Source organism: Salinibacterium sp. VpJ6 (assembly GCF_059767345.1).
The window spans coordinates 682,407-1,129,788 of record NZ_JBSOQL010000001.1 but is presented as its reverse complement, the minus strand read 5'-3'; the positions used below and the strand labels follow the sequence as shown (position 1 = coordinate 1,129,788).

General features: G+C 61.1%; 441 protein-coding genes, 7 tRNA genes and 3 pseudogenes (2 of these 451 only partly in view). 289 read left to right on the top strand and 162 right to left on the bottom strand.

All coding sequences use genetic code 11. From position 1 onward, the window contains the following. The 24 genes and pseudogenes from ACWTV1_RS05605 to ACWTV1_RS05490 form a co-directional block, all read left to right on the top strand. On the top strand, nucleotides 1–534 hold the 3' portion of the coding sequence (locus ACWTV1_RS05605; RefSeq protein ID WP_498504428.1) for an arginase family protein. Its footprint begins 324 nt before the window's first position; only the last 534 of its 858 coding nucleotides appear in the window; its start codon lies beyond the left edge, outside the window; the stop codon is at nucleotides 532–534. Then, on the top strand, nucleotides 531–1,772 hold the full coding sequence (gene hutI, locus ACWTV1_RS05600; RefSeq protein ID WP_498504427.1) for an imidazolonepropionase: 1,242 nt from the start codon (nucleotides 531–533) through the stop codon (nucleotides 1,770–1,772). The genes ACWTV1_RS05605 and hutI overlap by 4 nt, the downstream gene beginning before the upstream one ends. 503 nt (nucleotides 1,773–2,275) lie before the next feature. Further along, nucleotides 2,276–2,584, top strand: a complete 309-nt coding sequence (gene rpsJ / locus ACWTV1_RS05595) for a 30S ribosomal protein S10 (protein ID WP_100388190.1) — start codon at nucleotides 2,276–2,278, stop codon at nucleotides 2,582–2,584. A gap of 40 nt (nucleotides 2,585–2,624) precedes the next feature. Beyond that, on the top strand, nucleotides 2,625–3,275 hold the full coding sequence (gene rplC, locus ACWTV1_RS05590; RefSeq protein ID WP_100388191.1) for a 50S ribosomal protein L3: 651 nt from the start codon (nucleotides 2,625–2,627) through the stop codon (nucleotides 3,273–3,275). Between the two features lie 5 nt (nucleotides 3,276–3,280). Then, entirely contained in the window at nucleotides 3,281–3,940 is a 660-nt protein-coding gene (gene rplD / locus ACWTV1_RS05585) for a 50S ribosomal protein L4 (RefSeq protein WP_498504426.1), read from the top strand. Continuing rightward, entirely contained in the window at nucleotides 3,937–4,236 is a 300-nt protein-coding gene (gene rplW, locus ACWTV1_RS05580) for a 50S ribosomal protein L23 (RefSeq protein ID WP_010203832.1), read from the top strand. The genes rplD and rplW overlap by 4 nt, the downstream gene beginning before the upstream one ends. Before the next feature lie 17 nt (nucleotides 4,237–4,253). Next, nucleotides 4,254–5,093: a 50S ribosomal protein L2 gene (gene rplB / locus ACWTV1_RS05575; RefSeq protein WP_100388193.1), complete on the top strand. Its 840-nt coding sequence runs from the start codon at nucleotides 4,254–4,256 to the stop codon at nucleotides 5,091–5,093. A 15-nt stretch (nucleotides 5,094–5,108) separates the two neighbouring features. Then, entirely contained in the window at nucleotides 5,109–5,390 is a 282-nt protein-coding gene (gene rpsS / locus ACWTV1_RS05570; protein WP_009773127.1) for a 30S ribosomal protein S19, read from the top strand. Nucleotides 5,391–5,414: 24 nt separating this feature from the next. Further along, on the top strand, nucleotides 5,415–5,807 hold the full coding sequence (gene rplV, locus ACWTV1_RS05565; protein WP_100388194.1) for a 50S ribosomal protein L22: 393 nt from the start codon (nucleotides 5,415–5,417) through the stop codon (nucleotides 5,805–5,807). Continuing rightward, complete coding sequence (gene rpsC, locus ACWTV1_RS05560; RefSeq protein ID WP_100388195.1) at nucleotides 5,807–6,619, top strand: 30S ribosomal protein S3; 813 nt, start codon at nucleotides 5,807–5,809, stop codon at nucleotides 6,617–6,619. Before rplV ends, rpsC begins: the two co-directional genes overlap by 1 nt. Before the next feature lie 2 nt (nucleotides 6,620–6,621). Beyond that, on the top strand, nucleotides 6,622–7,041 hold the full coding sequence (gene rplP / locus ACWTV1_RS05555; protein ID WP_009773124.1) for a 50S ribosomal protein L16: 420 nt from the start codon (nucleotides 6,622–6,624) through the stop codon (nucleotides 7,039–7,041). Next, on the top strand, nucleotides 7,041–7,373 hold the full coding sequence (gene rpmC / locus ACWTV1_RS05550; RefSeq protein ID WP_100388196.1) for a 50S ribosomal protein L29: 333 nt from the start codon (nucleotides 7,041–7,043) through the stop codon (nucleotides 7,371–7,373). The genes rplP and rpmC overlap by 1 nt, the downstream gene beginning before the upstream one ends. Before the next feature lie 2 nt (nucleotides 7,374–7,375). Next, nucleotides 7,376–7,672 (top strand): 30S ribosomal protein S17, encoded by a 297-nt coding sequence (rpsQ, locus tag ACWTV1_RS05545; protein ID WP_100388197.1) that lies wholly within the window; start codon nucleotides 7,376–7,378, stop codon nucleotides 7,670–7,672. Beyond that, nucleotides 7,672–8,043, top strand: coding sequence for a 50S ribosomal protein L14 (gene rplN, locus ACWTV1_RS05540; protein ID WP_100388198.1), 372 nt, complete (start codon nucleotides 7,672–7,674; stop codon nucleotides 8,041–8,043). Before rpsQ ends, rplN begins: the two co-directional genes overlap by 1 nt. A gap of 2 nt (nucleotides 8,044–8,045) precedes the next feature. Then, nucleotides 8,046–8,381, top strand: a pseudogene (rplX, locus tag ACWTV1_RS05535) (50S ribosomal protein L24); the annotation flags it as partial. A gap of 95 nt (nucleotides 8,382–8,476) precedes the next feature. Further along, nucleotides 8,477–9,067 (top strand): 50S ribosomal protein L5, encoded by a 591-nt coding sequence (rplE, locus tag ACWTV1_RS05530; protein ID WP_100388200.1) that lies wholly within the window; start codon nucleotides 8,477–8,479, stop codon nucleotides 9,065–9,067. Between the two features lie 73 nt (nucleotides 9,068–9,140). Next, nucleotides 9,141–9,539: a 30S ribosomal protein S8 gene (rpsH, locus tag ACWTV1_RS05525; RefSeq protein ID WP_100388201.1), complete on the top strand. Its 399-nt coding sequence runs from the start codon at nucleotides 9,141–9,143 to the stop codon at nucleotides 9,537–9,539. Nucleotides 9,540–9,545: 6 nt separating this feature from the next. Next, on the top strand, nucleotides 9,546–10,082 hold the full coding sequence (gene rplF / locus ACWTV1_RS05520; protein WP_100388202.1) for a 50S ribosomal protein L6: 537 nt from the start codon (nucleotides 9,546–9,548) through the stop codon (nucleotides 10,080–10,082). Nucleotides 10,083–10,084: 2 nt separating this feature from the next. Continuing rightward, complete coding sequence (gene rplR / locus ACWTV1_RS05515) at nucleotides 10,085–10,456, top strand: 50S ribosomal protein L18 (protein WP_100388203.1); 372 nt, start codon at nucleotides 10,085–10,087, stop codon at nucleotides 10,454–10,456. After that, entirely contained in the window at nucleotides 10,453–11,178 is a 726-nt protein-coding gene (rpsE, locus tag ACWTV1_RS05510) for a 30S ribosomal protein S5 (protein ID WP_100388204.1), read from the top strand. Before rplR ends, rpsE begins: the two co-directional genes overlap by 4 nt. Continuing rightward, a complete protein-coding gene (rpmD, locus tag ACWTV1_RS05505; protein ID WP_009773114.1) occupies nucleotides 11,178–11,363 on the top strand; it encodes a 50S ribosomal protein L30 in 186 nt (61 codons plus the stop codon). Before rpsE ends, rpmD begins: the two co-directional genes overlap by 1 nt. Continuing rightward, nucleotides 11,363–12,010: a 50S ribosomal protein L15 gene (rplO, locus tag ACWTV1_RS05500; protein ID WP_100388205.1), complete on the top strand. Its 648-nt coding sequence runs from the start codon at nucleotides 11,363–11,365 to the stop codon at nucleotides 12,008–12,010. The genes rpmD and rplO overlap by 1 nt, the downstream gene beginning before the upstream one ends. A 124-nt stretch (nucleotides 12,011–12,134) precedes the next feature. Beyond that, the gene (gene secY, locus ACWTV1_RS05495; protein WP_100388206.1) at nucleotides 12,135–13,457 is read left to right on the top strand and encodes a preprotein translocase subunit SecY; all 1,323 of its coding nucleotides are present in this window, start codon (nucleotides 12,135–12,137) and stop codon (nucleotides 13,455–13,457) included. Next, nucleotides 13,454–14,053, top strand: coding sequence for an adenylate kinase (locus ACWTV1_RS05490; RefSeq protein WP_100388207.1), 600 nt, complete (start codon nucleotides 13,454–13,456; stop codon nucleotides 14,051–14,053). The genes secY and ACWTV1_RS05490 overlap by 4 nt, the downstream gene beginning before the upstream one ends. Nucleotides 14,054–14,197: 144 nt before the next feature. Here ACWTV1_RS05490 and ACWTV1_RS05485 read toward each other — a convergent pair whose 3' ends face one another. Then, nucleotides 14,198–16,117: a BglG family transcription antiterminator gene (locus tag ACWTV1_RS05485; protein WP_498504425.1), complete on the bottom strand. Its 1,920-nt coding sequence runs from the start codon at nucleotides 16,115–16,117 to the stop codon at nucleotides 14,198–14,200. A gap of 128 nt (nucleotides 16,118–16,245) precedes the next feature. Here ACWTV1_RS05485 and ACWTV1_RS05480 point away from each other — a divergent pair, with 128 nt between their 5' ends. From ACWTV1_RS05480 to glmM, 15 genes are all read left to right on the top strand, one after another. Next, the gene (locus ACWTV1_RS05480; RefSeq protein WP_498504424.1) at nucleotides 16,246–16,578 is read left to right on the top strand and encodes a PTS sugar transporter subunit IIB; all 333 of its coding nucleotides are present in this window, start codon (nucleotides 16,246–16,248) and stop codon (nucleotides 16,576–16,578) included. After that, complete coding sequence (locus ACWTV1_RS05475; protein WP_100388210.1) at nucleotides 16,571–16,837, top strand: HPr family phosphocarrier protein; 267 nt, start codon at nucleotides 16,571–16,573, stop codon at nucleotides 16,835–16,837. Before ACWTV1_RS05480 ends, ACWTV1_RS05475 begins: the two co-directional genes overlap by 8 nt. 57 nt (nucleotides 16,838–16,894) lie before the next feature. Further along, nucleotides 16,895–18,424 carry a PTS mannitol transporter subunit IIBC gene (locus ACWTV1_RS05470; protein WP_498504423.1) on the top strand — a complete coding sequence of 510 codons (1,530 nt, stop codon included), beginning with the start codon at nucleotides 16,895–16,897 and terminating at the stop codon, nucleotides 18,422–18,424. Between the two features lie 11 nt (nucleotides 18,425–18,435). After that, entirely contained in the window at nucleotides 18,436–18,873 is a 438-nt protein-coding gene (locus ACWTV1_RS05465; RefSeq protein ID WP_498504422.1) for a PTS mannitol transporter subunit IIA, read from the top strand. Beyond that, nucleotides 18,870–20,003 (top strand): mannitol-1-phosphate 5-dehydrogenase, encoded by a 1,134-nt coding sequence (locus ACWTV1_RS05460; protein WP_498504421.1) that lies wholly within the window; start codon nucleotides 18,870–18,872, stop codon nucleotides 20,001–20,003. The genes ACWTV1_RS05465 and ACWTV1_RS05460 overlap by 4 nt, the downstream gene beginning before the upstream one ends. 144 nt (nucleotides 20,004–20,147) lie before the next feature. Further along, nucleotides 20,148–20,369, top strand: coding sequence for a translation initiation factor IF-1 (infA, locus tag ACWTV1_RS05455; RefSeq protein ID WP_010203795.1), 222 nt, complete (start codon nucleotides 20,148–20,150; stop codon nucleotides 20,367–20,369). Between the two features lie 75 nt (nucleotides 20,370–20,444). Next, nucleotides 20,445–20,561: a 50S ribosomal protein L36 gene (gene rpmJ / locus ACWTV1_RS05450; RefSeq protein ID WP_129072182.1), complete on the top strand. Its 117-nt coding sequence runs from the start codon at nucleotides 20,445–20,447 to the stop codon at nucleotides 20,559–20,561. A gap of 193 nt (nucleotides 20,562–20,754) precedes the next feature. Beyond that, a complete protein-coding gene (rpsM, locus tag ACWTV1_RS05445; RefSeq protein WP_100388215.1) occupies nucleotides 20,755–21,129 on the top strand; it encodes a 30S ribosomal protein S13 in 375 nt (124 codons plus the stop codon). 51 nt (nucleotides 21,130–21,180) lie between these two features. Further along, entirely contained in the window at nucleotides 21,181–21,579 is a 399-nt protein-coding gene (rpsK, locus tag ACWTV1_RS05440; RefSeq protein WP_100388216.1) for a 30S ribosomal protein S11, read from the top strand. Nucleotides 21,580–21,745: 166 nt separating this feature from the next. Then, entirely contained in the window at nucleotides 21,746–22,741 is a 996-nt protein-coding gene (locus tag ACWTV1_RS05435) for a DNA-directed RNA polymerase subunit alpha (RefSeq protein ID WP_100388217.1), read from the top strand. 38 nt (nucleotides 22,742–22,779) lie between these two features. After that, complete coding sequence (rplQ, locus tag ACWTV1_RS05430) at nucleotides 22,780–23,280, top strand: 50S ribosomal protein L17 (RefSeq protein ID WP_100388218.1); 501 nt, start codon at nucleotides 22,780–22,782, stop codon at nucleotides 23,278–23,280. A 73-nt stretch (nucleotides 23,281–23,353) separates the two neighbouring features. Continuing rightward, nucleotides 23,354–24,277, top strand: coding sequence for a tRNA pseudouridine synthase A (locus tag ACWTV1_RS05425; protein WP_498504420.1), 924 nt, complete (start codon nucleotides 23,354–23,356; stop codon nucleotides 24,275–24,277). A 219-nt stretch (nucleotides 24,278–24,496) separates the two neighbouring features. Next, nucleotides 24,497–24,943, top strand: a complete 447-nt coding sequence (gene rplM, locus ACWTV1_RS05420; protein WP_498504419.1) for a 50S ribosomal protein L13 — start codon at nucleotides 24,497–24,499, stop codon at nucleotides 24,941–24,943. 42 nt (nucleotides 24,944–24,985) lie between these two features. Continuing rightward, nucleotides 24,986–25,474 carry a 30S ribosomal protein S9 gene (gene rpsI, locus ACWTV1_RS05415; protein WP_100388230.1) on the top strand — a complete coding sequence of 163 codons (489 nt, stop codon included), beginning with the start codon at nucleotides 24,986–24,988 and terminating at the stop codon, nucleotides 25,472–25,474. A 26-nt stretch (nucleotides 25,475–25,500) separates the two neighbouring features. Then, nucleotides 25,501–26,862: a phosphoglucosamine mutase gene (glmM, locus tag ACWTV1_RS05410; protein WP_498504418.1), complete on the top strand. Its 1,362-nt coding sequence runs from the start codon at nucleotides 25,501–25,503 to the stop codon at nucleotides 26,860–26,862. 84 nt (nucleotides 26,863–26,946) lie between these two features. Here glmM and coaA read toward each other — a convergent pair whose 3' ends face one another. Next, nucleotides 26,947–27,894: a type I pantothenate kinase gene (gene coaA, locus ACWTV1_RS05405; protein WP_100388232.1), complete on the bottom strand. Its 948-nt coding sequence runs from the start codon at nucleotides 27,892–27,894 to the stop codon at nucleotides 26,947–26,949. A 55-nt stretch (nucleotides 27,895–27,949) separates the two neighbouring features. On the opposite strand from coaA, the gene glmS reads away from it, so the two are divergent. The 9 genes from glmS (at nucleotide 27,950) to ACWTV1_RS05360 (ending at nucleotide 35,498) form a co-directional block, all read left to right on the top strand. Beyond that, complete coding sequence (glmS, locus tag ACWTV1_RS05400; RefSeq protein ID WP_498504417.1) at nucleotides 27,950–29,800, top strand: glutamine--fructose-6-phosphate transaminase (isomerizing); 1,851 nt, start codon at nucleotides 27,950–27,952, stop codon at nucleotides 29,798–29,800. A gap of 8 nt (nucleotides 29,801–29,808) precedes the next feature. Further along, a complete protein-coding gene (locus ACWTV1_RS05395; protein ID WP_341619227.1) occupies nucleotides 29,809–30,180 on the top strand; it encodes a holo-ACP synthase in 372 nt (123 codons plus the stop codon). After that, complete coding sequence (gene alr / locus ACWTV1_RS05390; RefSeq protein ID WP_498504416.1) at nucleotides 30,177–31,277, top strand: alanine racemase; 1,101 nt, start codon at nucleotides 30,177–30,179, stop codon at nucleotides 31,275–31,277. Before ACWTV1_RS05395 ends, alr begins: the two co-directional genes overlap by 4 nt. 29 nt (nucleotides 31,278–31,306) lie before the next feature. Further along, nucleotides 31,307–31,831: a tRNA (adenosine(37)-N6)-threonylcarbamoyltransferase complex ATPase subunit type 1 TsaE gene (gene tsaE / locus ACWTV1_RS05385; RefSeq protein WP_498505034.1), complete on the top strand. Its 525-nt coding sequence runs from the start codon at nucleotides 31,307–31,309 to the stop codon at nucleotides 31,829–31,831. Further along, entirely contained in the window at nucleotides 31,815–32,435 is a 621-nt protein-coding gene (gene tsaB, locus ACWTV1_RS05380; protein WP_498504415.1) for a tRNA (adenosine(37)-N6)-threonylcarbamoyltransferase complex dimerization subunit type 1 TsaB, read from the top strand. Before tsaE ends, tsaB begins: the two co-directional genes overlap by 17 nt. Continuing rightward, nucleotides 32,432–32,923 (top strand): ribosomal protein S18-alanine N-acetyltransferase, encoded by a 492-nt coding sequence (rimI, locus tag ACWTV1_RS05375; RefSeq protein ID WP_498504414.1) that lies wholly within the window; start codon nucleotides 32,432–32,434, stop codon nucleotides 32,921–32,923. The genes tsaB and rimI overlap by 4 nt, the downstream gene beginning before the upstream one ends. A gap of 53 nt (nucleotides 32,924–32,976) precedes the next feature. Beyond that, entirely contained in the window at nucleotides 32,977–34,050 is a 1,074-nt protein-coding gene (tsaD, locus tag ACWTV1_RS05370; protein WP_498505033.1) for a tRNA (adenosine(37)-N6)-threonylcarbamoyltransferase complex transferase subunit TsaD, read from the top strand. A 100-nt stretch (nucleotides 34,051–34,150) separates the two neighbouring features. Beyond that, on the top strand, nucleotides 34,151–34,432 hold the full coding sequence (locus ACWTV1_RS05365) for a DUF4190 domain-containing protein (RefSeq protein ID WP_100388238.1): 282 nt from the start codon (nucleotides 34,151–34,153) through the stop codon (nucleotides 34,430–34,432). 76 nt (nucleotides 34,433–34,508) lie between these two features. Further along, entirely contained in the window at nucleotides 34,509–35,498 is a 990-nt protein-coding gene (locus ACWTV1_RS05360; RefSeq protein WP_498504413.1) for a DUF4190 domain-containing protein, read from the top strand. On the opposite strand, the gene ACWTV1_RS05355 is transcribed toward ACWTV1_RS05360, so the two are convergent. Next, nucleotides 35,495–36,700, bottom strand: a complete 1,206-nt coding sequence (locus tag ACWTV1_RS05355) for a THUMP-like domain-containing protein (RefSeq protein ID WP_498504412.1) — start codon at nucleotides 36,698–36,700, stop codon at nucleotides 35,495–35,497. The genes ACWTV1_RS05360 and ACWTV1_RS05355 overlap by 4 nt on opposite strands. 123 nt (nucleotides 36,701–36,823) lie before the next feature. Between ACWTV1_RS05355 and groES the strand changes: the two genes are divergently transcribed. The 5 genes from groES (at nucleotide 36,824) to ACWTV1_RS05330 (ending at nucleotide 42,406) form a co-directional block, all read left to right on the top strand. Continuing rightward, a complete protein-coding gene (groES, locus tag ACWTV1_RS05350) occupies nucleotides 36,824–37,120 on the top strand; it encodes a co-chaperone GroES (protein ID WP_498504411.1) in 297 nt (98 codons plus the stop codon). A 157-nt stretch (nucleotides 37,121–37,277) separates the two neighbouring features. Then, nucleotides 37,278–38,222, top strand: coding sequence for an EamA family transporter RarD (rarD, locus tag ACWTV1_RS05345; protein ID WP_100388243.1), 945 nt, complete (start codon nucleotides 37,278–37,280; stop codon nucleotides 38,220–38,222). Nucleotides 38,223–38,278: 56 nt separating this feature from the next. Then, complete coding sequence (locus ACWTV1_RS05340) at nucleotides 38,279–39,577, top strand: ABC transporter substrate-binding protein (protein WP_498504410.1); 1,299 nt, start codon at nucleotides 38,279–38,281, stop codon at nucleotides 39,575–39,577. 130 nt (nucleotides 39,578–39,707) lie between these two features. Further along, a complete protein-coding gene (locus ACWTV1_RS05335) occupies nucleotides 39,708–40,964 on the top strand; it encodes an ABC transporter substrate-binding protein (RefSeq protein WP_498505032.1) in 1,257 nt (418 codons plus the stop codon). Between the two features lie 170 nt (nucleotides 40,965–41,134). After that, on the top strand, nucleotides 41,135–42,406 hold the full coding sequence (locus ACWTV1_RS05330; protein WP_498504409.1) for an ABC transporter substrate-binding protein: 1,272 nt from the start codon (nucleotides 41,135–41,137) through the stop codon (nucleotides 42,404–42,406). A 394-nt stretch (nucleotides 42,407–42,800) separates the two neighbouring features. On the opposite strand, the gene ACWTV1_RS05325 is transcribed toward ACWTV1_RS05330, so the two are convergent. The 4 genes from ACWTV1_RS05325 to ACWTV1_RS05310 are packed head-to-tail and all read right to left on the bottom strand — an operon-like array spanning nucleotide 42,801 to nucleotide 46,769. Next, a complete protein-coding gene (locus tag ACWTV1_RS05325; protein ID WP_100388247.1) occupies nucleotides 42,801–43,538 on the bottom strand; it encodes an ABC transporter ATP-binding protein in 738 nt (245 codons plus the stop codon). After that, nucleotides 43,535–44,509, bottom strand: a complete 975-nt coding sequence (locus ACWTV1_RS05320; RefSeq protein ID WP_100388248.1) for an ABC transporter ATP-binding protein — start codon at nucleotides 44,507–44,509, stop codon at nucleotides 43,535–43,537. The genes ACWTV1_RS05325 and ACWTV1_RS05320 overlap by 4 nt, the downstream gene beginning before the upstream one ends. Then, nucleotides 44,499–45,479, bottom strand: coding sequence for a branched-chain amino acid ABC transporter permease (locus ACWTV1_RS05315; protein ID WP_100388249.1), 981 nt, complete (start codon nucleotides 45,477–45,479; stop codon nucleotides 44,499–44,501). The genes ACWTV1_RS05320 and ACWTV1_RS05315 overlap by 11 nt, the downstream gene beginning before the upstream one ends. 9 nt (nucleotides 45,480–45,488) lie before the next feature. Beyond that, nucleotides 45,489–46,769, bottom strand: coding sequence for a branched-chain amino acid ABC transporter permease (locus tag ACWTV1_RS05310; protein ID WP_498504408.1), 1,281 nt, complete (start codon nucleotides 46,767–46,769; stop codon nucleotides 45,489–45,491). A 279-nt stretch (nucleotides 46,770–47,048) separates the two neighbouring features. Between ACWTV1_RS05310 and guaB the strand changes: the two genes are divergently transcribed. Then, nucleotides 47,049–48,551, top strand: a complete 1,503-nt coding sequence (gene guaB, locus ACWTV1_RS05305) for an IMP dehydrogenase (protein WP_498504407.1) — start codon at nucleotides 47,049–47,051, stop codon at nucleotides 48,549–48,551. A gap of 117 nt (nucleotides 48,552–48,668) precedes the next feature. Here guaB and ACWTV1_RS05300 read toward each other — a convergent pair whose 3' ends face one another. The 3 genes from ACWTV1_RS05300 to ACWTV1_RS05290 are packed head-to-tail and all read right to left on the bottom strand — an operon-like array spanning nucleotide 48,669 to nucleotide 51,153. Further along, the gene (locus tag ACWTV1_RS05300) at nucleotides 48,669–49,484 is read right to left on the bottom strand and encodes an ABC transporter permease subunit (RefSeq protein WP_498504406.1); all 816 of its coding nucleotides are present in this window, start codon (nucleotides 49,482–49,484) and stop codon (nucleotides 48,669–48,671) included. Continuing rightward, nucleotides 49,481–50,395, bottom strand: a complete 915-nt coding sequence (locus ACWTV1_RS05295) for an ABC transporter ATP-binding protein (protein WP_498504405.1) — start codon at nucleotides 50,393–50,395, stop codon at nucleotides 49,481–49,483. The genes ACWTV1_RS05300 and ACWTV1_RS05295 overlap by 4 nt, the downstream gene beginning before the upstream one ends. 50 nt (nucleotides 50,396–50,445) lie before the next feature. Continuing rightward, complete coding sequence (locus tag ACWTV1_RS05290) at nucleotides 50,446–51,153, bottom strand: TetR family transcriptional regulator (RefSeq protein WP_498504404.1); 708 nt, start codon at nucleotides 51,151–51,153, stop codon at nucleotides 50,446–50,448. Nucleotides 51,154–51,234: 81 nt separating this feature from the next. Here ACWTV1_RS05290 and ACWTV1_RS05285 point away from each other — a divergent pair, with 81 nt between their 5' ends. Genes ACWTV1_RS05285 through guaA form a run of 5 tightly spaced genes read left to right on the top strand, consistent with a single transcriptional unit; the run spans nucleotide 51,235 to nucleotide 57,000 of the window. After that, nucleotides 51,235–52,356 (top strand): GuaB3 family IMP dehydrogenase-related protein, encoded by a 1,122-nt coding sequence (locus ACWTV1_RS05285; RefSeq protein WP_498504403.1) that lies wholly within the window; start codon nucleotides 51,235–51,237, stop codon nucleotides 52,354–52,356. A gap of 52 nt (nucleotides 52,357–52,408) precedes the next feature. Continuing rightward, nucleotides 52,409–54,136, top strand: coding sequence for a glycerol-3-phosphate dehydrogenase/oxidase (locus tag ACWTV1_RS05280; RefSeq protein ID WP_498504402.1), 1,728 nt, complete (start codon nucleotides 52,409–52,411; stop codon nucleotides 54,134–54,136). Beyond that, nucleotides 54,133–54,945, top strand: a complete 813-nt coding sequence (locus ACWTV1_RS05275; RefSeq protein WP_498504401.1) for an SURF1 family cytochrome oxidase biogenesis protein — start codon at nucleotides 54,133–54,135, stop codon at nucleotides 54,943–54,945. The genes ACWTV1_RS05280 and ACWTV1_RS05275 overlap by 4 nt, the downstream gene beginning before the upstream one ends. Before the next feature lie 4 nt (nucleotides 54,946–54,949). Beyond that, the gene (locus tag ACWTV1_RS05270; RefSeq protein ID WP_498504400.1) at nucleotides 54,950–55,408 is read left to right on the top strand and encodes a DUF3817 domain-containing protein; all 459 of its coding nucleotides are present in this window, start codon (nucleotides 54,950–54,952) and stop codon (nucleotides 55,406–55,408) included. Further along, complete coding sequence (guaA, locus tag ACWTV1_RS05265) at nucleotides 55,405–57,000, top strand: glutamine-hydrolyzing GMP synthase (protein WP_498504399.1); 1,596 nt, start codon at nucleotides 55,405–55,407, stop codon at nucleotides 56,998–57,000. The genes ACWTV1_RS05270 and guaA overlap by 4 nt, the downstream gene beginning before the upstream one ends. A 75-nt stretch (nucleotides 57,001–57,075) precedes the next feature. Here the strand turns inward: guaA and ACWTV1_RS05260 are convergent, their stop codons facing one another. The 3 genes from ACWTV1_RS05260 to ACWTV1_RS05250 form a co-directional block, all read right to left on the bottom strand. Continuing rightward, the gene (locus tag ACWTV1_RS05260; RefSeq protein WP_498504398.1) at nucleotides 57,076–57,879 is read right to left on the bottom strand and encodes a Bax inhibitor-1/YccA family protein; all 804 of its coding nucleotides are present in this window, start codon (nucleotides 57,877–57,879) and stop codon (nucleotides 57,076–57,078) included. Between the two features lie 79 nt (nucleotides 57,880–57,958). Further along, on the bottom strand, nucleotides 57,959–58,468 hold the full coding sequence (locus ACWTV1_RS05255; RefSeq protein ID WP_498504397.1) for a hypothetical protein: 510 nt from the start codon (nucleotides 58,466–58,468) through the stop codon (nucleotides 57,959–57,961). Further along, the gene (locus ACWTV1_RS05250; RefSeq protein ID WP_341619252.1) at nucleotides 58,458–58,778 is read right to left on the bottom strand and encodes a DUF4190 domain-containing protein; all 321 of its coding nucleotides are present in this window, start codon (nucleotides 58,776–58,778) and stop codon (nucleotides 58,458–58,460) included. The genes ACWTV1_RS05255 and ACWTV1_RS05250 overlap by 11 nt, the downstream gene beginning before the upstream one ends. A 46-nt stretch (nucleotides 58,779–58,824) precedes the next feature. Here ACWTV1_RS05250 and ACWTV1_RS05245 point away from each other — a divergent pair, with 46 nt between their 5' ends. The 3 genes from ACWTV1_RS05245 to ACWTV1_RS05235 are packed head-to-tail and all read left to right on the top strand — an operon-like array spanning nucleotide 58,825 to nucleotide 63,709. Beyond that, a complete protein-coding gene (locus tag ACWTV1_RS05245; RefSeq protein ID WP_498504396.1) occupies nucleotides 58,825–59,826 on the top strand; it encodes a glycerophosphodiester phosphodiesterase family protein in 1,002 nt (333 codons plus the stop codon). Between the two features lie 12 nt (nucleotides 59,827–59,838). Next, the gene (locus ACWTV1_RS05240; RefSeq protein ID WP_498504395.1) at nucleotides 59,839–62,244 is read left to right on the top strand and encodes an ATP-dependent helicase; all 2,406 of its coding nucleotides are present in this window, start codon (nucleotides 59,839–59,841) and stop codon (nucleotides 62,242–62,244) included. A gap of 49 nt (nucleotides 62,245–62,293) precedes the next feature. Continuing rightward, nucleotides 62,294–63,709 carry an RNB domain-containing ribonuclease gene (locus tag ACWTV1_RS05235; protein ID WP_498505031.1) on the top strand — a complete coding sequence of 472 codons (1,416 nt, stop codon included), beginning with the start codon at nucleotides 62,294–62,296 and terminating at the stop codon, nucleotides 63,707–63,709. Between the two features lies 1 nt (nucleotide 63,710). Here the strand turns inward: ACWTV1_RS05235 and ACWTV1_RS05230 are convergent, their stop codons facing one another. Then, nucleotides 63,711–64,481 (bottom strand): oxygenase MpaB family protein, encoded by a 771-nt coding sequence (locus ACWTV1_RS05230; RefSeq protein WP_498504394.1) that lies wholly within the window; start codon nucleotides 64,479–64,481, stop codon nucleotides 63,711–63,713. Between the two features lie 189 nt (nucleotides 64,482–64,670). Here ACWTV1_RS05230 and sucC point away from each other — a divergent pair, with 189 nt between their 5' ends. Beyond that, on the top strand, nucleotides 64,671–65,840 hold the full coding sequence (gene sucC, locus ACWTV1_RS05225; RefSeq protein WP_498504393.1) for an ADP-forming succinate--CoA ligase subunit beta: 1,170 nt from the start codon (nucleotides 64,671–64,673) through the stop codon (nucleotides 65,838–65,840). Nucleotides 65,841–65,850: 10 nt separating this feature from the next. Then, nucleotides 65,851–66,738 carry a succinate--CoA ligase subunit alpha gene (sucD, locus tag ACWTV1_RS05220; protein WP_498504392.1) on the top strand — a complete coding sequence of 296 codons (888 nt, stop codon included), beginning with the start codon at nucleotides 65,851–65,853 and terminating at the stop codon, nucleotides 66,736–66,738. Between the two features lie 248 nt (nucleotides 66,739–66,986). Here the strand turns inward: sucD and ACWTV1_RS05215 are convergent, their stop codons facing one another. From ACWTV1_RS05215 to ACWTV1_RS05200, 4 genes are all read right to left on the bottom strand, one after another. After that, nucleotides 66,987–68,138, bottom strand: coding sequence for a hypothetical protein (locus ACWTV1_RS05215; protein ID WP_498504391.1), 1,152 nt, complete (start codon nucleotides 68,136–68,138; stop codon nucleotides 66,987–66,989). Beyond that, a complete protein-coding gene (locus ACWTV1_RS05210) occupies nucleotides 68,101–68,682 on the bottom strand; it encodes an RNA polymerase sigma factor (RefSeq protein WP_341619259.1) in 582 nt (193 codons plus the stop codon). Before ACWTV1_RS05210 ends, ACWTV1_RS05215 begins: the two co-directional genes overlap by 38 nt. 97 nt (nucleotides 68,683–68,779) lie before the next feature. After that, a complete protein-coding gene (locus ACWTV1_RS05205; protein WP_498505030.1) occupies nucleotides 68,780–69,445 on the bottom strand; it encodes a DUF4166 domain-containing protein in 666 nt (221 codons plus the stop codon). Between the two features lie 5 nt (nucleotides 69,446–69,450). Continuing rightward, nucleotides 69,451–70,044 (bottom strand): SRPBCC family protein, encoded by a 594-nt coding sequence (locus ACWTV1_RS05200; RefSeq protein ID WP_498504390.1) that lies wholly within the window; start codon nucleotides 70,042–70,044, stop codon nucleotides 69,451–69,453. Nucleotides 70,045–70,335: 291 nt separating this feature from the next. Here ACWTV1_RS05200 and ACWTV1_RS05195 point away from each other — a divergent pair, with 291 nt between their 5' ends. The 7 genes from ACWTV1_RS05195 to ACWTV1_RS05165 all read left to right on the top strand — a co-directional run bounded on the left by ACWTV1_RS05195 (nucleotide 70,336) and on the right by ACWTV1_RS05165 (nucleotide 82,620). Further along, nucleotides 70,336–73,935 carry a S8 family serine peptidase gene (locus ACWTV1_RS05195; protein WP_498504389.1) on the top strand — a complete coding sequence of 1,200 codons (3,600 nt, stop codon included), beginning with the start codon at nucleotides 70,336–70,338 and terminating at the stop codon, nucleotides 73,933–73,935. Between the two features lie 165 nt (nucleotides 73,936–74,100). Then, entirely contained in the window at nucleotides 74,101–75,315 is a 1,215-nt protein-coding gene (locus ACWTV1_RS05190; RefSeq protein WP_498504388.1) for a cell division protein PerM, read from the top strand. A gap of 9 nt (nucleotides 75,316–75,324) precedes the next feature. Beyond that, nucleotides 75,325–75,909 (top strand): phosphoribosylglycinamide formyltransferase, encoded by a 585-nt coding sequence (gene purN / locus ACWTV1_RS05185; RefSeq protein WP_498477163.1) that lies wholly within the window; start codon nucleotides 75,325–75,327, stop codon nucleotides 75,907–75,909. A 5-nt stretch (nucleotides 75,910–75,914) separates the two neighbouring features. Beyond that, entirely contained in the window at nucleotides 75,915–77,516 is a 1,602-nt protein-coding gene (purH, locus tag ACWTV1_RS05180; RefSeq protein ID WP_498504387.1) for a bifunctional phosphoribosylaminoimidazolecarboxamide formyltransferase/IMP cyclohydrolase, read from the top strand. A 123-nt stretch (nucleotides 77,517–77,639) separates the two neighbouring features. Further along, nucleotides 77,640–78,839, top strand: coding sequence for a dimethylargininase (gene ddaH / locus ACWTV1_RS05175; RefSeq protein ID WP_498504386.1), 1,200 nt, complete (start codon nucleotides 77,640–77,642; stop codon nucleotides 78,837–78,839). A 272-nt stretch (nucleotides 78,840–79,111) separates the two neighbouring features. After that, on the top strand, nucleotides 79,112–80,818 hold the full coding sequence (locus ACWTV1_RS05170) for an ABC transporter ATP-binding protein (RefSeq protein WP_498505029.1): 1,707 nt from the start codon (nucleotides 79,112–79,114) through the stop codon (nucleotides 80,816–80,818). Then, nucleotides 80,815–82,620, top strand: a complete 1,806-nt coding sequence (locus ACWTV1_RS05165; RefSeq protein ID WP_498504385.1) for an ABC transporter ATP-binding protein — start codon at nucleotides 80,815–80,817, stop codon at nucleotides 82,618–82,620. The genes ACWTV1_RS05170 and ACWTV1_RS05165 overlap by 4 nt, the downstream gene beginning before the upstream one ends. On the opposite strand, the gene ACWTV1_RS05160 is transcribed toward ACWTV1_RS05165, so the two are convergent. Both ACWTV1_RS05160 and ACWTV1_RS05155 read right to left on the bottom strand, forming a co-directional pair. After that, nucleotides 82,617–82,928 (bottom strand): MGMT family protein, encoded by a 312-nt coding sequence (locus tag ACWTV1_RS05160; RefSeq protein WP_498504384.1) that lies wholly within the window; start codon nucleotides 82,926–82,928, stop codon nucleotides 82,617–82,619. The genes ACWTV1_RS05165 and ACWTV1_RS05160 overlap by 4 nt on opposite strands. 73 nt (nucleotides 82,929–83,001) lie before the next feature. Next, complete coding sequence (locus tag ACWTV1_RS05155; protein ID WP_487028361.1) at nucleotides 83,002–83,454, bottom strand: GNAT family N-acetyltransferase; 453 nt, start codon at nucleotides 83,452–83,454, stop codon at nucleotides 83,002–83,004. 105 nt (nucleotides 83,455–83,559) lie between these two features. Between ACWTV1_RS05155 and ACWTV1_RS05150 the strand changes: the two genes are divergently transcribed. The 4 genes from ACWTV1_RS05150 to ACWTV1_RS05135 all read left to right on the top strand — a co-directional run bounded on the left by ACWTV1_RS05150 (nucleotide 83,560) and on the right by ACWTV1_RS05135 (nucleotide 87,367). Continuing rightward, nucleotides 83,560–84,774 carry an NADP-dependent isocitrate dehydrogenase gene (locus tag ACWTV1_RS05150; protein WP_100388287.1) on the top strand — a complete coding sequence of 405 codons (1,215 nt, stop codon included), beginning with the start codon at nucleotides 83,560–83,562 and terminating at the stop codon, nucleotides 84,772–84,774. A gap of 204 nt (nucleotides 84,775–84,978) precedes the next feature. After that, nucleotides 84,979–85,830: an NAD-dependent epimerase/dehydratase family protein gene (locus tag ACWTV1_RS05145; protein ID WP_498504383.1), complete on the top strand. Its 852-nt coding sequence runs from the start codon at nucleotides 84,979–84,981 to the stop codon at nucleotides 85,828–85,830. Nucleotides 85,831–85,958: 128 nt separating this feature from the next. Continuing rightward, nucleotides 85,959–86,453, top strand: coding sequence for a pyridoxamine 5'-phosphate oxidase family protein (locus tag ACWTV1_RS05140; protein ID WP_100388289.1), 495 nt, complete (start codon nucleotides 85,959–85,961; stop codon nucleotides 86,451–86,453). 35 nt (nucleotides 86,454–86,488) lie between these two features. Beyond that, nucleotides 86,489–87,367, top strand: coding sequence for a Rieske (2Fe-2S) protein (locus ACWTV1_RS05135; RefSeq protein ID WP_498504382.1), 879 nt, complete (start codon nucleotides 86,489–86,491; stop codon nucleotides 87,365–87,367). Here ACWTV1_RS05135 and ACWTV1_RS05130 read toward each other — a convergent pair. Further along, a complete protein-coding gene (locus tag ACWTV1_RS05130) occupies nucleotides 87,364–87,876 on the bottom strand; it encodes a DUF805 domain-containing protein (protein ID WP_498504381.1) in 513 nt (170 codons plus the stop codon). The genes ACWTV1_RS05135 and ACWTV1_RS05130 overlap by 4 nt on opposite strands. Before the next feature lie 180 nt (nucleotides 87,877–88,056). Between ACWTV1_RS05130 and ACWTV1_RS05125 the strand changes: the two genes are divergently transcribed. After that, entirely contained in the window at nucleotides 88,057–89,952 is a 1,896-nt protein-coding gene (locus ACWTV1_RS05125; protein ID WP_498504380.1) for a heavy metal translocating P-type ATPase, read from the top strand. On the opposite strand, the gene ACWTV1_RS05120 is transcribed toward ACWTV1_RS05125, so the two are convergent. The 9 genes from ACWTV1_RS05120 to ACWTV1_RS05080 all read right to left on the bottom strand — a co-directional run bounded on the left by ACWTV1_RS05120 (nucleotide 89,949) and on the right by ACWTV1_RS05080 (nucleotide 99,254). Beyond that, a complete protein-coding gene (locus tag ACWTV1_RS05120; RefSeq protein ID WP_498504379.1) occupies nucleotides 89,949–91,457 on the bottom strand; it encodes an FAD-dependent oxidoreductase in 1,509 nt (502 codons plus the stop codon). The genes ACWTV1_RS05125 and ACWTV1_RS05120 overlap by 4 nt on opposite strands. Next, entirely contained in the window at nucleotides 91,454–92,314 is an 861-nt protein-coding gene (locus ACWTV1_RS05115; RefSeq protein ID WP_498504378.1) for an FAD:protein FMN transferase, read from the bottom strand. The genes ACWTV1_RS05120 and ACWTV1_RS05115 overlap by 4 nt, the downstream gene beginning before the upstream one ends. Beyond that, nucleotides 92,298–92,738: an FMN-binding protein gene (locus tag ACWTV1_RS05110; protein WP_498504377.1), complete on the bottom strand. Its 441-nt coding sequence runs from the start codon at nucleotides 92,736–92,738 to the stop codon at nucleotides 92,298–92,300. Before ACWTV1_RS05110 ends, ACWTV1_RS05115 begins: the two co-directional genes overlap by 17 nt. A gap of 101 nt (nucleotides 92,739–92,839) precedes the next feature. Continuing rightward, nucleotides 92,840–93,376, bottom strand: coding sequence for a monovalent cation/H(+) antiporter subunit G (gene mnhG, locus ACWTV1_RS05105; RefSeq protein WP_498504376.1), 537 nt, complete (start codon nucleotides 93,374–93,376; stop codon nucleotides 92,840–92,842). After that, nucleotides 93,373–93,639, bottom strand: a complete 267-nt coding sequence (locus ACWTV1_RS05100; RefSeq protein WP_498504375.1) for an MrpF/PhaF family protein — start codon at nucleotides 93,637–93,639, stop codon at nucleotides 93,373–93,375. Before ACWTV1_RS05100 ends, mnhG begins: the two co-directional genes overlap by 4 nt. Continuing rightward, nucleotides 93,636–94,271, bottom strand: a complete 636-nt coding sequence (locus tag ACWTV1_RS05095) for a Na+/H+ antiporter subunit E (protein ID WP_498504374.1) — start codon at nucleotides 94,269–94,271, stop codon at nucleotides 93,636–93,638. The genes ACWTV1_RS05100 and ACWTV1_RS05095 overlap by 4 nt, the downstream gene beginning before the upstream one ends. After that, entirely contained in the window at nucleotides 94,268–95,824 is a 1,557-nt protein-coding gene (locus tag ACWTV1_RS05090) for a Na+/H+ antiporter subunit D (RefSeq protein WP_498504373.1), read from the bottom strand. Before ACWTV1_RS05090 ends, ACWTV1_RS05095 begins: the two co-directional genes overlap by 4 nt. Next, nucleotides 95,821–96,345, bottom strand: a complete 525-nt coding sequence (locus ACWTV1_RS05085; RefSeq protein ID WP_498504372.1) for a Na(+)/H(+) antiporter subunit C — start codon at nucleotides 96,343–96,345, stop codon at nucleotides 95,821–95,823. The genes ACWTV1_RS05090 and ACWTV1_RS05085 overlap by 4 nt, the downstream gene beginning before the upstream one ends. Continuing rightward, nucleotides 96,342–99,254, bottom strand: coding sequence for a Na+/H+ antiporter subunit A (locus ACWTV1_RS05080; RefSeq protein WP_498504371.1), 2,913 nt, complete (start codon nucleotides 99,252–99,254; stop codon nucleotides 96,342–96,344). Before ACWTV1_RS05080 ends, ACWTV1_RS05085 begins: the two co-directional genes overlap by 4 nt. A 260-nt stretch (nucleotides 99,255–99,514) precedes the next feature. Here ACWTV1_RS05080 and ACWTV1_RS05075 point away from each other — a divergent pair, with 260 nt between their 5' ends. The 7 genes from ACWTV1_RS05075 to ACWTV1_RS05045 all read left to right on the top strand — a co-directional run bounded on the left by ACWTV1_RS05075 (nucleotide 99,515) and on the right by ACWTV1_RS05045 (nucleotide 106,223). Next, nucleotides 99,515–100,648, top strand: a complete 1,134-nt coding sequence (locus ACWTV1_RS05075; RefSeq protein WP_498505028.1) for an ROK family transcriptional regulator — start codon at nucleotides 99,515–99,517, stop codon at nucleotides 100,646–100,648. A 66-nt stretch (nucleotides 100,649–100,714) separates the two neighbouring features. After that, on the top strand, nucleotides 100,715–101,980 hold the full coding sequence (locus ACWTV1_RS05070) for an extracellular solute-binding protein (protein ID WP_498504370.1): 1,266 nt from the start codon (nucleotides 100,715–100,717) through the stop codon (nucleotides 101,978–101,980). Nucleotides 101,981–102,119: 139 nt separating this feature from the next. After that, nucleotides 102,120–103,106, top strand: coding sequence for a carbohydrate ABC transporter permease (locus ACWTV1_RS05065; protein WP_498504369.1), 987 nt, complete (start codon nucleotides 102,120–102,122; stop codon nucleotides 103,104–103,106). Further along, nucleotides 103,103–103,930 (top strand): carbohydrate ABC transporter permease, encoded by an 828-nt coding sequence (locus tag ACWTV1_RS05060; RefSeq protein WP_498504368.1) that lies wholly within the window; start codon nucleotides 103,103–103,105, stop codon nucleotides 103,928–103,930. The genes ACWTV1_RS05065 and ACWTV1_RS05060 overlap by 4 nt, the downstream gene beginning before the upstream one ends. Continuing rightward, entirely contained in the window at nucleotides 103,927–104,844 is a 918-nt protein-coding gene (locus ACWTV1_RS05055; protein ID WP_498504367.1) for an ROK family protein, read from the top strand. Before ACWTV1_RS05060 ends, ACWTV1_RS05055 begins: the two co-directional genes overlap by 4 nt. A gap of 1 nt (nucleotide 104,845) precedes the next feature. Further along, a complete protein-coding gene (locus ACWTV1_RS05050) occupies nucleotides 104,846–105,619 on the top strand; it encodes a glucosamine-6-phosphate deaminase (RefSeq protein WP_498504366.1) in 774 nt (257 codons plus the stop codon). A gap of 61 nt (nucleotides 105,620–105,680) precedes the next feature. Further along, a complete protein-coding gene (locus tag ACWTV1_RS05045) occupies nucleotides 105,681–106,223 on the top strand; it encodes a DUF1697 domain-containing protein (protein WP_498504365.1) in 543 nt (180 codons plus the stop codon). Here the strand turns inward: ACWTV1_RS05045 and purU are convergent. Then, the gene (gene purU / locus ACWTV1_RS05040; protein ID WP_498505027.1) at nucleotides 106,220–107,062 is read right to left on the bottom strand and encodes a formyltetrahydrofolate deformylase; all 843 of its coding nucleotides are present in this window, start codon (nucleotides 107,060–107,062) and stop codon (nucleotides 106,220–106,222) included. The two genes, ACWTV1_RS05045 and purU, sit on opposite strands and share 4 nt — an antisense overlap. Before the next feature lie 52 nt (nucleotides 107,063–107,114). On the opposite strand from purU, the gene ACWTV1_RS05035 reads away from it, so the two are divergent. Continuing rightward, nucleotides 107,115–108,368 carry an MFS transporter gene (locus tag ACWTV1_RS05035; RefSeq protein ID WP_498504364.1) on the top strand — a complete coding sequence of 418 codons (1,254 nt, stop codon included), beginning with the start codon at nucleotides 107,115–107,117 and terminating at the stop codon, nucleotides 108,366–108,368. Here the strand turns inward: ACWTV1_RS05035 and nagA are convergent. Further along, nucleotides 108,304–109,476, bottom strand: coding sequence for an N-acetylglucosamine-6-phosphate deacetylase (nagA, locus tag ACWTV1_RS05030; RefSeq protein WP_498504363.1), 1,173 nt, complete (start codon nucleotides 109,474–109,476; stop codon nucleotides 108,304–108,306). The genes ACWTV1_RS05035 and nagA overlap by 65 nt on opposite strands. Continuing rightward, nucleotides 109,473–111,002, bottom strand: coding sequence for a beta-N-acetylhexosaminidase (locus tag ACWTV1_RS05025; RefSeq protein WP_498504362.1), 1,530 nt, complete (start codon nucleotides 111,000–111,002; stop codon nucleotides 109,473–109,475). The genes nagA and ACWTV1_RS05025 overlap by 4 nt, the downstream gene beginning before the upstream one ends. 130 nt (nucleotides 111,003–111,132) lie before the next feature. On the opposite strand from ACWTV1_RS05025, the gene glyA reads away from it, so the two are divergent. The 3 genes from glyA (at nucleotide 111,133) to ACWTV1_RS05010 (ending at nucleotide 113,617) form a co-directional block, all read left to right on the top strand. Further along, the gene (gene glyA / locus ACWTV1_RS05020) at nucleotides 111,133–112,416 is read left to right on the top strand and encodes a serine hydroxymethyltransferase (RefSeq protein WP_100388308.1); all 1,284 of its coding nucleotides are present in this window, start codon (nucleotides 111,133–111,135) and stop codon (nucleotides 112,414–112,416) included. Between the two features lie 143 nt (nucleotides 112,417–112,559). After that, nucleotides 112,560–113,435: a bifunctional methylenetetrahydrofolate dehydrogenase/methenyltetrahydrofolate cyclohydrolase gene (locus ACWTV1_RS05015; protein ID WP_100388309.1), complete on the top strand. Its 876-nt coding sequence runs from the start codon at nucleotides 112,560–112,562 to the stop codon at nucleotides 113,433–113,435. Nucleotides 113,436–113,437: 2 nt separating this feature from the next. Further along, nucleotides 113,438–113,617 carry a hypothetical protein gene (locus ACWTV1_RS05010; RefSeq protein ID WP_498504361.1) on the top strand — a complete coding sequence of 60 codons (180 nt, stop codon included), beginning with the start codon at nucleotides 113,438–113,440 and terminating at the stop codon, nucleotides 113,615–113,617. A 20-nt stretch (nucleotides 113,618–113,637) separates the two neighbouring features. Here ACWTV1_RS05010 and ACWTV1_RS05005 read toward each other — a convergent pair whose 3' ends face one another. Next, nucleotides 113,638–114,654 (bottom strand): galactokinase, encoded by a 1,017-nt coding sequence (locus ACWTV1_RS05005; RefSeq protein ID WP_498504360.1) that lies wholly within the window; start codon nucleotides 114,652–114,654, stop codon nucleotides 113,638–113,640. 44 nt (nucleotides 114,655–114,698) lie between these two features. Here ACWTV1_RS05005 and ACWTV1_RS05000 point away from each other — a divergent pair, with 44 nt between their 5' ends. The 4 genes from ACWTV1_RS05000 (at nucleotide 114,699) to ACWTV1_RS04985 (ending at nucleotide 118,967) form a co-directional block, all read left to right on the top strand. Next, on the top strand, nucleotides 114,699–115,619 hold the full coding sequence (locus ACWTV1_RS05000; RefSeq protein WP_498504359.1) for an aldose 1-epimerase family protein: 921 nt from the start codon (nucleotides 114,699–114,701) through the stop codon (nucleotides 115,617–115,619). Continuing rightward, the gene (locus tag ACWTV1_RS04995) at nucleotides 115,616–116,689 is read left to right on the top strand and encodes a VIT1/CCC1 transporter family protein (protein WP_498504358.1); all 1,074 of its coding nucleotides are present in this window, start codon (nucleotides 115,616–115,618) and stop codon (nucleotides 116,687–116,689) included. Before ACWTV1_RS05000 ends, ACWTV1_RS04995 begins: the two co-directional genes overlap by 4 nt. A gap of 15 nt (nucleotides 116,690–116,704) precedes the next feature. After that, complete coding sequence (locus ACWTV1_RS04990; protein ID WP_100388313.1) at nucleotides 116,705–117,283, top strand: cysteine hydrolase family protein; 579 nt, start codon at nucleotides 116,705–116,707, stop codon at nucleotides 117,281–117,283. Nucleotides 117,284–117,404: 121 nt separating this feature from the next. After that, nucleotides 117,405–118,967, top strand: a complete 1,563-nt coding sequence (locus ACWTV1_RS04985; RefSeq protein WP_498504357.1) for a stealth family protein — start codon at nucleotides 117,405–117,407, stop codon at nucleotides 118,965–118,967. A gap of 59 nt (nucleotides 118,968–119,026) precedes the next feature. On the opposite strand, the gene ACWTV1_RS04980 is transcribed toward ACWTV1_RS04985, so the two are convergent. Further along, complete coding sequence (locus ACWTV1_RS04980) at nucleotides 119,027–119,944, bottom strand: phosphodiesterase (protein ID WP_498504356.1); 918 nt, start codon at nucleotides 119,942–119,944, stop codon at nucleotides 119,027–119,029. A 266-nt stretch (nucleotides 119,945–120,210) separates the two neighbouring features. Here ACWTV1_RS04980 and ACWTV1_RS04975 point away from each other — a divergent pair, with 266 nt between their 5' ends. Beyond that, nucleotides 120,211–121,041 carry a nuclease-related domain-containing protein gene (locus tag ACWTV1_RS04975; RefSeq protein WP_498504355.1) on the top strand — a complete coding sequence of 277 codons (831 nt, stop codon included), beginning with the start codon at nucleotides 120,211–120,213 and terminating at the stop codon, nucleotides 121,039–121,041. Nucleotides 121,042–121,077: 36 nt separating this feature from the next. Here ACWTV1_RS04975 and ACWTV1_RS04970 read toward each other — a convergent pair whose 3' ends face one another. From ACWTV1_RS04970 to ACWTV1_RS04960, 3 genes are all read right to left on the bottom strand, one after another. Further along, complete coding sequence (locus ACWTV1_RS04970; RefSeq protein WP_498504354.1) at nucleotides 121,078–121,932, bottom strand: NAD-dependent epimerase/dehydratase family protein; 855 nt, start codon at nucleotides 121,930–121,932, stop codon at nucleotides 121,078–121,080. A gap of 84 nt (nucleotides 121,933–122,016) precedes the next feature. Then, nucleotides 122,017–122,490 carry a WapI family immunity protein gene (locus ACWTV1_RS04965; protein ID WP_498504353.1) on the bottom strand — a complete coding sequence of 158 codons (474 nt, stop codon included), beginning with the start codon at nucleotides 122,488–122,490 and terminating at the stop codon, nucleotides 122,017–122,019. Nucleotides 122,491–122,566: 76 nt separating this feature from the next. After that, nucleotides 122,567–122,639, bottom strand: a tRNA-Lys gene (locus ACWTV1_RS04960). Between the two features lie 25 nt (nucleotides 122,640–122,664). Between ACWTV1_RS04960 and ACWTV1_RS04955 the strand changes: the two genes are divergently transcribed. From ACWTV1_RS04955 to ACWTV1_RS04925, 7 genes are all read left to right on the top strand, one after another. Continuing rightward, a complete protein-coding gene (locus tag ACWTV1_RS04955) occupies nucleotides 122,665–123,294 on the top strand; it encodes a DNA-directed RNA polymerase subunit beta (protein WP_498504352.1) in 630 nt (209 codons plus the stop codon). Between the two features lie 400 nt (nucleotides 123,295–123,694). Then, entirely contained in the window at nucleotides 123,695–124,291 is a 597-nt protein-coding gene (locus ACWTV1_RS04950) for a sigma-70 family RNA polymerase sigma factor (protein WP_100388322.1), read from the top strand. Beyond that, nucleotides 124,288–125,190: an anti-sigma factor gene (locus ACWTV1_RS04945; protein WP_498504351.1), complete on the top strand. Its 903-nt coding sequence runs from the start codon at nucleotides 124,288–124,290 to the stop codon at nucleotides 125,188–125,190. The genes ACWTV1_RS04950 and ACWTV1_RS04945 overlap by 4 nt, the downstream gene beginning before the upstream one ends. A 48-nt stretch (nucleotides 125,191–125,238) precedes the next feature. Further along, on the top strand, nucleotides 125,239–125,841 hold the full coding sequence (locus ACWTV1_RS04940; RefSeq protein ID WP_498504350.1) for a hypothetical protein: 603 nt from the start codon (nucleotides 125,239–125,241) through the stop codon (nucleotides 125,839–125,841). A 64-nt stretch (nucleotides 125,842–125,905) separates the two neighbouring features. Further along, nucleotides 125,906–126,526 (top strand): copper resistance CopC family protein, encoded by a 621-nt coding sequence (locus ACWTV1_RS04935; protein ID WP_341619313.1) that lies wholly within the window; start codon nucleotides 125,906–125,908, stop codon nucleotides 126,524–126,526. Between the two features lie 7 nt (nucleotides 126,527–126,533). Beyond that, the gene (locus tag ACWTV1_RS04930; RefSeq protein ID WP_498504349.1) at nucleotides 126,534–127,100 is read left to right on the top strand and encodes a copper chaperone PCu(A)C; all 567 of its coding nucleotides are present in this window, start codon (nucleotides 126,534–126,536) and stop codon (nucleotides 127,098–127,100) included. Continuing rightward, nucleotides 127,101–128,375, top strand: a complete 1,275-nt coding sequence (locus ACWTV1_RS04925) for a Dyp-type peroxidase (RefSeq protein WP_498504348.1) — start codon at nucleotides 127,101–127,103, stop codon at nucleotides 128,373–128,375. Between the two features lie 172 nt (nucleotides 128,376–128,547). Here ACWTV1_RS04925 and pstB read toward each other — a convergent pair whose 3' ends face one another. The 8 genes from pstB to ACWTV1_RS04885 form a co-directional block, all read right to left on the bottom strand. Continuing rightward, a complete protein-coding gene (pstB, locus tag ACWTV1_RS04920; RefSeq protein ID WP_486174419.1) occupies nucleotides 128,548–129,327 on the bottom strand; it encodes a phosphate ABC transporter ATP-binding protein PstB in 780 nt (259 codons plus the stop codon). Between the two features lie 17 nt (nucleotides 129,328–129,344). Continuing rightward, nucleotides 129,345–130,427 carry a phosphate ABC transporter permease PstA gene (gene pstA / locus ACWTV1_RS04915; protein WP_100388325.1) on the bottom strand — a complete coding sequence of 361 codons (1,083 nt, stop codon included), beginning with the start codon at nucleotides 130,425–130,427 and terminating at the stop codon, nucleotides 129,345–129,347. Beyond that, complete coding sequence (pstC, locus tag ACWTV1_RS04910; protein WP_100388326.1) at nucleotides 130,427–131,371, bottom strand: phosphate ABC transporter permease subunit PstC; 945 nt, start codon at nucleotides 131,369–131,371, stop codon at nucleotides 130,427–130,429. Before pstC ends, pstA begins: the two co-directional genes overlap by 1 nt. Nucleotides 131,372–131,517: 146 nt before the next feature. After that, nucleotides 131,518–132,612 (bottom strand): phosphate ABC transporter substrate-binding protein PstS, encoded by a 1,095-nt coding sequence (locus tag ACWTV1_RS04905; RefSeq protein WP_498504347.1) that lies wholly within the window; start codon nucleotides 132,610–132,612, stop codon nucleotides 131,518–131,520. 159 nt (nucleotides 132,613–132,771) lie between these two features. Continuing rightward, the gene (locus tag ACWTV1_RS04900) at nucleotides 132,772–133,851 is read right to left on the bottom strand and encodes a phosphate ABC transporter substrate-binding protein PstS (protein WP_498504346.1); all 1,080 of its coding nucleotides are present in this window, start codon (nucleotides 133,849–133,851) and stop codon (nucleotides 132,772–132,774) included. Between the two features lie 103 nt (nucleotides 133,852–133,954). Further along, on the bottom strand, nucleotides 133,955–134,893 hold the full coding sequence (locus tag ACWTV1_RS04895; RefSeq protein WP_498504345.1) for an NUDIX hydrolase: 939 nt from the start codon (nucleotides 134,891–134,893) through the stop codon (nucleotides 133,955–133,957). Next, complete coding sequence (locus ACWTV1_RS04890) at nucleotides 134,890–137,070, bottom strand: RNA degradosome polyphosphate kinase (protein WP_498504344.1); 2,181 nt, start codon at nucleotides 137,068–137,070, stop codon at nucleotides 134,890–134,892. The genes ACWTV1_RS04895 and ACWTV1_RS04890 overlap by 4 nt, the downstream gene beginning before the upstream one ends. Nucleotides 137,071–137,147: 77 nt before the next feature. Then, entirely contained in the window at nucleotides 137,148–137,897 is a 750-nt protein-coding gene (locus tag ACWTV1_RS04885; RefSeq protein WP_498504343.1) for a winged helix-turn-helix transcriptional regulator, read from the bottom strand. 93 nt (nucleotides 137,898–137,990) lie between these two features. On the opposite strand from ACWTV1_RS04885, the gene ACWTV1_RS04880 reads away from it, so the two are divergent. The 4 genes from ACWTV1_RS04880 (at nucleotide 137,991) to ACWTV1_RS04865 (ending at nucleotide 140,840) form a co-directional block, all read left to right on the top strand. Continuing rightward, nucleotides 137,991–138,245: a hypothetical protein gene (locus ACWTV1_RS04880; protein ID WP_498504342.1), complete on the top strand. Its 255-nt coding sequence runs from the start codon at nucleotides 137,991–137,993 to the stop codon at nucleotides 138,243–138,245. A 153-nt stretch (nucleotides 138,246–138,398) separates the two neighbouring features. Beyond that, nucleotides 138,399–138,998 (top strand): nitrobindin family protein, encoded by a 600-nt coding sequence (locus ACWTV1_RS04875; protein WP_498504341.1) that lies wholly within the window; start codon nucleotides 138,399–138,401, stop codon nucleotides 138,996–138,998. Continuing rightward, nucleotides 138,988–140,061, top strand: coding sequence for a CAF17-like 4Fe-4S cluster assembly/insertion protein YgfZ (gene ygfZ, locus ACWTV1_RS04870; protein ID WP_498504340.1), 1,074 nt, complete (start codon nucleotides 138,988–138,990; stop codon nucleotides 140,059–140,061). Before ACWTV1_RS04875 ends, ygfZ begins: the two co-directional genes overlap by 11 nt. 35 nt (nucleotides 140,062–140,096) lie before the next feature. Further along, the gene (locus ACWTV1_RS04865; RefSeq protein ID WP_100388334.1) at nucleotides 140,097–140,840 is read left to right on the top strand and encodes a phosphoglyceromutase; all 744 of its coding nucleotides are present in this window, start codon (nucleotides 140,097–140,099) and stop codon (nucleotides 140,838–140,840) included. An 80-nt stretch (nucleotides 140,841–140,920) separates the two neighbouring features. Here the strand turns inward: ACWTV1_RS04865 and phoU are convergent, their stop codons facing one another. Then, entirely contained in the window at nucleotides 140,921–141,574 is a 654-nt protein-coding gene (gene phoU / locus ACWTV1_RS04860; RefSeq protein WP_100388335.1) for a phosphate signaling complex protein PhoU, read from the bottom strand. A gap of 167 nt (nucleotides 141,575–141,741) precedes the next feature. Between phoU and ACWTV1_RS04855 the strand changes: the two genes are divergently transcribed. Together ACWTV1_RS04855 and ACWTV1_RS04850 are read left to right on the top strand one after the other, a co-directional pair. After that, a complete protein-coding gene (locus ACWTV1_RS04855; protein WP_498504339.1) occupies nucleotides 141,742–142,896 on the top strand; it encodes a sensor histidine kinase in 1,155 nt (384 codons plus the stop codon). Then, nucleotides 142,893–143,573: a response regulator gene (locus ACWTV1_RS04850; protein WP_100388337.1), complete on the top strand. Its 681-nt coding sequence runs from the start codon at nucleotides 142,893–142,895 to the stop codon at nucleotides 143,571–143,573. The genes ACWTV1_RS04855 and ACWTV1_RS04850 overlap by 4 nt, the downstream gene beginning before the upstream one ends. A gap of 66 nt (nucleotides 143,574–143,639) precedes the next feature. Here ACWTV1_RS04850 and ACWTV1_RS04845 read toward each other — a convergent pair whose 3' ends face one another. Continuing rightward, the gene (locus tag ACWTV1_RS04845; protein ID WP_498504338.1) at nucleotides 143,640–144,149 is read right to left on the bottom strand and encodes a hypothetical protein; all 510 of its coding nucleotides are present in this window, start codon (nucleotides 144,147–144,149) and stop codon (nucleotides 143,640–143,642) included. A gap of 102 nt (nucleotides 144,150–144,251) precedes the next feature. Here ACWTV1_RS04845 and ACWTV1_RS04840 point away from each other — a divergent pair, with 102 nt between their 5' ends. The 11 genes from ACWTV1_RS04840 to ACWTV1_RS04790 all read left to right on the top strand — a co-directional run bounded on the left by ACWTV1_RS04840 (nucleotide 144,252) and on the right by ACWTV1_RS04790 (nucleotide 154,069). Beyond that, nucleotides 144,252–144,734 carry a CarD family transcriptional regulator gene (locus ACWTV1_RS04840; RefSeq protein WP_100388339.1) on the top strand — a complete coding sequence of 161 codons (483 nt, stop codon included), beginning with the start codon at nucleotides 144,252–144,254 and terminating at the stop codon, nucleotides 144,732–144,734. A 111-nt stretch (nucleotides 144,735–144,845) separates the two neighbouring features. Further along, entirely contained in the window at nucleotides 144,846–146,051 is a 1,206-nt protein-coding gene (gene ispD, locus ACWTV1_RS04835; RefSeq protein ID WP_498504337.1) for a 2-C-methyl-D-erythritol 4-phosphate cytidylyltransferase, read from the top strand. 320 nt (nucleotides 146,052–146,371) lie between these two features. Further along, entirely contained in the window at nucleotides 146,372–147,079 is a 708-nt protein-coding gene (srlA, locus tag ACWTV1_RS04830; protein WP_100388341.1) for a PTS glucitol/sorbitol transporter subunit IIC, read from the top strand. Nucleotides 147,080–147,081: 2 nt separating this feature from the next. Beyond that, nucleotides 147,082–148,137 carry a PTS glucitol/sorbitol transporter subunit IIB gene (srlE, locus tag ACWTV1_RS04825; protein WP_498477105.1) on the top strand — a complete coding sequence of 352 codons (1,056 nt, stop codon included), beginning with the start codon at nucleotides 147,082–147,084 and terminating at the stop codon, nucleotides 148,135–148,137. A 54-nt stretch (nucleotides 148,138–148,191) separates the two neighbouring features. Then, a complete protein-coding gene (locus tag ACWTV1_RS04820) occupies nucleotides 148,192–148,566 on the top strand; it encodes a PTS glucitol/sorbitol transporter subunit IIA (protein WP_100388342.1) in 375 nt (124 codons plus the stop codon). Between the two features lies 1 nt (nucleotide 148,567). Beyond that, nucleotides 148,568–148,969 carry a transcriptional regulator GutM gene (locus ACWTV1_RS04815; protein ID WP_341619327.1) on the top strand — a complete coding sequence of 134 codons (402 nt, stop codon included), beginning with the start codon at nucleotides 148,568–148,570 and terminating at the stop codon, nucleotides 148,967–148,969. A gap of 127 nt (nucleotides 148,970–149,096) precedes the next feature. Further along, the gene (locus ACWTV1_RS04810; RefSeq protein WP_498504336.1) at nucleotides 149,097–150,422 is read left to right on the top strand and encodes an NAD(P)H-dependent oxidoreductase; all 1,326 of its coding nucleotides are present in this window, start codon (nucleotides 149,097–149,099) and stop codon (nucleotides 150,420–150,422) included. Nucleotides 150,423–150,436: 14 nt separating this feature from the next. After that, complete coding sequence (locus tag ACWTV1_RS04805; protein ID WP_498504335.1) at nucleotides 150,437–151,411, top strand: thiamine pyrophosphate-dependent dehydrogenase E1 component subunit alpha; 975 nt, start codon at nucleotides 150,437–150,439, stop codon at nucleotides 151,409–151,411. Nucleotides 151,412–151,416: 5 nt separating this feature from the next. Beyond that, the gene (locus ACWTV1_RS04800; RefSeq protein WP_100388346.1) at nucleotides 151,417–152,451 is read left to right on the top strand and encodes an alpha-ketoacid dehydrogenase subunit beta; all 1,035 of its coding nucleotides are present in this window, start codon (nucleotides 151,417–151,419) and stop codon (nucleotides 152,449–152,451) included. A 1-nt stretch (nucleotide 152,452) separates the two neighbouring features. Then, nucleotides 152,453–153,733: a dihydrolipoamide acetyltransferase family protein gene (locus ACWTV1_RS04795; protein WP_498504334.1), complete on the top strand. Its 1,281-nt coding sequence runs from the start codon at nucleotides 152,453–152,455 to the stop codon at nucleotides 153,731–153,733. A 78-nt stretch (nucleotides 153,734–153,811) separates the two neighbouring features. Beyond that, nucleotides 153,812–154,069 carry an HPr family phosphocarrier protein gene (locus tag ACWTV1_RS04790; protein WP_100388348.1) on the top strand — a complete coding sequence of 86 codons (258 nt, stop codon included), beginning with the start codon at nucleotides 153,812–153,814 and terminating at the stop codon, nucleotides 154,067–154,069. A gap of 222 nt (nucleotides 154,070–154,291) precedes the next feature. Here ACWTV1_RS04790 and ACWTV1_RS04785 read toward each other — a convergent pair whose 3' ends face one another. Together ACWTV1_RS04785 and ACWTV1_RS04780 are read right to left on the bottom strand one after the other, a co-directional pair. Next, nucleotides 154,292–155,707 carry a PTS galactitol transporter subunit IIC gene (locus ACWTV1_RS04785; protein ID WP_205030316.1) on the bottom strand — a complete coding sequence of 472 codons (1,416 nt, stop codon included), beginning with the start codon at nucleotides 155,705–155,707 and terminating at the stop codon, nucleotides 154,292–154,294. Nucleotides 155,708–155,857: 150 nt separating this feature from the next. Next, nucleotides 155,858–156,139: a PTS sugar transporter subunit IIB gene (locus ACWTV1_RS04780; protein ID WP_498504333.1), complete on the bottom strand. Its 282-nt coding sequence runs from the start codon at nucleotides 156,137–156,139 to the stop codon at nucleotides 155,858–155,860. 122 nt (nucleotides 156,140–156,261) lie between these two features. Between ACWTV1_RS04780 and ACWTV1_RS04775 the strand changes: the two genes are divergently transcribed. Then, the gene (locus tag ACWTV1_RS04775; RefSeq protein WP_498504332.1) at nucleotides 156,262–156,750 is read left to right on the top strand and encodes a PTS sugar transporter subunit IIA; all 489 of its coding nucleotides are present in this window, start codon (nucleotides 156,262–156,264) and stop codon (nucleotides 156,748–156,750) included. 64 nt (nucleotides 156,751–156,814) lie between these two features. Here the strand turns inward: ACWTV1_RS04775 and ACWTV1_RS04770 are convergent, their stop codons facing one another. Continuing rightward, nucleotides 156,815–157,735, bottom strand: a complete 921-nt coding sequence (locus tag ACWTV1_RS04770) for a sugar-binding transcriptional regulator (RefSeq protein WP_498504331.1) — start codon at nucleotides 157,733–157,735, stop codon at nucleotides 156,815–156,817. A gap of 224 nt (nucleotides 157,736–157,959) precedes the next feature. On the opposite strand from ACWTV1_RS04770, the gene ACWTV1_RS04765 reads away from it, so the two are divergent. From ACWTV1_RS04765 to rlmB, 3 genes are all read left to right on the top strand, one after another. Continuing rightward, nucleotides 157,960–158,820, top strand: a complete 861-nt coding sequence (locus ACWTV1_RS04765) for a 3-hydroxyacyl-CoA dehydrogenase (protein WP_498504330.1) — start codon at nucleotides 157,960–157,962, stop codon at nucleotides 158,818–158,820. 80 nt (nucleotides 158,821–158,900) lie between these two features. Next, on the top strand, nucleotides 158,901–160,331 hold the full coding sequence (cysS, locus tag ACWTV1_RS04760) for a cysteine--tRNA ligase (protein ID WP_498504329.1): 1,431 nt from the start codon (nucleotides 158,901–158,903) through the stop codon (nucleotides 160,329–160,331). A 31-nt stretch (nucleotides 160,332–160,362) separates the two neighbouring features. Continuing rightward, nucleotides 160,363–161,400: a 23S rRNA (guanosine(2251)-2'-O)-methyltransferase RlmB gene (gene rlmB / locus ACWTV1_RS04755; RefSeq protein WP_100388355.1), complete on the top strand. Its 1,038-nt coding sequence runs from the start codon at nucleotides 160,363–160,365 to the stop codon at nucleotides 161,398–161,400. A gap of 162 nt (nucleotides 161,401–161,562) precedes the next feature. Here the strand turns inward: rlmB and ACWTV1_RS04750 are convergent, their stop codons facing one another. Next, nucleotides 161,563–162,747 (bottom strand): trans-sulfuration enzyme family protein, encoded by a 1,185-nt coding sequence (locus ACWTV1_RS04750; protein ID WP_498504328.1) that lies wholly within the window; start codon nucleotides 162,745–162,747, stop codon nucleotides 161,563–161,565. A gap of 100 nt (nucleotides 162,748–162,847) precedes the next feature. Between ACWTV1_RS04750 and ACWTV1_RS04745 the strand changes: the two genes are divergently transcribed. Further along, nucleotides 162,848–163,333, top strand: coding sequence for an Lrp/AsnC family transcriptional regulator (locus ACWTV1_RS04745; protein WP_498504327.1), 486 nt, complete (start codon nucleotides 162,848–162,850; stop codon nucleotides 163,331–163,333). A 33-nt stretch (nucleotides 163,334–163,366) separates the two neighbouring features. On the opposite strand, the gene ACWTV1_RS04740 is transcribed toward ACWTV1_RS04745, so the two are convergent. Beyond that, nucleotides 163,367–164,677, bottom strand: coding sequence for a DUF4032 domain-containing protein (locus ACWTV1_RS04740; RefSeq protein ID WP_498504326.1), 1,311 nt, complete (start codon nucleotides 164,675–164,677; stop codon nucleotides 163,367–163,369). Nucleotides 164,678–164,758: 81 nt separating this feature from the next. Beyond that, complete coding sequence (locus ACWTV1_RS04735; RefSeq protein WP_498504325.1) at nucleotides 164,759–165,859, bottom strand: ABC transporter ATP-binding protein; 1,101 nt, start codon at nucleotides 165,857–165,859, stop codon at nucleotides 164,759–164,761. 246 nt (nucleotides 165,860–166,105) lie between these two features. Here ACWTV1_RS04735 and ACWTV1_RS04730 point away from each other — a divergent pair, with 246 nt between their 5' ends. Next, nucleotides 166,106–167,026: a DsbA family protein gene (locus ACWTV1_RS04730; protein ID WP_498504324.1), complete on the top strand. Its 921-nt coding sequence runs from the start codon at nucleotides 166,106–166,108 to the stop codon at nucleotides 167,024–167,026. Nucleotides 167,027–167,138: 112 nt separating this feature from the next. On the opposite strand, the gene ACWTV1_RS04725 is transcribed toward ACWTV1_RS04730, so the two are convergent. Both ACWTV1_RS04725 and ACWTV1_RS04720 read right to left on the bottom strand, forming a co-directional pair. Next, nucleotides 167,139–168,956, bottom strand: a complete 1,818-nt coding sequence (locus ACWTV1_RS04725; protein WP_498504323.1) for a cytochrome c biogenesis protein DipZ — start codon at nucleotides 168,954–168,956, stop codon at nucleotides 167,139–167,141. A gap of 100 nt (nucleotides 168,957–169,056) precedes the next feature. Then, entirely contained in the window at nucleotides 169,057–169,314 is a 258-nt protein-coding gene (locus tag ACWTV1_RS04720) for a hypothetical protein (RefSeq protein ID WP_498504322.1), read from the bottom strand. 289 nt (nucleotides 169,315–169,603) lie between these two features. On the opposite strand from ACWTV1_RS04720, the gene ACWTV1_RS04715 reads away from it, so the two are divergent. From ACWTV1_RS04715 to ACWTV1_RS04700, 4 genes and pseudogenes are all read left to right on the top strand, one after another. Then, nucleotides 169,604–170,251 carry a fasciclin domain-containing protein gene (locus tag ACWTV1_RS04715; protein WP_100388363.1) on the top strand — a complete coding sequence of 216 codons (648 nt, stop codon included), beginning with the start codon at nucleotides 169,604–169,606 and terminating at the stop codon, nucleotides 170,249–170,251. A 292-nt stretch (nucleotides 170,252–170,543) separates the two neighbouring features. Further along, entirely contained in the window at nucleotides 170,544–170,891 is a 348-nt protein-coding gene (locus ACWTV1_RS04710) for a YciI family protein (RefSeq protein WP_100388370.1), read from the top strand. Continuing rightward, nucleotides 170,815–171,609 (top strand): sigma-70 family RNA polymerase sigma factor, encoded by a 795-nt coding sequence (locus ACWTV1_RS04705; RefSeq protein ID WP_498504321.1) that lies wholly within the window; start codon nucleotides 170,815–170,817, stop codon nucleotides 171,607–171,609. The genes ACWTV1_RS04710 and ACWTV1_RS04705 overlap by 77 nt, the downstream gene beginning before the upstream one ends. After that, a pseudogene (locus ACWTV1_RS04700) lies at nucleotides 171,515–171,706 on the top strand (DUF6596 domain-containing protein); the annotation flags it as partial. The gene ACWTV1_RS04705 and the pseudogene ACWTV1_RS04700, both read left to right, overlap by 95 nt. A 299-nt stretch (nucleotides 171,707–172,005) precedes the next feature. On the opposite strand, the gene ACWTV1_RS04695 reads toward ACWTV1_RS04700, so the two are convergent. Next, nucleotides 172,006–172,752 carry a YdeI/OmpD-associated family protein gene (locus tag ACWTV1_RS04695; protein WP_498504320.1) on the bottom strand — a complete coding sequence of 249 codons (747 nt, stop codon included), beginning with the start codon at nucleotides 172,750–172,752 and terminating at the stop codon, nucleotides 172,006–172,008. Between the two features lie 119 nt (nucleotides 172,753–172,871). On the opposite strand from ACWTV1_RS04695, the gene ACWTV1_RS04690 reads away from it, so the two are divergent. Continuing rightward, a complete protein-coding gene (locus tag ACWTV1_RS04690; protein WP_498504319.1) occupies nucleotides 172,872–173,912 on the top strand; it encodes an alcohol dehydrogenase catalytic domain-containing protein in 1,041 nt (346 codons plus the stop codon). A 98-nt stretch (nucleotides 173,913–174,010) separates the two neighbouring features. Here ACWTV1_RS04690 and ACWTV1_RS04685 read toward each other — a convergent pair. Further along, nucleotides 174,011–174,084, bottom strand: a tRNA-Thr gene (locus ACWTV1_RS04685). Between the two features lie 36 nt (nucleotides 174,085–174,120). Here ACWTV1_RS04685 and ACWTV1_RS04680 point away from each other — a divergent pair. Beyond that, nucleotides 174,121–175,092, top strand: coding sequence for a DMT family transporter (locus tag ACWTV1_RS04680; protein ID WP_498504318.1), 972 nt, complete (start codon nucleotides 174,121–174,123; stop codon nucleotides 175,090–175,092). A 13-nt stretch (nucleotides 175,093–175,105) separates the two neighbouring features. On the opposite strand, the gene msrB is transcribed toward ACWTV1_RS04680, so the two are convergent. Next, the gene (gene msrB, locus ACWTV1_RS04675; protein WP_100388375.1) at nucleotides 175,106–175,504 is read right to left on the bottom strand and encodes a peptide-methionine (R)-S-oxide reductase MsrB; all 399 of its coding nucleotides are present in this window, start codon (nucleotides 175,502–175,504) and stop codon (nucleotides 175,106–175,108) included. 54 nt (nucleotides 175,505–175,558) lie between these two features. Between msrB and ACWTV1_RS04670 the strand changes: the two genes are divergently transcribed. Together ACWTV1_RS04670 and ACWTV1_RS04665 are read left to right on the top strand one after the other, a co-directional pair. Further along, nucleotides 175,559–176,017, top strand: a complete 459-nt coding sequence (locus ACWTV1_RS04670) for a GNAT family N-acetyltransferase (RefSeq protein WP_498504317.1) — start codon at nucleotides 175,559–175,561, stop codon at nucleotides 176,015–176,017. Further along, a complete protein-coding gene (locus ACWTV1_RS04665) occupies nucleotides 176,017–176,892 on the top strand; it encodes an HtaA domain-containing protein (protein ID WP_498504316.1) in 876 nt (291 codons plus the stop codon). The genes ACWTV1_RS04670 and ACWTV1_RS04665 overlap by 1 nt, the downstream gene beginning before the upstream one ends. A 7-nt stretch (nucleotides 176,893–176,899) precedes the next feature. Here the strand turns inward: ACWTV1_RS04665 and ACWTV1_RS04660 are convergent, their stop codons facing one another. Next, nucleotides 176,900–178,006, bottom strand: coding sequence for a heme/hemin ABC transporter substrate-binding protein (locus tag ACWTV1_RS04660; RefSeq protein WP_498504315.1), 1,107 nt, complete (start codon nucleotides 178,004–178,006; stop codon nucleotides 176,900–176,902). Between the two features lie 134 nt (nucleotides 178,007–178,140). Here ACWTV1_RS04660 and ACWTV1_RS04655 point away from each other — a divergent pair, with 134 nt between their 5' ends. From ACWTV1_RS04655 to groL, 3 genes are all read left to right on the top strand, one after another. After that, nucleotides 178,141–178,437 carry a DUF3263 domain-containing protein gene (locus tag ACWTV1_RS04655; RefSeq protein ID WP_498504314.1) on the top strand — a complete coding sequence of 99 codons (297 nt, stop codon included), beginning with the start codon at nucleotides 178,141–178,143 and terminating at the stop codon, nucleotides 178,435–178,437. 3 nt (nucleotides 178,438–178,440) lie between these two features. Next, entirely contained in the window at nucleotides 178,441–179,037 is a 597-nt protein-coding gene (locus ACWTV1_RS04650; RefSeq protein ID WP_498504313.1) for a LytR C-terminal domain-containing protein, read from the top strand. Nucleotides 179,038–179,413: 376 nt separating this feature from the next. After that, the gene (gene groL, locus ACWTV1_RS04645; RefSeq protein WP_100388381.1) at nucleotides 179,414–181,042 is read left to right on the top strand and encodes a chaperonin GroEL; all 1,629 of its coding nucleotides are present in this window, start codon (nucleotides 179,414–179,416) and stop codon (nucleotides 181,040–181,042) included. A gap of 146 nt (nucleotides 181,043–181,188) precedes the next feature. Here the strand turns inward: groL and ACWTV1_RS04640 are convergent, their stop codons facing one another. From ACWTV1_RS04640 to ACWTV1_RS04600, 9 genes are all read right to left on the bottom strand, one after another. Continuing rightward, a complete protein-coding gene (locus ACWTV1_RS04640; protein ID WP_100388382.1) occupies nucleotides 181,189–181,479 on the bottom strand; it encodes a WXG100 family type VII secretion target in 291 nt (96 codons plus the stop codon). A gap of 39 nt (nucleotides 181,480–181,518) precedes the next feature. Beyond that, nucleotides 181,519–183,240, bottom strand: coding sequence for a sensor histidine kinase (locus ACWTV1_RS04635; protein WP_498504312.1), 1,722 nt, complete (start codon nucleotides 183,238–183,240; stop codon nucleotides 181,519–181,521). A gap of 91 nt (nucleotides 183,241–183,331) precedes the next feature. Next, nucleotides 183,332–184,024, bottom strand: coding sequence for a response regulator transcription factor (locus tag ACWTV1_RS04630; RefSeq protein WP_100388384.1), 693 nt, complete (start codon nucleotides 184,022–184,024; stop codon nucleotides 183,332–183,334). A 130-nt stretch (nucleotides 184,025–184,154) separates the two neighbouring features. Continuing rightward, nucleotides 184,155–184,865: a hypothetical protein gene (locus tag ACWTV1_RS04625; RefSeq protein ID WP_498504311.1), complete on the bottom strand. Its 711-nt coding sequence runs from the start codon at nucleotides 184,863–184,865 to the stop codon at nucleotides 184,155–184,157. After that, nucleotides 184,862–185,800, bottom strand: coding sequence for an ABC transporter ATP-binding protein (locus ACWTV1_RS04620; RefSeq protein WP_498504310.1), 939 nt, complete (start codon nucleotides 185,798–185,800; stop codon nucleotides 184,862–184,864). Before ACWTV1_RS04620 ends, ACWTV1_RS04625 begins: the two co-directional genes overlap by 4 nt. Then, nucleotides 185,797–186,156, bottom strand: coding sequence for a GntR family transcriptional regulator (locus tag ACWTV1_RS04615; protein ID WP_498504309.1), 360 nt, complete (start codon nucleotides 186,154–186,156; stop codon nucleotides 185,797–185,799). The genes ACWTV1_RS04620 and ACWTV1_RS04615 overlap by 4 nt, the downstream gene beginning before the upstream one ends. A gap of 126 nt (nucleotides 186,157–186,282) precedes the next feature. Then, nucleotides 186,283–187,929 carry a DNA repair helicase XPB gene (locus ACWTV1_RS04610; protein ID WP_498504308.1) on the bottom strand — a complete coding sequence of 549 codons (1,647 nt, stop codon included), beginning with the start codon at nucleotides 187,927–187,929 and terminating at the stop codon, nucleotides 186,283–186,285. A gap of 24 nt (nucleotides 187,930–187,953) precedes the next feature. Continuing rightward, nucleotides 187,954–189,810 (bottom strand): helicase-associated domain-containing protein, encoded by a 1,857-nt coding sequence (locus ACWTV1_RS04605; RefSeq protein ID WP_498504307.1) that lies wholly within the window; start codon nucleotides 189,808–189,810, stop codon nucleotides 187,954–187,956. Then, on the bottom strand, nucleotides 189,797–190,063 hold the full coding sequence (locus ACWTV1_RS04600; RefSeq protein WP_229820318.1) for a hypothetical protein: 267 nt from the start codon (nucleotides 190,061–190,063) through the stop codon (nucleotides 189,797–189,799). The genes ACWTV1_RS04605 and ACWTV1_RS04600 overlap by 14 nt, the downstream gene beginning before the upstream one ends. A 64-nt stretch (nucleotides 190,064–190,127) precedes the next feature. On the opposite strand from ACWTV1_RS04600, the gene ACWTV1_RS04595 reads away from it, so the two are divergent. Together ACWTV1_RS04595 and ACWTV1_RS04590 are read left to right on the top strand one after the other, a co-directional pair. Next, complete coding sequence (locus tag ACWTV1_RS04595) at nucleotides 190,128–190,511, top strand: cold-shock protein (RefSeq protein WP_100388389.1); 384 nt, start codon at nucleotides 190,128–190,130, stop codon at nucleotides 190,509–190,511. After that, nucleotides 190,504–191,181, top strand: coding sequence for a DUF3027 domain-containing protein (locus tag ACWTV1_RS04590; protein ID WP_498504306.1), 678 nt, complete (start codon nucleotides 190,504–190,506; stop codon nucleotides 191,179–191,181). Before ACWTV1_RS04595 ends, ACWTV1_RS04590 begins: the two co-directional genes overlap by 8 nt. On the opposite strand, the gene ACWTV1_RS04585 is transcribed toward ACWTV1_RS04590, so the two are convergent. Continuing rightward, nucleotides 191,178–191,423 (bottom strand): DUF2530 domain-containing protein, encoded by a 246-nt coding sequence (locus tag ACWTV1_RS04585; RefSeq protein ID WP_100388391.1) that lies wholly within the window; start codon nucleotides 191,421–191,423, stop codon nucleotides 191,178–191,180. The genes ACWTV1_RS04590 and ACWTV1_RS04585 overlap by 4 nt on opposite strands. A gap of 9 nt (nucleotides 191,424–191,432) precedes the next feature. After that, entirely contained in the window at nucleotides 191,433–192,545 is a 1,113-nt protein-coding gene (serC, locus tag ACWTV1_RS04580; protein ID WP_498504305.1) for a phosphoserine transaminase, read from the bottom strand. Between the two features lie 40 nt (nucleotides 192,546–192,585). Between serC and ACWTV1_RS04575 the strand changes: the two genes are divergently transcribed. The 5 genes from ACWTV1_RS04575 to ACWTV1_RS04555 all read left to right on the top strand — a co-directional run bounded on the left by ACWTV1_RS04575 (nucleotide 192,586) and on the right by ACWTV1_RS04555 (nucleotide 195,824). Next, nucleotides 192,586–193,287, top strand: a complete 702-nt coding sequence (locus ACWTV1_RS04575; RefSeq protein WP_100388393.1) for an iron-dependent transcriptional repressor DtxR — start codon at nucleotides 192,586–192,588, stop codon at nucleotides 193,285–193,287. 335 nt (nucleotides 193,288–193,622) lie between these two features. Next, nucleotides 193,623–194,120: an HNH endonuclease gene (locus tag ACWTV1_RS04570; RefSeq protein WP_100389264.1), complete on the top strand. Its 498-nt coding sequence runs from the start codon at nucleotides 193,623–193,625 to the stop codon at nucleotides 194,118–194,120. A 91-nt stretch (nucleotides 194,121–194,211) separates the two neighbouring features. Further along, nucleotides 194,212–195,228 carry a CHAP domain-containing protein gene (locus ACWTV1_RS04565; RefSeq protein ID WP_498505026.1) on the top strand — a complete coding sequence of 339 codons (1,017 nt, stop codon included), beginning with the start codon at nucleotides 194,212–194,214 and terminating at the stop codon, nucleotides 195,226–195,228. A gap of 67 nt (nucleotides 195,229–195,295) precedes the next feature. Further along, the gene (locus tag ACWTV1_RS04560) at nucleotides 195,296–195,694 is read left to right on the top strand and encodes a hypothetical protein (RefSeq protein WP_498504304.1); all 399 of its coding nucleotides are present in this window, start codon (nucleotides 195,296–195,298) and stop codon (nucleotides 195,692–195,694) included. A 58-nt stretch (nucleotides 195,695–195,752) separates the two neighbouring features. After that, nucleotides 195,753–195,824 (top strand) — tRNA-Arg (locus ACWTV1_RS04555). Nucleotides 195,825–196,090: 266 nt separating this feature from the next. Here ACWTV1_RS04555 and ACWTV1_RS04550 read toward each other — a convergent pair. Continuing rightward, a complete protein-coding gene (locus tag ACWTV1_RS04550; protein ID WP_498504303.1) occupies nucleotides 196,091–196,399 on the bottom strand; it encodes a hypothetical protein in 309 nt (102 codons plus the stop codon). Between the two features lie 319 nt (nucleotides 196,400–196,718). Beyond that, entirely contained in the window at nucleotides 196,719–198,686 is a 1,968-nt protein-coding gene (locus tag ACWTV1_RS04545) for an ABC1 kinase family protein (protein ID WP_498504302.1), read from the bottom strand. 178 nt (nucleotides 198,687–198,864) lie between these two features. Here ACWTV1_RS04545 and ACWTV1_RS04540 point away from each other — a divergent pair, with 178 nt between their 5' ends. Genes ACWTV1_RS04540 through ACWTV1_RS04530 form a run of 3 tightly spaced genes read left to right on the top strand, consistent with a single transcriptional unit; the run spans nucleotide 198,865 to nucleotide 202,857 of the window. Next, complete coding sequence (locus ACWTV1_RS04540) at nucleotides 198,865–201,006, top strand: MMPL family transporter (RefSeq protein ID WP_498504301.1); 2,142 nt, start codon at nucleotides 198,865–198,867, stop codon at nucleotides 201,004–201,006. A 13-nt stretch (nucleotides 201,007–201,019) separates the two neighbouring features. After that, nucleotides 201,020–202,237 (top strand): sensor histidine kinase, encoded by a 1,218-nt coding sequence (locus ACWTV1_RS04535; RefSeq protein ID WP_498504300.1) that lies wholly within the window; start codon nucleotides 201,020–201,022, stop codon nucleotides 202,235–202,237. After that, nucleotides 202,234–202,857, top strand: a complete 624-nt coding sequence (locus ACWTV1_RS04530; protein WP_498504299.1) for a response regulator — start codon at nucleotides 202,234–202,236, stop codon at nucleotides 202,855–202,857. The genes ACWTV1_RS04535 and ACWTV1_RS04530 overlap by 4 nt, the downstream gene beginning before the upstream one ends. A 28-nt stretch (nucleotides 202,858–202,885) precedes the next feature. Here the strand turns inward: ACWTV1_RS04530 and ACWTV1_RS04525 are convergent, their stop codons facing one another. Continuing rightward, entirely contained in the window at nucleotides 202,886–204,556 is a 1,671-nt protein-coding gene (locus ACWTV1_RS04525) for a DHA2 family efflux MFS transporter permease subunit (RefSeq protein ID WP_498504298.1), read from the bottom strand. Between the two features lie 313 nt (nucleotides 204,557–204,869). On the opposite strand from ACWTV1_RS04525, the gene ACWTV1_RS04520 reads away from it, so the two are divergent. From ACWTV1_RS04520 to ACWTV1_RS04500, 5 genes are all read left to right on the top strand, one after another. Beyond that, complete coding sequence (locus tag ACWTV1_RS04520; protein ID WP_498504297.1) at nucleotides 204,870–205,340, top strand: DUF2871 domain-containing protein; 471 nt, start codon at nucleotides 204,870–204,872, stop codon at nucleotides 205,338–205,340. A gap of 179 nt (nucleotides 205,341–205,519) precedes the next feature. Beyond that, nucleotides 205,520–206,221, top strand: coding sequence for a DedA family protein (locus ACWTV1_RS04515; RefSeq protein ID WP_498504296.1), 702 nt, complete (start codon nucleotides 205,520–205,522; stop codon nucleotides 206,219–206,221). A 166-nt stretch (nucleotides 206,222–206,387) separates the two neighbouring features. Next, entirely contained in the window at nucleotides 206,388–207,599 is a 1,212-nt protein-coding gene (locus ACWTV1_RS04510; protein WP_498504295.1) for an integrase core domain-containing protein, read from the top strand. A 363-nt stretch (nucleotides 207,600–207,962) separates the two neighbouring features. Further along, the gene (locus ACWTV1_RS04505) at nucleotides 207,963–208,469 is read left to right on the top strand and encodes a DUF421 domain-containing protein (protein WP_498504294.1); all 507 of its coding nucleotides are present in this window, start codon (nucleotides 207,963–207,965) and stop codon (nucleotides 208,467–208,469) included. A 97-nt stretch (nucleotides 208,470–208,566) separates the two neighbouring features. Further along, complete coding sequence (locus tag ACWTV1_RS04500; protein WP_498504293.1) at nucleotides 208,567–209,007, top strand: hypothetical protein; 441 nt, start codon at nucleotides 208,567–208,569, stop codon at nucleotides 209,005–209,007. 149 nt (nucleotides 209,008–209,156) lie between these two features. Here the strand turns inward: ACWTV1_RS04500 and ACWTV1_RS04495 are convergent, their stop codons facing one another. The 3 genes from ACWTV1_RS04495 to ACWTV1_RS04485 all read right to left on the bottom strand — a co-directional run bounded on the left by ACWTV1_RS04495 (nucleotide 209,157) and on the right by ACWTV1_RS04485 (nucleotide 211,541). Next, on the bottom strand, nucleotides 209,157–210,464 hold the full coding sequence (locus ACWTV1_RS04495) for an ABC transporter permease (RefSeq protein WP_498504292.1): 1,308 nt from the start codon (nucleotides 210,462–210,464) through the stop codon (nucleotides 209,157–209,159). After that, on the bottom strand, nucleotides 210,461–211,159 hold the full coding sequence (locus tag ACWTV1_RS04490; RefSeq protein ID WP_498504291.1) for an ABC transporter ATP-binding protein: 699 nt from the start codon (nucleotides 211,157–211,159) through the stop codon (nucleotides 210,461–210,463). Before ACWTV1_RS04490 ends, ACWTV1_RS04495 begins: the two co-directional genes overlap by 4 nt. An 85-nt stretch (nucleotides 211,160–211,244) precedes the next feature. Next, nucleotides 211,245–211,541 carry a hypothetical protein gene (locus ACWTV1_RS04485; RefSeq protein WP_341619386.1) on the bottom strand — a complete coding sequence of 99 codons (297 nt, stop codon included), beginning with the start codon at nucleotides 211,539–211,541 and terminating at the stop codon, nucleotides 211,245–211,247. A gap of 152 nt (nucleotides 211,542–211,693) precedes the next feature. Here ACWTV1_RS04485 and ACWTV1_RS04480 point away from each other — a divergent pair, with 152 nt between their 5' ends. Further along, complete coding sequence (locus ACWTV1_RS04480; RefSeq protein WP_498504290.1) at nucleotides 211,694–212,590, top strand: SDR family oxidoreductase; 897 nt, start codon at nucleotides 211,694–211,696, stop codon at nucleotides 212,588–212,590. Between the two features lie 224 nt (nucleotides 212,591–212,814). Then, nucleotides 212,815–214,032, top strand: coding sequence for an ammonium transporter (locus ACWTV1_RS04475; RefSeq protein ID WP_100388410.1), 1,218 nt, complete (start codon nucleotides 212,815–212,817; stop codon nucleotides 214,030–214,032). A 136-nt stretch (nucleotides 214,033–214,168) separates the two neighbouring features. Here ACWTV1_RS04475 and pdxH read toward each other — a convergent pair whose 3' ends face one another. Then, nucleotides 214,169–214,810 carry a pyridoxamine 5'-phosphate oxidase gene (gene pdxH / locus ACWTV1_RS04470; RefSeq protein ID WP_498504289.1) on the bottom strand — a complete coding sequence of 214 codons (642 nt, stop codon included), beginning with the start codon at nucleotides 214,808–214,810 and terminating at the stop codon, nucleotides 214,169–214,171. Nucleotides 214,811–214,845: 35 nt separating this feature from the next. Beyond that, nucleotides 214,846–216,051 (bottom strand): Na+/H+ antiporter NhaA, encoded by a 1,206-nt coding sequence (gene nhaA / locus ACWTV1_RS04465; RefSeq protein WP_498504288.1) that lies wholly within the window; start codon nucleotides 216,049–216,051, stop codon nucleotides 214,846–214,848. A gap of 313 nt (nucleotides 216,052–216,364) precedes the next feature. On the opposite strand from nhaA, the gene ACWTV1_RS04460 reads away from it, so the two are divergent. Next, on the top strand, nucleotides 216,365–216,646 hold the full coding sequence (locus tag ACWTV1_RS04460) for an iron-sulfur cluster assembly accessory protein (protein ID WP_100388412.1): 282 nt from the start codon (nucleotides 216,365–216,367) through the stop codon (nucleotides 216,644–216,646). Between the two features lie 51 nt (nucleotides 216,647–216,697). On the opposite strand, the gene ACWTV1_RS04455 is transcribed toward ACWTV1_RS04460, so the two are convergent. Continuing rightward, nucleotides 216,698–217,996 (bottom strand): hypothetical protein, encoded by a 1,299-nt coding sequence (locus ACWTV1_RS04455; RefSeq protein ID WP_498504287.1) that lies wholly within the window; start codon nucleotides 217,994–217,996, stop codon nucleotides 216,698–216,700. A gap of 115 nt (nucleotides 217,997–218,111) precedes the next feature. Here ACWTV1_RS04455 and ACWTV1_RS04450 point away from each other — a divergent pair, with 115 nt between their 5' ends. Then, nucleotides 218,112–221,909, top strand: coding sequence for a DEAD/DEAH box helicase (locus tag ACWTV1_RS04450; RefSeq protein ID WP_498504286.1), 3,798 nt, complete (start codon nucleotides 218,112–218,114; stop codon nucleotides 221,907–221,909). Here the strand turns inward: ACWTV1_RS04450 and ACWTV1_RS04445 are convergent. Next, complete coding sequence (locus tag ACWTV1_RS04445) at nucleotides 221,881–222,114, bottom strand: hypothetical protein (protein WP_498504285.1); 234 nt, start codon at nucleotides 222,112–222,114, stop codon at nucleotides 221,881–221,883. The two genes, ACWTV1_RS04450 and ACWTV1_RS04445, sit on opposite strands and share 29 nt — an antisense overlap. Nucleotides 222,115–222,255: 141 nt before the next feature. Further along, complete coding sequence (gene mscL / locus ACWTV1_RS04440) at nucleotides 222,256–222,666, bottom strand: large conductance mechanosensitive channel protein MscL (RefSeq protein WP_498504284.1); 411 nt, start codon at nucleotides 222,664–222,666, stop codon at nucleotides 222,256–222,258. On the opposite strand from mscL, the gene ACWTV1_RS04435 reads away from it, so the two are divergent. Beyond that, a complete protein-coding gene (locus ACWTV1_RS04435) occupies nucleotides 222,650–222,913 on the top strand; it encodes a hypothetical protein (RefSeq protein WP_498505054.1) in 264 nt (87 codons plus the stop codon). The genes mscL and ACWTV1_RS04435 overlap by 17 nt on opposite strands. A 14-nt stretch (nucleotides 222,914–222,927) precedes the next feature. Here the strand turns inward: ACWTV1_RS04435 and ACWTV1_RS04430 are convergent. Together ACWTV1_RS04430 and ACWTV1_RS04425 are read right to left on the bottom strand one after the other, a co-directional pair. Further along, nucleotides 222,928–223,125: pseudogene (locus ACWTV1_RS04430) on the bottom strand (FmdB family zinc ribbon protein); the annotation flags it as partial. Further along, nucleotides 223,076–223,666 carry a 5-formyltetrahydrofolate cyclo-ligase gene (locus ACWTV1_RS04425; protein WP_498504283.1) on the bottom strand — a complete coding sequence of 197 codons (591 nt, stop codon included), beginning with the start codon at nucleotides 223,664–223,666 and terminating at the stop codon, nucleotides 223,076–223,078. The pseudogene ACWTV1_RS04430 and the gene ACWTV1_RS04425, both read right to left, overlap by 50 nt. A 38-nt stretch (nucleotides 223,667–223,704) precedes the next feature. Here ACWTV1_RS04425 and galU point away from each other — a divergent pair, with 38 nt between their 5' ends. From galU to ACWTV1_RS04405, 4 genes are all read left to right on the top strand, one after another. After that, a complete protein-coding gene (gene galU, locus ACWTV1_RS04420; RefSeq protein WP_498504282.1) occupies nucleotides 223,705–224,595 on the top strand; it encodes a UTP--glucose-1-phosphate uridylyltransferase GalU in 891 nt (296 codons plus the stop codon). Nucleotides 224,596–224,598: 3 nt separating this feature from the next. Continuing rightward, nucleotides 224,599–225,258, top strand: a complete 660-nt coding sequence (locus ACWTV1_RS04415; protein ID WP_341619398.1) for a GNAT family N-acetyltransferase — start codon at nucleotides 224,599–224,601, stop codon at nucleotides 225,256–225,258. An 80-nt stretch (nucleotides 225,259–225,338) separates the two neighbouring features. Then, nucleotides 225,339–226,277: a hypothetical protein gene (locus ACWTV1_RS04410; RefSeq protein WP_498504281.1), complete on the top strand. Its 939-nt coding sequence runs from the start codon at nucleotides 225,339–225,341 to the stop codon at nucleotides 226,275–226,277. A gap of 118 nt (nucleotides 226,278–226,395) precedes the next feature. Then, nucleotides 226,396–226,471: transfer RNA gene (locus tag ACWTV1_RS04405), tRNA-Ala, on the top strand. A gap of 78 nt (nucleotides 226,472–226,549) precedes the next feature. On the opposite strand, the gene ACWTV1_RS04400 is transcribed toward ACWTV1_RS04405, so the two are convergent. Together ACWTV1_RS04400 and ACWTV1_RS04395 are read right to left on the bottom strand one after the other, a co-directional pair. Continuing rightward, complete coding sequence (locus ACWTV1_RS04400) at nucleotides 226,550–228,304, bottom strand: acetyl/propionyl/methylcrotonyl-CoA carboxylase subunit alpha (RefSeq protein ID WP_498504280.1); 1,755 nt, start codon at nucleotides 228,302–228,304, stop codon at nucleotides 226,550–226,552. 78 nt (nucleotides 228,305–228,382) lie between these two features. Continuing rightward, nucleotides 228,383–229,027, bottom strand: a complete 645-nt coding sequence (locus tag ACWTV1_RS04395) for a Maf family protein (RefSeq protein WP_498504279.1) — start codon at nucleotides 229,025–229,027, stop codon at nucleotides 228,383–228,385. Nucleotides 229,028–229,048: 21 nt separating this feature from the next. Here ACWTV1_RS04395 and ACWTV1_RS04390 point away from each other — a divergent pair, with 21 nt between their 5' ends. The 4 genes from ACWTV1_RS04390 to ACWTV1_RS04375 all read left to right on the top strand — a co-directional run bounded on the left by ACWTV1_RS04390 (nucleotide 229,049) and on the right by ACWTV1_RS04375 (nucleotide 233,444). Beyond that, nucleotides 229,049–230,281, top strand: a complete 1,233-nt coding sequence (locus ACWTV1_RS04390) for a class I SAM-dependent RNA methyltransferase (RefSeq protein WP_498504278.1) — start codon at nucleotides 229,049–229,051, stop codon at nucleotides 230,279–230,281. Nucleotides 230,282–230,363: 82 nt separating this feature from the next. Continuing rightward, nucleotides 230,364–231,074 carry a response regulator transcription factor gene (locus ACWTV1_RS04385; protein ID WP_498504277.1) on the top strand — a complete coding sequence of 237 codons (711 nt, stop codon included), beginning with the start codon at nucleotides 230,364–230,366 and terminating at the stop codon, nucleotides 231,072–231,074. Further along, nucleotides 231,064–232,398, top strand: coding sequence for a sensor histidine kinase (locus tag ACWTV1_RS04380; RefSeq protein WP_498504276.1), 1,335 nt, complete (start codon nucleotides 231,064–231,066; stop codon nucleotides 232,396–232,398). Before ACWTV1_RS04385 ends, ACWTV1_RS04380 begins: the two co-directional genes overlap by 11 nt. After that, nucleotides 232,395–233,444, top strand: a complete 1,050-nt coding sequence (locus tag ACWTV1_RS04375; RefSeq protein WP_498504275.1) for a DUF8320 family protein — start codon at nucleotides 232,395–232,397, stop codon at nucleotides 233,442–233,444. The genes ACWTV1_RS04380 and ACWTV1_RS04375 overlap by 4 nt, the downstream gene beginning before the upstream one ends. A gap of 444 nt (nucleotides 233,445–233,888) precedes the next feature. Here the strand turns inward: ACWTV1_RS04375 and ACWTV1_RS04370 are convergent, their stop codons facing one another. From ACWTV1_RS04370 to ACWTV1_RS04335, 8 genes are all read right to left on the bottom strand, one after another. Next, on the bottom strand, nucleotides 233,889–234,125 hold the full coding sequence (locus ACWTV1_RS04370; protein ID WP_100388430.1) for an acyl-CoA carboxylase epsilon subunit: 237 nt from the start codon (nucleotides 234,123–234,125) through the stop codon (nucleotides 233,889–233,891). Further along, a complete protein-coding gene (locus ACWTV1_RS04365) occupies nucleotides 234,122–235,693 on the bottom strand; it encodes an acyl-CoA carboxylase subunit beta (protein WP_100389268.1) in 1,572 nt (523 codons plus the stop codon). The genes ACWTV1_RS04370 and ACWTV1_RS04365 overlap by 4 nt, the downstream gene beginning before the upstream one ends. Nucleotides 235,694–235,800: 107 nt before the next feature. Continuing rightward, a complete protein-coding gene (locus ACWTV1_RS04360; RefSeq protein WP_498504274.1) occupies nucleotides 235,801–236,649 on the bottom strand; it encodes an EamA family transporter in 849 nt (282 codons plus the stop codon). Beyond that, on the bottom strand, nucleotides 236,646–237,461 hold the full coding sequence (locus tag ACWTV1_RS04355; RefSeq protein WP_498504273.1) for an energy-coupling factor ABC transporter ATP-binding protein: 816 nt from the start codon (nucleotides 237,459–237,461) through the stop codon (nucleotides 236,646–236,648). Before ACWTV1_RS04355 ends, ACWTV1_RS04360 begins: the two co-directional genes overlap by 4 nt. Before the next feature lies 1 nt (nucleotide 237,462). Next, a complete protein-coding gene (locus ACWTV1_RS04350) occupies nucleotides 237,463–238,314 on the bottom strand; it encodes an energy-coupling factor ABC transporter ATP-binding protein (RefSeq protein ID WP_498504272.1) in 852 nt (283 codons plus the stop codon). Next, nucleotides 238,311–239,090, bottom strand: coding sequence for an energy-coupling factor transporter transmembrane component T family protein (locus ACWTV1_RS04345; RefSeq protein WP_498504271.1), 780 nt, complete (start codon nucleotides 239,088–239,090; stop codon nucleotides 238,311–238,313). The genes ACWTV1_RS04350 and ACWTV1_RS04345 overlap by 4 nt, the downstream gene beginning before the upstream one ends. Before the next feature lie 4 nt (nucleotides 239,091–239,094). Beyond that, on the bottom strand, nucleotides 239,095–239,994 hold the full coding sequence (locus ACWTV1_RS04340; protein ID WP_498504270.1) for an ECF transporter S component: 900 nt from the start codon (nucleotides 239,992–239,994) through the stop codon (nucleotides 239,095–239,097). A 76-nt stretch (nucleotides 239,995–240,070) separates the two neighbouring features. Further along, a complete protein-coding gene (locus tag ACWTV1_RS04335) occupies nucleotides 240,071–241,102 on the bottom strand; it encodes a nucleoside hydrolase (protein ID WP_498504269.1) in 1,032 nt (343 codons plus the stop codon). 333 nt (nucleotides 241,103–241,435) lie between these two features. On the opposite strand from ACWTV1_RS04335, the gene ACWTV1_RS04330 reads away from it, so the two are divergent. From ACWTV1_RS04330 to ACWTV1_RS04320, 3 genes are all read left to right on the top strand, one after another. Then, the gene (locus ACWTV1_RS04330; RefSeq protein WP_498504268.1) at nucleotides 241,436–242,212 is read left to right on the top strand and encodes a biotin--[acetyl-CoA-carboxylase] ligase; all 777 of its coding nucleotides are present in this window, start codon (nucleotides 241,436–241,438) and stop codon (nucleotides 242,210–242,212) included. 3 nt (nucleotides 242,213–242,215) lie between these two features. Further along, nucleotides 242,216–242,755: a PH domain-containing protein gene (locus ACWTV1_RS04325; protein WP_498504267.1), complete on the top strand. Its 540-nt coding sequence runs from the start codon at nucleotides 242,216–242,218 to the stop codon at nucleotides 242,753–242,755. Between the two features lie 86 nt (nucleotides 242,756–242,841). After that, a complete protein-coding gene (locus ACWTV1_RS04320) occupies nucleotides 242,842–244,143 on the top strand; it encodes a UDP-glucose dehydrogenase family protein (RefSeq protein ID WP_498504266.1) in 1,302 nt (433 codons plus the stop codon). Here ACWTV1_RS04320 and ACWTV1_RS04315 read toward each other — a convergent pair. Further along, nucleotides 244,042–244,659, bottom strand: a complete 618-nt coding sequence (locus tag ACWTV1_RS04315) for a GtrA family protein (protein WP_498504265.1) — start codon at nucleotides 244,657–244,659, stop codon at nucleotides 244,042–244,044. The genes ACWTV1_RS04320 and ACWTV1_RS04315 overlap by 102 nt on opposite strands. A 103-nt stretch (nucleotides 244,660–244,762) precedes the next feature. On the opposite strand from ACWTV1_RS04315, the gene ACWTV1_RS04310 reads away from it, so the two are divergent. The 3 genes from ACWTV1_RS04310 to ACWTV1_RS04300 are packed head-to-tail and all read left to right on the top strand — an operon-like array spanning nucleotide 244,763 to nucleotide 247,748. Then, on the top strand, nucleotides 244,763–245,881 hold the full coding sequence (locus ACWTV1_RS04310; protein WP_498504264.1) for a 5-(carboxyamino)imidazole ribonucleotide synthase: 1,119 nt from the start codon (nucleotides 244,763–244,765) through the stop codon (nucleotides 245,879–245,881). 8 nt (nucleotides 245,882–245,889) lie between these two features. Further along, nucleotides 245,890–246,393 carry a 5-(carboxyamino)imidazole ribonucleotide mutase gene (gene purE / locus ACWTV1_RS04305; protein ID WP_498504263.1) on the top strand — a complete coding sequence of 168 codons (504 nt, stop codon included), beginning with the start codon at nucleotides 245,890–245,892 and terminating at the stop codon, nucleotides 246,391–246,393. Further along, nucleotides 246,390–247,748 (top strand): LCP family protein, encoded by a 1,359-nt coding sequence (locus tag ACWTV1_RS04300; RefSeq protein WP_498504262.1) that lies wholly within the window; start codon nucleotides 246,390–246,392, stop codon nucleotides 247,746–247,748. Before purE ends, ACWTV1_RS04300 begins: the two co-directional genes overlap by 4 nt. Nucleotides 247,749–247,796: 48 nt before the next feature. Here the strand turns inward: ACWTV1_RS04300 and ACWTV1_RS04295 are convergent, their stop codons facing one another. The 5 genes from ACWTV1_RS04295 to ACWTV1_RS04275 are packed head-to-tail and all read right to left on the bottom strand — an operon-like array spanning nucleotide 247,797 to nucleotide 252,742. Next, a complete protein-coding gene (locus ACWTV1_RS04295; protein ID WP_498504261.1) occupies nucleotides 247,797–248,927 on the bottom strand; it encodes a glycosyltransferase family 4 protein in 1,131 nt (376 codons plus the stop codon). Next, complete coding sequence (gene rfbD, locus ACWTV1_RS04290) at nucleotides 248,924–249,778, bottom strand: dTDP-4-dehydrorhamnose reductase (protein ID WP_498504260.1); 855 nt, start codon at nucleotides 249,776–249,778, stop codon at nucleotides 248,924–248,926. Before rfbD ends, ACWTV1_RS04295 begins: the two co-directional genes overlap by 4 nt. After that, nucleotides 249,775–250,758, bottom strand: coding sequence for a dTDP-glucose 4,6-dehydratase (gene rfbB, locus ACWTV1_RS04285; RefSeq protein ID WP_498504259.1), 984 nt, complete (start codon nucleotides 250,756–250,758; stop codon nucleotides 249,775–249,777). The genes rfbD and rfbB overlap by 4 nt, the downstream gene beginning before the upstream one ends. Then, nucleotides 250,755–251,768: an NAD-dependent epimerase/dehydratase family protein gene (locus ACWTV1_RS04280; protein ID WP_498504258.1), complete on the bottom strand. Its 1,014-nt coding sequence runs from the start codon at nucleotides 251,766–251,768 to the stop codon at nucleotides 250,755–250,757. Before ACWTV1_RS04280 ends, rfbB begins: the two co-directional genes overlap by 4 nt. A gap of 35 nt (nucleotides 251,769–251,803) precedes the next feature. Beyond that, nucleotides 251,804–252,742: a glycosyltransferase family 2 protein gene (locus ACWTV1_RS04275; RefSeq protein ID WP_498504257.1), complete on the bottom strand. Its 939-nt coding sequence runs from the start codon at nucleotides 252,740–252,742 to the stop codon at nucleotides 251,804–251,806. 66 nt (nucleotides 252,743–252,808) lie between these two features. Here ACWTV1_RS04275 and ACWTV1_RS04270 point away from each other — a divergent pair, with 66 nt between their 5' ends. The 6 genes from ACWTV1_RS04270 to ACWTV1_RS04245 all read left to right on the top strand — a co-directional run bounded on the left by ACWTV1_RS04270 (nucleotide 252,809) and on the right by ACWTV1_RS04245 (nucleotide 259,864). Next, nucleotides 252,809–253,801: a glycosyltransferase family 2 protein gene (locus ACWTV1_RS04270; RefSeq protein WP_498504256.1), complete on the top strand. Its 993-nt coding sequence runs from the start codon at nucleotides 252,809–252,811 to the stop codon at nucleotides 253,799–253,801. A 53-nt stretch (nucleotides 253,802–253,854) separates the two neighbouring features. Next, the gene (locus ACWTV1_RS04265) at nucleotides 253,855–254,466 is read left to right on the top strand and encodes a dTDP-4-dehydrorhamnose 3,5-epimerase family protein (protein ID WP_498504255.1); all 612 of its coding nucleotides are present in this window, start codon (nucleotides 253,855–253,857) and stop codon (nucleotides 254,464–254,466) included. Then, nucleotides 254,466–255,335: a glucose-1-phosphate thymidylyltransferase RfbA gene (gene rfbA / locus ACWTV1_RS04260; protein WP_498504254.1), complete on the top strand. Its 870-nt coding sequence runs from the start codon at nucleotides 254,466–254,468 to the stop codon at nucleotides 255,333–255,335. Before ACWTV1_RS04265 ends, rfbA begins: the two co-directional genes overlap by 1 nt. Then, nucleotides 255,332–256,687: a glycosyltransferase gene (locus ACWTV1_RS04255; RefSeq protein ID WP_498504253.1), complete on the top strand. Its 1,356-nt coding sequence runs from the start codon at nucleotides 255,332–255,334 to the stop codon at nucleotides 256,685–256,687. The genes rfbA and ACWTV1_RS04255 overlap by 4 nt, the downstream gene beginning before the upstream one ends. 104 nt (nucleotides 256,688–256,791) lie before the next feature. Beyond that, a complete protein-coding gene (locus ACWTV1_RS04250; RefSeq protein ID WP_498504252.1) occupies nucleotides 256,792–258,243 on the top strand; it encodes a DUF2142 domain-containing protein in 1,452 nt (483 codons plus the stop codon). Further along, nucleotides 258,188–259,864 carry a DUF2142 domain-containing protein gene (locus tag ACWTV1_RS04245; protein ID WP_498504251.1) on the top strand — a complete coding sequence of 559 codons (1,677 nt, stop codon included), beginning with the start codon at nucleotides 258,188–258,190 and terminating at the stop codon, nucleotides 259,862–259,864. The genes ACWTV1_RS04250 and ACWTV1_RS04245 overlap by 56 nt, the downstream gene beginning before the upstream one ends. On the opposite strand, the gene ACWTV1_RS04240 is transcribed toward ACWTV1_RS04245, so the two are convergent. Then, nucleotides 259,842–261,137, bottom strand: coding sequence for a nucleotide sugar dehydrogenase (locus tag ACWTV1_RS04240; RefSeq protein ID WP_498504250.1), 1,296 nt, complete (start codon nucleotides 261,135–261,137; stop codon nucleotides 259,842–259,844). The two genes, ACWTV1_RS04245 and ACWTV1_RS04240, sit on opposite strands and share 23 nt — an antisense overlap. Before the next feature lie 217 nt (nucleotides 261,138–261,354). Between ACWTV1_RS04240 and ACWTV1_RS04235 the strand changes: the two genes are divergently transcribed. The 9 genes from ACWTV1_RS04235 (at nucleotide 261,355) to ACWTV1_RS04195 (ending at nucleotide 270,447) form a co-directional block, all read left to right on the top strand. Further along, nucleotides 261,355–262,575: a glycosyltransferase family 4 protein gene (locus tag ACWTV1_RS04235; RefSeq protein WP_498504249.1), complete on the top strand. Its 1,221-nt coding sequence runs from the start codon at nucleotides 261,355–261,357 to the stop codon at nucleotides 262,573–262,575. Then, nucleotides 262,572–263,744 (top strand): glycosyltransferase family protein, encoded by a 1,173-nt coding sequence (locus ACWTV1_RS04230; RefSeq protein ID WP_498504248.1) that lies wholly within the window; start codon nucleotides 262,572–262,574, stop codon nucleotides 263,742–263,744. The genes ACWTV1_RS04235 and ACWTV1_RS04230 overlap by 4 nt, the downstream gene beginning before the upstream one ends. A 17-nt stretch (nucleotides 263,745–263,761) precedes the next feature. Further along, a complete protein-coding gene (locus tag ACWTV1_RS04225; RefSeq protein WP_498504247.1) occupies nucleotides 263,762–264,427 on the top strand; it encodes a glycosyltransferase family 2 protein in 666 nt (221 codons plus the stop codon). Between the two features lie 5 nt (nucleotides 264,428–264,432). Beyond that, nucleotides 264,433–264,798 (top strand): DUF2304 domain-containing protein, encoded by a 366-nt coding sequence (locus tag ACWTV1_RS04220; RefSeq protein ID WP_498504246.1) that lies wholly within the window; start codon nucleotides 264,433–264,435, stop codon nucleotides 264,796–264,798. Nucleotides 264,799–264,847: 49 nt separating this feature from the next. Next, nucleotides 264,848–266,626, top strand: a complete 1,779-nt coding sequence (locus tag ACWTV1_RS04215) for an ABC transporter ATP-binding protein (RefSeq protein ID WP_498504245.1) — start codon at nucleotides 264,848–264,850, stop codon at nucleotides 266,624–266,626. A 143-nt stretch (nucleotides 266,627–266,769) separates the two neighbouring features. Continuing rightward, nucleotides 266,770–267,918 carry an N-acetyl sugar amidotransferase gene (locus ACWTV1_RS04210; protein ID WP_498504244.1) on the top strand — a complete coding sequence of 383 codons (1,149 nt, stop codon included), beginning with the start codon at nucleotides 266,770–266,772 and terminating at the stop codon, nucleotides 267,916–267,918. Continuing rightward, on the top strand, nucleotides 267,915–268,520 hold the full coding sequence (hisH, locus tag ACWTV1_RS04205; protein ID WP_498504243.1) for an imidazole glycerol phosphate synthase subunit HisH: 606 nt from the start codon (nucleotides 267,915–267,917) through the stop codon (nucleotides 268,518–268,520). The genes ACWTV1_RS04210 and hisH overlap by 4 nt, the downstream gene beginning before the upstream one ends. Next, a complete protein-coding gene (locus tag ACWTV1_RS04200) occupies nucleotides 268,517–269,281 on the top strand; it encodes an AglZ/HisF2 family acetamidino modification protein (protein WP_498504242.1) in 765 nt (254 codons plus the stop codon). Before hisH ends, ACWTV1_RS04200 begins: the two co-directional genes overlap by 4 nt. After that, nucleotides 269,278–270,447: a glycosyltransferase family protein gene (locus tag ACWTV1_RS04195; RefSeq protein WP_498504241.1), complete on the top strand. Its 1,170-nt coding sequence runs from the start codon at nucleotides 269,278–269,280 to the stop codon at nucleotides 270,445–270,447. The genes ACWTV1_RS04200 and ACWTV1_RS04195 overlap by 4 nt, the downstream gene beginning before the upstream one ends. A gap of 8 nt (nucleotides 270,448–270,455) precedes the next feature. Here ACWTV1_RS04195 and ACWTV1_RS04190 read toward each other — a convergent pair whose 3' ends face one another. From ACWTV1_RS04190 to ACWTV1_RS04180, 3 genes are read right to left on the bottom strand one after another with little or no spacing between them, the layout of a single operon-like run. After that, nucleotides 270,456–271,433, bottom strand: coding sequence for a Gfo/Idh/MocA family protein (locus ACWTV1_RS04190; protein ID WP_498504240.1), 978 nt, complete (start codon nucleotides 271,431–271,433; stop codon nucleotides 270,456–270,458). Beyond that, entirely contained in the window at nucleotides 271,434–272,510 is a 1,077-nt protein-coding gene (locus tag ACWTV1_RS04185; RefSeq protein ID WP_498504239.1) for a DegT/DnrJ/EryC1/StrS family aminotransferase, read from the bottom strand. It lies immediately after the preceding gene. After that, the gene (locus ACWTV1_RS04180; RefSeq protein ID WP_498504238.1) at nucleotides 272,507–273,118 is read right to left on the bottom strand and encodes an acyltransferase; all 612 of its coding nucleotides are present in this window, start codon (nucleotides 273,116–273,118) and stop codon (nucleotides 272,507–272,509) included. Before ACWTV1_RS04180 ends, ACWTV1_RS04185 begins: the two co-directional genes overlap by 4 nt. A gap of 107 nt (nucleotides 273,119–273,225) precedes the next feature. On the opposite strand from ACWTV1_RS04180, the gene galE reads away from it, so the two are divergent. From galE to ACWTV1_RS04160, 4 genes are all read left to right on the top strand, one after another. Next, entirely contained in the window at nucleotides 273,226–274,200 is a 975-nt protein-coding gene (galE, locus tag ACWTV1_RS04175) for a UDP-glucose 4-epimerase GalE (RefSeq protein WP_498504237.1), read from the top strand. A gap of 76 nt (nucleotides 274,201–274,276) precedes the next feature. Further along, on the top strand, nucleotides 274,277–274,528 hold the full coding sequence (locus tag ACWTV1_RS04170) for an acyltransferase family protein (RefSeq protein ID WP_498504236.1): 252 nt from the start codon (nucleotides 274,277–274,279) through the stop codon (nucleotides 274,526–274,528). Between the two features lie 36 nt (nucleotides 274,529–274,564). Next, nucleotides 274,565–274,912, top strand: a complete 348-nt coding sequence (locus ACWTV1_RS04165) for a hypothetical protein (protein WP_498504235.1) — start codon at nucleotides 274,565–274,567, stop codon at nucleotides 274,910–274,912. A 51-nt stretch (nucleotides 274,913–274,963) separates the two neighbouring features. Beyond that, a complete protein-coding gene (locus ACWTV1_RS04160) occupies nucleotides 274,964–276,295 on the top strand; it encodes an acyltransferase family protein (RefSeq protein ID WP_498504234.1) in 1,332 nt (443 codons plus the stop codon). Between the two features lie 43 nt (nucleotides 276,296–276,338). Here ACWTV1_RS04160 and ACWTV1_RS04155 read toward each other — a convergent pair whose 3' ends face one another. Genes ACWTV1_RS04155 through ACWTV1_RS04145 form a run of 3 tightly spaced genes read right to left on the bottom strand, consistent with a single transcriptional unit; the run spans nucleotide 276,339 to nucleotide 280,180 of the window. Then, the gene (locus ACWTV1_RS04155; protein WP_498504233.1) at nucleotides 276,339–277,640 is read right to left on the bottom strand and encodes an O-antigen ligase family protein; all 1,302 of its coding nucleotides are present in this window, start codon (nucleotides 277,638–277,640) and stop codon (nucleotides 276,339–276,341) included. Then, nucleotides 277,637–278,965 (bottom strand): O-antigen ligase family protein, encoded by a 1,329-nt coding sequence (locus tag ACWTV1_RS04150; RefSeq protein WP_498504232.1) that lies wholly within the window; start codon nucleotides 278,963–278,965, stop codon nucleotides 277,637–277,639. Before ACWTV1_RS04150 ends, ACWTV1_RS04155 begins: the two co-directional genes overlap by 4 nt. 30 nt (nucleotides 278,966–278,995) lie before the next feature. After that, on the bottom strand, nucleotides 278,996–280,180 hold the full coding sequence (locus ACWTV1_RS04145; protein ID WP_100388464.1) for an acyl-CoA dehydrogenase family protein: 1,185 nt from the start codon (nucleotides 280,178–280,180) through the stop codon (nucleotides 278,996–278,998). 108 nt (nucleotides 280,181–280,288) lie between these two features. Between ACWTV1_RS04145 and manA the strand changes: the two genes are divergently transcribed. The 8 genes from manA to ACWTV1_RS04105 all read left to right on the top strand — a co-directional run bounded on the left by manA (nucleotide 280,289) and on the right by ACWTV1_RS04105 (nucleotide 292,312). After that, nucleotides 280,289–281,473 (top strand): mannose-6-phosphate isomerase, class I, encoded by a 1,185-nt coding sequence (manA, locus tag ACWTV1_RS04140; RefSeq protein ID WP_498504231.1) that lies wholly within the window; start codon nucleotides 280,289–280,291, stop codon nucleotides 281,471–281,473. A 126-nt stretch (nucleotides 281,474–281,599) separates the two neighbouring features. Next, nucleotides 281,600–283,951, top strand: a complete 2,352-nt coding sequence (locus ACWTV1_RS04135; protein WP_498504230.1) for an FG-GAP repeat domain-containing protein — start codon at nucleotides 281,600–281,602, stop codon at nucleotides 283,949–283,951. 21 nt (nucleotides 283,952–283,972) lie between these two features. Continuing rightward, nucleotides 283,973–285,226 (top strand): oligosaccharide flippase family protein, encoded by a 1,254-nt coding sequence (locus tag ACWTV1_RS04130; protein WP_498504229.1) that lies wholly within the window; start codon nucleotides 283,973–283,975, stop codon nucleotides 285,224–285,226. Nucleotides 285,227–285,344: 118 nt separating this feature from the next. Beyond that, nucleotides 285,345–286,331 (top strand): GDP-mannose 4,6-dehydratase, encoded by a 987-nt coding sequence (locus tag ACWTV1_RS04125; protein ID WP_341619448.1) that lies wholly within the window; start codon nucleotides 285,345–285,347, stop codon nucleotides 286,329–286,331. Further along, a complete protein-coding gene (locus ACWTV1_RS04120) occupies nucleotides 286,331–287,278 on the top strand; it encodes a GDP-mannose 4,6-dehydratase (protein ID WP_498504228.1) in 948 nt (315 codons plus the stop codon). The genes ACWTV1_RS04125 and ACWTV1_RS04120 overlap by 1 nt, the downstream gene beginning before the upstream one ends. A 140-nt stretch (nucleotides 287,279–287,418) precedes the next feature. After that, nucleotides 287,419–287,745, top strand: a complete 327-nt coding sequence (locus ACWTV1_RS04115; protein ID WP_100388469.1) for a WhiB family transcriptional regulator — start codon at nucleotides 287,419–287,421, stop codon at nucleotides 287,743–287,745. A 137-nt stretch (nucleotides 287,746–287,882) separates the two neighbouring features. Beyond that, nucleotides 287,883–290,693 carry a glycosyltransferase family 2 protein gene (locus ACWTV1_RS04110; protein ID WP_498504227.1) on the top strand — a complete coding sequence of 937 codons (2,811 nt, stop codon included), beginning with the start codon at nucleotides 287,883–287,885 and terminating at the stop codon, nucleotides 290,691–290,693. Then, nucleotides 290,690–292,312, top strand: a complete 1,623-nt coding sequence (locus ACWTV1_RS04105) for a DUF5719 family protein (protein WP_498504226.1) — start codon at nucleotides 290,690–290,692, stop codon at nucleotides 292,310–292,312. The genes ACWTV1_RS04110 and ACWTV1_RS04105 overlap by 4 nt, the downstream gene beginning before the upstream one ends. 19 nt (nucleotides 292,313–292,331) lie before the next feature. Here the strand turns inward: ACWTV1_RS04105 and ACWTV1_RS04100 are convergent, their stop codons facing one another. Further along, nucleotides 292,332–292,775, bottom strand: a complete 444-nt coding sequence (locus ACWTV1_RS04100) for a metallopeptidase family protein (RefSeq protein WP_498504225.1) — start codon at nucleotides 292,773–292,775, stop codon at nucleotides 292,332–292,334. Nucleotides 292,776–292,838: 63 nt separating this feature from the next. Between ACWTV1_RS04100 and ACWTV1_RS04095 the strand changes: the two genes are divergently transcribed. Together ACWTV1_RS04095 and ACWTV1_RS04090 are read left to right on the top strand one after the other, a co-directional pair. Then, complete coding sequence (locus ACWTV1_RS04095) at nucleotides 292,839–293,054, top strand: DUF3499 family protein (RefSeq protein WP_100388473.1); 216 nt, start codon at nucleotides 292,839–292,841, stop codon at nucleotides 293,052–293,054. Continuing rightward, a complete protein-coding gene (locus ACWTV1_RS04090; RefSeq protein WP_498504224.1) occupies nucleotides 293,041–294,465 on the top strand; it encodes a phosphomannomutase/phosphoglucomutase in 1,425 nt (474 codons plus the stop codon). The genes ACWTV1_RS04095 and ACWTV1_RS04090 overlap by 14 nt, the downstream gene beginning before the upstream one ends. Nucleotides 294,466–294,560: 95 nt before the next feature. On the opposite strand, the gene ACWTV1_RS04085 is transcribed toward ACWTV1_RS04090, so the two are convergent. Then, nucleotides 294,561–295,421: an RDD family protein gene (locus tag ACWTV1_RS04085; protein ID WP_498504223.1), complete on the bottom strand. Its 861-nt coding sequence runs from the start codon at nucleotides 295,419–295,421 to the stop codon at nucleotides 294,561–294,563. A 16-nt stretch (nucleotides 295,422–295,437) separates the two neighbouring features. Between ACWTV1_RS04085 and ACWTV1_RS04080 the strand changes: the two genes are divergently transcribed. Continuing rightward, nucleotides 295,438–296,433: a stage II sporulation protein M gene (locus tag ACWTV1_RS04080; RefSeq protein WP_100388476.1), complete on the top strand. Its 996-nt coding sequence runs from the start codon at nucleotides 295,438–295,440 to the stop codon at nucleotides 296,431–296,433. Between the two features lie 33 nt (nucleotides 296,434–296,466). Here the strand turns inward: ACWTV1_RS04080 and ACWTV1_RS04075 are convergent, their stop codons facing one another. From ACWTV1_RS04075 to ACWTV1_RS04055, 5 genes are read right to left on the bottom strand one after another with little or no spacing between them, the layout of a single operon-like run. Further along, complete coding sequence (locus tag ACWTV1_RS04075; protein ID WP_498504222.1) at nucleotides 296,467–297,759, bottom strand: DUF58 domain-containing protein; 1,293 nt, start codon at nucleotides 297,757–297,759, stop codon at nucleotides 296,467–296,469. Nucleotides 297,760–297,761: 2 nt separating this feature from the next. Further along, nucleotides 297,762–298,718, bottom strand: a complete 957-nt coding sequence (locus tag ACWTV1_RS04070; RefSeq protein WP_100388478.1) for an AAA family ATPase — start codon at nucleotides 298,716–298,718, stop codon at nucleotides 297,762–297,764. A 42-nt stretch (nucleotides 298,719–298,760) separates the two neighbouring features. Then, nucleotides 298,761–299,969, bottom strand: a complete 1,209-nt coding sequence (locus ACWTV1_RS04065; protein WP_498504221.1) for a DUF4350 domain-containing protein — start codon at nucleotides 299,967–299,969, stop codon at nucleotides 298,761–298,763. After that, on the bottom strand, nucleotides 299,966–300,664 hold the full coding sequence (locus tag ACWTV1_RS04060) for a DUF4129 domain-containing protein (RefSeq protein ID WP_498504220.1): 699 nt from the start codon (nucleotides 300,662–300,664) through the stop codon (nucleotides 299,966–299,968). The genes ACWTV1_RS04065 and ACWTV1_RS04060 overlap by 4 nt, the downstream gene beginning before the upstream one ends. After that, on the bottom strand, nucleotides 300,661–301,896 hold the full coding sequence (locus ACWTV1_RS04055; protein ID WP_498504219.1) for a DUF7847 domain-containing protein: 1,236 nt from the start codon (nucleotides 301,894–301,896) through the stop codon (nucleotides 300,661–300,663). Before ACWTV1_RS04055 ends, ACWTV1_RS04060 begins: the two co-directional genes overlap by 4 nt. A 120-nt stretch (nucleotides 301,897–302,016) precedes the next feature. On the opposite strand from ACWTV1_RS04055, the gene mtrA reads away from it, so the two are divergent. The 6 genes from mtrA (at nucleotide 302,017) to secA (ending at nucleotide 310,576) form a co-directional block, all read left to right on the top strand. Beyond that, entirely contained in the window at nucleotides 302,017–302,697 is a 681-nt protein-coding gene (gene mtrA, locus ACWTV1_RS04050; protein ID WP_498504218.1) for an MtrAB system response regulator MtrA, read from the top strand. A gap of 5 nt (nucleotides 302,698–302,702) precedes the next feature. After that, nucleotides 302,703–304,316: an MtrAB system histidine kinase MtrB gene (mtrB, locus tag ACWTV1_RS04045; protein WP_100388482.1), complete on the top strand. Its 1,614-nt coding sequence runs from the start codon at nucleotides 302,703–302,705 to the stop codon at nucleotides 304,314–304,316. Then, a complete protein-coding gene (locus ACWTV1_RS04040; protein ID WP_498504217.1) occupies nucleotides 304,309–305,988 on the top strand; it encodes an LpqB family beta-propeller domain-containing protein in 1,680 nt (559 codons plus the stop codon). Before mtrB ends, ACWTV1_RS04040 begins: the two co-directional genes overlap by 8 nt. Nucleotides 305,989–306,050: 62 nt before the next feature. Continuing rightward, complete coding sequence (locus ACWTV1_RS04035; protein ID WP_498504216.1) at nucleotides 306,051–306,863, top strand: ComF family protein; 813 nt, start codon at nucleotides 306,051–306,053, stop codon at nucleotides 306,861–306,863. Between the two features lie 45 nt (nucleotides 306,864–306,908). Then, nucleotides 306,909–307,607: a ribosome hibernation-promoting factor, HPF/YfiA family gene (gene hpf, locus ACWTV1_RS04030; protein ID WP_498504215.1), complete on the top strand. Its 699-nt coding sequence runs from the start codon at nucleotides 306,909–306,911 to the stop codon at nucleotides 307,605–307,607. Nucleotides 307,608–307,768: 161 nt separating this feature from the next. Beyond that, a complete protein-coding gene (gene secA, locus ACWTV1_RS04025; protein ID WP_498504214.1) occupies nucleotides 307,769–310,576 on the top strand; it encodes a preprotein translocase subunit SecA in 2,808 nt (935 codons plus the stop codon). Between the two features lie 102 nt (nucleotides 310,577–310,678). On the opposite strand, the gene ACWTV1_RS04020 is transcribed toward secA, so the two are convergent. Then, nucleotides 310,679–311,167 (bottom strand): Rv3235 family protein, encoded by a 489-nt coding sequence (locus tag ACWTV1_RS04020; RefSeq protein ID WP_100388487.1) that lies wholly within the window; start codon nucleotides 311,165–311,167, stop codon nucleotides 310,679–310,681. Nucleotides 311,168–311,317: 150 nt separating this feature from the next. On the opposite strand from ACWTV1_RS04020, the gene ACWTV1_RS04015 reads away from it, so the two are divergent. Further along, on the top strand, nucleotides 311,318–311,917 hold the full coding sequence (locus ACWTV1_RS04015; RefSeq protein ID WP_100388488.1) for a hypothetical protein: 600 nt from the start codon (nucleotides 311,318–311,320) through the stop codon (nucleotides 311,915–311,917). A gap of 14 nt (nucleotides 311,918–311,931) precedes the next feature. Here ACWTV1_RS04015 and ACWTV1_RS04010 read toward each other — a convergent pair whose 3' ends face one another. Further along, complete coding sequence (locus tag ACWTV1_RS04010; RefSeq protein ID WP_100388489.1) at nucleotides 311,932–312,213, bottom strand: helix-turn-helix domain-containing protein; 282 nt, start codon at nucleotides 312,211–312,213, stop codon at nucleotides 311,932–311,934. 119 nt (nucleotides 312,214–312,332) lie between these two features. Between ACWTV1_RS04010 and ACWTV1_RS04005 the strand changes: the two genes are divergently transcribed. Genes ACWTV1_RS04005 through ACWTV1_RS03995 form a run of 3 tightly spaced genes read left to right on the top strand, consistent with a single transcriptional unit; the run spans nucleotide 312,333 to nucleotide 315,723 of the window. Further along, nucleotides 312,333–312,980, top strand: coding sequence for a CpaB family protein (locus ACWTV1_RS04005; protein ID WP_498504213.1), 648 nt, complete (start codon nucleotides 312,333–312,335; stop codon nucleotides 312,978–312,980). 1 nt (nucleotide 312,981) lies between these two features. Continuing rightward, complete coding sequence (locus ACWTV1_RS04000; protein WP_498504212.1) at nucleotides 312,982–314,214, top strand: CpaE/TadZ family protein; 1,233 nt, start codon at nucleotides 312,982–312,984, stop codon at nucleotides 314,212–314,214. Nucleotides 314,215–314,223: 9 nt separating this feature from the next. After that, a complete protein-coding gene (locus tag ACWTV1_RS03995; RefSeq protein WP_100388492.1) occupies nucleotides 314,224–315,723 on the top strand; it encodes a sensor histidine kinase in 1,500 nt (499 codons plus the stop codon). A 172-nt stretch (nucleotides 315,724–315,895) separates the two neighbouring features. On the opposite strand, the gene ACWTV1_RS03990 is transcribed toward ACWTV1_RS03995, so the two are convergent. Beyond that, nucleotides 315,896–316,144 (bottom strand): WhiB family transcriptional regulator, encoded by a 249-nt coding sequence (locus ACWTV1_RS03990; protein ID WP_009772809.1) that lies wholly within the window; start codon nucleotides 316,142–316,144, stop codon nucleotides 315,896–315,898. A 184-nt stretch (nucleotides 316,145–316,328) separates the two neighbouring features. Between ACWTV1_RS03990 and ACWTV1_RS03985 the strand changes: the two genes are divergently transcribed. Then, a complete protein-coding gene (locus tag ACWTV1_RS03985) occupies nucleotides 316,329–316,748 on the top strand; it encodes a hypothetical protein (RefSeq protein WP_341619466.1) in 420 nt (139 codons plus the stop codon). On the opposite strand, the gene bcp is transcribed toward ACWTV1_RS03985, so the two are convergent. Then, nucleotides 316,745–317,224 (bottom strand): thioredoxin-dependent thiol peroxidase, encoded by a 480-nt coding sequence (gene bcp, locus ACWTV1_RS03980; RefSeq protein WP_100388494.1) that lies wholly within the window; start codon nucleotides 317,222–317,224, stop codon nucleotides 316,745–316,747. The genes ACWTV1_RS03985 and bcp overlap by 4 nt on opposite strands. Before the next feature lie 71 nt (nucleotides 317,225–317,295). Between bcp and ACWTV1_RS03975 the strand changes: the two genes are divergently transcribed. Then, nucleotides 317,296–317,368, top strand: a tRNA-Lys gene (locus tag ACWTV1_RS03975). Nucleotides 317,369–317,449: 81 nt separating this feature from the next. Here ACWTV1_RS03975 and ACWTV1_RS03970 read toward each other — a convergent pair. Next, the gene (locus tag ACWTV1_RS03970) at nucleotides 317,450–318,313 is read right to left on the bottom strand and encodes an SDR family NAD(P)-dependent oxidoreductase (RefSeq protein ID WP_498504211.1); all 864 of its coding nucleotides are present in this window, start codon (nucleotides 318,311–318,313) and stop codon (nucleotides 317,450–317,452) included. Between the two features lie 302 nt (nucleotides 318,314–318,615). On the opposite strand from ACWTV1_RS03970, the gene ACWTV1_RS03965 reads away from it, so the two are divergent. Next, a complete protein-coding gene (locus ACWTV1_RS03965) occupies nucleotides 318,616–320,436 on the top strand; it encodes a hypothetical protein (protein WP_498504210.1) in 1,821 nt (606 codons plus the stop codon). 116 nt (nucleotides 320,437–320,552) lie between these two features. On the opposite strand, the gene ACWTV1_RS03960 is transcribed toward ACWTV1_RS03965, so the two are convergent. Then, nucleotides 320,553–321,209, bottom strand: coding sequence for a M23 family metallopeptidase (locus ACWTV1_RS03960; RefSeq protein WP_498504209.1), 657 nt, complete (start codon nucleotides 321,207–321,209; stop codon nucleotides 320,553–320,555). A gap of 280 nt (nucleotides 321,210–321,489) precedes the next feature. Between ACWTV1_RS03960 and ACWTV1_RS03955 the strand changes: the two genes are divergently transcribed. After that, the gene (locus tag ACWTV1_RS03955; protein ID WP_498504208.1) at nucleotides 321,490–322,245 is read left to right on the top strand and encodes a gamma-glutamyl-gamma-aminobutyrate hydrolase family protein; all 756 of its coding nucleotides are present in this window, start codon (nucleotides 321,490–321,492) and stop codon (nucleotides 322,243–322,245) included. Between the two features lie 17 nt (nucleotides 322,246–322,262). On the opposite strand, the gene ACWTV1_RS03950 is transcribed toward ACWTV1_RS03955, so the two are convergent. Continuing rightward, a complete protein-coding gene (locus ACWTV1_RS03950; protein ID WP_341619471.1) occupies nucleotides 322,263–322,454 on the bottom strand; it encodes a hypothetical protein in 192 nt (63 codons plus the stop codon). Nucleotides 322,455–322,603: 149 nt separating this feature from the next. On the opposite strand from ACWTV1_RS03950, the gene ACWTV1_RS03945 reads away from it, so the two are divergent. From ACWTV1_RS03945 to ilvC, 9 genes are all read left to right on the top strand, one after another. Then, on the top strand, nucleotides 322,604–323,158 hold the full coding sequence (locus tag ACWTV1_RS03945) for a TetR/AcrR family transcriptional regulator (protein WP_498504207.1): 555 nt from the start codon (nucleotides 322,604–322,606) through the stop codon (nucleotides 323,156–323,158). 125 nt (nucleotides 323,159–323,283) lie between these two features. Next, entirely contained in the window at nucleotides 323,284–326,187 is a 2,904-nt protein-coding gene (locus ACWTV1_RS03940) for an MMPL family transporter (protein WP_498504206.1), read from the top strand. Then, nucleotides 326,184–327,923 (top strand): YhgE/Pip family protein, encoded by a 1,740-nt coding sequence (locus ACWTV1_RS03935; protein WP_498504205.1) that lies wholly within the window; start codon nucleotides 326,184–326,186, stop codon nucleotides 327,921–327,923. The genes ACWTV1_RS03940 and ACWTV1_RS03935 overlap by 4 nt, the downstream gene beginning before the upstream one ends. Nucleotides 327,924–328,087: 164 nt before the next feature. Beyond that, a complete protein-coding gene (gene otsA, locus ACWTV1_RS03930; protein ID WP_498504204.1) occupies nucleotides 328,088–329,602 on the top strand; it encodes an alpha,alpha-trehalose-phosphate synthase (UDP-forming) in 1,515 nt (504 codons plus the stop codon). Continuing rightward, nucleotides 329,599–330,396, top strand: coding sequence for a trehalose-phosphatase (gene otsB / locus ACWTV1_RS03925; protein WP_498504203.1), 798 nt, complete (start codon nucleotides 329,599–329,601; stop codon nucleotides 330,394–330,396). Before otsA ends, otsB begins: the two co-directional genes overlap by 4 nt. Before the next feature lie 27 nt (nucleotides 330,397–330,423). Next, nucleotides 330,424–332,127: a dihydroxy-acid dehydratase gene (ilvD, locus tag ACWTV1_RS03920; protein ID WP_498504202.1), complete on the top strand. Its 1,704-nt coding sequence runs from the start codon at nucleotides 330,424–330,426 to the stop codon at nucleotides 332,125–332,127. A gap of 34 nt (nucleotides 332,128–332,161) precedes the next feature. After that, nucleotides 332,162–333,946: an acetolactate synthase large subunit gene (locus ACWTV1_RS03915; RefSeq protein ID WP_498504201.1), complete on the top strand. Its 1,785-nt coding sequence runs from the start codon at nucleotides 332,162–332,164 to the stop codon at nucleotides 333,944–333,946. A 4-nt stretch (nucleotides 333,947–333,950) separates the two neighbouring features. Continuing rightward, complete coding sequence (gene ilvN / locus ACWTV1_RS03910) at nucleotides 333,951–334,457, top strand: acetolactate synthase small subunit (protein WP_009772779.1); 507 nt, start codon at nucleotides 333,951–333,953, stop codon at nucleotides 334,455–334,457. Nucleotides 334,458–334,486: 29 nt separating this feature from the next. Beyond that, nucleotides 334,487–335,512, top strand: coding sequence for a ketol-acid reductoisomerase (gene ilvC, locus ACWTV1_RS03905; RefSeq protein WP_100388508.1), 1,026 nt, complete (start codon nucleotides 334,487–334,489; stop codon nucleotides 335,510–335,512). A 117-nt stretch (nucleotides 335,513–335,629) separates the two neighbouring features. Here the strand turns inward: ilvC and ACWTV1_RS03900 are convergent, their stop codons facing one another. Continuing rightward, entirely contained in the window at nucleotides 335,630–336,394 is a 765-nt protein-coding gene (locus ACWTV1_RS03900) for a DUF1353 domain-containing protein (RefSeq protein ID WP_498504200.1), read from the bottom strand. A gap of 46 nt (nucleotides 336,395–336,440) precedes the next feature. On the opposite strand from ACWTV1_RS03900, the gene ACWTV1_RS03895 reads away from it, so the two are divergent. After that, a complete protein-coding gene (locus ACWTV1_RS03895; protein WP_498504199.1) occupies nucleotides 336,441–337,163 on the top strand; it encodes a Pr6Pr family membrane protein in 723 nt (240 codons plus the stop codon). 55 nt (nucleotides 337,164–337,218) lie between these two features. On the opposite strand, the gene ACWTV1_RS03890 is transcribed toward ACWTV1_RS03895, so the two are convergent. From ACWTV1_RS03890 to ACWTV1_RS03880, 3 genes are all read right to left on the bottom strand, one after another. Next, nucleotides 337,219–338,007: a HesA/MoeB/ThiF family protein gene (locus ACWTV1_RS03890; protein WP_498504198.1), complete on the bottom strand. Its 789-nt coding sequence runs from the start codon at nucleotides 338,005–338,007 to the stop codon at nucleotides 337,219–337,221. 160 nt (nucleotides 338,008–338,167) lie between these two features. Beyond that, the gene (locus tag ACWTV1_RS03885) at nucleotides 338,168–338,683 is read right to left on the bottom strand and encodes an META domain-containing protein (protein ID WP_498504197.1); all 516 of its coding nucleotides are present in this window, start codon (nucleotides 338,681–338,683) and stop codon (nucleotides 338,168–338,170) included. 128 nt (nucleotides 338,684–338,811) lie between these two features. Further along, on the bottom strand, nucleotides 338,812–339,204 hold the full coding sequence (locus ACWTV1_RS03880; protein ID WP_498504196.1) for a DoxX family protein: 393 nt from the start codon (nucleotides 339,202–339,204) through the stop codon (nucleotides 338,812–338,814). 132 nt (nucleotides 339,205–339,336) lie between these two features. Here ACWTV1_RS03880 and serA point away from each other — a divergent pair, with 132 nt between their 5' ends. Beyond that, complete coding sequence (gene serA / locus ACWTV1_RS03875) at nucleotides 339,337–340,929, top strand: phosphoglycerate dehydrogenase (protein ID WP_498504195.1); 1,593 nt, start codon at nucleotides 339,337–339,339, stop codon at nucleotides 340,927–340,929. A gap of 108 nt (nucleotides 340,930–341,037) precedes the next feature. On the opposite strand, the gene ACWTV1_RS03870 is transcribed toward serA, so the two are convergent. Beyond that, on the bottom strand, nucleotides 341,038–341,295 hold the full coding sequence (locus ACWTV1_RS03870) for a DUF6458 family protein (protein WP_498504194.1): 258 nt from the start codon (nucleotides 341,293–341,295) through the stop codon (nucleotides 341,038–341,040). A 133-nt stretch (nucleotides 341,296–341,428) separates the two neighbouring features. Here ACWTV1_RS03870 and ACWTV1_RS03865 point away from each other — a divergent pair, with 133 nt between their 5' ends. Genes ACWTV1_RS03865 through ACWTV1_RS03845 form a run of 5 tightly spaced genes read left to right on the top strand, consistent with a single transcriptional unit; the run spans nucleotide 341,429 to nucleotide 346,871 of the window. Then, a complete protein-coding gene (locus ACWTV1_RS03865) occupies nucleotides 341,429–342,475 on the top strand; it encodes a 3-isopropylmalate dehydrogenase (RefSeq protein WP_498504193.1) in 1,047 nt (348 codons plus the stop codon). A 39-nt stretch (nucleotides 342,476–342,514) separates the two neighbouring features. Beyond that, the gene (locus ACWTV1_RS03860) at nucleotides 342,515–343,621 is read left to right on the top strand and encodes a branched-chain amino acid aminotransferase (protein WP_498504192.1); all 1,107 of its coding nucleotides are present in this window, start codon (nucleotides 342,515–342,517) and stop codon (nucleotides 343,619–343,621) included. Then, nucleotides 343,618–344,388 (top strand): fumarylacetoacetate hydrolase family protein, encoded by a 771-nt coding sequence (locus tag ACWTV1_RS03855; protein ID WP_100388517.1) that lies wholly within the window; start codon nucleotides 343,618–343,620, stop codon nucleotides 344,386–344,388. The genes ACWTV1_RS03860 and ACWTV1_RS03855 overlap by 4 nt, the downstream gene beginning before the upstream one ends. A gap of 54 nt (nucleotides 344,389–344,442) precedes the next feature. Continuing rightward, on the top strand, nucleotides 344,443–345,933 hold the full coding sequence (gene gltX / locus ACWTV1_RS03850) for a glutamate--tRNA ligase (RefSeq protein ID WP_498504191.1): 1,491 nt from the start codon (nucleotides 344,443–344,445) through the stop codon (nucleotides 345,931–345,933). Next, entirely contained in the window at nucleotides 345,930–346,871 is a 942-nt protein-coding gene (locus tag ACWTV1_RS03845; protein WP_498504190.1) for an NAD(P)/FAD-dependent oxidoreductase, read from the top strand. Before gltX ends, ACWTV1_RS03845 begins: the two co-directional genes overlap by 4 nt. Nucleotides 346,872–346,874: 3 nt before the next feature. Here ACWTV1_RS03845 and ACWTV1_RS03840 read toward each other — a convergent pair whose 3' ends face one another. Further along, nucleotides 346,875–347,312 carry a hypothetical protein gene (locus ACWTV1_RS03840; protein ID WP_498504189.1) on the bottom strand — a complete coding sequence of 146 codons (438 nt, stop codon included), beginning with the start codon at nucleotides 347,310–347,312 and terminating at the stop codon, nucleotides 346,875–346,877. Next, the gene (locus ACWTV1_RS03835; RefSeq protein ID WP_498504188.1) at nucleotides 347,309–347,860 is read right to left on the bottom strand and encodes a PadR family transcriptional regulator; all 552 of its coding nucleotides are present in this window, start codon (nucleotides 347,858–347,860) and stop codon (nucleotides 347,309–347,311) included. Before ACWTV1_RS03835 ends, ACWTV1_RS03840 begins: the two co-directional genes overlap by 4 nt. Nucleotides 347,861–347,962: 102 nt before the next feature. On the opposite strand from ACWTV1_RS03835, the gene ACWTV1_RS03830 reads away from it, so the two are divergent. Beyond that, a tRNA-Gln gene (locus tag ACWTV1_RS03830) sits at nucleotides 347,963–348,034 on the top strand. Between the two features lie 127 nt (nucleotides 348,035–348,161). On the opposite strand, the gene ACWTV1_RS03825 is transcribed toward ACWTV1_RS03830, so the two are convergent. The 7 genes from ACWTV1_RS03825 to ACWTV1_RS03795 all read right to left on the bottom strand — a co-directional run bounded on the left by ACWTV1_RS03825 (nucleotide 348,162) and on the right by ACWTV1_RS03795 (nucleotide 354,625). Beyond that, a complete protein-coding gene (locus tag ACWTV1_RS03825; RefSeq protein WP_498504187.1) occupies nucleotides 348,162–348,731 on the bottom strand; it encodes an SMI1/KNR4 family protein in 570 nt (189 codons plus the stop codon). A 10-nt stretch (nucleotides 348,732–348,741) separates the two neighbouring features. Further along, nucleotides 348,742–349,203 (bottom strand): SRPBCC family protein, encoded by a 462-nt coding sequence (locus tag ACWTV1_RS03820; protein WP_498504186.1) that lies wholly within the window; start codon nucleotides 349,201–349,203, stop codon nucleotides 348,742–348,744. A 141-nt stretch (nucleotides 349,204–349,344) separates the two neighbouring features. After that, nucleotides 349,345–350,982 carry a DUF5671 domain-containing protein gene (locus tag ACWTV1_RS03815; protein WP_498504185.1) on the bottom strand — a complete coding sequence of 546 codons (1,638 nt, stop codon included), beginning with the start codon at nucleotides 350,980–350,982 and terminating at the stop codon, nucleotides 349,345–349,347. Beyond that, on the bottom strand, nucleotides 350,979–351,437 hold the full coding sequence (locus tag ACWTV1_RS03810; RefSeq protein WP_498504184.1) for an LpqB family beta-propeller domain-containing protein: 459 nt from the start codon (nucleotides 351,435–351,437) through the stop codon (nucleotides 350,979–350,981). The genes ACWTV1_RS03815 and ACWTV1_RS03810 overlap by 4 nt, the downstream gene beginning before the upstream one ends. Before the next feature lie 164 nt (nucleotides 351,438–351,601). After that, nucleotides 351,602–353,302, bottom strand: coding sequence for an MDR family MFS transporter (locus tag ACWTV1_RS03805; protein WP_498504183.1), 1,701 nt, complete (start codon nucleotides 353,300–353,302; stop codon nucleotides 351,602–351,604). Beyond that, a complete protein-coding gene (locus ACWTV1_RS03800; protein ID WP_339619710.1) occupies nucleotides 353,299–353,925 on the bottom strand; it encodes a TetR/AcrR family transcriptional regulator in 627 nt (208 codons plus the stop codon). The genes ACWTV1_RS03805 and ACWTV1_RS03800 overlap by 4 nt, the downstream gene beginning before the upstream one ends. Before the next feature lie 64 nt (nucleotides 353,926–353,989). After that, nucleotides 353,990–354,625 carry an MBL fold metallo-hydrolase gene (locus ACWTV1_RS03795; RefSeq protein ID WP_339619711.1) on the bottom strand — a complete coding sequence of 212 codons (636 nt, stop codon included), beginning with the start codon at nucleotides 354,623–354,625 and terminating at the stop codon, nucleotides 353,990–353,992. Between the two features lie 56 nt (nucleotides 354,626–354,681). On the opposite strand from ACWTV1_RS03795, the gene ACWTV1_RS03790 reads away from it, so the two are divergent. Further along, complete coding sequence (locus ACWTV1_RS03790; protein WP_339619712.1) at nucleotides 354,682–355,614, top strand: diacylglycerol kinase family protein; 933 nt, start codon at nucleotides 354,682–354,684, stop codon at nucleotides 355,612–355,614. A gap of 50 nt (nucleotides 355,615–355,664) precedes the next feature. Here ACWTV1_RS03790 and ACWTV1_RS03785 read toward each other — a convergent pair whose 3' ends face one another. Beyond that, nucleotides 355,665–356,129, bottom strand: coding sequence for a hypothetical protein (locus ACWTV1_RS03785; RefSeq protein WP_498504182.1), 465 nt, complete (start codon nucleotides 356,127–356,129; stop codon nucleotides 355,665–355,667). A 79-nt stretch (nucleotides 356,130–356,208) separates the two neighbouring features. On the opposite strand from ACWTV1_RS03785, the gene ACWTV1_RS03780 reads away from it, so the two are divergent. Further along, nucleotides 356,209–356,281, top strand: a tRNA-Glu gene (locus ACWTV1_RS03780). A gap of 257 nt (nucleotides 356,282–356,538) precedes the next feature. Continuing rightward, a complete protein-coding gene (locus ACWTV1_RS03775) occupies nucleotides 356,539–357,783 on the top strand; it encodes an acyl-CoA dehydrogenase family protein (RefSeq protein WP_498504181.1) in 1,245 nt (414 codons plus the stop codon). Here the strand turns inward: ACWTV1_RS03775 and ACWTV1_RS03770 are convergent. The 3 genes from ACWTV1_RS03770 to cmtR are packed head-to-tail and all read right to left on the bottom strand — an operon-like array spanning nucleotide 357,780 to nucleotide 360,834. Next, a complete protein-coding gene (locus ACWTV1_RS03770) occupies nucleotides 357,780–358,451 on the bottom strand; it encodes a DsbA family protein (RefSeq protein ID WP_498504180.1) in 672 nt (223 codons plus the stop codon). The genes ACWTV1_RS03775 and ACWTV1_RS03770 overlap by 4 nt on opposite strands. Next, the gene (locus ACWTV1_RS03765; protein ID WP_498504179.1) at nucleotides 358,448–360,466 is read right to left on the bottom strand and encodes a heavy metal translocating P-type ATPase; all 2,019 of its coding nucleotides are present in this window, start codon (nucleotides 360,464–360,466) and stop codon (nucleotides 358,448–358,450) included. The genes ACWTV1_RS03770 and ACWTV1_RS03765 overlap by 4 nt, the downstream gene beginning before the upstream one ends. Continuing rightward, a complete protein-coding gene (cmtR, locus tag ACWTV1_RS03760; protein WP_498504178.1) occupies nucleotides 360,463–360,834 on the bottom strand; it encodes a Cd(II)/Pb(II)-sensing metalloregulatory transcriptional regulator CmtR in 372 nt (123 codons plus the stop codon). Before cmtR ends, ACWTV1_RS03765 begins: the two co-directional genes overlap by 4 nt. A gap of 238 nt (nucleotides 360,835–361,072) precedes the next feature. On the opposite strand from cmtR, the gene ACWTV1_RS03755 reads away from it, so the two are divergent. Next, nucleotides 361,073–362,074, top strand: coding sequence for a TerC family protein (locus tag ACWTV1_RS03755; protein ID WP_373296753.1), 1,002 nt, complete (start codon nucleotides 361,073–361,075; stop codon nucleotides 362,072–362,074). 135 nt (nucleotides 362,075–362,209) lie between these two features. Here ACWTV1_RS03755 and ACWTV1_RS03750 read toward each other — a convergent pair whose 3' ends face one another. Further along, nucleotides 362,210–363,298, bottom strand: a complete 1,089-nt coding sequence (locus ACWTV1_RS03750) for a Glu/Leu/Phe/Val dehydrogenase family protein (RefSeq protein ID WP_339619719.1) — start codon at nucleotides 363,296–363,298, stop codon at nucleotides 362,210–362,212. A 154-nt stretch (nucleotides 363,299–363,452) separates the two neighbouring features. On the opposite strand from ACWTV1_RS03750, the gene ACWTV1_RS03745 reads away from it, so the two are divergent. The 23 genes from ACWTV1_RS03745 to ACWTV1_RS03635 all read left to right on the top strand — a co-directional run bounded on the left by ACWTV1_RS03745 (nucleotide 363,453) and on the right by ACWTV1_RS03635 (nucleotide 395,753). Beyond that, a complete protein-coding gene (locus ACWTV1_RS03745) occupies nucleotides 363,453–364,310 on the top strand; it encodes a PP2C family protein-serine/threonine phosphatase (protein WP_498504177.1) in 858 nt (285 codons plus the stop codon). Nucleotides 364,311–364,319: 9 nt separating this feature from the next. Further along, nucleotides 364,320–365,522 carry an FHA domain-containing protein gene (locus ACWTV1_RS03740; protein WP_498504176.1) on the top strand — a complete coding sequence of 401 codons (1,203 nt, stop codon included), beginning with the start codon at nucleotides 364,320–364,322 and terminating at the stop codon, nucleotides 365,520–365,522. Further along, on the top strand, nucleotides 365,522–367,177 hold the full coding sequence (locus ACWTV1_RS03735) for a serine/threonine-protein kinase (RefSeq protein ID WP_498504175.1): 1,656 nt from the start codon (nucleotides 365,522–365,524) through the stop codon (nucleotides 367,175–367,177). The genes ACWTV1_RS03740 and ACWTV1_RS03735 overlap by 1 nt, the downstream gene beginning before the upstream one ends. Continuing rightward, nucleotides 367,174–367,896 (top strand): hypothetical protein, encoded by a 723-nt coding sequence (locus ACWTV1_RS03730; RefSeq protein WP_498504174.1) that lies wholly within the window; start codon nucleotides 367,174–367,176, stop codon nucleotides 367,894–367,896. The genes ACWTV1_RS03735 and ACWTV1_RS03730 overlap by 4 nt, the downstream gene beginning before the upstream one ends. A 137-nt stretch (nucleotides 367,897–368,033) precedes the next feature. Beyond that, the gene (locus ACWTV1_RS03725) at nucleotides 368,034–373,631 is read left to right on the top strand and encodes an Ig-like domain-containing protein (RefSeq protein ID WP_498504173.1); all 5,598 of its coding nucleotides are present in this window, start codon (nucleotides 368,034–368,036) and stop codon (nucleotides 373,629–373,631) included. Between the two features lie 49 nt (nucleotides 373,632–373,680). Next, nucleotides 373,681–374,649, top strand: a complete 969-nt coding sequence (locus ACWTV1_RS03720) for an AAA family ATPase (protein ID WP_498504172.1) — start codon at nucleotides 373,681–373,683, stop codon at nucleotides 374,647–374,649. A 2-nt stretch (nucleotides 374,650–374,651) separates the two neighbouring features. Continuing rightward, on the top strand, nucleotides 374,652–376,052 hold the full coding sequence (locus tag ACWTV1_RS03715) for a DUF58 domain-containing protein (RefSeq protein WP_498504171.1): 1,401 nt from the start codon (nucleotides 374,652–374,654) through the stop codon (nucleotides 376,050–376,052). Further along, complete coding sequence (locus ACWTV1_RS03710) at nucleotides 376,049–378,385, top strand: transglutaminase TgpA family protein (protein WP_498504170.1); 2,337 nt, start codon at nucleotides 376,049–376,051, stop codon at nucleotides 378,383–378,385. Before ACWTV1_RS03715 ends, ACWTV1_RS03710 begins: the two co-directional genes overlap by 4 nt. Nucleotides 378,386–378,479: 94 nt before the next feature. Next, entirely contained in the window at nucleotides 378,480–379,667 is a 1,188-nt protein-coding gene (locus ACWTV1_RS03705; protein WP_498504169.1) for an RDD family protein, read from the top strand. A gap of 35 nt (nucleotides 379,668–379,702) precedes the next feature. Beyond that, nucleotides 379,703–384,163 (top strand): type VII secretion EssC family protein, encoded by a 4,461-nt coding sequence (locus tag ACWTV1_RS03700; RefSeq protein ID WP_498504168.1) that lies wholly within the window; start codon nucleotides 379,703–379,705, stop codon nucleotides 384,161–384,163. Nucleotides 384,164–384,307: 144 nt separating this feature from the next. Continuing rightward, nucleotides 384,308–384,595 carry a WXG100 family type VII secretion target gene (locus ACWTV1_RS03695; RefSeq protein WP_498504167.1) on the top strand — a complete coding sequence of 96 codons (288 nt, stop codon included), beginning with the start codon at nucleotides 384,308–384,310 and terminating at the stop codon, nucleotides 384,593–384,595. A 93-nt stretch (nucleotides 384,596–384,688) separates the two neighbouring features. Next, entirely contained in the window at nucleotides 384,689–384,991 is a 303-nt protein-coding gene (locus ACWTV1_RS03690) for a hypothetical protein (RefSeq protein ID WP_498504166.1), read from the top strand. Between the two features lie 41 nt (nucleotides 384,992–385,032). Continuing rightward, nucleotides 385,033–386,295 carry a hypothetical protein gene (locus ACWTV1_RS03685; RefSeq protein WP_498504165.1) on the top strand — a complete coding sequence of 421 codons (1,263 nt, stop codon included), beginning with the start codon at nucleotides 385,033–385,035 and terminating at the stop codon, nucleotides 386,293–386,295. Nucleotides 386,296–386,349: 54 nt separating this feature from the next. Beyond that, complete coding sequence (locus tag ACWTV1_RS03680) at nucleotides 386,350–386,958, top strand: hypothetical protein (RefSeq protein ID WP_498504164.1); 609 nt, start codon at nucleotides 386,350–386,352, stop codon at nucleotides 386,956–386,958. Next, nucleotides 386,955–387,629, top strand: coding sequence for a hypothetical protein (locus ACWTV1_RS03675; RefSeq protein WP_498504163.1), 675 nt, complete (start codon nucleotides 386,955–386,957; stop codon nucleotides 387,627–387,629). The genes ACWTV1_RS03680 and ACWTV1_RS03675 overlap by 4 nt, the downstream gene beginning before the upstream one ends. Nucleotides 387,630–387,713: 84 nt before the next feature. Beyond that, nucleotides 387,714–388,430, top strand: coding sequence for an FHA domain-containing protein (locus ACWTV1_RS03670; RefSeq protein WP_498504162.1), 717 nt, complete (start codon nucleotides 387,714–387,716; stop codon nucleotides 388,428–388,430). A gap of 38 nt (nucleotides 388,431–388,468) precedes the next feature. Continuing rightward, a complete protein-coding gene (locus ACWTV1_RS03665) occupies nucleotides 388,469–389,281 on the top strand; it encodes a hypothetical protein (protein ID WP_498504161.1) in 813 nt (270 codons plus the stop codon). Nucleotides 389,282–389,388: 107 nt separating this feature from the next. Beyond that, nucleotides 389,389–390,849: a 3-isopropylmalate dehydratase large subunit gene (gene leuC / locus ACWTV1_RS03660; protein WP_341619530.1), complete on the top strand. Its 1,461-nt coding sequence runs from the start codon at nucleotides 389,389–389,391 to the stop codon at nucleotides 390,847–390,849. Further along, nucleotides 390,849–391,445: a 3-isopropylmalate dehydratase small subunit gene (leuD, locus tag ACWTV1_RS03655; protein WP_100388553.1), complete on the top strand. Its 597-nt coding sequence runs from the start codon at nucleotides 390,849–390,851 to the stop codon at nucleotides 391,443–391,445. Before leuC ends, leuD begins: the two co-directional genes overlap by 1 nt. 8 nt (nucleotides 391,446–391,453) lie before the next feature. Next, nucleotides 391,454–392,821 (top strand): UDP-N-acetylglucosamine 1-carboxyvinyltransferase, encoded by a 1,368-nt coding sequence (gene murA / locus ACWTV1_RS03650; RefSeq protein ID WP_498505025.1) that lies wholly within the window; start codon nucleotides 391,454–391,456, stop codon nucleotides 392,819–392,821. 93 nt (nucleotides 392,822–392,914) lie between these two features. Next, entirely contained in the window at nucleotides 392,915–393,598 is a 684-nt protein-coding gene (locus ACWTV1_RS03645) for a lysophospholipid acyltransferase family protein (RefSeq protein ID WP_498505024.1), read from the top strand. 1 nt (nucleotide 393,599) lies between these two features. After that, the gene (locus ACWTV1_RS03640; RefSeq protein ID WP_229820307.1) at nucleotides 393,600–394,631 is read left to right on the top strand and encodes an NAD(P)H-dependent glycerol-3-phosphate dehydrogenase; all 1,032 of its coding nucleotides are present in this window, start codon (nucleotides 393,600–393,602) and stop codon (nucleotides 394,629–394,631) included. 3 nt (nucleotides 394,632–394,634) lie between these two features. Then, complete coding sequence (locus ACWTV1_RS03635; protein ID WP_498504160.1) at nucleotides 394,635–395,753, top strand: D-alanine--D-alanine ligase family protein; 1,119 nt, start codon at nucleotides 394,635–394,637, stop codon at nucleotides 395,751–395,753. A 68-nt stretch (nucleotides 395,754–395,821) separates the two neighbouring features. Here ACWTV1_RS03635 and ACWTV1_RS03630 read toward each other — a convergent pair whose 3' ends face one another. Beyond that, the gene (locus ACWTV1_RS03630) at nucleotides 395,822–396,358 is read right to left on the bottom strand and encodes a DUF3515 family protein (RefSeq protein ID WP_498504159.1); all 537 of its coding nucleotides are present in this window, start codon (nucleotides 396,356–396,358) and stop codon (nucleotides 395,822–395,824) included. A 23-nt stretch (nucleotides 396,359–396,381) separates the two neighbouring features. On the opposite strand from ACWTV1_RS03630, the gene thiL reads away from it, so the two are divergent. After that, nucleotides 396,382–397,374: a thiamine-phosphate kinase gene (gene thiL, locus ACWTV1_RS03625; protein WP_498504158.1), complete on the top strand. Its 993-nt coding sequence runs from the start codon at nucleotides 396,382–396,384 to the stop codon at nucleotides 397,372–397,374. A 12-nt stretch (nucleotides 397,375–397,386) separates the two neighbouring features. Here the strand turns inward: thiL and rsmD are convergent, their stop codons facing one another. After that, nucleotides 397,387–397,959 (bottom strand): 16S rRNA (guanine(966)-N(2))-methyltransferase RsmD, encoded by a 573-nt coding sequence (rsmD, locus tag ACWTV1_RS03620; protein ID WP_498504157.1) that lies wholly within the window; start codon nucleotides 397,957–397,959, stop codon nucleotides 397,387–397,389. Nucleotides 397,960–398,075: 116 nt separating this feature from the next. On the opposite strand from rsmD, the gene ACWTV1_RS03615 reads away from it, so the two are divergent. The 3 genes from ACWTV1_RS03615 to fgd all read left to right on the top strand — a co-directional run bounded on the left by ACWTV1_RS03615 (nucleotide 398,076) and on the right by fgd (nucleotide 401,801). Continuing rightward, nucleotides 398,076–400,190 carry an ATP-dependent DNA helicase RecG gene (locus ACWTV1_RS03615; protein WP_498505023.1) on the top strand — a complete coding sequence of 705 codons (2,115 nt, stop codon included), beginning with the start codon at nucleotides 398,076–398,078 and terminating at the stop codon, nucleotides 400,188–400,190. Between the two features lie 87 nt (nucleotides 400,191–400,277). Continuing rightward, nucleotides 400,278–400,766 carry a pantetheine-phosphate adenylyltransferase gene (gene coaD / locus ACWTV1_RS03610; protein WP_100388560.1) on the top strand — a complete coding sequence of 163 codons (489 nt, stop codon included), beginning with the start codon at nucleotides 400,278–400,280 and terminating at the stop codon, nucleotides 400,764–400,766. Between the two features lie 18 nt (nucleotides 400,767–400,784). After that, complete coding sequence (gene fgd / locus ACWTV1_RS03605; RefSeq protein ID WP_498504156.1) at nucleotides 400,785–401,801, top strand: glucose-6-phosphate dehydrogenase (coenzyme-F420); 1,017 nt, start codon at nucleotides 400,785–400,787, stop codon at nucleotides 401,799–401,801. Nucleotides 401,802–401,908: 107 nt separating this feature from the next. Here fgd and ACWTV1_RS03600 read toward each other — a convergent pair whose 3' ends face one another. From ACWTV1_RS03600 to ACWTV1_RS03585, 4 genes are all read right to left on the bottom strand, one after another. Next, nucleotides 401,909–402,349: an Hsp20/alpha crystallin family protein gene (locus tag ACWTV1_RS03600; RefSeq protein ID WP_498504155.1), complete on the bottom strand. Its 441-nt coding sequence runs from the start codon at nucleotides 402,347–402,349 to the stop codon at nucleotides 401,909–401,911. 152 nt (nucleotides 402,350–402,501) lie between these two features. Beyond that, nucleotides 402,502–402,780 carry a hypothetical protein gene (locus ACWTV1_RS03595; RefSeq protein WP_498504154.1) on the bottom strand — a complete coding sequence of 93 codons (279 nt, stop codon included), beginning with the start codon at nucleotides 402,778–402,780 and terminating at the stop codon, nucleotides 402,502–402,504. Nucleotides 402,781–403,160: 380 nt separating this feature from the next. After that, the gene (locus ACWTV1_RS03590; RefSeq protein WP_498504153.1) at nucleotides 403,161–403,919 is read right to left on the bottom strand and encodes an alpha/beta fold hydrolase; all 759 of its coding nucleotides are present in this window, start codon (nucleotides 403,917–403,919) and stop codon (nucleotides 403,161–403,163) included. 7 nt (nucleotides 403,920–403,926) lie between these two features. Beyond that, on the bottom strand, nucleotides 403,927–404,049 hold the full coding sequence (locus ACWTV1_RS03585) for a hypothetical protein (protein WP_498504152.1): 123 nt from the start codon (nucleotides 404,047–404,049) through the stop codon (nucleotides 403,927–403,929). A 109-nt stretch (nucleotides 404,050–404,158) separates the two neighbouring features. On the opposite strand from ACWTV1_RS03585, the gene ACWTV1_RS03580 reads away from it, so the two are divergent. Genes ACWTV1_RS03580 through ACWTV1_RS03555 form a run of 6 tightly spaced genes read left to right on the top strand, consistent with a single transcriptional unit; the run spans nucleotide 404,159 to nucleotide 411,024 of the window. Then, complete coding sequence (locus tag ACWTV1_RS03580; RefSeq protein WP_498504151.1) at nucleotides 404,159–405,172, top strand: TIGR03557 family F420-dependent LLM class oxidoreductase; 1,014 nt, start codon at nucleotides 404,159–404,161, stop codon at nucleotides 405,170–405,172. Nucleotides 405,173–405,211: 39 nt separating this feature from the next. Then, the gene (gene cofE / locus ACWTV1_RS03575; RefSeq protein ID WP_498504150.1) at nucleotides 405,212–406,000 is read left to right on the top strand and encodes a coenzyme F420-0:L-glutamate ligase; all 789 of its coding nucleotides are present in this window, start codon (nucleotides 405,212–405,214) and stop codon (nucleotides 405,998–406,000) included. Between the two features lie 38 nt (nucleotides 406,001–406,038). After that, nucleotides 406,039–406,398 (top strand): PLDc N-terminal domain-containing protein, encoded by a 360-nt coding sequence (locus tag ACWTV1_RS03570; protein ID WP_341619545.1) that lies wholly within the window; start codon nucleotides 406,039–406,041, stop codon nucleotides 406,396–406,398. Between the two features lie 26 nt (nucleotides 406,399–406,424). Further along, nucleotides 406,425–407,420 carry an AAA family ATPase gene (locus tag ACWTV1_RS03565; protein ID WP_498504149.1) on the top strand — a complete coding sequence of 332 codons (996 nt, stop codon included), beginning with the start codon at nucleotides 406,425–406,427 and terminating at the stop codon, nucleotides 407,418–407,420. A gap of 9 nt (nucleotides 407,421–407,429) precedes the next feature. Further along, the gene (locus ACWTV1_RS03560; RefSeq protein ID WP_498504148.1) at nucleotides 407,430–408,800 is read left to right on the top strand and encodes a DUF58 domain-containing protein; all 1,371 of its coding nucleotides are present in this window, start codon (nucleotides 407,430–407,432) and stop codon (nucleotides 408,798–408,800) included. Beyond that, nucleotides 408,787–411,024 (top strand): transglutaminase TgpA family protein, encoded by a 2,238-nt coding sequence (locus ACWTV1_RS03555; protein ID WP_498504147.1) that lies wholly within the window; start codon nucleotides 408,787–408,789, stop codon nucleotides 411,022–411,024. Before ACWTV1_RS03560 ends, ACWTV1_RS03555 begins: the two co-directional genes overlap by 14 nt. 28 nt (nucleotides 411,025–411,052) lie before the next feature. Here the strand turns inward: ACWTV1_RS03555 and ACWTV1_RS03550 are convergent, their stop codons facing one another. The 3 genes from ACWTV1_RS03550 to ACWTV1_RS03540 are packed head-to-tail and all read right to left on the bottom strand — an operon-like array spanning nucleotide 411,053 to nucleotide 413,938. Continuing rightward, the gene (locus ACWTV1_RS03550) at nucleotides 411,053–411,907 is read right to left on the bottom strand and encodes an ABC transporter ATP-binding protein (RefSeq protein WP_498504146.1); all 855 of its coding nucleotides are present in this window, start codon (nucleotides 411,905–411,907) and stop codon (nucleotides 411,053–411,055) included. Beyond that, complete coding sequence (locus ACWTV1_RS03545; protein WP_498504145.1) at nucleotides 411,904–412,914, bottom strand: putative F420-0 ABC transporter permease subunit; 1,011 nt, start codon at nucleotides 412,912–412,914, stop codon at nucleotides 411,904–411,906. Before ACWTV1_RS03545 ends, ACWTV1_RS03550 begins: the two co-directional genes overlap by 4 nt. Then, nucleotides 412,907–413,938 (bottom strand): putative F420-0 ABC transporter substrate-binding protein, encoded by a 1,032-nt coding sequence (locus ACWTV1_RS03540; RefSeq protein ID WP_498504144.1) that lies wholly within the window; start codon nucleotides 413,936–413,938, stop codon nucleotides 412,907–412,909. Before ACWTV1_RS03540 ends, ACWTV1_RS03545 begins: the two co-directional genes overlap by 8 nt. Nucleotides 413,939–414,202: 264 nt before the next feature. Between ACWTV1_RS03540 and ACWTV1_RS03535 the strand changes: the two genes are divergently transcribed. The 4 genes from ACWTV1_RS03535 to mutM are packed head-to-tail and all read left to right on the top strand — an operon-like array spanning nucleotide 414,203 to nucleotide 416,641. Beyond that, nucleotides 414,203–414,790, top strand: a complete 588-nt coding sequence (locus ACWTV1_RS03535) for a YceD family protein (protein ID WP_498504143.1) — start codon at nucleotides 414,203–414,205, stop codon at nucleotides 414,788–414,790. 2 nt (nucleotides 414,791–414,792) lie between these two features. Continuing rightward, nucleotides 414,793–414,996, top strand: a complete 204-nt coding sequence (gene rpmF / locus ACWTV1_RS03530; protein WP_100388572.1) for a 50S ribosomal protein L32 — start codon at nucleotides 414,793–414,795, stop codon at nucleotides 414,994–414,996. 32 nt (nucleotides 414,997–415,028) lie between these two features. Then, nucleotides 415,029–415,724, top strand: a complete 696-nt coding sequence (gene rnc, locus ACWTV1_RS03525) for a ribonuclease III (RefSeq protein ID WP_498504142.1) — start codon at nucleotides 415,029–415,031, stop codon at nucleotides 415,722–415,724. A 5-nt stretch (nucleotides 415,725–415,729) separates the two neighbouring features. Continuing rightward, complete coding sequence (mutM, locus tag ACWTV1_RS03520; RefSeq protein WP_498504141.1) at nucleotides 415,730–416,641, top strand: bifunctional DNA-formamidopyrimidine glycosylase/DNA-(apurinic or apyrimidinic site) lyase; 912 nt, start codon at nucleotides 415,730–415,732, stop codon at nucleotides 416,639–416,641. Nucleotides 416,642–416,673: 32 nt separating this feature from the next. Here the strand turns inward: mutM and ACWTV1_RS03515 are convergent, their stop codons facing one another. The 7 genes from ACWTV1_RS03515 to ACWTV1_RS03485 all read right to left on the bottom strand — a co-directional run bounded on the left by ACWTV1_RS03515 (nucleotide 416,674) and on the right by ACWTV1_RS03485 (nucleotide 425,175). Then, nucleotides 416,674–418,248 (bottom strand): zinc-binding metallopeptidase family protein, encoded by a 1,575-nt coding sequence (locus ACWTV1_RS03515; protein ID WP_498504140.1) that lies wholly within the window; start codon nucleotides 418,246–418,248, stop codon nucleotides 416,674–416,676. Nucleotides 418,249–418,326: 78 nt separating this feature from the next. Then, on the bottom strand, nucleotides 418,327–420,009 hold the full coding sequence (locus tag ACWTV1_RS03510) for a thiamine pyrophosphate-binding protein (protein WP_498504139.1): 1,683 nt from the start codon (nucleotides 420,007–420,009) through the stop codon (nucleotides 418,327–418,329). Nucleotides 420,010–420,017: 8 nt separating this feature from the next. Beyond that, on the bottom strand, nucleotides 420,018–421,700 hold the full coding sequence (locus tag ACWTV1_RS03505) for an amidohydrolase (protein WP_498504138.1): 1,683 nt from the start codon (nucleotides 421,698–421,700) through the stop codon (nucleotides 420,018–420,020). A 19-nt stretch (nucleotides 421,701–421,719) separates the two neighbouring features. Continuing rightward, complete coding sequence (locus ACWTV1_RS03500) at nucleotides 421,720–422,736, bottom strand: C-terminal binding protein (RefSeq protein ID WP_498504137.1); 1,017 nt, start codon at nucleotides 422,734–422,736, stop codon at nucleotides 421,720–421,722. Further along, nucleotides 422,726–423,508, bottom strand: coding sequence for an amino acid ABC transporter ATP-binding protein (locus ACWTV1_RS03495; RefSeq protein WP_498504136.1), 783 nt, complete (start codon nucleotides 423,506–423,508; stop codon nucleotides 422,726–422,728). The genes ACWTV1_RS03500 and ACWTV1_RS03495 overlap by 11 nt, the downstream gene beginning before the upstream one ends. Continuing rightward, nucleotides 423,505–424,260, bottom strand: a complete 756-nt coding sequence (locus ACWTV1_RS03490) for an amino acid ABC transporter permease (RefSeq protein WP_498504135.1) — start codon at nucleotides 424,258–424,260, stop codon at nucleotides 423,505–423,507. Before ACWTV1_RS03490 ends, ACWTV1_RS03495 begins: the two co-directional genes overlap by 4 nt. Before the next feature lie 60 nt (nucleotides 424,261–424,320). Continuing rightward, the gene (locus ACWTV1_RS03485) at nucleotides 424,321–425,175 is read right to left on the bottom strand and encodes a transporter substrate-binding domain-containing protein (protein ID WP_498504134.1); all 855 of its coding nucleotides are present in this window, start codon (nucleotides 425,173–425,175) and stop codon (nucleotides 424,321–424,323) included. A gap of 234 nt (nucleotides 425,176–425,409) precedes the next feature. Between ACWTV1_RS03485 and ACWTV1_RS03480 the strand changes: the two genes are divergently transcribed. After that, nucleotides 425,410–426,333, top strand: a complete 924-nt coding sequence (locus ACWTV1_RS03480; protein WP_498504133.1) for an Lrp/AsnC family transcriptional regulator — start codon at nucleotides 425,410–425,412, stop codon at nucleotides 426,331–426,333. 157 nt (nucleotides 426,334–426,490) lie between these two features. Then, on the top strand, nucleotides 426,491–430,162 hold the full coding sequence (smc, locus tag ACWTV1_RS03475; RefSeq protein WP_498504132.1) for a chromosome segregation protein SMC: 3,672 nt from the start codon (nucleotides 426,491–426,493) through the stop codon (nucleotides 430,160–430,162). Here smc and ACWTV1_RS03470 read toward each other — a convergent pair. Next, on the bottom strand, nucleotides 430,159–430,722 hold the full coding sequence (locus tag ACWTV1_RS03470) for a histidine phosphatase family protein (protein WP_498504131.1): 564 nt from the start codon (nucleotides 430,720–430,722) through the stop codon (nucleotides 430,159–430,161). The genes smc and ACWTV1_RS03470 overlap by 4 nt on opposite strands. Nucleotides 430,723–430,777: 55 nt before the next feature. Between ACWTV1_RS03470 and ftsY the strand changes: the two genes are divergently transcribed. Further along, on the top strand, nucleotides 430,778–431,647 hold the full coding sequence (ftsY, locus tag ACWTV1_RS03465) for a signal recognition particle-docking protein FtsY (protein WP_498504130.1): 870 nt from the start codon (nucleotides 430,778–430,780) through the stop codon (nucleotides 431,645–431,647). Between the two features lie 78 nt (nucleotides 431,648–431,725). Here the strand turns inward: ftsY and ACWTV1_RS03460 are convergent, their stop codons facing one another. Then, a complete protein-coding gene (locus ACWTV1_RS03460; RefSeq protein ID WP_498504129.1) occupies nucleotides 431,726–432,247 on the bottom strand; it encodes a gamma carbonic anhydrase family protein in 522 nt (173 codons plus the stop codon). Nucleotides 432,248–432,297: 50 nt separating this feature from the next. Further along, nucleotides 432,298–433,179, bottom strand: a complete 882-nt coding sequence (locus ACWTV1_RS03455; RefSeq protein ID WP_498504128.1) for an LLM class flavin-dependent oxidoreductase — start codon at nucleotides 433,177–433,179, stop codon at nucleotides 432,298–432,300. 77 nt (nucleotides 433,180–433,256) lie between these two features. Here ACWTV1_RS03455 and ffh point away from each other — a divergent pair, with 77 nt between their 5' ends. The 6 genes from ffh (at nucleotide 433,257) to trmD (ending at nucleotide 437,943) form a co-directional block, all read left to right on the top strand. Beyond that, entirely contained in the window at nucleotides 433,257–434,819 is a 1,563-nt protein-coding gene (gene ffh / locus ACWTV1_RS03450) for a signal recognition particle protein (protein WP_498504127.1), read from the top strand. A 90-nt stretch (nucleotides 434,820–434,909) separates the two neighbouring features. Then, nucleotides 434,910–435,692 carry an LLM class F420-dependent oxidoreductase gene (locus tag ACWTV1_RS03445; RefSeq protein WP_498504126.1) on the top strand — a complete coding sequence of 261 codons (783 nt, stop codon included), beginning with the start codon at nucleotides 434,910–434,912 and terminating at the stop codon, nucleotides 435,690–435,692. A 195-nt stretch (nucleotides 435,693–435,887) separates the two neighbouring features. Beyond that, the gene (rpsP, locus tag ACWTV1_RS03440) at nucleotides 435,888–436,337 is read left to right on the top strand and encodes a 30S ribosomal protein S16 (protein WP_100388590.1); all 450 of its coding nucleotides are present in this window, start codon (nucleotides 435,888–435,890) and stop codon (nucleotides 436,335–436,337) included. Between the two features lie 3 nt (nucleotides 436,338–436,340). Then, complete coding sequence (locus ACWTV1_RS03435; protein ID WP_100388591.1) at nucleotides 436,341–436,577, top strand: RNA-binding protein; 237 nt, start codon at nucleotides 436,341–436,343, stop codon at nucleotides 436,575–436,577. 3 nt (nucleotides 436,578–436,580) lie between these two features. Then, nucleotides 436,581–437,240 (top strand): ribosome maturation factor RimM, encoded by a 660-nt coding sequence (gene rimM, locus ACWTV1_RS03430; protein ID WP_498504125.1) that lies wholly within the window; start codon nucleotides 436,581–436,583, stop codon nucleotides 437,238–437,240. A gap of 16 nt (nucleotides 437,241–437,256) precedes the next feature. Then, nucleotides 437,257–437,943, top strand: a complete 687-nt coding sequence (trmD, locus tag ACWTV1_RS03425; RefSeq protein ID WP_100388592.1) for a tRNA (guanosine(37)-N1)-methyltransferase TrmD — start codon at nucleotides 437,257–437,259, stop codon at nucleotides 437,941–437,943. A 29-nt stretch (nucleotides 437,944–437,972) separates the two neighbouring features. Here trmD and map read toward each other — a convergent pair whose 3' ends face one another. Both map and ACWTV1_RS03415 read right to left on the bottom strand, forming a co-directional pair. Beyond that, the gene (gene map, locus ACWTV1_RS03420; protein WP_498504124.1) at nucleotides 437,973–438,740 is read right to left on the bottom strand and encodes a type I methionyl aminopeptidase; all 768 of its coding nucleotides are present in this window, start codon (nucleotides 438,738–438,740) and stop codon (nucleotides 437,973–437,975) included. Continuing rightward, nucleotides 438,737–439,363, bottom strand: coding sequence for a TetR/AcrR family transcriptional regulator (locus ACWTV1_RS03415; RefSeq protein ID WP_100388595.1), 627 nt, complete (start codon nucleotides 439,361–439,363; stop codon nucleotides 438,737–438,739). The genes map and ACWTV1_RS03415 overlap by 4 nt, the downstream gene beginning before the upstream one ends. Nucleotides 439,364–439,433: 70 nt before the next feature. Between ACWTV1_RS03415 and ACWTV1_RS03410 the strand changes: the two genes are divergently transcribed. From ACWTV1_RS03410 to ACWTV1_RS03380, 7 genes are all read left to right on the top strand, one after another. After that, nucleotides 439,434–439,919 (top strand): MFS transporter, encoded by a 486-nt coding sequence (locus ACWTV1_RS03410; protein ID WP_205030336.1) that lies wholly within the window; start codon nucleotides 439,434–439,436, stop codon nucleotides 439,917–439,919. A 130-nt stretch (nucleotides 439,920–440,049) separates the two neighbouring features. Further along, entirely contained in the window at nucleotides 440,050–440,397 is a 348-nt protein-coding gene (gene rplS, locus ACWTV1_RS03405) for a 50S ribosomal protein L19 (RefSeq protein WP_100388596.1), read from the top strand. Between the two features lie 65 nt (nucleotides 440,398–440,462). Next, nucleotides 440,463–441,218 carry a signal peptidase I gene (lepB, locus tag ACWTV1_RS03400; RefSeq protein WP_341619574.1) on the top strand — a complete coding sequence of 252 codons (756 nt, stop codon included), beginning with the start codon at nucleotides 440,463–440,465 and terminating at the stop codon, nucleotides 441,216–441,218. A gap of 3 nt (nucleotides 441,219–441,221) precedes the next feature. Next, complete coding sequence (gene rnhB / locus ACWTV1_RS03395) at nucleotides 441,222–441,857, top strand: ribonuclease HII (protein ID WP_498504123.1); 636 nt, start codon at nucleotides 441,222–441,224, stop codon at nucleotides 441,855–441,857. A 22-nt stretch (nucleotides 441,858–441,879) separates the two neighbouring features. Further along, nucleotides 441,880–442,203, top strand: coding sequence for a DUF2469 domain-containing protein (locus ACWTV1_RS03390; RefSeq protein WP_009772690.1), 324 nt, complete (start codon nucleotides 441,880–441,882; stop codon nucleotides 442,201–442,203). A gap of 60 nt (nucleotides 442,204–442,263) precedes the next feature. Next, entirely contained in the window at nucleotides 442,264–443,610 is a 1,347-nt protein-coding gene (gene mgtE, locus ACWTV1_RS03385; RefSeq protein ID WP_498504122.1) for a magnesium transporter, read from the top strand. 27 nt (nucleotides 443,611–443,637) lie between these two features. Further along, on the top strand, nucleotides 443,638–444,261 hold the full coding sequence (locus ACWTV1_RS03380) for a LysE/ArgO family amino acid transporter (RefSeq protein ID WP_498504121.1): 624 nt from the start codon (nucleotides 443,638–443,640) through the stop codon (nucleotides 444,259–444,261). Here the strand turns inward: ACWTV1_RS03380 and ACWTV1_RS03375 are convergent. Then, a complete protein-coding gene (locus ACWTV1_RS03375) occupies nucleotides 444,221–444,769 on the bottom strand; it encodes a GNAT family N-acetyltransferase (protein WP_498504120.1) in 549 nt (182 codons plus the stop codon). The genes ACWTV1_RS03380 and ACWTV1_RS03375 overlap by 41 nt on opposite strands. A 195-nt stretch (nucleotides 444,770–444,964) precedes the next feature. Here ACWTV1_RS03375 and ACWTV1_RS03370 point away from each other — a divergent pair, with 195 nt between their 5' ends. The 4 genes from ACWTV1_RS03370 to dprA form a co-directional block, all read left to right on the top strand. Continuing rightward, complete coding sequence (locus ACWTV1_RS03370; protein WP_498504119.1) at nucleotides 444,965–445,336, top strand: hypothetical protein; 372 nt, start codon at nucleotides 444,965–444,967, stop codon at nucleotides 445,334–445,336. A gap of 108 nt (nucleotides 445,337–445,444) precedes the next feature. Continuing rightward, the gene (locus ACWTV1_RS03365) at nucleotides 445,445–445,801 is read left to right on the top strand and encodes a YraN family protein (RefSeq protein WP_498504118.1); all 357 of its coding nucleotides are present in this window, start codon (nucleotides 445,445–445,447) and stop codon (nucleotides 445,799–445,801) included. Continuing rightward, entirely contained in the window at nucleotides 445,798–447,330 is a 1,533-nt protein-coding gene (locus ACWTV1_RS03360; protein ID WP_498504117.1) for a YifB family Mg chelatase-like AAA ATPase, read from the top strand. Before ACWTV1_RS03365 ends, ACWTV1_RS03360 begins: the two co-directional genes overlap by 4 nt. Before the next feature lie 2 nt (nucleotides 447,331–447,332). Beyond that, a protein-coding gene (gene dprA / locus ACWTV1_RS03355) for a DNA-processing protein DprA (protein ID WP_498505022.1) crosses the window boundary here: on the top strand, nucleotides 447,333–447,382 show its 5' end (the start). 1,198 nt of this gene lie beyond the right edge of the window; only the first 50 of its 1,248 coding nucleotides appear in the window; the start codon lies at nucleotides 447,333–447,335; its stop codon lies beyond the right edge, outside the window.

Below are 447,382 nucleotides of genomic sequence, written 5' to 3'. Positions count from 1 at the left end.
CGCTGGGGATCACAGATCGCCACTGCTGGCCTCATCACGCTCGATGCCCACTACGACCTACGCGACGGAACGAGTAATGGTTCGCCCGTCCGTCGACTTCTCGAGGCAGGCCTCGACGGCAACCGCGTGGTGCAGATCGGTATCGAGCCGCTGGCGAACTCGCTGGCCTACGCCGAGCGCGCCCGTGAGGCCGGAATCACCGTCATCACTCGCGACGAACTGCGCTCGCGGTCGATGGACGATGTCATGGCGCAGGCTCTGAAGATTGCGGGTGCCGCTGGTGGCCCCATCCACGTCGATCTCGATGTCGATGTCTGCGACCGCGCGGTTACTCCCGCTTGCCCCGCGTCAGTACCGGGTGGCATTGCGGCGATTGACCTGCGCGCTGCCGCACGGATTGCTGCCGCGCATCCGGCCGTCTGTTCGATTGACCTTGTTGAAGTGGATGCCGCCGCCGACGCCGCCGACGAACGCACAGTGCGCCTCGTGGCCCTCTGCGTTCTCGAAGCGATCTCCGGAGCGGCCCTGCGATGACGAATGCCGCAAACACGAACGCCGCAAATACGAGCACCGTGAACACGAGCACCGCGAATGCCAGCACTGTGATCACGAACATCGGGCTCCTCCTGACTCACGACAACGAGCAGCCAGAGATCGAGAATGCTGCCATTGTTTTCGACGGCGGCCGCGTGGCGTGGTGGGGCCCGACGGAGCAAGCCCCTGCTGCCGACGATCACGTGGATGCCGCTGGCCGCTGCGTGCTGCCAGGTTTTGTCGATAGCCACAGCCACCTTCTCTTCGCGGGCGACCGCTCGGAGGAGTTCGAAGCGCGCATGGCGGGTCGTCGCTATGAGGCGGGCGGCATCCGGCGCACCGTTGCGCTTTCGCGGGAGGCAACCGACGACGAACTGCTCGCCAACGCCACGGCGCTCGTGGCAGAGATGCGCCGCCAAGGAACGACCACGATCGAGATCAAGAGCGGCTACGGCCTCAGCGTTCACGATGAGGCGCGGATGCTGCGTCTTGCCTCTACGCTCACCGACGAGACAACCTTCCTCGGCGCCCACGTCGTGCCCGCCGAATACGCCGAGGATCGCGCCGCCTACGTCTCGCTCGTCAGGGGAGAGATGCTCGAAGCCTGCGCCCTGTTCTCGCGTTGGATCGATGTGTTCTGCGACCACGGTGCCTTTACCGAAGACGAAACGCGCGCCATCATCACTGCCGGCCAGGCCCGCGGCTTGGGTGCTCGTCTGCACGGAGCGCAATTGGGGGAGTCCGGTGCCGTGCAGCTCGCGGTCGAGCTCGACGCTGCGAGTGTCGACCACTGCACCTATCTCTCCGACGACGATGTCGACGCGCTCGCCGCCAGCACTACGAGCGTCGGCCTCTTGCCCGGCGTCGAGTTCTCGACCAAACATCCGTTCGTGGATGCCCGGCGCCTGCTCGACGCGGGCGTCGCCGTTGCGCTCGCGAGCGACTGCAATCCCGGCTCCAGCTTCACGTCATCCCTCCCGTTCTGCATCGCGCTGGCGGTGCGCGAGATGGGAATGACGTCCGCCGAAGCGGTGACGGCAGCGACCCTCGGGGGAGCGCGCTCGCTGCGGCGAGGTGATGTGGGTCATTTGCGGGTCGGCGCGCGAGCACATGCCCAGATTCTGGATGCTCCGCACTACCGTCATCTCGCGTACCGGCCAGGGGTTCCGCTGGTCTCCAGCGTCTTTCTGGATGGCGTTCATGAGCGTGTGCGGCCGCTGGGGCTGAGAGCCGGCTAAACCCCGTCATATCGGCACCCAGGAGTACTGAAATAGACTGATCTGGATGCCGTACTTTCGGCATCGAGAAGTAGCCTGAAAATCCGACACGCCCGGGTTGCAGCAAATGCCCGGATGTGACAGACTCTTCTAGTTCAACATTTCGCCGCCATGTGCGCGCGGATCACTCCCAGTCAGTGCATAGTTCCACAACGTGTGGGTCACGCAGAGCGTGAATCACACAGTGTGTAGCAGCTAGGCCGCGGGGAGAAGAACCAAGCTTAACCAACTCCCCAAATAATCACTCGAAAGAGTTATTGCTGCGGGAGACGCGTGTGCTGGCTCGCCAGCATGTGCTCCTCGCGGCCTCGCGGGTTGGTATCACAAGCAGTGACAGCAAGAACTTGACAGATAAATAGTGGTGCGAAAGCAGAAGTGCTGAGCGTCTTCGGGTGGCAACATTCGGCGTCGAACAGCCCAGGTGCACGCAGTGCCTCAACAGTACTAAGGGAAGAGAGCCAGTCATGGCGGGACAGAAGATCCGCATCCGACTCAAGTCGTACGACCACGAGGTCATCGACTCATCGGCACGCAAGATCGTTGACACGGTTACCCGCGCGGGTGCCACGGTAGTAGGCCCAGTGCCGCTGCCCACTGAGAAGAACGTGGTTGCGGTTATCCGCTCACCTCACAAGTACAAGGACAGCCGCGAGCACTTCGAAAAGCGCACCCACAAGCGGCTCATCGACATCATCGACCCGACGCCCAAGGCTGTGGATTCGCTTATGCGTCTCGACCTGCCGGCCGACGTCAACATCGAGATCAAGCTTTAGCTCGCGCAGTTATTGAGCGACTGAGCCGATAAGGAAAATAATGTCTACAACTAAGACGACCAAGGGTCTGCTGGGCAAGAAGCTCGGCATGACGCAGGTTTGGGACGAGAACAACAAGCTCGTTCCCGTGACCGTTGTCGAAATCACCCCGAATGTTGTTACGCAGCTGCGTAGCCCCGAGGTTGATGGATACAGCGCTGTCCAGATCGCGTACGGCCAGATTGACCCTCGTAAGGTCAACAAGCCGCTTACCGGTCACTTCGACAAGGCAGGTGTAACGCCTCGCCGTCACCTCACCGAGATTCGCACCCCCGACGCCGCGGAGTACACCGTTGGCCAGGAGCTGGCAGTCGACATCTTCACCCCCGGCTCGAAGGTCGACGTCGTCGGCACGAGCAAGGGTAAGGGTTTCGCCGGTGTTATGAAGCGTCACAACTTCAAGGGTGTATCTGCAAGCCACGGTGCACACCGTAACCACCGCAAGCCTGGTTCCATTGGTGCCTCGTCGACCCCCAGCCGTGTCTTCAAGGGCATGCGCATGGCCGGTCGTATGGGTGGTGACCGTGTAACGGTCATGAACCTCGCCGTCCACTCGATCGACCTCGAGAAGGGACTCGTGCTCATCAAGGGCGCTGTTCCCGGTGCTCGCGGCCGTATCGTCTTCGTCCGCAACGCAGTGAAGGGGGCGTAGTACACATGGCTACCTCCATCGACGTCATCGACGCCAAGGGTAAGAAGGTTGACTCTGTCGAACTTCCCGCCGAGATCTTCGACGTGCAGACCAACGTTCCCCTCATCCACCAGGTTGTAGTTGCACAGCGTGCAGCTGCACGTCAGGGTACGCACAACACCCTGCGCCGCGGTGAAGTTTCGGGTGCTGGTCGCAAGCCGTTCAAGCAGAAGGGAACCGGTCGCGCTCGTCAGGGCTCGATCCGTGCTCCTCAGATGAAGGGTGGTGGCATCGTTCACGGTCCACACCCGCGTGACTACTCACAGCGCACCCCCAAGAAGATGATTGCTGCTGCACTGCGCGGCACGTTGTCCGACCGGGCTCGCGGCGAGCGTATTCACGTCATCGACGCTCTGGCCGTTGACAACAAGCCTTCGACGAAGACTGTCTCCGCGTTGCTCACGAGCATCGCACCAAGCAAGAACGTTCTCGTCGTGCTTCAGCGCGAAGATGCGAACAGCTTGAAGAGCATTCGCAACCTCGACGGCGTTCACGTTCTGTCATACGACCAGCTCAACGCCTACGACGTCGTCGTCAGCGACGACATCGTGTTCAGCAAGGGCGCCTTCGACGCGTTCGTTGCCTTCAACACCAAGTCTTCGAACAAGGAAGAGGTCAGCGCATGACCGTCACGTACAAGGACCCACGCGACATCATCATCGCTCCCGTGGTTTCCGAGAAGAGCTACAACCTGATCGACATGGGAAAGTACACCTTCGAGGTTGACCCCCGTGCGAACAAGACCGAGATCAAGCTCGCTATTGAGAAGATCTTCAGCGTCAAGGTCGACTCGGTCAACACGTTGAACCGCACGGGCAAGACCCGTCGCACTCGTTTCGGTATGGGTAAGCGCAAGGACACCAAGCGCGCCATCGTCACGCTCAAGTCCGGTTCTATCGACATCTTCACCGCTGTCGGTTAAGGACCAAGGAGAAACTAATGGCTATTCGCAAGTACAAGCCCACGACGCCTGGTCGCCGTGGTTCCTCGGTTGCAGACTTTGCTGAGATCACCCGCTCGACGCCAGAGAAGTCGCTTCTGCGCCCTCTGCCCAAGACTGGTGGCCGCAACAACGCAGGTCGCATCACGAGCCGTCACGTTGGTGGTGGCCACAAGCGCCAGTACCGCGTAATCGATTTCAAGCGCAGCGACAAAGACGGCGTAAACGCCCGCGTTGCCGAGATCGAGTACGACCCCAACCGCACCGCACGTATCGCTCTCCTTCACTTCGTTGATGGAACCAAGCGCTACATCGTTGCTCCCAACAAGCTCAAGCAGGGCGACATTGTTGAGTCGGGTGCCGGCGCTGACATCAAGCCCGGTAACAACCTCCCGATGAAGAACATCCCCGTCGGTACGGTTATCCACATGATTGAGCTTCGCCCCGGTGGCGGCGCCAAGATGGCCCGTTCCGCTGGAGCTTCGGTTCGACTCGTTGCCAAGGAAGGCCCTTACGCCCAGCTGCGTTTGCCCTCCGGAGAAATCCGCAACGTTGACGTTCGTTGCCGTGCAACGATCGGCGAGGTCGGCAACGCCGAGCAGTCGAACATCAACTGGGGTAAGGCCGGCCGTATGCGCTGGAAGGGCGTTCGCCCGACCGTCCGTGGTGTTGCCATGAACCCTGTCGACCACCCTCACGGTGGTGGAGAAGGTAAGACGTCCGGTGGACGTCACCCCGTTTCCCCTTGGGGCCAGGCAGAAGGCCGCACTCGTAAGCGCAAACTGCCCAGTGACCAGCTCATCGTTCGCCGCCGCAATGTCGGCAAGAAGCGCAAGTAGTAGGAGAGTCAGAAGATGCCACGCAGTCTGAAGAAGGGCCCCTTCGTCGACGACCACCTCCTACAAAAGGTTGTCAAGGCGAATGAGGCCAAGAGCAAGAACGTAATCAAGACCTGGTCGCGCCGCTCAATGATCGTTCCAGCAATGCTGGGTCACACGATCGCGGTGCACGATGGTCGCAAGCACATTCCGGTGTTCATCACCGAAACCATGGTTGGGCACAAGCTCGGCGAGTTCTCGCCCACCCGTACCTTCCGTGGACACGTGAAGGATGACAAGAAGGGTCGCCGCCGCTAACGCGGTGGTGTAGGAGGTAGAGAAATGGTGGAGTCGATCGCACGCGTGCGTCACATCCGCGTGACCCCCATGAAGGCTCGTCGCGTCATCAACATGATCCGCGGCAAGCAAGCACAGGAAGCACTGGCAATTTTGAAGTTCGCACCTCAGGGCGCGAGCGAGCCGGTCTACAAGTTGGTTGCATCTGCAATCGCCAATGCGCGAGTCAAGGCAGACGCTTCGAACACGTTCCTGGACGAACAGGATCTGATCATCTCGAAGGCTTATGTCGACGACGGTGCAACGCTCAAGCGTTTCCAGCCGCGTGCCCAGGGCCGCGCGTTCCAGATCCTGAAGCGCACAAGCCACATCACGGTCGTGCTGGCCACGCCAGACCACGTCGTTGAAGCCGAGGCCGACAAGGCAGGGAAGAAGTAATGGGACAGAAGGTAAACCCCTACGGTTTCCGTCTGGGAATCACCACCGACCACGTGTCGCGTTGGTTCTCTGACAGCACCAAGCCGGGTCAGCGTTACAGCGACTACGTTGCAGAGGATGTAAAAATCCGCAACCTGCTCAAGTCGAACCTCGACCGTGCAGGCGTTGCCCGCATTGAGATCGAGCGCACCCGTGACCGCGTTCGCGTAGACATTCACACTGCCCGTCCGGGTATCGTGATTGGTCGCCGCGGCGCCGAAGCAGAGCGCATTCGTGGAGAGCTCGAAAAGCTCTCCGGCAAGCAGATTCAGCTCAACATCCTCGAGGTCAAGAACCCCGAGGCTGAAGCTCAGCTCGTTGCTCAGGGAATCGCAGAGCAGCTCGCTGCTCGTGTCGCTTTCCGTCGTGCAATGCGTAAGGGCCTTCAGGGTGCTCAGCGCGCCGGCGCCAAGGGTGTTCGCATCCAGGTTTCGGGTCGTTTGGGTGGCGCAGAAATGAGCCGCTCGGAGTACTACCGTGAGGGTCGCGTTCCGCTGCACACGCTGCGCGCAAACATCGACTACGGCTTCTACGAGGCCAAGACCACGTTCGGTCGTATCGGTGTCAAGGTGTGGGTCTACAAGGGCGACATCACCAACAAGGAGCTCGCTCGCGAGCAGGCTAACCAGAAGTCGTCGCGCCCTGAGCGTCGCGATGGTGGAGACCGTGGCCGCCGCACCGGCGGTGGACCGTCGTCCGCACCGAAATCTGACGCACCCAAGGCTGAAGCCCCCAAGGCAGAAGCTAAGGCTGCAGCAGGAGTTGAGGCATAACAATGTTGATTCCCCGTAAGGTCAAGTACCGCAAGCAGCACCACCCCTCCCGTAGCGGCCACGCTACCGGTGGAACCACGGTGTCGTTTGGCGAGTACGGTATTCAGGCTCTGACGCCCGCATACGTTACGAACCGCCAGATTGAGGCAGCTCGTATCGCCATGACGCGTCACATCAAGCGTGGCGGAAAGGTGTGGATCAACATCTACCCCGACCGTCCGCTCACCAAAAAGCCCGCCGAAACCCGCATGGGTTCCGGTAAGGGTTCGCCCGAGTGGTGGGTCGCCAACGTCAAGCCAGGTCGCGTGCTCTTCGAGCTCAGCGGTGTGGACGAGACGACTGCGCGCGAAGCACTCACTCGTGCTATTCACAAGCTGCCCCTCAAGGCACGCATCATCAAGCGCGAGGAGGGCGACGCATAATGGCGATCGGATCCAAGGAGCTAGCCCCTGTCGAGCTAGACACTTTTGAAGACGAACGACTCGTTGACGAGCTGAAGAAGGCGAAGGAAGAACTCTTCAACCTTCGTTTCCAGGCCGCAACCGGTCAACTGGAAAGCCACGGACGTATTCGCGCTGTCAAGCGCGACATCGCTCGCATCTACACGGTTATCCGTGAGCGCGAGCTGGGCATCCGTGCAACCCCTGCTGCTGTCGAGGCTCCTGCAAAGGAAACCAAGAAGCGCAGCACCAAGAAGGCAGACGCAGCGGCAGAGCCCGCAGCTGACGCCACTGACGAGACGAAGGAGGCGTAGTCATGGCCAAGGTTGAAGACAAGAAGACCGCGGAGACCGCCGAGGTCGCTCGTGGGTACCGCAAGACCCGCCGTGGTTTGGTAACGAGCGACAAGATGGATAAGACCATCGTTGTCATCGTTGAAGACCGCGTGAAGCACCCGTTGTACGGCAAGGTTGTTCGCCGTAACTCCAAGGTGAAGGTTCACGACGAGGCCAACACGGCCGGCGTCGGTGACTCCGTTCTAATCAGCGAGACCCGTCCGCTCAGCGCCACGAAGCGCTGGCGTCTGGTCGAGATCCTCGAAAAGGCTAAGTAATGCTTCAGCAGGAATCCCGAGTAAAGGTTGCCGATAACACCGGCGCCAAGGAGCTCCTCACGATTCGCGTTCTCGGTGGCTCAGGCCGTCGTTACGCAGGTCTCGGCGATGTCATTGTGGCAACCGTCAAAGACGCGATTCCTGGCGGAAACGTCAAGAAGGGTGAGGTCGTCAAGGCCGTCATCGTTCGCGTAATCAAGCAGACTCGTCGTCCAGACGGCTCATACATCAAGTTCGATGAGAACGCGGCTGTAATCCTCAAGTCCGATGGCGGAGACCCCCGTGGTACCCGTATCTTCGGACCGGTCGGCCGCGAGCTTCGTGACAAGAAGTTCATGAAGATCATCTCGCTCGCACCGGAGGTGCTGTAGTTATGGCAAAGATTCGCAAGGGTGACCTCGTACAGGTCATCAGCGGCCCGACCCAGGAGCGTGGCGGAAGCCGCGGCAAGCAGGGTCGCGTCATCAGTGTTATCGCTGGAAAAGACCGCGTTGTCGTGGAGGGTGTCAACTTCGTCACCAAGCACGTCAAGGTTGGCCAGACTCAGCGTGGAACCAAGACCGGTGGCATCGAGACGATGGAGGCACCGATTCACGTGTCCAACCTCGCTCTCGTTGACCCCGAGACCAAGCTCCCGGCTCGTGTTGGCTTCACCGTCACCACCGATGACCGTGGCAAGACCACGCGCGAGCGCTTCTTCAAGAAGTCGCGCCGCGTAGAGACCAAGAAGTCGGCGGCCGCTAAGGCTGAGCCGAAGGCTTCGAAGAAGGATGCCGAGAAGGCAACCGAGAAGGACGCAGACTAATGACGACGACTGCACCTGCTGCTGGCAAAATCCAGCCGCGCCTCAAGCAGAAGTACCGCACTGAACTCGCGGAACAGCTCAAGAAGGACCTCGGTCTCTCCAACGTCAACCAGATTCCCGGCATCGTCAAGGTCGTCGTGAACACTGGTGTTGGAGAAGCTGCTCGCGACGGAAAGATCATCGATGGGGCCGTCAAGGACCTCACCGCGATCACCGGTCAGAAGCCCTACGTAACGAGCGCTCGCAAGTCGATCGCTCAGTTCAAGCTCCGTGAAGGACAGCCCATTGGCGCACACGTCACCCTCCGTGGTGACCGCGCTTGGGAGTTCCTTGACCGCTTGATCACGTTGGCGCTTCCTCGTATCCGCGACTTCCGCGGCCTCTCGGACAAGCAGTTCGACGGCAACGGTAACTACACCTTCGGCCTCACGGAACAGTCCATGTTCCACGAGATCGATCAGGACAAGATTGACCGCGTTCGTGGTTTTGACATCACGATTGTTACGACCGGTAAGAACAACGAAGAAGGTCGCGCACTGCTCAAGGCACTGGGCTTCCCCTTCCGTTCCGCTGAGAACGCATCTAACTAACCAAGTAACACCGATCGACCAGGTCGGCCTTCGTGTAACGGATGCCGAAACCAGTTGAGACAGGAAACACATAATGACAATGACAGATCCGGTCGCTGACATGCTGACCAGACTGCGCAACGCCAACTCGGCGCACCACGACAGCGTTTCAATGCCTTCGAGCAAGCTGAAGTCGCGCCTGGCAGAAATGCTCAAGGCTGAGGGATACATCCTCGGCTGGAGCAACGAAGACGCTCGTGTGGGTCAGACCCTCACGATCGAACTTAAGTACGGACCCGCCCGCGAGCGTTCCATCAAGGGAATCAAGCGTGTTTCGAAGCCTGGTCTTCGTGTATACGCTCGCTCGACCGAAATCCCAAAGGTTCTTGGCGGACTCGGTGTGGCGATTTTGTCCACCTCCTCTGGTCTGCTGACCGACAAAGAGGCGACTCAGAAGGGCGTAGGTGGGGAAGTCCTCGCCTACGTGTGGTAACCAAAAATGTCACGTATCGGAAGACTTCCTATTGATGTCCCCGCTGGTGTCACCATCACCATCAACGGCCAAGACGTCACCGTAAAGGGCCCGAAGGGTGAGCTCGCGCTCACCGTCAAGGCTCCCATCGCTGTAGCACTCGAAGAGGGTCAGGTTCTCGTAACCCGTCCCGACGACGAGCGCGAATCGCGTTCGCTTCACGGCTTGACTCGTACGCTCATCGCTAACCAAATTGTCGGTGTTACCGACGGTTACACCAAGGGCCTTGAGGTCGTTGGTACCGGTTACCGTGTCACTGCAAAGGGCAGCTCAGTTGAGTTTGCTCTCGGGTACTCGCACTCGATCACCGTTGACCCGCCCGCAGGCATTAGCTTCGCGGTCGAGGGAAACAACAAACTAGTTGTCAGCGGCATCGACAAGCAGGCGGTTGGCGAAGTAGCAGCCAACATTCGTAAATTGCGCAAGCCAGAGCCCTACAAGGGCAAGGGTGTGCGCTACGCCGGCGAAGTTGTTCGTCGCAAGGCCGGAAAGAGTGGTAAGTAGACATGGCTCTCGGAACCAGAGGTAAGAGCAAGTCGGCCGCTAAGGGCCGTCGTCACGCACGTCTCCGCAAGAAGGTTGTGGGCACCGAGGTGCGCCCCCGTCTCGTGGTTACGCGCTCAGCGCGTCACGTATTTGTCCAGGTTGTCGATGACTCGAAGGGCGTAACCGTCGCTTCAGCATCGACCATGGAGTCGGACATGCGTACGTTCGATGGAGACAAGACCGCAAAGGCACGCAAGATCGGCGAAATGGTTGCCGAACGCGCGAAGCAGGCCGGTGTTGAGGCCGTCGTATTTGATCGTGGTGGAAGCCGTTACGCAGGTCGCGTCGCAGCTATCGCCGACGGAGCGCGAGAGGGTGGATTGAACCTGTGAGCGACAACGTGGACAACAAGACAACAAACAAGGAGCAGGCCGTGGCCGCTGAGGCGACTAGCGCCATCTCCGTCCCTGAGGTCGTCGTAGACGCCCCAGCAACCGACGTTACGAGCGAGCCCCGCGAGGCTCGTCGTGGCGGCCGTGAGCGTGGACCAGACCGTGGTGGACGTGGCGGAAACAACAGCCGCGACAACGACAAGAACCAGTTCCTGGAGCGCGTCGTCACCATTAACCGTGTATCGAAGGTAGTCAAGGGTGGTCGTCGCTTTAGCTTCACCGCTCTCGTCGTCGTCGGTGACGGTAACGGCATGGTCGGTGTTGGATACGGCAAGGCTCGCGAAGTTCCTCTCGCGATCTCCAAGGGTGTCGAAGAGGCGAAGAAGAACTTCTTCCGCGTTCCTCGCGTCGGCGCTACGATCCCTCACTCGGTTCAGGGCGAGGCAGCTGCTGGTGTAGTCCTGCTGCGTCCCGCATCCGCTGGTACCGGTGTTATCGCTGGTGGCCCCGTTCGCGCCGTACTCGAGTGCGCCGGTATCCACGATGTACTGAGCAAGTCGCTCGGTTCCTCGAACACGATCAACATCGTTCACGCGACGGTTGAAGCACTCAAGCAGCTCGAAGAGCCGCGCGCGGTTGCTGCTCGTCGTGGTCTCGATGCAGAACACGTAATCCCGGCTCGCTTGCTGCGCGCTGAGGCTGAAGCTAAGGCAGGTGTCTGATGGCTGGTCGCCTGAAGGTAACCCAGATCAAGTCCAAAATTAGTGAGAAGCAAAACCAACGCGACACGCTGCGCAGCCTCGGGCTCAAGCGCATCGGCTCCGTGGTTGTGCGCGAGGACAACTCGCAGAACCGTGGGTACGTCAACACGGTCGCTCACCTTGTCAAGGTCGAGGAGATTGACTAATGGCTGACGAGAAAGAAACTCCAAAGAAGGCTGCAGCCCCCAAGGCTGCTGCCGCTAAGGCACCTGCTGCCAAGAAGGCTGCGCCTGCAAAGGCCGCTGCTGACAAGGCTCCCGCTGCGAAGGCATCCACCACGAAGGCTCCTGCGAAGTCGACTGCTGCTAAGGCGTCTGCTGCAAAGAAGTCCTCGAGCGACGATGTTGCAAGCCGCCCGCAGGTTCTGAAAATGCACCACCTCCGTCCCGCTGCCGGTGCCAAGAAGGACCGTATGCGTGTTGGTCGTGGTGAGGGATCCAAGGGTAAGACTGCGGGTCGTGGAACCAAGGGAACCAAGGCGCGTTACAACATGCGTCTCGGCTTCGAAGGTGGAAACATCAACTTCGTAATGCGTGCACCTAAGTTGCGCGGATTCAAGAACCCGTTCCGTGTTGAGTACCAGGTTGTAAACCTTGAGAAGCTCGCGGAACTTTACCCCAAGGGTGGCGACGTAACCGTCGCAGATCTCGTGTCGAAGGGCGCCGTTCGCAAGAACGAAAAGGTCAAGGTTCTTGGTCAGGGTGATATTACGGTTAAGCTGAACGTTGTAGTTGACAAGGTCTCCGGCTCTGCCGAGCAGAAGATCGTTGCAGCCGGCGGTTCGGTTCAGTAACTGTCACTACGACAAACGTTAGTGTCGCGTACGTCACACCGGTGACATACGCAGGCAGGTTGAGTGGGGAATCCCGCAAGGGGTTCCCCACTCGCCCGTAGTACATAGATAAATCGGAGGCCTTGTGTTTAAAGCTGTCGCGCGGATTGTCCGCACGCCTGACCTTCGCAGGAAGATCGGGTTCACGCTAGGCATCATTGCGCTGTTTAGACTTGGCTCCTTCATCCCCGCGCCGTTCGTTGACTTCGGCAACGTTCAGGCCTGTCTCGCAGCTAACGCTTCGAGTGGCGGGCTGTATGACCTCATCAACCTCTTCAGTGGTGGGGCGCTCCTTCAACTTTCCGTATTTGCGCTCGGAATCATGCCATACATCACGGCATCGATCATCGTGCAACTACTTCGCGTGGTCATTCCGCACTTCGAAACACTTCACAAAGAGGGCCAGTCCGGCCAGGCAACGCTGACTCAGTACACGCGTTACCTCACCATCGCTCTCGCGATCCTCCAGTCCACGACTCTGATTACGGTTGCCCGAAGCGGTGCACTGTTCCAGTCGGCTGGTGTTGCTGAATGTAGCCAACTCATCACCAACGATGCGTGGTACGCAATCCTGCTGATGGTCATCACAATGACCGCCGGTACCGGCCTCATCATGTGGATGGGTGAGCTTGTTACGGAGCGCGGCATCGGTAACGGAATGTCGTTGCTGATCTTCACCTCGATCGCCGCGACTTTCCCCAGCGCACTCTGGGGCATCTACCTCAGCAACGGTGTAGAGACGTTTGTTCTCGTGCTCATCATGGGTGTTCTCATCATGGGAGCCGTCGTGTTCGTGGAGCAATCCCAACGACGCATCCCCGTTCAGTACGCCAAGCGCATGGTGGGTCGCCGAACCTATGGCGGCAACAACACGTACATCCCCATCAAGGTCAACATGGCCGGTGTGATCCCCGTGATCTTCGCTTCGTCGCTGTTGTACCTCCCCGCTTTGATCGCGCAGTTCAACCAGCCACAAGCTGGCGAGACTTCCGCAGCATGGGTCGTCTGGGTCCAGAACAACCTGGTCTCTGGCGATAGCCCGATCTACATGATCGGTTACTTCCTGCTCATCGTCGGTTTCACTTACTTCTACGTGGCAATCACGTTCAACCCTGAAGAAGTAGCCGACAACATGAAGAAGTACGGTGGCTTCATTCCGGGTATCCGCGCTGGTCGACCGACCGCCGAGTACCTTGACTACGTATTGACTCGTGTTACCTTGCCCGGCTCGTTGTATCTCGGCCTTGTGGCAATGATCCCGCTGATCGCGTTTGTGGTCATCGGGGCCAACCAAAATTTCCCATTCGGTGGAGCTAGCATCCTGATTATCGTTGGCGTCGGTCTTGAGACCGTCAAGCAAATCGATTCGCAGCTGCAGCAACGCCACTACGAAGGTTTGTTGCGTTGACACGACTTCTCTTGATTGGTCCTCCTGGTGCTGGAAAAGGCACCCAGGCCGCTCGTCTCGCCGAGATTTATGGCGTTCCGGCTATCTCTACCGGTGACATTTTCCGCAGCAATGTGAAGAATGGCACCGAGCTGGGCACCAAGGCGAAAGCATTTATGGATGCTGGCGACAACGTTCCTGATTCCCTCACGAACGCGCTCATCCGCGACCGCCTCGAAGAAGACGACGCCAAGAACGGCTTTCTTCTCGACGGCTACCCCCGCACGACCGACCAGGTGCGCGAACTCGACGAGTTTCTCGCGAGCCACGGCTCAGCGCTCGATGTAGTCGTCGAGCTGGAAGCCGACACTGAAGTTGTCGTCGGTCGTTTGCGGAAGCGTGCACTCGAGCAGGGTCGCAGCGACGACACTGAAGAGGTTGTTCGTCATCGCCTCGAGGTTTACAGCGAGCAGACCGCTCCGCTGATCAAGACCTACGCGGGTCGCGATGTACTCGTAACGATCGACGCTCTTGGTGAAGTGGACGCTGTCACGGCTCGAATCACCGAAGCACTCTTCGATCGCGGAATCTCCGCGACGGACGCTGGTTCACGCTAGTTCTCGTTCTTGAGTAGTCCCCGTTGCCTCTAGGCAGCGGGGATTTCTTGTTGTGGGCTCTTGTTGCCGGAGCCGGAGCCGGAGCCGGAGCCGGAGCCGCAGCCGGTACTGGAGCTTGGGCCCGTGTCTGGCGAATTCAGCTAGTTAGTCTTCGATGCCGCGAACGAGTTCGTCGATGAAAGTCGGGAAGTCCACGGCCTTCTTGACGAGCTGTTGCACGTAGTCGCGATCTGAGAAGACGGTGACGAACTGGTCGAACACCGTTTGGAATGTGTTGCGGCCTGCAGCGCTGAACGCGATGAGTGCGATCACATTGACGCGGTTCTCGCCCCAGGGCATCGGCGTCTCGTTGATCACAATGCTGATTGCGGTGCGGTGGGCGTTCATCGTCATGGCATGGGGGACCGCGAGTGTGTCAGTGAAGGCGGTGGATGACATGCGCTCGCGCTCGATCGCGCCAGTAATGTACCCGTGGTCGATCACGCCGGCTTCGATCATCCGGTGTCCGAGTGCGGCGATCATCGCCTCTTCACTAGGGGCGCTGAAATTGCGCAAGAAGAGGGCCGGGTCGAAGAATCGAAGCAGCTCGTCGGTGAGTTGACGGCGCCGGCGCAGACGACGCACGCGACCGATGGCACGGCGGATGGCATCCACATCAGTTTCGGTAAGGAAAGGTTGGATGAGCACCACGTTGTCGGCAAAGGATCGCAGGTCGATTGTCGTGAGTACGAGGTCTGTAGAGAGCTCGGCCAGATCGACATCGGTTCGTGTGATGACAATGCGCAAGTGAAGTTCGTCGCCGAGCACCGCTTCGATGCGTTCGCGCAGGATGACGTGGAGGTCGTGATAGTTGGGGCACACGAGAGCAGCGGTGAGCCGTACTTCTTGCTTTGCCTGACGCTCGAGGTGCGAGCCAACGTGGAGCGCAATATAGGAGATCTCGTCATCGTGAATGATGATGCCCTCATCCCGCTGCACTTCGGCAGCGATGAAGACCGCGAGCTCATAGATCATGGGGTAGGTGGTCTTGATCGACCTCGTCATGGGGTTCCGAGAGTACGAGAGGTCTTGAGCGCGCAGAATGAGATTGCGCACGTGCAATGACAATCTCATGATGAAGTCGTCGTCGTCGAGGTCAATGAGGTACTCCTCGCCGACGTGCTGCACAGTGCGGCGCACGCGAGTAATGAGGTCCTCAAGATCTACGTCGGCCGGCGAACTGGACCCGGCAGAGCGAGTGATAACTCGCGTGGTGAGCAGCAACTCGATCTCGTTGAGGTCATCCTGCCGCAGGTTCGCACCGAAGTGAGTTGTGATGAGCGCAGCAAGATCTTTCGAGAACGCTGCAGACGCCGACGGGGTCTCATCGGAGCTGATCGACGGTTCGTCAGCACCCGCGGAATTCGATGGTCCGGTGCGGTCCGCTGCGATTGCGACGTGCAGGAGCACGTGATTGATTCCGTACTCGTTGACGAAGTACCCGTGTGAATCAAGTAGGTCGAGTAACGCGGTCTTGAACGAGCGAAGGTCGGAAGATTCGAACTCGCTTTGAATGCTCTCGAGTTCAAGGAATCCCTGAGACTCTTCGTGGCGAAACATTTTGCTGAGCAGGCGGCGCAGGTTTGGCTCGGTTCCGGAAAGGATCACGAGTGGTCCGCGTCGCGAAAGCGTAAGGCCTGACTCTTCAACCACGGACTTGACCTTGCGGAGGTCTGCCTCGATCGTGGACTCGCTGACAAAGAAACTCTCGGCGAGAGCGTGGATGTCGTTGCCCTCAGGCACATCTCCCAGTCGTCGAACGAGATGGTACTGCCGGTCACGCGGGCGCTCGGACTCGCGGTTGTTCGCTCCTTTGAGGAACTCGGCGTAGTTGTCGCGATTAAGGCGGTAACCCGAGGTGGAGGACTCGATCACTTCGAGGGGGAGGGCCGACGACTTCACTGCCGTGACGTAACTGCGCACGCTGCGGGTGGTGACACCGAGCTTGTCTGCGAGCTCGGCAGCGGTCACCCATGCCTCGGACTGGGCTAGGCGTTCTATGAGTCGCGCGTGGTTATCGAGCATGAGATAACCATTCTTGCGTATGAACCTTTCCGCAGGGGCGGAATCTTCTCTACTGGAACTCGAAGGCACTTCCCAGCGACCATAGACACTGAAGGAAGTTCGATTGATTTTCGCGAGGAGGCGATCAGGTGTCTAGTGTGCTGGTTCTATGCGGTGCAGGTGCCTCGAGCACCTTCTTGGCACACGCTCTGCGCCGCCAGGCAACTGTTCGTGGGCTCCCACACACCTTTACCCCGGCGAGTGTTGCCGCACTCAGCATGCCTCTCACTTCTGTGGATGTCGTGCTTGTGAGCTCTCACGTCTCAGACTTCTTTGACCAGGCCGAAACAGCGGCTGCAGTAATTGGCGCCCGCGCGGTACAGCTTCCGGTGATCAATTTCGACGCCGCTGGGGCAGACATTGCTCTCGACCTTCTCAATGCCCTCCCTCAGGCAACAACAGAAAGCAGCAACAATGGCTGAACAAACTATTCGAGTGGCGTCATCGCACGGCCTTCATGCTCGTCCCGCGTCACTCTTCACTCAGGCGGCAGCCGCTTCTGGTCTCGACGTCACGATTGCTAAGGGTGACAAGTCCGTCAATGCGTCGAGCATCCTCAGCGTTATTTCACTGGGCGTCAGCCACGGCGACGAGGTGACGATCTCCGCAGAAGGAGACGGCGCCGACGCTGTAATCGCCGAACTGACCGAAATTCTCAGTACCGATCACGACGAAAACTAGTCGAGATCGCTCGCTTCCCTCGCAGTATCCCAACATCACAGATATCGGAGTAAAACAATGACAACGTCGTCTACGACCGCCAAATCAGGCGGTGCGCGCGTAGGGGTCCAGAAATTTGGAACCTTCGTCAGTGGAATGGTGATGCCGAATATTGCGGCATTCATCGCCTGGGGCTTTATTACCGCCCTCTTCATCCAGACCGGTTGGTTGCCGCTGCTCGGCATCGACCCGGTGTGGGTACAGCAGCTCGGTGGCTGGAGCCTTGATCCTGAGGTAACGAACACGGGCCTCGTTGGTCCGATGATCGTATACCTGCTCCCGTTGCTCATCGCTAACACCGGTGGCCGCATGGTCTACGGAACTCGCGGTGGAGTTATTGGAACCATCGCGACGATGGGTGTCATCATCGGCGCCGGAATCCCGATGTTTCTCGGTGCCATGATCGTAGGTCCCGGTGCTGCATGGGTCGTGAAGAAGATTGACGCTCTCTGGGCGGGCAAGATTCGGGCCGGTTTCGAGATGCTCGTCGACAACTTCTCCGGCGGAATCGTCGGAATGTTGCTCGCCGTTGCCTCGTTCTTCCTCATCGCTCCGATCGTTACCGCGATCAGCAATGGCCTCGAATCGGTTATCGCGTTCCTCGTTGACAACGGCCTGCTTCCGCTCGCCAGCGTTTTCGTTGAGCCGGGCAAGATCCTCTTCCTCAACAACGCCATCAACCACGGTGTCTTCACGCCGCTGGGTACGGCCGAGTCGCTCGAAAAGGGCCAGTCGATCCTCTTCCTCATCGAAGCAAACCCTGGCCCCGGCCTCGGCATCCTGCTCGCCTTCTTGGTATTCGGTGTTGGCCTGCTGCGCGCAAGCGCTCCCGGCGCCATCCTGATTCACTTCGTCGGTGGTATTCACGAGATCTACTTCCCCTACGTATTGGCTAAGCCGCTTCTCGTTGTCGCTGCAATCGCTGGTGGAGCAACTGGTGTTCTCACGAACGTCATCTTCCAGTCAGGTCTGCGCGCTCCGGCATCGCCCGGATCGATCATCGCGGTCCTCGCCCAGACCCCTCCCGGAAGCATCGTCGGCGTATTGCTGTCGGTAGTGTTCTCGGCTGCTGTGTCGTTCGCTGTCGCTGCGGTCATCATCCGCGCCGGCCGTAAGCGTGACCTTGAGGCAATGGCTAACGGCGACGACGCTCTTGCTGCTGCTGTTGCTAAGAACGCCGCTAACAAGGGCAAGGACAGCTCGGTAGGCGACCTGCTCGGAACCGGTGCTGCTGCAACCGGAGCCGCTGCTGCAACCTCAACCGCGACCAAGATCCAGAACGTCGTGTTTGCTTGCGACGCTGGTATGGGGTCGAGCGCGATGGGCGCAACCGTTCTGCGCAATAAGTTCGCGAAAGCTGGCATCGAAGGTGTCAACGTCACGAATAAGGCGATCGCTAACCTGGATGGTTCAGAAGACCTGATCATCACCCAGGACAAGCTCACCGAACGCGCTGAGCAGAAAGTTCCCGGCGCAATTCATGTTTCGGTTGATAACTTCATGAACAGTCCGAAATACGATGAAGTCGTAAACATGGTTGGCAAGTAACAGGAGACATCATGAACAAGGTACTCGAGCTAGACCAAATCAAGGCCGCTGGCACCGCCCGCACCAAAGAGGATGCCATCGCTGAGGCAGCGGAAATCCTTGTGGCTGCTGGTGCAGTAACGCCCGAGTACCTTGGCTTCATGAAGGCCCGCGAAGAGTTGACGTCAACCTTCATGGGTAACTTTCTGGCCATTCCGCACGGCACGAACGAGGGCAAGAACACGATCCTGTCGTCTGCGCTCTCGTTCGTGCGGTACGCGGATCCCATCGATTGGGATGGCAACGAGGTTCGCTTCGTTGTCGGCATCGCAGGCAAAGACGGTGGCCACATGGACACTCTCGCTGCAGTCGCCACAATCTTTAGCGATAACGACGAAGTGCAGAAGCTGGTCGACGCCTCGAGCGATGACGAGCTGCTCGCCCTTCTGTCTGAATTGAACAACGCATGAAAGCCGTACACTTCGGCGCCGGCAACATCGGCCGCGGTTTCGTCGGCCTGATTCTGCACAAAGCTGGGTACGAGATCGTCTTCGCGGATGTCGCGGCAGAGCTCATCGATACCTTGGCCGCTGCCGATAACTACAAGGTTCACGAAGTCGGGGCCGAGCCCCGCACGTGGACGGTAGATAACTTCCGCGCTCTCAACAGCGCGACCAACGAAGCCGGCGTGATCGATGAGATCGCGACCGCCGACATGGTGACGACGGCCGTCGGCCCGAACATCCTCAAGTTTGTTGCACCGCTGATTGCTCAGGCGATCAAGAAGCGCTCAGACGAACTGCCCCCGCTTCAGGTGCTCGCGTGCGAAAACGCGCTCTACGCCACCAACAATCTTCGCGCCGAAGTTGCTGTCGCGGTCGATGCTGAAACGCTCGCCGCTAAGGCCATCTTCGCGAACACCGCTGTCGACCGCATTGTGCCGGCCCAAGACCCCGCTGCAGGACTCGACGTCACCGTCGAGGACTTCTTCGAGTGGGCCATTGAGAGCGGTCCGTTCGGAGACAGCGTTCCCGAGATCGCTGACGTCCACTTCGTCTCAGATCTTGAGCCTTACATCGAGCGCAAGCTCTTCACCGTTAACACTGGCCACGCAACGCTGGCCTATCACGGCCGCGCCCAGGGCGCAGAGACGCTCGCAGCCGCGATGGACATCGATGCTGTCGCGTCTGAGGTCGCCGCGGTGCTTGCTGAGACCAGCGCGATGTTGATTGCTAAGCACGGATTCGATGCCAGCGAGCACGCCGAGTACGTCGCTACCTGCACGCGTCGCTTCAGCAACCCCCACCTGCCAGATACTCCTGAGCGCGTAGGGCGCAGCCCGTTGCGCAAGCTCTCGCGCAATGAACGCTTTGTGAGCCCGGCTAGTGAGCTTGCGGCATCCGGAACCACCCCCAGCGCGCTTCTGCGTGCCATGGGCGCAGCGTTGCACTTTGCGGTGCCGGAAGACCCTGAGAGTGTGCGGATGCTCGAGCTGTTGTCATCACTGTCGGCAGCCGAATTCGTCACCGAGGTTATGGGACTTCGCGAGGGCGACGCGCTCTACGCTGACGCAGTCGACACTGTCAGCGCGCAATCTTAGACCCAACTTGGCGAAACGCCCGGGATTAGCGTAGGCTTGCTCTTTGGTGTTTCAGGCCGATTTTTTCGCGCCTTGGCTTTTCCCAAAGTCACTCACCACAATCCACGCAGACCAGCGAACAACACTTATAGCGACGAAGAGGCTATGGCCAAAAAAGACGGTGTCATTGAGATCGAAGGAGCAGTTGTCGAGGCTCTCCCCAACGCGATGTTTCGTGTTGAGTTGACGAACGGCCACGTTGTGCTCGCGCACATCTCCGGCAAAATGCGACAGAACTACATTCGAATCCTTCCGGAGGACCGTGTAGTTGTAGAGCTGAGCCCGTATGACCTGACTCGCGGCCGTATCACCTACCGCTACAAGTAAAGCGCGCTGGAAAGTAACGTCCACGCTGCCCTTGCGGGCTAGTGGAACGACGACAGCGATTCACAAGGAAAAATAATGAAGGTTAACCCCAGCGTTAAGCCCATCTGCGACCACTGCCGCGTAATTCGCCGCAACGGTCGCGTCATGGTTATCTGCAAGTCGAACCCGCGTCACAAGCAACGCCAGGGCTAAGGTTCCGCGAGCAGATCGCATGGTTGCGCGCGTGCGGCGAGTAATCGCCACACACCGCAGCACACAACTCAATACACAGAACTAGCAACACCAGATCTGACGCCTGCGAAAGTGGGTATAGGGGACACCATCGGTTGGAGGCCGGTGCACAGGTGCTGCTACAGACCTCCACTCATCAACAGGAGAAGCCACTATGGCACGTCTAGCCGGCGTCGACATCCCACGCGACAAGCGTGTAGAGGTCGCACTGACTTACATTTACGGTGTTGGCCGCACGAGAGCTCTCAAAGCTCTCGCCGACACCCAGATCAGCGGAGAGATCCGCGTTCAGGATCTCACCGATGACCAGCTCATCGCGCTGCGCGACTACATCGAAGGAAACTTCCAGGTAGAAGGTGACCTCCGTCGTGAGGTTGCAGCAGACATCCGCCGCAAGGTTGAAATCGGCAGCTACCAGGGTATCCGTCACCGCAAGGGACTGCCCGTTCATGGACAGCGCACGAAGACCAACGCTCGTACCCGCAAGGGCCCGAAGCGCACCGTAGCCGGCAAGAAGAAGGCCCGATAGACCCTGGGTTCAACCCCAGCGTCGTCGCCATCAACGTTTTAGGAGAAAACAATGGCAGCACCAAAATCGGCCGCTCGTAAGCCGCGTCGTAAAGAGAAGAAGAATGTTGCTGTGGGCCAGGCTCACATCAAGTCAACGTTCAACAACACCATCGTCACCATCACCGACCCGACCGGCGCAGTACTGAGCTGGTCCTCGTCAGGCGTTGTCGGCTTCAAGGGATCGCGTAAGTCGACCCCTTACGCCGCACAGATGTCTGCTGAGTCGGCTGCACGCCAGGCTCAAGAGCACGGCGTCAAGAAGGTAGACGTTTTCGTCAAGGGACCGGGTTCAGGTCGCGAAACCGCGATCCGTTCGCTGCAGGCCGCTGGCCTCGAAGTGGGTTCGATCAACGACGTAACACCGCAGACGCACAACGGTTGCCGTCCGCCCAAGCGTCGTCGCGTTTAGTTTCACGCCGTACTAACGAGGCAACTCGCTAGTGCTGGCGTCGTGTGGCGAGGGCCCAAGTGGCCCTCGCTCACAGTTCCAGCGCACAACTCAATACAACGTCGGGCCCAGCCACCCGTCGCCCACAAGTGTCATATAGCGGACACTTTGCCGAAAGGAATTACCAGTGCTCATTGCACAGCGTCCCACCCTTGCTGAGGAGAACATCTCCGAATTCCGTTCACGGTTCGTCATCGAGCCGCTTGAGCCCGGTTTCGGTTACACCCTCGGAAACTCACTTCGTCGCACCCTTCTTTCGTCGATCCCCGGAGCAGCTGTAACCAGCATCCGTATCGATGGAGTTCTTCACGAATTCAGCACCGTCGCCGGTGTCAAGGAAGACGTGACCGAGGTCATCCTGAACATCAAGAACCTCGTAGTCTCCAGCGAACACGACGAGCCCATCACCGCTTACCTGCGCAAGCAGGGTTCGGGTGAAGTTACCGCGGCTGACATTTCTGCACCTGCCGGTGTAGAGATCCACAACCCGGAACTCGTCATTGCAACGCTCAACGACAAGGCCAAGTTTGAACTTGAGCTGACGATCGAGCGTGGCCGTGGCTACGTCACCGCAACGCAGAACCGCAGCGAGTTCAGCGAAGCCGGCCAAATTCCGGTCGACTCGATCTACTCACCCGTACTCAAGGTCACCTACCGTGTCGAGGCAACTCGTGCCGGTGAGCGCACTGACTTTGACCGTCTCGTTGTTGACGTAGAAACCAAGTCCGCAATCACTCCTCGCGATGCAGTGGCCTCGGCCGGTCGTACGCTGACCGAACTGTTTGGACTCGCTCGCGAGCTCAACACGGCAGCAGAGGGTATCGAGATTGGTCCTGCACCGGTTGACGCCGTGCTCTCGACCGAGCTCAGCATGCCGATCGAAGATCTTGATCTTTCGGTGCGCAGCTACAACTGCCTCAAGCGCGAAGGCATCAACACCGTGAGTGAACTGGTTGCTCTTTCTGAGACCCAGCTCATGAACATCCGCAACTTCGGTCAGAAGTCGGTTGATGAAGTGCGCGACAAGCTTGTTGAGATGGGACTGTCGTTGAAGGACAGCGTTCCCGGATTCGACGGAGCACACTTCTACGGCGGATACGCCGACGACGAGACCAACGCTTGAGCCACTGGCTCGAACCTTTGACACTGGAGAACTAGAAAATGCCTACACCTACTAAGGGCCCGCGTCTCGGCGGTGGACCGGCGCACGAGCGCCACATGCTCGCCAACTTGGCCGCAGCCCTGTTCACTCACAAGAGCATCAAGACAACGGAAATGCGTGCCAAGCGCCTGCGTCCCGTTGCTGAGCGCCTGATCACGTTCGCGAAGAAGGGTGACCTGCACAACCGTCGCCGCGCGCTCGGAATCATCGGCGACAAGACCGTCATCCACGAACTCTTCACGGTCATTGCACCGCAGGTTGAGAACCGCGATGGTGGTTACACCCGCATCACGAAGCTTGGTTACCGTAAGGGTGACAACGCTTCGATGGTTCAGATGGAGCTCGTTCTCGAGCCCGTTACACCTAAGAAGAAGGCCCCGAAGGCTGCCGCTAAGGCTGAGCCCAAGGCTGCTGCAGAAGAGCCCGCCGTAGAGGAAGCTCCTGCTGAAGAAGTTGTCGCCGACGAGGTTGCAACCGAAGAGACTGCAGAAGAGAAGTAACTTTCTTCGCTTGAGAAGACCCCGGCTCCGCTTCGTGCGGGCCGGGGTTTTCTTGTTGAAATAGGGTTGAACTATGAATGAAGCGGCACCCGCCATCCCGGCGCCCGAGTCGGATGCCACCCCTTATACGCGGCTGCGCCTCGACATCGCCTACGACGGCACCAACTTCTTTGGGTGGGGAAAACAGCCGCCGCCCCTGCGCACGGTGCAGGGCACTATCGAAGACGCGTTAGCAATCGTGTTTCGACGCTTCGGCGTCATCCCGCAGCTTGTCGTCGCCGGGCGAACGGATGCGGGAGTGCACGCCACCGGCCAGGTTGCGCACCTCGACCTCACCGACACCCAACTGCGTAGTCTCGACCGCCCTCGCCGCGGAAACATGGGCGGTCGACTGTACGACGGCCCAGCATCCTTAGCGCGCAGGGTCAACGGAATCACGGGCCTCGAGTCCGACATCTTTGTGAAGCAGTCGGTAATCGCTGCCGACGGTTTTGACGCCCGCTTCTCGCCGCTGTGGAGGCGCTACGAATACCGCATCGCCGACAACCTGTCGCCGCGTGATCCCCGCCAACGCAATCACACGCTCTGGTACCCGGCCACCCTCGATGTCGACGCCATGAACGTGGCCGCAAACGAGCTGCTCGGCCTCCACGACTGGGCTGCGTACTGCAAGCCCCGCGAGGGGGCGACGACCGTGCGCACCCTCGAGCGTTTCAGCTTCCGCCGTACCGAAGAGGGTATCGTGTTGGCTGAGGTTCGTGCCGACGCCTTCTGCCACAGCATGGTGCGGTCGCTCGTCGGTGCTGGTGTTTACGTGGGCCAGGGCAAGATCGACTCTTCACGGCCGGCCGACATTCGCGACGAACGCTCCAAGGGGAGCGAGTTCAAGGTCATGCCGGCGAAAGGGCTGTCTCTCGTCGAAGTGGGCTATCCGCCGGATGACGAACTGGGGGCACGCGCGGAACTCACCCGCTCGCGCCGCGAACTGTTCGACTAAACATCTGCGTCCTCGGCCCGGCGGTTTGCGGCGGGCTGATATCACTGACATCAGTGGCGTTTGCTGCGGGCCCGGAGTTCCGCTATTGTTGACCCTTGGTGTCTGCACTATAGGGTGCGGCATCCGATCATGAGCCCTCCACCGGAATTGTTTCTGTAGAAACAACCATCGGAGCGGGATTCACGAACACCTCACTCGATCAATGAAAGCAGCACTATTGTGACGCGCACATATTCGCCCAAGCCCGACGACATCTCGCGGGAATGGGTCATCATCGACGCAGCCGACATCGTTCTCGGCCGTCTCGCCAGCCACGCAGCCATCTTGCTCCGCGGAAAGCACAAGGCCACCTTTGCTCCGCACATGGACATGGGTGACTTCGTCATCATCATCAACGCTGAGAAGGTTGCCCTCACCGGTTCCAAGCTCAAGCAGAAGAAGGCTTACCGCCACTCCGGTTACCCGGGTGGGCTCACGGCCACCACGTACTCCGAGCTGTTGGAGAAGCACCCCGCGCGCGCCGTTGAAAAGGCAATCCGCGGAATGCTCCCCAAGAACTCGCTCGGTCGCGCTCAGCTCTCCAAGCTGAAGGTATACGCAGGTGCTGAGCACCCGCACGCTGCCCAGCAGCCCACGCCGTACACCCTCGACCAGGTCGCTCAGTAGCGCCCGCGCTTCACGAAGCAAAGAATTAAAGGACTTATTACAGTGGCTAAGATCGAAGATTCAATCACCGAGGGTGCACCCGAGTCGTACACGACCGAGTCGGCAGCAGTTGAGGCGCCCAGCGCACCTCGCCCCGTTCTCACCGTTCCCGGCGCAGCCGTAGGACGTCGCAAGCAGGCAATCGCCCGCGTGCGTCTCGTTCCCGGTTCGGGCACCATCACGGTCAACGGCCGTGAGCTCGCCGAGTACTTCCCCAACAAGCTTCACCAGCAGCTCATCAACGATCCGTTCAAGATCCTTGACCTGCTCGGTGGCTACGACGTCATTGCACGCATCACCGGTGGTGGCCCTTCGGGGCAGGCCGGCGCACTGCGTCTCGGCATCGCTCGTTCGCTCAACCAGATTGACGAAGAGAACAACCGTGCTGCCCTCAAGAAAGCCGGCTTCCTCACTCGTGACGCTCGCGTCAAGGAGCGTAAGAAGGCTGGACTCAAGAAGGCGCGTAAGGCTCCGCAGTTCTCGAAGCGCTAACCCGCTTCGCCTGCTAGCGGCAACGTATGGCACGTCTTTTTGGTACAGATGGCGTTCGCGGACTCGCGAACAGTGATCTTACTGTCGAGCTTGCACTCGGCTTGGCTCAGTCGGCAGCAGTCGTACTGGGCCAAGGCCGAGTTGCTGATGGTCGGCGCGCTTCAGGCCGCCGACCGGTTGCAGTTGTGGCACGCGACCCCCGCGTATCCGGCGAATTTATTTCCGCCGCAGTATCCGCGGGGCTCGCGAGCTCGGGCGTCGATGTTTTCGACGCCGGAGTAATCCCCACCCCGGCAGCAGCGTTCCTCGTTGCCGACTTTAAAGCCGACCTCGGAGTCATGATCTCCGCGTCGCACAATCCCGCACCTGACAACGGAATTAAATTCTTCGGTCAGGGCGGCACCAAACTTCCCGATGAGGTCGAAGACCGCATCGAAGCCGCTCTCTCCGCTCCGAGCCTCGCTCCGACCGGTGTTGAGGTTGGTCGCATCCGCCGGTTCTCCGATGCTGAAGATCGCTATGTCGTGCATCTCTTGTCGACGTTGCCGAACCAGCTTGCCGGCATCCACGTCGTTCTCGACTGTGCTCATGGTGCAGCGGCGGGCGTCTCGCCCCAGGTGTTCACGGATGCCGGCGCCAAGGTCACCGTAATCGGTGCGGATCCCGACGGAATCAACATCAATGACGGTGTCGGATCAACTCATCTCGACAACCTCGCTTCTGCCGTTCTCGCCCACGGTGCCGATGTCGGAATCGCCCACGATGGCGACGCCGACCGCTGCCTTGCTGTCGACAAAGAGGGCAACGTCGTCGATGGTGACCAAATCATGGCGATCCTTGCGGTGTCCATGGCCGAACGCGGCGTGCTTCACGATCGCACGCTCGTAGCGACCGTGATGAGCAATTTGGGGCTGCGCCGCGCCATGGCAGAGCACAACATCAAGATGCTCGAGACCAAGGTGGGCGACCGTTACGTTCTCGAAGCGCTGGGTGCCCACGGGCTCTCCCTCGGTGGCGAGCAGTCGGGTCACGTGATCATGACCAAGTTCGCCACTACCGGAGACGGCATCCTCACCGGACTGCACCTGGTGGCAGAAATGGCTCGTACCGGAAAAACGCTCGCGCAGCTCGCCGAGGTCATGACGGTGTACCCACAGGTTCTCGTGAATGTGCGCGGAGTCGACCACCACTCGCTCGGCTCCGACACGGTAATCGCTGACGCGGTCGCCTCGGTGGAAGAAGAGCTGGGTGACACCGGGCGCGTGCTGTTGCGAGCATCCGGAACCGAACCGATGGTTCGCGTAATGGTCGAAGCCGAACACCAAGAAATTGCTCAGCAGATGGCAGACCGCCTCGCTGAGGTTGTTCGTACTCAGCTCAGCCGCTAGACAGTTCAATCAGTAAGGCGTTCAGCCTCTTACTGACCCAAACATTATCCGGCTCCGCCACACAGTCGCGATACCGCGCACCCCTTACGTCTTGCGCAGCAGAACCTTCGAGACGGCGTGATCGGCATCTTTGCGAAGGATGAGCGACGCCCGTGGCCTAGTGGGGCGCACATTCTGCGTGAGGTTGGGCTCGTTGGTGCGCTTCCACACCTCGCGAGCACGGGCGCGGGCAGCATCCTCGTCGAGGTCGGCGAAGCGGTGAAAATACGAGCGCGGATTACTGAACGCGCCGCGTTGCAAGCGGAGGAAGCGCTCCTCGTACCAATGGGCGATATCGCTTGTGCGAGCATCCACATAGATGGTGAAGTCGAAAAGGTCGCTAACCGCGAGGCTCTTGCCCGCCATCGGGGGCTGGAGCACGTTGAGGCCCTCGACGATAAGAACGTCGGGTTTGCGCACGGTTACCGCGGCATCCGGAATGATGTCGTACGCCAAATGCGAGTAGAACGGCGCGCGCACTTCGGGTTCGCCGGCCTTGATCTTGCTCACGAAGCGCAGCAGGGCCCGACGGTCGTAGCTCTCGGGAAAGCCTTTGCGCTCGAGAATTCCGCGACGCTCGAGTTCGGCGTTGGGGTGCAAAAAGCCATCGGTCGTAATGAGCTCGACCCGGGGCGTGCCCTCCCAGCGGGAGAGCAGTTCGCGCAACAGGCGCGCAATCGTCGACTTGCCGACGGCGACAGACCCGGCGACACCGATCACGAACGGCGTGCTCGAGGTAGTGGCGCCCAGAAACTGCGTCGTGGCGGCGTGCAACCGCTGGGCATTCTCGGCGTAGAGGTTGAGTAACCGGCTGAGGGGTAGATAGACCTCGGCGACCTCGGTGAGATCGAGCTCATCGCCCAATCCGCGCAGCTCAATAAGCTCCGCCTGGGTGAGGGGAACTTTCATTTTGGGAGCAAGTTCAGCCCAATCGCTCCGATCGATTTCAAAAAAGGGAGAGATGTGACCGTGTCCGGAGCCATGTTCGTGCATCACGTTCATCCTAACTGCGCACAGATACCCAGCTTGGGGAACTAAACTCGTCTCCATGTGTGGAATTGTCGGTTACGTCGGTAACAACAAAAGCCTTGAGGTTCTCCTCGGCGGTCTTAAGCGTCTCGAATACCGGGGTTACGACTCCGCGGGTATTGCGATCATTGACGAGGATGGTGAGCTCGGAACGCGTAAGCGTGCCGGCAAGCTCCAGATGCTCGTCGATGACCTCGAAGCCACCCCGCTCCACAACGGAGCGACCGGTATTGGACACACGCGGTGGGCAACTCACGGTGGCCCCACCGACGTCAACGCGCACCCTCACCTGGGTCGCGACTCCAAGCTCGCCCTGATTCACAACGGAATCATCGAGAACTTCTCCGAGCTCAAGAACGAGCTGCTTGCTGAAGGTGCGACCTTCGCTAGCGAGACCGACACCGAGGTTGCTGCACTCCTCGTTGGACGCGAGTACGAAAAGAGCGGCGACCTCACTGAGGCACTGCGCGCTGTTGTTGCTCGTCTCGAAGGTGCCTTCACACTTCTCGCCGTTCATCAGGACCAGCCCGGCGTCGTTGTCGGCGCTCGCCGCAACTCGCCCCTCGTCATTGGCTTGGGTGATGGCGAGAACTTCCTCGGCTCCGACGTTGCTGCATTCGTAGAGTTCACGCGCCGCGCCGTTGCCATCGGTCAGGACCAGATTGTTACGATCCGCCCCGACTCCGTCGACGTCATCGACTTCGATGGCAATGCCGTTGAGGTCGAAGAGTTCGACATCGCTTGGGATGCTTCGGCATCCGAAAAGGGTGGCTGGTCGAGCTTCATGGCCAAGGAAATCAGCGAAGAGCCGGATGCCGTAGCCAACACCATTCTTGGTCGCGTTCAGGACGGTCTGGTCAAGCTCACCGAATTCGAGCCGCTCGGTGACGAGATCATCGCCAACATCGACCGCATCGTCGTTATCGCGTGCGGAACTGCTGCGTACGCGGGCATGCTCGGCAAGTACGCCATTGAGGCGTGGGCTCGTGTTCCCGTTGATGTGGAACTCGCTCACGAGTTCCGCTACCGCAACCCGATTCTGACGGAGCGCACGCTCGTTATCTCGATCAGCCAGTCCGGCGAAACGATGGACACGCTCATGGCGGTCAAGTTCGCGATGGAGTCGGGCGCGAAGGTTGTGTCGGTGTGCAACACGCACGGCGCAACGATTCCGCGCGAATCGCACGCAGTTGTTTACACGCACGCGGGCCCCGAGGTTGCTGTGGCATCCACGAAAGCTTTCGTTGCTCAGGTCACTGCGCTCTACCTCATCGGCCTTCACATCGCGGGCGTGCGTGGCACGCTGAGCGATGACGCCATTCGCGAAAACGTCGCAGAGCTGCAGGCGGTGCCGGAGAAGATTTCTGAGGTTCTCGTTACCTCGCAGTCGATCAAGCAGCTTGCTCACTGGATGACGGACACTCAGTCGGTGCTCTTCCTCGGTCGCCACGTCGGCTACCCGGTCGCGCTCGAGGGTGCGCTCAAGCTCAAGGAGCTCGCGTACATTCACGCTGAGGGCTTTGCCGCTGGCGAGCTCAAGCACGGTCCGATCGCGCTCATCGAGCCTGGCCAGGTTGTTTTCGTCATCGTTCCGAGCCCGCGCGACCCGAACTCGCTTCACAAGAAGGTCGTCTCCAACATTCAGGAGATCCGTGCTCGGGGCGCTCGCGTTATTGCGATTGCCGAGAAGGGTGACGCCGCCGTGCTTCCCTTCGCCGATGAGGTCATCCCGATTCCGCTGGCTGGTTCGTTCTTCGAGCCGCTGCTTGCTGTCATCCCGCTGCACATCTTCGGTATGGAGCTTTCTGCTGCGAAGGGACTCGACGTCGACCAGCCTCGCAACCTCGCGAAGTCTGTCACCGTCGAATAGGTTTCACCGTGATTGTGGGGATCGGTGTGGATGTCGTCGACATCGCCCGCTTCGAGCGAGCGTTGCAGCGCACACCGACCCTCACATCGCGCCTGTTCTCTGAGAGCGAACAACTCAAGGAGGGCAAACCTCGCCCGCTTCGCTCGCTCGCCGGAAGGTTCGCCGCGAAAGAAGCACTCATCAAGGCCCTCGGAGATTCGAGTGGCGTCACTTGGCACGACATGCGGGTGGTGTCGGATGCGCTGGGAAATCCCTCGCTCGAACTCCACAACTCGACGAAAGATATTGCGGATCGTCGGGGCATCACTTCGGTTCATCTCTCGATGAGCCACGACGCGGGAATCGCTATTGCCTATGTCATTGCCGAGGCCACCCCATGAGTGACCTTCGAGTTGCCACGGTCAGCACCGCAGCCATTAGCCACAACGTTGAGACCTTGCGGGCGCTCGTCGCACCGGTGCAGGTTATGGCCGTCGTGAAAGCGGATGGCTATGGCCACGGCGCGGTGGAAAGTGCGCGTGCCGCTCTCGCCGGCGGTGCCAACTGGCTGGGCGTCGCCGACCTCAACGAAGCATTCGCATTGCGCGCGGCAGGAATCGACGCTCCGCTCTTGGCGTGGTTGCACCAGCCGGGGGCAGCATTCGGCGAAGCGGTGCGCGCGAAGATCGACCTCGGCGTGAGCAGCCTCGCTCAGCTGAATGAAGTTGCCGCGACATCCGATACCGCCTACGTTCACCTGAAGGTCGACACTGGCCTGCACCGCAACGGTGCTTTTCTGGATGAGTGGCACCAATTTTTCGAAGCCGCTGTTGCCCATGAGCTAGCGGGCCGCATTCGCGTTCGGGGGCTCTGGAGCCATCTGGCCAACGCCGGCGCCGAGCATGATCTCGAACAGATCGAGCAGTTTTCCGCCGCGATTGCGATGGCCGAATCGGTGGGCTTGCGCCCGGATCTCCGCCACATCGCGGCATCCGAAGGTGCGATCAAGCATCCAGCGGCTCGCTTTGACCTCGTGCGCGTCGGAATCTCGAGCTACGGTCTTGCTCCTTCCGCTGATGTGGATGTTGCGGCTCTCGGCCTTGTGCCAGCGATGACGCTGAGCGCTCCCGTGGTCTCGGTGAAGCGCGTCCCAGCAGGTTCTGGAGTCTCGTACGGCTACGCGTACCGTTGCGAGCGAGATACCACGTTGGCGCTCGTGCCGGTGGGCTACGCCGATGGAATTCCGCGTCACGCGTCGAATCGCGGCCCCGTGTCGATCAATGGCGTTCTCGGCCGGGTCGCTGGCCGCGTAGCAATGGACCAGATTGTGGTCGACATGGGCGACGCGACAGTGGCGATTGGTGATCAAGCGGTGCTGTTCGGCAATCCTGCGACCGCGGTGCCGAGCGCCGACGACTGGGCTGAAGCGGCCGACACTATCAATTACGAAATCGTGACCCGCATCGGGCCGCGAGTGACCCGCAGGTACGAATCGTGAGCGCTTTTACTATTGCTACGCCTGATCGCATGGCCGAGCTGGGCGCGGTTATTGCTGCGCAACTGGGCGCGGGGGATCTGGTTCTCCTCAACGGCGAGCTTGGCGCTGGCAAGACAACCCTCACGCGGGCGATTGGCGAGACTCTCGGCATCCGTGGCACGGTCACGAGCCCGACGTTCGTGCTGGCACGCACGCACCCTCGGTTGGATGACGTGGGAGTTGAATTGTCGACTGACGCTGCTGCGCCGCTCGTCCACGTCGACGCGTACCGCCTCAGTAGCGCTGTAGAACTCGACGACCTCGATATCGATTTCGAAGCATCCATCGTGATCGTGGAGTGGGGTGCCGGATTGCTTGACGGAGTAAGCGACAGCTGGCTGACCGTGGACATCGCGCGCCCCATCGGCGGGGGCTCCCGCGAGAACAGCGCTGACGGCCTCAGCGAATCACACGACGACTTCGCCGACGAGGCCATTGAGCCGCGCACGGTGACCGTGACGGGCACTGGCCCCCGGTGGGCAGACATGGAGTGGCTCAATGCTGTTAGCGATTGATACGTCGGCGGGAACGACCGTCGCGGTCGTGGCGGCCGATGGTTCGGTGCGCGCGGAACGCAATTCTCTCGACACCCGTAAGCATGCCGAGGTGGTTGGCGATTTCATCCACGGTGTCCTCGCCGATGCGGGAGTCGCTGTAACCGACCTGACCGGTGTCGTGGCCGGTATGGGCCCGGGCCCCTTTACTGGACTGCGGGTCGGCATCGTGGCGGCTCGAGTGTTCGCCTTTGGCGCCGGTCTTCCATTGCTGCCCGTCGTCACTCACGATGCTCTCGCGCTCGGCGAGACAGAACCCGTAGTGGTGGCTACCGACGCCCGTCGCAAAGAGCTGTACTGGTCAACGTACGAGGGGTCGGATGCCGCTGGCTTGCCGATTCTCGTCGCGGGCCCCGCATTGGCTCCGGCCGCTGAGCTCGCCACGAGCGTGCCCAACTTCGAGGACTTTGCGCTGCGCGACACCGAGCCGGTGCAAGCCACGCGCCTGGCACGTCTCGCGCACTTGCTCCGCGAAAACGACCGTCCGTTTGCGGGCGAAGAGGCGCTTTATTTGCGCTCGCCCGACGTCACCCCCTCCGCAGGACCGAAACGAGTCACCGCATGAGCTGGCAATTACGCCGCGCCACGATCGACGACCTCGACGCCATCATGGCGATCGAGGCGAGCGAGTTCGCCAACGACGCCTGGTCGAGCGACATGATGCGGGGCGAGCTCGGCGACAACCACGGCTACTACCTTGTGGCGACAACGCTTGAGGAGTCCGCCGTGGTGAAGGCCTATGCCGGCTTGCGTGCGCCGTACCGCTCGGGGCAGGCAGACATCCAAACTATTGCGGTTGCTCCGGATGCTCGCCGCCACGGAATCGGTCGTGCATTGATGCACGCGCTCATGGTCGAGGCTCGTGATCGCGGTGCCAGCGAACTGTTTCTCGAAGTGCGCGACGATAATCCTTCGGCGCAAAAACTCTACGACTCGCTCGGATTTGAGCGCATCGCTGTGCGCCCCAACTACTACCAACCGGATGGGGTTGACGCCATCGTGATGCAACTGACGATTCCCGAGCCCAAGCTTGCTCCGGCGGTCGGCCAGTGAGCGCGTCGACGGCGGCCGCGGCGGCAGCGACCGAAGCGACCACGGCATCCGCACTGTCGGGTGTTGCGCCCCTCAACACAACCGATCCCCTCGTTCTCGGAATCGAGACGAGCTGCGACGAAACCGGCATCGGCATCGTTCGTGGCAACCACTTGCTGGCGAATGTCATTTCGTCATCGATGGAGGAGCACGCGCGCTACGGGGGAGTGGTTCCCGAGGTTGCGGCCCGCGCGCACCTCGAAGCGCTCCAACCGGCGCTGGAGCAGGCGCTCGCCGAAGCCGGCGTCGACCTGGCGGATCTTGACGCGATCGCCGTCACGAGCGGGCCAGGACTTGCCGGCGCCCTGATGGTCGGTGTCGCTGCGGCGAAGGCACTGTCTGTGGCGACGGGAAAGCCGCTCTATGCCGTCAACCACCTTGTTGGTCACGTCGGTGCCGATGTTCTTCGGGGCGACGGAACCGAGATCGACCTCCCCACCATCGCCCTACTCGTGTCGGGCGGGCACACCTCGCTACTGCACGTGCGAGATTTGGTTTCGGATGTCGAGCTGCTGGGCGAGACGATTGACGACGCCGCAGGCGAAGCCTTCGATAAGGTCGCGCGCTTGCTCGGGCTGCCGTATCCGGGTGGCCCGCACATTGACCGCATTGCCGCAACGGGCGATCCCCAAGCGATCCGTTTTCCTCGCGGCTTGAGCCGGCCGAAGGATCTCGAGCGCCACCGCTACGATTTCTCGTTCTCAGGGCTGAAGACCGCGGTGGCCCGCTGGGTCGAACGCGAGCAGGATGCAGAAACGGACTACTCGAAGGCGGATGTTGCCGCCAGCTTCCGCGAAGCGGTGGTCGACATTCTTCTTGCCAAGGCTGTCGCAGCCTGCGTTGATCGCGACGTTCCTCGTTTGCTCCTCGGTGGCGGAGTCGTTGCGAATGCTCGGGTGCGCGAGCTCGCTGCCGAGCGTTGCGCCGCTGCGGGCATCGAGTTGCGCATTCCTCCGCTGTCGCTCTGCACCGACAACGGAGCGATGATTGCCGCACTGGGCGCCCAATTGGTCATGGCGGGTAAAAATCCCTCAACTTTGGGCTTTAGCGCTGATTCCACGCTGCCGGTGACCCAAATTCAGGCGTGACGCCGCCGTAAACTCTGAGCAACCTGCGTTGACAGGCTTCTTGCAGACTGAGAATATAGGTGCGCCGCAATCGGCCCCATTATCTAAGGAGCACTTCGCTATGTCCGAACCCACCCCTTACGCTGCAGCACCTGCAGGCGCACCGGCTGCTAAGTGGAATGTTCTCTCGATCATCTCGCTGGTTACCTCCATCATCGGCCTGAGCCTCGTCGGCATCATCACTGGTCACATCGGCCTCAGCCAGATCAAGAAGACCGGTGAGCAGGGCAACGTTCTCGCCATCATCGGCCTCATCCTTGGTTACCTGGGCTTCGTCATCGGCCTCATCGTTGCGATCACCATCATCGGTGCTGCAACGATCGGCGGCGTTAGCTCCTACTAACACGTGAAGTAACAAAAGAGGCTCGCACGGTTGTGCGGGCCTCTTTTGTTTGAGCCGCGCTTGCTAAAGTGTGCGCATGGCTACTAATAACTCAGACGGCTCCATCCCGCCGATCGCTTCGCCCGGCGGATCCTCCACGTCAGACGCTCCGCTCGCAAAGGCGACTCCTTCCGCCAAGAAGCCCGCCGCCAAGAAGTCGCCCGCCGCGAAGAAGCCGGCTGCGAAGGCTGCTCCTTCCGCGAGTGCCGCGAAGTCGACCGCGGCCAAGCCCGCAGCGAAGGCCGCTCCTTCCAAGGCCGCAGCAGCGAAGACACCCGCTGCCAAGTCGACAGCAGCTAAGCCTGCAACAGCGAAGCCGGCGACGACGAAGGCCTCGACCACAAAATCGACGACGACGAAGGCGGCTGCCACGAAAGCGGCTGCAGCTAAAACGTCGGCTGCGAAGACGGCTGCAGCTAAAGCTGCTGCTGCCAACGACACGAGCGCAGCGGCTCCCGCCGCCGTTCCTGCTGAGGCCGCGGATGCTGCGACTGCTCCGGCAGACGCTCAGGCCGCGCCGGGTGCGGGGACGACCGTTCCTCCCGTGGCGCCGGCACCGTCCGTCGCGCCCGCGACTGCACCTGCCGACAACGCCGCTGCCGCCAATGCGCCAGCAGCGCCGGTTGCTCCCGAAGCAGCGCCAGCCGCAGCACCTTCCAACCCCTATGCTTCGACCAACGGAACTCCCGTTCCCGGCTATGCGAGCAGCCCTACTCCCGGCCAGGCGGCGTACAGTCCCGTGCCGGCAGGCCCGCCCAAGGGTTTGTCGATCGCTTCGATGGCAACGGGTATTTCGAGCGTCGTTCTCACGTTCATGGCACTCGGCTTCTTGCCCGGTATCGCTGCAGTTGTCTTGGGTCACATGGCGCAGAAGAAGCAGCCCTACGCCCGTCCGCTCTGGCTCACCGGCCTCATCACCGGCTACATTGCCACCGCGCTTGGTTTGCTGACGGTAATCGCTGTGATTGCCTTCTTCGTTTTCATCGCTAACGCGAGCTACGGCGGACCGTACTACGGCGGCTACTAAGCAGTAGCTGCTGAGGTTTCAGCAAACGTCGTGCGCTGTGCGAGCAGCGCGCGACGTTTGCCGCCCACTCGCGTGAGAATAAGCGTGGCGCTGTTCTCGCCCTTGAGCGAGAGAGACGTTCTGAAAGTCGCGGGGTCGATATCGACTCCGCGCTTTTTGATTTCTAGGGTCCCGATTTTGCGGCTGGCCAGTTCCTTTTTGAGCGAGCGCTTGTCGAGAGCGAAGTCGGCCACAATCTCAAAGCACGTGGCGAACGGGGTCGCGACTGCGGCATCCGCACTGAAATAGGCGATGGATGTGTCGAGCATGCGAGCGTCCAACTGACGAGCCAGATCACCAATGAGTCGCGCCCGGATGACAGAGCCGTCGGGTTCATAAAGATACTGTCCGAGTTCTCCCGCGGCTTCGTCTTCGCTGTCGGCAGCTGCCGTGAGCTCGGCGGTGCCGTGATCGCCGATGACGAGCGCAGCGCGGCGGATGCCGGGGCGGGCTGCCGCTCCGAACCAGAGTCCGAGCTCAACGACTTCGCGCCCGACCGATACCCACTGGGCTTCAGCATTGTCGGGGATGAGGTCGCGGTCGATGCCCGGACCGAGTTTGATGCCGGTGGGGTAGCGCTCAGCGAGGCCGAAGGCGAAGTCGAGCGAGGGGGTCCAGTCGGCGGGGTTGGTGAGGCGCACGCGGGCGTCGCGGCGAGCGGGGTCGAGGTAGATGCCGTCGATGCCGGCCAGATCGGCAGATTCGGCGTCGCCGTGCACGACTTGGGCGTTGTGCCACGGAGCGAGGTTGAATGCTGCAATGGCGGCGGTCGTCTCGTCGCTTTCGACGGCGGTGACATTAAGTTCAAGGGCGGCGATGGCGAGCGCATCCGCTCCGATGCCGCAGCCGAGGTCGGCTACCCACTTCACTCCGGCTTTCGCGAAGCGGCCGGCGTGCTGGGCGGCGACGGAGAGTCGAGTTGCCTGTTCGAGCCCGGCCTCGGTGAAGAGCATCCGCTCGGCGAAGGGGCCGAACTTGCCCGCGGCTTTCGCGCGCAGTTTCGATTGACTGAGAACAGCGGCGACGAGGCCGGGACTGTGGCCGGCCTTGCGCAGCTCGGCGACGGTGCGCACGATTTCGTCGCTCGAATGCCAGGCTGGCAGCGAGTCCAAGAGGCGAAGCCCTTCGGTTGAAAGTAGCTCGCGCAATTCGCTCTGATTCATTCTCTAACCGTATCCGCATCCGAATTGGCACTCACGTTGATCGAGTGCCAACCAAGCCGTATAGTTGATCTGGCACTCCTACAGGGAGTGTGCCAGCCCAAGCACTTTAGAAAGAGGTCAAACGTGTCGGTGTCCATTAAGCCGCTCGAGGATCGCATTGTTGTCAAGCAGGTTGACGCAGAACAGACCACCGCGTCTGGGCTCGTTATTCCTGACACTGCGAAAGAGAAGCCCCAGGAGGGCGAAGTAGTCGCCGTAGGTCCCGGTCGCATCGATGACAACGGAAACCGCGTGCCGCTCGACATCGCAGTCGGTGACAAGGTCATCTACTCCAAGTACGGCGGAACCGAGGTGAAGTACGGCGGAGAAGACCTTCTCGTACTCTCGGCTCGCGACGTTCTCGCAGTAGTCGTTCGCTAACGCGATACTCATTTCTCGTCCGCCGTTTACGGCAGGACAGTTCGAAAGCCCAGGGCCTCGGCTCTGGGCTTTCGTCGTATCCGGAGGCGTCGGGCCGCACGGCTCGTCAGCATTGCGGATGGCGCTGAGCGTTCGTCGTCAGCCCTAGGATTTAGAAGTGACTTCTCCTTCGCCCGCCACCGACCGCGTCTCTCCGAGTGGTCTCGGCTTTGCTGTCTCCGCGTATGTGCTGTGGGGCGCGATGCCGATCGTGTTCTTCTCCCTCAAGGAGTCGGGCGCGATTGAAATTGTGGCCTGGCGAATCGTACTTTCGCTGGTGTTCTGCGCGATCTTGCTGGTGTTCACTCGCGGTTATCGTCGGGTTCTTGCCATCATCCGTGATCGTAAGACGTTCTGGACGCTCGGCTTGGGCGGCGCCTTCGTCGTCGTCAACTGGCTGATCTATGTGTACGCAAGCCTCAACGGTCACATTGTCGAGGCGTCACTGGGGTACTTCACGAATCCGATCGTCACGGTGCTGCTCGGTGTCGTCATCCTGCGCGAACGCTTGCGTCCGCTGCAGTGGGTGGCACTCGGCATCAGTGCGCTTGCAGTGCTGGTGCTATCGATTGGCTATGGCAGCTTCCCGTGGATTGCCCTCGGCCTCGCCTTCAGCTTCGGTTTCTACGGTCTCGTCAAGAAGAACGTCGGCCCTAAAGCGGATGCCATTGGTGGCTTGGCCGTCGAGACAGCATTCCTTGCGCCCATCGCGGTTGTTGTTCTGCTCGTGCTCTCGGCCGATGGGCAACTCGCTGCGGGTACCGCGGGAGCCGGTCACCTCACGTTGACGCTCTTTTTGGGTGCCATTACCGCAATCCCGCTGATTCTGTTCGCCGCGGCCGCTCGGCGACTGCCACTTACCTACATGGGGTTGGCCCAGTACTTGGCGCCAATTCTGCAGTTGATCGTCGCTGTCTTTATCTTTCATGAGGCCATGCCGCCCGAGCGTTGGTTGGGCTTTGCCATCGTGTGGCTGGCGCTGGCAATTCTCACGTTCGATCTCTTCCGTCACTCTTCGCGTACGCGGCTTGGTTCTGCCGCGGAGGCTCCGGGCGCCCCGTAGTATTCCTCTGACGGTGTGTGGTCGCCCGAGACCTGCACGCTAAGAAAGGCGAGGCAATGGCGAGGATTCAGCCGGCGAGACGTGTCATGGTCGCAGCGCTGGTGGTTGCCGCGCTCTCCGCCTGCAGCGCCCCAGCCCCTCCCGCTGCTCCGACCGCGACCGCCGATGCGGGGTCGACCCCGTCGGCAACGCCCACTCCCGCGGTGACGCCCACGGGTGATGGCATCCTGCGCATCGGCACTATCTTTCCGACATCGGGAACTTTCTCGTTCCTCGCGGCGGCCCAGAAAGCCGGGGTGGCCGCGGCAGTAAAAGAGATTAACGCTGCCGGTGGCGTCAACGATGAGCCTGTCGAAATTGTGGCGGTTGATTCCGGCGAAGCCAAAAAGACCACGCTGGAGTCGAACTTCAAGAAACTTGTCGCAGAAGACGTAGATGTAGTTATCGGCCCCTCATCATCGGCTCTCGCGCAGCGGGCAATTCCTCTCGCGATGGATGCCAAGATTCCCTTGATTTCTCCCGCCGCCACGCTCTCGAGCCTCGACGATGTTTTCGATGACGGCTACTTCTTCCGTACGATTCCCGCCTACGATCAGCAGGGTTATGCACTGGCGTATGCGCTCGCCGGCGGCGAGACGGCGCAGAAGATTGCCTTTGTCTCTATCGCGGATGAGCAGGGCACCGCACTGCACGACACTTTCGTTGCGGCGCTCGCCGAATATGACACGGAACTTGTCGCTGACGAAGTCTTCACGGCATCGACGACCAAGTTCGACCCGATCATTGCGAGCCTGAAAGAGGCTGCACCCGATGTCGTTGTCGTGGGTTCCACCTACGACTCAGAAAAGGCCACCAAGGCAGCCATCGAGAAGATTGTCGCTGCGGGGTTCACGAGTTCAGAGCTCTGGCTCACCTCGCTCAACACTGGTGATTATTCTCAAACGTTCAAGAACGGCACGCTTAAAGGAGTGCGCGGAGTGATCGAAGGCCACCAGCCTTCCAAGGCCTTCATCGCCACGCTCAAGTCCACCAACTCTAAGCTGACCAGTTACCGCTATGCGGCCGAAGCTTACGACGCCACGATGCTCGCGGTTCTTGCGGCGATTGTCGCTCAGGATGACGCGGGGGAGGCGATCGCAGGTTCGCTGTACGACGTCTCGAAGAGCGGCGTTAAGTGCCTGAGCTTTGCTGAGTGCCTTGAGGTTCTCAAGACCACCAACGACATTGACTACGACGGCGTCTCTGGCCCCGTAAACTTCACGCCTGGTGGCAACGTCGAGCCCGCTTTCTGGGGTTTTTACGCGTACGACGGCGAGAATAAGTTCGTCTACAAGAGTGGTGCAATCTTCGGCTAATTCGAGTGCCGCCCGGATTGGGGCCACTCTTTTGGCTCCGGATTAGCTCTCCGGAGTTCGCTTTTTCAGGATTGGCCATTACCGTAACTATGCCGCTCTCTGTGTTGAGCGGTAGATAGGAGCGACTGTGATGACTTCCATTCCCGTTGGAATTCCCGTGTCGCGCCGAGCCCGTCGTGGGTTCGCGACAGTTGCCGGCGTGCTCGCCGCCGTTCTCGTCATGAGCGGATGCTCGGTGGAGGAACCCGTTGAAGAGCGCGCTGCGCCCAAAGATTTGACCCTGACGATTGGTGCTCTCGTGCCCGAGTCGGGAGCCCTCGAGAAGTTCGGCCCTGCAGTGTCGGCAGCGATCGCTTTGGCCGCTCAAGACGTCAACGATGCCAACGCAAACCTCACTGTCAACGTGGAGACGCGTGACTCCGGAGACTCCAGTGACTCGACGGCGGAGGAAGCAGCAACGGAGCTGCTCGCCGCCCGCGCCACGGTGATCATTGGGGGTCTGTCGAACGGAATCTCTAAGAAAGTGATCGACACGATCACCGAGGCGGGAGTCGTCGAGATTTCCCCGGCGAACGATTCGCCCGACTTCTCGAACTATGACGACAACCAGCTGTACTGGCGCACGTCGCCGTCCTGTGCTCTGGAGGGTTCTGCCCTGGGTGCCGAGATGGCCGACCGCGTTGATGGGTCAATCGCCATCCTCTCTGAAGATGCACTCTGCGGCCCGCTTCTTCCCCGTGCGGTGAGCGAAACGTTCCTCCGTGGCGGTGGCGAGGTTATCTACCAGGAGAGCATCGACGAGAAAGCAACAGGTCTCGAAGACAAGATCACTGCCGCTCTTGAAGCCAAACCGGATGCCGTAGCCATTGTTGGCTCGAAGCAGGCGGAGAAGATTGCCAAGGCGTTCATCGCCGCCGGATACTCGGGCGACCAACTGTTCTTCACCGGGCTCTCGCTCGGCAAGCGCGGCTCAGGGTTTGCGGCCGGCAGCCTCACGGGCTCCATCGTGACGCATCCGGGTCTTGATGTGGAAACTATTTCGGACTTCACCGACCGGCTTCTCGAAATCAACCCGAGCCTCAAGGACTTTAGCTACGCCGCCGAGAGCTATGACGCGGTTATCCTGGCGAGCCTTGCCGCCCTGGCGTCGCAGAAGATCTCCGGCGAAGGCATCGCAAGCAAAATGCAAGAGGTGTCGGGTGGCAGCGGTGATGGTGAGGTTGCTCTCAACTTTGCGGATGCCGCGAAGATTGTGCTCGATGGCCGCACCGTAGATTACGACGGTGTTTCGGGGCCAATAACCCTCAGTGACAATGGTGACCCTCAGGGCGCCATCATTGGGATTTACCAGTACGGTAGCGACAACGTGTACACCCGTATTGGCTAAGTAAGACCTGCGTTTTCGAAAAGTCTACGAATGGTAACGATTCGAACAGTGTTACAAGGCTGTAGTACAGACGTATTGTGCAGACGTCACGGGTGGGCATAGCTTGACTGTGTGGTGACAACGCAGTGCCACATTTGATTCCTGAACACATTCGAAACGCAAGGAGCAACATGAGCGTATTCGCGAAGGCTACGGCCTCCCCATCACGGTCCAAGCGGACCCTGTTGAGCGGTCTCGCAATCGTCGGTGCAAGCGCACTGGTACTAGCTGGCTGTGCAACTGACGGCGGAGACACCTCCACCGGTTCCGAGGGCGGTGAGCTCTCCCTGAAGTTGGGAACGGCCCTTCCTGTCACCGGTAACCTCGCATTCCTCGGCCCGCCCGAGATCGCCGGTACCGAGTACGCAGCGTCACAGATCAACGAGGCAGACGCCGGAATCCAGATCGAACTCATCCAGGGTGACTCGGGTGACACTGACAACAAGGCATACGAGACTGAAATCCCTCGCCTGCTCGGTGAAGACGTTTCTGCAATTCTTGGTGCAGCATCCTCGGGTGTTTCGCTTCAGTTCATTGACCAGGTTGTTGGCGCTGGAGTAATCCAGTTCTCGCCGGCAAACACCTCGGCCGCATTCACTGACTACGACGACAAGGGACTGTACTTCCGTACCGCTCCTTCCGACGTTCTTCAGGGTGAGGTTCTCGGAAACCTGATCGCTGGCGATGGTCACGAGACCCTCGGAATGATCGTTCTCAATGACTCCTACGGAACCGGCCTTGCCAAGTTCACGCAGGAAGCATTCGAAGCAGCCGGCGGTGAAGTTGTTTCGCAGCCCACCTACAACACCGGTGACACCACGTTCGATGCTCAGATCTCCGAAGTTCTTGCTGCGGACCCTGACGCCATCGCGCTGATCACCTTCGAAGAAGTGTCGACCATGCTCCCGAGCATCGTCAGCAGCTTCCCCGCAGAGAACCTCTACTTCGTAGACGGTAACCTCGCGAACTTCGGTGACGAATTCGCAGCAGGCACCCTCACCGGTGCCAAGGGAACCCTCCCCGGCCTGAGCGTAGACACGATTGCTGACTTCACGTCGGCACTCAACGAGTTCTACGTTGGTTCGGGACAGCCTGAGCTCGAAGAGTTCAGCTACGCAGCAGAGTCCTACGACTCGGTCATCCTTCTTGCTCTCGCATCGCTCGCAGCCGGTTCCACCGACTCCGCAGCAATCGCTGAGACGCTTCAGGAGGTATCGGGTGGTTCGGGCAACGGCGAGAAGTGCACCACCTTCGCTGACTGTGCAGAAATCATCAACGGTGGAGGCACCGCTGACTACGACGGCATCTCTGGTCCGATCACCTTCAACGAACTCGGTGACCCCACCGAGGCCAAGGTCGGAATCTACCAGTACGGTGAAGACAACACCTACAGCGCTTTCTAAGTCTCACTGAGACGTAGCTTTCGCTAAGAGAAGGCCCCAACCCTCACGGGTTGGGGCCTTCTTCGTGCCCTCAGCGCTCGGCGCTACGCGGTGCGACCTTGGGGGTGCTAGTTCGCGTGCGTGCAGCCCCGGCCCGCAATCCCAAGCTCGCGGCATGGAAGCGTGCACGCTGATCTAGTTCGCAATCCGGTGCTGAAAGAGTTTCAGCCTCGTTGGCTGCTGTCTAAGGAACATGAAACGGCATCAGGTAGCCCTGTAAGCGACGCATGCCTGCTCGGCGGGTTCATGGACGATCCAGGCGAGAACCGCCGCTCAGAACGGCGCTGAGCGTCTCGAGCACGCAAAAGACCCCACCCGAACGAATCCGGATGGGGTCTTTAGCGAAGCGAGTTGGCTAGGTGCCAAGGGTTCCGAGGTAGAGCCCGATGACCTTGGGGTCATTCAGCAACTCACGCCCGGTGCCTTCGTAGGCATCGTGGCCCTGGTCGAGAACATAACCGCGGTCACAAATTTGCAGGCAACGACGTGCGTTCTGCTCCACCATAATCGTGGTCACTCCGGCCTTGTTGATCTCCGATACCCGAATGAACGCCTCATCCTGCTTCACGGGCGAGAGTCCGGCGGACGGCTCGTCGAGAAGGAGAACGTGGGGGTCCATCATGAGTGCTCGAGACATGGCGACCATTTGGCGCTCACCACCCGAGAGTGAACCCGCGCGCTGCTTGAGGCGCGACTTCAGCTCGGAGAAGATGCCGGTGACGAACTCAAGACGCTCGTCATAGATCTTCGGGTTCTGGTAAAGCCCCATCTGAAGGTTCTCTTCAATGGTCAGGCTCGGGAACACGTTGTTGTTCTGCGGAACAAAACCAACACCGCGCGACACGAGCTTGTTTGCCTTGAGCCCGGTGATGTCGTCACCGTTGAGGCTGATCGAACCGCCACGCACCTGAACCTGGCCGAAGATTGCCTTCAACAGGGTCGATTTGCCGGCACCGTTCGGTCCGATGATTCCGATGAGCTCACCGGGGTTGGCGACCAAGTTGCAGTCGTTCAGAATGTTCACGCCCGGGAGGTACCCCGCAGTGAGGTCCTTGACGTGGACTACCGCGTTCTCGGTGGGGATAGCGTTCACTTGCCGGTCTCCTTGCGCTTAGCGATGTTCGCGTCGAGTTCTTTTACCTCTTCAGCGAGATCAATCGCAGCCGTGTTGAGTTCGCCTTCGATGCGGCCAGTGACCACGCCGAGGTCGACATCCTGATGCGAACCGAGGTACGCATCGATGACGGCTTGATTCTTCATCACCTGATCCGGCGGACCTTCTGCCACGACCTGACCCTCGGCCATCACGATCACCCAGTCGGCGATATGACGCACCATGTGCATGTCGTGCTCAACGAAGAGCACTGTCATGCCCTCGTCTTTAAGGTCGAGGATGTGGTCGAGCAGCGACTGAGTCAACGCGGGGTTAACACCGGCCATGGGCTCATCCAGCATCACCAGAGTGGGCTGGCTCATGAGGGCGCGAGCCATTTCGAGCAGCTTTCGCTGACCACCGGAAAGGCTGGCCGCGAAGTCAGACGACTTGGCATCGAGCTTGAACTTCTTGAGCAGAACGATCGCGCGTTCTTCGATCTCGGCTTCTTGCTTACGCCAGAGGCTCGGGATCATGCCGCGGAAAATGTTCTCCCCGATTTGATCCTTCGCGCCGAGTTTCATGTTCTCGAGCACCGTCAAGAGCCCGAGAGCCTTCGTGAGCTGGAACGTGCGCACCTGGCCAAGTCGTGCAACCTTGTGGGCACCCATTCCGGCGAGAGAGTGTCCGTCAAACGTCCACTTTCCGGCGTCGGGCTTGTCGAAGCCGGTCAACAGGTTGAACAGCGTCGTCTTTCCTGCACCGTTTGGACCAATCAACGCGGTGATCGCATTGCGAGGGATTTCGACGTGATCAACATTCACGGCGGTCAGACCACCGAAGGTGCGACGGATGCCGTCAGCAATGATGATCGGATCGACCTTGGCAACTCCAGGGACGATGTCGCCCTTGTGGAGCCCCGTTGTTTTTTCGCGTTCCACCGGCGCAGCCGGTGAGTCTTTACTTGACAAAGGTCAGCTCCTTCTTGTTGCCGAGGATGCCCTGTGGTCGATAGATCACGAGCAACATCAGCGCCACACCCACAAGGATGAAACGCACCGTCTGCGACTGCGTCGTGGTCATGAACGGCAATACACCGATGTTGACCAGGGCGGGAAGCAGGTTGCTCAAGAGGGTTTGAACGCCCCAGAAGATTACGGAACCGATGATCGGTCCGAAGATCGTGGCGGCTCCACCGAGCAGAAGTGCGGTGTAAACGAAGAACGTCAGCGACGTCACATACACACCGGGGTTAACCGAGGCGGGGAGGGCGTAAATGATTCCACCCATCGCTCCGAAGACACCACCGAGCATCAGCGACTGCAGTTTGTAGGAGAACACGTTCTTGCCGAGGGCGCGCACGGCGTCTTCGTCTTCACGGATTCCCTTGATGACGCGACCCCACGGGCTGCGCATGACAGCCCAGAGGATGAACGCTGCCAGAGCCAGCACGGCGATTCCGAAGATTCGAACCCACCAGCCGTTGGCGTTGTACTCCCACGGACCGAAGCCGTAGGTGCCATCCGGAATGGGGTTGAACGAGCGGAAGCTCGCGTGGTAACCGCTAAGTCCATCGGCCGAGCCGGTGTACTTATCAAAGGTTGTGGTCAGGAACAACAGACGCACAACTTCTGCAGCTGCAATGGTCACGATCGCCAGGTAGTCGCCGCGCAAGCGCAGGGTAGGAATACCGAGGATGAGCGCGAAGACCAGCGAACCGCCGATTCCTACGAGCATGCCACCCCACCACGGGAAACCGAAGGTGAGGATCGAGATCGCGTAGCCATAGGCGCCGATTGCCATGAACGCGGCCATACCCATGTTGAGCAAACCGGTGAAGCCGAAGTGCATGGCAAGACCGAGTGCCGCGAGGGCGTATCCGATCGTTGCCGGTGCAATCAGCGATGACCCGGTGTTGGAGAGAATTTGCAGAATATCCATGTGCGGCCCCTAACCTATTCTCTCTTTGCGACCCAGGATGCCCTGAGGTCTAAACAGCAGGATGACGATGAGTACGACGAGCGCACCCACATACTTCAGGTCTGACGGAATGAAGAGACTCGAGGTCTCAACGAGCACGCCGACGATGATCGAGCCGACCAGTGCGCCGAATGCAGTTCCGAGTCCACCGAGGGTGACCGCGGCGAAGACGAGCAGCAGAATCTGCGCACCCATATCCCAGCGGATGCCCGGGCGGAAGTAGGCCCAGAGAACACCGGCGAGGCCGGCCATCGCTGCGGCGAGAATCCAAACAACGCGTACGACCTGGTCGACGTCGATGCCGGACGCTGCTGCGAGCGACGGGTTGTCGGAGACAGCTCGTGTGGCCTTACCGATCTTGGTCTTGACCAACCACCACGCGAAGATCACGATGACGACGATGCTGACGACCATGCTGATCATGTTGGTTTGGCTGAGCGACACCGATCCGAAGAGCGGAATGTCGGGGGAGTCAGAGCCGGGCAGTTGCTCGGTTCCGCCACCGCGGAAGTATTGGAACGTGTAGCGCAGCGCCAGCGAAAGACCGATCGAAACGATCATGAGCTGAACAATGCCGACGCCCTTCTTTCTCAGCGGTTTCCAGAGTCCGGCATCGAGTGTCCACCCGAAGCCGGCACTGAGGAGTACGGCAAGCGGTATCGCAATCCAGACTGGCCAACCGAGGTCGACCGACACTATGAGCGCCATCACCGCACCGAACGTCACCATTTCTGCGTGCGCAAAGTTGGAGAGCCCAGTGGTTCCGTAGACAAGGGAGATGCCGATGGCGGCAAGGCCGAGCATCAGTCCGAAGTTGACGCCGTTGACGATGCGCTCGACGAACTGGTCGAAGAAGCTCGTGACGTTGCGTTCACCGCGACCGATAAAGAAGTTCATGACGGTCGAGCCACTCGGGCCGATCATCGCCTCTTTGACGTTCGGGGTGTCGTCCTCGCCGGTCTCATCAATCACCGCGATGCCGTCGGGCAGTGTTGATTCGTCGAGGGTGACGCTGAACTCGTCGCCGTCGGGCACGCCGACTTTCCAGCGACCGTCAGCATCAGTAGCAACTTCAACCTCGTAGCCGCCACCAGAGACGGTGAGTAGTACACCCTCTAGCGGCTCGCTGTTGAGCTTGACGTTTCCGATGATGCTGTTGTCGTATTCGTCGACATTTACTTCGTCAGCCAGTGCAGGCATGGCCATCAGAGAGAAAGCAGCGGAAAGGGCAACTATGAGTGCTACAAGCACTCCTCGTCTATTTTTCCGTCGCGTGCGGCGATAATCCGCTGTGTTCACAGGACCTCCAGGAAGGGACCCAGCCGGACTCGAGAATCCCGCGGGTTCTGATGTGTCGACGGCATTGACGACACCGGCCGATTGCGGTCCGACACACAAATGCTTGTCGGGTGCAAAGCGGTGAAGCCATTATGCGGGGGAATGTTCTGGCATGAAACCCGTTAATATTGATTGGCCGGAGATTTAACACAAGATCGCCGGTTTCGCACTCCGCCGTAAGGAAGATTTAACATGGAACAGCCAGACCCCTTCGGCTTCGTCGGCCTCACCTATGACGACGTAATGCTTTTGCCCGGGCACACCGACGTAATTCCAAGCGATGCTGACACCAGTTCACGTCTTACCCGCAGGATTCGGGTGTCTTCGCCACTAATTTCGTCTGCAATGGACACGGTGACCGAGGCTCGAATGGCGATCGCGATGGCCCGTAATGGTGGCCTTGGGGTGCTTCACCGCAACCTCTCAATCGACGATCAAGCCGCTTACGTTGACAAGGTCAAGCGCAGCGAATCCGGCATGATTACCAATCCGGTAACAACTACGCAACAAGCGACCGTTGCAGAGGTGGATGCCCTCTGTGGCCAGTTCCGCGTCTCCGGTTTGCCGGTCGTAGAAGAAGACGGCACGCTCGTCGGAATCATCACGAACCGCGACATGCGCTTCATCGAGCCGGAGGACATGGACTCGGTACTCGTGCGCGACGTTATGACCACGACCCCGCTCGTCACCGCTCCGGTCGGCATTGACCGCGAGGGTGCGATTGCCATCCTCAACAAACACAAGATCGAGAAGCTCCCTCTCATTGACGACGCTGGCAAGCTCAGTGGTCTCATCACGGTCAAAGACTTCGAGAAGACTGACCAGTACCCCAACGCCACCAAGGACGAAGAGGGCCGCCTGCGTGTAGGCGCTGCAATCGGATTCTTCGGCGACGCGTGGGAGCGCGCTGAGCGCTTGCGCGATGCGGGCGTTGACCTCATCGTTGTCGACACCGCCAACGGCGAATCCGCCGGCGTTATTGACATCGTTCGCCGTCTCAAGGCTGACTCCTCGTTTGACGCCATCGACATCATCGGCGGAAACGTCGCCACCCGCGCGGGAGCCCAGGCTCTAATCGACGCCGGTGTGGATGCCGTGAAGGTGGGCGTCGGCCCCGGCTCGATCTGCACAACCCGCGTCGTTGCCGGTGTCGGAGTACCGCAGGTGACCGCCGTGTACGAAGCGTCGCTCGCCGCACGCGAGGCCGGCATCCCGGTCATCGCTGACGGTGGACTCCAGTACTCCGGTGACATTGCCAAGGCACTCGTTGCTGGCGCGGAGACCGTCATGCTCGGTTCGTTGCTTGCGGGAACCGATGAGAGCCCCGGCGACCTCATCTTCCTCAACGGCAAGCAGTTCAAGAGCTACCGCGGCATGGGTTCGCTTGGCGCAATGCAGACGCGCGGCAAGAAGACCTCGTACTCGCGCGACCGTTACTTTCAGGCCGACGTTCCCTCGGACGACCAGTTGATCCCCGAGGGCATCGAAGGTCAGGTTCCTTACCGCGGCCCCGTTTCTACCGTCATGTACCAACTGCTCGGTGGCCTGCGTCAGTCGATGTTCTACACCGGCGCTCGCACGATTCAGGAGCTGCAGCAGAAGGGCAAGTTTGTGCGCATCACCGCCGCAGGCTTGAAAGAATCGCACCCCCACGACATCCAAATGGTTGTTGAGGCACCGAACTACCGTCGCTAACAGCGGCACACTCGCTGGCGTTTATGCCCGCGAGTGAGCGGTTGAGACACGCAGAAGGCCTGCGGAGAGCACTAGCTTTCCGCAGGCCTTTGCTGTTTGTGCAGGGGTGTGTGCTGCCTACGCGGAGACGTCGCGGCGGGTGAACACGAACCCGCCGATTACGAGTGCGAGGGCCGAGATGCCGAACAGGAGCCCGAGAGCGCCCGCGTCGGCGCCGTTGCTGAGCGGTGAGTTTCCGAAGGCCCAGTGGTAGGGCGACAGGGTGTGCAGCCACTCGACGTCACCGCTCTGATTGCCGAGCGAATTGAGCACATAGCCGAGCAGCGAGATTCCGGCTGCTGCCGCGGAGGCGTAAGCGCGGCGACCCGTGATGGCACCGACGGCGAGGCCGAAGCTGGCCGCGAGTACTCCGAGTGCCAGGAGTGTGAGACATCCGCCAATCACGTTGATCGGTTCGAGCTCGATTCCCGAGGAGTCGTTGAGCGCGAGAATCAGTAACGCAGAAACCGTCGCGAGCCAGACGATACGAAGGATTACCCCGAGGCTGCGCTCGGCCATCACCTGCACTCGCGAGACTCCATGCGCGAGTGTGAGTTCGAGCGAGCCTGACTCTTCATCGCCCGCAATCGCTGCCGAGCTCCAGAGCGTCGCGGCGATCGTGAAGAGCACGAATCCGATCAAACCCAAGTAGGTAGCCTGCACATAACCGGCGCCGCTCGACAGGTCTTCGAACCCGAGCGTGCTCGCGAGTCCCTCGGGCAGTGAGGCGATGATGTCGTCGAAGCCCGCGTTTTCACCCGAGAACGATGAGTACAGCGGAACGTAGAGGAAGATTGCGCCGGTGACTCCGGCGGTCCACCCCAGAAGCCCACGCCACGAGTCAGCAAGGTTGCGGCGGGTCAGCGGAAGGATGGTGCGGGGCGACTGGCTCATTTGTTTGCCTCTTTCGAGTAGAGGCCGATGACCGAGGATTCAAGGTCCTGCTCTTCGACCCGCAGGTCGACCACGTGGAAGGGAGCAATCGCCTTGACGAGCGCATCGATGTGACCCTCGACGGTGCCGGTGACCTGCACGACAGCGCCATCGGTCACGGTGAGGTGGTCAAGGTTCGGCAGCGCAGCGAGTGTTGATTGGATGCTCGCGGCCGAGGCATCCGCAAAGTCGACGAAAACGCGGCGCACAGCGCTGGCCCGCAGGCTCGCCACATCGCCGACCTTCACGATCACGCCGTTGCGTAGAACGGCGACGTTGTCGGCCGCATTCTGGATTTCGCTCAGCACGTGGGAGCTAAGGAACACGGTTTGGCCATTGTGTTGGGCTTCGCGCACCATGCTCAAGAACTCTTGCTGCACGAGGGGATCGAGCCCGCTGGTGGGTTCGTCGAGCACGAGAAGCTTCGGTTCGTGCATGAACGCTTGAACGAGGCCGAGCTTTTGTTTGTTGCCCTTGGAGAGTTTGCGCACGTGGCGACTGAGGTCGAGCCCCAACCGTTCGGCGAGCTCATCGATGCGACCAGGCGCAACGGGGCCACTGATTTCGGCGTAGTGCTTGAGCAAAGAGCGACCGGTCACGCGGCCTTGGAGAAGGAGTTCTCCGGGGAGAAAGCCGATCTTGCGGCGCAGTGCAGCACCGCCGCTGATGGGGGAGCGACCGAGAACGGTAGCGTCGCCCGAGGTGGGGCGGATGATGTCGAGCAGTAGCCGCATCGCGGTCGTCTTGCCGGCGCCGTTGGGGCCGATCATGCCGAACACGCTGCCCGTCTCGACGGCGAGATCCATGCCGTCGAGCGCAGTGTGGCGGCCGTAGCGCTTCGTAAGCGCTCGGGTTTCTATAGCAAGAGTCATAAGGGAGGCCGGGGCCTCGTCCTTTCGTGGGGCAAATCAGAGGGAAGTGACTAGGGGGTGGGGATGTCGGCGGCCATCGCAGGCGGATCGGGATCTTGCACGTGCTGGCGCATGTCTGCGGCTTCGCGAGTGGCCTCGGCGACGGCCTCGCGAGTGGCGTCGAGAGTCGAGCTGTCGGTGTAGACACCATGCGTGTAAATCTCGACAGCAGCGTTGCCCATACGACTCAGGCTGTCGAGGCTGAGCCGTGCGCTGTTCAGGCTGCGAGCGATGTGGCTCTGCAGGGTGAGCATCGACAGACTGTGGGTGACGAGGAGCACCGCTCGCGCGTGTTCGTCGTCGCTGGGATGCACGGCTCCGCTTGCGACGCCCTGCTCGAGCATCTCGCGGGAGAGTTCGACGAAGCGATCGAAGAGGTGGGCTCCGGCATCCGAATCATCGGTGAAGAGGCGACCCAGGTAGGTAAGCCAGGGTTCGTAGGTGTCGAGGTCGGCGTACCACTCGCTCACGGCGGCGCTCACATCGCCTTCGCCCATGCCCGCTTTGCGGTGGGTGACTTCGTTGATGATGAAGTCGTCGCACGCTGTCTTGAGGTCTCGCATGCTGCCGAAGTGGTGGATGACGAGGCCGGCGCTGACTTCGGCCTCGGCCGCGACGGCACGGGCGCTCGTCGCGGCGAAACCGCTGCGGCCGATAAGGCGAATCGCGGCATCGCGAATGCGGGCTTTGGTAGTCGAGTCATCCGTTCTTGAACGCATGTTTAACAAGCTAAACAGTTGTTCAGCGAATGTCAACGACGCACTGGTTCCGCCCCATCCCATGCGCGGTAGGCTGGAGTAGTGAATGATTTCGAGATTGGCCGTGCCAAGCGCGCTCGCCGCGTCTACTCCTTTGATGACATCGCTATTGTGCCCTCGCGCCGTACGCGTGACCCGCGCGATGTCTCGGTGAACTGGACGATTGACGCTTACACCTTCGACATCCCCGTTATCGCGGCTCCCATGGACTCCGTGGTCTCGCCCGCAACCGCAATCGCGATGGGTAAGCTCGGCGGTCTCGGCGTGCTCGACCTCGAAGGTCTCTGGACCCGCTACGAGAACCCCGAGCCCGTGCTCGAGGAGATCCGCTCGCTTCCCGCCGACCAGGCGACTGCGCGTATGCAAGAGCTGTACGCCGAGCCGATCAAGCCGGCGCTCGTCACGCAGCGTCTCGCTGAGATTCGCGAAGCCGGAGTACCCGTTGCCGGAGCGCTCAGTCCGCAGCGCACGAAAGAACTCCACCAGACCGTTGTGGATGCTGGAGTCGACCTGTTCGTCATCCGCGGTACGACCGTGAGCGCTGAGCACGTCTCCAAGACGAGCGAACCCCTCAACCTCAAGGAGTTCATCTACGAACTCGATGTTCCCGTGATCGTGGGAGGCGCCGCAACGTACACCGCGGCACTGCACCTCATGCGCACTGGAGCAGCCGGTGTGCTCGTAGGCTTCGGCGGCGGTGCCTCGAGCACTACTCGCACTGCCCTCGGCATCCACGCTCCCATGGCAACCGCCGTAGCGGATGTCGCCGGCGCTCGCCGTGACTACATGGACGAGTCGGGCGGCCGTTACGTTCACGTCATCGCTGATGGCGGACTCGGAACGAGCGGTGACATCGTCAAGGCCATCGCGGTCGGTGCTGACGCCGTCATGCTGGGTAGCGCGCTTGCCCGCGCTACGGATGCTCCTGGTGGCGGTTACCACTGGGGTCAAGAAGCTCACCACTCCGAGTTGCCTCGCGGCAACCGTGTTGAGGTCGGGCAGATTGCTCCTCTCGCCGAGATTCTCAACGGACCGTCATCTCACCCCAACGGTCAGTCGAACCTCGTCGGTGCACTCCGCCGCTCGATGGCGACGACCGGATACTCCGATCTCAAAGAATTCCAACGGGTCGACGTGGTCGTCGCTCCGTACAACACGCTGTAGCTGATACCGCGCGCTGAGCACACGCTCACCGCCAGACGCTGGAGGAAAAACAATGGTCAAGCCCCGATCGATTGCCCCGACAGCACCGCTGAGTGCCGAACAGCGCGCGGCCGCAATTGCTGCGTTGCGCGAAACAGAACTTGACGTTCTGGTGATCGGTGGCGGCATTGTTGGTACCGGAAGCGCTCTGGATGCCGCGACGCGCGGCCTGAGCGTCGGCATGGTTGAGGCGCGTGACTGGGCCTCGGGCACGTCGAGCCGTTCCTCGAAGCTCGTGCACGGCGGCATCCGCTATCTGGAACAGCTCGATTTTCGGCTGGTTCGAGAAGCGCTGAAGGAGCGCGGGTTGCTATTGCAGCGCCTGGCTCCGCATCTCGTGCGCCCCGTGCGGTTCCTCTATCCGGTTACTAAACCCGTGTTCGAACGCCTATATATCGGTGCGGGAATGTTGCTCTATGACCTCTTGAGCCACACGGGCGGACGACCTCCCGGAGTGCCTCACCACCGCCATTTGACGCGCACGCAAATGCTGCGTGCAGCGCCCAGCCTTCGCGGTGACGCCTTCCGTGGTGGTCTCACCTACTACGACGCTCAAGTCGATGACGCTCGTTACGTGTCGACGCTCGCACGCACGGCGAGCCACTATGGGGCGCATGTAGCATCGCGCGTTCGCGTCGAAGACTTCATCAAAGTGGGGGAGCGCGTTGTCGGCGTGATGGCCCATGACCGGGAGACCGGCGAGCGTTTTGAGATTCGCGCCAAGCAGGTCGTGAACGCGACCGGAGTGTGGACCGACGACACTCAAGCGATGGTGGGCGAGCGCGGCCAGTTCAAGGTGCGAGCCTCCAAGGGAGTGCACCTCGTGGTGCCGCGTGATCGTTTCCAGTCGAAGCTCGGGCTGTTGTTGCGCACCGAGAAGAGCGTGCTGTTTGTGATTCCGTGGGGCCGGCACTGGCTCATCGGCACGACCGATACTGACTGGGATCTCGACAAAGCGCATCCCGCAGCAACGGCGGCGGACATCGACTATTTGCTCGAACACGTCAACAAAGTACTGGCGGTACCACTGACGCGCGACGATGTCGAAGGCGTCTATGCCGGGCTTCGGCCGCTGCTGGCGGGGGAGTCCGACCTCACCTCTAAACTCAGTCGCGAACACATCGTGGCCCACACCGTTCCCGGTCTCGTGGTCGTCGCTGGCGGCAAGTGGACGACGTACCGCATCATGGCGAAGGATGCCGTGGATGCCGCCGTCGATGCGCTCGACGGCAAGATCTCTGCGAGCATCACCGAGGACGTCGCGCTGCTCGGCGCGGAAGGGTACAAGGCCGCGTGGAACAAGCGCTCGGCGCTCGCCCGTACCTATGGCGTGCACAAGTCGCGCGTCGAACACCTTCTCAACCGCTACGGAGTGCTTGCGACCGAGGTGCTCGATCTCGTGCGCGAGAAGCCCGCGCTAGCGGAAGCGCTGCCCGGTGCCGATGACTACCTTGCGGCCGAAGTCATCTACGCGGCCACTGCTGAGGGTGCACTTCATCTCGATGATGTACTGGCCCGCCGCACTCGTATATCGATTGAGGCATGGGATCGAGGCGTCTCTGCTGCGCCCGTCGCCGCGAAGCTGATGGCGGATGTTTTGGGTTGGGATGCCGCCCGTACCACCACCGAAGTCGAACGCTACTTGCAGCGTGTTGATGCCGAACTCGCGAGCCAACTGGAGCCTGACGATGAGTCGGCTGACAGGGTTCGCCTCGCAGCACCAGATATCGTTAGCGAGTGAGTACGAGCCCTTCCCCCCTGACTGACCCGGCTTCTGACACCGCACCGGCCACGATGTGGCAGATTGCCCGTCGGCCGCGCTGGATCGGCGCGCTCATCCTGGCTCTCGCCATCGCGGCGAGCTTTGCGGCTCTCGGGCAGTGGCAGCTCAGCCGCAGCCTCGAAGGTGGCGAGATCACCGAGCAGCAGAGCGAGACGATCGTGGCGCTCGATTCCGTCGCCACGGCTCAGGCTCCGCTCTCGTATCTGACGACCGGTCAAGCGGTGACATTTGAGGCCGAGCTGATTGCCGGTGACTACATCGTGCTCTCCGACCGCAACAACGATGTTGAAGGGCGCGGCTACTGGGTCGTGGGCCACGCCGTTGAGCCGAGCGGTGCCAGTGTGGCGGTTGCGCTCGGCTGGGCTGCGACGTCGGATGCCGCGGCATCCGCTATTTCACAGCTTGAGGCTTCGCCACTCGCCGCCTCCATCACGGGTCGCCTGCTGCCGACGGAGTCGCCGCAACAGTCCGACTTCGAGCAGGGGCAGCGCAGCGCTCTTGCCGTCTCCGAACTCGTGAACCTGTGGTCCGAGGTGCCCGCCGGAACCTACGGCGGCTACGTGGTTAGTTTCGAAGCCCCGGCTGGGCTCGAAGCAATCGATTCCCCGCCGCCGTCGACCGAAGTCTCGCTCAACTTGCTCAACGTGTTCTACGCCGTGGAGTGGGTCGTGTTCGCCGGCTTTGCCGTCTTCCTCTGGTACCGCCTCGTGCGGGATGTGTGGGAAGAAGAGCGCGAAGTTTCGACCCCTGACCCGGCCGTAGACTAGAACCATGGCTCTCGGTCCCCGGCTTTCAGATATCCCCAACATTCGTCGCACCCTCACGTTCTACAAGGTGTCGTCGATCATCACCGGTACCTTCCTGCTCGTGCTGTGCCTCATGATGGTGTTCCGCTACGGACTGGGTGGCGACATCGAGCTGAACGGACCCTCCGCTTTCTTGACGCTCACGCCGAAAGAGCTCGTGCAGGGCATCAACGTCTCGACAATCATCCTGATCGTTCACGGCTGGCTTTACGTGTTCTACGTCGCGGCCGACTTTATCCTCTGGCGCCTGACGCGATTCTCCTTCTTGCGCTTCCTCTACATCGCCCTCGGCGGTGTCATCCCCTTCCTGTCGTTCTTCCTCGAACGTCAGGTGCCTCGACTCGTTGAGGCGAAGATCGTGACACTCGAATCCGCTGCAGCTGCGAAAGCGGCCGGCGCTGACTCCGCAAAGGCAACTGCATGACCGACTCCACGGCCACATCCGCAGACACGAACGCTCGCCCCGTTCTCGTCGTCGACTTTGGCGCTCAGTATGCGCAATTGATCGCACGCCGTGTGCGCGAAGCCAACGTGTACAGCGAGATTGTTCCTCACACCATCACCGCTGAAGAGATTGCGGCCAAGAACCCGGCCGGCATCGTTCTGAGCGGTGGCCCGTCGAGTGTCTACGAGCCTGGCTCGCCCGACCTCGACCCCGGCATCCTCAAGCTCGGCGTTCCGGTTTTCGGTATTTGCTACGGCTTCCAGGTGATGGCCCGCCAGCTCGGCGGCACCGTTGCTAAGACCGGACTGCGTGAATACGGCGCTACCGACATGACGGTTCAGGGTGGAGGCGGCTCGCTGCTCGCCGACCAGCCAAACGAGCAGACGGTGTGGATGAGCCACGGCGATGCTGTGACCGAAGCCCCGGCAGGCTTCGATGTTCTTGCCAGCAGCGATGCGACTCCGGTTGCCGCATTTGCGAGCAAGGAGCGCGGTCTCTACGGAGTGCAGTGGCACCCCGAGGTGAAGCACTCCACTCACGGTCAAGACTTGCTCAAGAACTTCTTGCACGATGCTGCGGGCATCCCCGCCGACTGGAACAGCGGCAACGTGATCGCTGAGCAGGTCGAGCGTATCCGCGAGCAGGTTGGTTCGGCCCGCGTTATCTGTGGTCTTTCTGGTGGAGTTGACTCCGCTGTTGCTGCCGCCATCGTGCACAAGGCCGTTGGTGACCAGCTGGTCTGCATCTTTGTCGACCACGGTCTGCTGCGTCAGGATGAGCGTCGCCAGGTTGAAGAAGACTACGTCGCCTCTACCGGTGTGCGTCTCGTCACCGTCGACGCCGTTGACCAGTTCATGGATGCCCTCGCCGGAGTCACTGACCCCGAGACGAAGCGCAAGATCATCGGCCGCGAATTCATCCGCAGCTTTGAGAACGCCGCTGAGGCGCTCGTGCTCGAAGCTCAGGGTGGCGAAGAGCCCGTCAAGTTCTTGGTGCAGGGAACCCTGTACCCGGATGTCGTGGAAAGTGGCGGCGGAACCGGCACGGCCAACATCAAGAGCCACCACAACGTGGGCGGCCTGCCCGAAGACTTGCAGTTCCAACTCGTTGAACCACTGCGCACCCTGTTCAAGGATGAGGTTCGTGCGATCGGTCGCGAGTTGGGATTGCCGGAGGTCATTGTTGGCCGCCAGCCGTTCCCTGGCCCTGGCCTCGGTATCCGCATCATCGGTGAAGTCACTCACGACCGTCTCGAACTGCTGCGCAAGGCTGACGCGATCGCTCGCGCCGAGCTCACCGCTGCGGGTCTCGACGACTCGATCTGGCAGTGCCCCGTTGTTCTGCTCGCCGACGTTCGTTCGGTGGGCGTTCAGGGCGACGGCCGCACCTACGGTCACCCGATCGTGTTGCGCCCGGTGTCGTCGGAAGATGCGATGACCGCCGACTGGACTCGCTTGCCCTACGACGTTCTGGCCAAAATTTCTAACCGCATCACCAATGAGGTAGATGGGGTGAACCGCGTGGTTCTCGACGTCACGTCGAAGCCGCCAGGAACCATCGAGTGGGAATAAGAATTTAACAACAAAGCCCCCGTCACCCGGCTATCGCCGAGGTGACGGGGGCTTTGTCGTTGCGAGACGGTGGCGCTAGTCGCGAAGGATCGCGAAGAAGCGCAGCAGCTCGAGGTACAGCCAAATTACGGTGACCATGATGCCGAAGGCACCCTTCCAGCCGTAGGCGCGAGGTGCACGGTTGGCGGCACCCTTTTGGATGAAGTCGAAGTCAAGCACGAGCGAGTATGCGGCCATGATGACGACAAGCACACCGATGATGGCACCGAGCGGGATGCCCATGAACTCGATGCTGCGAAGCCCCTGCGTTCCCTGCGTAACTCCGGTGAGCATCAGAATGAGATTGACGAGGGAGAACACGACGTAGCCGATAAGGGCGATCATGAACACCTTGGTGGCCTTCTTCGACGCGCGAATCTTGCCGCTGGCGAAGAGCGCGAGAGTAACTCCGACGACAACAATGGTTGCGATTACGGCCTGAGTGACGACTCCGCCGTAGGCGTTCTCATAGAAACGCGAGATGCCACCAACGAAGACACCTTCGACCGCCGAGTAGGCGAGAACAAGGGCGCCGGAGGGCTGCTTCTTGAAGATGTTGACGAGCGCGAGGACGAAACCGACCAAGCCCGCACCCATCCAGAGAAGGGGAAATGCGGGCGCAATGATCCAGCTAATGGCTGCACCAATCACGAGGAGCGCGAAGGCTCCGGCAGTCTTAGCAATGGTGTCTTCGACGGTCATGACATCACCGGAGTCGGGAGCCGACTCGCGGTTGTACATGTCGTTAAGTTTTTGGGTGGATACCTGGTTCGCTACGGCGATTCCGCCGCGCGAGCTAAACGCAGCATCGCGGGAGAAAGCGGGGTTATTGAGTGCCATGATTCCTCTGCTTGGGGTGGTGTCACACTTTTGTGACGCACCCCAAAACTACCGGAGTTCGCTGAGAAATGCCGGACTTTCAGCGCCGCACGGCTGCGCTCTGAGCGATCAGCTGGGCAACCCACGCTGCGGCCACGAGAACGACCGCCGAAATGGCGAGTGCCTGAGGCATCGAGGAGTACTCCTGATAGAAGCGCGTCAGCACAACCCCGTTCGCGACTGGGATGATGAGCGCGAGGTAGGAGATCAGCGGTCGGTGTCGCACGATAAGCCAACAGAGCAGCGGGATGGCGAGCGTCCACATCGACATCGGGCCGGTGAGCATGATCCAGATCTGGCTGACCGCGGGCAGGGCCACGATCATCCGGCGCCAGCCCTTCGCGGGCATGATCGACCAACCGACGACCGTGGCAGTAGTGCCGATCAGCAAAATTATGAGGGTGTAGTTATTGGCACCCTGCAAATGCACGGCACCCGCAATGATGAGCACGAGCCCCGCACAATAGCGGTCGGCGTAGTGACCCCACTTGAGCGGGAGCCGCCGGGTGGGTTCCCAGTCGCGGGCGAGCGAGAACCGGTTAGCTGACATTGGTCAGCAGCGAGTACAGCAGGATGCCCCACACGACCAACCACACGTAGCCGAGCACCGTAGCGATGCGGGCCATGATCATGCCGCGTTCGCCGTTCTCTTTGATCTGGCGCATCGCGAGGTGACCGAAGATCAGCGCGGGCGCTCCACCGAAAGCGGCGAGAATGAGCGCGAGAATCGCGATGGGGTTCGTTCGGGGCGCTGCTAACGGCGCCGGGCGCGCTGCATCCGCCGAGGTGGGTTCTCCGCAATAGATGCAGAATTTCCACTCCGGTTGCACTTGGGCAGCGCATGACGAACATTCGGGCATGTCCCCAATATTAGTGGGAGCCGATGAAACGCATATTCTTGACTCAATGAGCACCACCATTCGCCCGCTTGTGATCGGGCACCGCGGGGCAAGCGGCTATCGCCCAGAGCACACTAGAGCCGCCTACGAACTTGCGTTCACGCTGGGGGCGGATGCCGTCGAACCCGACATCGTCGCGACTCGGGATGGCGTGCTGGTGCTGCGCCACGAGAACGAGATTTCGGGCACAACGAACGTTGCCGAGCATCCGGAATTTGCGGATCGGCGTACTTCCAAGACTATCGATGGCGACGCGATCACGGGATGGTTCACTGAGGACTTCACGTGGGACGAACTCTCGACGTTGCGGGCCCGCGAGCGGCTGCCCGAGGTGCGTCAGGCGAGCACGACCCACAACGACGGATCGCCGATTCTGCGCTTGAGCGACCTTCTGGAAATTGTTGACCAGCACCCGGAGGCGACGCGTCGCCCGCTGAAGATCGTTGCCGAGATCAAGCACGCGAGTTACTTTGCGTCGATCGGGTTGCCGCTCGACGAACTCTTTGCGCGCGACGTGCGGGAGTGGGCCACGGCCGACAACTTGATCATCGAATCGTTCGAGCAGAGCGTGCTGCACCGCATCCGGGATCGAGGGATTCCGGGGAAGCTGGTGTTCTTGCTCGAGTCGAGCGGTGCACCTTCTGATCTGATCGCCCAGCACGGTTCGAAGGCGCGCAGCTATGCCGATCACCTCAGTGACGACGGGCTCGCTCAGCTCGCGCGCGAAGTCGACGGCATCAGCGTGGACAAGAAAATGCTCATGCTCAAGGATCTGGCCGGCAACCTCACGGGGACGAACGACCTGGTTGACCGTGCTCACGCCGCCGGTCTCCTCGTTTTCTGCTGGACCCTGCGCGCCGAGAATCGGTTCTTGCCGAAGAACCTGCGCTCGAGCAAGCAGCCTGAACAACACGGAGACTGGCTCGCAGAGTTTCGCACCCTCATGGATTCCGGTCTCGATGGTGTCTTTGCCGACCAACCCGACCTCGCGGTCACTGCGCGCGGGTAGAGTCGAGGGGCGATGACGACAGCTCTTGACTCTCACGACCCTGGCCGTTCTGACGACGGCAATCCCGTTGGCGACCCTCTGCTCGATGGGCTGAATCCGCGCCAACGCGAAGCCGTTGAGTACCGCGGCCCCTCGCTGCTGATTGTGGCGGGTGCCGGTTCGGGCAAAACGAGCGTGCTCACGCGTCGTATCGCCGGGTTGTTGCGCTCGCGTGAAGCATGGCCGAGCCAAATTCTGGCCATCACCTTCACCAATAAGGCTGCCGCCGAAATGCGCGAGCGCGTCGGTTCGATCGTCGGCGACTCGGCTGAGGGCATGTGGATCTCCACCTTCCACTCCGCGTGTGTGCGCATCTTGCGGCGCGAAGCGGAAGCCTTCGGGTTCTCCAAGAACTTCACCATTTACGACTCGGCCGATAGCAAAGCGCTACTCAAGCGAATTCTCAAAGAGCTCGACGCCGACATGTTTGGCCTCACCGTCAGCAAGGCCGCTAATCGCATCTCGCAACTCAAGAACGAGCTAACTGACGTCGAAGGTTTCGCGCGGGATGCCAACCTGAACGACCCGACAGAGAAGAAATTTCTTGAGGTCTTCCGCCGCTACACGCGCGGTCTCAGCGATGCCAACGCTTTCGACTTTGACGACCTCATCGGTCAGACGGTCTACCTCTTCCGGGCGTTCCCGCACATTGCGGCAACGTACCAGCGCCGCTTCAAGCACATCCTTGTCGACGAGTATCAGGACACGAACCACGCGCAGTACTCGCTGATTCGTGAGCTGACCAAGCCGCCGGCTCCCGAGCAATTCGAGACCTCGCCTGGCGTACTCGTGCAGGGGCAGTCCAACGAACTCGAGGCTGCGTCGCTCACGGTGGTGGGCGACAGCGATCAGTCGATCTATGCGTTCCGCGGGGCCGACATACGCAACATCGTGGAATTTGAGCGTGACTTTCCCCGCTCGACCGTGATTCTGCTTGAGCAGAATTACCGTTCGACCCAGACGATTCTGGATGCCGCCAACGCGGTTATCTCCCACAACTTTGACCGCAAAGACAAGAAGCTCTTCACGACTGTCGGCGCGGGCGACAAGATCGTCGGCTTTACCGGGTACTCGGGGCACGACGAAGCGCAGTTTGTGGCGGATGAAATCCAGAAGCTGCACGTTGAAGGCGTCGCTTACAAAGACATTGCCGTCTTCTATCGCACCAACTCGCAAACACGTGCGCTGGAAGAGATCTTCATTCGCGCGGCCCTGCCGTACCGAGTTCTCGGGGGCACGAAGTTCTACGAGCGCGCGGAAATCAAGGATGCCTTTGGCTATCTGATTGCGGTGGCGAACCCGGCGGATCCACTGGCCTTGCGCCGCATCATGAACACCCCGAAGCGGGGCATCGGTCCGGCGACCGAGGCCGCGCTGCAGGCGTGGGCGGATGCCCGAGAGATGACCCTGCGCGATGCAATGCGCAACGCCTCCGAACTCGGTCTGGGCCCCAAGGTGACGAAAGCGATCGTCGGTTTGGCCGAGGTGCTCGACGAGGTAATGGCGAAGGTGGAAACATCCAAGCCTGCCGATATTTTGACCGAGCTGCTCGAACGCTCGGGCTACCTTGCTGCGCTGCGTGCCTCGCAAGACCCACAGGATGAAGCTCGCGCCGAGAACGTGGACGAGCTCGTGGCCGTGACCAAGGAGTTCGGCAAGAACAACCCCGATGGCACCCTGCTCGACTTCCTCACCGAGGTATCGCTCGTGGCCGCGGCCGATGACCTTGATGACTCAAGCGGAACTGTGTCGCTCATGACGCTGCACACCGCGAAGGGCCTCGAGTACGACTCCGTGTTCCTCACCGGTGTTGAAGAAGACCTGCTGCCTCACCGTATGTCGGCCAACGAGCCCGGTGGCCCCGCTGAAGAGCGTCGCCTGTTCTATGTAGGCATCACGCGTGCTCGCAAGCGACTCTTCCTCTCGCTCGCGATGACTCGCGCGCAGTTCGGCGAGGTCAACGTGGCAATGCCGAGCCGTTACCTGCAAGAGATTCCGACCGAACTCATCGAGTGGAAGCAGTCGCCGGGAATGGCGAACTCGCGTGGCGGCACTCAGTCGAGGGCGCTCAACGCTCGCCGCGATGGCAACGGCGGTGGCGGCTCGTGGTCTGGTTCGCTCCGGGCGGCGGCAGCGGGCGGATTGCCGCCGGCACCTCCACGCGCCAAGACCGAATGGGCCAATGCGGTCACTGCAACCGTGCGCGACAACGGTGACCTCACTCTGGCGGCGGGCGACCGCATCCGCCACACTGACTTTGGTGACGGAACCGTGAATCAAGTCACGGGCGCTGGCCCGAAGAGCATTGCTGACGTTCAATTCGACACCGCAGGGCGCAAGCGCCTGCTGATCAAGATTGCTCCCATTGAGAAACTTTGATTCCGAAGGAACACCGCAGTCGGGTACGCCGCGTCACTGGGAGCCTCGGCTGGTTGTTCCGCGCGTTCGACCGCTCGATACCGACGATGAGCTCGCGAAGGCGCTCGCAGCAGTGCGCGTTGAGCTCAAGCTGCCCACCGAATTCAGTGCTGAAGTCGAAGAAGCGGCTGCGGCTGCTGTAGCTGCATTCGAGCCGCCTGAGCTCGACCTCACCGCCATTCCCTTCGTCACGATCGACCCCGAGGGCGCCACCGATCTCGATCAGGCGCTCTACCTCGAACGCACCGGCGAAACGCTGCGCGTGATGTACGCGATCGCTGAAGTGCCCGCCTTCGTGCTGCCCGGTTCCCTCGTTGATGCCGAAGCTCGCAAGCGCGGTCAAACCCTGTACGGTCCCGACGACCGAGTGCCGCTGCATCCGACGATCATCAGTGAAGACGCCGCTTCGCTTCTCGCTGGTGCGACGCGTCCCGCTTTCGTGTGGACCTTCGACTTGGATGCCGCGGGCTCCGTGATCGCGACAACTCTCGTGCGCGCGCAAGTGCGTAACCGTCGCCAGTTCAACTATGTCGAAGTGCAAGAGTTGCTCGACAATGACCGCGCGGATGAATCGCTCTCGCTGCTGCCCGAGTTTGGGCGCCTGCGCACCGAGCTCGAACGCCAGCGCGGGGGAGCGAGCCTCAACCGTCCCGACGAAGAAGTGGCTGTCGTTGATGGCCAGTATGTGATCGAGCGTCGCGCCTCGCTGCCCGTCGAGGATTACAACGCCCACGTCTCGCTCATGACCGGCATGGAGGCCGCGCGCATCATGCTCGAAGGCAAGGTGGGCATTCTGCGCACGATGCCCGCGCCCGATGACGAGACGCTTGAGCAGTTCCGCCGTCAGGTAGCTAGCCTCGGATGCCCGTGGCCCGAGAACCAAAACTATGGCGAGTACTTGCGCACCCTCGACCACTCCGACCCTCGCGCCCTCGCGGCGACCCACGCCGCCACGTCTCTCTTTCGCGGAGCCGGTTACACGCCCTTCGACGGCGAACTGCCCGAAGACACCATCCAGGCCGCCGTTGCAGCGCCCTACGCTCACGCGACTGCGCCGCTGCGGCGACTCGTGGACCGCTTCGTGCTCGTGGCGTGTGAGGCAATCGTTGCTGGTCGCGATGTTCCCCAGTGGGTGCGTGAAGCGCTGCCGCAATTGCCCAAGATCATGGGCCGCACGAGTCAGCTGGCGTCGCAGTTCGACCGCTCGTCGGTAGACGTGATCGAAGCGGCACTGTTGAGGCCGCGAGTGGGCGAGGAGTTCGAGGCAACAGTGGTTTCGGAGCGCGGCGAGGGTGGCGTCATCCAGATCGCGGACCCGGTAATTACGGCCCGCATCTCCGGCACGGTTTCGGCCGGAGACACGGTGCGTGTGCGACTCGTTTCTGCCGAGATTGCTACCGGAACGATCGAGTTCGAACTCGCGTAGCTCAGCGTGAGGCGAGCGATCGCCGGAACGACGCCAGATACCGGCGCTGCGCCGCGAAGCGCACCCAGCGGGGAAGGTGCGGGTACACCGCGCGGGTGACCCGCATGATCCGGTCGAAGCGTTTCTGGTTGTGGGGCAGCGCATAGGCCCCGCGCAAGTCAGGGCTCAGCAACCCGGCGGTCAGCACGCGCACGAGCGGCATTGACGCCCGCAGCCACCACGGTCCGCCGGTCGGATGCAGCAACTGCTGGGCAACTCGGTGGCTCGCGTCCGTGACGCGCAACGAAGCCACGCTCTCGTTCCAGTAGGCGGCGAATGCCGCACGGTCGGCCGGCCACAGCGCGTGGGGAACGCCCAGCGCGGTCGCGATCACGGCGTAGTCGGCGAGCAAGGTTTCGGCATCCACTTCGCGCAACGGCCCGAATACCAACTGGCGCACGCGCATAGCGGTGTCGTACAGCGTGGCGGCAACCCACAACTGCAGCTGCGGGTCACGGGCGTCGTAGCTGTCTGCCCGCACCAGACGGTGAGCCGCGCCCACTCGCCGCGCAACCTCGGCAGCCTCAGCCGGCGTGCCATAGACGGTGACGTAGAGATACGTGAGGGTGCCATTGAGGCGATCCAAGGGGCGCCGCGCAAAGTCACTGTGCTCGGCGACCGCCTGCCCCACAGCGGGGTGCGCGATTTGCAACAGTATGGCCGCCCCGCCGCCAGCCAACAGAGCGACGTCGGCAGAGACATCCGTAATTCTGAGAGGGGCGGATGCGGGCATGAAGCCAGTTTAGAAGCGTGCAAACACAAGATTTGCTGATCTTTCGCCCTGTACAGCCCACTATCGGAAAACCCGCAACGTTAGGCACGGTAAGGTTTTCTATTGGCGCGCGACTCTGGGAGCCGACCAACTTGGCTCCGTTTCGCCGCCTTCCCCACTCACCATTACGCGCGGATTGGAATGAGCAGCGTGGATCTATATGAGTACCAGGCCAGAGACGTATTTGAGTCTTATGGCGTACCAGTACTTGCCGGCCTGATTGCCGACACCCCAGAAGAAGCCAAAGCAGCAGCCGAGAAAATCGGTGGAACCGTTGTAGTCAAGGCTCAGGTCAAGACCGGCGGTCGCGGCAAGGCGGGTGGTGTCAAGGTTGTTCACAACGCCGACGACGCTTACGCCGCAGCCGAGCAGATCCTTGGCCTCGACATCAACGGCCACACGGTCAAGCGAGTAATGATTGCTGCCGGTGCTCGCATCGCGCAGGAGTTTTACTTCTCCGTGCTGCTCGACCGAGCAAACCGCTCCTACCTTTCGCTGTGCAGCGTTGAAGGTGGAGTGGAAATCGAGGTGCTTGCTGTTGAGCGCCCCGAGGCTCTCGCCAAGATCGAGGTCAACCCGATGCAGGGTATTGACCTCGCCAAGGCCACCGAAATCGCCAAGGCTGCGAACTTCCCGGCCGAGCTCGTTGACAAGGTTGCCCCTGTCTTCGTGAAGCTCTACGACGTGTACAAGGGCGAAGACGCAACTCTCGTTGAGGTCAACCCCCTCGTGCTCACCGAAGACGGCCAGATCCTGGCTCTCGACGGCAAGGTATCGCTCGACGAGAACGCTGAGTTCCGTCACCCCAAGCACGCTGCTCTCGAAGACGCTGCAGCGGCTGACCCGCTCGAGGCGAAGGCCAAGGCCAACGACCTTAACTACGTCAAGCTCGACGGTGAAGTGGGTGTCATCGGTAACGGTGCCGGCCTCGTCATGTCGACGCTGGATGTTGTTGCCTACGCTGGCGAAAACCACGGCAACGTGAAGCCCGCCAACTTCCTCGACATCGGTGGTGGAGCCTCCGCTGAGGTTATGGCTGCCGGACTCGACGTTATTCTCAACGACCCTCAGGTCAAGAGCGTCTTCGTCAACGTCTTCGGTGGAATCACCGCCTGTGACGCTGTTGCCAAGGGAATCGTGGGTGCGCTCGCAGAACTCGGCCGCTCAGCAAACAAGCCTCTCGTTGTCCGTCTCGACGGCAACAAGGTTGAGGAGGGTCGCGCGATTCTCGCCGAAGCGAACCACCCCCTCGTGACGTTAGCCGCCTCTATGGACGAGGGCGCCGACAAGGCCGCCGAACTCGCCAACGCTGCGAAGTAAGGAACCGAGCATGTCAATTTTCCTCAACAAGGATTCCAAGGTCATCGTTCAGGGCATCACCGGCGGTGAGGGCACCAAGCACACCGCTCTCATGCTCGCTGCGGGCACCCAGGTCGTTGGCGGCGTCAACGCACGCAAGGCCGGTACCACCGTCGTCCACGGCGACGTGGAGCTGCCCGTGTTCGGCACGGTTGCTGAAGCAATGGAGAAGACGGGAGCGGATGTTTCGATCGCTTTTGTTCCTCCGGCCTTCACCAAGGATGCCGTCGTCGAAGCTATCGACGCTGAGATCCCGCTGCTCGTCATCATCACCGAGGGTGTTCCCGTCGGCGACTCGGCCGAGTTCTGGGCTTACGCGCAGGAGAAGGGCAACAAGACCCGCATCATCGGTCCGAACTGCCCCGGAATCATCACGCCCGGTGAAGCACTCGTCGGCATCACGCCCGCGAACATCACCGGCAAGGGCCCGATCGGTCTCGTCTCCAAGTCGGGAACGCTCACATACCAGATGATGTACGAACTCCGTGACCTCGGATTCTCGACCGCTATCGGTATCGGTGGCGACCCCATCATCGGCACGACGCACATCGACGCTCTCGCAGCGTTCGAGGCGGACCCCGAGACCAAGGCGATCGTCATGATTGGTGAGATCGGTGGAGACGCTGAAGAGCGTGCCGCTGACTACATCAAGGCCAACGTCACGAAGCCCGTCGTGGGCTACGTTGCTGGCTTCACGGCTCCCGAGGGTAAGACCATGGGGCACGCCGGCGCGATTGTTTCTGGCTCGGCCGGAACCGCTCAGGCCAAGAAGGAAGCGCTCGAAGCTGCTGGTGTGAAGGTCGGCAAGACGCCGTCTGAAGCTGCCAAGCTCATGCGCGAAATTCTCGAAACTCTGTAGCAAGCACTCTCGCTACACAGAAGCGCCGCCGTCCACTGGACGGCGGCGCTTCTTTCGTTAGCAGGCATGGGCGAGATGGCGCTGCCGGCAACTAGGCGTCATCGGACGAGCATTCGTGTTGTTGGGTACCGGAGGGGACTGCCGGCGGCGATTCGATGATCATGATGCTCTGGCACGGGGGCAGCTGAATGGCAGCGGGATCGACCGTCATGAGCGCAGGACCTCGCCCGGATCGATTCGCTGAGCCATTAGTTGCTCCCAGACGTCGCGCAGCCGAAGCTTTCCGGTCGCGGATCAAACACGCAACTCACCCCATCGGGCGTTCCGCCAGCGGGGGCGGCGTCTACGACGGCGGTCTTGACGGTCGACCAACTCAGAATGTCGCCCGCGACAACATCCGATTCCGGAATGTCGACCACCGCAACTTCCCGTTCGCCAATCAGGCGGCCTGAGGCGGGATCGATGATGATTTCGACGCGCACCGCATTGTTGATCTCAACACGGCCGATTGCTGTCCCCGTCGAGCCGTCAAGTGTGGCTTCGTCGTCGGTGATGGTGACACCAGGGATCATCGTTGCTGCGCTTAGCAGTGCGGCGCGGAGATCGGGAGGTGCTGTTCCTTGACGGAGAGTGTCGGCTATGAAGACGAGGGCTTCGCCGTCGGGCGATGGGCCAGCACCGAGGGTTCGAAGGTAGATAAAATTCAAGAGCAGGTAGGGGTCTCGGGGCATGGAGTCAAAGCTCCCCCAGGTGCTTTCCGCAGTATTCCCATAGAAGGCACCGGCTGGAGCCCGCAACAGCTGTGAATCCCTTCCCTGTGTGCTGGACGGGAGCCAGCGCTCCGCGGAGGCTTCGCCGCCGGGGGTGAGTACGTCGACGAGCTGGCTCGGGTTGCGCACCCACACCCAATCGTCGCTGCGGTCGGCCGGAACATAGAGCTGACTCGACTCGTTTATCCGGTACGTGATGATGGGCCCGTTGTTTTCTTGTCCATCGGTGATGTGTACGTTTTGGCTGGAAACACGGAGGTATTGCCCCTCACTGAGCGGGGCATCCGAGAATGTGAGCGCTGCGGTTGCGGCGTGCTCCAGAATTGCAGCAGCTGCGGGGTCTGCTCCACCGCGCCAGCCTCCTAGCCCGAGCACGTTCGATGCCACAAGCACGCCGACCAGCGCGAATGCTGCCGCGACGCTGAAGCCGGCGAATGCGAAGCGCCGCCGTGCGACGGATCTATCTGTGTGAGTAGACGACGTAGCTGTCACGGCAATTTCTTGCGCAGGTGTTTGCGCGTGCGCGGACTGAAAAGCGCGCTCGAGCTTGTCGAGTGATGGGGCGAGTTGTTCGGTGCTGGGTTCCGCAACGTCATTGCGCAGAGTCCGAAGCAAAGTGAGTTTGTCCATGATGTACCTCCTCCGATAGCGGCTCGGTGCGCAAAATGCGGCGAGCTCGATTCATTCGTGAGCGCACAGTGCCGATCGGGATGTCGAGGCTCTGTGCGATTTGTTCATAGGTGAAATCGCCCCACGCGAAAAGAAGAAGACAATCGCGGTCGGCACTCGACATCCGTCGCAGTCGCCGTGCCATCTTCTTCACTTCCCGCTGCGCGTCGACGAATTCATCGACGCTGGGGCTGTTGTCGTAATCCGGTTCGGCCGCAGCGCGCTCGAGGCTCTTGAGCGTGCGTGCTTCGGCAATGCGGTGACGATGGATGAGGTTCGTCGCGATCCCGAAAAGCCAGGGTCGCGCGTCATCCCGACCGAGGTCGAAAGCCGTTCGGCGCTCGAACGCGATCAGAAAAGTTTCGCTCGTGACGTCATCCGCAAGAGACTCTCCAGCACGCCGGGCAACATAGCGATGGAGTGCCCCCGCGTACCGGTGAAATAGTTCGCCGAAGGCGGCAGGGTCGCGCAAGGAACGCTCGATCACGCCGCTGTCGTTGTTCATACTTAGTGTTCTTCGCTCGACGTGTTTGAGTTCACGAAAAGTTTCCTCTGCAGCGTGCTCAGAAGAACTCGGCTCCGTGGCTGGGGGCTCCGCTGCCTTATTCGCGAAGCTCGTGCCGCACGGGCTTGAGCCGCTGCGGTGCATCGACGGCTTCGGGAAACTCGCACGTGAAGCGGCCCGAATAGCCGAAGAGAAACCCCCAGAAGCGGTTGCGCACTTCGAGAGAGATCACGAACTCATTGCTCTCATCGTCGAACGCTTCCGTAAGATCGGCGCGACCGCTGAAGAGCATCGGAAAGCGGAACGCGAGAGGGCCCTCATAGAAACGTTGGGCATCCGACCTCAAGTGCAGGGCACCGTCCGCGGTCACGGCAAGATCGAGATCGACGGCCAAGTGTTGATGCGTGCCCAAGTAGTCGACAATGCGATCGCCAGCGGTGTTGAGCACCATTGTCGCGTCGAAGCGGGTGGGCTTGCGGCGCACAGTGTATTCGCGCACAAACGTCACCGTCTCGCGACCGAAGGGGTCGCGGTAGGGAAAGTTCTCGATGCGAAAGGAAACGTTGTCGCCGATGTCTGGCGTGAGGATGTTGCGGAACCATCCGATCCAGAGAAACGGTACCGTCCACCACGGGCCACGACGGATACTCGACATGACGCCAGTGCCAACCACCCCGTAGCCCGAATCAAGACCGACTCCGAAACGCTTCTGGAGCATGGGATGCAGGCGAGCGAAGTCATCCCCGAGCACAGTGGCGAACATTGAGGTCACGGTGCCTCCAAGGCGTTGAGGGTGGCTGGTGCGTCGTCCATGGCACGCCCGCGTTGCGGCCTTCGACGGCAACGCCCTGCCCGCGGCCGGCCCGCTTTCCAGAACGCCAGTGGCGAATGCGGCTCGATGTCGCTTTCGGCCCATAGCCGCAGGCTGTCGAAGCTCCACGCGGTGAGCCATCCGACGATCGGGCGGATGAGGACGCGGTCGAGAGGGTTACCCCACGCCGGTTCGTAGTCGTAGCCGGTAATGAAGCGTGTGCCGCCAGGGATCGGAACGTAACGCCAGTAGCCGCGCCCATCGCCGAGTGGGGAGAGGCGGTCGCGCGTCGTGAACCTCAAAGCAGAGGTTCGGGTGCCGTCGGGTCTCGTGATCTCACCCCGGGTTGTTCCGGTTCCCACGATCGTGTGGAAGGGCATCCGGCGTTCGTAACGGAAGCGGTATCCGTTAGCGTCGAGCACCTCGGCTGGAGTGATGCGGCTGAAGCGCAGATCCCAGCGGCTATGAAGGTCGGTGTTTTGTGTGAGGTGCCACACCACGTCGATAGGTGCTGCGATATCGATCTCGACGTAGATCGGTGAACGCTTCATCTTCCCAGTATGGGTGAGGGTGTGCGGATGCGCGTGGCGAGAATGAGTTTTCTTCGTGCGATCTTTTGCTGCGCCACGAGTCGCGCGGACGCCTCTGAGGTGGGGTCCCCCAAAGAGCGGACAATACGTCACGTTAAGGTAACGCTGCTCGACCGAGACCCCCTATAAAGGGGTAGAACGCACATATAGTGGCTCGTGGTGAGTGCCCGACCACCAGCTTCGCAAACACGCTCTGATCAGCGTGTGCACGTCAATAAGGCAAGTCCCATTCACAGAAGAATAGGAACATTCGTGAGCATTCGAAGAGTCATATCGGTGGTGGCAACGACAACTCTTGTCGCCACTTCCCTGGTTACCGGCGCCGCACTCGGCGCCACAGCTGCACCAGCATCCATTGGTGGCGGCGGCCAAACTGAATTTACCCCGGGGCGTTACATCGTCACGATGGTGGATCAGGCTGCCGCAACCTACGACGGTGGTGTGCGCGGTTTTGATGCAACAACCCCTTCCGATGGCGAGCAACTCGACACTCGCCGCCAAGTAGTGCAGGACTACACCGAGTATCTGGAAGAAAAGCAAGAGGATGCCGCGGCATCCGTCGGCGCTGACATCGACTACTCGTACACGCTTGCGACTAACGGCTTCTCGGCCGATCTGACCGCAGCCCAAGCGGCAGAGCTTTCGGCCAACAAGCTGGTTGCGTCCATCGTTCCGGATGAGCTGAAGAAGATCACCGCAGCGCAGCGGTCAACTGAATTCCTCGGCCTCGAAGGCGCAGACGGACTCTGGGCATCCATTGGCGGTGCAGAGACCGCCGGTGAAGGAATCGTTGTCGGCGTGCTCGACACCGGATTCGCTCCCGAAAACCCGGCCTTCGCCGGTGACGCTCTCGGCAGCACGCCGGGCGCCGATCCCTACCGCAATGGCGAATCCATCGTCTTCGAGAAGTCAGACGGTCAAACCTTCACGGGTGTCTGCACCGAAGGCGACCAGTTCACCGCCGATGACTGCACGACCAAGGTCATCAGCGCTCGCTACTTTGTTGACGGCTTCGGCGCCGGCAACCTTGGCGACGCGAGCGTGGGCGAGTACGTTTCGCCGCGTGACGGTGATGGCCACGGCTCGCACACCGCGAGCACCGCAGCCGGCAACCTCGAAGTTGACGCCAACGTCGGCGGCAACGCCCTTGGCTACTTCTCGGGTGTCGCCCCCGCCGCCAAGATCGCTGCCTACAAGGTGTGCTGGAGCGGGCCAGATCCCGTAGCCACGACCGACGACGGTTGTGCATCCACTGACCTCTTGGCTGCGATCGACCAGGCTGTCGCTGACGGCGTTGACGTGATCAACTACTCGATCGGTGGAGGCGCTGCCACCAGCACCGTGTCGCCCACCGACCAGGCGTTCCTCGGTGCGGCTGCTGCCGGCGTCTTCGTCGCAGCCTCCGCCGGAAACGACGGCCCCGGAGCAACAACGCTCGACAACGCTGCACCGTGGATCACCACGGTCGCGGCCAGCACCATCCCGAACTACGAAGCCACAGTCACCCTCGGTGACGGCCAAGAGTTCGCCGGTGCATCGATCACAGTTGACCTCGACCCCGCCGCAGAACCGCTGACGGGTGAGCTCGTCAACGCTGCGGATGTCGCTCTTGAGGGCGCGGTTGACCCCAACCTGTGCCTCGCTGACACTCTTGACCCGGCTCTCGTTGTCGGCAAGATCGTGGTCTGTGAGCGAGGTGTCATCGCTCGCGTTGACAAGTCGGCCGAGGTTGCTCGCGCCGGCGGTATCGGCTCGGTTCTCGTCAACGTCACTCCGAGTTCGACTGACCTCGACACTCACGTGATTCCGACCATCCACTTGGATGCTCAGTATCGCGATGCTGTTGTTGCGTACGCCTCGACTGAAGGCGCCACGGCGACCTTTACGCCGGGCAACGAAACCGCGTACCAGCCGCCGACCCCTCAGGTCGCTGGCTTCTCGTCGCGCGGTCCCGTTGAAGCTGACGGTAGCGACATCATCAAGCCCGACGTGTCGGCCCCCGGCGTCGGGATCCTCGCCGCTAGCGCCAACGCTGAAGGAGCCGAGCCCACGTTCGCACTGCTCTCGGGCACCTCGATGTCGTCGCCGCACGTTGCTGGTCTCGCCGCTCTGTACCTCGGCGAGCGCCCTAACGCGACTCCCGCCGAGATCAAGTCGGCGTTCATGACAACCGCCTACGACACCGTGGACGGCGACGGAAATCCCGTTACTGATCCCTTCACACAGGGCTCGGGTCACGTGGACCCCACCAAGTTCTTTGAACCTGGCCTGCTCTATTTGAACGGCATCGGCGATTGGCTGTCCTACATTGAGGGCGCTGGCTACGACGTGCTCGACCCCGCGGTCGAAGCGATCGATCCCAGCAACCTCAACCTGGCATCCATTGGTATCGGTTCGCTGACGGCGCCCGAAACGATTACTCGTACCGTGACCTCCACTCAGGCGGGCACGTTCGAGGCATCCATCTCGGTGCCCGGCATCGACGCCACCGTTTCGCCCTCCACGCTGACCTTCGGTGCGGCAGGCGAAACTCAGAGCTACGAAGTGACAATCAGCCGAACGGATGCTCCGCTCGACCAGTTCACGACCGGTGCTCTCACGTGGACCAGCGGCGACACTGTCGTGCACAGCCCCATCGCAGTACGCCCCGTCACGATCCTGGCGCCGGACACAGCTAGCGGAACCGGCACTTACGGCGCCGTCGAAGTGACGGTCACGCCCGGCGGAAATGGCGACATCCCGCTGACCTCGACCGGGCTCACCGCTGGTGTCTTCTATGAGGACCCCACGGGCACCGAAACCGATCACTCGGGATCTGGTGTTGCCGGAGATGAGTTCCAGTACGCGGCAACCGTGCCTGAGGGCACGACCTACGCGCGTTTCGATCTCGACTCGATCGACGACACGGCAGACCTCGACCTCGTCGTGTACCTGCTTGATGACGCGGGCACGCCTATTGCCGGGTGGCAGTCAGCCACGGGTGCTGCGGATGAGCGAGTGAACCTTGCTGATCCGACTCCGGGTAACTACCTCGTGCTCGCCTCGGTTTATGCGGCTAATCCCGCTACCGCGTTCGACGTGCGAACCTTCGCCGTTGTTCCGGGTGCCGGAGAGCCGCTGGGTCTCGACCCTGCCGTGTTGTCGGGCGTTCAGGGCGAAGCCGTGAGCTACACCGCATCGTGGGAGGGCCTTGCCCCGTTCACGAACTACCTCGGTCTGGTGAGCTATGGCGACACGGGTGCCACCACCGCAATTGAAGTTGTGACGCAGGAGGACGTTCTGCCGGGAACTCCGGTAAACACCGTTCTGCCCACGATCTCGGGCAAGCCTCTGGTCGGCAAGAAACTCACGGCTAACCCCGGTGAGTGGGATGTCGACGGGCTGAAGTACAGCTACCAGTGGCAGGCGAACGGCGAGAACATCGCCGGCGCCGACAAGCGCAAGTACACGGTCACGAAGGCTGACGAGGGCAAGGCGATTACCGTCGTTGTCACCGCCAGCAAGAAGGACCTGCCGAGCGCGAGCGCAACCTCCGAGGCTGTGATGATCAACTACAGCTCGAGCGTGAGCCTGTCGGTGAGCAAGCACATCGCGTTCTCCTGGAACACCGTGAGCGCCACCATCCGCGTCGCTACTGGCGAGGATGCTGCCGCGACCGGAACGGTCAAGGTAACCGTCGACGGCAAGAAGGTCGACACGATCACGCTCGACGAGTCGGACAACGGAAAGGTGACGGTGAAGCTGCCGAAGCTTGATCGTGGCCTGCACCAGGTTCGCGCGGAGTTCACTCCGGCCGGCGACAACGTCACGGGCTCAAAGAGCAGTAACGACTGGGTCTGGATCGTCTTCTAGGCGGCACTCACTCAGTAGCTAACCCACGACAACAACGGCTGGTCACCTCCCCACGGGTGGCCAGTCGTTGTTGTTTCTTCGTGCGGGAATCTCCGCCGTGAGATCGCCGCTTTGCGGTAGGCCGCAGCGCGCTTGTGGGTGCTGCGGGGTACTCTCGGCAACGACATGAATCGCCAGCTCACCCTCCTCTTCGCCGCCTTCGAGGCGCTGCTCGTTGTCGCTATCGGGATTGCGATTCCGCTGGTGCCGCTGACGCTGCTGTGGGGCGTCCACTACGGTCTGGCGATTGACTGGACGGTGTTCTGGCGCACGGCGGTCGACATTTGGCTCGTCGGTCATGGCACCGACATCACCGTCGTCCTTGATCCGGCAGTGGCGAGTTCGGTCGGCCTTGCCGCCGCGAGCACTCCCGTCACGATCACGATGGCGCTTTTGGGCTTTGCCCTGCTCACTCTTCTCTTGGGTGTGCGCGCTGGTCGCCGCGTCGCCGAGACTTCGCACGTGCTGTTAGGCACGCTCGCGTCCCTTGCGACGTTCGGGTTGGCGTCGCTCGTACTGACGCTGTCGGCGCTGCACCCGGTGGCGCGTCCGTCGCTGTGGCAGGGCACTCTGTTGCCGACCCTCGTCTTTGCGCTCGGCCTGCTGATCGGCAGCCAGATCGTGTCGGCAAGCAATCCCGTTTCTGGGGGCATCCGTCGCTGGATTTCTGGATGGCCAGCTCACGTGCGCACGATCGTCTCGACCTCTCTGCGCGGTGGCGCCATCGCGGCTGCCGGGTTGTTCGCAGTCGCTTCGCTCATCACGACGGCGGCGATTGTCACGTCGTTCGCCGACATCATCACGCTCTACGAAGGGCTTCACACCGAGGTACTGGGTGGCGTCGCGGTCACGATCGGCCAACTCGCTCTTCTCCCCAACGTCGTCATCTGGGCGGCCTCGTGGCTCGTCGGCCCCGGCTTTGCGATTGGCACCGGCTCGGCGGTCTCACCGCTTGCGACCACGCTCGGGCCCGTTCCCGCGATCCCGCTGTTGGGCGCGCTACCCGGGGGAGATTTCGCTTTCGGTTTCGTAGGGCTGCTTGCTCCGATTGTGGTGGGCTTTTTGGTCGCCGCCGTTCTTGGCCCGCGCATCGCCGGCGAACTTCGTCGCCGCGAGCTGGCGATAGTGGCGCTGGGAATCGGTGTCACGGCCGCGGTAATCGTGGGAGGGCTGGCCTGGGCATCCGCTGGTTCAGCTGGTCCTGGCCGTTTGGTGGATGTCGGCCCCCAGCCCTGGATCGTCGCCGCGTGGGCTGCGCTTGAATTCTCGGTCGCGGCGGGGCTCGGCCTCGTGGCGGCTGCTCGCCCGGAACGCGCTGACGACGGGTTCACTGAGCGCTAGGCTGGGTGGGTGCTCACACTCGTTGTCTTGATCTCTGGGGGCGGGTCTAACCTCGCTGCCCTGCTCGAAGCGGCCGAGAGTGCCGACTTTCCCGCTCGTGTCATCGCCGTCGGCGCCGACCGGGCTGCGGACGGTTTTGATCATGCCGAGCACTACGGCATTCCGACCTTCTCGGTGGCGATGTCAAACTTCGAGAACCGCGACGCGTGGGGCGATGAGCTGCTCGAGCAGATTCAGTTCTGGAACGCCGACCTCGTGGTGCTGAGCGGCTTCATGAAGCTGTTGCCGCCGCGCGTTGTTGAAGCGCTCTCGCCCAACATCATCAATACGCATCCGGCGTACCTTCCCGAGTTTCCGGGAGCGCACGCGGTTCGCGATGCTCTTACGGCGGGGGCAACCCAGACCGGCGCCAGTGTTATCAAGGTCGACAACGGTGTCGATAGTGGTCCGATCATCGTGCAAGAGCGCGTTGCGATCGAGCCGGGGGATACCGAAGAACATCTGCATGCTCGCATCAAGCCGGTGGAACGGCGCTTGCTGGTGCAGACGATCGAAGACATTGCCACCAATCGCATCAACCTAAAGGAACTCTGAATCCCATGAGCGGCCCCCGTCACAATCCTGCCGATTTCCGCGAACGCAATGTCGTTCCGATCCGCCGCGCGCTTATCTCCGTGAGTGACAAGTCGCGACTTCTCGACCTTGCCGGCGCGCTTGCCGACGCGGGCGTCGAACTCGTCTCGACCGGTTCGACCGCGAAGACGATTGCTGAAGCGGGCTACGACGTCACCGAGGTATCGAGCGTCACTGGTTTCCCCGAGTCGCTCGACGGTCGCGTCAAGACACTGCACCCCGCCGTACACGCCGGCATTCTGGCTGACCTCCGCCTCGAATCGCACGAAGCTCAGCTCGCTGACCTCGGTATCAAGGCCTTCGACCTGGTCGTCGTCAACCTTTACCCCTTCGTCGAGACCGTCGCTTCGGGTGCCGCTCCCGCCGACATCGTGGAGCAGATCGACATCGGTGGCCCCGCCATGGTGCGCGCTTCTGCCAAGAACCACGCCAACGTCGCCATCGTCACAAGCCCCGACAGCTACGACGAGATCATTGCCGCCGCCGCGGGCGAGGGCACGACCTTCGCGCAGCGCTACGCGCTCGCGTCGCAAGCCTTTGCGCACACCGCCGCCTACGACACCGCGGTGTCGCAGTGGTTCATGACCGGCGCTCTGTTGGGCGACGACGCTGCCGCGGCATCCGTTCCCACCACTCCGGCTCACCTCGACGTTGCTGCCGACCAGCTCGCCGGACTCCGCTATGGCGAGAACGCTCACCAAGAAGCAGCCCTCTACGGTGTTGCTGCTCAGCCCGGAATCGCTCAGGCCACGCAGCTCGGCGGCAAAGAGATGTCGTACAACAACTACGTGGATGCCGACGCCGCTTTGCGCGCCGCTTTCGACCACAACACTCCCGCTGTCGCGGTCATCAAGCACGCTAACCCGTGCGGAATCGCCACTGCGGCCAGCATCGCAGAAGCCCACGTTTTGGCGCACGCCTGCGACCCCATCTCGGCCTACGGCGGAGTTATTGCGGCCAACGGAATCATCACCAAGGCTGCAGCAGAGTCGATCGCCCCGATCTTTACCGAGGTTGTCGTTGCTCCCGGCTTCGAGCCCGAAGCACTTGAAATCTTGAAGGCTAAGAAGAACCTGCGCTTGCTTCAGCTGCCCGAGGGCTACGCCCGCGACAGCCGCGAACTACGCCAGATCTCGGGCGGCATGCTCGTGCAAGAACTCGACGCGCACTTCTCGCCGGCATCGGCGTGGACGCTCGCTGCGGGCGACGCCGCCGATGCGGAGACCCTCGCTGACCTTGAGTTCGCGTGGCGTGCAGTGCGCGCAGTGAAGTCGAACGCTATCTTGCTTGCCGACGGCGGAGCATCCGTGGGTGTCGGTATGGGGCAGGTGAACCGTGTTGACTCGTGCCAGCTCGCAATTTCGCGTGCCGGCGACCGGGCCAAGGGTTCGGTTGTGGCCAGCGACGCGTTCTTCCCCTTTGCTGACGGACTCCAGTTGCTGCTCGATGCCGGTGTTCGTGCGGTCGTTCAGCCCGGTGGTTCCATTCGTGATGAAGAGGTCATTGCGGCAGCGATCGAAGCTGGCGTGACGATGTACTTCACCGGAGAGCGCCACTTCTTCCACTAAGCGCGACCTTCAGCGCGACCGCAGCGCGGCACTCGCTCGCGTTACGGACGCTGACGCGCGGTTGAGAGGCGTTCGCGCGCGCTCAAGGCAAAAACATAGATTGATACAGATAGGTTTGGGCGCATGATTAGTGTGGGAACGCGTTTCGGCGCAGCTTTTATTTCAGGACTTGCCGTTGCCGGCACCGTGTACCTCGCAACTGGGTTGGCGTTCTTCACGGCGAACGGTGCCGCGGCCGAGAACCTTCCGGCGATTGCCGAGTACTTCTTGCCGATGGCGCTCGTGCTGTTCGTGTTGTACTCCCTAGCGGCAGCGCTGGAAATCAACCGGTTCTGGTACACCGCTGCGGTCACGGGCCTTGTGCTGGGTATTGCTGCGGCATTCTTCGGAACCGCACTGGGGATCATCGCGTCAGGTGCCGAGTGGAACCCCGAGGCAATGACCTTCATCTTGGCCAGTCTGCTGGGTACCAACCTCATCTTTGTCGTTGCCACCATCATCGCGGCTGTCACCGTTGGTCGTCGTGTCTGGGCAGCAATTGCCCGGCCGGTTCACCAACCGACCACCCTCACCGCTCTGGTTCGTGCGCCGTCGTCACGTATGGCCGACGGCGAGCTCACGCACCTTGACCGTGTTCCCGTCGACGCCGAACTCGCGGATGCTCAGTGGGAAGGCTATGTCGCAGCGCTCCAGGCCAACGGCTTCGAGACCATCGAGGTGCCCGCTGCCGATGAGCTTGCTGACTCGGTCTTCATCGAAGACACCGTCGTGATGTTCGGCGAAGTTGCCGTGCTCACGAGCCCCGGCGCCGAAAGCCGCCAGCCCGAGATCGATGCAATTCGCGCCAGTATCACTGACCTGGGCCTCGAGCTTCGCGAGATCACTCAGCCCGGAACGCTCGACGGTGGCGACGTTCTCAAGGTTGGCTCCACGGTCTATGTGGGCCGCGGTGGTCGCACCAATGCTGAAGGCATCCGCCAGCTGCGCGCGATCGTAACGCCCCTGGGCTACACCCTCATTGCCGTGCCGGTCGAGAAAGTGCTGCACCTCAAGAGCGGTGTCACGGCACTTCCCGACGGCACGATCATTGGGTACCCCGATCTCGTCGACAATGTCGACCTCTATGACCGTTTCTTGGCCGTGCCCGAGGCCGAAGGTGCCGCTGTTGTGGTGCTGTCGGATGACGCGGTGCTGATGTCATCGTCGGCCCCGAAAACCGCGGCTCTCATCGAGAACCTCGGGTATCGCGTCGTGACTGTTGACGTGTCAGAGTTTGAGAAGATGGAGGGCTGCGTCACGTGCCTCTCCGTCCGCATCCGCTGAGTTGAGACTCTGTCAAAAAATTTAGCTTCTAACGATTGTGGTTAGGCCGGAGCAGGCATATTCTAAAAAGCTGTCTGCTCCGCGTCTGGCTGACGAATTGCAGCGGTTCACGGTCGCGCCGTAGCGACCCGCAGTAATCACGATCACCGTTCGCGGTGATCCCTTTTCGTCAAGGAACCACGTTGTCTCACGATTCTGTCCAGCCCCCGCGCGTCAAAGCCGTGGGCACCTTTGCGGCCATCCGCCGTGTATATCCGTACGCCAAACCGGCGATGCCTCACATCTATCTCGGCATGGCGGCTGCGCTCGCGGCCGGCATCGTTGCGCTGCTCATCCCGCAAGTGCTGCGTTCGCTCGTGGACGGCCCGCTGCAGTCGGGTGACTCCGGCGAAATCTGGCCCGCATTCTTTATCGTCCTCGGGCTCGGCATCGTCGAAGCGATCATGATCGCACTGCGCCGCTACTTCGTGCTCACGCCCGGAACCCACGTTGAAGCGCGCATGCGCAACACGCTCTACATGACCCTGCAGCATTTGCCGGTAAGCTTCCACGATCGCTGGCCCAGCGGGCAGTTGCTGTCGCGCGCCGTGAGCGACCTGAGCCTCATCCGCCGTTGGCTGTCATTCGGGCTCGTGCTGCTCGTGGTCAACGTGCTCACGATCATCGTGGGGTTGATCTTCCTCGTCAACATCTCCTGGATTCTCGGCGTGATCTTCATCGTCACCTCGATTCCGCTCTGGATCTACGGCTACGTGTTCGAAAAGAAGTACTCGATCGTGGCTCGCCGCAGTCAAGACCAGACCGGTGACTTGGCGACGGCCGTTGAAGAGTCGGTTCACGGCATCCGTGTTCTCAAGGCATTCGGTCGCGGCAAGCACGCGCTCGTTGGATTCTCGGCTCAGGCCGAAAGCTTGCGCGGCACCGAGATTGAGAAAGCTCGCGCCATTGCGGGCATCTGGTTGTGGCTGTTGCTCGTACCCGACGTCATGTTCGCCCTCGGCCTGCTGGGCGGCGTCTGGCTCGTTGTCGAAGGAAACATTTCGGCCGGCGACCTCGTCGCGTTCTTTGCGACCGCGACCGTATTGCGCTTCCCCGTGGAATCGATCGGTTTCTTGCTCTCGATGACGTTCGACGCGCGCACCGCGGCCGACCGCTTCTTCGAAGTCATGGACTCCGACAACCCGATCACGGATCCCGAGAACCCGGAGACGATCACGGAGAGCAAGGGGCACCTGCAGTTCACGAACGTGCACTTCCGCTACCCGGATTCGCCCGCGAACGTTCCCGACCTCGTCAATGGTGTCGACCTCAGCATCGAGCCGGGGGAGACGATGGCTCTTGTCGGTCTCACCGGTTCTGGCAAGTCCACCATCACGGCGCTCACGACACGGTTGTACGACGTGACAGAAGGCTCGATCAGTATCGACGGCGTCGACATCCGCAACCTCACTCTGCTGGAGCTGCGTCGTCACCTGGCAATGGCGTTCGAGGATGCCACGCTGTTCTCGTCGAGTGTGCGCGAGAACGTGCTCATGGGTCGCCCCGACTCGAGCGAAGAGCAATTGCGCGAAGCACTCAGCATCGCGCAGGCCGACTTTGTTTACGACCTGCCGAACGGCCTCGACACCCTCGTGGGTGAAGAGGGCTTGAGCCTCTCGGGCGGTCAGCGTCAGCGCCTCGCGCTCGCTCGCGCCGTTGCCGCGAAGCCCGCGGTACTCGTGCTCGACGACCCGCTCTCCGCGCTCGACGTGGACACTGAGGCTCTCGTCGAGGCGGCGCTACGCAAAGTGCTGAGCTCCACCACGGCACTCATCGTTGCTCACCGGCCATCGACCGTGATGCTCGCCGACCGGGTTGCTCTTCTCGAAGATGGCAAGGTCACCGCAGTCGGAAAGCACTCCGACCTGCTCGCCACGAGCGACCATTACCGATACGTCATATCCAGTCTCGAAGAGGAAGAACAGGAGGTCAGCTCATGAGCGTGATGGGAACCTCCGGCGAAGAGCGTAACGACTACACCAAGGATGAGAGCCGCCAGATTCGTCAGCGTTCGCTGCGACTGCTTGGTTCGCTGATTGCGCCGCTGCGCGCCCGCGTGATTCTCACGATGGTCGTTGTTGTCGTCAGTACCGCCGCTCAAGTTGCGGGCCCCGCACTGATCGCTTTCGGCATCGACCGTGCTCTGCCGGCGCTTATCGACGGCGACGCGCTGCCCCTCGGAATCACCGTGGGGGCGTACCTGTTCACGGGCATCATCGGCGCCTCGATGATCGCCTGGTATACCGTGCTCAGCGCACGCGTGAGCCAAGCGATTCTGTTCGACCTGCGCAAGCGCGTGTTCTTGCACACCCAGCGGTTGAGTCTCGAATTCCACGAGAGCTACACCTCGGGCCGCATCATCGCGCGCCAGACCAGCGACCTCGATGCGATTCGCGAACTGCTCGACTCGGGCATCAACCAGCTCGTTCAGGGCGCGCTCTACATGGGGTTCATCGCGATCGCGATGTTCTCGCTCGACTGGGTGAGTGGCGTGATTCTGTTCTGCGCCCTCGTTCCGCTTGGCTTCCTCACGCGCTGGTTCCAGTTGCGGTCGCAATTGCACTTCCGCGAGACGCGCACCACCTCGGCCAAGCTGATCGTGCACTTCGTTGAGACCATGACCGGCATCCGTGCGGTCAAAGCATTCCGCAAGGAAGAGCGCAACCGCGAACAGTTCGGTGGGCTCGTCGAGAACTACCGGGATGCCAACGCCCGCGTCATCCAACTGTTCGGAATCTTCGACCCGGGTCTCGTTCTCATCGGAAACGTGGCCCTCGCAATGATTCTGCTTGTGGGCGGACTGCGCGTCTCGACCGGCGACCTCGCGATCGGTGCCCTGCTCGGTGCGCTGCTGTACGCGCGTCAATTCTTCGCTCCGGCGCAAGAGATGGCGATGTTCTACAACTCGTACCAGTCGGCTGCAGCGGCACTCGAAAAGATTTCGGGAGTGCTCGAAGAGCGCCCGACGGTTGCCGACCCCACGACGCCCATCGATCTGCGCAAGGCCAAGGGCACCGTGAAGTTCGACGGCGTGGAGTTCGCGTACAACTCGGAGAAAGTGATCCTGCCGAAGTTCGATCTCGAGCTGCCGGCCGGTCAGACGGTCGCGATGGTGGGAACAACGGGTGCCGGTAAATCTACACTCGCGAAGCTCATCTCGCGGTTCTACGACCCCAGCCAGGGCACGGTCTCGCTCGACGGCGTTGACCTGCGCAAGCTGCACCCGAAAGACCTGCGCCGTGCGATCGTCATGGTCACGCAAGAGGCGTATTTGTTCTCGGGCAACGTTGCCGACAACATCGCCCTCGGTAAGCCCGATGCCACTCGCGATGAGATCATCGCGGCCGCGAAGGCGGTAGGCGCGCACGAGTTCATCGAAGCGCTACCCAACGGCTACGACACCGACGTGAACAAACGAGGTGGTCGCGTGAGCGCGGGGCAGCGACAACTGCTGTCGTTCGCGCGCGCGTTTATCGCTGACCCCGTGGTGCTGATTCTGGATGAGGCAACCGCGTCGCTCGACATCCCGAGCGAGCGACTCGTGCAGGCCGGCCTTCAAACGCTGCTCGCCGATCGCACCGCTGTCATCATCGCGCACCGTCTCTCTACGGTCGCGATTGCTGACCGCGTGCTTGTGATGGAACACGGCCGCGTGATCGAAGACGGCACCCCGCAAGAACTCATTTCGGGCTCCGGCAAGTTCGCGCAACTGCACGCTGCCTGGCGTAACTCGCTCGTTTAGGGGTGGTGCCGCGCTAACCGCAGGTTGACGCGGTACTCGCCGTCGGGCACCCATTTCAGTGGCGTCGATTCGGCCTCGTAGTGCACGAGTGCTCGATCTTCGTGACTTAGGGGTGGATGCCCGCCCGAACGGATGACGCGCCACCACGCCACCTCGGAGCCGTAGCGGGCCATTACGGTTCCGACAGCGCGCGCGGCTCGCGAGCCGATCGTGGCAGCCACCTCGCCGTACGTCATCACGCGCCCGGGTGGGATGGATTCAACGACCTCAAGCACGCGGCTCACGAAATCGTCGCTGGGGGCGGGCATCGTGAGCGTTCAGTCAGCGAGCGTCAGGTTGGCGAGCGAGAGTGCGGGAAAGGAGCAGGGGAGAGGTCACGCTCTAGAGCGTGTACTCGCCCAGCTTCTCGCCATATTGGGTTTCGCCGACAATCTGGAAGCCCACTTTGAGGAAGAACTGCTCGGGGCCATCGTCGCCCTCTTCCCAAATGGCCGTGATGCGGTCGAAGCCGCGACTGCGAGCTTCTTCGGCGAGAGCCTTGACCGCGAAGCGGCCGATTCCCTGACCCTGCTCATCACCCGCAACGCTGACGCGCCAGATGCAGCTGCGGAACTCTTCTTGAGAAGCGTTGGCATCGAAGTTGCCGCGAACGAATCCCACGACCTTGTCGCCGTCTACGACGACGCGCGGCCACGAAGTTAGCGGATCGATGAACGCATCCGCGATCGCGTAGGAGGGCGGTGTGACGAACTGCTCCTGCCCGCGACGCAGCGAGAGGTTGTTGGCAGCCACGATGGTGCTTGCCGATAATTCTTCAAGTCTTAGCTCACCCATGAATACAGGCTAACCCGCGGTAGACAGATGCGCCAAGGTATCTCGATGTCGAGATACTTAGGAAAAAGAGTAAGCTGGTAGAGGCCACTAACTAAGGAGCAAAGCTTGTCCAAGATCAAGGTAGAAGGCACCGTCGTCGAACTCGACGGCGACGAAATGACGCGAATCATTTGGCAGCGGATCAAGGACACCCTGATCCACCCGTACATCGACGTTAACCTCGAGTACTACGACCTCGGCATCGAAAGCCGTGACGCAACTGACGACCAGATCACCATCGATGCGGCTCACGCCATCCAAAAGCATGGTGTTGGCGTCAAGTGCGCAACCATCACCCCCGACGAAGCCCGCGTTGAAGAATTCGGCCTCAAGAAGATGTGGCGCAGCCCTAACGGCACCATCCGCAACATCCTTGGTGGCGTTATCTTCCGCGAGCCGATCATCATTTCGAACATTCCGCGTCTGGTTCCGGGCTGGAACAAGCCGATCATCATCGGCCGTCACGCCTTCGGCGACCAGTATCGCGCCACCGACTTCCTCTTCAAGGGCAAGGGAAAGCTGACCGTGGAGTTCGCTCCCGAAGACGGCTCCGAGCCCATGAAGTTTGAGGTCTACGACGCCCCCGGCGACGGAATCGCTCAGGTTCAGTACAACCTCGATGACTCGATCGTTGACTTCGCTCGCGCGAGCCTCAACTACGGTCTCTCGCGTAACTACCCCGTGTACCTCTCGACGAAGAACACGATCCTCAAGGCCTACGACGGTCGCTTCAAGGACATCTTTGAAGAGATCTTCCAGACCGAGTTCAAGGACAAGTTCGAAGCTGCCGGCCTCACCTACGAGCACCGCCTCATCGACGACATGGTCGCTTCGGCCATGAAGTGGGAGGGCGGCTACGTCTGGGCGTGCAAGAACTACGACGGCGACGTTCAGTCCGACACCGTAGCTCAGGGCTTCGGCTCGCTCGGCCTCATGACCTCCGTTCTGGCCACGCCAGACGGAAAGGTTGTTGAAGCAGAAGCCGCTCACGGCACCGTGACGCGTCACTACCGCCAGCACCAGCAGGGCAAGCCCACCTCCACGAATCCGATCGCCTCGATCTACGCGTGGACCCGTGGACTCGCTCACCGTGGACTGCTCGACAACAACCAGGAGCTCATCGAGTTCGCCTCGACCCTGGAAGATGTCGTCATCAAGTCGGTGGAGGGTGGTCACATGACCAAGGACCTCGCGCTGCTCGTCGGACCGGACCAGAAGTGGGAAACCACCGAAGAGTTCCTCGACACGCTCGACAAGAACCTGGCCGCACGCCTCGCATAATCTGCGTCTCACGCGGTAACTGACTGGCGTACGCCACGACGTTCACGAAGGGCCCGAAAGCTTCGGCTTTCGGGCCCTTCTCTGTGTGCACGCGCAGGAGCTCACCCAGCTTGCTCTGGTTATTCTTGAGCGGCGGGTGCTGTGCGGTGCTCGCTCGTGCAGAACGCGACAGCGTGCCGCGCGGTGCATCGTGAGGAGGCAACAGTGACGGTCGTCATAGCTGGATGCGGTGACCTAGGGATCGAAGCAGGGCTCCGCTTTGCGGCGCTGGGGCATTCTGTAGTGGGCCTACGTCGTTCGATCGAGAAGTTGCCGCTCGAAATCGCTGGGCAAGCGGTTGATTTGTCTGCGCGGATGCCGGTTCTTCCCTCCGATACCAGCATCGTCGTAATTGCGGTCAGCCCCGATCAGCGCACGCGCGAGGGCTATCGCGCGACCTACGTCGACAGTGTGCGGAACGTCGCCGCTGCTATCGAGAGAGACTGCGCTGCTGCACCGAGAGTCATTTATGTCTCGTCGACCGCCGTTTATGGCGTCAGCGACGGCTCCTGGGTCGACGAATCTACACCGGCGACGCCGACGACGGAGACAGCGACCGTGTTGCGGCAAGCCGAAGAGTTGTTGCTCGAGGGCGTCGCCAATTCGACGGTTCTTCGCTTGGCGGGCATCTACGGGCCGGGCCGCACCCGACAGATCGACCGCATCCGTGACGGGGCTGAAACGGTGGCACCCGCCCCTTACTTCACCAATCTGATCCATCGGGATGACGCTGCAGCGGCCATCGTGCACCTCGCGACAATGGCCTCCTCGCCCGCCAGCATCTATGTCGGTGTAGATGATGAGCCGGCGGATCAGCGCGAGGTCATCGAGTTTCTCGCTCGCAGTATTGAGCAACCCATTCCGCTCGAACGTGCAAGCGGAACCACCGGTGGCAGGGGCCGCGGTAAGCGCTGTCGCAACGCGCTGCTGAAAAGCACAGGCTTCTCGTTTACCTATCCGAGCTACCGCGAAGGGTATGCGGCGGTGCTCGCGGGGGAAGGCACTCGTCATCGTTGATGTCGTTCGCAGAAAAGCGACTCGTCGCTCTCATCTAACGTTCGGCTAGCACTCGGCCAGTGTTGAGGATCGCTCCCTAGCGTCGAAGCGCAGCACAACTGCGCAACCGTCGACGAATTGGAGACACAATGTCATCTCACAGCCACGCAACAGCAGACCAGCTCGACACCATCCGCTCCATCATGAAGAGCACCCGAATTGCGATGCTGACCACGGTCGCCGCGAGCGGTGCTCTGCACAGCCACCCCATGACGGTTCAGCAGGCTGAGTTCGACGGCGACTGCTGGTTCCTTGCCTCCGACACCGCGGATGCCGTGCAGCAGCTTCAGGCCCACCCTCACGTGAACGTCTCCTACTCGGGCTCCTCGCAGTGGCTGTCGCTCGCCGGCACCGCTGAAGTCGTGCGCGACCAGGCGAAGAAGTCGGAGCTGTGGGGTTCGTTCACCGACGTGTGGTTCGAGGGCGGAGAGACCGACCCCTCGGTCGTCTTGATTCATGTCAAGGGCGAATCGGCTCAGTACTGGGAGAGCCCGGGCAAGGTCGCGACTCTCGTCGGCGTCGTTGCCGCGAAAGTGACCGGAGACCAGCCTCAGACCGGATCCTCTGAGTCGGTCACGGTCTAACTCATTCAACCGCACTTGCCAGGGACGAGGAACTGATGAAACGACTGCCAGTATTACGAAACGTTGATCGCCTCGAGGAGGCGACTTCGCTTGATCCCGCCGTCGAAAAGACGCGGGGCGTCGTCGATGCAGTACTTCGCCCTCGGTGGTTGCGAGACGTACTTCATGGCGTGCCGATGGGGCACCCCGTGCATCCGCTGGGCGTGCATGTTCCGCTGGGAGCGTGGATCTCAGCCGGAGTGCTCGACGCCGTGCCAGGCACCGAACAAGCATCGCGTGCCCTGGTCGGCGTCGGAGTGCTGGGCGCGAGCGGCACGGCAGTCGCTGGCTTTGCCGATTGGTCGCAGCTCGACGAGAAGCAGCAGCGCGTGGGCATTGTGCATGCCGCGGTCAATATCGTGGCCACGGGTTTCTTTGCGGCATCCTTCGTGCAGCGCTCCCGCGGAAAGCACACGAGCGGCAAAGTGCTGAGCTATGCCGGGCTTGCGATTGCCTCAGGCGGCGGCTACCTCGGCGGGCACCTGACCTATCGGCAGGCCGCGGGCGTCAGTCACGCGCCGGATGTCGAAGCCACCTTTCCCAGCGGCTGGCAGCAGCTAGCGCCACTCATTGACTTGCCCGAGGGCGCTCTCGAGAAGCGCGTCGTCGCAGGCACTGAAGTAGTGGTCTTCCGTCGGGGTGAGCGGGTCTCGGTGCTCTCCAACACCTGCAGCCATCTCGGGGCCGAGCTTCACGACGGCTACGTCGTCGAGGACGATTCCGCTCCGGGCGGCGCGTGTGTGGAATGCCCCTGGCACCAGAGCGCATTCTCGCTCGACACAGGCGAGGTCATCCACGGTCCGGCGACGAGTCCGCAGCCGCGTTTCGAGAGCCGCGTCGTCGATGGCACGGTGGAGATTCGCTTGCCACGCTAGTCGAAGCGCGCACCCTCAGGGTCTGAACTACGCAGGGCGAGTCCCAGCACGATGATCGCCCCCAGCGGGAAGAGGGCAAAGAACGCCCACCCGCCGGAAAGGTTCGAATCGTGGAGGCGCCGAACGATAATCGCGATTCCCGGGATCGCGGTCAGTAGAACCCAGCCTCCCACTATGAAAGCGAGAGCGACGAGCACCGGCGAATTCGCGGTCGTGGAGTCACTCCAACTCGCGATACTCAGAGTGGGATAGACAAGCGAGCCGAAGGGGCCAAAGTTGAGCGCATCACTCAGCGGACGGCCCGCGATCATCAGCGGGGCGACGACTTGGAGGGTCGTGACCACGACGAGGTTCACGAGCATCCACCACCAGTATTCGCTGCGACTGGCACGACCGCGCATCCGGAACGATCGATCGAAGAACCGGCGCATCGCCACCCGCATCGACGCTCCGGGCAGCGGGGCGCTTTCCGGGTCGATCGTGAGCGCTGCCGCGGCGGTGGAGGTCATGCCCTCAGCTTAGGTGAGCGGTTGTCGCTTTGAAAGGGGATCGGATGCCCCGGATGCCGAGGTCGGCGACGTGTCATGCTGTCGAGCCTAGCGACCCGGCCCCGAACCTTGCCCCGAGCCACTGCTAAGGGGAGCCTGTGCTGGCTGGCCGGATGCCGCGAACGAGAGTAGAACGAAGGTATGGCTACTTCTCGCTCCATCACGCTGGGCTCGGCGGTGCGCCGCTACCCGCTCGTTGCACTCACGGTTGTGGTTGGCGTCGTGGGGCTGGCATTGAACTGGACTGCGGCATCCGCCGTTGTGCCCTGGCTGCTCTCGCTCTACGCGCTCGCGGTGGCGGCGCGCGAAGCGGTGTCGATGGTGCGCAAACTTCTGAAACGCGAGTTCGGGCTCGATGTGCTGGCGGTCACCGCCATCGTCGCGACCGTTGTGGTGGGCGAGTACTGGGCAAGCATCGTGATCGTGCTGATGCTGACCGGTGGAGAAGCTCTCGAAGATTTCGCGGCGGGGCGGGCCAAGCGCGAGCTGAATGCGCTGCTGGGTCGCGTTCCGCAAACTGCGCATCAGGTGACGGCGTCCGGCGACATCGTTGACGTGCCCGCCACCGAGGTCACCGTGGGGGATCGCCTCGTGGTGCGTCCCTCGGAGATCGTGCCGGTGGATGCCGTGCTGGTCTCCACCGCGACATCCGTCGATGAATCGTCGCTCACGGGCGAGAGCATGCCCGTGGAAAAAGTGACCGGAGACCTCCTCTTGAGTGGGTCGGTGAATGGGCCAGAAGCTGTCACGGTGCAGGCGAGCGCCCGCGCATCCGACAGCCAATACCAACGCATCGTGCAGCTCGTCACCGAGGCGGCGGCGAGCAAGGCGCCCATCGTACGGTTGGCCGATCGCTATGCTGTGCCCTTCACGTTCGTGTCGATTGGGCTCGCCGCAATCGCCTGGTGGATCTCGGGTGACCCCGTGCGCTTCGCCGAAGTACTCGTGGTGGCGACGCCGTGTCCGCTGCTGATTGCGGCCCCGGTAGCGTTCATGGCTGGCATGTCGAGCGCCTCGACCTACGGCGTCGTCGTCAAGAACGCCGGCACTCTCGAGGTTCTCGCCCGCGCGAAAACTGTCGTGTTCGACAAGACCGGCACCCTCACGAGTGGGCGACCCGTGGTCGTCGAGGTGCGGCCCGAGGGCGCGCTCAGCGCCGACGAACTGCTGGCTTTGGTCGCTGCTGCCGAGCAGTATTCGTCTCACGTGCTCGCGGCATCCCTCGTCGAGGCTGCGAAGCAACGCTCGCTCGATCTGCCCGAGGTAGCGGATGCCCGCGAAGTCGCCACGCACGGCGTGCAGGCCCGCGTCGGGGCTCGGCTGGTGACGGTGGGCAAGCCCGCCTTCGTGGCGCAGCAGGCGCCCGCGCTGACTCGCATCGACCTCGCGAGCGGCGAGGCTGCCGTGTACGTGAGCATCGATGATCAGTACGCCGGCGCTATTGTGCTGCGCGATGCGGTGCGGCCCGAAGCAGCGCGCACGCTCACGGAGTTGGGCGAGCTGGGCATTCAGAACACTTTGATGCTGACAGGCGATGTGGAAGAGACGGCGCGCAAGGTGGCCGACGAACTCCACATCAGCGAAGTACACGCCGAGTGTCTTCCCGAAGACAAGGTGCGGCTCGTGCACGCGACCTCGCCGCATCCGGTGGTGATGGTCGGCGATGGCGTGAACGATGCGCCAGTGCTGGGAGCCGCCGACGTCGGCATCGCGATGGGCGCGAAAGGCTCAACGGCGGCGAGCGAATCGGCCGATGTCGTGATCCTGGTCGACGATCTGCACCGGGTCGTCTCCGCGGTGCAGGTCAGTCAGCGCACCGTGCAGATCGCGTTGCAGAGCATCTGGATCGGAATCGCCATCAGCATCGGGCTCATGCTCTTTGCCATGACGGGCGCGCTGCCCGCCGTGGTGGGCGCTGCGCTGCAAGAAGTGGTTGACCTCGTGACGATTCTCAACGCTTTACGGGCGTTGAGCCTTCAGCGTCGTTTGCGCGGCTCACCACGTTCGACCGCGGAGCGCGTGCAGGCGCCGAGCTAGTAGCCCGAGAAATAGTCGGTGTGGATGCGGCGGGTGCCGTTTGCTCGCAACGTCGCCTTCAGATCGCTGACGAGCGCGGGCGGGCCCGAAAGGTAAGCCCGGCGGTCGGCTAGATCGGGCACGAGTGCGGAGAGAGCGTCGCCGTTCAGGCGCCCCTCGCTGCCGAGAACCCAGCCTGCCGGAAGGGCGTCGGCGGGTTGCGGCCCGAACACGATGACGCGCACACCGGCGGCGGTGAGAACATCGCTGAAGGGCAGGGCTGCCGAGCTCGAGGTGGCGTAAATGACCACAATGTCACGCTCTTCGTCGTGACGGTGAGCGTGCGCGATCTGGCTCGCAAAGGGCGTCATGCCGATGCCGCCGGCGACGAGCAAGAGCGGCTCGCTCGTTTTGCGGGGGAGTACAAAGTCGCCCCAGATTCCCGTCGCGTTCACTTGAGAACCGCGCGGCAGCGCCAAGAGGGCAGCCTTGAAGCTGCTGGAGTTTTCGGCGACCGTGAACGTCACCGTCAGGGTGGCCCCGGCATCCGGTGCTGACGAGATCGTGAAGTAGCGGCGCACTCCGCGGAAGTCCGGAGAGGAGTGCGGCAGCGACAGCTCGATGTATTGGCCCGCCCGAAAGAGGATCGGCCGGTGCGGTGCAAAAGTGAGTTGCCACGTTCCGGGAGCGATCTCGTCGGTCTCGGTGAGCGACATCCGAATGGTGCGGCGCTGGGTGAACGCGAACGCCACGAGGTTACCGATGAGCAGCGCCAGCAATGGGTCGCTGTAGAAGTTACCGATCGAGAACGGGATGGCGAAGAGCAGGGCGACGAGCACCGCGAGGCTGAGGCGTTGCCAGCGTCGCGGCGGCAAAGTGAGTGGTTCGCTCAGCATGAAGCCGGCAAAGAAGATCATCTGAGATGACAAGAACGTGAAGCTGAGCGCCTCGGTCAGGTCGCCACCGGTAGCGAGCGTGAACGCAATGCGGATGCCGGCCGCGACCACCACGAAGGTGAGCCCGAGATCGAGGCGTTGCGTGCGGTACAGAATGAGGAACGCGGCGATCAGAACGAGCGGCTGCAGCCAGGGGGTTCCTACCCACCACGTCGGAAAACCGAGCGGTACGAAGATGAAAACGTACGCGCCGAGTGCCGCCGGGTTGAAGATATGGCGCCCCCGGAATGCGATGAGAAACTTGGATGCCGCGGCAATCGTTGAGGCCAGCGCAATGGCGAGCAGTCCAGACAGCTGCAGGCTCGGTGCCATGATGAAGAACACGAGCAGCCCCGTGATGAGCGACGATTCGAGGTGCGCTCGCTGACCCACGATGCGGGCTCCGAGCCAACTGGCGCCGTAGCTAAACGCGACCGCGACCGGCAAACTGGCGAGCAGCGCGAAGGGGTCAGGCGAGACGAGGCCGACGAACGCGAGCGCGATCGACACGACAGCGAGTACGGCGAGACTGCCGAGCACCAGCTTGTACATGGCGACGGCGCCGAGGGTTCGATCGAGCCAACGTTTCATAGAAATACTTCTCCGGTGAGGTGCGCCGAGTGCTCGACTCGGCCGGTTGAGTGCATCCGCACCCACTGAAAGTCGAACTCGGCTTCGAGCTCCGCAGGTTCGGCAAAGAACAGTGCGGTGGCGAGGCCGTCGGCCTCGAGGGCAGTGCGGGCGATGGCCCACGTCGCGATGATGCGGTCGGTGGGCAGTCCGGTGCGAGCATCCAGAATATGGTGCAGCCCGGCCCACGCTCGGCGGTTGGGGGCCGAGGCGCAGATCGCTTCGTTGCTCACCGTCACCACGCCAATCGCTTTGCTGGTGTCGAGCGGATGCTCCAGGGCGACCCGCAATTCGCCAGCGCCGCGGTGCAGAATGTCTCCGCTCGCATCCACCGTGCTTGTCATGACACCGTGCTCGGCGAGCACCGCCGCCACGAGATCGACGAGGTAGCCCTTGCCTGCGGCGCCCACGTCGAGTACTGCCGGGGTGAGCGTCGTGAGAGCGCTGCCGTTCCAGCTGATGGCTTCGCTCCAGTCGGGAACGCGCGTGTGGGTGGCAGCGGGTTGCAGCGAGTAGGTGCGGTCGTAGCCGAGCTCTTCCAGAGCGCGGCCCACGAGCGGACTGACCGCTCCGTTCGTTGCGTCGTAAAGACGACGGTAAAGCTCAAACAGCGGGGGAGCATCCGTCGGAAAAGTGTAGGTGCCGGGCGTGCGTGCGATCGCGGTGACGAGGGAGTCGTCGCGAAACCGCGAGTAGGTACGGTCGAACAGCTCGATTCGGTGCGCTACGGCAGCCTCTACGTCAGAGCCGAGGGGCTCCGCAGTGTCGATCTGCCAGGGCGCACCGATGGCATCAAACTGTTTACTCGGCGAGGGCATCAGCCTTGATCGCGTCGACAGCCTTGTTGAAGCCACCGCTCGTGAGCGAGGAACCGGCTACCTTGTCGACGGAAAGCTCGTCGATGTTCTTACCCACGACTTCGTCGGCAATTCCGTCGATGAACTCGCCCTGAAACTGGATCGAGTTGGGGTTCTCGCCGTAGCCGACGACCGTGACGTCGGTGACGGTGTTGCTCTCGAGGGTGAGCGTGACATCCACCTTCTCGGCGCCGTTGGGAGAGGTGTAGTCGCCCGACTCCGTGTAGGTGCCATCGGTGTAGTCGGCGCCGGCGTCGGGGGCATTCACATCGGCAGTTCCGCTGCCCGTGCCGGTGCTCGGCGACGAGCAGGCGGAAAGTGCACCCACGAGGGTGACACCGGCAAAGAGGGCTACGGCAGTCTTGTTGTCGGTGAGGTTACGCATGGGGCTCCCAGAGGTTGGCGAGTGTTCAGTATGCCCGAGCAACCCTGACGAGAAGCTGGAATCTCAGGGCTTTCAGCGCTCTCAGCGACGATTGCCAGACGCTAGTCGTTGCGCGAGCTGGTGTCGTCGGTGTCGAGAGGATCGCGGGTCGTCGGAACGTTCGTGGGCTGCGCGGTGTCGTCTGCGACAGCCGCGGAACTGTCGGCGGCGGGGTCGTCCGAACTCTCTTCGGTGGCGTCCGCAGTTCCAGAGGGATCGTCGGCCCCTTCTTCCTCGGCGTCATCGAATTCGGGTGCCGCGTCAATGGCTTGTTCGAGTTCGTCGACGAGCAACGAATTGGGCGCGATGATTCCGCCTCGGTAGCCGGCGCGAGCGATCATGTGAGCGGAAACGGGCGCGGTGATCATCTGGAAAATCAGGAGAAAGATCAACAGCAGAATCGTCGAGAGCTGACGGTTCTGCAGGGCGATGGCTAAGAGCACGAACGTGAGGCCCAGAATCTGGGGTTTGGTGGTGGCGTGCAGTCGCGCGATCGCATCGGGAAAGCGTAAGAGCCCCACCCCGGCCGCGGCCGAGAGGAAGCCGCCGAGCAGGAGGAAAACGCCAGTGAGAACGTCGAGGATCGTGTCGAGGGTCATGAGTTGGTCCTCCGCGACACGTAGCGCGCGACCACGACAGAACCGAGAAATGCGGTGGTGGCAAGCACGAGCATCGCCGGCAGGCTGCGGGTGTGACCGTGGTAGACCATCTCCGCGCCGAGCGCACAAATGATTGTCGTGAGCAGCATGTCGGAGGCGATCATGCGGTCAAGAATCGAGGGGCCGCGGATGATGCGGTAAAGCGCCAGGAGGGCCGCAACGAGCAGCATCAGCCCGACGGCGATGAAGACCCATTCGTTCATCGGGTGGCCTCCGTCTCGTGAATGCGGGCAAGGTCATCTTTCGACCCGATGGCGCGAACGATGCGCGCTTCAACGAGGAGCACCTTGGTGCGCATCGCTTCAACATCGGCGGCGGTAGTCGTATCGAAAGTGTGGAAGTACAGGATGGCACGCTCGCGGTCGACTTCAACGACGATCGACCCGGGAACCAGTGACATCGCAATCGCGTCCAACGTCATGACGAAGTCAGAACGCGTGCGTAGTTGAACGGCGATAACGGATGAGGTGGGAATCGGTCGCGGGTTGAGCGCCTGGAAGGCGACCGTGAACGACGCCACCGTGACATCCACAATGAAGTGGGCGAGAAAGACAAGCGAGTACCAGATGTTCAATCGCCCCGAGATATCGGCCGGGGGCAGGTAGAGCACGCGAGTGACCAGAATCGCGACGATGAAACCGGTCAGGATGTTCAGCCAGGAGAACTGCCCCCAGAGAACGGCCCACAGCACCACGAGACCGAGCAGCAGTGGTAGTTGCTGCCAGACTCGGCCGCGTACTTCGGAGCGCGATGCTCGGTGTTCGGTCACGGGTTGGTTCACGGCGGACGTAGTGGACGCTGCCGCGGAAGTGGGCTGGCTGTCGTGGGCGCTCATTCGAGACCTCCCGGGAAGACAGTGTTCACGTAGTACGCCGGGCCGTCAATGTTCTCGCCGGCATTCGCGCTCAGGTCGAAGAGCGGAGTCGCGAACACGGTGAGCGCAACGCTCGCGGCAACCATCGCTACCGTCGCGCCGACCATGATGCGCGGCGTCGTGCGTACGGATTCGACCGTGGCAGAGCTGCTGTTTTCGGAGGACATCGCGAGCGGGTTTTCGTAGTCGGCGACCTCTTCGGCGTCACGCCAGAAGATCATGCTCCAGGCGCGAGCGAGGGCATACAGCGTGAGTAGCGATACAGCTGCACCACAGCCGATGAGCACCCACGCGAGCGTGGAGCCGTTGTTGGCGCCTGCCTCGAACAGGGCGAGCTTGCCGAGGAATCCGGAGAACGGAGGGATGCCACCGAGGTTCAGCAGAGGGATGAAGAACAGCACCGCGATGAGGGGACTGGCCTTGAGCATCCCACCCAGTTTGTTGATGCCGGTCGTGCCGCCCTGTCGTTCCACGAGCCCGGTGGCCAAGAACAGGGTCGTCTGCACGGTGATGTGGTGGACGATGTAATACGTTGCTGCCGCGAGCCCCGCCGCGGTATCGATGCCGATGCCGAACAGCATGTAGCCGATGTGACTGATGAGCGTGAACGACAACAGTCGCTTGATGTCGGACTGCGCTACCGCTCCTAGGATTCCGACCACCATGGTGAGCGCGGCCACAATCAGCAGCACAGTATTGAGTTCGCCACCCGGGAAGATGATCATTTCGGTGCGGATGATCGCGTAGACACCGACCTTGGTGAGCAACCCAGCGAAGACGGCCGTGACGGGTGCTGGCGCCATCGGGTAGGAGTCAGGCAGCCAGAAGGAGAGCGGGAAGACGGCAGCCTTGATGCCGAATCCGATCAGCAACATGACGTGGAGCACCAGTTGAACATCGGCGGGCAGTTCCGCAAGACGCACGGTGAGCTGGGCGATGTTGACGGTGCCGGTTGCGCCATAGATCATGGCGATCGCCGCGAGGAAAATGGCGGACGACACCAAACTAACGACGATGTACACCGTGCCCGCGCGAATGCGGGGTTCGGTGCCGCCGAGCGTGATCAGCACGTAGCTGGCCACAAGGAGGATCTCGAAGCTGACATAGAGGTTGAACAGGTCACCCGCGACGAAAGCGTTGAACACACCGGTCGCCAAGATCAGGTAGGTCGGGTAGTAGATCGAGACTGGGGTTTCTCGGTCTCCGTCGGCAAGACCCTGACCCACGGAGAATACGAGGACGGCCAACAATACGGCTGCGGACACCACGATCATGAGCGCCGAGAGTCGATCGATCACGAGCACGATGCCATAGGGCGCGGGCCAGCCGCCGACCTCGACCGCAATCGCACCGTTGGTATCGACAGCGACGAGCAGCGCGGCTCCGATCGCGAGAACGGCGGTGAGCACGCTGACGGTGATCAGCGTTTGCACCCGGGGGCGCTTGGCTTGAGTCAGAGCTGCTGCTGCACCGAGTAAGGGCAGGAGAACGACGAGAGTGGTGAGGGCGCTCACGCGTCTCCCTCCTTCTTGTCGAGTTCCTGTTGTCGGCGTTCGGCGGCGAGGCTCTCTTGCTCCTCGCGTTCCTCCTGCTTTTTGAGGTCGACAGCGGTGGAGATAGCGGCGGCCGCGCGAGTACCGAATTCGGTGTCGTCACCATCGACCGGACGGTCGGTCGTGACCGAGGTGCGGCGGCGGCCCATCGCGAGGTCTTCCGTGTCGTCGTAGACCACATCGGCATTGGCCAAGCGCCACGAGCGGTAGATCAGCGCAAGCAAGAACGCGGAGACGCCGAACGTGATCACAATCGCCGTCAGGATGAACGCCTGCGGCAAGGGATCGGCGGTAGCGGCATCCTCACCATAGAACGCAGCGGCGCCGGAGGGACCCGACACGATGAGAATCAGCAGGTTGGTCGCGTTGCCCACGAGCAAGAAGCCCAACAGCACGCGGGTCATGCTGCGCTCAAGAAGAAGGTAGACGCCTACCGAATAGAGCACGACCATGATGATCACGAGGGTGAGAGAGGCGTTCATATGGTGCTTCCGCTCTCGAGAGATTCAGAGGACTCTTCGCGCTGACGATCGATCTCGGCGCCCAAGCTGCGGAGGACATCGAGCACCATTCCGATGACCACGAGGTACACCCCGATGTCGAAAATGGTGGAGGTGGAGAACTCAACGTGGCCGAGCAGGGGGATGGTCGTTTCGAAGAACGTAGAGGTGAGAGCATCCGCCCCCAGCAGCAGCGGCACGGTGGCGGTGCCCGCAGCAAGAACGAGACCGACACCCAGGATGCGCCCGGCGTCGAAGGGAGCGGCGGCGCCGAGTTCGTAGCGTCCGCCAGCAAGGTAGCGACCGGCCAGAGCAAGACCAGCGACGAGCCCCGCCGCGAAACCGCCGCCGGGGAGGTTGTGGCCAGCGAACAAGAGATAGAGCGAAAGCACGATGAGGGGGTGGAAGAGCAAGCGAATGACAACTTCGAGCAGGATCGACCGGTTTTCGGGAGCCAGCTTGCGACCCGCGAGCAGCCACGCGTTGCGAGTTGACGGGTCTTGAACGCCCGGTACGTACTCGGACGAGACGATCTCGCGCGACGGCTTCAGGCGGGCGCGGATCGTTCCGCGGGCACGGGCCTCTGAGACGCGCGGCAGGTTGTCGGTGCGGCTGCGCAAGAACACGAGGCTCGCAACGCCGGTTGCGGCGGCGACGATCACGGAGAGCTCGCCGAGAGTGTCCCAGCCTCGGATGTCGACGAGCACAACGTTCACGACGTTGCGACCGTGACCAATCTCGTACGCGAGGTCGGGCAGCGACGCCGAGATGGGGTCGGCGCTTCGGGCGCCGAGCGCGACGATGGCGACGATGCCCATGAGCAGCCCCACCGAGAGGCCAACGGCAGCACGCAGCACGCGGCGTGAACTGCCGTGAGCCTTGCCGAGGCGAGCGGGCAGGCGACGAAGCACCAACACGAAGGCGATGAGAGTGACGGTCTCGACCAGAACTTGCGTGAGGGCGATATCGGGCGCACCGTGGAACGCGAAGAGCGCCGCCATTCCGTAGCCAACGACGCCGACGAGAACCGCCGCTTGGAAGCGCTTCTGGGCTGCCACAAGTGCGAGCGCGGCCACGATCATGACGGCACCGATCGCGAGTTGGCCGGCACTATCGAAGAGTCGGATGGAGTCGGGCCAGCTGCGATTGAGCGCGAGCGTGCTGCCTACCGAACCCACCATCACGAGCAGGATCACGGTGAGATAGAAGGGCAGCGAACCACGCTGAGTGGTCGCCGTCACCCGCAACGCGACGCGGTCAAGCGTGCGCAGCGTGGAGCGATACAACTTGTTCGAATCGACGATCGCCGGCACGAGCGACTGCAGCGCGAAGACCTTCGTGCGAGCCCAGAACAGCGCCAGACCCACGAGCAGCGTGGCAGCAGAGATGAAGAACGCGGCATCAAAGCCGTGCCAGAGCTTGAGCGAGTAGTCGTAGCCCTCGGAGACGAATTGCGTTGAATAGCCTTCGAGCACGGTTCCGACGGTGCCAAAGAATGGTGCGAGAACCAGGCTGCTGGCGGCGAGAATGGCGGGCGACGACAGGAACCACACGTTCTCATGCAGCGGCCGCACGGTTTCGACACCGTTTTTACTCGCAAACGCACCCCAGACGAAGCGGGCGCTGTAGGCGACCGTGAGGGTGGAGCCGACGGAGACGCCGACGATGGCGATCCAGCCGAGCGCTGAGCCCGCGCTCGCGCTCTCGATGAAGCTCGCGAGCACCGACTCCTTGGCCACGAAGCCGGCGGTGAACGGGATGCCCGCCATGGATGCCGTGGCAATTACCGCAATGGTAGTGAGGAAGGGAGCTTCCCGGCCCAGCCCACTGAGCTTGGTGAGGTCACGGGTTCCGACGCGGTGGTCGATGAGGCCAACGACCAAGAACAACGCCGCCTTGAAGAGAGCGTGGGCAAGGAGCAATGCGACTCCGGCAAGAGCCGCGGTACGCGTGCCAAAACTCACGACCGTGAGCAAGAACCCGAGCTGACTGACGGTGCCATAGGCAAGCAGAAGTTTGAGGTCGACCTGCGTGAGCGCGCGCCATCCGCCCACCAGCATCGTGAACACACCCAAACCGAGCAGCAACGGTTGCCAGCCGGGGGTGTGAGCAAAGCCGGGAGCGAGTCTGGCGATGAGGTAGATGCCGGCCTGCACCATCGCGGCCGCGTGCAAATAGGCGCTCACCGGAGTGGGCGCGGCCATCGCCGAAGGTAGCCAGAACTGGAACGGAACGATGGCCGACTTGCTGAGCGCGCCGACGAGAATCAGCATGATCGCGATCGTGACGGCGGTGCCCTCGGGGGCGAGGTCGATAAGCCGCGCCAGGCTGGCAGTGCCGGTGCGCTCCGCGAGCATCACGAGACCGACCAGCATCACGAGGCCACCGGCGGTCGTGACGATCAGGGCCTGCATCGCAGCAATGCGACTCGCGAGTCGACCGGTGTTGTGGCCGATGAGCAGGAAGGAGAAGACCGTCGTGGCTTCCCACAGGATGAAGAGCAAGTAGACGTTGTCGGCGATCACGAGGCCGTACATCGTGCCGGTGAAGGCGAGGAAGACCGCAGCGAAGCGACCAAGGCCTCCTTCGGTATCAGCGAAGTACTTGATGCAATAGAGCATTACGAGTGTGCCGACGCCGGTGACAACGAGAGCAAGCAGCCACGAGAGGGTGTCTACGCGAAAGCTGAGATCGAGGTTCAGCTGCGAGATCCAGGGGATGCTTTCGGTGGGCGGGGCATCCGCGAGAAGAGCGGGAGTCTGCAGCAGGGTGTAGATAAATGCCGCAGCAGGAATGAGAGCCGTGACAAAGAAGACACGAGTGTGCAGGCGACGCGTGAGCGCAGGGATCACCAAGGATACGAGCGCAAACGCTGCGAGCAGCACTATCACGGGGCTCTCCGCTTCGAGCTGTGGCTGGAACCTTGCGGATTCAGTGCAGTTCTCCCTTAGGGGTGCTCGATCTGGTGGTCGAGTGCTGCAGCGCAGCCAAGGCGAATGGCGTTGCGACAGAGTGGCGAGATGGTCAGTGTCTTCGTCAATGACATTCTACCGGACGGATATCTGGGCTGTGGGTGAGAGGCCTCCGGTAACAATTACGTCGCGAGGGGTTGCAAAACTTTAGTTCGTAAAGTTTACTAACAAACATGACAATGGGGTTCACGAACGGAAAAGCGCTACGACCAACAGCAAAAGTGCTGCCCGAACACGCGCGCAATCACAACCGATCGCTTGTGCTTCAAACTCTCTACCGCCAAGGCGAACTCAGCCGCGCGGATATCGCCCGTGAAACGGGCCTGACTCGGGTGACCATCTCCGACCTCGTTGCTGAGCTCATCACTGACGCACTCGTCATCGAGACGGGCCACCGCGAAGGCAGCCGACCAGGCAAGCCCGCCACCATGCTGGAGCTCAACGCTGAAGCCCTCGACATCATTGGCGTCGACCTCAGCGATTACGACACCTTCCGCGGCGCCGTCATGGACATCCACGGGGCGATCCGATACCGCCACGACATTCCTCTCGCCGACAGCAGCGGTGCGGATGCCACAGCCAAAGTTATCGCTCTAGTCGACGCCTTGCTCGCCCACGCCACCCGGCCCGTGCTCGGCATCGGCATCGGCTCTCCGGGAATTGTCGATCTCGGAGGGGTCGTGCTGAGCGCCCCCAACCTCGGATGGAACGACCTGCCCTTGCAGAGCATGGTCGCTGAACGGTTCGAATTACCCGTAGTGGTGGCTAACGACGCGAACGTCGCGGCACTCGCCGAACACAGCTTCGGCGGTGCAGCCAGCGACATGATGCTCGTCAAAGTCGGCCACGGTGTGGGTGCTGGGCTGCTGCTCGGCGGCATCCCTCTCTTCGGAAGCAGCTTCGCTGCAGGCGAGATTGGCCACGTTGTCGTCGGTACCGATGGCGGTATGGATTGTGCCTGCGGCAAGACCGGATGTTTAGAAACGTGGTTAGCAGCGCCGCGCTTGGATGTCGCGCAGGCTGCGGCATCCACCGATGACGAACGAAACACCGTTGTGGCGGAAGCAGGGCAGCGCCTCGGCATTGCCCTTGCTCCCGTCGTGGGCGCGCTCAATCTTTCGGAGATTGTGTTGAGCGGCCCGACCTCCCTACTTGAGGGTGCGTTGAAAGACGCCACCGTCGAGACACTCCGTGCACGGACGATGGCCAAATTCCACGGCGATCTGACGGTGCGGATGACAGCGCTCGGAGAGGACATTGTCATGCGCGGCGCAGCCGTGATGGTGCTCTCCGCGCAATTAGGAGTCTCATAGTCGAGCTCCTGCACCACGAGGTGTCCAGTTTTCCGCTGGCACCATCGCCCTAGGAAAGGAAATACAGTGAGGAAACTCAGCATCGCGGCGCTTGGCGTCGTGGCAGCGTTGACGCTGGCCAGTTGTTCGGCAGGGGATAGCGGCAGCGGCGAAGATGCCACCGCCGACCTGCGCGTGTGGCTGGTCGGAACGGACACTCCCCAAGAGGCCCGTGACTACCTGATCGACACCTTCGAGTCAGAAAACCCCGGCTCAACACTCACCATCGAAGAGCAAGCGTGGGGTGGCCTTGTTGACCTGCTCACGACGAACCTCTCGGGTAGCGACAGCCCCGACATCGTCGAGGTCGGAAACACTCAAGCGGCAGCATTCACGTCGGCGGGCGCATTCCTCGACTTGACTGCTGATTACGATGCTCTCGGTGGCGACGACCTGCTACCGGGCTTCGTTGAGGCGGGTTCGTACGACGACAAGTTCTACGCTCCTCCGCTGTACTCGGGATCACGACTCGTCTTCTATAAGAAAGACGCGCTCGCTGCCGCAGGACTCAGCGTTCCGACCACCCTCGACGAGTACGTTAGCAATGGCGTCGCGCTCGCCGATGCCAACCCGGGCGCATCCGGAATCTGGTGGCCTGGTCAAGACTGGTACAACGCTCTGCCCTTCATCTGGGAGAACGGTGGCGAAGTCGCGACCTTCGAGAGCGACGGCTGGAAGTCGCAGTTCTCCTCGCCCGGATCGATTGCCGGTCTGGAGCAGGTTCAAGATGTGATGCTTAACGCATCGCGGGCCCCCAAGGACGCCAACGAGACCAACCCGCAGGTTGGCTACTGCGAGGGTTCGACGTTGCAGCTCTCGGCTCCCAGCTGGGTGAAGTGGTCGATTCTGGCTCCGCTGGATGCCGAAACCCCCGGCTGCCCCGACGAGGAAGCCAACCTCGGTGTCTACGCGATGCCGGGCAAGGATGGCGGCGCGGCGCAGGTCTTCGCCGGCGGTTCGAACATTGCGGTGTCGGCCAACTCGGCACACCCCGAGCTCGCCAAGAAGGCATTGGCGATCATCCTGAGCGACGAGTTCCAGTCGATCTACGGCGCCAATGGCCTCGTGCCGGCGAAGCTCTCCTTGGCAGACACGCTGGGAACAGATGAGGTTGCTCAGGCGATCGCTGAAGCTGCCGGTGCTGCCCGCCTCACTCCGCCATCGCCCAAGTGGGCTGACGTTGAAGCGTCTGGCGCGTTGACGGACTTCTTCGTGCAGGTCGCTCAGGGTGGCGATGTGACGGCGCTTGCGAAAGAACTGGACGCCACAATCGACGGCATTCTGAACGACTAACCCCTTCGCCGGAGATGGCAGAGGTTACTCACAAAAGGGTGCTCGGCGCGGTCGCGCATGACTGAGCCGAGCACCCGTTTCGTTGCCATCGCCCTAGGAAAAGGTTCGAGGCACAGTTCAATATTAACCGGGAGCTCTTATGTCACCGACCCCCTCTCTCGATGTCGCCCCGGGCGACGTCGATGGGGACCGCCTGATTGCGCCTTCGCAATCTGGCAGTCAGCGCGCGGTCAAGAAACCGCGCGCGCAGTTCACCCCCTATTCCTTGCTCTTTCCTGCCACTGCCGTGTTGGCAGCCGTGGTGGGGTGGCCGCTGATCCAACTCGTGATCATGTCGTTCCAAGAGTTCGGGCGCGCTCAAGTCTTTGGTGCACCGTCGCCGTTCATCGGATTTGATAACTACATTGAGGTTCTGACCGACCAGGCCTTCTGGCTAGTCATGTTCCGCAGCTTCGCTTTTGCAGCGGTGTGCGTCGTCAGCACGATGGTTATGGGCACACTGATTGCCCTGCTCATGTCAGCGCTCGGCAAAGTCATGCGGCTCGTTTTGTCGATCGGCTTACTACTGGCGTGGGCGATGCCCGCCCTGACGGCAACGATCGTGTGGGGGTGGATGTTTGATACTGGCTACGGCGTGGTGAACTACGTTCTCACCCACTGGTTCGGCCTCGATTACATCGGTCATTCGTGGCTGATCGAACCCTTGAGTTTCTTCTTCGTCGCGGCGCTCATTGTGATCTGGGGTGCGATCCCCTTCGTCGTCTTCACCATCTACGCGGGGCTCACTCAGGTGCCCGATGAAGTTATTGAAGCATCGCAGTTGGATGGCGCGGGGCCAGTGCAGCGCTTCCGATTCATCATTTTTCCGTACCTGCGTTCGATCTTTCTGGTGGTTTTCATCCTGCAGATCATTTGGGATCTCCGCGTCTTCACGCAGATTTTCGCCCTCCAAGGAATCGGCGGAATTAAGGATCAGACGTCGACTCTCGGCGTTTACATTTACCAAAATTCGCTGGGCACCGGCGAGTACGGTACGGGTGGCGCAATCGCGGTCATCACGGTGATTGTCATCACGGCGATCTCGTTCTATTACGTGCGTCAAAGCGTTAAGGAGGAAGAGCTGTGAAAAAGGTGCTCTTGAGTGCGATCGCTGCGGTGATCACTGCATTTTCTATTTTCCCTGTCTATTGGATGGTGCAAACCTCGTTCCAGCCGAACAACGAAATTCTGGGTTCCGAAGTCAACTTTTGGCCGCAGAACTTTACCCTGCGTAACTACGAGACGGTGCTCTTCGATGCCACCCGCTCGCAGTTCATGCCGGCTCTCGGCAACTCCATTGTGGTCACCGTCTCGACTGTCGTGATCGCTCTGGTCTTCGCGTTCTTAGCGTCGTTGGCGGTCACTCGCTTTCGATTTAAGAGTCGCAAGGGTTTCATCCTGACCATCCTCATCGTTCAGATGATTCCGGCTGAGGCAATGATCGTCTCCACGTATCGAGTGCTCGATAGTTGGTCGCTGCTCAACACGATTATGGGACTCACGATTGTGTACGTCGCCACGGTTCTGCCATTCACGATCTGGACGTTGCGGGGATTCGTGAACGGAGTGCCGGTCGAGCTCGAAGAGGCTGCCATGATCGACGGCCTGTCACGCTCTGGAGCGTTCTGGCGAATCACCCTGCCGCTGCTTGCGCCGGGCTTGGTCGCAACCGGCGTCTTCGGTTTCATTCAGGCGTGGAATGAGTTCCTGCTCGCCCTTGTGGTGAACTCGCGACCCGAGATGATGACGCTGCCCGTGTGGTTGCGCACCTTCCAGATCGCGAATGGCACGACGAACTGGTCGGCAATTATGGCTGGCTCCACACTCATGGCCATCCCGGTCATTGTGTTCTTCCTGCTGGTTCAGGGGCGCATGACGAGTGGTCTTGTGTCGGGGGCGGTGAAGGGGTGACGTCGCAATATATGGTGGGCGTCGATATCGGCGGTACCAAGACGGATGCCGTCGCTATCGACGCGCACGGAGCGATCGCGGGGCGGGTGCGGGTTCGTTCGGGTATTGGTCCCGACGCGCTCGTGTCCTCGACGATGCTGGCGCTTGCAGAGTTAGCGGGCGAGGTCGGGGTATACACGATTGATTTCACGAGCATTGGGATCGGTATTCCCGGGACGGTAGTGGAAGGTCGTGTCTCGCACGCTCTTAACCTTGCAATTGACGGACTCGACTTCGGCGCCGAACTCGGGGCCCGTCTGGGGCGCAGTGTCAATATCGATAACGATGTGAACGCGGCAGCGCTGGGCGCCTTTCACTTGCTCGAGACGGATCCGAGCCATTCGATGGCCTTCCTCAATTTGGGCACGGGACTCGCAGCGGGTCTCGTACTCGGTGGTCAGCTTTGGCGCGGGTCACGCGGTGCGGCGGGAGAGATCGGGCACGTGCCGATTGATCCGCAGGGCGCTGAATGCCCGTGCGGTCAGCGAGGCTGCCTCGAAACGATGGCGTCGGGCTCGGGAGTGGCGCGCATGTGGCCCACTGACTCTGATCAGCCGACCACTGCACTGTTTGCGGCTGCGGCATCCGGAAACGCCGCGGCGGTGGCCGTGCGAACTCGTCTTGTTGAGAATGTTGCTGCGGCGGTACGGATGCTGATCTTGACGGTCGATGTCGACTCGGTCGTACTCGGTGGGGGAGTCAGCACTCTCGGCGACCTCGTTGCTGACGTTCGTGCAGTGCTGGCACGCTGGGAAAGCACATCGGCGTTCTTGGCCTCAATCGAGTTGAGTAGTCGCGTGCACGGATTGCCGGCCGACTTTCCTGCAGCGGCGGTGGGCGCAGCCATGGTGAGCAGCGAGGCAGGAGGGCAGTGACATGGCAGAAGTAGTGATTGTCGATTCGAAAGAGGCTGCCGGTGAAATCGCTGCCGACCTCATCGAAGTGCTCGTGCGTCGGAGCCCGGATACCGTACTCGGCCTAGCAACCGGGTCGACGCCCTTGACAACGTGGGCTGCGCTCGCGGCTCGAGCCCTAGACCTGTCTGCTGTGCGGGGGTTTGCTCTCGATGAATATGTCGGATTGCCTGCGGGGCATCCCGAAAGCTACCGCTCGGTCATCACCCGAGAGGTCGTCGAACCCCTCGGGTTGACGCCCGAACTCGTGCAGGTGCCGGCCGAGAGCGGCCCGATCGAGACGGCCGGTGCCGACTACGAGCGCGCGATCGTTGCGGCCGGTGGTATTGATCTGCAGATTCTCGGAATCGGGTCGACGGGGCACATCGGCTTCAATGAACCAGGATCATCATTCGCTTCACTCACTCGAGTGAAGACGCTCACGCAGCAGACCAGGCTCGATAACGCTCGCTTCTTCGATTCACCCGACGAGGTGCCCACGCACTGCGTTACGCAGGGGCTCGGCACCATTCAGCGGGCCCGGCATTTGGTGCTGTTGGCGTTCGGGGAGAAGAAGGCGGCGGCGCTCGCGGGAGCCGTCGAGGGGCCGGTGACGGCAAGTCTGCCGGGGTCGGCAATTCAGTTGCACTCCACCGTCACGGTGATTGTTGATGAGGCTGCGGCATCCGAGCTCAAGTTTGCCGACTACTACCGCTACTCCTGGGAGAACCGCCTCGACTGGGAGCGACTGCACTAAAGCTCCAGACTTTACCAGCGAGGCGATGACTCGTGGCGGTACTCCGTGCCATCGTTAGCTCATGACAAATTACGTTGCGCTGCTTCGCGGCATCAATGTGGGTGGCTCGAATGTGATCAGCATGGCCGCACTCAGAGAGTGCTTTGACGATGCGGGTTTCGGTGACGTGCGCACGTACATCCAGAGCGGCAACGTGGTGTTCGCCTCAAAGGCGACGACTAGCGCCGAGCTCGAGGTCACGATCGAGCGGATGCTGCGCGAGCGCTTGGGTGCAGACATTCTCACTGTCGTGAGATCCCGCGACGAGTTCGCGGCGACGGTCGCGGCGGCTCCGAACGATCACGGTTTCGCCGAGTTGCTGAGCGATGTGCTATTTCTCAAGCGGCCTCTCACCGCAGTGGAAGCACTCGCGCTTGTGCCCGAACTCAACGAACAGGTTGACTCTGTCGCAGCAGGCCCAGACGCGCTCTACTTTTCGCGCACGGTCATCGATTCAGCGACATCGCGCATTGACCGCCTGCGAGCTAACCGCCTCTCGAAGCGAATGACGGTGCGCAACTGGCGCACGACCCTCAAGCTTCGTGACTTGCTTGACGGGGACTAGCGGAAGATGATCGTGCGGGCGCCATCGAGCAGCACGCGGTCTTCGGCGAACCACCTCACGGCCTGCGTGAGGGTGCGGCTTTCTTCGTCTTGACCGATCGACCTGAGTTCGCTTGAGGTGCTCGCGTGATCCACGCGCACGACGTTCTGTTCGATGATCGGGCCTTCGTCGAGGTCGCTCGTCACGAAGTGCGCGGTGGCACCGATGAGCTTCACGCCGCGGGCGTGGGCCTGCTTGTAGGGGTTCGCCCCTTTGAAGCCGGGCAAGAAGGAATGGTGGATGTTGATGATCTTGCCGCTCAACTGTTCGCACAGTTCGGGCGAGAGAATCTGCATGTAGCGCGCAAGCACGACGAGTTCGATGTCGTGCTCTTCGACAACTTCGAGGATGCGCTCTTCAAAGGCCAACTTCTGGCCGGGCGTCGTGACGGCGTGCGACTCGAACGGCACCTCATAAAACTCGGCAAGCGAGCCCAAATCGGGGTGGTTGCTCATGATGAGCGGCATCTCGATCGGCAGCTGGCCAGCACGCTGGCGGTAGAGAAGGTCGTTGACGCAGTGTCCAGCCTTGGATGCCAACACGAGGGTGCGCAGCGGGCGCCCCACAACGTCGAGTTGCCATTCCATCGCGTACCGCTCGGTCACGGGAGCGAGGGCTTGCTCGAAGACTTCGCGCGGAGCATCCGACTCCACTTGAAGGCGCATGAAGAAGCGCCCCGTGTCGTCGCTGGAGAACTGTTGCGACTCGGTGATGTTGCCGCCGGCCTCAACGATGGCGCCACTGATGGCGTGAACGATGCCGGGCTTGTCATCACAAGTGAGGGTTACGATCCAGTGCATTGAGGTGGTCACTGATTTAGCGTACCGGTGCTGACGGTAGAGTTAGTCAAACATGAGCACGCCACACACTTCTTCAGCAACTTCATCTCAGGCATTCCCGTGGGCAGGCCTCTTCACTCTCTCGGCGCTGATCTTCACGTCGGTCACGAGCGAATGGTTGCCCACCGGGTTACTGCCGGAGATCGCCGCTGAGCTTTCCGTCTCAGAGTCGCAGGTGGGGTTGCTCATCACGATCTTCGCCGCGACTGTCGTTATCTCTACGGCTCCGCTCGCCGCGCTCACGCGTAACCAGCCCCGCAAGAAGCTCGTCATCATCGTGCTTGTCGTCTTTGTGATCGGCAACCTGCTTGCTGCCGTGGCGCCCAACTATGCGGTGCTCGTGATTGCCCGCATCATCGGTGGGCTGTCGCACGGACTGTTCTGGGCCGTGGTCGGTGCCTACTCGGCTCACCTCGTTCCCCCTCACCAGGTTGGCCGCGCCGTTGCCGTCACGAGTGCGGGCGCGACTGCCGCCTTCGTGCTCGGAGTGCCAGTGGGCACCGCTCTCGGTCACGCCCTCGGCTGGCGCCTCGCCTTCGTCGTGATCGCGATCATCATCGCGGCCCTCACGATCATGGTCGTACGGATTCTGCCGCCGGTCGATCACCAGCAGCCCCTCGCCACCGGCGAGATCTCGATCCCGCTGCGCAAAGACCGGTCCGTTCCCGGCGTCATTTACGTGTGCATCTTGGTCGCTCTCGTGATGCTCGGCCACAACCTCTTCTATACCTACATCGTTCCGTATCTGATCGGCCCGGCCGGAATCGACACCGGTGCCGTCGCCGGCGTACTGCTGATCTTCGGTGCCGCTGGTGCACTCGGTCTCGCGCTCGCAGGCCTCTTGGTCGACCGCTTCCCGCGCAGCATCATCCCCGTCACCGTCGCAATCGTCGCCATCTGCGCCGTGCTGCTCGCTCTGTTCCCCGCCGAGCCCGCCATCATGTTCACCGTCATCGTCGTCTGGGGAACGGCCTTCGGCGGAGTTCCCGCGATGATGCAAACACGACTCTTGCAACTGGCCTCACCCCGCATGCGCGACGTCGGCTCGGCCTACCTCACGACCTCGTTCAACATCGGTATCGGTGGCGGCGCGCTCGTGGGCGGCATCCTGCTCGACAACTACGGGGTCATCTCGTTGCCGTACGTTGACGCCGCCATTCTGGGCGTTGCCGTGGTCTTCGCGATCATCGGCGGCGAACTGCTTAGGCGTCGAGCTGCTCGGACTGCGGCAATTCGCGACCAGCAGCCCACACCGCCCGCACCCTAAAGTCGGCGTCGAGCAACACGGCATCAGCGGCGAATCCGGGAGCGAGCGAGCCCAGGTCGCTCTCGCGCCCAATAGCCCGGGCAGGAACAACGGTGGCCGCGGCAACAGCCTGCGGCACGCTCAAGCTCACTTCGGCGATGGCGCGGCGCACCGCGGCATCCATCGTGAGTGTCGACCCAGCGATCGCGCCGTTGTCGCTGAGGCGCGCAACGCCGTCGGTCACGGTGACGTCGAGCGACCCTAACTCGTAGTGGCCATCGCCAGCGCACGTCGCCGCCATGGCGTCGGTCACAAGCGCAACGCGGCCGGGCGCCGAGGCGAACAGCATTTTGACGACATCCGGATGCACGTGAACGCCGTCATTGATGACCTCAAGAATCATCGACTCGCGACTGATCGCCGCTGCGATCGGGCCGGGCTCACGGTGGTGGATGCCCTTCATCGCGTTGAAAGTGTGGGTGAGCAGTCGGGCGCCAGCATCAATCGCGGCGAGGGTCTGGTCGTAATCGGCTGAAGTGTGCCCGATCGCTACGGCCACTCCGGCCGCGTTCAGCTGTCGAATCGCAGCCAGTCCTCCGTCGAGTTCGGGCGCAATGGTTATTTGCCGTAGGGAGCCGTTCGCTGCTGCCAACAGCTCATCGATTTCGGCAGCGGTGGGGTTGCGCAACACCGCTGCGCTGTGGGCGCCCTTGAATGACTGGTGAAGAAACGGGCCTTCGAGGTGGCTGCCGAGCACGAGTGGGTCGCTTGCCGCAAGCTCGGCGATGGCCGAAAGGTTGGCGACGAGGCGGGTGTGCTCGCCGCTGACGAGGGAGATGACGGAGCGAGTGGTACCGCTCGCGCGGTGCGCGCTGAGCGCGGTGTGGATGGCTTCGGGGCCATCGTCGAAGGCCGAACCATTGCCGCCGTGACAGTGGATGTCGACAAAACCCGGAGTGAGGTAGCTGCGGGCAGCATCCGTCAGCGAGGTCTGCGCGGTGGCGAGGGCTCGCCACTCATCGCCGGTGCCCGTCGCGACGATCGTGTCGTTGTTCCACGCCACCCAGCCATCGGCGAGTACTGCGTTGTCAGTAACGAGCTGAGCAGAGTGGATGATCTGGTGGGTCACGATTTGTTGTTCACTTCGGGCCAGCTCACTTCAGAGACGCGGTTGTAGTTGATCTGTGCGGCATCGAGTCGCGGCGACAAGTCTGCCAGACGCTGAGTGAAGTTTGCCCAGTCGTGCATTTCTCGTGGCGACCATGCAATCTCGGCGGCGGCGATAATGCGCGGAAATACCATGTAGTCGAGATCGCGCAGGTTGTCGATCGTTTCTGTCCAGAGGGGCGCTTCGATGCCCAGGATGTGCTCGTCGGCCACACCCGGCACAATTGCGGCGGGGTCCCAGTGATAAGCATCATGGAGTGTTGTAGGGCCATCGGCCCATTCCAACCCGAGCGGCTCGATTGAGGCATATTTGATGTCGAGATAAATGGCGTCGGCGGGCGACATGATCATGCGACCGCCCTGTTCGATAAATGAGGTAACGCGGGCATCGGCATCCTCTCGCGGTGTGAGGTAGCTCCAGTACTGCCCGATTGTGCCGTGGGGCAGTTCGTGGCTGCGTCCCATTTCGTGCCAGCCGATGAGTGTCTTACCGTGGCTGGCAGCGATGTGAGTCGCTCGTGCGATGAAGTACAGATAGTCATCATCGCTCGTCGCGAGTGATTCGTCGCCGCCCAAGTGGAGATAGGGCCCCGGAGTGAGGGCGCTGACTTCGCGAAAGACGTCATCCAGAAATTGGTAGGTCACTTCCGAGCGAATTGCGAGTGAGCTAAAACCCACTTCGATGCCGGTGTACGGCGCGGGGGCAGTGCCGCTCGCGTTGAGTTCGGGGTAGGCGGCCAGAGCGGCGTTGGTGTGGCCGGGAATATCGATTTCGGGCACGATGGTGATGTAGCGGGATGCCGCATACGCGATGATCTCGGCGTAGTCGGCCGCGCTATAAAAGCCACCGCTGCCGCCACCGACCGCTGTCGTTGCGCCGAGAGCAGTGAGCTGGGGCCACGACTCGATGTGCAGCCGCCATCCCTGATCGTCGGTGAGATGTAAGTGCAGCACATTGAGCTTGAGCAACGCCATCCGGTCGATATAGCGCTGTACCTCAGCGACGGAGAAGAAGTGGCGAGCCACGTCGAGCATCGCGCCGCGGTAGGCGAATCGAGGGTAATCGCTGATCTCCACGCCGCGCACGTGCCACGGGCCTGGCTGTGCTGTCGTGGCCTCGATCGCGGAGGGAAGCAGCTGACGCAGGGTCTGTACGCCAGCGAAGAGGTGGGCCGCGTCGTCCGCGCGTATTTCGATGCGGTCATCGCGCACGGTCAAGAGGTAACCCGCGACGGGGAGCGCTGTGTCGCCGATGGTGAGGGAAATCATGGACGACGCGGAGTCGGTGGAGCCGCGGTCGCTGCCGGCGTCGCCATCGGTGCGGAGGGGGAAGTCAAAGCCCGTGGCGGGGCGAAGCGCTTGCGACAGATAGCGAGCGACATCGACGGCTGATCCAGAACTGTGGATGCTCGTCGTCGCTGTCAGCTCGAATTGGCTCGAGGTGGCGCGGATGTGTACGGGGGCAGGCATCACAGGGAGAGTCGTCATTGATTTCCATTCAGCAGAGGGTTTGTCAGGTGTCCTAACTAACTGCTGTCAATTCTTGCAGGTTCTCGCTACCTTCACCAGCACGCGGTAGATTGAGAGGTATCCACCACCTGTCGCAAGGAGATCATCTGTGTCCTCGTTCCTTTCGCCTCTTTCTGAGGTAGACCCCGAGATCGCTGCGGTGCTCGCTCAAGAGCTCGACCGCCAGCGCAATACGCTTGAGATGATCGCGAGTGAGAACTTTGTTCCGCGCGCTGTTCTCGAGGCGCAGGGCTCGGTTCTCACCAACAAGTACGCCGAGGGTTACCCGGGGCGTCGCTACTACGGTGGATGCGAATTCGTTGACGTTGCAGAGAAGCTCGCTATCGAGCGCGCCAAGAGCCTGTTCGGTTCGGCGTACGCCAACGTTCAGCCTCACTCGGGAGCTTCGGCTAACGCTGCCGTGCTGTCGGCTATCGCTCAGCCCGGCGACCGCATCCTCGGCCTCTCGCTCGACCACGGTGGACACCTCACGCACGGCATGCGCTTGAACTTCTCGGGCAAGCTTTACGAAGCTCACGCGTACGGAGTTAACGAAGAGACCGGCGTTCTTGACATGGCGGATGTTCGTGCCAAGGCCCTTGAGGTCAAGCCTCACGTCATCATCGCTGGCTGGTCGGCGTACACCCGCCAGCTCGACTTCGCTGAGTTCCGTTCGATCGCTGACGAGGTCGGAGCCGTGCTCTGGGTCGACATGGCGCACTTCGCCGGACTCGTTGCCGCAGGCCTGCACCCCAACCCCGTTCCCTTTGCGGATGTCGTGTCGTCGACCGTTCACAAGACCATCGGCGGTCCTCGCTCGGGCTTCATCCTCACCAACAACGTTGACATCGCTAAGAAGATCAACTCCAACGTGTTCCCCGGTCAACAGGGTGGACCGCTCATGCACGTGATCGCCGCTAAGGCGACCGCATTCATGCTCGCGGCATCCGACGATTTCAAGGACCGCCAGGAGCGCACCCTTCGTGGCGCCAAGCTTCTCGCTGAGCGTCTCGTTCAAGACGACATGACCTCGCTTGGCGTCGACGTTCTCACGGGCGGCACCGACGTGCACCTTGTACTCGTTGACCTGCGCAAGTCTGAGATCAACGGTCAAGAGGGTGAAGACCTGCTGCACTCTGTGGGTATCACTGTGAACCGCAACTCGGTTCCCGCTGACCCGCGCCCGCCCATGACCACCTCGGGGTTGCGCATCGGTACGCCGGCGCTCGCCACTCGTGGTTTCGGCGATGTTGAGTTCACCGAGGTTGCCGACATCATCGCCGAGGCCCTCAAGCCCGGTGCCGACACGGCTGCGCTCAGCGCCCGCGTTCGCGCGCTCGCCGACGCCTTCCCGCTCTACGAAGGTCTCGAAAGCCCCGGTAGCTGGGCCTAAAGAACCCAGAACCGGGCTGAAACAGCCTGAAGCTCAAGAGCCCATCACCGTGTGAACTCGGAGGTGGGCTCTTTAGCGTTTAATGGAGATGGCAGTTGTGTAGGTGGCCGATCAGCGCATGGGCCCGATTCGAACGGAAAACGATGACCGCAGTAAAGCTTGATGGTGTCGCTACGGCCACCGCCGTAAAGAACGAACTGCGCGAGCGCGTGGATGCCCTGAAGGCTCGCGGCATCACTCCGGGCCTCGGCACCCTTCTCGTGGGCGATGACCCCGGAAGTCGTTCCTACGTAGCAGGCAAGCACCGCGACTGCGCCGAAGTGGGCATCGAATCTATTCGCGTTGATCTGCCAGCCACGGCATCCGCTGACGATGTTCGGGATGCGATCGTTGCGCTCAACGAGAACCCCGCCGTCACCGGCTACATCATTCAGCTGCCGCTGCCGGCCGGTCTCGATGAGAACGCGATGCTCGAACTCATGGACCCCGCTAAAGATGCGGATGGCCTGCACCCCACCAACCTCGGCCGCCTCGTGCTGGGCGTGGGCACGAAGCTCGATTCGCCATTGCCCTGCACCCCGGCCGGAATCGTCGAGATGCTGGAACGCTATGACGTTCCCATCGCAGGTAAGCACGTTGTTGTTGTCGGTCGCGGCCTGACGGTCGGTCGCCCGATCGGGCTGCTCCTCACGAACAAGGGACTGGATGCCACAGTCACCCTCACCCATTCCCGCACCACCCAGCTCGAAACTCACGTTCGCCAGGCAGACATCGTGGTTGCCGCTGTCGGCTCCGCCGCGCTGATTCGCCCCGAGTGGATCAAGCCGGGCGCTGCCGTGCTCGATGTCGGAATCACTCGCGTGATCGACGAGGCAACTGGCAAGGGCCGTCTCGTCGGAGACGTCGACCCCGCTGTTGCTGAGATTGCCGGTTACCTCTCGCCGATGCCCGGTGGCGTTGGCCCCATGACGCGCGCGATGCTCGTGAAGAACGTCGTCGACGCGGCCGAGCGGCTCTAAGAGTGGCCGAGGAGTCGGCGCAGAAGCCTTCCGCGCCCAAGCTGCAGCACGTGTCGCGACCGCAGGGTGTGCCTCGTAAACCGCGCAAGCGTCGCTTTCCGTGGCCCCGCGTGTGGGTCTGGGCAGGCGTGATCGTTGGCGCAGCGTTTGCCGTTGCGCTCGTTCTGAAGCTCGTCGGATAGCTGCTGCCTGCTGCTTTCCGCTAGCGGTCGCGCAACGCTCCCATCGACGGAGACACTGCGGTGACGGTCGGTTGGCCCCACGCGTGCTCGGCGAAGGCTCCATCGAGAGCTACCCGTACCCGCGATGCCGTGTCGGTGTCGACGAGAGCGACGGCCACTCCGCTGAAGGGGCGGCCGAGCATCCGCGCGCCTAAAGCACCGGCGGCCAGAGCTGTTTCGACGGCGAGGTCGATCTCGGTGGTCGAGATTCCGTAGTCGTCGCGCAGGCTCGCGTGTGAGGCGTCGAGCAGGGCGCCGAGCAGTCGTGGGGTCTCGTCGCGAATGGCGAGAGCCGCGTCGCGCACCCGCTGGTTTTCGGTGACGGTGTGGAGGGTGCGGCGCACTTCGTCATCCGCGATCGCTGTGTCGAGCGCATCGGCGGTGGGAGCGTCGGTGTCAATCACGAGAAGCTCGAGGCCGGCGGTCTGCCAGTCGAGGGGGAGTGGCTCGGGGCGCGTTTCACCCTCCAAGCGCACGAGGGCGTGGTCGTCGAGAGCGAAGACGCTCGCGGCAACGTCGGGGTGCTCGGCAAGGTGAGCGGTGTGCTCGCCGAGGTTCCACAGGTCGCTGAGTGCAAGTGCCAGCGCCGCCTCGAGTGCTGCCGACGAGCCGAGACCCGCGCCCACAGGCACGGTGGTGTCGATGAACACGTCAACGCCGGTGAGTGCCGCCGCAGCGTCGGATGCCTCCAGCACCTCCTGCACGATACCGAGCGCGATGCGACTCCAGCCCTGCACCTCGGTGGAGGCCAGCTCGTCGAGCTCGATCGTGACGAGTTCATCCACGAGGGCGCTCGCGATGCGCACGGTGCGGTCGGAGCGAGTGGATGCCGCCAACACCGTACGGCGGTTGATGGCCACGGCCAGTTCGGCATCCGTCTCGGGGCTAGCGGCAGTGCCCAGCAGCGTGAGGCGGCCGGGAGCGGACCAGACGCCGGCGGCGGGGTGACCGAACACGGCCTCGAAGTCGTAGAGAACGTCATCGCGAATATCTGACATGGGTGCTTCCTTGGTTGTGGCTGGTGCGCCGGTAGGCTGTTGCGGTGAGCACGCCTACAGGAACCCAGTACATCATCACTCGAGCCACTGAGCAGGGTGAAGCGCGAGCGACCATCACCGAACTTGCCGCCTCGCTGCGAGAGTTCAGCATCGGCGGGGTCGATCTTGTAGAGTCCTACGCCGAATCGGCGATGCCGCCCTTCGCTGACGGCATCGTGTTGGTGCCGTGGCCGAATCGCATTGAAGACGGCACGTGGATGCTCGATGGCGAGCCGCAGACTCTCGACATCACGGAGCGCGACCGCAACAATTCCATTCACGGACTGCTGCGCAATACCGGCTACTCGCTGATCGAACGCACGGAAGGCTCGGTCACCCTCGGCGCGACGATCTTCCCGCAGCACGGTTACCCCTTCCACGTGCACACCACCGTGCGCTACGAACTCGTAGAGGGTGGGCTGAGCGTCAGCCACACCGCTACAAACCTTTCGGATGCTGCAGCCCCGTATGCGCTCGGAACCCACCCGTTCTTCAAGATCGGTGACACTCCCATCGCGGAACTAACTCTCACGATGACCGCCGCCACTCGCTTCGAATCGAATGAGCGCCTCATCCCGACGGCGGAAGTTGCTGTGCCCGGAACGGACTTCGACCTGAGTACTGGGCGCCCGGTCGGCGAACTCGACCTCGATATGGCATTCGCCGGCGTCGAGGTTGTCGATGGCGTCGCCGCTCGCCTCACCGCGCCTGATGGCCGCGAAGTGCGCGTGACCGTCGACGAGAACTTCGACTTCGTTCAGTTGTTCACGCCGCGCAACTTTCCGACCCTCACCGGCATCGGCCAGGTCGTCGCGATCGAGCCGATGACGGCCGCCCCCAACGCTTTCAACACGGGTCGCGGATTGCTGTGGCTTGAGCCCGGCGTCGAGTTCGCTGCAACCTGGGGCGTCGAGTTCTCGGCATGAAACAGCCCGACCCGACCGCAACACCCCGAGCCCGCGATGTGCGGCGGTGGCGACGCTACCTTGCCGCCGAACGCGCCGAAGCGGCCGTCTATCGCGATCTGGCATCCCGCCGCACCGGCGAAGAGCGCGAGATCCTTCTGGCGCTCGCCGCTGCCGAAAAACGCCACGAAGATCACTGGATGACGTTGCTGGGGGAGCAGGTCGGTCGCCCGCTTCCTACCGACCCGCGAACTCGGATGCTCGGCTTCTTGGCCCGACGCTTTGGCTCAGTTTTCGTGCTCGCCCTTGCCCAACGCGCCGAGTCACGGTCGCCTTATCTGGATGACGACGACGCGACCGACACAATGGCCGCCGACGAAGCCGTGCACGAAGAGGTCGTTCGCGCGCTCGCAACTCGCGGGCGTCAACGCCTCTCGGGAACGTTCCGTGCCGCCGTGTTCGGAGCGAACGACGGGCTCGTCTCCAACCTCGCCCTCGTGCTCGGCATGAGTGCTGCCGGGCTCCCCAACGCTGTCGTGCTGCTGTCGGGTGTCGCCGGGCTCCTCGCCGGAGCCCTCTCGATGGCCGCGGGCGAATACGTGTCGGTGCGCTCGCAGCTTGAACTCGAGAACGCGGCAGCACACGGACCGGTAGCGGTGGACTCGGTCACCCACCTCGACGTCGACGAAAACGAGCTGGCGCTCGTCTACCGCGCTCGCGGCATGAGCACGCACGAAGCCGAGCTGCACGCCGCTGAAGTGCTCGCCGGCCGCACCACGGAAGCCGCGACCGCGACAGCCGAGCACAACCCGATCGGTTCGGCTCTGGGGGCTGCGGCATCCAGCTTCTGTTTCTTTGCGTCAGGCGCGGTTATTCCAGTTCTGCCGTACCTGTTCGGAGCAGAGGGGCTCACTGCGGTAGTGATCGCCTCGGTTCTTGTCGGCATTGCCTTGATCATCACAGGCTCAATTGTTGGCCTGCTTTCCGGCGCCTCACCCCTCAAGCGGGCCCTGCGCCAACTCGCGATTGGCTATGGAGCTGCTGCGGCAACGTACCTACTAGGGCTACTATTCGGGGTAAGTCTCGGCTAAACCCCGGAGGTCGCAATGGCTGCAGCACTCATCGTTGTCGATGTACAGCAAGGTTTTGATGATGCTGCCTACTGGGGGCCTCGCAATAACCCCGACTGCGAATCCAACATTGGAATGCTCATCGGGCATTGGCGCCGCGAAGGCTGGCCCATCGTCTATGTGCGGCACGATTCCGACGACGAGACCTCACCGCTGCATCCAAGTTCTGCGGGCAACGCCTTCAAAGAGCTGCTGTCGGGCACTCCCGATTTGCTCGTAACCAAGAGTGTGAATTCGAGTTTTCATGGCAGCCCCGACCTCGACGAGTGGCTGAAAGCATCCGCGATCGAGTCGATTGTCATCTGCGGAATTACCACCAACCACTGCTGCGAAACCACGGCGCGCGTGGGCGGTAACCTCGGCTATGACGTGACATTTGTGATCGATGCGACGCACACCTTCGACCGGGATGGCCCCTTCGGTGAAGAAGTGGCCGCCGATGAACTCTCGCGCATCACCGGAGTGAACGTGCACGATGAGTTTGGCAGGGTCGCATTGACCCGCGACTTGGTCGGCCCCGGGTCGAGCGCTGGCTATGGCGGAGTGGTGATCTAGAGCAGGTTGCTGCGCGCGCGAAGCGACCGATTCTCAGTGGTTCGGGCTATTCTCAAAGGAGCTAACGGCATCCGTTTTCGGATGTTGGGCATTTCAGCCAGGCTCGAACATTGGGGCCACCATGATTGACCATGTTTCTTCTCCCGCCGTAGTCGGTCGCGACGATGTCGTCTTGCACGATGGACTGCTTGCTCTCAGCAACAGCACCCTCACGCCGCGTGAAGCCGTGCGCGAAGATTTGCTGTTTGTGCGCCGCATGCTCGACGCCGCCGAGATCCCCTTTGTGATGGTGCGCGGTGAAGACGAGACTCCCGTACTTGCGATTGATACCAAGGACCGCAAGGGGCTGCGCCTCGCACTCATCGCCGCCTGCCAGAGCGAGCCCTTCTACGTGAAGCCGGCGCGCATCAAGTCGAACGGCAAGCGCGTTCCGTCCGATGAGCGAGACACCCCGGTGCTGGTCGCGGATGGCGTACTCACGCCGGTAATCAAAGCTAAGGCGTTCGTGATTTTTCGACCCCGCGTCGAGCCTGCCGGCCGCCTGCGCTTTGACGAGCCTTTTGGTGTGCGTATCGAACTGTGGGAGTACATGCGCAACGAGGTTGTTGCTCCGAACCCGAACGCGCTCATGCGCCGCTGGCTGCCGAGTAACGAAGCCATCAACGACACCGTTGAGTTGCACGGTGAAAGCTGGCCGACGCTTCGGGGAATGTTTGACCAGCTTGCCCACGACATCCCCTTCGAAATCGACCTCGTGTTCTCGTGGGTCGATGGCGCTGAAGTGGAATGGCAGAAGGCGCGTGCTGCCCGTATGGCCAACTTCGTGGTCGGCGAGGGTGATGATTCCGAGGCGCGCTTTAGGCAGCTCGACGAACTCAAGTACGCCCTGCGCTCGGTGCACCAGTACGCGCCTTGGATTCGCAACATCTACATCGCCACCGACTCGCCGCGCCCCAAGTGGCTAGCCGAGCACCCGCGCGTCACGCTCATGCGCAGCGAAGACTTCTTTGAGCGCCCCGAAGACCTGCCCACCCACAACTCGCACGCGGTCGAAAGCCAGTTGCACAACATCCCCGGAATCAGCGAGCATTTTCTGTATTCCAACGACGACATGTTCTTTGGTCGTCACGTGAGCCCCTCGATGTTTTACTCGCCGGGCGGCATCTCCAAGTTCATCGAGGCACGAACGCGTATTGGTCTTGGCGAGAGCAGCTTGCAACGCTCTGGTTTCGAGAATGCGGCGCGCGTTAATCGTCGACTGCTGCAGCAGAAGTTTGGTGCGACCATCACGCGTCACCTCGAGCACGCGGCAACCCCGCTACGCGTTTCGGTGATGCGCGAGCTCGAGGCAGAGTTCCCCGACGACTTCGCACGCACGAGTGCCAGCGCGTTCCGTCAGGCGACCGACATCTCAGTCACCAACTCGCTGTACCACTACTACGCGCTGCTGAGCGGAAAAGCGATCGTGCAAACGGATGCCAAAGTGAAGTACGTAGACACGACATCCATTGAAGGGCTGCGCAAGATGCGCTCGCTGCTGCGCAAGCGCTCGAGCGACTTCTTCTGTCTGAACGATGGCAGCTTCCCCGAGATTTCAGCGGAGGACCGTGCTGCTGCGGTGCGCTCGTTCCTCGATGAGTACTACCCGATTCCGGCGCCGTGGGAGTTGTCCGAAGCCGAGTAGGGCAGCGCGGAGCTGCGGTTACTTGTGAGCAGTCGCGGCCGTCGGTGCGGTGAGCGAGGTTACGCGGCCTGCGTGCTGGGCACAACGTGAGGGTTCACGGGCGGCGGAATTGTAATTCCGTCGCGCTCGAGAATCGCCGCCGTTTCTTCTGGCGTGACATACGAGAGGCTCCCGTAGTCGCCGAGAGGAACGACCGAGTGCATCACGGTTTCGTCGTAGACGTGCACCAGATTGAATGACTGGGCGCCATCCCGACCGCGGGTGCCGCCGACGGGCACGTTGAGGTCTTGCGTGTAGCAGGTGGCCGACGCGACTGACACGGGGATCCCCGCGAAGAGCGCGGTCGTTGAGTAGTGCAGGTGACCGGCGATGATGCTGCGGATGTCGCTGCCGCGGATCACCGCGGCGAGCTCCTTTTGAGAGCGCAGTTCGACGGTCACGGCAAGATCGAGAACCGTGGGCACCGGCGGGTGGTGCATCGCGAGGATGGTGCCGTGGGGTGCCGGGGTAGCGAGTTCGTTCTGCAACCACAGCAGTTGGGCATCCGAAATATCGCCATGATGTTCGCCGGGAACGGTTGAGTCGAGCGCAATGATGCGCAACCCGTTGACGTCGATTACGCGGTCGATGGGCGCGGTGGTGGCGGGTTCATCGAGAAGAGTCGTGGTGAAGGTGCTGCGGTCGTCGTGGTTGCCCATGACCCACACCACTTGCGCTCCGAGGCGATCGGCTACAGGTTCGACGATCTCGCGGAGCGCACGGTAGGCCTCAGCTTCGCCCTTATCGGCGAGGTCGCCAGTGATGATGATTGCTTCGGGGCGAGAACCGGATGCTTCCAGTTCAGCGAACAATTGCCGCAGCTTGGTCTCGCTGTCGAGGCTGTCGTAGAGGCGCCGCCCATCGGCCAGAAGGTGCACGTCGCTGAGATGTAACACGTAATGGTCGGGTCGAGGATACTGCGACACGTAGCCGGTCATAGGCGTAGTCCAGCACTCCAACATGGACGCGCGGTGAACATCCTGCGGCAAGTTGCGCGCCGTCCCCCGGTTTCTGCGGATCGGGGTCGCCCAGCGTGACCCGGTTTGGGGGCGTGCTTGGTGTTCGAATGTTCACTGTGTGCGCCACTCGTCGTTTCGTCCGCAGGCGCATCGTGCGCCGTCGCCCGTCTTGGGGGCCGCGGCGCGCTTCGCAAACGAGATAGCCTCGGTTTGATGGCGCTCGGGGGAGTGCTCGTGGGGGAAGAATGACTAACGAAGTTCACGCTGTGCAGCCCGAATCTCCGGCGAGGGTAGCGAGCGATCTGATCGAGCGGCCTGCGGCGTACTCGGTCATCGAAGAGTTGTTCCGGGTTCAAGAAACGATGGAGCCGCACAACGTTCTTCACCAGTTGTTTGGATTTCGTCCCGTGCATCCGCACGCTCAAAGCTGGTTTTCGGGAGCGATTGGCGAACGCAAAGTTGGCGATCTCCTTCTGCAGCTCGGCCCGGAGTGGGCTATTCTCCATGCAGTTCCAGTCGGCAAGGGCGACAGCGATATCGACCACGTGGTTATCGGCCCAGCCGGTGTCTTCACGATCAACACCAAACGACACCTGGGAAAGAAGATCTGGGTCGGTGAGCGAATGCTTATGGTTGCTGGCCAGAAAACAGACCACCTTCGTAACTCTCGCCACGAGGCCAAGCGCGCTGCCAAACTGCTAACGACAGCCACAGGAATCCATGTCGACGTGCACGCGGTCTTAGCGATTGTCGAGCCAGCATCGTTCACTTTTCGGCAGCGCCCGCAGGACGTGAGCGTTATGGATGCCCGCCGGCTGCCCCGCTGGTTGAAACGGCGCAGGGCAGTGTTGGCCCCTGATGAGCTCGCGTCAATTATTGATGCCGCGACTGAGGCGCGTACTTGGCATCCGACCGCAGATCTCTCGATCGATCCGAGCTATCTTTCGAAATTCCGTGAACTCGAGCGCAAGGATAGGCAGGCTTACTTGGTGCGGCTCGCATGGGCGCTCGCTCTTGCCGTCGCAGCCGGGCTGGGCTCCATTTCAGTTCTCATTTCATTCATCGCAGGCCTCTAGAGACCAGCGCGTCTGCGGCCGAAAGATCCGGGCGCGCTAGTCGCGCCAGCTGTGCTGCGGCACCCAGCCGAGCAGGCGCTCGGCCTTGGCGATCGAGGTCAGTGACGTGTTGACGCCGAGCTCGCCGCGAAGCTCGACGCCGGGGAACACTTCCGCCACGAGGTCCGCATTGGGGCGGGTCATTACGGTGTCGGCAGCAAAGATGTTGAAGACGTCGTAGCCGGGGCGGGAGGTCTCCAGGGCCAAACGAATGGCGTCGGCTCCGTCACGGGAGTCGATGTAACCCCAGAGGTTCCAGGACCGCAGCCGGGTATCCGCATCGAAGCTCGGGAACTCGGCGTAGTCGGCAGGGTCCATCACGTTGGAGAACCGCAACGCGGTGATGCTCAGCGAGGGATCCCAACGCACAAACTTTTGCGCCATCTCTTCCTCGAGGTGCTTCACCATCGAGTAGGTCGATTCGGGGCGGGTTTCGTACTCCTCGTCGAGCGGGATGTACGGCGGGGGAGTCTCGAACGGCAAACCCAAGACGGTCTCGCTCGAGGCATACGCGATGGTCTTGATTCCGAGTCGCTTGCACGCTTGGAACACGTTGAAGGTCGCGTTCATGTTGTTGTGGAACGTGGCAGCATCCGACCACAGACCCGGGGCCGGGATTGCGCCGAGGTGAGCGACAGCATCCGCGCCGTCGTTGCGATCATTGATGCCCGCGAGAGCATCTACCACTTGGCCGTAGTCGGTGAGGTCAACGTAGGTGAACTGGCTGCGGTCGGGGCCAGCCATATCGAGCACGGTCACCGTGTGGCCGGCAGCACGTAAACCAGCAACGGTCGCCCGCCCGAGCTTGCCGTTTCCGCCAGTGACGGCGATGCGGAGGGGAGTGGATGACATGGCGAGCTCCTTTGCTGCGGCGCGAATGAATCGTTTTAATTAGAGATAGACAATGCTAACGCCTCGTGCGTCGTGCGAGAGCCTCTAGCGCAGAGGGAACTCCGCGAGCTCCTGCTCCCACGCAGCAACCGCGCGCGTGAGATCACTCGGCGCGATCGTGAGGTCCATAGAGAATTCCATCTCACTCGTCACGCTCGGAGGCTGTGACTCGAGCCAAAGGAACACACGGATGACTACCGCAGACGGCTCGAAGCTCACGAGACTGAATCCGAGGTTCGGTTCGACGAACTCCCGCGTGGGAAGCAGCTCGCTTTGGCCGCTTAGCTCCATCGGCTCAACAAGCCCGCGGGCGGCCCGCAGAAGCCACGTGCCGAGGTCGCGTGCCTCGTCCACGAGCAGGCAGGGCTCGAGAAAGTTCCACTCTTCGGCGCCCAAGCGGGCTCGCCCATCGATCAGGAGCCAGTTGGCGTCGTAAGGATCGACCCGTACATCCTCAAACTGGTAAGCCATGGGCTCGATGCTGAGATAGTTCGTTCCGCCAGCGTCCCGTAACTCCATGGTTAGGAGCCTAATCGCGGCGCGACTCTAAGAACGCACAAGAACCGCAAGGAACTGCCTCAAAGGCGACGAAATGTGGGCCCGGCCGGGCTCGAACCGGCGACCCGCGGATTAAAAGTCCGATGCTCTACCAACTGAGCTACAGGCCCTACATGTTAAGCGTACCGTGATCTTATGGCCGAAAATTTCCATAAGCCCACGCAATACTCGACAGACAAGTTTGACACATATGAAGGCGGGCAAGATCCGGCCCAAATAATGCGCGCCGCCCACGATACCGCCCACGCGCTCATTGAAGGTGCACGCAACACGGATGACCCTGCCGTGGTCGACCGCATCGTGGCCTACACCGACAAAAATGGCATCGATGCGCTCGCCGAGCTGTGGTCGCGATCGAGCCCCAGCAGCTTGCCCGGGGCGCTGTGGCGCATCTATCTATTGCGTGCCGTCATCCAACAGGATGCGGTGGGTACGAGCTTGCTCTTTCAGCGCGGTATCGACACTCTTGCCACGATCGACGCTGCGGTCACGGGGGCGGTGAACCCGACGGGTCCCAACGAGATCAAGTCGTTGGCGGATGAGGTGCTACGCGGACTCTTCCGTGGCGACTTTGGGGTTGCCCTCGATCGGGCTGCGTCCTTCAGTCGTATCCTGGCCTCCGGCGCGGGAAGTCTCGCTGATGATCAAGAGGTGTTGAACCCGGAGCGGGCGAGCGAACTCACTACTCGGGCCGACCGCTATTCGCGAATGGCGACAGAGTTCACGGCCTGCGCCAAGCTCTTTCGGGCCGGCTCGCTCGATTAGCTGGGTGCTGTTTGTCTTCGCTGCACGCGAACACCGTCCCCAAATGCACTCTCCAAGGTGGCACACAGCGAGCCTTTTGCTACACTTTTCTTCGCCGGGCCACAGTAACCCCGGGCTCCAAAATTAGCCGCTTCGAGCGGCCCTGCGTCGTGAGGCGTTCTCTGTGGCCCGGCTTTTTAGCGCCCGCACGCGGCTTTTCAGGCCCTCGCCGCAGGCCGTGCAACTTCGCCGATTTCCGGGCAGCTTTCGACCAAACCCTTCTCGCTAGGGCACCGAATTACTAACCAGTGAAAGCAACTGACGAAAACCATCGTCGGCCCCGCATCCACTGACTGAAGATTCGCTGCTGAACCACACGAACTGCGATGAAGGAGCACAGGAACCTGTCATGCTTGTCCTTATGTCTCGTGAAGCTGATGTCGGCGCAACGCCCGAAGAACCGGGTGTGCCTGCCACGAGCCCGCAAGACCTATTAGAGCGTGTCGCCACTGGTGATCAGGCCGCATTTAGCGAGCTGTACGACCAACTGGCCCCTCGAGTTTTCGGACTCGTCAAGAGACTCCTTCGCGACCATTCGCAGTCCGAAGAAGTGACGCAAGAAATTTTCTTGGAGATCTGGCAAACCGCAACCCGATTCGATTCGAATAAGGGGGCAGCAGTGAGCTGGATTCTCACCATGGCTCACCGCCGAACTGTTGACCGTGTACGTGCATCGCAGTCGTCCCGCGACCGCGACGTTCGTATCGGCATCCGTGATCACAACCCGGACTACGATCACGTCTCAGAAACCATTGAAGTCCGACTCGAACACGAAAGGGTAGAGAAGGCCATGTCCCGACTGACTGAACTCCAGCGCCAAGCTGTTTCCCTTGCGTATTACGGCGGCTATAGCCACAGTGAGGTGGCGACCATGCTTAAGGTTCCTGTCGGCACTGTCAAAACCCGACTACGTGATGGAATGATCCGCTTACGCGACGAAATGGGGGTGGCATCATGAACGACCGTAACGACGACCTCGCAGCACAGTCTGGCGCCTACGCTCTCAACGCGTTAAGCCCCGAAGAGCGCGAGGCTTTCGAGAAGCACTTGGCTGCTTCTGATGAGACGCGCACCGAGACCACCGAACTCTCTGACACGGCAGTGGCACTCGGAATGGCCATTGACCCGGTCACTCCGCCTCCTGCCCTCAAAGCCAACCTCATGGCGATGATTGCGCAAACACCGCAGTTGCCGCGCGAAGCAGATGTCGCTTCTGCGGCTGACGAGGCTTCGAGCAGTGTGGATGCCGCATCCGCGCCACTCTCGAACGTCACGCCGCTTGCTGCCTCGGTTGCGCCCGCTGCTGATGCCTCGGCTCAGCAGTCGAGTACCTCGTTGCCTGCCCCGGCGACTCCCGCGGAGACTAAGGCTCAAGCCCGCTGGTTCACGCGTCCGGCTACTGCTTTGGCGGCTGTCGCCGCGGCAGTGGCGCTCATCGTTGCCGGTGGCGTGGTTGCCGAATCAATCGGTCGTACGTCGGTCGAGCAGTCGACGTTTGCGGCTCAGCAGGCTGACCAGCTTGCGGCGATCAATGCTGCCAGCGACTCGCAGCGTCTTGTCTCGACGGTCGCAGGGGGAGCCACGGCTACCTTCGTGTGGTCGGGAGAGCTTGCATCATCCGCTGTGATTGTCGATGGTCTTGAGGCTTTGCCTGCCGACCAGGTTTACGAGCTCTGGTACATCGATGAGGCGGGCGCCCGCCCGGCTGGCCTCATGAGTGCTGCCGAGGACGGCCCAACGTGGCGTGTGCTCGATGGCGAAATGGGCGCCGGCGACATTGTGGGAGTCACGATCGAGCCCAAGGGTGGTTCGGATGCTCCCACCACCGACCCGATTGTGGTCTTCGAGAGCGCGTAAACTGATGTCGAGCCTCAGCTCAGAGGCTCGACTACCTAGGGAGCAATCATGATCGGCAGGGGAGCCCAAGTTCTCCGCTCGTCGCTGGTTGCTGCCTTCTCGGTATTTGTCGCTGCGACCGCCCACATCTTCGGCGGTGGTGGTGCGCCCAGTTGGGTCGCCCTCGTTCTTGCCCTGACGTTTGCGGCGCTCATCAGCATTCCGCTCGTTGGCAAGCGGATGTCGCTCCCGCGCGTCGCGGTGGCCGTCACGATCGCTCAAACTTTCTTCCACACCGTTTTCGCGGTGATTGGCAACCCCGCCAATATCGTGGCGCAGTCCGTCGGCCATCACGATGTCGCCTTCTCTGCTGCTGCCGGCGCTATCAATCACGGCGCGCACGGTGCGGGGGCGATGACCGTCGGCCACATTGTCGCTGGCATCATCACGATTGTGGCTCTGCGTCAGGGCGTCACCGCGCTCGGCTCGATCACCGCGAGTGCTGGCCGGCAGCTTCGCCGACTATTTTCGCCGCAGGGCGTTCCTCTTGTCATCCGACGCGCGGTGGTGGCAAGCGCAGTCTGCCGTGACGAGATCACGGCACCGCTTCAATTGCTGCGTTCCGTCGTGAGCTTGAGAGGCCCACCGACCGTCAGCGCGGTCTTCTTCTAACCCTTTCTGCAGCGTGGTGGCATCGTGCCGCCCCTGCGCGGTTGTGCCGAGGGCGCTTACCATCGTGGAGCGTCTCGTCTTCCGCAATGACAATGGAAAGCTGACAACTCAGATGACGTTTGTGCGTAATTGCACGCGCGTGGTCGGGGGAGTAGCCCTTGCTGCTCTTCTCGTATTCACGCTGCCACAAACGGCTTTTGCTCACGACCAAATCATTGAGCAGATGCCGAACGAGAACGAAGTGCTTGAGGCTGCTCCGAGCGAGATCACTCTCGAATTCACGGGCGAACTCATGGACATCACCCAGCTCGCCATGGTGGTGGATGCCGACGGCACCGACTGGGTTAGTGGACCTATGAAGGTGACGCAGCGCACCGCAGTGCAACCGCTGCTGCCAGATATGCCTGAAGGCAGTTATCAGGTGCGGTGGCGAGTGGTGTCTAGCGATGGCCACCCCATTTCGGGCAGCTTTGAGTTCGCTGTGGGTCAGGAGACTCCGGGGGCCACTTTTGGGCTCGACGCGGAGGCCTCGGATGAAGGCGACGCCGCGACGAGCCCGTCAGAAAATTCGACGTCGAGCGTTAGCCCGCTCGTTGTCACCAGCTTTATCGGTGCCGGTATTGGCATCGCCCTTTTTGCCGGGGCTCTCGCCACGCGATGGTTCTGGATTCGACGAAAGAAGTAATACAGAAATGATCCGCACTACACGCACCAAGAACACCGTCAGCCTGATCGCAATCCTCGCGGCAGGAGCGCTTGCTCTCGCCGGATGCTCGACCACGGCATCCACTGATAACGACACCGATGACATGGCGTCGACGGCGACCACGCTCACCACAACAGACGCCTGGGTCAAGGCGATCGACAGCGGCATGACGGCCGCGTTCGGGATGGTCGAGAACCCCACTGATCGCGAGATCACGATCGTGTCGGCAACTACGAGCGCCTCCAACATGACCGAGCTGCACGAGACGCTCGAGAACGAGTCCGGCGACATGATGATGCAGGAGAGTGACGGCGGATTCACGATTCCGGCCGGCGGGATGCTCATGCTCGAGCCCGGTGGAAACCACATCATGATCATGGGCGTCGCTGACCCGATTCTTGCCGGCGATGACGTCACGGTTACTCTCACGCTTGACGACGGCAGCACCGTAGAGTTCACGGCTCCCGCCAAGGACTACTCGGGTGCCAACGAGAACTACGAGGGCGACGATGAGATGGACATGGATCACGGTGACATGGAGATGAACGAGTAATTGTCTGAACCAGTAGAGTCCGACACATCGGGTCGGCTCTCGCGGCGGCACCTCCTTTGGGGCGGTGCCGCTGCGGCGGGCGTCGGCGCGGCAACCGCCGCCGGAGTGAGCATCGTTGGTGATACTTCGGGTTCTGTCGCGTCGACAAGCACGGGTGACGGTGCCCACATCGGCGGCAGTGCGGAGTTCACTCCGCAGGAAGCCTTCGAGGGGGCGGTGCCCTTTTACGGCACGCACCAGGCTGGCATCGAGACCCCGGCGCAGTCCAACGCGGTCTTCATCGCGCTCGATCTTCTCGACAGCGTTGACGCTTCCGCTCTGAAGCGCCTCATGGGCGTACTGACGGATGACGCGGCTCGCCTCACGGCAGGCCAGCCCGCGTTGGCCGATTCCGAGCCTGAGCTTGCCGTCATCCCCGCTCAACTCACCGTCACGTTCGGCTTCGGTCCTCGCGTGGTGCAGTTGGCGGGCAAAACAGCACCCGAGTGGCTGCGTCCACTTCCGGCCTTCGGCATTGACCAGCTCGACCCGGCTTATTGTGATGGCGATCTTCTCATCCAAATCGCCGCCAACGACCCGCTAACGGTTGCTCACGCTGCCCGAATGCTACTCAAGGATGCTCGCAGCTTCGCCTTACCACGGTGGTCGCAGTCTGGTTTTCGCCGTGCAGCGGGGGCCGAGAATCCGGCCGCCACGATGCGCAACCTTTTCGGCCAGCTCGACGGAACCGGCAATCCAACGCCGGGAACCACCGAGTTCAATGATGCCGTCTGGAGCACCGACGTTCCCTCGTGGATGGCGGGCGGCACGAGCTTCGTGCTGCGTCGTATCTTCATGGATCTCGACGGCTGGGACAAGATCGACCGCCTTGGTCGAGAGGAAACCATCGGTCGCACGCTCGACACCGGGGCACCGCTCACGGGCAGCGTGGAAGGAGACGAGCCTGACTTAGAAGCAAAGGATCGGCTGGGCTTTCCCGTCATCCCCGCGTTCGCCCACGTTCGTCGTTCCTTAGAGCACGAGGCCACAAACAAGATGTTTCGTCGCGGCTACAACTACGACGATACGGTGCTGACGGGCGCCGAAAGTGTCTCCAATTCGGGACTGCTGTTCGCCGCATTCCAAGCAGATATCGATAAACAGTTTGTGCCCGTGCAGAAAGCACTCGACACCCTCGACCTGCTCAACACCTGGACCACACCGGTCGGTTCTGCGGTCTTCGCGATTCCTCCCGGGTGCCGCGAGGGCGGCTACATCGGGGAGACCCTTTTTTAGTTTCGGTGAGCGTCGCGCGACCCGCGCCCTGCTCGTTCCTGGTGCCACAAGCACCTGAATTCACCGCAATCGAGCAATTATTACCCGTGCACGATTGCACTGAAAAGCCCCCGGCCAGTTGGCCGGGGGCTTTTCGTTGTGTTCCATAGCGACAGCGTGCTCGAGCGGTTCGTTACCCGAACTTGCCGGAGACGTAGTCTTCGGTTGCCTGAACGCTGGGGTTCGAGAAGATCGTGGTGGTGTCGTCGTATTCGATGAGCTTGCCGGGGGCACCGGTACCCGCGATGTTGAAGAAGGCGGTGCGGTCGGAGACGCGCGAGGCCTGCTGCATGTTGTGGGTCACGATCACAATCGTGTACTCCTGCTTGAGTTCCTCGATGAGGTCTTCAATGGCGAGGGTGGAGATGGGGTCGAGGGCCGAGCACGGCTCATCCATCAGCACTACGTCAGGCTTCACAGCGATGGCGCGGGCGATGCAGAGTCGCTGTTGCTGCCCACCCGAGAGGCCGGAGCCGGGCTTGTCGAGGCGGTCCTTGACCTCGTTCCACAGGTTGGCACCCACGAGCGATGACTCAACGAGGTCGTCAGCGTCGTTCTTGGTGATGCGGCTGTTGTTGAGCTTCACCCCGGCCAGCACGTTGTCGCGAATCGACATCGTGGGGAAGGGGTTGGGGCGTTGGAACACCATGCCCACCTGGCGACGCACGTTCACGGGGTCGACGCCGGGGCCGTACAGGTTGTTGCCGTCGATGAGAACTTCACCTTCGACGTAGGCGCCGGGGATGACCTCGTGCATGCGGTTGAGCGTGCGGAGGAAGGTCGACTTGCCACAACCGGAGGGGCCGATGAAGGCGGTAACCGTACGGGGCTCAATCGTGAGCGAGACACCTTCTACAGCGCGAAACTTGCTGTAGTAGACGTTGAGATCATTGACTTCGATGCGCTTAGACACGAATTAGGTTCCTTCGGTTATCGACCGGTTTTGGGGGCGAAGATTTTGGCGATGATGCGGGCCAGCAGGTTGAGCGCCATCACGATCAGGATGAGGGTGAGCGCTCCGGCCCACGCCCGATCGATGTAGGCCTGAGCATCGGTGCCTTGGGAGATGTACGAGCTGTAGACGAATACCGGCAGGCTTTGCATCCGGTCGCTGAACAGCGAGTAGTTGAAGTTGTTGGTGAAGCCAGCAGCCACAAGAAGTGGTGCGGTCTCGCCAATGACGCGGGCGATGGAGAGCATCACACCGGTAGTGATTCCGGCGATGGATGTCGGCAGCACAACCTTCAGAATGGTCAGCCACTTGGGCACGCCGAGTGCAAACGCGGCCTCACGCAACTCGTTGGGTACGAGTCGCAGCATTTCTTCGCTCGAGCGCACGACGACGGGGATCATCAGCACCGAAAGGGCGAGAGCTCCGGCGATTCCGACGCGTACGCCGGGGCCGAAGAACAGCACGATGAGGGAGTAGGCGAAGAGGCCGGCGACGATCGAGGGGATGCCGGTCATGACATCCACGAAGAAGGTGATGGCCTGGGCGAGACGGCCGCGACCGTATTCGACGAGGTAGATCGAGGTCATGAGCCCGATGGGAACCGAAATCACGGTGGCCGCCAACGTCATCTGCAACGTGCCGATGATGGCGTGAGCCGCACCGCCACCTTCGCCGACGACGTTGCGCAGCGAGAGCGTGAAGAAGTCGAGGTCGAAGCGAGCCGCACCGTTGATCGCCACGGTGTAGAGAAGCGAGATGAGCGGCAGGAGCGCCACAACGAAGGCGAGGGTCACCAGGGTCGTCACGAGGCGGTCTACGGCGCGACGGTGGCCTTCAACGAGCCGTGAGACGGTCACGAGCACAACGCCGTAGAGAACGACTCCGAAGAGAATCGCTGCGACGATGTTGAATTCGCCGTCGACCTGGCCGGCCTGAATGAACAGGAAGATCAGGATGAACGTGACGAGGCTGCTGATCAGGATGAGCAGGGGAGCCCAGCGAGGTAGCTGGCCGGCGGCGTACGCGTTCTGGATGGGGCGCGCTGGTGTGGTGGTAGTCATCAGTTCGCTCCCGAGAATTCCTTGCGGCGGTTGACGATGTAGCGCGCGATCGTGTTGACGACCAGCGTGATGGCGAAGAGGATGAGGCCGGTCGCGATGAGCACGTTCACGTTGAGGCCGTAAGCCTCAGGGAAGCTCAGCGCGATGTTAGCGGCGATGGTTGACGGGTTCGTCGAGCTGACCACGTTGAACGTGATGACGTTCGAGGCCGAGAGCACCATCGCAACGGCCATGGTTTCGCCGAGCGCGCGGCCGAGGCCGAGCATGGCACCGGAGACGATACCGGCGCGGCCGAAAGGAAGCACAGCAGTCTTGATCATTTCCCAGCGGGTAGCGCCGAGAGCAAGAGCAGCTTCTTCGTGGAGTACCGGAGTCTGGAGGAAGACTTCGCGGCAGATGGCGGTGATGATCGGCAGGATCATCACGGCGAGCACGATCGAAGCGGTGAGAATGGTGCGGCCCGTTCCCGAGGCTGGGCCGGCAAAGAGCGGGATCCAGCCGAAGTTGTCAACGAGCCAGGTGTAGAACGGCTGCACTCCCACGGCGAGTACGTTTCCGCCCCAGAGGCCGAAGACTACGGAAGGCACGGCGGCCAGCAAGTCGATGATGTATCCGAGCGTTGCGGCGAGAGGTCGCGGTGCGTAGTGCGAGATGAAGAGGGCGATACCGATGGCGATCGGCACGGCCATGAGGAGGGCCAATCCGGCCGACCAGAGGGTTCCGAACACGAGCGGGCCAACGTAGGCCCAGAAGTTCGTGCCTTCAAGAAGAGTGGTTTTCTCGGGGTCCGCGGTGATGCCGGGAACACCCTGCAACACGAGGAAGGCCGCGACGGCGGCGAGGATCGCGAGGATCAGCGCACCAGCGGTGAGGGCTGTACCTGAGAAGAGGCGGTCTCCTGGGCGCTGCTTCGCGCGGATACGGGGGGCCGCAGTCGAGGTCATGTGTCGAGTATCCCTTATCCCTGGCGTGGCTTAGTGCGTCGTGTGGTTGTCATGCTGGTTTCTGGGCGAACGAGTTCACGTGACCCAGAGGAAAGTCTGCCCGACCCCGCTGCCAGTAGCAACGGGGTCGAAGCAGACTCAAGGTGTTACTTGATGGCGTCTACTGCAGCCTGAGCCTTCTCGAACAGAGCCGAGGAGATCGGTGCTGAACCAGCGGACTCAGCCGCGGTGGCCTGTCCCTCGTCGCTGATGATGTAGCTGAGGTAGCCCTTGACCAGGTCAACGTTGTCGCTCGAGGCGTACTCGTTGCAAGCGATCAAGTAGCTGATCAGAACGACCGGGTAGACACCCGAGGCGTCGGATGCGCGGTCGAGCTCTACAGCGAAGTCGGTCTCGCCGCGGCCTTCTGCGAAGGGCGATGCGTCAACGATTGCTGCTGCAGCTTCGGGGGAGTACGGAACGTACTCGTCGCCGACCTTGACGGCGACGGTTCCGAGGTCTCCGGCACGCGAGGCGTCGGCGTAACCGATGGTTCCGGTTCCGTTGGTGACGGCGTCAACGAGACCCGAGGTCTGAGGAGCACCCTCGCCACCGAACTCGGTGGGCCAGGTTTCGATCGATCCGACGGTCCAGACCGAGGGAGCAGCAGCCGACAGGTAGTCGGTGAAGTTCGCGGTCGTTCCCGAGTCGTCTGCACGGTGTACGGCGGTGATGCCGAGGTCGGGCAGGTCTACGCCGTCGTTCTGCGAAGCGATAGCGTCGTCGCTCCAGTTAGTGATCTCGCCAGTGAAGATTCCGGCGATCGTGTCAGCGTCGAGGTTGAGCGAGTCAACACCGTCGAGGTTGAAGATGATCGCGATCGGCGAGATGTAGGCAGGGATTTCGAGGATGCCGGTGCCGGGAACGCACGATGCGAAGTTGTCTTCGTCAATTTCTTCGTTCTTGAAGGCGCGGTCAGATCCGGCGAAGAGGCTTCCGCCGCCGATGAACGTGTCGCGTCCACCGCCGGAGCCGATGGGGTCGTACTCGACCGTGACGTTCTCGTTCGCGGTCTGGAATCCAGCAACCCACGCCTCTTGAGCTGACTGCTGCGACGATGCGCCGGCGCCAACGAGCGTTCCGGTGAGGTCTGAAGTGGATCCTTCATCGCTGCCGTTGTCGGCTGCTGCTGCGCACGATGAGAGGAGGATGGTGCCTGCGATAGCAATGGCACCGATGGTGCCAAGACGCTTGAAGTTCACAGTTTTCCCTTCGGGATGTTGATTTCAGGTTTCAGGCCGGTGCGACCCAAATAGAAAACCTAGGCAGCGCAGGTAGCCACCTTTACCCGGTTAGGTAAACGGGAGGTAAACGACCCGTCAACACCACGAAGAGCAGTCCCGGAATCCCGGGGATGTGAGCTATTTGATCGCTGCGACGGCAGCGCGAGCTTTCTCATAGAGGGAATCAGAGATCGGTGCCGAACCGGCAGAAGCAGCCGCGGCCTGTTGGCCCTCGGGGCTGATCACGTAGTCGAGGTAGCCACGGATGACATCCACCCGGTCGTTCGACACGTACTCGTTGCAGGCGATGAGGTAGCTGATGAGCACGACCGGGTACACGCCGCTGGCGGTGGATGCTCGGTCGATTTCTACCGCGAAGTCGGTCTCGCCGCGTCCTTCGCCGAAGGGCGAGACGTCGACGATCGCAGCGGCTGCTTCGGGGGAGTAGGAGACGTAGTCGTCGCCGACCTTCACTGCGACGGTGCCGAGGTCGCCAGCGCGGGAGGCGTCGGCGTAACCGATTGTGCCGGTTCCGTTGGTGACGGCGTCGACGACACCGGAGGTCTGGGGCGCCGCTTCGCCGCCGAATTCCAGCGGCCACTTCTCGATGGATCCGACGGTCCAGGCCGAGGGCGCTGCCGCGGCGAGGTAATCGGTGAAGTTGGCGGTCGTTCCGGAGTCATCCGCGCGGTGCACCGCGGTGATGTTGCGGCTGGGCAGATCGACGGAGGGGTTCTGATCAACGATGGCAGTGTCATCCCACTGGTCAATCTCACCCGTAAAGATGCCGGCGATCGTGTCCGCATCGAGGTTGAGCGAGGTGATTCCGTCGAGGTTGAAGATGATCGCAATCGGTGAAATGTAGGCGGGGATCTCGAGGATGCCGGTGTCGGGCACGCACGAGACAAAGTCGGCTTCGGCGATTTCCTCGACCTTATACGCGCGGTCGGATGCAGCAAACGCGGCACCGCCACCGATGAAGGTGTCGCGCCCTCCGCCAGACCCGATGGGGTCGTATTCGACCGTCGCGGCCACGTTTGCTAGTTGGAAGCCGCGAACCCACGCCTCTTGAGCGGCCTGCTGGGAGGACGCACCGGCACCGATAATCGTGCCGGAGGGGCCCGAGACGTCACCGACGGGAGCGGGAACGCATCCTGTGAGAGCGAGTGCGCTTGCCATCGCGAGTGCGGTGGCGGTGCCGAGGCGGGTGAACTTCACAGGGATCCCTTCGAGAAACTGACGTGCACGTCATTCTCTCGCGAATTCGGCAGGATTTCACCGCCCGGCAACCTTCGCCGGTCTCAGCGCTCCGGATCCGGCATCAGGATTGGTGTGTTTCCACCGCCACTAGGCGCACTTTCTTGGTGTCGCGCGCAAAATGCAGCACCGAAAAATCTCCCGTGCTGAGCATTGCCGCAGCTCGCAAATTAGCATCCGGTTTTGTGTGTGAGGCTTCGGCGAGTGCGCTCACCATTTGAGGTAGCACGGGCCCGTGGCTACACATCACAGTGGACTGCTGCTTCTTGAGCCGCTTGGTAATGAGAGCGGTCACGGCGGCACCGTTGCTGCGGTACGCGTCTTGGCTCAGGTCATCGGTTGCTTTGATCTCAAGCTCGGTGCGTTGCGACAGCGGCGTGATCGTGGCGAGGCAACGGGCAGCGGTGCTGCTCAGGATGCGGTCGGGGGCGAACGCGGCGATGCTGCCGGCGATCGTGGCTGCCTGGTCTGTTCCGCGGTGCATGAGCGGTCGCGTGGCATCCGGCCCGTCCCAGGTTTCTCCGGGAACGGCTTTGCCGTGACGCACGGCAATCATCGCGAAGGTGCGGGCATTGCCGGCCTCGTAGATGGCTGCGAAGCGATCGAGAATGTCGATGTCGTGCTCGTAGCTGACTTTTTTGCGGGCCTTGGAGAGTGACAACCATTCGAGCGATGAGATCTCGTCGTTGGGTGTGAACTTGGCGCGCTCGAGAATATGGTCGTTCACTTCGGCAGCCCAGTAGTGCACGTACTTGTCGCGGCCGTTGCCGAGCGTGTAGTGAACCTTGCCGAGCGGAACTCCGAGTTCGACGCTCAGGCCGGTCTCTTCGAAAATTTCGCGTACGGCAGTCTCGGGCAGCATTTCACCGGGATCGAGTTTCCCTTTGGGCAGCGAGACGTCTTTATGCACGGTGCGATGGACCAGTAACACGCGGGGTTTGCCATCTACTACACGCCAGCAGACGATGCCTGCAGCTAGGACCGGTGTGGTCGCCGCGGTCACCGGCGAGCTCCGCCTCGTTTGCGCTGCGTAATTCTCTTCATAAGAACATTCTGTAGGTCATCGAGCGGTTCGCCGTCCTCTGAACGGCCGTGGCGTTCCCAATCGCCTTCAGAATCGAGCCACCACGAGGCGGTGGTGTCGGCAACAGCGAGGTCGAACATGTAGTCGAGTTCCTCGATGTGTTCGGGTTCCACGATGCGCACGAGGGCCTCGACGCGACGGTCGAGATTGCGGTGCATCATGTCGGAGCTGCCAATGAAAACCTGGGGATCGCCGTTGTTGTGGAACGAGAACACGCGCGAGTGCTCGAGGTAGCGACCGAGCACTGAACGCACCCGAATGTTCTCGCTGAGCCCCGGAACTCCGGCGCGCAAAGAGCAAATTCCGCGCACCACGATGTCGATCGGAACGCCCGCATTGTTGGCGCGGTAGAGAGCGTCGATGATCGCTTCATCCACCATGGAGTTCAGTTTGATCCGGATGCCCGAGGGCAAGCCAGCGCGAGCGTTCTTGGCTTCGTTCGCAATCTGCTTCACGAGGCCCTTGCGCAAATGACGCGGAGCCACGAGAAGTCGCTTGAACTTTTTCTCGATGGCATACCCAGAAAGTTCGTTAAAGAGTCGGGTGAGGTCTTTTCCGACCTGGTCGTCGGCGGTCAGCAGCCCGAGGTCTTCATACAGGCGGCTGGTCTTGGGGTTGTAGTTTCCCGTGCCGATGTGCGCGTAGTGGCGCAGCTTGCCCTCTTCTTGGCGCACCACGAGCGCGAGCTTGCAATGCGTCTTGAGCCCGACGAGGCCATAGACCACGTGCACGCCGGCCTTTTCGAGCTTGCGGGCCCATGAGATGTTCGCAGTCTCATCGAAGCGTGCCTTGATCTCCACGAGCGCGAGCACGGCTTTACCGGCTTCGGCAGCGTCAATCAGAGCCTCGACAATGGGGCTGTCACCGCTCGTGCGGTACAGCGTCTGCTTGATCGCCAACACATCGGGGTCGGCGGCAGCCTGCTCCAAGAACGCCTGAACGCTCGTCGAGAACGACTCATAGGGGTGGTGCAGCAGGACGTCTTTGCGAGCGATCGCCCGGAAGATATCCGCCCGCTCATTGCCTTCGGTGGGCATGAGGCTCGGGCTCGTGATGGGCACGTGGCGCGGGTACTTGAGCGCAGGGCGATCGATGCGGGTGAGCTGAAAGAGTCCGCCGAGGTTAAGCGGGGCAGGCAATCGGTACACCTCTTGCTCGGTGATCTTGAGCTCGCGCACGAGAAGGCCGAGCGTCACCTCATCCATGTCGTCAGTGATTTCGAGACGGATGGGCGGCCCGAAGCGGCGGTTCAGAATCTGCTTCTCAAGTGACTTGATCAGGTTTTCCGACTCGTCTTCATCGACGTTGACATCTTCGTTGCGAGTAACACGGAACTCGTGGTGCGCCAGAATCTCCATGCCGGGGAAGAGCGCATCGAGGTGGTTGGAAATCAGATCTTCGAGCGGGATGTAGCGCAGTTGATCACTACCGTCATCCGGCAATTGAATGAACCGCGGCAAGACACTCGGCACCTTCAGGCGCGCGAACTCTTCCTTCTGCGTCTTCGGGTTGCGCACCCGAATCGACAGGTTGAGCGAGAGCCCCGAAATGTACGGGAACGGATGCGCGGGGTCGACCGCCAGCGGCATGAGCACAGGAAAAATCTGGCTCGAGAAGATTTCGTCAACGCGCTCGCGGTCTTCGGGGCCGAGGTCAGACCACGACTCAATGTGGATGCCCTCAGCATCGAGCGCAGGCTTGACGCTGTTGCGGAACTCGGCCGCGTGACGCTCTTGCAGTGCGTGCGCGGCGGCGCTCAACTCTTCGAGAACTTCGGCGGGAGCGCGCCCCGTGTTCGTCGGTACGGCAAGGCCAGTGTCGATGCGACGCTTGAGGCCGGCAACGCGCACCATAAAAAACTCGTCGAGGTTACTGGCAAAGATGGCCAAGAAGTTGGCGCGTTCCAGCAGCGGCAGCGACTCATCCTCGGCGAGTTCGAGCACGCGCTGGTTGAACGCGAGCCAGCTCAGCTCGCGGTCGAGGTAGCGGTCGTAAATCAACGTGCCGTCGTCAACGCTCGACGACTCATCGATGTCATATTCATCGAGAGAATCTGTAGCGGAGCTGGGATCGGCGATCGCGCTGTCATTGTCCATCTGATCATCCTGCCACTCAGTGATGAACAACTGATTAACTCGGCCCAGGATGGGGAGAAAATCGGTGAGAGTGTGCCTTAGACGGCGATGCTCTCGGGCATGGCGTCGGCAGCGGCATCCGATGCACTCGCAACGGGGTCAACAGCTTCAGGCTTGGGGGCCTTCTCCGCCTCTTCGGCGATGTTGAAGCAGTAGCCCACGTTACGCACGGTGCCGATGAGCGATTCGAGGTCGCCGAGTTTGGCGCGCAGACGTCGAACGTGAACGTCGACGGTGCGGGTGCCTCCGAAATAGTCGTAGCCCCACACTTCGCTCAGTAGCTGTTCGCGAGTGAACACATGCCCGGGGTGCGACGCCAAGAAGCGCAGCAACTCGAACTCTTTGAAGGTGAGGTCGAGCGAGCGGTCACGAGCCTTCGCTGAATAGCTTGCTTCGTCGATCACGATTCCGGATGCGCGAATTTTCGATGCCGAACTCTCACCTTCGCGGCGCGCCAGGGCCAAGCGGATGCGGGCATCCACTTCGGCGGGGCCCGCGCCAGCAACGAGGAGGTCGTCGATGTGCCACTGGTGGTTGACGGCAGCGAGCCCGCCGTCGGTGACGATCACGAAGAGGGGAACCGAGATTCCGCCGGAATGAAGAACGCCGCAAAGCCCTTTGGCTGCGGCAAGATTGGTGGTCGCGTCGACGACGATGAGGTCGGTAGTTGGCGCGGCAACGAGGGTTGCGGGCGCGGCGACGACTACCTCCACCGTATGACTGAGCAAACCCAGGGCGGGTAATGGATCAGCATCGGGCGCAGAGCTAAGCATCAAGATGTGTGCCATATGGCCTCCCCACTGCGTAAAAGTGATTCTACCGTGCGACGCCGCGCGCTCATGACGGCCCCCGAATCGTGCTCTTCTCGATACGATGGGGCAATGACTTGGCAAAAGTGGAGCGTCGTGCCCGTGTGGGCCTTGAGCCTCGTAGGCACGGTCATTATCGGCGCGGTAGCTGCGCCCGAGTCACGGGTCACGTGGTTGGCGATTGTCCTCGCGGCCTGCGTCATCCTTACGTTCGTTGTTCAACTGCTCATTCATCGCAAAGAGGGCTTCGTAGCGCGCGCAACCGCCAGCATGGTTGGCGCCCTTGTTGTTGTGGCTGCGGCCACAGCGATTTTCGCTCTCATTTAGTGCTGCTGGGCTGCACAGGGATAGGATTAGTACATGCTTCTCGCACTTGAGCTCTTCTTTGTTGGCCTTCTGGGTCTCGCGACGCTGTCGATCGGCTACGTCTCTGTCGTCGTCGTCTACAACCTCTTTCGCGGCCAGCGCTAACCGCGCGCCATGGTTATTGAGCTCGACGCCTCCGGCCCTGCTGAACTATCGCCACTTTCGTGGCTCGTTGGCCTCTGGGAGGGCACGGGCATTGTCGACTACAAGATCGGCGACGAAACGCGCAGTGTCGAGTTCGGTCAGCGCATTAGCTTCACCCACGATGGGCTTCCGCACCTCAACTACAACTCGTACACGTGGTTGCTCGATGATGAGCAAACTCCCCATGTAACCGAGACCGGCTATTGGCGCCTTCGCCGAGCTGCCACTGACGGCGACCCCGGTCCTGGGTTGTTGCCGGCGCTGGGGGAGCGCCCCTTCGGTTCCGCCGAAGAGGTGGAGAAACTGCGCACCCCGAACGGTGGCTTCGAGATCGAAGCGTCCATCGTGCATCCGGGTGGCATCAACGAGTTTTACATCGGCGAAGTGACGGGGCCCCGCATCGACCTCGCGACCGACGCCGTCATGCGTACGCAAGGCGCCAAGGAGTACACCGCGGCAACGCGCATGTACGGCCTCGTCGAAAACCACTTGCTCTGGGCGTGGGATATCGCCGCTCTCGGCCAAGATTTGCGCACGCACGCATCGGGACGGCTCGCTCGTGTCGAATAGTGTGTTCGCTGCACGCCCCGGTGCCATTGGCGAACCGCCCGAGCACTATGGCAACCCCTTTGGGGAACAGCGCACGCTCACCGAGGGTCGTTCGGTGGTGGAACTCGCCGACCGTGCCGTTCTCACCATCACTGGTCCCGACCGGCTGACCTGGCTCGACTCGCTCACCACGCAGTCCCTCAAGGGGCTGACTCCCGGCGAGAGCGCCGAAACGCTGCTGCTCAACCCCAATGGCCGCGTCGAGCACGCTATGCGGCTTATTGACGATGGCGAGTCCCTCTGGTTGCTCATCGACGGCACCCAGCGCGAAGCGCTCGCGGCCTGGCTCAACCGCATGAAGTTCATGCTGCGCGTAGAGATCGCCGACCGCAGCGATGACTTTGTGACGATCGGCAGCTTTGGTGACGCGCTCGAGGTTCCCGCCGCCACATCTCAGGATGTGCCGCTTGTCTGGGTCGATCCGTGGTCGTCCGTTGTGCGCGGCGGCCATCAGTACGCCACCTCAGCGACGCACCCCGCCGCTACGTGGAATTACCGCGAAACCCTCGTCGCCGTCGATGCCGATCTGTCAGCCTTCGATGCTGCCGGCTCGCTCGCGTTCGATGCCCTGCGCATCGCTGCGTGGCGTCCTCGTTTCAGCTCCGAAGTCGACGACCGCACGATTCCGCACGAACTCGACTGGATGCGCTCCGCAGTGCATCTCAACAAGGGCTGCTACCGCGGGCAAGAGACCGTAGCGAAAGTTCATAATCTCGGGCATCCGCCGCGTCGCCTCGTGATGCTGCACCTCGATGGCTCCGAGGGCGCACTGCCCGAGGTCGGTGCCGAAGTTCGTCTCGGCGAAAAAACCGTCGGCACCGTCACCGCCTCCGCGCGCCACTTCGAACTTGGCCCAATTGCGCTCGCCGTGATCAAGCGAGGAGTGGATGCCGCAGAAACGTTGGCCGTCACCTCCGACATCGGTGAGATTGCCGCCGCGCAAGAAGTCATCGTTCCCACCGACGCCGGAGCCGAAGCAAACGTGCCCCGCTTGCCCCGCCTCGGAGCCGTTACTCGCGGCTAGCAGCGGCATCCAATCATTCTCGGTACTCTTGAGTTATGACTCACACCCTGATTTTGTTGCGCCACGGCAACTCCGAATGGAACCAAAAGAATCTCTTCACCGGATGGGTGGATGTCGGGCTCACCGAGCAAGGTCGCGGCGAGGCCGCCCGTGCCGGCGAGATGATCGCTGCCTTCGACAAGCAGCCTGACGTGCTTTACACCTCGCTGCTCAAGCGCGCGATCCACACCGCCAACATCGCCCTCGAGGTCGCCGACCTCGACTGGCTGCCGGTCAAGCGCTCCTGGCGACTCAACGAGCGCCACTACGGTGCGCTGCAGGGCAAAGACAAGGCCCAGACCCTCGAAGAGTTCGGCGAAGAGAAGTTCATGACCTGGCGCCGAAGCTTCGACGTGCCGCCGCCCGAGCTCGCTGATGACGCTGAATACAGCCAGGTACACGAGCGTCGCTACGTCGGCATCGACGGTGAAGTTCCTCGTACCGAGAGCCTCAAGATCGTTATTGATCGCATGCTTCCCTACTGGGAATCCGACATCACGAAGGATCTCGCTGCAGGCAAGACCGTGCTCGTCACCGCTCACGGCAACTCGCTGCGCGCGCTCGTGAAGCACCTCGATGGCATTTCTGATGACGACATCGCGAGCCTCAACATCCCCACGGGGATCCCGCTGGTGTACGAGCTCGACGACAACTTCATGCCGATCAAGCCCGCGTACTACCTCGACCCCGAAGCTGCCGCTGCCGGCGCTGCTGCGGTCGCATCACAGGGCAAGAAGTAGCCTTCAGCCCACGCTCGCTTAACGCACAAAGCCCCGACGAGATCGAATCTCGTCGGGGCTTTGTTACGTGGTGACGGCTATTAGTCGTCGGCGGGAACCCAGTCGCCGGTAGCAAGGTACTGAACCTTCTTGGCGATGGAGACCGCATGGTCTGCGAAACGCTCGTGGTAGCGCGACGCGAGAGTGGCATCCACAGTGTCGACCGCAGCGCCCTTCCAGGTCTCACCGAGCACCTTGTCGAACACGCTGAGGTGCAGCGCGTCGATCTTGTCGTCGTCGTTGCGAATCTCTTCGGCAACGCGCACATCTTCATGCTTGAGCAACTCAACAAGCTTGTTGGCGACCGCGACATCGAGTGCTCCGAGTTCTGCGAAAGTTGCTCGCAATGACTTGGGCACGACCTTGTCGGGGAAGCGGTAACGAGCGAGCTGAGCGATGTGCTCAGCCATGTCACCCATGCGCTCGAGCGATGCACTGATGCGCAGCGCGCTCACTACAATTCTCAAGTCGCGGGCGACGGGTTGCTGACGAGCGAGGATGTTGATCGCGAGCTCGTCGAGTTCGGCTGCAGCCGCATCAATCTGGTCATCGTCTGCGATCACTGTTTCGGCCAGTGACACATCTGATTCATTGAATGCTTTTGTGGCGTTGTCTATTGAGACAGCCACCAGGCTGGCAATTTCCACGAGGCGATCTTGCACCTCGCGCAGTTCTTGTTGAAATACTTCGCGCACGCTATCTACGTCCCTTCGATACGGGCATGACGAAGCCCGCACGGCTTAGGCCACCCTGCCCGCGTTAGGTTAACAACAGGTGTTGGCGGCCTGAACTTTATCTGAAGTGAGCACTCGTCGCGAACTTGCGGCAAGCGGACGCTTCAGATGTAACTAATCTAGTCGGTATGGACTCTGCGTGGCTCGTGCCTGCCGCCCTCGCTTTTGGCGTATTTCTCGGCGGTGGCATGTCCTTCATCATTTACGCAGCCGCTAAGCGGGGTCAAAGAGCCGCCCACGTGGTCTCTTCTGCCGTGCCGGATGGCGTAGATCAGGTCATCGATGCGCTGGAATCCGCGGGTATCGTGCTCGATCCCTCGAATAACATCATGAAGGCATCGACGGGGGCGCTCACCTACGGTCTCGTGTGGAACCACGCTCTCGTGCATCCGGAACTCGTCGAATTTGTTGACCAAGTTCGTCGCACCGGCGAGCCAATTGCCCAAGAAGTGCACTTATCTCGTGGCCCTTTCGGTGATGCCAACATTTATCTTTTTGTTCGTGTTGCTCGCCTCGGCACGCGATACGTTTTGCTGTTGGCCGAAGATCGCACTGAGTCGTACCGCCTCGATGAGGTGCGTCGTGACTTCGTCGCCAACATCAGCCACGAGCTCAAAACCCCGATCGGCGCCGTTGGCTTGCTTGCTGAAGCGCTCGTCAGTGCTTCGGATGAACCGGATCAGGTGAAGCGGTTCGCTAAGCGCCTCACTAAAGAGTCACACCGTCTCGCTCGCATCACGCAGGAGATCATCGAACTCTCGCGATTGCAGTCCGCTGACGGCCTGGCGGAGGCTGCTCTGGTCGACATCGACAATGTCGTGTCTATCGCGATTGACCAGAACCGTGCCGTCGCTGAGTTCAACAAGGTCAGTCTGGCCAGCGGCGGTCTCACGGGCTTCGAGGTGTTCGGCGACGAAACCCTTCTCGTGCTCGCCCTCGATAACCTCATCTCGAACGCCGTGCAGTACTCGCCCGAGAACACGCGCGTGGGAATCGGAGTGCGTCACCGTGACGGCGCCATCGAGGTCTCGGTCACCGACCAGGGCGTCGGAATCCCCGACGACGAACTCGACCGCGTGTTCGAACGCTTCTACCGCAGCGACCCCGCGCGTAGCCGTCACACCGGCGGCAGTGGGCTCGGCCTCAGTATCGCCAAGCACGTGGTGCAGAACCACGGCGGCGACATCCGCGTGTGGTCGCAACTCGGCCACGGCTCCACCTTCACGATTCGACTGCCCGAGATCGATCCCGACGTAACCAACGCAACAGGAGACAAGCAATGACCCGCATTTTGATCGTCGAAGACGAGGCGTCGTTGAGCGAGCCTCTCGCGTTCCTGCTGGAGCGCGAAGGCTACGAAACGACCATCGCCGAAGACGGCCTCGCGGGGCTCGCTGAGTTCGACCGCAATGGTGCCGACCTCATCCTGCTAGATCTCATGCTGCCCGGCCTTGCCGGCACTGAAGTATGCCGCGAGGTTCGCACCCGCTCGAACGTGCCCATCATTATGCTCACGGCCAAAGACAGCGAAGTGGATATCGTGGTCGGCCTTGAGCTGGGAGCGGATGACTACGTAACGAAGCCCTATTCCACTCGTGAGCTCTTGGCCCGCATCCGCGCAGTAATGCGCCGTCGGGCGGAGGACGTCGACGAGACCGACTCGGTGCTTGAGGCTGGGGGAGTGCGGATGGATGTTGAGCGCCACACGGTCACGGTTGATGGTGTCGATGTTGGCATGCCGCTGAAGGAATTTGAACTGCTCGAGCTTCTCTTGCGCAACGGCGGTCGCGTGCTGACGCGCGGTCAGCTGATCGATCGAGTGTGGGGCGCCGACTACTTCGGCGACACCAAGACTCTCGACGTTCACATCAAGCGCATCCGCACCAAGATCGAAAAGACTCCATCGCAACCGAAGCTTCTCGTGACCGTGCGCGGGCTCGGGTATCGCTTCGAAGACTAAAACGCCGCGGGTGCACGCGGGCTAGCTCGGGTGCACCTAGCTTCGGCACACCAGTGGGAAGTGAGGCTATTCGCTGAGAGCGCTAGCCGGAGCGAGGTCGGCGTAAATAACGTCGTCGCTCGCCATTACGGGAACCAGCAGCTCTTGGCCGCTGTCGTTTTCGAACTGGAAGTAGATGGGGAACAACTGCCCGGCACGGATGCCTGCATCCGCGATCACGATCATGTCGCCATCGACCTCGGTGCCGTAGCTCTTGACTTCACCAGAGGTGACCGGCTTGGAGATGTCGATGCGTTCGCCCTCGGCCGACTCGTACTGCATGCGCAGGCTGCCGCTCGAGGAGCTGGTGTTGATGATGGTGACCATCAAGCTGACGGCGGACTCGTCATCGTTGCTGATGGCGAGGACGTTGCGTACTTTGACGTCGCCGACTTCGGCGCCGATACCGTCGCTGGGGTCGTAGTGGTTCAACGTCGCGGTAGGCGTAATGAACGAACAACCGGCGGTGCCCACGAGGAGGGCTCCGGCGATGAGGGCGGAGGCTGCGGCGCGTGTTGCGCGAGTGCGTACTGTCACAAATCCATCCTAATAGATAGCTGCGCCGAGTGCTTTACTTAGGCAACCCTTACCATGCGTTTACTGTGATAAACTGGGTTTTCTTCGAGAGGACCACTATTCATGTTGTTTGAGGTCGGCGAGACTGTCGTTTATCCCCATCACGGTGCTGCAACCATCACCGAGGTTAAGAAGCGCACCATCAAGGGTGAAGAGAAAATCTATCTCAAGCTCAATGTAACTCAGGGTGATCTCACCATCGAAGTGCCCGCAGAGAACGTTGATCTCGTGGGCGTTCGCGACGTTATCGGTCGCGAGGGGCTCGACGCTGTGTTCGAGGTGCTTCGCGCGCCGTTCACTGAAGAGCCCACTAACTGGTCGCGCCGGTACAAGGCCAACCTGGAGAAGCTTGCTTCGGGTGACGTCATCAAGGTTTCTGAGGTCGTTCGTGACCTCTGGCGCCGTGACCAGGATCGCGGCCTTTCGGCTGGCGAAAAGCGCATGCTTGCGAAGGCACGTCAAATTCTTATCTCTGAGCTTGCGCTCGCTGAGAAGACTGACGAAGACAAGGCATCTCTGGTTCTCGACGAGGTTCTCGCTTCATAACCCCTTAGCCCTGACTGTGTATTCACAGGAGAGCATGGGTAGGCTGATTCGCTACGTCTTTTTGGCGGAGGAGTATTTCCTCGCCCATCGATTTGGAGATACCCGCCTCATATGAATCCACAGATTAATCCCCGCGTCGCCGTGATCCTTCTCGGCGCCGGGAACGGCACCCGCCTCGGTCGCAACGAGCCAAAAGCTTTCGTTCACTTGGCGGGTCGTCCTACTCTCAGTCGCGCTCTCGAATCCGTTTTCGGAATGGCGGAGCCGACTCAGGTAATCATCACTGTTCCGAAGTCGTATGGCCCCATCGCCAAGCAGCTCGCGCGCTCGGTCCCCGGCGGCCGTGATCGGGAGCCCGTGATTATCGTGGGCGGTTCCACGCGCCAGGAGTCTGTTGCTGAGGCCCTCAAATTTCTCGAATCGAGCATCGACGTAGTTCTCGTGCACGACGCGGCACGCCCGCTCACGCCGAGCCTTGTCTTTGACTCGGTTGCCGCAGAAGTGCGCAGCTCGAACGCTGGTGTCGTGCCCGGCCTTCCGGTTGCCGACACGATTAAGCGTACGGATGACAACAATCAGATCGTCGAGACCGTCGACCGTTCCGTGCTCATGGCGGTGCAAACCCCGCAGGGCTTCCCTCGTGGCCAGCTCGTAGCTGCCCATGAGGCCGCTCAAGAAGAGCACACCGACGATTCAGCTTTGGTCGCCGCTGCGGGCTACCCGGTGTCCATTATCGCGGGCGACCCCATGGCCTTCAAGATCACTACCGCGTGGGAGCTGCGTCGCGCCGAGCAGCTCTTCACCGAGTCTGCTGCCACCAGCATCCGAGTCGGTACTGGTACGGATGTGCACGCGTACGACGACACTAAGCCTCTGTGGCTTGCTGGGCTGCACTGGCCCGACGAAGTCGGCCTCCGCGGTCACAGCGACGGCGATGTTGTCGCTCACGCGATTTGCGATGCCATGCTCTCGGCCGCGAAGCTCGGCGATCTGGGCAGCGTATTCGGCACGAGCGACCCCAAGTTTGAAGATGCCCATGGTGATGTCTTCTTGCGCGAAACCCTCTTTCTCATGCGGGAAGCCGGCTTCGAAGTGGGCAACGTCTCCGTTCAGCTCATTGGAAACCACCCGATGGTCTCGCGCCGTCGTGTAGAGGCTGAAGGGTTCTTGAGCGGGATTCTTGGCGCTTCGGTGAGCATCGCGGGCACGACCTCCGATGCGCTCGGCTTCACGGGCCGCGGCGAGGGCATGGCGGCAATCGCTACGGCACTCGTACATGCGCGCACGGTCGCCGAGGCCACTCACAACCGCGAGTAGTCGCTTTGGGCGGTGCCGCGCGATCGCGCGGTTGCCCGGCGATCCACTTGTGCGCACGCCGCTGAGCTCGTTGACGCGCGGTTATTCCGCGTAGCGAATCGCCGCGTTCGAAACCAGAGCGAACCTGAGCAGTAATTTCTTTCGCTCATGCCTTGGTCGATTGCTTGCGAGCCTGATATACCTGTTACTACACGACTGTGAGTCCGATGCTCACAATTGTGCAAATGCAGTACCAGGGTCGATGGGGACACACACCTCACGTCACGCCACCGGCCCTGACAGGCGCCGACAACGAAGTTGCGGCTGGAGAAAGGTGTGAGATGCAATCTGTTCTGGACACGATAATTTGGGCGGCTGATTCGCCGCCAGTACCGGCCAGCGACAACCCGATCATTCAGGCCCTCACCTGGGGTGCTACGCACTTCATCGGCCTGTTCAACGCATCGGGTGAAGCTCTCGTTGGTCTCGCAACCGGCATTCTGCCGACGCTGATCGTGCTGCTCACGTTCATGTACGCGATCACCACCTGGGTGGGCGAAGCACGCATGACCCGCGCAGTACAGTGGTCAGCTCGTTGGGCCATTACTCGCTACACCCTCATGCCCATCATCGCGGTCATCGTCTTGACCAACCCGATGGCGTACTCCTTCGGCATCTATCTACCCGAACGACAGAAGCCGGCGTTCTACGACTCTGCAGTGTCATTCGTGCACCCTGTCACCGCCTTCTTCCCGCACGCTAACGCTGGCGAGATCTTCGTCTGGGCGGGTGTCTCGGCTGGAGTGCTCTCCATCGCTCCCGAAAAGTACCCGCTGCTCGCGCTGCTGTACTTCGGTACCGGCATCGTCGTTATCTTCATTCGCGGAATCGTCACCGAGTGGATCACCAAGCTGCTCATTCGTCGCCAGGGCCTCACGGCCGTATTCGACGAGTACGACCGCGAATTCGCCCGTGCAAGCGAGCGTTTCATCGAGGCAAAGTCGACCAAGAAAACCGGATCCTCGGTTTCCACTGAAGGGGCGGTGTGATCATGAGCGAGAACACCTACAGAAACGTATTCGTCAAGCCCGGTAACGGCGGCTGGGGCAAGGGGCTCCTCCTCGAGCCGAGCGCAGAAAAGAACGTCGTTCTCTCGGTTACCGGTGGCGGAATCCACCCGGTCGCTGCGCGGATCGCCGAGCTCACTGGTGCAGAAGCTGTTGACGGCTTCACCAACAGCATTCCCGAAGAGCGCGTTGTCGCTGTCGTGATCAACTGTGGTGGAACTGCCCGCATCGGCGTCTACCCCAAGAAGCGCATGATGACCGTCGACGTCTTCCCTGGAGAGCCCTCGGGCCCCCTCGCGAAGTACATCACCGACGACGTCTTCGTTTCCGCTGTCGGCACTGACAACGTTGAGCTGGTTGATGGCGAGCACGCCTTCGCGACTCACGCCGCTGAGGCATCCGCTGCATCCGAAGCTGCTATCGGCAGCCCGGCCCCCTCGGGAGCCTTCGGCACGAGCAACGTTCAGCACTTCACGGCTCAGACGACGACCGGTGGCGGCTTCATCGGTTTCTTCTCGAACATCGCGACGCGCTTCGGTTCGGTCATCGGAAACATCATCAACACGTTGCTCTCGTCTGGTCGCCAGACGGTTCAGCTCGTGCTGCAGACGATCCTGCCGTTCATGGCCTATGTGAGCCTCTTGATCGGTTTCGTCACCTACTCGGGACTCTCGGATCTCATTGCGCAGGCAGTGACTCCGTTGGCCTCGAACCCGATCGGACTGATCCTGCTTGGTGTGATCACGGGACTACCGTTCCTGTCGCCCATTCTGGGACCGGGCGCGGCTATCGCTCAGGTCGTCGGTGTACTCATGGGTACACAGATCGCCGCTGGCGCACTGCCGGTGCAGTACGCACTGCCGACGCTGTTCGCCATCAACGGTCAGGTTGGTTGTGACTTCGTGCCCGTGGGCCTCGCCCTGGGAGAAGCCAAGCCGGAGACGGTTGCAGTGGGTGTACCCGCTGTGCTCTTCTCTCGCCTGATCACGTCACCGCTGGCAGTCTTGATCGCGTGGGGCGCAAGCTTCGCGCTGATCTAAGCACCACCGCCAGTACAACCACCACACGCAACAGCAGAGAAAAGCGAGACAGCAATGACTACCTATTACCGCAGCGAGGTCACGTCCATCGGAACGGACGCCACCGAAATGTTCGACGGAGGAGTGGTGATCTTCTTCGGAGAACCCTGCCCCGCCGAACTGGCTGAGGTAAGTGTCGTTCACACTGTCACGCACCACCACCCGCAGCGCGATCCCCAGCCGGGCGACGTGCTGCGGGTGGGGGACTCTGAAGTCACCATTACGGAGGTCGGCGAGATTGCGGCCAACAACCTCCGCACGCTCGGCCACTTCGTGGTCTACAGCGACCCAGAAGACAGCCAGAAGATTCTCCCCGGCGCCATTCACGCGAAGGGCACGCTATCGCTGCCCGACGCCGGCGTCACCATTGAGCTCATCGAAGGTAGTTGACATGGATACCGGCTTCGCACTGCTGCTGATCGCAGCGCTCGTTCTGAGCGTTGTGTTTAGCCTCCTCCAACAGCGCACGTACTCGCGTGCCACTAAGCGTCTCGGAACAAGCTTCATTGGCGCGAAAGACCATTTCTTGGTCTCGGGCCGCGGCAAGCACTTCCTCCGCGGCGCCATCGTTCTCATGGTCGTTGATGCCTCAACGAGCCGCATCGTGGCCGCCGAGGCCATGGTCGGCAGCACCGTTCTCGCGCGCTTCAAGCCGCGCCCCGAGCTAATCGGTGATCTCGACACCGCAACGCTGCGCACCAAAGAGAAGATGATGACCGCAGCCGTGGACTACGCCACCAAGCAGTACTGGGTGACGTACAAGCGCAACGTCGCAGCGGCAGCCCGCAAGTAGCGACATCACTCGTTCGGGTGTTTCGGCATCCGACATTGCATCGTCGTTCCCGACGGGGCATACTAAATACACATACTTGATTAACAAGCGCACATAAGTGCATCAACGTGGTTTCAAAGGGGTAGTCATGGGTTACACAAACAAACTGCTTGCGCGTCAGCGTGAGGTCGGTCGTCCCGTTCGTATCGGTCTCGTCGGCGCAGGCCAGATGGGCTCCGGCTTCATCGCCCAGATCGCTCGCCAAAAGGGCGTCGACATCACCGCCGTCGCCGACATTGCAATTGACCGTGCCGTAGGTGCTCTCGCTAACGCCGGCATCACCGACGTCGACCAGTCAGCAGACCTCGAGACGCTCGCCGCCACGATCGAAGCCGGCGGCCACGTTGTCGTCAACGACGCTCTCGCCCTTCCGAAGCTTCCCATCGACATGGTCATCGAGTGCTCGGGTGTTCCCGAGATCGCCGCCAAGGTCGCTCTCGCTTCGCTGCTCGGTGGCAAGGATGTCGCCCTCATGACCGTAGAAGCTGACGTTACCGTCGGTCTCCTCCTGGCTCGCATCGCCGCTCAGACCGGCAACATCTACACGGTCTGCCGTGGCGATGAGCCCGTTGAGTGCCTCAAGCTCGTCGAGTACGTCGAAGACATCGGTCTCGACGTTGTTCTCGCCGGTAAGGGCAAGAACAACCCCCTCAACGAGACGGCTACCCCCAGCAGCCTCGAAGAAGAAGCAAAGACCAAGGGTATGAACCCGCGGATGCTGTGCAGCTTCGTCGATGGAACCAAGACCATGATCGAGATGGCTGCCCTCGCTAACGCGGCAGACCTCGAGCTCACGAAGCGTTCGATGCACGGACCGGCCGCAACGGTGCCGACCCTGCAGGACATCTTCAAGCCCATCGAAGACGGCGGAATCCTCGACCGCAGCGGTGTTGTCGACTACGCCACTGGCCCGGTTGCTCCCGGTGTGTTCGTTGTTGCTAAGGCAACCGACCCCGTTGTGCACGAGGAGCTCAGCTACCTCAAGCTCGGTGAAGGCCCCTACTTCGCGTTCTACCGTCCGTACCACCTCGCGAGCGTCGAGGCAGTGCTGTCGATCGGTGAGGTCATGATCGACCGCCAGCCGTCGCTTGCTCCGATCGCCTGGAACGCAGACGTTTCTGCCACGGCTAAGCGCGACCTCAAGGTCGGCGAAAAGATTGACGGCATCGGTGGCGAGCATGTCTACGGTGACGCTGTACCGGCAGCCGAGGCCAAGGCTGGTCGCGAACTGCCCATCGGTCTGGCATCGGCCGGCACGCTCATCCGCGATGTCGCCAAGGGAACTGCCGTCACGTACGACGACGTGCAGCTCGACGAAACCAAGACCATCGTGATTTTGCGCAAGCTGCAGGATGCCCTTCTGGCCGATGGCCAGTTGCAGGTTCCCGCTCTCGCTTCGCTGCTCTCCGCCTAAGAAAGGTGACAACTATGAATACGCAGATCGTTGCGAACCGCGAACTCGCGGCAGCCAGCCTCGCCACCATGTGGAAGATCCGCCGCTTTGAAGAAGCAGTGGAAGACCTCTACGGCCGTGGATTGATGCACGGCACGATGCACCTCTCGATCGGTCAAGAGGCCGTACCGACCGGTGCATGCCTCGCCCTCAACAGGGACGACTACATCACCTCGACGCACCGTGGTCACGGCCACTGCATCGCTAAGGGCGCCGACATGGAGCGCATGATGGCTGAGCTTCTCGCGAAAGAGACTGGCTACTGCCGCGGTCGCGGTGGTTCGATGCACATTGCGGATACCGCAACCGGAAACCTCGGTGCCAACGGCATCGTGGCTGGTGGCGTTCCGATCGCTACCGGCGCAGCGCTGTCGGCCAAGATGCGCGGCACCAAGCAGGTTGCTGTCAGCTTCCACGGCGACGGTGCGATGGGTGAGGGTGCCTGGCACGAGGGCGTTGTGCTCGCGGCCATGTGGCAGCTTCCCGTGGTGTTCCTGTGCGAAAACAACCTCTACGGCATGTCGATGTCGTCAGAGAAGGCCTTCAATCTCGACCAGCTTTCTGACCGCGCGAAGGGCTACGGCATCCCCGGAGTGACCGTTGACGGTAACGATGTTCAGGCTGTCTACGACGCCACGAAGGAAGCAGTTGACCGCGCTCGTGCCGGCGGCGGACCGACCTTCATCGAAGCGAAGACGTACCGCTGGCGCGGACACTCGAAGTCGGACAAGAACCTGTACCGCACTCGCGACGAGATCGATGAGTGGCGCGGCAAGGACCCGATTCCGCTGTTCGAAGCTCAGGCTCTCGCCGCCGGTGGCCTCACGCAGGCTGACATCGATGCCGTTCGCGACAACGTGCGCACCGAACTGCGCAGTGCCGTTCAGCGCGCCAACGCTGCGCCGGACGCCACCGCTGACGACCTTCTTTCCGCCGTCTACGCAAGGTAACGACTATGACTATTGAGACGACCGCGGCACAGACCGCAGCGCCCGCGACGGGCGAAACCGTAACCATGACCTACTCCGAGGCTGTTCGCGACGCTATGCGTATCGCGATGGCCAAGGATCCTGCCGTCTTCATCATGGGTGAAGACGTCGGAACCTACGGCGGCGCCTTCGGTGTCACCGGTGAGCTCATCAACGAGATCGGCCCCGACCGCGTTCGCGACACCACCATCAGCGAGCTCGGCATCATGGGCGCCGGTGTCGGTGCCGCGATGACGGGCATGCGCCCGATCGTCGAGATTCAGTTCTCTGACTTCACGGCTCAGGCCATGGACCAGATCGCTAACCAGGCAGCGAAGATTCACTTCATGCTCGGTGGCGCAGTGAACGTTCCGATGGTTATCCGCGCGCCGGGTGGTTCGGGAACGGGTGCTGCCGCGCAGCACTCCCAGAGCCTCGAAGCCTGGTTTGTTCACATCCCCGGTCTCAAGGTTGTTATGCCGGCAACGGCGGATGACGCCAAGGGCCTGCTGCTCTCGGCCATCGACGACCCCAACCCCGTCATGGTCATCGAGCACAAGCTGCTCTACAAGACCTCGGGCGAGGTTCGCACAGGCGACATCCGCACGCCGCTCGGCGTCGCTGCGGTTCCCCGCGAGGGCAAGGACCTCACGATCATCGCCACCGGTGTTGAAGTGAGCCGCGCGCTCGAAGCAGCTGAGATTCTCGCGGCCGACGGCATCGAAGCGACCGTGGTTGACCCGCGCACGCTCAAGCCGCTCGACAGCGACACCATCCTGCGCACCGTCAAGGCCACCGGCCGCGTTCTGCTCGTGCAGGAAGCGGTGCGTACACTCGGCTTCATGTCTGAAGTGTCTGCCATCATCTCCGAATCGGATGCCTTCGGCTACCTTCGCGCGCCGATCAAGCGTCTTGCTGGCCTCGACATCCCGATCCCGTACGCTCCCAAGCTCGAGCGCGCTTCGGTGCCGCAGGTCGAAGACATCGTTGCGGCGGCCACTGATCTCGTTCGGAAGTGGTGACATGTCTGAGCTGCCTCTGACAATGCCCAAGATGTCCATGACCATGGAAGAGGGCACCATGGTCGCGTGGCTCAAGCAGGAGGGTGACTCGGTTCGTTCCGGGGAGCCAATCTGTGAGGTCGCGACCGACAAGGTTGACATGGAAGTGGAGTCGCCCTTCGACGGCGTACTCGCTCGCATCATCGCCCAGCCCGATGAGGTGTACGCGGTGGGAGACACCATCGCTTTCATCACGACAGAGGCCGATGACCTGCTCGGTGGACTCTTTGACGAGCCCGCAGCTGACGCTCCCGCTGCCGCTCCGGCCGCTGCGGAAGTAGCTCCGACTGCCGTACCTGCCCCCATCGAGACCGGGTGGATCCCCGCTGTTCCGGCCGCTCGCGGTGCCGCCGCCGAACACGGCGTTGACCTCTCGTCGGTCACGCCGACCGGGCCGGACAACACGGTTCGTTTGTCGGATGTTGAAGCAGCTGCTGCCGGAACCCCCGCAGCGTCTGCTGCTGCTCCGGTCGCGGCTCCTGCTGCACCGGCCGCGCCTGTTGCTCCTGCTGCTCCCGCTGCCGCTCCAGCGGCCGCTGCAGCTGCCGCTCCAGCTGCCGCTGCACCGGCCAAGGCTGTTGACCCGGTGGAAGCTCGCCGCCTGCGCACCCGCAAGCAAGTTGCCAAGGTGATGACGGCATCCGCTCTCGTTCCGCAGTTCACTGCCTATGTTGACCTTGACCTGTCAGCGTTGGCTGCCGTGCGTAAAACCACACTCGGTGGCGCTAGCTGGACCGCACTCTTTGTGCGGGCTCAAGCGATCGCTCTGGCCGAGAACGCTGCGCTCAATGGCACCTGGACTGATGAGGGAGTCGTCGCCAACGAGCACATCGGGATCGCCCTCGCGATCGATTCGCCATCGGGGCTCCTCGCACCGGTGCTGAAGAACTCGCACGAGGGAACACTTGCTGAGCTGGTCGCTGAGATCGCCGGTGTCGTGGACGAGACGCGCAAGGGCACTCTGCCGCCCGCGCGACTCGGCGGCGGAACAAGCGTATTCTCGAACCTGGGCGGATTCGGCGTGGAATCGTTCAACGCACTATTGACCCCACCGCAGTCGACGGCTCTGTCGTCGGGCGCCGTCAAGCCACGCATGCGCGTGTTCGACGACGAGACCTTCGGTGTGCGGTTGAGCTGCACGATCGGTCTCACCGTCGATCACCGTGTAGCGGATGGTGCTGATGCCGCACGCATGCTCGCGACCATCACGAACCTCGTCGCGAATCCGGAGCGTTTGCTCTAGAGTCGCAACCCGCCCGCGGGTCCTCCCAGCCGCGTTCCTCAAGGGGCGCAGTCCACCACGTTTCGAAACAGGTACACAATGTCAGAACGCACAGCCACAATCGTTTCCCCCTCGGGCCTCCACGCTCGCCCCGCTGCACTCTTCACGCAGGCGGTCAGCAAGAGCGGCTTGAAGATCACCGTTGCTAAGGATGGCAAGGCTGTTAACGCCGCCAGCATCCTCGCCGTGATTTCGCTCGGAGTCTCTCAGGGCGAAACCGTCACGCTGGCTTCCGACGACGAGGGCGCTGACACTGTGCTCGACGAGCTCGCAGAACTGCTCGCTACCGTCGAATAGCAATCACCACAGAAGGCCCGCACCGATTGGTGTGGGCCTTCTGTGCGTTAACGGGTGTGGTGCAGCGGTTAGCTGACGAGCCCTGTGCGCCGTTCTGAGCGCCGAATACGCCCGTCACTGGCCCGATGGCGGTCCAAGGGTTCGTTCGTGAGCTCTCGACGCGCACAAAAGCCCCGCTCCTTCCTGGGGGAGCGGGGCTTTCGGCGGCGAAGCTAGACCTGGTTAGGCCTTAGCTGCTTCTTCGTCGGATGCGGCTGCGGCATCCGCTTCGACCTGAGCACGCACGATGTCGCGCTTCTTTTCGAGGCGGCTCACCCAGTAGGCGAATCCGAGGGAGAGCACGGCGAGGACCGCGATGGTCCAGCCGCCGAGGTTTGCTACTCCGAAGAACAGACCGGTCAGGGGGTTTGCTCCGTCAACGAGCGACGAGATGAGCTGCGAACCCTGCGTGTCGCTGAAGCCCGAGGCTTCGGCGATGGCCGTGAACTGCGGTGCGGTTGCGGTGGCGATGAAGAGGCCGATCGCAATAACGATGGCGCCACCGATGACGGAGCGCACGATGTTTCCGCGGAAGATCGGAACCATCATGGCCACGATGAACGGCAGCGTGGCGAGGTCAACGAGCGGCAGCACCTGGTTGCCGAGCGGAGCAAGGGCAATAGCGATCAGCACGGTAACCGGAACCAGTACGAGCGACGTCGCGAGCACGGCGGGCTGGCCCACGGCGATAGCGGTGTCGAGACCGATGTAGAACTTGCGACCGGGGAAACGCTTCTGAACGAACTCGCGAGCGGAGTCGGAGACCGGGATGAGGCCTTCCATGAGGATCGAGACCATGCGCGGCAGAAGCAGCAGAACGGCAGCGAGGCTGATGGCGAGTACGAGGATAGCGATGGAGTCTTCGCGCGGGTTGTCGAAACCGAAGCCGGCGAGACCGATGATGATTCCGAGTACGAGACCCAAGATCATCGATTCACCGAAGACACCGAAGCGCTTCTCGATGGTCTGCGGGTCTGCCTTCAGGTTGCGGAAGCCGGGGATGCGGTCGAAGACCCAGTTGAAGGGGATCGCGAACAGGATGTACGGCGCGCTGGTTCCGTGGGGGAACGAGATGTCGGGGAAGTTGAAGTACTTCTGAATCATCGGTGCCGAGAGGTCGGCGAGAGCCAGAACGATCACCATGTGCACGGCGGCCGCGGCGATACCGATCCAGAAGTTGTCCGTAACGGCTCCGACAAGAGCGCCAACGAGCGCGAAGTGCCAGAAGTTCCACAGGTCAATGTTGAACGTGCGGGTAAGGCCCGACCACAGCAGCAACATGTTGACGAGGATGCCGACAGGAATAATTACCGCCCCGATGGTGGATCCAAAGGCGATGGCTGCGCTCGCGGGCCAGCCCACGTCGAGAACCGTGAGGTTCACGCCGAGGTTCACGGCGAGGGCCTGAGCAGCGGGACCAACCGTGCCGGCCATGAGCCCGATCACGAGGTTGATGCCGATGAAGCCAATACCGATCAGCACACCGGCACGCAGTGCCTGGCTGAACTTTTGGCCAAGGATCATGCCGAAGATCGTGATGAGGATCGGCAGGGTAACGGAGGCTCCAAGAGCCGTGAGGTAGCTGGTGATATTTGTCAAAATATCTTCAATAATGTTCAACGCTGAACGTCCAATTCTCTGAGGTTTGTCGAGGCTGGGGAGTGAGCGCGCGGCAGTACTGCGCGCGTGCTCGTCAAGCTGATGATGCTGCGGGCCACGCGCGGGGCGCGGGCCGTTTTGTGTCGCGGGTTAGGCGAACTGCTGCTCGATTTCGGCGAACACCTTGTCGAGGCCCATTCCGGTGAGGAAGGGGAGCCCGGCGATGACCGGGATGCCAACGGAATCGGGCACTTGGGTGGTGGCCACGATAAAGTCTGCGTCGAGGTCGCCGCGCAGAGTGTCGGCTACTTTGCCCTGAGTGATCTTGGCGTCGAGTCCTTTGGATTCGCAGAATGTACGAATTTTAGTGACGACCACAGTGGATGTTGCGACTCCAGTGCCGCAGATCACGAGGATGCGTTTTGTGGCCATTTTCAATACTCCAATGTATTCGCGGGGCGATAGCTTCGTGACAATTATGCACCTTTGATATACAAATGTGTAGACGGCAAGATTTTTTTGACTAACACCTGCGCCCAGAAGGACGAGAAACAATGAGTGAGACCCCCACAGCAGCACCCGTCGTGCCCCGCGCCGACCTCAGCATTGTGGGGCTCGTAGCAGGCAACAGCGCCGAAGTGCTCTCCGCTTTCGCACAGCAGGCTCTCGCGGTTGGTGCCGTGCACCCCAGTTACGAAGCAGCACTTCTCGAGCGAGAACGCGCCTTCCCCACTGGTCTACCCACGGTCATTCCGGTGGCAATTCCCCACGCTGATGTCGAGCACGCCATCGAATCAGGGCTCGGAATCGCCACCCTCGCGCAGCCCGTCGAATTCGGCGAAATGGGTGGAGCGGACTCGACCGTGGCGGCTCGCGTAGCCGTTCTCATCCTCGTGACCGAACCGCATGCGCAAGCAGAAATGCTGTCGCAACTCATCGGGGTCTTCCAGCTCGACGGCTGGCACGACACTCTAAGCGCCGCGACAACGCCAGAAGCGCTCGCGGCAACCTTCGCCGAGCTTCTCGCTTCCGCCGCCGAGTAGTTAGCTCGGCGTCAGCTCAAGCCGTAGTCACTCAGTACGCGACACCTGCGCGACGCCCGGTGGGCTAGCGCTGGTTGAGCAGGGCTAGTGCGAGATCAGAGTCAACGACGAGCACGTCAAAGAGCCCGCCGGTGAGCGCCGCGTGTGTACCTTCAAGCTTGTGCGCTCCCGCAGCAACGCCCACCACGGTGGGAATGCTGCCGAGTTCGTCAAGGTCGATCGCGATCACACGGTCGTTGACGGCAGACTCCACAAGTTTTCCCTCGTGGTCGAAGAAGCGCGTGCAGCAGTCACCCACTGCTCCGGATGCTGCGAACTCGCTGCGTTCGGTGCGGCTGAGGTTCATCGACTCGATGATCGCGCTCGACGCGCCCTTGCCGACGTTTCCGACTCCGACGATCGCGATCTTTGCTCGGCGAGAAGCATTGAGCACGCCCGTGATCGAGGGCTCCCGCAAAAACGCCTCGCGGGATTCGAGCGATTCGACAACCGCGGGCGCGTAGAGGCGGCGGTGTTGGGCTCCGAGTTTGGTGGCCAAAAGACGCACCAAGACGTTGCCGTCGCGAGCGGAGTCGACGATGGAAAGCCCGCCCACGAGGGGGAGTACTTCGATGTTCTCGTGGGAGGCATCATCCGGAATCTCGTCGACGACAGCCTGAACGCTGGAGCCCCAGGAGAGAGCCACGCCACCATCGCGGGGCAAGTTGTCGATGAGCCACTGCGCGCCGAGCGCGCCGACGCGGGAAAGCTGGTTGTCAGAGCCGGTGCTGGGGGCAACGCGGCATTCGCGCAGTCCGTAGCGAGCAACGAGCTGTGCTTCGAGGTCTTGAGCGCGACCGAAGGGGTCGTTGATGCGGATTTCAACAATGCCGTTCTTGCGGGCATCAGCGAGAACGCGAGACACGTTCGATCGCGAGACGCCGATCTCTTGAGCGACTTCGGCTTGTGATTTGCCCTCGAGGTAATAGAGAGTGGCTGCTTTCACAAGCATGGCTTGGTTGCGTGGACTGGGTATGGGTCCATCCCTCTCTCATGCTTCGTTGCTGATTTGCACTCATTCTACGGCCGTCTACACACTCGTGCATGTAACTTCCAGCGTTTACAAGGATTAAGCGTTTCGCGCTGCGCGGAAAACCCAGTCAAGACACAGTTCGCAGGCGTATGTTCAGAGGAGCGGTCGATCACCGCACCTGAGAGAAAGAAGGCGCAATGACAAACATTCAGCGTGTAACAGTTTTGGGCACAGGCGTGCTCGGATCACAGATTGCTTTCCAAACGGCGTACAGCGGTTTCGACGTTGTCGCCTACGACATTAACGATGACGCTCTCGATAAGGCTCGCGAGCGTTTCAACGGACTCGTAGACACTTACGTTGCCGACGGAGTAGACGGCGCAGCCGATGGCAAAGCGAAGGACGCACTCACTCGCGTGCGCTTCTCGGCTGACCTCGGCGATGCTGTTGCCGAAGCAGACCTCGTGATCGAGGCGATCCCCGAGATTCTCGACCTCAAGAAATCCACCTACGCCGAGCTGGGAAAGCTCGCCCCCGAACACACGATTTTCGCCACGAACTCCTCCACTCTGTTGCCGAGCGACATGAAGGACTCGACCGGTCGCGTCGACAAGTTCTTGGCGCTTCACTTCGCTAACCAGATCTGGAAGTTCAACACTGCCGAGATCATGGGTACGAGCGACACCGACCCCGCCGTCTTTGATGCGGTCGTGGAATTCTCGAAGGCCATTGGCATGGTGGCGATCCCGATTCACAAGGAGAAGGCCGGCTACGTTCTCAATTCGCTGCTCGTGCCGTTCCTTAACGCGGCAGCCGAGCTCGGTGCCGAGGGCTACGCAGAACCTGCTGACGTGGACAACACCTGGCGCATCGCGACTGGCGCTCCCATGGGGCCGTTCCAGATCTTCGACGTGATCGGTCTCACGACCCCGTACAACATCATGTCTCACGGTGACGAGAAGACGCAGAAGTTTGCCGAATGGCTCAAGACCGAATACATCGACAAGGGCTACCTCGGAGTCGCATCCGGGCGTGGTTTCTACACCTACACGAAGTAATCGTCTGCAGCGCGGGGCTCTCAAGCCCCGTGCTTGCTGTCAACCGTGTAATACCCAGCGGCGGTCGCTAAACTTGCTTAGTGACTATTCGCCTGTATGACACCCGTAGCGCCAGCCTCGTCGACCTTGAACCCCGCGAACCGGGCAAGGTGGGAATGTACGTGTGCGGCCCCACGGTGCAGTCGGCCCCGCACATTGGTCACTTGCGTTCAGCGCTCGTCTACGACATTTGGCGCCGCTGGCTCACCTACCGCGGTCTCGATGTCACTCTCGTGCGCAACGTCACCGACATTGACGACAAGATTCTGAGCAAGGCAGCGGATGCCGCAGCCGAGGGCTCGACGGAACAGTGGTGGGCTCTGGCCTACCGAATCGAACTCGACTTCACTGCGGGCTACAACGAGCTGGGCATCCTCCCGCCGAGCTATGAGCCGCGCGCGACAGCCAACATCTCCGAAATGCGCGACCTGATTGCGCTGCTCATCGAGCGCGGTCACGCCTATGCCGCCACCGATGGCTCGGGCGATGTCTACTTCGATACCCAGTCGTGGCCCTCCTACGGTGAGCTCACCCGTCAGAAGCTCGACGATATGGTTGCTGCCTCGGATGCCGATCCGCGCGCCAAGCGCGATGCTCGCGATTTTGCACTCTGGAAGGGCAGCAAGCCCACCGAGCCCACTTCGGCATCCTGGTCATCGCCGTGGGGCGATGGTCGCCCCGGCTGGCACATTGAGTGCTCCGCCATGTCGCGCCGCTATTTGGGTGGAGCGTTCGACATCCACGGTGGGGGGCTCGACCTGCGGTTCCCGCACCATGAGAACGAGCTTGCCCAGTCAACAGCGCTCGGCGATGAGTTTGCACGGCACTGGGTGCACAACGGCATGGTCAACGTCAACGGCCAGAAGATGTCAAAATCACTCGGCAATTCGGTGTTTGCCCGCGACCTTTTGGATGCTGCCCGCCCGATAGTGGTGCGCTATTTGCTCGGTGCTGCACATTACCGCTCCACAATCGACTACACTGACACGTCGCTTGCAGAAGCTGAGGCCGCCTTTGAGCGCCTTGAGGTGTTCATCGAGCGGGCGTCGCGCCGACTGCGTGACACTCGCTTTGATACTGCGAACACCAACGAGGTGCCCGAGGCATTTGGCGAAGCGATGGATGACGACCTTGCGGTGCCGCAAGCGCTCGCGGTAGTGCACGAAACGATTCGTTCGGGCAATGCCGCCCTCGACGATGGGGATCTTGCAACGGTCGCTACAGCGCGTTCGCAAGTGATCGCTATGGCACAGGTTTTGGGTATCAACCCACTTGATCCACGATGGGGTTCTGATCGTTCAGAACCGGCTGTTGCTGCATTATCAGCACTGGTTGACACGCTCATTGAGGATCGTAATACGGCCCGCGCGGCGAAAGACTTCGCTGTTGCAGACCGAATCCGTGATGAACTATCAGCGGCGGGCATCACTCTAGAAGATGACTCGACCGGATCGCATTGGAGCTTGCCGTGACTGATCGGCGCTTCCGACAGGAGCAACACTCGTGAAAAACCCAGGTAACACACCCCGCGCAGGAGCGGTACGCAAGGGCCGCAAGGGCCCCCAGGTCGGCTCGGGAGGCCAGGGACGTCAGGCTCTCGAAGGCCGCAAGCCCACCCCTAAAGCAGAAGATCGTCCGTACCACCCCGCGGGCAAGCGCAAGGCTGCCGCCGAGCGCTACGAAGCTGCCGGCGGAACGCGTCGCTCGGGCGGAAAGCCGTCGGGCGCTCCGCAGCAGCCCTCAAACCGTGGCGGACAGTCGCGCGTAGCGAAGTCGGCGGATGAGTCGGAGATGGTCACCGGCCGCAACTCCGTGCTCGAGGCCCTGCGTGCCAAGATTCCTGCTCACACTCTCTACATGGCAGCGCGCATCGAGTTCGATGACCGCGTCAAGGAGATTTTGAAGCTCGCTACCGCGCGCGGCATTGCTGTGCTCGAAGTGATGCGTCCAGAACTCGACCGCCTCGCCGGATTCGACTCCGTGCACCAAGGCGTTGCTCTCAAGGTGCCGCCGTACGAGTATGCGCACCCGATGGAACTTCTCGACAAGGTCGAGTCGCGCGGCCAAGTTCCGCTGCTCGTCGCTCTCGACGGCATCACTGACCCCCGCAATCTCGGCGCCATCGTGCGTTCGGTTGCCGCGTTTGGCGGCCAGGGTGTCATCGTTCCGCAGCGTCGCTCGGTCGGCATGACGGCATCCGCGTGGAAGACCTCGGCCGGTGCTGCTGCTCGTACGCCCGTTGCTATGGCGAACAACCTCACGCAAATGATCAAGGAATACAAGAAGCGCGGCGTCTTCGTGCTCGGTCTCGACGGAGACGGCGACCTGTCGCTTCCATCGTTGCCGCTGGCAAAAGAGCCCGTGCTGATCGTCGTGGGTAGCGAAGGTAAGGGCCTTTCGCGGCTCGTTACCGAGAACTGCGACGCCATTGTCTCGATTCCGATCAGCGCTTCCACCGAGTCGCTGAACGCCGGTATCGCAGCCAGTGTCACGCTCTACGAAATCTCGAAGCTGCGTGCTGCTGCTCGCAAGAAGAAGTAGCACAGTCTCAAGAAGTAGCACCGTCTCAGGCCCAGCCTGAGCTACACAGCCGAAGAGCCGCTGCACAGCCGAAGAGCCGCTGCACAGCCGAAGAGCCGCTGCACAGCCGAAGAGCCGCTGCCCCGTCGGGGACAGCGGCTCTTCGCGTTGCGGCGAGTGACGCTAGCTGCTGGTGACAGCGTCGAGGGCTGCCGTGATGTCGTTCATCAGGTCATCAACGTGCTCAAGGCCGACCGAGAGTCGAACAATGCCAGCGCCGGGCTTCGCCTCGGAGGCGACGGGGCGGTGCGTGAGCGATGCCGGATGCTGCACGAGCGTGTCGATGCCGCCCAGTGAGACAGCGTGGGTGATGAGCTTTACTGCCTCGGTGAACTTCGCCGCGGCGTCGTAGCCTCCGGCAAGGTCGAGCGCGATGAGCGAGCCAGCGCCAGCGGACTGAGTGCCGATGAGGCCAGCGGGGTCTTGGCCGGGCAGGCCAGGGTAGAGAACGCGTGCGAGTGCGGGGTGGCCGTCGAGGCGGCGAGCGAGTTCACCGGCCGTCTCCTGCTGAGCGCGGACGCGAAGGGGCAGAGTGCGCAGGCCGCGGTGCAGCAGGTATGCCGCGAAGGGGTGAAGGACCCCGCCGGTGAGCGCGCGAACGTTACGCAGAGCCTTGGCGTGCTCTTCGCTCGTGGCGATGACGCCGCCCATGACATCCCCGTGACCGCCGAGGTACTTGGTGGCGCTGTGCAGCACCATTGCGGCGCCGAGCTCAATCGGGCGCTGCAGTACGGGGGTCGCGAACGTGTTGTCGACAAGAACGGGCACGGCGCCAGCGGCGGCCACGACCTTCTTGATGTCGACGAGTTCGAGGGTGGGGTTAGCGGGCGACTCGATGATGATGAGGCCGGTGTTGGGCTGAATGGCGTTGGCGATCGAGTCGGCATCGGCCCACGTCACGGTAGTGCCGAGCAGTCCGTTGTCGAGTACGTGGTCGGTTCCGCCGTAGAGCGGGCGAACGCCCACAACGTGCGGTCGACCGGCCGAGGCAATGGCAATCAGCACGGCAGAGAGCGCTGCCATTCCGCTGGCGTACGCCACGGCTGCTTCTGCGCCTTCAAGAGCCGCGAGGCCGTCTTCGAAGCGAGCAACGCCGGGCTGCCAGAGTCGCTGATACACCGCGGAGTGACCGTCGATGATGGGGTTTCCCGTGGCGAGGTTCTCGTAGGAGTCACCGCCGACTTCAACGCTGGGCAGCGGGTTCGTCGTTGAGAGGTCAATAGAGGGAACGTGGGCTCCAGATTCCTGCACGCCCTCCATTCCCGCGTGAACAGCAAGGGTTTCGAGATGGATGTCGTGAGGCAGCATGACTAGATAACAACAGAAAGTGCGCCTCTAATCAACTCCCGATGCAGGTTCTTCACGAAATGTGACATTTTTCGCATAAGCTGCGATGGAGGAGGCTCCCGTGACCGAACCCAACAGCTTGCCCATTGACTCTGTTGACCGCGCGATTCTGGCCAGTTTGGCCACCAACGCGCGCCGCTCAGGTTCGGCGCTCGCCGCCGCCGCCGGCGTCTCGGAATCCACTGTCTCCCAGCGACTGCGCCGCCTTCACGACGAAGGCTACTTGCGCGGTTTTCACGCCGATATCGATGTCGCCAAGCTCGGTATGAGCGTGCAAGCGCTCATCTCGATCAAGCTCGTTAAGCACGTGCGGGAAGACGTGGATGCGTTCCGCAGTGCCGCGCCCCGCTGGCCTGGCGTCCTTGCCTTCTTCCACACCGGCGGCGGAGACGATTACCTGTTGCACGTCGCGGCGCGCAGTGCGGCAGAGCTCAGAGACTTCATGTTGACCTACTTGGCCAGTCATCCGGCTGTCGCCCACACCGAGACCAATCTCGTGTTTGAACACGTGACCGGTCGCGGGCTGGAACAACTGCTGTCCGGCTAACAGTCGCCGCGGCAATCGCCCGCTGGGGGCATGCTAGACCTTGAGTCGCCAGTCTTCGCCGTCGTCATCACCGTCGAGATCGCTTTCGCCATCGCCGGGCAGTGTAATCGGCATCGTGAACGCTCCCGTGGGCGGGTTGATCATGGTGGCTTCGTCGCGACGGAACTGCAAAACGTTCTCGACGTAGCTGCTCACTGCCTCGGCGAGCGGGATGTCGTGGCCGGAATCCTGTGCCAGTTGACGACGGTGGTCGAGCAGCTGGTGGAAGGCTTCGGCGGGCTCGAGCTTTCCGCGCAGTTCTTTGGGGATAGCCCGGATGACCGGCTCGAATACCCGCGCCGCCCACTCGTGGGCCAGCATCTCTTCGTCCATGTCTTGCTTGTCGAACGCGGCGCGGTACGAATCCATGTCGTTGAGCAAGCGGCGGGCTTGGTTCTCCTGGGCATCGAGGCCGGTGAGGCGCAGCAGGCGGCGAGAGTGGTGTCCGGCATCCACAACCTTGGGCTGGATGCGCACGCGTGTGCCCGAGTCTTCGGTCTTGATGGCGAGTTCTTCGATGTCGAAGCCGAGCGCGTTGAGGCGCTCGACGCGCTGGTTGATGCGCCAGCGTTCGGAGTGGTCGAAGCGCTCGGAGCCCGTGAGTTCCTTCCAGAGCGTGCGGTACTGGGCGACGATTCCGTTGCTGATTTCCACGGGATCGATGTCTTCTTCGAGACGCCCGCCTGCCTGAAGGTCGAGGAGTTCACCGGCAATGTTGACGCGACCGATCTCGAGGTCGTTCTCGCGCTGGCCGTTGGAGAGGCGGTCGTAGAGCTGACCGGTTTCGGCATCCACCAGGTAGGCGGCAAAGGCGCCAGCGTCACGGCGGAAGAGAGTGTTGGAGAGGGAGACGTCACCCCAAAAGAAGCCGACGATGTGCAGGCGCACGAGCAACACCGCGAGGGCGTCGACAAGGCGGCGCGCGGTCTCGGGGCGCAGGCTCTGTGAGTACACAGCTCGGTAGGGGAGTGAAAACTTGAGGTGGCGAGTAACCAGAACAGACTTGAGTTCTTCGCCGTCGGCCGCAGTGCGGTTCGTCACGATCGCGAGCGGATCAACACACGGCACGTCGAGTTTCTGCAGCGTGCGCAGCATCTCGTACTCGCGCTTAGCGAGCTCGCTGGAGGTCTCCTTAATCGCAACGACGAAGCCGCTGAGATTGGCGAAGCGCACGAGGTGGCGCGAAATGCCCTTGGGAAGAGTGGCGATTGCATCGTCGGGCCACAGCTCAAGCGGCAACGACCAGGGCAGGTCGAGCAGAGCCGGATCAGCGGTCGCAGCGGTGATATTGACGGAACCAGTCATTCACGTGTCCTTGAAAAGGAAGGAGCCCGCCGAACATCCGAACTGGGTTCGACGTCGACGGGCTCGATCGTAAAGCGGAAGTTAGCTTGCGACTACAGGCTTCTTGGTCAGGCGGAGGCCCGACTCGGTGTCAAACACGTGAACGTGGTTGGGCTCCGGCGTGAGGAAGACCTTGTCGCCAGCGTTCGGGTGCGAGCGGCCATCAACACGAGCGACGATGTCTACGCGCTCGCCCTTGATGTCTGCGTGACCGTAGAGGTAACCGTCGGCACCGAGTTCTTCAACGAGGTCGACATCGACCGGAAGGCCGCTACCTGAGGTCGATACGAGGACATCTTCCGGGCGGATGCCGATGGTGACCGTCTTTGCGTCCGTGCCACCGAGCGTCTCGGAATCAACCGCAACGACGGCGTCACCGAACTGGAGGCCGCCATCAACGATGTCAACGCTGAAGAGGTTCATGGCAGGGCTGCCGATGAAGCCAGCAACGAACACGTTTTGAGGTGCTTCGTACAGGTCGCGAGGAGTACCAACCTGCTGGAGGAGGCCGTCCTTGAGAACTGCGATGCGGTCACCCATGGTGAGTGCCTCGGTCTGGTCGTGAGTCACGTACACCGTGGTGACTCCGAGGCGACGCTGCAGGCTAGCGATCTGCGTACGAGTCTGAACGCGCAGCTTGGCGTCCAAGTTCGAGAGCGGCTCATCCATGAGGAAGACCTGGGGCTGGCGAACGATAGCGCGACCCATGGCCACACGCTGGCGCTGACCACCCGAGAGGGCCTTGGGCTTGCGGTTGAGGTACGGCTCAAGGTCGAGCAGCTTTGCTGCCTCGAGTACGCGCTCAGCACGCTCTTCTTTGTTGACGCCGGCGATCTTGAGCGCGAAGCCCATGTTCTCGGCAACCGTCATGTGGGGGTACAGCGCGTAGTTCTGGAAGACCATGGCGATGTCGCGGTCTTTCGGCGGAACGTCGGTGACGTCGCGGTCGCCGATAAGGATGCTGCCATCGTTGACCTCTTCGAGGCCAGCAAGCATGCGGAGGCTGGTGGACTTACCGCAACCCGAGGGGCCGACAAGTACGAGGAATTCGCCGTCTTCTACGTGAAGATTCAGCTTGTCTACAGCCGGGACCGTTGATCCCGGGTAGAGGCGGGTTGCATTGTCAAAAGTTACAGACGCCATTGTTCTATTTTTCTCCTTCACCGGCAGGTACGTGCCGGACGATCCGTTGTGATGGACAGCGGTCGAAACCGCGTTGCGTCATTATTGCACCTTTTTGGGGGTCAGCCGACCGAGTGGTCCACCCCAGAACAGTGGCGAACTTGGCATTCAGTTGGGCAATTCCCAGAGATTCCTCCTAGAATTCGACGGGTGCGCCGTCGTTTCTGGGCGCCCAACACAGCGATTCATACGGCAAAAGAGGTTCGATTGAGCAACGGCAACTCCGGCGACAGCCGACTCACTAAGAATGAGCGTCGCGAAGCGGCGCGGGAAAAAGCTCGCATCCAACGTGACGAACAGAAGAAGAAGGACCGCCGTACCAAGTGGATTCTTCAGGGCAGCGTCGGCCTCGCACTCGTTGCGATTGTTGCCGTCATCGCTCTCGTGCTGGTGAATTCCAACCAGCCTGCCGGCCCCGGTCCGAAGAACTTCGCGAGTGACGGCATCCAACTCAACCAAGGGTTCATCGCGACTCCCGCCGCGGCAAACGCCTCGGACGCCGAGCCGACTCCCAACGTTCGTGACGAGGAATCCGGCGTACTCGATATTCAGGTGTACGTCGATTACCTGTGCCCGATCTGTGGTGCCTTCGAGCAGACCAACGCTGAATACATCGAGAGCCTCGTCGAGAATGGCGCTGCAACTCTCGAGATTCACCCCATTACGATCCTCGACCGTCTTTCGCAGGGTCAGCGCTACTCATCGCGTGCAGTCAACGCTGTCGCGTGTGTCGCGGACACTTCGCCGAACGACTTCTACGCGTACCACAACACGCTTCTTTCCGAAGAAGTGCAGCCGGCAGAGAATACGACAGGTCTGAGCGACGATGACTTGATCGCGCTGTTGGATGTTGTCGGAGTAGAGAACACTGACGCAGTCGCTGAGTGCATTGATGACGAGACTTTCAAGACATGGGTCAAGAACTCCACGTCGCGTGCCCTTTCAGACCCCATTCCGAACTCTGACGTCGGACCTGTGACGGGCACCCCCACGGTTCTCGTCAATGGCGTGAAGTACGAGGGTGCGGTCAACGATCTCGCTAGCTTCCAGGCATTCGTTATTCAGGTTGCCGGTGATGACTTCAACGCCAATTCGACGCCGACACCGACTCCCACGCCGGAGCCGTAACAAGCGTTAGTTTCTCGCGAGCATCCCCTCCCCACGAGGCTTCCACTCGCCACAAAGGGCCCCCGATCCGTTTGGATCGGGGGCCCTTTGTGTTCGTGCAGAGGAGTGCTGGTTAGCCGAAGGTGTACGAGTACGCTTCAACGCCCTCGCTCACGGTCACCTCCAGTGTGCCGGTCTCGATGGTGTCGCCCTTGGGGATGATCGAGTAGGAGTTCGGCGTACCCGAGACCTTGATGGTCTCCGTCTTGCCATCGCGCTTCACGGTGATCGTGCCTTCTCCACCGAGAACCATGCGAACTTCACTGGCGGTGTAGTTCAGCTTGATCGTGCCCTCGCCATTGCGGGGAGTCGCGTTCTGGAAGGTGAGCTCCCAGTCGCCCTTGAGGGCGAAGCTGTTGTCGGCAAGCTTCGACGGGAAGCTGTACGTGTTGGTGCCCGACGAATACTTCTCGTCGCCGCCGTAGTTCACTACCTTGCCGAGGCTGAGGTACGTCTCGGGAGTCGTGGTTCCAGCTTCGGGAGTGTCATCGCTGACCTCGGTTGCTGGCGGCAACTGAACGTCAGGGTTGGCATCCACGAGCAGTTCACGAATGAGCTTCTCGGTGGTCTGGTAGCTACCTTCACCGAACTTGATGTGACGAACAACGCCCTCAGCGTCGACGAGGTAATGTGCCGGCCAGAAGCGGTTGCGGTAGTTGGTCCAGGTGCTGAGGTTGTTATCGAGAGCAACCGGGTATTCGATCGCGTAGTTCTCGGCGCCAGCCTTGACGTTGGCGGGAACCTTCTCAAAGGCGTACTCGGGGGAGTGGACGCCGATAACGTTCAAACCGAGATCCTTGTAAGCGTCGTACCAGCTGTTGATGTGCGGAACTGCGCGCTGGCAGTTGATGCAGGAGTACGCCCAGAAGTCGATCAAAACGACTTCGCCGCGCAGCTCATCCAGAGTGATTTCTTCGTTGTTCTCGGTGTTGAACCACTCTTGGATGCCCTGAATATCAGGAGCGATACCGCAGCTCTCTAGCTCGGTGCCGCCGTTGCTGCACTGGTCGAGATCCTTGTTCTGCTCGTTGACGAGACCACCAAGATTGAGCTGTTCTGCGATCTGTTCTGAGTTGCTGAACTGGTCTTGCAAAGCGCTCGTGTAGTCAGGAACGAGACGCTGAAGTGCCTGCGGCAGGTTGAACACGAGGCCGATCGCGAGAGCGATCATCAGAACGCCACCAGTGACGCGAATCTTCTGCTGGTGCTTGCGGAAAGTCTTGACGCGCTCGGCGACGCGGCGGCCGGCAAGAGCGAAGATCAGCAGCGGAAGAGCGGCACCGATAGCGAAGGTGATCGTGAGCACGATGGTCTCGGGCCCGATGCGTCCGGTTGAGCCAGCGACCGTGATAGCCGCCAAAACTGGTCCTGCACAGGGCACGTAGACGGCACCGAGAGCCAGGCCGAGCACGAAGCCGCCCTTGTCTGTACCGACATTCTTCTGCGGAATCCACGAGAAAGGCTTCTCCAAAATGTGCTGGAAAGCGGGGATGATGAGGCCAAGGCCGATCAAGACGAGAACGACGATGCCGGCCCAGCGCAGGAAGTCCTGGGGGAGGTTGAGCAGCGCGAGAATGAGCGAACCGATGAGCGTGAAGACGCTGAACGCGACAACGAGGCCGGCGATAACGAAGTAGGGGCGCCACGGTGAAACCTTGGGGGCGGCATCCTTCTCAGCGGTTGCTGTTGCGGTAGCGCTGTCGCTGATGGCGGCGGCATCGGATGCGGTGGGCATCGTGCGGCGAGCGAAGCGACGCTTCTTGGTTTCCCCTTCGTCTCGGGCGCTCATGGCACCACCAGACAAGAAGATGACCGGCAGAACCGGCAAGATACACGGGGATATACCCGTGATGATGCCTCCTAGGAAGCCGATAAGGGCGAGACTGAGCATGAGGTTCCTCCACAGAACTGTGTGACGCCCGGGAGCCCGGGCGGCTGCAGTGAAGTTCGGAACCGTGGCCCGTAAGGGTTGGTCTGAGGTTGCTACGTCTTTACTGGCGGTCGTCTGCGGCGGGCTTCGGATGCCGTCTGAAGCGCCGCCCGAAGCGCCACGCCAGAATGCTTCCGCCGACGGCGATGGCCAGCGCAAGAAGCGCGACGCCCAGGTATCTCCACTCTGAAGCGGGGGAGTAGGGGAACGTATCTGACCAGTCGAGCCCGAGTCGCACGACGACGGCGCCCAGCATCCAGCTCAGGAACACGCCGCCGAGGGTGGCGAAGACGGAGGTGAGCGTTGGCCGAGGTCGCATCGAGCCTCGCGGCGAGCGTTGCGTCGAGCCTCGAGTCGCACGTCGGGCCGCACGTTGGTTCATGGGGGTGCTGCTTTCGGATCGGTGGGGCAGTCTGCGGGTCCAGAGCCGTCGCTGCGAGCCTACGCGGCAGAGATCTGTGCCTCCCTCTAGGCAAAAGCCATTTCAAAAAACTTTGGAAAAGTTCCAAACCCTTTTCGGGGGTGCCCCGAATAGTCCTGTGTAAGCCGGCAGCGAGTCGGTAAACAGGGTCCATCGGGGGCCACAAACTTTCACCAAGGAGATTCACATGCGATCCATTAAGCGCAACACCATCGCCGCCCTCACGTTCGCTGCAGTAGCAATGGTCGGCCTCGCCGGTTGTTCCACTGGCGCAGCAGACGACACCGCAGCACCGGCTCCTGAAGAGAGCTCACCGTCGATGGAGATGGACTACACGACAGACCTCGTCGGCGCCGGCTGCGCTGCTTACGCCGAGACCGTTCCGGACGGAAGCGGCTCGATCGTCGGAATGGCTCAGGACCCGGTAGCAGTGGCCGCGTCGAACAACCCGCTGCTCACCACCCTCACCGCAGCAGTTTCGGGTGGCCTGAACCCAGACGTCAACCTCGTTGACACTCTCAACGGTTCAGAATTCACCGTCTTCGCTCCGGTTGACGACGCTTTCGCAGCGCTTCCTGCCGAGACCGTAGAGGCTCTCATGCAGCCCGAGAACGCTGAACTGCTCACGAGCATCCTCACCTACCACGTTGTTCCTGGCCAGATCCTTCCGGATGACATTGCTGGCGAGCTCACCACTGTCAACGGCGAAATGGTCACCGTTGCTGGTAGCGGCGACAGCATCACCGTCAACGGCGCCAACGTCATCTGTGGTGGCGTTCACACGGCCAACGCAACCGTTTACCTCATCGATGGTGTACTCACCCCCGGTGCGTAATTTGTAGCAAAACTCACGGGGATCCGCGCCTAGCGCGGGTCCCCGTTTTTGTGCTTCCTGGCCCGCGATTCCGGGGTTTTTGGCAAGGGATTGCCGGGTAGACGAGGGCCTGACGGTGTTTTCTAAAGTTCTTCAAGCGCACGTGTCGATTCGGCACGTGCGCTGCGTCATGTCAGTGAGGGCAGGGAAATCCCCGGCCCCGAAAGGACATGATTATCGTGGAGTACTCGCAGTTCTCATCGTCATGTCCGTTGTCATCGGCCACACTTCACAGATCGGCTAGGGAAACAACATGCAGTACATGATCCTGATTCATTCTGAACCTTTCGATGGCCCAGAACCGGGCACGGACGCCTTCGACGAGATGATGGCGCCGTGGATGGCCTACAACCAGAAACTCATCGATGGCGGCCACTATGTTGCTGCCGATCAGCTCCAGGGCGTCGAGACCGCGACCACGATTCGTCGGGCGTATGGTGCCGGCGACACGATCGTCGATGGACCGTTCGCTGAAACCAAAGAGCACTTCGGCGGCTTCTACATTGTGGAAGCCAAAGATCTGGATGAGGCACTTGCGCTTGCTGCGGAGGTTCCGATTCCGGCCGGCTCGCTCGAGGTTCGCCCGGTGGTGCCCTCGTAGCGTGCCGGATAACTCAGAGGCGGTCACCCGCCTGGCGCGTGAGGAGAGTGGGCACGTACTCGCTCTTCTCACGCACCGCTTTGGCCTCGACGTTGCCGATGATGCGGTGCAGGATGCGCTGGTTGAGGCTCTGAACTGGGCCGTAGTGCCTGACAACCCCGCAGCCTGGCTCTACACGGTGGCGCGCAATCGCGCGGTCGACCGGGTGCGGCGCGATGCTGCCGCTGCGCGACGTCTTGCGCGGGCAGCCCCCGATCTTCTGGCTGTCGCCGAGCACAACAGCGGCGGGAACGATGGCCCCGGCGGCAACGATGAGGAGGTGCCCGAATTGATTGACGATGCTCACTATTCGGGCGACGAACACCTGCGGTTGCTGCTGCTCTGCTGTCACCCGGCACTGAATCGAGACACCCAAGTGGCGCTGACCCTCCGGCTCGTCGGCGGCTTCACCACAGCGGAGATTGCGGCCGCATTTTTGCTGCCCGAACAGACGCTTGCGCAGCGGATCGTGCGGGCCAAGCGCAAGATTCGTGATGCGGGCATCCCGCTCAGCATCCCGGAAGACCTCACAGCGAGAGTCGATGCCCTGCTCACCGTGGTGTATCTCATTTTCAACGAGGGTTATCTCTCGCGGGGGGAGCGGTGCTGGTGCCCGCCTCGATCTCGTCGAAGAAGCGATTCGTCTCACGATCACCGCGCGCGAACTGCTCCCCGATAATCCCGAAGTCGAGGGGCTGCTGGCGTTGGAGCTTTACGCTCGCGCCCGCCACGACACTCGCTTTCGCGGCGACGAACTGGTTCTTCTCGAGCACCAAGATCGCACCCGCTGGGACGGTGAGCTCGTCGAACAGGCGAACCGGCTCCTGCGTAGTGCGCTCGCACGCCTGCAGCCGGGGCCGTTCCAGACCCAAGCGGTCATTGCGCGTCACCATGCCACAGCGCGCACTGCTGCTGACACCGACTGGCCGGCTATCGCATCCGCCTATGCCGTGCTGCTGGCCATGACGGGTGGATCGCCCGTGGTGGCACTCAATCGTGCGGTCGCGGTGTCAATGGCCGACGGCCCTGACGCGGGGCTGCGCTTGCTCGCCGAAATCACCGGCCTTGAGAACTATCACCTGTATTGGGCTACTCGTGCCGAGCTGTTGTTGCGTGCCGGCGATGCGGATGTGGCGGCGAAAGCCTTCGCCCGAGCGCGCGAACTGGCCACGAACACCGCCGAACAGCAGCATCTCGATCGGCGTATCGCGCAGCTGCCCGAGTAATTCCGCCGGAGTCCCGCTCGCCCTGCTGCTACGGCCGTTTCGCCGATCGCACCCTTCTCGACGATGTCCCGGATGCGGGCGGCGCGGACGGCTGGCGTCTTGATGCCGGTGAGCCGCGCATAGATCTGAAAGCGCTCACTCTTGGTGAGGCTGGCGTGAAAATCTGCCGAGGCCGGGTTCGCGTCGAGGGCGGCCTGCAGGTCTGGGGGAGTCGTCATGTTCTTCTGGCTGTACGCGGCATCCCAGCGACCGTCGGTCTTGGCGCGCTCGACCTCGGCGAGGCCGCCTGGCCGCATCTGGTCCTCCTCGATGAGCCGCGCAACATGGTCGCGATTCACTTGAGACCACGGGCTGTTTTTGCGGCGCGCGGTGAACGCTTGCAGCGTGTAGTCGTCGTCGAGGCGTGCCATCTGGCCGTCAATCCATCCGAAGCACAGGGCGACATCGAGGGCTTCACTCCAGGTGATGCCGGGGGCCTTCGACAGTTTCTTGCGGAGCTTGAGGCGCACGCCGTCGGGCGACGGCTCGTTCTCGAGGTAGTCCGTCCATTCGGCGATGCTGACGTCGAGGATGGGTTTGTCGGCGAAGCTGGCCACGGTCTGGTCCTCCTTGGGTGCTCTACGTTCAAGCGTCGCACCATCCACTGACGACTACCCCCGCTCGCTGAACAAAGACTGATTCGTCACTCGGGGTCGCGCAGGCGTTGAATAGGGTCATGCGAGCTACTTACATTTACGGCGCCGGCGATGTCCGCGTCATCACTGCCCCTGACCCGAAGCTCATCGAGAGCACTGACGCGGTCGTTCGTATTACCCGCGCCTGTGTGTGTGGCAGCGATCTGCACCCCTTCCATTCCATGCCAGCGGATGCGGATGCTCGCCCCATCGGTCACGAATTCATCGGCGTCGTCGAAGAGCTCGGCAAGGATGTCGCCACGCTCAAAGTCGGCGACTTCGTCATCGCGCCCTTCGCCTACTCCGACGGAACCTGCGAGTTCTGCCTTGAAGGGCTCCAGACCTCGTGCATCCACGGCGGGTACTGGGGCAATGGTGGAATCACCGGCGGCCAGGCCGAAGCTGTGCGCGTGCCCTTCGCCGACGGCACCCTCGTGAAGGTTCCCGGCACTGTCGACGAATCACAGTACGCCGGCCTCCTCACGCTTTCTGATGTCTACGCCACCGGTTGGCACGCGGCTTACAAGGCTCGCGTTGCTCCTGGCCAGACCGTTACCGTCATCGGTGATGGCGCTGTCGGCCTCCTCGCTGTGCTCTCCGCCAAGCAGATGGGTGCCGAGCGCATCATTCTCATGGGCCGCCACAAGGCGCGCACTGACCTTGGCATCCACTTCGGAGCCACGGATGTCGTCGCCGAGCGAGGCGAAGAGGGCATCGCCCAGGTGCGCGAACTCACCGGCGGCACGGGAAGCCACGCGGTTCTCGAAGCTGTCGGTTTCATGCCCGCCTACGAGCAGGCCCTTGGCGTTGTCCGTGCCGGCGGAGTGATCAGCCGTGTCGGCGTTCCGCAGTACGAGGATGCCCCGGTCGGTCGGCAGAGTCTCTTCGGCAAGAACGTCGGCCTTGTCGGAGGTGTAGCTCCCGCTCGCGCGTACATCGAGCAGCTGTTGCCCGCCGTGCTCGACGGAACGGTCAACCCGGGGCTGGTCTTCGATCAGACCGTGAAACTCGAGCAGACCCCCGATGGCTACACCGCGATGGACGAGCGCACCGCTCTCAAGGTGATGGTCGACCCGACGTAGCACCCGCACGGCATTCCTCCGACAGGCGTCAGTTAAACAGCGATGTCGAAGGCCGCTAGGGTTAAAACAACCCCGACGGCCTTCGACATTCTTTGCTGGGCCTCCTGTCGGATTCGAACCGACGACCCCCGCTTTACAAGAGCGGTGCTCTAGCCAGCTGAGCTAAGGAGGCTTGGGCCAACGCCCTATTTTAGACATGACTAGCCCTATGCTCCCAACCAGTCCTCGAAGTCGCCGTCGCGCGCTCGCCGGAATCTTCGCCGCAATGGTCGCTGGCGGTCTCGTCGCAGCCCAAAGTCGCATCAACGGCGAGCTCGCTGTGGAGCTTCACGACTCCACCCTTGCGGCGTTTATTTCTTTTGGCTCGGGCCTCGTCATCCTCACGCTCATCGTGCCGTTTGTGCCCACCGCGCGTGCTGGATTTCGAACGCTTCGCACCGAAGTGGTCAGTAAACGACTGCCCTGGTGGTACCTCAGCGGGGGAGCCTTCGGTGCATTCTTCGTTCTGACCCAGGGCCTGGCGGCTACCGCTCTCGGCGTCGCTCTCTTCACCGTGGCGGTCGTCGCGAGCCAAACCATCAGCTCCGCCGTGATCGACCGGGTGGGTATCGGCAGCCTCCAGAAGCGACCGGTCACGGTATTGCGGGTGGCGGCATCCGCCCTCGCAGTGGGGGCCGTAATTTTTTCTGGCCTGGCTGATTTGCGCCTCGACGGACCGTTCTTGCTCGTGTTCTTGCCTCTCACCGCCGGATTCGGGATCGGGTGGCAGCAGGCCATCAACGGTCACGTACGCCACGTGACGCGTTCGCCCCTCACGGCCACCTACGTCAATTTCGTCGTCGGCACGACGGTGCTGGCAATCGCGGCGATCTCCTACGGTTTCGCCGGTGGCTGGCAACACGACTTCCCCACCGACCCGACGCTGTACGTCGGGGGAGCGATCGGTGTCATCTTTATCGCGGTCGCCGCCGTTCTCGTGCCGATCACGGGAGTGCTGTTTTTTGCTCTCGGATCGATTGCAGGTCAGCTGATCGGTGCGCTCGCACTCGAGATTTTCTTGCCCACAGACAGCGATGGGGTGGCACCGACCACCGTGATCGGTGTGGTGCTCACCCTCATCGCCGTGGCGATCGCGTCACTTTCGAGTCAGCGACCGCCTAAGACTCTGCAGCCGAAATAACGCTGCCGTCGAACTAGTCCTGCTCGTCGAATTCCAACGACGAAGAGTTCAAGCAGAAACGGTCTCCGGTCGGAGTCTGGTGGGCGTCATCGAAGAGATGCCCGAGGTGCGAACCACAGGTGGCGCACACCACTTCGGTGCGAACCATGCCGAGTGAGCGGTCTTCGCGCAGCTCAACAGCATCCGGGTTGATGGCTTCGTAGAAGCTGGGCCATCCCGAACCAGAATCGAACTTGGTGTCGCTCTTGAAGAGCTCAGCGCTGCAGGCGCCACAGCGGTAAGTGCCGGCACGCTTCTCGTCGAGAAGGGCGCCAGACCACGGGCGATCGGTGCCAGCTTCGCGGAGCACCGAATACTTGATTCCGAGCTCTTCGCGCCACTGCTCTTCGGTCTTAGTCACCTTGTACGTCATAGTGGTCTCCTTAAGTTGCCAGCTCTCGCTGCTCAGTACATTAAACTCGTGGTTGTGTCTAATGATTCCGTGATCGCCAAGTCTTGGGGCGAATTAACAACAACCGAGCTCTACTCGATCATGAAACTGCGCACAGACGTATTTTTTGTTGAGCAAAAAGTCGACGAGACTGAACTCGACGACCGCGATCAAGAAGACACCACGCGGCATTACTGGATTACCGACGACCTCGGAGTCGCCGCCTACGTCCGCGTTCTACACAACGAAATCGCCGAATACCGTGATGGCCACTGCGTGATCGGTCGCGTGGTGGTTCGCGAAGATCGCCGCGGAGAAGGTCTTGCGCAGATCATCATGAAACGCATCGTCAACGACTACAGCGATCAGGCGATGTTGCTTCATGCGCAGGAATACATTGTGCCGCTGTACGCCAAGTTCGGTTTCGAAGCCTTCGGTGAGCTCTACGAAGAAGCCACGATCATGCACCAATCGATGTACCGCCCCGTACAGTAATGCGTCGCCTCAACGTCTGCTTGCTCCGCCCCGCCGCGCTCGTCATCACCGCGGTTGCTATCGCGCTCACTCCGATGACAAGCAATGCTGCAGTTCCGGATGCCGCGGGCGCGAGCCTCCTGCAAGCTGACGCTGCCCCCGCGAACGTAACCGTCGCTGCCGATTCCGACATCTGCGACGTGACCGATGCCGCGATCACGTGGGGCGTGAAAGAGTCGCTTCGGTCGTACATCAGCGGCACGATCGCCAATGGTGAATGGGCGGTGAGCGACGGTGCCACCTATGACACCCCCAACTTCGGTTGGACGGCAGGCTCCGGCCAGCTCGACGCGGGTGAAGGCACGATCGCGTTCGACGGAACGCTGCGCTTCATGGGGCACGACGGCATCCTCGACACCACCCTCAGCGGACTCGAGATCGTTTTCGACGCCAGCAAGACAGCAACCCTCGTCTTTGACGTGTCGGGAACCACACAAGAAGGTGTTCCCGTGGATGCCCAGAACGTCGATTTTGCCACCATTGATGTCTCAGGCATCACTGTCGAAGGCGGCACCGCGCTGCTCGCAGATGCCCCCGTCACCCTCACCGAGGCCGGGTCGGAAGCTTTCGGAACGTACCCGCCCGATTCTCAGTTTGACCCCATCATGGTGAGCTTCAGTGCGACGCCCGAGTGCATGCCCGAACCGCGCCTGCGCGACCCCGTGCTGGCCCGCAACCTCGTTGTGATGGCCTCGGTCATCGCGCTAGTCTGGGGCATCGGAGTTGTGTTCTACGTCAGCCGACGTCGCGGAACCGCACGCGCACGGGGTGCTAAGGCTGGCAACGCCGCAGACTCGCCCGACACCTCAGCGAAGCCCGACAGCAGCGACATCTAGGCGAGGCCTACGAACCCGAGGTTGGCGCGTAGATTGCACGCGCGAGTGCATCCAGCACCGTGACGGTGCGGGGGCCGAAGCTCAATATTTCGCCGTCATCCATCTCGACAAAACGTTGGTTGATGCCGGCTTCGGTGAGAGCCACGGCGGGGCGAGCTTCGAGCAAGCCGCTCACGCCGCCGACGCTATCGAGACCGCCGGTCATCACCAGAATGAGGTCGGGGTTCGCCGCGACCATGGCCTCGTCCGTCATGGGCCGCATTCCTTCGAGGCCAATTTCGGCCGCGACATCCACGCCACCCAGTGCGTTGATCAGCACATCAGAGCCCGACTCTTGCCCGAAGAGGTAGTACACGCCCGAGGTGCCTCTCAAGTAGAGGAACATCATGCGCAAGCGATCGCCCGCAGGAACGATCTCGGCGATTTCGGCGATCTTCGCTTCGATCTCCGCACTCAACTGCGCGCCCAGCTCTTCGCCGGCGGCGGGAGTGCCGAGCGCGGCCGCTGTTTGGCGAGCCAACTCAGCGACACCCTCGACTGATGGCTCGGTCTCCACAAAAACCACGGGGATCCCCGCATCACGCAACTGCACGACCACATCAATCGGGCCGATCGAGCCATCGGTCAGAACCAGGTCGGGCCGCAGAGCCAGAATCGCCTCACTGTTCACCGTGTGCGCATTCGACGTAATCACTGGCAATTCGGATGCCTCATCAAACGTCGTCGAAATGTCCCGCGCCACGAGCGAATCGACCAGGCCAAGCCCCGCGATCGTTGCCGCAATCGACCCCGAGATGTCCATCGCAATAACGCGATCCGTCGACGACACCGTCACAGGAATATCGCCACTCAAATCGTGCGAGGTGACCGTTACCGGCAACGACTGTGGGGGAGCGGCCTCCGGAGCAGAAATGCCGGATGTCGGCAGCGTCGCCTGCACCAACCCGCTGTAGTCCTTCGCATCGCCCAACACCGACAACGCCGCAAGGGGAGAGGTCAAGTCGGCGGTAACCGTGACCGCCGGAGCCTCCGCAATCGAAGTTGCCGAACATCCGCTGGCCCCAAAAGCAACGCCAGACAACACCACAACAGCAGTGAGGAGTCGGATGCGCATAGAAACCAATCGGAGAAAACGGGTACTAAGGCCATCCTAACCTCGACCAGCCCAAAATGGGCTCTCAAGCCGAGTCGCTCGGCAAAGCCACCGGGCCCACGCCCTAGGCTTACCTGCACAGGGGAGGTTCAGCCGTGTCAGAAAACGAAAGCGCATCGCACCCCGCTACAGGTCTGTCCGAACGCGACAAGAGCATCCTCGACTTTGAACGCGAATGGACCCGCCACGTCGGCGCAAAAGAAGAGGCCATTAGCTCCCAGTTTCGAGTCTCCAGTGCGCGCTATTATCAAATGCTCAACGCGGTAATCGACACCCCTGCAGCCGTCCGCTACGACCCCATGCTGGTCTCGCGACTGCGCCGCACTCGTGACAACCGCACCCGAACCGTGCGAACCACCACCAGCCTCCATGACGAAGAATTGACAGACTAAGCAATGGCGAGTTACCCGAAAGATCGATTCGACGAACTGCCCGACGACGTCGAGCGCATCGGAGCCCACCGCGGCCCCAAGCGCCGTGGTCGTGGCTGGATCGGCTTCGCCTGGGCGCTGCTCGCTACCGGCGTGCTCGTCTTCGGCGGTCTCTTCGCCCTGAGCCAATACCTCGATGACGACCTAGGCCTGCCGTTCTTCGCCACCCCAGAAGAACCCGTCGTCACACCCGAGCCGACGGCAACCGTCGAGCCTCTCACCGATCCGTCAACCCTCGATGCCGCCCGCGGCATCACCATTGACGTGCTCAATGGAACCCCCGAAAGTGGACTCCAAACCACCATCTTCGACGACCTCACCGCCGCAGGCTGGCCCACCGGCAGCGCCGCCCCCGCCTCCGCCCGGGACATCGAAGACACCTACATTTACTACAGCAACGAAGCCGACGAAGACGTAGCGGCGGGGCTCGCCATTGCCCTCGGTCGCGGAGAAATCCGCCTCGTCGAGGCTGATGTCTTCCCCGGCGCCGAAATCACCATCGTCATCGGCACCGACTACCTTGCGCCCGCAGCCGAAGCCACGGACGAGCCTACGGAATAACGCCCGCTCGCTCCGGACCACTCCGGACCGCGCCGGACCGCGCCGGTCCTGCTGTGCAAAACCGGGGCTGTTTTCGGAACCCTGCACCGCGCTGAAAGCCGCTACCCGCGCCCCGTGATCTAACGCACGCACGCCGCCCAAGCCCGCGCAGATCACGGCCGAGGAGCCCCCGAGTGCCCGCCCCGAATCACCGCACCGAACCACCGCAAGCGTGGCCCCCGTGAGTGCGCTGGGCTGTCTTGCACTCGCCCCTGTCGAGTGCGCTGGGCTGTCTTGCACTCGCCCCTGTCGAGTGCTAATTTTGACCTTGGCACTCGCACAGTTCGAGTGCCAACTTATTCGCTTGTACGACGTCCGGGAGGGACGAGAAACACACATGGCAAAGATCATTGCTTTCAACGAAGAGGCCCGTCGCGGCCTCGAGCGCGGCCTGAACACTCTCGCCGACGCCGTAAAGGTCACCCTCGGCCCACGTGGCCGCAACGTAGTTCTTGAAAAGAAGTGGGGCGCCCCCACCATCACGAACGACGGTGTGTCCATCGCCAAGGAGATCGAACTCGACGACCCGTTCGAGAAGATCGGTGCAGAACTCGTCAAAGAGGTAGCGAAGAAGACGGATGACGTAGCCGGAGACGGTACGACCACTTCTGTTGTTCTCGCTCAGGCTCTCGTTCGCGAAGGTCTTCGCAACGTTGCTGCCGGTGCAGACCCCATCAGCCTCAAGCGCGGTATCGAAAAGGCAACCAACTCGGTCATCGAGGCACTGGTTGCTAGCGCCAAGGAAATCGAGACCAAGGAAGAGATCGCTGCTACCGCATCCATCTCTGCTGGTGACCCCGAGATCGGCGCACTGATTGCCGAAGCTATCGACAAGGTCGGCAAGGAAGGTGTTGTCACCGTTGAGGAGTCGAACACGTTCGGCACCGAGCTGGAGCTCACCGAAGGTATGCGCTTCGACAAGGGCTTCCTGTCGGCATACTTCGTAACCGACCAAGAGCGTCAAGAAGCGGTCTTCGAAGACCCTTACGTTCTGATCGTCAACGGAAAGATCTCGAACATCAAGGATCTTCTCCCCATCGTCGACAAGGTAATCCAGAGCGGCAAGCAGCTCCTCATCATTGCCGAAGACGTTGACGGCGAAGCACTCGCAACGCTCGTTGTGAACAAGATCCGTGGCATCTTCAAGTCGGTAGCCGTCAAGGCTCCTGGCTTCGGAGACCGTCGCAAGGCTCAGCTCGCTGACATCGCCATCCTCACCGGTGGACAGGTCATCTCTGAAGAGGTCGGCCTCAAGCTCGAAAACGCAACTCTCGAACTCCTCGGTCGCGCCCGCAAGGTCGTTATCACCAAGGACGAGACCACGATCATCGAAGGTGCTGGTGAAGAAGAGGCGATCGCAGGTCGCGTCAAGCAGATCCGTGCCGAGATCGACAACACCGACAGCGACTACGACCGCGAGAAGCTCCAGGAGCGCCTCGCGAAGCTCGCCGGTGGAGTTGCAGTCATCAAGGCTGGAGCGGCAACCGAGGTTGAGCTCAAGGAGCGCAAGCACCGCATTGAGGACGCAGTCCGCAACGCAAAGGCTGCTGTTGAAGAAGGAATCGTCGCCGGTGGTGGCGTAGCCCTGATTCAGGCTGGCAAGATCGCTTTCGACAGCCAGGCAATGGCTGACCTCGTTGGTGACGAAGCAACCGGAGCGAACATCGTTCGTGTTGCTATCGACGCACCGCTCAAGCAGATCGCGCTCAACGCCGGTCTCGAGCCTGGTGTTGTTGCTGACAAGGTTCGCAACCTCACGGTTGGTCACGGCCTCAACGCAGCTACCGGCGAATACGTCGACATGCTCGCTGCGGGAATCAACGACCCGGTCAAGGTAACCCGCTCGGCGCTGCTCAACGCATCGTCGATCGCAGGTCTCTTCCTCACGACCGAAGCCGTTGTTGCTGACAAGCCTGAAAAGAACCCTGCACCGATGGGTGACCCGTCGGGTGGAATGGACTTCTAAGTCTCACCGCTTCACACAGCTGCATAGCTGAACACAGAATGGGCGTCTCCTTCGGGAGGCGCCCATTCTGGCGTTAATGTCGCGCTTGGCTGTCGGCTCGGTCGCCGAGACGCACCGGTACAGGCACCAGCGGTGAAGCTCTTGCGCTAGCGGGAGAAGAGGCGGGCGTTGGCCGCTTCAATTTCCGCGTACTGCTGCCCGGCCTGGCTGAGCGCCGTGTTGATCGCAGCGAGGTTCTCTTCAACCCGCTGCTGGGTGGCCTTCCAGTCGGTCACGACCGTGGAAAACGCGGTGGCCGCTTGCCCCGTCCACGACCCCTGCAGGTTCGTGAGCTGCCCATGAAGGCCAGCTACTTCGGCTTGGATGCGGCTGATGGAGTTCTGAACCGCTCCGGTGGCGCTGAGAACGGCTTCACTATCTACTTGGTATCGAGTCATAGCTCGACGGTAGATTCTGGCGAGAGCCCCGCCCGGTTACTACTTAGCTTCGGTGGCTTCTGCCGCGGCAGGCTTGCTGGGGAGGAGGGGAAGTTCAACCCGGAAGGTTGCGCCGCCACCGGGCGTCTCAAGGGCCTGCACGGTGCCCTTGTGGGCGCTGACGATGGCCGACACGATAGCGAGTCCCAGTCCACTGCCGCCAGTATCGCGGTTGCGTGAGCTGTCGGCACGCCAGAAGCGCTCGAAGACCTTGCTGCGAATCTGCTCCGGGATGCCCTCGCCGTGGTCAATGACAGAGAGCACAGCCATCTGGCGCTCATGGTCGACGCCCACGCCGATCTCGACAGGCGTGTCGGTGGTGAAACGAAGTGCGTTCGTCACGAGGTTGGTGAGCACCTGGCGAATCTTGTTTTCTTCGGCCATGACGACGGCGTTGAGGTCTTTCGGCACGGGAGCGATCGCCTGAGTGATGCGAGCGGCGGCCTTAGCGACGGCAGCAGACTTCTTCCGCGAGGCCAGTCGTGAGAGGCGAGCTCCGGCAGCGGCAATGGGGCCAGTGGCGAGAGCGGCGACGCCACGCGACGGGGTGCTGGGGGCCGGATCTGAGCTCTCGGGGAGCGTGATGACCTTAGTGTCGGTGTCTTCATCGTCGTTCAGGTGTGGCTTGACCACGGCATCCGAGTCGATGCGGGGGTTCGTGTTGATGACCGTGACGACGCGACCGGTGGAGGCCCGAGCATCCATCGCGGCATCGTTAGCGAGGGGAAGAAGATCAACTTCGGTCAACTGCAGAGGCTTGGTTTCGTCAATGCGAGCTAGCTCGAGGAGGTCTTCAACCAAACCACCCATGCGGATGGCTTCCTTCTCGATGCGTTCCATGGCCTGAGCGACGTCATCAGACTTCGTGATCGCGCCCATGCGGTAGAGCTCGGCGTAACCGCGCACGGTCACAAGAGGAGTGCGCAGTTCGTGGCTCGCGTCACCGACAAAGCGGCGCATCTGGTCGATGGTGCGGGCACGATCGGCAAAAGCTCGATCGATTCGACCCAGCATGGAGTTGAGGGAGCGGTTGAGGCGCCCCACTTCGGTATTGGGCGTTGCCACAGAAAGTCGTTGGTCGAAGTCACCCTCGGCGAAACGTGCCGCGGTGGCTTCCACTTCGCGCAGCGGTGCAAAGGTCGAAGTCACCAAAAGCCGGGTGAGCGCGCCGCCGACAATGACCACGGTCAAGCCGAAGAACAGGAAGATGGCGGCATAGCGCGCAACGATCGCGTTGGAATCGCCGAGGTCGCGCGCGATCACGATCGTGACGAAGTCAGGGCCGATCGTGCTGATTGCGGGGTAAGCGATGACGCGCCACTGGCCTCCGATGGAGGTGCTGGGCAGCGTGAACTCGCTTGTTTGGGAGCTGGCGACGGCAATCGTGATGCCATCAAGAACGGGGCGTGCGGCATCCTCTTCACGGCTGTTGCAGCGCATGCTGCCATCGTGGTTGAGAACGGCGAAGTACAGGTCGTTGGGCAGTCGAGAAACACTGCACTGCGGGTCTTTAGTGGTGCCCGTGTACTGGATGCGGCCGTCGAGATCGTCGGCGGCAGCACTGATCTTTTCGTCAGTTTGCTGCAGCAGGTAGTCCCGCAGCACGGCAGCGGTGCCCACGCCTGCGACGAGGAGCCCCATGGTCAGCAGAAGCACCGTCACTCCGGTGACCTTCGTGCGAAGCGAGATGCGGCTCCACGCGTCGGGGATGTTCTCCTGCATGATCTGAACGGTACCTTGCGTGGCTGGGAATCGGGAACAAATATGGCCAGCCCGACGCCCTAGTTGGTGTCGAGCTGGCCATCAGAGATGGTTACGGCTTAGCGGCCTTCAGCATGTAGCCGAAGCCACGCTTGGTCTGGATGATCGGCTCTTCGGTGTGCTGATCCAGCTTGCGGCGCAGGTAGGAGATATAGCTCTCTACGATGCCGGCGTCGCCGTTGAAGTCGTATTCCCAGACGTGGTCGAGGATCTGAGCCTTCGAGAGCACGCGGTTGGGGTTGAGCATGAGGTAGCGCAGCAGCTTGAACTCGGTGGGGCTGAGCTCGATCTGTTCGCTGCCGATCGACACTTCGTGAGTGTCCTGATCCATGGTGAGGTCGCCGGCGCGGATGATCGTCTCTTCGTCATCCTGCATGGTGCGGCGCAGAATCGCCTTGATGCGCGCCACGATCTCGTCGAGGCTAAAAGGCTTCGTGACGTAGTCATCGCCGCCGACGGTGAGACCCATGATCTTGTCTTCGGTGTCGTCCTTAGCCGTCAAGAACAGGATGGGGGAGGTGTAGCCCGAAGCGCGAAGGCGCTTGGTCACCCCGAAACCGTTCATGTCGGGCAACATCACGTCGAGGATGATCAGGTCGGGTTCTTCTTCAAGAACTGCCGAGATGGTCTGTGCCCCGCTTCCTACCGCACGCACCGCGAATCCTGCGAAGCGCAGGCTCGTGGTGAGCAGGTCGCGAATGTTGGGTTCGTCGTCAACAATCAGAATCTTGGGTCCGTCAGCCATGAACCAAGTATCTGCATGTTTCCTGAGTGCTGGCTGACAAGCGTAGGCGTGTCGCGAATCGTCAAGTTTTACAAACAACGTTGGCGGCAACAGTGTTGCTTTCGAGACGGAACGATCTCCTGCCGTTCACTTATCGCACGGTCGCGGTGCGCAGAAGCAGCCAACTGCCGATGGACGATGCTGCGATCGCTGCGAACGCGACGATCGCGAGCCACCAGAGCTCGAAGGCAGCCGCAATCTCAACAGCTGACGGTATAGCGATGATGAGCGCCACGATGATCAGGATCGCTACGCCAGTGCCTAAGAATATTGGTCCGCGTGATCCGAATCGGAGCCAGGCTGCTCCGAAGACCCCACCGATGGTGAGCAGAGAGAGCGTTGAGAGAAACACAATGGGCAGCAGGAGAGCGAAATTTCCCGCACCCAGAACATGGATGTCGAAGATATAGAAACCAACGAACCAATGATTGGTTGCAAGCTCAAGAGCGGTCAAGAGTGCAAACGCAACGGTCATGTATGCCGAGGTGACGACAGCCCACGCAAGCGTTCCGGCGACGAATGATCGGCGGGTTGAACCGAGAGTGAGGGCGAAGGGGAACGTTGTGGCAATGGATTGCACTCCCAGATAGACGAGGAATCCGGGTAACGCGTAGGCCATTCCGGGGTTATTTTGCGAACCCTGAATCCACCCTTCAGTGCCAGGAAGGCTACCCGATCGCCAGAATAGTAGCGAAATCAATATAGATACCAGCGCGACCATCGCGGTGATGTAGAGGGGGACAACAAATGTCATCTCGCGCTTATTGAGGTGGAGTTTTGTAGTCGACGCGACGTTACTCATGCTCGCTTAGCTTCTTTCTTTTCGACGGCGTTCCCGGTGTAGGCAAGGGCGTTCTCTCCCCCGAGGGCAGAAGCGAGTTCTTGCAGTGTCGGTTGGCCGATGTGAACTCCGCGCTCGGCGGCGTGTTCGCGCAGCGCTTCATTGACTTCACCAGCGGCCGTGGCTGCTGTCAGCGCCCCTATCGTGTGCGATTCCAGAACCGGATGGTTGACCAGCACAGCCTCGACAGCTCTCGTGGCGCCGCTCACGGTAAATGCGCGTGCAGTCGCATTGTCGGTCTCATCGTCTACCACGATGCGCCCTTTATTCATGATGAGGACTCTGTCGAATAAGGAAGCGGATTCGTCAATAAGGTGCGTGGAGAGCACAACGGTTCGAGGATGTTCACCGTAGTCACGGAGAAGCACACGGTGGAAAAGTGCTCGCGCTGCGACGTCTAGCCCGAGGTAGGGCTCATCAAGGAGGGTGATCGGTGCGCGAGAGGCGAGCCCGAGCACAATCGCGATCGAGGAGAGTTGGCCGCGAGAGAGTTTCTTTAGCGCAGTTTTGGCCGGGATCTGGAACGCGTCGACTAATTCTGCTGCGACATCCGCGTTCCAATGAGGGGCGAAATCTGGGGCGATCCGCAATACGTGGTGCAGGCGATAGTCGTCTGGATATCGCTGATTGTCCCGAACGTTGATTATGCGAGTCAACGTTGGTGCGTGTTCGAACGGTGCATGACCTAACACGGTGACGTGCCCCTGTGAGGGTCGGTCTTGTCCGGAGAGGATCGACATGATCGTGGTTTTGCCAGCACCGTTGCGCCCTAGCAGCCCCACGATGGAGTTCTGGGGCACGGAAAAGCTGACGTCGTGAAGGGCGGCCACTGATCCAAAATTTCGGGTGACCCCGTGGACCTCGATGGCAGGAGTGGAGAGTGAAGTGGTGTTCATGGGACATCTTTCTGTCTGATCATGTCGGCAAGTTCGTCTCGATCGATTCCGAGAAGTTGAGCTTCCTGGAGTAACGAGCTGAGGTGCTGATCGCGGAACGCTTTCTTGCGTTCCGCCCTCAATTGTTCGCGGGCGCCTGGCACCACGAACATTCCAATTCCGCGCTTCTTATAGAGCACTCCTCGATCGACGAGAAGGTTGATGCCCTTCGAGATCGTGATGGGGCTTATGTGGTAAAAAACCGCGTATTCGTTGGTTGACGGGACGATGCTCTCTTCAGCGAAGGTGCCGTTGATGATGTCCTCTTCAACCCGCTGGGCGAGTTGGAGAAATATGGGGCCAATTCCGGAGAGCATTTCACCACCTAGGTTCTATAGTTAACTATAGAACCTAGGTGGTGGCTGAAGGCTTGTCAACAGGCTCGCCAAAACACGCGCATGTTCGACCGTAAACAGCCGTCAACAGGCGCGTTGGCACGTGACCTAAGTTAGATCTGCGGCATCCAGAATCGTGTAGCTGTAGCCCTGCTCAGCCAAGAAACGCTGACGGTTTTGCGCGAAATCTTGATCAACGGTGTCTCGTGCAACCAACGTATAGAAGTTGGCGGGGAGACCGCTCTCCTTGGGGCGCAGCAACCGACCGAGGCGCTGGGCTTCCTCTTGACGTGAACCAAACGAGCCGCTGACCTGGATGGCGACGGTCGCCTCAGGCAGATCGATCGAGAAATTCGCGACCTTCGAAACCACCAGAACCTTGGTGATTCCTTCGCGGAACTCTTGGTAGAGGCGTTCGCGCTCGGCAACGGGCGTGGAACCGGTGAGCTGGGGCGCGTTCAACTGAGTAGCGAGGGTGTCGATCTGATCAAGGTATTGGCCGATCACGAGAATGCGTTCGCCCTCGTGCTTCTTCACGAGCGCGCGCACCACATCGATCTTGGCGGGCGCGGCAGCCGCGAGTCGGAACCGTTCGTCGTCAGCCGAGGCTGCGTATTCGAGACGGTCGCTTTCAGGCAGGTCGACGCGAACTTCGTAGCAGCTCGCGGGGGAGATAAAGCCTTGAGCCTCAATCTCTTTCCACGGCGCATCGAAGCGCTTCGGGCCGATGAGGGAGAACACGTCACCCTCGCGACCGTCTTCGCGTACAAGAGTCGCGGTCAAGCCGAGGCGGCGACGCGCTTGCAAGTCGGCGGTGAGTTTGAAGACAGGGGCGGGCAGCAAGTGAACCTCGTCATAAACGACAAGACCCCAGTCGAGAGCATCCAGCAAAGCGAGGTGAGCGTATTCGCCCTTTCGCTTGGCCGTAAGGATTTGGTAGGTCGCGATCGTGACCGGCAAGATCTCCTTGGTCTGCCCCGAATACTCACCGACCTCCTCTTCAGTGAGGGTGGTGCGCTTCAGGATCTCGGCACGCCACTGGCGAGCCGACACAGTGTTCGTGACCAAGATCAGCGTCGTGGTCTTGCTTTGAGCCATAGCGCCCAGACCCACAAGGGTCTTTCCGGCACCACAGGGCAGAACGACTACGCCTGAACCGTGCTCGAAGAAGTTGTCGATGGCGTGCTGTTGGTATTCGCGCAGGCCCCAGCCCGCGGCATCCAGAGCAATCTCATGGGGCGTGCCGGGGGTGTAGCCGGCGTTGTCTTCAGCGGGCCAGCCGAGCTTGAGCAGCTCTTGCTTCAACTGGCCACGGGCCCACGCCTGCACCACAAAAGTGTGATCGCCGCGGCGTTCGAACAAGAGGCTCGCGACCTTCTTGGCGCGCGTAATCTCACGCAGCACGGCCGGGTCGGTAGCGGTCAGAGTGAGGGCACCATCGTCGTCGCGGTCGATGACGAGGCGACCATAGCGGCCAACCGTCTCGGCGATGTCGACGCTAACGCTCTGCGGAATCGGAAACTTTGAGTACTTTTCGAGCGTCTCCAGCATCGCCGGAGCATCGTGCCCAGCCGCGCGCGCATTCCACAGCCCCAGACGCGTGATGCGGTAGGTGTGAATGTGCTCGGGGGCACGCTCAAGCTCAGCGAACACCGCCAAGTCATGGCGAGCGTCTTCCGCCAAAGGGTGGGCGACCTCCAGCAGAACCGTGCGGTCAGACTGCACGATCAGGGGTCCGTCGGGTGCTGCGTTCATCCGACCAACCTTACGCGCGGTTGCTTAGCGTTCGGTGGTCGCTTCCACCGAAACGATGCTCTTGAGCGGCAGCGTTCGCTCGATGTCGGCCGCACGGTCGAGCCCGCGCATCCGGCCAGCAGCAACACTCGACGGTTCGAGCGTGTATTCGACCTCGCGGTCATCCGGCATTCTGACGGTCACTCGAAGCAATAGCTTGTTGCGGATGGCGACCTCAATTTGCCGTGACAGCCAGGCTTGGTCTTCGTCGCCGGTTGCCCCACCTTGGCCGTTGCGCAGTTTGGCGAGCAACTTTTCAGGGGCGGAGTCGTGTGCCTCGTCGGGCGTGGCGGTGCTCACTTGGTCGCGGCGCAGCGACAGAATTTGCCCGTCAGCGTCTTCGGCCGCTACAGGGTAGCGGGCATCGCTGAGCGCCCAAAACAGCTGCTCGACGCCGAAACGCGAGACGAGCTGCGCGCCTTCTTTGCGCAAACCGAAGGGCCCGAAATTGGGGTCAACGGCGATCGACTGCAGGGTGACGGGGTCGGGCGACGACAGATAGCTTCCGCTGGCGCCATGCGGGCCGACGCGCACCAAGCCGTGGCGAGCTGCGGCTTCGCTGAGCAAATACTCCACCGGCTGCGGAACACCCGTTAGCGAGATTTCGGCCAAGAAGTTGCGCATGCCCTCGAGCGTTTCGCCGAGCGTCATCGCGTGATGCAGGCTCGAGCGGGAGATGCGATAGGTGGATGCCAGAGCGCGCGTCTCCACATCGGCGATCACGCGCAGCCGGGCATCCAGTTGCGGAGCCAAAGGACCGGGCGAGATCACGGTGAGGTCGGGCTGAACGTAGACCTGATGTACTTCGCGCGGAAAGAGCTCCGCCATCACCGCTGCAGCCTCGGCAGGCGTGCGGGTGAGTAGTGCGATTCCCGCGCTGCTCGGCAACTGCTCAGCAGTGACTCCCAAGAGGTGGGCGTCGCGGGCGTAGCGGCGAAGCCGTTCGAGCATCGCGTCGACTCCGGCGGGGAACAGCCAGCGCACGTAGTCTTCGACTCCGCTGCCCCAGAAGCTCTGCACGCGGTCAGCGAGGATCATGCGGATGTTGTCGGGCACGCCCTGGTGCCAAGCCTCTGCCAGGTACACCCAGCGTTCAGCCGCGCCGAGGGACATCCACTCGGTGGCGTCGGCGGTGGGCATCCATTGCGCATTGGTGGTGGCGATGAGGCCAGCACGTTCGGCAATGTCGACCAGGCCGGCGATCTTCTCGAGAGGAACGGACATGGCTACTGCCAAGCGCTTGGAATCAGGAAGCGAGACGCCGCCGCGGGCCAAATCGCGCACAGGACTCGACCGAAGCTGGTTGATGAGCTCGGTCACCTCGTTGGTGGTGGCGAAAGCGTTCTCCGCCGCAATGCTGTCGGTGCTGTCGCGCTGCGAGGGTTCAACCGAGGTCAGCGTTGATGGCGGTGGGGTCTCTAGCAATTCGCCCGTGGTGGGAAGGTCATCGAAGGGCCAGCCTGCGAGATGATCAGTAACGCCGTCAGGGGCGCTGTACCGGCCACCGCGGTGGATAAGCAGCGCGAGGCTCACGAGGCGGTCTAAGCGTCGCTGAACGGCGACCTCATCTGCACCGAAGTGTCCGAGGGCGGCGGCGACCTCAGAGGCGGAGAGCGACGTCGTGTCGGCAACAACCGCGAGCGTGGCCAGGGTGGGACGGTCGAGCTTGCTCAAGACCCGTTCGACCGACGTGGGCTGCTGCAGGGCATCCGCGAGGTCAAAGAAGTCGCTGACAGAGTTGGCACGCACAACGCGCGAGCGCAACAACTCGAGAAGGTGGCTGTCGTTTAGTGCGCGCAATTGTGCGGCGAGCAGCAGAGCGGCATCGCTAATTGTGGCCATTCCTGTACTCACGTTGGCGGCGGCGCCCGTTCAGCACCACGAGGGTGATGATGAACACCACGCCCAAAGGCAAGGCAAATTGAGGCATAGTTATCACAGCGGGCCATACACCGTTATCGAATTCGGTTTGGCCCAGTGCAGTAGCTACGACTACGGCAACAAAGCTAAGCACGGCGAGTGCGATCGAGAAGGCGACGAGGTAGGCGAGCACACGCTCGATACGAAGGTCGCGTTCAGTTGAGTGATTTGTCACGTAGACAAGGATACGCGCCCGTTTACGTTCTAAGCTTGAGTCACGATTACAAAGGAGCATGCCCATGCCTACCGGCAAGGTTAAGTTTTACGACGACGAGAAGGGTTTTGGCTTCATCATGAGTGATGAAGGCCAAGAGGTTTTCTTGCACGCCTCAGCGCTGCCCGCGGGCACGACTGGGGTCAAGGCGGGTACTCGCCTTGAGTTCGGTATCGCTGACGGAAAGAAGGGCGCTCAGGCGCTCTCTGTTCGAGTCATGGATGCTCCTGCGAGCATGACAAAGATCAACCGCAAGCCCGCCGATGACATGGCCGTGATCATTGAAGATCTCGTCAAGCTCATGGACGGCATTGGTTCCGGCCTCAAGCGGGGGCGTTACCCCGACAAGGCGCACGGCGCCAAAATTGCCTCAATGCTGCGAAAGGTAGCGGACGAACTCGATGCCTAATAGCCAGTACGAAAAGCTCGCTCGGGGAGCACTCCTCGAGATCACCACCGACGCATCGATTGGCGCGCTCGTTGGTGAGCAGGTCGAGAGTGACGGCATCGTTTCGGTGCTGTTCGCATCGGCTTTGCCGGGCTATCCGGGCTGGAATTGGACAGTGAGCGTCGCCCACGTCGAAGGCGAAGAGCCGACGGTTCTCGAAGCGGAACTTATGCCGGCCGAAGGCGCACTGCTGTCGCCCGACTGGGTGCCGTGGTCAGAACGTCTCGCCGAATACAAGGCTGCTCAGGCAGCCACTGAAGCAGCGGATGCCGAAAAGGCCGCCGCCGACGAAGCTTCAGACGGCGACGAAGACGACGACCTCGAAGACGACGACGATGAGGATGACGATGCGTTTGGCTCTGCCGTTCTGCACGGCGGAGATCTCGACGGCGTAGACATCGACGCATCCGACGATGAGTCTGACGACGAGTCTGACGACGACGACGACGATGATGACGACGACATTGATGAAGACGAAGATGACGACGACGATGATGACGACCTCGACGGCGACTCCGACTCCGACGACGACGATGAATCAGACGACGACTACGACACCGGTGCCTTCCGTGGTGGCGACCACGAAGGTGTGAGCGTCGACGACCTCGACGAGTCAGACGAAGACGACTAGCGAGACTGCTTTCCGCGCCTCACGTGCGTGTACAGCAGCCCGATAAGACCGAGAACCAGCCCGGCAACAGCCGTCCACAACCACCAGAGGTTGCCGGCCTCGTTGAGCGGCTCGATAAAGAGCAGCAACAGCGCGAGGCCGAGCACCCACAACGCCATTCCGACGAGCATCGCCTTGCGGTCGTCGGTCTGCACCGGCTCAGGGTCGGGCCGGCGCTCTGAGTCTTTCAACCAGATACGCACGGTTTCAGATTAGTGGCTGTTGGCGATCACGTAGTCGATCGATGAGACCAACTTGCGTACGTCATCCGGTTCGATCGCAACGAAGGCGGCCACGCGTAGCTGGTTGCGGCCGAGCTTGCGGTACGGGTCGGTGTCGACGACTCCGTTGGCCCGCAACGTCTTAGCGATTGCGGAGGCGTCGATGGCGTCGTCGAAGTCGACCGTGACAACAACCTGCGAGCGGTGCTCCGGGTTGGTGACGAACGGTGTCGCGACGTCGCTGGCGGCAGACCAGTCGTAGAGCACCGACGACGATTCGCGTGTGCGAGCATCCGCCCAAGCGAGCCCGCCATTGCCGTTGATCCAGTCGATCTGGTTCTCAAGCAGCAGCAGCGTGCTGAGCGCGGGAGTGTTGAGGGTCTGGTTGAGGCGCGAGTTATCGATTGCGTTCTTGAGCGACAGGAACTCGGGAATGTAGCGGCCCGACGCGGCGATGCGCTCGACGCGCTCGATGGCGGCGGGGGAGAAGAGGGCGAACCAGAGGCCACCGTCTGACGCGAAGTTCTTTTGCGGGGCGAAGTAGTAGACGTCGGCCTGGTTGGCATCGAACTGGATGCCGCCGGCTGCGCTCGTCGCGTCAACCACCGTCAGAACGTTCGGGTCGTCGAAGCGGCGAACCGGAGCCATCACGCCGGTGGAAGTCTCGTTGTGTGGGTACGCGAACACGTCGGCACCGTTGAGGTCGTCGAGTTCAGCGAACGACCCGCCCGGGGCGGAAACTACGTGAGGTGATTCGAGGTGAGGTGCTGCGGCCGCTTTCGCGAACTTAGAACCGAACTCTCCGAAGGAAAGGTGGGCGCTGCGGCGCTCGATCAGGGCGAAGGCTGCGGCATCCCAGAACGCGGTTGAACCGCCATTTCCCATGACGACTTCATAGCCCTCGGGGATCTGGAAAAGCTCGCCGAGACCTGTACGTACGCGGCCCACGAGGTCGCGAACGGGTGCCTGACGGTGAGACGTGCCGAGGATGGTGCGCGAGGCGGACACCAAGTGTTCGACCTGTTCGGGGCGCACTTTGGAGGGCCCGCATCCGAATCGTCCGTCGGCGGGAAGGAGGTCGCTGGGAATCGTCAGGCTAGCCATGCGTCCGATTCTATTGGCCAGTACGGGCTAGTCTTGTTTCATGACCGATCTCGTTGACACCACCGAGATGTACCTGCGCACGATTCTTGACCTCGAAGAAGAGAACATCGTGCCCCTGCGGGCTCGCATCTCCGAACGTCTCGGCCACTCTGGGCCGACCGTTTCGCAAACTATCGGCCGCATGGAACGTGACGGCCTTGTCGTCGTTGAAGGCGACCGCCACCTCGAATTTACTGAGGAGGGTCGCCGCCGTGCCACGCAAGTGATGCGCAAACACCGCCTCGCCGAGCGACTGCTCGCTGACGTTATTGGCCTCGACTGGGCGCTCGTTCACGACGAAGCCTGCCGCTGGGAACACGTCATGAGCGAGCAGGTAGAGCGCAAGCTCATCGAAATGCTCGATCACCCCACCGAGTCGCCCTACGGCAACCCGATCCCGGGACTCGAAGAGTTGGGTGGCACCGCTGCTCCCTCGTTCAGCGCGGGAATGGTGAACATTGTCGACCTCGTGGCGAACACCTCGGCTCCCGTCGTTGGCCTCATCCGCCGATTGGGCGAGCCCGTACAGTTCGAACCCGAACTGTTGCAGCAGCTCTTCAGCGCTGGTGTAATGCCCGGCAAAACGGCAACGTTCGCTGCCGCAGACTCCTATGTAGCCGTCACCGTTGAAGGTTTCGGCGAAGGTCTCGAACTGCCCAACGAGGTAGCCGTGCACATTTTCGTCGAGAAGCCCACGGCGTAGTTCTCTGAATTCTCTGTTCACCGAGGCGTAACCGTCTCGTCATTCGATTCGGCGCGCCCGCGCGCGGTCTGCCCCGAAAATTGGGTTAGCCTGTAGCCCTTGGAGTTCACGAATGAACCGGAGAATCGCATGTTGGGTAGGTGCAGCATCCAAACCGTGGATGCGCGTGCCCACTTCGACATACGACACAGCAGTACTGTGCGCGGCAGTTTTCGCGCGCTGAATCACTAGGCATCGTCTTACGACGGTGCCTTTTTGTTTTATGCCTCCCATTCGCTGAGCCTCAGGGAAGTCGATTGCCTGCAAGCCGTGCAGGCGCTTTCGAGAGGATGACAATGCGCACTTTGGTCCTGAACGCCGGCTACGAGCCGCTCGCGGTCGTGTCTTTCAAGCGAGCGATTGTGCTCGTAATGAATCAGAAAGCGACGATTGTCGCGGCCGATTCGGAACATCCCGTCTGGGGTTCCACCGGATCGTGGGAGAGACCGTCGGTCATCATCCTGCGAAATTACGTGCGTATTCCGTCGACGAGACGGTTGCCGGTTTCTCGCCGTGGAGTTCTCCGTCGCGACGGTCACCGCTGCGGGTATTGCGGTGGTTCCGCGAACACGATTGACCACGTCATGCCGCGTTCGCGCGGGGGCGAGGATTCGTGGGAAAACCTGGTGGCGTGCTGCCTTCGCTGCAACAACATCAAGAGCAATCGCACCCCCGCCGAGATGAAGTGGCGACTGCTGATTAAGCCCCGCCCGCCGCACACGAGCGCGTGGCTTGTGAGGGGCATTGAAAGGGCGCTCCCAGATTGGGAAGAGTATTTGGCTCCGGCCGCGTAACTGTTATGCTGTTGTGATTATTCCCGTCGTTCGAGGTTTGCCCTAGCTCTGCTTCGAATGAGCCCCGTTTTAAGGTTCCCGATTGTCACGTATGTCGTCTGGTAGCACGGATGATTTTGGTGCGCCCTCGGTAGAGCCCGCCACGGACGCTCCGGTTTATCTCTCGCGCCGCGAAGCGCGCGCAGCCCGCGAGGCTGCCGCTGCGGGCAAGACCGTTACTGTGGCCGCTCCCGCTGTGGTGCCCGAAGTTGTTGTGACCTCCGAGATCGCTGTTCCGCAGATTCCGACTGCGCCAGCGGCTGTGGCTCACGAGGCTGCCCCTGTTTTGTACGTGCCCACGGCATCCGCGAGCAGTGCGTCGCCGCGCGCTCGCACAGCTCCGAAAGCTAAGGCCAAGCGCGTTCGCAAGAGCCCGCTGCGTGCTGTTGCCTCGATGGCTGTCATCGGCGGCCTTTTCGCCGTCGCTGGCCTGCCGGCGTATAGCGCGACCGGGCTGATTTCCGACGAGGGAATGATGGTCTCAGCGGCGTCGGTTTCGGATGCCGCGCCGGCAAGCGTGCAGTCCGTGACAGTGAGTTCAGAGCTCGCCCTTCCCGAGCTCGAGCGCGATCAGTTCTCCGCAACCTCTCCCGAAGATTTGGAGCAAATCCGCCAGCAGGCAGCAGTTGCTTCGGCAAACGCGCTGTATGCCGCATCGGGTGCACAGGCTCTGGGCGATGACTACCCGTGGCCGACCGCCGGTGACACGCTGTCGCCCCTCAACTATTACTACCGCCAGTGCACCGACTTCGTGGCATGGCGCCTGAACCGTGATGTTGGTTCGTTTTCCGCACCTTTCCGTTGGGCTTGGGCCGACCTAACTCCTAACGGCGGCGACGCTTACCAGTGGAAGTCGGCTTGGGAGGCGCACGGCTGGACCGTGAGCGCCACTCCCGTAGTCGGTTCGGTTGCATGGTTCGGTTGGGACAACCACGTTTCGTACGTGAAGCAAGTCAATGCCGACGGCTCGGTACTGATCGAGGAATACAACTACGTTTATCGCGCGTACGGTCAGCGCACGCTGCAAGCTAGCGAAGTTGAAGCGTTCCTCTACCCGCCAGGACAGTAGCTGTTCGGTTCGACAGCGCGCCTTCGGGCGTGACATCAGCGAGATCAACTTCGTGGAGTAATCCAGCATGACCGGCGACGAGCTCATCACTACTTTCGAAGACGACACGATTGCGCCTGCCGCGTTCTCCCATGAACGACACGTGCGTGTGGCGTCGCTGCTGGCACGCAAATACGGTGAGGCCGATGGCTCCGCGCGTCTCGTCGTCGGTATCACAAGTATGGCGGTGCGCGCCGGCAAGCCAGATGCTTTTCACCTGACGATGACCCGCGCGTGGTTTGATCTCATTGCGCTCGTTGACGATGTGGATGCCGCGCCAGAGCTGCTCGATAAGTCGATCATCAAGCGCTTCTACTCGCCCGAGCGCATCGCTGCGGGCCGCACGCAATGGCTCGAGCCTGACCTGAACCCCCTGCAGTTTCCGCTTCCGGCGGCTGCTGAGGTTGCGGCTGCGCCGACCTCTTAGCGTGCCGGCGATCGGCTGAGGGTGCTCAGCGCGGGTCTCGACTACACTCGAACCGCTGGCCTCTGTAGCTCAACGGAAGAGCAACTCCGTCCTAAGGAGCAGGTTGGGGGTTCGAATCCCTCCAGGGGCACTTTGTGAAAGTGCTGGTCAGAGCCGTTATTTACCCGCACCCTCGCGGTTTGCGAGTCGTGTTTGCCCACAATTGAACAGGATCGGCCCTAATCTTGGCAGTTTTGCCCATGGTTTGCCCACATTAGGCACAAGGCCTTAGGTCATGACGGATGGTGTTTTAATTGCATTCAGATCGGTGGGGCTGTTCATGTGAACTCGATCCCAGTAGTGGTATTTCGCAAGTCCGCGCTTTCTTCGGTGCGCTGATGAGCTTCTGAGGATTGCTTATAAACGAAAGACGTTGTGGGCCAGATCCTCGATTCTCACGGTGGAGACGGGCTGCAAGGTCATGGCAGTGACTACGGGGTCTACATCGTTGAGTTCCACTAGGGCGAGAAAAGCGCGCGCATCTTTCTGGCGATTCTCCGAGAAGCGTCGGGTGAGCAGCGCTGCTATCGCTGTATCGACTTGTTCTTCAAAATGCAGCAGTGTCCACTTCTCAAATGAGAGTGTGTTGGAGCGCTCGGCAGGTGCTTTCGCTTTGAGGAGCAGCCTTCGCCCTTGGCAAGCATTGCTGGGCGAGAGGTTGCGCATTGATCGCTGAAGTTCGTGGCGGCTTTGTTTCGAGGGCTTGGCTGAGCCGGTCCACGAGCGCGCGAACTGAACCGAGCGCCTTAACACCGGCGAAAGGCACAACGCCGATCTCGCGGGCTGACACCGATCGAATACAAGATCGTACGAAAACGAGTGTCACATTGGCGATCGAAGGAGTTGAGTCAATCGGATTTTTATTTGCAATTGAGCTTGTCATGAAGCCGAATCTAAGCCAAAGAGATGGCGTGGGTTTTTGACGAGGTGGTTCTACCCAAAATTAGTGCTTACGCTCCTTCAGCTTTGTTAGGACCGAGCGACGTTAGTTTCGACGCTGGATCCGGAACACATCGAAGAGAACCCGGAGAGTGAGGAGCCCTGACAGGACGACGAGCAAGTAGCCAAATATCTGAAAGAGAGTCAGAGTGGGGGTAACTTGGGGCCCACCGTCGCTGATGAGAAGCATCGCCGCCATGATTCCGAAGGCAGCCGCGAGTACGGTAACGGCGATCGTGTTGACGAGCCCCTGAATCAGTGAGCGGTCCCGCTTGTCAGCGAAAAGTCGGATATTGAGGCTGAGGCGGCCATCAACTAGTGCACCAGTGAGTCGGTCTATTCGTTGAGGCAGCCGGCGAATAAGGGGCAGAATTGATGCAATCTCGTCACTCATTGACGTGAAGGCTGCTTTAGGCTCGAAACCGTGAGCGATTCTCTCAGATGCATAGCTGCTCGCTGCGGTGAGCATATCGAAGTTCGGGCTGAGATGGCGCAAGGTCCCTTCGAGGGTTGCTACCGCGCGGAACGCGCTTGCTAGCTCAGCGGGTACCGCAATGCGGTTCTCGGTAAGCATCCGAACCATTTCGGTAAAGACGGTGACATCGATCGATGCTCCGGGTCCGAGTTTGGTGGCAACGAATACGCCAAGCTGTCGGCGAAGTGCAGTCTCGTCGATTTCATCCGGAAGTTCTACAAATGCGAGGAGAGCATCGGTAAAAGCGCCAGCGTCACCGCGATAGAAAGCGAGCAGTACTTCTCCGATCTGCGTTCGAAGTTGTGAGTCAAGCCGGCCTACAGAACCAAAATCGAGTAAGACAATTTCCCCATCGTTGCGCAGAATTATGTTGCCGGGATGCAGGTCGGCGTGGAAAACACCATCATCGATAATTTGCGTGAGGGTAGACCTAAGCAGCCGTATCGCTTGCTCGTTACGTTCCGCTGCGGGATGGGATTCGAGAGCCCTTGGGGCACTAAGTGTGTCTCCCTCAATCAACTCAAGCACCAGCACTTTGCTAGTAGAAAGGTGGGGGTAATGCTCGGGGATGCCGACACGGTTCTCGCGTGAGTGTTTTGCTTGTGTGAAAGCCATAGCGGCCATGTTGGAGGCTTCGATTCGATAATCGAGTTCGTCCCTCAGCCCGGCAGCAAAGCTCGCAGCGAGCCCGCTCACGCCAAGATCTTTACCCCAACTGGTCGTGCGCTCTAGTTGAGTCGCCAACCGGAGCGTGATGTCCAAGTCTCGCTCAACGCGTGAAATGATCCCGGGTCGTTGGACTTTAACAGCGACAGTTTGACCTGTCGTTAGAGTAGCTCGGTGTACCTGTCCGATGGAAGCCGCAGCGATCGGCACCTCGTCAAATTCTGTGAAGAACGTGTCAAGCGATCCGCCGAGTTCTGCTTCGATCAACGAACGAATCTCGCTCCAGTTTGCGGCGGGAACTCGTTGCTGTAGAAGTGCAAGTTCTCCAAGAAACTCCGCTGGGATTATGTCGGATCGTGTGGAAAGAACCTGTCCTAGTTTCACGAACGCGCCACCGGCATCCTCCAGAGCTCCTCGGAGAGCTCGTGCTTGTTTGGTGCGCTCGGCGCTGCCGGCGATGGTCGGTTCCATATTCAGTCTGAAAGGAATGAGGCGGTTCTTGAGCGCAATCCGAGAGATTTCGGCGTAGCGGCGACCGCGGGCGGAGCGGGCTTTCAGCGAAGGTAGCCACTGATCAGGGCGGGGGATCGAACCGGCCGGCACAAGTAGTTCTGCAATGACCAAAAACGCGATCGCGACGAAGAATACGATTCCGACTTGCACAGGTAGTAACGCTGGGGTGTATTCCTTAAGGTTCCAGACGAACTGGGACTCAAAGCCAACTTCGGCTCCCAGACCCATGATTCCTGCGAGAACCAGCCGCCCGAGTCCGATTCGGACCGCCAGAATTCGACTCGCGAAGTTCGAGAGGATGAACATAAATACGACGGTGACCAGCGACAGTAGGAGGATGCTCCACAGTATGTTGTCCATCCGGTTTACCGTATTTCGTCTCATTGTGAAGAAGTTTCCACTGTCGTCAACGCTACTGCTGGTAAACCGGGATTGTTTGCAGTAGCGCCCCAATTCGATCCAGATCGAACTTTCGATTGATTGCAGGTTCAAACTGTCGCGCGATTCGGAGCCACCTCGATTTTGATCGACTGTCGATATGCCTCCTATTTCTTCGTTTTCATTCTCGTCACGGCTGACGTCGCGCCGTGGTGCATGGGTCTCGATCGCCCTTGCTCTTCTCGCTTTCGTGGCCCTATTTGGCCTGTTTGGTCGCGCCGAAGCGCCCGTCGGTAATGATGCTGCTCCTTCCTCTGCAGAGTCTTCACAGGTTCAAGAGCTGTTGGAACAGTTTCCAGGGAATTCAGAACAGGCCGTCTTAGCAGTGGTGACTAAGGATGACGGAAAGGCGCTTACTGACGCTGACGTCTCTTCCATTGCAGACCTTGCACCAGTTATTAGCTCTCAGACTGAACACGACGCAACTCCACCTTTTGTGAGCGATGACGGTAAAGCTGCGTTGATCCAATCGCCGCTCACCGTGGGTGACGACACGGCAGAGAATGCACAGCAGATAAAAGACTTGCGTGCGGCAATCGCCGGAAAGTCCCTTCCAGGGTTGACTGTTCTCGTCACCGGTGGCCCCGCCTTCGGTGCCGACATCACCTCCGCATTCGATGGAGCAAACATAACGCTGCTGCTCGTGACGATCGGTATCGTCGCTTTGCTGCTTATCCTGACTTACCGCTCGCCAGTGCTGTGGCTTATCCCGTTGACGGTGGTCGCGGTTTCCGATCAGATTGCTGGCAAAGTGACTTCAGCCGTGGGAACGGCATTGGAGCTGCAGTTCGATACCGGAATCATCAGTGTTTTGGTGTTCGGTGCCGGAACTAACTACGCTTTGTTGCTGATTTCTCGCTATCGAGAGCAGCTGCTCATGACCGAAAACCACCGCGAAGCTCTCGCGATAGCGTGGCGTAAAACTGCGCCAGCAGTACTCGCCTCCAATGCCACAGTTGTTCTCGCGCTTCTTACGCTCGTATTCGCCGTCATTCCGGGAACGCGAGGGCTGGGGATCGCCTCCGCCGTCGGGCTTCTTATTGCTTTGGCCGCGGTCTTGCTCGTTCTGCCTCCCATCTTGGCGGTCTGTGGTCGTGGCGTCTTCTGGCCTTTCGTTCCTCGCCCTGGCCAAAACAAGGAGTACGGCAAAGTTTGGGGCACGGTAGCTCAGAAAGTAGTGCGTCGTCCAGTAGTCTCCGCTGTTGCCGGGTTCGCTCTTCTCGGAATCATGGCCGCAGGGTTGGTAGGCACAACGATCGGCTTGACTCAGGTCGAGAAGTTTCGTGTCGCGTCTGAATCCGCAAGCGGATTAACTACGCTCAGTGAGCATTTCCCCGCCGGGGAAGCGCAACCGATTTTTATCACTACTCGAACTGATCGGGCGAGCGAGGTTACCGCCGCAGCCGAAGACGTGTTGGGTGTTGTTCGGGTAAATAGCATCGGCAAAACCACGATCGACGGTGACCAGCTGACCAAACTTATGGTCACGGGAAAGCCGGTTCCGGGTACAGAAGCCAGCCTTCAGCTAGTGGCCGAGCTTCGAACCACAGTGCACCAAGTCGATGGAGCCGATGCTCAAGTTGGTGGAGCGGTTGCAACCGATGTGGATGCCCGTGCTGGCGCTCAACGTGATTTGCTTCTCATTGCGCCTCTCGTACTTGCTGTCAGCTTTATCGTCTTAATGCTTCTCTTGCGTTCACTGGTCGCACCTGTCATTCTGCTTGCGATTAACCTTGTGAGCGCCGTGGCAGCGATCGGGGCGGGAGCCTGGCTAAGTCGGATCCTGTTCGACCAGCCGTCGCTCGATCTGCAAGTGCCGATCCTCGCTTTCCTTTTCCTTGTCGCGCTCGGTATCGACTACACAATATTTCTCGTGCACCGAGCAAAACACGAAGCAGTCGAACACGGAACTAAGCAGGGTATGGCGCGCGCTGTCGCATCGACGGGTGGCGTTATCACCAGCGCTGGTATCGTCCTCGCTGCAGTCTTCTCGGCTCTCGGCGTGCTCCCGCTGGTCACACTTGGTCAATTGGGGCTGATTGTTGGGCTCGGAGTGATTGTCGATACTCTCGTGGTTCGCACCATCATTGTGCCGGCAATGTTCAGCATTCTCGGCGATCGAATCTGGTGGCCTCGGAAATCTCCACGCTCATCAAGAGCGCAGAGTCATCGCGGCTCAGAAGAGTCGCTACACAGCGACACGGATATGACTGTCGCAACTAGATCATCGATGCGAAGCTGACGGTGATCACACCATGACGATGAGCACCACGATGCGGACGATGCGCTACGGCCAATATGTCATCACCGTGGTGCTCATCGTCATCTGCATAGTTCGGGCAATCATTGATGGCGCAGAGCCGGTGCTCGTTCTTTCCCTCAGTGTTTGCTTCGCCGGCTGGTACATCCTTGGGTCTTTTCTAGCGCCACGAGTGGTCGGAGATCGGCTGTCAACTGTATGGCTGGTCGGCCTAGCAGCACTCTGGCTTGGGCTAGCCACAGTGTCGATGGAGTTTGTTTGGCTTGCGTTTCCGCTCTGGCTACTAGCCGGACATCTTCTAGACCTGCGCCCGGCGATCATTTTCAGTGTTCTCGTGTTCGCCGCTGTTGTGCTCGTTCCGTTGGTGCAAACCGGTAACACCTCTTATGCATTCGTTATCGGACCGCTAGTCGGAGGTGTGTTCGCTCTAGGTATTTCCCGCGGATATTTGCAATTGCTCGTGGATGCGCGCGAACGTCAACGCCTAATCAACTCTTTAGTGAAGACACAGGAGGAAATGGTCTCCCTACAGGACGAGCTTGCTCGGGCACAACGGGAATCGGGCGCTATCGAGGAACGAACGCGATTGTCCCGCGATATCCACGACACCATCGCTCAAGGACTGTCAGCGATAGTTCTTATCACTCGTGCGGGTAGCGGGAAAGAACTGAGTGACACCACAACCGCACTTACTCACATCGAAACGATCGCATTGGATGGACTCGTCGATGTGCGGCGTATTGTCAATGCGCTTTCGCCCGCTGAACTTCAACAGGGTGCACTTGCCAGCGCGTTGCGCAGGATGCTGCAGCGGCTTACAGCAGAAACAGGAATCCGAACCGAGCTTCATGCTGATGACAGTTCTACATCCTTCCCCGCTATGGCGGAAATCGTCTTTTTGAGAACGGCGCAATCGGCGCTGTCGAACGTTCGACTTCACGCCAATGCTCACCATGTAGTAGTCACACTTGACGATTCTGAAGAAACCGCCCGGCTGGACATCGTCGACGACGGTGACGGTTTCAATGTCAGGAAGTGGAGTGACACCACAGAGAGCACCTCGAGTGGTTACGGACTTCATTCGATGCGCGCGAGACTTCTTGAACTTGGCGGTGGCCTCGACATCGAGAGCGCCGAAGGAAGCGGAACTGCGCTATCAGCACACGTGCCCCTCAGCCAACTCATTCAACGAAAGAATGGAGATACTTCATGACTGTGACGGTGTTGTTGGTCGATGACCATCCGGTAGTTCGTTCAGGGGTGCGAGCCGTTCTGGCCACTGAGTCCGGCGTCTCTGTGATCGGCGAGGCAGGATCTGGTGAAGAGGCGCTGCCGTTAGCTCGCACACTGCGACCAGATGTGGTGCTGTGTGATTTGCGCTTGGGCGATGGGTTGGACGGGGTCCAGACTACTGCTGCGCTTCGACGCCTTGACCCGCCCCCGGCCGTCATTATCCTCACCACCTATGACCACGATCATGACATTCTTCGTGCCGTTGAGGCGGGAGCTGCCGGGTACCTACTCAAAGACGTCGCACCAGCAACGATCGCTGCGGCTCTCAAGGATGCAGCCGCGGGCAGAATGGTCTTGGCCCCTGACATGGCCCAGCGAGTGCTCGCAACGATGGGCGCTCCACGCCCAAATCTGAGCGATCGGGAGCGAGAAGTATTGCGGTTAGTTTCTGCGGGACATTCGAACAGCGAAATCGCCCGGATACTCTTCCTCACGGGAGCAACCGTCAAGTCACACTTAGTGCACGTGTATACCAAACTGGACGTCGATAGTCGCACGAAAGCTCTCGTCAAAGCTCGCGCACTCGGCATCATCGACTAAAGAGAACCGATGGTTCCACTTGCAAGCTTCAGCCATCGCTAGCGGGCGTGACTTGTTTAGTTGATGGTGATGTTCGTGATCTAAGCATGAATGCAAATACCAGCCCAAGGGCGAGAGCGCTGGCAGCACCAAACAACGCGGTGCGCGTTGCCGAGGCAACACCATTCGAGAGGGCGTCCGCCACAGCCGGAGCCGTATCTCCAAGGTCGCCCTGGCCCGCTCTGATCGCCGGGATAGAGCCTCCCGCCGAGTCCTCCGCGATCTGGGCCACCTGTAGGGATTGTTGCGCCGATAGATCGGGCACGATATCCAGGTGTGCGGGTATGGCTTGGGCCAGGCCCGCAGCAAAGACTGCACCGATCAGAGCTGTTCCCAGTGCCGTGCCGACCTGCCGCACTGTGCTTTGTGTCGCTGATCCTTGCCCCGATTGCGCGGTGGGGATGTCCACCAGAACGGTGCCGGTCAGTTGGGCTGACGCGAGCCCCAAGCCGAGTCCATAGACAACTAAAAGCCCCGCCAAGACGACCGGCGGCATTGATGGGGTGAGGAATAGGGCGGTAACGGTGACGCCGATGATCTCTAGCGTCAGACCGAGTACGACAACATTGACCGGCCCCATGCGTGCGGAGAGCCTGCGGGCCAGTGCTCCCGAAATGAACGCCCCGATGCCCATCGCAGCAAGAACAAGTCCTGCACCCAGCGTCGACAGCCCAAGTACGTTAACGATAAATAACGGGAGGACAAAAAGAAGTCCAAATTCGCCAATCGCGACACACAGCGCAGTAAGGTTACCCCAGCGGAATGTGGCCACCGAAAACAGGCTTACATCGAGGATCGCGGACCGACCGATACGAGCACGGTGTCGCTCCCACAGTACGAATAGCACCAGAGCTGCCGTCCCGATCGCGCCAACTATGGGCACTAAAGAAATTGAGGCGGAGGCGGGCCACACCCATCCCAGCATGCTGAAATCACGAGTCGGAATCCACCATCCGAGATTGGGGCCCTCGATAAGGGCAAACACCACACCACCAAACCCGAGAGCGCTCAGCAGCAGACCGTCGACATCGATCCCGCGTGCGTGGATCGTCGCTTTCGATTCGGGCACGGTGAGCACGATCCCGACGAGAACCAGAAGCCCAAACGGGAGGTTCACGATGAAAATCCACTGCCAGCTGAACGACGACGTCAGCCATCCGCCAAGCAGGGGACCGAATGCCGCCATACCCGCAATAACGGCACCCCAAATTCCGAAAGCGACTGCGCGGTCCTTCCCGCGGAACGTGGCGTTGACGGTCGACAACGTAGAAGGAAGAATAAAGGCCCCTCCGAACCCTTGTACGACACGTGCCGCGATCAGCGTTGCTCCACCGGTGGCGAACGCTGCCCACGCGCTCCCGGCCATGAAGATCACGACTCCGACGATAAACATTCGGCGGCGTCCAAGACGGTCGCCCAGTCGCCCGGCCGTCAACAGCAGTGCGGCGAACACGACCGCATAAATCCCGTTCACCCATTGAGCATCGTTAAGAGAGAGGGAGAGCTCGCGGATAAGGACGGGGAGGGCTACCCCCACGATTGTGCCGTCGAGCACGATCATGGACAGGCCGGCGGCAAGAACCCCTAACCCGATCCATTTTTTACGTCCTGAGATTTCGATCGTCGAGCAGTCTGTTGATTCACGCTCTGGTGCATTCACAGGATTACTTGTCCCTAATGTTCGCCTAGCCACGATCTGCGGAATCCATCGTAGAAGATAACCGATGCTGACCGCGTCAACTAAAGGTTGGTTATTGACGGGCTCACTGTTCTTCAAGAATGGGACCAGAGTGCGACCAGGGTGCAGCCCGGTGGACCTTCGGCGGCGGTCAACACGATCTTGAGAGGGCACTTAAAGGTCATGGCGAGACCGATGCGTCTTATTGCTGGTGGCACATTCAATCTTTAGTACGACGCAGCGTTGTGCGTTGCCCGAGAGACTTGATATATCCGCAATTTGATTGGAAACCCAGATGAGTAAGTTGTTTTACGCCGCATTCGCCTACATGGTCCTCGGGGTGGGGTCTGGGCTGTTTTATCGCGAGTTCACCAAAGCGAATGGCTTTGGCAACGATCAATTCACCCAACTATCGGTGGTTCACACGCATTTGCTCGTGCTGGGGTTCATTGTTCTGCTGATCGTTCTCATCTTGGAAAAAACATTCACGCTGTCGGCGAGCAAGCTCTTTCCTTGGTTTTTCTGGATCTACAACATCGGTCTGCTTATGACAACGGCAATGCTTGTTCTGCATGGGATGCAGCAAGTAACTGGCGATGAGACAAGTAAGGCGATATCAGGGATCGCAGGCATGGGACACATCCTTATATCAGTAGGAATGATCCTGCTGTTCCTAGCGCTGCGCTCGCGCCTAAAGATCGATAAAGCCAACTCGATCGCTGAAATCTCCGCACCGGGCACAGTACGGACATCGCCCGGTCGGTAGTCGATGAGCAAGTTCAACGTGGCAGCGCCTAGGAGTCGGGCGCTGCAACGTTTCCGTCCATCTCAGCGGGCCACAAAAAGAGCACACGACCTAATCAGACGCACGCCAACCACCGCGAAAGAAGCGCGGCATCAACTCTGGGATACGGTTGAGTTAGGTCACCCTTAGATTGGAGTCAGATGCACGCTGCGGATTTGCATTCCTCAAGCCTGCAAACTGATTTGATCAGCTTTTTCGACGGTGTGGGCCCGTTCGTCTTTTATGCGGTCGTCTTCTTGCTCGTTTTCGCCGGAACTGCGTTATTCGTCGGAGTATTTGTTCCGTTCGTCACCGGGGATTCACTGCTGTTTGCAGCTGGGCTAACCGCAGCCGCTCATCCCGAACTCAATATCGTCGTACTCGCGTTTGGTGTTGGCTGCTCAGCTTTTCTTGGTGATCAAGTGGGCTATTTTATTGGGCGTCATGCAGGTCGCGACTACCTCGACAAGCGCAAGAGCGAGCGTTTCCAGCGTGCAATAAGAGCATCAGAGAAGTTTTATGCCAAATACGGTTGGTGGTCTGTAGTCGTCGCCCGTTTCGTACCTCTGGGACGTGTCGTCATCCCCGCGATTGCCGGAATAAGTCGCATGAACTATTACCGATTTTTGTCCAGCAACTTTGTAGGCGCAATTTTGTGGGGAGTGGGTCTCACCCTCACGGGATTCTTTGCAGCATCAATTCCCGGTGTCAAAAATGTTGCGTACATCATCGCTGTAGTCGTAATCATCATCTCGGTTGTCGCGGGAATTCGCACGTGGCGGGATGACCGATCGGCGAGCTCGTCTGTCTTTGATAGCGATGATGAACCCCTGGTCCCTCCGAGCGATATGGCCGTGGACTGAGCCGACATAGCGCTGTCCAACCTGCGGTTCGTTTGTTGAGATCTAGTTCGCTGCGGTAGTAGCGGGACCTTGTGATGTATCAAGACATCGGTGACAGTTCTGCATCAATAGATCGGTGACCATTCGGGCCTGTTTGGTGGTGACACTTCTCCTCGATGTTTGAGGGATGAGTCCCTTTGAGCCTGTCGATCCTCGTGTCCGTCTCGCGATTACACTGTGGCCGCCCGATGCTCCGCGGGGCGCGGTGTCCACGTTCTGCGCCGAGGAGGGCATCTCCCGGACGACGTTTTACGCGATAAAACGCAGGGCGCTCGACGAGGGCCAAGCGGCGGCGTTGGAGCCGAGAACACGGAGGCCGCGGTCGAGTCCGAAACGGATGGCCGACGACGTGAAGGCCCAGGCAGTCGCGGTCCGGGCGGCGCTGGAGCGGTCTGGTTTGGATCATGGGCCGATCAGTGTTCACGAGAAGATGCGGTCGCTGGGGCTGAGCCCGGTCCCCTCGACCGCGTCTCTGTCGCGGATCTTTCGGGATGCTGGGGTTGCTCGGGTTGAGCCGAGGAAGAAGCCTCGGGCGTCGTTTCGGAGGTTCGTCTATCCGGCCCCGAACGCCTGTTGGCAGTTGGATGGGACCGAGTATGTGCTCACCGGTGGTCGCAAATGCGTGATCTTCCAACTGGTCGATGACCACTCCCGCCTGGCGGTCGCCTCCCATGTCACCTGGGCTGAAACCTCCGAGGGCGCGATCGCCGTCGTCCGCAAAGGGATCACCGCGCACGGGGTTCCGCAGCGGCTGCTCACCGACAACGGCGCCGCGCTGAACCCGTCGAGGCGGGGAGCTGTCGGCCAGCTCGTCACCTTCGTCACCAGGCTGGGCGTCGAGCCGATCACCGGCAAACCCTATAAGCCGACCACTCAGGGCGAGAACGAGCGCTTCCACCAGACCCTGTTCCGATGGCTCGACAAACAACCGTTGGCCGGCACCCTCGAGCAGCTGCAGGGTCAGGTCGACGAGTTCGACCGGATCTATAACGTCGAGCGACCCCACCAAGCACTGCCCGGCCGCATCACCCCGGCGCAGGCCTGGGAGGCAACGCCGAAGGCTGACCCGCCCCGACCCCGGAACCAGATACGACCGGTCGGCTGGGACGGGATCCGCGCCACGCGAGTGGCCCGCAACGGCATCGTCCAAGTCCGCCAGACGCGGTTCCACGTCACCCGGCTCATGGCCGGCCGGAACGTCTATCTCATCGAGACCGACCAGCACCTGCTGATCTTCGACGACCAAGGCACCGAGATCATGAAGCACCGATGGCCTCGACCCGGCACCAAATACGTCAGCTCCGGCCGACCCCGAGGCCGCCAGCCCAAAACCATCTAAGTGTCACCGATGTCCTGATGCGCGAAGTGTTACCGATGTCCTGATGCAGAACTGTCACCTATGTCCTGATGCATCACAAGGCATTGATGCAGGCCAAGTTTGCCCACATTTTGCCCACAACTGTGGGCAGACGATGCAGATCATTCGTGGCTCTGGTCACCCAATAGCTCTGGATTTCCAGGGTTTTGGGGCACTCGCCCGGCCGGCAGAGGGAAGTGACGGGGGTTCGAATCCCTCCAGGGGCACCAAGACGATTGAGCGCCTTCACATTCAGGTCACGCTCACGAACGACCAGCACCATAGAAGACTCGGGCGAAACGGAGAGCACTGTTTTGCCGTCTCTGAATCGAGAGGATGAGTTGCATGTGGTTCGAGTCGTGGCCTGACCTGGTTCGCATTGCGGTGGTCGGCGCAGCCGGTTACGCAACGCTCCTTATCGTGTTGCGAATATCTGGCAAGCGCACGCTGGCGCAACTGAATGTCTTTGACTTCGTCGTGACCGTTGCGCTCGGATCGATTTTCGCCACTCTGCTGCTTAATACCGATGTCTCCTGGTCGGAAGGTCTTGTAGCTTTCGCGGTGATCGCAGCGCTGCAATTCATCGTGGCCGGGGTGACCGCTCGCTGGCCTGCCGCTCGAAAGATCGTGACATCCAGTCCGGTCCTGCTCTTGAGCGACGGCGAGATGCGGCACGATGCGCTGAAACGCAGCCGACTGACTGAGTCTGAGGTTCGCCAAGCAATCCGTGGGAGTGGGGCAGGGGGAGTCGCGGATATCAAATGCGTCGTTCTCGAAACCAACGGAAAGCTCAGCGTCATTCCGGCCGACAAGTACGGTGATGGTTCCGCACTAAGCGAAGTAAACCTGTGAACCTCTGAGCTGGCAGGCCAGCGGCTCGCACAGTTTCGCTTTAATAACAAACGGCAGTAAAGCTGTTCGACGTTTGTGCCGTAAATATTATGAGAACATGTCAAAAATTCTTAGGCTGACGAAGATGCTGACGAAGATGCTGGCGATCGCGACTGCCGCGACGGTCCCATTGCCGGGATGCTTCGCGTGCACGACGATCGGGAACGTCAACAGCAGTCCTGCGGTTATTGAATTGAACACGGCGCTTCCCGCCGATCACTCGATTTCTGCCTGCTTTGGTGAATCATGCAGCGTTGCTCCTTTGGCTAGCGAAGACGGTTACCGCTGGACAGTCCCTCAGGAGCCGCCGTATTTGGTGGAGGGCGACTTGGCCTTAGGAGCGAAAGGCCCGCTCCGTGTCGTTATCGCCGATGAAGCCGGTGAGCTAGTAATTGACGATCACTACGAGATTCCGATTATCGCCGAGCGCGCAGGTTGGTTGAGGCAATGCCCTGGCCCAGTTAGTTTCGCTCCTCTGGAAATTGAATTTGCTGGTTGAGGAGCAGGCGCTGCGCCCGCGCACGATACCCGCGACCAGAGAGTCTGTTCGCGGTCGACGTGTATTGTTAGCGGCTTTGAGTGAGCAAAGCAAAGGCCGCAAGCAGTAAGTAACTGCTTGCGGCCTTTGTCGTTTACCGAGCTGCGTGGCTATTCGTACCGCAGCGACTCCACCGGGTCGGCCTTGGCTGCACGGGCCGCGGGCAGCGTGCCCGCGAGGAACGCGATTGCCATGACGACGAGGATGATGACGCTGATCGAGAGCGGATCGAACGCGATCAGCGTAAGCCCCGGGAGGTCGGCGAGGAGTGCCCCGGCGAGTACCGAACTGATGCCGGTTCCCACGAGCATCCCGATGCCGACACCGATCGCGCTACCGAGGAAGCCGATGAAGACGGCTTCGAGGCTGAAGAGTCCGAAGATCTTGCCGCCACCCATGCCCATAGCTTTCATGAGGCCGATTTCGCGAGTACGTTCCTGCACCGACATGAACAGCGTGTTCACGATACCGAAGCTGGCGGCGAGCAAGGCGATGATCGCGAAGGCGTTCAGCACGAGCACGATGGCGTCGATGATGGTCTTGAACGTTCCCAGTTGGTCGGCCACGGTGGTGCCCGTGTAACCGGCATTGGTGAGGCGTTCCTTGAGGGCCGTGACATCGGCATCCGTGGCTGCAGCATCGAAGCGGACGCTCGCTTGGGCGTAACGCTCCTGCTCCTCGAGCGCGATTCCGATGTTTTGCGTCGAGTACAGCTCGTCGGTCAGGGCGTCGTTCACCACGAGCCCGCCAGCGCCCGTTGCCGCAATGCTTTCCTCAGCAACGCCCACGATGGTGGCGTCGACGAGGTGCTGAGTGCGCTCAGCATCAGTGATGGCGATCGTGAGCGTCTGGCCCACTGCGGCATCAGCGTCAGCAAAGCCGAGCGACTCCACGTAGGAGATCGGCACGTTCAGTTCGAACGCATCCGAATCAGCTGAAGGAGCTTCGCCGGCAGCGAGCTGTACGGTTTGACCATCGACGAGTCCGCCAACGGAGGTCAAATACTGTGCGCCATCACCCACCTGGATCCAGTCCAGCGTGATGGATTTTGTGGCTTCCACATCGAGCACACCCTCAATGTTCTCCAGAGTCTCGAGATCTTCGGGAGTAAGCGCGACGACGGTCGAACCTGGGCGGTTGAAGCCGTCGCTCGCGATGGCATCGGGATCGTACTCGGCAGGGCCAGTGCTGTCGGCGAAACCGGCGTTGGCGTCTTGGCTCACCGACACCGTCATGACGTCTTCGGCGCCGATCGAGGTCACAGTGTCATCGATGTAGCGGTTGATGCCGGTGCCAAGCCCATTGGTGATGGTGAGCGTAAAGGCACCGACGAAGATCGCGAGAATCGTCAGTACGGTGCGGGTCTTCGAGCGGAACGTATTGGATGCGGCAGAGCCGATCAGGTCGAGAGTGTTCATGCGGCCACCTCCGTGGTGTCGTTCACGAGAAGTCCGTCACGAATGTAGATGCGGCGATCACAGCGAGCAGCCAACTCCTCATCGTGGGTGACGACGATCAGGGTGATGCCTTTGTCGCGGTTGAGGGCAAAGAGAATGTCTTCGACAACGCCGCCCGTGGTGGTGTCGAGGTTTCCGGTAGGTTCATCCGCAAAGATGATGCGCGGGTTGTTCACGAGCGCGCGGGCGATCACCGAACGCTGCTTCTGACCACCGGAGAGGTTCACGGCCTTGTTGCCTGCTTTGTCATCCATTTCCAACTGCTCGAGGGCGGCGTGGGCGCGTGCTTTTCGCTCGCTGCGGCGCACGCCGGCAATCTTCATGGGCAGCATCACGTTCTCCAACACGGAGACGTTGGCGGTGAGAAAGAACTGCTGAAATACGAACCCGAACGTCTTGTTGCGCGCGCGATTGAGTTTCTTGCCCTTCAACGTGCTGGTGTCGACCCCTTCGAGTTCCACCGTTCCTGAGGTGGGCGCATCGAGGAGTGCGAGCACGTGCATGAGGGTCGACTTTCCGGAGCCGCTCTTGCCGATGATCGCTACGCTTTCGCCCTCGTTGATGTCGAAGGTGACACCTTTGAGAGCGTCAAAGCGGTTCTGACCCTTGCCGTAAGACTTGCGGACATCCTTGACTCGGATGATGGGGGTATTCATAACACTCAGTCTTGCCGATCGCGGCGCTGAGGTAGTCAGCCGAGGGGAGTCAGCAGCCTACTGCCAGAGAAGTATCTTGTGCCGTCTACTTCTTGAGTGCGGCTTGACGCTTTTGTTCCGCCGCGCGTTCGAGTCGCTCAATGCGCAAGAGGTCGAGCAGCAGCAACGCAATGGGCACAACGGAGACGATGCCCCACCATTCCTGAGTTCCGCCGGTCGTGACGTACACGATGTTGAACACGACGGCCCACGCGAGACCGCCGATGAGCCAAAGAAGGCGCCACCACGGTGTCGTGAGTTGGCGGATGCGCGTACGCAGGAGGGACGTCTTCGCTGGGGGAGTAGCGCCATCGGGGGTGCCTGCCGAAGCTGTATCGTCCATGCGCCAACTCTACGTTCTTCGCGCGGCCCCGGAAACTCTCTGTGCTCGCTGGGAAAAGCTGCACGGTTTCATGAGTTTTCCACTCCTTATCGAGATGGCTTTCTAGGGTGAAAGTGGCGTTATCCCGCCTCATCACGAACGAAAGGGAAACCATGGCACACGACCAGTACACCTTCCTTGATCCCGTTACGCGCTTCGACAAGGTGGAACCGCCGGAGCAACACCAGCCCGAGCCGGGCCTCGATTCCGAACTTGACCCTCGCGCCGACCTTGGCGAAGACAGTTACCGCGGTAGCGGGCGGCTTGCTGGGCGCAAAGCGCTCATCACCGGAGCCGACTCGGGAATCGGGGCTGCGGTCGCGATTGCCTTTGCTCGAGAAGGCGCGGATGTTGCCCTGTCCTACCTGCCTAGTGAACAAAGCGATGCCGAGCGCATCGCCGCTCTCGTGCGCGATGCAGGACGAGACGCGCACCTTCTGCCGGGTGATATCTCTACCGCAGAGGTAAGCCGCACGCTGGTCGCCGACGCCGTTGAGAAGCTGGGCGGCCTCGACACTCTCGTCAATAACGCTGGCAAGCAAGTATTCTGCGAAAAGCTCGAAGACCTGACGGATGAGGCTTTCGACCAGACCATGAAGACAAACGTCTATGCGATGTTCTGGATTACCAAGGCTGCGCTTCCACATCTCCCTGCCGGGTCGAGCATCATCAACACGACGTCTGTTCAGGCCTATAAGCCTTCGCCCGTTTTGGTGGATTACGCCACGACGAAGGCGGCAGTCAACACCTTCACTAAGGCGACGGCGGCTCAGCTGGCGGAGCGAGGCATCCGTGTCAACGCGGTCGCTCCGGGCCCAGTGTGGACGGTACTCCAAGTCACGGATGGTCAGCCGCAAGAGAAGATCACCAGCTTTGGTCACGATACCCCGCTGGGTCGCGCGGGGCAGCCCGCAGAGATGGCACCCGCGTATGTGTTCCTCGCCTCCGCCGAATCCAGTTACGTGGTGGGTGAAACGCTCAACGCCAATGGTGGGATTCCGACTCCGTAGCCACAACTGACAGTCGATTCACCGAATACCTCGGGGTTCTCGAAACTTTTCCGTAACACCCGCGCTGCACGTTTAATGTGCGCGAAACATAACTGAGGGGTTACCGAAACGCTAAGCCGCGATGCTTTGTCGTGCGGGTCGGTGGGAGTGGAATAACCCGACACTCACCGAAATCCGCCACAGCGACACGTGTGCACCAGGCACACAAAGCGAAAGAGGTTGAGATGGATACAGTGGTTTGGGTACTCATTAGCACTGCACTTGTGCTGCTTATGACCCCCGGTTTGGCATTCTTTTACGGTGGACTCGTCAAAGAGAAGTCCGTAGTCAGCATGATGATGATGAGCTTCGGATCTCTCGGCCTTGTCGCCGTTCTCTGGATCCTCATCGGCGCAAACATGAGCTCGATCGACGGTTCAGTCTGGTCGTTCTCCGGTAACCCGTTCAGCAACTTCGGTCAAGAAGGCGTAGCCGGTTCTGACCTCCTCTTCGTTGCTTTCGGTGGAACTTTCGCCATCATCACGACCGCACTGATCTCGGGTGCCATCGCTGACCGTGCTCGCTTCGGTCCGTGGATGATCTACACCGGTGTCTGGGCAACTCTCGTTTACTTCCCCGTCGCAGCCTGGGTCTGGGGCGGCGGCTGGATTCAGAACCTCGGTGACATCCTCGGTGGTCTTCCCGCCGTAATCGACTACGCCGGTGGTACTGCAGTTCACATCAACGCTGGTGCAGCTGCACTTGGTCTCGCTCTGGTTCTCGGAAAGCGCGTTGGCTTCAACAAGGACATCACGCAGCCTCACAATGTGCCCCTGGTTCTTATCGGTGCCGCACTGCTCTGGTTCGGTTGGTTCGGATTCAACGCCGGTGCCGCTAGCGACCCCGACGAAGCCGGCCTGATCGTGTTCAACACGCTCGCCGCTCCTGCAGCAGCAATCCTCGGTTGGATCGTTGTGGAGAAGCTCCGCACCGGTAAGGCCACCGCCGTCGGCGCCGTTTCGGGTGTTGTCGCTGGTCTCGTTGCCATCACTCCCGCTTGTGCAAACTTGACGCCCGGTTGGGCACTCATCCTCGGTCTGATCGCCGGTGCTGTTTGTGCTCTCGCCATCGAGCTCAAGTTCAACCTCGGCTTCGATGACTCGCTCGACGTAGTGGGCCTCCACCTCGTTGCCGGCATCATCGGAACGATCTACCTCGGCTTCTTCGCCACCGACACTGGTCTCTTCACCGGTGGAGATGCAGGCCAGCTGGTTGTTCAGACCATCAGCGTTCTCGCCGTAGCTATCTTCTCCTTCGCAGCCTCCTGGCTGATCGGAACCGCGATTCAGAAGACCATCGGATTCCGCGTTACTTCGGAAGAAGAAATCGCCGGTATCGACCTCGCCGTCCACGGCGAGTCGGGCTACGCACTGTCGTCACAGGAGACTGTGTCGGCTAAGTAGAGCCCACAACCTCGGGAGGGGCACAACTGTTATCGCGGTTGTGTCCCTCTTTTGGTGTTAAACGAAGAACCCCGCACCGGGCGGTTTCGCCGGGGGAGCGGGGTTTCGTTGCGTCTAAGGAACGGTTGGCCGTGCTCTACGGTTGAAGCCGCAGCCGGTCCCATTCGCCTGAGTCCGTGCGCACGAATCGCACCCGGTCGTGAAGGCGTGAGCCGCGACCCTGCCAGAACTCGATCGTGTGGGGCTCGACAACAAAGCCGCCCCAGTCAGCAGGGCGCGGCACATCGCGCCCCTCAAACTCGGCTTCGAGCTCCGTCACTCGCTGCTCCAAGAGTGCTCGGGATGCGATGGGTTGAGATTGTTCGCTGGCGTGCGCCGCGATTTGACTGCCTCGCGGTCGCGTGGCGAAGTAGGCGTCAGAAAGAGCTGCGGCAACGGGCCGAGCGGTTCCCTGCACCAGTACCTGCCGGTGGATTGAATACCAAGGGAAGGTCAGTGCGGTCGCGGAGTTCGCCAACAAAGCGCGCCCCTTGATCGAGCTGTAGTTCGTGAAGAACTCGAAGCCCGCGCTGTCAATGGCGCGCAAGAGAACGGTGCGAGCGCTGGGGGAGCCCTCAGCATCCACCGTCGAAAGAACCATTGCGTTGGGTTCGTAAACGGCTGCTTCGCTGGCGTTGGCCAGCCACAACCGGAACTGCTCGATCGGGTCAGCGAGCACATCCGAATCATTGAGCGGTAGTTGGCCGTAGTCGGTGTGCTGGCTCAGAGGGTCGGACACGGTGCATCCTTTCGGCAGTGCCTAGGTGCCGCGGCTTAGTCCTCGTCTTCGATGAGGGCCTTGTCGCGGTCGGGGATTCCATCCTCGTTCATGTCGCGCTTGCGGGCGAGGCGTGAGTCCCAGCGCAGGCTGATCGCGGCGAGAACGGCCGCTAGGGCGGTGCCGATGAGAATGGCGAGCTTAGCGCCGGTGGTGTGCTCGCTATCGGGGAACGAAAGCTCCGAGATGAGCAGCGATACCGTGAAGCCGATACCCGTGAGGAACCCGATCGGCAGCAAGTCTCGAAGCCCGATCGAGTCGGCGAGACGGAACTTAGTGACCTTGGTGATGACCGCGGTTGTCCCGAGTACACCGATGATTTTTCCCAGAACCAGACCGACGATAATGGCGGCCACAACCGGCTGCACCAGCACGTCGCTGACGCTCTCATCGCCACCGAGCGAGACGCCGGCGGCGAAGAAGGCGAAGACCGGCAGGGCGATTCCGGATGATGTGGGGCGAACAGCGTCATCGAACGCGTGCGTGCGAGTGTCTTTCTCGCCGTGCACGAGCTTGGCGGGAACGGTGAAGCCGAGAACGACACCGGCGATCGTCGCGTGAACACCGGAGTCGTGCATGAACGCCCAGGCCACAAGGGCGAGGGGGATCAGCAGCCACCAGCGAGGCTTGCGCGAGCGAACGACAAGACCGAAGAGCACGATCGCCACGAGCGAGAACAGCAGCGACAGCAGGTCGATGCTCTCGGTGTAGAACAGGGCGATGATGACGATCGCGAGCAGGTCATCCACCACGGCCATCGTGAGAAGGAAGGTGCGCAGCGCGCGCGGAAGACCGCGGCCGAAGATGGCGAGCACGGCGAGAGCGAACGCAATATCGGTGGCGGTGGGGATCGCCCAGCCGCCGAGCGCGGTCGAGTCGCCCGAGATGAGAATGATCAGCGTGAAGAGCAGCGCGGGAAAGAGCATTCCGCCGATGGCGGCGAAAACGGGAACAGCAGCTTCGCGCGGCTTGCGCAGGCTGCCGGCAACGAGCTCTTGCTTGAGCTCGACACCAACAACGAAGAAGAAGATCGCGAGCAGGCCGTCGGCCGCCCACGTGGCAAGAGTGAGGTTCAAGTGCAGTGACTCGGGGCCGATGGTGGTTTCGGCAAGCGCGGCATAGCCTTCACGCCACGGGGAGTTGGCCCAAATCAGCGCAATCGCTGCCGCGACCATCAGCAGAATGCCGCTGGTGGTCTCCATGGTTACCCACCGGCGTACTCGCTTACGGGGGCTCAGCTTTTTAGTGGGTGAGGTCACAAAATTCCAGACGTTGAGGTTCGTCAGCGGGGTCGCCGACACAATCGCCGACCAGACTTCCCGGCACTCCAGCCTCAATTCTACCGGTCGGGTGCCTGAGCGCATGCACCATGACGCAAGCAAACTCGCCGCGCATCCTGACCGTCGCATCCCCTCTCTATGAGAGTTGCCTCATAATCACCGCTCAGGCTTGCTGACTGCTACTCACTAAGGAATCGTGGGGGTTTCATCTCGCTGAACCTGGAAGGACGAACATATGCTCACCCTCACCGAAACAGCCACCACGGTCGTCAAAACGATCGTCGAGCAAGACCCCAACGCGGATGCCTCGGGGCTTCGAATTAACGGAGAGCCTGGCGCTCCCAACTTGACCGTCGCCGTTGTTGCGGCTCCGGAGGCTGGCGACTCTGTCGTTGAAGCCGATGGTGCGCGCGTCTTCCTCGAAGAAAACGCGTCGGTCGCTCTGAGCGACAAGACGCTCGATGCCAACGTGGGCGAGAACGGCGCAGTGAACTTCGCCGTGATCGACCAGGCCTAACGGGTCACAAGCTTCGGGAACGGTGGCGATGTATTCGTCACTGTTCCGCCGCTAGTAGCGGGCGAGAGCGTCAGCATCTCGAGCATGAGTAACCGATCGGCGGATGGCGTCAAGGGCCTCCACCGGATCTGTCTCGGCTTCAGCGATCATCAGCTGACGCTCCGCCTCTGCTAGCCGGGTGCGGGCGCAAGCACTGGCTCCGCCCCGCCCCACTAGCTCTCGAACGACTGAGATCTGACTTCGTGCCGCCACCAGGGTTCCTTGGTAGGCGGCGCGGGCGTGTTCGAACCTTTGTTGCTGGTTCCGCGCCGTCGCGAGAGCGCTATCGAGTTCTGCCCCCGCATCATTCAGCAATTCCAGCTGTTCGAGCGGGCTGTGGCGAGTGTCGGATTCCGCTGCCGTGAGCTCCAGCGCCCGCTCGTTGGCCGCGATCGCCGCAAGAATACGCGCTCCGCTCTGCGGGTCGGGGGCCGACTCCGCCGCGAGTCGAGCTTCGTGCAAATCGGTGCGGGTTGTGTCGCGCAGCTGCAGCACGGCAGCATCCGCTTCGGCGAGTTCCGCAAGAGACCGGGCAGTGGCCGCCGCCGCGCGCTGTGCTCGATGGAGCGAGTTTGCTGCGGTGCGCAGGGTGTCGGTGACCGCGTTGACGCCGGTGGGGCTAATGCTCGGCGCCGCAGCATCCAGAGCAGTCGCGGCTGCCGCAAGCTCTGTCTGGCCAGCCGCTAGCTCTCGACGAGCGACCGTCAGCGCTTCGTCCGCATAGTCGTGTTCCGCTGTTTCCAGTTGACGAGCTGCCGTAGCCAATCGCTCGCGAAGTGACTCGACCTCTGAGCGCAATTGCTGTTCGGTGGTTGCTGCCGCAGCCTCGTTATGGCGTCGCGCGGCGAATGAGGCGTCGAAATTGTCGAGACTGGCGAGCGCCTTCTCGCAGAGGGCAGTCATCTGCAGCGTCAGGCTGCGGCGGCGCTGATCGGCGGTGCTCGGAGCCTCGTCCCGTTGCTGGCCGAGCCGGAACGCCTCCGTCAACTGGTCGCGCGCTTCGGCAAGGGCGTTTGCAAAATCGCGGGCAGTCTCTGCCCCGAATTGGGCAACGGCAAACCCCAGCTCTAAATCAGCTTCGCGAACCCGGTCATCGAGAGCAACGAGGAGACCAGCCGCGCGCGACTCCAGAGTCGATTGCGATGCCGTTCCGCGGATGCCGCGGTCTCCACCTCGACGAAACAGCGCCACAAAGGCGACGGCTCCCACTGCCAACACGAGCACAACGACGGTGACTACCGCGATCGTGGTGCCGCGCACGACATCCGCGGCATCGGTCGCGACGAGAAGGGGCAGCCCGAGGGAGAACATGCACCGTATTCTACGGTCGCGTGCCGCATGAACTGGGGGTGCCGCCTGCCAGTGAGTCTTGCGAAACCCGCGGCGGTTACAGGCTTTATTGCGCTGGGCAGCTTAAGGTGGCGGTGTGTGGCGTGCAGATAAAGTTTCGGATGATTTCACGGGGGACCCAGAAACGGGCGGCCCCGACATTGACGATGCCGAAAACGAGCACGCTCACGCCCACATTCAAGTGACAGCGCCTCACACGCTGAGTTTTGGTGAGCCAAACATTATGGCCGGAAACGTTGCAGAGCCCACATGGACGCAGTGGCGTACACAGTTGTCTGAACTGGGTGGGCGTTCGCCGCTCATCCACTTCGTTGATTCGCCTCGCACGAGAGTGGATCTTTCAACCACCCATCCCGGTGGCCTTGCGCAGTTCATCACGGGCAAGCGCACACTGCTCTCGAGCCTCATTCGTGACGATGTCGCACTGCGCTCGGCGAAAACCGCTGCGGGCGCCGTTGCGGCCAAGGGCCTTGAACTGGCAACGGCCCGTGGTATCGATTCGGTGCACTTGGGAATCGGTATTGCGCGCTGGACCCATAACGATGTCGAGTTCTGTGCTCCCGTCTTGTTGCGCCCGCTCGCCATCCGTCGTCACGGTCGAGACTTCGAGCTCAAGCTTCGCGGCAGCGCCTTCTTGAACCCCGCTCTTGCTCGCGCTCTCGACGAGCAGTTCAATCTGCGCCTCGATGCCGAGTCGTTTGTGGCTCTGACTGACGCCGACGGCACGTTCAAGCCGAATCCCGTTATTGACCGACTTCGCGGCCTCACTTCGCACCTCGACGCGTTCGGGGTCAGCCCGCGCCTCGTCGTGTCATCGTTCGCGGATGTCGCCCACGGCCTGGCCGATGACGCCGCCGATCTCAAGCACCCGATCCTTGACGCGCTCGCCGGCAACACCGCCGCAGCGTGGACCATCAAGGAGGGTTACGCTCCCGTTCCCGCTCTTTCGGCCGACGAGCGCTCGCCGCAGACTGACAACCTTCTTCTCGACGCGGATGCTGAACAAGAGAACGTCATCGCGCAGATCGAAGCGGGCAACTCGCTCGTGGTTCGCACTCTGCCCGGTACCGGCGGCACCCAAACGATCGTGAATGCGGTCGGAGCCCTCGTTGCCCAGAACAAGCGCGTTCTCGTCGTGAGCCCGCGTCGAGCCTCCCTGCAGTCGATCGCCGATCGCTTCGCCGATATTGGGCTTCCGGGTCTCTCGGTATCCCCGCGCACGCTTCGTCGCGACATCATCCGTTCCATTTCTCGCAGTGAAAAAGCCAGCAAGCCTCAGATCGAAGACGTGGATGACGCGCTGCTTCGCCTGCGCAAGATCATGCTCGACTACCGGGAGTCCATGTCGGTCACCGACGGTGTGCTTGGCGTCTCGGTTCTCGATTGCGTCTCGGAGCTCAGCCGTCTCGCACTGCTGCCCACTCCGCCTTCCACGACGGCACGTCTGTCGCGCGAAGCGGTAGAGAAGCTCGCCAAGGACCGCAGTGCCGCTACCGGCGTGATCATCGCTGCCGCCAAGCTCGGCGAGTTCAAGTACGGCCCCGGCGATTCTCCGTGGTACGGCGCACAGTTCGCTAACGGTGGCGAGGCGCTCAAGGCTCATCAGGTCGCCCAGCGAGTCAATGGCCAACTCTCTGAACTGTTGGATGTCGCCAACCGTCTCGTCTCGAACACTCGCATGCGCCCGTTCCAGAGCATCGATGAGCTCGGGGTGTACCTGCGACTGCTCGTGGATCTCCGCGAAACCCTCGACCGCTTCGTGCCTACCGTGTTCGACCGCGCGATCACCGAACTCATTGCGGCCACGGCTCCGCGCCGCGACTTCCCGGAGATGACGAGTGCTAACCGCCGTCGCCTCAAGAAGCTCGCGCTCGAATACGTGCGCCCCGGCGTTCGCGTTCCTGACATGCACGGTGCTCTCAAGCGCATCCAGAAGCAGCGTGTGCTCTGGCACCGTTTTGTCGCCGAGGGTGCGAGCCCGGCAGTGCCCGTGGGTATTGGCGAAGTGCAGCGCTCGTACCAGCAGGTGTCGGAAGATCTCGCTCTCCTCGATATTCCCTTGGGAATCGCGGACTCGCACGTGAACCTCTCGGCGCTGCCGATCCCGTTCCTCATTGAGAAGGTCGCGTCGCTCGCAGCCGAGTCTGATGTGCTCAACAACCTGCAGGAGCGCACGGCGCTTATGGGCAGCTTGCGCGACTTGAAGCTCAACCCCCTCATCGAAGACCTGGCCGAGCGCCACGTTCCCGAGGATCAGGTTGCCGCTGAACTTGAACTGTCGTGGTGGAAGTCGGCGCTCGACTCCATGCTCGAAGTGGACCGCGCTCTGTTGAACGCCAACACGTCCGTTGTTGACCGTCTCGAAGCAGACTTCCGTCTCGTGGACGAAGCGCACGCCTCGGCCAACGCCAAGCAGTTGTCGTGGCAGATCGCCGAAAACTGGAAGATCGGTCTGGTCGACTGGCCCGACGAGGCGAGCGCCCTCAAGCGCGCGCTTGCCAAAGACCGTCTCACGTCCTTTGACGTACAAACCTCGGCACCGCACTTGTCACGAACGATCGCGCCGGTGTGGCTCGCTTCGCCCTACGAGATCGATTCCGTCGTCGACACTATGCCGTTCGACACCGTCGTGCTCGTGGATGCCGGCGCCGTCACTGTTGCCGAAGCGGCCGGAGCTATTCGCCGCTCGAAGCAGGTTGTCGTTATTGGTGACCCCGTCATCCAGTCTCCGACACCGTTCGAGACCGCCGTGCGCGACGCTACCGGCGACCTGCCGCAGCCCATCGATGACGAAACTCGCGAAGCCCTCGTTGCGGACTCGGCGTTTGCCAAGCTCAGCGGCCTGCTGCCGACCTTGACTCTCACGCGCAGCTACCGTCCCGGCGGAGAAGAGCTTGCCGAACTCGTGAACCGTCGTTTCTACGACGGCCAGATCGAGTCGTTGCCGTGGGCCGGAAGCTTCCTCGGGCATGGCAGCCTTGCGGTCAGTTACGTTGCTGACGGTGTGGGAATGCCCGATCCCGACTCGGGAGCGGTCGAAAGCCCCGACGCTGAGGTTGCGCGCGTTGTCGAGCTCGTTCTCGATCACGCCACTAAGCGCCCTCAAGAGTCGCTTATGGTTATCACGGCTAGCCCCGTGCACTCCGTTCGCGTCATGCAGGCGGTATTGGATGCTGTCAGCCGCCGTCGCCCGGAATTGCTCGACGTCATCATCGGCGATCGTGCAGAACCGTTCACTGTCACAACGATCGATCAGGCCGTGGCCCAAAGCCGCGACCGGGTTATCTTCTCCATCGGATACGGCCGCACGCCGCACGGGCGCGTGCTCTCCGACTTCGGTTCGCTCGGCGAGCCCGGGGGAGAGCGACTGCTTGCGGTGGCGATGACGCGCGCTCGTCGTTCGCTCGAGATCGTTACGTCGTTCCGCTCAGAAGACCTCGACGATGGTCGTATGAAGCACGGTGCGGTTGCGCTGGCTGAAGTGCTCGACGAAGTGGATGCCCGCTACGCCGAAGTTCCCGTGCCCGACGACAGCGATCCCATGCTCGTCGATCTCGCTCGTCGCCTCGAAGCTCGCGGATTGCGCGTTGCTCTCGGCCACCGAGGCAAGCTTGGCCTCGTTGCTTCGCGCGGTGGGCGCTGTGGCACGATCGAGACCGATGCGATGGTTCACGAGTCGAGCCTGCGCGAGTCACTGCGTTTGCGCCCGGAGCTGCTGCGCCGCCTCGGCTGGCACTACCTGCGCGTGCACGCTTTTGAACTTTTCAGCGATCCTGACCAGGTAGCCGACAAGGTGGCCCGGATGCTCGGAGCAGAACCTGCTCCCACCACCGAGCCCATCACGATCATCCCCGCCAAGCGCCCCGAGCAGTAATGGCGGATCGCAGCAACGACGCGGTCGCCGGTACGAACGTGAAGTCATCCGCCGACGTGGTGTCGAGCGCCGCGGCAGTTGCGAGCGCCGCTGCAGCTTCGAGCGTCGAACCGGAACCAGTCGCGGAGACAACGTCGCGGGCGAAGCGATCCAAGAGCCGTCGGGTGACGACGCCGCCGCCGGCAGGGTCAGATCCGCACCCCACGGGCGAGCCAAAACGGCACCAGAGCAACGAAAACGACGAGCGACTCAAGGGCGAGAAACCTCCGCATTGGGGGTAAGTTCCTTGGCCGCTCGCCGTGAGTGCTCGAGCTTCGGGAGTAGCTCGAGTGAGAGCTCAGTTTCGCTAGCTGTTTTGCTTAGCGAGCAAGTCGCGAATCTGGAGAAGCAGTTCTGCTTCGGTCGGGCCCGCTTCGGGCTCAACGACCTTGGGCTTGCGGGCATCCGCGAGCTTGTTGGCGTAGTTCATGGGAGCCACGATCGCGAAGTACACGACAACAGCAACGAGCAGGAACTGGATGATCGCTGCGATGACCGCTCCGAAGAAGATCTCTGCTTCTCCACCGCTAGCGGTAGGGATGGCGACTCGCAGTGCTGTCGATAGTGATTCGGCATTGAAGAGTGCGCCGATGAGGGGGTTGAAGACAGCTTCGACGATGCTCGTAACGACCGCGCTGAACGCAGCGCCAATAACGACCGCAACGGCGAGATCGATTACATTTCCGCGCAAAATGAACGCTTTGAATCCGCTTAACATTGGTGCTCCTTGTAGTGGGGGATACGTCAACTATGACGCTTTAGCAGCCGATGGTGAAGAGGAAGACGAAGAAGATCCCGAAGAAGTTGATGATCCTGACGTCGATGACGAACTCGACGACGACGAACTCGACGAGCCGGAATCCCCCGAACCTGAGCCAGATGTCTTGGTCGTTGACGACTTCGAACTCGACGAGCCCGAGCTCGAATCTGTGGAGCTCGTGGTGGAGCGCGAGTCGTTGCGGTAGAAGCCCGAGCCATTGAACGTGACGCCGACGGCGGAGAAAATCTTGCGCAACTTGCCCTGGCAGGCGGGGCAGACCGTGAGCGAGTCATCGGTGAACGACTGCTGAATGTCGAAAGCGTTGTCGCACTCGGTGCAGCGGTAAGAGTAGGTAGGCACGAGATCCTTAGTTGTGCTCGGTGATGGTGACAATCCCCGAGGGGGTAACAATGCCATCCACTGGTTGGTCATGAATTTCGGTGGGCACTTCTGCCACATATTCGTTGTCGAAGATCACGGCGTAGACGGGAGGCTTGGTCTCCATCGAGCCGAGCGTCTTGTCGAAGTAGCCGCGGCCCCAGCCCATGCGCATTCCGGAATGATCGACGGATGCCGCCGGCACAATAATGAGGTCAACGTCGTTGATAGCGATCGGGCCAAGTACCTCGCTCGTCGGAGCGGGCATACCGATGAGGTCTTTGTCTTCTTCTTCGCCGTCGTACGGAGCCCAGTCGAGCAGGCCGTCAGCTCGCGAGATGGGCAGCAGCACCGTGATGTCGTGGTCGCACGCCCAGCGCAAAAAACCACGCGTTTCGGGCTCGTCGGTGGTCGACAGATAGGCGGCTATCGAGGTGGAACCGAGGCGCTGAGCAAGTTCGATGAGGTTCGCTGTTACGCCTGAGTTAAATTCTTCCCGCTCTTTAGCGGTGCAGATGCGTCGGCGTTCGCGTAATTCGGCCCTTAGTGCACGTTTGTCGTGACTGACGTCGTCGGTCATAAAGGCATTCTACGAGACTGGCCGACTACCATGTACCCATGGCTACGAAGATTACTAAAGCGGTTATCCCTGCTGCAGGTCTGGGCACTCGATTCTTGCCGGCAACAAAGGCAATGCCGAAAGAAATGTTGCCGGTGGTCGACAAGCCGGCCATCCAATACGTTGTTGAAGAGGCGGTGAACGCTGGCCTTACCGACGTGCTGATGATCACTGGGCGAAACAAGAACGCCCTCGAGAATCACTTCGACCGCATGACGGAGCTCGAGGCCACTCTCGAGCAAAAGGGCGACACGGATCGCCTGCACAAAGTGGAGTACTCTAACGACCTCGCCGACATGCACTACGTGCGCCAGGGCGACCCTCGCGGTCTCGGCCACGCGGTACTGCGCGCCAAGATGCACGTGGGTCAAGAACCCTTCGCTGTACTGCTCGGCGACGACCTCATTGACGAGCGCGACGTTTTGCTGTCGCGCATGCTCGATGAGCAGATTTCGCGCAATGCGACCGTTATCGCCCTCATGGAGGTCGACCCCGCCCAGAGCCACATGTACGGCATCGCCACGGTCGAAGCGACAGACGATGACGACGTCGTGCGCATCACGGGCCTCGTAGAAAAGCCCGCTCAGGGCACTGCTCCTTCTAACCTCGCCATCATCGGCCGTTACGTGTTGCGCCCCGAAATCTTCGAGATTCTTGAGCGCACCGATCCCGGCAAGGGCGGCGAAATCCAGTTGACGGATGCTCTGCTCGAGATGGCCGAAAGCGACATCGCCGGTGGTGTCTACGGTGTCGTCTTCCGCGGCCGCCGTTACGACACGGGTGACCGCCTCGACTACATCAAGGCCATCGTGCAGCTTGCCGTAGAGCGCGACGACTTGGGCCCCGAGCTGCGCCCGTGGCTGCAGCAGTTCAGCGCAACTCTGGACTAGTCAGTGGCGTACGGCATTCCGACGCTCGGCGAAGGAAGCATCACGATTCGCGCGATTCGGGTGCGTGACGCTCGGGCATTGGAACAAGAACTCCGCGATAACCGGGGGTGGCTCCGCAAGTGGGAAGCCACGAGCCCGGTCGGCCCCGCGTCCTTTGACGTGAAGTCGAGCATCCGGGGTTTGCTGCAACAGTCCCGTGCTGGCACCGGGCTGCCCTTCGTTATTGAGTACGACGGCGAGGTTGCGGGCCAACTTAACGTGTCGTCGATCACTTATGGGTCGCTGGCGTCAGCATCCATTGGTTATTGGGTGTCGGAGCGGTTCGCGGGTAAAGGCCTCACGCCCACGGCCGTAGCGCTGGCCACCGACTACTGCTTCTTTCAGCTCGGGCTCCACCGCATGGAGATCTGCATTCGCCCGGAGAACGAGCCGAGCCTGCGCGTGGTCGAGAAGCTCGGCTTTCGGTACGAGCAACTCCGCCGCCGCTACATCCACATCGATGGGGACTGGCGCGACCACTTTTGCTTCGCGCTCACCGTGGAGGAAATTCCGCAGGGCGTTTACCGTCGCTGGCAATCCGGGCAGGCTCCCGAGCAGGATGCCCACATTCCACCCGAGGACCGCCTCAAGGCATCCCAACCGATGAACCTTCCCCGCCGGTAGAAGGCACACTCTCAGCAAGTTTTGAGATCACTGCCGCGTGCCGACGGCCTGTCACGCGCGGATGCTCGTACCGTATAGCCATGGAACTCACCAGCATCGGCGGCGGCGTCATGATCGCGCTCGCCGCGGCGCTGTGGTTGGTGTACCTGGTTCCCAACTGGTTCAAGAATCGCGAATACTTGGCCACCGAGCGCAATGCTGTTCGGCTGCAGCAGACGATCCGCGTGCTGGCGCAGACATCGGAAGTGCCGGATGAGGTTCGCGCCGAAGCAGTGGCGCGTCAGGCCGCCGAACTCGCCAAAGCGCAAGTAAATCAAGGACCCGTTGCCGTTGGTCGCGCCGTGACCCCGCCGACACGAGAAGAAGCGCTCGCACTTTCGGCCCGTCGCCTTCGCCGTACCCGCGCCTTCACCGCCCTCGTCTTGCTCGCAAGCATCGCAGTCGTCACGGTCAACGTCGTCATGATCTTCACCGCTGGAGCAGCTCTTGCCTCCGGAACGTGGTTGATTCTCGCCGCAGCGACCATGGCCGGCATCAGTGCCACCGCAATGCTGTCCCGCCTCGCTGAGCGTTCGCGCGCCCGCCGCGACGAGAGCGCTCCCGCAACGCGTGCCGCAGCACCCCGTCGTCGCGTCGTACTGTCGTCAGACGCTCCCGTCGAAGACGTCACCTCGAAAGTCAGCTGGACGCCCGTGCCGGTGCCCAAGCCGATGTACCTCACTCGCGGTAACGCTCCCGAAGCAGCAGTCGCTGCTGCCCGTCACGCTGGGAAGATCGACAGCGAGCTGCGGGCTGCGGCGGAGTCCGCCGAACAAGCCTTGCGCGCTAACACCGCCGCCATGGCCTCAGCAACGCGAGAAGCAGAGCTTGCGCGCGAAGCTAAGAACACGCCGGCTGCACCTGCCGAAGCACCTGCCGCGGCATCCCCGCCCAGTCGCTTTGCCGGTATGGGCATTGTCGAGGTTGACGGCCGCGCGCCCGACCTCGACGCAGCGCTCGCTCGTCGCCGCGCTAGCTAGCTCGGGCGATCCTGCGGGATCGCGGCTGCGTTGTCGGCACCGCACGGTGTGATCGTGCCGCGTTTCGCACGAGGTTCACTCCTTCGGATGCGCGGTGATATTGTTGGTTCAGCAGTACGGGCCCTTGGCGCAGTTGGTAGCGCGCCTCGTTCGCATCGAGGAGGTCAGGAGTTCAAATCTCCTAGGGTCCACCAACGGCAAAGGCCGCACAGCCCGTCGCGAGACGGAATGTGCGGCCTTTCTTTTGCTGTCAGGGCGTGGAGCTGCGCGCCCTAATCAGCGATGTTCATGAGCAGGTGGCCAGACGAGACCGTCAGGCCGACTGATGCGTTGATCGATGTAACGACGCCATCCTTGTGCGCGACGAGCGGCTGTTCCATCTTCATCGCTTCGAGAACGAGGATGAGGTCGCCCTTGACGACTTTGTCGCCCTCAGCAACCGCAACCTTCACGATCGTCGCCTGCATCGGTGCCTTGACCGAGTCACCGGTGATCGTGTTGACGCTGGATGCTGCCCGACGCTTAGGAGCGGCCGAGAGCGTTGCGCCGGTCGACGTGCTCGGTACGAGCTTGGAGGGCAGATTCACCTCGACGCGCTTGCCGTTGACCTCAACGACCACGTTGTGGCGAGCGACAACGGGAGTTTCATCGGCGAGAGATCCGGTCCAGGGCTCGATGTCGTTCTCGAACTCGGTTTCGATCCAGCGCGTGTACACGCTGAAGGGGTTGCTCGTGAAAGCAGGATCGCGCACGATCTTGCGGTGGAACGGGAGCACCGTGGGAAGGCCAGCAACCTCGAACTCGTCGAGGGCACGGCGTGAACGTTCAAGAGCATCCTCGCGGCTGGAACCGGTAACGATGAGCTTGGCGAGCAGCGAGTCGAAGGCGCCGCTGATCTCGTCGCCCGTCGTGACACCACTGTCGACACGGATGCCGGGGCCACCGGGGACGCGCAGAACGTGCACGGGACCGGGGGAGGGCATGAAGTTCAGGCCGGCGTCTTCACCATTGATGCGGAACTCAAAGGAGTGGCCGCGCGGGGTGGGGTCGTCGTAGTCGAGCACTCCACCTTCGGCGATGCGGAATTGTTCGCGAACGAGGTCGATGCCCGTCACTTCTTCAGAGACCGGGTGCTCGACCTGGAGGCGAGTGTTCACTTCGAGGAACGAAATCGTGCCGTCCTTGGCTACGAGGAACTCACAGGTGCCGGCGCCGAGGTAGCCCACTTCGCGCAAAATGGCCTTGGAGGACTCGTACAGGGCCTTGTTCTGCTCATCGCTAAGGAACGGGGCCGGTGCTTCTTCAACAAGCTTCTGGTGGCGACGCTGCAGCGAGCAGTCGCGGGTGGAAATCACGACAACATTGCCGTGAGCATCCGCGAGGCACTGGGTTTCGACGTGACGAGGTTGGTCGAGGTACTTCTCCACGAAGCACTCGCCGCGACCGAAGGCGGCAACAGCCTCTCGGGTGGCGGAGTCGAACAATTCCGGAATTTCTTCGCGAGTGCGAGCAACCTTGAGGCCGCGACCGCCGCCGCCGAAGGCTGCCTTGATAGCAACGGGGAGACCGTGAAGATCAACGAAGTCAAGAACTTCCTCCGCGCCTGAGACGGGGTTGAGGGTTCCGGGAGCGAGCGGTGCGCCCACCTTCTCGGCGATGTGGCGAGCCGAAACTTTGTCGCCCAGCTTCTCGATGGCTTCGGGAGACGGGCCGATCCAGATGATGCCAGCCTCGATGACGGCACGAGCGAAGTCGGCGTTCTCTGCGAGGAAGCCGTAGCCCGGATGAATAGCGTCAGCGCCGGAGCGGCGGGCGATCGACAGGATCTTGTCGATCACGAGATACGTCTCAGCACTCGTGGAGCCCTCGAGGGCATATGCCTCATCGGCGAGCTTCACGTGCCGAGCATCCCGATCCTGGTCGGCATAAACCGCCACTGAACCGATGCCACTGTCTTTAGCCGCGCGGATAACGCGAACGGCGATCTCTCCGCGGTTGGCGATGAGTACCTTCGTAATACGAGCCATAGTGACCTAGCTTATGGGGATGATGGCCGAAGCCTTGGGCGGAAGCGCACAAAAATCTAAGACAAGCACTGTGAATGCCTACAGAGACGGGCGATCGATGTTCCAGAGATCGGTCCACTCGGAGTCGAACTCGCGCATGAGTTGGCGCACCAACGAGACCGAGAGGCCCACCACAGCGTGCGGGTCGCCTTCGATGCTCTCGATGAACGCAGCGCCGAGGCTATCAATCGTGAAGGAACCGGCGACCTTCAGCGGCTCACCGGTGGCGACATAGGCGTCGATTTCGGCATCCGAAATATTGGCGGCGAAGCTCACGCTGGCACTCGAGACAGCACCGGTGGCGCCACGAACTTTGCCCCCGCGGTGATCGATGAGCCAGTGGCCGGAGTGCAACATGCCCGTGCGACCGCGCTGAGCGTGCCACCGCTGCCGCGCAATCTCTGGTTCATGCGGTTTTCCAAATAATTCGCCATCTAATTCAAAAGCGGAATCGCCGCCGAGGATGAAGCCGTCGATGGGGGCGCCATTCACCAATGCGCCCACAACGGCTTCGGCCTTAGCGCGGGCCAACAAGTCAACAAGGGCGGGGCCATCGAGGGGGCCGGGGGCTGCGGCAGCAACAGCGTCTTCGTCAACGCCAGAGGCTAAAAGTACCGGGTCGACGCCGGCCGCACGCAGCGTTGCGAGGCGCGCGGGAGAGGTCGAAGCAAGATAAAGGCGCACAAAGGCTCCTATGCTCAAGGGATGGGTGAATTGCTTGGCCAGATGATCGAAGTAGACGTTACCAACATTGCGCACGGGGGTGTCAGTGTGGCGCGGCACGACGGCCGTGTTGTGTTCGTCTCTGACGCGATCCCCGGAGAACGGGTGCTCGCGCGCATTACCGACGACAAAAAGAAGTCGTTCTGGCGTGCGGAGACAGTAAAAGTTGTGACGCCGAGTGAACACCGCCAAGAGCACGTCTGGTCGGCCGCGAGCGTTGATCGCGATCCGGACAACCGTGCCGGTGGAGCCGAATTCGGCCACATTGAGCTCAGCCACCAACGCGAACTCAAAACTCAAATCCTCAGCGAGTCTCTCGAGCGCATGGCCAAGGTCACGCTCGCGCCGGTCGTCGAAGCCGTTCCCGGCGACGACGAACGACAGGGACTCGGATGGCGCACCCGCGTCAGCCTGCACGTTGACGAACACGGAAACGTGGGTCCGTTCGCGGCCCGATCGCACCGGGTCATCCCGGTTGCCGACCTGCCGCTCGCCACCCCTGAACTTTCGGCTGGCGCACCGCTCGATCAAAACTTCACTGGTTTTGACCGCGTTGACGTTCTCAACCCCAGCACGGGGGGAGTGCGCCTGATCATCGGTAAGCAAAAGCCTCAGGTCATCACCGAAACGGTAGGGGAGCGTGAGTTCACGCTGCTCGATTCCGGGTTCTGGCAGGTTCACCATGGCGCCGCCCAAGTGCTGACCTCGGCAGTGCAAGACGCTATTGATCCCGAACTGTTTGACCCCGCGGCATCCAACTTGGATCTCTATGGTGGCGTTGGCCTCTTCGCTGCGGCAGTGGGCGACAAGTTTGGCCCCGCGACCAAAATCACCTCGGTCGAAGCCGAGTCGGCCGCTACGGACCACGCCGCGCAGAACCTGTCGGAGTGGCTCGGTGCTCACGCCGAGACCGGTCGTGTCGACCACTGGCTCCGTCAGCACTTGAAAGAAGCGACCGCCACCGAGCGGGCGCGTCTCGATAAGGCCACCATCATTCTCGACCCGCCGCGTTCGGGCGCTGGCCGTGAGGTAGTTGATCTCGTTTCTCGGGCGCACCCGGCCCAGGTCGTTTACGTTGCGTGCGATCCGGTGGCGTTCGCGCGCGATGTCGCCTTCTTCGCTGAGCGCGGGTATGAGCTCTCGAGTGTGCGCGCTTTCGATCTCTTCCCGCACACTCATCACGTCGAAGCTGTGGGAACGTTCACACGAAAGTGAGCACGTGTGTTGGACTAGCCAACATGCATGATCGCGCTCTATCGCGGCTACGATAGGGCACAGAAACTCAGGAGGACGCCACATGGCCCAGACAGAATCATCCGGGACCGAGACGCCCAATGAGAGCGCTCAGCGGAACATCACCGTTGCCGTCGTAGACGATCACGAATCGGTGCGGCTAGGCCTTAAGGCCGCCTTCCTCGATGAGGGTTATGACTTCGTGCTCGCCGCGGCCACCGTCAAAGAACTCGTCGAAGGCCTCAACGGCCGCGAAGTCGATGTTGTTGTTCTCGACCTTTCGCTCGGTGACGGTTCGACCGTCACCGACAACGTGAAGAACGTGCAAGCTACGGGATCTGCCGTGCTCGTCCACAGTATCGCCGACCGCGTTGCTAGCGTACGAGAGGCGCTCGCCGCCGGTGCCGCTGGCGTTATTCCTAAGTCGTCCGCGACGAAGACCGTGCTGGCCGCTGCCGCAACGGTCGCGCGCGGTGAGGTTCTCAACAACCTCGAGTGGGCAACGGCAATCGACGCCGACCGCGACTTCTCCAAGGCTCAGCTGGGCCGACGGGAACGCGAAATCCTGCATCTCTACGCTTCGGGGCTGCCGCTCAAGCTGGCCGCTCAGCAGCTGGGTATCGGCTACTCGACCGCTCGCGAATATCTTGATCGCATCCGCGTGAAGTACGTCGAGGTGGGTCGCCCCGCTCCGACCAAGGTTGACCTGCTGCGTCGCGCCGTTGAAGACGGAATCCTTCCTGGCTTGGATTCTGAAGGCGGCGATGGCCACTAGCCTCACGACAGCGCGACCGGCGCCCACGGCAAAGCAGCCGCGAAATCCGATCAGCCGCAAACAGGTTGAGCGGGTTATTTCGCGCTCTGTCGCGGTAATCGGTCTCGTTTTCGGTGTTCAGACTCTGCCGTGGCTGCTTGGCCAAATTGGTGAGGCGCAGCCGTGGTGGCTGCTGACGTTCGTGCCGGCCCTCTTCGGGCTGCTGATCGTGGTTGTTGTGGCGTCGTTCGCCAACCGTGCTGTCCGCGCCATGCACGGAACCTTCGCGGTCGTTTACTTCATGGCGCTCGTGAGCTGGCCGTTCACGGTTCTTCCTGATGTCGAAGTGTTCAGCGGCATCCACTGGCTGAACTACCTCATTACGGTCGCAACGGCGATGGCCTCCATTGCCTTTAGTCGTTTCATCGCGACGATCTATCTCTTCGTCGCACCGTTGATCTATCTCGTGGTGCGCAGCCTGCCCGTCGGTGGCAATGCGCCATGGCAGCTCGCTGTGCTCGAAGCTTTCTACGCCCTAATTTTGGGTAGCGCCATCATGATCATCGTGACAATGCTGCGCCAAGCAGCAACGAACGTGGATGACGCGCAGGCCACAGCACTGCGTCGTTACGGCAATGCCGTACGCCAGCACGCGACCGAGGTCGAGCGCGTGCAAGTCGACTCGATTGTTCACGACAGTGTGCTGACGACCTTCATCTCGGCTGCGCGCGCGTATTCGCCGGATGCGCAACGCCTTGCTGCCGTCATGGCCGGGAACGCGATCGGTCACTTGCGCGAAGCCGCCGCAACGTCGCCGGATGACATTTCCACCATCCAAGCGACCGACCTAGCCCAGCGGGTTGTCACGTCGGCTGAATTGCTCGCCTCTAACTTCACGTGTGCTGTGCGCAGCGTTGGCGCGCGTTCGCTGCCGGCGGCCGCTGCCGAAGCCGTGCACTCCGCTGCCGTGCAGGCGATGATGAATAGCCTTCAGCACGCGGGAGGCTTCGACGTTCTCCGCAGTGTTGAAGTGCGCGGCCTCGAGGGCAATGGCATTGAAGTGTTGGTTACCGATACCGGTGGAGGGTTCGACCTCGATCATGTGCCACAGGAGCGGCTCGGAGTGCGGGTTTCGATTGTGGAACGCGTCGCGAACGCGGGTGGGCGCACGGCGATCGCTTCCGTGCCCGGCGCCGGAACGCAGATTTGTATTCAGTGGCCGCATAACAACTTGAGCGATGAAATTTCCAGGTTGATTGACCCTGCTGCGACGGATCCTGAACTCGTCGACGGCGACGATGTAGATGCTGCCACCGTTGCGGATAAAACGGAGGGCGAACAGTGAACATCGGAGTTCCCCGCTATCTAATCGTGGGCATGGCCGCGCTCTTCTCGGCGTATCACATCGTCTTAGCGAACTACACGATCGATATCCCGAACCGACCTGGCCCGATCTACATCGCAATGGCGCTGTACGGCATCGCGACCATCGTGAGCTTGCTGCCGTGGGGGCCTGTGCGCATGCCCATCTGGATGGCAACGTTCAACTTCGCTACCGTCGTGGCCATCTCGCTGCTTGTCGCGAACGAACTCGATTTCACTCGCGAAGGGGGAACGGGCTACGCCACGTGGTACGTCGCGGCCAGCGGCACCCTGCTCACGATCACGTCGACGCGGGGGCGTCATACCTTCGCGTGGCTCGGCATCGGATTCCTTGTCGCGCATACGTTCAGTCTGGGCCCGGTGGGGCCGGCAGGGTTGTTCAGCCTCGGAATCGTCGGCAGTGCATCCTGGGTCGCCGTTTCGCACGTGTTGAGCAGTGGCTTGGCAAAGGCATCCAAAGACGCACAGCGCTTTATCCTGGCGGAACAAGAAGCGACCGACTGGCAAGCTGCTCAAGATGCGCACGTTCACGAACGTCAGTTCCGACTCGACCAGACCAGCTCGATGGCGCTCGAGATGCTCGAACGCATTCGTGAAACCGATGGTGACCTCTCGGATGCTGAACGCCGCGAGTGTCTCAACCTCGAAGGCGCCATTCGCGATGAGATTCGCGGACGCAAGCTCCTCAACGACGCGGTCCGTGATCAGGTCATGATCGCGCGACGCCGCGGCGCAACCGTCACTCTTCTCGATGAAGGCGGTATCGATGACCTCTCTGACGAGGACCTCGACCGAGTGCTTAACCGCCTTGCTCAGGCGATCCAGTCGACCAGCGCAGACAAGGTGATCGCTCGGACGGTGCCTGAGGGCTCGGATGTCGCGATCACCGTCGTAGGCTTGCATAGCGCGGGCGACGGCGAATCGAGCGCGCTCGGCCAAGACTCACTTGAAGAGGATGTCGTTGATATCTGGCTTGAGATCCCTCGAGTCGATGCCGTCAGCGACTAAAGCAGCTCACCGGCTCTGTACGCGCCTGTAGCGGGCGCGGGTTCCTTGGGGGACAGGAAAGCGCGTTACGCAGCGTAGGGCGTGTTAACGGCGGAAGGGCCGGAGTGGCTATAAGAAGCACTTCTCCGACCCTTCGCTAGAACCCGGATCAGGAGGATAACCCGAATATCGTCCTGATCCGCCCCCAAAGAATTGGCCCGCTTACCCTAGTCGGCCAACCTTTGGCGGTGTAACTCCTATGGAGATCCACCTAGCACTTAATATTCTGCACTACGCAAACAACTAACAAAGTCGGTTCTTTGGGGGACTCTCGGGGGACAATTTTTGCCGTGAACCGTAGAGTTCCGTGGGTTTTTGCGGTTTTCGACGAATTCCGTCGCTCGTAATTGGGGTACGACTACGAAACCACAGGTTTTACGCGATGCACGGGGCAAAAGTTCCGTTCTAGCGTCGAGCGCTCGCGTTCCATGCCCCGGGGCCCGGGGTGAGGGGTTCACGAATTGGGCGCTGACTGCGAGCCCATGCCGAGACCGGAGCCACTTCATCCGCACCAGCAAGCTCTGCCGATTCCAGTAGAGCGGCGCGCACGACAGCCGTAACGGCCGCCGTTTCTTCAGGCGTGACGTTGCGCGAGACGATCCGAATGTCGGCCGGCTCCTCGGAAGCATGTTTGCCGGTCACAGCGGAATGTTTCCGTGCTTCTTGGGCGGCATGCTCGCGCGCTTCGTGCGCAGTGCGCGCAGGGCCTTGACGACCTGCACGCGAGTGGCAGCGGGTTCGATAACGCCGTCGAGCTCGCCACGCTCCGCGGCGAGGAACGGGCTGGCAACGTTGTAGGTGTACTCGTTGGCGAGTCGCGTGCGCACGGCAGCGACATCCTCACCAGCGGCCTCGGCGGCTTTGATCTCACCGCGGTACAGGATGTTGACGGCGCCTTGGCCACCCATGACGGCGATCTCCGCGGTCGGCCACGCGTAGTTGAGGTCAGCACCCAGCTGCTTGGATCCCATGACGATGTAAGCCCCGCCGTAGGCCTTGCGCGTGATGACAGTCACCAGCGGCACGGTCGCTTCAGCGTAGGCGTAGAGCAACTTGGCGCCACGGCGAATAACGCCGGTCCACTCCTGGTCGGTTCCGGGCAGGTAGCCGGGAACGTCGACGAGAGTGAGGATGGGGATGCTGAACGAATCGCAGAAACGAACGAAGCGGGCAGCCTTCTCGCCGGCCTCGATGTTGAGGGTTCCGGCCATGGCCTGAGGCTGGTTGGCGATGATGCCCACCGAGCGACCTTCAACGCGGCCGAAGCCGACCACGATGTTGGGGGCGAAGAGAGGCTGAGTTTCAAGGAAGTCGCCGTTGTCGACGATGTGCTCGATGATCGTCTTCACGTCATAGGGCTGGTTGGGGCTGTCGGGAATGATCGTGTTGAGCTTGCGATCCTCATCCGTGATTTCCAACTCAACTTCACTCTCGTAGATGGGGGCATCCGAGAGGTTGTTGTCGGGCAAGAAGCCGACGAGGGTGCGGGCGTAGTCGAGAGCATCCTCTTCGTCGCTCGCGAGGTAGTGGGCAACGCCCGACACCTTGTTGTGAGTGAGAGCGCCACCGAGCTCTTCCATGCCGACGTCTTCACCGGTAACGGTCTTGATGACGTCGGGGCCGGTCACGAACATCTGGCTGGTCTTGTCGACCATGATCACGAAGTCGGTGAGCGCGGGGGAGTAGACGGCGCCACCGGCAGCCGGGCCCATGATGATGGAAATCTGGGGGATAACGCCCGACGCTTGAGTGTTGCGACGGAAGATCTCGCCGTACTTGCCGAGAGCAACAACGCCCTCCTGAATGCGGGCTCCACCGGAGTCGAGCATTCCGATGATCGGAACGCCCGTCTTCATGGCGTGATCCATGACCTTGATGATCTTCTCGCCGGCGACCTCACCGAGCGAACCACCGAAGATGGTGAAGTCCTGCGCGTAGACAGCAACCTGGCGACCGTGGATGGTGCCGACACCGGTAACAACAGCGTCACCGTAAGGGCGCTTCTTTTCCATGCCGAAGGCGTGGGTGCGGTGGCGAACGAACTCGTCGAGCTCCACGAACGAGCCGTGGTCGAGCAACTGCTCGATGCGCTCGCGGGCGGTCATCTTGCCCTTGGCGTGCTGCTTTTCAATGGCCGCGTCACCGCTGGCGGTCACGGCTTCGTGATAGCGGTTCTTGAGATCGGCGATCCGGCCGGCGGTCGTGAACATGTCTGGAGTCGAGTTGTCTTCGGTCACTGTGTCACTTTACCCACCCATCCCGTGCTTGTGTGGTTGGCGGAACCCACAAGTTTCACGGCCGATTCATTGAGGAATCCCTAGGACGTCGCCGCAATCGTTGCGACACCAGCTAAGACGAGCACAACTCCAATGATTTGAACCCGCATGAGTTTCTCCTTATGGATGCGCCAGCCCAGTAGCGCCGTGATCACGGGATAGAGCGAAGCGAGCACCGCGACCACCGAGAGCGCGCCGCTCAGGCTCGCGAAGGCAAAGCTGATGTTGGCGGCGAACCCAAGCAATCCGATCGCTGCAATGCCCACCAGCGAGAGTCCGCGCGCTTTCGGAACTTGACGAAAGAGCAGCAGACCGATGCTGTAAAGAACAAGAACAGTGACAGCATCGGTCAGAAGTGTCGTCGTGACGCTCGTCGCGCTCCCTAGTGCGATGGAGAGGTTTGCCACGCCAAACGAGATCGCGGCGACGCCGCCGAGAATGACAGCCTTGCTGCCGCCCGCCGAGGGCACGCGGCGATTGATCTCGGGGCCGCTGGCAAGAACAGTTCCGACCACCGCTGCGCCGAGCCCGAGCCCGAGAATGAGCGTGAACTGGTCGCCCATCGCGATGCCAACTGCGACAGGAACAAGCACACTCAGCGACGTGATCGGGGCGATTACGCCCATCGTGCCTATAGCCAGCGCTTTGAATAGCGAGGACACCGCAATGGCAGCGGAAACTCCGGCAATAAGCCCCCACATGATCGACGGCGTGGCGTTGAAATCGAACGGTTCCACGATCGCCTGTGGTGTGAGGGCGATGATCGCAACTATTTGCGAGAGAAACAGAACTGTAAGCATCGGAATTTTGCGAGATAGCGTGCCTCCGAGGAAGTCAGATAGACCAAAAAACACGCTGGCGAGTAGGGCAAGACCGACGAGTCCGGTCATGAGTTAGTGCTCCGCTCTGTTGCAAGTGCAGCGATAAAATCTTCAACCCGAAGTGGCGTACGTTGCCAGCCGAGCGCTCGAGCCAGCCGCATAAGTTGCGGTGGTTCAACGGCAGCGTGCGCGAGAGCTGCGTCCTGAACGAAGACTTCTTCAGGAGTCCCGTCTGCCTGAATCTCGCCCTGCGCCATCACGACGACTCGTTCGAAGTTCTCCGCACAGAAATCCATATCGTGGGTGATGGCGATAACAGTGCGGCCTTCGAGCGCCAGCGATTGCGTGATGTCCGCAATCATTCGAACCCCGAGCTCGTCTTGCCCCGTCGTCGGTTCATCGAGAACCACGATGGGGGTCTCCATCGCGAGCACCGCGGCGATGGCAACTCGCTTGCGTTCTGACAGTGAAAGGTGGTGCGGATGAATGTCGATGTGGTCGCTGAGACCCGTCAATTCAAGCGAGGCCAGAACTCGCCGCTCCTGCTCGGCTTCGTTGCACCCCAAGTTTTTGGGGCCAAAAGCGACGTCCTCCCGCACCGTACGTGCGAATAGTTGTTCATCAGGGTTCTGAAAGACGTATCCCACACGCTCCGAGAGATCTGCGATCTGCCGGCCGGCGGTTGTCCAATCACCCACATGCACTTCGCCGTGGGAGGGGCGAAATATTCCGTTAAGGTGCCGAACGAGCGTCGTCTTGCCTGCTCCGTTTTGCCCCACGATTGCCAGGCGTTGACCTGACGGGACCGTGAGGCTAATGCCACGAATCGCTTCAACCCCTGAAGGGTACGAGTAGCGGACTTGGTCGAATGTGATGTCCATGTCAGAGGCCCGTTGTCTCGTGAGTGAAGTAGTCGATGGAGTCGCTCAGAGAGACTGGGAGTGCGGATCGGGGGGCGGTGAGCCCGGTGTCGCGCGCAGCTCTCGCAGCACGCGTATAGCGAGTGCTGCCCACCGCCCACGATTCCAAACGGTCGTCGGTGAGGACGGCCCGCGGAGAGTCTTCATGGATGATGCGTCCTCCCGAAAGCACGGCCAGTCGATCCGAGTGCTCCCTTAGAAGCTCAACCTTGTGCTCGAAGATCAACACGCTCGTTCCCGCGTCGGTGAGGTCGCTAATGACGTCGAACACCATTCGGCTGCCACCGGGGTCGAGCTGAGACGTCGGTTCATCCATGATGAGAACGGGGGTACCCATGACAATCACACTCGCGATGGCGACAAGCTGCATTTGACCGCCCGAAAGTGCATACGGAGAGCGGTCGAGGAGATGCTCAATGTGCAGGAGCCCTGCGACGTCGGTCACTCGGCTAATCATCTCTTCTCGTGCGACACCGGTATTTTCGAGACCGAAAGCTATTTCTTCTCGCACGCTAAACTTCGCCCCCGAGATCTGGTTGAACGGGTTCTGAATTACGAGACCTACTTGAGCGACTGCCTCGTCTAAGGGGAGCGATGAGATCGGCACGTTGTCGACGGTGACCGAACCGTCGAGGGTGCCGCCTTCGACGTTCGGGATGAAGCCGGCAATGATCTTTGCCAATGTTGTCTTACCAACACCGGACGCCCCAATTACTCCCACGACTTCACCTCGGGCGACAGTGAGGTCGATTCCGTCGAGAACATAGTGATCTGTATCGGGATAGGCGTAGGCGACGTCGCGAAGATCGATCATCTGAACACCCCCAGGAGTGAGAGAGCGACACAAGTGACGGCCGTGGTGATGAGTATCCACCGAGCTACCCTCTGCCCGACCGGGTCAGGCACCACGATGAGGCTGGTGTGAATTGCCGGGGAGCTAAACCCTCGAGCTTCCATGGCTGTTGAGCGCTCCTCGACGTCCGTGAACATGCCTAACACGAGCGGCGATACGAGCGGGAGAATCGCGGTCGCTCGGCGAAGCGGGTTACCTTTCAGCCGAAGACCGCGTGCTTGCTGAGCAAGGAGAATGCTGTGAGCCCGCGTTTGAAATGCAGGGATGATTTGCAGCGTTGAGCTGATCACGTAACTCATTTTGGGTGACATTCCTTTATGCGTAAGGCTCGTCATAAGAAGCGCAGGGTTTGTAGTGAGAAGCAGCACGAGCGAGCACAGGACGAGCGCTGCAATACGTGAACCGATTCCCAGAGCAAACATCAAACCTTCGACGGTGACCCGTGCAGGCCCAATTTCGGCAAGCACCGTTGTGCCTTCGGGAAAGAACAATCCCTGGAGCAGGACGAGAACCACCAGGATCGGCAAAAGAAGCTTCAGGGACAGGTTGAGTAGCCTGCCGCCCGTGCCAGAGACAAGGGCAGCAGGCACGACGACGAACACGACGATTCCGAGTGCAACCCACCAGATTTGCACCGCAAACACAATAATGATGATGCTCAGCATCGCCACGAGCTTCGTCACGGGATTGAGTCGATGGATAACGGATTCGCGATCCTCGTACAGCGTCGTCGTCATGAGGTCAGCCCTTCGGGTTAGCGCGGGTGTTGGGCGAAGCGGGGTCGTCAGCAGGAGCCGTGATTCCTGACGGAGCACCGGTATGAGTCACACGCACGGGAGCCGCCAGATCGGATTGCTTACCGAAAACGTTGTACTGACGCACGAACGGGAACCGCGTGCGGAATCTGCTGGGGAGCGCGAACAAAATGATCACAACGATCGTGAACGTAATTACCTTGTCGAGTGGATCGGACAACAACCCTTGGAAAGTTGTAGAGGCCAGCAGCGAGTTTCCGACTGCCCTGAACGCTGCAACGATGGCACCATTTCCTCCGCCTGTTGCTCCACCGAAGATGAAGGCGGCGATTGGAGATGAAACCAACGCGGCCACAATTCCGGTGACGAGCCCAGCGATCGGAGCCAAATAAAAGCGACGGAACATGCCGAGCCGGCCGGCATAACCGGCGAGCACGCCGATGACGACCGCGGTGACGGCGAAAGGGAGAGCAATCGGGCTAATTGTCATTCCCCAGATTACGTTCGTCAGAGCGCCGGTGAGCGCTCCGGCTGCCGGGCCTGCGAGAACGCCGACAAGAATCGTGCCGATCGAGTCTAGATAAACCGGCAGGCCGATGGACGCGGAAATCTGGCCAACAACGATGTTGACCGCGATCGCGACCGGAACGAGAGCGATTGTTGTAGTGGGCAGCCGGTGAACGGTTCCCACAGCGATGAGGACAGAACCCAGCAAGTACCCGATGATGGCGATTAGCGAGGCTTGCCCGAAGTCGCCCTCTGCAAACTCTGTGGGCTGGCCGAGCACCAGGTATAGATACGTCGCGATGATGACGATGGCGCCGATCGCTACAAAAACTCGGTTGCGTACTTTATTTGCTTCTATAGGTGTGTGTGGCGTTGACATGAAATACCTCCTTGTATTGCATTTCTTACGGGGAACAGTCGAACACTTGGCAAGCTGGAATGGGCCTCCTCGAGGGCTAAAGGTTGAGAGTGCGTGCAAGCGAACTCACACGCTCAATGAGATGGTCAAAAAATGCTTCAGGGTCGGTCGCGACAACGACCGCGGCATTCGGTTCGCGGCCCCACATGCCGCGCCAATCTGCGACGGTCTGACCGCGCGTGAGACTGCCCGCAAGTTCGACGTCGACTGTTGCAAACCGCACCTCCCCGAGGTCTGGATGCAAGGCAATCGCAGCGGCGAAGGGGTCGTGCATATGTGCGAGAAATCCCTGATCGTGCGCTTTGTGGAATTCCATGTAGAAACGAACCGCATCGGAGAGGTGCCGGATGAGTGGATTCGATGCCGTAGAACGTGTGCCTTCGGCGTCACTCTCAGCGATGATTTCAGCGGGGCTGCTGAGCGATGCTGCTGCTAAACGCTCAATGTGACGCGGCTTCATTTCGATGAATTCGGTCACATCGAGGGCACACACGAGTGGTCGCCTTTCTGCGGGTAGCCCTGAAAACGCGTCGAACACGATCTTCGCTGACTCGGGGTCAACCGCAATATTCCATTCGGTAGTCGGCAGCGTGTTGCCCGCATGGTTGAAAGCTCCGCCCATGATTACGAGTCGTTTGAGTAAGCGAGGGAGCTCGGGTTCAATGCGGAGGGCAAGCGCCAAGTTGGTGAGTGGCCCGGTGACCAAGCCAATAACCTCGCCTGGTCTCGCCCGAGCGTTGTCGATCCAGACCTGAGTGGCGTGGCGCTCGCTGATTGACCGGGCTGGGGTGTCGAGTTCGGCGTGACCGATTCCTTGAAGCCCGTGCGTTTCCTCCGTAGTCATTAGCGGAGCCAAGATCGGCACTTCAGAACCCAGAGCAACTTCAATATCGGGGGCCCCGCATAGCTCTAGCCACGCAAGATTATTTATCGCCACCTGACCTGCAGGGACGTTTCCTGAGGTGCAAGTGATGCCCAGAATTTCTGCTTCTGGACTCGCCAGCAAATAGAGAAGCGCGAGGGAATCATCGATTCCGGTGTCAACGTCGAATATGAGCGGTTGTGTCACGGGTGGTACCTTCCACGGTTGGTTCGATGAACCAGTGAAAGGGGAGCAGGAAGAGCCGCGGCAGAGACGGGCCAGCTCAGCTTTCACCGGAACGGTGGCGCGAATGCGCGAGTGCTGGGGCTGGGGCGGTCGTGGCCAACATGGCGAAGACGGAACCGAAAAGCTCGGTGTTCGCGTGGCCTCGACCTATCCAGTCAATTGTGCTCCAGTCAACAGTGACTTCAACCAAAGCCGCGTCGGCTTGGCGTGCGCTCACCATAGCGACAAAACATTCCGAAGCGCAAGCATCTGCCGGGACCACCACTTCCAGCATTTTGGCTCTACGCTGAAGCGATGCACCTGCCCCTTAGTACTGCCGTTGTGCCCCTGCTTGAATTCCTCGACGAAGTCGGCTCGACGAACCACGAGTTGCTGGCGCAGGCGGCGCGGGGTGAGGCCCACCATTTGTCTGCGCTCGTCACCGCTAATCAAACCGCCGGCCGCGGGCGGCTGGGTCGTGAGTGGGTTGCCCCTCCCGGCAAAACTTTCGCGGTATCGGTGCTGGTTGCGCCGGCCAACGCCTCAATCGAAGCTCTGTCGTGGATGCCGCTGATTGGTGGCTTAGCGATGGCCCGCGCCGTGCGAACTCTCGTGAACGATCGCGCGGTCACCCTCAAGTGGCCCAATGATGTTCAGATCGAGGGCTTGAAAGTGTCGGGGCTGCTTTCAGAACTCGTCGCGGGCGGCACCGGGGTGATCGTGGGGGCAGGGTTGAACCTCACGATTGAGCGTGACGAACTGCCGACATCCGTATCGACCTCGTTGTTGCTGGAGGGAGCTCAGCCCGACTTCGATGATGCCTTGAGCCGCTACCTGAAAGAACTGCTCGCTCTTGTAGAACAATTCGTGGCCGGCGGCCTCGACCCGGTGCGCAGCGGTATCGCCGCCGCGGTGCGCGCCGAGTGCGGAACCATTGGTCGCCGCGTGAGGGTTGAGCTGCCCGGCGGCGATCGAATTTTTGGCACGGCCGAGACTGTTGACGATAAGGGCCAACTCGTCGTCAAGGACGAGGCGAACGGTCAGTTGCAGCACGTCGCGGCAGGCGACGTCACTCACCTGCGGTATGAATGATCTATGCCCCATGAGATGAGCGTTCAGCGCGAAGCAATTGTTGCTCGCGTGCGCCCCCACGCCCGGGCACTGATTTTTCCCGGAATCGTATTTATTGCGACAGCCGGTGCCCTTGGCTACTTCTTCGGCAGTTTTGCCGAGAGCTGGCAGAACCTCGCCCTGCTCACCGCGGGACTGTTGCTTATCGTCGTCGCCTGGTTCTTGCCCTTCTTTGCCTGGTTAGCGCGAAACTACACGATCACCACGCGCCGTGTGGTGCTCTCTAGCGGAGTCTTCGTGCGCGTGCGTCAAGAACTCCTGCATAGCCGCGGCTACGACGTCACGGTTCGCCAGTCGTGGGTGCAGCGGATGTTCGGCAGCGGTGATCTTCTGATCAATGCGGGCCACGATCACCCGGTTGTGCTGCACGACATCCCCTCGGTGGCACTCACTCAAGCAGCATTGCACGACCTCATGGAGAACAACCAGAACGTGGTTTCGATGCGTCGCCAACGCGATGAATCGCATGCGTCTGACGAGACCACCGTGTGGGGAACCCGCTAAACGTCTATAAGTCACTGCGGGGTCGCATCGGGCATTCGCATCGGCACGCTACTTTTTGTCAACCCTCATCAGATAGGGTGCGCAGCGTGAAGATTTCAGTTATCGGTTGCGGCTACCTGGGCGCCGTCCACGCCTCGTCTCTCGCAAAGCTCGGTCACGACGTTGTCGGCATCGACATCGACCAACAAAAAATTGACCTTTTGGCGTCCGCTCGGGCGCCGTTCTACGAGCCGGGACTGCCCGAATTGCTCGCTGAAACATTGGCGACCGGCACGCTCGCTTTCACCACAGACCTCAGTCGCGCTCAGGGCGCCACGGTGCACTTCATCGCGGTCGGTACCCCGCAGCAAGAGGAATCCAACGCTGCCGATCTCCGTTTCGTTGAGGCCGCCTTCGAGGCGATCGTGCCTCACTTGGCGCCCGGTGATGTGGTTGTCGGAAAGTCCACGGTGCCCGTCGGGACCGCAGAACGCTTGGCCGCTCCCATCGAGGCAGTAGGAGCCCACCTCGCGTGGAACCCTGAGTTCTTACGCGAAGGCTACGCGGTGAAAGACACCATCAGCCCCGACCGCCTCGTCTATGGAGTGCGTGCGGGTGATGAGCATTCTGTCGCTGTGCTCGACGAGGTCTACGCCTCGGTTTTTGCACAAGACATCCCGCGAGTCATTACCGATTTCGCTACTTCGGAACTGGTCAAAGTCGCCGCCAACGCCTTTTTGGCCACCAAGATTTCATTCATCAACGCCATGGCCGAAGTTGCTGAAGTGACCGGTGCCGACGTCACTCAACTGGCGGATGCCATTGGTTACGATCAGCGAATCGGCCGCCGTTTCTTGAACGCCGGCCTTGGTTTCGGTGGCGGATGCCTACCCAAGGACATCCGTGGTTTCATGGCACGCGCTTCGGAATTGGGCGCGGGCGACGCGCTCAACTTCTTGGGCGAGGTCGACGCGATCAATCTCCGGCGTCGCGAGCGCATGGTCGATCTGTGTCGCGAGGTTGTGGGTGGCACTATCGAGGGGGCTCGGGTTGCCGTCTTGGGACTCGCATTCAAACCTGATTCCGACGACGTTCGGGACTCACCCGCACTGGATGTTGCGGCGCGCTTGGCAGAACTCGGAGCCCTTGTGCGGGCGACGGATCCTCAAGCGATCGAGACTTCGCGCCGTCTACGTCCCGGCCTGAATTACGTCGAGACCGTTGCCGAAGCAGCGAAAGACGCCGACGTAGTTCTCGTGCTCACCGAATGGCGCGAATACCGCGCTATCGACCCGGCCGAGCTGGAGTCAATCGTTTCGGTGCGCGCGATCCTCGATGGGCGAAACTGCCTGGACCCGGTGCAATGGCGTGAGGCCGGCTGGACGTACCGCGCGCTCGGTCGTCCCTAGCGCGGCTTCGGCTGCGGCATCCACTGCTCCCTGGGCGGCGTGACTCGCGGCCCGTGCTGACTGCGCTGCGGCCTTTTCGGCAGCCAGAACGCTACGACTGGGGCTAAAGACCCACCAGCGGTAGAGGGCAAAGCGAAAGATCGCGCCGAGCCCGAGGCCAACGACGTTGGTCGCGATGTTGTCGGCGAGCAGCGAAGTGAAGCCAAGAACGTAGTGGGAGACCCACAAGCACAGGAGGCCGATGCCCATTCCGGCGACGCTGACGATCGCAAACTCGACGCCCTCGCGCGTGGCACCGGTGCGACCGGTGGTAGCGAAAGTCCAGCGACGATTGCCGATCCAGTTGGCGCCGATCGCAAGCGTGGTTGAGATCACCTTGGCGATGACCGGTCCTTCGTGAAGCACATCAGGTGAGAGAATTGTGAGCCGCAACAGGTTGAATACTGCGACGTCGATCACAAGCCCACCGAGCCCTACTACGCCGAAACGTAGAAACTGGCCGAGCAGCTTTCGCATGTGATCTCTCCAGTAGACAAGAATGGGGCAGGGCGGTTGGAAGTCTAGCCCGCGAACCTAAGCCCGAAACTGGGCATCATCTCAGATAGTGCAGGAGTGACGGATGCGACCGATCATCGGGGTAATTGGCGGAGGCCAGCTGGCCAGAATGATGATCCCGCGCGCAATCGAGCTCGGTTTCGAGCTGCGAGTGCTCGCCGAGACCGAGGGAATGTCTGCCTCCTTGGCGGCAACCGCGGTCGGCGATTACATGGATGTTGCCACCGTTCTCGGGTTCGCTCGCGACGTTGATGTCATCACTTTCGACCACGAGCACGTGCCTCAGCACGTGCTGGCGGCTCTCGTGAAGGCCGGCGTTTCGGTGCATCCGGGTCCTGCTCCGCTCGCGGTTGCTCAAGACAAGATTCTGATGCGCCAGGAGCTCACGCGGCTCGGCTTGCCCGTTCCGGTCTGGGCGAGCGTCTCGACCGCTGCCGAGCTTGATGCGTTCATTGCCGATAACGGCGGCCGCGTGATCGTCAAGACACCGCGGGGCGGCTATGACGGTAAGGGCGTTCGCATCGTTACCGCGGCATCCGATGTCGCGGACTGGTTTGAGGCCGGCGACCCCTTGCTCGCCGAAGAACTCGTCTCCTTTACGCGCGAACTCGCACAACTGGCCGCGCGGCGCCCAAGCGGCGAAATTGCGCTCTGGCCGCTCGTCGAGTCGATTCAACAAGACGGTGTGTGTGCCGAAGTCATTGCCCCGGCCCCCAGCCTGCCGGCACCGCTCGCTCAAGCTGCAGCGGATATCGCGAGCACCGTCGCAGAGAAGCTCGGTGTTACGGGCGTGCTAGCCGTCGAACTGTTCGAAACGACCGACGGCACCCTGCTCATCAACGAACTGGCCATGCGCCCGCACAACAGCGGACACTGGACGATGGATGGCGCGGTCACGAGCCAGTTCGAACAACACCTGCGTGCCGTACTCGACTTGCCCCTCGGCGCCACCGCCGCGCGCTCGCCGTGGACGGTCATGATCAACGTTCTTGGCGGCCCGGCCTCGGGCACGATCGCCGAGCGTTACCCCCTCGCGCTCGCTAACCAGCCGGCAGCAAAGTTCCACGAGTACGGTAAAGCTCCGCGCCCCGGCCGCAAGGTAGGGCACGTGAATGTCAGCGGTGATGACCTCGACGACGTGATGTACCGGGCGCGTGCCGCAGCAGCAATTCTGAAGGATTGAGACCTAGCATGGGTTCCGTGACTCAACCGCAAGTAGCTGTCGTAATGGGATCAGACTCCGACTGGAAGGTCATGGTCGACGCTTCGGCGGCGCTCAAAGACTTCGGGATCGAGCACGAGGTCAGCGTGGTTTCTGCGCACCGCAGTGCCGAGAAAATGATCGCGTTCGGCAAGGAAGCAGCTAGCCGCGGCATCCGCGTCATCATTGCTGGTGCCGGTGGCGCCGCTCACTTGCCGGGCATGCTCGCCTCGGTCACCACTCTTCCTGTCATCGGCGTGCCGGTTCCGCTCGCGCGTCTTGATGGCATGGATTCCCTGCTGTCGATCGTGCAGATGCCCGCCGGCATCCCGGTTGCTACCGTTTCTATCGGGGGAGCACGCAACGCGGGAATTCTCGCTGCTCGCATCCTCGGTTCGGGCGATCCCGAGCTCACCCAGAGGCTTGCCGTCTATGCGGCAAGCCTCGAAGCGATGGTGGATGACAAAAACGCCGCTCTGAACGCGAGCCTGTGAGCGCAACAAGTTCCCTTCGTCAGCCCGCGGATCGCTCAGCGGCGACCATGACGAAGCGCGCGTGGTGGTTGCTCGGGCTCAACATTCTGATTCCTGGGTCTGCTCAGCTGCTTGCGGGCAATCGCAAGCTGGGCCGCTTCGGCGTCGTCGCGAGCTTCATCTTCGTGGTTCTCGTAGTGATTGCCCTAGTGCTCTCCGTTGCAGCGCCAGCGGTACTGCTGACGATCGGCAGCAGCACGATCGGTTTGTGGGCAATCGCCCTGGGGCTGGCGTTTTACGCCGTGCTCTGGATCGTGCTCACTGTCAACGCCTGGAGCATCTCCGGGCTTGGCCGTGCCACCCCCAGCGGGCGGGCAGTGATTGCCGCCTTCAGCGCCATCGTGCTCGTTGTCGTAGCCGGTACCGCGGGCTACGGCGCGTATGTCGCGACGACCGCCAACTCCTTCTTGAGCGACGTCTTCATCGCGGCGCCCACGAAGGAGCCCATCGATGGGCGCTACAACATTCTCTTGCTCGGAGGCGATGCTGGCGCGGATCGCGACGGACTGCGACCCGACAGCATCACGCTGGCCAGTATCGATGCCGAAACCGGCGAGGCCGTTCTGATCGGCCTTCCCCGCAACATGGAACTCACGCCCTTCGTGGCCGGTTCCCCGCTCGCCGATAAGTATCCCGATGGTTACGGCGCGTACGGCTGCGATGTAGACGTATGCCTGCTCAACTCCATCTACACCGAGGTTGAGCTCAACACCCCCGAGCTGTACCCGGATGCTGTAGCGAACGGCAGCACTCCCGGCATCGAGGCCATGCGTGACGCCGTTGAAGGCATCACCGGGCTCGGCATCCAGTACTACGCCCTCATCGATATGCAGGGCTTTAGCGATTTGATCGACTCGCTCGGCGGCGTCACTATTAACGTCGAAGAGGCAGTACCGATCCACGCGGATGCCGAATTCACGATCGTTGCCGAGTGGATCCCCGCTGGAGTGCAGGTCATGGATGGTTACCACGCGCTCTGGTACGCCCGCTCGCGGCACGACACCACCGACTACGACCGCATGGAGCGCCAGCGCGAACTGCAGCAGGCTGTCGTGGAACAGTTCACTCCGGCGAACGTGCTCACGAAGTTCCAAGCGATCGCGTCAGCGAGTTCCAAGGTCGTCACTACCGACGTGCCTCAGGGCAGCTTGGGCTACTTCGTGAATCTCGCATCCAAAACGCGAACGATGCCGATCGGATCGCTCGAACTCGTGCCCGCCAACGATATCGATCCCGAGTTCCCCGACTTCGAGTACATCCGCGAGCTTGTCGCTGGCGTCACGGTATCCAGCGTCGCGGACGACAGTAGCGAATAGCTGTTTAGCGCTGTTTCGATTGGCGCCGCGAAGCGCCTTGACGGCCTCTTAGAGGTCAGCGTGCAGCTGCCAGACCTTCTCGGCCGACATGCGCCAGCTGAACGCGCGAGCACGGTCCTGGCCCGCGTAGAACAGCCGCTCGGCGAAGGGGGCGTCATTGAGTACGCGACTAATGCCTTCGGCGAGTGCTTCGGAGTAGCCCTCGCCGGGTTCACGCTCGACGACCACTCCAGCATCCGCCGCAAGCTCGAGCAGCGCGGGAGCATCGGAGTGAACGACCGGAATGCCAAACGAGAGTGCTTCAAGCACGGGCATCCCGAATCCCACATCGAGGTTGGGGTACACGAACGCTGAGGCGTGATCGAAGACGACGGACAAATCGTCGTTAGTGATCGTTCCCATGCAGCGCACACGATCTGCGCTGATGTTCTCCGCGTCAAGAAACTCTGCAATCGCGGCATCGCCGGGCTCCGGGCCGACCAACAGCAAGACGACATCGTCATCGAGTTCGCGCAGGGCCCGGATGAGGTGGTCGATTCCGCGATGTGGGTCAAGCCCACCAATAGCCAGCAAGAATCGCTGCGGCAGGTCGAGCTCGTTGGCGCGTTCGTCGATGTTCTCGGGGATGCGCAGGCTTGCACTGGCTGCGCCGCTAATGACACGAACACGGTCGCCGAAATTAGCGATACCTTCCAGCTGCTGAGCGACGGTGTGGCTGGGAACGACAATGGCATCCGCGTACTTCTCAGCGCGCTTGAGCATCGCTCGCGCCCAGCTTGCCTGACGGCTACCGAGCGACTCGGGGCGCGTCCACGCGACGACATCGTGCACGGTGACGGCAATCTGCTCACCCCGGTTGAGACGATCGTGGCGACGTAGGGGCGCCATGAGGCTCGTGGCGTGAAGCATGCCCTGCCCGGGAACTTTCGTGAAGCCGTGCTGCCACGATGCCCGCAGTTCGCGGCGGCTCAGCGCACTCTTGTGAAGTTTGGCGAGGTTGGGAAGTCGATCAGCGATGAGGTCGTATTCAGCCTCGGTGGATGCCGACACGAAAGCCTCGACATAGCAATTGGTGGGAGCAGCATTGATGAGCTCTCGCGTCAACTCTTCGGAGTACCGAGCAACACTGCCCGGTGTCGGCGAAAGCATCTCATCGATAATGACGCGGAGAGTGGTCATTCGGCTGTCAACGCTCCTGATTCAAAGGCGGCCTGAAGGGCTTGCTTCCACTCACGCATTGGCTCGATCCCCGCATCGCTCCACGCATGATGACCCAAAACAGAGTAGCTCGGTCGCGGCGCAGGCCGCTGAAAAGCTGAACTGTCGGTCGGCTTGACCCTATCAGGATCAAGACCGGCCACTACGAACACTGCTTGGGCAAGATCGAACCAGGTCGCTTCGCCCGAGTTGGTGCCGTGAAAGATTCCGGCGGGAGTTCCAGCGTCAACGAGTGCGACCAGTTGCGCGGCAAGGTCGCCCGTCCACGTCGGCTGCCCGCGCTGGTCATTGACAACGTCAAGAGTGTCGCGGTTCGCCGCGAGTTTCAACATCGTGCGCGGAAAGTTGCCGCCGTTTTTGCCGTACAACCAGGCGGTACGCACAATCGCGGTGCGACCGGGATTGTGCTCGAGCGCCAACACTTCGCCGGCGGCTTTCGTGCGGCCGTACGCGGAGACCGGATGCCGTGGCGCGTCTTCGGCGTACGGTGTCGTGGCCGTTCCGTCGAAGACGTAATCAGTCGAGAGCTGCACAAGTCGTGACTCGTGCCGAGCCGCAGCGAGAGCGAGGTTGTGCGGGCCAACGGCGTTGACGAGGTGAGCGTTCTCTTCGTCCGTCTCCGCGTCATCCACTCGTGTGTAGGCAGAGGCGTTGATGATGACGTCGAAGCCGGCAAGTGCGTCTACCGCGGCTGCGCCATCGGTGATGTCAAGCTCAGCGCGCGTGAAGCCAGTGGCTTCATGGCTGCTGAGCGCGTGCACGAGGTCGGTGCCGAGCATTCCGCCGGCACCAACAACTGCAATTCGGGTCACAGCGCAGCCTTCTCCTTGAGGGGCTCCCACCACTGGCGGTTGTCGCGGTACCACTGCACCACGTCGGCGAGGCCTGCTTCGAAGGGAACCTGCGGTTCGTAGCCCAGCTCCGACTGGATCTTGGAAATATCGACGCTGTAGCGAAGGTCGTGACCGAGGCGGTCTTCGACGCGGTCAACGAACGACCAGTCGGTACCCGTGTGATCGAGCAGCAGTTGCGTAAGTTCTTTGTTGGTGAGCTCGGTGCCGCCACCGATGTTGTAAATCTCGCCAGCGCGACCGCCGCTGAGCACGAGAGCGATGCCACGGCAGTGGTCGTCAACGTGCAGCCAGTCGCGCACGTTGTTGCCTTCGCCGTACAGCGGAACATGCTTGCCGTCGATGAGGTTTGTCACAAACAGCGGGATGAGCTTCTCGGGGAAGTGGTAGCGACCGTAGTTGTTGGAGCAGCGCGTGATCGACACGTTCATGCCGTGGGTGCGGTAGTAACTGCGGGCCAGGAGGTCGCTGCCCGCTTTCGATGCCGAGTAGGGCGAGTTGGGCTCGAGCGGGCGCTGTTCATCCCACGACCCTTCTTCAATCGAACCGTAAACCTCGTCGGTGGAGACGTGCACAAAGCGAGGCGTTTTGGCGCGCAGCGCAGCGTCGAGCAAGCGCTGGGTGCCAAGAACGTTAGTTTCCACAAACGCGCTGGCGTCGCGGACCGAACGGTCGACATGCGATTCTGCCGCAAAGTGCACAATGGCATCTACGTCACCCAGAAGGCTGTCGAGAAGCTCGGCATCGCGGATGTCGCCCTCGACGAAGGTATAGCGCGGGGAGTCGGACACGGGGGCCAAGTTCTCCAGATTGCCCGAGTACGTCAGCGCATCGAGTACGACGACGTCAGCACCGGCCAGGTCGGGGTAGGTGTCTTCGAGCGTGCGGCGAACAAAGTTGGAGCCGATAAAGCCGGCACCGCCGGTCACGAGAATCTTCATGAGGGGTTCCTGTCGGTTGTGGGCGTCGAAGCGGCGGCAGATGCCGCTGCGCCGGTGGCGGGAAACTCTGATGCGAGGGTTCGCTTAAGTGCTTCGTGCAGGCTGAACGTGGCGGTATAGCCAGAATCGCGAAGTCGATCGGTGTTCACCGTGGTGTCGGCCGCAAACTTGCGAATACGAACCGCACTGATCGGGAAAGTGCGTCGTGTGATTTTAGCGGCAGCGTCGAAAACGTAGCCCGCAACTATCCCCAGTGCCAGCGGAAGGCGGATGCCGCTCGCCGCGTGCACGTTCATTTCGTCGCGCAGAATGGCGATGAGCTCTTTGGTCGAAAGATCGGGCTTGTCCGCAAAGTTGCGGATCTCAATGCCGGTGGGAGCCTCGAGGCGGCTCGCGATGTACCCCACGATGTTGCCCACATAGGCCATCGACTTTCGGTTCTCACCCTTGCCGACCATGATGAAGCGGCCAGAGGAAACCTGTTTGGCCAAGTTGTAGACGTTACCGCGGTTGCCCTCACCGAACACGACTGAGGGGCGAACGATCGCAAGCGAGCGGGCGGCATCCGCGTTCGCCCATGTGCTGAAGACGCCTTCGGCGGCAAGCTTGGTGCGACCGTACTCGTTGAAGGGCTCGGGCACCGAGTCTTCGGCGGCGTTGTTCTTGTCGAGGCCGTAGATCGCGACGGTGCTCGTGAAGATAATGCGTTGGATGCCGTTGGCCTCGGCCGCCGCGACGACAGCGTGTGCTCCGCCCACGTTGACCTCGGTGTACAGGCTCAGCGGAGTCACGTCGTCGCGGTGCTCGGCGGCGAGATTGATGATCGCGTCGTGGCCGACAGCGGCTGCGGAAAGTTCTTCAGCCGAACGGACATCGCCGGTGACCGACTGTTCAGGAAAGCGCGCCGAGATATGACGATCGAAGTTGGTGAACTCGTGCCCCTGCTCGTTCAGGGTTTCAAGCAGGCGAGTGCCGATAAAGCCACTACCGCCGACGACGAGAATCTTCATAACGTTGCTTTCTCTCTTTGCGACAGGTTGTTTGTTCACCACACACCGGTGCTGATCAACAGCGCAATTATCCACTGATCTCTTGGGCGTCGCCTGAGTTGCTTCGCGCGGCGCGCGAGAGCAAAGCGAGAACGCAGGTTTCTCTTCGCTACGAGCTCGCGCATCCGTTCAAGTTCGGCGCGGTGGTCGTCATCGGCCACGCTCAGGGCCACGCGGGCCAGGAGCCGAGCTTGCCCCCGATGCCATTGCTCACGAACGAGAGAGAGGCGGGAGAACGCCGAACGTGCGCCCACGTTCGCGCCCATGACGTTGGCATCGTGCTGACGGTACTCCACAGTGGGCACGGCGTCGATGTGCCAGGTCCAGCCATGAGCTCGCGCCAAGACGTAGAGTAACCAGTCGTGGTACTGCGGCAGGGGATTGGCCGCCGCTGAATCGAGATACTCGCGAGCGAGCGCCACCAAGCGGTTTGACATGAGGAAGGTCGACCCGGGGCCGGGGCTTTCGAGCAGGTAGTCGAACCGACGCTGCGGAAAGTCCTTTTTGACGAGACTGCGCTCGCCGGTGGCCGTAAACGAGGTGACGTTAGAAGAGACGCCATCGGCGGCGAGCTTCGTGCTGAGGCGCACGTGCGACGCCAGCTTTGTGGGCACCCAGATGTCGTCTTGGTCGCAGAACGCGTAGTACTCGCGGTCGGCGGGTGCCAGCTGGATCAAGCGGTAAAAGTTCGCGGCGGCGCTGCCGGAAGCTCCATCGCTCGCGATCACGGTCAGTCGAGGTTCGACCGCTGCTTGTTCGGCGAGCCACTCTGCGGTGCCGTCGGTTGACGCATCGTCACGTGCGAAAACTTCGACCTCAACGCCCTCTTGAGCGAGCACGCTATCAAGCTGTTCGGGAAGCCACCGACGGCCGTTGTGGGTCGCCAAGAGAACGGCAACACGGGGTAGGACCCTTGGGGTGTGATCGGTAGGCATAACTCCCCAATGATAGTTGGCTTGGCGGTGCGCGCCACCGCAGGCGGGGCAGCTTAAGCTGGAACCATGAGCGAGCCCGCGTCCACCCCTCGAATCTCGGTGGCGCTGTGCACCCATAACGGTGCCTCGTACGTCGAAGAACAACTGCTCAGCATCCTCGAACAGCAGCCCGCCCCTACACAATTAGTGGTGTCGGATGACGCGTCCCGCGACGACACGATCGACCGCGTTCGCGCGGTCGCGGCCCGCTATCCTTCGGTGCAGCTGACCGTTTTCGAAAACACCCCACCCCTCGGCGTCACCAAGAACTTTGAACAGGCGATCCGAGCGTGCACGGGCGACCTCATTGCCCTGAGCGATCAGGATGACGTCTGGCACCCGGGGCGGCTTGCGCTGTTTGCTACCCAGTTTGCCGCGCAGCCGACCGTCTCGCTGATTCACTCGGATGCGCGACTCGTCGATGGCGCGGGTGCGCCGCTCGGTCACACTCTGTCGGGGGCCCTCGGCGTTGGCGCGGGCGAAGTGGCGAGCATCCACGCGGGCGACTCTTTCTCGGTGATGCTGCGGCGCAATCTCGTTACCGGGGCCTGCACTGTGTTCCGTCGTAGCCTTGTGGAGTTCGCAGCCCCCTTCCCGCCGTCCTGGGTGCATGACGAATGGCTAGGCATCATTGCTGCAGCAGTGGCGTCAACAGATTTCGTCGAGCAGCCGACGATCGACTATCGCCAGCACGGATCGAACCAGATCGGCGCTACCAAACTCACGCTCGCCGGAAAATTTGGGCGCATGATGGAGCCCCGGCGTGACCGCAACGCCCGCCTTGAAACGAACATGACGGTGCTGGTCGACCGCCTGCAGCGGCTCGGGGCTCGCGTTAGCGACGAGAAAGTCAACCGCGCTCTGGCCAAACTCGAGCACGAACGCATGCGCAACGCGCTGCCCGAAGCCCGATTCCGACGGATTCCGACCGTCGCACGCGCTTTCGCTGCGGGGCACTACGGTCGCTACTCGCGTGGCCCGCTCGACGCGGTGCGTGACGTTCTTCAACCCGTCGACTAACACTCTGAGCATCCTGAACCGTCCGCCAAGCCTCGCCGGGTAGGATTCTTGGTGTGCAAATACGTGAACTCTCGGTGCCTGATTCCTACGAAATCACCCCCAAACAATTCGCCGATGAACGCGGCGTTTTCTTGGAGTGGTACCGCTTCGACAAACTCGAAGAGGTAGTAGGGCACCCGCTCGACCTTCGACAGGCCAATACTTCGGTATCCAAGCGCGGCGTCGTTCGCGGCATCCACTATGCGGATGTCCCTCCCGGGCAGGGCAAATACGTCACGGTCACGCACGGCCGCGGCATCGACTTCGTGGTCGACATCCGCGAGGGTTCGCCGACCTTTGGTCAGTGGGACTCGGTCATTCTCGACACCGTCGATCGTCGCGCGGTCTATGTGGCGGAGGGGCTTGGCCACGCGTTCATTGCTCTCACCGACGACGCCACCCTCACTTACCTCGTGAGCGATGTGTACAAGCCCGGCGCCGAGCACGACATCAATGTGCTCGACCCCGAAATCGGCTTGGTCTTCCCGCCCGAGCTCGAAGAACTCGTTCTCTCGCCCAAAGACAAAATTGCGCCCACCCTTGCCGAACGCCTCGCCGATGGCTCGCTGCCGTCGTACGCTGCCGTTAAGGAGTACTACGAGGCAAACCGAAAGGAACGCAACTAATGCGCGGAATCATTCTGGCCGGCGGCAGCGGAACGCGCCTCTGGCCCATCACCAAGGGCATCTCCAAGCAGCTCATGCCCATTTACGACAAGCCGATGGTCTACTACCCATTGTCGACGTTGATGAGTGCGGGCATCCGCGAAATTTTGATCATCACGACTCCGGATGACCAAGCCCAGTTCCAGCGCCTCTTAGGTGATGGCAGCGAGCTTGGCATCGAACTGTCGTATGCCGTGCAGCCCTCGCCGGACGGGCTTGCGCAGGCATTCATCATCGGTGAAGAGTTCATCGGTGACGAAAAGGTCGCCCTCGTTCTAGGCGACAACATCTTCCACGGCATGGGGCTCGGTTCGAACCTGCGCCAGCACAACGACATCGACGGCTCGCTGATCTTTGCGTACCACGTGCGCAACCCGCGGGCGTACGGCGTTGTCGAGTTCGACGAGAACTTCATCGCCCAGTCGATCGAAGAGAAGCCTCTCGAGCCGAAGAGCAACTACGCCGTTCCCGGCCTCTACTTCTACGACAACTCGGTTATCGAGATCGCCAAGTCGATCACGCCGAGCGCACGCGGTGAGCTTGAAATCTCCACCGTCAACGAGCACTACCTCAACCGGGGTCAGCTGCAGGTCAACGTGCTCGACCGCGGTACGGCCTGGCTCGACACCGGAACCTTCGAGTCAATGGTTCAAGCCACCGAGTTCGTGCGCGTCATCGAAGACCGTCAGGGCTACAAGATCGGCTGCATCGAAGAGATTGCGTGGCGCGCTGGCTGGATTTCGGATGACCAGCTTGCCGCCCTCGCTGCCCCTCTCGTCAAGAGCGGCTACGGCGTCTACCTCGAAGGACTGATGGCGGCAACGAAGTGACTCGCGTATTGATCATCACGGGTGACCCCATTGGTCCCCGGATGGCCGGCCCCGCGATTCGCTCGTGGAACATGGCTCTCGCGCTCGCTGAAGCGGGCAACGAGGTCACGCTCGTGACGACGACCAAGCTGCAACAGGTTGATGCCCCCTTCGAGCTCACGCTCGTGACGCCGGGGGAGAACGACGCTTTCGCGAAGCTCGAACAGTGGTGCGACGTTGTGGTCTTTCAAGGTCATGCGATGCGCCAGTTCGAAGTGTTGCGCACCACCGAGAAGATCACTGTCGTAGATATTTACGATCCGATGCATCTCGAAATGCTCGAACAGGGCCGCGAACTTGCGCGCGCGACGTGGGAGTTGCGCGTCACGACGGCTACCGAGGTGCTCAACGAGCAACTCGCGCTCGGTGACTTCTTTATGTGCGCCTCGGAGCGTCAACGTCTGTTCTATTGTGGACAAATGGCGGCGCTCGGGCGCCTCAGCCCCACCACCTACGAGAACGATCCTCACCTTGAGGGCCTTCTGAGCGTTGTGCCATTCGGTCTCGAAGGAACGCCACCCTCACACTTGCGGAATACCCTCAAGGGCGTGCTTCCCGGCATCGAGGCTGACGACAAGCTCATGATTTGGGGCGGCGGCGTTTACAGCTGGTTCGATCCCAAAACGCTCATCCGCGCTGTCGCGAAACTGGCTGAGACGCGAGATACAGCGAAGCTTTATTTTCTCGGCACTCGGCATCCAGGTGTTGACCAAATGGGGATCGTCCGGGAATCGCACGATCTTGCTGCTGAGTTGGGTGCGCTCAACACCTCGGTGTTCTTTAACGAGGAGTGGGTCGACTACGCCGACCGCCAGAACTATCTGACCGAAGCGGATGCCGGCGTCAGCACCCACATGTCGCATATCGAGACGACGTTCTCGTTCCGCACTCGCATCCTCGACTATCTCTGGGCGGGACTGCCCATGGTAGTTACTGAGGGCGATAGCTTCGCCGATCTCATCGAGGCTGAGGGACTGGGGCTCACCGTGCCGGCTCAGGATGCGGATGCTCTCGCCGCAGCCCTCGATCGTGTTCTCTATGACGAATCGTTCATCGCCGAGTGCAAGCGCAACGTCGCGCGCGTTCGCGAAGACTTCTACTGGAAGCGCACCCTCGCGCCTTTGGTGAATTTTGTTTCCAACCCGCAGCACGCCGCAGACCACGTAGAAACGCGTCGCCGTGGGGTGGCCCTGGGTGGTAAAATTCGCAAGCCCTACGGCCTGCGACACGACCTGCGCATGGCGTGGCATCACTTGCGTCACACGGGTGTCAAAGCTACGGCAGCTAAGGTCGTCGCGAGAGTTCGGAGCTAAATTTTGCTCACAGCTGTCTCACGGTTGAATGACGTTAGCGTTATCGGATGTTGACTGGCCTGCGCTCCGTGTTGTCGCGCTCCGACCGTCGAATCAGGATGATCGTGGCGCCGATCTTGGTGTTCGCCGCACTTGCGGCGTGGGCTTTGTCGTCACCGGTCGGTGCCAGCCCTGACGACGACTTTCATTTGACCAGTATTTGGTGCGCGACCGGCAACTCAGACTACTGTTCTCCGTCTGGCGATGACCGGACACGTCTGGTTCCACCTGCTGTGGCAAACCCCGCCTGTTTCGCTTATGACGCGAAGGAGAGCGCCGGATGTCAGGATCGGCTCGACTTCACTGCAGGAGCCACACAAGAGACTGGGCGAGGTAACTTCGCAGGCGGGTATCCCGTTGTTTACTACGGCACCATGAGCATGTTCGTTGGCCCCGATGTGCATGCCTCTGTGATCGTGATGCGGCTCGTCAATATTGCTCTCTTCGTGGGCATCGGAGTGGCGCTATACCTTTTATTACCACGCACACGTCGCCAGATTCTTATCTGGCAATGGGCACTCACGACTGTGCCGCTCGGATTATTCGTTCTTAGTTCCAATAACCCCAGCTCTTGGGCGGTGATGGGAGTCGGGTACGGCTGGCTTGCGCTTCTTAGCTTCTACGAATCACGTGGGAAACGCCGTGTTGGCTTGTGCGTCCTGTATCTTCTCGCTGCGGTTATGGCATCGGGTTCGCGCAGTGATGCGACCATATTCTTTGTGCTTGCGTCTGTCGCAGCAGCAATTCTTGCGTTCGCGAACACACGCCGCTACTGGATGTCATCGATTCTGCCGGTCGTAGGCTTCGTACTTTGCGCCGTGCTCTTCCGAGCCTCACGTTCCGCCGACGTCGTTACAGGAGGCATCGAGGAGGGACTGGGGTGGAACGTTATCTTCCCCCGAATCGCCTACAACCTCACTGAGGTTCCCTCGATCTGGACGGGGATCTTTGGCCAGTCTTGGGGGCTGGGTTGGCTTGATACGTCGATGCCCTCGCTAGTGTGGGTCAGTGCGCTTGCAGCAATGCTGGGTGCAGGCTTCTTCGCGGCGCGCGCAGCTTCTGTCCGCAAATCTATCGTCATGGCATTGGGCGTCACCGCGCTTGCCTTGATTCCCGTCGCTCTGTTGGTGCTTGCAGGCAAAGACGTTGGTGAGGATTTTCAGCCCCGGTATCTCTTGCCTTTGGTCGTCGTTTTTGTCGGAACCCTGTTTTTCACGAACCACGAGCAGTCAATCGACTTCAATCGCGCGCAAGTGTGGCTCATCGTAGTTGCGTTGGCTGGGGCCAACCTCATCGCATTGCATTTGAGCATTCGCAGATACGTCACGGGTATTGACGCACTCGCGCCAAGTCTGGATGCCGATCGCGAATGGTGGTGGGATGCCGTGATTAGCCCGAATATGACATGGGGACTCGGCGTGATTGCTTTTGCCGCCGCGCTCGCAATACTCTTGCCCGGCCATGCCAATACCCTCCCGGTTTCGAGGGAACAGGTACAGAAGGGAACGCCAGCGTAGATCGATAGGCCATCCTCTGCGATACTCTTTTCTAATGCAACCCGGAACTCTGCACTCTTCTGCGGCACCTCGAGACGCTGGTCGCAGCTCTCGATTTCGGTTGATTTTTCTTGCACCTTTGTTTGCGCTGATTGCTCTCACAGCATGGGCATTCGCTTCACCTATGGGGGCGTCACCAGACGACGACTATCACTTAGTTAGCATTTGGTGCGCCACTGGAAACGAGGCTTTCTGCCAGCCCGGTTCGGCCGAAAACACTCGCCTTGTGCCCAACTCTGTGCTCGAGTCTCCGTGCTATGCGTTCCATCCGATTAGGAGCGCGGCCTGTCAGCGGAACTTAGATTTTGAGAATAGCGCGTTCGTGGAGACTGACCGCGGCAACTTCGTGGGTGCGTACCCACCTGTTTATTACTCTGTAATGAGTATTTTTGTGGGGAGCAACCCTCTCGTTTCTGTGATTCTTATGCGGCTTTTCAACGTGCTCCTCTTCGTCTCGATGACAACAGCCCTCTATGTGCTGCTTCCCGCCCGAAGACGCTCCCCGCTTGTCTGGGGCTGGCTTATCACTACTATGCCGCTGGGTCTTTTCCTGCTCGCGTCAAACAACCCCAGTGGGTGGGCGATTACGGGCGTCGGTACAGCGTGGCTCGCTCTCCTAGGCTTCTATGAATCTTCGAAAAGGTCGAAGACCATTGCCTTGGGTGCTATTTTCGCTCTCGCGGTAGTGATGGCAGCAGGGTCCCGCGGCGATGCAGCGATGTATGTGGCCGGTGCCATAGGAGTCGTGGCAATTCTTGCGTTTACACCCACTCGACGCTTTCTCTACCGCTCAATATTGCCCTTATCGATGCTGGTTGTGAGCGCGTTCTTTTTTCTTACATCGCGTCAGACCGCAAGTGGGATCACTGGTTTTAGCGGAGGTTCGAACGCCGCTGCGTCAAGCGATCAGGTCGCGGGTAACATCGACAGCCTTTCGGGGTTCGGTCTTTTTGTCTACAACCTCCTCAACGTTCCATCGCTCTGGACCGGCGTTTTTGGCGGTTGGGGTTTGGGCTGGATTGACACAGTAATGCCCGCAGTCGTCTTAGTTCTCGCTCTTGCGGTGTTCTTCGGCGTGGGCTTTGCCGGATTATCAGTTCTTAACGGTCGTAAGGCTTTTGTGCTCGCAGGAGTTGGATTTGTGCTGTGGGCACTTCCTACTTACGTACTTACTCAGGGCGGTGACAAAGTCGGAGAGCAGGTCCAACCTCGTTACCTGCTGCCACTTATCGTGCTGCTCGGCGGTCTGTTGGCGTTGAGAGCAGGAAATAGACACCTAGCTCTGGGAAGAATTCAGTCGGCAGCGGTGATCGTTTCTTTGAGCGTCGCTTTCGTGATTGCGCTCCACACTAATATTCGCCGCTACGTAACAGGAACTGGTGTTCCAGGATGGAATCTTAGTTCCGGCGCGGAGTGGTATTGGCAGGGCGTTCCTTCGCCGATGATTGTGTGGGCCTTGGGATCCGCTGCGTTCGCATCGCTTGTGTTCATTTTGGTTCGCGAGCTGTTTATCACTGCGGCGTTAGAGCCCGCTGCGGAAAGCGGCAGCGGGCTGGATACTAAGCGGCCGGTTTCCCAATGACCCGGTAGGTCACTCCGGCCCACTGATCGGCACTGCTCACGCGGCGCCCGTCTACAAACGTGCGGATGCCAGGAAGCTGCTTTGCGCTGAGAGATCGGTACTCAGCGTGGTCAGCCTGCACGACTGCAGCGTCAACCTCTTCGCCATAGTGATATGGAACGAAGCCGAGTTTCTCTAGCTCTGCATCGGTGTACAGCGGGTCATGAACAAGCACCGTTGCGCCGCGTGAGCTGAGGGAATCCACCGCCGCAAAAACGCCGGAAAATGCGGTCTCTTTGACCTCGCCGCGGTAGGCGGCACCGAGAACAACCACTCGAGCGCCGGTGAGCTCGCCGTGAGCACCTTCGAGGAGGCCGATGGTGTAATCGGGCATTCCGGCATTTGCTTCGCGCGCGGCACGCACGATGCTCGCTTCCGGGTCATTCCAAAGGTACAGACGAGGATAAACCGGAATGCAGTGGCCGCCGACCGCGATACCGGGCTGGTGGATGTGACTGAACGGTTGGGAGTTGGTGGCTTCAATAACGGCGTAAACATCGATGCCGTTGTTGCCGGCGAATCGAGCAAACTGGTTGGCGAGCCCGATATTTACGTCGCGATAAGTGGTCTCGGCGAGCTTGGCGAGCTCGGATGCTTCGGCCGAACCGAGATCCCAGACTCCGTTGGCGCGCGCGAGATCAGGGCGGTCATCAAAATCAAGCACGTCGTTATAGAACGCCGTTGCCTGCTTGGCACCCTCTGTAGAGAGTCCACCCACGAGCTTGGGATACTTGCGGAGGTCTTCGAAGACGCGACCCGTGAGTACGCGTTCGGGGGAGAACACGAGGTGAAAATCCGTTCCCTCGGTTAGCCCCGATACTTCTTCAAGCAGAGGCTTCCATCTGTTGCGGGTGGTGCCGACAGGAAGCGTAGTTTCGTAGGAGACGAGTGTTCCAGGGGTGAGGTGTTCACCGAGTGAACGAGTGGCGGTATCCATCCAGCCGAAGTCAGGGTTTGCATCCTTGTCGACGAACAGCGGAACAACGAGTACGACAGCATCGGCGTTAGGGATCGCATCGGCGTAGTTGGTGGTCGCGCGCAGCTTTCCTGCGGGAACGAGCTCGCTTAGTTTCTCTTGGAGATGAGCTTCACCGGGGAATGGCTCAAGGCCCTTGTTCACGAGATCGACGAATTCGGCGTTGATATCAACGCCTACAACCTCGTGGCCCTTCGAGGCGAATTGAACAGCCAGTGGGAGGCCGATCTTACCGAGAGCAACAACTGCGATTTTCACGAAATAGGTCCTTTAGGTCATACGGTAAACGATGGCTGTGCTTAGACAATTCTAACCGCGCTTTGCTGAGGCTCCGAGGCAGAACGGTGTTGTTCTTGCGGCAGGCGGACGGAGTGCGGATATTGCCAGCGTTCATGCTCAGGGACTTCGCTGACCATAGGGCACAATGGAGTGCGGCTATTTTTCTGTCGGACCAACCATGAGGAGCCCTACGTCGATGTTTGCTCCTGACTCAGAAGGTAACGCGCGGTCGCTCGACGGGATCAACGTCGTGGTAGCGAGTCGAATCTATCTGCCTGAACCTGGCGCGGCGTCGCTTCGTCTCGCTGCATTATCACGAGCATTGCGAGATGAGGGCGCTCTCATAACTGTACTCACGAGCACTTCCCCGAAAGAGTATGGGAACGAAATTTCAGATCACAGTGGCATTTCTGTGAAGCGTGGAAAAGTACTGCGCGATCGTCTTGGCTACGTACGGGGCTACCTCCAATATTTGAGTTTCGACATTCCACTATTTGCGCGTCTTCTGTTTTCGCGCAGGATTGACGTTGTGGTGGCGGAGCCTCCTCCGACAACCGGTGTGGTGGTTAGATTTCTTTGCACAGTTCGTCGTATCCCTTACCTCTACTATGCGGCTGATCTGTGGTCAGACGCCGTCGAATCTACGGGGTCGCCGCGGCTCGTAGCTCGGGTTGTCCGCGCCATGGAAAGGTTTGTCGTCCGAGGGGCTGCTGCCGTACTTTCTGTTTCGCCGTCTGTTTCTGACCGGGTGAGCGAGTTGGAGCGTAGCGTGGTTCCCGTGACAGTGGGAAACGGTGTGGATACGACTGTTTTCTCCTTAGAGGGTGAGGCTCATTCGGCGGAGCCTCGTTACCTTCTCTACGCCGGAACGTCCTCGGAGGTGCACGGAGCCACAGTGTTCATGGATGCTTTCAAACTAGTTCTCGACCAGGTCGCAAGCGCGCGGCTGATTTTCGTTGGGCAAGGGGCCGAGCGTCATGCCCTTGAAGAAGCCGCCGCAGGCCTGCCCGCTGGCGCGGTAACATTTGTCCCGAGAGTTTCCCCCGACGAGGCGGCACGCTGGATTCGCGGTGCTCGAGCGACTCTCGCGAGTGTTAGGCCGGGTGCCTACGCAATTGGTTTCCCCACCAAAATATATGCTTCGGTCGCTTGTGGAGTCCCTGTGATTTACTCGGGCACCGGCGTCGGACGCGAGTTCGCAGAGAAGCACGACATAGGGTGGGCCGTCGAATACTCGCCCACGCACGTGGCGGATGCGATGCTGGAGGCCTTTGACGGCCGGTTTCGCGAGGCGAATCGAGAACGACTGGCTCAGCTAGCTGTGGCGGAGGTGTCGCTGAGCGCAGTCGCAAGTCGAGCGGCGAGAGCGGTCGCTACCGTGGTCAATAATTTCCAGAGGAAAGGCGGTGCCAGATGACTTCACGGTCGCGTATTCTTTGCATCTCACTGACTCCCATCATGGGTGATGCCCGTGTGCTGCGTCAGCTTGGTGTCTTGGCGCAGTTCGGCGACGTAACCACTGTTGGGTTTGGCCCGAAGCCGAAAGATGCAAAGGAGCATATTGAGGTTCCTTCGGATTTGAGGACGCTCCCGCAGACGGCAAGCGGAGTGCTCGCGCTTGCACTGCGTCTATTGCACAGATCTGAACTCGCGGCTCCGGCGATAAAGTACGCGCTGAACGCGCTTGAGGGAAAAAAGTTTGACCTCGTCGTTGCCAATGACGCACGTGTCCTCGCTTTAGCCCATTCAGTTGCAGGGACGGCGCCCGTGTGGGCAGACATGCATGAATGGGCTCCTGAGGAACGTAGCCACATTCTTTCGTGGCGTTTACTCGTTGCTCCCTTGATGTCGCACTTGTGCAGAGAGTACTTACCGCGAAGCGTTGCTGTTACAACGGTCTGCGATTCAATAGCGCAGTTATATGAGCGAGATTTTTCGGTTCGGGCTCAAGTAATGCGCAACTCAGGCCCCTGGCAGGACCTCGCACCTGGAGCCGTCGACCCCACACGGGTTCGACTTGTTCACAGTGGCGCAGCGGTTCATGGTCGCTCGATTGAGACAATGATCGACGTTGTCCGGCAACTAGACAACCGCTACAGTCTTGATCTCTTTCTCGTTCCCGCGGCTGACGGAGGACGGTATCTCACCAGCCTGAAGGAGAGAGCCGACGGATGCGAGCGAATTTATTTTCGAGATCCAGTGGCACCGGCGGATATTCCTCACACACTCAACCAATTTGATGTCGGTGTCTTTTGGATTCCGCCAACCCACACCAATGCGAGATTTACACTGCCCAATAAGTTCTTCGACTATGTTCAAGCGAGGCTCGCGATTGCAGTCGGCCCCAGCGTGGAGATGGCATCGCTTGTCCGCACGCACGATCTTGGTGCAGTGAGCGACGGTTATTCCGTTGAGAGCTGTCTTCGGTCTCTCGAGCAGTTGACGCCCAAGAGGGTCGAAGCCGCCAAGTTGGCTTCTGACGCCGCTTCACATGAGCTAAGTTTCGGAGCGGATGAGAAGGTCGCCCAACTCATAGTTTCCGCTGCGCTTGGCAGAGACGGAAAAGATCTGGCGAAGGTGACCTAATGTGTCAAACTAGGTCGATGGCCGGAGTCTGGGTAATTATCCCGATGTTCAACGAGGGATCCGTTATCGGCGGGGTCGTCGCGGACGTTCGCCAAACATTCCCTAACGTGGTGTGTATCGACGATGGTTCATCGGATTCTTCGGTTGACGCCGCTAGGCAGGCGGGGGCGATCGTTGTTGAGCACCCGATAAACCTGGGGCAGGGCGCAGCTTTGCAGACTGGGTTGGACTACGCACTTTCTGATCCAGCAATGGATGCCGTCGTTACTTTCGATGCTGATGGCCAGCACCGAATCGAAGATGCTGTCGACATGCTTGGGCGACTTCGCGCAGAAAATCTCGACATCGTGATTGGTTCACGCTTTCTCGATAAACGAACGCAGATGGGCGCGCTCAAGCGAACAGTTCTCAAAATGGCTGCTGTTTATACCCGTTTGACCACCGGCATGGCACTTACCGACGCGCACAATGGTTTGCGCGTCATTGGCAGGCCTCTGGCGGAGCTCATCCAATTGCGCCAAAACCGCATGGCGCACGCTTCTGAGCTAGTCGATCAAGTCGGCGCTGCTAAGGTCAACTGGGCCGAGCATCCGACCCACATTCTTTACACTGACTACTCGCGAGCTAAGGGGCAGTCGGTCCTCAATTCCGTGAACATTCTCGTCGACCTCCTCTTCAGGTAACCCTTATGCAGATTATTTTCCAAGTCATTACTGTGCTCATCGTTGCGGCGGCGGCATTCTTCAGCTTCCGCGGAGGTGGAGCGCGTCACCAAGCGATTAGGCGCATCGCCCTGCTCCTGTTCATCGTAGCGATAGCATCCTCGGTGTTCTTTCCTGGTATTTGGACGTGGTTAGCGAACATCGTCGGCATTGGCCGAGGAGCAGACCTGTTGCTCTATCTGATGGTTCTCGTCTTTCTGGCTTTTGTGGCGTCCACCTACCGTAGGTTCCGAACTTTGCAAAACGAGATAACCCTTCTCGCGCGCGAACTCGCGTTGAGCCGGGCGGATTCTTCGAACCTTCCTAATGCATCCGAAGAAGGCTCGGAATGACTGGCGCTAAGTATCAGTCCTTGGATAGTGCGCCTCATGAAAGACAGCGATGAAACACATTATTTCTGTCTATAAGGAACTACTGGGTGCCTTGCCTTCTAACGCACGGCGCTTTGTTGCCTTGTTCGCGATACTGCAGGCGGCCCTGGCACTTCTCGATGCTGCTTCGCTGGGTCTGCTAGCGGTGATTATTGCTCCCCTTAGTTCGGGCGATAGGGTATCCCTTCCGCTTTTGGGAGAGTTGGATGATCAGGGTGCATTCATTGCGATTGGCGTTGTGTGCCTACTGATCATTACCAAAGGCGTGCTTTCAGTTGTCCTCTTGTGGTGGGGAACCAGAAGGTTCGCTTTTTACGAACTTGAGATCGGGAACAGACTCTTCAAGTCGTACATAGCTGCTCCGTGGATCGAAAGACTCAAGAAGAACTCGTCTGAAGTCGTGCGTCTCGCGGATGGCAGCGTCAATGCCGCCGTCTTGAGCTTTCTACTCCCTGGCGCGACAGTGCTCGGCGAACTGGCCAGCCTTATTTCGGTGATAACGGTGTTGGCGATATTCCAGCCCTTGATCGCGGCGGTGACGCTTGTCTACCTGGGTGCGATCGGTGCAGTTCTGTACTTTTGGGTTGCGCGTCACTCGCGAACAGCAGGTCGAGTGAATCTTAAGTTCTCCCTTGAAACGGCGCGGTTTATCACCGAGATGATCGGTGCGATGAAGGAAATCACGCTTCGGGGCAAGACCGCAGAAGTCGTTGAGGTGGTCCGCGAAAGCCGTGCCCACAGCACTCGAGCGAGAGCTAATGCAAACTTTTTGAGTCAGGTTCCGCGCTTCGTTCTTGAAGCAGGCGTGGTTGGCGGGTTTGTTCTTGTGGGCGCAGTTGGCTTCTTGTCGGGAGGCGTTGCTGCTGCGATGACGGCAATTGCACTGTTCGGGCTCGCGGGTTTCCGAATGGCTCCTTCAGTTATTAGGCTTCAGTCGGTTTTGTCACAGATGCTCGCAGCTGCGCCGCACCCTCTTGCGGTGATTGCAGAAATTCGCGCCGCGGAGTCCGCCGTCGAACATTTGAAGTCGAGGAGTTCGAAGCCTTTACCAGCACAACCAGATCACCTATCTGTGCGTAACGTCGCCTTTAGCTACACCGCTGAACTGCCGAACGTTCTTTCGGGCGTTTCTCTCGACATCCCGTTCGGCACCACCGCGGCTTTTGTCGGGCAATCGGGTTCAGGTAAATCAACTTTGGTTGACCTGATACTCGGCCTCATCGAACCGTCGAGTGGCGAGATTTCTGTCGATGACGTGTCGATAAACGAACTTACGGCGGCGTGGCGCGAACGAATTGGCTACGTGCCGCAAGACGTAGCCTTATTCGATGGCACGATTGCTCAGAACGTTGCTCTGAGTTGGAATGCCGCAATAGACCGCGACCGAGTGCAGACGGTGCTTGCTCAAGCGCAGCTGCTCGATATCGTCGAACAGCGTGTTGGAGGAATCGACGGAATGGTCGGAGAGCGCGGTTTGGCATTGTCGGGCGGGCAACGCCAGCGTTTAGGCATTGCGCGAGCCCTGTACGCGAATCCGCTCGTGTTGGTCATGGATGAAGCCACAAGCGCGCTGGACACAAAAACCGAATCGGCGGTCATGAATTCGATTGCCGGGCTAAGTGAAGAGCTCACGGTGATCATCGTTGCGCATCGACTTGCAACCGTCAAAAATGCTGATCAAGTCTTTTTCCTCAAAGAAGGAGTGCTTGAAGGGGCGGGAAGTTTCGCTGAAGTGGTAGCCCGTGTGCCTGAGTTCGCGCAGCAAGCGGCGTTGGCAGGACTGAACTAGTGCAATCACAGGTCGTAGACTCGTGGAGGGCTCCTTGTGCGGCATCCATCGCGCAGATTTATTTTTGAAGTTGCTGCATCGTGCCTCGGTGGTTTTTGCCGGGTGCGGTCTGGCGCTAATCGTTCTATCGGAAGGCACTGCATATGACTGGCGAACACGAGCACTACCAGATGTGCGTCAGAACGGTCATGGATACTACTGACCCGGACATCACTTTTGATGACGAGGGGGTTTCGTCGCATGCCCTTCGCTACGACGCCGAGTTCGCCGCAACAGTGGACGCTGCGACGAGGGGCGAAAAGCTCCCTGAGCTAGCGCGAATTGTTGAGCAGATCAAGGCTGATGGCGAGGGCAAACCCTACGACTGCATCGTGGGCATCAGTGGAGGAGTCGATAGTACCTTCCTCATTTTGCAGGCCGTAAAACTCGGGTTGCGACCACTTGCTGTGCACTTCGACAGTGGGTGGAACTCGGAGCTTGCTGTTAGCAACATTCACAATATTGTCAGCAAGCTCGAACTCGATCTGTTCACTGATGTCGTTGATTGGCGTGAGATGCGCGATCTTCAGCTTTCTTTCTTCAAGGCGTCAGTTCCCAATTGTGATATCCCCACTGACCACGCGTTTGCTTACGTTGCCTTTCATCAGGCGCAAAAGTATGGAATCAAGTACATCCTGGGCGGCAGCAATCTAGCTAGTGAGTCGATTCTCCCGCAGTCCTGGGGGTATAACGCGTCAGACGCCAGACACTTGAAGGCCATCCAACGCCGTTTCGGCAGCGTGAAGCTCAAAACTTACCCACTGATGGGACTGTTTAGGCGTCACATTTGGTTCGAAACCGTGCGGGGAATCAAGACAGTTAAGCTTCTCAACTACATGCCGTATGTCTATGCGGATGCGAAGCGGGAGATCACTGAAGAGTTGGGCTGGCGCGATTACGGCGGCAAGCACTACGAGTCTGTTTTCACGCGCTACTTCCAAGGCTATTACTTGCCTATGAAGTTTGGCTTTGACAAGCGTCTCGCTCATCTTTCCTCTCTGATCCTGTCGGGACAGATGACGCGAGATGAAGCATTGCACCAGTTGGAAACAACGAATTATCCAGAACAACTTCGCAAGCAGGACCACGAGTTCATTGCGAAAAAACTCGGCGTTACGACTGTGGAACTCGAAGCTATTTACGCGCGGCCCAAGGTTGACCACTTGAGCTACCCGAACTCTAAGTGGGCATGGGATCAGACGCTCAAACTTGCGCGGTTGGTTGCTCGTTCGACCAAATGGATGCGTCGATGAGTGTTTCCATTGTCGATTACGGGCTGGGCAACCTTGGTTCGGTTGCGAACATGTTGAAGCGAATCGGAACAGAGGTTCGTTTCGTTTCCAATCCAGACGAGGTCGCTGCGAGTGATCGCGTGCTTTTGCCCGGTGTGGGTTCTTTCGATCATGGAGTTCATGAGCTTCAGGTTCGAGGACTTGATGTCGCGTTGCGCGAGTTCGCTTCGAAAGGCAAGCCTCTGTTGGGGATTTGCCTGGGGATGCAGTTACTCGCTGATTCCAGTGAAGAGGGCGTTGAAGGCGGCCTAGGACTGATCGCGGGACGTAGTCGGAAATTCACTCCTGCGCCGAAGCTGCGTGTTCCACACATGGGATGGAGTGCGATTCACACCGCGCGCGACTCTGAGTTGTTGGCGGAGGTGCCGGACGACAACCGCTTCTATTTCGTTCATAGCTACCATTTAGTGCCGCAAGCGAAGGACACGATTCTCGCGGTCTCGCACTACGGCGAAGAGTTCGTTTCTGTTGTGCAGAAGGAGAATGTCATGGGCGCACAGTTCCATCCTGAGAAGAGTCACGATTTTGGCAAACGTCTGCTGACAAGTTTCGCGGCCGCATGAGTACCTTCCCTCGGGTTATTCCTGTTCTGCTTGTTGATGACGGCTATCTTGTGAAGCCTGTGAAGTTCGGAAAAGCGAAGTACATTGGCGATCCCATCAATGCCGTCCGAATCTTCAACGAGAAGCAGGTCGACGAACTCGTCATTAGCGATATTGGTGCGTTCAAAACTGGACGGGGCGTGAACTATTCGTTGATTGAGGAAATCGCTAGCGAAGCATTTATGCCCGTGGCATATGGCGGAGGCGTTCAGTCGGCCGCGGAGGCTAAGAGGATTGTCAATATTGGTATTGAAAAAGTTGTTCTCAACACTGCCTTTGAATCGAATCCCAGCCTTGTCACCGAGATTTCCGATGCGCTGGGTAGCTCAAGCACTGTCGTGAGCGTTGATGCCAAGAAGCGGCTTTTGGGAGGATACGATGCCTTCGGAGCGAGAGCGTCACGTAAATGGAAGACCACCCCGGTCGAAAGTGCTCAGCTGGCGGAGAAGCTGGGGGCCGGCGAAGTCATAGTGTCATCAATCGACCGTGAAGGAACGTTCTCTGGTTACGATAAACAGCTAATCGAAGAAGTGTGCGCTGCGGTGAACATTCCGGTGATCGCGTTAGGAGGTGCTTCAAACGTGAACGACTTCAGCGTCGCTCTCGATGCAGGGGCATCTGCCGTCGCAGCGGGCAGCATCTTTGTGCTCAACGGTAAGCACCGTGCTGTGCTCATCAGCTACCCGACGCAAGCGGAGATTCAGGAGATTTGGCAAAAATGACCGATGCCAGAATGAGTGGCTCTGCAGCTGCGCCTCAAGTACTCGTTTTCAGCTACACACCTACAGCGAGCGAGCCTCGCGTCCTCAAGCAAGTGTCAGAGCTTGCAAAATTCAGTGACGTGACGACGGCAGGCTTCGGGCCAGCGCCAGACGCTCCGAGCTCGCACATTGAGCTTTCCGCCGCGGCACCGTATGCCCGTTCAAAGCTCGTGACGCTTCTTTACTTGCTTGGCTTAGCTTTTCGGCAATATTGGCTTCTCGAGCGCATCAATGCGCGCGACAAAAACGCCCTCGCTGTGCTCTCACAACGGAACTGGGATGTGATAGTCGCGCATGATGTGCATACGGTTGCTGTTGCGCAGAAGCTAAACCCGAAGTCAGGCATACTGGTCGATCTTCACGAATACGCGCCTCGACAATACGAGAACTCACGGAAGTGGCGATTGCTGATCGCTCCTTACTACCGTTGGATCGTCCGAAAACGCGTGACAAAGGTCGAAGCGGTTACGACTGTCAGCCAAGGAATCGTTGAAGAGTACGCTAAGCAATTTGGTATCGATGCCGCACTCGTAGTCAATGCGACGCCATATAGCGATCTCAGCCCTACCGCGGTTGGAGATCCTATCCGTTTGGTGCACAGCGGTATTCCTGGGCGCGCTCGAAAGCTCGAGTTGATGATCGATGCTGTCATCGCGACGCCGGCGAACGTGACTCTGGATTTCTACCTGATGAAGGACGGTTCAGATTACTATCGTGAACTTGTTGACCGGGCGTCGGTAACCGATCGTATTAAGTTCAGAGACCCAGTGTCGTACGATCGTCTGGTCTCTACACTGAATGGATACGATGTCGGCGTTAGCATCCTGCCGCCCACCACGTTCAACCTTGCATGGTGCCTGCCCAACAAGTTCTTCGACTTCGTGCAAGCACGATTGGGAATAATTATCGGACCATCGCCTGAGATGCAGCGATATGTTGAGAGGAACGCCCTGGGCGCGGTCACCCGTGATTTCAGTGTGGAAGCGTTTCTCGAAGTGCTTGAGGGCCTGACTGCTGAACAGGTAGCTCAATGGAAGGCAAACTCCAACGCAAGCGCGCAGGAGATGTCGAGCGCTGAGCAGGTGAAGATCTGGGGAAAGATCGTCAAGACCCTCCTCAGCGCTTGACTAGTGCATCAGAGGCGGAACTTTGAGCCGTCGAGAGCCATGTCTTCTGCGATTCGAACGACGTTTGTGCCTTCTTCTAGGGTGACAATCGCGCTCGTGTCCCCCGTGACGATAGCGTCACGCATGGCTTCGTGCTCCGCTCTCAAAGGTTCTGTCTTATTGAGTGCGAACCTTGTGACATCTCCTTCGGAGACCCCGCGGAAGGAGGACATTTGGTCCCACGTGTTTTCAATGACGCCATTTTGATAGTGGGTGAGATCAGCTGTAAGAGTGTCTGCGACGAGCGCGCCTTTCTCTCCCGTAATGATGGTTGTGCGCTCCTTGAACGGGGTGAGCCAGTTCACCGTATGGCTCGTAATGGTGCCGCGGCTCAGGGTCCCTATCGCGACTAACATGTCCTCGTGGTCCCGGCCGCTACGGAACGCTGTGCGGGCGTTCACCGAGACAAACTCCTGCTGCGTAACCCAAGCCGTCAAATCAATATCGTGGCTAGCAAGATCTTTGATCACGCCAACATCGGCAATTCGTCCCGGGAACGGACCTTGGCGGCGAGTCGTGACCTGATAGATTTCACCAATCAGTCCGTCTTCGATGCGCTGACGGGCGGACTGGAGCGCGGGGTTGTAGCGCTCGATATGGCCGACACCACCAATAAGTCCAGCTTCTGCGAATAGATCACGCAGTGCGATCGCATCCGCCGTAGTCGAAGCGACAGGTTTTTCGATGAGCGCGTGAATGCCTCGCTCCGCTAATGTGCGCCCTATATCGAGGTGGTAAATCGTCGGCGCGGCTACGACACAATAATCGAAGCCCAAGTCGAGAAATCGCTCCAAGTCGCGAATGACCGGCTTGCCTTCGATTTGGTCGGCGACAGACGGCGACGGGTCATAAACTCCCTTGAATTCAACTCCGTCGAGCTCGTTAAGGACCCGGCTGTGGTGGCGGCCCATTACTCCGAGGCCGAGAACGCCTGCGCGTAATGTCATTTAGCTGCCTGCCTTTGCGACGTCGTTTACTGCCTCGACGATGGTGTCACGTTCCTGCTGAGTGAGCGAGGGGTAGACGGGCAAAGAGAGCGCTTGAGTAGCGACCTCTTCAGTAACAGGAAGGTCGAGTTCGAGCTTGAACGACGGCAGACGGTGGATCGGTGTTGGGTAGTACACGCCCGTGCCAATTCCGCGAGCGGTGAGTGCCTCCGCGAATGCATCGCGGTCGTGATCGACGACGCGGATCGTGTACTGGTGGTACACGTGAACTGAGCCATCGGCAGTTGGGGGTGTGACAACACCGGAGAGGTTCTCGTTGAAGAACTGAGCGTTGTCTTGACGCTGCTTGGTCCAGCCGGCAAGTTTTCTGAGCTGGACTCGCCCAATTGCGGCGTGAATATCCGTCATGCGGGTGTTGAAGCCGACCACCTCATTCTCGTAACGACGTTCCATGCCCTGGTTGCGCAGAACGCGCGCCACGCGAGCCAGCTCGTCGGACGAGGTCGTGATCATCCCACCCTCGCCTGAAGTCATGTTCTTGGTGGGGTAGAACGAGAAAGAACCGGCGATTCCCCAGTTGCCGACAGGGATTCCATTGACCGATGCGGCGTGTGCTTGAGCGGCATCCTCAAAGACGATCAGATCGTGCTTCTTCGCGATAGCCGTGAGCTCGACCATGAGGGCCGGATGTCCGTAAAGGTGAACAGGCATGATTGCCCGGGTCAGTGGCGTGATCGCGGCTTCAACTGCGGCGGGATCAATGGAGAAGTAGTCCTTCTCGATGTCGACGAAGACGGGGGTCGCGCCGGCAAGCGCAACGGCGTTCGCGGTCGCCGCGAAACTGAACGAGGGAACGATAACTTCGTCACCTCGACCAATTCCGGCAGCGACGAACGCCATATGAAGCGCGGAAGTCCCCGAGTTGACGGCGACGGAATGTGCGCCGCCGACGATTGCCGAGAACTCAGTCTCGAACGCGGCAACCTCTGGGCCTTGCGCAAGCATTCCTGAACGCATTACGCGGTCAACGGCATCACGTTCTTCTTGGCCGATTTCTGGCCTGGCTGCGGGAATCACTTACTCTGCACCTCAATCAGTTGTTCGGAATCTATTTCGCGATATTTCGCATCGGTGACGGGACAAGTCCATTCACCGGGTGACGTGTTCTTGAGCGGATGCCCGGCAGTGCCGACCCAACCGACGCGCTTGGCGGGGCTTCCCACGACGAGCGCAAAGTCTGGAACGTCTTTCACTACTACCGAGCCGGCGCCGACGAGGGCCCAGCGACCTATGACGATGGGGGCGATACATGTGCTGTTTGCGCCGATTGAGGCGCCTTCGCGGATGTCGACTCCGACGGGATGCCAGTCATCTGCTGATTTAGAGCTGCCGTCAGCGTTGATCGCTCGCGGAAAATGGTCATTCGTGAGTACTACGGCGGGACCGATAAAGACACCCGCTGCTAACTTGGCTGGTTCATAAACGAGCGCGTAGTTCTGAATTTTGCAGTTCGGGCCGACCTCGACACCGGTACCCACGTACGCCCCGCGCCCCACGATGCAGTTTTCTCCGAGTACAGCATCTTCGCGCACCTGCGCATAATGCCAAACCTTAGAGCCGATCGAGATGAGCGCACTGTCGGCGACATCAGCTGTCTCGTGGACAAAGCCGCGGGTCACGGTCATGAAACTCCAGAACTAGGCGGTGGAAAACAATAGAGAACCAAGTGAATCCTACCCGCTCACTACTGACTGGACGAGGTATAGCCGAGTGTCGCTCTTAGACTTACCGTATGAGAGTTATGGTCACTGGCGGTGCCGGGTATATCGGAGCACACACTTCTCGCCTACTGGCGGGCCGTGGGGACTATGTGCTTGTCGTTGATGATCTAGTTACTGGGTCTCGCGATCGCATTCCGAACCTTCCAATCGTGCAGCTCAATTTCTCGAGTGGGTCTGTGGCGCAGCTCGCGAGCCTCATGAGAGAGCACCGCATCGATGCCGTGATCCACTTTGCCGGGCGGAAGCAAGTGGCGGAGTCCGTCGCGAAGCCAGCTTGGTACTATGAGCAGAACGTCGGAAGTGTCACGCAGTTGCTTCTCGCGATGGAGCAGGCGGAGGTCTCCAAGCTAGTATTCTCATCGTCGGCGGCCGTCTACGGTGATGCCTCGGGAGCGATATCCGAGGATGCGCCGACCACCCCGATCAACCCTTACGGCGCATCGAAGTTGGTTGGTGAACAACTGATTACAGCTTCGACGAAGGCGTGGCCCTTGCATGCGGCGAGCCTGCGCTATTTCAACGTGGGCGGTGCGGGCGCTCCTGAACTCGGAGATACTCAAGCGCTCAATCTGATCCCCATCTGTTTTGAGCAGATCGCTGCGGGCGAACCCCCGCTTATCTTTGGCGATGACTACGAGACACCGGATGGCACGTGCGTGCGTGACTACGTTCATGTGAGCGACGTGGCAGACGCGCATCTTGCTGTACTTGATACGCTTCCGGCTGAGCCAGGCAATACAATTCTCAATATCGGTACCGGGGTTGGCACCTCTGTGCGCACAATGGTGGACTCGATTCTGGCGGTATCCGGCAGCGATCTCACGCCGGTGGTAGCCGGACGCCGTCCGGGCGATCCCGCGGCTGTGGTTGGCGTCGTGGATGCTATGCACGATCTCACTGGATGGCGCGCACACTACACAACTGCGGACATTATTGAGTCAGCGTGGAAATCACGTCAGTACTTTGCTGCGCTGGCCTGCGAGTGACTGCTGAACACGCAGGGTTTTATCGTCGAGTCTGCGACCGACATTGCTGCACGTCGACGAAGGAGAGCAGTCAGAAGTGAAATCTGAAAGAGCGGCGGGTAAGCCGATCGGCCGCGCGGGATTCCGAGCGGATGTTCACGGACTGCGGGCAATCGCAGTTCTGCTGGTTCTCATCTACCACGCAGGGCTGCCGGTTACGGGCGGATTCGTCGGCGTCGACGTCTTTTTCGTGATTTCGGGCTTCCTTATAACAAGCCACCTAAGTAACGAACTTGGACGTTCTTCAAAGATTGCTTTTGGGCAGTTTTATGCTCGACGTGCTCGATGAATTCTTCCGGCAGCGTTTTCGGTCGCTGGCGCTACTATGGTGCTATCTCTTGCAATTTTGCCAGCGGAACTGGTGAAATCCACGGTCCAAGATGCCATTGCGACAGTCTTCTACGTGCCGAATATTCTTTTTGCTTTCCGAGGTGCCGACTACCTCGCTGAAGCGGCACCATCGCCGTTTCAGCATTACTGGTCGCTGGGAATTGAAGAACAGTTCTACCTTCTGTGGCCTCTGCTGCTTCTGCTGGTGTGGAAACTTCTGCGATCTGATCGCTCGCGAATGACGACGCTTGCGGTCGTCGTCGCGGGGTCATTTGCTGTGAGCTTCGTCTTGGTAGATGTAAGCGGTCCGTGGGCCTTTTTCTCGCTTCCCTCTCGCGCCTGAGAACTCGGTGCGGGCGCGCTAGTCGCTCTTTCTTTTGCGCGGCTTTCAACTATGACGTCAAAGAACGTTGCTGCGGGCTTGTCATGGCTTGGATTAGCGCTCATCCTTCTTTCTTCTATTTTCTTCGATGAGAGCACCCCGTTCCCGGGCATTGCCGCTCTTGCTCCGGTTGCCGGTGCGGCATTGATCATGGCATTCGGTGAGGCTGGGCACGATGCTGGTGTGCTTCGATTACTTCGTTTTAGAGCGTTCCAGTTTTTGGGAACCATCTCGTATCCGTTGTACTTGGTGCATTGGCCCATCGTCGTCTTCGTTCCCTACCTGACATGGATTTCCGCTGAGTTCGTACCAGTGTCGACACTGGTCGGATGCCTTGTAGCTGTACCGCTAGCCTGGGCGGTCTACCGAGGCGTAGAGCAGCCGTTCTTGCGCTCAGCGCACCGACAAGGAGGCAGCCCCAAACGCACGTTTTTCTTGGCCGCTGTTGCGTCGGTCTCGGTCACGATAATTGCGGGCTTGTCACTTGTAATCGTGGGGTTGCGTCCCACGGATGCGGGGAGAGAAGCACCGCCGATTTCGGCCGCGGTTCTGAACCCAAACTTCACGAGCTATGTGCCGTCGAACCTAGACCCTTCGCTATCGGAGGCGAGCGCGAGTATTCCAGTCACCTACGCGGATGGGTGTCATCTGTCGGCCGCTGAAAAGCTTCCGTTGGACTGTGTATTCGGCGACCTTTCCTCGCCGACGACGATTGCGATCTATAGTGACTCGCATGCGGCCCAGTGGTTTCCTGCGTTGGAACTGGGCGCGACCGAGAACGATGTACTGCTGCAGAGCTTCGCGAAGTCGTCATGCCCATCGATCGAAGTGAACATTCTGCTCCAAAATGCGCGCTACTTGGCGTGTGAGACGTGGCGGGATGCCGTCGTGACGCAAATAAACGGGCTAAAGCCGGAGATGGTTGTAATCTCCAACCTCTCCAGGTACACAGGACTCAACGGCGAACCGGTCACGTCCGAAGCGTGGTCGGACGGCTATAACAAACTGCGAGCACGAATTGATCCAGATATTTCCATCGTCGTCCTTGCGGACACACCCCACTTCGACGCGACTCCTGCACTGTGCTTGGATCAAAACCTGAATTCAGCAGGCGACTGCTCGGTCGCGCGAGCAGAGGCTATAGACGCGTCTGCCGCGGCCGTTGATGATGCGGCTGCTTCGGAGATCGGCGCGAAGTACATTGACCTTAGCGACTACTTTTGCAACGAGCAGATGTGTGGGCCAATCATCGGTGCGACGCTCGTTTATCGAGACTCGCACCACATTTCTACGGAGTACTCGCGCTTTCTTTCAGAGGTGCTTTGGAGTTCGCTCTATGAGTGATTCAGGTTCGGGAATCAGGCTCACAAGCGCTATCTAACCCCGCCTATACACTCAGTTTGGGCGAGGTGTCGAGCGCATTTCGCCAACTCAGCTCACGCGCCGCCTTGACGCAGCACACGACAAACGTCAGCCAGCCAAATTCGATCAGTAGCGAGCTCTCGGCGGCCGCGCTCAGGATGAGGGTAAGCAATACGAGGGCTGGCCACGCGAAGACTATGCTTCGCCGGCGTGAAGCGAGCAGCCACGAACGCATAAAGGCGAGCCCAAGGAGCCCCAAGAAAATCAGGAACCCGACGAGGCCAAGCTGGAACCACACATCAAGGTACGCGTTGTGGGCGGAATCGGGGACACGTCCACCGAAGTTTCCAAAGGCGGTGAATGGTGCGAGTTCGGCGTCCCAAGGACCGATCCAGCCCCAACCCTCAAGACGATGCACCTCTCCGAGGTCCCACAGTTGTCGCCACACTTTAAGGCGGTAGGCAAGATCTCCGCTGGCGTCGAACCACGCAACGATTGCCACTCGGGAGAGCCAGCTGATCAAGGCAGCGGTCGCGACAAACCCGATGAGCACAAACTGCCAATAGCGTCGGCGCCCCGATGGCACCCGACGGAGGGCATAGAGAGCGGCACTGGCGGCGAGGATCACGAGCGCGGTGCCGAAGGCCAAGGGGGACTGCGAGAGCACCAGCACGAGGCTGCCGAGCACGATCGAACCGATCGAGAGGCCGCGCTCGACTGATCGGGTGCGCAGTTCGGTGGCGAAGGTAATGAGCGCGATAACAGCGATGATGCCGAGCTGGTTTCGTGCGCCGAAGATTCCTTGAATGGGATCGGTCGTTCCCAAATTGCCGGCGATGGAGAGCGCTTTGAGCGACGTGTCGAAAATCAGCCCGGTCAAGATTTCAAGACCGATCGAGATCACGAGCACAAACCTCATGACGTCACCGAAGGCTCGAACGATTTGGATGGTGTCGCGAACGAGCGCGATATAGATTCCGAGAACCGTGAACACGAGCAAGTAGTTCACGGCGGCGAAGGACTCAAACGTGTACTGGCTCCACACCACGGAGAGCCACGTCCATAGCGTGAACGCCATCAGCGAGATCGGAACGAGGGCGCGCCAGCCAATGTTGGTCCACTGCGCGGCGAGGGATCCCGCGACGAGAACGACAAGACTCAACAGAATCGCCAGCAGTCCCGCCTCGCCGATGATCTGGCGAAGGGCAAACGAGCACAGCGCTACCGCAACGGTGGCGGTTGCGAGAACGGACGAGAAACGCGGAGAGCCGAGAATGGCAGCGCCAATGTCGATCGCCACTCGGTAGCGCGGGGGTGGCTGGATCATGATGAGCGCACCATCCAATCAGGCCGTTTGGTTTTCACCGCGATAATAACGAGCAGTGCAAGACCATACTCGCCTAAAAGTCGGCTTTCGGGGATGCTCTGCACAACCAGTGCCACCATCAGTGCGATGGGCAGCAGCGAGAGCGCCGAATAGGGTTCTCGCTCGCGAGAGTGTGTCTGGGGCTGGTCGGTGGCGGCAAACCAGGCACGAAGCAGGGTTGAGAGTACGAACGCGGCGAAGACAAAGACCCCGACGAGGCCGAGCTGTAGCCAGACGTCGAGCCACGTGTCGTGGGCCTGCAGCTGCACAACACCGTTGCGGATGACGCGATCTTTGAACGGTTCGACCCACGGCATCCAGAAACTGATCCAGCCCCAGCCGAAGACCGGACGCTGCTCGGCAAGCCCGATGACGATCTGCCAGATCTCAGCACGCCCTGTGAGGTCGCCGCTTTTTCCGAGCAGGCCGAAGATGGTGTCGCGCAGTACGAAAGCGGTACCGCCAGCGACAGCAGCGGCGGCAACCACTCCGATAGCCGTGACTCGGCGAGCCCGCTCGGTGCGACGGCTCCGGATGAGAAGCAGACCGACGATCGTGACAGCCACGGCGACGAGCGCAACGGTAACCGTCGCGGAGCGCGTGAAGAACAGGGTGAGGGCAGCCAGCGTGATCCAGATGATGGACCAGCGTTTGCCCGCTGCGCCGGTAGCCCACTGAATCGAAAACACGATGAGCCCCAGCAGCGCCAAAAAGCCTAAGTGATTGGCGTTGCCGACAATGCCTTGGATGCGGCCGTCATCGAAGGTCTCGAAGAGTTCGTTGCGCGACCAGTAGAGCATCTTGGGCACGGTGTCGTAACCGGGAACCGCCACGGCCGGCTGCGCGGTCCACGGCAGGATCGGGCCACGCACGATGGTTGCGACGACCAGTTCGAACACGAGTGACGCGGCGATCAGGATGCGGACCACTCGCGCCAGCCCGTTGAGCAACTCAGCCCAACTGAAGCTGATCGCCAGCGCCAACGCACCGAGCACGGTCATCCATGTGGTGACCAGCCCGAGCGCGCTCGCTGCTGGATACTGCGACCACGCGAGAGACACGGTCGCGAGCCCCATGAACACGACGAAGGGATACGGAAGCCCGCCAATACTCCAGCGGTGTCGAGACTGAATCAGAATCAGCACGGAGGCCGCGACGATAGCCGCGGCAACAACGCCCCACACCGCCCAACCTACGGAGTAGCGCCACGCATCCCCGCCAAAAAGTACGAGAAGCGACAGAACGAGAAACCAGGTACGCGCCCGGGGGTGCTCAATCAGTCGCATTACGCAAGGTTAGACGAATGCAGTGCACGATTAGACGAATGCAGCCTTGCCTGTGATGGCACGACCCACGATGAGCGTGTTCATCTCGCGAGTTCCCTCATAGGAATAGATAGCTTCGGCGTCTGCGAAGTGGCGCATGACGCCGTAGTCGAGAACGATGCCGTTGCCGCCCATGAGCTCGCGGCACCACGCCACGGTCTCGCGCATGCGGCTCGTCGTGTACTCCTTGGCGAGTGCTGCGTGCTCATCTTTTTGCACACCCTCGTCGAGCATTTCGGAAACACGGGTCACCATGCCGATGGAGGCGGTGATGTTTCCGAGGCTCTTCGCGAGGTGTTCTTGAACGAGCTGGTGGCTGCCAATGGGCTTGCCGAACTGGATGCGGTCGTTGGCGTACTGAACGGCGGCTTCGTAGGCGCCGATGGAGTTTCCCACCGCGGCCCAGGCAACCTCTGCGCGCGTGAGGCGCAGCACAGCAGCGGTCTCGCGGAACGATTGCGACTTCTGCAGGCGGTTGGCTTCGGGAACAACAACGTTCTCGAGAACGATGTCGGCGTTCTGCACGATGCGCAGCGCCATCTTGTTCTCGATGCGAGTGGCGGAGTAACCGGGAGTGCTGGTCGGAACGATGAAGCCCTTGACCTGGTTGTCTTCTTCGTCGCGCGCCCAAATGATGGTGACGTCGCTGATGGAGCCGTTACCGATCCAACGCTTGGCGCCGTTGATGATCCAGTTGTCACCATCGCGCTTGGCAACAGTCTGCAGGCCTTGAGCGGTGTCGGAGCCCGAGAGGGGTTCGGTGAGACCAAAAGCACCCAGCAGCTCGCCGGAGGCAAACTTGGGCAGCCACTCGTCACGCTGCTCTTGCGAGCCGGCAACACCGATCGAACCCATGACGAGTCCGTTCTGCATGCCGACGAGCGTGGCGGCGCTGGCATCCACGCGGGCGAGTTCGAGAGCAACCCAACCGCGGAACACGGCCGAGTTCTTGAAGTGCTGGGTCTCGGCCCAGGGGAGTCCGAAGAGCCCGAGGTCGGCCAGTCCCTTTACGACGACGTCGCGGTTGAAGAATTCTGCCTTGGCCCAGAGGTCGTTGGCTATCGGGCGGACCTCTTTGTCGAGGAACGCACGCAGCTTCACGATCGTTTCTTTTTCCTGATCGGTGAGGGCGTTCTCGTAGCCGTAGAAGTCGCTGCTGAGGGTCTCAAATGACATAGTCGTCGCTCCATTGCTTGTCGAAATCATTGTGAGCCTAAAGCGTGAGTACACGTCGCTTCTAGACGATTGGTACTTTGGTCTAACGCTGAGAGAAGAGTTGACTGAATGTTTGTAGGCATCACTAATACCCCACGGCATTACGCGTGGGGCTCCGCTGGCGAAATCTCGACTCTGTTGGGCACACCTCCCACGGGAAAGCCCGAGGCTGAGCTGTGGCTGGGCGCGCACCCGGGCAGCCCGAGTGTCATCCTCGACCCCTCCGGCACCGCGGGAGCGAGCGACCTGCACGAGTGGATTCAGCGCGACAGTGAGCAAGCTCTCGGGGCGGGAGTCGACCGGCTTCCCTTCCTGCTCAAGGTGCTGGCCGCTGGAGCGCCGCTGTCGCTTCAAGCCCACCCCACGCCCGAGCAGGCCGCCGCGGGGTTTGCGCGCGAGAACGCTGCGGGTGTCCCGCTCACGGCCAGTAACCGCAACTACAAAGACGCCTCCGCTAAGCCAGAACTCATTCTCGCGGTCAGCGACACCTTTGAGGCGCTGTGCGGTTTTCGGGCTATGGCCCAGACTCGGGCATCCATCGAACGACTAGCTGAACTGGATGCCGCGAGCAGCACCCCCACACCGGCCTTGTTCGCCGAGTGGTTGGCTTTCGCTCGCGCCGACTCCGATCTGCGCGCGATGTTCGAGTGGCTCATTTCTGCCGCACAGCCAGTGCCGGAGCTCGTGGAGCGTGTGACGGCGCTCGCCGAGGCTGACAGCGCGAGCGAGGAGTTCGCGCTTGTTCGGAAGCTTGCCGGATACTACGCCGGTGATCCCGGAGTGCTGATTTCGCTCATGCTCAACCACGTCACGCTGACGAAGGGCGAGGCTCTGTTCTTGCCTGCCGGTAACATCCATGCCTACCTGCGGGGGGTCGGTATTGAGCTCATGGCGTCGTCTGACAATGTATTGCGCGGCGGGTTGACTCCAAAGCATGTGGATGTCGCAGAGCTGATGAAGGTGCTTGATTTTTCAGCTACGCCTGTGCCGTATCTTGCGCCTGCACTTGTGAACGACGCTGTGCGCTCGTTCCGTCCGTCGGTGCCTGATTTTCAGCTGTTCGAGATCTCGGATCGGGGGACAGTCGATCTTGCGGGGTCTGCGATTGCGTTATGTGTGGACGGCGCATTTAGCCTTGTCGGATTGCAGTCATCGAAAACCCTGTTGAGGGGCGAAGCCGTTTTGATAACGGCTGACGAAGTGGCACTGAGGTTTCAGGGCAGTGGAACTTTGTATCTCGCCACAGTTCAGTAGCACTATTTGCCCACCAAAGGTGTCGGAGGCCGCGAAATCACTCCAAAGGCAAACTTTAAACGTACTCTTTAATGATAGGCCTCCGCTCTCACGGTGGTAGGTAGCTTATTTTGGGGGACGTTTGCGATGAGTAAGAGCTTGACCCGGGTACGAAAGATTGCTGCAATTCTTGGTGGTTTTGCCCTCGTGGGTACCCTTTTTGTCGTGCCCACAGCAACTCCGGAACCCGCCGTTGCAGTAACTGGCTCTGAATTCAACGCCGGAAACATCATTAGCGATGCTCTGTTTTACGACGGTCAAGCGATGACTAAGAACGAAATACAGGCATTCCTTAGTTCGAAGATAGGCACGTGTGTCAATGGGCGTTGCCTGAACGTCCTGACCACCTCGGTGAGCAGCCGTACCAAAGATGTATCGCAGACAACGGGAAATCTCATCTGTGAAGCGTTTACTGGGGGTTCGTTGACTGCTGCAGACATTATTTATCGCGCGCAAGCGGCGTGTGGAATTAGCGCGAGGGTGATTCTTGTCACCCTGCAGAAAGAGCAGGGACTGATCACCAGTAGGGCGCCTGGCGAGGCTGCCCTCGATCGGGCGATGGGTATGGCGTGTCCCGACACCGCGCCGTGTGCGGAGTACGCACTCGGGTTTGGTAATCAAGTCTATTTGGGAGCTCGTCAGCTAAAGGCATATAAAGCTGCCGCATTCGCAAAGCAGCCAGGTGTGCACCAAATTCAATACCACCCGAATACCTCGTGTGGAAGTAGCTCCGTGACCATTGCCAACTACGCAACTGCGGCTCTTTACAACTACACGCCGTACCGCCCCAACGCAGCTGCGCTGGCCAACTTGGGCGGGGTCGGAGACTCTTGCTCTTCGTACGGAAACCGAAATTTCTGGTGGTATTACGCCAATTGGTTCGCTGCTTCCGTAGCGCCCGTGATGACGGGGACCAACACCGTGAGTCATATCTTGGCGCGATCAGCTGATGGCGACCTATCTCTCTTTCAGCCGGACTCGAAGGGGCGGCTTGCGGTTGCCAAAGACATTGGGTCTGGGTGGCAAGTGATGCAAACCATCATCCCCGCGGGAGACGTCACTGGCGACGGGAACCGTGACCTTCTGGCGATTGACTCTAGCGGTGAGATGTGGATATACCCGACAGACGGATTGATCGGTTGGAAGAGTCGCATTTCCTTGGGTGGAGGCTGGGACCAATATGTTTCGGTGTTCAGCGCGGATCGTTTTGATAAAGACTCGTTCGCCGATTTGATGGCCATCGCAGAAAACGGTGACCTTCTATTGCTCTCTGGGGATGGCCGAGGTGGGTTCGCCGAACCACGAATTATCGGGGTGAAGTGGACGATTCTGGATCAGGTTTTCTCGCCAGGTGACTTTGATGGCGACGGCAAAGTAGATGTGATGGGTCGTGATGGGCGCGGAAACCTTCGTCTCTATCGTGGGGATGGTGCCGGTTCTTGGCTCGGCGCCACTCAGATCGGTCATGGATGGAACGTAATGTCAACGATTTTCGCAGCGGGAGACTTCAACCGCGACTCGGCGAATGATGTTCTCGCCAAGGACTCCAATGGAAACTTGTGGTTGTACCCGGGAAATGGTCGGGGCCTCTGGAAGAGCAGAGTTGCCGTTTCAGGTGATTGGGCAGAATATGACGTGTTGCTTGGAGCGGGCCCGGCGGCCGGTGTTGCATACTCGCCTCCGCCCGGTTTCGGAGATCACAACGATGATGGCGCGGTTGACGTTGTTGCCCGCTCTACCACCGGAGAGCTTTTCATCTACCCAGGAAACGGTCGAGCCGGCTGGAAGCCTCGCGTATCGCTCGGTGATAGCTTTGCCGAGATGACGGCGATTGCTACACCGGGGGATTTGAAAGCCGATGGTTTGAGCGATCTTGTCGCCCGACATGACTCGGGACAGCTCTATTCCTACCCGGTTGATGCCAACGGAACGCTTGGTGCTGCTATCGACCATGGAGATGGCTGGAATGACTACACGACGATTGTGGGGGCTGGCGACATTAATGGCGATCTCCACACCGATCTTCTCGGCATAACCCCACGGGGGCAGTTGTGGCTACACCCAGGACAATCTGATGGATATTTTGGGGCCGATGTACAAGTCGGCTCGGGGTGGGACGTGATGACTGCGGTCGTCAACCCGGGTGATTTCAACGGCGATGGTCGTTCAGACTTGTTGGCGCGCGACTCGACTGGTGCGCTGTGGCTATACCCTGGCAAGGGCAACGCGACTTGGGGAAACCGAATCCAGGTTGGTTGGGGCTGGAACGTGATTACCTCGATTGTTGCTCCTGGCGATTTCGATGGGGATGGCAACGTAGATCTTTTGGGGCGTTTTGGGAATGGTGATCTTCGTCTCTATCCGGGCAATGGACGCGGTTCCTTTCAATCCAGTTTTCAAGTAGGAAGCGGATGGAACATCATGGACTGGATCGGCTAGCTGACGCAGTACCCTCGACGTATGTTCGCTAAACGCATTCTCGGCTTCGCGGGTTTGCCGTTTCTCTCGCTCATCACGCCATTTTTGTTCTTGCCGATTCTGGCGAGAGTTGCGGGGGCTGATGCGTGGTTGGCGATCGCAGTGGGACAGTCAAGCGGTGGCTTCTTCGCTCTTATCGTTGCGCTGGGTTTCAATACGGTCGGGCCGCCGTTGATTGCGCTAGCTGAGCCCAGCATCCGGCCCCGATTGCTCGTGACGAGTTTGCATGCCCGAGCCCTCGTGTGGTTGCCGAGTGCAGTAATTGCGGCAGTGATTGCCGCGGTAGTTTCGCCAAACGACTATCGGGTTGATGCTGCGATCATGGCGATCGCAATGACTTTAACTGGTCTCTCAAGTGCGTGGTTCATGATCGGCTTGGGGCGGGCGAGCTTGATCGCAATCTATGAAATCTCTCCTCGCATAGTCGCGACAATAATTGCTGCGGTGGTCGTGTTGAACGCCGGTGATGTGCTCTGGTACCCCGTGTTGCTTGTGCTCGCGTCGCTCGTGAGCGTTGGGCTTTTCGCCTTGCGCACAGCAGGCGCGGCCGAGCTCACTCGCCGTGACTCGCACGCAGTTCGTGAGGTGTTCCGCGCAAATCGTTCGGCTGTCACTACCGAGGTTGCTGGTGGCGCCTACAACTCTCTCGCCGTGACTTTTGTCGGAGCCACTGCCGCGAGTGCGCAAGCGGCCGCGTATGTCTCTGGTGACAAGCTTTACCGCATTGGGCAGTATTCGGTCTCGGCGCTCGGCAATGCGTTGCAGGGCTGGGTAGTTGAGGCCGGTGATGTCGAGTTTGGTGTGCGCATCCGCAAATCCTTGCTCGTGCACGCCACTTTGGGGCTCGCAGGACTTGCTGCTTTTGCGACTATTGGCCCGTGGCTTTCTGAAGTGCTCTTCGGCGCCGAAGTCGCGATCAATGAGGCTACGGCTCTCGGGCTCGGCGTGGCAACGCTGGGCATCGCACTCGGTACTTCGCTTGGCCGCATCACGCTCGTTGGCATGGGGGCTCGGCGGCAGTTCATGCTGAGCGTGCTGCTCGCCGCAGCCGTCGGCGTTCCCTCAATATTGGTGCTCAGCGCGACGTTTGGTGCAGCGGGCGGGGCATGGGGACTAGCGATCGGCGAGACCGTTTCGGTCTGCGCTCAGGCGTTATTCGTGTGGAGGTTGCGTACAAAGGCTGGCGGCTTTTTCGTCGCGACGACGCGATCGGATGGCGCGCCCACTGGGCAGTAGCCTCATGCTGCGGTTCGCCGCTCAGCGCGTCTCCTCAAGTTCCCGTACCGTTACTGTGGCCGATGTCTCGGCGTGGCGTCCGGAGCCGTTCGGCCGCGAGCAAGAAAGAAACACAACTATGAAGCGCGCATTCATTACAGGAATCACCGGTCAAGACGGGCTCTACCTTGCCGAGCTTTTGCTCTCGAAGGGCTATACCGTCTTCGGTCTCATGCGAGGCCAGAACAATCCCAAGCGCGAGCTGCTGGAACGCGTCATCCCGGATGTCCACATTTTGACCGGCGATCTCACTGACCTCTCGAGCCTTATGCGGGCCTTGAGCGTGGCAAAGCCCGACGAGTTCTACAACCTCGGTGCCATTTCGTTCGTCGCGTATTCGTGGGAGAACGCTCACCTCACGAGCGAGGTCACCGGCATGGGAGTGCTTAACGCACTCGAAGCCGTGCGCTTGCACACGGCGGCCACGGGCCAGCAGGTGCGGTTCTACCAAGCATCCAGTTCGGAGATGTTCGGCAAAGTGCAGACCGTTCCACAGAACGAAGACACTCTGCTGTGGCCTCGCTCGCCGTATGGTGTTGCCAAGGTGTACGGCCACTACATGACGATCAACTACCGCGAGTCGTATGGGATGCACGCCTCGTCTGGTGTGCTCTTCAACCATGAGTCGCCTCGCCGCGGCCCAGAGTTTGTGACGCGTAAGGTCACGCGTGCCGTCGCCCGCATCTCCCTCGGACTGCAAGACAAGCTCACGCTCGGCAACATTGATGCTCAACGGGACTGGGGCTTCGCCGGCGACTACGTCGAGGCAATGTGGCTCATGCTGCAGCAGGATGAGCCTGACGACTATGTCATCTCCACGGGCGAGACCCAGAGCATCCGGGTGCTCCTTGATCACGCCTTCGCTGCCGTGGGAATTGACGATTGGACCCCGTACGTCGACTTTGATGAGCAATTCATGCGCCCCGCCGAGGTCGATCTGCTCGTCGGTGACGCCTCAAAAGCGAAAGAGAAGCTGGGATGGGAGCCTCGCGTGAAGTTCCCCGAACTTGTCACGATGATGGTCGATGCCGACCTCCGTGAACAGAAAGAGCTTGCCGGCCTGTAATGACGCGCGCACTGATCACCGGAGTCACCGGTCAAGACGGTTCCTACCTCGCTGAGCTTCTGCTCGCGCAGGGCTACGAAGTGCACGGGGTCACTCGCGACGCTGGTGAAGTTGTGACACCGGGGGTTATCGCTCACGAACTCGATTTGAGCACCGACAGCGCAATCGGCGGGCTGATCACCGAACTGCAGCCGCGAGAGATCTACAACCTGGCGGCGCTGAGTTCCGTGTACCAGTCGTGGCAAAATCCGACGCTGACCGCGCGACTCAATGGCGCCGTGGTGGCGGAGATGTTGGCAGCGGTTAAGACCATCCACGATCAGGGTGACGTCGACATCCGCTTTGTTCAAGCGTCGAGCGCCGAAATCTTTGGCACGCCCACCGACTCACCGCAGCATGAGAGCACTCCAGTGCGCCCTACGAGCCCGTACGGGGCTGCGAAGGCCTACGCGCACGGTCTCGTCGGTGCGTACCGCACAGCGGGCGTGGCAGCCTCCTCATTGATTTTGTACAACCACGAGTCTCCGCGTCGCCCGGAGACTTTCGTCACGCGAAAGATCACAGCGGCAGCCGCACGGATCTCCCGCGGTCTTCAAGACACACTCGAACTCGGAAACATGGATGCGCGCCGCGATTGGGGCTGGGCCCCGGACTACGCCGATGCGCTCGTTCGAGCAGCGCAGCATCCGGATGCCGACGATTTTGTGATCGCAACAGGAATCTCGCATTCTGTCCGTGACTTTGTGGCCGCGGCTTTCGAGCGCGCGGGCGTCGAGGATTGGGCAGACCGTGTCACGGTGGCGGATTCACTGCTGAGAACAGGGGATGCTGCCCTACAACGGGGGGATGCGAGCAAGGCTCAGCAGATTCTAGGTTGGACACCGACGGTGGAATTTGATGAAATCGTGGCGGCAATGGTCGATCACGATCTTGCTTTGCTGACTTAATTTAAGTCACGGCGCGCCATAACCCTTAAGTCTTAGTCGAGGCAATTATGATCTGCGACTTGACTCTCGGGAACTACACCGGTGTAATTATGTAACGCGATTTGATGCAACGCATTGAAAGCGGAGGGGAGATAGACCAGATGGGCAACAGCGGTTACCGCGCGGGAGTTCCCGACGACTGGTTTGTTGACCCCGTCCGACTCGGGGTTCCCGGAGTTCGTCAACCTCTCGCTGATGAGGATGACAACGCACTGTCCTGGCAAACAGACTCGCTCTGTGCTCAGACCGACCCCGAAGCCTTCTTCCCTGAAAAGGGCGGCTCCACTCGCGATGCCAAGAAGATTTGCTCCTCGTGTGAAGTACGCAGCCAGTGCCTCGAATACGCTCTCGAAAACGATGAGCGTTTCGGAATCTGGGGCGGTCTCTCCGAGCGCGAACGTCGCAAACTTCGCAAGCGCGCAGGTTAATTCTTCTTCCCGTTTCACCGTGCGCTCAGGGAGTGCCCGCATGAAGCCTCTGACCCCGTATTGGGGCGGCTCTCAGACTCGCCGCTCTGCAGCGCGTCGGATGCAGAAGAGCACTCACGGCGCATAGTCTCAAACAAATGCAGCCGAGAGTCACCGCAGTACTAGTCGCCCGCAACGGTGCGAAGTATTTGCCACGCACCCTTGCCGCTATCGCGGCGCAAACTCGGCGACCCGATTCGGTGATCGCGGTCGACGCTGATTCGAGTGACAATTCACTCGCGATCATGGCAGAGTCCGCTCCCGCTCAGATCGCGGATGCTCACGGGCAGCGAACTTTTGGTGGCGCGATTTCGTCTGCGCTGCAGACGGCCGCACCACAGGCATCCGAAAACGAATGGTTGTGGCTGCTTGCTCACGACAGTGCGCCAGACCCTCACGCGTTAAGCGCTCTGCTTGGCGCGGTTGAGATCGCGCCGTCGGTGGCGGTTGCTGGCCCCAAGCTGGTGCGCTGGGACAACCCCTCTGTTATCTCGAATTTTGGTGAGACGCTCACCCCGCTCGGCCGCTCCGTTGGACTCGTCAATGATGAGCTCGACCAGGCCCAGCACGATGTGCAGACCGACACTCTCGGCGTTGCCGGCGCAGGCATGCTTGTTCGTCGACAAGTGTGGGCGGCGCTGGGTGGTTTCGACCCCAAGCTGACCTCTGTCGATGCCGCTCTTGATTTCTGTGTTCGTGCTCGCTTGGCTGGCCACCGCGTCGTTGCTGTCGCGGATGCTCGGGTCGCCAGTTCTGGTGGCCCCGAACTCTTCGGTAAGCGCTCGGTCTCGGCCGCAGCGCACAATCGTGTGCAGCGCTTCGCCCAGTTGCACCGTCGTCTCGTTTACGCTCCCGGGTTTACCGTGCCGCTGCACTGGCTCACGCTGCTGCCGCTCGCGATCCTGCGGTCGCTGGGCCACCTCGTTGCCAAGCGACCGACAGCCGTTGCTGGTGAGTTTGCTGCCGCCTTCGCCGCCATCTTTGATGGGGGAGTGGTCGCCGCCCGGCGAAACCTCCGACGCAATAAGCGACTGGGTTTTGCCGCTGTCGATCCCTTGCGGATGTCGTGGGCTGAGCTGCGCGAAATGCGTGCGCACGAGCGCCACGGTGACTCGCCCGATGCGGCGTTCGAGGTGGCGAGGCCCAAGTTCTTCAGTAACGGCGGAGCGTGGACGGTGCTGCTGGCCGGCATCCTCGGAATGCTCGCGTTCTCTCGCTTTGTGGATGCCGCTGCACTGAGCGGTGGCGCACTGCTCCCGCTCTCCACCACGGTTTCTGAGCTGTGGCAGCACGTGGGCTATGGCTGGAATGACCTTGCTCAGCAGGTTGTCGCCGCCGATCCCTTCGCGGTTGTGCTTGCCGTGCTCGGCTCGCTGACGTTCTGGAATCCGTCGTTCAGCATTGTGTTGCTCTATCTCGTCGCGTTGCCGTTAGCGGCGCTGGCGGCCTGGTTGTGTGCGGCATCCATTTCTGAACGTACCTGGGCGCCCACGATCGCGGCTGCGGCGTGGACCGTCGCGCCTAGTTTCTTGGTCTCCCTCGGCGAAGGTCAACTGGGAGCCGTGCTCGCCCATATTCTTTTGCCGTGGCTTGTGCTCACGGTGCTCCGAGCCGCCCATAACTGGGCGATGGCGGCACTGGCCGCTCTTCTCTTCGCGGCGATCGCAGCGTCGGCTCCCAGCCTGATTCCTGCTCTTGTGATTGCGATGGTCGCGTGGATTGTCGTGCGCCCCAAGGCAACTCACCGCCTGCTGTGGATCGTGATTCCGGCGGCCGCACTCTTTACCCCGCTGGTGATTCAGCAATGGGCTCGCGGCAACTTCTGGGCGATCTTTGCGGATCCCGGAGTTCCGGTTGCACGCGAGGCCTCAGCCGGCTGGCAGCTCGCAATCGGCAGCGTGGTGCCCGGTTCTAACGGCTGGAGCTCCCTGCTGGCAGCCCTCGGCCTCAACGATCGCTACGGCCCGCTTCTCGTGGCGCTCATGCTCGCTCCGTTCGCGGCGCTCGCACTCATGAGCCTTTTCGTTCCCGGTACCCGTCGCGCGGTTCCCTCGCTCGCCCTCGCGTTGTTGGGGTTTGTGACGGCGGTAGCGGCAACGCACGTCGCGGTCAGCGCCTCGGGTGAATCAGAAGTCGGCATCTGGGCGGCCCCCGGCCTCAGCCTGTACTGGCTCGGCCTGAGCGGCGCAGTGACGGTCGCAATTGACAGTCTCGACCGCCACGCCACCTTGCCCGCAGTCGTGGCTCTACTCGGCATTGTGGGCCTCTCCGCAGCGCCTCTGTGGTCGCTTGCGTCGGGCATGACCGCCGTGGAGGCAAGCAACGGCCGGCTCTTGCCCGCGTTCGTCGCCGCAGAATCAACCCAGCGCGATGGCCTCGGCACGCTGCAGCTCACCGTCACATCTGACTCCACGATCTCCGTTGATCTGCATCGCGGCCGAGGCTCCGGACTCGACGAGCAGTCGACGCTCGCTGCCACCAACACCGAACTCTCCGACGCTGAGGTTCGCAACGCCACACTCGCGGGAAACATTGCCTCGCGCAGTGGCTACGAAATTGCACGCGAGTTGAACGACCTACAGGTCGCCTTCGTCGTGCTCACTCCGGCGACGAACGCAGATGCCTCCGAGACACGTCAACGCATCATCGAAGCTCTCGATGGCAACAGTCTCCTCAACCCCATCGGTGACACTGCTCAGGGCTACCTGTGGCACTATCCCGACCTGCGAGAAAAAGAAATTCCCGTCGGCGCGAGCAATACCGAAACGCGTTGGGGCCAGATCGTGCTTGCCGGGCAGGGACTCGTTTTCGGTCTCACCCTCTTGCTGGCCATACCGACTACTCGCCGTCGCCGACTGAAGGCGGCCAAAGCCGAGAGCGCCGTCACCGTGATTGAGGCGAACGAATGAGCGACAACGAACTGACTCCCGACGAGGCCGCCGCGTTGCCAGTCGAGCCCACCGGCGCCGAATTTGACGACGACCACGAACTCACCGGAGCCCCAGAACCCGAGTCGAGCACGCGTCGCCCGGTGTCCGCCAAAGCTGCCGCCGCCATCGGTGCCCGCGTTGTTGGTGGAGTACTCGGCATCGGAATCGCTGCCGCAGCTGTTCTTGGTTCGACCTTCGTCGAGCTGCCCTCGTCCACCGCGACGCCGCCGAGCGAGCTCGTGGTCCCCGTACCCACCGCCCAGCAATTGACCTGCCCAGGGCCGCTCTTGAGGCTCTCTGATGAATCGGGCGCTGCGGCATCCACCGTCTTCACGCTCGGCCAGGCCGTTACTCGTTTCTCGTCGAGTACCGGAGCGGTCGAACAGTCTCGCATCAGTGCCTCCGATGCTCAGCCGGGGGAGTCGGTGGCCGAGCCTCTCGTGCTGAGTGCGGCTCCGGATGCGCAATCTCCTGACCTTGACGTACTGCTCAGCGGTGCCCAATCCCAATCTGTCGCGGTTGGCGACTACGTCGGTTTCGCCTCGGCAGCCTGCCGGGCGGTCGGCGGCGATAGCTGGCTCGTGGGCGGAGCAACCACAACGGGCCGTACGACGCTCATCTCCTTGACGAACCCCACCGAGGTTGCCTCGACGGTGGATCTCGAAATCTTCGACGAACGCGGCGTCGTCTCTGCGGCAGGCACCGGCGGAATCGTCGTGCCGCCGAACGGGCAGCGCGTGCTGTCGTTGGCTGGATTCGCCCCCGGTGTTAGTTCGCCCGTGGTTCACGTGACGAGCAGTGGTGGCCAGATCACCGCCGAGCTGCAGCAGTCGATCGTGCGTGGGCTCGACGCGGGTGGTGTCGAAATTATCGGTGCCACTCAGCCCCCAGCACGCTCAGTATTCCTCCCCGGCATGGTCGTGACGAACCTCGAGGCGATTCAGGCTTTGCGCGGAACGGCGACTCAGACCGATGACGTGATCGCGGCCATCCGTGTTTTCCTTCCTGGCGAAGAACCGACCACCCTTTCTTTCACTCTCACACCCGCCGCTACCGAGCGAGACCCGATCAGATTCACTCGCGACGTGAGCGCGGGAGTTGTCACCGACATCCCGATCGAAGAGCTCGAAACGGGCGCGTACTCTGTGCAGATCGAATCGGACGAACCCGTCGTGGCGGCAGCTCGCACAACGTCGGCTGTGATCGCTTCTGGTGGGGGAATCTCCGCCACTGACTTCGCGTGGTTCACGGCGAGCCCCGCGCTCACGGAAGACACTCAATTCACGGTTGCGTCAGGGTTGGATGCCGTGCTCAACGTCCTAAACCCGGGTGGCACCGACGTCGTCGTGAGGCTTGTTGCCGCCAGTGATGCCGATGCCTCTGCCAACGACGAGGCCGCGGACGATCAGGCTGCCAGCGAGTACACAATCGAGGCGGGCGCGACATTGCGGGTTCCGGTGCCGAACGGCGAGACGCTCACGCTGGTGCACAGCAGCCGCGTGTTTGTCAGCGTGACGCAGGCGGGGGACGGTTTCCTGTCGGCCTATTCGATCGACCCGCAAACGCCGGGTTCGTCGCCGTTGACGGTCTTTCCGTAGCGAGCACCGGGGTCAGGTCCTAGAAGTGTCGGAACCGATCGGGCGCTAGCTCCCACGGGTCTTTGCCGATATATTCGGCGACGGCACGAAAGACACAGCTCTCGATGAGCATCCGCTTGTGCAGCTCGTCGTCGCGGTGCAACCGCGCCATTCGCTCGATGGGCAAGCGGTAGAGAATGATGCGCTTCTCGGCGGGCACCACGTGCCAGCGTTCAACCTTGGAACCTTCGGGGCTGCTGCCCGGCATCAGGCCGATCTCAAAGCGTGCCTCTGCGAGTTCCTCCGGCCACATTTCTTTGAGAAACTGGGCGGCTGAGGCCACAGTCATCTCGAAGTTTCCGTTGCGGCTGCTGAGCAATGGCAAGTGCGGTCCGGTGACCGCAGCGCGGATGCCGCGCCCGTGTCGGTCGCGCCAGTTTCCCCGCACAGAGCGCGTCGACTCCCGCTTCGATGATCTAGCCACGGGCTCATTCTACGGCCGCTGGTTGCCCAACTGTGGGCGCACAGTCGTAGGCTAGGGCTCACAATGAATCAGCGCCCGTGCAGCAAGGTCGCCTGCAACTCCGAAGCAGTCGCCACCTTGACCTATGTTTACGCCGACTCAATGGCTGTTTTAGGGCCGCTGAGCTACAGCGCTGAACCGCACACCTACGACCTGTGCGCTCGCCATGCCGAACGACTCTCCGTGCCTCAGGGGTGGCAGGTCGTTCGCCATGTAGTTTTGGGGCATGAGCAAAGCTAACCCCATCGATCTCGCCCCTTTCATCAAGGCATATGACGTTCGTGGCCTTGTGGGAACCCAGCTCACTGACGAGGTAGTCGAAGCGCTCGGTGCTGCTTTTGTTGACGAAGTGGATGCCGCGGGCCACGAGGTCATCGTCGGCCACGACATGCGCGACTCTTCACCCCGTTTCGCCGCCGCATTCTCGGCCGGTGCGCGCGCTCGCGGGGGCAACGTCGTTCTCATTGGACTCTGCTCGACTGACGAAACCTATTTCGCTTCCGGATCTCTCACCGCACCCGCCGCCATGTTCACGGCGAGCCACAACCCGGCCACCTACAACGGCATCAAGTTCAGCCGGGCGGGAGCGCAGGGCATCAGCTTCGCGACCGGGCTCAAGGCGATTCGCGACCGGGCCCAGAATTACCTGGCCGAGGGAATCCCTGCCGTCGACGCCGTCGGTGCCCAGCGCGAACTCGACGTGCTCGGTGACTATGCCGGGTACTTACGTGAACTCGTTGACCTCAGCACCATTCGCCCCATCCGCGTCGTCGTAGATGCCGGTAACGGCATGGGCGGCATGACAGTGCCGGCCGTGCTCTCCACAGCAGCGGGGCTCCCCGAACTGCCCATCGAGATCATCCCCATGTATTTCGAACTCGACGGTACGTTCCCCAACCACGAAGCGAACCCGCTCGACCCCGCGAACATTGTCGATCTTCAGAAGGCTGTGCTCGAACACGGCGCTGACCTCGGGCTGGCCTTCGACGGCGATGCTGACCGCTGCTTCGTGGTTGACGAGCACGGCAACCCGATGAGTCCCAGTGCGGTCGCTGCGGTCGTGGCACTGCGGGAAATTCAGCGCGTGCGGGCTTCGCAGCCGGAGGGCGACATCCACGTCATCCACAACTTGATCACGTCGCGCATCGTTGCCGAAACGATCGAGGCAGCGGGAGCGATCCCGGTGCGCACCCACGTCGGGCATTCACTCATCAAAGACCAGATGGCGGCTACGGGCGCGATCTTTGGCGGTGAACACTCCGCGCACTACTACTTCCGCGATTTCTGGGGTGCCGACAACGGGATGCTCGCCGCCATGCATTTGCTTGCTGAATTCGGTTCGCAGCCAGAGCCCCTCTCGGTGCTCTCGGCTCGCTTCTCGCCCTATGCGGCCAGCGGCGAGATCAATTCGGTGGTGGACGACGTTCCCGCAGCCACCGCTCGCATTCGTGCAGCCTTCGAAGCGGAAGCCGACTTTGATGAGTTGGATGGCCTCACGGTTACCGGTCGTACTGCCGAAGGCGAATCGTTTTGGTGGTTCAACGTGCGCCCCTCGAACACGGAGCCGCTTCTGCGTCTCAACGCCGAGGCGGGGTCACAAGAAGTGCTCGACGCAGTGCGCGACCGGGCTCTCGCGATTATTCGAGCGTAGGGACGGCGCCGTCACGCGTGACGTGCGTCAGCTGCACGCGAGACACCCGACGGCTGAAGCCGACCGGTAACTGCTAGCCGCCAACTGCTTCCGGGCTAGGCGCGGTTGCGGGGGAACCCGCGCGGCACGCTCGTGAGAGCGGGCTCGAGTACGTCGAGCCGCGCCTTCTCGCTCGCCAGCGCTGCATTCTCGCGCTCACGACGCACGGCGCTCACGGCCGACAACAGCACCTCGGGTTCCACGTGCGGCAGCGGCGAAACGTAGGCGGCTGCTTCGTTGGCCAACGACAGAGCGTGCTGTTGGCGCGTCAGCGGGGTGTAGCCGGGGGCGGCAACCAGAAAGTGTGAAATGCGGCGCGCGAGAGCATCCGGCATCTTGGCAACGTCGGCGGTGCGCGCCCATTCGGTCAGTTGACCGGGAAGCTGTACCACGGGGTTCGCGAATGTGGTCACGCGCTCGGACTGGCTATAAGTACCCGCTACAAGGTCGCCCAGGCGTTGAGCGCGAGTGTTGAGCAACGCGACGACGGCGGCTAAGCCCCCCGCGGTCATGAAGATTTCCATTACCCCGAGCAGGGCGCGGATGAAGGCATGCCGAAAGCCGATCGCGCCGCCATCGTTGCGAACAATGCGGGCTCCGATCGCAAGCTTGCCGAGCGACTTTCCGTGGCTCAAGGTTTCGACGGCGGTGGGGATCACAACAAGGCAAATCACGGTGGCGGCCACGGTCAGGGCGGTGCCGATTGCCTGGTCGAGCCCGGCCGCGGTGGCGAAGGAAAACGCGCCGATGAGAAGCCCGATGAGGGCCGCGCCGTAGACGAGAAAGTCAATGATCGATCCGGCGGCACGAAGCACAAAACTGGCCGAGCGCAGCTCTAGAGCAACGGCTTCTCCGGTGATGAGTTCATCGGGTTCGTCCCCATACGCGAAGGTGTTGGTCGTTTGTGGGCTCGGCATGACATCATTTAAGCAGATGGATCTCGACTCTTACTCAGCCGCGCATCGCGAAGACTGGGATCGCCTTGCCCAATTGGGGTCTCAGCGCCGACTTTCCGGGGCAGAATCCGATGAATTGATTGATCTCTATCAGTCGGGGGCAACTCATCTCTCAGCCATGAAGACGAGCATGGGGCAGTCGGTCCAAGCCGATCGTCTGTCGTTGACACTCAGCCGCGCTCGGCTCCGCTTCACGGGCGCCGCCGCCAATCTCTTCAGCCAGTTGCCGCAATTCTTCATCGCGCAATTGCCGGCAGCGCTCTACCGGGTGCGGTGGATGTCGCTGGTGCTCGCCGGGGCAACCTTCTTTATCGGGTTCCTCTTTGCCTGGTGGGCAATTTCGAACCCGCAGCTGCTGGCTAATTTCGGCACTCCGGCGGAGCGCGAAGCTCTGGCTCAAGACGACTTCGTGGGCTACTACTCGGAGTACTCGGGTGGTTCCTTCACTGGCTTCGTCTGGACTAACAATGCGTGGATCGCGGCTCAAGAGATTGCCTTCGGCATCGTCGGCGTCTACGTGCCCTATCTGCTCTTCAACACGGCTCAACAGCTGGGCTTCACCGCCGCGATCATGAACGAGTTCGATCGCCTCGACGTCTTCTTTCTCTACATCGCCCCGCATGGCCAGCTTGAGCTCTACGCGATCTTCGTTGCTGGCGCGGCCGGAATGATGATCTTCTGGTCCTGGGTCGCTCCGGGGGCGCGTACGCGGGCTCAGGCCCTGGCCGAGAACGGTCGGGCGCTCTTCACTATTGTCATCGGCATTATCCTCGCGCTCTTAGTCTCGGGCGTTATCGAGGGATACGTCACGCGCCAAGACTGGCCCTGGGTAATCAAGATCGGTATCGGCACGGTCGCGCTCGGTGGCTTCTTGGCTTACCAGTGGATTCTCGGTGGGCGCAGCGTTCGTGCCGGCAACTCTGGCGACCTGAGCGAGTTCGACGCGGGCGCGACCCATATCGTCGCCCACTAGCGGTACGGTTCTCGCGACGCACCTAGGGCGCGTCTAGAGCTTTCCGGCTGCCTTCAACGCGATGTAGTGGTCGGCAAGGGCGAGCGGCAGGTCGGCGGGGCGTCGAGAGACCACGGAGGCTCCGAGTTGGTTGATCGCATTAGCCACTCGTGACTGATCGAGCAGGGCGCGCTCGGCAGCTCCAGCGAGATAAACGGCGTCGCGTGAGGAACGATCGAGCGTGGCATCCACAATCGACGGGTCGGTGACAGAGGCCACAACGACAGTGTGCTTTGCCGTGAGTTGCGGCAGCATTGCGAGCAAGCCGTGGGTGGCCCCGGGGGATTCCGCGGTTGTGGCAATCACGACGAGCGCGCGCTGGGTCGTGGCCTGCCGTACAAGGTTCGGCACGGCGTTCCAGTCCATCTCGATGAGTTCGGGCTGAACGGGCGCCATGCTGTTGACCATCTTCGACAGCAGATCGGGGCCGGTGGCGCCCTGAACGCGGGCGCGAACGCGGCGGTCGTAGATCATGAAATCCACGTGGTCGCCGGCACTCGAGGCTAGAGCCGCCAGCAGCAGCGCAGACTCGAAGGCGGTGTCGATGCGGGGTTCGTCTTCGATCCGTGCCGCAGAAGTGCGGCCGCTGTCAACGACGATGACGACGCGGCGGTCACGCTCGGGCCGCCAGGTGCGAACAACAAGCTCAGAACGGCGGGCGGTGGCGCGCCAGTCGATCGAGCGCACGTCGTCGCCGCGCACGTAGTCCCGCAGGCTGTCGAATTCGGTGCCTTGGCCGCGGATCATGACGCTCGTCGCGCCATCGAGTTCACGAAGTCGGGCGAGTCGGGAGGGGAGGTGTTTGCGCGAGTTGAACGGAGGGAGCACCGTGAAGCTGCTCGGAACGCTCACCGTGGTCTGTCGGGCGATCAGTCGCAGCGGGCCATAAGAACGCAGTGTGACGTGCGCGGCTTCTCTGGTTCCACGACGCAGGGGAGTGAGCACCGTGGTCAGTTCGCGGCGCTCGCCAGCGGGGACCGAGAGCGGCACGCGGTTAGCGTGAGCGCCGGCGGATGGTTGCCAGCCGTCTCGCACGATCGCGCGCAGTCGGCGGCGGGTGGGGTTCGTTACTCGTAACGCCGAGCTGGTGGTCTCGCCAAGGCGTACGCGATCGGGCGAGGTGCGCTCGAAGCGCAGAGCACGCACCGACACAGCCAAGATCGAGTCCAACGTGCTCAGCAGCACCACAAAAAGCACCCAATAGACGAACACGATGGGCGCACCTGTGATGACGATCGGCACGATGCCGAGCGCCACGAGAGCAACGAACCATCCAGAAATTGCCATTGTTAGATCGGAACCTGCACTTGCTGCACGATCGATCGCAGGATGACGTCGGCCGACACTCCTTCGAGTTCAGCTTCGGGGCGCAACTGAATGCGGTGGCGAAGTACCGGCAGCACCATGCTCTGGATGTGGTCGGGCGTGATGGAGTCCGCACCGGTCAGCCAGGCCCACGCCTTCGCTGCACCGATAAGGGCGATCGCACCACGGGGGCTCACGCCGAGCTTCACGGACGGGCTCTGGCGGGTAGCGCGCGCAAGGTCAACGGCGTAAGCAACCACATCGGGGCTTGCTCCCACCTTCGCGACAGCAGCCTGAGCGGCCGCCAGCATCGACGCATCGAGAACGGGCGTTACCCCGGCTGCGGCGAGATCACGTGGGTTGAATCCAGCGGCGTGACGCGTGAGTACTTCGATTTCAGTGTCACGCTCGGGCAGGTCGAGAACGAGCTTGAGGAGGAAGCGGTCGAGCTGAGCCTCGGGAAGCGTGTACGTTCCTTCGTATTCGATGGGGTTCATCGTCGCGGCAACCATGAACGGCACCGGCAGTTTCAACGACTGGCCGTCAACGGAAACCTGACGCTCTTCCATCGCTTCGAGCAACGATGACTGAGTCTTTGGTGGGGTGCGGTTGATCTCATCCGCGAGCAAAATGTTTGTGAAGACGGGGCCTTCGCGAAACTCGAACTCGCCCGACTTGGAGTCGTACACGAGCGAACCGGTCACGTCGCCGGGCATGAGATCTGGCGTGAACTGCACGCGCTTGGTGTCGAGCTGAAGCGCCCGGCTCAGCGTGCGCACCAACAGTGTCTTTGCAACACCCGGAACGCCCTCGAGCAGCACATGGCCGCCCGTCAGCAGCGCAATCGTGAGGCCGGTGACAGCCGCATCTTGGCCCACCACGGCCTTGCCTACTTCTGTGCGCAGCCCGGTGAATGCGTGCCGCAGTTGCTCGTCAGTCATATCTCGATTCTTCTCTATCTCTGGCTTGGTGGGGCTAAGCGGTTAGGCGGGGCGGATGATCGTGCGCACGCGATCTTCGAGTGCGAGCAGTTCATCCGACAGGGTGATGAGCTCGTTGTCCGAGGCAGGCTCGGCGTCGACTAGCAAGTGTCGGAGCGAGGCGAGAGGCTGCCCGACGAGCGGGGAGATGCGGTTGATCACATCGTCGACGGATGCCGTGCTCGGCAATCCGCACAGTCCAGCAATCCTGCCGATGGTTCCGATGCGCAACGAATCCAGCGTATGGAGTCGCGCTGTGGACTGAGCGTAGAGTCGCGCGCGACCCTGCATCGTTTCGCTGGATCGCACCGTCACCGGGAGCTTCTCGATCACGAGGGGGCCGAAACGACGGCCACGCCAGAGCGCACCGACGAGAAGAGTGAGAACGAACAACCACGTAGCGGGCAGTACCCAACCGGGCGCGAGTTCGTCGAGGGTGGCGGTCCCGCCATCGCCTTGGATGTCGAGAAAGCTCGGCGTGTACCAGACAAGAGTGTCGTTCTCCCCGAGCAGGCGCAAAGCGAAGGCGGCGTTGTCGGCGGCCGTGATTCCGCCATTGGAAAGCGCATCTGTCGCTCCGAGGATGCGTAGTTCGCTGTCGCCGCGGTCAAGAACGATGAGGCCGTAACCATCATCGTCATTTCCGTAACACGCCGTGATGGCGGAGCTTGGCTCGATCACGCGATAGCTACTGGGGCCAGCCGTGATCTGAGGAGCAGTCGACGACGAGGGGGCAGAGCATCCGGCACTCACCGAATCTGAAGAAGCGCCTGCTTGGGCAACTTCGGGAGCGATCTCAAGAAGTTCGTTGAGCACGGGTTCAGCGACAATGACGGTGCTGGCTAGCCCTGCAGCATCCGCCACTTGGCTCTCGGTCAGATAACCCTCGAAGTTAGTGAAGATGAGAGTGCTGTCGTCGGGGGACACTAGTGCGGCGCGAGTCTCGTCGAGGGTGGTCGTGACGATCACGTCGACACCCTGATCGCGCAGTACCTCTGCAACGGCTTGAGAACCCGCTTCGTAAGGGCTTGTGGGGTCGAGCGGCGGACCTTCGACGGCGTTGCCAGCGAGGTTAAGGGTAACGACAGCCACAACCACCAGTACGATCGCGGCGGCAACCCAAAAGAGAGCTCGTCGCGTGGCGGTGCCCAAGCGGGGAGTGAGCACCGTTACTTCTGAACTGGCCTCTTGTGCGGTTCGGGTCTCGCTCACAGCGTTGCCTCGGCGAGATCGGGCGTAGCCGAACGCGCGCGCGATTCCAGCGCGCGCAGTTGTTCGTATTCTTCGCGAGTGGCGGGCTTACGCATGTAGCGCACGCGGTCGAAAGTGTCGGCGCTCGCAACAAGCTCGGTCGCAAGCTCGGGCAAAACTCGTGAAGCTCGCGTTGCAAAGCCGTGACCCGTTGTACCGGGAGTCATGTTCACCAGGGTGCGTTCTGAGAGGCCGCGGGCGATCGAACGGAACATATCCGCAATGGCGGCGGCGTAATCCTCGCGGGTGGCCGCCTGCTCCGCAGCTTCTCGCAATTGAGCGGCGGTTCGGTAGTCGGCTTCGCCAAACAGGATGTCGTGATGCTGGCTCTTACGGTTGAGGCGCGGCACTCCGTAAACGATGATCGCCGCGATAATTGCGACGGCGACGAGGGCGAGAAGGACGATAGAGACGATGGTGGGGATTCCGTTACCGTCGCCGATGGTGAGACTGGCGAGCCAATCACTGAACGCTTTCGATGCTCGGTCAAAGAGGGTGGGCTTGGCGGCTTGGTAGGGAGCTTTGGAGAGCTCCTCGATGAGTAAGCGGGTCGCTTCTTCCGAATCAGGATCTACCGGCACTTCGCTAAATATCGCGGGGGCAGCACGGGGCGTGAGTGCTGCAGCCACGGAGGCTGCGACAAGCGTTAGCGTCATGAAGCGGCGTTCGGCACAGCGGGCTGTGCACGGCTCGGCGTGCTGTTGAGGGTGAGGTAGGGGTCGGGAACCGAGTGGTCGCCGGCGTTACGTGCCTCGACGAAGCGAGCAAGTTCGAGGTCGAAACCTTCTTTGCGCATTCGCATGTCGATGTACAGCAGCGCGGGGGCGGCCGACTGAATAACAATCGTGACGGCGCCGATGACGACCGACAACACAATGGTCACGATGTAGATCACGAGGAACGCGACAAAGCCCGCTTCTTCGTTGCCCGTGGGGTTGAGCAGCCCCGCTCCGAGTCCACCGAGCACGCTCAGGGGGGTCGTGACGACGCTCGACACGACGTTCACGATCACGAGGATGAGAAGCAGGATTCCGAAGGTGCGCCAGAAATTGCCGCGAACCAGCGACCACGAGCGGCTAATAGCGAGCCTGAGCGGCAAGCGCTCGATCATGAGCGCGCTCGGAACGAAGGCGAAGAAGGTCCCGAGCCATGCGGCGAGGAAGAGTGCAACGAGAAAGCCAGCGATCATCGTGAGCACGCCAAAGACGATTCCGGCGGTGTCTCCCAGGGCGAACAGCAGCACGGAGACTCCGGCAACGACCGCAATTCCCACAATCACGGCAATCATGACGAGCGCTGACCACCCGATGAGGGCACCAAGTCGGCCCTTCGCGGCATTCCAGAGACCACGAACGCGAAGGCGTTCTCCCACGGTTCCGCGCGCGACTTCGAGCGAGATGATGCCTTGGAGTATGGCTCCGCCTACGAGAGAGAGCGCCACTGCGAAGAGGGCCGAGAGGATAAGACCGGCGGTCGTGCCGGCCTCGATGGTGGCGGCATCCGCTTCGGTGGCGCTCAAGGCGCGTTCGGCAGACGCAAAGCTAACGATTCCGACGAGCACCAAGGAGCCAACGGTGACCAAGCTCATGATGAGAAGAGAAAGGCCGAAGGTGGGGCGCGGATTACGGCGCAATACCATCAGCGATGCCCCGAGGATCGTGCCCAGACCGAGCGGGTGCAGCGGAATGAGGCCCGGCTTGGGCGGCGGGGTCCAGCCAGGGGTGGGCGCAGCGTACTGCGAGGGAGCGCCCGGAGTTCCCGGCGCTACAGGGGCGATAGCGGGTGCGGCGCCGGTGCCATACGCTGACGAGGCGCTGGGCGGAGCGAGCGGCTGGGCACCATCGGCACTACTGCTGTCGGGTGACTGCCAGGGGCTGTTATCGCTCACGTTTCATCCTTGATTAGGCAACTGCGTAAATTCAATCGCCCTCATGTTTTCACACTCGACTACTCTTGTGCGAAAGCTTCTCACTCTGTTAGCCCGAGAGCTAGAAAGTATCGAGGACCAGTGAACCCGCGAATTCTTGTAGTCGATGACGATACTGCCCTGGCAGAAATGATCGGAATCGTTCTACGCACTGAAGGTTACGAACCATTTTTCTGCCAAGACGGCGCCCTAGCGTACGACGCCTTCAAGTCGGCCGCGCCCGATTTGGTGCTGCTTGACCTCATGCTGCCCGGCATGGATGGAATCGAGATTTGCTCCCGCATTCGCGAGGAGTCCGGTGTGCCGATCATCATGCTCACGGCTAAGAGCGACACGGCGGATGTCGTGAAGGGTCTCGAGAGCGGGGCTGACGACTACGTGGTCAAGCCCTTCAATCCCAAGGAGCTCGTGGCGCGTATACGGACCCGACTGCGCCCCGCGAGCGATGCTGCCACCGGCACGCTTACCGTCGGCGACCTCGAATTGGATGTCGCAGGCCATGAGGTGCGCCGTGGCGATACCAAAATCAATCTGACTCCGCTCGAGTTCGAGCTCTTGCTGGCGCTCGCGATGAAGCCCGAACAGGTATTCACGCGTGAAATGCTGCTGGAGCAGGTCTGGGGCTACCACTACAAGGCAGACACTCGTCTGGTGAACGTTCACGTTCAGCGTTTGCGCGCCAAGGTTGAAGAAGATCCCGACAACCCGAAGATCGTGATGACGGTTCGCGGTGTTGGTTACCGCGCTGGCGCCACCGCGTAGGTTTTATGCGCGATTTTGACTGGCGCGGCTGGGTGCGGCGAGGCGCCGCAGTATGGCGCTCGTCACTTCAACTGCGCACTGTGGCGATCACGGTGCTGTTGTCATCCGTTGCGGTGATGGTTATTGCGGGCTACATGTCGCTGAGTGTGGGCGCGAACCTGTTTGATGCGAGCCGCGATCAGCTCACGCGTACGTCGGTGAATGCAACCCTTGCTGGTCAACAAGTGTTCGATGCGGCTGACGAAGGCCTTGGCCTCGAAGACCTCGACGTCATGATGGGCGAGGCCGCAAAGGTCATCGAGAGTGTTGCCTCCAGCACCGGTGGCACGAGTTACGCGATTTTGCGAACGCCCGGTCAGGAAGGGTCACGGGTTCCTTCCGATGTTCAAACTCAGGGTCTCGGTTCCGAATCCCTGATCTCGCAAGAGCTTCGCGATGTGGTTGCCGCGTCGACCGAGCAACGTACCTACTGGCAGTCGGTGGCCCTGAGGCAAGATGCCGACACCGCCGATCATCCCGGTCTCGTTGTCGGCTCGACACTCGACATTCGTGGCGCGCAATATGAGCTGTATCTGGTCTACGACATCCAAGACACTCAAGACACCCTTGTTCTCGTGCAGCAGACGCTCGGTCTCGGTGGCTTTGCGCTGCTCGCGCTGATCGGCGTTGTCACGTTCGTCGTGGTGCGTCTCGTCGTGGGGCCTGTTCGTCTTGCGGCTGAGACCAGTCAGCGTTTGGCGGCCGGCGAACTCGAGGTGCGCATTCCGGTTCAGGGTGACGACGTCATTGCCACTCTCGCCCGCTCGTTCAACGGTATGGCCACGAGCATGCAGCAGCAGATCACCCGCCTCGCCGCGCTTTCGCAGGTTCAGCAACGTTTCGTTTCGGATGTCTCGCACGAGCTTCGTACGCCGCTCACGACAATCAGGCTCGCCGGCGATGTTCTGTACGACCAGCGCGACACTTTTCCGCCCGCCACGGCACGCACTGCCGAGTTGTTGCACACCCAGGTTGAACGGTTTGAGCTGTTGCTCGCCGACTTGCTTGAGATGAGCCGCTACGACGCTGGAGCTGTTGACATGGAGACGGAGCCCACAAACCTCGTGCGGCTCGTCGAAGACGCCATCGAGAGCCTCACCTCGCTTGCGGAGAGCAAGGGCTCCGAACTGCGGCTCGTTGCCCCCGGTGGCCATTTTGAAGCAGACGTCGACCCCCGCCGCATCCGCCGCATTCTGCAAAACCTGGTGAGCAATGCCATCGACCACGGCGACGGGCTGCCGATCGTCGTGTGGATCGACAGCGATCAGGATGCCGTTGCTATCGCCGTGCGCGACTACGGCGTTGGGATGAGCCAGGCGGCCCTCGAGCGTGTCTTCGACCGCTTCTGGCGGGCTGATCCGTCGCGCCAACGCACCACGGGTGGCACTGGCCTCGGGCTGGCAATTGCGCTCGAGGATGCTGCGCTTCACGGTGGCTGGCTCGAAGTGTGGTCGGATGGAGACCACGGTTCGTGCTTCCGGCTCACCATTCCCCGCGAGCGCGGCGCAGAATTGCGCTCATCGCCGCTTGAATTGCCGCCGAATGATGACATCCCGAGCTTGGAGGCGCCCCATGCCTAAGTTCTCCAAGATTGCGTTCTTCTCCTTGGTCACCGCAGTTTCTGTTGCGCTTACGGGGTGCGTTGGAGTGCCGACGTCGAGCGAGGTGCAAACCGGGCCGCTCATCAATGAACAAGACGGCGCCCAATACGAGATCGTCGCTTCAGGGCCCGTCGCTGGCTCAACGCAGGAACAAATTCTTACCGACTTCATGAATGCCGTGCGCTCTCCCGCGCGAGATTATTCCGTGGCCCGCGAGTTCCTCACCGGCACGATGAGCGAGGCATGGAATCCCGCTGCGAGCGCCACCGTTCTCGAACGCGACAAGCTGCCGACTATTGCGCCAGCGCTCGACGAAAACGCACTCACCTACTCGTTCTCGGCACAAGCTGTTATCGACGCGCGAGGGGTGTACTCCGAGCTGCCGTCGCCGGTGTCGCAGACTCTCGCGTTCGCGTTTGAGCAGGTCAATGGGGAGTGGCGTATTTCTGCAGCGCCCCCGGGGGTAGTGCTGACGCTTCGTGGTTTCGAAGTGAGTTTCGAAGAGCAAGTGCTGTATTACTTTGACCCCAGCTTCGCCTACCTGATCCCTGATACCCGCTGGTTTGCTGCGCGGGAATCGTCGCAGGCGCGGGCGCTTCAAGCATTATTGGCTGCCGATTCGGCGTGGGTGCAGCAGGGCGTTGTGCTCACCGCATTCCCGCCATCTACGACGCTCGGGACCACAAGCAGTCTTACTTCTGGCCGAGCCGTCGTTGACCTGAGTTCTGAGGCGCTCGCCGCCAATAACGTGGCGCGCGACCGCATGCGTCAGCAACTATCGGCGACGCTACACACGCCGATTGTGGTGCTGACGGTCGAGGGGCGCGAACTTCAAGACTCCAGTTCCGGTCAAAACGCGGCCGTCATTGAACCGGGGTCCGCCGGCCCGCTCGTTGTGGGCACGGGAGACGAATTTGGCTTCAGCACGAGCGATGGGCTGAGCGCGATCACTGAGCTCAGCGGCATTGTGACTTCGGCTGGTGCCACCACGGCAGCGCTGTCTGCCGACCGGCTCTCGGCTGTGTATCGTGCCGCAGACGGCGCGGCCTATTTTGCGTCGGTGGGTGTCGCTCCGCGCCTGATCGATGCGCGGTCCGGGCTCGTTGCGCCATCGCTCGACCCTTTCCGGTTCGTCTGGTCTGCGCAGCGCTCCAGCGCCACGTCGCTGACGACTTTCGCGGTCGACGGCACCGAGCATCCGCTGCAGACCTCGTTGCCCGCTGACTCTCAGATTGTGTCTCTGGATGTCTCCCGCGACGGTGCGCGATTGCTCGTGTATCTCTCCACTCCGTCAGGTCCTCAACTGCTCGTGTACGGAATCGTGCGCCAGCAGGGCAACGTTCCCGTTCAGCTCGTGGAACCGGTGTCTCTGCCGGTGCGCTCCGGAACCGCAATCGACGCGGCGTGGGTTGGCTCAAGCAGTGTCGCAACGTTGACCGGTGACGACGGTTCTGTCGAGGTCACCGCGTACAACCTCGGTGGTCCCTCTCAAGACTTGGGTGACGTCGATGGCGCAACGCAACTGGTAACAACGGGCTCGAACACCGATGGGCTCCGTGTGCTGGCTGACGGCGAAGTGTGGCGGCCGCAGGGCAGTCAAGCGTGGGTTCAGACCGGGCTCGACGCCTCCTTCCTAGCGGTGCAGCAGTAATCGTTCTCCACTGATCGGCAGCACGACGCGGCCCAGCTCCGAGAACTCGGCACGATCGGGGGATGACACCCCCACAGCAGCCTCCAGACCGTCACCAGCACGCGTGGTGGCGCAAAGCCCTACGCGAGGCTCTGCGCGATGCCTGGGCCCTCCTGATGCCCGTGGAGTGCGCCGGATGCCAGAGGGCCGATCGAGCGCTGTGCGACGAGTGCGCGCCCAGCATGGCTGCGCAGCCGAGCGTCCAGTCCACGCCGCAGCATCTCGCTGTGCATTACGCACTGCGGTACGAGGGCAGAGTGCGTCGGGTTTTGCTCGCCTTCAAGAACCATCACCGCACCGATCTCTCGCGACCGCTGGCACGGGCGTTCGTGCCGGCGCTACTGCGCGCGATCGAGGCAGCCGAGCAGACTGAGGCCGCCAAACGGTTCGAGGATGTCGGGCCATCGGAGGTTGCCGCGCCAACGGATGCTTCGGCGCGGCCGCTTCAGATCGTGGCGGTGCCGAGCAGCCGGCGCGCATTCCGCACCCGGGGGTATCACCCGATGGCGCTCGTGCTGCGCGCGGCGGGGGTGCGCCACGCCCGGGTGTTGCGCGTAGCCCAAGAAACTCGAAGTCAGAAATTGTTGAGCGCCGAGCAGCGAGCCCGCAACGTTCTCGGAGCGTTCATTGCGACGCGTTCCTTGGCTGGCATCCGCGTAATTATTGTGGACGACGTGCTGACAACCGGCGCCACGATCGACGAAGCGGCGAGGGCAATTTTCGCTGCGGGCGGAACGGTAGTGGGGGCTGCAACCATCGGGTTCACTCCAAGAACGCTGACGGTTCGTGACATTGCCAGCGGTGAGGGCTACGGTATGGAAAAGGGCGCGAAATAGAAGCTGCCTCACGGGGCAGCCGCGCATTATGGCTAGGAGGTCGCCGTGGAAATCACCGTCAACGGACGAAATGTAGGAGTCACGGATCGTTTCCGTGAGTACGCGATCGAAAAGTCTGAAAAGGTCTCTCACTTGGCCGAGAAGGCAATCGCCTTCGAGATCAAGGTAAGCCGACACCACGAAACCAAAGGTTCCAGTGGAGACGACCGCGTTGAGTTGACGTTGATTGGACCAGGTCCGCTTGTTCGAGCGGAATCTGCTGGTTCAGATAAGTATGTTGCTTTCGATTTGGCAATGGCCAAGCTCATTGAGCGCATCCGCCAGTCGAAGGATCGCAAGAAGGTTCACCGCGGAAACCACCGCCCCACGTCACTGCGTGAGGCGAGCGCTGGCGGATTTGCTGTTGTCGATATCACCCCCGCTAGCCCCGACGTGATCGAAAAGGTCGCGACCGGAGCAGTGCCGATTCAGAATGAAGCGCCGGAGCCCGGCGACGAGGACTACTCGCCCGTCGTCATCCGCCGCAAGGTATTCCCCTCGAGTCACATGACTGTTGAGGAGGCTCTCGATCACATGGAACTAGTCGGCCACGACTTCTTCTTGTTCGTCGATAGCCAAACCGATCGCCCGAGCGTCGTGTACCGCCGCAAGGGGTGGGATTACGGCGTGATTGGTCTCGAAGAAGAGACCGATGACGCTGTTCAGGGCGGCCGCTCGCGCAAGCGTAAGGTCGCCAACGGCTAAGCACACCAAGTTTTTGGCTTGGAGTTGATACGATTACGAACCGGTAACGCGGCTGTGCGCTGATTGCACGCACCGCGTTACCGTGACGTAAGCGTCTAAAAGACTGCGCTTCGTCGAGCAGTGCCAGCGTCGGACCCGTCCGACAAGAATGGGAGTATTCGGTGGCGAATGTTTTAGAACGCGCTCTTCGCGTAGGTGAGGGTCGACTTCTTCGACGCTTGAAAGGCTATGCGCAGGCGGTCAACCATCTCGAGGACGACTTCAAGACCCTCACTGATGACGAGCTGAAGAACGAGACTGTAGAACTGCGTGAGCGCTACGCCGCGGGGGAGTCGCTCGACGACCTGCTGCCAGAGGCCTTCGCTGCTGTGCGTGAAGCGGCTAGCCGTACCCTCGGCATGCGTCACTTCGACGTTCAACTCATGGGTGGTGCTGCGCTTCACTTGGGCAACATCGCTGAGATGAAGACCGGTGAGGGTAAGACTCTCGTCGCCACGCTTGCCGCGTACCTCAACGCTCTCGCCGCTCAGGGCGTACACGTCATTACGGTGAACGACTACTTGGCGAGCTACCAATCTGAACTTATGGGTCGCGTTTTCCGCGCCCTCGGCATGACTACTGGCTGCATCGTCTCCGGCCAGACTCCGCTCGAACGTCGCGAACAGTACGCGGCCGACATCACCTACGGCACCAACAATGAGTTTGGTTTCGACTACCTGCGCGACAACATGGCGTGGCAGGCAAGCGACATGGTCCAACGCGGCCATTACTTCGCTGTAGTCGACGAGGTTGACTCGATCTTGATCGATGAGGCTCGTACGCCACTGATCATTTCTGGTCCCTCGTCAGGCGAGGCCAACCGCTGGTTCACCGAGTTCGCCAACCTCGCGAAGAAGCTCGACCCGGAGACCGATTTCGAGGTCGACGAGAAGAAGCGCACCGTCGGTGTTCTCGAGCCCGGGATTGAGAAGGTCGAAGACTACCTCGGCATCGACAACCTCTACGAATCAGCCAACACTCCGCTGATCTCGTTCTTGAACAACTCGATCAAGGCTCGCGCCCTGTTCAAGAAAGACAAGGACTATGTCGTCATGAACGGCGAAGTGCTCATTGTCGACGAGCACACCGGCCGTATCTTGCAGGGTCGTCGGTACAACGAAGGTATTCACCAAGCGATTGAGGCCAAGGAAGGCGTCGCGGTCAAGGCCGAGAACCAGACGCTGGCTACCGTCACACTGCAGAACTACTTCCGCCTGTACAACAAGCTTTCGGGAATGACCGGTACCGCTGAGACTGAAGCGGCCGAGTTCATGTCCACCTACAAGCTCGGTGTTGTTGCCATCCCCACGAACCGTCCGATGCAGCGCATCGACCAGTCCGACCTCATCTACAAGAATGAGCAGTCGAAGTTCGAGCAGGTTGTTGCTGACATTGCCAAGCGCCACCAGCAAGGTCAGCCGGTTCTGGTCGGTACGACAAGCGTTGAGAAGAGCGAATTGCTTTCTCGAATGTTGGCCAAGAAGGGCGTCAAGCACGAGGTTCTGAACGCTAAGAACCACGCGCGCGAAGCGGCCATCGTTGCTCAGGCTGGTCGTCTCGGCGCCGTCACCGTCGCCACCAATATGGCCGGCCGTGGAACTGACGTCATGCTCGGCGGAAACGCCGAGTTCTTGGCTGTTGCCGAAATGAACAGCCGTGGATTGAACCCCTCCGAGACTCCGGATGAGTACGAAGCTGCTTGGGATGACGTCTTCGCCGGCGTCAAGGCCGAGGTAGATACCGAAGCGAAGAAGGTTATCGACGTCGGTGGGCTTTACGTGCTCGGAACCGAGCGCCACGAGTCGCGCCGGATCGACAACCAGCTGCGTGGTCGTTCCGGTCGACAGGGTGACCCCGGTGAGAGCCGTTTCTACCTGTCGCTTCAGGATGACCTCATGCGACTCTTCAACAGCGGTGCTGCTGAAGCCCTGATGGGGCGTTCGTCGGTTCCCGATGACCTCGCGATCGAGTCGAAGGTTGTCAGCCGCGCCATCCGCAGTGCTCAGGCACAGGTCGAATCGCGTAACGCTGAGATCCGCAAGAACGTTCTCAAGTACGACGATGTTCTCAACCGCCAGCGTGAAGCTATTTACAGTGACCGCCGTCACATCCTCGAAGGAGATGACCTTAAGGATCGCGTACAGCGCTTCCTCAAGGACGTCGTTACCGAGATTGTTGATGTACACACCGCGGAGGGTCACTCAGAAGAGTGGGACTTCGAGGGGCTGTGGGCCGAGCTTAAGACGATGTATCCCGTGGGCATCACTGTCGACGAGGTGCTCACCGAGGCTGGCTCGCGCGGCAAGATGACGAGCGCGTTCATTGCCAAGGAAATCCACTCGGATGCCGTGATCGCTTACGAACGTCGCGAACAGCAACTGGGTGAGCCCGCCATGCGCGAGCTCGAGCGTCGTGTTGTGCTGAGTGTGATCGACCGCCGCTGGCGCGACCACCTTTACGAAATGGACTACCTCAAGGACGGAATTGGGCTGCGAGCAATGGCTCAGCGCGATCCGCTCATCGAGTACCAGCGCGAAGGTTACGCGCTGTTCCAGACGATGATGGGGCAAATTCGCGAAGAGACTGTTGGCTTCCTCTTTAACCTCGATGTCGAGGTGAATGGCGGCGGTGAAGCAACGACCGTGCAGGCCCGTGGACTCGATGGTTCGAGTGCGCCGTCAGCTCAGCTCAGCTACTCGGCGCCCAGCGCTGACGCTTCGGGCGAGGTTGAAGTTCGCAACGATCGCGGTCAGGTCGAGCGTGCCGCTACAGCGCAAGCGCAGCAGCGCCAGGCTCCTCAGCAGGCACAGCCTGCCGCTCAGCCGCAGTCGAACGACCGTGGTGCTTTCGGGCAGCGCGCCGAGGGTGCCGCTCCTGAAGCTCCCCTCAACCGTTCGCAGCGCCGCGCGCAGGAGAAGCGCAAGAAGTAGCAAGAACGTGAGCTAGCGCAGTGCGCTGGAGTTAACCAACGGATGCCCCACTCGACAATCGAGTGGGGCATCCGTTGTTGTGCGCTCTGCAGGGGTGTGGGGCTACAGAACGTTGATGGCCGTGGCGCGCCAGCGCTTGTCGAGGCCCTCGAGGCGCACGGCAACAGCGCGCGTGCGGGCGCGGCCACGAACGATGACCACTGCTTCGACTGCGCCGTCGCGCGGTTCGCAGAGGCGGATGGAACCCATCGTGAAGCTGGGGCGGGTGACCGGTTGTCCCTTAGCGCGTCGGGCGCGCGCTGAGAGCACCACTCGCTTGAGCAGGTGGCGGTAGACGTCGTCGGTGACCCACCGCGACATCTGCTCAAGGTCACGAGCACCGGCGAGTACCTCGATCACACAGCGGGTGAGGTTCTCGACGAGGGGCGCGGGGTCGGGTAGCTCCGCGCTAGGGGTCGGCTGGTGGCCAAAGAACTCGTCAGGAACGAATCGAGGCCGAATGACCTTGGAGGGCAGCGTGCCAGCGCGCGGGCGCAACTGTCGGGGTAATTCCACACTCGGTAAGGAGGTGCGAAGTGGCTCGGTACTCATGATCTCCCGGGTAAAAGGTCAAGACGGCGATGTTCACCCCCATAAGGGGGTAGACCACACTTAATCAGTAACGAGATCAATTGTCTATGACTAATTTTCAATTGTGGATAACATTCCGGACTCAGAGACCCGCCTCAGTACCGTCAATCCATGCGCTGGGACAAACTCTTTGACGACCTCGAAAGCCAGCTCGAGCGCGAAATGACCGCGGATGACCTCGAGGTCGATGCGGAAGAGGAGCGGCTGCGACTGGGGCGATTGAGTATCCGGGACCGCATAGTCGCCCTTCACGGGCGCAGCAGCGCAGAGGCACCTCTCACGCTTGCCGTTCTCTTGATCACCGGCACGCGCGTCACCGTGCGCCCCGTGATCATCGGCCGCGATTGGATGTCAGCTGACATCGTCGATGACAGCGGTCGCCCGGCACAGTGCATCATCCCGTTCGCCGCATTGGCCGGAATCTCTCTCGGAGCGGCCCACATCACGCCGAGCCTGGCTACCGCGCCGTCGAACGGGCACCCGAGTCTCTCGCAGCGGTTGAGCCTGAGCTACGTGTTACGCGACCTCTGCCGGCGCCGGCGCGCAGTCTCACTGCTCCTGGTGGCGGGGGAGGTGCATGGCACCATCGATCGCGTCGGGCGTGACCATGTGGATGTCGCCGTTCACGAGCGCGGAGCTGTGCGTCGCGAGACAGCTGTCTCGGAATATCGCTTGGTGCCGTTTACAAGTCTCGTGCTGGTGAAGCCTTAGGGCTGCTTTCGCCGCTAGCGCGTGCGCTGTTCGCCGAAGTTAACTTCGGTCACCGTGGCGATGTCGGACTGGTTCCAGAGGCTCATGCGACGAGTCTCTTCGTAGAGCGCTTCGATGTATGACTCGAGAACAGAGTTCTCGATGCGCCACTGGCCCTTGCTGCCTACTTTGATGGCGGGCAGTTCGCCCGAACGCACAAGTTCAAGAACCTCGTGCGGAGAGACGCTGAGCACTTCGGCAGTATCGGCCAAGGTGAGAAATCTCCCGAGGCCTTCTGCTGGGTTGATCGCGTTCATGCATCGATTATGCGCGTATGAAGCTGGGAATGGGGCTGATGTGGATAACTATCGAGCCACTTCCCAGCCGTGACGAACGATGGTGCCATGATCAACACCCGACTTGCGGAGCGCGCGCTATGAGCCGCCGTTCCGGCCGCACCCAGTCCCAAGCTCGCGCCCGAGCGTTCGCCCTCGACCCGCGACTCGCCATCGGTGTGGTGCTCGTCGTGGCGTCGGTCGTTGGCGTGGTTTCCATCGTCGCGGCAACGGATGAATCGACCGAGGTTTATGCTGCGGCATCCACTCTCACGCCCGGCGATCGTGTGCTGAGCTCTGACCTCGTGATTCGAAGCGTGAAGCTGAACGAGGCGACTGATCGCTACATCGCGCGAGGCGAATTACCCGACGAGGGCTTCATCGCGACTCGACCAATTGAGGCTGGGGAACTCGTACCGTCGTCGTCGCTGGGAAGCCACGACGGGCTTTCACTGACCTCGGTTGTAGTGTCACCTCAAGGTGGGCTCTCGGGCACTGTCGCCACCGGTGCTTCGGTGGATGTGTGGGCCAGCGCTGAAGCTGAAGACGGGAGCTACGCGGCTCCTGGCGTGATTATCTCTGGGGCGGTCGTCGTGCGGCTGCTGGAGGATGACTCCTTGGTCTCTGCCGCTCACGGCAACGCCATTGAGCTGCTCGTTCCGCGCTCTCGGGTCGCTCGTCTTCTCGAAGCGATGGCGAACGGTGATGTGCTCTCCGTGATCCCCGCCAACCTGCCGGCGAAGGGCTAACATGACCGCTTTTGCTCTCGCGATGCCCGTCACTCTGGAAGACCAATTCGCGTTCGACGCGGCTCAGCACGGCCACGAGATCGTATTGCGCACCGTCAGCGCACCGGAGTTAGCCTCCCGCATTGCTGGAGCCCATGCTGATGTCGCTTTGGTAGCGGCAGAAGCGCGCTATTTGACCGACCGCCTCATCGCATCGTGTGATCAAGCCGGGGTGCGCCTCATCGCCGTCGCCAGCAGTGAGCGGGAGCAGCGTTACGCCAGCGACCTCGGGCTCTTCGACATTGTGGATGCCGCGGCCGGTTGGCGCGCGCTGGATGCGCTGCTCGCTCAATCGCCGTGGGACGCTCAGCCTCCTGTACGCGAACGTGCGGCGCTCGGCCAAGTGATTGCGGTGTGGGGGCCCGGCGGGGCGCCGGGCCGAACATCCATCGCCATCTCGATTGCTGCGGAGCTCGCCGCGCTGGGGTACCGCGTGGCGCTCGCCGACGTGGACACTCACGGGGCCTCGGTGGCGCCCGCTCTGGGAATGCTCGACGAGGCACCCGGCTTTGCTGCCGCCTGCCGTCTCGCGGGGACCGAGACGCTCACGACAGAGGAACTCGATCGCATCGGGCAACGTTACGAGTCGCCCGTTGGCTCGTTCTGGGTGCTCACCGGCATCGGTCGCCCTAGTCGATGGCCCGAACTCTCGTCTGAACGTGTCGGAACGACAATCGCGCAGTGTCGACAGTGGGTTGATTACACCGTGCTCGACACGAGCTCGAGCTTGGAGAACGACGAAGAAATCACGAGTGATCTCTTTGCGCCGCGACGGAATGCGGCAGCGGTTACCGCCGTGCGTGCGGCCGATCACGTGATCGCCGTCGGCTCGGCGGATCCGGTCGGGCTGTCGCGGTTCTTGCGGGCCCATGTTGACCTGCTCGAAACCGTCACGACCCGCAGCGTGAGCGTTGTCATGAACAAGATTCGGGTGAGTGCCAGCGGCATGAACCCGCACGGCCAAGTAACTCAAACGCTCTCGAGGTTCGGCGGCATCGAGCATCCGATTCTCGTGCCCCACGACCTCTCCGGATTCGACGGCGCCGTACTCAGCGGCAAGACTCTGGTGGATGCCGCACCACGCTCCAGCGCGCGGGCCGCCATCCGCGATCTCGTGATGTCACGCCTGGTGCCCGAGGAACACGAACCAGCGCCTCAGAAGTTATTGTTCGGCAGGATGTTGGCGCGCGGGTAACCTGTAAGGGTGTCGACACTTAGTGATCTAGTCCAAGAACAAGGCCGCTCTAGTGAGGCGGACATCGAATGGCTGCACATGCTCGTCGGCGACTGGCAGCTTCTCGCGGACCTTGCCTTTGCGGATATCGTGCTGTGGGTTCCCAGCGACGACAACCAGTTTGTCGCTGTCGCGCACGCCCGCCCCAGCAGCTCGGCCACGCTGTTCTATCGTGACTTTGTTGGCCAGCAGATCAAGCCCGAGTGGCTTGCCCAGGTTACCGAGGCCTACGAAACGTCGCGCATCGTCGACACCGCAGCACCCGCGTGGTACGAAGAGACGCCTACTCGCGTGCGGGCGGTCCCTGTGCTGCGTCGGCTCAATGCCACGGGTAACGCGACGACTGAAACTCCGATCGCGGTCATTACGCGCCACACCAACCTCGGTGATGCTCGTACTCCGTCGCGTCAAGAACTCACCTTCAACGGGTGTGCGAACGACCTCTTCGCGATGATCGCTGCGGGAGACTTTCCCGATATGGGAGCCCCCGCCGCACCGCGCCGGGGCGCGCCCCGCGCCTCCGATGGTCTGATCCGTCTGGATGTCGATGGTCTCGTCACCTTCGCAAGCCCGAACGCTCTGTCAGCGTTCAACCGCATCGGCTTCTCAGGCGAGCTCGAAGCAGAGTCGCTCGCCGATGTCACTACGACTCTTATCGCGGGCCAGCCCGAAGTGGATGAGTCCCTTCCCTTGGTCGTCACCGGTCGCGCACCGTGGCGAACCGACATCGAAGCGCGTGGCGTCACGGTCTCGCTGCGCGCTATCCCCATCCGGGATCGTGGCGAGCGAGTCGGAGCCATCGTGCTGTGCCGCGACGTCACCGAGGTGCGGCATCAGGAACGTGAGCTGATCACGAAGGACGCCACGATTCGTGAGATTCACCACCGCGTTAAGAACAACCTGCAGACCGTAGCGTCGTTGCTGCGCATTCAAGCTCGCCGTACGCACAGCGAAGTCGCTCGTGAGGCGCTCGGCCAAGCTATGCGCCGTGTCGCTGCCATCGCGGTTGTGCACGACACCCTCTCAGAAGGTCTCAACCAGAACGTGGACTTCGATGTGGTGTTCCACCGCGTCTTGAAGCTGATCGCAGAGGTTGCTTCTAGTCACAACACGACCGTGCATCCGACATCCGTGGGCAGCTTTGGTGCATTGCCCAGTGAGTATGCCACCCCGTTGGCGTTGGCTCTCACCGAGCTGGTGACGAATGCGGTCGAGCACGGCCTCGCGGGCAAGACGGACGGCACGGTTGAGATCGATGCCCGACGTACCGCCGATAAGTTGACGGTTCAGGTGCGCGACAACGGCGTTGGTCTTGGTGAAGGCAAGGTGGGCGAGGGGCTTGGCACCCAGATTGTGCGCACCCTGATTCAGGGCGAACTGAGCGGAACGATCGACTGGCACACCCTGATGGGCAGCGGAACTGAAGTGACGATCGATATTCCACTGACCTGGCTCACTCGCGCCAAGTAGGCCAAGCGGGCCAGGTAGGCCAAGTAGGCCAAGAAATTCGGTCCGGAGACAAAGCAAGGCCGGCCGGCGCGATTCCCGTTACCCAGAAATTGTCTGGATGGTGCGAGTTATCGCGGCCGATCGGCCTGCTCTGAAGAGCTCTGGAATGCAGCTCTGAAGAAAGTGTGGCTTCTTAGGAAGCGCGGCGTGCGCGAGCAGCGCGACGCTTGAGAGCGCGACGCTCATCTTCGCTGAGCCCGCCCCAGACGCCGGAGTCTTGGTTGGTCTCGAGAGCGTACTGAAGGCACATCTCGGTTACCGAGCAGCGACCGCAGACGGCCTTTGCCTTTTCAATCTGGTCAACTGCCGGACCGGTGTTTCCGACCGGGAAGAAAAGCTCCGGGTCAGCGGTGAGGCATGCAGCGTTATCGCGCCAGTCCATTTGTTGCTCCTTACGGTGTGTTGCGATGCTCGAGCGCGCAAAAAAATTACGCCCTGATCGGCGTCGAGCTTGAGAAATTGTGTGGGTCTCGCTCGCAACACTGGGAGCCAGAAATCAACCTCAACTAGAATCGCATATCGTCAAAGCCAAAGCAATGGTTTTTCAGCGATTTAACGGGGAGCGAATGGTAGACGAACTTGTCCCAGAAGAGAAAACGGGACGTCATCATCCGTATTTGATTGCTCTTGCGGTGGTTATCTTTGTGGAGAGTGCCCTGCTTTTTACTGCTCTCGCATACTTGATCTTCGAGCTGGGCGCGGAGACCCCGCAGTCGTATCCCAGTGCGATCGCGCTCTCGGTGTTGACCGCCATCGCTGCCGTCTGGGTCGCGGTAATTGGTATCAACACGCTGCGTAAGCAGGCGTGGATTCGCGGTGCCGCCGTGGTGTGGCAGGTTCTGCAAATCTCAGTTGCGATTGGCAGTTTTCAGGGCGTCTTTGCGCGCCCCGATGTCGGTTGGTTGCTGCTGACGCCGGCCATCGTGGTGTTGGTATTGCTGTTCACGAAACCGGTGCTTGAAGCAACCACCCGTCGCGAGGGTTAGTCGAGACCGAGCTTTTTGCGCAACGAAGCGACGTGGCCGGTTGCCTTCACGGCGTACAGGGGGAGTGAAATTGCGCCCTGCTCGTCGATGACGAAAGTGGAGCGGATGACGCCCACAACTTGCTTGCCGTAGAGGTTCTTTTCGCCCCAGGCTGCATACGCTTCATGCACTTCGTGCTCGGGGTCGCTGAGCAGCGGGAACGTGAGCGCTTCCTGCTCGCGGAACTTGGTGAGCTTCTCGGGGGTATCGCGAGAAACGCCCAGCACGACGTACCCCTCCGACTGCAGCGAGCCGAGCTGGTCGCGGAAGTCGCAGGCCTGCTTCGTGCATCCCGGAGTCATGGCTGCAGGATAAAAATAAAGAATCACTTTCTTGCCCGAAAAGTCGCTCAGCGACACCAAATTGCCGTCCTGATCAGGCAGTGTGAAGCCCGGTGCTGGGGTGCCGATGGCAAGTCGAGAAGATTCAGTGGTCATTGTGCTCCTTAGTCGCTTTAACTCATGGTAACGTTGTTCCTCGGTTGCCCCGAGAGGGAAAACCAAGCCAAGCACCTCTAGCTCAATTGGCAGAGCAACTGACTCTTAATCAGTGGGTTCCCGGTTCAAGTCCGGGGGGGTGCACTTCAAGAAAACCCCCGCGATCATTGTGATCGCGGGGGTTTTTCGCTTAAGCGATCGCTGAATGCTGCGGATCGGCGATGCTCACCATGCCCACTCGATATCGCCCGTTGCGGCGGCGCTCAGGGCCCACAGGCGTTCGCGTGCGTCACCGTCGCGGGCGGAGCGCGGAATCGGCACGGCGGTGTCGTTTTCGTCGATGTAGACGGCATCCAGCGGCGTTGCGCGGGTCGCAGCGCGCGCGTAGGTGGCGCCAAGAGTGTCAGGGAGTGCCGCAGCCGCATTTTTGGGCGCGTACAGCGCTCGAAGCACCGCGGGTTGTGACGAGAGTCGTGCGGCATCGAGTCGCACGGCCGGCACCCGGATGCAGCTGACGTCGACCGTGGGCGGCACACGTTCGGCCAGCGTGACGGCGGTCATTACTTGAGCGAGTTTGGAGTGGTAATACGCCTTGGTGGGGCTGTACCAGTTCGCAGAGTCGACCTCGTCGACGCGGATCTGCAGCCAGGGCATTGTGATGAGTCCCTTGCTCGCGACGAAAACGATGCGAGGCTGAGGGGCGGCGGCTAAGTGCGGGCTGAGGTGCGCGGTGAGGGCGAACGGCCCGAGGTGATTGGTGGCCCAGAACAACTCATGGCCTTCGGGAGTGAAACTGGCTGACTTCTGAGCGAGATCGAACACGGCGGCATTGTTGATGAGGGAATCCAGGTGACCGTGCGCGGAGATCTCGGCGGCGGCATCCTGAATCGAAGCAGCGCTCGACAGGTCGGTCTGGATCATCCGTACGTTAGGGGCACCGTTCGTTGCCTCGCTGATCGCTGCGCGGGAACGCTCCGGGTCGCGCACGAGAGCGAGCACGCTGTGGCCAGCGGCGGCGAGTTGGGCGGTCGCGCGCAGCCCGATTCCCGAATTGGCGCCGGTGATCGCGATGATGCGGGGAGAGGCCATGGTTGCTCCATTCGGTTTCTTTAGCCTAACGAGAGCTTGTCGTGCTCGAGCCAAGTGAATGGTCAAAAAAATTCTATTGTCCTCCTTATGGGGGACATGATACTTTGTGGGCATTGCCAGACCGGCCCGCTCCGGTCAACCCGATGGCGAAGAAGAAGGTGATGTCCGAATCACTCCCCAGCGGCGCAGTTCACCCCCGTGAATGCGCTCGCACTCCCTGTCGTGAGCCAATGGCGGCCCCGATTCTGCAGTTGCGTGCGGATGCGTCGAAATGCATTCCCCCTTGCAGAAAGCTGCCCCTCATGTCCCTGAAAAAACTGCTGGCCGCTGTTGCCAGTGTCACCCTCACGGCAGGTGCTCTCTTTGGCGTCTCAGCGCCCGCTTTTGCTGACGATACCCTCCCTGCCCACGACCCTGCAGTAACTCAAACCACTACTGCGCCCTCGAGTTCCGAATCCCCGAGCGCTGCTCCCGCCCCTCCCGCCCCGAAGCCGGTTGCGGCAGCGCCAACTGAACCGGTTCCCGCTCCGGAGCCGGCGCCCGCGTCAGCCGCGAGCCCAGCACCGGTCGCGCCCACCCCGGCGGTCTCGCCCGCGCCAGACGCTGCCAAGCAACCGGCAGCGCAAGCCATCGCGGTTGAGGCATCCGTTGCCCGTTCAGCTCAGCCCGAGCGACAAGCTCGCCCCGATAACGACAAGAAAGTGTGGGTGTGCAAGTTCGTCTCGAGCGATAACTCTCCCTCGGGCTACCAGCTCAAATCAGGTAAACAGCCCATTCATGTGAGTGTCAACGCTCTCGGAGACGACGTTAACGACACCGGTAGCTTCAACGACCGGCAGCCGTCGTTCGTGGTCGCGAGCGACGACGCGAGCCTCTGCTCGTACACCGAGGTAATCGTTGACGAAGAAGTCACGTGCCCGACGTATCAGTACGGCGGAATCGTCAACATCACGACAACGACGAAGTTGTTCTACGGCACCGCTCAAGTGAGCTTCGAGCAAACACAGAGCACGCGTCCGCTGACCGCTGACGAGCTTCGTGCCTGCAACCCGCCTCCCGTCACGGTTTATGTCTGTCAGTTTGTGCCCAGCGACAGCCATCCGAGTGGATGGGTAGTGAAGGCAGGGGCACAGCCTGTACTGATGCTGGAGAGCGAGCTCGGTGACGATGTCAATGACACTGGTGATTTTGATGCGACGTCGCCGTCGTTCATCGTCGCCAGCGACGACAGCGTTCTCTGCGCCTCGAACACCGAGGAGCGCTCGACTGAAGTGAGGTGCCCGTCGGCTAGTAACCGAGGCTTCGCCACGATCACGATCGTGCACTCGTACTTCTACGGTTCGACCAAGGTCGACGAAAGTACAGCTGTGACCGTTCGAGACCTCACCGTCGAGGAGATTGCGAACTGCCCCGAGGTGGGCGGTGACAGAGTCGCAACAGCCGTAGTGAGCTTCGAACAAGCAACGTGTAACGCACCGCAGCGTCTCATTCTCGGCCCGGTCGTGAACGCCGTCTGGGGTGAGATCACCGACCCAGAAGGTCCCGCTGACTACAGCGTCACGGCAACGGCAACAAATGGAGCCCAGTTTCCCGCAGTGGCTCCCGGGCTGAGAATCGCCCTGGGCTCACAGACGCTGACCTTCAGTGGCGTGCTCAACCCACAACTCGATCCGACTGACCCTGAATGTGATCTCGTAACCCTGGGGCTCGTCATGCCTGCGGTTTCGTTCGCGCAGGCTAGCTGTAGCGTCGGGGGCACCTACACGCTGGGCGTTGCTGCTGGCTACGACCCCGCACTCGTCACGTTTACGGTGAACGGGGTGCCCGGCATCAGCGCCGGAACATACTCGGTAGCGGCATCCGGTTCAGTGCTCGTCACTACTCAGGTGGTTGAGCCGAACGGGCTTGAGCTTGAGTGGAGTGACCCGCCCGCGTTCGCCTTCGCTGTTCCCAGCGATGACGACTGCATCTCTCCTGAGGTCATCACCGCCGAGTTGCCGACCCTGGCGTACACCGGCTCCGGCGGAGTCTCGGTCGTCTGGTGGTTGTTGCCCGCGAGCATGATTGTGCTCGGTGGCGCTGCAGTCTTCGTGCGACGCCGGATGGAGGCTGACGCCCGCTAATCCGAAGCAAACGAGTGTGGCCCCGACGCTCATTCGCGTCGGGGCCACACTGGCGTATGCCCGTCGCTGAATACCAGCGTGCAGGCTCGCCCACGGTTAGGGGTGAAGTTGCGGGGTTACGGCAACCACGGCATCGGGTCGACACGAGTGTCGAACACGTATACCTCGAAGTGGAGGTGCGGGAAGGTGGAGTAGCCGGTGTTTCCGACGGCACCGAGGAACGTGCCTGCGGCGACCCACTGGCCGGCAACGACCGCGTCGGAGCCTGTGATCATGTGGGCGTAGAGCGTCTTGATGCCGTTTCCATGGTCGATGATGACGTGGCGACCCCAGCCGCCGCCGTCGGAGACGCTTTCGACGGTGCCGGGGGAGGCAGCGATGATCGCCGAGCCTTCCGGGGCCATGATGTCGATGCCGCCGTGGAATTCGTTTCCGGCGCGGTAGCCGAAGCCGTCGTTGATATCGCCGTTGGCGGGGAAGAGTTCGAGGGTGCCGGTGAGGCCCGCTGCGGTCACAACAACCTGTTGCTGTACTTGTTCGACGTCAAAGCTGTCGCGCACGACGGGCGCGGCTTCTCCCGTGGCGGGCGAGGCGAAGGTTTGCACTTCGTCTTCCGCTGAAGTGCCGGTGGCGGCACCAGTGGTGGGTGCCTGAGCGAGGGCCGAGGCATCCGCGATGAATACTTCGTCGTCTTGCGTGGGGAGGATGGCTGCGGGTACCGTGCCGCCAATGAGGATCGCCCCAATGGCGAGCATGGTAATAGTTCGTTTCAACAGCGTTCCTTGGTTTGGGTCAGAGATATGCGGCCGAGTCAGGGGAAAGGCACCATCTGGTTGTGGCTTTGCGCTTACGGGGGTTAGGCGGCGCAAAAGCCGGATGAGTGCGAACTGCAGCACACTGGCCGAAACCGCTTCGATGCGGTTAGACAGGCCAGTAAGTCAGCAAAAATAACGGAGAAACCTGAGAACGGTACTCAGGAACCAACAATTCGCTGGCCTCGCCCTATATCCTTTGGATGCAAACGTTCTAATTCTTCGATGGGGAGGGGTCCGCATGGGCACCAGTTCGCGTCCGATAATCGGCCTCACGTCCTACTTGGAGCAGGCCCAAACTGGCGTGTGGGATCTTCCGGCGTCGTTCCTGCCCAAGATCTACTTTGAAGCAGTGACGGATGCCGGCGGAATCGCCGTCTTGCTGCCGCCTCAGCCCGTAGATGCTGAGATCGCGAGCTCGCTCATCCATGGTCTCGACGGTCTGATTCTCACTGGCGGCAAAGACGTGGACCCGGCTCGCTACGGCCAGGAGCCCCACCCGACGACGGATGTTCCGCGTAAGGACCGCGACGCGTTCGAAGATGCCCTGCTGCGCGCGGCCATCGAGGAGAATCTGCCTTTTCTGGGGATTTGCCGTGGAGCCCAGATGTTGAACGTTGCGCTGGGCGGCACGATCATCCAGCACCTGCCCGATGTGATCGGTTCAAGCCGCTACGGCGCAGGTGGCGGCACCTTCCTTGTCAACGATGTTGCCGTCGAACCCGGCAGCGAACTCTCGTCATTGCTGGGGGGCGACAGTAGCGTTGCCGTGAAGTCGTACCACCATCAGGCAATTGGCGATCTGGCTGAGGGACTTGTGGTTTCCGGCCGCGGTGACGACGGTGTTATCCAGGCTGTCGAACTGCCCAGCGTTGACTTTGGGGTCGCCGTTCAATGGCATCCCGAAGAGGATGCCAAAGAAGACGCCCGGCTGTTCCGTGGCGTTGTTGAGGCAGCGGCTCGCTATCGCGCTCAGCGTTCAGGCGCTAGCGAGTAGGAGCACCCGCGACGGGCCTAGCGCTCGAGCTCGTAGGAGTCTTGGGCTTCTTTGGCGATCGTGCCGACAGCAATGGCGACCGTCAGGCCCCAGCTGATCCACATGAGAATGAGGCGCCAGTCACGCGGGCCCTGCTTGGTGGTCTGAAAGATGCTCCAGCCGCCAGCGACCGCGCTGAGGAGACTGCCGTTGAACAAGTATTTGCGCATTTTTCCTCCGGGGTTGGGTGGGTTAACGCTAGCGTGAGATGCTGGGCGCGACCAGCGGGTGGCCCGCCGAAGTGGCTCGATCCCTGCAACTGCGCTGAGAAACTGGTCGTGATGCGGTAACTGACCGATCGGTCAGTTAGTCTCGAGTGGTGTCTAGTCAACAAGAGCTACAACGCATCGCGCTCGCCGAGTTCGCCATCGCCGGCTACACCGGCACCCCTATCCAGCGAATTGCCGAGCTCGCGGGTCTCTCGAAATCCAGCGTTCTCTACCATTTCACCTCGAAAGAGGCGCTACTCGAGGCCGCAGTGAGTCCCGCGATTGATCGCCTGGACGAGCTGCTCAGCGACCTGGAAGCCGGCGGCCTCGGTGCCGACTATCGGGCCACATTCATTGGGCAATTCGTCGACTTTATTTTCGATTGCCGCCAAGAAGTTCACCTTTTCATCAACCAGGGACCCTCACTCGTCGGGCTTGCCGTGATCGACCGTGCCAACGGCACTGTTCGCAGACTCGCGCACTATTTCGCCGACAGCACCTCGAACCCGCACGACAAAATGCGCTTCGGCATCGCGCTCGGCGGCTCGGCCTACATGCTCTGCACGGCGGACAACTTCGAGATGCCTCTCGAATCGGATGACGAAACCCGCCACGCCTTGGTCGCGATCATGAGCGAACTTCTCGCGCCCGTTCGCGCCGACTAGCCTCCGCCACCGCGCGATCAGCAGAACCTACACAACTTCAGCACCAGCAGAACCGTGCGACCGCAGCACCGCAGCACCGCAGCACAGCACCTCACCAACGCACAGCACCCAGAACCGGAGCACCCGTGGCAACTCTTCTCTACCGACTCGGTCGATTCTCGTACCGTCACCCGTGGCGCGTTCTTGTGGTCTGGCTGCTGCTCGTGGGCGGAACCCTCGGCGGAGGCATCGCGCTGGGTGGCCAAACTCAAGAGTCGTTCGAGATTCCCGGCACCGAATCGCAAGCCGCCCTCGACCGGCTCGAGGCGGTGTTCCCCTCGGTGGCGGGAGCATCCGCAACAGCCGTCATTGTTGACGAAGACGGTTCACGCATCGAGAGTTCCGAAGCAGTGATCGAGCGGATCACGGCCGCTATCGATCGCATTGACGGTATCGATTCGGCGGTGAGCCCCTTCGATGAGTATGCGGGCAAGGCCATTTCTGATGACCACAGCATGGCGATCATCCGAGTGCAATTTGACGGCGTCGCGACCGATGTCACCGTGGCGACCCTTGAGGAACTCGTCGATACCGCCACCATCGGTGAGGATGCCGGACTGCGCGTTGAGTTCGGCGGCCAGGTCTTTCAAGACACGTCATTCGGTCTCACCGTCACCGAAGTGATTGGTGTTGTATTCGCTGGCCTCGTGTTGGTCATCACGTTCGGATCCCTGCTTGCCGCCGGGATGCCGCTGCTGAGTGCCCTCATCGGCGTCGGAATTGTGATGGGCCTGATCACGACCCTCTCCGCCTTCACGACCGTGTCGAGTTCCGCGCCGCTGCTCGCGCTCATGATCGGGTTAGCAGTCGGAATCGACTACGCCCTGTTCATCGTGTCGAGGCATCGGGCACAGCTCGCGCACGGCGAAGAGCCCGAAGAATCCGCCGCGATGGCGGTCGGCACTGCCGGTAGTGCCGTGATCTTTGCTGGCGTCACCGTCATCATCGCGCTGCTCGGATTGCTCGTAGTCGGCATCCCATTCCTCAGCGTGATGGGCATCGGCGCCGCCGTTGCAGTCTTCATCGCGATGGGAGTTGCCACGACCTTGTTGCCCGCCCTGTTGGGGCTGGCAGGAGCGCGAATGATTCCTCAGACCGACTCGCGGGCGCAGCGACGCTTCACGGCATCCGCTGACGAAAGCCGCAGCATGGGCGCACGATGGGTTCGCGGCGTTACGAAACACCCGTGGCTGGCGACGATCGCCGTCGTAGCGATTCTGGGCACGGTGGCGATTCCGGCCGCGAGCCTCACGTTGAGCCTGCCCGATGGCGGTTCGGAGCCCGAAGGCTCTACCCAACGCGAAGCGTTTGACCTGGTGACCGAAGGCTTCGGCCCTGGCTACAACGGCCCGCTCGTTGTAGCCCTCGACATCACCCAGACGATCGAAATTCAGGATGACCTCGAAGCGATCGCGGCCGACCTTGAGAAGCTCGATGACGTCGACTTCGTCTCGCAGGGCTTCCCCGATGAAGGACTCGACACGGCGATCATCCAGGTCACTCCGTCCAGCTCGCCGGACTCTGAAGAAACCAAAGCGCTCGTGCAAACGATTCGCGACCTCGCTCCTGAAATGGAGCGCAAGTACGACATCCCGATCTTCGTGACGGGTACTACCGCTATCGGTATCGACATTTCTAACCGGCTCAGCAACGCGCTGGTGCCTTTCGGCCTGATCGTGGTGGGGTTGTCAATCCTGCTGCTGATGATGGTGTTCCGCTCGGTGCTGGTGCCGATCAAGGCGGCAGTGGGCTTCTTGCTCTCCGTCGTCGCGTCGTTCGGCGTCGTGGTGGCGGTCTTCCAATGGGGATGGCTCGGCGACTTCATCGGCGTCGACAACCCCGGCCCCATCCTGAGCTTCATGCCCATTCTGTTGATGGCGGTGCTCTTCGGCTTGGCGATGGACTACGAAGTGTTCTTGGTCTCGGGAATGCGGGAAGAGTTCGTGAAGACCGGCAAAGCGCTCTCCTCGGTGCGCCACGGCTTCGCGAGTAGCGCCCGGGTCGTGACCGCCGCCGCACTCATCATGTTCTTTGTCTTCTTTGCCTTCGTGCCCGAAGGCAGCGGAACGATCAAACCCATCGCCCTTGGCCTTGCCGTTGGTATCGCCTTCGATGCCTTCCTCGTTCGAATGACGCTCGTTCCCGCCCTCATGGCGCTCTTCGGCAACGCCGCCTGGTGGCTCCCGGCATGGCTCGACAGACTGCTTCCCAACGTGGACATCGAGGGCGAGCAATTGCGTGAGCACCGTCACGAATTGGAGTGGGCATCCACCCAGTCCGCGCTCTCGATGAGCGCTGAATACCTTGTCGCGGGCACAGCCCAGCGTGGCCTTGGTCCAATCTCACTGGCGGTGCCCCGTGGCGCCGTCGTGATTGCATCGGGAGACCGCCACGACCGCCGCATCATGGGAGCAACGCTTTCGGGCATCCTTCCTCCCGTCTCGGGAATGGTGCAGGTGCTCGGGTACCCGCTGCCTTCGCACTCCGAGCAGGTGAACAAACGAGTTGCCCTCTCCGAAATCGGAGGAACGCCGTACAGCGAAGATGCCACGTCGATGGATGCCATGCTGCGTGAACGCATCGAAATGACCCAGCACTGGAAGCGCACTCCGCGCACTTCGGCTACCGTTGCGAGCTGGATTTCGCGCGTCAATGACGTGCTCGCCGACGTCACCGCTCGCCGCACAATTCCCATCGTGGCCGACACCAACGTCAATGCGCTGCCTCAGTTGGAGCGGTCGATTGCGCTCGCGGCGATTGGTCTTGCCGAAGGCACCGATGTCGTGTTCTTCGATCGCTTCGATCAGTTCGCCGAAGCGGAGGATGAGGCTGTATTCCTCACCGCGATTACACGACTGGCTGACCCCGACGTGACCATCGTGTTTGGCACCGGAAGACCCGTGACCGCTGCCAGTGAAATCGATCGCGGAGACCGTGCTGCGATTGTCGTCGATCTCTACCTGCTTGCCCCGGAAGGACTCCTTCGATGAGCACCTCATACCCCACCGCGATTCCGCGTCGACGCTGGCTAACCATCATTGGTTTCGTCGCGGTCGCGGTTCTCCCGCTTGCCTTCACCGGACTCTTCGTTGCCGCCGCAGGCGACGGCGAGAGGGCGATCGACAACATCCCGGTTGCTCTCGTGAATAACGACGAGTTGCAGACCACGACCACGCCAGAGGGCGAAGAGCAGATTGTTTTCGCTGGTCGCCAGCTCGTCACAGAGCTCACCGGAGCCGACGGCTTCGAATGGACGATCACCAACTCAAGCGATGCCGAAGAGGCGCTCGCCCGCGGTGACGTCTACGCGATCCTCACAGTGCCCACGGAGTTCTCGGAGTCGATCCTGTCGCTCGCGACCGAGGCCCCTTCGCAGGCCCAGATCTCAATTCGCACTGACGATTCGCACAGCTACCTCACCGGCTCGGTGGCTCAGGTCGTCGGTCAATCCATGACCGATACCTTTGGGCGCGCGATCACCTCTCAGTACATCGACGGAATCTACGCGAGCGTGGGTGAACTCGGGGGAGCGCTCTCCGATGCCGCCGACGGCGCTACCCAGCTAGCGGATGGCGCGACAGACCTCTCGACCGGACTCACCAGCTACACCGAGGGTGTCGACTCTCTGTCATCCGGTCTCGCTGATCTCAACTACGGCGCTTCAAATTTGTCGGGGCTCACGACCGGAGTCAGCGAGTACACCGCCGGCGTTTCGCAGCTTGCCTCCACTCTTGCGGCGATCAACCCCGCCATCCAGGCGCAAATTACTGATCCGCAACTGAAGGGCACGCTTCAGGCTGTCGTCGATGGCCTCAATCAGGCCTCCGCAGGCGGCGGAACGCTGAAGACTCAAACAGCGGATGCCGTTGGCGGCATTCAATACGGAATCTCCCAGAGCGCATCGGGGGCTTCGCAACTCGCTGAGGGATCCGGGCCGCTCACCACGGGAGCGAAAGAGCTAACCTCGGGCGCAAAGGAGCTCTCCACTGGCTTGAGCGAGGGCGCTGCTCTCGTGCCGACCGCCGATGACGCTACCGACAGCACTACGAACGCCGAGATCGTCGCTGAGCCGATTACGTTGTCGGTCACGACCGATAACGAGGTGTCGGAGCCGGCGCAGGCGATCGCGACCTTCTTCATTCCGCTCGGGTTGTGGCTGGGAGCGCTGGCCGTGTTCTTGGTGCTGACGCTTCCCTCGTACCGCTCGCTGTCATCCACGGCTCGCAATGGTCGCATCGTCGCGGCGACGTTGATCCGAGCATCCGTGGTCACCGTCGTGCAAGCGGTGCTGCTCGTGCTGTTGCTGCACGTGGTGGTGGGAGTTGATTGGGCGCTCGCTCCCGCGACGGCCGGTTTCGCATTGCTGATGGCGCTGGCGTTCGCGGCGTTCCACTACTTCTTGATCGCAGCGCTGGGGCGCGGAGGGCTCGTGATTTCGCTCTTCTTGCTCGCTATTCAGCTGACCTCTACGGGCGGCGTGTATCCGATCGAGGCCCTAGCGGCGCCGTTCCAAGCGGTGAGCCCGTTCTTGCCGCTGACCTATGCCGTTGAGGGGATGTACACGATCTTGTCCGGCGGAAGCCCGCAATCCGCGATCACCGCAGCGTTCGCCCTACTGGCGCTCGGCGTGGTGAGCGTCGCTCTGTCGGTGTTCGCGGTGAAGCGCATACGAAAATCGGCCGCGACGGGAGCGATCCTGCCGGCGGCCGATTCTCGAGCGCTCTAAGCGAGCGACGGGTAATGCGGGGAAAGTGACTAGCTAAAGAGTCTTTCGCGAATGGTGTCGCGCAGCAACGGGCTTAGCGGATGTCTCGGTTCCGACACAGGAAAGAAATGGTCTAGTAACGCGATCCCCAGCCGTATTGCAGGCCTCGCTGGTAACTTAGCTCCATGACGGAATCACAGAAGACTTCCTCACCCGCTGAATACGACTTTGTGGTGGTTTCGAACCGACTTCCCGTGGATTGCACGGTTGAAGACGATGGATCTCTCACGTGGAGGCGCTCGCCAGGTGGTCTCGTTACTGCTCTCGAGCCAATCATGCAGAAAGCCGATGGCGCGTGGGTTGGTTGGGCCGGCAAACCTGATCTCGAGGTCGAGCCGTTCCAAAACGAGGGCATTCAGATCATCCCCGTTCCTCTCAGCACTCAAGACATTGAGGAGTACTACGAGGGGTTCAGCAATGACACCCTCTGGCCGCTCTATCACGACGTTATTGCGCCGCCCGCCTACCACCGTGAGTGGTGGGATGACTACGTGGCCGTCAACCAGCGGTTCGCGGATGCCACTGCCGCGATTAGCGCCGACGGTGCAGTCGTGTGGGTTCAGGATTACCAACTTCAGCTCGTGCCGCGCATGTTGCGTGAACAGCGCCCCGACCTCACCATTGGTTTCTTCAACCACATTCCCTTCCCGCCCTACGGAATTTTCGCGCAGCTGCCGTGGCGCACGCAGATCATCGAGGGCATGCTCGGGGCCGACGTTGTGGGCTTCCAGCGCTCATCAGATGCGTCGAACTTCTCGTCTGCTGTTCGTCGACTGACAAACCATCCGACCAAGAACCCCGCCATTGAGGTCACCATTGAGGGCCAGCCGACTCGACGCGTTGTCGCGAAGGCTTTCCCGATCTCGATCGACGCCCGCAGCTTCGAAGAGCTTGCTCGCGATCCTGCGATTCAGCAGCGCGCACGCGACATTCGTAAGGGTCTCGGTAACCCGAAGACCGTCATGTTCGGTGTCGACCGTCTCGACTACACGAAGGGTATCCGCCACCGCTTGAAGGCCTACGGCGAACTCTTGCGCGATGGTTCGATCGAGGTGGGCGATGTTGCGCTCATTCAGGTCGCGAGCCCCAGCCGTGAACGCGTTGAGGCGTACATGCACTTGCGTGACGAGATCGAGCTAACTGTCGGTCGCATTAATGGTGAGTTCAGCACGCTGAGCCACGCGCCGATCAACTACCTGCATCAGGGCTTTCCCCGCGAAGAGATGGTGGCGCTGTACCTTGCTGCCGACGTCTTGCTTGTGACGGCGCTGCGCGACGGCATGAATCTGGTGGCAAAGGAGTATGTGGCGGCCCGCTTCGACAACGACGGCGTGCTCATCTTGAGCGAGTTCGCGGGAGCCTCTGAAGAGTTGCGCAAGGCACTACTTATTAACCCGCACGACATCGACGGTTTGAAAGATGCGATGCTTCGCGCCGTCAACATGCCTAAGGCTGATCGTGCGACTCGGATGCGTTCGATGCGCAAGCGCGTGCTCGATCACGACGTCGAGCGCTGGTCAAACGCGTTCCTCAAGAACTTGGCGGCGACGCGTTCCGACCGCCACCGCCGCATCGCTCCGCTCGAAATGGCCGAAGAGGTCGAGTGGACTATCGAGCGAAAGCGAGTTAGGAAGCCGTGACCTATTCAACTGCCTCCGAGATCGAGGCGGCTATTGAGCAGCTCGTCACAGCCGGCACTCTGCTGATCGCTCTCGACTTCGACGGCACGTTGGCACCTGAGGTCGACGACCCGCTTGAGGCCCGCGCCATTCCGGCAGCTCAAGAACAATTGCTGCGGATGCTCGACTTCGCCGACACTCGTGTTGCTCTGGTCTCGGGCCGCGCCATCGACAGCCTCGAACACGTAGCTCACCTCGGCGACCGCGTGCTCTTCGGCGGATCGCACGGGCTCGAATATCGCCTAGACGAGGGCGACTCCCCGTTGCCGATGAGCGCCGAGAACACGGCGGCCCTCGAACGTCTTGATGCCCTCATGCATGAGCTCGCCGATAGCGCCGAGGGCGCGTGGGTGGAGTTGAAGCCTGCGGGTCGTGCGCTGCACGTGCGCATGACGAGCGCCGAGGATGCCGAGCGGCTGACAAACGAGGCGGTCACGCGAGTCGAGGCCGAAATTCCCGGTCTCACGACTCGCTTTGGCAAGAACATCGTTGAGTTCGCTATCCACGACGCCGACAAGGGCGATGCGATCAGTCGTCTACGCGATTACACCGGTGCGGATGCCGTTTTCTTCGCCGGCGACGACACCACTGATGAAGATGCGATTCTCGTTCTCGGCCCCAACGACCTCGGAGTGCGAGTGGGCGATGCCCCCTCGGCAGCGCAATTGAGGGTCGCCGGAACAGCCGAAATTGCACAGGTTTTGGCGCTTCTCGCCGATCGTCGAGAAGCCGTGGTATCCGCGCGGACAAACTGAGGTTTCGCGAAGCCCTAAACTCGAAGCATGTCTGAGAGCAATTCGATCGATATCAAGCCACGTTCACGCACTGTCACTGACGGAATTGAAGCGACAACGTCGCGCGGAATGCTCCGTGCGGTGGGCATGGGAGACGCGGACTGGGAAAAGCCGCAGATCGGTATTGCGAGCTCGTGGAACGAGATTACGCCGTGCAACCTTTCGCTTGACCGCCTCGCGCAGGCAGCGAAAGAGGGCGTGCACGCCGGCGGGGGATACCCTCTGCAGTTCGGCACGATCAGCGTCTCCGACGGCATCTCGATGGGCCACGAGGGAATGCACTTCTCGCTCGTCAGCCGTGAAGTCATTGCTGACTCGGTTGAGGTCGTCATGGAAGCCGAGCGTCTCGATGGTTCTGTCACGCTCGCCGGTTGCGACAAGTCGCTCCCCGGCATGCTGATGGCGGCAGCCCGCCTCAACCTCTCCTCGGTGTTCCTCTACGCCGGTTCGATCGCTCCGGGCTGGGTCAAGCTCAGCGATGGCACCGAAAAAGACATCACGATCATTGACTCCTTCGAGGCTGTCGGCGCGGTCAAGGCTGGCCGGATGACCGAAGCCGATGCCAAGCGCATTGAGTGTGCTTTCGCCCCGGGCGAGGGAGCCTGTGGCGGTATGTACACCGCCAACACCATGGCGAGCGTCGCGGAAGCCCTGGGCATGAGCCTTCCCGGCTCGGCTAGCCCCGCATCCGCCGACCGTCGTCGTGACTACTTCGCGCACCGCTCGGGCGAAGCCGTTGTGAACCTGTTGCGTCTCGGTATCACCTCGCGCGACATCATGACCAAGAAGGCATTCGAGAACGCCATCACGGTCGCAATGGCGCTGGGCGGTTCGACCAACGTTGTGCTGCACATTCTTGCTATCGCCAGCGAAGCTGAAGTTGAGCTCACGCTCGACGACTTCAACCGCATCGGTGACAAGGTTCCGCACCTCGCCGACCTCAAGCCTTTCGGTAAGTACGTCATGAACGATGTTGATCGTCACGGCGGTCTCCCGGTGCTCATGAAGGCGCTGATGGAGGAGGGCCTCATCCACGGCGACGCCCTCACCGTTACGGGAAAGACCGTCGCCGAGAACCTCGCCGAGATGGATATCGACCCTCTCGATGGCGAAGTCCTGCGCACCTTCGACAACCCCATCCACCCCACCGGTGGCCTCACGATCCTCAAGGGTTCGCTGGCTCCCGAGGGTGCCGTGGTGAAGACCGCTGGCTTCGACCTTTCGGAGTTCGAGGGCCCTGCGCGCGTCTTCGAACGCGAGCGTGAAGCTCTGGATGCTCTCACCGCGGGCACCATCAAGGCCGGCTCGGTTGTCGTCATCCGCTACGAAGGCCCCAAGGGTGGCCCCGGTATGCGTGAGATGCTGGCGATCACGGCGGCCATTAAGGGCGCTGGACTCGGAAAAGATGTACTACTCTTGACGGACGGACGATTCTCAGGCGGCACAACCGGGCTGTGCATCGGCCACATAGCTCCCGAAGCAGTAGACGCAGGTCCTATTGCCTTCGTGCGCGATGGTGATCTGATACGGGTCAATATCGCAGCTCGCTCGCTCGACTTACTTGTCGACTCCGCTGAGCTCGAAGCCCGCCGAAAAGGCTGGGCCCCCCTCCCTCCGCGTTACACGCGAGGCGTTCTTGCCAAGTATTCGAAGCTTGTGCAGTCCGCCGCTCGCGGCGCGGTCACCAGTTAGCGCCAGCTCACCATTCGACTTAAAGGATTTACACATGTCCTCTGAACCCGCACCGCGGCCGAAGAGCACTACGCCGGAGATTTTGACCGGCTCAGGTGCAATTCTGCGCAGTCTGGAAAAGTTGGGCGTGCAAGACGTCTTCGGCTTGCCCGGCGGCGCCATCATGCCCTTCTACGACGAACTCATGGCATCCACTGCTATTCGTCACATTTTGGTTCGCCACGAGCAGGGTGCTGGTCACGCTGCGGAGGGCTACGCCTCGTCATCCGGAAAGCTCGGTGTCTGCATTGCAACGTCGGGTCCGGGAGCAACGAACCTTGTAACGGCTATCGCGGATGCCCACATGGACTCCGTACCGCTGCTCGCGATCACCGGTCAGGTCTTCTCGACCTCGATGGGAACCGACGCTTTTCAAGAGGTCGACATATCGGGCATCACGATGCCGATCACGAAGCACTCGTTCCTCGTCACGAAGCCGGAAGACATCCCGGCCACTCTGGCTGCGGCGTACCACATCGCAACAACGGGCCGTCCTGGTCCGGTGCTCGTTGACGTGACCAAGGACTGCCAGCAGGCATCCGCCCCGTTCATTTGGCCGCCCAAGGTCGATCTGCCCGGCTACCGCCCCGTCATGAAGGCGCACGGCAAGCAGGTTCAGGCCGCAGCGCAGATGCTGGCCGAGGCCGAGCGCCCCGTGTTCTACGTCGGTGGCGGCGTTGTTCGCTCCGGTGCGTCCGCCGAGCTTCTCGAACTGGCTACCCTCGTCGGCGCGCCCATCGTGACCACGCTGATGGCTCGCGGTGCGTTCCCCGACTCCAACGAATTGAACCTCGGGATGCCGGGAATGCACGGCTCTGTGCCTGCTGTTCTCGCGATCCAAGAGTCCGATCTCCTCATTTCGCTCGGCGCCCGTTTCGACGACCGCGTTACGGGCAAGCCGAGTGAGTTTGCGCCTCTCGCAAAGGTTGTTCACGTCGACATCGACCCCGCTGAGATCGGCAAGATCCGTGCGGCTGAAGTGCCGATCGTGGGTGACGCGAAAGACGTCATCATCGACCTGACGGCGGCGTACACCGACACGATCACCACGACGAAACCCGACTACACCGAGTGGTGGGAGCGCCTAAACTCGCTTCGCAACCAGTTCCCGCTCGGTTTCACGGAGCCGGATGACGGACTGCTGTCACCGCAATACGTGATCCAGCGCATCGGCGAGATCACGGGCCCCGAGGGCATCTTCGCCGCCGGCGTCGGTCAGCACCAGATGTGGTCTGCTCAGTTCATCAAGCACGAGCGCCCCAACTCCTGGCTCAACTCGGGTGGTGCCGGAACCATGGGATACGGCGTGCCTGCTGCCATGGGCGCCAAGGTTGCGAACCCCGATCGCCCCGTCTGGGCCATCGACGGTGACGGTTGCTTCCAGATGACCAACCAAGAATTGGCCACCTGCACGATCAACAAGATTCCGATCAAGGTTGCTGTCATCAACAACTCCAGCCTCGGCATGGTTCGCCAGTGGCAGACGCTGTTCTACGACGGACGCCACTCGTTCACCGATCTCAACACCGGTCACGACACCGTCATGATCCCCGACTTCGTGAAGCTGGCTGACGCCTACGGATGCCTCGCCATCCGCGTCACGAAGAAAGAGGAAATCGACCCCGCCATCAAGCTGGCGCTCGAGACCAACGATCGCCCCGTTGTCATTGACTTCGTGGTGAGCCGCGACTCGATGGTGTGGCCGATGGTGCCCCAGGGCGTCGGAAACTCAAGCGTGCAGTATGCCCGCGACCATGCCCCCGAGTGGGAAGAGGAGTAAAGCGATGAGTCACGTACTTTCTCTACTCGTAGAAGACAAGCCGGGTCTGCTGACCCGCGTTGCCGGGCTGTTCGCTCGTCGCGGGTTCAACATCCAGTCGCTGGCTGTGGGCTCGAGCGAAATCGAGGGCCTCTCGCGCATCACCGTTGTGGTGGATGTCGAGGAGCTTCCCCTGGAGCAGGTCACGAAGCAGCTCAACAAGCTCATCAACGTGATCAAGATCGTGGAACTCGACCCTGACCAGTCGGTAACCCGCGAGCACCTGCTCATCAAGGTGCGCGTTGACAACACGACGCGCTCACAAATTCTCGAAGCGGTAAACCTGTTCCGTGCCCGTGTAGTTGATGTCGCCTCCGATGCGCTCATCATCGAAACCACGGGTGACTCGGGCAAGATTCAAGCATTCTTGCGAGTGCTCGAGCCCTACGGGATTAAAGAAATTGCTCAGAGTGGATTGCTGGCCATGGGCCGTGGTTCTAAGAGCATTACCGACCGCGTTTTCAAGAACTAACAGAACAACAACTAAGGAGAATCACAACTGTGACTGAGATCTTTTACGACAAAGACGCTGACCTCGCGCTCATCCAGGGCAAGAAGGTTGCCGTTATCGGCTATGGCTCACAGGGCCACGCTCACGCACTGAACCTGCGCGACTCCGGTGTTGAGGTCAAGATCGGCCTCAAGGAGGGCTCGAAGAGCATCGCCAAGGCAACCGACGCTGGCTTCGAGGTGCTCACGAGCGCCGAGGCAGCCAAGTGGGCTGACGTTGTTGTGATCCTTGCTCCCGACCAGCACCAGCGTGGCCTCTACGCCGCCGACATCAAGGACAACCTTGAAGCCGGAAACGTTCTGGTCTTCGGACACGGCTTCAACATCCGTTTCGGTTACATCGACGCTCCTGCAGACGTTGACGTCATCCTCGTAGCTCCCAAGGGACCGGGTCACACCGTTCGCCGCGAGTACGAAGCTGGCCGTGGCGTTCCCGTCATCGTTGCTGTGGAGAACGACGCCACCGGTACCGCTTGGGACATGGCCTGGTCGTACTCCAAGGCAATCGGTGGACTTCGCGCCGGTGGCATCAAGACCACGTTCACCGAAGAGACTGAGACCGACCTGTTCGGTGAGCAGGCTGTTCTCTGTGGTGGAACCTCGCAGCTCGTTCAGTACGGCTTCGAAACCCTCATCGAGGCTGGCTACCAGCCGCAGATCGCTTACTTCGAGGTACTTCACGAGCTCAAGCTCATCGTTGACCTCATGTGGGAGGGCGGCATCGCTAAGCAGCGTTGGAGCGTTTCTGACACCGCTGAGTACGGCGACTACGTTTCGGGCCCCCGCGTCATCGACGAGTCGGTCAAGGAAAACATGAAGGCTGTTCTCGCAGACATCCAGTCGGGTGCCTTCGCCGACCGCTTCATCAAGGACCAGGATGCTGGCGGAGCCGAGTTCCTCGCCCTGCGTGAAAAGGGCCAGAACCACCCCATCGAAGCAACCGGCAAGGAGCTGCGCGCTCTCTTCGCTTGGAAGCAGCAAGACAACGACTACACCGACGGTTCAGCAGCACGCTAACTTTCGCTCGTTACACCACCGGCCGTTCCGCATCTGCGGGGCGGCCGTTGGTCGTTAACGGCGGGGTGAGCCTCGGCGGGGCGAGCGCGCAGGCGATGCCCTAGCGGTGCTGCGTAGTTACAGCGGCGGCAGCGTCGTGCCGTGGTCGGGCCAGCGCAGCGTTGGCTCGGCCTTGGGTGCAGGGCCGGGGGTTCCCGAGGCAACCCAGATGATGAATGCCAAGAGTTGTTCGAGCCGTGAGCCGATGAAGGCGGCGGCGACTAGAGGCGCGTAGAGGGCACCAAGATAGGTCGACGCGAGCATGAGGTTGGCATCCTTGCCCCAGACAACGGCGAGCACGGCGGGCATTGCGGCGAGCAGGAACCAGAGCGGATGCACGGTAACGCCCAACGCGACGGCTGCCACGAGTGCCGCGATTCCCAGCGCTAGTTGCACGATGATGAGCCAGCCGAGAACCCCGCCGTGGTGGGCATAGCGTTCGATGCCGACGGCGGTCCACATCACGCGGGCACGCAACTGGTGAACGCCGCTATCAACGAGGGCGACACGGAATGTCTCATCGGCTACGCGACGCAGCGTCAGGCGCTCGTCAGCGGGTGCAAGCCGAGTCTGGTGAGTCAGGTGGTCATGCAGAATCGCGGCGAGAGTTTGCTTGCCGTAGCTGGCGATAAGTCCCCACAGAAACGGCGGAACCGAGGCGAAGTCTGTGCTGTTGCCCTCGGTAGGCGGCAGCGAAGCATCGTGCGCCGGAACCTCGATCGCCATGCCACCAGGGCGCGGGTCGCGCCAGCAAAACGCCTCGGCAACTTGAAAATCGCGGTCCAATCGGTAGACCAATGGCAAGCTGCGCAGCTCATTCCCGTGGTGATCCGTGAATGGCATGCTGAACTCCTCCGTTGATCGAGACTCTGCAGACTAGTCTGTCGGAGTGACGACGAACGCGCAGCGCAAATCCCCTCAATCCCGTGACTTCGCTTTCGTGGGAACGCCGCTGAAAGCCCTTCGATTCGTCGGAGTACTTCGACTGATCGCCTCGGCGCTCGTGCTCGCGAGCATCGCTACCCAAGTGATCGACGAGTCGATTCACAACGACTTTGTGGCCGTGGAGTACTACAGCTACTTCACTATTCAGTCGAGCCTGATCAACGTCGTGATTCTTGCGCTGAGCGGGCTGGCGGCGGTGCGCCTGCGCGCCGAGTCGAGCCTATTGGGCGTGCTGCGAGCATCCGTCGTCTCCTATGCAGTCGTGACCGCCGTGGTCTACAACGTGCTGCTTCGCGGGCTACCCGACGAGGGCTACGTGGGGGTTCAGTGGCCCAACGAGGTCATTCACGTGTGGGTGCCACTGTTCTTGCTGCTCGACTGGCTGTTCTCGCCGGCACGACCGGTGTTGCGGATGCGCGACGTGCGCATTGTCGTCATCTACCCGATCGCGTGGTTGGCCTTCACGATCGTGCGCGGCTTGCTCGACGGCTGGTTTCCGTACCCCTTCTTGGAACCCAATGGTCCCGACGGGTGGGGTGGCGTGCTCGTCTACGTTCTTGGCATCGCTGCGTTCATCATCGCGATCGCGGTAGGGTTGATTGCGATTAGCCGAGCTCGGTGGGCGCGCTGGACCATCAAGGATCGTCTTACGACGCCGGGGCGGTAGCCTTCTGCGGCACTCACGCGAGGCGACACGACGCCTCGCTAGTTGCAGCGACGAGCTAGCTCGTGGGCCACTCGTCGAGAGGTGAGTAGGCGAAGAGATGGCGATAGTCGGCGAGCTCGGTGATGGGAGTTGCGTCGGCTGCGCGCTCGAACGGCTCAGTGGAGAATTCGCCGGCGAGAGCGTCATAGTTCGTGGCCCGGTTGAGCAGTGTTGTGCCGACCTGAGCTGCGATCTTGATCGCCTCGCTTGTGACGATTGAAGCCACGACGCTCACGGCGCCCGGGAAGATGCCGTGCATCACGTTGGTGTCCACGGTCGCGGTCTCGGGCGGCAGCGGGTACAGGTCTCGGAAGCCCGCGCCACGAGCAGGCCACGAGACTCCGGCCTGAGCCCAGAACTCGCAAGCGACGCCCCACACGAGCGGGATGCCGGTAATCTCCGCGGCATCCGCGGCCAGATAGTGAGTGGCGTAGTTGTCGCTGCCGTCGACTACGAGGTCGTAGTCCGCAAAAAGCTCAAGAGCGTTGTGCGGAGTGAGCTTGGCATCGATCGCAATGATGGTGGTCGCGGGGCTGAGATCGGCGACGCGTTCAACGGCTGACACGACCTTCTTGTGGCCGACATCCAACAGGCGATGGATGTGTTGGCGGTGCAAATTGCTGAGCTCAACACGGTCATCGTCGATGACACCAACGGTGCCGACACCGGCCGCGGCGAGCGACGGAATGACCGTACTGCCGACGCCACCCGCGCCGATCACGAGCACGCGAGAGCGCGCCAAATTCTTTTGCGCCCCCTCGCCGAAGTTGGTTAGAGCGAGTTGGCGGCTAAACCGCTGATCCATGAATTGATTATTCCACTGAGAGGGTGAGATTCGGTTGGGAACCCGACCCGGCAGTCCTGTTTAGCCGCGAACTGGGGGTTCTGGGAGCGTGCACCGAGCCCCGTTCGGGGTGAGTGCATGCCCAGGGCAGGCGTACCTTCGGTCGTGGCGCTACGCAGCACTAGCCGAGCGGCAGCGAACTCGACGGCAAGAAGTTAAGGTTCACGCCGTTGCCTTGCAGCACGAGGCTGCCACCGGTGGGGATGGCGGTTGTCGTGGCGGCGAGGGCGGCAAGGTATCGCGTTTCGAAGTCCGTGAGGGCTGCGTCAGCGCACGCTCGTTTAGTGGAAACGACCGGGCCAACAGTGAGCTCGTCTGGGTCTCCGGTTAGTGTCGCGGTGTAGTTATTGCAGGTCGATTCCCCGGCTAGTCCGTCGCCAGTGATGGTGAGCGTGACGGTGACCGCGTCGTCAAGCGTGAGGGCGCCAGAGGGGTCGCTGCCGTCGGCGTACAGCCACGTGCCCTCGATGCCTTCGATGGGCATCGCATCGCCCGGGGTTTCTTCGACGCCCATACCGGGGTCACTGTCGAGCGGTGGCTCGTCGGAACTCTCTGCCGGACCGGCACAGGCTGCCAGCGCCAGCAGGCTGACAGCGAGCAGTGGGGTGAACTTTGCGAACATCGATTTTGTGATCATTGTTTCCTCCTACCTAGGTAGACGAAGGTGCGCCCGGTTTCGTTGGGCGTTGCGAGAGATCTTTTTTAGCCGGCGCTCGTGCGGGCGGCCGACACTCGTGCAGGCGGCGGGTCTAGAGGGCAGCAGGTCTAGAGGGCCGCGAGAATAATCAAGAGGATCAGCGCCAGCTGCCCAAAGTAGCGTGGCCAGAATGGCAGCGCCGCTTTGCCGAAGCGATCCGGATGCTCGGCCGCATAAGCATTGGCAGGGAACACGGCAATCAGAAATACGATGAGCGCGATCGCGGTAATAAAGCGGGTCGGCTCCCACAGCAGGCCCAGACCACCAGCGATCTCACAGAGTCCCGTAATCGTGACGAGAGCAGCGGGGGAGGGAATCCACGGTTGCCGCAAAACGGGTGGGATCATGGCCCGCATCGTGCGAGCAGGAGCGGCCACAAAGTGGCTAACGCCCATCGCGATAAACGCGAGCGCGAGGGCGATACGCAACACCCACTGGGCGATCTGTACGGCATCCATCATGGGTCTATCGTCGCACTGAGTTGTCACATGGCAACGGGGCCGTCCCGTCGCCGCTAAAGTTGCAGTAGTTGTCTACTCCAGCAGCCTTCGTTGTGTTAGCGCGAAGTCCCCGCGAATTGAAGGATCAGATCTGTGGCTAAGCCGATCGTTGTGATCGCCGAAGAACTTTCTCCCGCAACAGTTGACGCCCTCGGGCCCGACTTTGAGATTCGAAACGTTGACGGCACTGACCGTGACGCGTTGAAGTCTGCGCTCTCTGACGCGCAGGCAGTTCTCATCCGCTCTGCAACCCAAATGGATGCCGATGCTCTTGCTGCCGCGCCTGGCCTGAAGGTCATCGCGCGCGCCGGTGTTGGCCTCGACAACGTGGACATCAAGGCAGCAACCGCTGCCGGTGTCATGGTTGTGAACGCTCCTACCTCCAACATCATCTCGGCTGCCGAGCTGACCGTCGGGCACATCTTGAGCCTCGCGCGTCACATTCCTGCTGCCTCCAGCGCTCTCGCGCAGGGGCAGTGGAAGCGCTCGCAGTACTCGGGAACCGAACTCTTCGAGAAGACCATCGGCATCATCGGCCTCGGCCGTATCGGTGGTCTCATTACTGAGCGGATGCAGGCCTTCGGTACGAGCATCATCGCGTACGACCCCTACGTCACGGCCGCTCGCGCGCAGCAGATAGGCGTCACGCTCGTCTCGCTCGACGAACTGCTTGAGCGTTCGGACTTCATCACGATCCACATGCCCAAGACTCCTGAGACCACGGGCATGATTTCGACCGAGCAGTTTGCTCGCATGAAGTCGAGTGCGTACATCGTGAACGTGGCCCGTGGTGGCCTCATCGATGAAGACGCCCTCTACACGGCCCTCAAGTCGCGTCGCATTGCCGGCGCCGGCCTCGACGTGTTCGTGAGCGAGCCGCCCACGGGGTCGCCGCTTCTCGATCTCGAGAACACCATCGTCACGCCTCACCTCGGTGCTTCGACTGCTGAAGCACAAGAGAAGGCTGGCGTTTCGGTAGCCAAGTCTGTTCGACTCGCCCTCGGTGGCGAGCTCGTGCCTGACGCCGTCAACGTTGCTGGTGGCATCATTCACCAGACCGTGCGCCCCGGGATCCCGCTCATGGAAAAGCTCGGCCAGGTCTTCTCGGGTCTCTCCGACAGCCCCGTCACCAACGTCGACATCGAGGTTCGCGGCGAGATCGTCGAACACGATGTCAACGTGCTCAAGCTCGCTGCGCTCAAGGGCATCTTCACGAACGTGGTGTCAGAGACGGTTAGCTACGTCAACGCACCGTTGCTCGCTGACCAGCGTGGCCTCACCGTCCGTTTGATTACGGATGCCGTGAGCTCCGAATACCGCAACCTGCTGACCATCCGTGGTTCGCTTGCTGACGGCTCGCAGGTTTCTGTTTCGGGAACCCTCGTCGGCAACAAGCAGCTCGAGAAGATCGTTGAAATCAACGGTTACGACATCGAGGTTCCGCTCGCGGATCACCTCATCGTCATGATGTACGAAGACCGCACCGGAATCGTTGCTGTCTTCGGTAAAGAGTTCGGCGACGCCAACATCAACATTGCCGGCATGCAGATCGCGCGCGAAAGTGAAGGCGGCAACGCCCTCTCCGTCCTCACTGTCGACTCGCAGGCATCCGCTGATGTTCTCGCGACCGTTGGGGAGCGCATTGACGCTCGCTACGTGCACGCAATCGACATCGTCGACGCTTAGTCACTTCGTTCGCACCCTCGTGGTGTGAGCACAACAAAAGGCGCGCCCCGACTTTCGGGACGCGCCTTTTGTGCGTTGAACGTTGTGGCCGTTGGCCAGGGGTGGTCGTTAGATGGTTTCGTCGGGGGTTGTGGTGGTGCGGCGCTCGCTGATCGAGCCATTTGCACCGTCGGTACCGTTGTGCACGGTGGTGACTGAGGTGCGCTTACGCATCATTAGTACAAGCCCGATGATGAAGGTCACAGCTCCCGCTGCCATCAGGATGTAGCCGATGAGGTCAATGTTGACTCCTTCGACTTGGAAATCGAGCGCGAAAGTAAGAATCGCGCCAATAACGACAAGGACAACTCCGGTTCCAATACTCATGAGCCCAATTTTAGCCCACCTAATTCAGCGCGCAATCAGGCAACGTTCAGGAAAGTCATAAAGACCGCGCATCCGGGGTCCCTAAGCTGCCGCCCCGACGCCGCGAGTAGCCCCGCAGCGGTACTGTATTTACATGCCTTCTCAGATCAAGCTTGCAGTCATTCCCGGTGATGGTATTGGGCCCGAAGTTGTGGCCGAGGCCCTCAAAGTTCTGAAGGCAACCGGGGTGGATGTTTCCACCACCGAGTTCCCCTTCGGAGCCAGCCACTACCTCGAGTCGGGCACCATTCTCGAAGACTCCGACGTGGCAGAGCTCGCGAAGCACGACGCGATTCTGCTCGGTGCTGTCGGGGGAGACCCGCGCGATCCTCGCCTCAAGGGCGGCATCATCGAGCGAGGTCTGTTGCTTAAGCTGCGCTTCGCGCTCGATCACCACGTGAACCTGCGCCCCACCACGATCTTCCCCGGTGTCACGTCGCCGCTGGCCGAGCCCGGCGCTGTCGACTTTGTTGTCGTGCGCGAAGGTACTGAAGGCCCCTACGTGGGCAATGGCGGCAGCATCCGCACCGGCACGCCTCACGAGATCGCGACCGAGGTGTCGCTCAACACGGCCTACGGTGTCGAGCGCGTTGTTCGTTTTGCTTTCGAGCACGCGATGGCTCGCCCGCGCAAGAAGCTCACGCTCGTGCACAAGACCAACGTTCTCACCTATGCGGGTGGCCTCTGGCAGTCCACGGTCGACCGTATTTCTGCCGAATACCCGGATGTCGCGGTCGATTACCTGCACGTTGATGCGGCAACTATCTTCCTCGTGACAAAACCGAGTACATTTGACGTCATCGTCACTGACAACCTTTTCGGTGACATCCTCACAGACCTCGCAGCAGCCATCAGCGGCGGCATTGGTTTGGCCGCCTCCGGCAATCTGAACCCGAGCGGGGAATTCCCCTCCATGTTCGAGCCGGTTCATGGCTCAGCGCCCGACATTGCGGGCAAACAACTCGCTGATCCCACGGCGGCAATCCTGTCGATTGCATTGCTGCTCTCACAGTCCGGTCACACGGATGCCGCGGCTAAGGTCACGGCGGCCGTGGAAGCCGATCTCAGCACTCGCGGCACCGCCGCACGCTCGACGTCTGAGATTGGCAGTGCAATTGCCGACGCTGTAGCGCAGAATTAACCCACCGCCATTGTGGCTGTACGTCATTAAGGACATTTGATGAAGAATCTGCTGGCTGATCGCCCCCTCACCTTCATGGTGAAGAAGAACCAAGAACCCCGCTCGGTCGAAGAGCGTGACGCGATTCTGGCTAACCCTGGTTTCGGTGTGAACTTCACCGACCACATGGTCGACATTTGTTGGTCAGAGATGGGCGGCTGGCACCGACCGCGCGTGCAGCCGTATGGTCCGATTCAGCTCGACCCGGCGGCATCCGTTCTGCACTATGCGCAGGAGATCTTCGAGGGACTCAAGGCCTTCCGTCACCAAGACGGATCGATCTGGTCCTTCCGTCCCGAGGCGAACGGTGCACGGTTGCAGCGTTCCGCTCGTCGCATGGCGCTGCCCGAACTTCCGGTTCCGGCCTTCATCGATTCGCTCAAGCAGCTCATCGCGGTTGACGGCGACTGGGTGCCGAGCGCTCCCGAGACGAGCCTCTACTTGCGCCCCTTCATGTTCGCAAAAGAGGCATTTCTCGGAGTGCGCGCGGCAAAGAAGGTCAACTATTACGTGATCGCAAGCCCGGCTGGCGCCTACTTCACCGGTGGCGTTGCTCCCGTTTCGATCTGGATCTCCACGAACTTCACGCGTGCAGGTAAGGGCGGAACGGGTGCGGCCAAGACCGGCGGCAACTACGCCTCATCGCTCATCGCGCAGCAAGAAGCGGCAGAGCAGGGGTGCGCCCAGGTTCTGTTCTTGGATGCCGAAGAGGGCAAGTACATCGAAGAGCTCGGTGGCATGAACGTGGTTCTCGTCAAGAAAGACGGAACGCTCATCACGCCGCAGTCCGAGTCGATCCTCGAGGGCATCACTCGCGACTCTGTTTTGCAGCTCGCTGAAGACCGCGGCCACACGGTCGAGCGTCGCCGGGTCACTCTGGAAGAGTGGCGCGAGGGCGTTGAGTCGGGCGAGATCACTGAAATGTTCGCGTGCGGTACCGCCGCGGTCGTCACGCCCATCGCCATGCTCAAGGGTGACGGTGTGGAATTTGGGTCGGCGGATGCTCCCGCCGGCGAACTGACGATGTCGCTGCGCGAAGAGCTCACCGACATCCAATATGGCCGTCGCGAAGACAAGCACGGCTGGATGATGAGGCTCGACGCATGAAGGTAGCTCGTTTCAGCGCTGGCGCAGGCGCCCGCTACGGAATCATCGACGGCGACGAGATTGTCGTTCTGACCGGTGACCCGATGTTCAACGGCTTTGAGACCACTGACGAGCGCTTGCCGCTCTCGGACATCAAGTTGCTGGCGCCGGTCATCCCGCGTTCGAAGGTCGTGGCGTTCGGTCGCAACTATGCCGAGCACGCTAAGGAGCTTGGCAACGAGGTTCCGGATGCTCCCATGATGTTCATCAAGCCGAACACGTCTGTCGTGGGCCCCGGCGACGCCATCATGCTGCCGACGCAGTCCGAAGAAGTGGCGTTCGAGGGTGAGCTTGCCGTGATCATCGGCAGCATCGCTAAGAACGTGGCCGAGGCCGACTTTGAGAGCGTCATCTTTGGCTACACGATTGCCAACGATGTCACCGCTCGCGACCTTCAGAAGAAGGACGGCCAGTGGTCCCGCGCCAAGGGCTTCGACACGTTCTGCCCGCTCGGGCCCGTGATCGAGACCGAATTCGTGGTGGGTTCGCAGAGCATCCGCACCACAGTGAACGGTGACCTCAAGCAAGACGGCACCGTTGACCAGATGATCCATTCGGTGGCAGCGCAAGTGGCGTACGCCTCCGCGGCGTTCACGTTGCTGCCCGGCGACATTATCCTCACGGGTACGCCGGCTGGCGTTGGCCCGATCGTGAACGGCGACACCGTCGACATCACGATCGAGGGTATCGGCACGCTGAGCAACCCGGTTCGTTCTATCGCCAAGTAGGCGTTGCCGCAGAACCGCCTGCAGAGGGCGGTTCTGCGGCTTAGAATGGTGGCAATGTCTGCGCCATTTTCTACTGCAACCGCTTCCGACGTTCGCGTTCGGTTTTGTCCGTCACCTACGGGTACGCCCCACGTCGGGCTGATTCGTACTGCCCTGTTCAACTGGGCTTACGCACGCCACATGGGCGGCAAGTTGGTGTTCCGTATTGAAGATACGGATGCCGCTCGCGACAGCGAAGAGAGCTACTTGCAGCTTCTCGACGCGATGCGTTGGTTGGGCCTCGACTGGGACGAGGGTGTGGAGACCGGCGGCCCGCACGAGCCTTACCGCCAGTCGCAGCGCTCTGACATCTATCTTGAGGTCATCGAGAAGCTGAAGGCTTCCGGTCACCTGTACGAATCTTTTGCGACCGGTGAAGAGATCGAGGCCCGCAATGTGGCCAACGGTTGCGACCCCAAGCGGGGCTACGACAACTTCGAGCGCGACCTCACCGCTGAGCAGATCGCCGCCTTCAAAGAAGAGGGCCGTAAGCCGGCTTTGCGTTTGCGCGTACCCGACTCCGATTTGAGCTTCGACGACCTGGTTCGTGGCGACATCACGTTCCCCGCCGGTTCGTTCTCTGACTTCGTTGTGGTGCGCCCAAACGGTGCTCCGCTGTACACGTTCGTGAACCCGGTGGATGACGCGCTCATGGGCATCACGCACGTGCTGCGCGGTGAAGACCTGCTCTCGAGCACACCTCGCCAGATCGCCCTCTACACGGCTCTTATCGAGATCGGCCTAACGGACGCGATCCCGCGCTTTGGCCACCTTCCTTACGTGATGGGTGAGGGCAACAAGAAGCTTTCCAAGCGCGACCCCGAGTCGAACCTGTTCCACCACCGCGACCGCGGGTTCATCCCCGAGGGCCTCATCAACTACCTCTCGCTGTTGGGCTGGTCGCTTGCGCCTGACCGCGACGTGTTCTCGATCGAAGAAATGATTGCCGCGTTCGACGTGGTGAACGTGAACCCGAACCCGGCCCGTTTCGACGTGAAGAAGGCGGAGTCGCTGAATGGCGACCACATCCGTCTGCTCTCGGCGGAGGAGTTCGCTGGTCGTCTCGTGCCCTACCTCGTTGCTGCTGACGTCATTTCGGAGGAGCCGACCGAGGCTGAGCTCGAGACGCTGGCCGCTGCCGCACCCCTCGTACAGGAGCGCATGCAGCTGCTCGGCGACGCGCCTGCGCTGTTGCAGTTCTTGTTCACGGCAGATGCCGACTTGGTTGTTGAGGCCGACGCAATGCCGAAGGCTGAGGGCCCCGAGGTTCTGGATGCCGCTATTGCCGTGCTGACCGATCTCGATTCCTGGACGCACGATGCCATTGAGGCAGCGTTGCGCGCCGAGCTCATCGAGGAGAAAGAGATGAAGCCGCGACTGGCTTTCGGACCCTTGCGTAGTGCGATCGCTGGTCGTCGCATCAGCCCGCCGCTCTTCGAGTCGATGGAACTGTTGGGCAAGGAATCGTCACTGGTTCGCCTGAAGGTGTTGCGCGCCCAGCTATGAGTGAGCAGTTCGACTGGGATGTTGTCATTGTCGGCGGCGGACCGGCCGGACTGAGTGCTGCGCTGAATCTGGCGCGAGCGCGTCGCCGCACTCTCGTGCTCGACAGCAATCGCCCCCGCAACTCGGCGACGTTCCACTCTCACGGCTTTTTGAGCCGCGATGGTATTTCTCCTCTCGAGCTTCGCAAGATGGGCCGTGAGGAGCTAGAGCAGTATCCGAACGTCTCGTTCGAGCGCACGATTGTGGAGGGCATCCAGCTGCTGAATGCTGCTGCTGAAATAGATACCGCTAGCGCTTCTGCGGCCGTCGGCGCCGGCTTCACCGTCACGCATCGCGGGGGAGCGGTAACGACCCGCACCGTGCTGATCGCGACCGGGTTGCGCGAGGTGCTGCCGAAGCTGCCGACGCTTCGCGCGTTCTATGGCACGAGCATCCATTCGTGCATGGAGTGTGACGGCTACGAGTATGCGGACAAGCCGATTGCGCTGATCGGGCACACGGATGACTTGGCGGAGCGCGCACTGCTCCTTTCGCAGTGGAGCCGCGATCTAATTGTCTTCACGCAGGGCGTTGGCCACGTGAGCGATGCTGATGAGGCGATGCTCGCGGAGCGCGGTGTTCGCGTGGATCGTCGTGAGGTGGCGGATGTCGCGGGCGACCGTGATGGCCTCAACGGCGTTGTGCTCGCCGACGGCGAAACAATTACGCGCGAGGCCGCATTTGTGCGCCCCGACTATGAGACCGTGCTCGACTTTGCGGTGGGCTTGCAGCTCACACTCGACGCGGAGGGTCTGATTGTCGTGGACGCTGCCGGCCGCACCAGCACGGCAGGAGCCTATGCGATTGGTGATGCCACTCCGCCCGGCCCCCAGCAACTCATCGTTGCCGCGGGCGACGGCGCTGAGGTTGCCGCGGTCATCAACCGGGACTTGCTCTAGAACTCACTTTTCGGTGCGGCCTCGCGTCTTCAGCATGGTGACGAGGCACGCGGCGAACATCACCGCGGTGACGGGGGCCCAGACGGCTCGTTCGACGACACTTGGCGTGATGAGGTTCAGGATGACGCCCACGCCCGCATAGGCGGTGGTGATCCAGGCGAGCGCGGCGATGAGTCGGCGTGGGGCGAATCTCAGGGGACCGCGTTCGGTGCGAGCAAGAATTGCTGCCGCCATGACGAGAACGAGGGCGGCAGAGACGCCGGCAAAGATTCGGCCCTGAGTGGGGAGCGTGCCTTTGTTCGCTCCGCCTTGGGTGAGCTCGCCGAGGGGTGCTCCGAGCACGACGGCGAGTTGGAAGAGCGCGACGAGGGTGAAGAGCACGGCCGCGATAGTGGCGCCGATGCGTGCAGCGCGGTGGATGGGGGTGGTGATCTTATTCATCGGGCGGGCTCCTTGTGGTCGGCGAGTTGGGTACGTAGTTCATCGAGCCACGTGATCTCGGCGCGCGCGTGGGCTCGTCCGGATTCGAGCGTTGCGTATTGCAACTGGATGGCGAGAGTGGCTTTCGAGATTTTTCGGGGCGCACTCGAGGCGAGAGCGTCGAGCGTAGTGAGGAGTTCTACGGCGGCGGATCGACGTTGGTCCAGCAGGTCGATAACGCCTGAGGTGCCGAGCGACGCGGCGAAGAACAGCCGCAGTAGAAAAGGTTCGCGGGAGTTGTCTGGTTCAAGGGGGGAGGCCAGCCACGCGTCCAACGCTTCGCGGCCAGGCTCGAGCAGCGTGTACAGGCGGCGGTCGGGTCGTGTTGCTTGCTCGACGGTGGTGCTTTCGACCAGGCCGTCGGCTTCGGCGCGGTGGAGGGTGCGGTAGAGCTGCGACTGATCGGCGGGCCAAAAGTGTGCGGCGGTTGTCGAGAATGCTTTGCCGAGTTCATAGCCGGTCATGGGCTGAATCGCGACGAAGCCGAGCACGGCGTGGAGGAGAGCCATGCTCCGAATATAGGACAAGTCCTATATGGCGTCAAGGAGTGAACCACAACCCGCTCAGGATGCGCTAAAGTAGTAAATCGGTTCGGCTGCGGCTGAATCCTGTGGGGTATGGTGTAATTGGCAACACGGAAGATTCTGATTCTTTTGTTCTTGGTTCGAGTCCAGGTACCCCAGCAAAACATCTAGGGAGCAACTCCCGCCCAGCCCGGCTCACGCCGGGCTTTTTCTTTGCCGGTGCCGTGCGGAGCCTCTTGCGCTCTTAGCCGCACGAGACGTGCAGCTAGCTCGCTCACGTTGGGCGCTAGTTCAGGCCCATCGCGCTGCGGAAATCGCGGTCGAGTTCGACCCAAGGTGGCGCGAACTCGACGAACTGCGTTTCGCTGTTCCACGACACGTGATGAGCGACGTAGTCGCCCCATTTATTGAGTAGACCTGCGAGCGAATCGGCGATGGCGATTTTCTCTAAGCCCCAGAAGTAATAGAGAAGAGCATTCCCTTCGGTGAGATCGACCATCATCAGGTCACCGGCGCCTGAGCGACTGAGGATCGGGAAGTGAGGGTTGTGTTCCCCGCTCGACCCTCTGGCGCCGAGCATTAGTCGATAGGAGAAGGTTGTGAGCGCTCCATCGAGTGAGATGAGGTCGTAGTCGAGGAAGAAGCCGGAACTGACTCGTCCGACGTATCTCACGCCGTTGTACCACGAAAACCAATCGACCAGCGCCTCCGGCGCGCTCCCCGTCGCCGCGAGTAGGCGTTCTCTGATCTGTGCCTTTGTGTAGATCGGTGGTTCAACTGCTTCTTCAAAGGGAATGCCCCGAATTTTGAGTATTTCGCGGTAGGCAGCCACGGGTGAATGGTCGTTGTGGGGCATGTGATGCACGTTACCGCTGCTCTGGGCGCAGGGAGCTGATCAGCGCAGCGTTTCGTTCCTCGAGCAGCGTCTGCATGTAGCGCCGCAGAAACAGCTTCTCGGCGAGGCGCCCGAGTGACCCGAAGGGGGCCGCGAAGGTGAGGCGATCCTGCATGTGGGTGCGGCCGTCGACCTCGGTGAAGAGATGCTCGTGGTGGTAGGCGGCGAAAGGGCCGCTGACTTGTTCATCCGCAAACCGGTGCGGAGCATCCACGTCAAAAATTCGGATCGTCAGCCGCAGCGGCAGGCCGAAGTGGCGTGCCGACCAGGTGACGACATCGCCCTCGACGAACTGGCCCGAGGTGCGGCCAGCAACAACCTTCTCGCGATGGTGCGTCATCGAATCGAGGTGCAGATTCACGCTCAACGACAGCGCGCACACCTCGGCGATAGGGGCATCGAACACCGTATCGAGCACGATCAACTGCGTCATGATCTGAGATTACAGTTCAACGAACGCGAACCTCCCGCCGGACTCGCTGCAACGATGATCCAGCGCAGCGGCTGTGCGACGCCGCAGGCCCCGCTGCGGTCGCCAGAAAATCAGCGGTACGGCAACGGAACATGCGCAATGCTACGAAACCAGCGGGATTACCGCGACCTTGCCCTTCGCTCCGGCCACGACCAGCACGTGAGCTGCCTCGACCCCGTCGAGGGCAGCGACGACAGCCGCAACATCCGGCTCTCTCGTCACAGGCTCGGCTCGCTGCAGCACCGTCACTCGCGCGCCCGTGGCTGCGCGAACGGCCTCGAGCAGCTCGGTGTTGGTGCTCGACGACACGAGCGTGACGCGCCCAATGCGGTGCACCGGCTCGGTGTCGACATCGGATGCTCGATCCTTGCGCCAAATCATGAAGTGATAGGTAGCGACGAGTCCGGTAGCCGTAAGCAAGCCGAGCGCCTGTCGTGATCGTTCGATGAAGCTTTCGCCGCTGCCGCCATCGAGCAAGAAGGCGAACAACTGGAAGCCGATCACGAGCAACGTGATGAGCGCTACGAGAGCGCTCAATCCGAAGATGATGACGAGGAAGACACGACGGCCGGGAGTGGCAACGCGCTCCGGCAGAGAGGCCTCACGGGGTCGCCACGTGAGCCACCAGAGCGCTCCGCCAACGACGAGTGCGCTGAGCCCCGCAAGCAGCAGACTGCGGATGTTGCCCGCAAGCAGCGGATCGCTCGATGTCGCGAGCAAGGCGTTGATCGTGACCCCGAAGCCGGATGCCGCGAAAGCCAGTGAGACGCCCGCGGTCGAGAGCGAGGTTGCCGCACGCACGCCGGCGGACCGCTCGGCAATGATGCGCGAGTGGTATCTGAAAACCACCGCGCCGACTGCGGCTCCCGCGATCGCTGTACCCAGCGGGTCGAGCAGTGTCGCGAGCGGCTGCTGCAGTCCGGTCGCGAGCTCGAGAAGGATCGACAGCAGAATGATGAGCCCGAACGCAAACACGGCGAGCGAAGCGATTCCCGTGATGAACACGAGAAGCACGGTGCTGAAGCCAAAGGTGTGGTTTCGCACGCCCAAGCGCACCCAGTGCCAACGCCACAACAGTGCGCCGCCGATTGCCCAGACGAGGGACTGCGCGACGATCTGCCACAGCGGATCGCTCACCACGACCGAGCGCGAGCCGGCGTCCGCGGCGGCATCGATGAGCTGGGCGAGCGCAGAGACGAGGCCTCCGGCGCCGTAGGTCAGCCCAATCAGGGAGGCGAGGGCGGGTGCTGCGCCCTGAAGGCGCGTCGGGCCCTTGGCAGGGTGCTGCCACATCCAGTAATGCCACCCCCACACGAGCGCCCACACAATGCCGACCGCGAGCCCCGCAGGGTTCCAGCCGTAGCGAATGGTGTCGGCAAGCCAGGAGAGCAGCGCAATGGTGAAAACGAGCAAAGCAACCGTCGACATGACCACGAGATAGACGGGCCAGAGAATGGATGCGCGGTCTCGCGCCATCGTGCCGTCACGCCAAATCAGCCACCAGAGCAGGGCAGCGAGGGGGCCGGCGACCAGCGCGGAAGCGAGAGAAGTCGCGAGCCCGTAATTGTCGTAGCTGACCTCGATGCGATTGAGGGTGAAGAGACGATCGAGCAGCCCGCTAAGGCCGCTCGCCGCAATAATCACCGTCGCGGCGAGGAGCGCATAGGTGATGAAGCGGCGGACGGTTTGCACGCCTCCCACTGCGGGAGGTGCTGCCGGAGAACTAGTTGTAGAGGTCATCCACGGAATCCTTGGTCGTAGCAGTACGTGAGCTCCCAAGGGGTGGTTGAGATTTTCCAGTCGCCACCTTCCTCGACAAGAGTGAAGAGATCGTCGTAGCTGTAACTCGAGCCGCCGAAATTGCCGCTGCCCTGTTCGAGAGAGACCTTCACTACAGCGGTGGCGCCGTCGATAGTGGTGGAGATGACGGTCATCCGCAGTCCTTGAAGCGGGCTTCGGTCGGCTTCTTCGCATTCGTCGAGAACGCCTGCAGAAACGAAGCTGCGTGCCGTTTCGAAGTCGCTGGCGACCATGGCACGCGAGTACGACTGAACGACGCCCTCGGGCGTGGAGGGGTCGATATCGGTGGGCCCACCGCGCGTGAACACCACCACGATGGCAATAACCACGATGGCGGCGATCACCGAGAGTATTACCGCCAACGTTCGATCGGGTCGAGCAGCTTCCTGAGTCATGGGCTAAGCATCTCTCAGAAACGACCACAAATCTATTCGGTGGAACCTCTAATTTCCGGGTCGTTAATAGGGCGAAGCCCGCAACTCACTCATCCGTTGTGGAACGAGAGCGCTGCGGGCTTGCCCTGCCGGTGGGGTAATCGAGGCGATCACCTCACCAACCGCTAAGGCTGACTGCGAATAATCGAGATCGGACCAGAGTGCTCGGTCACGTTCGTGAGTTCGTGAGATTCAGCATCCGGAGCCTCAGTAGCGACAGTGTCGTCATCGCCGAGCACGTTGAGTGTCTCGGTAGCTTCGGCGCGGTCGATGGTTGTGGCCAGCGGAACTTCCTTGATGAACATCAAGAGCACGGCAGAGACAAGCACGAGCGGCACCATGTAGAGGAACACGGGAGCGAGCGAGTCGTTGTACGCGCCGACGATGATTTCGCGAACGGCATCAGGAAGGTCGCGCACGGCAGCGGGCGTCAAGGAGTTGGTGTCTCCCGTCGCGCCCGCGGCTGCAGCCGGAAGGCGAGTATCGAGCAGTTCGGTGAGGCGAGCGACGAACAGGCTACCGACCACCGCAGTACCGATGGAAGCACCGATCTGGCGGAAGTAGTTGTTCGATGAGGTCGCCGTTCCCACTTGAGCGTTCGGGAACGTGTTCTGAACAATGAGCACGAGCATCTGCATGCTCATACCGAGGCCGAGTCCCATCACCGCGAGGTAGCTGCAGAGAATCCAAATCGGCAGATCCGGCGTCATCGTGGAAAGCAGTGCCAAGCCTGTTGCGATCACGAACGAACCCGTAAGCGGAAGCCACTTGTAGCGACCCGTGCGGCTCACGAGCTGGCCTGCGACGATCGAAGTGACGAGCATCGCGCCCATCATCGGGATCATCAAGAAGCCAGCCTGAGTGGCATTCACACCCGTGACCATCTGCAGGTAAGTCGGCATGTAGGCGAGAGCGCCGAACATGGCGATACCCGTGATGAGTCCGGATGCCGTAGTGAGAACGAAGTTACGTTCCTTGAACATGTGCAGCGGCATGATCGGCTCAGCAGCGGCGCGCTCGACCATCACGAACGAGAAGCCAGCGACGATTGCCAGAGCGATGAGGCCGATGATGATGAGCGAATCCCAGTCGTACTGAGTTCCGCCCCAGGTGGTGACGAGAACGATCGCCGTCGAGGCGATAGCGAGAAGAACCATGCCAGCGACATCAATCGTGGGCTTGCCGCGAGTGTTCTTGGGCAACTTAAGCAGCATCACGGCAGCGAAGATGGCGAGCGCACCCAGCGGAAGGTTCATCCAGAACGCCCAGCGCCATCCGATGGATTCGGTGAACCAGCCACCGAGCAGGGGGCCAGCGACGCTCGCGAGAGCGAAGACGCCACCGATCGCACCCATGTAGCGACCACGTTCACGGGCGGGAACCACATCGGCGATGATCGCCTGCGAGAGGATCATGAGGCCACCGCCACCGAGGCCCTGAACGGCGCGGCCCACGATGAGCCAGGTCATGTCGGGGGCGAGGCCTCCGATGATCGAGCCAGCCATGAAGATGGAGATCGCGCCGATGAAGAGGCCCTTGCGACCGATGAGGTCACCGAGCTTGCCGTATACGGGCATCATGATGGTGGCGGCCAAAATGTAGGCGGTCGTCACCCACAGCATGTGGTTCACGCCGTCGAGTTCACCCACGATGGTGGGCAAAGCGGTACTGAAAATGGTCTGATCGAGCGCCGAGAGCAGCATGGTGACCATGAGGCCGGCGAACAACAGCAGAATGCTGCGCTTCGTTGCCGGGTCGCTCGTCGTGGTGCCGTCAACGGCGGCGCCGTCAGTCGCGGTTGCGGGAGGTTCGTTCGTGGTTGTCATTGAAGTGTGTTCAGTGTTTCTCGTGTAAGTCCGATCGAGCGAAGGTACATGGAGTCGATGTCGGCGGTAGCGCCGGCAGCGATCCACTCCTTGACTGCGATTCGAACGGATGCGACGCAAGTGGCTACGGCAATTTCGGCGACGTATTCGGGGTCGCGGGGGAGCGTAGTTTCTCGCTTGTTGAGGAATTCGACAACGGCAGCAGCCATCGTGCTGTTCAGTTGCGTGAATTGGTGAATCTGGCGGCTCAATAGGCGCGGGTGCTCTTGCACGAGCGCCATCCGTTGAGCTTTGAGCTGGGTGCGGGCGGCCATCGGGCCAAAGATTTGGAACATGGTGGAGACGATCGCAGCGACGAGATCATCGGTTTCTGCGGAGGCGACTCCGGCGGCAATTGCGCGCTGAACTTCGCCCATGTCTTGAGTGCCGAGGATCGCGTCCTCTTTGCTGTCGAAATAGTTGAAGAAGGTGCGCGGCGAGATGCCGGCGCGGTCGCTGATCATGTCGACCGTGGCGCCGTCGAGACCCTCGGCCGTGACGATGTCGACCGCAGCGGTTTCGATGCGCAGGCGCGTTTCGATTCGTTTGCGGTCGCGAAGACCAAGGGCAGGAGTGTCAGGCACTCAGCAATAATTGCAGAGACTGCAAAAATGCACAACTGCAAAAAGCTGTGAAAATACTTAGGGGCTAGAGCGCGATCGATTCGCCCGGCTGCAGAACGGTGAACTCGCCGCCGTAGCCCGCCATGACATCCGAAATTCGTGCGGCTGACAGGGCGAGTCCCTTGTCGGAGAGCACAGCATCGTGTGTCTGAATCGCGCGCTTAGGGGCCAGCTCAGCCACGTAATCCATGACCTCACTGATCTTGAGCCACGGAGCGCCCGCGGGGATCGCTGCGTGCTGCACGGGCTCGGGCGGAACAGTGAAAGAGTCGCCGCCGTACCAGAAAGTGCCATTAACGAGAACGCCAACGTTATCGATCAGCGGTATCGACTTGTGGATGACAGCGTGCTCGCTGCCGAAGAATTCCAGCGTCCACACTCCAACGGTTTCGCTCGCGCCGTCTGCCACGGTCGTGACGTTCCAGTTCGAGGCAGCGGCCGCGACTCCGGCCGGACCGAAGATGGGCGCGTCGGGATTGTCCTGGCGAATGCGCGCCAGCTGATCGTCGGACCAGTGGTCGGGATGCTGGTGAGTGATCACGATTGCGGTCACGTTCTCGAGTGAGGGGAGCGGGCTCGTGAAGTTGCCGGGGTCGATCACGAGGCGCTCGCCGTCGTGTTCAAGAACGAGGCACGCATGCTCATACTTGGTCACATTCATGTCCTCAGCCTATGCCCGTGGTGCGCCGGATGCGAGGCCGTGCGACATACTGAAGTGTGGAGTCGATCAAACCCCTGCGTCTTGTTGTCGCGATCAATCCCACAGCATCGTTCGGGCGTGGCAGAAATGTCGGCCCGCGTGCTGTTGAAGCGTTGCGCGCTCTTGGGCATGAAGTCACGGCCCTCGAACAACCCAACTTTGCGTTGCTTCTCAAGCGCGGCCGTAAGGCGGTAGCGAAGAAGCCGGATGCTCTGCTCGTGGTTGGCGGTGACGGCATGGTCAATCTGGGAACCAATCTCGTCGCGACAACGAAGGTGCCGCTCGGGATCATCCCCTCGGGCACAGGTAATGACATGGCCCGCGGCCTAGGCATCCCTTACTCAGATACGGATGCCGCTGTAGCCAGTGTCGTGCGCGGCCTGGCTCGACCGACGCGGGCGATCGATGCCGGTAGCGTCACCTACGTCGATGAAGCCACAGGGGCGGCGGCTACGCGGTGGTTTGCGTGCGTACTCTCGGCGGGTTTCGATGCGATCGTCAACGAGCGCGCCAATCTCATGTCGTGGCCTCGGGGTGCCAGCCGCTACACAGTCGCTCTCATCATCGAGCTGCTGCGCTTGCGCCCCATCACGTACAAACTCACTCTCGACGGCACGGTAATCGAGACGACCGGCGCTCTCGTCAGCGTGGGCAACAACGTGTCGCTCGGCGGCGGCATGAAAGTGACCCCGGATGCTCTTCTGGATGATGGTTTCGCCGATGTTCTTATCGTCGAAGCTCTCTCACGCTCCGCTTTCTTGCGGGTCTTTCCGCGCGTCTTCAAGGGGACCCATCTCACTGATCCGCGCGTCACGGTGCATCGGGCCAAGAAGATTCGGATCGAATCTGAGGGCATCATGGCCTACGCCGATGGTGAACGGTTCGCGGCCTTGCCCATCGACATCAAGATGGTCCCGGGCGTGCTGAATATTCTCGACCAGCGACCGTAGTCGCGGGTCGGCGGCTCACGCGGGTCAGGGAGGCAGCGGGTCAGCGGCGTTTAGGCTTCGGGCGTCGCGCCGTCGGTCGCGATGCAGGCGTAGTCGGTCATGAGGGCGCCATCGTCGGTCGTGCGCTCGGAAATAATGAACTCCTGATCAGGGCGCTCGCCGTCAGCGACAGTTTCCTTGAAGGCGCTGAAGGTTTCTGAGCAGGCTGACGAGACCGCGTTCTGCAATCCGCCGGCCTCAGTAATGGCGTTCTTGGCGAGTTCGCCCTTGCCGATCACGATGTGCGTGTGTTCCGCCGTGCACGGGGTAACTTCGGCTTCGCTGAGGTTAGATCCCTCTACAAACGTGAAGCAGTCATCCACGAGCAATTGCGTGGAGCCAATGACGGTCGGTTCGAGCACCTGGCCAGCAGCATCCCGAGGAATTTCTGGAGAAAGTAGAGAGCACCCGGCGAGCGCAACAATGGCTGCAATGCTGAGAAACGTGGCGGTGGTGGCGCGCGTGAAGGCAGTCAAGAAAAATCCAGAGGTTCGAAATTGGCAGATGTGGAAAAAGTTGCCCAAAAGATGTGGCATACTTTTCTAGTTGTTGTGAGGCCCCATCGTATAGAGGCCTAGTACGCCGCCCTCTCACGGCGGTAACGCGGGTTCGAATCCCGCTGGGGTCACAGTAGCAAAATCCCGGTCACGTTCGTTTGAACATGACCGGGATTTCATCGTTAACGGGACACCCAGTTCAGGGGGGTCAACGGCGGCGTTGTGGAAGGCCGTTGGGCGCTCGAGGGAGTGTCATTTCCATTCACTCGGCGTAACAGCGAGTAGCCGTACGAAAAAAGGCGACACAAACTCCATATCGTGTTGAATCAGGCACAGGATGTAGTGCACCCATTCAGAAAACGGGGTCTACAACTCAAGGAGTATTGCTATGTCTGATGTCATCATTGCCCGTCCCGCGATCGAGAACCGGTGGGCTGACGTCGCCCGCCCCACCACGCCAGAAGGCTGGCTCGCACGCGCTCAAGAAGTCTCCGACATCCTCGCGGCCGACGCTGTCGAGCGGGATGCCGCGAACCAGCCTCCGCACGCCGAGGTTGCGCTTCTCAAAGACTCGGGGCTCGTCACGCTTCTCGGCCCGGTCGAGCATGGCGGTGGTGGGCAGACGTGGGAGACCACATACACAGTGATCCGCACCATTGCCCGGGGCGATGGCTCCATCGGGCAATTGCTCGGGTACCACTATCTGTGGGCGTGGGCGGCGCGCCTCGTCGCGACCGAGGAGCAAGTTATTGCCGTAGAGAAGCACTACACGGAGAACAACTTCCTCTTCGGCGGCGCCGTGAACCCCCGCGACTCTGACCTAGTGGTCACGGATGAGGGCGAAGAGATTGTCTTCACGGGCCACAAGTCATTCTCTACGGGCGGCGTCGTGTCTGACCTCACCGTGCTCGAGGGCATCCTCGAAGGAACCGACACCCACGTCTTCGCTATCGTGCCCACAACTCAGCCTGCAATCGTGTTCAACGGAGACTGGGACAACCTCGGCCAGCGCCTGACCGAATCTGGCTCGGTGCAAATCAACGGCGTACGCACCGGATGGTCGTCAGCCCTCGGCTTCGTGAACAAAGAGTTTCAGCCGCTCACCTACGGCACGCTCAATGTGCCCGCCATCCAACTGGTTTTCGCGAACTTCTATCTCGGCATCGCGCAGGGAGCGATCGAAGCAGCATCCTCGTACACTCGCACCAAGAGCCGCGCCTGGCCCTACGGCGGCGATAACAAAGCTCACGCGAGCGAGGAGTGGTACATCCTGGCTGGCTATGGCGAGCTGCAGTCGAAACTCTGGGCGGATGAGGCCCTGCTCGATGCGGTCGGCAGCGAGATAAGTGCCGTGCTTCACGCGCCGCGCACCGAGCTCAGCGAACGCCGTCGTGGCGAGATCGCGGTGCGCATTGCAGCGGGAAAATTGCGCATCAGCGACGACGGTTTAGAAGTCGCGACGAAGGTGTTCGAGCTGACGGGCGCGCGAGCATCCGCCAACTCAGTGGGGCTCGATATCTATTGGCGCAACCTGCGCACCCACAGCCTGCACGACCCTGCACCGTACAAGAAGCGCGAAGTTGGTCAGTATGTGCTGCTCAATGAAGTGCCCGAGCCGAGCTGGTACACCTAGCCCTTGACTGCGGCGTCAACAGCCTCTGGCAGATTCTCGAGACGGCTCGTCTCGATGTATTCGTCATTCACGAAGAAGGTGGGAGTGCTGTTGACGCCCAGCTCAACACCCGCGTCGAAGTCGGCCTCGACGCGCGCCTGAGTGGCGGGGGCGGCAACGGCGGCATCGTAGGCGTCCATATCGAGGCCGATTTCTTCTGCCAGCGCGCGGAAGGTATCCGTCTGCGGAGGAGTGCCGCCGGCCCAGTCGCCCTGAGTTTCGAAGAGTCGCTGGTACATGGCCTCGAACTCACCCTGCTGGGCGGCAGCTTCGGCGGCGATAGCGGCATCCATCGAGTTGAGGTGGCTGGGCAGCGGGAAGTAGCGAACGACGTAGTTGATGTCGCCCTCGTAGACCTCGCGCATTGCCTCGACGTACGGGTAGAACTGGCCACATGCGCCACACTCGAAGTCGAGGAACTCGACGATCGTCACGGCGTCCGGCCCGACATTATCGACGTAGTTCGAGTCGCTGGCCACGGTGGAAGCGAGCTCTTGAGAGCCGGTGGTGCTGTCGGTGCTCGCCGTGTCAGAGTCCGCGTTCTTGGCCGTGACGTACACGAACACGAAGGCGGCAACGAGCGCGAGAATCCCCAGCGCGGCAAAAGTGGGCAGGAGGGCTTTCTTCACACGAGACTCCGAACAGGCTGGGGTTGACGGCGATCGCCCAGTGCTGAGCGTGCATCAAGGCTACGTGAAACCCTGGCTGCGCGGAGGCCGTTCAGAATAACGACCAGCTCCGCGAGCTCGTGCACAAGCACAACTCCCGCCAACCCAAGAACACCCGTGAGCGCGAGCGGAAAGAGGCCAATGATGATCGCGAGCGACAGCACGATGTTGCCCGTCATGATGCGACGCCCGCGCCGCGCATGAAGCAACGCCACCGGAATGAGGCGCAGGTCGCTGCCGGTGAAGGCGACATCCGCCGACTCGACCGCAGCAGCAGATCCGGTAGCGCCCATCGCGATGCCCACATCGGCCGTCGCGAGAGCGGGGGCGTCGTTGATGCCGTCGCCGATCATCGCCGTGGGGGAGTTGTTCGTCAGGCTCGAAATCGCGCTGGCCTTGTCAGCCGGTAATAGCTCGGCACGCACATCACTGATGCCCGCGTCGCGCGCGATCGTTGCTGCTGTGCGCGCGTTGTCTCCCGTGAGCATGAGAGTGCGGATGCCCGCGCTCGCCAACTGTGCAACAGCTTCAGCAGCCTCGGGTCGTAGCTCGTCGCGGATGCCGAGGAGCCCGATCACGATGCCCTCGCGTTCGATCGCCATCACCGTCATGCCGTCGTCGGCCAGGCGCAGGGCGACAGGCGACAGTTCGCCAGCATCCATCCACCGGGTGCTTCCGGCGCGCACGGAAACACCGTCGAGCGTGCCCGATATTCCGCGACCGGCATCTTCGCGAACGTTCTCGGCTTCGACGTGCACAGGCCGCTCGGCGAGTACTGCATGGGCCAGCGGGTGCGTGCTGTGAGTTTCGAGCGCGGCGGCGATGCTGAGCACGTCGTCACGGGTCACGGTAGCCAGCGTTTCGACCGCAACAACGCTGGGGCGATTCTGGGTGAGCGTGCCGGTCTTGTCGAAGGCAACCGTGCGGATGCTGCCCATCCGTTCAAAAGCGGCGCCCGACTTCACGATGATGCCGAGTTTGCTCGCCGACCCGATGGCCGAGATGACGGTCACGGGAACGGCGATCGCGAGAGCGCACGGTGACGCGGCGACGAGCACGACGAGCGCACGCTCGGTCCAGAGTTCGGGGTCCCCGACGAGGAAGCCAAAGCCGACGATGGCAGCGGCTACCCCCAGCACGATCGGTACAAGGGGACGCGCGATTCGGTCGGCCAAGCGAGCGCGATCGCCCTTACGCGCATTCGCTTCCTCGACCAGGCGCACGATCGTCGTGAGCGAGTTGTCGGTACCGTTCGCCGTGGTGCGGATGCGTAGGGCACCGTCGCCATTGATAGAGCCGGCAAGAACGGTGTCGCCGGTATCGACCGCGGCGGGCAGCGATTCGCCCGTAACCGCAGACGTGTCGACGCTGCCGCGACCGCTCGTGACCACGCCATCCGTCGCCACACGTTCGCCCGCGCGCACGACGAGCAGATCGCCGACCACGATGTCGCGAGCCGGCAGGGTGAGCAGTTTTCCGTCGCGCTCGATCAGCGCCGTGTCAGGAATGAGGGAGAGCAGAGCGCGTAAGCCAGAGCGCGCACGATCCATTGCGCGATCTTCGAGCGCCTCGGCGATCGAGAACAGAAACGCGAGGGCGGCCGCTTCGCCGACGTGGCCCAGAAGTAATGCCCCCACGGCGGCGATCGTCATGAGCAAGCCGACGCCCAACGAGCCACGCAGGAGACGGCGTACCGCGCCGGGCACAAACGTTACCGCGCCGGCGAGCAAACTCACCCCTTGCAGCGCGGTGACGAGCCAGTCCGCTCCGCCCGACCACAGTGCAATGACGGATGCCGCAAGCAGAACGCCCGAGGCCGCCGGTAGAGCGAGTCCTCGGTCGTGCCACCACGGGGCGAGATCGTCGTGCACCGCGACAGCGGGGCTAGCGCTGGCTCCGTCGGCGGGAGCGGCCGCAGAGGAATCGGCGCCGCGGGGCGTACGTGGGGCATCCACTCCGCAGCATTCTTCGCTCACGCGGTCACCTCCGTCGCCGTTGCCGGGGTGCAACAGAACGGATCATTGCAGTTATCGCCAGCGCACGGTGTGCCGTCATCAACGGCGAGCACAACGTTCACGACGTCGTTGAGAGCATGGGCAAGATGGGGGTCCGAAATCTCGTAGCGAGTCGACCGCCCTTCAAGCGTCGCCACTACAAGTCCGCAGCCGCGTAGGCACGTGAGGTGGTTAGAGACGTTGCTGCGCGTGAGCTCAAGGTCGTGGGCCAGCTGTACGGGATAGCCGGGCTTGTCGAGCAGGGAGAGCAGGATGCGCGCCCGAGTGGGGTCAGCCATGGCGCGACCTAAACGGTTCATGACGTCGATGCGAGAAGCAATGGTCAGCATGTGCTGACTATACAGCGAGTACTGACCGAACATCGACGTCTGAAACTGTGAGTTCTCCCGCGTTGCCCGCGCGCACGTCGGCTATCATGGGGCACGCGAAGGGGAGTATCCCACCTCGTTGTCCTCGTCAATACGAACCACTCAGTAGTGGTTCCGGGGCAGCGGCATCCACTCGGTTTCTGGATGCGGGAGAGACTTTCGAGACCTGCTACGCCTCGAAACCCTCGAATGGATTCTCTTGACCACTCTGCCTATCTGGTTCGAAGTCACGTCGCTGACTGTGCTGCTGATCATCCTCGCAGCCGACCTCATCATGGCGTACAAGCGCCCGCACATCCCGAGCACTAAAGAATCCGCGCTGTGGGTTGGCTTCTACGTCACGCTCGCGCTGATCTTTGCGCTCATGATGTTCTTACTGGGCGACGTGGAGCAGGCCGGACAATTCATTGCCGGTTGGGTCACGGAGTACAGCCTCTCGATCGACAACCTCTTTGTGTTCGTCATCATCATGGGGCGCTTCTCGGTGCCGCGAAAGTACCAGCAAGAGGTGCTGATGGTGGGCATCCTGATTGCTCTCGTGTTGCGCGGAATCTTCATTCTGCTCGGCGCTCAGCTCATCGAGAACTTCAGCTTCATCTTCTACATCTTCGGTGCGTTCTTGCTCTACACGGCGATCCGCCAAGTATTCGAAGACCACGACAGCATGGAAGAAACCGAGAGCGGAATCATCCGTTTCTTGCGCAAGCGCATCAACATTTCGCCGACGTTCGACGGCGGCAAGGTGCGCACGGTCATCGATGGCAAGAAGGTCTTCACGCCGATCCTTGTCGTGTTCGTTGCACTCGGCATCACCGACCTTGTCTTTGCGATCGACTCGATCCCGGCGATCTTCGGAATCACGACCGACCCCTTCATCGTTTTCACGGCCAACATCTTCGCGCTTATGGGGCTTCGCCAGCTGTACTTCCTGCTCGGCGACCTCATCGACAAGCTCGAGTACCTGCACTACGGCATTGCCTTTGTGCTCGGCTTCATCGGTGTGAAGTTGTTCTTCCACGCGATGCACGTCAACGAGTTGCCCTTCATCAACGGGGGAGAGCCGCTGCTGTGGGCGCCCGAAATTGGTACGTGGACCTCGCTCGTCGTGATTCTTGTCGCGATGGCTGTTGCCGTGATCGCGAGCCTTCTCAAGATGAGCCGCGACAAGAAGCGTGAAGCTATCTCTGTCGACAGTGAGTAAAGGCAGCTCGCCGGTAGCGCTCGTCGCCTAACGGCTCAGTCTTCACAACAAACGCGCGGTGTCTGCACCCTGAGCTAAAGCTCGTGGGCGCAGCCACCGCGCGTTTTCGTTGTCGCGAAAAGAGTGCCCGAAGGGCTAGATCGTGGTGACGAGGCGAGACTGCGCGAGGCGCTCCGCCGCGTCCAAGGTGGTGATGCCCTGAGCTGAGGCGTCGCGGAAGATGGTCGTGACCGTGTCACCGATAGCTTCGACGCGCTTCGCGATCGCGTCAGCATCCGCATCGGGTTCTGAAGCCATGTCGAGGTAGATCACGCCGCCGCCGTTGACCACGAAGTCGGGTGCCCAGAGAATGCCGCGCTCAGCGAGGGCTTCAGCACCGTCGTGCTGCGCGAGCTGGTTGTTGGCCGCGCCCACGACACCGCTGACGTTGAGTTCGCGGATGACGCGGGGGCTCAGTACGCCACCCAGACCACACGGAACAAAGATGTCGGCCACCACGCTGTGGGCCTCTTCGACGTCAACCCAGTTGGCATCGAGCTCGGCGGCGAGCAGTTTGCGGTCGAGGTTCACGTCGGTGACGGTGAGCACGGCGCCGGCGGCGGTGAGTGAACGCGCGAGGCGGCCACCGACCTGGCCGAGGCCCGAGATGATGAGGTGGCGACCAGCAAGGTCGCGCGTACCGAAGAGGGCTTCGCAGGTGGCGAGGATGCTCGCGTGAACGCCAGCGGCAGTCGCGTCCGCGGGTTCACCGGCTCCACCTTGATCGGCGGGGAGACCACAGACGTGTTCGGTGCGCTCCGCGACAACCGACATGAGTTCGGCGCTCGTGCCGACATCTTCTGCCGTCATGTACGCGCCGTTGAGGCTTTCGATGGCGTCGCCCAGATCGAGCATCGCCTCGCGCTTCTGTTCGGTCGTCAGCGTGACACCCATCGGAATATGGATGACCGACTTTCCGCCACCGCGGTTGAGACCGGCGGCCGAGTTCTTGAGCGTCATCGCGGCAGAGAGTCGCAGGGAGTCTGCAACGGCATCCGTCCAGTGTGGGTAGTTCCACATTCGGGCGCCGCCGAGGGCCTGGCCGAGAACGGTCGAGTGGACTGCGACGCTGATGATCAGGCCGGAGCGCTTGCCCGTTGAAACGAGAACTCTCTCGTGACTGAATTCGGCGTTTTCGAGAGCGGAGACCGGGGCCTCGAGCGTCGTGGATGCTTGCGTAATCATGTACTTCTCCTGCGTGTGGGCCTTGTGGGCAAAACAACAAAACGGCAAGTGGTGGTAGCGCAAGGGTGGTGCGCTGTGGTCAGCATAGCGCCGGAGTGATGTGGCGGGGCATTTTCATTGCTACCTTAAGAACCGACAAATACTTGGGGGAGAAGTGAGCGTAGACGCGAAGTACGACGTGGCGCTGCCGTCTGGCGCTCTCCACCTCAGCGTCTCCGCCGCATCAGACCTCGGCAGCGTCCGGCGCATCAATGAAGACAGCATGCTCGTGACGCCAGGATTGTTCCTCGTCGCGGATGGAATGGGCGGCCACTCTTTTGGCGACCGCGCCAGTCAGTGCGTTGTTACAACCTTCAGTTCTGCAGTGGATGCGGCACCACAGCTCACTCCCGAACTCATCGTTCAGGCCATCCACGATTCCAACTCGGCGATCATCGAGCTCACCGATGACGACGAGTCAGTGTCAGGAACGACCCTTTCGGGGCTCGCGTTAGTTGTGGTCGGGGCAGAAACTCAACCGCGCTGGATGGCCTTCAACGTTGGTGATTCACGCGTATATAGCTGGAACGGTCGCGAACTCGAGCAAGTGACCGTCGATCACTCGGCTGTTCAAGAGCTGCTCGATCTTGGCGAAATCACAGCGCTCGAGGCCAGCACCCACCCGGAACGCAACATCGTCACACGAGCGCTCGGTATTCACCACGACGTTGACCCTGACCTCTGGTTGCTCCCTGTCAATGACCACCATGTCTACGTCGCGTGCTCCGATGGGCTGAGCAAAGAACTCGACGACGACCTCATCGCGGGAATTCTCGCCGATCGCTCCGCCGTGCGTGACGACCAGACGATCGCTCAGCGACTCGTGGCTGCAGCGCTCGCCGCTGGAGGCAATGACAACGTAACCGTCATCGTGGTTGAAGCAGAGCGAGAGGGCATCACACTTTCGGCTGACGAAGAAACGCACGACCGCGGAATCTCTCAGCACCTCGAACAGACGCAACCCAGAAAGTAGACACAGCTGGTGACGAACTATCTCTACAGCGCTGCGCCCGATACGGCGTGGATGGCGGTGGCTAAGGAGCAGCAGCTTCTCGTCGTCAACTCGCACGATCCAGAACTACTTGGCGCACTCTGGGCGAATACCACCGATGGAATCCACGCGGCTATTGAGATCCTTACCGGCCGTGGGTTAGCGGCAACCCCGGCCTTCGCGCTGCTCGAATGGTCAGCTACTGGAGCACATTTTGCTGCCCGTGTGATTGTTCGCGGAAACGTTGATGTCTCCGTGTTGACGACCGGCGACGACGTTCGGATGAGCGGCTCCCACGTTTCTACGTGGAGTGAACACAGCATTGACGCCGCGACGGCGTGTGACATCAGCATTCTCGGTTCGAGCGCTGCCACTTACCTTCCTTTGCAGTCGGGAGTCGTGCCCGTTGAGCGGATCCAGTGCGCTTTTGTGGCAGGAGTTGCTCCCGTTCAGGCTCGCACTCAGGTTGAGACTCCGGCTAGCGAACCAGTTGCCGTCTCCGCGCCCCAACAGACCCCGGTCGCCCCGGTCGTGCCGCCAGCGGATCCTGCGGAGAAGACCCCGCTTTCTGAAGCGACCATCGTCGACGTTCCGACCGCTAGTTCCACAATTGCAGCAGGACCACCGCCAGCATCAGCCGCGCCATCATCTGCTGCCGTGCCATCGGCATCCGCTCCGATCGACGATGCCGACAACAGCCTTGGCGAAACCGTCTACAGAACGGCGCCAGAAACGGCCGACGTGGGAGACCACGACGGCATGACGATCATGACGGGTGATCTTCGCAAACTGCGCGCGGGCCGCGCGTCTCAGCAAGCGAATGCGGCATCCGCACCACCAGCCGCCGAGCACGCAGCCGCATTGTTCTTGGAACTCTCAACCGGATCCCGCGAGCAATTGAGTCAACCGATCTTGGTCGGCCGGGCGCCCACCGTGAGCAAAGTCTCCAGCGGCGCTCTGCCTCGCCTCGTCACGATTCCGGGTGACAAAGACATCTCGAGAAACCACGTGCACATCGCCGTAGAGGGAGGCACCGTGGTCGTCACTGATTTGCATTCCCGAAACGGCACTCAAGTTGTGCTCCCGGGAAAGTCACCACAGCGTCTTCGCGAGGGGGAGCCCACTGCTGTCATTGTGGGCACTGTCATTGACCTCGGAGGCGATGTCACTCTCACTGTGCGAGAGGGCAACTGATGCGGCGCGCGACATCGACACCACCGGAATTGCCCGGCTACACCTTCGTGAGCGTGCTCGGATCCGGCGGGTTCAGCGACGTCTTCCTGTACGACCAGCACCTGCCCAAGCGTCGGGTAGCGGTCAAGGTTCTGCTCACGGAAGACCTCGCGCCTGCCACACGCGCAGCGTTCGTCGCTGAAGCAAACCTGATGGCTCAGCTTTCCGCGCATCCGTATATCGTGTCGATCTTCCATGCAGACGTGGCCTCCGACGACCGCCCCTACTTCGTCATGGAGTACTGCTCGGGCCCGAGTCTTGCTGAACGCTACAAGCGCGAACCGCTCGCCGTCACCGATGTCTTGAGAATCGGAATCCGCGTAAGCGGCGCTGTAGCAACCGCACACTCCGCGGGAATTCTGCACCGCGATATCAAGCCAGCCAACATTCTGACCAACGACTACGGATGGCCGGCCCTGACCGACTTCGGAATCTCCTCGGCACTCGACGACGAGATTCCCCTGCACACGAGCACCCGCAGCCCACAGGTCGAAGAGAGCGGATCGACAACCGGCGCATCAATTGGGATGTCGGTGCCATGGTCGCCACCCGAGATGTTTGAAGACGACCCCAATCCGGATGTTCGTGCTGACGTATTCTCTCTCGCGGCTACGCTCTACACGCTCCTGGCCGGACAGACGCCGTTCGAAGTGCGCGGTCGGTCCAACGGTGCGCTCGATCTCATCGGGCGAATCGAGCGTGGGCTCATCACACCGATGACCCGTGAAGACATTCCGGCCTCACTTGTTGCGGTTCTTCGAAAAGGAATGTCCTCCCGACGCGAGGATCGCTTCGCGACTGCCCTCGACCTTGCTCGCGCACTGCAGCGGGTTGAGCTTGAGTTGGGATACGCCCCGACCACGGTTGACGTTCCCAACCTCAGCGTCGACGAGACGCCGCGGGGCGATGCTGACGACGATGACGATGCAACCCGCGCTCGCGGAGTAGCGACGATTGAGGCCCAGTCGTCTCGAACGTCCGCTGGGCCTGTGGGAACAGGGTCGGCTGTCTTAAACGGTGCCGCTGCCCAGACAGAAACTCCCGAAGACAAGACTCGCCTTCGCGGTGCCCCCGCTATTCAGGCCCAGCCAGCCTCGGCCCCGGTCGACGAGACGATCGTGAGGCCACGGACGGCCGCGCCCGCTCAGACGTCGCACGAAGCGGCATCCGTTACCGAAGGAGATGAGCAAGCTGCCCCGTCACACAAGCGACGACTGGTTACCTGGATCGTCGGAGCAGTTGCTGGTCTCGTGGCGATCGCCGTAGTGGTAGCCGTGGTTGTGTCGGGCTCTGCTGATCTGGACGACACCACTGAGGCTGTTCCGACGCCCACCGGCGATTCCGCCGTCGTCGCATCTGTGCCATCACCAATTTTGATTTCGGCTGCGTCGAGCGGGACCACAGTCACGTTTCAGGTGGAGAATCCGGCAGAAGAAGAAGGTGATCGACTCATCTGGAAGAGAATCGGCAGAGAAAGCGAACCTGTTCGTCAATCGGAGGACGGCGTGATTGCCGTTGATGGCTACGTGCCTGGCGCTGACCTCTGCATCGATGTCCGCGTCGTGCGCGCGGGCACAGAATCCGCCAACCCCCTGGAAGCGTGCTTTCCCCAATGAATCCACTCAAGGTTGAGTTTTGCGGAGAGTGGTACGACATCGTGCACCCTGCCGATTTTCATGTGGGTAGAGAATCCGATCTGATCATTGATGACAACCCTTACCTTCACCGGCGGTTTCTGCGCATCTATGAAGACTTTGGGATGTGGTGGCTGGGCAACGTCGGTAACCTGCTGTCAGCGACGGTGACGGACGCCACAGGTCAGGTGCAAGCATGGCTCGCGCCCGGGGCTCGCCTCCCCATTGTGTTCCCGCAAATGCAAGTGTTGTTTAGCGCGGGGTCGACTACCTACGAGTTCACGATTCATGCCGATGACGACTACTTCAACACCTCGACTTCGGTGGGCGGTAGTGGAGGTTCCACGACGATTGAGCCAATCCCGTTGACCTCATCACAGCGATTGCTCATCGTCTCGCTTGCGGAGAATGTGTTGCGCCAGTCTTCGCCAGGACGAGGGGATATTCCCGCATCAGCCGAGGCTGCTGCGCGGTTGCACTGGTCGATGACGACCTTCAATCGCAAGCTCGACAATGTGTGCGAGAAACTCGACAAAGTGGGCGTTGCTGGCTTGCGTGGCGGAAAAGGAAATTTGGCGACAAACCGCCGCTTGCGGCTTGTCGAATATGCGGTCGCTACGAGACTGATCGACAAAGACGACCTGTACCTTCTCGATCGCAATGACGCAGAGCACTCACAAGAGGCAGAAAGCTCGAAATAGCGATGGGGAGAACTGCCCATATGCCGAGCGTTTGCTGGGAGGACCTGAATGCTAGGATAATTCACGGATTGTCGGGGCAAAGAAATCCCCGCGGTTAGACGTGTGAGAACAATGCGTGGACTCGGGGGCTCAGCAAGGTGAAACTGTCCGTTCTCGGTGCGAAAAAGCGTAAGGCGATCGCATCAACGGTTGTTCTTGCTTTGATCGCAGGTGTCCCGCTCACGATTGCCGCCCTTCACCCCGGGTTTCCCGTCTCGGACGTCGAGCTCACCGCTCGCGATGTGTGGGTCACCAACGGTGATCAATTGCTCGGTGGTCGACTGAATCGCCAGATTGATGAGCTCAACGGATCAGTTGTCGCCTCGAGCGCCCAATTCGATGTTCTGCAAGATGGCAATGCGCTCTTTATGCACGACCCTGTCGCTAATCGCATTGAGTCGGTTGACCCGGCGACGACAGAAGTAACGTCTGCAATTGATGTGCCGCCGAACGCGCAGATCTCATTCGGAGGAACTAACCTCGCCGTTGTTTCCACCGCTGGAGACGTGTGGATCGTGCCCGCGGTCGGTGACCTTCAGTTCAACTTCGTTTCTGACCCTCCGATTCTCGAACTCGGCGATGGCGGCAAGGCGACGGTGACAACCGAAGGCGTTGTCATCGCGGTTTCTCCCGAGAGGAAGTCGATCTTTCGCGTTGAGACGGTCGCCGATGAGCCCGTTCAGTCCGACTTTCCTGCGGTAGGGGAGTTCCAGATTGCGGCAACTGGCGAGACCGCGGTGGTCTTTGACCAGTCGACCAACACCGTAATCACTGAGGGCGGACGTAGTTCTGAGCTGACTCAACCCGGTCTTCGGCTGCAGCAATCGAGTGCCGAGTCAGACTTTGCCCTCGTCGCGACGGCAGATTCACTTGAGCGAGTCGAGCTCGGTTCCGGCTCAGTGTCGGAGATACCCGCGGATGTCTCGACGCCGGCTGCGGATGCGTCAGGAGTTTCTGCGCCCGTCGCGCTCGACGGTTGCGCTCACGGAGCGTGGGCATCCGGGCAGCGCTACCTGCTGGCCTGCACAGGAGGCGATCCCCAAACCCAAGACATCGAACAACCAACTCAGGGCAATGTTCTCGAGTTCCGAGTAAACCGCTCCGTCATTGCTTTGAACAACCTGTCGAACGGCAACGTGTGGTTGGTCGACGAGAACATGCGACTCGTTGAAAACTGGGAAGACATCACTCCTCCCGAAGACCAGGAGTCTGAAGAAGTGGGTGACGAGAAGTCGTCCATCCAGTCGTTTGAAGACACCCTTGCCGAGCGCACAGACACCAACCGGGCGCCGACCGCTGTCGACGACCAGTTCGGCATCCGCCCTGGGCGCACAACCGTTCTCCCCGTGCTCGATAACGACACCGACCCCGACGGCGATGTCTTAGTCATTTCAGCCTTTGACCGCATTGCGGAGTCGACCGGGCGCCTCGATCCCATTGACGGCTCGCGCGCGCTCCAGTTCACGCCAGCTGAAGGCTTCGTGGGCACTATTTCATTCAGCTACACCGTGGATGACGGCCGCGGGGGCATCGATCAGGCTCGCGTTACCGCGACCGTCGTTCCGGAGTCGCGCAACGAACTGCCCGTGAGTGTGCGTGAAACTGGCGTGAGCGTTGAAGCCAATCAAACCGTCACCTACAACGTGCTCTCCGACTGGAAAGATCCAGATGGAGACGACCTCTATCTCATCGGGGCGTCCCCGAAATCTGGCGACCTCGTGCGTTTTACCCCAGACGGCTTTGTGACGTTCACGCATCAAACGTCTGAGCTCGGCGAAAAAGAAGTGACATTCCTTGTCTCCGATGGTGGAGACACTCCGGCTCAAGGAACGTTGACCGTCAAAGTAGAGCCAGCGGGCAGCTTGAACCCCGTGGGAACACCCGACTTCGCGACGGCGTTTAGCGGCGAAACGGTTGTTGTCGAACCGCTCCTCAACGACCTCTCACCCTCTGGAGCGCAATTGTCGCTCGTCGCAATGGACGAAGCGCCGAGCGGTTCTGTCGCCTCGTTTAACGCCGATCGTGGCGAGATCACTTTTAGCTCATCTCAAGCCGGCATCTACTACATGAAGTACACGCTGAGTGCTGGCGCAAACTCCAGCGTAGGTATCGTGCGCATCGATGTGGTCGAGAAGCCGGCGGATGCTGAGCTTCCGCCCGTGGCTGTCAAAGACACTGCCTACTTGAGGGGTGACGAACCCACAACGGTCTCTGTGCTCTCGAACGATGTGAGCCCAAGCGGCAACATTTTGGCCGTGCAGTCGATTGACGTCGATCCCGGATTGGTCGCAAAGGGCCTCGTGGTTGAACTGCTGGAAAGCACGCTCATCCGGGTGACGTCGCCAGCGGCGCTCACGAGCCAAGTCAACTTCACGTACACGATCTCTGATGGCGTTGGCACGGCAACCGCTGGTGTCACGGTCGTGCCCGTTCCCGCGCTGACTAAGCATCAGCCGCCCGTCGCGCAAAATGATGCGGCTCGAGTGCGCGTCGGCGACATCATCACCCTTGATGTTCTCGACAACGACTTCCACCCCGACGACAGCCCGATGTCGCTCGATGAAGAACTTGTCACTCAACCGGCAGATGGCGTTGCCTTTGTCAGCAAAGACGCGCTCCGCTTTCAAGCGCCCAATACACCCGGTGAATATCAGGTCGACTACCGCGTGATTGACCCGTTCGGCGAGACGGCGGCAGCAACAGCCGTCTTCACAGTGACGCCGCTCGACCCCGACGTGAATCAAGATCCAGTTCCGAGTCCGCTGGTCGCCAGAGTGCTCGCCGGTGGCGATATCAGGGTCGATGTTCCGTTGAACGGAATTGATCCGGATGGCGATTCCACCCAATTGCTGGGTTTCCCCACCAACCCGACGCTCGGTTCAGTCACCGAGTGGGGCACTGACTATTTCTACTATGAAGCGTCGCCAGCGGCATCCGGAACAGACTCGTTCACTTATGAGGTTTACGACGCTTTTGGTGCCACCGGTGTTGGCGAGATCAAGATAGCGGTGGTTCCGGAGCCAGACGAGTTGCGCGATCCGATTGCTGTGCCTGACAGCGTCTCGATCCGCCCCGGTCGCATCGCTCAAGTCGATCTCATGGAGAACGACTCTGATCCTCAGGGCGCGCCAATCTCGGTTTCCCCTGACCTTGTCGACGTTCCCGAGGGGATCGACGCGAAGGTGGTGCGTGGTCAGTATCTGATCATCGAGGCCCCAGACACCGAACAGTCTTTCTCGCTGCGCTACGAGCTGACCAATAATCGCGGTGGTAGTGCAATGAGCTACGTGCTCGTGCAAGTGACTCCGGATGCTCCTTTGCTCCCGCCCTCGGCTGACGACCTCAGCATTCCGAGAAAAGACATTGCAGGAAAAGATTCCATCACGGTTGACCTTTTCGACGGCTCTGCTTTCAACCCTGCCGGCGAGACTGAAGATTTGGTTGTTGGCCTCGAAGGCGCCAACGCGGAATCAGGAGAATTGCTTGAGGTCAATGGCCGAGTAGAAATCACTCCTACAGATACACGACAGGCCATCACCTACAGTGTGACGAACGAAGCCGACGGTTTGACGGCACGAGCCTTTATCTTGGTGCCCGCCGCTGTCGACGAGAACTTTGACGAGCCGCCTTATATTGACCTCGATCTTCCGGTGCAATACGTCGGTATGAACGAGACACGAGAGTGGAAACTCTCGGATATCGTCGTCGTGCCTTCAGGGCGCGATGCGTGGATCACGGATGCCAAGACCGTGAGCTCCGTTCAGGGCGATGGCTCGTCCAACTTTGTGGACAAAGACACGATTACGTTCACTCCAGAACGCGATTATCGCGGGCCCGCTGCGATCAACTTCACCGTGACTGACGGGGACTCCCTCAACGACCCCAAGGGCATCAAGGCCAACCTCCGGCTCAACATCGTTGTGGGTGACCCGGAGTTCCGAGACACCCCGCCGGAGTTTACGACGCCTAACCCACAGGTCGAGGTCGGCGAAACCACGACTATTGACTTGCGTGCATCGACAGCGCACCCGAACCCCACAATTTTGGGACAGGTCACCTATTCCAACATCACGGGGGCGTCGAACGGCTTGCAGGCCAACCTCAACGGCTCGCAGTTGTCGTTGAGCGTGCCACGCAACACGCCTAAAGGCACGGCGATTACTCTCGGAGTGACGCTGCGCTGGGACAAGTTTGAGGTACCGGGCACAATCAACGTGACTGTTGTCGGGTCAACTCGTCCGCTCGCCGTTGCCGTTTCTGATGCGCTAGAAACTCAGCGTGGCGACGGGGCAGTGACCACCAATCCGCTCACGAACGACTCCAACCCGTATCAGACCACGGGGGAGCCACTCACGATTGTCGATGCGACGGTTCAGAACACGGGAGAGCCCGCGGGAGTGTCCTTCACTCGCAACTCGGTCACCATTCAGCCAGACCCCGCGCTCAAGAGCGGCGTGATTGAAGTCGTTTACACAATCGCGGATGCTACAGAGGACGCGGATCGTCAGGTCAACGGAACGATTACGTTGGTCGTGAGCGATGTGCCTGATCAGGTGCAGAAACCCACTCAAGACGGCGGGTCAGCCATCGGTGGCGACCGCTCAGCGACCTGGAGATTCACGGCGCCCGCGACGAACGGCAAGCCGATTACATCGTACGAAGTGCGCACATCCCCAGCGGGTTCTGCAGCAGCGCCGACCAACTGTCAGGCTGGAGCTTCCTGCACCGTAACGGGACTCCAAAATGGCACTCCGTATACGTTCTCGGCGCGCGCTGTCAACGAGCACGGCGCTGGCGAGTGGTCGCCGGCAAGTGATCAAATCACGCCTTATGGCACCCCCGCGACCCCCACTGTCACGACAACCGTATCGAGTCCGTGGGCTCCCAGCGGTCGCGTGTCGGCATCGTGGGCTGCGGTTGGAGCGACGGGCGGCACAACCACCTATTACTGGACGTCGAGCAACGGACAGTCGGGTTCAACGACGGGCTTGAGCGCCCAAACATCCGCGAACCTCGGCGCGGGCAGCTACACCTTTACCGTGTACGCACAAAACACGGGCGGCAAGCGGGGCACTGCGGGAACCTCCAATGCATCCCAGATCAGAAACCAGACCGTTCCCGGGCGCGTAGCTGGAGTATCCGGAAACGTCACCTCTTCGAACACGCCCGGTGCAATTCGTTGGACGTGGAATGCGATGGGCGGAGGAGCCGCCGTTACCGACAATCTGGTTTACCGCTGGACACTGAGCAATGGCCAAACGGGAACGACCACGGGAACTAGCGTGAATACTTCGGGGCTTCCCGAATCGTCCAGCTACTCGATTTCTGTGGTTGCGAGCAACAACGCGGGAACCGGACCGGCGGGAACCGCCAGTGCAGGGCCCATCGTCAACCCGCCACCACCCGCTCGTGCCTCGCTGTGCCTGTACTGGAACGGCAACGGAACCAATAGTCACGAGTTTGGTATCAACTGGAGCGGTCAAGGTGGCGGCGGTCACAGCATGCGAGTTGGTTCTGTCGGTGACAGCTTCACCTACGTGCACAACGGTTCCGGTGATTCAGGTCACATTCGAACTCAGTCATGGAAGAACTGGAACGGCACTCGTGGTAACGCAGACGGCGTCTGGGAAGCCTGGGTCATTTTCGACGGACAAACCTACGGTCGCACCGCTATGCAGGACATCCCTCGCTGCTAGCCGATCCCGCACAACTTCTCTACAGAAATAAGGAACAGGACACTACTCGATGTCGGTAACTCAAGAACAAGCAACCTGGTTCGCTGACGCATTCCAGAAGCTGATCAGCAACGTCGACAAAGCCATCGTGGGCAAAGATCACGTGATTCGGCTGGTATTGACGGCGCTCGTCTCCGACGGACACGTGTTGTTGGAGGACTTTCCGGGAACAGGAAAGACAGTACTCGCGAAGGCCTTGGCCAATACGCTTGATGGCACCACGTCGCGCATTCAGTTCACTCCTGACCTTTTGCCCTCGGATGTCTCTGGTGTGCAGATTTACGATCAGTCGAAGGGCAAATTCGAATTTCACCACGGCCCGATCTTCGCGTCGATTGTCTTGGCCGATGAGATCAACCGCGCGAGCCCGAAGACTCAAAGTGCGCTCCTCGAGGTAATGGAAGAGGGAGTCGTGACAATCGATGGCGTCGGTTATCCCGTTGGCGCACCCTTCCTTGTGATCGCGACACAAAACCCGGTAGAGCAGGCCGGAACCTACAAGCTTCCTGAAGCTCAACTCGACCGCTTTCTCATCAAGACGTCGCTCGGCTACCCCGATAGCGCGACGGCTGTGTCGCTACTCATGGACCCCGGCAGCCGGGCACGCGCATCCCTCGTGTCGCCGATTATCAAGCCCGAGTCAATCGTTGCGATGGCCGCGCTTGCCGCCGAAGTCTTCGTCGATGAATCCGTTATGCAATACCTCAATCACATTGTGGAGGCCACTCGCAAAGACCGCGATGTCATCCTCGGCGTCAGCATGCGCGGCGCCATGGCTCTCGCGCGTGCGATCAAGACGTGGGCGATCACTCAAGGCCGAACCTATGCGACTCCCGACGATGTTCGCGAACTAGCTGGCCCTGTTCTCGCGCACCGAGTCATTCTTGATCCGGAATCCGAGTTCGCTGGGGTCAAGGCAGAAGACGTGATTAGCCGCATCCTCGTCGACATCGAACCACCCGCGTACCGCGCCGCATAGAGGTGGTCCCTTCAACGATGGTGACGGATGCGCCCACGCGGGGTGAGGAGGCTTCGCCGGAGAGCGTCACCGGTACTGGTGAACCGACGAATGCTGCGCACGGTGCGCGATCGGCGCTGCGGCGCGCACGCAAGTCCGCCACTGCCCGAGCGCGCGTCGATCGCGTTGTTCGCTCTGTTGTGCGCTTCCTGCGCACGGTTGTCGCCATAGTTGCCCCCGTGGTTAGGTTGATCTGGCGTGCCATCGCACCTGTACTCACGGTCGTCACTCCTTTGGGTTGGCTTGTTATCGCGTTGGGGGCGATTTCGCTGTCGTTGAGCGCGCTTTTGGGCTGGCAAGAGTTCACGTTTCTTGGCACCGTACTCATCGCGGCAATCGTGGTGAGCACGGCATTTCTGTTTGGTCGGGCCTCGTACGGAGTTCTCGTTGAGCTCAATCCTCGTCGCGTCGTCGTTGGCGATCGCGCAATGGGCCGCATGGTCGTGACGAATATCGGAGCTCGACCGTTGCCCCCTACCCGTATGGAGCTCCCCGTGGGACAAGGAGTTGCGGAGTTCCAACTGCCGTCGATGAAACCTAAAGCTGAACACGACGAACTCTTCGCCGTGCCGACGCACAAGCGTGCCGTGATTGTGGCTGGTCCCGCTGAGTCTGTGCGTGGCGACCAGTTGGGGCTTCTTCGTAAAGCGTTGAAGTGGGCGGATGCCGTTGAGCTCTTCGTGCATCCGCGTACGGTTCGGCTCGTCCCTTCGGCGGCGGGTCTCGTGCGTGACCTCGAAGGCCAAGTGTCGAAGAAGATCACCAACAATGACATCGCGTTTCATGCCTTGCGACCGTATGTTCCCGGTGATGACCGCCGCTATGTGCACTGGCGAACATCGGCGCGAATCGGCGAACTGATGGTTCGGCAGTTTCAAGAGACGCGGCGATCACAACTCACCATGATTCATGCGTCTCGGGGCGATCTTTACGCCTCAGAGAACGAGTTCGAGCTTGCAATTTCAGTCACGGCATCCATCGCGGCACAGGTCATTCGTGACGGCACCCAGATGAACGTTGTCAGCGAAAGCGGAATGTGGCGCACGCAGAGCGTGACGTCGATGTTGGATGCCTCGTGCCGCATCGAACCCGTCGGTCGCGAGTTTGAGACCATGCGAGCTTTCGCGAGGGAGCGAACTCGCCGATTGCCTGCTCCGAGCGTCGTCATGATTGTCGGTGGGTCGGGAATGAGCACGTCTGACTTCCGCAGTATCCAGTCGTTATTTGGGCAAGATACCTCTCAAGTCGCTTTTCACGTTGTTGATGGCGCAGAGCCGAACATTTCCGCGGTTGCTGGGCTCACGGTCATCACAATCGGCAGGCTCGACGACCTCTCTAGTGTTGTGAGGGGGCTTGGCGGATGAGCAACAGCCAACAAAGTTCGAGCATACGAAGCCTCACCGGCCGCACCTGGGTAGATGTGGGTGTGCTCCTGACCCTGGCCGCGGTTGGACTGATCGGTTTTGAGCCCTCATTCGGCGGCTATAGTTTCTTGGTTCCTGCACTGGGGGGCCTCATCCTGGGTGCCGCAACAGCCATCGCTGCTGCGATGTTCCGGCTCAACCTCATCACGACAGTTCTTGTCGCAGTCGTCGGGTACTTCTTGGTCGGAACGGCGCTCGCTGTTCCCCAGCAGGCGTTGTTCGTCGTGCTGCCTAGTTTGCAGTCGCTAGCGAGCCTCGCAATAGGTGCGGTCTATGGTTGGGCAGATATTGTCACGCTGCAGACACCGATCGGTGCGCCCCAACATATTGCCGTTGTTCCCTACGTAGCGACGTGGCTAGTAGCCCTGATTTCCGTCACGCTCGCCACTCGATGGTTGTCGACGAGACCACGCACCGCATGGCGTTTCGCTGTTGTGCTCATCGGCCCTTTTGCGATCTATCTTGCGAGCATCCTGATCGGAACGCAGGAGCCCTACCAAGCGGGAGTGCGCGGAGTGACCTTTGCCGCGCTTGCCCTCGTCTGGCTGGGTTGGGGGCGTTCACAGGGATCGAGTGTGGCTCAAGCGGGGGCGCGTCGACTTCGCACTCGCAAGCTCGCCGGCACCGCGATCGTTGTCGTAGCCGCAGTGTTGGTGGGAGGCGGCGCAGGTTTTTGGGTAGCACCGCCGCAAGACCAAAGATTCGTCTTGCGCGATGAGATCGAACCGCCGTTTGACCCGCTGCAGTACCCGAGCCCCTTGGCGGGTTTCCGCCACTACACGAAGCAAGTCACTGACGATGTGATGTTCACCGCGAGCGGGTTGAAGACCGGCGACGTGATTCGGCTGGCGACCCTTGATTCCTTCACCGGCAAGCTGTGGAACGTCACCGGACCAGAGACCAGCACCAATGGGTCCGGCTCGTTCAGCCTTGTTGGCCGCACGCTGCCACCACAATCATTCGTCACTCCGGATGAGCGCGACAATGTGACCTTCACCATTGTCGACTATTCCGACGTCTGGATGCCGAGCATCGGTTACCCCACCGATCTGGTCTTTACTGCTGGCGAGGCGGTGACTGCGACGGATGATTTGCGCTACAACGAGTCGACAGGCACGGCCGTCCTCACCTCTGGATTGAGCGCGGGCGACTCATACACGATCGATTCTGTCGTGCAGCAGATGCTGTCCTCAGAGGATCTCGCGGACACGCCTGTGGCGGCAGTGGAACTTCCGCCGGTGACGGCGAGCCCGGATGTCGTGACGTCGAAGGCGCAAGAATATGCGTCAAGTGCAACCACCCCGGCGGCCAAGCTCGAAGCAGTGCGGCTTGCCCTCACCGCGACTGGGTTCTTGAGCCACGGAAGGGCCTCTGACACCGTTCCCTCGCGTGCCGGTCATGGAGCGGACCGTATCAGTGATCTCCTCGAGCGCAACCAGATGATCGGCGACGAAGAGCAGTATGCGTCTGCGTTCGCTCTGATGGCCCGCAGCTTTGGTTATCCTGCCCGTGTCGTTATGGGTTTTGCTCCTGAGATTGTTGACGGTCAGACGGTTGAAGTGACCGGGGATGACATTACGGCGTGGGTTGAAGTTGCGTTCGATAAGGTCGGCTGGGTTGCCTACAATCCGACCCCCGATGAGACGGATATCCCGCAGGATCAGACTCCTCAACCGCAAAGCGAACCACAGCCTCAAGTGCGTCAGCCTCCCCGAGTCGACAACGACGACGAGGATCTCCTCACTCCCGTTGAACTCGAAGAGAGCGACGAAGACGATGACGGCCTCGCTTTTGTGATCCCTGGGTGGGTCTACATTCTGGGACTGAGCATCCTGATTCCCGCGCTGATTATTCTTCTCCCCATGCTTTTCGTTGGACTAGTCAAGGCCCGACGAGCTCGTCGCCGTAGGAGCGCTGAGAAAGCACACGACCAAGTTGCGGGAGCGTGGGAAGAGCTCGTCGATCAGTACTCGGAGTTGGGCTATATGGTTCCCCGACGGTCAACTCGAGTGATGACAGCGGAGCGCCTCCAATCGCAAGTGCAGAGTGACGACTCTGTTCAGTTGCGTTCCATCGCCGTCGTCGCGGACGATGCAGTGTTCTCTGGTCGGGAAGTATCGCCGGAGACCAGCGCTCAGGTCTGGGAACAGACAGCAGCCGCGATCGACGCAGCACGCAACGGCCTCGGTCGAGTTCGACGATTCATCAGTCGCTACCGCTTGAAGTCTGCTCGAGAGTCGGCCTCCAAGGTGTCGACGAAACGGGATTCCTAATCGTGTGGGGGAGTAGTGCCCATCGACAGCCACGGCGCTTTCTGCTGGGGTATAACTTGGCCTCCACACAGGTCATCGCGGCAAAGGAGATCGAGTGAGCATCACTCTCGATGAAGAAGAAGACATCGTCTACGGGCTGGATGCGAACGGTCGCCCCGACCCAGAATATGCTCGCGCGCTGGGGATAGTTCCTGCCTCCGCCGGCCGTCGTTCTCTTGCCTTCACGATCGATGCCGCGATCGTGCTCCTACTGACTCTTCCCTTGAGCTTGGGCACACTTCCGCTGTGGTTCGGTACGATCTTGGCCGTCCCGACACCGTCTCCGGCTTCGCTTCTCAACGATGAGCAGTTCATGCTTGGCCTCCTTTTTTACGTCATCGGGCAAGGAACACTGTCGGTGTTCGTGCTCGTGCAGCTGATTCTGCACGGTATTCGAGGCGTGACTGTCGGCAAGGCAATGCTTGGAATTCGCTCGGTCAACGTCGCGCGATTCACCAAGCCGGGATTCTGGCGTGTGGTGCTGCGCGCGATTGTGTTCTGGAGCTCTCTCGCGATCATTCCGATCCTCGGCGGCATTCCTTTTCTGCTTTCACCGCTGTGGGATGGCGAGCATCGTGGGCGCGGTTGGCTAGACAAGATCGGACGCAATTGGCTTATCGACGTTCGCCGGGGTATTGATCCCTTCGACCAGAAGGCCATGCGCCACGCTCGCAAACGCATTACTGCACCCGAAGTGGTGGAGCAAGTGCAGATGCCATCGCTCGCTACCGGCGCGGCTGGCGCTGTACCCAGTTTTGTGCCTGCAGGGCGATCGCGATCTGGCGTCATATCGGCTCACTCTTTCGGAGAAGACAACGCGGATGCCTGGCAGCCGCCTGCTGTTGGCGGTGCGGAGCCTATTGTCGCCCCTCCCGCGGCCTCGCACTCGGCCGACGCAGTGCTTCGCTTTGACGATGGGATGCTCGTGAATGTCACCGGGCTTGGCATTCTCGGCCGAGCTCCGGCAGCGCGCGAAGGCGAGTCGGTAGATCAACTCGTGCCCGTAGTCGATGAGTCCATGCGAATCTCCAAGACTCATGCTGCTTTTGGTTTCGCCGACGGCACGGTGTGGATAGCGGACCGCGGCTCGTCTAATGGAACGTCGGTCGAACCGCCTGGCGCAGCCCCGTTTGTGCTCGTCGCGTGGGAACAGACCCACATCCCTTGGAACTCTGTTGTTAAGGTCGGCGGGCGCAGCTTTACTGTGCTCGAGGGTTCAACTACGAATGGTCGTCTCGCGTGAAAGTCAAGCTCTCTCTCCGCCGCCAGTCTGGTTCGATGGTCGACATCGTCGTGACCGCGGACTCGACAGCGACCATCGAAGATATTGCCCGAGCGATTGCCGAAACTGACCCGATGCTGTCGAGTCGTTCACAGGTCTCAAGTCCGGTGCTCACTCTGTCGGTCGCACCGCCGACTTCTGGCGCGCTAGTGCCGCTCCACCCGGACGCTCTCATTGGTGAAGCCGAATTGGGCTCCGGGTTCGTCGCCTCGATCACGCCACTCGCGAGCCGTAGGGACCTCAACGCTGGCGGTGCTGGCACCGAACAAGTAGCCGCAATTTTGCGAGTCGTCTCAGGGCCGGATGCGGGGCGAGAGGTTCCTCTCCCTTCTGGACACAGCATCATTGGACGTGGTGCGGATGCTGACGTCGAACTTTCGGACCAGCTCGTGTCGAAGCGTCATGCGCGACTTGAAGTTGGTCAAGTGATTGAACTGGTCGACCTTAATTCGGCGAACGGTGTCATGGTCGATGGGGGCATGGTTCCACGACTCAAAGTTGTGTCCGGTCAAGTAATCACTCTTGGTGATACCGAGATCACTCTCTCTCATGTTGCGACTCCGGAAAGCGATGTCGATCCGGTCTTGGAGCGCGGTGGCGCCCTGATGTTCAACCGTTCGCCCCGAGTCGAAGTGCGGTATCCGGGCACCGTATATCCGTATCCCAAAGTGCCTACTGAGTCACAGCCGAAGATGTTCCCGTGGCCGATGATTGTCGCACCAGTCATGCTGGGACTCGCGATGTTCACGATCACTCAGCGGCCAGCATCCCTTCTGATGATTTTCATGTCGCCGATGATGATGCTGGGTAACCTGATCAATCAGAAGACCCAGAATGGCCAGAAGCTGCAGCGTGAGATCGAGACCTACGAGGTCCAGATCGAGGAGCTCGAAGAAGAGCTCGCGGCTCAAACATCCGTTGAGCAAGAGCGCCGCCGCGCGGAGGCTCCGGCCGTGGCGCAGATCTATGAACAGGCCATGCAGCTGGGGCCGCTCTTGTGGACGCGACGTCCCGAGCATTGGAATTTCTTGTCGCTGCGGCTGGGAGTGGGTCGCGCCGAGAGCCGAAACGAAATTGCGGAACCCAATTCGCCAGACGGCATCCCTAAGTACGCCCGGCAGATCGAGAAACTGCAGGAACGTCACAAGTGGGTCGACGATGTGCCGCTTGTCGAGACCTTCCCGAGCGCCGGGGCGATCGGAATCGCAGGCAGCAAGGAAGCAGCCGCCGACATCATGCGCGGGCTGGCCGTTCAGATCTTCGGCATGCATGCGCCCAATGAGGTGATTACGGCCGCAATCGTTGACCCATCCTGGACGCACGAGATGGAGTGGATGAAGTGGTTGCCGCACACCACGAGTGCGCGTTCTCCCTTTGCTGAGATTGCTCTCGCCGATAGTCAATCGGCGGGCACCGCGCTCCTCAACGCTCTTGAGGAAGCAATCTTGCAGCGTTCGGATCAGGCGGCAAGCCATCGTGGTCCGCTCAAGACGGGTCACGGCTCGATGGCTCTGGGCTCAGTGGTCGGTGAAGCGATCAGTGAGCGCGCCGACCTCGGCAAAGACCTCGTGCTCGTGCTTTTTGTTTCGGCTGATGCCCCTGTTGATCGACCGCGATTGACTCAAGTGATCGAACGAGGTGCTGACTCGGGTATTTACACGGTGTTTGTGGCTCCGACTGTCGAGTCACTCCCGGCCGCTTGTCGCACCTTCATCGATGCCACCGGCGGTCTCGAAAATGCGACTGTCGGATATGTTCGTTCGGGCGAAGATTACTCAGCGGTGAAGGTCGAGGGCGTGTCAAACGCCTACGCGCACGTGTTCGCCAAACGTCTTGCTCCGGTTGTTGACTCGAGCTCGATCGAAGCGGATGCCAGCGACATTCCCCGAAGCGTGAACTTGCTCAACCTTGTGGGCACAGAAGCTGCTCACTCGCCGAACTCAGTGATTGAGCGCTGGCGCCAAAACAACTCTGTCATCGACCGGAGCGGTGCTCAGCTGGGTCGTCTCAAGCGGGCCGGAACATTGAAAGCGTTTGTCGGGCAAGGCAGCCCTGACGCGATGACTCTTGACCTGCGGACGCAGGGCCCCCACGCGCTCGTCGGCGGAACAACGGGTTCAGGTAAATCAGAGTTCTTGCAAGCCTGGGTGCTGGGCATGGCAGCGGAATACAGCCCTGACCGTGTGACCTTCCTCTTTGTTGACTACAAGGGCGGCTCGGCTTTCGCCGATTGTGTCGCGCTGCCTCACTGTGTGGGCCTCGTCACCGACCTGAGCCCGCACTTGGTGCGCCGTGCACTGACGAGCCTGCGGGCTGAGCTGCATCACCGCGAACACTTATTCAATCGCAAGAAAGCCAAGGATCTGCTGGAGCTGGAGAAGCGCCGCGATCCCGACACTCCACCGGCGCTAGTGCTCGTGATCGACGAGTTTGCGGCTCTCGCGGGCGAAGTGCCTGAGTTTGTTGACGGCGTGGTCGATATTGCACAGCGCGGACGTTCGCTCGGCATCCACCTGATTATGGCTACTCAGCGGCCCGCCGGCGTCATTAAAGACAACTTGCGCGCCAACACCAACCTTCGTGTTGCGCTACGTATGGCGGACGAATCTGATTCGAAGGATGTCGTCGGTGACCCGATCGCGGGAACGTTCGATCCGTCTATCCCCGGTCGCGGTATCGCTAAGACTGGCCCTGGTCGACTCGTACCCTTCCAGTCGGCTTACGCGGGCGGTTGGACGGGAGACGCGGTAACCAAGGCTGAAGTACGCGTCGCAGAATTGCGTTTCGGAGCTCTCGTGCTGTGGGAAGCCGACTCTGAACCCGAGTCTGATTCGCATGACGAAGACCTTGGTCCGAACGACCAGAAGCTCATGGTGCGTAACTTCATTAACGCGACTGAGTTGGCGCGGATACCCGCACCGCGTAGACCGTGGCTTGACGATCTGTCGGTGACTGTCGACATCAATGATCTTCCGATTCAATCAGATTCTCAGATTGTCCTCGGTAAGGCCGATATCCCTGAGCGCCAGTTGCAGGATGCGCTTTATTTCACGCCGGATCGCGATGGCTCGATGCTGATTTACGGCACGAGCGGTTCGGGAAAATCTACCGCGCTGAGGTCGATTGCGGCCGCCGCGGGGATGCGTCCCGAGCTGGGCGATGTAGAAGTCTATGGACTGGACTTCGGGTCGGGCTCGTTGCGATCACTCGATGTTCTGCCGCACGTCGGATCAATCATTACCGGAGATGACTCGGAACGTGTTCAGCGCTTGTTGCGCACCCTTGGTGACCTTCTTGATCAGCGCGGAAAGAAGTTCAGCGAGGCGAACGCCGCCAGCTTGAGCGAATACCGAGACATCACGGGCATCAAGGAGCCTCGTATTATCCTCATGCTCGACGGGTTTGGGCAGTTCAAGGCCGAGTGGGATGCGACAACGGCACGGTTGCCGTTTTACAACGTGTTTATGCGCATCCTGGGCGAAGGGCGGCCTTTGGGCGTGCACGCCATCGCAACCGCTGACCGCTCAGGCACGGTGCCCACTGCGGTGAGCGCGAACGTCTCTAAGCGCATTGTGCTGCGACTCGCAGACGAATCCGCTTATCAAACTCTGGGCGTTCCGAAGGATGTGCTCGACGAGCATTCTCCCGTGGGGCGCGCCATCGTCGATGGCTTCGAGACTCAACTTGCTGTTCTGGGCGGGACATCGAACGTCGCCGAGCAGTCGAAGGCATTAGAGTCCCTCGCGGCTCGACTACGTGCTGCTGGTGCCCGAGATGTCCCCGAGATCGGTGCGCTTCCGACGCAGCTCGCGATTTCCGAGCTTCCGGCCGAGATCGCGGATGAGCCGGTACTCGGTATTGCCGAAGACACCCTCGCTCCTCGCGGCTTCGATCCGATCGGGACCTTCTCCATCTCTGGTCCGCCGCAGAGCGGAAAGACCAACGGAATGAAGTGGATGATCACTTCGATGACTCGCTTCGACCCCTCGGTCAAACTGTTCCACTTTGCTGGTCGACGTTCGCAGCTGAAGGACTTCGTCCCTTGGGTGAGGAGCGCGACAACTGTCGAAGACGCCAAGGCTCTTGCAAAGGAACTCGTGGAATTGGTGCCTGATGAGTCGATACCCGGCCGCATCATGATTGTGATTGAGAACGTCACCCAGTTCGCTGATAGTGATGCGGAACGTCCGCTGAAGGAGCTTTTCCAGGCGATCAACCGCAGTGATCACTTCCTGATCGGAGATGCAGATATCTCGTTGCTCTCGAGCGGATTCGGGTTTGTTGGAGACTTCAAAGCCGGCCGAAAGGGAATCGTCATGAAGCCCGATGCATACGATGGCGACTCGGTATTCAAAACCCCGTTCCCGAAGGTCAAGCGAAGCGATTTCCCGGTTGGCCGCGGAATTTTCGTGCAGAACGGTCGCACAGTCACGGTTCAGACGCCGCTTATTGGCTAGTTGCGTGACAGGGGAGTGCGTGGGGACCAGGTGGGGAGTGCATGGGTACCACTGCCCATTGAGTCAATTGCCTGAGCATTGCTAACTTAGACTCTAGATGGTCCAGCGTACGGGCCAATATCGGCAACGAGGAAGGTTCATACAATGGCAGATTTCGGCGCTTCATATGGCGAGATGGAAGCAATGTCGGCAAAGCTCTCAACGGCTCGCGACGACATTCAGGGGCAGCTTGACGACCTCAAGCGCGCCGTCGACGAATTGCTCGGCAACGACTTCAAGACGCAGCACGCTTCCGGCAAGTTCGGCGACGGCTACACCGAGCTCACCTCGGGCCTCAAGACTGCAACTGATGGCATCGGCGACATGGGTGAAGCACTCAAGGGCATGATGCAGGCAATTCAGGAGCTCGACCAGAAAATGGCCGGCGCCTAACAAGCTCTCGCTAAGGAGGGTCGGCCTGATGCTGGCCCTCCTTAACTTCTGAATTTTCAACCAGTTATCTTCTACCAGTGAAAGGTGTTCGCCGTGGGCGACGGAGTTCTCATCAAGTACACCGAGTTGAAAGCCGTCGGTGACAACCTCAAGAAGATAGTTGAGGAGCTCAAAGAAGCTTCCAGTCGCGCTGACGTGCTCGAAGGCGCAATCGGTGACCCTTATGGCAAGAACAAATTGCGTGAGGCAGCCGAAGAGTTCGAAGACGGTTGGGATGATCGTCGCAAGAAGCTCTTGGAAGATATCGAAAAGGTTGAGCAGCATGTAGCGGGCGTCCTCGAAGGCTTCGAGCAATGGGACACCGACACCGCCAATGAGATGGAATCTGCGTCTTAACGAGCATCGAGCTCCGCAGATACTGAACAAAGAGAACACACATGGACCATTCCCCTAAGGGCCGCGATATCGCCCCCTTGCACGGCGACGCCGGCACCATCGTCTCGCGCGGCAACGAAGTCACAACGCTGGGTGAGCAGATGGTCTCATCCGCTGCAATGCTCAAAGACATCGCGGATGGAGCATCCGGTCAAAAGGGCCTTGCCGTTGAGAAACTTCAAGAGGTTGTTGGCGATTGCTACGAGGAACTCAAACTGGCGGGTGAGCGCTACAAGCCGACAGGCCCTGTGCTCGTCACGTACGGCAATGTAGTTGCTGAGGTGCAGCCACTTATCAAGACCGCCGTGCAGAACTGCGAAGCAGACTGGAGCACTTACCAGTCCAAGCGCGGCGCTATCTGGGACGCGCAAACGGCTTACTACCCCGGCTCGCCGCTTATCGATGATCCATCAGTTCCTGATCCCGCGGATGCTCGCAAAGAAGCTGTCGCTGACGCTCAAGGGCTCGCTGACTCTGCGTACGGAGACTGGGAGAGCGAAGCTCGAATATTCGATACGCACTACGACACGTGGGAAGCGGCATTCGACAAAGCTGCTGAAGACATCGGCGATGCGACCGAAGGTGGCATCCAGGACTCCAAGTGGGATGACCTCGACGGTTTTGTCGCGGGTGCTCTTGAAGTGCTCAAGTGGGTTGGCCTCGCGCTCGCCGTTCTCGGCGTCATTATCGGTGGCCCGTTCATCGCAGCTCTTGCGGCAATCGTCGCGATTGCGACTTTGTTGCTCACGCTTTACTCGTTCTCGCGTGGCAACTCGAGCGTGCTCGATTTAGTGTTAGCGGTCGTGGGGGTAATACCCTTCGGAAGTTTAGGCAAGCTCTTTAATGGCAACAAGCTCGGCTTTGCTGACGACATGCTCGGTGGCCTCCTCACCTCAGGCGGGCGTGCCAACATCGTCGGAGACTTGCGGGCCATGGGGTCCGGATTCAACGCCGGCTTCGCTTTCGCCTCGGGCGGAAATGTCAGCAAGTTCTTCAGCGGTCTCAACGGCGGTCGCGCAAACTGGATGTCTCGCGCCGGGGATGGCTTCGACAACATAATGTCCCGATTCATGACCGGCAGCTCCGCCGATGCTTTGGCCGACCCCAACTTCATTGGTTCGGCGATCGACGGCATGGACGGCTTGAGCATTTTCAGCGGAACCCTCGTCACACACCTGGGTCGGATCGATCAGATTACGGGGATATCCGGAATGATTGATAGTCCCTCACTGAGCGAGCCTCTGTGGGGAACTCCGACACGATGATCACACCCGTGACTGATAGCGTCGATGTGATGAACGATGGGAAAGGTTCCAATAATGGCGAGTCTTGCAGCTGAACTCCGAGGAGAGACTCTTCCGGAATTCACCATGGTGCTTCCGGCGGGGTGGGTGCGGAATGAGCCGACTGACCGAGTGCGAGACGAAATGCTTGCCGCGGCAAAGAAGCGGCTCATGCAGGCGCACCGCCCCGATCTTTACGGTCAGACGAATGCCCTCGTTAGGAAGCTTTTCTCCGAAATGCGTCGAGTCGAAACAGTGGCTTTTTTTGCACCGGGCGAGAACGCACCCGATGGCGCGCGGCTCCCTGCAACGCTGACGGCATCTGTACGTCGCGGGCAGAACGGTGAGTCACTCGACAACACCATTGCGGGTCTCATTCGTCGCGAAGGCGCCACAGCTCTCGCCGGCGACAAGCGTTTTTTGCGCTGGCAACAGGACTCGGTCGAGAATCTTGAAGGAACTCGTGTGGCGACTACTACCGTCGTCTATCTCACACCTGTGCCCGATACCGGAAGAAAGCGTGCGCTTCAGTTCACGCTCGTCATTACCCATAATCCGGACGAATCGGGAGACGACGAGTTCGTGAAAGGGCTTGGCGATTTGTTCGACGCTCATCTGTCCACCTTCGCTTGGAGCGCCGAATGAAGATTTCGTTGAACGTCGACACGAGTCGATGGTTAGAACTCCCGCGACTCGTCGACGGTTCCGAGGAAGCGCGACAGTGGGAAGAGGCCGTTCTCGCTGATATGAAGGTGGCTTGGCGTGGCGCGCTCGACGCGTCAAGTGAGCCGTTTGTGAGAGAAGCATTACGCAATGGGCTTCGACGGGTTTCTGACGACGACTCCGTCACGCTGCAGTATTGGCCAGATGCTTCGATCGTCAACGCAATCGTGCACGTGTCTGCAGCCCCATTCGCGCCCGACGAGCCGCGGCAGGTAGTTCCCCTTGCGGATATGCCTTTCGTCACCCAGCCTGTCGTGGAAATGTTCGATACCGCACATCTGGGCGATGGTGTTGAGGCCCGTTACCTGACGACAATCGGTGAACAACCGCCGCTGCGCGTTGCTGGCGTAAATTACCTCTTCCAGAACGAATTCGGATACGTCGCGGTCGGGGTAGAACCCACGCTGCCGTCTCTCGTAGGGATTCTGCTCGAGCCACTCAGAGAAGTTGTCCGCGGCATCCAGATCATCGATGACGCCGAGGGCAACTGGCAGCGCGCAAGCGTGGACGAATCGACACTGCCTCATCGCGGAGAAGAGTGGAACCTAGACGCTGGGCGTGAGCCCGAACTGTCGGCCCACGCCGCGCAGTGAGCATAAGCACGTCATCTCTTTGGGCAACGTTGCGGTTGCTGAGTTAGCATTGCCGCTCAGAGTAACCCGGGGGAGGAACTGCGTATGACCGTTGACAACGAGGAGCATTTCATTGCGCCTCCGCCCGGAATTACCCCGCCCGTCGCGGGCAATGAAAAGCCCACGGCCGCGCCAATAGCGACTGAGAATCTCATCGACTTGCCACCGGGCATCGTCGACTCGGGCACGTATCGCATCGCGACACCGCGTAGTCCGAAACCCGAAGGCGTGGACGACGCTCCACGTTTCTTCCCTGTTGCAGCTCCAGGACTCCCGCCCCAAGCCCCAACCGACGAACAACGGGTGGCAGATCCAGAAACACCAGACGTTGCGGGTGCCGCTCCCATCACTGAGCCGACGCCGACCGTTTCTGCTGCCCCTGAGGCCGTTGATGACGCGACCCGAGTCTCCAGTGGCCGCCGGGGGACACCGCAATGGCGACTTACTCTTCCCGACGGCCAAGAAGTCTCTGCACACAACACGATTCTCCTAGGCCGTGATCCCGCCCCTGCGGCAGCGTGGCCAGAAGCCACACTTCTCGCTGTTGATGACGTCGCAAAGTCTGTGTCCAAGACTCATGCTGCTCTCGAACTGACCGCAGGCGGGCAACTTGTCGTGCACGATCTAAATTCGACAAATGGTGTCTTTGTGCAGCACCCGGGATCCGCTGAGATCGTTGTTGAGCCGGGTCATCCCGAGTTGGTCGAGCCAGGAACACTGCTCGGCTTCGGTGAGTTTTCGATCGCTATTCGACGCGATTAGGTGCGTGTGTGGCGCGATGAACGACGGGAAGGAGCACGATGAGTGCGCGAATAATGGTGGCCGAGTTGAAGTCCAGTTCAGAGGTGGACTGGGCGCGACTTGAACGCGCTGCTTTTGCCGAGCATCCGACGATAGTTGAGGAGTCGGGTGGCCGGGCGAGAAACGAGAGCAAGCTCGGTTTTGTCCTCACAATCATCGCCGGAATCCCGCTCGCGCTCATTTATCTCGCCTGCTATACCGCCCCGATCTGGGGTTATGCTGCCGTCTACGATGGAATGATTGCCAGCGCGGCGGCCCCTCCTGACTACGAAACAGCAGTGCCCGTCACCGGTATTTTCTTTATGATCGCTGCTGTCCTACTTGTTGTCAGCACGATCCATTGGCTTGTTACTGGCAGGCGACGCAATGGCTTCTATCAGATTCAAGCCGGCCTCGCCCTTGTCCTCGGCGCAGCGGCCGGGTTCGCCGTGTTCTCAAACGGGATTCGCGAAAACGTCACAGACTGGCAGCTGTGGATCATCCCGGTCATCGTCGCCGCAGGGCTCGGTGCTCTCTTTCTCATCCTTCACCTGCTTGCTTCTCGAGAGAGGAAAACTCAAGCCCTTGAGGGCTCTGAGAGCGTTATCGAGAACAGCCTCAGCCTGCGCGACGTGATGCAGCAGCGAAAGCGTCGTAAGCGAGTCGCTGCACTCTCCGAAGAGCAGCAGCGGCGTATTCGCCATGACCTCACGGCATCATTTGACGATCTCGAGCGACGCGGTCTTATAACTCCGGCACAATCACGGCATGTGCGGGGCATTGAGTTGGGTGCGCTAGCGCTGCGTGCTCCCTCGCCGATCGATTATCCCTGACTCAACCCCACGGCGAAGCGAGCCGACACGGTTTGCCAGCAGAAGTAGACTAGAGAGATTGAGCCGCGCTCTTTGCGGTGCGATCGTTGATTCGAAAGAGGTGCGCTATGGGCAAGACCCTGGCAGAGAAAGTCTGGGATGACCATCTGGTCGTCAAGGGTGCCGATGGCACGCCCGACCTTATCTACATTGACCTTCACCTTGTGCACGAAGTCACGAGCCCTCAAGCCTTCGACGGACTGCGGATGGCCGGCCGCCCGGTTCGCCGCCCCGATCTGACGATCGCGACCGAAGACCACAACACCCCTACGCTGGCCATCCACAAGCCGATTGCCGACCTCACGAGCCGCACCCAAATTCAGACGCTGCGTAACAATGCCGAAGAATTTGGCGTGCGCCTGCACTCGCTCGGCGACATCGAGCAGGGCATCGTGCACGTAGTCGGGCCGCAGCTCGGGCTGACCATGCCCGGAATCACCGTGGTCTGTGGCGACTCACACACCAGCACCCACGGCGCTTTCGGCGCCATGGCCTTCGGAATTGGCACGAGTGAAGTCGAGCACGTTCTCGCCACTCAAACTCTGCCGCTCAAGGCCTTCAAGACGATGGCGATCACCGTCGAGGGCGAACTGCGCCCCGGTGTCACCGCGAAAGACATCATCCTCGCGGTCATCGCGCAGATCGGAACCGGCGGAGGCCAAGGCTACGTTCTCGAATTCCGCGGCAGCGCCATCCGCTCCCTCTCTATGGAGGGTCGCATGACGATCTGCAACATGTCGATCGAAGCAGGCGCTCGCGCCGGCATGATCGCGCCCGACCAGATCACCTACGACTATCTCAAGGGCCGCCCGCACGCCCCCGAGGGTGCTGACTGGGATGCCGCCGTCGAGTACTGGAACACCCTCGCGACCGACGATGATGCCGTCTTCGATGCCGAAGTCTTCCTCGACGCCAACACGCTCGAGCCTTTCGTAACCTGGGGCACCAACCCCGGCCAGGGCGTTTCGCTCAGCGACAACGTTCCCGTTCCCGCCGAGATCGCTGATCCCACCGAGCGCGCCTCCGCGGAGCGAGCGCTGGAGTACATGGCACTCGATGCCGGAATGCCGATGAAGGACATCCAAGTAGATGCCGTCTTCATGGGATCGTGCACCAACAGCCGTATCGAAGACCTCCGGGCCTTCACTTCCATCATCCAGGGCCGCAAGAAGGCCGAGAACGTGCGCGTCATGGTTGTACCCGGCTCCGCGCGCGTTCGCCTTGAGGCAGAAGCCGAAGGCCTCGACAAGATCGTCGAAGAGTTCGGTGCCGAATGGCGATTCGCGGGTTGCTCGATGTGCCTCGGCATGAACCCCGACCAGCTCGCTCCGGGGGAGCGTTGCGCCTCCACCAGTAACCGCAACTTCGAAGGTCGCCAAGGCAAGGGAGGGCGCACCCATCTGGTGTCGCCGCTCGTTGCCGCAGCCACCGCCATCCGCGGAACGCTCTCAAGCCCGTGGGATCTCGAAAACAGCCCACTGCCCGAGCAGATGGCGCTCGCCGCTACGACCGCTGAGGAGTCACGCTAATGGACAAGATCACGACCATCAGCGGAATCGCTGTTCCGCTCAAGCGCAGCAACGTCGACACCGACCAGATCATCCCCGCCGAGTTTCTCAAGCGGGTCACGAAGACCGGGTTCGACGACGCGCTCTTCTTCGGTTGGCGTCAAGACCCCGACTTCATCCTGAACCGCGAGCCCTACAGCCACGGCAAGATCCTGATCGCTGGCTCTGACTTCGGCACGGGCTCCAGCCGTGAGCACGCCGTCTGGGCACTTCGCGACTTTGGCTTCCAAGCCGTGCTGAGTTCACGCTTCGGCGACATCTTCCGAGGCAACTCGGGAAAGCAAGGGTTGTTGGCCGCGCAGCTCTCTGAGGCAGACATCGAGTCGCTCTGGGCCCTCGTCGAGGCTGACCCTGAACTTGAAGTGAGCGTTGACCTTGAATCCCGCACTGTAACAGCGGGGTCCGCACAGTTCACATTCGAGATTGATGATTACACTAGGTGGCGTTTGCTCGAAGGCCTCGATGACATCGGCCTCACCCTGAGAAACGAAACAGACATCACGGAGTTTGAAAGCCGCCGCGAATCATGGCGACCCAAGACTTTGCCAGCGAAGTAGAGGTAACGATGAATCCATTGGCTCAAGACGCAACAGCGGCGGCCAAGCGATCCGGTCTGCATTCCAACCAAATCGTCATTAATGGTGGAAAGCCTCTTCGTGGACGCATCAACGTTCGCGGTGCAAAGAACCTTGCTACGAAAGCAATGGTGGCGGCGCTTCTCGCTGACACCCCCAGCGTTCTGCGAGACGTTCCGGCCATTAGCGACGTCGGCGTCGTTACCGGGATGCTTGAGGCCTACGGCGTTACGGTCACCGCGACCGGCGACGGCGAACTCACCCTCGACCCCAAGAACGTACTCAAGGCGCACTTCGCCAAGATCGATGCCCTTGCTGGCTCGAGCCGCATCCCGATCCTTTTCTGTGGACCGCTGTTGCACCGCCTCGGCGAAGCGCTGATCCCCGACCTCGGTGGTTGCCGCATCGGCGACCGCCCCATCGACTTCCACTTGGATGCTTTGCGTGCCTTCGGCGCTGTCGTCGACAAGAGCTATGAGGGCATTCGCCTCACGGCTCCCGGCGGCCTCCACGGCGCGAACATCGACCTGCCGTACCCGAGTGTGGGCGCGACCGAGCAAGTACTGCTCACGGCGGTTCTCGCCCAGGGCGTTACCGAGCTCAAGGGTGCAGCAATCGAGCCCGAGATCATGGATCTCATCGCTATCTTGCAAAAGATGGGTGCGATCATCAACGTCGAGCCCAGCCGCGTCATCTTCATCGAGGGCGTCGAAAAGCTCAGCGGTTACAACCACCGCGCACTCTTCGACCGCAACGAGGCCGCGAGCTGGGCATCCGCTGCTCTGGCCACCGGCGGAGACATCTTCGTTGAGGGCGCCATGCAGCAAGAGCTCATGACCTTCTTGAACATCTTCCGCAAGGTGGGCGGCGCCTTTGATATTGCTGAAGACGGCATCCGCTTCTGGCACCCCGGTGGAGCACTCAAGCCCGTCGTTATTGAGACCGACGTACATCCTGGCTTCATGACGGACTGGCAGCAGCCGCTTATCGTTGCGCTCACTCAGGCTGAAGGGCGTTCCGTCGTACACGAGACGGTGTACGAGAACCGTTTGGGCTTCACAGAGGCGCTCGTCGAGATGGGCGCGAATATCGAGGTATTCGAAGAGGGAATCGAGTCGGTTAGCCGCCGCGTTCCTCGCCGTCCTCTCGAGCAGGCAGCGGTCATCATCGGCCCGACAGCGTTGCACGGTGCGGATGTTGAGATCCCCGACCTGCGCGGTGGCTTCAGCCACCTCATTGCAGCGTTGACCGCTGATGGTCAGTCGACAGTCAGCAACATCGGGATCATTGCGCGCGGCTACGAACACTTCATTGACAAGCTCGAGTCGCTGGGCGCTGACTTCGTCTACGAGGGATAGCCGCCGGTGACGTCGAGCTCACCACGGCCGAAGCGTGCAAAATCGGAGAAAACGATTGCCTTTCGGGTGCTCGCGTTTCTCCTCCTCCCGGTCATGACTCTCTTGGCCAGGTACAAACTTCACGACACACACCACGTTCCTGCCGAGGGAGCGTTCGTCATGTCACCCAACCACTACAGCAACATCGATCCCGTGGTAATCGGTGTCGGCATGTGGAAAATTGGGCGGATGCCTCGCTACATGGCCAAGGCGTCGTTGTTCAAGGTGCCCGTGGTCGGCTGGCTACTCACTAAATCGGGGCAGGTGCCCGTCGAGCGTGTGTCTCGAGGTCGCCAGAGCGGCGACCCTATGAAGGCTGCTCGCCAAATCGCAGACCAAGGCCTCGCCGTGATCATTTACCCAGAGGGATCGCTCACGCGGGAGCCCGACATGTGGCCGATGCGCGGCAAATATGGCGCGGTGCGTACTGCGCTTGAAGCGGGTATTCCGCTGATCCCCGCGGCAAGCTGGGGTGCGCACGAAATTCTGCCCCGATATTCCAAACGTATTAGTGTTTTTCCCCGCAAGACAATTCACATCCGTTTTGGTGAACCCGTCGACCTCTCCGAGTACGCGGGTAAGCATGTGGATTCGCGTGTGCTCGCTGAGGCAACGGAGAAACTCATGACTGCCATCACGTCGCTGCTCGAAGAATTGCGACAAGAGAGCGCCCCCGCCGTGCGCTACAACCCCGCCGAGCATGGTCAAAGCGAGACCGGCCGATTCGAGAGTAAGTAACGTGATCAACGACAACGCCGAAACGCCCGAAACTCCCCGCCGCGTCGCCGTTCTCGGCGCCGGCTCCTGGGGAACCACGTTCTCCAAGATTCTCGCTGACGGCGGCAACGACGTTGCGCTGTGGGCACGTCGCCCCGAACTGGCTCGCGAAATCTCGCAGTCCAAACGCAACAGCGACTACCTCCCCGGCATCAACCTGCCACGCTCGCTCTGGGCCAGCGACAAGCTGCATGAAGTTTTGGATGGCGCCGAGCAGGTCTACCTCTCTGTGCCGGCTCAGTCGCTCCGCGAGAACCTGCGCATCGTTCGCGAGCTCATTCCAGAAGACGCGATTATCGTCTCGCTAATGAAGGGTGTCGAAAAGGGCACCGGAGCGCGAATGAGTGAAGTGATTCTGCAGGAACTGGGCGTCGATCCCAACCGGGTTGCCGTGGCATCCGGCCCCAACTTGGCTCTCGAAATCGCTAAGGAGCAGCCGACCGCTGCCGTCATGAGCAGTGCGAGCCTCGAAACAGCAACCGCCGTTGCCGTCACCGCACGCAACCGCTACTTCCGTTCCTTCGTGAACACCGATGTCATCGGTACCGAGTTCGGCGGAGTGCTCAAGAACCTCATCGCTGTCGCCATCGGAATCGTGGATGGTGTCGGCTATGGCGAGAACACCAAGGCCTCGATCATCACGCGCGGCCTTGCCGAAATGACAGACTTCTCGGTCGCCTTTGGCGCTCGCGCCGAGACTCTGGCTGGCTTGGCCGGTCTCGGCGACCTCATCGCGACGTGCGAGTCATCGCTCTCGCGTAACAACACCGCCGGCCGCCTGCTGGGTCAGGGCTACAGCTTCTCTGAAGTCATCAAGCAGATGAACCAGACAGCGGAAGGCCTCTCCTCGGTAGCGCCGATTCTCGAGCTCGCGCTCTCGAAGGGCGTAGACATGCCGATCGCTAGCCAGGTGGCCGAAGTCTTGGCAGGCACGCTCGCCCCGCGGGATATAGCGCCGCACCTCACCACTGACGACCTTCCTCAAGGGGAGTAAACGATGACGACTCAGCCCACACCAACCGCGAGTGGTCCTGTGACAGTGGTGCTGCTGTTTGGCGGTCGTTCTTCGGAACACAGCATCAGCTGCGCGACCGCCGGGGGAGTTCTCTCCGCGATTGATCGTGACAAGTACACCGTCATCCCCGTCGGCATCACTCGGGACGGCGCATTTACGCTTCAGCCCGATCACGCCGAGACTTTCATGCTCAACCCCGAGGCGATGCCCGAGGTCGTCGACAACGGCACGCGCGTACGCTGGCCCGACTCGGCTGCTTCCCGCGAAATGACCGTGATGGAGGCCGACGGCAGCGTTCGCAGCCTCGGTGACGTCGGCATCGTGTTCCCCATCTTGCACGGACCCTTCGGCGAAGACGGCACAGTTCAGGGGCTCATCGAGCTGTCGGGACTGCCCTACGTTGGCAACGGCGTACTCGCCTCTGCCATGGGCATGAACAAACACTTCACGAAGCTCGCGCTCGAGGCCGCCGGTGTTGCCGTTGCGCCGTGGGTGACCGTGTCGGCGCTCGACTGGCAGCGCACTCCGAATGTGTGGCGCAAGCGCGCATCCAGCCTCGGGTTCCCTGTCTTCGTGAAGCCCGCGCGCGCTGGTTCCTCAGTGGGCGTGACTAAGGTTTCCAGCCCCGAAGAACTCGATGCTGCCTTCGTTGCCGCCTTTGCGGAAGACTCCACCGCCCTCGTCGAACAAGCGATGACCGGTCGCGAGATCGAGTGCGGAGTGCTTTCGGGCCGCGATGGCGGTGAGACACGGGTGAGCCTCGCGGGCGAGATCGTGGTCACCGGCCGCGACTTTTATGACTTTGAAGCGAAGTATCTCGATGTGGCCGCCGCAGAACTTATTTGCCCCGCGCCGTTGCGCGATGGCGAACTCTGGCAGATGCAGCGCACCGCTGCCCGCGCTTTCGAATCGATCGGCGGGGCAGGGCTTGCCCGCGTTGATTTCTTCTTCGACGGCTCTGAGTTTGTGGTGAACGAGATCAACACCCTGCCGGGCTTCACGCCGATTTCTATGTTCCCCAAGTGTTGGGCAGCGAGCGGAATGAGTTACCCCGAGCTGATCAACGAACTCATAGAACTTGGGCTCGAAACCGTTCGCTAACTCGCGTTAGCGGAGATGTTCGATCCCCGCAGGCTGCGCGCCACGTCGCGGCTGTCGTGTCTAACGGGCTACTCGGGCGACTGTGTCTCGCTCGGCGCAGGAGTGTCTGAGAGAGCGACGCAGAACCGGTCGGCGGGAATCTGGCTTACCGCTCCCGCGACTTCACTGAGCGCCTCGAAACCAGAGACCTCGTCGCCGTCAATATCGGGGTCGCCATCGCTGTCGACGATCACTTGAACCGCGGGATCGCGACCGTACGACGTGAAGACATAGTTGGGGGCGTCGCTATCGTCGCGCAGCCAATCGATGCCGTCTTCGGGGGCGGTGACGCACGCAAGCTCCGCAGTGGGATCGGGAACCGCGACACCGCAGCGCAGCAGGATGGTGGCCGGCTCGCCCCACGCGCCGGTGCCCTGAGCGTTGGTCTCGCGCTTGTCGAGCCCCGCGACAGTGTCGGGCAACCGCACAATGACGTCGGCGCACGACGGGTTACCCGCGTCATCGCCGGGCTCGAGCGGCACGATCGCCGCGCATCCGCCCAGCGTCGCCAGCAAAGGAACCATCGCGAGCAGGGCGATCAGGGGGGTGCGGGTCGTCGTTCTCATCGCCTTCAGGCTACCGTGAGTTCATGACGATTGACCGCGAGAGCGAGACCCCTGACACTCTCGGTGGCGTTGGTGAACTTGCTGCCCTGAAGCGCATTTTTCCCCGCCTGCCTTCTGCCGCAGCCGAGCTCATTGGCCCCGGCGACGATTCTGCCGTGTTGGCGACGCCTGACAAGCGCGTCGTGATTACAACGGACATGATGATCCATGGCCCCGATTTTCGGATGGCGTGGTCGAGCCCGTACGACCTCGGCTGGAAAGCCGCGGCCACGAACCTCTCAGATGTCGCTGCGATGGGGGCGGTGCCCACCGGTCTGGTCGTTGCGATTGCTGCCCCGAACGACACCCCCGTCTCGTCGCTTGAAGCGATTGCCGACGGACTGCGCGAAGGCTGCGAGTCGCTCGCACCCGGCAGCGGAGTCATTGGTGGCGACCTTTCGGTGTCGACCGTGCTCACGATTGTCATCACCGCTTTCGGCGACCTTGAGGGACGCGCTCCCGTGCTGCGCTCGGGGGCCCGCGTCGGCGATGTGATCGCTGTTTCCGGCACGCTGGGTCTCGCGGCTGAAGGACTGCGATTGCTGTTCACCGAGGGTGTCGTCGACGGGGAACCGGATGCTGCCGCCGCCGCCGCACTCGCGACCCAGCATCCCGACGCCATGGCCGCCCAACTCAGGCCAGCGCCTCCCATCGCGGACGGCAAAGCCGCCGCGCTCGGGGGAGCCACTTCGATGCTCGACCTCAGTGATGGGCTCGCGATTGATGCGCGCCGCATTGCGACGGCTAGCGGAGTGGGTCTCGACCTGTCATCCGAAGCGGTGGGTGGTCGAGTGCAACTCGATGGTGGCGAAGATCACTCGCTGTTGGCGACGTTCCCCGAGGGGGCAACGTTGCCGGCAGGTTTTCGGGCGATCGGCCGCGTGGTCGAGGGGGAAGGGCTTCTCGTCGATGGTGTCGCGTACACCGAGCGTGGTGGCTGGGACCCGTATGCCGGGTGGGATGGCGCGGCGGGGTAGCGCTCGTTCGAATTAGGCCTCGCTGGGCTGAACCCAGTACAGCGTGGTGTCGCCGTAGTCTTTGCGGCGGTCGAGTTCGAGACCGGCGGGCCACTCTGGTTCGGGGTCGCGTGAACTGCGTTCGACGATCACGAGGGCGTCAGGGCTCAGTTGCGGTGCGAGCAATGCGAGAGCAACGTCGAGTTCGGCATTGCCGAGTTCGTACGGCGGGTCGATAAAGACGAGATCCCACTGATCGCCGGATGTGTCCAAAAAGGTGTGCACGGCGCGGGCGGCGGTGAGAATGATTGGCTTTGAACCGCGCGGAGCCTTCGCGGCGATGAGCGTGGCGTTCTTGCGGCACGTGTCGGCGGCGCGCGGATTCTTCTCCACCAGGGTCACGTGCGGTGCTCCGCGGGAGGCGGATTCGAGACCCAGGGCTCCCGAACCGGCATAGAGGTCGAGCACGCGGGCGCCGTCGATGGCGTCGCGAGCCTCAAGCGCGGAGAAGATCGCTTCGCGCAGGCGGTCGCTCGTGGGGCGCGTGCCCGCGCTGGGAACGGCAATCGTAAGGGAGCCGGCGTATCCGGCGATTATGCGTGTCATGGCCTTTCGAGCCTAGCCGTCTGAAGAACGCCAGTGGTCGCGGGTACTCTTCTAGAGTGACCTCGCCCCTTGACCAAAAGCTCAGCGCTGTGCTGGGCGGGCGCACTGCTACTTCCATGCAGCGTGGCCTTGGTTTGCTCACGGTTGGCGACCTCATGACGCACTATCCGCGACGGTATGCGCGGCGCGGTGAGCTCACCGCTCTGGCCGAATTGCCACTGGATGAGGCGGTCACGATCGTGGCAGAAGTGCGCGAGGTGCGTAATCGCCCCATGCGCAACAAGCGCGGTTCGATTCTTGAGGTGTCGATCAGCGATGGCACGGGCATCCTGACCCTCACGTTCTTCAATCAGGCGTGGCGGGCCAACGAGCTCCTTCCGGGCGTTCGCGGAATCTTTGCCGGCAAGGTCGGCCAATACCGTGGCACGCGTCAACTGGCGCACCCCGATTACGAACTTTTCGACCGCGATGCTCTTGAGCTGAAGAAGCCCGAGCAGGCTAAGGGGTGGGCGGAGCAGCCGATCCCTATTTACCCCGCGACTTCCACTGTCGCGAGTTGGCAGATTCAGAAAGCGGTCGAGGTTGTGCTCGATACGCTTGGCCCGCTCGAAGACCCGGTTCCGGATGCCGTGCGCCGCGAACGCGAACTACTGCGATATTCGCAGGCGCTTGAGCTCGTGCACCGCCCCAAGGTCGACTCCGATTGGCGCAGCGCTCGCGATGCCTTGCGCTTTCAAGAAGCTTTCGTGCTGCAGTCCGCTCTCTTGCAGCAGCGCCAGAAGCAGCGTGAGTCTGAGGCGATTGCGCGCACGGCTGGCTCCCTGCTCGAGGGTTTCGATGCTGCGTTGCCGTTTACGCTCACGGGCGACCAGCAGTCCGTCGGCGAGCAGATCTTCCATGACCTTGCCGAGCCTGTGCCGATGAATCGCCTGGTGCAGGGTGAAGTGGGTTCCGGTAAGACGCTCGTCGCGCTGCGTGCGATGTTGGCTGTTGCGCAATCCGGTGGCCAGTCGGCGTTGCTGGCGCCCACCGAAGTGCTCGCTCATCAACACTTTCGGTCGATCGTGCGAACGCTGGGTCCCGATCTCGCGGCCGAATTGCGCCCGACCCTCATCACCGGCCAATTGCCCACGGCAGAGCGCAAGAAGGCCCTGCTGGCGACCGTTTCGGGTGCTTCGCGCATCGTCATCGGTACGCACGCACTCTTGGGCGATGCGGTCAGCTTCGTCGATCTCGGTCTCGTCGTCGTCGATGAGCAGCACCGCTTCGGTGTCGACCAGCGCGAGGCTCTGCGGCTCAAAGGCGCCAAGCCGCCCCACGTTCTTGTCCTCACCGCAACGCCGATTCCGCGCACCGTCGCAATGACGGTCTTCGGCGACCTCGACATTTCATCCATCGCCGAGTTGCCCGCCGGTCGCCAACCGATCAGCAGTCACGTTGTGCCGCTGGCCGAGAAGCCCGGCTGGGTATCGCGTGTGTGGCAGCGGCTGGCCGAAGAACTGGCCATCGGCCGGCAGGGCTTCGTCGTGTGCCCCGCGATTGATGCCAAGACAGAAGAACCCGGCAGTGAGCCCGCCCCGAAAACAACCGACGATCCGGATGCCGGACCGCCGCGACCCATCGCCAATGTCACTGAGGTGCTGGCGTCGCTGCGCAGCAACGAGGTTCTCGCGGGTAAGCGGATCGAGGCGCTGCACGGCAAGCTCTCGAGCGACGAGAAAGACGAGCTCATGCGCTCGTTTGCTGCCGGCGATATCGACGTTCTGGTCGCGACGACCGTGATCGAGGTAGGCGTCGACGTGCCCAACGCTTCAGTCATGGTCGTGCTCGATGCTGACCGTTTCGGGGTTTCTCAATTGCACCAGCTTCGCGGTCGTGTCGGCCGTGGCGGCGTCCCCGGACTGTGCCTGTTCGTGACAGCAGCCGAGGGGGAGTCGTTGGCTCGCGAGCGGGTCGAGGCTGTGGCATCCACTCTCGATGGTTTCGAACTCGCGAACAAAGACTTGGAACTGCGTCGTGAAGGCGATGTGCTCGGCGGAGTGCAGTCGGGCGGGCGTTCGAGCCTCAAGCTGCTGCGCGTGGCCAACGACGGGCAACTCATCACGGAGGCTCGCGAGGCGGCGCAGAGCGTTCTCGTTGCCGACCCGAGTCTTGCCGAGCATCCGGCGCTCGCCGATGCATTGAAGCGTCGCCTTGATGAGAGTGCCGAAGCCTTCTTGGGTAAGAACTAGCTCACCGAAAGCGAACTCCGGTAAAACAAGTTCCCCGCACAGCGAACTCCCACGTAGGCGAACGGGCTCAGCCACTATCGTTGAAGCATGAGTCGGATCGCTGTCGTTCCCGGGTCCTTTGACCCTGTCACCCTGGGCCACCTGGACGTGATTGAGCGGGCAGCAAAAACCTTTGACGAAGTGCACGTTCTTGTCGTGCACAACCCCGGCAAGACGGCGCTCTTGCCGATTGCGCAGCGCGTTTCGCTGCTGGAGCAGGCCGTGGCGGATGCTCGGTTCGCCGGCAACATCCGCGTCACCAGCTGGAGTATGGGCTTGCTCGTGGACTACTGCACCGAGGTTGGTGCAAGTGTCATCGTGAAGGGCATCCGGTCTCAAGTGGATGTCGCCTACGAAACACCTATGGCGATCGTCAACCGAGACCTCGCGGCTGTCGAGACCATCTTCATGCTGCCGAATCCTGCGCACGCGCACGTCTCCAGCTCGCTCGTTCGCCAGGTTGCGGCGCTCGGCGGAGATGTTGCGCCGTATGTTCCTCGGGTGGTTTCTGAGTTTTTGCAAGCGCCGCGCGACTAACACCGGCACAATGGGTCTATGACTCTCACTCTCGGATACAAAGCGTCAGCCGAACAATTTGCCCCGCGTGAACTCGTAGAGATTGCGGTGGCGGCCGAAGCTCACGGCATGGAGAGTGTTGCGGTCAGCGACCACTTCCAGCCGTGGCGTCACGAGGGTGGTCATGCGCCGTTCTCGCTGAGCTGGATGGCAGCGGTCGGTGAGCGCACGAGCACGATCCGTATCGGCACGAGCGTGATGACTCCGACCTTCCGTTACAACCCCGCCGTGCTCGCTCAGGCCTTCGCCACGATGGGGTGCCTGTACCCGGGGCGCATCATGCTCGGGGTGGGAACCGGCGAGGCACTCAACGAGATCGCCACCGGATTCCGCGGTGCCGGTGAGCAAGATTGGCCCGAATTCAAGGAGCGCTTCGCTCGCTTGCGTGAATCGGTTCGCCTCATGCGCGAACTGTGGACCTCAGACCGCGTGTCGTTCGAGGGGGAGTACTACTCCACTCACGGCGCGAGCATCTATGACCGCCCCGACCAGCCCATCCCGATCTACATCGCCGCCGGTGGCCCCATGGTGGCACGCTACGCCGGCCGTGCCGGTGATGGCTTCATCTGCACGTCGGGCAAGGGCATGGAGCTCTACAACGACGCGCTGATCCCCGGCGTGAAAGAGGGCGCAGCGAAGGTTGACCGCAAATTCGAAGACATCGACCGGATGATCGAGATCAAACTCTCGTACGACACCGACGCTGACGTTGCTCTCGAGAACACCCGTTTCTGGGCGCCGCTCGCGCTCTCCAAGGAGCAAAAGCACGACATCACCGACCCGATCGAAATGGAACGTGCCGCTGACGCTCTACCGATCGAACAAATTGCGTCGCGGTGGATCGTGGGCAACGACCCCGACAAGATCGTCGAAGAGATCCGTCCCTATGTGGATGCCGGCCTCAACCACCTCGTATTCCACGCGCCCGGCGGAGACCAGCGCCGCTTCCTCGAACTCTTCGAGCGCGACATTGCTCCTCGATTGCGGGCACTGTAGGCCTAGAGCGCGAGACGCGCACACGGGTTAACTGACGATGGGCGGATGCGTGAAGCATCCGCCCATCGTTGCTGTGTCGGCGATCAACGCCGACTACTGCATGCCGTCTAGCTCGTGACAGCGACCTTCTCGGTCGATCGAGCCTGGTTCATGGAGTTGGTGCTGACCTCAATTTTGCGAGGTTTTGCCTTCTCCGACACCGGGATGATCACGCTGAGCACACCGTTGTCGTAGCTGGCGCTGATGTTGTCGCGGTCGATGCCCGCACCGATGCTGAACTGGCGAAGGTAGGATCCGTAGCGGCGCTCCTGCGAGAGCCATTTGGCTCCTTCGCGCTCGCCAGCGGTGCGCTCGGCGCGAATCGTGAGGAGCTGACCGTCAACGTCAACGTCAACAGAGCCGGGATCGACGCCCGGAAGGTCGGCGGTGAGAACGTACTCGTCAGCCTGGCGGTAGAGATCCACGGGCATGGGCTGGGTGCCGACGCGGGACTGGGCAGCTGCGGAGAGCCTGTCGAGTTCGGCAAAAGGATCAAATGACAGTGTCATGGGAAACCCCTTTCTCAAAGTTGAGTCACCGTGACTCAACAATCAAAAATTAGCACTCTCACCCCGAGAGTGCCAAGTCATTTTTCTCAAAGTTCGCTGACAACGAAACGACCGCCGCCGGAGAGCTCCGGCGACGGTCGAATGCGTGGTTCTCATCGGATGATGAGCCGCGGATAGTTCTGTTCAGTGCGAGCACGGGCCAGAGCCACACGCTCGCGGCGGAGCTGGTGTTGAGCCCGTAGTTCAGCCGACGCGAGCAGTCGAGCGCGGCGCGGCCGGCGGCTCCACGTGATGAGAGCGACGCCGAGATGCAGAGCAAGACGGTCGATGACTCCCACGCGACGTACTGCCGCGGGGCGCGGCTCGTCGACGGGACGAGGTTCGGGCGGATGGTCACGGCGGTCTTTCGGAGCCGCCAGAGTTGCGTTCATGAGGTGTCTTTCGTGAGAAAAGTGGATGCGGAAGGCGCGCAAAAATGCGCTGTTTCAGGTGGCGACCCAACGGCATCCCACAGTGATCGCGAGTCGCTGAAGAAGGGAAGATCATCAAGAGGCGAAAGCACCCGCGAAAGGGGTGCAGACTCGTCAGCCGTCGCAGTCTCGCGATGATCGAGTTGGGTCGAGTGCTCCGTGAGCGCCGCCACCGTCAGAACCGGTGAGCGGAGAACGCTAACCGGTTAGGCGGTGAGGGTGCCGACGGAGCCGGCGGTCGTGGGGTTCTTCGTAAAAGTGAAAATAAACACGCAAGGCTCCTTTCAATAGTTGGCGTTTGCTTAGTGTAGGGCGGGCAGTCGCTGACGACAAGACCTAATTTAGGTGCGATGCAAAGCCGTGATGATGGCGTTCGAGAGCTCAGTCGGTTTCGTGAACTGCGGCCAGTGCCCGGTGGGGAGGTCCACGAGTTCGAGGTCGGTGAGCTGAGCGAGTTCGGTCGCGAAGGATGCACCCTCGCTCATCCACTCTCGCACCTGGTCGGCGGGAAACTCGCAACAGATCACGGTGGCGGGCACGCTGAAGCGCGCCGGGGTAGAGAGCGATTGCGGGGTGGTTGCGATCAGTGCCGGCTGGGGGACCGCAATTTCTTGAAACCACGTGCGCAGTTCGTCGGTCAGGTCAACGAGGTCTTCATCATCGAAGAGGCTCCAGTCAGGCAGTGGGATCTCACCGTCAACGGTCGGTAGTTCAGCGTTGATTGGCATGCCGTTCGGCAACGGCACGGTGTCGACGTGCACGATTCTGGCCAAGCACGTGGGCCGGGCATCCGCGACCGCGTGGGCAATGGGGCCTCCGCCGCTGTGGGCAACGAGGGCAATGCGGGGCGTCGGTCGTTCGTCTTCGTCTTCCCCTCCGTTCTCGCTGCCATCAGCCTCGACATGAGTGAGGGCGTCAACCACCGCGACCACCGCCGCGATGTGGTCAGCCAGCGTTACCGTCGCGCGGTTGGTGTCACGGCGTCGCAGGCCAGGAAGGGTGAGCGGATGCGCGGTGTGGCCAGCATCTCGTAGTGCGCGGGTTACCGGAGCCCAGGAGTCTCCGTCGAGCCAGAATCCGGGGATGAGAATGACGTGCATCGGCGGGCTAGCGTAGCTGGTCGATCAGGACGTGGTCGATCGGGCGCTCGAGGCTTCGTTGCTTGTGGAGCTCGAAAGACGCAGCACGGTATTTCACGGTGAGACTGACAGAAAACGCGCCGAGCTTCATGCTGACTCCTCATTGAGTAGACCGCCATTATCCGCCCGCGAGCGTGCCAACTCAACGGTTGCGCGAATGATGAGCCCACTTGGGGCACCATAACCGCCACAATAGACGGATGCCCGTGACTGTTGCTGCACCCCATATCGGCTATGCCGCCATGCTCGAACGGTTTCATCCGCGCGAGGTGATGGGCTTTGCGCAGCATGCAGAAACGCGGGGCTTTCGCGGGGTCATGGCCGCCGATCACTATCAGCCGTGGGTGCCACAGCAGGGGCAAGCATCGTTCGTGTGGAACGTGCTGAGCGGTCTCGGCGAAACCACAATGGGCGATCTCGGTACGGGAGTCACGGCGCCGACGTTCCGGTGGCATCCCGCAATGGTCGCCCAGGCCTCCGCCACCCTTGCCGCCATGAACCCGGGCCGTCACTGGTTAGGGCTCGGCAGTGGCGAAGCGATCAATGAACATATCGTTGGTCAGTATTGGCCCGAAGCCCCAGAACGCATCAACCGGATGTTCGAAGCCGTCGAGATCATCAAAAAGCTCTTCGCCTCGGGGCTCGCGAATAAAGACGTTCGCCACGAAGGCCAGTTCTACCGCCTCGAATCGACGCGACTCTGGACGATGCCCGAAGTCGCCCCCGAAATCTTGGTCGCGACAGCCGGCCCGGTCGCTGCGAAGCGCGCCGGAAAGACCGTCGACGGCCTCATCACCGAAGCGGCACCGCTCGAGAAGATCGACATGTTGCTGGGGCGCTTCGCCGAAGGTGCCCGCGAGGCAGGGCGCAGCAGGGAAAGCCAGAGTCGCGTGCTGCGGCTGCACTTGAGTTGGGCCGAAACAGATGAGCAGGCCATGCGCAACGCGCTCACCGAATGGCCGAACGGTGGACTGCGGTTCGCTAAAAACGACATCCGCTCGCCGTTCGAGCTTGAACAGCTTGCCCGCATGGTGCGACCAGAAGACTTCGAGGGGCGGATGCCCGTGAGCGCCGATCCCGACGTGCACCGTGCCTACATCCAGAGCTACCTCGACGCCGGGTTCGATCGCATCTACCTGCACAACGTCGGTCGCAATCAGCGGGAATTCTTAGATGTCTTCGGCCGCGACGTGCTTCCCGTGCTGCGCAAGTAAGAGCGCGCGCGAATAATGCCTCACACTAGAAGCGTGAGAATGAGCGCATGGGCCGTGCCCGGCATCCCCGAAATTGTGTCCGGAGACGATCTCGTTGAGGTGATCGCGGGCGCTCTAGTGGCAGAGTCTGGCGATGTTAATGCGGGCGGACTGCTCGATGGTGACATCCTCACCGTGACCTCCAAGATTGTGAGCAAGGCCGAGGGCCGCTCGGTCGAAGCGGCAGATCGCGAACAAGCGATCACCGACGAAACCGTGCGCATCGTCGCGTCGCGTGAGCACCCCAATGGCGTGACGCGCATCGTTGAGAACCGACTCGGTCTCGTGATGGCAGCGGCCGGTGTTGATTCCAGCAATACTCCCGACGGCATCGTTCTGCTCTTGCCGCTCGACCCCGACGCGACCGCGCGCACGCTGTGTGCTGGCCTGCGGCAGCGGTTCGGCGTGACTATCGGCCTCGTGATTACCGACACCGTGGGGCGGCCGTGGCGCAAGGGGCAGGCCGACATCGCAATCGGCGCCGCCGGCATCCACGTGCTTGATGACCTGCGAGGAACCGCGGATGCGTCGGGCCGCCCGCTCGCCGTGAGCGTTACGGCACTCGCCGACGAGGTTGCTGCCGCGACCGATTTGGTCAAGGGCAAGGCTGGGGGATTGCCCGTTGCGGTGCTGCGCGGACTCGGCCGCCACGTCGCTGACCTCGATGCTCCCGGCGCCCGGTCCCTTGTGCGCAGCGGCCCCGAAGACATGTTCAGCTTGGGCACGAAAGAGGCGTGGATGGCAGGCTTCGATGAAGCTCATGACGAGAGCGCGCTCAAAGAGGAATAATGCTCGACTGCCGGTGAATTTACGCTTACGATATTCGGATGGGGCTCCTCGTTTCGTTCGCGTATTTCGCGCTACTGATTTCTGTACTGATCGACGTCATCCTGATCGATGAGTCTCGGATCAAGAATTTGGGCAAGATCACGTGGTTGTTTATCGTGATCATCATGCCGTTTATCGGCAGTATTTTGTGGTTCGCGGTTGGTCGCGAGTACAACTCGGCTGCACCGACTTTCTCGTCGTTTGGCGCACCCGAGCGCCGTGCAGACCTCGCGACGACCAACATCAGCTCGACAGAAGCCGAGATCGCCAAGCTCGACGCCGAGATCGAATATTTTGAGCGCCAACAGAAGATTCGGGCTCTCGAAGAACGCCTCCGCGACCGCAAACAATTGCCGTAGTGCAAGACGGGTGTAAGACTCACTCCATGGATGTCCCTAGCTCCGGGTCTCTGCCCGATGATGTGTTCCACGACCGCTGTGATGCGATTATTCGCAGTGTTTCAACGGTGATCGACGGCAAAACTGAGGCAGTGCGACTGGCGCTCACGGTGCTTCTTGCCGAGGGGCATTTGCTCATCGAAGACGTCCCGGGCGTCGGCAAGACGATGTTGGCGCGTGCACTGGCCCGCACGGTCGACAGCACGGTCTCTCGCGTGCAATTCACTCCCGATTTGCTGCCCGCCGACATCACTGGTGTCTCGGTCTACAACCAGAACACCCGCGAGTTCGAGTTCAAGAAGGGCCCCGTTTTCGCGAACATCCTCATCGGCGATGAGATCAACCGTGCGAGCCCTAAGACCCAGTCGGCGCTTCTCGAGTGCATGGCTGAGTCAAGTGTGACCGTCGACGGCACCACCTACGAGCTCGAGACACCGTTCATCGTGGTCGCGACGCAGAACCCCATCGAGATGGAAGGCACCTACCCGCTGCCCGAAGCCCAGCGCGACCGTTTTATGGCGCGCATTTCGATGGGCTACCCGGATGCCGCCGCCGAGCTCGAGATGCTGCGTTCGCGTGAGCTGTCGAGTCCGCTCGATGCGCTCACTCCCGTCGTCTCCGTCGAGCAGTTGCGCGAGCTCATCGCGACGGTGCGCCGTGTCTTCGTGAGCACGGCGGTTGAAGAGTATGCGGTGGCGATTGCGCAGGCGACGCGGCGTGACCCCGAAGTGCGGTTGGGAGCGAGTCCGCGAGCCACGCTTCACCTGGTCCGGGCCGCGAAGGCACGCGCTGCGATCGATGGCCGAGACTTCGTCTTGCCCGATGACATCGACGCGCTTGCTGTGACGGTGCTGGCACACCGGATGATTCCGGCGCGGCATTCGGCTCAGGCATCCACTGTTCTCACAAGGCATTCGATCGCCGATGTGATCGAGCGCATCGTCGCGGAAACACCGGTTCCGGTGACCGCTGCGGCGTCCTAGTCGACCCTGATGCCTCGCCTGCGTCCGTTCCGAGCTCTGTCCGTTGCGCTGCGCGTGGTGCGGCTCACCAACCGCGGCAGCGCCTTCATGGTGCTCGGCGGGGTGGGGCTTGTAGCAGGCTACACGGCGGGTATGCCGATTCTGTTATATGCCGGATGCTTCGCCCTGGCCTTGCCGCTGATGGCGGGGGTGCTCGTGCGTTCTCGAGAATCCTCTCTGGCCGTCGCGCGTCAATTCGCGTTCCCTGTCGTGGAGGCAGGCATCACTAGTCGGGTCACGCTGCGAGTCGATAATTATGCGCGCACGGGTCTTCGCGGGGTGCACTGGGCTGATGGTCTGCCGTGGCAGCCGTGGGCGACAGCAAGCGGCTGGTTGCCGCCGCTGTCAGCTCGAGTGGGCGGGCTCAACCAGCGCAGTGCCGCACAACTCACTTACTCTCTTACTCCGCGCGATCGTGGCATCTTTGAGATCGGCCCGCTCTTGCTGCAGAGCATTGACCCGCTGGCGTTGGCTAATGGCACCTGGAGTGTCGGTGGTGTCACTGAACTGACCGTCACGCCGCGAGTCGTCACGTTGGCCCAGTCGGCATTGCTCGCTCAGTCGGGCGACGGTGATGCTCGGGTGCTTCAGCGACGGTCGGCCGGTGACGACGACGACGCGATGACGCGGGAGTACCGCCGCGGCGATGCGATGCGCCGGGTGCACTGGCGAGCATCCGCCCGCCACGGCAGCCTCATGGTGCGCCAAGAGGAGCAGCACAGTTACCCCGAGGCCCGCATCATCGTGGATACCCGCCTGGCGGGATACCCGGATGCTGGCCGCAGCGAATCCGTGCGCCTCTCGAGCGGTGCGATCACCGCTGCCGCTCGCAGCCCGCGTTTCGAATGGATCGTCAGTATGCTCGCCTCTGCCGCCGTTCAACTCAAGCGCGAAGGCTTTCTCGTCGAGGTCATCGAAACGGGTCCCTCCCAGTTGGCGGAGGCGTCGATCGTGCACCGAAGGGCTGCTGAGGAACAAGAGTTCTTGACCCGTCTTGCTACGTTCGGACCAGTCGAAAGCGCGCCGGGCTGGTGGGGTGAACCGGTGCCGAGCACGAGTGCGGGAGGCCCCGTGCTGGCGCTCGTCGCGCATCCTGAGCCTGAAACGGTGGCGTACTTGCAACGTCAGGCGCTTGCCAGCGTCCTTGCTGTGGCGTTTGTGGTGGAGTCGTCGTCGAGCTTCGGAGATTTCGCGCGCACGGGTGACCCGGCGCGGCAGCCTGTTGCTGATGAACTGCGCGATGCCGGGTGGAAGGTCATTGCGGTGCAGTCGTTCGATGATGTTGCCGAGGCGTGGACGCTGTTCGTTGCGGAGTCGAGGGCACACCGTGACAACAACTGAGGCGAGCCGCACTCGTAGTTTGCGCGCTCACGAACGACGCGTGCGCATCTGGTCGTTGAGCGGCACTCTCGCTCTGGCGCTCGGTGTTGCGGCGAGCAGTCTGGGCGAAGTGCTCACCGAGGGCGCGTGGTGGTTCCCGTACATCGGCGTCGTAATCGTGGTGCTTGTCGTCGCTGCCGTGGCTCACACGCTCATTGCGCGCGCCTGGATCGGATCGCTCGTGGGGGCCGCGGCTGGCCTCGCGACCCTCACCCTGCTCTTTGCGCCCGCTACCGCAATCGTGGGCATCATCCCCACCCTCGACACGTTCGATCGCTTTAGCGCGCTGATTGCGCAAGGTCAGTCGTCAATGGAAAGTCAGCGGTTTCCTGCGGATGCCGACACCGGCATCGTCTTCCTGATTTGCCTCGGTGCGGTGGGGCTCGCCGTCGCGATGGATGCCATTGCCTTCGTGCTGCGGAGACCAGCGCTGACGGCGCTTCCCCTGCTCATCATGCTCGCAGTTCCCGCTTTTGTGCGCAGCGAGCTGCACGACGCGTTCGGCTTCGCGGTGACGGCTCTCGCCTACGCCGGCATCCTGCTCGTCGCGGGGGAGCGAACGACGGTGCGTGCCGCATGGCCGGTAGTGGCAAGCGCGCTCGTGCTGGCGCTGATTGTTCCCGTGCTCTTGCCGAGCGTTGAACCGGGAGAGTCATCGTCGAGTGCGACGGGCCTGATCTCTACCGGTGTCAACCCGATCCTCAACCTGAGCAATGATCTTCGGCGTGACTCTGCGCTGCTCGCACTGACCTACTTCTCTGACGAGGGTGACGAGTACCTCAGAGTGGCTGCGCTCGATGAGTTCAGCGACGAAACGTGGAGTCCCTCCGAACGTGAGCTCGACGACGCAAACACCGTTGACGAGTTCGCTCCCGCCCAGGGGCTCTCTGATGAGGTGCCTCGAACCGAGAACGTCATGCAGATTCAGATCCAGCGGCTGCGGGGAAAGCTGCTGCCGGTACCGTACGCCGCCACCAGCATTACGGATGCCGGACGCGGGTGGCTGTGGGAGCCCGAGGGCCTAACGGTGGCCAGTTCGTTCGCGAACTCCAAAGACGCGAACTACGAAGTGTCGTACATCACGCCAGCGCCTACGATCGAGCAGTTGGAAGCGGCACCGACCGAATTGCCGGCGGGATTTGAAAAGTATCTGGCGCTGCCGGAGTCGTTGCCCGCTGTCGTGGCCGAAACTGCTCAACAAGTGGCGGGGGCCGAAGCGACGCGCTTCGACCAGGTCTTAGCCCTTCAAAAATTCTTCCGCAACGGCGATTTCACGTACTCCGAAGAGGCACCCGTCACCGACGACTACGACGGCTCGGGCGCCGAAGTACTCGGCGAATTCCTCTCCGCCCAGAGCGGCTACTGCGTGCACTTCGCCTCGGCAATGGCGGCCATGGCGCGCAGCCTCGACATTCCCGCCCGCGTGGTGGTCGGCTTCACTCCGGGTCAGCGTCAGGTGAACTCAGAGACGGATGAGGTGCGCTACGCCGTCACGACCGACAACCTGCATTCGTGGCCGGAGCTTTACTTCCCGACCGTCGGTTGGGTGCGTTTCGAGCCGACAACCTCAGTCGGCAGTACGCCGCGGTTCGCGCAAAGCGTGAACGACGATCCGAGCACTCCAGATGTCGACGAGTCGAAGCCTGAACCCACCGCCACTCCCACCGCGAACGCAACACCGGGAGCTCGCCCCGACGTGCCGCGTGACGACATCCCCGACAACTCGACCCCGGGCGAGACTCAGATTTCACCGTGGTGGTTGCTGCTGCTGGCCATTCCGCTCTTGCTGGCGATTCCCGCTCTCGTGCGGGCCGTTCGTCGCGGTCTGCGACTACGTGCGGTGGGTCGCGGAAACGTGGCTCTGGCGTGGCGAGAGATCTGCGACAGTGCCGCCGACCTCGGGGTGGCCGTCTCCCGCAACGCCACTCCGCGCCAACAGCACGAGCAGCTCGCAGCTCAGCTCGGCCTCGTCACCTCCGGCGCCGATTCGTCGAGCTCGTCGAGCTCGGCGCCTTCTGCTCTGGCCGCCGTGCTGGCCGCCGTGGAGGCATCCGCATTCAGTCCGCACCCGCAACCCGTGCGCCGAGAAGCCGTGACCAGCGTGCTGGCTTCGCTGCGGTCATCCGCCGGCTGGAAGGCCCGGATCGCGGCGACTCTCGCGCCTCGCACGGCATTCGACCGCTAGCGAGCTCGAGCGCCGCACCGGCGAAAGACTACGCCGGGCTGAAGCCAATAACGGGCTTGCCCGTAACGGGATTGCGCAGGATGGAAGCCGTAACGCCATACACCTCGGCGATCAGTTGTTCGGTCAGCACGGTTTCAGTCGCGCCCGCCGCCACCACGCGACCGTGGGACAGCACGATGATGTGGTCGCAGTAGCTCGCCGCGAGGGAAAGGTCGTGGAGGGCAGCCAGCACGGTCACGCCGGTGCTGCGCAGGCTCGACAGCAGTTCGAGCACCGCCAGCTGGGCGGCGATGTCGAGGTGGTTGGTGGGTTCGTCAAGGGTGAGGAGTTGCGGCTGTTGGGCGAGCGCCCGCGCCAGCATCACGCGCTGCTTTTCGCCGCCGGAGAGGCTTTGAAACTCGCGCTCGCGGAACGCAGTCATGTCGACCGTCTCGAGGCTCGCTGCGATGATGGCGGCAGATTCGGGGGAGTCGGCCTCCCACAGTGACTGGTGCGGCAGGCGGCCGAGCGCGACCACCATTCCCACGGTGAGGGAGGTGTCGGTGGTGGCGTCTTGCTCCACGAACGCGGCGAGGCGGGCGCGTTGGCGGCGCGGCATCCCGAGCAGATCGTGGCTGCCGAACGTGACGCTACCCGCGGCGGGAGTCTGCACGGCGGTGAGGGCACGAAGCAACGTCGATTTGCCGGCACCGTTCGGCCCGACGAGCGCACTGAGGGAGCCGCGAGCGACCGTGCAGTCGACGTCGTCGATGAGCAGGGTGCCGTCGGTGGTGACGCGGATGCGCTCGGCGACAAGGCCGCTGTGGCCGCTGTCGTCGCTGGGGCTGCTGCGGTTATGGAGCCTGGCGACGCCCATGCTGTCGCCCACGTTGTTGTCGCTCATGTGGAGCTCTTTCGTCGCGTGAGGAGGAACGCAAAGATGGGGGCGCCGATCATCGCGGTGACGATGCCCACGGGAATCTCGCGAGGATCAAAGAGGGTGCGGGCAAGAGTGTCTGCCCAGACGAGAAAGACAGCACCGAGGAGGGCGCTGAGGGGGAGTAGAGCGCGATGGCCTGGCCCCACGAGCAGCCGCACGGCATGCGGCAGTATCAGCCCCACAAAGCCGATCGAGCCGCTCACCGACACCATGGCACCCGTGACGAGAGCGGATGCCGCCAGCAGTCCCCAGCGGGTGGCGCTAACGTTCACGCCGAGCGACGCTGCCTGCACGTCGCCAAAAGCAAAGGAGTCGAGCAGGCGTCCCGTGAGCATCACGGGGATGCCGATCACGATGATGGCGACCATCGTGATGCCGACGGCTGGCCAGCGCGCTCCGCTGAGCGAACCCAGCAACCACGAGAGCACTTCGCGATACGAGTCGCCCGTGACGCTCCAGAAGATGACAAAGCTCGTGATGGCCGAGGCGAGTGCCGAGACGGCGATACCCGCCAAGACGGTGCGCGAGGGCGTGATCGCCCCCAGCGACCCTGCGAGCAACAACGTCAGGGTGAGAGCGAGCAACGCTCCCACAAAGGCCGCGAGCGGCAGCAGCACGGCGGCGCCCAAGAGCAACACCGAGACCGCGCCGAGCGCAGCGCCCGACGACAGCCCCAAGAGGTACGGATCGGCGAGCGGGTTACGCGTAATCGCCTGCATCACGGCACCGCTCAACGCCAGCCCCGCGCCCACCGCCGCAGCGGTCAGCACTCGGGGCAGCCGCAACTGCCACACAATGCCATCCCGAAGCTCGCTCAGCGGGCTCACCCCGATACCGAGATGACTCCCGATCGACCGCCACACTTCATCGAAGCGGATGTCGGCAGGGCCGATCGTCACCGCCACCGTGAACGACACCAGCAGTGCGATCGCGAGGGCGGTGCCGAGAGCGAGCGGAAAAACTTTAGCCATCAAGCTCCGCAATCTGGGCCGACAAGCTGGCGGCAGCTTCAACACTGCGCACGCCAGCCTCGCTCGCCGCGAACGGCACCTCGAGGTAACGGCCAGCTTTCACAGCACTGAGGTTAGCGGTTGCAGGGTTGGTCTCGAGAACTTCGATCTTCTTGTCTGCAGAGTTCCAGGCGGCATCCACGAGCACAATGAAGTCGGGGTCGGCGTCAACGACGGCTTCCCAGTTGAAGGGAGCCCACGTGGAGTCGATGTCGGCAGCGATGTTGGTCAGCCCAACGGTGTCGAGTAACAACTGCGGTGCTCCGATGCCGGCGCCCACATACGGGGTGTCGGAACCTGACGAGAACCACAGCGCGGTGCGGGAGTCGCCATTCGCGTCGACGGCAGCAAGCTGAGCGGCCTGTTCGGCGAGAAGAACGCTGGCATCCACACGGAAGATCGACGCCACTGTTTCGATGTCGCTGAAGACATCGTCGAAGCTCAGCTGAGCGGGCTGCTCGGCACTCTGGCACGCCGAGGGCGCTACGAAGGTGTTGATGCCCAGAGCGGTCAGATCGGCGCGCTCGCCGGCGCCGTCTGCGCTGAAGGTTGATTCCCACCCGGCAAAGACGAGGTCGGGTTCGAGATCGAGCACGGCTTCTTCGCTCGGTACGCGCTCGGCGATCGAGGTGAGGCCGGCAGCGTCGGATGCCCACTGCTCGGGCACGGGGCCGTCCTGAAACGCGGTGCCGATGATGCGATCGCCCAAACCGAGCGCCAGCAGCATTTCGGTGGTCGATGACTTGATCGTGATGACGCGCTCCGGGGCTGCATCGAAACTCACGTCAAAGCCGCAGTTGCTGAGGTCGACGCTCTGCGCGCTGGCATCGGGGGAGGCGGCGGTTTCGGGTGTTGCGGTGGCACAGCCGCTCAGGGCAAGAGCTGACACTGCGAGAAGCGCAGCGCTGCGAACAACGGTGCGACGGGTGCTGCTGCGGTGAATGTCGGGGCGAGCAGCGAAAAGGGAACGGGTAAGAGCAGACATGGGGCCTTTCGAGAAACGGCGAAGTGGGCGCGAGAATGCGCCACGAAAACGAAAAAGTGTTTCAAGAAGACCGGAAGCCCAATCCTGGGCAAACCAACCACGCCATACCAAGCGCACGGGTCTGTCGCACCAGTCTAGAGAGACGCGGATGCTCGTGCCTACACCGACCCGCACACCCGTGGCCGCTCATCCGTGGGTCGAGAGACTGAGCGATCGCTGACCGGGGGCGACAGCAGGGCCTTCCCGGGGGTAGAATTGTCGATCGTGTCTAGAATCAACGAGAACCCGTACGCCGTGATGGTGCGCGACCTCATTCACCGTCCCGGTGAGATGAGAGAGCACTCCATCACTGTCGTCGTACCCGAAGCCTTTGGCAATGCCGTTATTGCGGTGCCGGCGGGGTCTCAGCTGACGATCAATGGCCGTTTCGAATCGCTTCATGACGGAGTTTTAGTCGACGCTGTTGTCTCGGGACAAGCTCAAGCAGAATGCGTTCGATGCCTCATTGACGTCACGATGACTGTCCGGGTCGAGTTTCAGGAACTTTTCGCGTATTCTGAGGACGAAGCTTTCGACTACACGGTTATTGACGAGCATGTCGATTTAGAACCTGTAGTGCGGGATTCGGTAGTGTTGTCACTTCCGTTCCAACCGGTCTGTCAAAAAGATTGTCTCGGCCTGTGCCCTGAGTGTGGGGTTCGGTTGCTCGATAATCCAGGACACGAACACGAAGCGCCCATCGATGCCCGCTGGGCAGCGTTGGCCGGCCTCCAAGACTTCACGCAAGACTCGCACGACCACGACTTGAACGACACGAACGATTTCCCTGAGACCCAAGAAGAAAAGAGTTAGTCATGGCAGTACCGAAGCGCAAAATGTCGCGGGCCAGCACCCGCATGCGCCGCGCCCAGTGGAAGGCAACCCCTACCGCTCTCGTTAAGACCGTTGAGAACGGCAAGACCGTTTACAGCCTCCCGCACCGCGCCAAGGTAGTCGAAGACTCCGCCGGCACCCCCCTGTACATGGAGTACAAGGGCCGCAAGGTCGCTGACGTTTAACTAGTCTCCACTTACTCGGGTCGAAAATAGCGATGACGGGCTCCAGCTCACCTGCTGAGCTCTCCGCTGTGCTCGGGGTCAGTATTGATCCCGAGTTGCTCACGCTTGCGTTGACGCACCGTTCTTTCGCGTACGAAAACGGCGGCATCGCGCATAACGAGCGACTCGAATTTCTTGGTGACTCAATTCTTGGCCAGGCAGTAACGGTCAAGCTGTATCGCGATAACCCGGAGCTTGACGAGGGAGACCTTGCCAAGCGCCGGGCTAGTCTCGTTTCTTCTGTAGCTCTTGCCGAAATCGCGCGCCTCATTGGTCTTGGCGCGTTCATTCGCCTCGGCAAGGGAGAAGAGCAAACGGGCGGCCGTGAAAAGCCGTCCATTTTGGCAGACACCGTTGAGGCGATCATCGGTGCCGCCTATCTCGACCTCGGCGGTGACGAAGCCACAGCGCTCGTCCTCCGCCTCGTCGCCCCTCTGCTGGCCGATCCTGCACGGTTCGGCGCGGCGATGGATCCCAAGACGAGCCTTCAAGAGCTCGCCGCCCAGATCGGGCGTGGGGCTCCCGACTATCGCATCGAAGATAGCGGCCCCGATCACTCCAAGCGTTTTCACGCGAGTGTCTGCCTCGACGACGAAGTAATTGCGACAGGTATCGGCTCCAGCAAGAAGCAAGCCGAAATGGCCGCAGCGCTCGAAGCCTGGACCATCCTCCAAGCCGCAGCGAAGTAACCGGCGTGCCCGAACTTCCCGAGGTTGAGGTTGTGCGTGCAGGGCTCGAACCGGCGGTTACTGGCGCGACGGCGGCATCCGTCACCGTCTTCGACGAGCGCTCTCTGCGTCGCCATGAGGGGCCGAGTGAAGACTTCATCGACCGTCTGACCGGTCGCACGTTCCTCACCCCTCAACGCCGCGGCAAGTTCATGTGGCTTCCGCTCGCCGACAGCGCCGAGGTTAGTAAGGCCGAGGCTCACGGCGAAGCACTCGTCACGCATCTCGGCATGAGCGGGCAGGTGCTTCTCCGCGATCGGAGTACGGATGACCGGCTCACGCGCATCCGTATTGAACTTGATCATCCTGACCACGGCGCACTGCGCCTCAACTTTGTCGACCAACGTATTTTCGGCTCGATGGCGATCGACAGCATGCTGCCCACCGTTGATCAGCCCGCTTTCGCGGTGCCGAGCCAAGTTGCGCACATCGCGCGTGATCCGCTCGACCCCTTCTTCGACGATGCAAAGTTCTTGCGATCGCTCAAGGCCAAGCGCACGACGGTGAAGCGGGCGCTGCTCGATCAAACCCTCATCAGCGGGGTCGGCAATATTTACGCCGACGAAGCGCTCTGGGCCGCGCGCGTGCACTACAACCAGCCCACCGAAACACTCTGTCGCGCAAAAGCGGTGCAGTTGCTCGCGGAAGTGCGGGCGGTGTTCTCCAAAGCTCTCGCCGAAGGCGGCACAAGTTTCGACACCCAATACCTCAACGTGAACGGTGAGTCGGGCTACTTCGCGCACTCACTCAATGTCTACGGCCAGCAGGGGCGGGCGTGTCCGCGCTGCGGTCGCGAAGTCGTTCGCGAGAGCTTCATGAACCGCGGCTCGCACTTCTGTAAGTTCTGCCAGCGCATTCGCGTGAGTGCAGCTCGCTAGATCGCCAATGCCGGCAATCTAGCGAGCGCGTATTAGCCCCAGGTGCGCGCGTCGCCGTTCTGGCGGTAGTCGGGCCAGGGGAGATCGATCGGTGGCTGGAAGTCCACCGGCAGCAGGGCGGGCATCGGTTCGTCAGCGACACGCTTGTCGAACTCGCTCTTGGCTTCGGCGAGGAGTGCCGGGTCGACTAGGAGGTCGATGAACGTTCCGGCAACGGTCTTGCCCGCGGTCTCGATGGTGGGGTCGATTGTCTCGGGGATACCGCCGAGAGCGTTCATTACCCAACCGGGGTAGGCGCCCTTGCCCGGCGCAGGCTTGAGCGCGGGGCGTGAGACATAGAAGCGCACGGTCGGCGCGTAGTGCGTCATCTCGACGTAGTCGTCACTCGTCCAGTTCTGCTGCCACGGAGCGAGGTGTTCGCGCAGTGCCTTTTCGGCATCCTGTGGGGTGATGAGCTGTTCGCATTCGTCGAGGAACGGCTTCTCCATGGCGTCGAGGCCAAGGTTGCGCTGAATCTCCTGCGCCACAGCGATTGCGTCAGCGCCGTAGCTCGGAGCGCCCACCGCTTCGAGGTTGTTGTACAGAACGGTCGACATCGCATGGTTGGTGCGACCCGGACGGCTGCGCGCCACCCAGGTGGTCTCAACATCGCAGTGAGCCATAGCGCCGGCGTGCTCAGCGTTACGGTCGAGCACCGCGAGCACGTGCTCCGCCATCTCAATGTTCGGGGTGCGCCACGAATACTGGATGCGGGCGACGCGCGCCGGCAGGTTGTCGGCGGTCGCTTGGCCGTCGAGCAAGATGGCGTCGCTGAGACTCCACCCTCCAAAGCTCGGGAGCATGGCATCCTGCATGATGCGCGACGAGGTGTACATCGACATCAGGGCAACGTTGGCGCCGGGAGCGCGCGCTGCGGAATGCGAAGCAGGGATGGGGGAGTTGGGGTTGGCGTTGAGCTGCCACGACTCCGGCTCATCGCAAATGAAGGTATAAACCTTGCTGTAATACGCACCGCACTGGGTGTCCCAGCGAGCGGTGTTGCACAGCGGCAGCATGTAGAAGGGGTGGAAGCTCACGATGGCATCCACGTTGTCGTAGTAGCCGCGCAGGCCGTGAACGACCTTCGAGCCGTGCATCTTTTCGGCTGGCTCGCCCGTGTATTTGAGGGTGCCGGGGATGTCGTGCTTCTCCATGGCGTGCTTGGTGGCGAGCAGTCCCGCAAGAGTCGAAATGCCGAGCGCTGAGTGCGGGTCGGTGTGACCGGGAGCGAAGCGGCTCATCCCCTCGCGGCTGTCTTCGGTGACGGATGCCGACTGGTTGTTGCCGGGCACGGCGTCGTATTCGGCGTAGCTCAACATCGTGGGCCCGCCCGTGCCGTTGGTCCATTCCGCGCTGAAGGCGGTCGGCATCCCGGCAGAACCTTCTTCAACCGTGAAGCCCTCGGTGCGCAGCAACTCGACATACCACTGGGCCGAACGGAACTCGCGCCAGGCCGGCTCGGCGAGCTGCCAGATGTGGCTGTGCCACTCCGAGAGGCGAGGCATGTTGTCGTCCACCCACGTACGGGCGGTGGCCTTAGCGTCGGCGGCGAGAGCGAGTTCTGTCATGTCGTGATCCTTGAGCTGAAGAGAAGAGGTGAAGTGGTAAGGCAGTGTTGCTGCCCGGCCGGCCCGCGGGCCGCAGTGCTAGCTGTCGGCGGCTTCGAAGATGCTGAGCGGCACGTGAACGAGCGCGAATCCCGGCGTAGCAATCGCTTGAGCGACGGTCTCCGTGAGTTGCTCTGGTTGAGTGACGGAGAAACCGTGACCGCCAAAGGCCGCTGAGAGCACCGACCAGTTCGGTTGCGCCAGCACAACTCCCACAGGAGTGATGCCGCGGTCGCGTTCGTTCTGGTTGATTTCGGCATAACCGCCGTTGTCAACGCACACGATCGTGACATCGAGGCCCTGCTCGATGGCAGTGATGAACTCTTGAACAGCGAACATCAGCGCACCATCGCCCAGAACGCAGACCACGGGCCGATCGGGCGACGCTACCTTGGCGCCCAGCGTTGCCGGGAGGCCGTAGCCGAGGGTCGCGTAGGCAGGCGTGTAGAGGAACGAGTGCGAGATCTCCTGGCGAACGACGCTCGCCATTCCGAAGTAGGTGATCTGCGAGGAGTCACCCGCGACGATCGCGTTCTCGGGGATCGCCTCGTTGATCATGGTCGCCACTCGGTGCAGGGTCGGCGAGACTTCTTGAGCCTCACGAACTGCGGTAGCGCGCACCGTGTCGAGCTCTGCAGCTGTTGTCGCGTTGCCCGTGATGGTGCGGGTAGCCAGAGCGTCGCGCAGCTGGCCAACGATGACCGTGCTGTCTCCGACCAGACCGAGATCGCTCGCGACGTTCTTGTTGAGTTGCGATTCCAAGACATCGATGCGGATGACCGTGCCGGCCGGCGCGATGACGCCGCCCCACAGCTCCGCTTCGCCCAGCTTTGAACCGATGATGAGTACGGCATCCGACTGGTTGATCAGTTCGTGGATGACCGGCAGACGAATCTCGGAGGCCAGCGACAGCGGGTGTGTCTCGGGGATCGACGCCTTGCCGTTGAGCGTTGTCACGACGGGCGCATTCAGCGACTCGGCGAGAGCGGTGAGCTCGCTGCCGATACGGCTCGCACCGCCACCCGCGATGATGACGGGATGGGCGGCAGCGGCCAAGATCTCGGCGGCGCGTTCGACGGCATCGGCATCAGCGGCGGCACGGGCACGCTCAGGTCGGGCCTGCAGCAGTTCTTCCGGGCAATCGCTCGCCGACTCGAGCACGTTGAGCGGAATCTCGATGTGCACGGGGCGCGGGCGACCATAGCGGAACAGCTCGAAGGCGTCGTGAACGGCGGTGACGGCATCCGTCGCGCTCGTGACTCGACGGCTCCACTCCACGATGGCGCCAGCGGCACCCGTGGAATCTTTCGTTTCGTGGAGGGCGCCGTTGTCGGCAAACTCGCTGCCCTCGGCGACGCCGGGGGAGATGAGGATCATCGGGCGGGATTCGCAGTACGCGGTGCCCGCGCCCGACAGAGCGTTGAGCAGGCCGGGGCCGGAGGTGGTAATTACGACACCGGGCAGGCCGGTCTGCTGCGACCAGCCATCCGATCCGTAGCTCGCTCCCTGTTCGTGACGAGTGGTCACGGGGTGAATGCCGAGCGCGCTGAGGGGGCGGTACAGCTCAAGGTTGTGGGTGCCGGGGATGCCGAAGATGGTGTCGATGCCGTAGTTGCGCAACACGGTCATCAGCGCTAGTCCCGCATTGTTCACGTGTACTCCCACGGCGGAGGCGGTTGCGGCAGCGTCAGCGCTGTAGTTGTCGTTGCTGGTTGTAGTCATTGCCGTGCTCACTTCTCGTCGGTGTTGTACTGGCGAACGCCATCAACCCACGTCTCGGCGACGGTAATCGCACCGATCTGAGCACATTCGGTTTCGAAAATGTCGGCGGTCAGCACGGCAAAGTCAGCGCGCTTGCCGACCTCGAGGCTGCCCAAGTCATCTTCGCGCCCCAGCGAGTGGGCCGCGTTGATCGTGTGTGCCCGCAGCGCTTGCTCACGGGTAATCGCGAGGGAGTCGGGGCCGAGCTGAGTACCGCGGCGAGTGATGCGCGTGGTGGCCGCCTGAATGGCTTCCAGCGGACGCGGGTCTGCAACCGGGGCATCCGAGCTGATCGTGATGGGTACGCCAGCCGCAGCGAATTCACCGAGCGGGTTGAAGCGCTCGCCGGGGGTGCCAATGGCCTGTTCTACGCCTTCGCCCCAGTTGAAGTGGTGCTGAGGCTGGTTGACGGGCCGGATGCCGGCTGCCGCCATCCGCTCAATCTGGCCGGCGGTGGGCAGGCCGCAGTGTTCGATGCGGTGCCGGGCGTCACTCGTGGGGTTTTCTGCCTGCGCCGCTTCGATCGCGTCAACGACCATTTCGATGGCGGTGGGGGACTGGGCGTGGGTTGCGGTCTGGAGACCGACGGCGTGAGCGCGGCTGATGAGCGCCTTGTAGTCGGCGGGCTCGTGGTAGAGCTGGCCGGTGCGGCACGGATCTCCGACGTAGCCGTCAGGGAAGTACGCGGTCCAACCGCCGAGAGTGCCGTCGGCGTAGAACTTGATGCCCGAGAAGCTCAAGTGGGCGTTGCCGAAGGCTCCGTGCATCCCGGTTTCGATCGCTTCGTCGAGCAAGTGCGAGAGCAGGTACATCGAGATGCGGGTCTTGAGCTGGTTTTGCTCAGCGAGACGCAGGTAGGTGTCGAACTCGCGACGGGAAACCTGCGCGTCACCAATAGTCGTCACGCCGCCCTCGAGAAAGGCGTTCTGCGCCACGGCGAGCTGACGCACATGCTCCGCGGGGGTGTCGGCGAGGTGGAAGTTGGGGCCGTGGTGGCCGATCTTCACTCCACCGAGGCCGGTAAGAATGTTGCAGGCGGCATCCGAAAGCTCACCGGTGAGGTCCCCATCGGCGTCGCGGAAGAACTCGCCGCCCTGTGGGTTTTCAGTCTCGCGAGTGATGCCAAAGAGTTCGAAGGTGTAGCTGTTGACGACCCCGCCATGGCCGGAAGCATTCATGAGGTACACCTCGCGGTCGAGGGCTACTTCGTCGAGTTCAGTGCGGTGCGGATGGCGCTGTTCGGCGAGATTGCGCTGCTCGTAGCCGTAACCCCGAATCGGTTGCCCCTCGGGAACGGTGTCGGCCGCGGCTTTCAACAGCGCCACAATCTCCGGGATGCTCGAGGCCTTGTCGGGCCCGCAGTCGACCCAGCTCATCATCTGACCGAGCATGAGCGGATGAGCGTGCGCGTCGATGAAGCCGGGCACAATCACCTGGGTTCCAAAGTCGACCCGTGCTGGCTCCGCTGGTGACAACGTCGCTGCGGCGGCGAGACACTGGTCAACGGTTCCGGCGGCGGCGACCTTGCCGGCGAGCATAAGAATGGCGCTCACGACAGTGTTCTCGGCATCCAGAGTGTGGATGGCTCGGGCGGTCACCACCGTGGGGGTGAAATCGGAAAGTGGCACGTCAAAGGCCGAAAGCTTGCGCATGAGTACTCCGGTGAGGTTTTTAGTGAGTGGAGGTTGAGGGTGCCGGTAGCGACACGAGAGGCGTGTCGGGGGTGCCGGTTGAGGCCCACGAGACAACGTTCTGGGCCTGCAGGCGCACATACTCTGCTTCGCTGCGACCAGAGAAGTAGGCGATGTGCGGCGTGATCAGAGCCCGAGGATGACCGAGAAGCGGATGCTCGGCGGTCGGGGGTTCGACATCCAGCACGTCGAGGCCAGCGCCGGCGAGGTGGCCGCTATCGAGGGAGGCGCGAAGGGCAGCGCTGTCGACGAGTCCGCCACGGCTCACGTTGATGAGGTACGAGAGCGGCTTCATCGAGGTGAGGAAGTCGGCATCGACCATGTTCGCGGTGTCGTTCGTGAGCGGCAGGTGCAGCGACAGAACGTCGGACTGCGAACGCACAGCGTCAGCATCAACGCGGCGAAACCCCGCTGCGGCGAAGCGCTCGCGAGTCTCCTCGGTGTCGGGGATGAACGGGTCGTAGCCGATGATCTCGCCGAACAGGGGGCGTGCAAGTTCGGCAAACTTCATGCCGATCCGGCCCAGGCCCATGAGGCCGAGTGTGAGCTCGCTCAGTCGTGGTTGCACGAGAGTATCCCGCTCGTTCCAGCGATCGAAAACGACCGCCTGCTGCGAGAACGTGATGCCACGAGTCAAGTGGAGTGCCATCGCCAAGGCGTGCGTTGCGACCTCTTCGGTTGCGGCGCCGACGATGGTCGTCACCCAGATTCCGTATTCGGTAGCAGCATCCACATCGACGTTGTCGAAGCCCATCGACATGAGGGCGATGACCTTGACCGAGGGCATCCGCTCCATCATTGAGCGAGTGATCTGGGCGTAACCAACGAGCAGTGCGCTCGCGCCTGCTGCGCCAGCGACGATTGCTTCAGCATCCAAAGAATCGAGGTAGCTGACTTCGAAACCGGCAGCGCTGAGAAGATCGCGTCCGGCCGAGAAGTCGGTGCCATCGAGGTCGGTGTAGACGGCGCGAAGCACGTCGCCGCTGCTAGTGGACATGGCTCAAGAACTGCTTCGTGCGCTCGTGCTGCGGGTTCTCGAAGAACTCAGCCGGCTCGGCCTGCTCCACGATCACTCCGCCGTCGAACAGCGTGACCTCGTCAGCGGCCCGACGGGCAAAGCGCACCTCGTGGGTGACAACAATCATCGTCATTCCGGCGGCAGCCAGGTTCTCCATTACCTCGAGAACTTCGCCGACCAGTTCGGGGTCGAGGGCGGATGTCGGCTCATCAAAGAGCATGACGTGCGGGTTGAGAACGAGAGCGCGAGCAATCGCGACGCGTTGCTGCTGGCCACCGGAGAGTTCGGAGGGAAAGTGCCCGTCGCGCTCAGCAAGCCCGACCTTGTCGAGAATCTCGAAGGCACGCTCGCGAGCTTCGACCTTGCCAACACCTTGCACATCGCTCAGGGCGAGCGCAACGTTGTTGAGTGCGGTGAGGTGGGGGAACAGGTTGAACTTTTGGAAGACCATCCCGATGTCGCGGCGCTGCACGGCGAGCTTGCGCTCGGAGTGGTGGGCGATGCGACCGTTGTTGTCAGACGCCCCGATGCGCTTTCCGTCGAGCAGGATCTCGCCAGCATCGGCGGGCTCGAGCAGTGCCATGAGGCGAAGCATCGTCGATTTTCCCGAACCGGATGGCCCGAGAACTGCCTTGACTTGGCCCTTGTTCACGGCGAACTCAACACCCTTGAGCACTTCATTGCCGTTGTACGCCTTGTGGAGGTTGGACACCTGGAGGGTGGGCACGGTGGCCGCTGTCTCGTTGCTCATGGTTGCTTCTCCTTGGGAACGGTAGCGAGCGCGCGGGTGCTCAGCGAGAGCGGAGCGTTGTTCTTCTTAAGGCCTCGCGAGGTCCACAAGAAGCGCTTCTCGATGCGGCTTTGAATGATCGTGATGATCGAGACGATCACGAGGTAGTAAATGATCGCGACGGCGTAGTACTCGGCGTAGCGGAAGGTGATGTTCACGCCAACCTGCGCGGTCGTGAGCAACTCTTTCAGAGAGATGACGGATGCCAGTGAGGAGTACTTGATCAGGCCGATGAACTCGTTACCGGTCGGCGGCAGTGCCGTTCGGATCGCTTGCGGCAGCACAACCTTGCGCATCACGGAGCCGGGCTTCATGCCCAGCGCGCGGCCGGCCAACTCTTGACCGTCATCCACGCTGCTGAGGGCTGAGCGGATGATTTCGGCCATGAATGCCGCTTCAACGAGGCCAAGACCGATGGATGCTGCGATGAACGGGGTGTACCAGTCTGAGCGCAGGGCCGGGATGATCTGGGGCAGTGCGTTCCACATGATGAGCAGAACGAGCAGTGCGGGCAGTGCGCGAAAGAACCACACGTAGAGGTGGGAGGGGCCTCGCAAGTAGGACTTCTTGGAGGTGCGGCCGACGGCGAGGAAGAAGCCGAGAACGGTCGCGATGACGAGCGAGAACGCGGCGACACCGATCGAGGTCAGTGCGCCCCAGAAGTATGCCGGGTTGACGAGCTGCTCGAAGAAGATTTCTGGATTAAAGATCATGTGGTGTGACTCCCTGGTTGTGGGTGGTCACGCGAGGTGACCACCCACAGTCGAGTGTTCTTAGTAAACGTCGACGATCGACGCGTCGAGGTTGTAGTCGGCGGCGATCTTCGCGAGAGTTCCGTCGTCGTAGAGCGCACGGAGCGCTTCAGCGATGGCGGGGCTAAGTTCGCCGTCCTTGGGGGTGAAGACTCCGAAAGTGGTGTCGGGGTCAAACACGCTGTTGGCTACGGCGAGAAGGCCGTCGTTCTGAGTTGCCATGTAGGCGGCTGCAACGTTGGTTTCCACGAGAGCGTCTGACTTGCCGTTGATGACGGCGAGCACGGTTTCTGCAGTCTTGGGGTACTCGGTGTTGGTGATGGCTTCCTTGCCGTCGGCAACACACTCGTCGCTGAGCTTCTGAACGCTCACGGAATTGCTGGATGCTGCTTGGGTTGCCACATTGAGCCCGCAGAGGTCGCTGCCCTCTGTCAGCTTCGCTGCGACGTCGGGGGCTGCCAAGACGGCGGGACCAGCGTTCATGACGGCGGCGGCGTCGGCAATCTGCAGGCGCTCCTCGCTCATGTAGAGACCGCCAAAGATGACGTCGCACTTGCCAGTCTGAAGTCCGGGCATGAGGCCGTCGAACGAGGTCACTTCAAACTTGGTTTCAACGCCCCAGTAGTCCGCTACAGCGCGGATGCCGTCGGCATCGAAGCCGATGATGTCTCCACCGGTGGAGTCGGCGTAGTACTCGAGGGGAGCGTATTCCGGGTCGATGCACGCGGTGAAAGCGTTCGCGTTAACGAGGCCGTCGGGTGCGTTGGATGAAACGGCGGCGCCGGTGTCTGTCGCGGAGTCGGTGCCGGCGGCACACCCCGTCAACAAGGCTGCTACCGAGATGCCGGCGGCGATGCCGATGATCGATTTCTTCATTGTTTCTCCTGTGGCTGCAGAGCGATTCACCCGGTGGAGGTGCTGGGAGGGTGACTTGGTTCTGACCATTGTGTTCATACCTGTGGGTGTTGTCAATGCATTTTTGCACTCCGGTAACCACTGTGACGCAAACTTGTAACAAACGGATGCCAAGAAAGCGATAAATCTGGGCTATTCGCCCAATAAAGTGACAAAACGCTACGTTTCGCGGTGCTGCTGAGATAGTCTGGCCGCGTGGACCAGTTAACCGAGCAATCTTTCGCAATCTTGCGCCACGACGGCAGAACGTCGTTTAGCGATATCGCCCGCCAGCTCGACACCAACCGGGCCAGCATCGCTAAGCGCATCAACCCGTTGTTGCAGTCCGGCGACATCCGCATCATTGCTGCCGTGCATCCGCGACTCTTAGGGCTTCATGTGCTCGCGCACTTGTCGATTCAGACCGAAGGGGATGCCGGCCAGCTGGCCGAGCGCATCTGTCAGTTGAACTCGCCCGTGTTCGTTTCTGAGCGCACGGGAAAGTACCAACTGATCTCGGAGCTCCACACCACGACTATGGCGGAGCTCCACGATGAGATTCGGGCGATTCGTGCTTGCGAGGGAGTCATTGACGTTCAAGTGCTCGTCTACGAACGCACTCTCAAGAGCTTCTTCTTGGGTGAAGAGCCAGCTTTGGCTGACCTGCCCATCGACGCGACCGACCTCAAGCTCATGGAGTTGCTGCAGCACGACGGAAGAATAGGCTATGCCGAGCTGGCCGAAGCCGTCGACCTCTCAATTAGCGGATGCCGCACCCGCATCAACCGTCTGACCGAGACGGGGGCGATGCGCATCGGGCTGATGCGCCAGCGCACCGACATGACATCGCACCTCACCTTCGGCTTCGGCTTTATCACCCAGGGCGACTTGGACCCTCTTGTGCGACTCATCGACGAGCAGGCCGGGGTTGAGTTTATGGCACGCACAATAGGTCGCTTCGATTTCGTTTCGACCATCTCGTTCCCCACGCTGGGCGAGTTCAACGACTTCGTGGCAGCGCTGCGCGGACTCGCTGGAGTGACGTCGCTGGAGACCTGGCTGCACGCCCGCATCCACAAGGAGCGTTACCAGCACAGCCTGCACCGCATCCGCGAAGGCGCTGCAGTCGCAGCACCTTAGGTCCGACGGCGCTGCCGCGCGCTACAGGTCGCAGCGGCTCACTCTGCGCGGCAGAACGGTGCAACCCCGCGCATCCGGTACCGTATAGCAAGGTTCTGACCAGCAACTTGGTCAGAAATTTGACCAACGCTGAGACCAGCAACGACCGGGCGGTGACGTGTACCTCAAGAGTTTGACCCTCAAAGGGTTCAAGTCGTTCGCTCAACCGACCACTTTTGCGTTCGAACAGGGCGTGACGTGTGTCGTCGGCCCTAACGGTTCGGGCAAGTCGAATGTGGTGGATGCTCTCGCCTGGGTCATGGGCGAGCAGGGTGCCAAAACTTTGCGCGGCGGCAAGATGGAAGACGTCATCTTTGCCGGCACCGCTACCAAAGGGCCGCTGGGTCGCGCCGAGGTCATCCTCACGATCGATAATGCGGATGGCGCGCTGCCGATTGAGTACAGCGAAGTCACCATCAGCCGCACCCTGTTCCGCAATGGCGGCAGCGAATACGCGATCAACGGCACCTCATGCCGACTGCTCGACGTTCAAGAACTCCTCAGCGACTCCGGTCTGGGGCGCGAAATGCACGTCATCGTTGGCCAAGGCCAGCTGGATGCGGTGCTGCACGCGAGCCCCGAAGACCGTCGCGGCTTCATCGAAGAAGCCGCCGGCATCCTCAAGCACCGTCGTCGCAAAGAGAAGACGCTGCGCAAGCTCGATGCGATGCAGGCGAACCTCACGCGCCTCTCAGACTTGGCGGGGGAGATCCGTCGCCAGCTCAAGCCCCTCGGCCAGCAGGCCGAGATCGCCAAAGAAGCAGCCTCGATTGCTTCGATCGTTCGGGATGCGCGCGCTCGCCTCCTCGCCGACGAAGTCGTCGAACTGCGCTCCAGCATCAACGACTTCAGCCGCAGCGAGAGCGAACGCAAAACGCAGCGCATCGTGCTGCAAGAGCAGCTCGACCAGAACAAGTTGCGCGAAGCCCGTCTCGAACAGGCGCAGGTCGGTGGCGAAGTAGATGAAGCCCGCCGCGTAGCCTTTGGTCTCGAATCGGTGCAAGAGCGCCTGCGCAGTCTGTACACGCTCGCCAACCAGCGTCTCTCGCTGCTCGGCCAGCAGAGTGATGCTCCTGTCTCCAGTAATAGCGTCAGTCAAACTCTTGTCGACGAAGTTAAGGCCGGCGCTGATGAACTTGCCGCCGGTGTCGCGGATGCCGAGAAGGCCGTCGCCGCTGCTGCTGCCGCAACCGCCACGGCGAAGGCTGCGCTCGACTCGCTCGACGAAGAAATTGCCGCGCAGAGTGCGCTCGTGTCGCGTCACGAGTTGGAGAGCGCCGGGTTGACCGCTCGCGTTGAAGTCGCCACCTCCACTCTGACCGCAGCCCAGGGTGAACTCGTGCGTCAGCAGCAGGCGCTCGCCGAAGCGCAGGCTCGCCGCGAGGCCGCTCAGGCCGAGTTCGAAGCCCTCGAAGCTGAGGCCGGCAACTCCACGATCGAAACCGATGGCTCGCTCGACACCGCGTACGAAGCCGCCGAAGCGAAAGTGTCGAGCGTTCAGGCAGAGATCGAAGCCCTGCGCGAAGCACTCCACACGTCCGAGCGTGAGCGTGATGCGCTCGCCGCCCGCAACTCAGCGCTGTCGCTCGCCGTTGATCAGAAAGACGGCTCCAGCGCTCTCGTCGCGGCTCAGCTCGCGGGCATCCGCGGTCTCGTTGCTGAACACGTGAAGATCACGCCCGGCTACGAAGCGGCCATCGCTGCCGCTCTCGGCACGCTTGCGGATGCCGTACTCGCCGATGACCGCGATTCGGCCATTGATGCGCTGGCCGAGTCTGCCTCGCGCGATTTCGGTCGCGTTGAAGTGGTCGTGGCCAACGCCGCGAAGCAGACCGTCTCGCTCGGAACGGCGGCCGGCACCGTGCCCGCCACCGACGTCGTCACCGCGCCTGATGGCGTTCACGGTCTCCTCACTCACGTGCTCATTGCCGACGATCTCGAGGCTGCTCGCGCGGCCTATGGCTCGCTGTCGAACGCCGCCGACCTGACCTTCGTGACCCGCGACGGCGACGTACTCACTCAGTTCGTGCTGCGCGGAGGCTCTGGCGCCAAGCGTTCACGCCTCGAACTCGTCGCCGAGCGGGATGCCGCCGCCGACAAACTCGGTGTCGTCACGACCCAGATCGAGCGCACGAGCTTCGAGCTCGACGAAAAGCGCCGTGAACTCACCTCCGCCAAGGCCGATGCCGAAGCCGCTCTTGTGGCCCTGCGCGAGTATGACGCCCAGCTTGCCGCGCAATCCGAATTGCTTGGCCGCCACCGCATCCAGGCCGAAGCAGCCCAGGCCGAGTGTGACCGCCTAGCCCGCGCCGTCGACGTCGCCGAAGAAGCGGTAGCCGACGCGACTACCGAAGTGGCTCGCGCACAAACCGCGGCCGACAAGTACCAGGCTGCTCCGCGCCCCATGCTCGACGTCTCCGAACGCGAACCCATGCTGGCCGAAGTGGATGCCGCCCGGGCTCGTGAAGTCGAGCTGCGCATTCAGATGGAGACCATCCGCGAGCGGGTTCGCGCTGAGCGTGCGCGCGCCGAACAACTCGCCGCCCAGCTCGTGCGCGAGCGCGAAGCAGCGCAAGAGCAGGCCCGATTGGCCGTTATTCGTCAACGACAGATGGCATCCGCCACGAAGGTCGTCGAGATGTTGCCCGCGGTGCTCGATTCTGTTGATCGTTCGCTATCGGAGGCACGCGTTTCGCTCGCCTCGAAAGAAGCAAAGCGCTCAGTGCAGAACGAAGAGCTTTCGGCATTGCGCCGTGAAGAGTCTGCGCTGCGTGAGCGTCTCTCGGCCGTCAGCGAAAGCGTGCACGGCCTCGAAATGCAGATCTACGAGAAGAAGCTGCATCTCTCGAGCCTGCTCGAACGATCGGGCGAAGAACTCGGTCTCGTCGAAGATGTACTCGTGGCGGAATATGGCCCCGCGGTGCCGGTTCCCGACGATCGCGAGAGCGACCCGAGCGACGAGCCTAAGACGGCGGCTGGCGGCTCCAGTAGCGAAGAATCCAACGACAGCGACAGCAACGTCCGCAGTGACGACAGCGTCGCTGACCGCAACGACGGCGCCACCGATGGTGACTCGGACGAGGCTGCCGAGCCCGTGGCATCCGGTCGCCCCTTTGTGCGTGCCGAGCAGGAAGCTCGACTGCAGAAAGCCGAGCGCAAGCTTGCTCGCTTGGGCCGGGTGAACCCGCTCGCGCTCGAGGAGTTCGACGCTCTTGAGCAGCGTCACAAGTTCTTGACCGAGCAGCTCACTGACCTTACAAACACCCGCAAGGACCTGCTGACGATCATCGACGAACTCGATGACAAGATGCAGTCGATTTTCGCGAGCGCTTTCGAAGACACCAAGAACGCCTTCAACGACGTGTTCCCCGTGCTGTTCCCGGGTGGCACCGGCAGCATCTTCTTGACTAACCCGGATGACCTTCTGACGACGGGTATCGAGGTCACCGTGAAGCCCGCCGGTAAGAAGATCGAACGACTGTCTCTGCTGAGCGGTGGTGAGCGTTCGCTCGCTGCCGTCGCGCTCCTGATCGCGATCTTCAAGGCGCGCCCCAGCCCGTTCTACATCATGGACGAGGTCGAGGCTGCGCTCGACGACGCCAACCTGGGCCGTCTGCTAGCGATCTTCGAAGACTTGCGTCAAACGAGCCAGCTCATCGTCATCACGCACCAAAAGCGCACGATGGAGATTGCGGATGCGCTCTACGGTGTCAGCATGCGCGCCGACGGTATCAGCGCCGTGGTTGGCCAGCGCGTCGCCAAGGAGACCGCCTCGGCTGACGCGAGCTAGTCGACTCGCTTGAGCGGTTCGCCGTTGACGGTGTGCACGCACCAGCCGCTGTGTAACTTCTCGATTGTTGATACTGAGCCGTTGAGAATGTGGTCGAAATCGCGTCCCGCGAGTTCGCTCAACGTGTACCGGATGATCGTGCCGTGACAGACAACGATGACCTTTTTCCCGGGGTAGTCCTGGGTGACCTCGTTCAGCGCAGCGATACCACGTTCGACAACATCGTGCAGCGACTCAAGCCCGGGGTACACGGTGCTGTTCGGCCAACGATCGTCGATTTCCACCTTGGTGAGGCCTTCGCCTTCTCCGTAGTCGCGCTCGATGAGCAAGTCGTAGCTGCGACCGAGTTCGAGGCCTAAGCCGTCGGCGATGATCTGCGCAGTTTCGCGGGCACGCTGCAGGGGAGAGCTGACAATGACGTCCCACTCGGAATCGCGCAGAACTTCAACGGCCTGTCGCGCCTGCTGGCGACCGGTGTCGTTGAGCGGGATGTCGCTGGAACCTTGCATGCGTCCGGCAGCGTTCCAGTCGGTTTGGCCATGGCGAATCAATGAGAGCATTCAAAAACCCTAGCGCGGTTAGGGAAGCGGCATGCACCTGCCTTAACCTGTAGTCATGGCAGCATCCTGGTCGCTCTCGGGCGCACTCAAATCTATGTTCGCGCGCGACACGATCGACGCTGATACGTGGAACGATCTCGAAGACGCGATGATCTCGGCCGACTTCGGCCCCGACATCACCGAGTCGGTCATCGATGAGTTGCGAGCAAGTGTGGCGAAGTTCCGCACCGACGACCCCGCAGACTTGAAGCGGATGCTGCGCGAAACTCTCGAGGAGCGTCTCGCTCGTCTCGACCCGACCCTCACTCTCAGCGCCCGCCCCGCGGTCGTACTGGTCGTGGGCGTCAATGGCGTCGGAAAGACCACCACGATCGGCAAGTTCACGAAGTTTCTCGTCGGCCATGGCCGCTCGGTGGTTGTGGGTGCAGCAGACACGTTCCGCGCCGCTGCCGTTGAGCAGTTGGCGACGTGGGCCGAGCGCGGGGGAGCATCGATCGTGCGCCCGCAGCAGCAGGGCCAGGATCCGGCATCCGTCGCCTTCCAAACCGTGGAGCGCGCTCAACGCGACGGCATCGACATCGCCATCATCGACACCGCTGGTCGTTTGCAGACCAAGAGCGGTCTGATGGATGAGCTCGGCAAGATTCGTCGCGTTGTCGAAAAGCAGACTGAAATCGCCGAGGTATTGCTCGTGCTCGACGCGACGACAGGCCAGAACGGTGTGGCTCAGGCAGAAGCGTTCATTCAGCACGCGGGAGTGACCGGATTGGTCATCACGAAGCTCGATGGTTCAGCGAAGGGTGGTTTCGTGCTTGCCGTTCAGGAGCGCACGGGCATCCCCATCAAACTCGTCGGGCAAGGCGAGGGTATCAACGACCTCACCGGTTTCACCCCGCACGTCTACGTGCAGGGCCTCGTCGGTTAGTTCGGGGCAGATGCCTGCGAGCCAGATGCTGCGGGCCAGACGCTGCGAGCCCGTGCCTACCCGCCAGTAGGCCGCGAGCTAGTTGCTGACTGCTTTGTGCGCGGCAGACAGCTCGAGGTAGTGCGCGGCGTTTTCGCGAACGCCAGCCTTCTCTTCGTCGCTGAGTTCGCGGCGAACCTTGGCGGGCACTCCGGCCACGAGCGATCCGGGCGGGATGATGGTGCCTTCCAGAACAACGGCCCCCGCCGCGACGAGCGACCCGGTTCCGATAACGGCACCGTTGAGCACGGTCGCGCTCATGCCGATGAGGCAGTCGTCTTCGACGGTGCAGCCGTGCAGCACAGCGCCGTGGCCAACGCTCACGCCGGAACCGACTGACGTGGGGATGCCCTCGTCGCAGTGCACCGTGACGTTGTCTTGCAGGTTCGAGCCTTCGCCGATCGTGATGGAGTCGGTGTCGCCGCGCAGCACGGCGCCGTAGAAGATGCTCGCGCGCTCAGCGAGGGTGACCTGCCCGATAAGGGTTGCGTTGGGCGCGACGAAAGCGCTGTCGGCGACGGAGGGGGTTTGTCCGGCGAGGGTCACGATGAGAGCTGTCATGTCTCTAAGCTATCGCGTGCTGCGTGCGGGATTTGCGTCACTGTGGACGCTCAGCGGGAGAAGCGGGAGGCGATTTCGATGAGCACGCTTTCCTTACCGACGTAGATGCCGTCGGCGCGGGGCCAGTGGCCAATCACATCGGTGAAGCCGAGCGCGTCAGCGCGGCCGACGGCGTCTTCCCACGTGTCCACGCTTTCCAGACTGAACTGGGGTGCGCCATCCAAATTCAGATAGCGATCGAGGGTCGCGGATGCTCGGCCGGCCTTCTCGAGTCCGTCATCCATGCGCGCGGCGGTGTCGGCGACAATCTGCCACCACTCGTCGAGGGTGTCGGCGGTGCGGCCGAGAGTGAGCCAGCCATCGGCCAGTTCGGCGGTCAAGCGCAGGCCGCGGGGGCCTTCGGCGGCGACCACGAAGGGCATGCGTGGTCGTTGGGCAGGCGCCCCGACCATCCGAGCATTGACGGCAGTGAACCAGTCACCGCTGAAGCTGATGCCGCCGCTGCCGGGGTCTTCGAAGCGCAGTAGCTCGTCGAGTCCGCGCACAAACTCTTCGAAGCGGGCATGACGTTGGCGCGGAGTGAGCTCATCTTGGCCGAGCACCGTCGCGTCGAAACCTGTGCCGCCCGAGCCGACGCCGAGCAGAAAGCGGCCAGCGCTCACATCGTCGAGGGTTGCGAGCTCTTTGGCAAAGGGAACCGGATGCCGGTAGTTGGGCGAGGCGACAAAAGTGCCGAGCCCGATGCGGCTCGTCACACTCGCGGCTGCCGTGAGCGTGGGAATGGTGGCGTACCACTGTTCATCGGCGAGAGATCGCCACGACAGGTGGTCGTAAATCCACGCGTGATCGAAGCCCATTTCTTCGGCCTGAATCCAGCGATGTTGGGCGTCAGCCCACGGCTGTTGGGGCAGTATGACGATTCCGTGTCTCACGTTCTCACCCTACTCCGAGCCCCTGTCGGCGTTGTGGAGTCGCAGCACAGCAAAAGACACCTTAAACTGGTGGCATCATGGCCACTTTTGGAAATCTCACCGACCGCCTCGCGGATACCTTCAAGAACCTGCGCGGCAAGGGCAAGCTCAGCGAAGCGGATGTCGATGGCACCGTTCGCGAGATTCGCCGTGCCCTGCTCGAAGCTGACGTTGCGCTCGAGGTTGTTAAGCAGTTCACGGGTCGCGTTCGCGAACGTGCTCTCGGCCACGAAGTTTCTGCTGCGCTGAACCCCGCGCAGCAGGTGGTGCAGATCGTCAACGACGAGCTCGTCACGATTCTCGGTGGCGAAGCCCGCCGCATCCAGTTCGCTAAGAACCCGCCGACCGTCATCATGCTCGCGGGTCTGCAGGGTGCCGGTAAGACGACGCTCGCCGGAAAGCTCTCCAAGTGGCTTGCGGCTGACGGCCATACGCCGCTGCTGGTCGCTGCCGACCTTCAGCGCCCCAACGCCGTCACGCAGCTGCAGGTAGTTGCTGAGCAGGCGGGCGTTGCCGTCTTCGCGCCTGAGCCGGGTAACGGCAAGGGTGACCCGGTCAAGGTTTCTAAGCAGGCCATGAAGTTTGCCAAAGACAAGCAGCACGATGTGGTCATCATCGACACCGCTGGTCGTTTGGGTGTGGATGCCGAGCTGATGAAGCAGGCCGCTAACATTCGCAAGGCTGTTGACCCTGACGAAGTTCTTTTCGTTATTGACGCGATGATCGGTCAAGACGCTGTCACCACTGCTCGCGCCTTCCAAGAGGGCGTTGACTTCACGGGTGTCGTGCTGTCGAAGCTTGATGGTGATGCTCGCGGTGGTGCAGCGCTGTCTGTTGCCTCCATCACCGGGCGCCCGATCATGTTCGCCTCGACGGGTGAAGGTCTTGACGACTTCGAGCCGTTCCACCCCGACCGCATGGCGAGCCGCATCCTCGACCTGGGTGACATCCTCACCCTTATCGAGCAGGCTCAAAAGACTTTCGACGAAGAAGAGTCGCGCAAGGTCGCCGAGAAATTCGCGACTGACACCTTCACGCTCGATGACTTTCTGCAGCAGATGCAGCAACTCAAGAACATGGGCTCGATCAAGGGCATGCTCGGCATGCTTCCCGGCGCCAAGGGTATGCGCGAGCAGCTCGACAACTTCGATGAGTCGGAGATCACGCGCACTGAGGCCATCATCCAATCGATGACCAAGCAGGAGCGCACCACCCCGAAGCTCCTCAACGGCTCTCGTCGCGTGCGTATTGCGCGCGGTTCGGGAACGACCGTTACCGAGGTGAACGCTCTCGTCAACCGCTTCGAGCAGGCGGCCAAGATGATGAAGACCGTTGCGAAGGGTGGCGTGCCGCAGATTCCGGGCATGGGCCCGATCCCCGGTGGCCACGGTGGCAAGTCGTCGAAGAAGAACCAGAAGAAGAAGGGCTCGAAGTCAGGTAACCCCGCCAAGCGCGCAGCGGAAGATGCTGCTCGCGCTCAGGGCGTTGTTGCTCCTTCGGCTCCCTCCGGTTCAGGCTTCGGTCTCGGCGGCTCCAAGGCTCCTGCCGGCGGTCCGTCGCCAGAAGAGCTCGAGAGCCTGCAAAAGTTCCTAGGCCGCTAATTAGCCCTACGGCGTCTGCACGATTGTGCTGCCCGCAGAGCGCGCGGATTTGCTCTTCGTTGTGTCGCCCGCTCGGGATACTGTGGAGCTATGACACAGAGCCGTCCCGTTCGTATTGCCGTTCAACTTCAACCCCAGCACGCCGAATACTCGGTCATTCGTGACCGAGTAAAAGAGCTTGAACAGCTCGGAGTTGACGTTCTCTTCAACTGGGATCACTTCTTCCCGCTTTACGGCGAACCAGACGGCCTTCATTTTGAAGCGTGGACCGAACTTGCCTCGTGGGCTGAGATGACGAGTCGTGTTGAATTCGGCACGCTCGTGAACTGCAACAGCTACCGCAACCCCGACCTGCAGGCCGATATGGCTCGTACGCTTGACCACATCAGTGGTGGCCGCTTCATCTTCGGCACGGGCTCGGGTTGGTTCGAGCGTGACTACCAGGAGTACGGCTACGAGTTCGGCACTGCCGGTTCGCGGTTGGATGCTCTCGCTGAGGCATTGCCTCGTATCGAGTCGCGCTGGGGCAAGTTGAACCCGGCGCCGACGCGCAAAATCCCCGTACTTATTGGCGGTGGGGGAGAGAAGAAGACTCTCAAGCTCGTAGCCAAGCACGCCGACATCTGGCACAGCTTCGCTACCGGTGACGAGCTCGTTCACAAGCTGAGCGTTCTCGCCGGCCATTGCGAGGCTGTCGGCCGCGATATCAACGAAATTGAAATCTCGAACGAGCTGCGCGACAAGAGCGTTGAAGACGCCGACAGCATGCGCGAGCAGGGCATCACGCTCTTCACGTTGGGCATTACTGGCCCCGAGTACGACCTCACGGCGGCCAAGCAGTGGCTCGCGTGGCGTGACTCTCAGAACGGTTAACGGCACCTCTTTGGGGCTTTATTGGCGATCGGTTCCCGAAGCGCGCAAAACTCTGGCAGAATAGGCGGTTGAGTCCTCCGTAGCCCGACCCTCTAATCAGGCCCGGATGGAATCCACTAGAGCTTTTCTGCCGAGTGTGCCCCCACGCTCACGGCTAGCGGTTCGCCACCAATAAACATTTAAATCAGGAGAATTGTGGCTGTAAAGATTCGTTTGAAGCGCATGGGCAAGATCCGTGCACCGTTCTACCGCATCGTCGTTGCCGACTCGCGCAAGAAGCGCGATGGTCGTGTCATCGAAGAAATCGGAAAGTACCACCCCACCGAGGAGCCCTCGTTCATCGAGGTCGAGTCCGAGCGTGCGCAGTACTGGTTGAGCGTTGGCGCCCAGCCCAGCCCGCAGGTTGAGGCTATCCTCAAGCTGACCGGCGACTGGGGCAAGTTCAAGGGTGACAAGAACGCTGTCAGCACCGTCAAGGTCAAGGAAGCTAAGGCTGAGTTCCAGGCTGACGAGAAGAAGAAGCCTGTTCTCAAGCCCAAGACTGAAAAGGCTGAGCCTAAGGCTGAAGAGGCACCTGCTGCAGAGGCTCCCGTCGCTGACGAGGCTCCCGCTGAAGCTCCTGCCGCTGACGCAGACAAGGCTTAGCAATTGCTCGCTCCCGCTTTAGAACATCTCGTCAAGGGAATCGTTGACCACCCCGACGAGGTCCAAGTCGTTGCGAAAAACACGCAGCGCGGTGACCTCCTCGAGGTTCGCGTGCACCCAGAGGATCTCGGCCGTGTCATCGGTCGCTCTGGTCGCACCGCGAAAGCTCTGCGCACGCTGATCACGGCTCTGGCCGATGGTCGCAAGGTGCGTGTCGACGTTGTCGACACTGACTTCTAGCCAGTGAGCGAAACAAAGATTCCCCGCGAAGGTCGCACACAGCTGCGAGTGGGGCGCTTGACGAAAGCTCACGGGCTTAAGGGAGCGATCAAAGTTGAGATGTACACGGATGCCCCGGAACGTCGTTTCGTTCCGGGCGCCGTGTTTTCTCTCCAAGTGCCCACGAGTTCTTCGTGGCACGGAAAGACACTCGAGCTCGTAGAGCTCAAGTGGTTCAACGCACAGCCGGTCGCGTTCTTCAAGGGCGTTCCTGACCGCAGCGCTGCAGAAAAGCTTGTAAAAGCTATTCTCTGGATCGATCACGACCCCAACGAGGCGCCAGAAGAGGATGCGTGGTTCAACCACCAGCTCGTCGGCCTCAAGGTCATCCGTGACGGCAAACAGGTCGGTACTCTCGCGCAGGTTGATCATTTCCCCGCGCAAGATCTGCTGACTGTGACGACGGATAACGGCGATGTGCTGGTTCCGTTTGTGAAATCGATCGTGGCGAGCGTCGACATCGAAGCGGGCGAGATGGTTGTTACGCCTCCGCCAGGACTCTTCGAAGAGATCGCTGACGAGGCTGCGGCTGCTGAAGCAGATGTTGCTGAGGCAGACGGCACTGAGACGGACGCCACTGAGACGGCTGCCGACGACGCAGGCAACTCCACCGAATCCGACTAACAGTAAGGGTCGACGAGTGCGCATCGACATTCTGACGATCTTCCCGGATTTCTTCGGGGTGCTAGACATTTCTCTGCTTGGTAAAGCGCGCGAGCGTGGAATCATCGAGTTGGGCGTGCACGATCTGCGTGACTACACGCACGATCGTCACCGCACTGTCGACGACACTCCTTACGGCGGTGGCGCTGGCATGGTCATGCGCCCCGAGCCGTGGGGCGAAGCGCTGGATGCCACGCTCACGCCCGAAACGGTGGTCATCGTTCCGAGCCCTGCCGGTGTTCCTTTCACGCAGGCAGCAGCCCGCGAGTTGGCTCAAGAGAAGCATCTCGTCTTTACGTGCGGCCGCTACGAAGGCATCGACCAGCGCGTCATCGACTATGCCGCCGACACGGTTCGTGTTCGCGAGATCAGCCTGGGCGATTATGTGCTCAACGGTGGCGAAGTCGCCACGATGGCCATGATTGAAGCGATTGGCCGTCTGGTGCCGGGCGTGGTCGGAAACCCCGAAAGCCTCACCGAGGAAAGCCACGAAAACGGCTTGCTTGAGTACCCCAGCTACACGAAACCGTCGACGTGGCGTGAACGCTCCGTGCCGCCGGTGCTGTTGAGCGGAAACCACAAGGCGATTGCCGATTGGCGTTACGAGCAGCAGCTCGAACGCACGCGTCGAGTGCGCCCCGATCTTCTGCCTGACGGCGAGTAGTAAGCGCTTCAGCTCAGGAGTTTAGGCGCTTACTTGCGCGCAGTGAGAACGAGCGGGCCGTCGGGGGTAACCGCAACCGTGTGCTCGAAGTGGGCGGCGCGAGAGCCGTCGATGCTCCGCAGTGTCCAGCCGTCGTCATCCGTGTAGATGTCGTCGGTGCCGATCATGAGCCATGGTTCGATCGCAAGGACGAGGCCGGGCTTCAGCGGCATGCCGCGGCGTGCCTTGCCGTCGTTGGGGATGTGCGGGTCGCCGTGCATTTCGCGGCCAACGCCGTGACCACCGAAGTCGAGGTTCACTTCGTAGCCTGCGCCGTAGGCGACGTCTCCGATGGCGGCCGAGATGGCGCCGATGCGGTTGCCAACGATGGCGGCGGCGATGCCGGCGTCAAGGGCACGCGAGGTGGCATCCATCAGCTTGAGGTCTTCGTCGCGGGGAGTACCCACGGCGAACGTGATCGCAGAGTCGGCAACCCAGCCATCGACCGCGACAGCGAAGTCGAGGCTCAGGAGGTCGCCATCTTTTAGCGTGTAGTCGTGGGGGAGTCCGTGCAGGGCGGCGTCGTTGACAGACGTGCAAATAACCTTGCCGAAGGGCGAAGCTCCGAACGAGGGGTGGTAGTCGATGTAGCAGCTCTCGGCGCCACGTTCGCGGATCATGCTGTGCGCGAGGGCATCGATCTCGAGCAGGTTGGTGCCCACCTTGGTGGCCGCTTCCGTTGCGGTCAGAACGCTGGCCACGAACTCGCCGGCTGCCTTCATCTCGTTGATTTCGGCGGGGGTTCTCAACTCGATCATGCGGTAGCTGCCTCTTTCGTGTGCGGTGCCAAGAGTTGCGCAATGAACTCTCGGAGCTTGTCGATAAACGGTTCTTCACCGCGCGGGTCATACAAGAATGCACGCTCGAGGAGTGAATCGGCGATTTCTACCGTCACTTCGATATCGAAAGCGAGGGCATCCGAGGCCGGAACTTCGTACGTGGTGACCAGAAGGTCAGTCAGAATTTCGGCCAGCGCCGTGTTGTTGCTCTTGCGATCGACGTTGAAACGGCGGTCGATGATGTTGCCGAACGACAGCACTCGAAAGCCCGGCTCGGTGCGGCAGAGTTCAATGTAAACGTCGATCGCAACGTTGAGGGCGTCGAGAGCGTTGGTTGCGCGCTTATTGAGAGTTGCTGAGAGTCCGGCGCGGTACTTGTCGAAGTTGCGCGACGCCAAACCCCGAAGCAGCGACTGGATGTTGGGGAAGTAGCGGTAGATAACGCCAACAGAGGACTGCGCTCGCTTCGATACATCGCTCGTGGTGAGCGCGTCGATTCCGACTTCATCGAGCAGTACCGCGGCCGCATCGAGGAGCACGTTGATTCGTTCTGCACTCCGCTGCTGCACTGGTTCGGTGCGAACGTTCGCGGGGTTGGGCACGGGGGATACCTAGTCTTTCGGTCTGATGCTTCTCAGCATTCCTGATCACAACGAAGATACCCTGAGAACCATGATGATTAGGCGCGCGTTCTACTACTGGCAGTTCATCGCTGTAATCGTGTTGCCGCTGTGGGTATTGATCGCCCGCGGCATCTACGGTTCGAGCGTTGGCTGGGATTTCGTACTGTTCCTCATCCTGTGCCCGATTCTGGCGTTCGCTCTGCTGGCCATCGCGGGGCTCACGGTCGCCCGTAAGAGTGTGCGCGATTCGAAGCAGGTGTCGTGGATTGATGCCGGAGTTCTTGCCGCCTGGCACGCGGCAATCATTATCTACGGCTTTGTGGATGCTCCGTTCCCGGCCGCGCTCATCGTGATTGTTGCCATCGCGGCGTTCTGGATCGCGCTCTGGCAGCTCGTCACCGAGACCCGCAATCGCTTCACAAGCCTCGTCGAGGGCTTCGAGCGCGACGCGCAACGACCCTCACGGCCGGGAGAGAACCTCGACAACGGTCGCGTCATCATCCTCGAAGCCGAGGAGAATCGCACTTTCGACTGAATGTGTGGCAGAATTATCGATTGTGCTCGCGCACGACTCTGCCATGAGGGCGTCGTAACCGCTTGAAGCACAAATTTTCTTATCTAACTAAGTGCGTTCGACTCATGGCGGGCGCAGAGAGCGATTACTCATGCATATCCTCGATGGCGTCGACAAGGCGTCTCTCAAAGACAACATTCCTGACTTCCGTGCCGGCGATAACGTCAAGGTTCACGTAAACATCATCGAAGGTACGCGCTCGCGTATTCAGGTGTTCCAGGGCGTTGTAATCGGTCGTTCAGGCCACGGCGTTCGCGAGACCTTCACTGTTCGCAAGATCAGCTTCCAGGTCGGCGTAGAGCGTACCTTCCCGGTTCACTCGCCCGTAATCGACCACATTGAGGTCGTTTCGCGTGGACTCGTTCGCCGCGCCAAGCTGTACTACCTGCGCGACCTGCGCGGTAAGAAGGCGAAGATCAAAGAGAAGCGCGACAACTAACACTCGCGTAATTCACAAACCAATGGCTCCCAGCGGCATATGCTTGCTGGGAGCTTTGGGGTTTAATGACAAACAATACTGTTGACGACGCGCTGCCCAGCAGCAACAGCGAGCGCCACCGTGCCGCCAAGAAGACGGGCGGCTGGAAGCTGTTTCTTCGTGATCTTCTGATCATCTTCGTGGCTGCGATCGTGATTTCTTTCTTGATCAAGACGTACCTCGTGCGGTCGTTCTACATTCCGTCGTCGTCGATGGAAAACACCCTCCAAATTGATGACCGCATTCTGGTCAACCAGCTTGAGCCCGCTCTCTTCCCGGTCGAGCATGGCGACGTCGTCGTCTTCACCGATCCGGGCGGCTGGCTTCCCGCAGTTTCGAGTGAGCCTGAGAACTGGTTCGTCGGCGCTGTCGATGGTGTTCTCGCGTTCGTGGGTCTGAGCGCCCCTGACAGCAGCAATCACCTCATCAAGCGAGTCATTGGGCTGCCCGGCGACACCGTGGAATGCTGCAACGAATTTGGCCAGATAATCGTCAACGGCATCCCGCTTGAAGAGCCCTACATTCTGCTGCCGGATGCTGTTACCAAAGCGACTCAAGAAGACTTCTCGGTTACGGTGCCCGACGACTCCATCTGGGTCATGGGTGACAACCGCTACAACTCTGCAGACTCCGCGTTCCATAAAGACGACCCCACGGGCGGTTTCGTGAAAATTGACTCTGTCGTGGGGCGTGCCTTCTTGATCAGCTGGCCCACCGAGCGGTGGACCATGCTAGACAACTACTCCACGACGTTCCAGCGGGTCACGCAGAACGCCGAGTAGATCGTGGCAGTGTCAGACCCGCACAGCGAGGTCGAGAGTGAACTCTTTAATACAGGTGCGCGAGCGGTAATCGGTTGCGACGAGGTCGGTCGTGGCGCGATCGCCGGCCCCGTTGGCGTTGGCATGACCGCGATGACTCCTGCCCACGGCGTCTGGCCGGTGGGACTGCGTGACTCCAAGATGCTCAGCCAAAAACGGCGCGAACTTCTTGAGCCGCTCACGCTCGAGTGGGCACCACTTTCTGCCGTTGGCTACGCGGATGCCAAAGAAATCGATGCGATCGGCATCACGGCCGCCTTGGGGCTGGCCGGCAAGCGCGCGCTCATCCAATTGCATGAAGCAGGCCTTGACGTCATGTCGAGCGTGGTGCTGCTGGACGGCAGCACCGACTGGCTCAGTGGCGCCCTGACCGTTGCGCCGCGAGTGCAGACCAGGGTGAAAGCTGACCGTGACTGTGTCTCGGTTGCTGCGGCATCCGTCGTGGCAAAGGTGCACCGGGATCGCCTCATGATCGAGGCCGACGAGGAGTACCCCGGCTATGGCTGGCCGAGTAACAAGGGCTACGGTTCCGCAGCGCACTTTGAAGCGGTGCGCAGTCTTGGTGCCACCGAGCTTCATCGGCACACATGGTTGCGCTAGCGCGGCCTACAATAAGGGCAGCATGGATGAAGACGAGTTTGAAGACTACGACCGCGAGGTCGAGCTTGCGCTGTACCGCGAATACCGCGATGTAGTGAGCCAGTTCCGTTTTGTGATCGAGACGGAACGGCGGTTTTACCTGGCCAACGAGGTCGATTTGGTGCGCCGCGATACCGAGCACGACTTCTACTTTGAGCTCTCGATGACCGACGTGTGGGTGTGGGATGTTTACCGTTCCGACCGGTTTGTGAAGAGTGTGCGCGTGTTGACGTTCAAGGACGTCAACATTGAAGAGCTCAGCGCGAAAGACCTTGAGTTGCCGAAGGAACTCGCACTCGACGAGTAACAACTAGGGGAGAGCGCGGCGAGCGTTGTCTTGCACGAGCGCTCCGAGGGGGAGAGTGGGATGTCCGCCACGGTCGATCCGGCAGAGTTCGTTCGCCTTATCCGTGCTCGTGCTCTGTCAGAACTCGCCAGAAACGTGCGATCGACGCCGATCGATGAGATAGTTCCCGTTCTCGAAGCGCTTCCCAGCGATGATGCGGCGATTGTCTTCCGGCTGCTGGGCAAAGACGAATCGATCAGCGTGTTCGATTCGCTCGATTCTGGTGCCCAAGCAGACCTCATCGCTGAACTCGGCGATGGACAGATCGCTGCCGTCTTCACGGCGCTCGATCCTGAAGAGCAAGCGTGGCTCCTCGACGAATTGCCCGCTAAGGTCGCTAAGCGATTGATGGCCTCCCTCAATCAGGCAGAGTTCAGCGCGGCAATGACGCTCTTGGGGTACCCCTACGAGTCGGTGGGGCGCCGTATGTCGCCGGTGCCCGCCACGATTGCGCCGACAGCGACGGTCGCCGAAGCTCGTGAGTCCGTGCGCCGCAGTGATGCTGAGCTGGATGTCCTCGGCGCTATCGCTGTTATCGCGCCCGATCGCACGCTTGTGGGAGTTGTGGACTTGCTCGTGCTGGCCCGCAGTGAGGGCAGCGTTCTCGTGGAGTCCGTCATGATGCCCGCCGTTTCGGCCCGCACCGAGGACGATTCCGAGCAGGTCGCTCGCCGAGCTCTCGATGGCGGAATCCTCGTGTTGCCTATCGTCGATCGTGAAGACAGACTCGTCGGCGTATTTCCTATCGTGGATGCCGCTCGAGTCGACCGCGACGCTGTCGCAGAAGACCAAGCGCGAGCGGGCGCCGCCGAGCCCCTTCGCCGACCCTACCTGCTCACTCCCATTCGGAAGGTTGTGAACTCGCGAATCGTCTGGCTTTTGGTGCTCGCGGTGTCTGCGGTTCTTACCGTGAGCGTGCTGGAGATGTTTGAGACAACGCTCAATCAGCGGGTCGCGCTCGCGCTCTTCGTGCCGCTCTTGATCGGAATTGGCGGAAACACCGGTTCGCAAGCAGCAACCACGGTCACCCGCGCACTCGCCGTCGGGGATGTCACCCCGCGCGATGTGGGAAGAGTCGCGTTCAAAGAGGTCAGAACAGGTCTGCTTCTCGGTTTCTTCTTGGCGATTCTGGGTTTCGCGATCGCATCATGGGGCTACGGGTTCGACATCGGTGCCGTCATCGGGGTCACGTTGCTCGTGAACTGCCCGATTGCCGCCACGGTGGGTGGCGTCATCCCCTTGGTGGCACGAGCGATTCGCGTAGACCCTGCCGTATTCTCCACGCCCTTTATCGCCACCTTTTGTGACGCAACAGGCCTCCTCGTCTACTTCACCGTAGCGATCAACATTTTGGGGCTGTCTGCCTAGACTCGTGCGTGCCTCTAGAGTCAACTCATGCCTCTGATTGCCACCATCGTGCTTGCCGGTTTCGGCTTTGGGCTTTCCCTGATCATCGCGATTGGAGCCCAAAACGCGTTTGTGCTTCGACAGGGCCTACGCCGAGAGCACGTCACGGCCGTGGTGCTGGTCTGTGCTCTATCGGACATTGTCCTGATCGTCGCGGGAGTCGCGGGAGTCGCGGGCCTCGGTGCGCTCATTGAGCAGGCCGGTTGGTTGCTCGTGGTGGCCCGCATCGGCGGCGCACTCTTCTTGCTGGTCTACGCTTTTCTCTCCATTCGTCGGGCAGCCCGACCTCAAGCGCTCACCACAACGGCGGCTGGAACCCGGATGACGCTCGCCGCGGCCCTCTCGACAGCGCTCGCGCTTACCTGGCTCAACCCGCACGTCTACATCGACACGGTGCTGTTGCTCGGCTCAATCGGCGGAACCTACGGCGACAATCGCTGGTGGTTCGCGCTCGGTGCGTGCATTGGCAGCGTCGTATGGTTTTCGGCGATCGGCTATGGCAGTCGATTCTTGAGGCCGCTCTTTGCTAAACCGATCGCTTGGCGAGTGCTCGACATCGTTATTGCGGTAATCATGGTTGTGCTGGCCGCGAGCTTGATCGCAGGGCTCTGAGGTCGAACATCCATTCATTGACCCGGATGGGGTGGCCTTTCGGGTATTCGAAGTCAGCTTCGCCTGCGAGATCAAAACCGGTGCGCCGACTCAGCGCATTCGATGCCGAGTTGTCGGTGCGCGGGAACGCAAACACCTGATGTCTGTCGCCTGTGTCTGCCGCATGCTGGAGGCACTCAGCGAGGGCGCGAGCGGCGATACCGTGACCTTGGTGGGCGGTGTGAACGCTCCAGCCAGTTTCATAGACATCGTTGTCGCGCCACCTCTTTTTCCAATAGCCCACTGACCCGACCGGTTCTGTTGCTGACGCGGAGCGGATGCGGAACATCCGTGCATCGCCCGTCTCCCAGAGATGAAGAAACTTGGCGTGCCGTGTCACGATCTGTTGATCACTTTCGGGGCCGCCTAAAAACACCGTCATCTCGGGTGTATTGCTGCGCTCAAGAACGGGCAGGTCGTCAACCTGCCACGGCTCAAGCCATACTCGCCCGTCGTCACTGCGCGTCATACCGGCACGATACCGCGTGAGCTGTGGGGCTTTAGAGAAGTTTTAGTGAAAATCTCTTAGTTTTTATCGACGAACGTGGTGGTGGCATGCTAGAAATCAACCATGCGAAGAGTTGGGCTGTTCGGAACAACAATCGTTCTTGCCTGTGCAGTCAGCGGATGCGCGCCTGCGGGCCAGCAGGGTGAGGCGGACAGCATGAGAATGCCGTTCTTGAGTGAGGGCTCCGGTTTTCAGCGCTCAAGCTTTAAAGACTCAATACTCTTCGAGCAGGTGGATGTTGGTCCACACGAGTACTCTTTGCCCGCTGTCAGCGACTCCGTCGATCAGTTGTTTCTTGCGATCGGATGCGACCGAAGTTCCGAGTTCGAGGTCGTCATTCTCTCCGGCGGCGAAGTGATTGACGGGATGGAAGCTAGTGATTGCGTCAGCGAGCGTGGAACCCCAGCGTCTACGAGCATCACCTCGCCTCTCGATGTCGACCTATCGACCCTGACGCTGAGAGTTGCAGTTGATGATGGCGTCGGGTTCAGCGTGTCGGTATTTGAAGCCGGTAGCTCGAAAGGTTAGATCGAGCAGCTAGCTAACTAGTCCTCCCCATGCACTCGTGCGGGGGGAGTCTTGTCCCATTGGTGCTTTCTCGCGTTCTGGGTTGTGCTGAACGGCGAACCTTGAGCCATGGCAGCAAAAGACGAACTGGGTAGGCGGGGTGAGAGCCTCGCCGCCGACCACTTAGTCAGCGCGGGGCTTGAGATTCTCGACCGCAATTGGCGGTGCTCACAGGGAGAACTTGACATCATCGCGCGAGACCGCGACGAGGTGGTTTTTGTCGAGGTCAAGACGCGCTCGAGCATTCTGTTCGGGCATCCGTTCGAGTCGATAACGGCATCGAAGCTCGCCCGGTTACGGCGACTCGCTGCGGCGTGGTGCGACGATCATCCTGGGTCAGGTTCAACGGTGCGCGTCGATGCGATTGCGGTGATTGTGCCCTCGCGGGGTGCTGTTGAGATCGAGCATCTGAAGCGCATCTCGTGATCGGCAGAACCTACGCTGTGTCGCTGCTTGGACTCGAAGGCGCGATTGTAGAGATTGAGGCAGATCTCTCCAACAACCTCCCTGGGTTCGTGCTCATTGGTTTGCCCGATACCGCGCTCGGCGAGGCGAAAGACCGTGTTCGGGCAGCCGCGACGAACTCCGGATGTGGGCTGCCCAACCGCAAAATCACCGTCAACCTGTCTCCTGCTGCCCTCCCCAAACACGGCTCAGGCTTCGACCTCGGCATCGCGCTCGCGGCGCTCGCCGCCTCCGGAACGATCTCTGCAGAATCGATCGATCGGGTACTCCATATAGGCGAGTTGGGGCTCGATGGTCGGCTACGTCCCGTCAATGGCGTGCTGCCCGCCGTACTCGCAGCTTCGCGCGCAGGATTCACGACCGTCATGGTGCCGAGTGGTAATGCCGACGAAGCATCACTGGTTCCTGACATGCGAGTGATCGCCGTGCCCTCGCTGAGGGATGCCGCCATCTGGCACGGCGGGGAGTTCGAGCCAGAACCGGTCGAAGTAATCACTCGCCCTGCTCCCGAAGCGACGCCTGAGATCTCAGGTGATCTCGCCGACATGATTGGCGGCAGCGATGCGATCGACGCAATGCTCGTCGCGGCAGCAGGCGGCCATCACGTGTTCTTGCTCGGCCCTCCCGGTGCGGGCAAAACGATGCTCGCGGCTCGACTACCCGGGCTCTTGCCAGATCTTGATCCGCAGGCGGCCCTCGAAGTCTCGTCCATTCGCTCGCTCGCCGGGCTTCCCGTCGGCAGCAGCCTCACCACCAGACCACCGCTTGAGGCGCCCCATCACACGGCTACAGCCGCGGCGCTCGTGGGAGGAGGTAGCTCGCAGATTCGTCCGGGTGCTGCCGCTCGTGCCTCCGACGGAGTGCTCTTTCTCGACGAGGCACCCGAGTTTGCGCCCGCAGCTTTGGACGCGCTTCGGCAACCGCTGGAATCAGGGGTCATCAGCATCCATCGCGCTAACGCCATTGCTCACTTTCCTGGCCGCTTTCAACTCGTGATGGCCGCCAATCCCTGCCCCTGCGGTCAATGGGGTGCTCGTGACAGCGAATGCACCTGCCCACCCAACAGCCGCCGTCGCTACCTTGCTCGCCTGTCGGGGCCGCTACTGGATCGCATCGACATTCAGTTTCGGGTCGAGCGAATCACGAGTGCGCAATTGCGGTTAGCGGGAGAGCAACCGTCTCTCTCCACAGCGGATGCCCGAGCGCGGGTCACGGCGGCCCGCCAACGGGCAGCTGCTCGCCTCGAGGCAACGCCATGGCGGCTCAACTCTCAAGTGCCGGGCTCGCATCTGCGTGGTCGCGAACTGCGGCTCTCGCCCAAGGTCACGGCCGGGCTCGATCGCGCTCTCGAACGCGGCGGCATCACGATGCGGGGCTATGACCGTGTGCTCCGTGTCGCGTGGTCTCTTGCCGACCTCGCCGATGACTCCCGACCTGACGATACCCACGTTGGGCAAGCGCTCTACCTCAGAAAGGCCATGTCACAGTGAGCATGTTTGGACTCAAAGAATCAGAAGTTGCCACCCTAGTAGAGGCGGTCAG

What these genes read in the sequence shown, in the direction of transcription:
- ACWTV1_RS04735 (WP_498504325.1), bottom strand. Translation starts at nt 165,859, where the DNA reads ATGGCGTCTGTAACTTTTGACAATGCAACCCGCCTCTACCCGGGATCA.
- ACWTV1_RS05425 (WP_498504420.1), top strand. Translation starts at nt 23,354, where the DNA reads ATGAATGAAGCGGCACCCGCCATCCCGGCGCCCGAGTCGGATGCCACC.
- ACWTV1_RS05130 (WP_498504381.1), bottom strand. Translation starts at nt 87,876, where the DNA reads ATGACCTCCACCGCCGCGGCAGCGCTCACGATCGACCCGGAAAGCGCC.
- ACWTV1_RS04020 (WP_100388487.1), bottom strand. Translation starts at nt 311,167, where the DNA reads ATGAGTACCGAGCCACTTCGCACCTCCTTACCGAGTGTGGAATTACCC.
- ACWTV1_RS05280 (WP_498504402.1), top strand. Translation starts at nt 52,409, where the DNA reads ATGGTCAAGCCCCGATCGATTGCCCCGACAGCACCGCTGAGTGCCGAA.
- ACWTV1_RS04330 (WP_498504268.1), top strand. Translation starts at nt 241,436, where the DNA reads ATGCACCTGCCCCTTAGTACTGCCGTTGTGCCCCTGCTTGAATTCCTC.
- ACWTV1_RS03560 (WP_498504148.1), top strand. Translation starts at nt 407,430, where the DNA reads ATGCCTCGCCTGCGTCCGTTCCGAGCTCTGTCCGTTGCGCTGCGCGTG.
- ACWTV1_RS05460 (WP_498504421.1), top strand. Translation starts at nt 18,870, where the DNA reads ATGAAAGCCGTACACTTCGGCGCCGGCAACATCGGCCGCGGTTTCGTC.
- ACWTV1_RS03410 (WP_205030336.1), top strand. Translation starts at nt 439,434, where the DNA reads ATGATGATTAGGCGCGCGTTCTACTACTGGCAGTTCATCGCTGTAATC.
- ACWTV1_RS05110 (WP_498504377.1), bottom strand. Translation starts at nt 92,738, where the DNA reads ATGCGTAACCTCACCGACAACAAGACTGCCGTAGCCCTCTTTGCCGGT.
- ACWTV1_RS04795 (WP_498504334.1), top strand. Translation starts at nt 152,453, where the DNA reads ATGTCTGAGCTGCCTCTGACAATGCCCAAGATGTCCATGACCATGGAA.
- ACWTV1_RS05120 (WP_498504379.1), bottom strand. Translation starts at nt 91,457, where the DNA reads ATGAAACGTTGGCTCGATCGAACCCTCGGCGCCGTCGCCATGTACAAG.
- glmS (WP_498504417.1), top strand. Translation starts at nt 27,950, where the DNA reads ATGTGTGGAATTGTCGGTTACGTCGGTAACAACAAAAGCCTTGAGGTT.
- ACWTV1_RS03600 (WP_498504155.1), bottom strand. Translation starts at nt 402,349, where the DNA reads ATGACACTGTCATTTGATCCTTTTGCCGAACTCGACAGGCTCTCCGCA.
- ACWTV1_RS04545 (WP_498504302.1), bottom strand. Translation starts at nt 198,686, where the DNA reads ATGGACAACATACTGTGGAGCATCCTCCTACTGTCGCTGGTCACCGTC.
- ACWTV1_RS04805 (WP_498504335.1), top strand. Translation starts at nt 150,437, where the DNA reads ATGAATACGCAGATCGTTGCGAACCGCGAACTCGCGGCAGCCAGCCTC.
- rpmF (WP_100388572.1), top strand. Translation starts at nt 414,793, where the DNA reads ATGGCAGTACCGAAGCGCAAAATGTCGCGGGCCAGCACCCGCATGCGC.
- ACWTV1_RS03580 (WP_498504151.1), top strand. Translation starts at nt 404,159, where the DNA reads ATGCCCGTGACTGTTGCTGCACCCCATATCGGCTATGCCGCCATGCTC.
- ACWTV1_RS04365 (WP_100389268.1), bottom strand. Translation starts at nt 235,693, where the DNA reads ATGTTCACGACCGCCGGCCGGATCGCCGATCTCAAGAACCGCTATCAC.
- ACWTV1_RS04945 (WP_498504351.1), top strand. Translation starts at nt 124,288, where the DNA reads ATGAACGACCGTAACGACGACCTCGCAGCACAGTCTGGCGCCTACGCT.
- ACWTV1_RS05295 (WP_498504405.1), bottom strand. Translation starts at nt 50,395, where the DNA reads ATGACTCTTGCTATAGAAACCCGAGCGCTTACGAAGCGCTACGGCCGC.
- galE (WP_498504237.1), top strand. Translation starts at nt 273,226, where the DNA reads ATGAGAGTTATGGTCACTGGCGGTGCCGGGTATATCGGAGCACACACT.
- ACWTV1_RS04150 (WP_498504232.1), bottom strand. Translation starts at nt 278,965, where the DNA reads ATGCGACTGATTGAGCACCCCCGGGCGCGTACCTGGTTTCTCGTTCTG.
- bcp (WP_100388494.1), bottom strand. Translation starts at nt 317,224, where the DNA reads ATGACCACTGAATCTTCTCGACTTGCCATCGGCACCCCAGCACCGGGC.
- guaB (WP_498504407.1), top strand. Translation starts at nt 47,049, where the DNA reads ATGGAACAGCCAGACCCCTTCGGCTTCGTCGGCCTCACCTATGACGAC.
- ACWTV1_RS04940 (WP_498504350.1), top strand. Translation starts at nt 125,239, where the DNA reads ATGATCGGCAGGGGAGCCCAAGTTCTCCGCTCGTCGCTGGTTGCTGCC.
- rplF (WP_100388202.1), top strand. Translation starts at nt 9,546, where the DNA reads ATGTCACGTATCGGAAGACTTCCTATTGATGTCCCCGCTGGTGTCACC.
- ACWTV1_RS03965 (WP_498504210.1), top strand. Translation starts at nt 318,616, where the DNA reads ATGTCCCTGAAAAAACTGCTGGCCGCTGTTGCCAGTGTCACCCTCACG.
- ACWTV1_RS03865 (WP_498504193.1), top strand. Translation starts at nt 341,429, where the DNA reads ATGCCTTCTCAGATCAAGCTTGCAGTCATTCCCGGTGATGGTATTGGG.
- ACWTV1_RS03485 (WP_498504134.1), bottom strand. Translation starts at nt 425,175, where the DNA reads ATGAAGAAATCGATCATCGGCATCGCCGCCGGCATCTCGGTAGCAGCC.
- ACWTV1_RS04485 (WP_341619386.1), bottom strand. Translation starts at nt 211,541, where the DNA reads ATGGACGATACAGCTTCGGCAGGCACCCCCGATGGCGCTACTCCCCCA.
- mgtE (WP_498504122.1), top strand. Translation starts at nt 442,264, where the DNA reads ATGTCCGCCACGGTCGATCCGGCAGAGTTCGTTCGCCTTATCCGTGCT.
- ACWTV1_RS05160 (WP_498504384.1), bottom strand. Translation starts at nt 82,928, where the DNA reads ATGCCCGCCCCCAGCGACGATTTCGTGAGCCGCGTGCTTGAGGTCGTT.
- ACWTV1_RS04390 (WP_498504278.1), top strand. Translation starts at nt 229,049, where the DNA reads ATGGGTGAATTGCTTGGCCAGATGATCGAAGTAGACGTTACCAACATT.
- ACWTV1_RS04040 (WP_498504217.1), top strand. Translation starts at nt 304,309, where the DNA reads ATGCCTAAGTTCTCCAAGATTGCGTTCTTCTCCTTGGTCACCGCAGTT.
- ACWTV1_RS05210 (WP_341619259.1), bottom strand. Translation starts at nt 68,682, where the DNA reads ATGAACAACGACAGCGGCGTGATCGAGCGTTCCTTGCGCGACCCTGCC.
- ACWTV1_RS05230 (WP_498504394.1), bottom strand. Translation starts at nt 64,481, where the DNA reads ATGCCCGCATCCGCCCCTCTCAGAATTACGGATGTCTCTGCCGACGTC.
- ACWTV1_RS04975 (WP_498504355.1), top strand. Translation starts at nt 120,211, where the DNA reads ATGACTAACGAAGTTCACGCTGTGCAGCCCGAATCTCCGGCGAGGGTA.
- ACWTV1_RS04295 (WP_498504261.1), bottom strand. Translation starts at nt 248,927, where the DNA reads ATGACCACTCTCCGCGTCATTATCGATGAGATGCTTTCGCCGACACCG.
- ACWTV1_RS04130 (WP_498504229.1), top strand. Translation starts at nt 283,973, where the DNA reads ATGTTCGCTAAACGCATTCTCGGCTTCGCGGGTTTGCCGTTTCTCTCG.
- ACWTV1_RS03710 (WP_498504170.1), top strand. Translation starts at nt 376,049, where the DNA reads ATGAGCAACAGCCAACAAAGTTCGAGCATACGAAGCCTCACCGGCCGC.
- ACWTV1_RS03900 (WP_498504200.1), bottom strand. Translation starts at nt 336,394, where the DNA reads ATGCCATTCACGGATCACCACGGGAATGAGCTGCGCAGCTTGCCATTG.
- rpsQ (WP_100388197.1), top strand. Translation starts at nt 7,376, where the DNA reads ATGGCCAAGGTTGAAGACAAGAAGACCGCGGAGACCGCCGAGGTCGCT.
- mnhG (WP_498504376.1), bottom strand. Translation starts at nt 93,376, where the DNA reads ATGACCCTCGACACGATCCTCGACGTTCTCACTGGCGTTTTCCTCCTG.
- ACWTV1_RS04230 (WP_498504248.1), top strand. Translation starts at nt 262,572, where the DNA reads ATGACTTCACGGTCGCGTATTCTTTGCATCTCACTGACTCCCATCATG.
- ACWTV1_RS04665 (WP_498504316.1), top strand. Translation starts at nt 176,017, where the DNA reads ATGCGTCGCCTCAACGTCTGCTTGCTCCGCCCCGCCGCGCTCGTCATC.
- glmM (WP_498504418.1), top strand. Translation starts at nt 25,501, where the DNA reads ATGGCACGTCTTTTTGGTACAGATGGCGTTCGCGGACTCGCGAACAGT.
- rplS (WP_100388596.1), top strand. Translation starts at nt 440,050, where the DNA reads ATGCATATCCTCGATGGCGTCGACAAGGCGTCTCTCAAAGACAACATT.
- ACWTV1_RS05005 (WP_498504360.1), bottom strand. Translation starts at nt 114,654, where the DNA reads ATGTCAGATATTCGCGATGACGTTCTCTACGACTTCGAGGCCGTGTTC.
- ACWTV1_RS03815 (WP_498504185.1), bottom strand. Translation starts at nt 350,982, where the DNA reads ATGACCTCTACAACTAGTTCTCCGGCAGCACCTCCCGCAGTGGGAGGC.
- ACWTV1_RS04595 (WP_100388389.1), top strand. Translation starts at nt 190,128, where the DNA reads ATGCCTACCGGCAAGGTTAAGTTTTACGACGACGAGAAGGGTTTTGGC.
- ACWTV1_RS04155 (WP_498504233.1), bottom strand. Translation starts at nt 277,640, where the DNA reads ATGATCCAGCCACCCCCGCGCTACCGAGTGGCGATCGACATTGGCGCT.
- ACWTV1_RS03695 (WP_498504167.1), top strand. Translation starts at nt 384,308, where the DNA reads ATGGCAGATTTCGGCGCTTCATATGGCGAGATGGAAGCAATGTCGGCA.
- ACWTV1_RS03585 (WP_498504152.1), bottom strand. Translation starts at nt 404,049, where the DNA reads ATGAAGCTCGGCGCGTTTTCTGTCAGTCTCACCGTGAAATACCGTGCT.
- rplC (WP_100388191.1), top strand. Translation starts at nt 2,625, where the DNA reads ATGTCTACAACTAAGACGACCAAGGGTCTGCTGGGCAAGAAGCTCGGC.
- ACWTV1_RS04740 (WP_498504326.1), bottom strand. Translation starts at nt 164,677, where the DNA reads ATGACTGGTTCCGTCAATATCACCGCTGCGACCGCTGATCCGGCTCTG.
- ACWTV1_RS04630 (WP_100388384.1), bottom strand. Translation starts at nt 184,024, where the DNA reads ATGGCTGACGGACCCAAGATTCTGATTGTTGACGACGAACCCAACATT.
- ACWTV1_RS03685 (WP_498504165.1), top strand. Translation starts at nt 385,033, where the DNA reads ATGGACCATTCCCCTAAGGGCCGCGATATCGCCCCCTTGCACGGCGAC.
- tsaE (WP_498505034.1), top strand. Translation starts at nt 31,307, where the DNA reads ATGGCCGAGCTGGGCGCGGTTATTGCTGCGCAACTGGGCGCGGGGGAT.
- ACWTV1_RS05335 (WP_498505032.1), top strand. Translation starts at nt 39,708, where the DNA reads ATGACTTCCATTCCCGTTGGAATTCCCGTGTCGCGCCGAGCCCGTCGT.
- rimI (WP_498504414.1), top strand. Translation starts at nt 32,432, where the DNA reads ATGAGCTGGCAATTACGCCGCGCCACGATCGACGACCTCGACGCCATC.
- rplQ (WP_100388218.1), top strand. Translation starts at nt 22,780, where the DNA reads ATGCCTACACCTACTAAGGGCCCGCGTCTCGGCGGTGGACCGGCGCAC.
- ACWTV1_RS04090 (WP_498504224.1), top strand. Translation starts at nt 293,041, where the DNA reads ATGAGCAAAGCTAACCCCATCGATCTCGCCCCTTTCATCAAGGCATAT.
- galU (WP_498504282.1), top strand. Translation starts at nt 223,705, where the DNA reads ATGGCTACGAAGATTACTAAAGCGGTTATCCCTGCTGCAGGTCTGGGC.
- ACWTV1_RS04550 (WP_498504303.1), bottom strand. Translation starts at nt 196,399, where the DNA reads ATGCGCAACCTCTCGCCCAGCAATGCTTGCCAAGGGCGAAGGCTGCTC.
- ACWTV1_RS03750 (WP_339619719.1), bottom strand. Translation starts at nt 363,298, where the DNA reads ATGATTACGCAAGCATCCACGACGCTCGAGGCCCCGGTCTCCGCTCTC.
- ACWTV1_RS03495 (WP_498504136.1), bottom strand. Translation starts at nt 423,508, where the DNA reads ATGAGCAACGAGACAGCGGCCACCGTGCCCACCCTCCAGGTGTCCAAC.
- ACWTV1_RS04820 (WP_100388342.1), top strand. Translation starts at nt 148,192, where the DNA reads ATGACTACCTATTACCGCAGCGAGGTCACGTCCATCGGAACGGACGCC.
- ACWTV1_RS05255 (WP_498504397.1), bottom strand. Translation starts at nt 58,468, where the DNA reads ATGTCAGCTAACCGGTTCTCGCTCGCCCGCGACTGGGAACCCACCCGG.
- ACWTV1_RS05475 (WP_100388210.1), top strand. Translation starts at nt 16,571, where the DNA reads ATGGCTGAACAAACTATTCGAGTGGCGTCATCGCACGGCCTTCATGCT.
- ACWTV1_RS03645 (WP_498505024.1), top strand. Translation starts at nt 392,915, where the DNA reads ATGACTCTCTTGGCCAGGTACAAACTTCACGACACACACCACGTTCCT.
- ACWTV1_RS04540 (WP_498504301.1), top strand. Translation starts at nt 198,865, where the DNA reads ATGCCTCCTATTTCTTCGTTTTCATTCTCGTCACGGCTGACGTCGCGC.
- purE (WP_498504263.1), top strand. Translation starts at nt 245,890, where the DNA reads ATGGGTTCCGTGACTCAACCGCAAGTAGCTGTCGTAATGGGATCAGAC.
- ACWTV1_RS04380 (WP_498504276.1), top strand. Translation starts at nt 231,064, where the DNA reads ATGGCCACTAGCCTCACGACAGCGCGACCGGCGCCCACGGCAAAGCAG.
- ACWTV1_RS05135 (WP_498504382.1), top strand. Translation starts at nt 86,489, where the DNA reads ATGAAACGACTGCCAGTATTACGAAACGTTGATCGCCTCGAGGAGGCG.
- nhaA (WP_498504288.1), bottom strand. Translation starts at nt 216,051, where the DNA reads ATGGAGACCACCAGCGGCATTCTGCTGATGGTCGCGGCAGCGATTGCG.
- ACWTV1_RS05050 (WP_498504366.1), top strand. Translation starts at nt 104,846, where the DNA reads ATGGCAGAAGTAGTGATTGTCGATTCGAAAGAGGCTGCCGGTGAAATC.
- ACWTV1_RS05125 (WP_498504380.1), top strand. Translation starts at nt 88,057, where the DNA reads ATGGCTACTTCTCGCTCCATCACGCTGGGCTCGGCGGTGCGCCGCTAC.
- serC (WP_498504305.1), bottom strand. Translation starts at nt 192,545, where the DNA reads ATGGCTAGCCTGACGATTCCCAGCGACCTCCTTCCCGCCGACGGACGA.
- ispD (WP_498504337.1), top strand. Translation starts at nt 144,846, where the DNA reads ATGAATCCACAGATTAATCCCCGCGTCGCCGTGATCCTTCTCGGCGCC.
- ACWTV1_RS04220 (WP_498504246.1), top strand. Translation starts at nt 264,433, where the DNA reads ATGCAGATTATTTTCCAAGTCATTACTGTGCTCATCGTTGCGGCGGCG.
- ACWTV1_RS03730 (WP_498504174.1), top strand. Translation starts at nt 367,174, where the DNA reads ATGAATCCACTCAAGGTTGAGTTTTGCGGAGAGTGGTACGACATCGTG.
- ACWTV1_RS04400 (WP_498504280.1), bottom strand. Translation starts at nt 228,304, where the DNA reads ATGGCTCGTATTACGAAGGTACTCATCGCCAACCGCGGAGAGATCGCC.
- groL (WP_100388381.1), top strand. Translation starts at nt 179,414, where the DNA reads ATGGCAAAGATCATTGCTTTCAACGAAGAGGCCCGTCGCGGCCTCGAG.
- ACWTV1_RS04125 (WP_341619448.1), top strand. Translation starts at nt 285,345, where the DNA reads ATGAAGCGCGCATTCATTACAGGAATCACCGGTCAAGACGGGCTCTAC.
- ACWTV1_RS04680 (WP_498504318.1), top strand. Translation starts at nt 174,121, where the DNA reads ATGCTCCCAACCAGTCCTCGAAGTCGCCGTCGCGCGCTCGCCGGAATC.
- ACWTV1_RS05190 (WP_498504388.1), top strand. Translation starts at nt 74,101, where the DNA reads ATGAATCGCCAGCTCACCCTCCTCTTCGCCGCCTTCGAGGCGCTGCTC.
- rpsC (WP_100388195.1), top strand. Translation starts at nt 5,807, where the DNA reads ATGGGACAGAAGGTAAACCCCTACGGTTTCCGTCTGGGAATCACCACC.
- ACWTV1_RS04180 (WP_498504238.1), bottom strand. Translation starts at nt 273,118, where the DNA reads ATGACCGTGACCCGCGGCTTTGTCCACGAGACAGCTGATGTCGCCGAC.
- rpmC (WP_100388196.1), top strand. Translation starts at nt 7,041, where the DNA reads ATGGCGATCGGATCCAAGGAGCTAGCCCCTGTCGAGCTAGACACTTTT.
- ACWTV1_RS04810 (WP_498504336.1), top strand. Translation starts at nt 149,097, where the DNA reads ATGGGTTACACAAACAAACTGCTTGCGCGTCAGCGTGAGGTCGGTCGT.
- ACWTV1_RS03635 (WP_498504160.1), top strand. Translation starts at nt 394,635, where the DNA reads ATGACGACTCAGCCCACACCAACCGCGAGTGGTCCTGTGACAGTGGTG.
- ACWTV1_RS03565 (WP_498504149.1), top strand. Translation starts at nt 406,425, where the DNA reads ATGGATGTCCCTAGCTCCGGGTCTCTGCCCGATGATGTGTTCCACGAC.
- cofE (WP_498504150.1), top strand. Translation starts at nt 405,212, where the DNA reads ATGAGCGCATGGGCCGTGCCCGGCATCCCCGAAATTGTGTCCGGAGAC.
- ACWTV1_RS04750 (WP_498504328.1), bottom strand. Translation starts at nt 162,747, where the DNA reads ATGCTGCCTCACGACATCCATCTCGAAACCCTTGCTGTTCACGCGGGA.
- ACWTV1_RS04510 (WP_498504295.1), top strand. Translation starts at nt 206,388, where the DNA reads ATGAGTCCCTTTGAGCCTGTCGATCCTCGTGTCCGTCTCGCGATTACA.
- ACWTV1_RS03935 (WP_498504205.1), top strand. Translation starts at nt 326,184, where the DNA reads ATGAGCACCTCATACCCCACCGCGATTCCGCGTCGACGCTGGCTAACC.
- ACWTV1_RS05095 (WP_498504374.1), bottom strand. Translation starts at nt 94,271, where the DNA reads ATGAGCGCCCACGACAGCCAGCCCACTTCCGCGGCAGCGTCCACTACG.
- ACWTV1_RS04790 (WP_100388348.1), top strand. Translation starts at nt 153,812, where the DNA reads ATGTCAGAACGCACAGCCACAATCGTTTCCCCCTCGGGCCTCCACGCT.
- ACWTV1_RS04105 (WP_498504226.1), top strand. Translation starts at nt 290,690, where the DNA reads ATGAGCGACAACGAACTGACTCCCGACGAGGCCGCCGCGTTGCCAGTC.
- ACWTV1_RS04610 (WP_498504308.1), bottom strand. Translation starts at nt 187,929, where the DNA reads ATGAACGCAGCACCCGACGGACCCCTGATCGTGCAGTCTGACCGCACG.
- ACWTV1_RS05360 (WP_498504413.1), top strand. Translation starts at nt 34,509, where the DNA reads ATGGCTACTAATAACTCAGACGGCTCCATCCCGCCGATCGCTTCGCCC.
- otsA (WP_498504204.1), top strand. Translation starts at nt 328,088, where the DNA reads ATGACGGAATCACAGAAGACTTCCTCACCCGCTGAATACGACTTTGTG.
- ACWTV1_RS04990 (WP_100388313.1), top strand. Translation starts at nt 116,705, where the DNA reads ATGGCTGCAGCACTCATCGTTGTCGATGTACAGCAAGGTTTTGATGAT.
- ACWTV1_RS04640 (WP_100388382.1), bottom strand. Translation starts at nt 181,479, where the DNA reads ATGACTCGATACCAAGTAGATAGTGAAGCCGTTCTCAGCGCCACCGGA.
- ACWTV1_RS04705 (WP_498504321.1), top strand. Translation starts at nt 170,815, where the DNA reads ATGAGGCACTTGCGCTTGCTGCGGAGGTTCCGATTCCGGCCGGCTCGC.
- ACWTV1_RS03505 (WP_498504138.1), bottom strand. Translation starts at nt 421,700, where the DNA reads ATGCGCAAGCTTTCGGCCTTTGACGTGCCACTTTCCGATTTCACCCCC.
- rplO (WP_100388205.1), top strand. Translation starts at nt 11,363, where the DNA reads ATGGCTGACGAGAAAGAAACTCCAAAGAAGGCTGCAGCCCCCAAGGCT.
- ACWTV1_RS03545 (WP_498504145.1), bottom strand. Translation starts at nt 412,914, where the DNA reads ATGGCTAAAGTTTTTCCGCTCGCTCTCGGCACCGCCCTCGCGATCGCA.
- ACWTV1_RS04970 (WP_498504354.1), bottom strand. Translation starts at nt 121,932, where the DNA reads ATGTCATCCACTCCCCTCCGCATCGCCGTCACTGGCGGAAACGGCAAG.
- ACWTV1_RS04340 (WP_498504270.1), bottom strand. Translation starts at nt 239,994, where the DNA reads ATGTCAACGCCACACACACCTATAGAAGCAAATAAAGTACGCAACCGA.
- rplW (WP_010203832.1), top strand. Translation starts at nt 3,937, where the DNA reads ATGACCGTCACGTACAAGGACCCACGCGACATCATCATCGCTCCCGTG.
- msrB (WP_100388375.1), bottom strand. Translation starts at nt 175,504, where the DNA reads ATGACGTACAAGGTGACTAAGACCGAAGAGCAGTGGCGCGAAGAGCTC.
- ACWTV1_RS04710 (WP_100388370.1), top strand. Translation starts at nt 170,544, where the DNA reads ATGCAGTACATGATCCTGATTCATTCTGAACCTTTCGATGGCCCAGAA.
- ACWTV1_RS04360 (WP_498504274.1), bottom strand. Translation starts at nt 236,649, where the DNA reads ATGACCGGACTCGTCGGTCTTGCCCTACTCGCCAGCGTGTTTTTTGGT.
- ACWTV1_RS04885 (WP_498504343.1), bottom strand. Translation starts at nt 137,897, where the DNA reads ATGGCACACATCTTGATGCTTAGCTCTGCGCCCGATGCTGATCCATTA.
- ACWTV1_RS04715 (WP_100388363.1), top strand. Translation starts at nt 169,604, where the DNA reads ATGCGATCCATTAAGCGCAACACCATCGCCGCCCTCACGTTCGCTGCA.
- ACWTV1_RS04210 (WP_498504244.1), top strand. Translation starts at nt 266,770, where the DNA reads ATGACTGGCGAACACGAGCACTACCAGATGTGCGTCAGAACGGTCATG.
- ACWTV1_RS05165 (WP_498504385.1), top strand. Translation starts at nt 80,815, where the DNA reads ATGAGCGTGATGGGAACCTCCGGCGAAGAGCGTAACGACTACACCAAG.
- ACWTV1_RS04535 (WP_498504300.1), top strand. Translation starts at nt 201,020, where the DNA reads ATGACGATGAGCACCACGATGCGGACGATGCGCTACGGCCAATATGTC.
- ACWTV1_RS04115 (WP_100388469.1), top strand. Translation starts at nt 287,419, where the DNA reads ATGGGCAACAGCGGTTACCGCGCGGGAGTTCCCGACGACTGGTTTGTT.
- rfbB (WP_498504259.1), bottom strand. Translation starts at nt 250,758, where the DNA reads ATGAAGATTCTCGTGACCGGCGGTGCCGGCTTTATCGGCTCCAACTTT.
- rplB (WP_100388193.1), top strand. Translation starts at nt 4,254, where the DNA reads ATGGCTATTCGCAAGTACAAGCCCACGACGCCTGGTCGCCGTGGTTCC.
- ACWTV1_RS04890 (WP_498504344.1), bottom strand. Translation starts at nt 137,070, where the DNA reads ATGGACAATGACAGCGCGATCGCCGATCCCAGCTCCGCTACAGATTCT.
- ACWTV1_RS04980 (WP_498504356.1), bottom strand. Translation starts at nt 119,944, where the DNA reads ATGACCGGCTACGTGTCGCAGTATCCTCGACCCGACCATTACGTGTTA.
- ACWTV1_RS04035 (WP_498504216.1), top strand. Translation starts at nt 306,051, where the DNA reads ATGACACCCCCACAGCAGCCTCCAGACCGTCACCAGCACGCGTGGTGG.
- ACWTV1_RS04225 (WP_498504247.1), top strand. Translation starts at nt 263,762, where the DNA reads ATGGCCGGAGTCTGGGTAATTATCCCGATGTTCAACGAGGGATCCGTT.
- rpsH (WP_100388201.1), top strand. Translation starts at nt 9,141, where the DNA reads ATGACAATGACAGATCCGGTCGCTGACATGCTGACCAGACTGCGCAAC.
- coaD (WP_100388560.1), top strand. Translation starts at nt 400,278, where the DNA reads ATGAGTCGGATCGCTGTCGTTCCCGGGTCCTTTGACCCTGTCACCCTG.
- ACWTV1_RS03820 (WP_498504186.1), bottom strand. Translation starts at nt 349,203, where the DNA reads ATGACGCAGTTGATCGTGCTCGATACGGTGTTCGATGCCCCTATCGCC.
- infA (WP_010203795.1), top strand. Translation starts at nt 20,148, where the DNA reads ATGGCCAAAAAAGACGGTGTCATTGAGATCGAAGGAGCAGTTGTCGAG.
- ACWTV1_RS03460 (WP_498504129.1), bottom strand. Translation starts at nt 432,247, where the DNA reads ATGACAGCTCTCATCGTGACCCTCGCCGGACAAACCCCCTCCGTCGCC.
- ACWTV1_RS04085 (WP_498504223.1), bottom strand. Translation starts at nt 295,421, where the DNA reads ATGCCGAGCCCACAAACGACCAACACCTTCGCGTATGGGGACGAACCC.
- ACWTV1_RS04075 (WP_498504222.1), bottom strand. Translation starts at nt 297,759, where the DNA reads ATGGCAATTTCTGGATGGTTCGTTGCTCTCGTGGCGCTCGGCATCGTG.
- ACWTV1_RS05315 (WP_100388249.1), bottom strand. Translation starts at nt 45,479, where the DNA reads ATGGATATTCTGCAAATTCTCTCCAACACCGGGTCATCGCTGATTGCA.
- ACWTV1_RS04725 (WP_498504323.1), bottom strand. Translation starts at nt 168,956, where the DNA reads ATGCTCAGTCTCGCCCTTATCGGCTTCCTAGGAGGCATCATCACGGGT.
- ACWTV1_RS04195 (WP_498504241.1), top strand. Translation starts at nt 269,278, where the DNA reads ATGACCGATGCCAGAATGAGTGGCTCTGCAGCTGCGCCTCAAGTACTC.
- mscL (WP_498504284.1), bottom strand. Translation starts at nt 222,666, where the DNA reads ATGTTAAGCGGATTCAAAGCGTTCATTTTGCGCGGAAATGTAATCGAT.
- ACWTV1_RS04530 (WP_498504299.1), top strand. Translation starts at nt 202,234, where the DNA reads ATGACTGTGACGGTGTTGTTGGTCGATGACCATCCGGTAGTTCGTTCA.
- ACWTV1_RS05025 (WP_498504362.1), bottom strand. Translation starts at nt 111,002, where the DNA reads ATGACGACTCTCCCTGTGATGCCTGCCCCCGTACACATCCGCGCCACC.
- ACWTV1_RS05215 (WP_498504391.1), bottom strand. Translation starts at nt 68,138, where the DNA reads ATGGACAAACTCACTTTGCTTCGGACTCTGCGCAATGACGTTGCGGAA.
- ACWTV1_RS03390 (WP_009772690.1), top strand. Translation starts at nt 441,880, where the DNA reads ATGGATGAAGACGAGTTTGAAGACTACGACCGCGAGGTCGAGCTTGCG.
- ACWTV1_RS03805 (WP_498504183.1), bottom strand. Translation starts at nt 353,302, where the DNA reads ATGACAACCACGAACGAACCTCCCGCAACCGCGACTGACGGCGCCGCC.
- manA (WP_498504231.1), top strand. Translation starts at nt 280,289, where the DNA reads ATGTTTGTAGGCATCACTAATACCCCACGGCATTACGCGTGGGGCTCC.
- ACWTV1_RS04965 (WP_498504353.1), bottom strand. Translation starts at nt 122,490, where the DNA reads ATGGAGTTACGGGACGCTGGCGGAACGAACTATCTCAGCATCGAGCCC.
- ACWTV1_RS03510 (WP_498504139.1), bottom strand. Translation starts at nt 420,009, where the DNA reads ATGACTACAACCAGCAACGACAACTACAGCGCTGACGCTGCCGCAACC.
- leuC (WP_341619530.1), top strand. Translation starts at nt 389,389, where the DNA reads ATGGGCAAGACCCTGGCAGAGAAAGTCTGGGATGACCATCTGGTCGTC.
- ACWTV1_RS05100 (WP_498504375.1), bottom strand. Translation starts at nt 93,639, where the DNA reads ATGAACGAATGGGTCTTCATCGCCGTCGGGCTGATGCTGCTCGTTGCG.
- ACWTV1_RS03970 (WP_498504211.1), bottom strand. Translation starts at nt 318,313, where the DNA reads ATGGCCTCTCCCCGCATCATCGCGATCACCGGCGCCAATTCGGGAATC.
- rplD (WP_498504426.1), top strand. Translation starts at nt 3,281, where the DNA reads ATGGCTACCTCCATCGACGTCATCGACGCCAAGGGTAAGAAGGTTGAC.
- ACWTV1_RS03990 (WP_009772809.1), bottom strand. Translation starts at nt 316,144, where the DNA reads ATGGACTGGCGCGATAACGCTGCATGCCTCACCGCTGACCCGGAGCTT.
- ACWTV1_RS05075 (WP_498505028.1), top strand. Translation starts at nt 99,515, where the DNA reads ATGGGGTTCACGAACGGAAAAGCGCTACGACCAACAGCAAAAGTGCTG.
- ACWTV1_RS03595 (WP_498504154.1), bottom strand. Translation starts at nt 402,780, where the DNA reads ATGAACGCAACTCTGGCGGCTCCGAAAGACCGCCGTGACCATCCGCCC.
- rpsJ (WP_100388190.1), top strand. Translation starts at nt 2,276, where the DNA reads ATGGCGGGACAGAAGATCCGCATCCGACTCAAGTCGTACGACCACGAG.
- ACWTV1_RS04165 (WP_498504235.1), top strand. Translation starts at nt 274,565, where the DNA reads ATGGTGCTATCTCTTGCAATTTTGCCAGCGGAACTGGTGAAATCCACG.
- ACWTV1_RS04520 (WP_498504297.1), top strand. Translation starts at nt 204,870, where the DNA reads ATGAGTAAGTTGTTTTACGCCGCATTCGCCTACATGGTCCTCGGGGTG.
- ACWTV1_RS04015 (WP_100388488.1), top strand. Translation starts at nt 311,318, where the DNA reads ATGCGCTGGGACAAACTCTTTGACGACCTCGAAAGCCAGCTCGAGCGC.
- ACWTV1_RS05300 (WP_498504406.1), bottom strand. Translation starts at nt 49,484, where the DNA reads ATGAGCCAGTCGCCCCGCACCATCCTTCCGCTGACCCGCCGCAACCTT.
- ACWTV1_RS04560 (WP_498504304.1), top strand. Translation starts at nt 195,296, where the DNA reads ATGACCGGCGACGAGCTCATCACTACTTTCGAAGACGACACGATTGCG.
- ftsY (WP_498504130.1), top strand. Translation starts at nt 430,778, where the DNA reads ATGGCAGCATCCTGGTCGCTCTCGGGCGCACTCAAATCTATGTTCGCG.
- hutI (WP_498504427.1), top strand. Translation starts at nt 531, where the DNA reads ATGACGAATGCCGCAAACACGAACGCCGCAAATACGAGCACCGTGAAC.
- ACWTV1_RS04840 (WP_100388339.1), top strand. Translation starts at nt 144,252, where the DNA reads ATGTTGTTTGAGGTCGGCGAGACTGTCGTTTATCCCCATCACGGTGCT.
- guaA (WP_498504399.1), top strand. Translation starts at nt 55,405, where the DNA reads ATGACCGACTCCACGGCCACATCCGCAGACACGAACGCTCGCCCCGTT.
- ACWTV1_RS05015 (WP_100388309.1), top strand. Translation starts at nt 112,560, where the DNA reads ATGACCGCAGTAAAGCTTGATGGTGTCGCTACGGCCACCGCCGTAAAG.
- ACWTV1_RS04880 (WP_498504342.1), top strand. Translation starts at nt 137,991, where the DNA reads ATGACTTGGCAAAAGTGGAGCGTCGTGCCCGTGTGGGCCTTGAGCCTC.
- thiL (WP_498504158.1), top strand. Translation starts at nt 396,382, where the DNA reads ATGACGATTGACCGCGAGAGCGAGACCCCTGACACTCTCGGTGGCGTT.
- ACWTV1_RS05470 (WP_498504423.1), top strand. Translation starts at nt 16,895, where the DNA reads ATGACAACGTCGTCTACGACCGCCAAATCAGGCGGTGCGCGCGTAGGG.
- rplN (WP_100388198.1), top strand. Translation starts at nt 7,672, where the DNA reads ATGCTTCAGCAGGAATCCCGAGTAAAGGTTGCCGATAACACCGGCGCC.
- ACWTV1_RS05035 (WP_498504364.1), top strand. Translation starts at nt 107,115, where the DNA reads ATGAGCACGCCACACACTTCTTCAGCAACTTCATCTCAGGCATTCCCG.
- ACWTV1_RS04815 (WP_341619327.1), top strand. Translation starts at nt 148,568, where the DNA reads ATGGATACCGGCTTCGCACTGCTGCTGATCGCAGCGCTCGTTCTGAGC.
- ACWTV1_RS04590 (WP_498504306.1), top strand. Translation starts at nt 190,504, where the DNA reads ATGCCTAATAGCCAGTACGAAAAGCTCGCTCGGGGAGCACTCCTCGAG.
- ACWTV1_RS05205 (WP_498505030.1), bottom strand. Translation starts at nt 69,445, where the DNA reads ATGTTCGCCACTGTGCTCGGGGATGACTTCGCTCGCCTGCATCCCATG.
- ACWTV1_RS03365 (WP_498504118.1), top strand. Translation starts at nt 445,445, where the DNA reads ATGGCAGCAAAAGACGAACTGGGTAGGCGGGGTGAGAGCCTCGCCGCC.
- ACWTV1_RS04995 (WP_498504358.1), top strand. Translation starts at nt 115,616, where the DNA reads ATGAAACAGCCCGACCCGACCGCAACACCCCGAGCCCGCGATGTGCGG.
- sucD (WP_498504392.1), top strand. Translation starts at nt 65,851, where the DNA reads ATGTCAATTTTCCTCAACAAGGATTCCAAGGTCATCGTTCAGGGCATC.
- ACWTV1_RS03670 (WP_498504162.1), top strand. Translation starts at nt 387,714, where the DNA reads ATGACCGTTGACAACGAGGAGCATTTCATTGCGCCTCCGCCCGGAATT.
- ACWTV1_RS04070 (WP_100388478.1), bottom strand. Translation starts at nt 298,718, where the DNA reads ATGACTGACGAGCAACTGCGGCACGCATTCACCGGGCTGCGCACAGAA.
- ACWTV1_RS03630 (WP_498504159.1), bottom strand. Translation starts at nt 396,358, where the DNA reads ATGAGAACGACGACCCGCACCCCCCTGATCGCCCTGCTCGCGATGGTT.
- ACWTV1_RS04460 (WP_100388412.1), top strand. Translation starts at nt 216,365, where the DNA reads ATGCTCACCCTCACCGAAACAGCCACCACGGTCGTCAAAACGATCGTC.
- ACWTV1_RS03860 (WP_498504192.1), top strand. Translation starts at nt 342,515, where the DNA reads ATGAAGAATCTGCTGGCTGATCGCCCCCTCACCTTCATGGTGAAGAAG.
- ACWTV1_RS04565 (WP_498505026.1), top strand. Translation starts at nt 194,212, where the DNA reads ATGTCGTCTGGTAGCACGGATGATTTTGGTGCGCCCTCGGTAGAGCCC.
- ACWTV1_RS03470 (WP_498504131.1), bottom strand. Translation starts at nt 430,722, where the DNA reads ATGCTCTCATTGATTCGCCATGGCCAAACCGACTGGAACGCTGCCGGA.
- fgd (WP_498504156.1), top strand. Translation starts at nt 400,785, where the DNA reads ATGACTCTCACTCTCGGATACAAAGCGTCAGCCGAACAATTTGCCCCG.
- ACWTV1_RS04855 (WP_498504339.1), top strand. Translation starts at nt 141,742, where the DNA reads ATGGACTCTGCGTGGCTCGTGCCTGCCGCCCTCGCTTTTGGCGTATTT.
- ACWTV1_RS04455 (WP_498504287.1), bottom strand. Translation starts at nt 217,996, where the DNA reads ATGTTCTCCCTCGGGCTGCCCCTTCTCGTCGCGACCGATGCCGCGGAT.
- ACWTV1_RS04865 (WP_100388334.1), top strand. Translation starts at nt 140,097, where the DNA reads ATGACTCACACCCTGATTTTGTTGCGCCACGGCAACTCCGAATGGAAC.
- ACWTV1_RS04480 (WP_498504290.1), top strand. Translation starts at nt 211,694, where the DNA reads ATGGCACACGACCAGTACACCTTCCTTGATCCCGTTACGCGCTTCGAC.
- ACWTV1_RS03825 (WP_498504187.1), bottom strand. Translation starts at nt 348,731, where the DNA reads ATGCCCCACAACGACCATTCACCCGTGGCTGCCTACCGCGAAATACTC.
- ACWTV1_RS04690 (WP_498504319.1), top strand. Translation starts at nt 172,872, where the DNA reads ATGCGAGCTACTTACATTTACGGCGCCGGCGATGTCCGCGTCATCACT.
- ACWTV1_RS04620 (WP_498504310.1), bottom strand. Translation starts at nt 185,800, where the DNA reads ATGAACACCACTTCACTCTCCACTCCTGCCATCGAGGTCCACGGGGTC.
- ACWTV1_RS04200 (WP_498504242.1), top strand. Translation starts at nt 268,517, where the DNA reads ATGAGTACCTTCCCTCGGGTTATTCCTGTTCTGCTTGTTGATGACGGC.
- purU (WP_498505027.1), bottom strand. Translation starts at nt 107,062, where the DNA reads ATGCACTGGATCGTAACCCTCACTTGTGATGACAAGCCCGGCATCGTT.
- ACWTV1_RS04355 (WP_498504273.1), bottom strand. Translation starts at nt 237,461, where the DNA reads ATGGACATCACATTCGACCAAGTCCGCTACTCGTACCCTTCAGGGGTT.
- rplP (WP_009773124.1), top strand. Translation starts at nt 6,622, where the DNA reads ATGTTGATTCCCCGTAAGGTCAAGTACCGCAAGCAGCACCACCCCTCC.
- ACWTV1_RS03955 (WP_498504208.1), top strand. Translation starts at nt 321,490, where the DNA reads ATGGGCACCAGTTCGCGTCCGATAATCGGCCTCACGTCCTACTTGGAG.
- ACWTV1_RS05340 (WP_498504410.1), top strand. Translation starts at nt 38,279, where the DNA reads ATGGCGAGGATTCAGCCGGCGAGACGTGTCATGGTCGCAGCGCTGGTG.
- map (WP_498504124.1), bottom strand. Translation starts at nt 438,740, where the DNA reads ATGATCGAGTTGAGAACCCCCGCCGAAATCAACGAGATGAAGGCAGCC.
- ACWTV1_RS04505 (WP_498504294.1), top strand. Translation starts at nt 207,963, where the DNA reads ATGTGGTTCGAGTCGTGGCCTGACCTGGTTCGCATTGCGGTGGTCGGC.
- ACWTV1_RS04575 (WP_100388393.1), top strand. Translation starts at nt 192,586, where the DNA reads ATGACCGATCTCGTTGACACCACCGAGATGTACCTGCGCACGATTCTT.
- ACWTV1_RS04475 (WP_100388410.1), top strand. Translation starts at nt 212,815, where the DNA reads ATGGATACAGTGGTTTGGGTACTCATTAGCACTGCACTTGTGCTGCTT.
- ACWTV1_RS04955 (WP_498504352.1), top strand. Translation starts at nt 122,665, where the DNA reads ATGGCCGAAAATTTCCATAAGCCCACGCAATACTCGACAGACAAGTTT.
- ACWTV1_RS05290 (WP_498504404.1), bottom strand. Translation starts at nt 51,153, where the DNA reads ATGCGTTCAAGAACGGATGACTCGACTACCAAAGCCCGCATTCGCGAT.
- rplV (WP_100388194.1), top strand. Translation starts at nt 5,415, where the DNA reads ATGGTGGAGTCGATCGCACGCGTGCGTCACATCCGCGTGACCCCCATG.
- ACWTV1_RS05115 (WP_498504378.1), bottom strand. Translation starts at nt 92,314, where the DNA reads ATGCCCTCGCCGAGTAAACAGTTTGATGCCATCGGTGCGCCCTGGCAG.
- rnc (WP_498504142.1), top strand. Translation starts at nt 415,029, where the DNA reads ATGACGGGCTCCAGCTCACCTGCTGAGCTCTCCGCTGTGCTCGGGGTC.
- ACWTV1_RS04605 (WP_498504307.1), bottom strand. Translation starts at nt 189,810, where the DNA reads ATGGCCACAATTAGCGATGCCGCTCTGCTGCTCGCCGCACAATTGCGC.
- ACWTV1_RS04650 (WP_498504313.1), top strand. Translation starts at nt 178,441, where the DNA reads ATGGCGAGTTACCCGAAAGATCGATTCGACGAACTGCCCGACGACGTC.
- ACWTV1_RS04615 (WP_498504309.1), bottom strand. Translation starts at nt 186,156, where the DNA reads ATGCTCTCCGGAATTGGCCCCATATTTCTCCAACTCGCCCAGCGGGTT.
- ACWTV1_RS04490 (WP_498504291.1), bottom strand. Translation starts at nt 211,159, where the DNA reads ATGAATACCCCCATCATCCGAGTCAAGGATGTCCGCAAGTCTTACGGC.
- ACWTV1_RS04775 (WP_498504332.1), top strand. Translation starts at nt 156,262, where the DNA reads ATGAGTGAGACCCCCACAGCAGCACCCGTCGTGCCCCGCGCCGACCTC.
- pstC (WP_100388326.1), bottom strand. Translation starts at nt 131,371, where the DNA reads ATGACCTCGACTGCGGCCCCCCGTATCCGCGCGAAGCAGCGCCCAGGA.
- ACWTV1_RS03735 (WP_498504175.1), top strand. Translation starts at nt 365,522, where the DNA reads ATGCGGCGCGCGACATCGACACCACCGGAATTGCCCGGCTACACCTTC.
- ACWTV1_RS03680 (WP_498504164.1), top strand. Translation starts at nt 386,350, where the DNA reads ATGGCGAGTCTTGCAGCTGAACTCCGAGGAGAGACTCTTCCGGAATTC.
- ACWTV1_RS05250 (WP_341619252.1), bottom strand. Translation starts at nt 58,778, where the DNA reads ATGCCCGAATGTTCGTCATGCGCTGCCCAAGTGCAACCGGAGTGGAAA.
- ACWTV1_RS03885 (WP_498504197.1), bottom strand. Translation starts at nt 338,683, where the DNA reads ATGATCACAAAATCGATGTTCGCAAAGTTCACCCCACTGCTCGCTGTC.
- ACWTV1_RS04570 (WP_100389264.1), top strand. Translation starts at nt 193,623, where the DNA reads ATGCGCACTTTGGTCCTGAACGCCGGCTACGAGCCGCTCGCGGTCGTG.
- ACWTV1_RS03380 (WP_498504121.1), top strand. Translation starts at nt 443,638, where the DNA reads ATGCCTCTGATTGCCACCATCGTGCTTGCCGGTTTCGGCTTTGGGCTT.
- ffh (WP_498504127.1), top strand. Translation starts at nt 433,257, where the DNA reads ATGGCCACTTTTGGAAATCTCACCGACCGCCTCGCGGATACCTTCAAG.
- ACWTV1_RS05270 (WP_498504400.1), top strand. Translation starts at nt 54,950, where the DNA reads ATGGCTCTCGGTCCCCGGCTTTCAGATATCCCCAACATTCGTCGCACC.
- ACWTV1_RS04215 (WP_498504245.1), top strand. Translation starts at nt 264,848, where the DNA reads ATGAAACACATTATTTCTGTCTATAAGGAACTACTGGGTGCCTTGCCT.
- hisH (WP_498504243.1), top strand. Translation starts at nt 267,915, where the DNA reads ATGAGTGTTTCCATTGTCGATTACGGGCTGGGCAACCTTGGTTCGGTT.
- ilvD (WP_498504202.1), top strand. Translation starts at nt 330,424, where the DNA reads ATGTCTGAGAGCAATTCGATCGATATCAAGCCACGTTCACGCACTGTC.
- ACWTV1_RS04410 (WP_498504281.1), top strand. Translation starts at nt 225,339, where the DNA reads ATGGAACTCACCAGCATCGGCGGCGGCGTCATGATCGCGCTCGCCGCG.
- rsmD (WP_498504157.1), bottom strand. Translation starts at nt 397,959, where the DNA reads ATGACACGCATAATCGCCGGATACGCCGGCTCCCTTACGATTGCCGTT.
- tsaB (WP_498504415.1), top strand. Translation starts at nt 31,815, where the DNA reads ATGCTGTTAGCGATTGATACGTCGGCGGGAACGACCGTCGCGGTCGTG.
- ACWTV1_RS03550 (WP_498504146.1), bottom strand. Translation starts at nt 411,907, where the DNA reads ATGAGCGACAACAACGTGGGCGACAGCATGGGCGTCGCCAGGCTCCAT.
- ACWTV1_RS05355 (WP_498504412.1), bottom strand. Translation starts at nt 36,700, where the DNA reads ATGAATCAGAGCGAATTGCGCGAGCTACTTTCAACCGAAGGGCTTCGC.
- ACWTV1_RS04930 (WP_498504349.1), top strand. Translation starts at nt 126,534, where the DNA reads ATGATCCGCACTACACGCACCAAGAACACCGTCAGCCTGATCGCAATC.
- ACWTV1_RS05365 (WP_100388238.1), top strand. Translation starts at nt 34,151, where the DNA reads ATGTCCGAACCCACCCCTTACGCTGCAGCACCTGCAGGCGCACCGGCT.
- ACWTV1_RS04160 (WP_498504234.1), top strand. Translation starts at nt 274,964, where the DNA reads ATGACGTCAAAGAACGTTGCTGCGGGCTTGTCATGGCTTGGATTAGCG.
- ACWTV1_RS03950 (WP_341619471.1), bottom strand. Translation starts at nt 322,454, where the DNA reads ATGCGCAAATACTTGTTCAACGGCAGTCTCCTCAGCGCGGTCGCTGGC.
- ACWTV1_RS05140 (WP_100388289.1), top strand. Translation starts at nt 85,959, where the DNA reads ATGTCATCTCACAGCCACGCAACAGCAGACCAGCTCGACACCATCCGC.
- ACWTV1_RS05045 (WP_498504365.1), top strand. Translation starts at nt 105,681, where the DNA reads ATGACAAATTACGTTGCGCTGCTTCGCGGCATCAATGTGGGTGGCTCG.
- ACWTV1_RS04010 (WP_100388489.1), bottom strand. Translation starts at nt 312,213, where the DNA reads ATGAACGCGATCAACCCAGCAGAAGGCCTCGGGAGATTTCTCACCTTG.
- rfbA (WP_498504254.1), top strand. Translation starts at nt 254,466, where the DNA reads ATGCGCGGAATCATTCTGGCCGGCGGCAGCGGAACGCGCCTCTGGCCC.
- ACWTV1_RS04000 (WP_498504212.1), top strand. Translation starts at nt 312,982, where the DNA reads ATGACCGCTTTTGCTCTCGCGATGCCCGTCACTCTGGAAGACCAATTC.
- ACWTV1_RS03985 (WP_341619466.1), top strand. Translation starts at nt 316,329, where the DNA reads ATGGTAGACGAACTTGTCCCAGAAGAGAAAACGGGACGTCATCATCCG.
- ACWTV1_RS03570 (WP_341619545.1), top strand. Translation starts at nt 406,039, where the DNA reads ATGGGGCTCCTCGTTTCGTTCGCGTATTTCGCGCTACTGATTTCTGTA.
- ACWTV1_RS03855 (WP_100388517.1), top strand. Translation starts at nt 343,618, where the DNA reads ATGAAGGTAGCTCGTTTCAGCGCTGGCGCAGGCGCCCGCTACGGAATC.
- ACWTV1_RS04145 (WP_100388464.1), bottom strand. Translation starts at nt 280,180, where the DNA reads ATGTCATTTGAGACCCTCAGCAGCGACTTCTACGGCTACGAGAACGCC.
- rpsM (WP_100388215.1), top strand. Translation starts at nt 20,755, where the DNA reads ATGGCACGTCTAGCCGGCGTCGACATCCCACGCGACAAGCGTGTAGAG.
- ACWTV1_RS05065 (WP_498504369.1), top strand. Translation starts at nt 102,120, where the DNA reads ATGTCACCGACCCCCTCTCTCGATGTCGCCCCGGGCGACGTCGATGGG.
- ACWTV1_RS03880 (WP_498504196.1), bottom strand. Translation starts at nt 339,204, where the DNA reads ATGATGGATGCCGTACAGATCGCCCAGTGGGTGTTGCGTATCGCCCTC.
- ACWTV1_RS05170 (WP_498505029.1), top strand. Translation starts at nt 79,112, where the DNA reads ATGCCTCACATCTATCTCGGCATGGCGGCTGCGCTCGCGGCCGGCATC.
- ACWTV1_RS03810 (WP_498504184.1), bottom strand. Translation starts at nt 351,437, where the DNA reads ATGACTCAGGAAGCTGCTCGACCCGATCGAACGTTGGCGGTAATACTC.
- rplE (WP_100388200.1), top strand. Translation starts at nt 8,477, where the DNA reads ATGACGACGACTGCACCTGCTGCTGGCAAAATCCAGCCGCGCCTCAAG.
- ACWTV1_RS04720 (WP_498504322.1), bottom strand. Translation starts at nt 169,314, where the DNA reads ATGCGACCTCGGCCAACGCTCACCTCCGTCTTCGCCACCCTCGGCGGC.
- rpsS (WP_009773127.1), top strand. Translation starts at nt 5,109, where the DNA reads ATGCCACGCAGTCTGAAGAAGGGCCCCTTCGTCGACGACCACCTCCTA.
- ACWTV1_RS04425 (WP_498504283.1), bottom strand. Translation starts at nt 223,666, where the DNA reads ATGACCGACGACGTCAGTCACGACAAACGTGCACTAAGGGCCGAATTA.
- ACWTV1_RS03445 (WP_498504126.1), top strand. Translation starts at nt 434,910, where the DNA reads ATGACACAGAGCCGTCCCGTTCGTATTGCCGTTCAACTTCAACCCCAG.
- ACWTV1_RS03835 (WP_498504188.1), bottom strand. Translation starts at nt 347,860, where the DNA reads ATGGCTCTCCTCCACGCCGTGCTCGGCTTCGTCGCGATTCAGCCCATG.
- ACWTV1_RS04325 (WP_498504267.1), top strand. Translation starts at nt 242,216, where the DNA reads ATGCCCCATGAGATGAGCGTTCAGCGCGAAGCAATTGTTGCTCGCGTG.
- ACWTV1_RS05085 (WP_498504372.1), bottom strand. Translation starts at nt 96,345, where the DNA reads ATGAACGCCTCTCTCACCCTCGTGATCATCATGGTCGTGCTCTATTCG.
- ddaH (WP_498504386.1), top strand. Translation starts at nt 77,640, where the DNA reads ATGATTAGTGTGGGAACGCGTTTCGGCGCAGCTTTTATTTCAGGACTT.
- ACWTV1_RS04235 (WP_498504249.1), top strand. Translation starts at nt 261,355, where the DNA reads ATGTTTGCTCCTGACTCAGAAGGTAACGCGCGGTCGCTCGACGGGATC.
- ACWTV1_RS04270 (WP_498504256.1), top strand. Translation starts at nt 252,809, where the DNA reads ATGAGCGAGCCCGCGTCCACCCCTCGAATCTCGGTGGCGCTGTGCACC.
- ACWTV1_RS05240 (WP_498504395.1), top strand. Translation starts at nt 59,839, where the DNA reads ATGACGACAGCTCTTGACTCTCACGACCCTGGCCGTTCTGACGACGGC.
- ACWTV1_RS03840 (WP_498504189.1), bottom strand. Translation starts at nt 347,312, where the DNA reads ATGAATAAGATCACCACCCCCATCCACCGCGCTGCACGCATCGGCGCC.
- ACWTV1_RS04315 (WP_498504265.1), bottom strand. Translation starts at nt 244,659, where the DNA reads ATGCGAAAGCTGCTCGGCCAGTTTCTACGTTTCGGCGTAGTAGGGCTC.
- ACWTV1_RS04310 (WP_498504264.1), top strand. Translation starts at nt 244,763, where the DNA reads ATGCGACCGATCATCGGGGTAATTGGCGGAGGCCAGCTGGCCAGAATG.
- ACWTV1_RS03870 (WP_498504194.1), bottom strand. Translation starts at nt 341,295, where the DNA reads ATGAGTATTGGAACCGGAGTTGTCCTTGTCGTTATTGGCGCGATTCTT.
- ACWTV1_RS04780 (WP_498504333.1), bottom strand. Translation starts at nt 156,139, where the DNA reads ATGGCCACAAAACGCATCCTCGTGATCTGCGGCACTGGAGTCGCAACA.
- ACWTV1_RS03890 (WP_498504198.1), bottom strand. Translation starts at nt 338,007, where the DNA reads ATGGATCAGCGGTTTAGCCGCCAACTCGCTCTAACCAACTTCGGCGAG.
- ACWTV1_RS05155 (WP_487028361.1), bottom strand. Translation starts at nt 83,454, where the DNA reads ATGGGTGAGCTAAGACTTGAAGAATTATCGGCAAGCACCATCGTGGCT.
- cmtR (WP_498504178.1), bottom strand. Translation starts at nt 360,834, where the DNA reads ATGCTGACCATTGCTTCTCGCATCGACGTCATGAACCGTTTAGGTCGC.
- ACWTV1_RS04275 (WP_498504257.1), bottom strand. Translation starts at nt 252,742, where the DNA reads ATGCCTACCGATCACACCCCAAGGGTCCTACCCCGTGTTGCCGTTCTC.
- ACWTV1_RS04875 (WP_498504341.1), top strand. Translation starts at nt 138,399, where the DNA reads ATGGTTATTGAGCTCGACGCCTCCGGCCCTGCTGAACTATCGCCACTT.
- ACWTV1_RS04515 (WP_498504296.1), top strand. Translation starts at nt 205,520, where the DNA reads ATGCACGCTGCGGATTTGCATTCCTCAAGCCTGCAAACTGATTTGATC.
- ACWTV1_RS04800 (WP_100388346.1), top strand. Translation starts at nt 151,417, where the DNA reads ATGACTATTGAGACGACCGCGGCACAGACCGCAGCGCCCGCGACGGGC.
- ACWTV1_RS05465 (WP_498504422.1), top strand. Translation starts at nt 18,436, where the DNA reads ATGAACAAGGTACTCGAGCTAGACCAAATCAAGGCCGCTGGCACCGCC.
- ACWTV1_RS05485 (WP_498504425.1), bottom strand. Translation starts at nt 16,117, where the DNA reads ATGCTCGATAACCACGCGCGACTCATAGAACGCCTAGCCCAGTCCGAG.
- murA (WP_498505025.1), top strand. Translation starts at nt 391,454, where the DNA reads ATGAATCCATTGGCTCAAGACGCAACAGCGGCGGCCAAGCGATCCGGT.
- lepB (WP_341619574.1), top strand. Translation starts at nt 440,463, where the DNA reads ATGACAAACAATACTGTTGACGACGCGCTGCCCAGCAGCAACAGCGAG.
- ACWTV1_RS03720 (WP_498504172.1), top strand. Translation starts at nt 373,681, where the DNA reads ATGTCGGTAACTCAAGAACAAGCAACCTGGTTCGCTGACGCATTCCAG.
- alr (WP_498504416.1), top strand. Translation starts at nt 30,177, where the DNA reads ATGAGTGACCTTCGAGTTGCCACGGTCAGCACCGCAGCCATTAGCCAC.
- ACWTV1_RS04385 (WP_498504277.1), top strand. Translation starts at nt 230,364, where the DNA reads ATGGCCCAGACAGAATCATCCGGGACCGAGACGCCCAATGAGAGCGCT.
- ACWTV1_RS03590 (WP_498504153.1), bottom strand. Translation starts at nt 403,919, where the DNA reads ATGCACGTCATTCTCATCCCCGGATTCTGGCTCGACGGAGACTCCTGG.
- ACWTV1_RS05245 (WP_498504396.1), top strand. Translation starts at nt 58,825, where the DNA reads ATGAGCACCACCATTCGCCCGCTTGTGATCGGGCACCGCGGGGCAAGC.
- ACWTV1_RS04660 (WP_498504315.1), bottom strand. Translation starts at nt 178,006, where the DNA reads ATGCGCATCCGACTCCTCACTGCTGTTGTGGTGTTGTCTGGCGTTGCT.
- ACWTV1_RS04190 (WP_498504240.1), bottom strand. Translation starts at nt 271,433, where the DNA reads ATGACATTACGCGCAGGCGTTCTCGGCCTCGGAGTAATGGGCCGCCAC.
- ACWTV1_RS04060 (WP_498504220.1), bottom strand. Translation starts at nt 300,664, where the DNA reads ATGACGCTAACGCTTGTCGCAGCCTCCGTGGCTGCAGCACTCACGCCC.
- purH (WP_498504387.1), top strand. Translation starts at nt 75,915, where the DNA reads ATGAGCGGCCCCCGTCACAATCCTGCCGATTTCCGCGAACGCAATGTC.
- rpsK (WP_100388216.1), top strand. Translation starts at nt 21,181, where the DNA reads ATGGCAGCACCAAAATCGGCCGCTCGTAAGCCGCGTCGTAAAGAGAAG.
- srlE (WP_498477105.1), top strand. Translation starts at nt 147,082, where the DNA reads ATGAGCGAGAACACCTACAGAAACGTATTCGTCAAGCCCGGTAACGGC.
- ACWTV1_RS04120 (WP_498504228.1), top strand. Translation starts at nt 286,331, where the DNA reads ATGACGCGCGCACTGATCACCGGAGTCACCGGTCAAGACGGTTCCTAC.
- ACWTV1_RS04635 (WP_498504312.1), bottom strand. Translation starts at nt 183,240, where the DNA reads ATGCAGGAGAACATCCCCGACGCGTGGAGCCGCATCTCGCTTCGCACG.
- ACWTV1_RS04985 (WP_498504357.1), top strand. Translation starts at nt 117,405, where the DNA reads ATGATTGACCATGTTTCTTCTCCCGCCGTAGTCGGTCGCGACGATGTC.
- ACWTV1_RS03500 (WP_498504137.1), bottom strand. Translation starts at nt 422,736, where the DNA reads ATGTCCACTAGCAGCGGCGACGTGCTTCGCGCCGTCTACACCGACCTC.
- rpmJ (WP_129072182.1), top strand. Translation starts at nt 20,445, where the DNA reads ATGAAGGTTAACCCCAGCGTTAAGCCCATCTGCGACCACTGCCGCGTA.
- ACWTV1_RS04080 (WP_100388476.1), top strand. Translation starts at nt 295,438, where the DNA reads ATGGATCTCGACTCTTACTCAGCCGCGCATCGCGAAGACTGGGATCGC.
- ACWTV1_RS04850 (WP_100388337.1), top strand. Translation starts at nt 142,893, where the DNA reads ATGACCCGCATTTTGATCGTCGAAGACGAGGCGTCGTTGAGCGAGCCT.
- ACWTV1_RS04095 (WP_100388473.1), top strand. Translation starts at nt 292,839, where the DNA reads ATGAATCAGCGCCCGTGCAGCAAGGTCGCCTGCAACTCCGAAGCAGTC.
- ACWTV1_RS04005 (WP_498504213.1), top strand. Translation starts at nt 312,333, where the DNA reads ATGAGCCGCCGTTCCGGCCGCACCCAGTCCCAAGCTCGCGCCCGAGCG.
- ACWTV1_RS05260 (WP_498504398.1), bottom strand. Translation starts at nt 57,879, where the DNA reads ATGGCACTCAATAACCCCGCTTTCTCCCGCGATGCTGCGTTTAGCTCG.
- ACWTV1_RS04625 (WP_498504311.1), bottom strand. Translation starts at nt 184,865, where the DNA reads ATGAGTAACGTCGCGTCGACTACAAAACTCCACCTCAATAAGCGCGAG.
- ACWTV1_RS03540 (WP_498504144.1), bottom strand. Translation starts at nt 413,938, where the DNA reads ATGTCTGCTCTTACCCGTTCCCTTTTCGCTGCTCGCCCCGACATTCAC.
- ACWTV1_RS03700 (WP_498504168.1), top strand. Translation starts at nt 379,703, where the DNA reads ATGGTCGACATCGTCGTGACCGCGGACTCGACAGCGACCATCGAAGAT.
- ACWTV1_RS04950 (WP_100388322.1), top strand. Translation starts at nt 123,695, where the DNA reads ATGTCTCGTGAAGCTGATGTCGGCGCAACGCCCGAAGAACCGGGTGTG.
- ACWTV1_RS03490 (WP_498504135.1), bottom strand. Translation starts at nt 424,260, where the DNA reads ATGATCTTTAATCCAGAAATCTTCTTCGAGCAGCTCGTCAACCCGGCA.
- ACWTV1_RS04135 (WP_498504230.1), top strand. Translation starts at nt 281,600, where the DNA reads ATGAGTAAGAGCTTGACCCGGGTACGAAAGATTGCTGCAATTCTTGGT.
- ACWTV1_RS04765 (WP_498504330.1), top strand. Translation starts at nt 157,960, where the DNA reads ATGACAAACATTCAGCGTGTAACAGTTTTGGGCACAGGCGTGCTCGGA.
- rpmD (WP_009773114.1), top strand. Translation starts at nt 11,178, where the DNA reads ATGGCTGGTCGCCTGAAGGTAACCCAGATCAAGTCCAAAATTAGTGAG.
- ACWTV1_RS03375 (WP_498504120.1), bottom strand. Translation starts at nt 444,769, where the DNA reads ATGACGCGCAGTGACGACGGGCGAGTATGGCTTGAGCCGTGGCAGGTT.
- ACWTV1_RS03665 (WP_498504161.1), top strand. Translation starts at nt 388,469, where the DNA reads ATGAGTGCGCGAATAATGGTGGCCGAGTTGAAGTCCAGTTCAGAGGTG.
- ACWTV1_RS03775 (WP_498504181.1), top strand. Translation starts at nt 356,539, where the DNA reads ATGTCTGATGTCATCATTGCCCGTCCCGCGATCGAGAACCGGTGGGCT.
- ACWTV1_RS03615 (WP_498505023.1), top strand. Translation starts at nt 398,076, where the DNA reads ATGCAGCGTGGCCTTGGTTTGCTCACGGTTGGCGACCTCATGACGCAC.
- ACWTV1_RS03370 (WP_498504119.1), top strand. Translation starts at nt 444,965, where the DNA reads ATGAGAATGCCGTTCTTGAGTGAGGGCTCCGGTTTTCAGCGCTCAAGC.
- ACWTV1_RS03915 (WP_498504201.1), top strand. Translation starts at nt 332,162, where the DNA reads ATGTCCTCTGAACCCGCACCGCGGCCGAAGAGCACTACGCCGGAGATT.
- ACWTV1_RS04110 (WP_498504227.1), top strand. Translation starts at nt 287,883, where the DNA reads ATGCAGCCGAGAGTCACCGCAGTACTAGTCGCCCGCAACGGTGCGAAG.
- ilvN (WP_009772779.1), top strand. Translation starts at nt 333,951, where the DNA reads ATGAGTCACGTACTTTCTCTACTCGTAGAAGACAAGCCGGGTCTGCTG.
- ACWTV1_RS04495 (WP_498504292.1), bottom strand. Translation starts at nt 210,464, where the DNA reads ATGAACACTCTCGACCTGATCGGCTCTGCCGCATCCAATACGTTCCGC.
- ACWTV1_RS05200 (WP_498504390.1), bottom strand. Translation starts at nt 70,044, where the DNA reads ATGAAGCGTTCACCGATCTACGTCGAGATCGATATCGCAGCACCTATC.
- ACWTV1_RS04345 (WP_498504271.1), bottom strand. Translation starts at nt 239,090, where the DNA reads ATGACGACGACGCTGTACGAGGATCGCGAATCCGTTATCCATCGACTC.
- rplR (WP_100388203.1), top strand. Translation starts at nt 10,085, where the DNA reads ATGGCTCTCGGAACCAGAGGTAAGAGCAAGTCGGCCGCTAAGGGCCGT.
- ACWTV1_RS03515 (WP_498504140.1), bottom strand. Translation starts at nt 418,248, where the DNA reads ATGACAGAACTCGCTCTCGCCGCCGACGCTAAGGCCACCGCCCGTACG.
- ACWTV1_RS04280 (WP_498504258.1), bottom strand. Translation starts at nt 251,768, where the DNA reads ATGAAGATTCTCGTCGTCGGCGGTAGTGGCTTTATCGGCACTCGCCTG.
- gltX (WP_498504191.1), top strand. Translation starts at nt 344,443, where the DNA reads ATGTCTGCGCCATTTTCTACTGCAACCGCTTCCGACGTTCGCGTTCGG.
- ACWTV1_RS05330 (WP_498504409.1), top strand. Translation starts at nt 41,135, where the DNA reads ATGAGCGTATTCGCGAAGGCTACGGCCTCCCCATCACGGTCCAAGCGG.
- ACWTV1_RS04500 (WP_498504293.1), top strand. Translation starts at nt 208,567, where the DNA reads ATGTCAAAAATTCTTAGGCTGACGAAGATGCTGACGAAGATGCTGGCG.
- ACWTV1_RS03795 (WP_339619711.1), bottom strand. Translation starts at nt 354,625, where the DNA reads ATGAATGTGACCAAGTATGAGCATGCGTGCCTCGTTCTTGAACACGAC.
- ACWTV1_RS04245 (WP_498504251.1), top strand. Translation starts at nt 258,188, where the DNA reads ATGCCAATACCCTCCCGGTTTCGAGGGAACAGGTACAGAAGGGAACGC.
- srlA (WP_100388341.1), top strand. Translation starts at nt 146,372, where the DNA reads ATGCAATCTGTTCTGGACACGATAATTTGGGCGGCTGATTCGCCGCCA.
- coaA (WP_100388232.1), bottom strand. Translation starts at nt 27,894, where the DNA reads ATGCACGAACATGGCTCCGGACACGGTCACATCTCTCCCTTTTTTGAA.
- mtrB (WP_100388482.1), top strand. Translation starts at nt 302,703, where the DNA reads ATGCGCGATTTTGACTGGCGCGGCTGGGTGCGGCGAGGCGCCGCAGTA.
- ACWTV1_RS03845 (WP_498504190.1), top strand. Translation starts at nt 345,930, where the DNA reads ATGAGTGAGCAGTTCGACTGGGATGTTGTCATTGTCGGCGGCGGACCG.
- pstA (WP_100388325.1), bottom strand. Translation starts at nt 130,427, where the DNA reads ATGACTACCACCACACCAGCGCGCCCCATCCAGAACGCGTACGCCGCC.
- leuD (WP_100388553.1), top strand. Translation starts at nt 390,849, where the DNA reads ATGGACAAGATCACGACCATCAGCGGAATCGCTGTTCCGCTCAAGCGC.
- ACWTV1_RS04350 (WP_498504272.1), bottom strand. Translation starts at nt 238,314, where the DNA reads ATGATCGATCTTCGCGACGTCGCCTACGCCTATCCCGATACAGATCAC.
- ACWTV1_RS03675 (WP_498504163.1), top strand. Translation starts at nt 386,955, where the DNA reads ATGAAGATTTCGTTGAACGTCGACACGAGTCGATGGTTAGAACTCCCG.